The 461,373-nt window shown below is 73.4% G+C and carries 405 protein-coding genes, 8 tRNA genes, 1 other RNA gene and 12 pseudogenes (1 of these 426 only partly in view); 178 read left to right on the top strand and 248 right to left on the bottom strand.

Annotated elements, in window-relative coordinates; translation table 11 throughout:
- Positions 1-119: 119 nt before the first annotated feature.
- The 31 genes and pseudogenes from dprA to ET471_RS11210 all read right to left on the bottom strand — a co-directional run bounded on the left by dprA (position 120) and on the right by ET471_RS11210 (position 30,246).
- Positions 120-1,286 (bottom strand): DNA-processing protein DprA, encoded by a 1,167-nt coding sequence (gene dprA, locus ET471_RS11355; protein ID WP_129188420.1) that lies wholly within the window; start codon positions 1,284-1,286, stop codon positions 120-122.
- Positions 1,283-2,812 (bottom strand): YifB family Mg chelatase-like AAA ATPase, encoded by a 1,530-nt coding sequence (locus ET471_RS11350; protein ID WP_129188418.1) that lies wholly within the window; start codon positions 2,810-2,812, stop codon positions 1,283-1,285. Before ET471_RS11350 ends, dprA begins: the two co-directional genes overlap by 4 nt.
- Entirely contained in the window at positions 2,812-3,180 is a 369-nt protein-coding gene (locus ET471_RS11345) for a YraN family protein (protein ID WP_129188416.1), read from the bottom strand. Before ET471_RS11345 ends, ET471_RS11350 begins: the two co-directional genes overlap by 1 nt.
- 135 nt (positions 3,181-3,315) lie before the next feature.
- The gene (locus tag ET471_RS11340) at positions 3,316-3,615 is read right to left on the bottom strand and encodes a DUF2469 domain-containing protein (RefSeq protein WP_012877947.1); all 300 of its coding nucleotides are present in this window, start codon (positions 3,613-3,615) and stop codon (positions 3,316-3,318) included.
- Between the two features lie 4 nt (positions 3,616-3,619).
- A complete protein-coding gene (locus tag ET471_RS11335; protein ID WP_129188414.1) occupies positions 3,620-4,477 on the bottom strand; it encodes a ribonuclease HII in 858 nt (285 codons plus the stop codon).
- A complete protein-coding gene (gene lepB / locus ET471_RS11330) occupies positions 4,474-5,271 on the bottom strand; it encodes a signal peptidase I (RefSeq protein ID WP_129188412.1) in 798 nt (265 codons plus the stop codon). Before lepB (ET471_RS11330) ends, ET471_RS11335 begins: the two co-directional genes overlap by 4 nt.
- Positions 5,272-5,353: 82 nt before the next feature.
- On the bottom strand, positions 5,354-6,124 hold the full coding sequence (gene lepB, locus ET471_RS11325) for a signal peptidase I (RefSeq protein ID WP_242496256.1): 771 nt from the start codon (positions 6,122-6,124) through the stop codon (positions 5,354-5,356).
- Positions 6,125-6,242: 118 nt separating this feature from the next.
- Positions 6,243-6,599 (bottom strand): 50S ribosomal protein L19, encoded by a 357-nt coding sequence (gene rplS / locus ET471_RS11320; RefSeq protein WP_129188407.1) that lies wholly within the window; start codon positions 6,597-6,599, stop codon positions 6,243-6,245.
- Positions 6,600-6,808: 209 nt separating this feature from the next.
- Positions 6,809-7,591 carry a tRNA (guanosine(37)-N1)-methyltransferase TrmD gene (gene trmD / locus ET471_RS11315; protein WP_129188405.1) on the bottom strand — a complete coding sequence of 261 codons (783 nt, stop codon included), beginning with the start codon at positions 7,589-7,591 and terminating at the stop codon, positions 6,809-6,811.
- Positions 7,591-8,136, bottom strand: a complete 546-nt coding sequence (rimM, locus tag ET471_RS11310) for a ribosome maturation factor RimM (RefSeq protein WP_129188403.1) — start codon at positions 8,134-8,136, stop codon at positions 7,591-7,593. Before rimM ends, trmD begins: the two co-directional genes overlap by 1 nt.
- Positions 8,137-8,208: 72 nt before the next feature.
- Positions 8,209-8,448, bottom strand: a complete 240-nt coding sequence (locus ET471_RS11305; protein ID WP_129188401.1) for an RNA-binding protein — start codon at positions 8,446-8,448, stop codon at positions 8,209-8,211.
- Positions 8,448-8,879, bottom strand: a complete 432-nt coding sequence (rpsP, locus tag ET471_RS11300; RefSeq protein WP_129190923.1) for a 30S ribosomal protein S16 — start codon at positions 8,877-8,879, stop codon at positions 8,448-8,450. The genes ET471_RS11305 and rpsP overlap by 1 nt, the downstream gene beginning before the upstream one ends.
- Positions 8,880-9,093: 214 nt before the next feature.
- Positions 9,094-10,214, bottom strand: a pseudogene (locus tag ET471_RS11295) (amidohydrolase family protein).
- A gap of 62 nt (positions 10,215-10,276) precedes the next feature.
- The gene (gene ffh / locus ET471_RS11290; protein ID WP_129188399.1) at positions 10,277-11,869 is read right to left on the bottom strand and encodes a signal recognition particle protein; all 1,593 of its coding nucleotides are present in this window, start codon (positions 11,867-11,869) and stop codon (positions 10,277-10,279) included.
- 44 nt (positions 11,870-11,913) lie between these two features.
- Positions 11,914-13,704 carry a [protein-PII] uridylyltransferase family protein gene (locus tag ET471_RS11285; RefSeq protein ID WP_129188397.1) on the bottom strand — a complete coding sequence of 597 codons (1,791 nt, stop codon included), beginning with the start codon at positions 13,702-13,704 and terminating at the stop codon, positions 11,914-11,916.
- 54 nt (positions 13,705-13,758) lie between these two features.
- Complete coding sequence (locus ET471_RS11280) at positions 13,759-14,100, bottom strand: P-II family nitrogen regulator (protein WP_129188395.1); 342 nt, start codon at positions 14,098-14,100, stop codon at positions 13,759-13,761.
- A complete protein-coding gene (locus ET471_RS11275; RefSeq protein WP_129188393.1) occupies positions 14,097-15,419 on the bottom strand; it encodes an ammonium transporter in 1,323 nt (440 codons plus the stop codon). The genes ET471_RS11280 and ET471_RS11275 overlap by 4 nt, the downstream gene beginning before the upstream one ends.
- Positions 15,420-15,589: 170 nt before the next feature.
- Positions 15,590-16,744, bottom strand: coding sequence for a signal recognition particle-docking protein FtsY (gene ftsY, locus ET471_RS11270; RefSeq protein ID WP_129188391.1), 1,155 nt, complete (start codon positions 16,742-16,744; stop codon positions 15,590-15,592).
- A gap of 30 nt (positions 16,745-16,774) precedes the next feature.
- A complete protein-coding gene (locus tag ET471_RS11265) occupies positions 16,775-17,107 on the bottom strand; it encodes a hypothetical protein (protein WP_129188389.1) in 333 nt (110 codons plus the stop codon).
- A 103-nt stretch (positions 17,108-17,210) separates the two neighbouring features.
- Entirely contained in the window at positions 17,211-20,852 is a 3,642-nt protein-coding gene (gene smc / locus ET471_RS11260; protein WP_129188386.1) for a chromosome segregation protein SMC, read from the bottom strand.
- Positions 20,853-20,964: 112 nt separating this feature from the next.
- Positions 20,965-21,414, bottom strand: a complete 450-nt coding sequence (ndk, locus tag ET471_RS11255; RefSeq protein WP_129188384.1) for a nucleoside-diphosphate kinase — start codon at positions 21,412-21,414, stop codon at positions 20,965-20,967.
- Between the two features lie 89 nt (positions 21,415-21,503).
- Positions 21,504-21,941 (bottom strand): DUF4233 domain-containing protein, encoded by a 438-nt coding sequence (locus ET471_RS11250; protein ID WP_129188382.1) that lies wholly within the window; start codon positions 21,939-21,941, stop codon positions 21,504-21,506.
- Positions 21,938-23,608 (bottom strand): MDR family MFS transporter, encoded by a 1,671-nt coding sequence (locus ET471_RS11245; protein WP_129188380.1) that lies wholly within the window; start codon positions 23,606-23,608, stop codon positions 21,938-21,940. The genes ET471_RS11250 and ET471_RS11245 overlap by 4 nt, the downstream gene beginning before the upstream one ends.
- Before the next feature lie 93 nt (positions 23,609-23,701).
- Positions 23,702-24,337, bottom strand: coding sequence for a TetR/AcrR family transcriptional regulator (locus tag ET471_RS11240; protein WP_129190921.1), 636 nt, complete (start codon positions 24,335-24,337; stop codon positions 23,702-23,704).
- A gap of 81 nt (positions 24,338-24,418) precedes the next feature.
- Positions 24,419-25,126, bottom strand: coding sequence for a dihydroxyacetone kinase phosphoryl donor subunit DhaM (gene dhaM / locus ET471_RS11235; RefSeq protein ID WP_129188378.1), 708 nt, complete (start codon positions 25,124-25,126; stop codon positions 24,419-24,421).
- Positions 25,127-25,130: 4 nt separating this feature from the next.
- A complete protein-coding gene (gene dhaL / locus ET471_RS11230; protein WP_129188376.1) occupies positions 25,131-25,766 on the bottom strand; it encodes a dihydroxyacetone kinase subunit DhaL in 636 nt (211 codons plus the stop codon).
- Between the two features lie 14 nt (positions 25,767-25,780).
- A complete protein-coding gene (gene dhaK / locus ET471_RS11225) occupies positions 25,781-26,788 on the bottom strand; it encodes a dihydroxyacetone kinase subunit DhaK (protein WP_129188374.1) in 1,008 nt (335 codons plus the stop codon).
- A gap of 153 nt (positions 26,789-26,941) precedes the next feature.
- Complete coding sequence (locus ET471_RS11220) at positions 26,942-28,357, bottom strand: bifunctional folylpolyglutamate synthase/dihydrofolate synthase (RefSeq protein WP_129188372.1); 1,416 nt, start codon at positions 28,355-28,357, stop codon at positions 26,942-26,944.
- Between the two features lie 31 nt (positions 28,358-28,388).
- Positions 28,389-28,637, bottom strand: a complete 249-nt coding sequence (locus ET471_RS18990) for a response regulator transcription factor (protein WP_342586034.1) — start codon at positions 28,635-28,637, stop codon at positions 28,389-28,391.
- The gene (locus ET471_RS11215; RefSeq protein WP_342586033.1) at positions 28,583-29,053 is read right to left on the bottom strand and encodes a response regulator; all 471 of its coding nucleotides are present in this window, start codon (positions 29,051-29,053) and stop codon (positions 28,583-28,585) included. Before ET471_RS11215 ends, ET471_RS18990 begins: the two co-directional genes overlap by 55 nt.
- A complete protein-coding gene (locus ET471_RS11210; protein ID WP_129188370.1) occupies positions 29,050-30,246 on the bottom strand; it encodes a sensor histidine kinase in 1,197 nt (398 codons plus the stop codon). The genes ET471_RS11215 and ET471_RS11210 overlap by 4 nt, the downstream gene beginning before the upstream one ends.
- A gap of 160 nt (positions 30,247-30,406) precedes the next feature.
- Here ET471_RS11210 and ET471_RS11205 point away from each other — a divergent pair, with 160 nt between their 5' ends.
- Complete coding sequence (locus ET471_RS11205; protein ID WP_129188367.1) at positions 30,407-31,123, top strand: ABC transporter ATP-binding protein; 717 nt, start codon at positions 30,407-30,409, stop codon at positions 31,121-31,123.
- Positions 31,124-31,134: 11 nt separating this feature from the next.
- Positions 31,135-32,433, top strand: coding sequence for an ABC transporter permease (locus tag ET471_RS11200; protein WP_129188365.1), 1,299 nt, complete (start codon positions 31,135-31,137; stop codon positions 32,431-32,433).
- Positions 32,434-32,506: 73 nt separating this feature from the next.
- Here ET471_RS11200 and ileS read toward each other — a convergent pair whose 3' ends face one another.
- From ileS to ET471_RS11165, 7 genes are all read right to left on the bottom strand, one after another.
- Positions 32,507-35,833 (bottom strand): isoleucine--tRNA ligase, encoded by a 3,327-nt coding sequence (gene ileS, locus ET471_RS11195; protein ID WP_129188363.1) that lies wholly within the window; start codon positions 35,831-35,833, stop codon positions 32,507-32,509.
- A gap of 364 nt (positions 35,834-36,197) precedes the next feature.
- A complete protein-coding gene (locus ET471_RS11190; RefSeq protein WP_129188361.1) occupies positions 36,198-36,806 on the bottom strand; it encodes a hypothetical protein in 609 nt (202 codons plus the stop codon).
- Entirely contained in the window at positions 36,803-37,207 is a 405-nt protein-coding gene (locus ET471_RS11185) for a PadR family transcriptional regulator (protein ID WP_165350479.1), read from the bottom strand. The genes ET471_RS11190 and ET471_RS11185 overlap by 4 nt, the downstream gene beginning before the upstream one ends.
- Positions 37,208-37,250: 43 nt before the next feature.
- The gene (locus ET471_RS11180) at positions 37,251-38,042 is read right to left on the bottom strand and encodes an SDR family oxidoreductase (protein WP_129188359.1); all 792 of its coding nucleotides are present in this window, start codon (positions 38,040-38,042) and stop codon (positions 37,251-37,253) included.
- Between the two features lie 60 nt (positions 38,043-38,102).
- On the bottom strand, positions 38,103-38,519 hold the full coding sequence (locus tag ET471_RS11175) for a nitroreductase family deazaflavin-dependent oxidoreductase (RefSeq protein ID WP_129188357.1): 417 nt from the start codon (positions 38,517-38,519) through the stop codon (positions 38,103-38,105).
- Positions 38,520-38,655: 136 nt separating this feature from the next.
- Positions 38,656-39,564, bottom strand: a complete 909-nt coding sequence (locus ET471_RS11170; protein WP_129188355.1) for a GNAT family N-acetyltransferase — start codon at positions 39,562-39,564, stop codon at positions 38,656-38,658.
- A gap of 55 nt (positions 39,565-39,619) precedes the next feature.
- Complete coding sequence (locus ET471_RS11165; protein ID WP_129188353.1) at positions 39,620-40,294, bottom strand: DsbA family protein; 675 nt, start codon at positions 40,292-40,294, stop codon at positions 39,620-39,622.
- 153 nt (positions 40,295-40,447) lie between these two features.
- On the opposite strand from ET471_RS11165, the gene ET471_RS11160 reads away from it, so the two are divergent.
- On the top strand, positions 40,448-41,038 hold the full coding sequence (locus ET471_RS11160; protein WP_129188351.1) for an HhH-GPD-type base excision DNA repair protein: 591 nt from the start codon (positions 40,448-40,450) through the stop codon (positions 41,036-41,038).
- Between the two features lie 6 nt (positions 41,039-41,044).
- Here the strand turns inward: ET471_RS11160 and ET471_RS11155 are convergent, their stop codons facing one another.
- From ET471_RS11155 to ET471_RS11145, 3 genes are all read right to left on the bottom strand, one after another.
- Positions 41,045-41,878, bottom strand: coding sequence for a carbohydrate ABC transporter permease (locus ET471_RS11155; protein ID WP_129188349.1), 834 nt, complete (start codon positions 41,876-41,878; stop codon positions 41,045-41,047).
- Positions 41,875-42,966, bottom strand: a complete 1,092-nt coding sequence (locus ET471_RS11150) for a carbohydrate ABC transporter permease (RefSeq protein ID WP_242496254.1) — start codon at positions 42,964-42,966, stop codon at positions 41,875-41,877. Before ET471_RS11150 ends, ET471_RS11155 begins: the two co-directional genes overlap by 4 nt.
- A 95-nt stretch (positions 42,967-43,061) precedes the next feature.
- Entirely contained in the window at positions 43,062-44,327 is a 1,266-nt protein-coding gene (locus ET471_RS11145) for a sugar ABC transporter substrate-binding protein (RefSeq protein ID WP_129188345.1), read from the bottom strand.
- Between the two features lie 142 nt (positions 44,328-44,469).
- Here ET471_RS11145 and ET471_RS11140 point away from each other — a divergent pair, with 142 nt between their 5' ends.
- Entirely contained in the window at positions 44,470-46,503 is a 2,034-nt protein-coding gene (locus tag ET471_RS11140; protein ID WP_129188344.1) for an amylo-alpha-1,6-glucosidase, read from the top strand.
- Positions 46,504-46,545: 42 nt separating this feature from the next.
- On the opposite strand, the gene ET471_RS11135 is transcribed toward ET471_RS11140, so the two are convergent.
- Positions 46,546-46,908, bottom strand: a complete 363-nt coding sequence (locus ET471_RS11135; RefSeq protein ID WP_129190917.1) for a VOC family protein — start codon at positions 46,906-46,908, stop codon at positions 46,546-46,548.
- 534 nt (positions 46,909-47,442) lie between these two features.
- On the opposite strand from ET471_RS11135, the gene ET471_RS11130 reads away from it, so the two are divergent.
- Positions 47,443-48,192: a hypothetical protein gene (locus ET471_RS11130; RefSeq protein WP_129188342.1), complete on the top strand. Its 750-nt coding sequence runs from the start codon at positions 47,443-47,445 to the stop codon at positions 48,190-48,192.
- A gap of 63 nt (positions 48,193-48,255) precedes the next feature.
- Positions 48,256-48,942 carry an SIMPL domain-containing protein gene (locus ET471_RS11125; protein WP_129188340.1) on the top strand — a complete coding sequence of 229 codons (687 nt, stop codon included), beginning with the start codon at positions 48,256-48,258 and terminating at the stop codon, positions 48,940-48,942.
- Between the two features lie 26 nt (positions 48,943-48,968).
- On the opposite strand, the gene ET471_RS11120 is transcribed toward ET471_RS11125, so the two are convergent.
- The 7 genes from ET471_RS11120 to ET471_RS11090 all read right to left on the bottom strand — a co-directional run bounded on the left by ET471_RS11120 (position 48,969) and on the right by ET471_RS11090 (position 54,490).
- Positions 48,969-49,535 (bottom strand): VIT1/CCC1 transporter family protein, encoded by a 567-nt coding sequence (locus ET471_RS11120; protein ID WP_129188338.1) that lies wholly within the window; start codon positions 49,533-49,535, stop codon positions 48,969-48,971.
- A 173-nt stretch (positions 49,536-49,708) separates the two neighbouring features.
- A complete protein-coding gene (cofE, locus tag ET471_RS11115; RefSeq protein ID WP_129188336.1) occupies positions 49,709-50,545 on the bottom strand; it encodes a coenzyme F420-0:L-glutamate ligase in 837 nt (278 codons plus the stop codon).
- Positions 50,542-51,540 (bottom strand): TIGR03557 family F420-dependent LLM class oxidoreductase, encoded by a 999-nt coding sequence (locus ET471_RS11110; RefSeq protein WP_129188334.1) that lies wholly within the window; start codon positions 51,538-51,540, stop codon positions 50,542-50,544. Before ET471_RS11110 ends, cofE begins: the two co-directional genes overlap by 4 nt.
- A 98-nt stretch (positions 51,541-51,638) precedes the next feature.
- The gene (locus tag ET471_RS11105) at positions 51,639-52,067 is read right to left on the bottom strand and encodes a hypothetical protein (RefSeq protein ID WP_129188332.1); all 429 of its coding nucleotides are present in this window, start codon (positions 52,065-52,067) and stop codon (positions 51,639-51,641) included.
- A gap of 143 nt (positions 52,068-52,210) precedes the next feature.
- Positions 52,211-52,975 carry an amino acid ABC transporter ATP-binding protein gene (locus ET471_RS11100; protein ID WP_129188330.1) on the bottom strand — a complete coding sequence of 255 codons (765 nt, stop codon included), beginning with the start codon at positions 52,973-52,975 and terminating at the stop codon, positions 52,211-52,213.
- Entirely contained in the window at positions 52,968-53,621 is a 654-nt protein-coding gene (locus tag ET471_RS11095; RefSeq protein ID WP_129190915.1) for an amino acid ABC transporter permease, read from the bottom strand. The genes ET471_RS11100 and ET471_RS11095 overlap by 8 nt, the downstream gene beginning before the upstream one ends.
- Before the next feature lie 65 nt (positions 53,622-53,686).
- Positions 53,687-54,490 carry an amino acid ABC transporter substrate-binding protein gene (locus ET471_RS11090; protein WP_129188328.1) on the bottom strand — a complete coding sequence of 268 codons (804 nt, stop codon included), beginning with the start codon at positions 54,488-54,490 and terminating at the stop codon, positions 53,687-53,689.
- A gap of 159 nt (positions 54,491-54,649) precedes the next feature.
- Here ET471_RS11090 and valS point away from each other — a divergent pair.
- Positions 54,650-57,387, top strand: a pseudogene (gene valS / locus ET471_RS11085) (valine--tRNA ligase).
- 84 nt (positions 57,388-57,471) lie between these two features.
- Here the strand turns inward: valS and ET471_RS18590 are convergent.
- Both ET471_RS18590 and ET471_RS11075 read right to left on the bottom strand, forming a co-directional pair.
- Positions 57,472-58,263, bottom strand: coding sequence for a baeRF2 domain-containing protein (locus ET471_RS18590; RefSeq protein WP_242496253.1), 792 nt, complete (start codon positions 58,261-58,263; stop codon positions 57,472-57,474).
- A gap of 575 nt (positions 58,264-58,838) precedes the next feature.
- The gene (locus tag ET471_RS11075) at positions 58,839-59,183 is read right to left on the bottom strand and encodes a chorismate mutase (RefSeq protein WP_129188326.1); all 345 of its coding nucleotides are present in this window, start codon (positions 59,181-59,183) and stop codon (positions 58,839-58,841) included.
- A gap of 99 nt (positions 59,184-59,282) precedes the next feature.
- Between ET471_RS11075 and ET471_RS11070 the strand changes: the two genes are divergently transcribed.
- On the top strand, positions 59,283-61,106 hold the full coding sequence (locus tag ET471_RS11070; RefSeq protein WP_129188324.1) for an AMP-dependent synthetase/ligase: 1,824 nt from the start codon (positions 59,283-59,285) through the stop codon (positions 61,104-61,106).
- Positions 61,107-61,166: 60 nt separating this feature from the next.
- Here the strand turns inward: ET471_RS11070 and clpX are convergent, their stop codons facing one another.
- From clpX to tig, 4 genes are all read right to left on the bottom strand, one after another.
- Complete coding sequence (gene clpX, locus ET471_RS11065) at positions 61,167-62,447, bottom strand: ATP-dependent Clp protease ATP-binding subunit ClpX (RefSeq protein ID WP_129188322.1); 1,281 nt, start codon at positions 62,445-62,447, stop codon at positions 61,167-61,169.
- Between the two features lie 165 nt (positions 62,448-62,612).
- Positions 62,613-63,314, bottom strand: coding sequence for an ATP-dependent Clp protease proteolytic subunit (locus ET471_RS11060; RefSeq protein ID WP_129188320.1), 702 nt, complete (start codon positions 63,312-63,314; stop codon positions 62,613-62,615).
- Positions 63,315-63,325: 11 nt separating this feature from the next.
- Positions 63,326-63,952, bottom strand: coding sequence for an ATP-dependent Clp protease proteolytic subunit (locus tag ET471_RS11055; RefSeq protein ID WP_129190914.1), 627 nt, complete (start codon positions 63,950-63,952; stop codon positions 63,326-63,328).
- Between the two features lie 181 nt (positions 63,953-64,133).
- Complete coding sequence (gene tig, locus ET471_RS11050) at positions 64,134-65,474, bottom strand: trigger factor (RefSeq protein WP_129188318.1); 1,341 nt, start codon at positions 65,472-65,474, stop codon at positions 64,134-64,136.
- 290 nt (positions 65,475-65,764) lie between these two features.
- Between tig and ET471_RS11045 the strand changes: the two genes are divergently transcribed.
- Positions 65,765-67,603, top strand: coding sequence for an ABC transporter ATP-binding protein (locus ET471_RS11045; RefSeq protein ID WP_129188316.1), 1,839 nt, complete (start codon positions 65,765-65,767; stop codon positions 67,601-67,603).
- Positions 67,604-67,621: 18 nt separating this feature from the next.
- On the opposite strand, the gene ET471_RS11040 is transcribed toward ET471_RS11045, so the two are convergent.
- Positions 67,622-68,287, bottom strand: coding sequence for a DUF1345 domain-containing protein (locus tag ET471_RS11040; protein WP_129188314.1), 666 nt, complete (start codon positions 68,285-68,287; stop codon positions 67,622-67,624).
- 121 nt (positions 68,288-68,408) lie between these two features.
- Between ET471_RS11040 and ET471_RS11035 the strand changes: the two genes are divergently transcribed.
- On the top strand, positions 68,409-68,717 hold the full coding sequence (locus ET471_RS11035) for a hypothetical protein (protein ID WP_129188312.1): 309 nt from the start codon (positions 68,409-68,411) through the stop codon (positions 68,715-68,717).
- Positions 68,718-68,723: 6 nt separating this feature from the next.
- Here ET471_RS11035 and ET471_RS11030 read toward each other — a convergent pair whose 3' ends face one another.
- The 3 genes from ET471_RS11030 to ET471_RS11020 are packed head-to-tail and all read right to left on the bottom strand — an operon-like array spanning position 68,724 to position 71,891.
- The gene (locus ET471_RS11030) at positions 68,724-70,640 is read right to left on the bottom strand and encodes an FtsX-like permease family protein (RefSeq protein WP_129188310.1); all 1,917 of its coding nucleotides are present in this window, start codon (positions 70,638-70,640) and stop codon (positions 68,724-68,726) included.
- Positions 70,637-71,350 (bottom strand): ABC transporter ATP-binding protein, encoded by a 714-nt coding sequence (locus tag ET471_RS11025; RefSeq protein WP_129188308.1) that lies wholly within the window; start codon positions 71,348-71,350, stop codon positions 70,637-70,639. Before ET471_RS11025 ends, ET471_RS11030 begins: the two co-directional genes overlap by 4 nt.
- The gene (locus tag ET471_RS11020; protein WP_129188306.1) at positions 71,343-71,891 is read right to left on the bottom strand and encodes a PadR family transcriptional regulator; all 549 of its coding nucleotides are present in this window, start codon (positions 71,889-71,891) and stop codon (positions 71,343-71,345) included. The genes ET471_RS11025 and ET471_RS11020 overlap by 8 nt, the downstream gene beginning before the upstream one ends.
- 85 nt (positions 71,892-71,976) lie before the next feature.
- On the opposite strand from ET471_RS11020, the gene ET471_RS11015 reads away from it, so the two are divergent.
- From ET471_RS11015 to ET471_RS10995, 5 genes are all read left to right on the top strand, one after another.
- Complete coding sequence (locus ET471_RS11015; protein WP_129188304.1) at positions 71,977-72,690, top strand: VOC family protein; 714 nt, start codon at positions 71,977-71,979, stop codon at positions 72,688-72,690.
- Between the two features lie 43 nt (positions 72,691-72,733).
- Entirely contained in the window at positions 72,734-73,516 is a 783-nt protein-coding gene (locus ET471_RS11010) for a hypothetical protein (RefSeq protein ID WP_207207254.1), read from the top strand.
- A gap of 124 nt (positions 73,517-73,640) precedes the next feature.
- Positions 73,641-74,117: a flavodoxin domain-containing protein gene (locus ET471_RS11005; RefSeq protein WP_165350478.1), complete on the top strand. Its 477-nt coding sequence runs from the start codon at positions 73,641-73,643 to the stop codon at positions 74,115-74,117.
- Positions 74,118-74,185: 68 nt separating this feature from the next.
- Entirely contained in the window at positions 74,186-74,575 is a 390-nt protein-coding gene (locus ET471_RS11000; protein WP_129188300.1) for a VOC family protein, read from the top strand.
- Between the two features lie 162 nt (positions 74,576-74,737).
- Positions 74,738-75,421: a Type 1 glutamine amidotransferase-like domain-containing protein gene (locus ET471_RS10995; protein ID WP_129188298.1), complete on the top strand. Its 684-nt coding sequence runs from the start codon at positions 74,738-74,740 to the stop codon at positions 75,419-75,421.
- 62 nt (positions 75,422-75,483) lie between these two features.
- Here ET471_RS10995 and ET471_RS10990 read toward each other — a convergent pair.
- Positions 75,484-75,557: transfer RNA gene (locus tag ET471_RS10990), tRNA-Pro, on the bottom strand.
- A gap of 112 nt (positions 75,558-75,669) precedes the next feature.
- Between ET471_RS10990 and ET471_RS10985 the strand changes: the two genes are divergently transcribed.
- From ET471_RS10985 to ET471_RS10955, 7 genes are all read left to right on the top strand, one after another.
- Positions 75,670-75,743 (top strand) — tRNA-Gly (locus ET471_RS10985).
- A 213-nt stretch (positions 75,744-75,956) separates the two neighbouring features.
- Positions 75,957-77,300, top strand: coding sequence for a tyrosine-type recombinase/integrase (locus ET471_RS10980; protein ID WP_165350477.1), 1,344 nt, complete (start codon positions 75,957-75,959; stop codon positions 77,298-77,300).
- Entirely contained in the window at positions 77,300-77,950 is a 651-nt protein-coding gene (locus tag ET471_RS10975) for a site-specific integrase (RefSeq protein ID WP_129188294.1), read from the top strand. Before ET471_RS10980 ends, ET471_RS10975 begins: the two co-directional genes overlap by 1 nt.
- Positions 77,951-78,018: 68 nt before the next feature.
- Positions 78,019-78,432, top strand: coding sequence for a hypothetical protein (locus tag ET471_RS10970; RefSeq protein WP_129188292.1), 414 nt, complete (start codon positions 78,019-78,021; stop codon positions 78,430-78,432).
- Entirely contained in the window at positions 78,429-79,688 is a 1,260-nt protein-coding gene (locus ET471_RS10965; RefSeq protein WP_129188290.1) for a tyrosine-type recombinase/integrase, read from the top strand. The genes ET471_RS10970 and ET471_RS10965 overlap by 4 nt, the downstream gene beginning before the upstream one ends.
- 200 nt (positions 79,689-79,888) lie before the next feature.
- A complete protein-coding gene (locus tag ET471_RS10960; protein WP_129188288.1) occupies positions 79,889-81,838 on the top strand; it encodes an FtsK/SpoIIIE domain-containing protein in 1,950 nt (649 codons plus the stop codon).
- Positions 81,835-82,188, top strand: coding sequence for a hypothetical protein (locus tag ET471_RS10955; RefSeq protein ID WP_129188286.1), 354 nt, complete (start codon positions 81,835-81,837; stop codon positions 82,186-82,188). Before ET471_RS10960 ends, ET471_RS10955 begins: the two co-directional genes overlap by 4 nt.
- 186 nt (positions 82,189-82,374) lie before the next feature.
- Here the strand turns inward: ET471_RS10955 and ET471_RS10950 are convergent, their stop codons facing one another.
- From ET471_RS10950 to ET471_RS10940, 3 genes are read right to left on the bottom strand one after another with little or no spacing between them, the layout of a single operon-like run.
- The gene (locus ET471_RS10950; protein WP_280949939.1) at positions 82,375-83,205 is read right to left on the bottom strand and encodes a DUF2637 domain-containing protein; all 831 of its coding nucleotides are present in this window, start codon (positions 83,203-83,205) and stop codon (positions 82,375-82,377) included.
- A 14-nt stretch (positions 83,206-83,219) separates the two neighbouring features.
- Positions 83,220-83,621: a hypothetical protein gene (locus ET471_RS10945; protein ID WP_129188282.1), complete on the bottom strand. Its 402-nt coding sequence runs from the start codon at positions 83,619-83,621 to the stop codon at positions 83,220-83,222.
- Positions 83,618-84,178 (bottom strand): helix-turn-helix domain-containing protein, encoded by a 561-nt coding sequence (locus tag ET471_RS10940; protein ID WP_165350475.1) that lies wholly within the window; start codon positions 84,176-84,178, stop codon positions 83,618-83,620. Before ET471_RS10940 ends, ET471_RS10945 begins: the two co-directional genes overlap by 4 nt.
- A 438-nt stretch (positions 84,179-84,616) precedes the next feature.
- On the opposite strand from ET471_RS10940, the gene ET471_RS10935 reads away from it, so the two are divergent.
- The 8 genes from ET471_RS10935 to ET471_RS10905 all read left to right on the top strand — a co-directional run bounded on the left by ET471_RS10935 (position 84,617) and on the right by ET471_RS10905 (position 92,424).
- Positions 84,617-85,330: a hypothetical protein gene (locus ET471_RS10935; protein WP_129188278.1), complete on the top strand. Its 714-nt coding sequence runs from the start codon at positions 84,617-84,619 to the stop codon at positions 85,328-85,330.
- Positions 85,331-85,428: 98 nt separating this feature from the next.
- Positions 85,429-85,698, top strand: a complete 270-nt coding sequence (locus tag ET471_RS10930) for a helix-turn-helix domain-containing protein (protein ID WP_129188276.1) — start codon at positions 85,429-85,431, stop codon at positions 85,696-85,698.
- A gap of 135 nt (positions 85,699-85,833) precedes the next feature.
- Positions 85,834-86,058, top strand: a complete 225-nt coding sequence (locus ET471_RS10925) for a hypothetical protein (protein WP_129188274.1) — start codon at positions 85,834-85,836, stop codon at positions 86,056-86,058.
- Positions 86,059-88,003: 1,945 nt separating this feature from the next.
- Positions 88,004-88,234: a hypothetical protein gene (locus ET471_RS18040; protein ID WP_165350474.1), complete on the top strand. Its 231-nt coding sequence runs from the start codon at positions 88,004-88,006 to the stop codon at positions 88,232-88,234.
- 71 nt (positions 88,235-88,305) lie between these two features.
- Positions 88,306-89,040, top strand: a complete 735-nt coding sequence (locus ET471_RS10920) for a hypothetical protein (RefSeq protein ID WP_129188272.1) — start codon at positions 88,306-88,308, stop codon at positions 89,038-89,040.
- A gap of 626 nt (positions 89,041-89,666) precedes the next feature.
- A complete protein-coding gene (gene cysK, locus ET471_RS10915) occupies positions 89,667-90,602 on the top strand; it encodes a cysteine synthase A (protein WP_129188270.1) in 936 nt (311 codons plus the stop codon).
- Positions 90,603-90,710: 108 nt separating this feature from the next.
- Positions 90,711-91,394, top strand: a complete 684-nt coding sequence (epsC, locus tag ET471_RS10910) for a serine O-acetyltransferase EpsC (RefSeq protein WP_129188268.1) — start codon at positions 90,711-90,713, stop codon at positions 91,392-91,394.
- Positions 91,395-91,422: 28 nt separating this feature from the next.
- Positions 91,423-92,424 carry a DUF1648 domain-containing protein gene (locus tag ET471_RS10905; protein ID WP_129188266.1) on the top strand — a complete coding sequence of 334 codons (1,002 nt, stop codon included), beginning with the start codon at positions 91,423-91,425 and terminating at the stop codon, positions 92,422-92,424.
- 36 nt (positions 92,425-92,460) lie between these two features.
- Here ET471_RS10905 and ET471_RS10900 read toward each other — a convergent pair whose 3' ends face one another.
- Positions 92,461-92,859, bottom strand: a complete 399-nt coding sequence (locus ET471_RS10900) for an MmcQ/YjbR family DNA-binding protein (RefSeq protein WP_129188264.1) — start codon at positions 92,857-92,859, stop codon at positions 92,461-92,463.
- A 100-nt stretch (positions 92,860-92,959) separates the two neighbouring features.
- Between ET471_RS10900 and ET471_RS10895 the strand changes: the two genes are divergently transcribed.
- Positions 92,960-94,078: an LLM class F420-dependent oxidoreductase gene (locus ET471_RS10895; protein WP_129188262.1), complete on the top strand. Its 1,119-nt coding sequence runs from the start codon at positions 92,960-92,962 to the stop codon at positions 94,076-94,078.
- 7 nt (positions 94,079-94,085) lie between these two features.
- On the opposite strand, the gene ET471_RS10890 is transcribed toward ET471_RS10895, so the two are convergent.
- The 3 genes from ET471_RS10890 to ET471_RS10880 all read right to left on the bottom strand — a co-directional run bounded on the left by ET471_RS10890 (position 94,086) and on the right by ET471_RS10880 (position 96,102).
- Positions 94,086-94,499, bottom strand: a complete 414-nt coding sequence (locus tag ET471_RS10890; RefSeq protein ID WP_129188260.1) for an MGMT family protein — start codon at positions 94,497-94,499, stop codon at positions 94,086-94,088.
- A gap of 70 nt (positions 94,500-94,569) precedes the next feature.
- Entirely contained in the window at positions 94,570-95,628 is a 1,059-nt protein-coding gene (locus ET471_RS10885) for an Fpg/Nei family DNA glycosylase (RefSeq protein ID WP_129188258.1), read from the bottom strand.
- 15 nt (positions 95,629-95,643) lie between these two features.
- A complete protein-coding gene (locus ET471_RS10880; RefSeq protein WP_129188256.1) occupies positions 95,644-96,102 on the bottom strand; it encodes a ribose-5-phosphate isomerase in 459 nt (152 codons plus the stop codon).
- An 81-nt stretch (positions 96,103-96,183) separates the two neighbouring features.
- Between ET471_RS10880 and ET471_RS10875 the strand changes: the two genes are divergently transcribed.
- Positions 96,184-98,184, top strand: coding sequence for a M13 family metallopeptidase (locus tag ET471_RS10875; RefSeq protein ID WP_129188254.1), 2,001 nt, complete (start codon positions 96,184-96,186; stop codon positions 98,182-98,184).
- Between the two features lie 91 nt (positions 98,185-98,275).
- Here ET471_RS10875 and ET471_RS10870 read toward each other — a convergent pair whose 3' ends face one another.
- Complete coding sequence (locus tag ET471_RS10870) at positions 98,276-99,340, bottom strand: hypothetical protein (RefSeq protein ID WP_129188252.1); 1,065 nt, start codon at positions 99,338-99,340, stop codon at positions 98,276-98,278.
- 658 nt (positions 99,341-99,998) lie between these two features.
- Between ET471_RS10870 and pepN the strand changes: the two genes are divergently transcribed.
- Positions 99,999-102,587, top strand: a complete 2,589-nt coding sequence (pepN, locus tag ET471_RS10865) for an aminopeptidase N (protein ID WP_129188250.1) — start codon at positions 99,999-100,001, stop codon at positions 102,585-102,587.
- Between the two features lie 79 nt (positions 102,588-102,666).
- Here the strand turns inward: pepN and malQ are convergent, their stop codons facing one another.
- The gene (malQ, locus tag ET471_RS10860) at positions 102,667-104,826 is read right to left on the bottom strand and encodes a 4-alpha-glucanotransferase (RefSeq protein ID WP_129188248.1); all 2,160 of its coding nucleotides are present in this window, start codon (positions 104,824-104,826) and stop codon (positions 102,667-102,669) included.
- A 167-nt stretch (positions 104,827-104,993) separates the two neighbouring features.
- Here malQ and ET471_RS10855 point away from each other — a divergent pair, with 167 nt between their 5' ends.
- Positions 104,994-106,028 (top strand): mechanosensitive ion channel family protein, encoded by a 1,035-nt coding sequence (locus tag ET471_RS10855; protein WP_129188246.1) that lies wholly within the window; start codon positions 104,994-104,996, stop codon positions 106,026-106,028.
- 86 nt (positions 106,029-106,114) lie between these two features.
- Here ET471_RS10855 and ET471_RS10850 read toward each other — a convergent pair whose 3' ends face one another.
- Positions 106,115-106,348 carry a PTS sugar transporter subunit IIB gene (locus ET471_RS10850; RefSeq protein WP_129188244.1) on the bottom strand — a complete coding sequence of 78 codons (234 nt, stop codon included), beginning with the start codon at positions 106,346-106,348 and terminating at the stop codon, positions 106,115-106,117.
- A 109-nt stretch (positions 106,349-106,457) separates the two neighbouring features.
- Here ET471_RS10850 and ET471_RS10845 point away from each other — a divergent pair, with 109 nt between their 5' ends.
- The 3 genes from ET471_RS10845 (at position 106,458) to ET471_RS10835 (ending at position 108,808) form a co-directional block, all read left to right on the top strand.
- Positions 106,458-106,841, top strand: a complete 384-nt coding sequence (locus ET471_RS10845) for a globin (protein WP_129188242.1) — start codon at positions 106,458-106,460, stop codon at positions 106,839-106,841.
- 2 nt (positions 106,842-106,843) lie between these two features.
- Positions 106,844-107,764, top strand: a complete 921-nt coding sequence (locus tag ET471_RS10840) for an acyl-CoA thioesterase (protein WP_242496252.1) — start codon at positions 106,844-106,846, stop codon at positions 107,762-107,764.
- Between the two features lie 63 nt (positions 107,765-107,827).
- Positions 107,828-108,808, top strand: a complete 981-nt coding sequence (locus tag ET471_RS10835) for a DNA topoisomerase IB (RefSeq protein ID WP_129188240.1) — start codon at positions 107,828-107,830, stop codon at positions 108,806-108,808.
- A 6-nt stretch (positions 108,809-108,814) separates the two neighbouring features.
- Here ET471_RS10835 and ET471_RS10830 read toward each other — a convergent pair whose 3' ends face one another.
- The 3 genes from ET471_RS10830 to ET471_RS10820 all read right to left on the bottom strand — a co-directional run bounded on the left by ET471_RS10830 (position 108,815) and on the right by ET471_RS10820 (position 110,697).
- Positions 108,815-109,312 (bottom strand): acyl-CoA thioesterase, encoded by a 498-nt coding sequence (locus ET471_RS10830; protein ID WP_129188238.1) that lies wholly within the window; start codon positions 109,310-109,312, stop codon positions 108,815-108,817.
- A 132-nt stretch (positions 109,313-109,444) separates the two neighbouring features.
- Positions 109,445-109,831 (bottom strand): GntR family transcriptional regulator, encoded by a 387-nt coding sequence (locus tag ET471_RS10825; RefSeq protein WP_129190908.1) that lies wholly within the window; start codon positions 109,829-109,831, stop codon positions 109,445-109,447.
- On the bottom strand, positions 109,828-110,697 hold the full coding sequence (locus ET471_RS10820; RefSeq protein ID WP_129188236.1) for a hypothetical protein: 870 nt from the start codon (positions 110,695-110,697) through the stop codon (positions 109,828-109,830). The genes ET471_RS10825 and ET471_RS10820 overlap by 4 nt, the downstream gene beginning before the upstream one ends.
- Positions 110,698-110,792: 95 nt before the next feature.
- Here ET471_RS10820 and ET471_RS10815 point away from each other — a divergent pair, with 95 nt between their 5' ends.
- Positions 110,793-111,428: a hypothetical protein gene (locus ET471_RS10815; protein ID WP_129188235.1), complete on the top strand. Its 636-nt coding sequence runs from the start codon at positions 110,793-110,795 to the stop codon at positions 111,426-111,428.
- Between the two features lie 31 nt (positions 111,429-111,459).
- Here ET471_RS10815 and ET471_RS10810 read toward each other — a convergent pair whose 3' ends face one another.
- Both ET471_RS10810 and ET471_RS10805 read right to left on the bottom strand, forming a co-directional pair.
- On the bottom strand, positions 111,460-113,169 hold the full coding sequence (locus tag ET471_RS10810) for a GTPase (RefSeq protein WP_129188234.1): 1,710 nt from the start codon (positions 113,167-113,169) through the stop codon (positions 111,460-111,462).
- On the bottom strand, positions 113,166-115,232 hold the full coding sequence (locus ET471_RS10805) for a dynamin family protein (protein WP_129188232.1): 2,067 nt from the start codon (positions 115,230-115,232) through the stop codon (positions 113,166-113,168). Before ET471_RS10805 ends, ET471_RS10810 begins: the two co-directional genes overlap by 4 nt.
- Positions 115,233-115,383: 151 nt before the next feature.
- On the opposite strand from ET471_RS10805, the gene ET471_RS10800 reads away from it, so the two are divergent.
- Positions 115,384-116,622: an MFS transporter gene (locus tag ET471_RS10800; protein WP_129188231.1), complete on the top strand. Its 1,239-nt coding sequence runs from the start codon at positions 115,384-115,386 to the stop codon at positions 116,620-116,622.
- Between the two features lie 119 nt (positions 116,623-116,741).
- Here ET471_RS10800 and ettA read toward each other — a convergent pair whose 3' ends face one another.
- From ettA to ET471_RS10780, 4 genes are all read right to left on the bottom strand, one after another.
- A complete protein-coding gene (ettA, locus tag ET471_RS10795; RefSeq protein WP_129188230.1) occupies positions 116,742-118,424 on the bottom strand; it encodes an energy-dependent translational throttle protein EttA in 1,683 nt (560 codons plus the stop codon).
- A gap of 259 nt (positions 118,425-118,683) precedes the next feature.
- A complete protein-coding gene (gene ssb / locus ET471_RS10790; RefSeq protein ID WP_129188229.1) occupies positions 118,684-119,289 on the bottom strand; it encodes a single-stranded DNA-binding protein in 606 nt (201 codons plus the stop codon).
- Between the two features lie 53 nt (positions 119,290-119,342).
- Positions 119,343-120,914 (bottom strand): GTP-binding protein, encoded by a 1,572-nt coding sequence (locus tag ET471_RS10785; RefSeq protein ID WP_129188228.1) that lies wholly within the window; start codon positions 120,912-120,914, stop codon positions 119,343-119,345.
- Complete coding sequence (locus tag ET471_RS10780; RefSeq protein WP_129188227.1) at positions 120,911-122,563, bottom strand: GTPase; 1,653 nt, start codon at positions 122,561-122,563, stop codon at positions 120,911-120,913. The genes ET471_RS10785 and ET471_RS10780 overlap by 4 nt, the downstream gene beginning before the upstream one ends.
- 159 nt (positions 122,564-122,722) lie before the next feature.
- Here ET471_RS10780 and ET471_RS10775 point away from each other — a divergent pair, with 159 nt between their 5' ends.
- Positions 122,723-123,601 (top strand): M15 family metallopeptidase, encoded by an 879-nt coding sequence (locus ET471_RS10775; protein WP_129188226.1) that lies wholly within the window; start codon positions 122,723-122,725, stop codon positions 123,599-123,601.
- Positions 123,602-123,640: 39 nt separating this feature from the next.
- Here the strand turns inward: ET471_RS10775 and ET471_RS10770 are convergent.
- Positions 123,641-123,713: transfer RNA gene (locus tag ET471_RS10770), tRNA-Arg, on the bottom strand.
- Positions 123,714-123,901: 188 nt separating this feature from the next.
- Between ET471_RS10770 and ET471_RS10765 the strand changes: the two genes are divergently transcribed.
- The 3 genes from ET471_RS10765 (at position 123,902) to ET471_RS10755 (ending at position 125,009) form a co-directional block, all read left to right on the top strand.
- The gene (locus ET471_RS10765) at positions 123,902-124,120 is read left to right on the top strand and encodes a hypothetical protein (RefSeq protein WP_129188225.1); all 219 of its coding nucleotides are present in this window, start codon (positions 123,902-123,904) and stop codon (positions 124,118-124,120) included.
- A 91-nt stretch (positions 124,121-124,211) separates the two neighbouring features.
- On the top strand, positions 124,212-124,850 hold the full coding sequence (gene orn, locus ET471_RS10760; RefSeq protein ID WP_129188224.1) for an oligoribonuclease: 639 nt from the start codon (positions 124,212-124,214) through the stop codon (positions 124,848-124,850).
- Between the two features lie 83 nt (positions 124,851-124,933).
- Positions 124,934-125,009, top strand: a tRNA-His gene (locus ET471_RS10755).
- 58 nt (positions 125,010-125,067) lie between these two features.
- Here the strand turns inward: ET471_RS10755 and ET471_RS10750 are convergent.
- Both ET471_RS10750 and ET471_RS10745 read right to left on the bottom strand, forming a co-directional pair.
- On the bottom strand, positions 125,068-125,976 hold the full coding sequence (locus ET471_RS10750) for an ATP-grasp domain-containing protein (protein ID WP_129188223.1): 909 nt from the start codon (positions 125,974-125,976) through the stop codon (positions 125,068-125,070).
- 10 nt (positions 125,977-125,986) lie between these two features.
- Positions 125,987-126,931: an ABC transporter ATP-binding protein gene (locus tag ET471_RS10745; RefSeq protein ID WP_129188222.1), complete on the bottom strand. Its 945-nt coding sequence runs from the start codon at positions 126,929-126,931 to the stop codon at positions 125,987-125,989.
- On the opposite strand from ET471_RS10745, the gene ET471_RS10740 reads away from it, so the two are divergent.
- From ET471_RS10740 to ET471_RS10730, 3 genes are read left to right on the top strand one after another with little or no spacing between them, the layout of a single operon-like run.
- Positions 126,930-127,586: an ABC transporter permease gene (locus ET471_RS10740; RefSeq protein WP_129188221.1), complete on the top strand. Its 657-nt coding sequence runs from the start codon at positions 126,930-126,932 to the stop codon at positions 127,584-127,586. The two genes, ET471_RS10745 and ET471_RS10740, sit on opposite strands and share 2 nt — an antisense overlap.
- Positions 127,583-128,251, top strand: coding sequence for an ABC transporter permease (locus ET471_RS10735; protein WP_129188220.1), 669 nt, complete (start codon positions 127,583-127,585; stop codon positions 128,249-128,251). The genes ET471_RS10740 and ET471_RS10735 overlap by 4 nt, the downstream gene beginning before the upstream one ends.
- Positions 128,252-128,310: 59 nt before the next feature.
- A complete protein-coding gene (locus ET471_RS10730; protein WP_342586031.1) occupies positions 128,311-129,375 on the top strand; it encodes a glycine betaine ABC transporter substrate-binding protein in 1,065 nt (354 codons plus the stop codon).
- A 64-nt stretch (positions 129,376-129,439) separates the two neighbouring features.
- On the opposite strand, the gene ET471_RS10725 is transcribed toward ET471_RS10730, so the two are convergent.
- From ET471_RS10725 to ET471_RS10695, 7 genes are all read right to left on the bottom strand, one after another.
- Positions 129,440-131,017, bottom strand: coding sequence for a dihydrolipoyl dehydrogenase family protein (locus tag ET471_RS10725; RefSeq protein WP_129188219.1), 1,578 nt, complete (start codon positions 131,015-131,017; stop codon positions 129,440-129,442).
- A gap of 76 nt (positions 131,018-131,093) precedes the next feature.
- Positions 131,094-132,719, bottom strand: a complete 1,626-nt coding sequence (locus ET471_RS10720) for a solute symporter family protein (protein ID WP_129188218.1) — start codon at positions 132,717-132,719, stop codon at positions 131,094-131,096.
- A complete protein-coding gene (locus tag ET471_RS10715; protein WP_129188216.1) occupies positions 132,716-133,054 on the bottom strand; it encodes a DUF485 domain-containing protein in 339 nt (112 codons plus the stop codon). The genes ET471_RS10720 and ET471_RS10715 overlap by 4 nt, the downstream gene beginning before the upstream one ends.
- Positions 133,055-133,208: 154 nt before the next feature.
- On the bottom strand, positions 133,209-133,979 hold the full coding sequence (gene trmB, locus ET471_RS10710) for a tRNA (guanosine(46)-N7)-methyltransferase TrmB (RefSeq protein ID WP_129190904.1): 771 nt from the start codon (positions 133,977-133,979) through the stop codon (positions 133,209-133,211).
- Positions 133,980-134,059: 80 nt separating this feature from the next.
- A tRNA-Lys gene (locus tag ET471_RS10705) sits at positions 134,060-134,132 on the bottom strand.
- 66 nt (positions 134,133-134,198) lie between these two features.
- A complete protein-coding gene (locus ET471_RS10700) occupies positions 134,199-136,349 on the bottom strand; it encodes an ABC transporter ATP-binding protein (protein ID WP_207207253.1) in 2,151 nt (716 codons plus the stop codon).
- 70 nt (positions 136,350-136,419) lie between these two features.
- Entirely contained in the window at positions 136,420-138,168 is a 1,749-nt protein-coding gene (locus ET471_RS10695) for an ABC transporter ATP-binding protein (RefSeq protein WP_129188214.1), read from the bottom strand.
- Between the two features lie 270 nt (positions 138,169-138,438).
- Between ET471_RS10695 and ET471_RS10690 the strand changes: the two genes are divergently transcribed.
- The 4 genes from ET471_RS10690 (at position 138,439) to ET471_RS10675 (ending at position 141,876) form a co-directional block, all read left to right on the top strand.
- Positions 138,439-139,353, top strand: coding sequence for an ABC transporter ATP-binding protein (locus ET471_RS10690; RefSeq protein WP_129188212.1), 915 nt, complete (start codon positions 138,439-138,441; stop codon positions 139,351-139,353).
- A complete protein-coding gene (locus ET471_RS10685) occupies positions 139,340-140,245 on the top strand; it encodes an ABC transporter permease (protein WP_129188210.1) in 906 nt (301 codons plus the stop codon). Before ET471_RS10690 ends, ET471_RS10685 begins: the two co-directional genes overlap by 14 nt.
- Positions 140,245-141,156, top strand: coding sequence for an ABC transporter ATP-binding protein (locus tag ET471_RS10680; protein ID WP_129188208.1), 912 nt, complete (start codon positions 140,245-140,247; stop codon positions 141,154-141,156). The genes ET471_RS10685 and ET471_RS10680 overlap by 1 nt, the downstream gene beginning before the upstream one ends.
- A gap of 75 nt (positions 141,157-141,231) precedes the next feature.
- Positions 141,232-141,876, top strand: a complete 645-nt coding sequence (locus tag ET471_RS10675; protein WP_207207252.1) for an ABC transporter permease — start codon at positions 141,232-141,234, stop codon at positions 141,874-141,876.
- Between the two features lie 54 nt (positions 141,877-141,930).
- Here the strand turns inward: ET471_RS10675 and ET471_RS10670 are convergent.
- Both ET471_RS10670 and ET471_RS10665 read right to left on the bottom strand, forming a co-directional pair.
- Positions 141,931-142,006, bottom strand: a tRNA-Lys gene (locus ET471_RS10670).
- 98 nt (positions 142,007-142,104) lie between these two features.
- Positions 142,105-142,401 (bottom strand): GroES family chaperonin, encoded by a 297-nt coding sequence (locus ET471_RS10665; protein ID WP_129190900.1) that lies wholly within the window; start codon positions 142,399-142,401, stop codon positions 142,105-142,107.
- Positions 142,402-142,525: 124 nt separating this feature from the next.
- Here ET471_RS10665 and ET471_RS10660 point away from each other — a divergent pair, with 124 nt between their 5' ends.
- Together ET471_RS10660 and bcp are read left to right on the top strand one after the other, a co-directional pair.
- A complete protein-coding gene (locus ET471_RS10660; protein WP_129188206.1) occupies positions 142,526-143,287 on the top strand; it encodes an aminoglycoside phosphotransferase family protein in 762 nt (253 codons plus the stop codon).
- Positions 143,288-143,392: 105 nt separating this feature from the next.
- On the top strand, positions 143,393-143,872 hold the full coding sequence (gene bcp / locus ET471_RS10655) for a thioredoxin-dependent thiol peroxidase (protein ID WP_129188204.1): 480 nt from the start codon (positions 143,393-143,395) through the stop codon (positions 143,870-143,872).
- Positions 143,873-143,913: 41 nt separating this feature from the next.
- Here the strand turns inward: bcp and ET471_RS10650 are convergent.
- The 8 genes from ET471_RS10650 to trxA form a co-directional block, all read right to left on the bottom strand.
- Positions 143,914-144,000, bottom strand: a tRNA-Leu gene (locus tag ET471_RS10650).
- Between the two features lie 42 nt (positions 144,001-144,042).
- Positions 144,043-144,576 carry a hypothetical protein gene (locus ET471_RS10645; RefSeq protein WP_129188202.1) on the bottom strand — a complete coding sequence of 178 codons (534 nt, stop codon included), beginning with the start codon at positions 144,574-144,576 and terminating at the stop codon, positions 144,043-144,045.
- 10 nt (positions 144,577-144,586) lie between these two features.
- Positions 144,587-145,609, bottom strand: coding sequence for an ABC transporter ATP-binding protein (locus tag ET471_RS10640; RefSeq protein WP_129188199.1), 1,023 nt, complete (start codon positions 145,607-145,609; stop codon positions 144,587-144,589).
- The gene (locus ET471_RS10635; protein WP_129188197.1) at positions 145,609-146,634 is read right to left on the bottom strand and encodes an ABC transporter ATP-binding protein; all 1,026 of its coding nucleotides are present in this window, start codon (positions 146,632-146,634) and stop codon (positions 145,609-145,611) included. Before ET471_RS10635 ends, ET471_RS10640 begins: the two co-directional genes overlap by 1 nt.
- Before the next feature lie 5 nt (positions 146,635-146,639).
- Complete coding sequence (locus ET471_RS10630; RefSeq protein WP_129188195.1) at positions 146,640-147,674, bottom strand: ABC transporter permease; 1,035 nt, start codon at positions 147,672-147,674, stop codon at positions 146,640-146,642.
- Positions 147,675-147,758: 84 nt separating this feature from the next.
- A complete protein-coding gene (locus tag ET471_RS10625) occupies positions 147,759-149,537 on the bottom strand; it encodes an ABC transporter substrate-binding protein (RefSeq protein ID WP_165350473.1) in 1,779 nt (592 codons plus the stop codon).
- Positions 149,538-149,593: 56 nt separating this feature from the next.
- Positions 149,594-150,580 carry an ABC transporter permease gene (locus ET471_RS10620; RefSeq protein WP_129188191.1) on the bottom strand — a complete coding sequence of 329 codons (987 nt, stop codon included), beginning with the start codon at positions 150,578-150,580 and terminating at the stop codon, positions 149,594-149,596.
- A 192-nt stretch (positions 150,581-150,772) separates the two neighbouring features.
- The gene (gene trxA / locus ET471_RS10615; protein ID WP_129188189.1) at positions 150,773-151,144 is read right to left on the bottom strand and encodes a thioredoxin; all 372 of its coding nucleotides are present in this window, start codon (positions 151,142-151,144) and stop codon (positions 150,773-150,775) included.
- Positions 151,145-151,246: 102 nt separating this feature from the next.
- Here trxA and ET471_RS10610 point away from each other — a divergent pair, with 102 nt between their 5' ends.
- Positions 151,247-151,816, top strand: a complete 570-nt coding sequence (locus ET471_RS10610) for an NUDIX hydrolase family protein (RefSeq protein ID WP_129188187.1) — start codon at positions 151,247-151,249, stop codon at positions 151,814-151,816.
- A gap of 7 nt (positions 151,817-151,823) precedes the next feature.
- Here ET471_RS10610 and ET471_RS10605 read toward each other — a convergent pair whose 3' ends face one another.
- A complete protein-coding gene (locus ET471_RS10605) occupies positions 151,824-153,665 on the bottom strand; it encodes an ABC-F family ATP-binding cassette domain-containing protein (RefSeq protein ID WP_129188185.1) in 1,842 nt (613 codons plus the stop codon).
- A gap of 40 nt (positions 153,666-153,705) precedes the next feature.
- Between ET471_RS10605 and rph the strand changes: the two genes are divergently transcribed.
- On the top strand, positions 153,706-154,464 hold the full coding sequence (rph, locus tag ET471_RS10600) for a ribonuclease PH (protein WP_129188182.1): 759 nt from the start codon (positions 153,706-153,708) through the stop codon (positions 154,462-154,464).
- Between the two features lie 2 nt (positions 154,465-154,466).
- The gene (rdgB, locus tag ET471_RS10595; RefSeq protein WP_129190898.1) at positions 154,467-155,126 is read left to right on the top strand and encodes an RdgB/HAM1 family non-canonical purine NTP pyrophosphatase; all 660 of its coding nucleotides are present in this window, start codon (positions 154,467-154,469) and stop codon (positions 155,124-155,126) included.
- A gap of 68 nt (positions 155,127-155,194) precedes the next feature.
- Here rdgB and ET471_RS10590 read toward each other — a convergent pair whose 3' ends face one another.
- From ET471_RS10590 to clpS, 5 genes are all read right to left on the bottom strand, one after another.
- On the bottom strand, positions 155,195-155,563 hold the full coding sequence (locus ET471_RS10590; protein WP_129188180.1) for a DUF3054 domain-containing protein: 369 nt from the start codon (positions 155,561-155,563) through the stop codon (positions 155,195-155,197).
- Positions 155,564-155,565: 2 nt separating this feature from the next.
- Positions 155,566-156,420: an MBL fold metallo-hydrolase gene (locus ET471_RS10585; RefSeq protein WP_129188178.1), complete on the bottom strand. Its 855-nt coding sequence runs from the start codon at positions 156,418-156,420 to the stop codon at positions 155,566-155,568.
- Entirely contained in the window at positions 156,417-157,223 is an 807-nt protein-coding gene (murI, locus tag ET471_RS10580; RefSeq protein WP_129188176.1) for a glutamate racemase, read from the bottom strand. The genes ET471_RS10585 and murI overlap by 4 nt, the downstream gene beginning before the upstream one ends.
- Before the next feature lie 108 nt (positions 157,224-157,331).
- Complete coding sequence (locus ET471_RS10575; protein WP_129188174.1) at positions 157,332-158,024, bottom strand: DUF2017 family protein; 693 nt, start codon at positions 158,022-158,024, stop codon at positions 157,332-157,334.
- On the bottom strand, positions 158,021-158,338 hold the full coding sequence (clpS, locus tag ET471_RS10570; RefSeq protein ID WP_129188172.1) for an ATP-dependent Clp protease adapter ClpS: 318 nt from the start codon (positions 158,336-158,338) through the stop codon (positions 158,021-158,023). Before clpS ends, ET471_RS10575 begins: the two co-directional genes overlap by 4 nt.
- 68 nt (positions 158,339-158,406) lie before the next feature.
- Here clpS and ET471_RS10565 point away from each other — a divergent pair, with 68 nt between their 5' ends.
- Together ET471_RS10565 and ET471_RS10560 are read left to right on the top strand one after the other, a co-directional pair.
- Positions 158,407-159,930, top strand: a complete 1,524-nt coding sequence (locus ET471_RS10565) for an SDR family NAD(P)-dependent oxidoreductase (RefSeq protein ID WP_129188170.1) — start codon at positions 158,407-158,409, stop codon at positions 159,928-159,930.
- A gap of 33 nt (positions 159,931-159,963) precedes the next feature.
- Complete coding sequence (locus ET471_RS10560) at positions 159,964-160,701, top strand: metallophosphoesterase family protein (protein ID WP_129188168.1); 738 nt, start codon at positions 159,964-159,966, stop codon at positions 160,699-160,701.
- A 10-nt stretch (positions 160,702-160,711) separates the two neighbouring features.
- Here ET471_RS10560 and ET471_RS10555 read toward each other — a convergent pair whose 3' ends face one another.
- Positions 160,712-161,575, bottom strand: a complete 864-nt coding sequence (locus ET471_RS10555) for a PHP domain-containing protein (protein ID WP_129188166.1) — start codon at positions 161,573-161,575, stop codon at positions 160,712-160,714.
- A gap of 179 nt (positions 161,576-161,754) precedes the next feature.
- Here ET471_RS10555 and ET471_RS10550 point away from each other — a divergent pair, with 179 nt between their 5' ends.
- The 6 genes from ET471_RS10550 to ET471_RS10525 all read left to right on the top strand — a co-directional run bounded on the left by ET471_RS10550 (position 161,755) and on the right by ET471_RS10525 (position 171,252).
- Positions 161,755-163,956, top strand: coding sequence for an NTP transferase domain-containing protein (locus tag ET471_RS10550; protein WP_129188164.1), 2,202 nt, complete (start codon positions 161,755-161,757; stop codon positions 163,954-163,956).
- The gene (locus ET471_RS10545) at positions 163,953-166,439 is read left to right on the top strand and encodes a glycoside hydrolase family 94 protein (RefSeq protein ID WP_129188162.1); all 2,487 of its coding nucleotides are present in this window, start codon (positions 163,953-163,955) and stop codon (positions 166,437-166,439) included. Before ET471_RS10550 ends, ET471_RS10545 begins: the two co-directional genes overlap by 4 nt.
- A 98-nt stretch (positions 166,440-166,537) precedes the next feature.
- The gene (locus tag ET471_RS10540) at positions 166,538-167,917 is read left to right on the top strand and encodes a nicotinate phosphoribosyltransferase (protein ID WP_165350559.1); all 1,380 of its coding nucleotides are present in this window, start codon (positions 166,538-166,540) and stop codon (positions 167,915-167,917) included.
- Between the two features lie 88 nt (positions 167,918-168,005).
- The gene (locus ET471_RS10535) at positions 168,006-168,671 is read left to right on the top strand and encodes a TetR/AcrR family transcriptional regulator (RefSeq protein WP_129188158.1); all 666 of its coding nucleotides are present in this window, start codon (positions 168,006-168,008) and stop codon (positions 168,669-168,671) included.
- Positions 168,671-169,603, top strand: a complete 933-nt coding sequence (locus tag ET471_RS10530) for an ABC transporter ATP-binding protein (protein ID WP_129188156.1) — start codon at positions 168,671-168,673, stop codon at positions 169,601-169,603. Before ET471_RS10535 ends, ET471_RS10530 begins: the two co-directional genes overlap by 1 nt.
- A complete protein-coding gene (locus ET471_RS10525; RefSeq protein ID WP_129188154.1) occupies positions 169,600-171,252 on the top strand; it encodes an ABC transporter permease in 1,653 nt (550 codons plus the stop codon). The genes ET471_RS10530 and ET471_RS10525 overlap by 4 nt, the downstream gene beginning before the upstream one ends.
- A gap of 77 nt (positions 171,253-171,329) precedes the next feature.
- Here ET471_RS10525 and ET471_RS10520 read toward each other — a convergent pair whose 3' ends face one another.
- From ET471_RS10520 to ET471_RS10480, 9 genes and pseudogenes are all read right to left on the bottom strand, one after another.
- Complete coding sequence (locus ET471_RS10520; protein ID WP_242496250.1) at positions 171,330-173,378, bottom strand: DEAD/DEAH box helicase; 2,049 nt, start codon at positions 173,376-173,378, stop codon at positions 171,330-171,332.
- 62 nt (positions 173,379-173,440) lie between these two features.
- Positions 173,441-173,751 (bottom strand): annotated as a pseudogene (locus tag ET471_RS10515) (DUF3039 domain-containing protein).
- A 106-nt stretch (positions 173,752-173,857) separates the two neighbouring features.
- Positions 173,858-174,640, bottom strand: a complete 783-nt coding sequence (nagB, locus tag ET471_RS10510; protein ID WP_129188150.1) for a glucosamine-6-phosphate deaminase — start codon at positions 174,638-174,640, stop codon at positions 173,858-173,860.
- Positions 174,640-175,665, bottom strand: a complete 1,026-nt coding sequence (locus ET471_RS10505; protein WP_129188148.1) for an ROK family protein — start codon at positions 175,663-175,665, stop codon at positions 174,640-174,642. The genes nagB and ET471_RS10505 overlap by 1 nt, the downstream gene beginning before the upstream one ends.
- A 1-nt stretch (position 175,666) precedes the next feature.
- The gene (locus ET471_RS10500; RefSeq protein WP_129188146.1) at positions 175,667-176,572 is read right to left on the bottom strand and encodes a carbohydrate ABC transporter permease; all 906 of its coding nucleotides are present in this window, start codon (positions 176,570-176,572) and stop codon (positions 175,667-175,669) included.
- A complete protein-coding gene (locus tag ET471_RS10495) occupies positions 176,569-177,498 on the bottom strand; it encodes a carbohydrate ABC transporter permease (protein ID WP_129188144.1) in 930 nt (309 codons plus the stop codon). Before ET471_RS10495 ends, ET471_RS10500 begins: the two co-directional genes overlap by 4 nt.
- Positions 177,499-177,574: 76 nt before the next feature.
- Positions 177,575-178,918 (bottom strand): extracellular solute-binding protein, encoded by a 1,344-nt coding sequence (locus tag ET471_RS10490; protein ID WP_242496249.1) that lies wholly within the window; start codon positions 178,916-178,918, stop codon positions 177,575-177,577.
- 83 nt (positions 178,919-179,001) lie between these two features.
- Positions 179,002-180,156: an ROK family transcriptional regulator gene (locus ET471_RS10485; protein WP_129188142.1), complete on the bottom strand. Its 1,155-nt coding sequence runs from the start codon at positions 180,154-180,156 to the stop codon at positions 179,002-179,004.
- Between the two features lie 163 nt (positions 180,157-180,319).
- Complete coding sequence (locus ET471_RS10480; protein WP_129188140.1) at positions 180,320-181,480, bottom strand: cation:proton antiporter; 1,161 nt, start codon at positions 181,478-181,480, stop codon at positions 180,320-180,322.
- Between the two features lie 134 nt (positions 181,481-181,614).
- Between ET471_RS10480 and ET471_RS10475 the strand changes: the two genes are divergently transcribed.
- Positions 181,615-182,592: a DUF4349 domain-containing protein gene (locus tag ET471_RS10475; protein WP_129188138.1), complete on the top strand. Its 978-nt coding sequence runs from the start codon at positions 181,615-181,617 to the stop codon at positions 182,590-182,592.
- A 92-nt stretch (positions 182,593-182,684) separates the two neighbouring features.
- On the opposite strand, the gene ssrA is transcribed toward ET471_RS10475, so the two are convergent.
- The 7 genes from ssrA to prfB form a co-directional block, all read right to left on the bottom strand.
- Positions 182,685-183,053: a transfer-messenger RNA gene (gene ssrA / locus ET471_RS10470) on the bottom strand.
- A 72-nt stretch (positions 183,054-183,125) separates the two neighbouring features.
- Positions 183,126-183,632 carry an SsrA-binding protein SmpB gene (gene smpB, locus ET471_RS10465; protein WP_207207393.1) on the bottom strand — a complete coding sequence of 169 codons (507 nt, stop codon included), beginning with the start codon at positions 183,630-183,632 and terminating at the stop codon, positions 183,126-183,128.
- Positions 183,633-183,765: 133 nt separating this feature from the next.
- Positions 183,766-185,217 (bottom strand): M23 family metallopeptidase, encoded by a 1,452-nt coding sequence (locus ET471_RS10460; protein WP_242496248.1) that lies wholly within the window; start codon positions 185,215-185,217, stop codon positions 183,766-183,768.
- A 161-nt stretch (positions 185,218-185,378) separates the two neighbouring features.
- Positions 185,379-186,764, bottom strand: a complete 1,386-nt coding sequence (locus tag ET471_RS10455; RefSeq protein ID WP_129188134.1) for a M23 family metallopeptidase — start codon at positions 186,762-186,764, stop codon at positions 185,379-185,381.
- 1 nt (position 186,765) lies between these two features.
- Entirely contained in the window at positions 186,766-187,677 is a 912-nt protein-coding gene (gene ftsX, locus ET471_RS10450; protein WP_129188132.1) for a permease-like cell division protein FtsX, read from the bottom strand.
- Positions 187,678-187,680: 3 nt separating this feature from the next.
- Positions 187,681-188,874, bottom strand: coding sequence for a cell division ATP-binding protein FtsE (gene ftsE, locus ET471_RS19135; RefSeq protein ID WP_129188130.1), 1,194 nt, complete (start codon positions 188,872-188,874; stop codon positions 187,681-187,683).
- A 174-nt stretch (positions 188,875-189,048) separates the two neighbouring features.
- Complete coding sequence (prfB, locus tag ET471_RS10440) at positions 189,049-190,164, bottom strand: peptide chain release factor 2 (protein WP_129188128.1); 1,116 nt, start codon at positions 190,162-190,164, stop codon at positions 189,049-189,051.
- Between the two features lie 216 nt (positions 190,165-190,380).
- Between prfB and ET471_RS10435 the strand changes: the two genes are divergently transcribed.
- Together ET471_RS10435 and ET471_RS10430 are read left to right on the top strand one after the other, a co-directional pair.
- Positions 190,381-191,637, top strand: coding sequence for a TadA family conjugal transfer-associated ATPase (locus ET471_RS10435; protein ID WP_129188126.1), 1,257 nt, complete (start codon positions 190,381-190,383; stop codon positions 191,635-191,637).
- Position 191,638: 1 nt separating this feature from the next.
- The gene (locus ET471_RS10430; protein ID WP_242496247.1) at positions 191,639-192,517 is read left to right on the top strand and encodes a type II secretion system F family protein; all 879 of its coding nucleotides are present in this window, start codon (positions 191,639-191,641) and stop codon (positions 192,515-192,517) included.
- 1,797 nt (positions 192,518-194,314) lie between these two features.
- Here the strand turns inward: ET471_RS10430 and ET471_RS18585 are convergent.
- From ET471_RS18585 to ET471_RS10415, 3 genes and pseudogenes are all read right to left on the bottom strand, one after another.
- Positions 194,315-194,920: pseudogene (locus ET471_RS18585) on the bottom strand (DEAD/DEAH box helicase family protein); the annotation flags it as partial.
- Between the two features lie 17 nt (positions 194,921-194,937).
- The gene (locus tag ET471_RS10420) at positions 194,938-196,917 is read right to left on the bottom strand and encodes a site-specific DNA-methyltransferase (RefSeq protein WP_165350472.1); all 1,980 of its coding nucleotides are present in this window, start codon (positions 196,915-196,917) and stop codon (positions 194,938-194,940) included.
- A 257-nt stretch (positions 196,918-197,174) separates the two neighbouring features.
- Positions 197,175-199,586, bottom strand: a complete 2,412-nt coding sequence (locus ET471_RS10415; RefSeq protein ID WP_129188119.1) for a hypothetical protein — start codon at positions 199,584-199,586, stop codon at positions 197,175-197,177.
- Positions 199,587-200,489: 903 nt separating this feature from the next.
- Between ET471_RS10415 and ET471_RS10410 the strand changes: the two genes are divergently transcribed.
- The 5 genes from ET471_RS10410 (at position 200,490) to ET471_RS10390 (ending at position 203,241) form a co-directional block, all read left to right on the top strand.
- Positions 200,490-200,750, top strand: a complete 261-nt coding sequence (locus ET471_RS10410; protein WP_129188116.1) for a hypothetical protein — start codon at positions 200,490-200,492, stop codon at positions 200,748-200,750.
- 404 nt (positions 200,751-201,154) lie between these two features.
- Positions 201,155-201,805 carry a recombinase family protein gene (locus tag ET471_RS10405; protein ID WP_129188114.1) on the top strand — a complete coding sequence of 217 codons (651 nt, stop codon included), beginning with the start codon at positions 201,155-201,157 and terminating at the stop codon, positions 201,803-201,805.
- An 8-nt stretch (positions 201,806-201,813) separates the two neighbouring features.
- A complete protein-coding gene (locus ET471_RS10400) occupies positions 201,814-202,350 on the top strand; it encodes a hypothetical protein (RefSeq protein ID WP_129188112.1) in 537 nt (178 codons plus the stop codon).
- A gap of 164 nt (positions 202,351-202,514) precedes the next feature.
- The gene (locus ET471_RS10395) at positions 202,515-202,886 is read left to right on the top strand and encodes a hypothetical protein (protein ID WP_129188110.1); all 372 of its coding nucleotides are present in this window, start codon (positions 202,515-202,517) and stop codon (positions 202,884-202,886) included.
- The gene (locus ET471_RS10390) at positions 202,876-203,241 is read left to right on the top strand and encodes a hypothetical protein (RefSeq protein ID WP_129188108.1); all 366 of its coding nucleotides are present in this window, start codon (positions 202,876-202,878) and stop codon (positions 203,239-203,241) included. Before ET471_RS10395 ends, ET471_RS10390 begins: the two co-directional genes overlap by 11 nt.
- A gap of 294 nt (positions 203,242-203,535) precedes the next feature.
- Here the strand turns inward: ET471_RS10390 and ET471_RS10385 are convergent, their stop codons facing one another.
- Positions 203,536-206,619 carry a hypothetical protein gene (locus tag ET471_RS10385; protein ID WP_129188105.1) on the bottom strand — a complete coding sequence of 1,028 codons (3,084 nt, stop codon included), beginning with the start codon at positions 206,617-206,619 and terminating at the stop codon, positions 203,536-203,538.
- Between the two features lie 614 nt (positions 206,620-207,233).
- Between ET471_RS10385 and ET471_RS10380 the strand changes: the two genes are divergently transcribed.
- On the top strand, positions 207,234-208,022 hold the full coding sequence (locus ET471_RS10380) for a hypothetical protein (RefSeq protein WP_129188103.1): 789 nt from the start codon (positions 207,234-207,236) through the stop codon (positions 208,020-208,022).
- A gap of 159 nt (positions 208,023-208,181) precedes the next feature.
- Here ET471_RS10380 and ET471_RS10375 read toward each other — a convergent pair whose 3' ends face one another.
- Positions 208,182-209,708 carry a recombinase family protein gene (locus tag ET471_RS10375; RefSeq protein WP_129188101.1) on the bottom strand — a complete coding sequence of 509 codons (1,527 nt, stop codon included), beginning with the start codon at positions 209,706-209,708 and terminating at the stop codon, positions 208,182-208,184.
- Positions 209,709-209,981: 273 nt separating this feature from the next.
- On the opposite strand from ET471_RS10375, the pseudogene ET471_RS10370 reads away from it, so the two are divergent.
- The 7 genes and pseudogenes from ET471_RS10370 to ET471_RS10340 all read left to right on the top strand — a co-directional run.
- Positions 209,982-210,233, top strand: a pseudogene (locus ET471_RS10370) (type II secretion system F family protein); the annotation flags it as partial.
- Positions 210,230-211,168, top strand: coding sequence for a type II secretion system F family protein (locus tag ET471_RS10365; RefSeq protein WP_129188099.1), 939 nt, complete (start codon positions 210,230-210,232; stop codon positions 211,166-211,168). The pseudogene ET471_RS10370 and the gene ET471_RS10365, both read left to right, overlap by 4 nt.
- A 22-nt stretch (positions 211,169-211,190) precedes the next feature.
- Entirely contained in the window at positions 211,191-211,385 is a 195-nt protein-coding gene (locus ET471_RS10360; protein ID WP_129188097.1) for a hypothetical protein, read from the top strand.
- Positions 211,382-211,792 (top strand): TadE family protein, encoded by a 411-nt coding sequence (locus tag ET471_RS10355; RefSeq protein WP_129188095.1) that lies wholly within the window; start codon positions 211,382-211,384, stop codon positions 211,790-211,792. The genes ET471_RS10360 and ET471_RS10355 overlap by 4 nt, the downstream gene beginning before the upstream one ends.
- Positions 211,789-212,247, top strand: a complete 459-nt coding sequence (locus ET471_RS10350; RefSeq protein ID WP_129188093.1) for a pilus assembly protein — start codon at positions 211,789-211,791, stop codon at positions 212,245-212,247. Before ET471_RS10355 ends, ET471_RS10350 begins: the two co-directional genes overlap by 4 nt.
- A 30-nt stretch (positions 212,248-212,277) precedes the next feature.
- Complete coding sequence (locus ET471_RS10345) at positions 212,278-212,739, top strand: hypothetical protein (protein ID WP_129188091.1); 462 nt, start codon at positions 212,278-212,280, stop codon at positions 212,737-212,739.
- A 16-nt stretch (positions 212,740-212,755) separates the two neighbouring features.
- Positions 212,756-213,985 carry a pyridoxal phosphate-dependent aminotransferase gene (locus ET471_RS10340; protein ID WP_129188089.1) on the top strand — a complete coding sequence of 410 codons (1,230 nt, stop codon included), beginning with the start codon at positions 212,756-212,758 and terminating at the stop codon, positions 213,983-213,985.
- A 3-nt stretch (positions 213,986-213,988) separates the two neighbouring features.
- Here the strand turns inward: ET471_RS10340 and ET471_RS10335 are convergent, their stop codons facing one another.
- Together ET471_RS10335 and ET471_RS10330 are read right to left on the bottom strand one after the other, a co-directional pair.
- Entirely contained in the window at positions 213,989-215,212 is a 1,224-nt protein-coding gene (locus ET471_RS10335) for an LCP family protein (protein WP_129188087.1), read from the bottom strand.
- 144 nt (positions 215,213-215,356) lie between these two features.
- Positions 215,357-216,688 carry an LCP family protein gene (locus ET471_RS10330; protein ID WP_129188085.1) on the bottom strand — a complete coding sequence of 444 codons (1,332 nt, stop codon included), beginning with the start codon at positions 216,686-216,688 and terminating at the stop codon, positions 215,357-215,359.
- Between the two features lie 163 nt (positions 216,689-216,851).
- On the opposite strand from ET471_RS10330, the gene ET471_RS10325 reads away from it, so the two are divergent.
- The 6 genes from ET471_RS10325 (at position 216,852) to ET471_RS10300 (ending at position 223,389) form a co-directional block, all read left to right on the top strand.
- A complete protein-coding gene (locus tag ET471_RS10325) occupies positions 216,852-217,070 on the top strand; it encodes an SOS response-associated peptidase family protein (RefSeq protein ID WP_129188083.1) in 219 nt (72 codons plus the stop codon).
- 106 nt (positions 217,071-217,176) lie between these two features.
- Positions 217,177-218,382, top strand: a complete 1,206-nt coding sequence (locus ET471_RS10320) for a tyrosine-type recombinase/integrase (RefSeq protein WP_207207250.1) — start codon at positions 217,177-217,179, stop codon at positions 218,380-218,382.
- Between the two features lie 203 nt (positions 218,383-218,585).
- Positions 218,586-219,233, top strand: coding sequence for a hypothetical protein (locus ET471_RS10315; RefSeq protein ID WP_129188079.1), 648 nt, complete (start codon positions 218,586-218,588; stop codon positions 219,231-219,233).
- 108 nt (positions 219,234-219,341) lie between these two features.
- Positions 219,342-220,973 carry an IS1634 family transposase gene (locus ET471_RS10310; protein WP_129186106.1) on the top strand — a complete coding sequence of 544 codons (1,632 nt, stop codon included), beginning with the start codon at positions 219,342-219,344 and terminating at the stop codon, positions 220,971-220,973.
- 5 nt (positions 220,974-220,978) lie between these two features.
- On the top strand, positions 220,979-222,601 hold the full coding sequence (locus tag ET471_RS10305; RefSeq protein WP_129188077.1) for a tyrosine-type recombinase/integrase: 1,623 nt from the start codon (positions 220,979-220,981) through the stop codon (positions 222,599-222,601).
- Positions 222,602-222,642: 41 nt separating this feature from the next.
- On the top strand, positions 222,643-223,389 hold the full coding sequence (locus ET471_RS10300; RefSeq protein WP_129188075.1) for an SOS response-associated peptidase: 747 nt from the start codon (positions 222,643-222,645) through the stop codon (positions 223,387-223,389).
- 217 nt (positions 223,390-223,606) lie between these two features.
- On the opposite strand, the gene ET471_RS10295 is transcribed toward ET471_RS10300, so the two are convergent.
- Both ET471_RS10295 and ET471_RS10290 read right to left on the bottom strand, forming a co-directional pair.
- A complete protein-coding gene (locus ET471_RS10295; RefSeq protein ID WP_129188073.1) occupies positions 223,607-223,804 on the bottom strand; it encodes a hypothetical protein in 198 nt (65 codons plus the stop codon).
- Between the two features lie 156 nt (positions 223,805-223,960).
- Positions 223,961-228,046 (bottom strand): helix-turn-helix domain-containing protein, encoded by a 4,086-nt coding sequence (locus tag ET471_RS10290; protein WP_165350471.1) that lies wholly within the window; start codon positions 228,044-228,046, stop codon positions 223,961-223,963.
- Positions 228,047-228,337: 291 nt separating this feature from the next.
- On the opposite strand from ET471_RS10290, the gene ET471_RS10285 reads away from it, so the two are divergent.
- On the top strand, positions 228,338-228,883 hold the full coding sequence (locus tag ET471_RS10285) for an SOS response-associated peptidase (protein ID WP_242496245.1): 546 nt from the start codon (positions 228,338-228,340) through the stop codon (positions 228,881-228,883).
- A 15-nt stretch (positions 228,884-228,898) separates the two neighbouring features.
- On the opposite strand, the gene ET471_RS10280 is transcribed toward ET471_RS10285, so the two are convergent.
- Positions 228,899-229,936 carry an adenylate/guanylate cyclase domain-containing protein gene (locus tag ET471_RS10280; protein WP_129188068.1) on the bottom strand — a complete coding sequence of 346 codons (1,038 nt, stop codon included), beginning with the start codon at positions 229,934-229,936 and terminating at the stop codon, positions 228,899-228,901.
- 29 nt (positions 229,937-229,965) lie between these two features.
- Entirely contained in the window at positions 229,966-230,844 is an 879-nt protein-coding gene (locus ET471_RS10275) for a biotin--[acetyl-CoA-carboxylase] ligase (protein ID WP_242496244.1), read from the bottom strand.
- Between the two features lie 160 nt (positions 230,845-231,004).
- Between ET471_RS10275 and ET471_RS10270 the strand changes: the two genes are divergently transcribed.
- The 7 genes from ET471_RS10270 (at position 231,005) to ET471_RS10240 (ending at position 238,858) form a co-directional block, all read left to right on the top strand.
- The gene (locus ET471_RS10270) at positions 231,005-232,600 is read left to right on the top strand and encodes an acyl-CoA carboxylase subunit beta (protein ID WP_129188064.1); all 1,596 of its coding nucleotides are present in this window, start codon (positions 231,005-231,007) and stop codon (positions 232,598-232,600) included.
- Between the two features lie 12 nt (positions 232,601-232,612).
- Positions 232,613-233,155 carry a hypothetical protein gene (locus tag ET471_RS10265; protein ID WP_129188062.1) on the top strand — a complete coding sequence of 181 codons (543 nt, stop codon included), beginning with the start codon at positions 232,613-232,615 and terminating at the stop codon, positions 233,153-233,155.
- Complete coding sequence (locus ET471_RS10260; RefSeq protein ID WP_129188060.1) at positions 233,152-233,394, top strand: acyl-CoA carboxylase epsilon subunit; 243 nt, start codon at positions 233,152-233,154, stop codon at positions 233,392-233,394. The genes ET471_RS10265 and ET471_RS10260 overlap by 4 nt, the downstream gene beginning before the upstream one ends.
- 102 nt (positions 233,395-233,496) lie before the next feature.
- On the top strand, positions 233,497-235,191 hold the full coding sequence (locus ET471_RS10255) for a DUF885 domain-containing protein (RefSeq protein WP_129188058.1): 1,695 nt from the start codon (positions 233,497-233,499) through the stop codon (positions 235,189-235,191).
- Positions 235,192-235,261: 70 nt separating this feature from the next.
- Positions 235,262-236,194, top strand: a complete 933-nt coding sequence (locus ET471_RS10250; RefSeq protein ID WP_129188056.1) for an AEC family transporter — start codon at positions 235,262-235,264, stop codon at positions 236,192-236,194.
- A gap of 89 nt (positions 236,195-236,283) precedes the next feature.
- A complete protein-coding gene (locus ET471_RS10245) occupies positions 236,284-236,961 on the top strand; it encodes a Maf family protein (RefSeq protein ID WP_129188054.1) in 678 nt (225 codons plus the stop codon).
- Between the two features lie 112 nt (positions 236,962-237,073).
- Positions 237,074-238,858, top strand: a complete 1,785-nt coding sequence (locus tag ET471_RS10240; RefSeq protein WP_129188052.1) for an ATP-binding protein — start codon at positions 237,074-237,076, stop codon at positions 238,856-238,858.
- 115 nt (positions 238,859-238,973) lie between these two features.
- On the opposite strand, the gene ET471_RS10235 is transcribed toward ET471_RS10240, so the two are convergent.
- On the bottom strand, positions 238,974-239,453 hold the full coding sequence (locus tag ET471_RS10235; RefSeq protein WP_165350470.1) for a GyrI-like domain-containing protein: 480 nt from the start codon (positions 239,451-239,453) through the stop codon (positions 238,974-238,976).
- A complete protein-coding gene (locus ET471_RS10225; RefSeq protein WP_242496242.1) occupies positions 239,450-240,886 on the bottom strand; it encodes an MFS transporter in 1,437 nt (478 codons plus the stop codon). The genes ET471_RS10235 and ET471_RS10225 overlap by 4 nt, the downstream gene beginning before the upstream one ends.
- An 89-nt stretch (positions 240,887-240,975) precedes the next feature.
- Between ET471_RS10225 and ET471_RS10220 the strand changes: the two genes are divergently transcribed.
- The 4 genes from ET471_RS10220 (at position 240,976) to efeB (ending at position 245,054) form a co-directional block, all read left to right on the top strand.
- Positions 240,976-241,497 carry an NUDIX domain-containing protein gene (locus tag ET471_RS10220; RefSeq protein WP_129188048.1) on the top strand — a complete coding sequence of 174 codons (522 nt, stop codon included), beginning with the start codon at positions 240,976-240,978 and terminating at the stop codon, positions 241,495-241,497.
- A gap of 106 nt (positions 241,498-241,603) precedes the next feature.
- Complete coding sequence (efeU, locus tag ET471_RS10215) at positions 241,604-242,455, top strand: iron uptake transporter permease EfeU (protein ID WP_129188046.1); 852 nt, start codon at positions 241,604-241,606, stop codon at positions 242,453-242,455.
- Positions 242,456-242,499: 44 nt separating this feature from the next.
- The gene (gene efeO, locus ET471_RS10210; RefSeq protein ID WP_242496241.1) at positions 242,500-243,738 is read left to right on the top strand and encodes an iron uptake system protein EfeO; all 1,239 of its coding nucleotides are present in this window, start codon (positions 242,500-242,502) and stop codon (positions 243,736-243,738) included.
- The gene (gene efeB, locus ET471_RS10205) at positions 243,735-245,054 is read left to right on the top strand and encodes an iron uptake transporter deferrochelatase/peroxidase subunit (RefSeq protein ID WP_129188044.1); all 1,320 of its coding nucleotides are present in this window, start codon (positions 243,735-243,737) and stop codon (positions 245,052-245,054) included. Before efeO ends, efeB begins: the two co-directional genes overlap by 4 nt.
- Positions 245,055-245,136: 82 nt before the next feature.
- Here the strand turns inward: efeB and ET471_RS10200 are convergent, their stop codons facing one another.
- Both ET471_RS10200 and ET471_RS10195 read right to left on the bottom strand, forming a co-directional pair.
- Positions 245,137-245,604, bottom strand: coding sequence for a hypothetical protein (locus tag ET471_RS10200; RefSeq protein WP_129188042.1), 468 nt, complete (start codon positions 245,602-245,604; stop codon positions 245,137-245,139).
- Positions 245,605-245,613: 9 nt separating this feature from the next.
- The gene (locus ET471_RS10195; protein ID WP_129188040.1) at positions 245,614-247,035 is read right to left on the bottom strand and encodes an NAD(P)H-quinone dehydrogenase; all 1,422 of its coding nucleotides are present in this window, start codon (positions 247,033-247,035) and stop codon (positions 245,614-245,616) included.
- A gap of 73 nt (positions 247,036-247,108) precedes the next feature.
- Here ET471_RS10195 and ET471_RS10190 point away from each other — a divergent pair, with 73 nt between their 5' ends.
- Together ET471_RS10190 and ET471_RS10185 are read left to right on the top strand one after the other, a co-directional pair.
- Positions 247,109-247,960 (top strand): purine-nucleoside phosphorylase, encoded by an 852-nt coding sequence (locus ET471_RS10190; RefSeq protein WP_129188038.1) that lies wholly within the window; start codon positions 247,109-247,111, stop codon positions 247,958-247,960.
- Positions 247,961-247,972: 12 nt separating this feature from the next.
- The gene (locus ET471_RS10185; protein WP_165350469.1) at positions 247,973-249,736 is read left to right on the top strand and encodes a phospho-sugar mutase; all 1,764 of its coding nucleotides are present in this window, start codon (positions 247,973-247,975) and stop codon (positions 249,734-249,736) included.
- Positions 249,737-249,841: 105 nt separating this feature from the next.
- Here the strand turns inward: ET471_RS10185 and ET471_RS10180 are convergent, their stop codons facing one another.
- Positions 249,842-252,754, bottom strand: coding sequence for a glycosyltransferase family 8 protein (locus ET471_RS10180; RefSeq protein ID WP_129188034.1), 2,913 nt, complete (start codon positions 252,752-252,754; stop codon positions 249,842-249,844).
- A 195-nt stretch (positions 252,755-252,949) separates the two neighbouring features.
- Between ET471_RS10180 and ET471_RS10175 the strand changes: the two genes are divergently transcribed.
- Positions 252,950-253,552, top strand: coding sequence for a DUF402 domain-containing protein (locus tag ET471_RS10175; RefSeq protein WP_129188032.1), 603 nt, complete (start codon positions 252,950-252,952; stop codon positions 253,550-253,552).
- A 169-nt stretch (positions 253,553-253,721) separates the two neighbouring features.
- Here the strand turns inward: ET471_RS10175 and deoC are convergent, their stop codons facing one another.
- The 11 genes and pseudogenes from deoC to ET471_RS10120 all read right to left on the bottom strand — a co-directional run bounded on the left by deoC (position 253,722) and on the right by ET471_RS10120 (position 265,675).
- Positions 253,722-254,429 carry a deoxyribose-phosphate aldolase gene (deoC, locus tag ET471_RS10170; protein WP_129188030.1) on the bottom strand — a complete coding sequence of 236 codons (708 nt, stop codon included), beginning with the start codon at positions 254,427-254,429 and terminating at the stop codon, positions 253,722-253,724.
- Positions 254,426-255,541 carry an adenosine deaminase gene (locus ET471_RS10165; protein WP_129188028.1) on the bottom strand — a complete coding sequence of 372 codons (1,116 nt, stop codon included), beginning with the start codon at positions 255,539-255,541 and terminating at the stop codon, positions 254,426-254,428. Before ET471_RS10165 ends, deoC begins: the two co-directional genes overlap by 4 nt.
- A 56-nt stretch (positions 255,542-255,597) precedes the next feature.
- Positions 255,598-255,936 carry a hypothetical protein gene (locus ET471_RS10160; protein WP_129188026.1) on the bottom strand — a complete coding sequence of 113 codons (339 nt, stop codon included), beginning with the start codon at positions 255,934-255,936 and terminating at the stop codon, positions 255,598-255,600.
- Positions 255,937-256,009: 73 nt separating this feature from the next.
- The gene (locus ET471_RS10155) at positions 256,010-256,972 is read right to left on the bottom strand and encodes a hypothetical protein (RefSeq protein ID WP_129188024.1); all 963 of its coding nucleotides are present in this window, start codon (positions 256,970-256,972) and stop codon (positions 256,010-256,012) included.
- Between the two features lie 2 nt (positions 256,973-256,974).
- Entirely contained in the window at positions 256,975-258,273 is a 1,299-nt protein-coding gene (locus tag ET471_RS10150; RefSeq protein WP_129188022.1) for a thymidine phosphorylase, read from the bottom strand.
- Entirely contained in the window at positions 258,270-258,686 is a 417-nt protein-coding gene (locus tag ET471_RS10145; RefSeq protein ID WP_129188020.1) for a cytidine deaminase, read from the bottom strand. The genes ET471_RS10150 and ET471_RS10145 overlap by 4 nt, the downstream gene beginning before the upstream one ends.
- A gap of 26 nt (positions 258,687-258,712) precedes the next feature.
- The gene (locus ET471_RS10140) at positions 258,713-259,999 is read right to left on the bottom strand and encodes an ABC transporter permease (protein WP_129188018.1); all 1,287 of its coding nucleotides are present in this window, start codon (positions 259,997-259,999) and stop codon (positions 258,713-258,715) included.
- Positions 260,000-260,051: 52 nt separating this feature from the next.
- On the bottom strand, positions 260,052-261,317 hold the full coding sequence (locus tag ET471_RS10135) for an ABC transporter permease (protein ID WP_129190889.1): 1,266 nt from the start codon (positions 261,315-261,317) through the stop codon (positions 260,052-260,054).
- A 29-nt stretch (positions 261,318-261,346) separates the two neighbouring features.
- On the bottom strand, positions 261,347-263,044 hold the full coding sequence (locus tag ET471_RS10130) for an ABC transporter ATP-binding protein (RefSeq protein ID WP_242496239.1): 1,698 nt from the start codon (positions 263,042-263,044) through the stop codon (positions 261,347-261,349).
- A gap of 156 nt (positions 263,045-263,200) precedes the next feature.
- Complete coding sequence (locus tag ET471_RS10125) at positions 263,201-264,295, bottom strand: BMP family lipoprotein (protein WP_129188016.1); 1,095 nt, start codon at positions 264,293-264,295, stop codon at positions 263,201-263,203.
- Positions 264,296-264,476: 181 nt separating this feature from the next.
- A pseudogene (locus tag ET471_RS10120) lies at positions 264,477-265,675 on the bottom strand (amidohydrolase).
- Between the two features lie 231 nt (positions 265,676-265,906).
- Here ET471_RS10120 and sdhC point away from each other — a divergent pair.
- Genes sdhC through ET471_RS10100 form a run of 4 tightly spaced genes read left to right on the top strand, consistent with a single transcriptional unit; the run spans position 265,907 to position 269,341 of the window.
- Entirely contained in the window at positions 265,907-266,287 is a 381-nt protein-coding gene (gene sdhC / locus ET471_RS10115) for a succinate dehydrogenase, cytochrome b556 subunit (protein ID WP_129188014.1), read from the top strand.
- Position 266,288: 1 nt separating this feature from the next.
- The gene (gene sdhD, locus ET471_RS10110) at positions 266,289-266,735 is read left to right on the top strand and encodes a succinate dehydrogenase, hydrophobic membrane anchor protein (RefSeq protein WP_129188012.1); all 447 of its coding nucleotides are present in this window, start codon (positions 266,289-266,291) and stop codon (positions 266,733-266,735) included.
- 18 nt (positions 266,736-266,753) lie between these two features.
- Complete coding sequence (gene sdhA / locus ET471_RS10105) at positions 266,754-268,589, top strand: succinate dehydrogenase flavoprotein subunit (protein ID WP_129188010.1); 1,836 nt, start codon at positions 266,754-266,756, stop codon at positions 268,587-268,589.
- Positions 268,589-269,341 carry a succinate dehydrogenase iron-sulfur subunit gene (locus ET471_RS10100; protein WP_129188007.1) on the top strand — a complete coding sequence of 251 codons (753 nt, stop codon included), beginning with the start codon at positions 268,589-268,591 and terminating at the stop codon, positions 269,339-269,341. Before sdhA ends, ET471_RS10100 begins: the two co-directional genes overlap by 1 nt.
- Before the next feature lie 170 nt (positions 269,342-269,511).
- Here the strand turns inward: ET471_RS10100 and ET471_RS10095 are convergent, their stop codons facing one another.
- The 7 genes from ET471_RS10095 to sigE form a co-directional block, all read right to left on the bottom strand.
- Positions 269,512-270,453: a hypothetical protein gene (locus ET471_RS10095; RefSeq protein ID WP_129188005.1), complete on the bottom strand. Its 942-nt coding sequence runs from the start codon at positions 270,451-270,453 to the stop codon at positions 269,512-269,514.
- 181 nt (positions 270,454-270,634) lie between these two features.
- Positions 270,635-271,519: a YhjD/YihY/BrkB family envelope integrity protein gene (locus ET471_RS10090; protein WP_242496238.1), complete on the bottom strand. Its 885-nt coding sequence runs from the start codon at positions 271,517-271,519 to the stop codon at positions 270,635-270,637.
- A gap of 21 nt (positions 271,520-271,540) precedes the next feature.
- Positions 271,541-272,083: a 2'-5' RNA ligase family protein gene (locus ET471_RS10085; RefSeq protein ID WP_129188003.1), complete on the bottom strand. Its 543-nt coding sequence runs from the start codon at positions 272,081-272,083 to the stop codon at positions 271,541-271,543.
- An 11-nt stretch (positions 272,084-272,094) separates the two neighbouring features.
- Positions 272,095-273,159, bottom strand: coding sequence for a tryptophan--tRNA ligase (gene trpS, locus ET471_RS10080; RefSeq protein ID WP_129188001.1), 1,065 nt, complete (start codon positions 273,157-273,159; stop codon positions 272,095-272,097).
- 105 nt (positions 273,160-273,264) lie between these two features.
- Entirely contained in the window at positions 273,265-273,630 is a 366-nt protein-coding gene (locus tag ET471_RS10075; RefSeq protein WP_242496531.1) for a twin-arginine translocase TatA/TatE family subunit, read from the bottom strand.
- 48 nt (positions 273,631-273,678) lie between these two features.
- Positions 273,679-274,038, bottom strand: coding sequence for a zf-HC2 domain-containing protein (locus ET471_RS10070; RefSeq protein WP_129187997.1), 360 nt, complete (start codon positions 274,036-274,038; stop codon positions 273,679-273,681).
- Entirely contained in the window at positions 274,035-274,610 is a 576-nt protein-coding gene (gene sigE / locus ET471_RS10065; RefSeq protein WP_165350468.1) for an RNA polymerase sigma factor SigE, read from the bottom strand. Before sigE ends, ET471_RS10070 begins: the two co-directional genes overlap by 4 nt.
- A gap of 100 nt (positions 274,611-274,710) precedes the next feature.
- On the opposite strand from sigE, the pseudogene ET471_RS10060 reads away from it, so the two are divergent.
- A pseudogene (locus ET471_RS10060) lies at positions 274,711-275,339 on the top strand (O-methyltransferase).
- A gap of 64 nt (positions 275,340-275,403) precedes the next feature.
- On the opposite strand, the gene ET471_RS10055 reads toward ET471_RS10060, so the two are convergent.
- The 4 genes from ET471_RS10055 to dapE form a co-directional block, all read right to left on the bottom strand.
- A complete protein-coding gene (locus tag ET471_RS10055; protein ID WP_012877752.1) occupies positions 275,404-275,571 on the bottom strand; it encodes a DUF3117 domain-containing protein in 168 nt (55 codons plus the stop codon).
- Positions 275,572-275,664: 93 nt separating this feature from the next.
- Complete coding sequence (folP, locus tag ET471_RS10050; RefSeq protein WP_129187993.1) at positions 275,665-276,606, bottom strand: dihydropteroate synthase; 942 nt, start codon at positions 276,604-276,606, stop codon at positions 275,665-275,667.
- Complete coding sequence (locus ET471_RS10045) at positions 276,603-277,421, bottom strand: LOG family protein (protein ID WP_129187991.1); 819 nt, start codon at positions 277,419-277,421, stop codon at positions 276,603-276,605. Before ET471_RS10045 ends, folP begins: the two co-directional genes overlap by 4 nt.
- Positions 277,422-277,436: 15 nt before the next feature.
- Positions 277,437-278,561, bottom strand: coding sequence for a succinyl-diaminopimelate desuccinylase (gene dapE, locus ET471_RS10040; RefSeq protein WP_129190885.1), 1,125 nt, complete (start codon positions 278,559-278,561; stop codon positions 277,437-277,439).
- Between the two features lie 69 nt (positions 278,562-278,630).
- Here dapE and dapD point away from each other — a divergent pair, with 69 nt between their 5' ends.
- The 3 genes from dapD (at position 278,631) to ET471_RS10025 (ending at position 281,208) form a co-directional block, all read left to right on the top strand.
- Positions 278,631-279,599 (top strand): 2,3,4,5-tetrahydropyridine-2,6-dicarboxylate N-succinyltransferase, encoded by a 969-nt coding sequence (gene dapD / locus ET471_RS10035; protein WP_129187989.1) that lies wholly within the window; start codon positions 278,631-278,633, stop codon positions 279,597-279,599.
- Complete coding sequence (locus ET471_RS10030; protein ID WP_129187987.1) at positions 279,596-280,543, top strand: hypothetical protein; 948 nt, start codon at positions 279,596-279,598, stop codon at positions 280,541-280,543. The genes dapD and ET471_RS10030 overlap by 4 nt, the downstream gene beginning before the upstream one ends.
- Before the next feature lie 98 nt (positions 280,544-280,641).
- On the top strand, positions 280,642-281,208 hold the full coding sequence (locus ET471_RS10025; RefSeq protein WP_129187985.1) for a hypothetical protein: 567 nt from the start codon (positions 280,642-280,644) through the stop codon (positions 281,206-281,208).
- Between the two features lie 74 nt (positions 281,209-281,282).
- On the opposite strand, the gene ET471_RS10020 is transcribed toward ET471_RS10025, so the two are convergent.
- The 3 genes from ET471_RS10020 to fdxA all read right to left on the bottom strand — a co-directional run bounded on the left by ET471_RS10020 (position 281,283) and on the right by fdxA (position 284,386).
- Positions 281,283-282,593: a citrate synthase gene (locus ET471_RS10020; protein WP_129187983.1), complete on the bottom strand. Its 1,311-nt coding sequence runs from the start codon at positions 282,591-282,593 to the stop codon at positions 281,283-281,285.
- A gap of 269 nt (positions 282,594-282,862) precedes the next feature.
- A complete protein-coding gene (gene dapC, locus ET471_RS10015; RefSeq protein WP_129187981.1) occupies positions 282,863-284,002 on the bottom strand; it encodes a succinyldiaminopimelate transaminase in 1,140 nt (379 codons plus the stop codon).
- Positions 284,003-284,068: 66 nt separating this feature from the next.
- A complete protein-coding gene (fdxA, locus tag ET471_RS10010) occupies positions 284,069-284,386 on the bottom strand; it encodes a ferredoxin (protein ID WP_129187979.1) in 318 nt (105 codons plus the stop codon).
- A 79-nt stretch (positions 284,387-284,465) separates the two neighbouring features.
- Between fdxA and ET471_RS10005 the strand changes: the two genes are divergently transcribed.
- Positions 284,466-284,741: a hypothetical protein gene (locus ET471_RS10005; RefSeq protein ID WP_129187977.1), complete on the top strand. Its 276-nt coding sequence runs from the start codon at positions 284,466-284,468 to the stop codon at positions 284,739-284,741.
- Between the two features lie 54 nt (positions 284,742-284,795).
- On the opposite strand, the gene ET471_RS10000 is transcribed toward ET471_RS10005, so the two are convergent.
- From ET471_RS10000 to ET471_RS09965, 8 genes are all read right to left on the bottom strand, one after another.
- Positions 284,796-285,779, bottom strand: coding sequence for a prephenate dehydrogenase (locus tag ET471_RS10000; RefSeq protein ID WP_242496237.1), 984 nt, complete (start codon positions 285,777-285,779; stop codon positions 284,796-284,798).
- The gene (locus tag ET471_RS09995) at positions 285,776-286,768 is read right to left on the bottom strand and encodes a prephenate dehydratase (protein WP_242496236.1); all 993 of its coding nucleotides are present in this window, start codon (positions 286,766-286,768) and stop codon (positions 285,776-285,778) included. Before ET471_RS09995 ends, ET471_RS10000 begins: the two co-directional genes overlap by 4 nt.
- Entirely contained in the window at positions 286,765-286,905 is a 141-nt protein-coding gene (locus ET471_RS18580) for a hypothetical protein (protein WP_242496235.1), read from the bottom strand. Before ET471_RS18580 ends, ET471_RS09995 begins: the two co-directional genes overlap by 4 nt.
- A 754-nt stretch (positions 286,906-287,659) precedes the next feature.
- Positions 287,660-289,807, bottom strand: coding sequence for a VanW family protein (locus ET471_RS09985; protein WP_129187973.1), 2,148 nt, complete (start codon positions 289,805-289,807; stop codon positions 287,660-287,662).
- Between the two features lie 187 nt (positions 289,808-289,994).
- Entirely contained in the window at positions 289,995-290,444 is a 450-nt protein-coding gene (locus ET471_RS09980; RefSeq protein ID WP_129187971.1) for a hypothetical protein, read from the bottom strand.
- Positions 290,441-291,424 (bottom strand): PIG-L family deacetylase, encoded by a 984-nt coding sequence (locus ET471_RS09975; protein WP_129187969.1) that lies wholly within the window; start codon positions 291,422-291,424, stop codon positions 290,441-290,443. Before ET471_RS09975 ends, ET471_RS09980 begins: the two co-directional genes overlap by 4 nt.
- A 5-nt stretch (positions 291,425-291,429) precedes the next feature.
- Complete coding sequence (typA, locus tag ET471_RS09970) at positions 291,430-293,349, bottom strand: translational GTPase TypA (protein ID WP_129187967.1); 1,920 nt, start codon at positions 293,347-293,349, stop codon at positions 291,430-291,432.
- 229 nt (positions 293,350-293,578) lie between these two features.
- The gene (locus tag ET471_RS09965; RefSeq protein WP_129187965.1) at positions 293,579-295,267 is read right to left on the bottom strand and encodes an ABC transporter ATP-binding protein; all 1,689 of its coding nucleotides are present in this window, start codon (positions 295,265-295,267) and stop codon (positions 293,579-293,581) included.
- 50 nt (positions 295,268-295,317) lie between these two features.
- Here ET471_RS09965 and ET471_RS09960 point away from each other — a divergent pair, with 50 nt between their 5' ends.
- On the top strand, positions 295,318-295,932 hold the full coding sequence (locus ET471_RS09960) for a PH domain-containing protein (protein ID WP_242496234.1): 615 nt from the start codon (positions 295,318-295,320) through the stop codon (positions 295,930-295,932).
- Positions 295,933-295,938: 6 nt separating this feature from the next.
- Here the strand turns inward: ET471_RS09960 and ET471_RS09955 are convergent, their stop codons facing one another.
- The 9 genes from ET471_RS09955 to ET471_RS09910 all read right to left on the bottom strand — a co-directional run bounded on the left by ET471_RS09955 (position 295,939) and on the right by ET471_RS09910 (position 306,558).
- Positions 295,939-296,976, bottom strand: a complete 1,038-nt coding sequence (locus ET471_RS09955) for an ABC transporter permease (protein WP_129187963.1) — start codon at positions 296,974-296,976, stop codon at positions 295,939-295,941.
- Positions 296,973-298,589 carry an ABC transporter permease gene (locus ET471_RS09950; RefSeq protein WP_207207249.1) on the bottom strand — a complete coding sequence of 539 codons (1,617 nt, stop codon included), beginning with the start codon at positions 298,587-298,589 and terminating at the stop codon, positions 296,973-296,975. Before ET471_RS09950 ends, ET471_RS09955 begins: the two co-directional genes overlap by 4 nt.
- A gap of 224 nt (positions 298,590-298,813) precedes the next feature.
- A complete protein-coding gene (locus tag ET471_RS09945) occupies positions 298,814-299,113 on the bottom strand; it encodes a hypothetical protein (RefSeq protein ID WP_129187961.1) in 300 nt (99 codons plus the stop codon).
- A complete protein-coding gene (locus ET471_RS09940) occupies positions 299,104-300,273 on the bottom strand; it encodes an ABC transporter substrate-binding protein (RefSeq protein WP_129187959.1) in 1,170 nt (389 codons plus the stop codon). Before ET471_RS09940 ends, ET471_RS09945 begins: the two co-directional genes overlap by 10 nt.
- 649 nt (positions 300,274-300,922) lie before the next feature.
- Complete coding sequence (locus ET471_RS09930; protein WP_129187955.1) at positions 300,923-301,945, bottom strand: ABC transporter ATP-binding protein; 1,023 nt, start codon at positions 301,943-301,945, stop codon at positions 300,923-300,925.
- On the bottom strand, positions 301,932-302,972 hold the full coding sequence (locus ET471_RS09925; RefSeq protein WP_129187953.1) for an ABC transporter ATP-binding protein: 1,041 nt from the start codon (positions 302,970-302,972) through the stop codon (positions 301,932-301,934). The genes ET471_RS09930 and ET471_RS09925 overlap by 14 nt, the downstream gene beginning before the upstream one ends.
- The gene (locus tag ET471_RS09920) at positions 302,969-303,976 is read right to left on the bottom strand and encodes an ABC transporter permease (RefSeq protein WP_129187950.1); all 1,008 of its coding nucleotides are present in this window, start codon (positions 303,974-303,976) and stop codon (positions 302,969-302,971) included. The genes ET471_RS09925 and ET471_RS09920 overlap by 4 nt, the downstream gene beginning before the upstream one ends.
- Entirely contained in the window at positions 303,969-304,892 is a 924-nt protein-coding gene (locus ET471_RS09915) for an ABC transporter permease (RefSeq protein ID WP_129187948.1), read from the bottom strand. Before ET471_RS09915 ends, ET471_RS09920 begins: the two co-directional genes overlap by 8 nt.
- 142 nt (positions 304,893-305,034) lie before the next feature.
- Positions 305,035-306,558 carry a peptide ABC transporter substrate-binding protein gene (locus ET471_RS09910; protein ID WP_242496233.1) on the bottom strand — a complete coding sequence of 508 codons (1,524 nt, stop codon included), beginning with the start codon at positions 306,556-306,558 and terminating at the stop codon, positions 305,035-305,037.
- Between the two features lie 16 nt (positions 306,559-306,574).
- Here ET471_RS09910 and ET471_RS18575 point away from each other — a divergent pair, with 16 nt between their 5' ends.
- On the top strand, positions 306,575-306,748 hold the full coding sequence (locus tag ET471_RS18575; protein WP_242496232.1) for a hypothetical protein: 174 nt from the start codon (positions 306,575-306,577) through the stop codon (positions 306,746-306,748).
- 246 nt (positions 306,749-306,994) lie between these two features.
- Complete coding sequence (locus ET471_RS09905) at positions 306,995-307,840, top strand: class I SAM-dependent methyltransferase (protein ID WP_129187944.1); 846 nt, start codon at positions 306,995-306,997, stop codon at positions 307,838-307,840.
- A 15-nt stretch (positions 307,841-307,855) separates the two neighbouring features.
- Here the strand turns inward: ET471_RS09905 and ychF are convergent, their stop codons facing one another.
- From ychF to ET471_RS09885, 4 genes are read right to left on the bottom strand one after another with little or no spacing between them, the layout of a single operon-like run.
- Entirely contained in the window at positions 307,856-308,941 is a 1,086-nt protein-coding gene (gene ychF, locus ET471_RS09900) for a redox-regulated ATPase YchF (RefSeq protein WP_129187942.1), read from the bottom strand.
- A gap of 11 nt (positions 308,942-308,952) precedes the next feature.
- Positions 308,953-309,747 (bottom strand): DinB family protein, encoded by a 795-nt coding sequence (locus ET471_RS09895; protein ID WP_129187940.1) that lies wholly within the window; start codon positions 309,745-309,747, stop codon positions 308,953-308,955.
- Positions 309,748-309,795: 48 nt separating this feature from the next.
- On the bottom strand, positions 309,796-311,385 hold the full coding sequence (locus tag ET471_RS09890) for a hypothetical protein (protein WP_129187938.1): 1,590 nt from the start codon (positions 311,383-311,385) through the stop codon (positions 309,796-309,798).
- Positions 311,355-312,194 carry an ABC transporter ATP-binding protein gene (locus ET471_RS09885; RefSeq protein ID WP_129190877.1) on the bottom strand — a complete coding sequence of 280 codons (840 nt, stop codon included), beginning with the start codon at positions 312,192-312,194 and terminating at the stop codon, positions 311,355-311,357. The genes ET471_RS09890 and ET471_RS09885 overlap by 31 nt, the downstream gene beginning before the upstream one ends.
- A 157-nt stretch (positions 312,195-312,351) precedes the next feature.
- Here ET471_RS09885 and ET471_RS09880 point away from each other — a divergent pair, with 157 nt between their 5' ends.
- Positions 312,352-313,905 carry a DNA recombination protein RmuC gene (locus ET471_RS09880; protein ID WP_129187936.1) on the top strand — a complete coding sequence of 518 codons (1,554 nt, stop codon included), beginning with the start codon at positions 312,352-312,354 and terminating at the stop codon, positions 313,903-313,905.
- Between the two features lie 76 nt (positions 313,906-313,981).
- Here the strand turns inward: ET471_RS09880 and ET471_RS09875 are convergent, their stop codons facing one another.
- Positions 313,982-315,040, bottom strand: a complete 1,059-nt coding sequence (locus ET471_RS09875) for a 4-hydroxy-3-methylbut-2-enyl diphosphate reductase (protein ID WP_129187934.1) — start codon at positions 315,038-315,040, stop codon at positions 313,982-313,984.
- Between the two features lie 84 nt (positions 315,041-315,124).
- Here ET471_RS09875 and xseA point away from each other — a divergent pair, with 84 nt between their 5' ends.
- Both xseA and ET471_RS09865 read left to right on the top strand, forming a co-directional pair.
- Positions 315,125-316,354, top strand: a complete 1,230-nt coding sequence (xseA, locus tag ET471_RS09870) for an exodeoxyribonuclease VII large subunit (RefSeq protein ID WP_165350467.1) — start codon at positions 315,125-315,127, stop codon at positions 316,352-316,354.
- A gap of 69 nt (positions 316,355-316,423) precedes the next feature.
- On the top strand, positions 316,424-317,440 hold the full coding sequence (locus ET471_RS09865) for a bile acid:sodium symporter family protein (protein WP_425356582.1): 1,017 nt from the start codon (positions 316,424-316,426) through the stop codon (positions 317,438-317,440).
- A 20-nt stretch (positions 317,441-317,460) separates the two neighbouring features.
- On the opposite strand, the gene ET471_RS09860 is transcribed toward ET471_RS09865, so the two are convergent.
- On the bottom strand, positions 317,461-319,080 hold the full coding sequence (locus ET471_RS09860) for an ABC-F family ATP-binding cassette domain-containing protein (RefSeq protein WP_129187928.1): 1,620 nt from the start codon (positions 319,078-319,080) through the stop codon (positions 317,461-317,463).
- Between the two features lie 125 nt (positions 319,081-319,205).
- Between ET471_RS09860 and ET471_RS09855 the strand changes: the two genes are divergently transcribed.
- From ET471_RS09855 to ET471_RS09840, 4 genes are all read left to right on the top strand, one after another.
- Positions 319,206-319,466, top strand: coding sequence for an exodeoxyribonuclease VII small subunit (locus ET471_RS09855; protein WP_242496230.1), 261 nt, complete (start codon positions 319,206-319,208; stop codon positions 319,464-319,466).
- Between the two features lie 62 nt (positions 319,467-319,528).
- Positions 319,529-320,194, top strand: a complete 666-nt coding sequence (locus ET471_RS09850; protein ID WP_165350557.1) for a carbonic anhydrase — start codon at positions 319,529-319,531, stop codon at positions 320,192-320,194.
- Between the two features lie 61 nt (positions 320,195-320,255).
- A complete protein-coding gene (locus ET471_RS09845; RefSeq protein ID WP_129187924.1) occupies positions 320,256-321,689 on the top strand; it encodes a class II fumarate hydratase in 1,434 nt (477 codons plus the stop codon).
- Positions 321,690-321,736: 47 nt separating this feature from the next.
- A complete protein-coding gene (locus ET471_RS09840) occupies positions 321,737-322,849 on the top strand; it encodes an FUSC family protein (protein ID WP_129187922.1) in 1,113 nt (370 codons plus the stop codon).
- On the opposite strand, the gene ET471_RS09835 is transcribed toward ET471_RS09840, so the two are convergent.
- On the bottom strand, positions 322,815-323,453 hold the full coding sequence (locus tag ET471_RS09835; RefSeq protein WP_129187920.1) for a TetR/AcrR family transcriptional regulator: 639 nt from the start codon (positions 323,451-323,453) through the stop codon (positions 322,815-322,817). The genes ET471_RS09840 and ET471_RS09835 overlap by 35 nt on opposite strands.
- A 178-nt stretch (positions 323,454-323,631) precedes the next feature.
- Here ET471_RS09835 and ET471_RS09830 point away from each other — a divergent pair, with 178 nt between their 5' ends.
- The 6 genes from ET471_RS09830 (at position 323,632) to ET471_RS09805 (ending at position 331,500) form a co-directional block, all read left to right on the top strand.
- Positions 323,632-325,314: an ABC transporter substrate-binding protein gene (locus ET471_RS09830; protein ID WP_129187918.1), complete on the top strand. Its 1,683-nt coding sequence runs from the start codon at positions 323,632-323,634 to the stop codon at positions 325,312-325,314.
- 88 nt (positions 325,315-325,402) lie between these two features.
- A complete protein-coding gene (locus tag ET471_RS09825; protein ID WP_129187916.1) occupies positions 325,403-326,251 on the top strand; it encodes an ABC transporter ATP-binding protein in 849 nt (282 codons plus the stop codon).
- A gap of 76 nt (positions 326,252-326,327) precedes the next feature.
- Positions 326,328-327,125, top strand: a complete 798-nt coding sequence (locus ET471_RS09820) for an ABC transporter ATP-binding protein (protein WP_129187914.1) — start codon at positions 326,328-326,330, stop codon at positions 327,123-327,125.
- Positions 327,122-328,114 (top strand): ABC transporter permease, encoded by a 993-nt coding sequence (locus ET471_RS09815; RefSeq protein ID WP_129187912.1) that lies wholly within the window; start codon positions 327,122-327,124, stop codon positions 328,112-328,114. Before ET471_RS09820 ends, ET471_RS09815 begins: the two co-directional genes overlap by 4 nt.
- Before the next feature lie 3 nt (positions 328,115-328,117).
- A complete protein-coding gene (locus ET471_RS09810; protein ID WP_242496229.1) occupies positions 328,118-329,161 on the top strand; it encodes an ABC transporter permease in 1,044 nt (347 codons plus the stop codon).
- The gene (locus tag ET471_RS09805; RefSeq protein ID WP_129187910.1) at positions 329,158-331,500 is read left to right on the top strand and encodes an exo-beta-d-1,3/1,6-glucosidase; all 2,343 of its coding nucleotides are present in this window, start codon (positions 329,158-329,160) and stop codon (positions 331,498-331,500) included. The genes ET471_RS09810 and ET471_RS09805 overlap by 4 nt, the downstream gene beginning before the upstream one ends.
- A gap of 80 nt (positions 331,501-331,580) precedes the next feature.
- Here the strand turns inward: ET471_RS09805 and phoH2 are convergent, their stop codons facing one another.
- Entirely contained in the window at positions 331,581-332,915 is a 1,335-nt protein-coding gene (gene phoH2 / locus ET471_RS09800; protein ID WP_207207248.1) for an RNA 5'-3' helicase PhoH2, read from the bottom strand.
- 256 nt (positions 332,916-333,171) lie between these two features.
- On the opposite strand from phoH2, the gene ET471_RS09795 reads away from it, so the two are divergent.
- The 3 genes from ET471_RS09795 (at position 333,172) to ET471_RS09785 (ending at position 336,159) form a co-directional block, all read left to right on the top strand.
- Positions 333,172-333,591 carry a pilus assembly protein CpaE gene (locus tag ET471_RS09795; RefSeq protein WP_129187906.1) on the top strand — a complete coding sequence of 140 codons (420 nt, stop codon included), beginning with the start codon at positions 333,172-333,174 and terminating at the stop codon, positions 333,589-333,591.
- A gap of 91 nt (positions 333,592-333,682) precedes the next feature.
- Entirely contained in the window at positions 333,683-334,927 is a 1,245-nt protein-coding gene (nhaA, locus tag ET471_RS09790) for a Na+/H+ antiporter NhaA (protein ID WP_129187904.1), read from the top strand.
- 179 nt (positions 334,928-335,106) lie between these two features.
- Positions 335,107-336,159: a Fic family protein gene (locus ET471_RS09785; protein WP_129187902.1), complete on the top strand. Its 1,053-nt coding sequence runs from the start codon at positions 335,107-335,109 to the stop codon at positions 336,157-336,159.
- 28 nt (positions 336,160-336,187) lie between these two features.
- On the opposite strand, the gene ET471_RS09780 is transcribed toward ET471_RS09785, so the two are convergent.
- The gene (locus ET471_RS09780) at positions 336,188-337,684 is read right to left on the bottom strand and encodes an XRE family transcriptional regulator (RefSeq protein WP_129187899.1); all 1,497 of its coding nucleotides are present in this window, start codon (positions 337,682-337,684) and stop codon (positions 336,188-336,190) included.
- A 181-nt stretch (positions 337,685-337,865) separates the two neighbouring features.
- On the opposite strand from ET471_RS09780, the gene aceA reads away from it, so the two are divergent.
- Both aceA and aceB read left to right on the top strand, forming a co-directional pair.
- Positions 337,866-339,191 carry an isocitrate lyase gene (gene aceA, locus ET471_RS09775; protein ID WP_129187897.1) on the top strand — a complete coding sequence of 442 codons (1,326 nt, stop codon included), beginning with the start codon at positions 337,866-337,868 and terminating at the stop codon, positions 339,189-339,191.
- A 23-nt stretch (positions 339,192-339,214) separates the two neighbouring features.
- A complete protein-coding gene (aceB, locus tag ET471_RS09770; RefSeq protein WP_129187895.1) occupies positions 339,215-340,873 on the top strand; it encodes a malate synthase A in 1,659 nt (552 codons plus the stop codon).
- Between the two features lie 15 nt (positions 340,874-340,888).
- On the opposite strand, the gene ET471_RS09765 is transcribed toward aceB, so the two are convergent.
- Positions 340,889-341,728, bottom strand: coding sequence for a DUF952 domain-containing protein (locus ET471_RS09765; RefSeq protein WP_129187892.1), 840 nt, complete (start codon positions 341,726-341,728; stop codon positions 340,889-340,891).
- Positions 341,729-341,761: 33 nt separating this feature from the next.
- Between ET471_RS09765 and ET471_RS09760 the strand changes: the two genes are divergently transcribed.
- From ET471_RS09760 to ET471_RS09735, 6 genes are all read left to right on the top strand, one after another.
- Complete coding sequence (locus ET471_RS09760; protein ID WP_129187890.1) at positions 341,762-342,250, top strand: nitroreductase family deazaflavin-dependent oxidoreductase; 489 nt, start codon at positions 341,762-341,764, stop codon at positions 342,248-342,250.
- Between the two features lie 20 nt (positions 342,251-342,270).
- Positions 342,271-342,513 (top strand): CopG family transcriptional regulator, encoded by a 243-nt coding sequence (locus ET471_RS09755; protein WP_129187888.1) that lies wholly within the window; start codon positions 342,271-342,273, stop codon positions 342,511-342,513.
- Complete coding sequence (locus ET471_RS09750; protein ID WP_129187886.1) at positions 342,510-342,854, top strand: type II toxin-antitoxin system PemK/MazF family toxin; 345 nt, start codon at positions 342,510-342,512, stop codon at positions 342,852-342,854. Before ET471_RS09755 ends, ET471_RS09750 begins: the two co-directional genes overlap by 4 nt.
- A gap of 329 nt (positions 342,855-343,183) precedes the next feature.
- Entirely contained in the window at positions 343,184-343,579 is a 396-nt protein-coding gene (locus tag ET471_RS09745) for a DoxX family protein (RefSeq protein ID WP_129187884.1), read from the top strand.
- Between the two features lie 151 nt (positions 343,580-343,730).
- Positions 343,731-344,639 (top strand): sulfurtransferase, encoded by a 909-nt coding sequence (locus ET471_RS09740; protein ID WP_129187882.1) that lies wholly within the window; start codon positions 343,731-343,733, stop codon positions 344,637-344,639.
- A 92-nt stretch (positions 344,640-344,731) separates the two neighbouring features.
- The gene (locus ET471_RS09735) at positions 344,732-345,169 is read left to right on the top strand and encodes a SufE family protein (RefSeq protein ID WP_129187880.1); all 438 of its coding nucleotides are present in this window, start codon (positions 344,732-344,734) and stop codon (positions 345,167-345,169) included.
- A 15-nt stretch (positions 345,170-345,184) separates the two neighbouring features.
- On the opposite strand, the gene ET471_RS09730 is transcribed toward ET471_RS09735, so the two are convergent.
- From ET471_RS09730 to ET471_RS09655, 17 genes are all read right to left on the bottom strand, one after another.
- Positions 345,185-345,874: a response regulator gene (locus ET471_RS09730; RefSeq protein WP_129187878.1), complete on the bottom strand. Its 690-nt coding sequence runs from the start codon at positions 345,872-345,874 to the stop codon at positions 345,185-345,187.
- On the bottom strand, positions 345,871-348,534 hold the full coding sequence (locus tag ET471_RS09725) for a DUF4118 domain-containing protein (protein ID WP_280949850.1): 2,664 nt from the start codon (positions 348,532-348,534) through the stop codon (positions 345,871-345,873). The genes ET471_RS09730 and ET471_RS09725 overlap by 4 nt, the downstream gene beginning before the upstream one ends.
- Before the next feature lie 14 nt (positions 348,535-348,548).
- Positions 348,549-349,184, bottom strand: coding sequence for a potassium-transporting ATPase subunit KdpC (kdpC, locus tag ET471_RS09720; protein WP_129187877.1), 636 nt, complete (start codon positions 349,182-349,184; stop codon positions 348,549-348,551).
- Between the two features lie 4 nt (positions 349,185-349,188).
- Entirely contained in the window at positions 349,189-351,351 is a 2,163-nt protein-coding gene (kdpB, locus tag ET471_RS09715; RefSeq protein WP_129187875.1) for a potassium-transporting ATPase subunit KdpB, read from the bottom strand.
- The gene (gene kdpA / locus ET471_RS09710; protein ID WP_129187873.1) at positions 351,348-353,015 is read right to left on the bottom strand and encodes a potassium-transporting ATPase subunit KdpA; all 1,668 of its coding nucleotides are present in this window, start codon (positions 353,013-353,015) and stop codon (positions 351,348-351,350) included. The genes kdpB and kdpA overlap by 4 nt, the downstream gene beginning before the upstream one ends.
- Positions 353,016-353,022: 7 nt before the next feature.
- Positions 353,023-353,115: a K(+)-transporting ATPase subunit F gene (gene kdpF / locus ET471_RS09705; RefSeq protein WP_129187871.1), complete on the bottom strand. Its 93-nt coding sequence runs from the start codon at positions 353,113-353,115 to the stop codon at positions 353,023-353,025.
- A complete protein-coding gene (locus ET471_RS18035) occupies positions 353,112-353,249 on the bottom strand; it encodes a hypothetical protein (RefSeq protein WP_165350466.1) in 138 nt (45 codons plus the stop codon). Before ET471_RS18035 ends, kdpF begins: the two co-directional genes overlap by 4 nt.
- A gap of 110 nt (positions 353,250-353,359) precedes the next feature.
- Positions 353,360-355,435: a beta-galactosidase gene (locus ET471_RS09700; RefSeq protein ID WP_129187869.1), complete on the bottom strand. Its 2,076-nt coding sequence runs from the start codon at positions 355,433-355,435 to the stop codon at positions 353,360-353,362.
- A gap of 40 nt (positions 355,436-355,475) precedes the next feature.
- Entirely contained in the window at positions 355,476-355,976 is a 501-nt protein-coding gene (kduI, locus tag ET471_RS18570; protein ID WP_242496228.1) for a 5-dehydro-4-deoxy-D-glucuronate isomerase, read from the bottom strand.
- Between the two features lie 355 nt (positions 355,977-356,331).
- A complete protein-coding gene (gene kduD / locus ET471_RS09690) occupies positions 356,332-357,096 on the bottom strand; it encodes a 2-dehydro-3-deoxy-D-gluconate 5-dehydrogenase KduD (RefSeq protein WP_207207247.1) in 765 nt (254 codons plus the stop codon).
- A complete protein-coding gene (locus ET471_RS09685; RefSeq protein ID WP_129187867.1) occupies positions 357,093-357,989 on the bottom strand; it encodes a fumarylacetoacetate hydrolase family protein in 897 nt (298 codons plus the stop codon). The genes kduD and ET471_RS09685 overlap by 4 nt, the downstream gene beginning before the upstream one ends.
- Positions 357,986-359,200: a glycoside hydrolase family 88 protein gene (locus ET471_RS09680; protein WP_129187865.1), complete on the bottom strand. Its 1,215-nt coding sequence runs from the start codon at positions 359,198-359,200 to the stop codon at positions 357,986-357,988. Before ET471_RS09680 ends, ET471_RS09685 begins: the two co-directional genes overlap by 4 nt.
- Positions 359,200-359,931, bottom strand: a complete 732-nt coding sequence (locus ET471_RS09675) for a ferredoxin-NADPH reductase (RefSeq protein ID WP_129187863.1) — start codon at positions 359,929-359,931, stop codon at positions 359,200-359,202. The genes ET471_RS09680 and ET471_RS09675 overlap by 1 nt, the downstream gene beginning before the upstream one ends.
- On the bottom strand, positions 359,928-360,752 hold the full coding sequence (locus ET471_RS09670) for a carbohydrate ABC transporter permease (RefSeq protein ID WP_129187861.1): 825 nt from the start codon (positions 360,750-360,752) through the stop codon (positions 359,928-359,930). The genes ET471_RS09675 and ET471_RS09670 overlap by 4 nt, the downstream gene beginning before the upstream one ends.
- Complete coding sequence (locus ET471_RS09665) at positions 360,752-361,693, bottom strand: carbohydrate ABC transporter permease (RefSeq protein WP_129187859.1); 942 nt, start codon at positions 361,691-361,693, stop codon at positions 360,752-360,754. Before ET471_RS09665 ends, ET471_RS09670 begins: the two co-directional genes overlap by 1 nt.
- Positions 361,694-361,766: 73 nt before the next feature.
- The gene (locus ET471_RS09660; protein WP_129187857.1) at positions 361,767-363,089 is read right to left on the bottom strand and encodes an extracellular solute-binding protein; all 1,323 of its coding nucleotides are present in this window, start codon (positions 363,087-363,089) and stop codon (positions 361,767-361,769) included.
- A 56-nt stretch (positions 363,090-363,145) separates the two neighbouring features.
- Entirely contained in the window at positions 363,146-365,074 is a 1,929-nt protein-coding gene (locus ET471_RS09655) for a DUF2264 domain-containing protein (RefSeq protein WP_129187855.1), read from the bottom strand.
- Between the two features lie 156 nt (positions 365,075-365,230).
- On the opposite strand from ET471_RS09655, the gene ET471_RS09650 reads away from it, so the two are divergent.
- Positions 365,231-367,375 (top strand): heparinase II/III domain-containing protein, encoded by a 2,145-nt coding sequence (locus tag ET471_RS09650; RefSeq protein WP_165350465.1) that lies wholly within the window; start codon positions 365,231-365,233, stop codon positions 367,373-367,375.
- Complete coding sequence (locus tag ET471_RS09645; protein WP_129187853.1) at positions 367,372-368,463, top strand: substrate-binding domain-containing protein; 1,092 nt, start codon at positions 367,372-367,374, stop codon at positions 368,461-368,463. The genes ET471_RS09650 and ET471_RS09645 overlap by 4 nt, the downstream gene beginning before the upstream one ends.
- 9 nt (positions 368,464-368,472) lie before the next feature.
- Here ET471_RS09645 and ET471_RS09640 read toward each other — a convergent pair whose 3' ends face one another.
- Both ET471_RS09640 and ET471_RS09635 read right to left on the bottom strand, forming a co-directional pair.
- Positions 368,473-369,453 carry a bile acid:sodium symporter family protein gene (locus ET471_RS09640; RefSeq protein WP_129187851.1) on the bottom strand — a complete coding sequence of 327 codons (981 nt, stop codon included), beginning with the start codon at positions 369,451-369,453 and terminating at the stop codon, positions 368,473-368,475.
- Positions 369,454-369,591: 138 nt separating this feature from the next.
- Positions 369,592-371,666: pseudogene (locus ET471_RS09635) on the bottom strand (beta-galactosidase).
- Between the two features lie 256 nt (positions 371,667-371,922).
- On the opposite strand from ET471_RS09635, the gene ET471_RS09630 reads away from it, so the two are divergent.
- The 4 genes from ET471_RS09630 to ET471_RS09615 all read left to right on the top strand — a co-directional run bounded on the left by ET471_RS09630 (position 371,923) and on the right by ET471_RS09615 (position 376,498).
- On the top strand, positions 371,923-373,164 hold the full coding sequence (locus ET471_RS09630) for a sugar ABC transporter substrate-binding protein (protein WP_129187849.1): 1,242 nt from the start codon (positions 371,923-371,925) through the stop codon (positions 373,162-373,164).
- Between the two features lie 99 nt (positions 373,165-373,263).
- The gene (locus tag ET471_RS09625; RefSeq protein WP_242496227.1) at positions 373,264-374,628 is read left to right on the top strand and encodes a carbohydrate ABC transporter permease; all 1,365 of its coding nucleotides are present in this window, start codon (positions 373,264-373,266) and stop codon (positions 374,626-374,628) included.
- Complete coding sequence (locus ET471_RS09620; RefSeq protein ID WP_129187847.1) at positions 374,628-375,485, top strand: sugar ABC transporter permease; 858 nt, start codon at positions 374,628-374,630, stop codon at positions 375,483-375,485. The genes ET471_RS09625 and ET471_RS09620 overlap by 1 nt, the downstream gene beginning before the upstream one ends.
- A gap of 41 nt (positions 375,486-375,526) precedes the next feature.
- Entirely contained in the window at positions 375,527-376,498 is a 972-nt protein-coding gene (locus ET471_RS09615) for a LacI family DNA-binding transcriptional regulator (RefSeq protein WP_342586029.1), read from the top strand.
- Positions 376,499-376,551: 53 nt separating this feature from the next.
- On the opposite strand, the gene ET471_RS09610 is transcribed toward ET471_RS09615, so the two are convergent.
- Together ET471_RS09610 and eda are read right to left on the bottom strand one after the other, a co-directional pair.
- Complete coding sequence (locus ET471_RS09610; RefSeq protein WP_129187834.1) at positions 376,552-377,655, bottom strand: sugar kinase; 1,104 nt, start codon at positions 377,653-377,655, stop codon at positions 376,552-376,554.
- Positions 377,656-377,657: 2 nt separating this feature from the next.
- Positions 377,658-378,302, bottom strand: coding sequence for a bifunctional 4-hydroxy-2-oxoglutarate aldolase/2-dehydro-3-deoxy-phosphogluconate aldolase (gene eda / locus ET471_RS09605; RefSeq protein ID WP_129187830.1), 645 nt, complete (start codon positions 378,300-378,302; stop codon positions 377,658-377,660).
- A 99-nt stretch (positions 378,303-378,401) separates the two neighbouring features.
- On the opposite strand from eda, the gene ET471_RS09600 reads away from it, so the two are divergent.
- From ET471_RS09600 to ET471_RS09590, 3 genes are all read left to right on the top strand, one after another.
- A complete protein-coding gene (locus ET471_RS09600) occupies positions 378,402-379,169 on the top strand; it encodes an IclR family transcriptional regulator (RefSeq protein ID WP_242496226.1) in 768 nt (255 codons plus the stop codon).
- A gap of 113 nt (positions 379,170-379,282) precedes the next feature.
- A complete protein-coding gene (locus tag ET471_RS09595) occupies positions 379,283-379,573 on the top strand; it encodes a universal stress protein (RefSeq protein ID WP_242496225.1) in 291 nt (96 codons plus the stop codon).
- A gap of 37 nt (positions 379,574-379,610) precedes the next feature.
- On the top strand, positions 379,611-380,261 hold the full coding sequence (locus ET471_RS09590) for a vitamin K epoxide reductase family protein (RefSeq protein ID WP_242496224.1): 651 nt from the start codon (positions 379,611-379,613) through the stop codon (positions 380,259-380,261).
- A 29-nt stretch (positions 380,262-380,290) separates the two neighbouring features.
- On the opposite strand, the gene ET471_RS09585 is transcribed toward ET471_RS09590, so the two are convergent.
- Positions 380,291-380,767 (bottom strand): dsRBD fold-containing protein, encoded by a 477-nt coding sequence (locus ET471_RS09585; RefSeq protein WP_129187817.1) that lies wholly within the window; start codon positions 380,765-380,767, stop codon positions 380,291-380,293.
- Positions 380,768-380,838: 71 nt separating this feature from the next.
- Between ET471_RS09585 and ET471_RS09580 the strand changes: the two genes are divergently transcribed.
- The 4 genes and pseudogenes from ET471_RS09580 (at position 380,839) to ET471_RS18850 (ending at position 384,849) form a co-directional block, all read left to right on the top strand.
- Positions 380,839-381,447: a dihydrofolate reductase family protein gene (locus ET471_RS09580; RefSeq protein WP_129187815.1), complete on the top strand. Its 609-nt coding sequence runs from the start codon at positions 380,839-380,841 to the stop codon at positions 381,445-381,447.
- A gap of 138 nt (positions 381,448-381,585) precedes the next feature.
- Complete coding sequence (locus ET471_RS09575; RefSeq protein ID WP_129187813.1) at positions 381,586-382,488, top strand: helix-turn-helix domain-containing protein; 903 nt, start codon at positions 381,586-381,588, stop codon at positions 382,486-382,488.
- A 76-nt stretch (positions 382,489-382,564) separates the two neighbouring features.
- Positions 382,565-383,284: pseudogene (locus tag ET471_RS18565) on the top strand (sigma-70 family RNA polymerase sigma factor); the annotation flags it as partial.
- A complete protein-coding gene (locus ET471_RS18850) occupies positions 383,191-384,849 on the top strand; it encodes an Ig-like domain-containing protein (protein WP_342586102.1) in 1,659 nt (552 codons plus the stop codon). The pseudogene ET471_RS18565 and the gene ET471_RS18850, both read left to right, overlap by 94 nt.
- 2 nt (positions 384,850-384,851) lie before the next feature.
- On the opposite strand, the gene ET471_RS09565 is transcribed toward ET471_RS18850, so the two are convergent.
- From ET471_RS09565 to ET471_RS09540, 6 genes are all read right to left on the bottom strand, one after another.
- The gene (locus ET471_RS09565) at positions 384,852-385,463 is read right to left on the bottom strand and encodes a biotin transporter BioY (protein ID WP_129187809.1); all 612 of its coding nucleotides are present in this window, start codon (positions 385,461-385,463) and stop codon (positions 384,852-384,854) included.
- 71 nt (positions 385,464-385,534) lie between these two features.
- Positions 385,535-387,055 carry an alpha-N-arabinofuranosidase gene (locus ET471_RS09560; RefSeq protein ID WP_129187807.1) on the bottom strand — a complete coding sequence of 507 codons (1,521 nt, stop codon included), beginning with the start codon at positions 387,053-387,055 and terminating at the stop codon, positions 385,535-385,537.
- Between the two features lie 14 nt (positions 387,056-387,069).
- A complete protein-coding gene (locus tag ET471_RS09555) occupies positions 387,070-387,699 on the bottom strand; it encodes a hypothetical protein (RefSeq protein WP_242496223.1) in 630 nt (209 codons plus the stop codon).
- A gap of 2 nt (positions 387,700-387,701) precedes the next feature.
- Positions 387,702-388,613 carry a carbohydrate ABC transporter permease gene (locus ET471_RS09550; RefSeq protein WP_129187805.1) on the bottom strand — a complete coding sequence of 304 codons (912 nt, stop codon included), beginning with the start codon at positions 388,611-388,613 and terminating at the stop codon, positions 387,702-387,704.
- Entirely contained in the window at positions 388,610-389,569 is a 960-nt protein-coding gene (locus ET471_RS09545; RefSeq protein WP_425356552.1) for a carbohydrate ABC transporter permease, read from the bottom strand. The genes ET471_RS09550 and ET471_RS09545 overlap by 4 nt, the downstream gene beginning before the upstream one ends.
- 71 nt (positions 389,570-389,640) lie before the next feature.
- Positions 389,641-390,972 carry an ABC transporter substrate-binding protein gene (locus ET471_RS09540; protein WP_129187801.1) on the bottom strand — a complete coding sequence of 444 codons (1,332 nt, stop codon included), beginning with the start codon at positions 390,970-390,972 and terminating at the stop codon, positions 389,641-389,643.
- 248 nt (positions 390,973-391,220) lie between these two features.
- Between ET471_RS09540 and ET471_RS09535 the strand changes: the two genes are divergently transcribed.
- From ET471_RS09535 to ET471_RS18550, 3 genes and pseudogenes are all read left to right on the top strand, one after another.
- A complete protein-coding gene (locus ET471_RS09535) occupies positions 391,221-392,387 on the top strand; it encodes a Gfo/Idh/MocA family protein (protein WP_129187799.1) in 1,167 nt (388 codons plus the stop codon).
- Positions 392,384-392,722, top strand: a pseudogene (locus ET471_RS18555) (sugar phosphate isomerase/epimerase); the annotation flags it as partial. The gene ET471_RS09535 and the pseudogene ET471_RS18555, both read left to right, overlap by 4 nt.
- A gap of 345 nt (positions 392,723-393,067) precedes the next feature.
- Positions 393,068-393,577, top strand: a pseudogene (locus tag ET471_RS18550) (sugar phosphate isomerase/epimerase family protein); the annotation flags it as partial.
- A 147-nt stretch (positions 393,578-393,724) separates the two neighbouring features.
- Here ET471_RS18550 and ET471_RS09525 read toward each other — a convergent pair.
- The 5 genes from ET471_RS09525 to ET471_RS09505 are packed head-to-tail and all read right to left on the bottom strand — an operon-like array spanning position 393,725 to position 399,358.
- Positions 393,725-395,767, bottom strand: coding sequence for an FAD-dependent oxidoreductase (locus ET471_RS09525; protein ID WP_129187797.1), 2,043 nt, complete (start codon positions 395,765-395,767; stop codon positions 393,725-393,727).
- A gap of 14 nt (positions 395,768-395,781) precedes the next feature.
- A complete protein-coding gene (locus ET471_RS09520; RefSeq protein ID WP_129187795.1) occupies positions 395,782-396,561 on the bottom strand; it encodes a 3-ketoacyl-ACP reductase in 780 nt (259 codons plus the stop codon).
- Positions 396,561-397,364 carry an ABC transporter ATP-binding protein gene (locus ET471_RS09515; RefSeq protein WP_129187793.1) on the bottom strand — a complete coding sequence of 268 codons (804 nt, stop codon included), beginning with the start codon at positions 397,362-397,364 and terminating at the stop codon, positions 396,561-396,563. Before ET471_RS09515 ends, ET471_RS09520 begins: the two co-directional genes overlap by 1 nt.
- A gap of 41 nt (positions 397,365-397,405) precedes the next feature.
- Positions 397,406-398,440 carry an ABC transporter substrate-binding protein gene (locus ET471_RS09510; RefSeq protein WP_129187791.1) on the bottom strand — a complete coding sequence of 345 codons (1,035 nt, stop codon included), beginning with the start codon at positions 398,438-398,440 and terminating at the stop codon, positions 397,406-397,408.
- Positions 398,441-398,476: 36 nt separating this feature from the next.
- Positions 398,477-399,358 carry an ABC transporter permease gene (locus ET471_RS09505; RefSeq protein WP_129187789.1) on the bottom strand — a complete coding sequence of 294 codons (882 nt, stop codon included), beginning with the start codon at positions 399,356-399,358 and terminating at the stop codon, positions 398,477-398,479.
- A gap of 164 nt (positions 399,359-399,522) precedes the next feature.
- Here ET471_RS09505 and ET471_RS09500 point away from each other — a divergent pair, with 164 nt between their 5' ends.
- From ET471_RS09500 to ET471_RS09485, 4 genes are read left to right on the top strand one after another with little or no spacing between them, the layout of a single operon-like run.
- A complete protein-coding gene (locus ET471_RS09500) occupies positions 399,523-400,695 on the top strand; it encodes a Gfo/Idh/MocA family protein (RefSeq protein WP_242496222.1) in 1,173 nt (390 codons plus the stop codon).
- 2 nt (positions 400,696-400,697) lie between these two features.
- The gene (locus ET471_RS09495; RefSeq protein WP_129187785.1) at positions 400,698-401,492 is read left to right on the top strand and encodes a (Fe-S)-binding protein; all 795 of its coding nucleotides are present in this window, start codon (positions 400,698-400,700) and stop codon (positions 401,490-401,492) included.
- A complete protein-coding gene (locus ET471_RS09490) occupies positions 401,489-403,027 on the top strand; it encodes a lactate utilization protein B (protein WP_129187783.1) in 1,539 nt (512 codons plus the stop codon). The genes ET471_RS09495 and ET471_RS09490 overlap by 4 nt, the downstream gene beginning before the upstream one ends.
- Complete coding sequence (locus tag ET471_RS09485) at positions 403,024-403,674, top strand: LutC/YkgG family protein (protein WP_129187781.1); 651 nt, start codon at positions 403,024-403,026, stop codon at positions 403,672-403,674. Before ET471_RS09490 ends, ET471_RS09485 begins: the two co-directional genes overlap by 4 nt.
- Positions 403,675-403,741: 67 nt before the next feature.
- Here ET471_RS09485 and ET471_RS09480 read toward each other — a convergent pair whose 3' ends face one another.
- The 5 genes from ET471_RS09480 to ET471_RS09460 all read right to left on the bottom strand — a co-directional run bounded on the left by ET471_RS09480 (position 403,742) and on the right by ET471_RS09460 (position 411,035).
- Positions 403,742-406,099, bottom strand: coding sequence for a rhamnogalacturonan lyase (locus ET471_RS09480; RefSeq protein ID WP_129187779.1), 2,358 nt, complete (start codon positions 406,097-406,099; stop codon positions 403,742-403,744).
- A gap of 144 nt (positions 406,100-406,243) precedes the next feature.
- Positions 406,244-407,266: a LacI family DNA-binding transcriptional regulator gene (locus ET471_RS09475; RefSeq protein ID WP_129187777.1), complete on the bottom strand. Its 1,023-nt coding sequence runs from the start codon at positions 407,264-407,266 to the stop codon at positions 406,244-406,246.
- 137 nt (positions 407,267-407,403) lie between these two features.
- Positions 407,404-409,458: a bifunctional aldolase/short-chain dehydrogenase gene (locus ET471_RS09470; protein WP_129187775.1), complete on the bottom strand. Its 2,055-nt coding sequence runs from the start codon at positions 409,456-409,458 to the stop codon at positions 407,404-407,406.
- A 36-nt stretch (positions 409,459-409,494) separates the two neighbouring features.
- Positions 409,495-410,661: an L-rhamnose isomerase gene (gene rhaI / locus ET471_RS09465; protein WP_129187773.1), complete on the bottom strand. Its 1,167-nt coding sequence runs from the start codon at positions 410,659-410,661 to the stop codon at positions 409,495-409,497.
- Entirely contained in the window at positions 410,658-411,035 is a 378-nt protein-coding gene (locus tag ET471_RS09460) for an L-rhamnose mutarotase (protein ID WP_165350463.1), read from the bottom strand. The genes rhaI and ET471_RS09460 overlap by 4 nt, the downstream gene beginning before the upstream one ends.
- Positions 411,036-411,187: 152 nt before the next feature.
- Between ET471_RS09460 and ET471_RS09455 the strand changes: the two genes are divergently transcribed.
- The 5 genes from ET471_RS09455 (at position 411,188) to ET471_RS09435 (ending at position 417,679) form a co-directional block, all read left to right on the top strand.
- Positions 411,188-412,192, top strand: a complete 1,005-nt coding sequence (locus tag ET471_RS09455) for a LacI family DNA-binding transcriptional regulator (protein ID WP_129187771.1) — start codon at positions 411,188-411,190, stop codon at positions 412,190-412,192.
- A gap of 161 nt (positions 412,193-412,353) precedes the next feature.
- Positions 412,354-414,096, top strand: a complete 1,743-nt coding sequence (locus tag ET471_RS09450) for a VanW family protein (protein ID WP_129187769.1) — start codon at positions 412,354-412,356, stop codon at positions 414,094-414,096.
- 85 nt (positions 414,097-414,181) lie between these two features.
- Positions 414,182-415,849 (top strand): cation:proton antiporter, encoded by a 1,668-nt coding sequence (locus ET471_RS09445; protein WP_129187767.1) that lies wholly within the window; start codon positions 414,182-414,184, stop codon positions 415,847-415,849.
- 111 nt (positions 415,850-415,960) lie between these two features.
- Complete coding sequence (locus tag ET471_RS09440; protein WP_129187765.1) at positions 415,961-416,695, top strand: MIP/aquaporin family protein; 735 nt, start codon at positions 415,961-415,963, stop codon at positions 416,693-416,695.
- Positions 416,696-416,761: 66 nt separating this feature from the next.
- Positions 416,762-417,679 carry a hypothetical protein gene (locus ET471_RS09435; RefSeq protein ID WP_129187763.1) on the top strand — a complete coding sequence of 306 codons (918 nt, stop codon included), beginning with the start codon at positions 416,762-416,764 and terminating at the stop codon, positions 417,677-417,679.
- Between the two features lie 68 nt (positions 417,680-417,747).
- On the opposite strand, the gene ET471_RS18200 is transcribed toward ET471_RS09435, so the two are convergent.
- Positions 417,748-418,032 (bottom strand): hypothetical protein, encoded by a 285-nt coding sequence (locus ET471_RS18200; protein WP_342586101.1) that lies wholly within the window; start codon positions 418,030-418,032, stop codon positions 417,748-417,750.
- A gap of 179 nt (positions 418,033-418,211) precedes the next feature.
- On the opposite strand from ET471_RS18200, the gene ET471_RS09425 reads away from it, so the two are divergent.
- From ET471_RS09425 to ET471_RS09415, 3 genes are all read left to right on the top strand, one after another.
- Positions 418,212-418,391, top strand: a complete 180-nt coding sequence (locus ET471_RS09425; RefSeq protein WP_165350330.1) for a hypothetical protein — start codon at positions 418,212-418,214, stop codon at positions 418,389-418,391.
- A 33-nt stretch (positions 418,392-418,424) separates the two neighbouring features.
- Positions 418,425-419,543, top strand: coding sequence for a metal ABC transporter solute-binding protein, Zn/Mn family (locus ET471_RS09420; RefSeq protein WP_129187759.1), 1,119 nt, complete (start codon positions 418,425-418,427; stop codon positions 419,541-419,543).
- A 212-nt stretch (positions 419,544-419,755) separates the two neighbouring features.
- Complete coding sequence (locus ET471_RS09415; RefSeq protein WP_129187757.1) at positions 419,756-421,039, top strand: hemolysin family protein; 1,284 nt, start codon at positions 419,756-419,758, stop codon at positions 421,037-421,039.
- A gap of 113 nt (positions 421,040-421,152) precedes the next feature.
- Here the strand turns inward: ET471_RS09415 and ET471_RS19125 are convergent.
- From ET471_RS19125 to ET471_RS09380, 7 genes and pseudogenes are all read right to left on the bottom strand, one after another.
- A pseudogene (locus ET471_RS19125) lies at positions 421,153-423,277 on the bottom strand (iron ABC transporter permease).
- A 4-nt stretch (positions 423,278-423,281) separates the two neighbouring features.
- A complete protein-coding gene (locus ET471_RS09405; RefSeq protein ID WP_129187755.1) occupies positions 423,282-424,304 on the bottom strand; it encodes an iron-siderophore ABC transporter substrate-binding protein in 1,023 nt (340 codons plus the stop codon).
- A gap of 145 nt (positions 424,305-424,449) precedes the next feature.
- A complete protein-coding gene (locus tag ET471_RS09400) occupies positions 424,450-425,256 on the bottom strand; it encodes an ABC transporter ATP-binding protein (RefSeq protein ID WP_129187753.1) in 807 nt (268 codons plus the stop codon).
- 18 nt (positions 425,257-425,274) lie between these two features.
- Entirely contained in the window at positions 425,275-426,078 is an 804-nt protein-coding gene (locus tag ET471_RS09395; RefSeq protein ID WP_129187751.1) for a siderophore-interacting protein, read from the bottom strand.
- Between the two features lie 184 nt (positions 426,079-426,262).
- Positions 426,263-426,339 (bottom strand) — tRNA-Met (locus tag ET471_RS09390).
- A gap of 97 nt (positions 426,340-426,436) precedes the next feature.
- Positions 426,437-429,418: a UPF0182 family membrane protein gene (locus tag ET471_RS09385; protein ID WP_129187749.1), complete on the bottom strand. Its 2,982-nt coding sequence runs from the start codon at positions 429,416-429,418 to the stop codon at positions 426,437-426,439.
- Positions 429,419-429,556: 138 nt separating this feature from the next.
- The gene (locus ET471_RS09380) at positions 429,557-430,351 is read right to left on the bottom strand and encodes a S16 family serine protease (protein WP_242496529.1); all 795 of its coding nucleotides are present in this window, start codon (positions 430,349-430,351) and stop codon (positions 429,557-429,559) included.
- Positions 430,352-430,768: 417 nt separating this feature from the next.
- On the opposite strand from ET471_RS09380, the gene ET471_RS09375 reads away from it, so the two are divergent.
- Both ET471_RS09375 and ET471_RS09370 read left to right on the top strand, forming a co-directional pair.
- Entirely contained in the window at positions 430,769-432,172 is a 1,404-nt protein-coding gene (locus ET471_RS09375) for a zinc-dependent metalloprotease (protein ID WP_129187747.1), read from the top strand.
- A gap of 50 nt (positions 432,173-432,222) precedes the next feature.
- Positions 432,223-433,044, top strand: coding sequence for a GNAT family N-acetyltransferase (locus ET471_RS09370; protein ID WP_129187745.1), 822 nt, complete (start codon positions 432,223-432,225; stop codon positions 433,042-433,044).
- On the opposite strand, the gene ET471_RS09365 is transcribed toward ET471_RS09370, so the two are convergent.
- The gene (locus tag ET471_RS09365; RefSeq protein ID WP_129187743.1) at positions 433,022-433,549 is read right to left on the bottom strand and encodes a M48 metallopeptidase family protein; all 528 of its coding nucleotides are present in this window, start codon (positions 433,547-433,549) and stop codon (positions 433,022-433,024) included. The genes ET471_RS09370 and ET471_RS09365 overlap by 23 nt on opposite strands.
- A gap of 117 nt (positions 433,550-433,666) precedes the next feature.
- Between ET471_RS09365 and ET471_RS09360 the strand changes: the two genes are divergently transcribed.
- On the top strand, positions 433,667-434,749 hold the full coding sequence (locus tag ET471_RS09360; protein WP_242496221.1) for a ThiF family adenylyltransferase: 1,083 nt from the start codon (positions 433,667-433,669) through the stop codon (positions 434,747-434,749).
- A gap of 3 nt (positions 434,750-434,752) precedes the next feature.
- Here the strand turns inward: ET471_RS09360 and ET471_RS09355 are convergent, their stop codons facing one another.
- The 3 genes from ET471_RS09355 to ET471_RS09345 form a co-directional block, all read right to left on the bottom strand.
- Positions 434,753-435,163 carry a WhiB family transcriptional regulator gene (locus tag ET471_RS09355; protein ID WP_129190855.1) on the bottom strand — a complete coding sequence of 137 codons (411 nt, stop codon included), beginning with the start codon at positions 435,161-435,163 and terminating at the stop codon, positions 434,753-434,755.
- 148 nt (positions 435,164-435,311) lie between these two features.
- Positions 435,312-435,500 (bottom strand): hypothetical protein, encoded by a 189-nt coding sequence (locus tag ET471_RS09350; protein WP_129187741.1) that lies wholly within the window; start codon positions 435,498-435,500, stop codon positions 435,312-435,314.
- 105 nt (positions 435,501-435,605) lie between these two features.
- Positions 435,606-437,630 (bottom strand): ATP-dependent helicase, encoded by a 2,025-nt coding sequence (locus ET471_RS09345; protein ID WP_129187739.1) that lies wholly within the window; start codon positions 437,628-437,630, stop codon positions 435,606-435,608.
- Positions 437,631-437,760: 130 nt separating this feature from the next.
- Here ET471_RS09345 and ET471_RS09340 point away from each other — a divergent pair, with 130 nt between their 5' ends.
- On the top strand, positions 437,761-438,012 hold the full coding sequence (locus ET471_RS09340) for a mycoredoxin (protein ID WP_129187737.1): 252 nt from the start codon (positions 437,761-437,763) through the stop codon (positions 438,010-438,012).
- Between the two features lie 31 nt (positions 438,013-438,043).
- Here ET471_RS09340 and nudC read toward each other — a convergent pair whose 3' ends face one another.
- Positions 438,044-439,186, bottom strand: coding sequence for an NAD(+) diphosphatase (gene nudC / locus ET471_RS09335; protein WP_242496220.1), 1,143 nt, complete (start codon positions 439,184-439,186; stop codon positions 438,044-438,046).
- A 104-nt stretch (positions 439,187-439,290) separates the two neighbouring features.
- Here nudC and ET471_RS09330 point away from each other — a divergent pair, with 104 nt between their 5' ends.
- Positions 439,291-440,211 (top strand): macrolide 2'-phosphotransferase, encoded by a 921-nt coding sequence (locus ET471_RS09330; protein WP_129187735.1) that lies wholly within the window; start codon positions 439,291-439,293, stop codon positions 440,209-440,211.
- 9 nt (positions 440,212-440,220) lie between these two features.
- Here the strand turns inward: ET471_RS09330 and ET471_RS09325 are convergent, their stop codons facing one another.
- Entirely contained in the window at positions 440,221-444,099 is a 3,879-nt protein-coding gene (locus ET471_RS09325; protein WP_129187733.1) for an ATP-dependent helicase, read from the bottom strand.
- Positions 444,096-447,647: a UrvD/REP family ATP-dependent DNA helicase gene (locus ET471_RS09320; RefSeq protein ID WP_129187731.1), complete on the bottom strand. Its 3,552-nt coding sequence runs from the start codon at positions 447,645-447,647 to the stop codon at positions 444,096-444,098. Before ET471_RS09320 ends, ET471_RS09325 begins: the two co-directional genes overlap by 4 nt.
- 101 nt (positions 447,648-447,748) lie before the next feature.
- Here ET471_RS09320 and ET471_RS09315 point away from each other — a divergent pair, with 101 nt between their 5' ends.
- Entirely contained in the window at positions 447,749-448,291 is a 543-nt protein-coding gene (locus ET471_RS09315; protein ID WP_129187729.1) for a hypothetical protein, read from the top strand.
- 181 nt (positions 448,292-448,472) lie between these two features.
- A complete protein-coding gene (locus tag ET471_RS09310) occupies positions 448,473-448,697 on the top strand; it encodes a DUF3107 domain-containing protein (RefSeq protein ID WP_129187727.1) in 225 nt (74 codons plus the stop codon).
- Positions 448,698-448,762: 65 nt separating this feature from the next.
- Here ET471_RS09310 and ET471_RS18845 read toward each other — a convergent pair whose 3' ends face one another.
- Positions 448,763-449,755, bottom strand: a complete 993-nt coding sequence (locus ET471_RS18845; protein WP_280949937.1) for a ferritin-like fold-containing protein — start codon at positions 449,753-449,755, stop codon at positions 448,763-448,765.
- On the opposite strand from ET471_RS18845, the gene ET471_RS09300 reads away from it, so the two are divergent.
- Positions 449,745-451,436 carry a DEAD/DEAH box helicase gene (locus tag ET471_RS09300; RefSeq protein ID WP_425356551.1) on the top strand — a complete coding sequence of 564 codons (1,692 nt, stop codon included), beginning with the start codon at positions 449,745-449,747 and terminating at the stop codon, positions 451,434-451,436. The two genes, ET471_RS18845 and ET471_RS09300, sit on opposite strands and share 11 nt — an antisense overlap.
- A gap of 179 nt (positions 451,437-451,615) precedes the next feature.
- Positions 451,616-451,909, top strand: a complete 294-nt coding sequence (locus tag ET471_RS09295; RefSeq protein ID WP_129187723.1) for a DUF1905 domain-containing protein — start codon at positions 451,616-451,618, stop codon at positions 451,907-451,909.
- A 4-nt stretch (positions 451,910-451,913) separates the two neighbouring features.
- On the opposite strand, the gene ET471_RS09290 is transcribed toward ET471_RS09295, so the two are convergent.
- Together ET471_RS09290 and ET471_RS09285 are read right to left on the bottom strand one after the other, a co-directional pair.
- The gene (locus ET471_RS09290) at positions 451,914-452,549 is read right to left on the bottom strand and encodes a MarC family protein (RefSeq protein WP_129187721.1); all 636 of its coding nucleotides are present in this window, start codon (positions 452,547-452,549) and stop codon (positions 451,914-451,916) included.
- On the bottom strand, positions 452,546-453,385 hold the full coding sequence (locus ET471_RS09285) for a PHP domain-containing protein (RefSeq protein ID WP_129187719.1): 840 nt from the start codon (positions 453,383-453,385) through the stop codon (positions 452,546-452,548). The genes ET471_RS09290 and ET471_RS09285 overlap by 4 nt, the downstream gene beginning before the upstream one ends.
- Positions 453,386-453,482: 97 nt before the next feature.
- Between ET471_RS09285 and ET471_RS09280 the strand changes: the two genes are divergently transcribed.
- Both ET471_RS09280 and ET471_RS09275 read left to right on the top strand, forming a co-directional pair.
- Complete coding sequence (locus ET471_RS09280; RefSeq protein ID WP_129187717.1) at positions 453,483-454,289, top strand: alpha/beta fold hydrolase; 807 nt, start codon at positions 453,483-453,485, stop codon at positions 454,287-454,289.
- An 81-nt stretch (positions 454,290-454,370) separates the two neighbouring features.
- A complete protein-coding gene (locus tag ET471_RS09275) occupies positions 454,371-455,927 on the top strand; it encodes an aminopeptidase P family protein (protein ID WP_129187715.1) in 1,557 nt (518 codons plus the stop codon).
- Positions 455,928-456,030: 103 nt separating this feature from the next.
- Here ET471_RS09275 and ET471_RS09270 read toward each other — a convergent pair whose 3' ends face one another.
- On the bottom strand, positions 456,031-456,834 hold the full coding sequence (locus ET471_RS09270) for a YflT domain-containing protein (protein ID WP_129187713.1): 804 nt from the start codon (positions 456,832-456,834) through the stop codon (positions 456,031-456,033).
- 84 nt (positions 456,835-456,918) lie between these two features.
- Between ET471_RS09270 and ET471_RS09265 the strand changes: the two genes are divergently transcribed.
- On the top strand, positions 456,919-458,196 hold the full coding sequence (locus tag ET471_RS09265; protein ID WP_129187711.1) for a magnesium transporter MgtE N-terminal domain-containing protein: 1,278 nt from the start codon (positions 456,919-456,921) through the stop codon (positions 458,194-458,196).
- Positions 458,189-458,689 (top strand): DUF1003 domain-containing protein, encoded by a 501-nt coding sequence (locus tag ET471_RS09260; protein ID WP_129187709.1) that lies wholly within the window; start codon positions 458,189-458,191, stop codon positions 458,687-458,689. The genes ET471_RS09265 and ET471_RS09260 overlap by 8 nt, the downstream gene beginning before the upstream one ends.
- Position 458,690: 1 nt before the next feature.
- Here the strand turns inward: ET471_RS09260 and ET471_RS09255 are convergent, their stop codons facing one another.
- Entirely contained in the window at positions 458,691-460,580 is a 1,890-nt protein-coding gene (locus ET471_RS09255; RefSeq protein WP_129187707.1) for a S1 domain-containing protein, read from the bottom strand.
- Positions 460,581-460,683: 103 nt separating this feature from the next.
- Between ET471_RS09255 and ET471_RS09250 the strand changes: the two genes are divergently transcribed.
- Positions 460,684-461,373 carry the 5' portion of an Mrp/NBP35 family ATP-binding protein gene (locus ET471_RS09250; protein WP_129187705.1) on the top strand. 435 nt of this gene lie beyond the right edge of the window, so the window shows 690 of its 1,125 coding nt (coding positions 1-690); the start codon lies at positions 460,684-460,686; its stop codon lies off the right edge, out of view.

Here is a 461,373-nt window from a genome sequence, read left to right as displayed (position 1 = left end):
GAAGGCGCCCGCCGTGTCGCGGGTCACGCGGGGCAGGCAGGCACGACGCCGGTTCGCGCCCGCCAGGCGCGCCGACGGCGCCCGATCCCGCCCACCGGACCACGCGCCGCGGCGCCCCGTCACCCTCGGCCGGCCGCGACCCGGCGCCACCGACCCCCGTCCGGGCGCACCAGCCCGCGGGACTCCAGCACGCCGAGGGCGCCGAGCACCTCGGGCAGGGAGCGCCCCGCGACCCGGCACAGCACGGCGACGTCGGCCGCGGCCCGGGCGGGCAGCGCGTCGAGCACGGCCCGCTCGGCGTCCCCGAGCCCGTCGGCGGCGCTGCGCAGGCCGACCGGGCGGGGTGCGGCGTCCCGGCCGACCTCCCCGGCGAGCTCGGCGACCTCGGCGGCGTCGGTGACGCACGTCGCGACGCCGTCGCGCAGCAGCTGGTGGCACCCGCCGGACGCCATCGACGTGACCGGCCCCGGCACGGCCCCGACGGGCCGCAGCAGGTCCGCCGCGCGCCGGGCCGTGGACAGGGCGCCGGACCGCCAGGCGGCCTCGACCACCACGGTCGCGCGGGCCATGGCGGCGATGACGCGGTTGCGGGCCAGGAAGCGCTGCTTGAACGGCGTGCTGCCGGGCGGCACCTCCGCGACGACCGCGCCGTTCTCGGTGACGCGGCGCAGCAGCTCGTGGTTGCCCTGCGGGTAGAACCGGTCGACGCCGCCGGCCATCACCGCGACCGTCGACCCGCCGCCGACGAGCGCCCCGCGGTGCGCGACGGCGTCGATCCCGTACGCCCCGCCCGAGACGACGGTGAACCCGCGGTCGACGAGCCCCGCAGCGAGCTGCGCCGTCACGTGCTCCCCGTACGACGTCGACGCGCGGGCGCCGACGAGGGCGACCGAGCGGTGGCACGCGGCGGCGAGGTCGGCGTCGCCGCGCACCCACAGCGCGAAGGGCGCGGCGGTCCCCAGGTCGTCGAGCCCGCGGGGCCACCGGTGGTCGTCGGGCAGCAGCAGCGTGCCGCCGGTGCGCTCGAGCACGGCGAGCTCGCGCCGCGGGTCGAGCCCGTCCAGGCGCGGCGACCAGCGCGCGACCCCGGCCGCGAGCGCCCGCTGGGCGGGGGCCGCGGGCTCCAGCAGGACGGAGCCCTGCTGGTCCACGAGCCACGCCAGCGCTCCCGCTGCGCCCAGGTGCGCCACGAGCGCCCCGGCGGTCTCGTCGCCGGGCTCGGCGAGGCGGCTCCAGGCGGTCGCGGCGAGCGTGGGGTCGTCGGCGTCGAAGGCCAAGGTGGTCATGCGAGCCTCCCGGTGCGCAGCGTCAGGGCGAGGCCGACGTCGGCCTGGGCGGGCTCGTCGCGGCCGCCCAGGTCGGCGATCGTGTAGGCGAGCCGGAGCACGCGGTCGGCGCCGCGCAGCGAGAGCAGGCCGCTGTCGAGGGCGTCGTCGACGGGCCGGAGCACGTCCCACCGGCCGCGGAGCCGGGCGCGCAGCCACGTGCCGGGCACCTGCGCGTTGAGCGTCCAGGGGGTTCCGGCGAGCCGGGCGCGCGTGGCCGCGCGGGCCGCGCGGACGCGGGCGGCCACGACCGCCGTGGACTCCCCCGGCTCGCCGCGCATGCCGTCCTTGCCGACCGCCTGCACCGTGACCTGCAGGTCGACGCGGTCGAGCAGGGGCCCGGACAGCTTGCCGAGGTAGCGCCGGCGGGCCATCGGGGTGCACGTGCAGTCGAGGCCCTTGCCGTCGCCCTTGCCGCACGGGCAGGGGTTGGCGGCGAGCACGAGCTGGAACCGCGCGGGGAAGCGGGCCGCGCCCGCCGCGCGGTGGATGACGAGCTCGCCGTGCTCGAGCGGCTGGCGCAGCGTCTCGAGCACGCGCTGCCCGAACTCGGGTGCTTCGTCCAGGAAGAGCACGCCGCGGTGCGCGCGCGACGCGGCCCCGGGCCGCGGCAGCCCGCTGCCGCCCCCGACGACAGACGCCGCGGTGGCGGTGTGGTGCGGGTCCTCGTAGGGCGGGCGCGTCATGAGCCCGGCCCCCGGGTCGAACGTCCCGGCGACGGAGTGCACGGACGTGACCTCGACGGCCTCCGCCTCGGAGAGGTCGGGCAGGATGCCGGGCAGCCGGGAGGCGAGCATCGTCTTGCCCGCCCCGGGCGGCCCGGTGAACAGCAGGTGGTGCCCGCCCGCCGCGGCGATCTCCAGCGCGAGCCGCGGCACGTCCTGCCCGAGCACGTCGGCCAGGTCCCCCGGCGGCCGTCCCTCGACGCCGGCGCGCGTTGGTCGCACGGGCTCGACGTCGGGCACGAACGGCGGCTCCCCGCCGTGCAGCGCGACGACGTCGGCGAGGGTGGTCGCCCCGCGCACCCGTGCGCCGGGCACGAGCGACGCCTCGGCGACGTCGGCGGTCGGGACGACGACGTCGCCGAAGCCGGCCGCGACCGCCGACGCGACCATCGGCAGGACGCCGCGGACGGGCTGGAGCCGGCCGTCGAGGCCGAGCTCGCCGAGGTGGACGACCCGGTCGAGGCCGGCGGCGGGGATCGCGCCGGCCCCGGCGAGCACGGCGACGGCGATCGCGAGGTCGAAGCTCGAGCCGCGCTTGGGCAGCGAGGCGGGCGAGAGGTTCACGGTGATCTTGCGGTTCGGCCAGTCGATGCGGCTGGAGAGCACGGCGGCCCGTACGCGGTCGCGCGACTCGCTCAGCGCGGTGTCGGGCAGGCCGACCAGCACGAACCCGGGCACCGACCAGGCGAGCTGCGCCTGCACCTCGACCACGTGCCCGGACAGGCCCACGAGGGCGACCGCGGCGGTGGTCCCGAGCGTCATCAGGACACCCCGCGCAGCAGCTCGACCGTGGCCCGTCCGTCGCGCGGCGCGATCACGGCGACGACGTCGATGCGCACGTCGCGGAACCGGGGCCGCAGCTCGCGGCCGTGCTCGGCGAGCCACTGACCCGTCAGGCGCCGCAGGCGCGCGAGCTTGCCGGGCGTGACCGCCTCGGCCGGATGCCCGAAGCGCGTGCTGCTGCGCGTCTTGACCTCGACCGCCACGAGCGTGGTGCCGTCGAGCGCCACCAGGTCCAGCTCGCCCTCCCGCCCCCGCCAGTTGCGCGCGAGCAGGGTGTACCCCTCGTCCATGAGGAGCTGCGCGGCGAGCTGCTCGCCCCGCCGCCCCACGTCGTCCTTCGCCGCCATCGCGACCACCTCCGCGAGGCAGCCTGGCGGCACCGCGGGCGCGCCGGTCCGGAGGGCCGGGCCGGCTGTGCACGGCCGATCGGGTCCACAGGCGGGCGTCGCCCACCTCCCGCGGGAGCGCGGGCGGCGACCGGGTCAGAGGGCCAGGTCGGCCTTCGCGAGCTCCTCGACGTTGACGTCCTTGAACGTCACCACGCGCACCGACTTCACGAACCGGGCGGACCGGTAGACGTCCCACACCCAGGCGTCGCCGAGCCGCAGCTCGAAGTACACCTCGCCCGCCGCGGAGCGCACCTGGAGGTCCACCTGGTTGGCCAGGTAGAACCGGCGCTCGGTCTCCACCACGTACGAGAACAGGCTCACGACGTCGCGGTACTCGCGGTAGAGCGCGAGCTCCATCTCGGTCTCGTAGTTCTCGAGGTCTTCGGCGCTCACGGTGTCATCCTCGCAGGTTCGCCCCGCCGGGCGCGTCGACGGGCACGTCGAGACTCTCGACGACCGCCTCGGCGAACGCCCCGGCGTCGGCGACCGGCTCCCCGCCCTCCGCGACCGAGCGCAGGTTCCACGAGCGCCGGTGCTGCGGCGTCGTGCCGTGCCGGCGCAGCGCCTCGAGGTGGGCGGGAGCCGAGTAGCCCTTGTTCTGGTCCCACGCGTAGGCGGGGTACTGCCGCGCGAGCCGCGTGAGCAGCAGGTCGCGCTCCACCTTGGCCAGCACGCTGGCCGCGGCCACGGACGCGCACTGCAGGTCCGCCTTGACCATGGTCCGCACCGCGGGGTCCGTCTCGGGCGCGCCCGCGACGTCGAGGTCGGTCGCCTCGAACAGGTCCACCTGGGAGCGCGTCAGCCAGTCGTGCGAGCCGTCGAGCAGCACGACGTCGACGTCGCCGCACACGCGGCGCACCTGGGAGAGCGCACGGCGCCCCGCGAGCCGCAGCGCGGCGATGATCCCGTGCGCGTCGATCTCGGCCGGCCCCGCGTGCCCGACCGCCCACGCGACGGGCCACCGCTGGAGGTGCGGCACGAGCGCCTCGCGCGCCGCGGGCGTGAGCAGCTTCGAGTCGGCGACGCCCTTGGGCGCCGTGCGCGTCGCGACGTCGACGACGACGACGCCCACGCTGACGGGCCCGGCGAGCGCGCCGCGGCCCACCTCGTCCATGCCGGCGACCAGCCGGGCCCCCGAGGAGATGAGGGCGCGCTCGGTGCGCAGCGTCGGCGTCCGGCGTCCGGCCGCCGCGGTGGTGCGCGGCGGCGTCGGGCGGCGCACCGAGCCCGTGCGGGCCGCGGGTTCGGCGGTCATGGCGCCGGCACCTGGGCGAACACGTCGCCCGGGTTGCGGTGCCACGTCGCGCGCGAGAAGGGCCACACGGTCGCGAACGCCGTCCCGACGACGTTGTCGACCGGCACGAACCCGCCGCCCGGGTTGCCGAGGTGGGCCCGGGAGTCGGCGGAGTTCTGCCGGTTGTCGCCGAGGACGAACAGCATGCCGTCCGGCACGACGACGTCGAACGCCGTCTCGCTGGGCATCGAGCCGGGCTTGAGGTACGCGGTCTCCGTGATGGCCACCCCGTTGACCTCGATCTTCGCGTCGGGACCGCCCGCGCAGGTCACGTGGTCGCCGGGCACGCCGATGACGCGCTTGATGAGGTGCTCGCCGGAGTCCTGCGGCATGAGGCCGACGATCGTGAGGCCCTCGACGACCGCGTTGCCGAGGGGTCCGTGGTCCGGTGGCACGTACGTCCCGAGCCAGCCGCCCGGGTCCTTGAACACGACGATGTCGCCGCGGTGGATGTCGAGCACGCGCGGCACGAGGCGCGAGACCATGACGCGGTCGCCCTCGACGAGCGTGTCGTGCATCGACGGGCTGGGGATGAAGAACGCCTGGACCAGCAGCGTCTTGATGAGCCACGACAGCACGAGCGCGCTGACCACGATGATCGCGGTCTCGCGCAGCAGTCCCATGCCCGTCGACCCCGCGCCCTTCGACTCCGCCGCGTGCCGGGCGTTGCCCGGGCCGGCCACGTCGTGGGGGGTTCCGTGCCCGTCGGGCTCGGGCAGGGGCTGCGGCTGCGTCACGGGGTCGGATTCTGTCACGGAACCACTCTCGCATCGCCCGCGGCCGGCGGGGCACCCAGACCCGCGCAGGCCGCGCGCGCGGGCGCGCCCGGCTCGGGCGTCACGGGGCGGGTACCTGCGCGAACACGTCGCCCGGGTTGCTGTGCCACGTCATGCGGGTCAGCGGCCACACCGTCGCGAACGCCGTGCCCACCACGTCGTCGACCGGCACGAACCCGCCGCCCGGGGTGCCCTGGTGCGCCCGGGAGTCGGCCGAGTCCTGCCGGTTGTCGCCCATGACCCACAGCTTCCCGTCGGGCACGACGACGTCGAACGGCACCTCGCTGGGCATCGATCCCGGTTCGATGTACGCGGTCTCGGTGATGGGCACGCCGTTGACCAGCACCTTCGCCCCGGGACCGCCCTCGCTGCTCACGTGGTCGCCGGGCAGGCCGATGACGCGCTTGATGAGGTGCTCGCCGGAGTCCTGCGGCATCAGCCCCACCGCGGTGAGCGCGGTGACCATCGCGTCGCCGAGAGGGCCGCGGTCCGGCGTCACGTAGCCCCGGAGCCAGTGGTCCGGGTCCTTGAACACGACGATGTCGCCGCGGTGCAGGTCGAAGACGCGCGGCACGAGGCGCGAGACCATCACGCGGTCCCCCTCGACGAGCGTGTCGTGCATGGACCCGCTCGGGATGAGGAAGGCCTGTACCAGCAGCGTCTTGATGAGCCACGACAGCGCGAGCGCGCTGACCACGATGACCGCCGTCTCGCGCAGCAGGCTGGCCCCCACGCCCCGCCGGCGGCGGGTCTCCCGCGAGCCGGGGCGCCCGGCCGGCGCGGGCCGCGCGTCGGTGGGCGTGGGCTCGGGTCCGGGCTGAGGGTGGGTCACGGGGACGGATTGTGTCACGGTTGCCCAGGTCACGTTCCCGGCGCCGCCGTGGCCCGGGAACACCGACGGGCGGCCCTCCTGGAGGAGGACCGCCCGTCGGTGAGGAGGCGGAACGGGCTCAGCGAGCCGTGTTGTCGCGCTTCTCCTTGATCTTCGCCTTCTTGCCGCGCAGCGCGCGCAGGTAGTAGAGCTTGGCGCGACGCACGTCACCGCGGGTCACGAGCTCGAGCGAGTCGATCGTCGGGGCGTGCAGCGGGAACGTACGCTCCACGCCGACGCCGAAGCTGATCTTGCGGACGGTGAACGTCTCGCGGACGCCGCCACCCGAGCGGCCGATGCAGACGCCCTGGAACGCCTGGACGCGCGAGCGGTTGCCCTCGACGACCTTGACGTTGACCTTGACGGTGTCACCGGCGCGGAAGTCCGGGATGTCGGAGCGCAGCGACGCCGCGTCGACGAAGTCGAGCTTGTGCATGATCGTTCTCCCCGCCTGCCACAGGTCAGGCGCATGTCAGGCCCGCGCAGGGACGCGCGGGTGAGGCTTTGGATGGTGAAGCCGGTGCACACGTCGTCTCCCCTGTGGCAGAGATGTCACGACAACCGCAGAACCGACCGCGGGCGCACCAACGGACAATCTTGCCACAGGGCGCCCCGCGGCACCCAATCAGCCCAGGCAGAGATGGGTCACAGCGCGGCGGCGCGCGCCAGCCCCCCGTCGACGACGGCCCACCCGAGCTCCGCGAGCTTCGCGACGTCGTGCTTGTCGAGCCCCGCGACGTCGAGCGCGGCGATCATGTCCGGCCGCCGCGCGGCCGTGCGCTCGAGCGCCCGGTCGCGGCGCCAGCGCGCGATCTTGGCGTGGTGCCCGCTCAGCAGCACCTCGGGGATCTCGTGCTCGTCCCACACGGGAGGCTTGGTGTACACGGGGTACTCCAGCAGCCCGGCCGCCCCGTGCGACTCCTCGACGAGGGACTCCGGGTTCCCGACGACGCCGGGCAGCAGCCGCCCGACGGCCTCGACCATGACGAGCGTGGCGACCTCGCCGCCGTTGAGCACGTAGTCGCCGATGGACAGCTCGCTCACCCGGCGGCCCGCCGCCCGGTAGTGCTCCGCGACGCGCGCGTCGATGCCCTCGTAGCGCCCGCACGCGAACACCAGGTGCTGCTCGGTCGCCAGCGCCTCGGCGTGCCGCTGCGTGAACACCTCGCCGGACGGCGTCGGGATCACCAGGTGCCCGTCCTCGCCGAGGACGTCGTCCAGGGCGGTCCCCCACACGTCCGGGCGCATGACCATGCCCGCTCCGCCGCCGAACGGGGTGTCGTCCACGGTGCGGTGGCGGTCCGTGGTCCAGTCGCGCAGGTCGTGGACGCGCAGGTCGAGCAGGCCCGCCTGGCGGGCCTTGCCGATGAGCGACAGGTCGAGGGCGGCCAGGTAGTCGGGGAAGACGGTGACGACGTCGACGCGCACTAGTCCTCCCCGCGCGTCTCGTCGGAGACGACGAGGTTCGCGGCGTCGGAGGCGAGCAGGCCGCCCGGCGGGTCGAGGACGACGCGACCGCCCGCGACGTCGACGACGGGCACGATCGCGGTGACGAACGGGACGAGGGTGCGCGCGCCGCTCGTCTCCTTGACCAGCAGCGCGTCGTGCGCGGGCAGGTGCTCGAGCGCCACGACCTCCCCGACGACGGTGCCGTCGAGCAGCTCGACGCGCAGGCCGCGCAGCTCGTGCGGGTACCAGGCGTCCTCCTCGTCGGACGCGTCGGCCTCGACGACGAGCTCGACGCCGCGCAGCGCCTCGGCGGCCGAGCGGTCGGCCACCTCGGCGAACTTCACGAGCCAGCGGTCCTGGTGCAGGCGGCGGCTCAGCACCGTGAGCGGGCCGGCCTCGGGCGGTTCGGTGGCGAGCACCTCGCCCACGGCGAGCCGCGTCTCGGGGTCGTCGGTGCGCACGTCGAGCACGACCTCGCCGCGCAGGGAGTGCGCGCGCCCGATCTTCGCTACCACCAACTGCATGTCAGTGCCTTCCAGAGTGAATGCCGACGGGGCCCGATCCGGTGTGGATCGGGCCCCGTCGGACGGGCTTGCTCAGCGGCGGTCGACGTCGACGACGTCGACGCGGACCGGGCCGTCCGCGGCGAGCGCACCGACGACGGTGCGCAGCGCCTTGGCGGTCCGGCCGCCCCGGCCGATCACTCGGCCCAGGTCGTCCGGGTGCACGCGGACCTCGAGCAGGTCACCGCGGCGCAGCGGCTTCGCGGTCACCTGGACGTCGTCCGGGTTGTCCACGATGCCGCGCACCAGGTGCTCGAGGGCCTCGGCGAGCATCAGGCCTCGGCCTCGGCCTCAGCCGACTCGTCGGCAACCTCGGCGGCCGGAGCGGCAGCCTTGGCCTCGGCGGCCTTGGCCTTGACCTTCTCGGCCTCGGCGGCGACAGCCTCGACGGCCGTGGCGGCGTCGACCTTGTCGCCCTTGGTCCGCAGGGTGCCCTCGGCGCCCGGGAGACCCTTGAACTTCTGCCAGTCACCCGTCACCTTGAGGAGGGCGAGGACCTGCTCGGTCGGCTGCGCGCCGACGCCGAGCCAGTACTGCGCACGCTCCGAGGTGATCTCGATGAGCGAGGGCTCCTCGGTCGGGTGGTACTTGCCGATCTCCTCGATGACGCGGCCATCGCGCTTGGTGCGCGAGTCCGCGACGACGACGCGGTAGTACGGGGCCCGGATCTTGCCGAGGCGCTTGAGGCGAATCTTGACGGCCACTGTTGTGGTCACTCCTGGTTCTGGGATGGGCGACCCTCGGCACCACCCCGTGGGGCCGGGGCGTGGTAGAGGATCTGGACTGGACGATGCGCAGGAGAGAGGGGCCTGGGCACGCCGAGTACCCGGACATTGTGCCAGACGACGGCGCCCGTCCCCAACCGGAGGGCGCGTGAGCCCGCGCACCCCGCGCCCGGGCCGCACGCGCGACCGGCCGTCACCCGCCGTGGAGGGCGCTCCCGGCGACGACCTGCCCGCGCAGCACGACGGCCACGGGGTGCCGCAGCACCCGGACGTCGGCGCGCGGGTCGTCCGGGTAGACGACCAGGTCCGCGCTCGCCCCGTCGTCGACGGCGCCGAACCCGAGCAGGCGCCGCGCCCGCCAGGTTGCGGCGGCGACGACGTCGGCGGCGGGGACGCCGGCCTCCACCAGGAGGGCGCACTCGTCGGCGACGCGGCCGTGGCCCAGCGTGCCGCCGGCGTCGGTGCCCACCAGCAGCGGCACCCCGGCGTCGTGCAGCATGCGGACCTGCGCGAAGCGGCGGGCGTGCATCGCGCGCATGCGGCGCGCGTAGACCGGGTAGCGGGCCTCGGCCTGGTCGGCGATCTCGGCGAACCGCTCGACCTGGAGGAGCGTCGGCGTGACGGGCGTGCCGCGCTCGGCGAGCACCTCGGCCTGCACCGGCGTGATGCCGGTGCCGTGCTCGATGCCGTCGACGCCCGCGGCGAGCAGGTCGTCGACCGTCTCCGTCGCGAACGTGTGGACCGTGACGCGCGCGGCCTCGTCGTGCGCCGCGGCGACGGCCCGCGCGAGCACGTCGCCGGGCCACAGCGGCGTGAGGTCGCCCACCGCGCGGTCGATCCAGTCCCCCACGAGCTTGACCCAGCCGTCGCCCGCGCGGGCCTCGTCGCGCACGGCGGCGGGCAGCGCCGCGACGTCGTCGAGCTCGCGCGCGAAGCCCCGCAGGTAGCGCCGAGGGCGGGCGAGGTGGCGGCCCGCGCGCACGAGCCGCGGCAGGTCGGCGCGCGCCTGGAGCGGGCTCGTGTCGCACGCCGCGCCCGCGTCGCGGACCAGCAGCACGCCCGCGTCGCGGTCCGCGAGCGCCTGCGCGGCGGCCGTGTCGAGGTCGACGGCCCCCTCGGCCCCGAGCCCGACGTGGCAGTGCACGTCGACGAGGCCGGGCACGACGAAGCCCTCGAGGCGCCGCACCGCGCCGACCTGGGGGACTGCCGGGTCAGCTGGATGCGCCCGTCGCGGACGAACAGCTCGCCGGCCTCGCGGTCGTCGTCGAGCAGCACGCGGCCCGTGAGGTGCAGGGGCACGTGCGGGACGGACATGAGCGCAGGCTAGCCCGCGCGCGCACCGTCCCGCCGGGCGGGACGGTGCGCGAGATCCCGGCTCAGCCGAGCAGCTTGTCGAAGCCCTCGGGGAGCTGGAGCGAGGACAGGTCGACGTCGTCCTTCTTCGGGGCGCCGACGCCGAACGCCGAGCCCGCCGGCGCGGCGGGGCCGCCGCCGAGGGCCTTGGTGAGCAGCTCGCGCTCCTGCTGGGCGCGCTTGGCCGGGTTGCCCGACTTGCCCTTGACCTTCTTCTGCGGCGCCTGACGGGCACCCGCGCGCTTGCCCACGCCGGGCATCCCCGGCATCGGCGGCATGCCGGGCATCCCGCCGCCCTTCGCCATCTGGCGCATCATCTTCTGCGCGCCCTCGAAGCGCTCCAGCAGCTGGTTGACGGCCGTCGTCGTCGTGCCGGCACCGCGGGCGATGCGGGCGCGGCGCGAGCCGTTGATGATCTTGGGGTTCTCCCGCTCGCCCGGCGTCATCGAGTGGATGATCGCCTCGATGCGGTCGACCTCGCGCTCGTCGAAGTTCTCGAGCTGCTCACGCATCTGGCCCATGCCGGGCAGCATGCCGAGCATCTTCTTCATCGAGCCGAGCTTCTTCATCTGCTGCATCTGCACCAGGAAGTCGGCCAGCGAGAAGTCCTTGCCCTCGCTGAGCTTGGCGGCCATCTTCTCGGCCTGCTCGGCGTCGAAGGCGCGCTCGGCCTGCTCGATGAGGGTGAGCACGTCGCCCATGTCGAGGATGCGCCCGGCCATGCGGTCCGGGTGGAAGACCTCGAAGTCGGTGAGCTTCTCGCCCGTGGACGCGAACATGATCGGGCGACCGGTCACCTTCGCGACCGACAGGGCCGCGCCGCCGCGCGCGTCGCCGTCGAGCTTGGAGAGCACGACGCCGGTGAAGTCGACGCCCTCGAGGAACGCGCTCGCCGTGGCGACGGCGTCCTGGCCGATCATCGCGTCGATGACGAACAGGACCTCGTCGGGGCTGATCGCGGCGCGGATGTCGGCGGCCTGCTGCATGAGCACCTGGTCGACGCCGAGGCGGCCGGCGGTGTCGACGATGACGACGTCGTGCTGCTTGTCGCGGGCGAACGCGACACCCTGGCGGGCGACGGAGACGGGGTCGCCGATGACCAGGTCGGTCTCGGCACCCTGGTTGCCCGGGTGCGGCGCGAAGACGGGCACGCCCGCGCGCTCGGCCACCACGGAGAGCTGGGTGACGGCGTTGGGGCGCTGGAGGTCGGCGGCCACGAGCACGGGCGTGTGGCCCTGCTGCTTGAGCGCGTGGGCGAGCTTGCCCGCGAGCGTCGTCTTGCCGGCACCCTGGAGGCCCGCGAGCATGATGACCGTCGGCGGCACCTTGGCCAGCTGCAGGGTCCGGGTGGCCCCGCCGAGGATCTCGACGAGCTCCTCGTTGACGATCTTGACGACCTGCTGCGCCGGGTTCAGCGCGCCGGAGACCTCGGCGCCGAGCGCCCGCTCCCGGATCGCGCCGGTGAGCTCGCGCACGACGGGCACGGCGACGTCGGCGTCCAGCAGGGCGCGCCGGATCTCGCGCACGGTGGCGTCGATGTCCGCCTCGGACAGACGCCCCCGGCCGCGGAGGTTCTTGAAGGTCGCGGTGAGCCGGTCCGACAGGGAGTTGAACACCAGGGCGGTCCTTGTGGTCGTGCGGGTGGGAACGGTGACCCAGACTACCGGGCGACGCCGAGCGCGGTCCGCGCACGCTCGGTGAGGTCGTCCACGAGGCGCTCCCGCCACGGCGTCCACCCGTTCTTGGACCCGAGGCTCGACGCGTCCGCCTGCGTCAGCGCCCGCAGCTCGGCGAGCAGGTCGGCGCGGTGGCCGAGGGCGTCGAGCAGCCGCGCCACGGTGGCCGGGTCCTCCGGGTCGGCCTGCGTGGCGAGCATCGCCAGCAGCAGGTGGTGGCGCACGAGCACCACGACGTCGGCGGCCACGGCGTCGTCGACGCCCATACGCGCCAGGATCGCGGGCGCCACGCGCGCACCCTCGACGGAGTGGTCGGGGCTGAGCGCCCCGCGGCGCTTGCCGATGTCGTGCAGGAACGCGGCGAGCAGCAGGACGTCGGACCGCACGCTCGCGGGGTCGGGCAGCGCGCGCCGCACGGCGGACGCCCGCGCGGCCGCCTCGACGAGGTGCCGGTCGACGGTGTGCCGGTGGATCGCGGCCCGCTGCGGCCGGTTCCGCACGCCCGCCCACTCGGGGATCCACTGCGTGACGACGCCGGCGAGGTCGAGCGCCTCCCACACCGGCACCTGCGCCTTGCCCGTGCCCAGGAGCTGGAGGAACGCCTGGCGGGCGGCCTTGGGCCACGGCGCCGGGAGCGGGGCCCCGGCGGCGAGCGAGCCGACCGTCACCGGCGAGAGCACGAGCCCCGTCCGCGCGGCCGTCGCCGCGGCCCGCAGCGCCAGGACCGGGTCCGACGCCGGGTGGGCGTCGATCGCGAGCACCAGCTCGCCGTCGTGCTCCACGAGGCCGTCCCCCACGGAGCGCAGCAGGGGCGGCGTGCGGCGGCCGCGGACGATCAGGGTGCGCGGCGGGCGCGGCGGCTGGAGCGCCTGGCGGGCGCGGCGCACGGTCGAGTCGAGCGCGTACGCGACCTCGCGCCCCGCCTCCGCGAGGGAGGCGAGCAGCTCGTCGGGGTCGTCGTAGCCGGAGCGCTCGGCCACCTCGTCGAGGTCCGCGAGCAGCAGGCGGTTCGTGCGGCGGCGGGTGACCACCTGGAGCGTGTCGCGCACGTCGAGCAGGTGGGTGTACGCGCGGTCGACCGCCCCGTGCGGGCGGTCCGTGAGCCAGGTCGCCGCGAGCGCCTGGAGCAGCACGGCGTCGCGGATGCCGCCGCGCGCCTCCTTGAGGTCCGGCTCGATGAGGTAGGCCAGCTCGCCGGCGCGCTGCGCGCGCTCCTTCGCGGAGCTCAGCAGCTCCGGCAGCCGCCGCCGGGACGCCGCACGCCAGTCGTTGAGGATCGCCGACGCCGCCCGGTGCACGACGACGGCGTCGCCCGCGACGGGCCGCACGTCGAGCCAGCCGGCCGCCGCGGGCAGGTCCTGGGACGCGACCTGCCGGGTCTGGTTGAGGGACCGCACCGCGTGGTCGAGGTCGAGGCCCGAGTCCCACAGCGGGTACCAGAGCCGCTCGGCGACCTGCGCGAGCTCGTCGGGCTTGTGCGTGCGGCCGTCGTGGACGAGCACGAGGTCGACGTCGGACAGCGGGCCGAGGTCGCCGCGGGCCAGGCTGCCGACGGCGGCGAGGGCCAGCCCCTCCGGGGCGACGCCGTCGGTGGCCAGGGCGTACAGGACGCCGAGACGGTCGGTGACGGCCTGGACGAGGGCGGCCCGGCGGGCCACGCCCGAGCGGCCGGGACCCGTGAGGTCCACCGCGAGGGCCGTCAGATCGGCCCGCAGGCCGTGCACCGGGCTGGCCGGGACGGACGGACCCCCGGTGGCTGGGCTTGTCGCGACCACGTTCTCCCGATCTCTTCGGGGTGGTCTCGACAGGCTCAACCACCGGGGCAGGTGTCAGAGTGCGCTGTCGCCGTGCTCGCCGGTGCGGACGCGGGCCACGTCCTCGACGGGGACGACCCACACCTTGCCGTCGCCGATCTTGCCGGTCTGGGCGGCGCCCACGACGACGTCGACGATCGAGGGGGCGTCCTCGTCGGCGACGAGCACCTCGAGTCGGACCTTCGGGACGAGGTCGACCGTGTACTCGGCGCCGCGGTAGACCTCGGTGTGGCCCTTCTGGCGCCCGTAGCCGGAGGCCTCGGAGACCGTCATGCCGCGGACGCCGGCGGCCTCGAGGGCCGACTTCACGTCGTCCAGGCGGTGGGGCTGGATGATGCCCGTGACGAGCTTGCTCATGCGCGGATCTCCTTGTTCTCGCGGTTGAAGACGGTGCCCTGCGTGGCGGTCTCGTACGCCGTCTCGCCGTGCTGCGCGAGGTCGATGCCGCCGACCTCGTGCTCCTCCGGCACGCGCCAGCCGAGCGTGACCTTCAGGACCCAGCCGATCGCGTAGGTGAGGACGAAGCTCCAGACCACGGCGATGAGCGCCACGACGACCTGCGTGAGCAGCTGGGTCACACCGCCACCGTAGAACAGGCCGTCCTGCGAGCCCTCGAAGTAGAACGAGTTGTACACGCCGTTCGTGGCGAACAGGCCGATGAGGATCGTGCCGACGAGGCCACCGACCAGGTGGACGCCCACGACGTCGAGCGAGTCGTCGAAGCCCAGCTTGTACTTCAGGCCCACGGCGAGCGCGCAGAGGATGCCCGCGGCGGCGCCGACGGCGATCGCGCCCCACGTGGTGACGGTGCCCGCGGCCGGGGTGATGGCGACCAGGCCCGCGACGACGCCGGAGGCCGCGCCGAGCGAGGTGGCGTGCCCGTCGCGCAGGCGCTCGGTGCCGAGCCAGGCCAGCATCGCGACGGCCGTGGCGACCAGCGTGTTGACCCACGCGCGGCCGGCGGTGCCGTCGGCGGCGAGCTCCGAGCCGGCGTTGAAGCCGAACCAGCCGAACCACAGCATGCCCGCGCCCAGCATGACGAACGGCAGGTTGTGCGGGCGCATGGGCTCCTTGCCGAAGCCCTTGCGCCTGCCCGTGAGCAGGGCCAGCGCGAGGCCCGCGGCGCCGGCGTTGATGTGGACGACCGTGCCGCCCGCGAAGTCGATCGGCAGCGACAGCGCCTTGGCGAGCCAGCCGTCGGCGCCGAACATGCCGCCGCCCCAGACCCAGTGCGCCAGCGGCGCGTACACGACCGTGACCCAGACGGCGGCGAAGACCATCCAGGTGCCGATCTTCACGCGGTCGGCGATCGCGCCCGAGATGAGGGCGACCGTGATGATCGCGAACGTCGCCTGGAAGGCGACGAAGACCAGTGCGGGGATCCCGAACGAGGCCGTGGGGCCGTCGGCGTCGTCGATCGCCAGGCCGAAGAACGTCCCCGGGTTGCCCAGGAGGCCACCGGCGATGTTCGGGCCGAAGGCCAGCGAGTACCCCCACAGCGCCCACACCAGGCCGCCGATGCCCATCGCCGTGAAGCTCATCATCAGCATGTTCAGGACGCTCTTGCCCCGCACCATGCCGCCGTAGAAGAACGCCAGAGCCGGCGTCATCAGCAGCACGAGGGATGCGGAGGTGAGCAACCAGGCAGTGTTGCCCGTGTCCAGGGTGAAATCCATCCCGATCGCCTCTCTCACGTACCCGGCCCCAGCGGCCGGCTCGTGGACAAACGTCCTCGGTGGTGGTTTCGGACGAGGCGTCGTCCTGTTACGACGACGTGACAGCCTCGGGGAACGGGTAAACGTTGGGTTTCGTCACCCTCGGCGGGCCGAGGCGGGCCCGCTGAGACTCACCCCAGGATGCCGTCCACGAACTGCGCCGCGTCGAACGGGGCCAGGTCGTCGGGGCCCTCGCCGAGACCCACGAGTTTGACCGGGACGCCCAGCTCCCGCTGCACGGCCACGACGATGCCGCCCTTGGCGGTGCCGTCGAGCTTGGTCAGCACGATGCCCGTGACGCCCGCGACCTCGCCGAACACGCGGGCCTGCTGGAGGCCGTTCTGGCCCGTCGTCGCGTCGAGCACGAGCAGCACCTCGGTGAGCGCGGCCTCGCGCGTGATGACGCGGGAGATCTTGCCGAGCTCGTCCATGAGCCCGGCCTTGTTCTGCAGGCGCCCGGCCGTGTCCACGAGGACGACGTCGACGCCGTCGGCCTTGCCCTGCTTGACGGCGTCGAAGGCGACCGCGGCGGGGTCGGCGCCGTCGCGGTCCGCGCGGACCGTGGGGACGCCGACGCGCGAGCCCCACGTCTGGAGCTGGTCGGCGGCGGCGGCGCGGAACGTGTCGGCGGCGCCGAGCACGACGGTGTCGCCGTCGGCGACGAGCACGCGGGCCAGCTTGCCCACCGTCGTCGTCTTGCCCGTGCCGTTGACGCCGACGACGAGGACGACGCCGGGCGTGCCCGGCGCGGTGCCCTGCGTGTGCAGGGTCCGGTCGAGGTCGGGGCCCACGAGGGTGATGAGCTCCTCGCGCAGCATCGTGCGCACGGCGACCGGGTCGCTGACGCCCTCGACGCGCACGCGCGTGCGCAGGGCGTCGATGAGCTCGCCCGCGGGGCCGGCGCCGACGTCGGCGAGCAGGAGGGTCTCCTCGAGCTCGTCCCAGTCGTCCTCGGTGAGGTGGTCGCGCGAGAGGACGGCCAGCAGGCGGGCGCCGAGCGGCGAGCCGGAGCGCGCGAGGCGGTCGCGCAGGCGCACGAGGCGTCCGGCGGTCGGCGCGGGACGCTCCAGCGTCACGGCCGGGGCGGCGGCGGCCTCCGCCGTGTCCGGCGCCGCGGGCTCCGGAGCGGTCTCCGCCGGCCGCGGCGGCTGGACGGTCGTGGGAGGCGGCGTCACCACCGGCGGGAGCTGCTTGCCGCGGCGGGTGCGGGGCACCACGAGGGCGGCGACGGCCCCGAGGACCACGACGACGAGGAGCGGGATGAGCCAGGGCAGGACGTCGGTCACCGGGTCAGTCTCCCAGAGACCGCGCGGGCGTCACTTGGGGGCGCGCACCGTCCCGACGTGGATGTGGCGCGTAGCCGTCTCCCGGGCGCGGTTGAGCACGTCGGCCAGCTGCTCGGCGTCGACGTAGCCCGGCCCCTCCTCCACGCGGTCCGCGAGGAAGGTGTCGAGGTCGGTGTCGACGGGGCGCGCGACGCGCCCACGGTGCCGCAGGCCGGCGCGGAAGCTGCGCCAGAAGGCCACGATCCCGTTGTCGCCCGGCGGGTCGCCCGGGACGCCCTGGCCGCGCTCCATGACGCTGGCGACGACGAAGACCGCCGTTGCCAGCAGAACGGCGGAGACGAGCCAGACGAGCAGGGTGACCATGCCTCCAGTGTCCCGCACGCCCCTGACACAAGCCGGGCGGGGAGGTGGGGATCCTGTGAAATGGGCCGGGCCTTCCGGTGTGGTCAGGCCTCGGGCCGCCCCGTCACGCCTCCGCCGTCTCGCGCATGCGCTGCGAGATGACGGTGGTGATGCCGTCGCCCCGCATCGCGACGCCGTACAGCGCGTCCGCGACCTCCATGGTGCGCTTCTGGTGCGTGATGACGATGAGCTGGGAGTGCGTCTGCAGCTCGCGGAAGATCTCCAGCAGGCGGCCCAGGTTGACGTCGTCGAGCGCCGCCTCGACCTCGTCCATGATGAGGAACGGGCTGGGGCGGGCCTTGAAGATCGACACGAGGAACGCGACGGCGGTCAGGGACCGCTCGCCGCCCGAGAGCAGCGAGAGCCGCTTGACCTTCTTGCCCGCGGGCCGCGCCTCGACGTCGATGCCGGTGGTGAGCAGGTCGGACGGGTCGGTCAGGACCAGGCGCCCCTCGCCGCCGGGGAACAGCGTCGGGAACACCTGCTCGAACATGGCCGCCGTGTCCCGGTACGCCTCGGCGAAGACCTGCTGCACGCGCTCGTCGATGTCCTCGACGATCTGGAGCAGGTCCTGGCGGGACCTCTTGAGGTCGGCGAGCTGCTCCGTGAGGAACGCGTGCCGCTCCTCGAGGGCCGCGAACTCCTCCAGGGCGAGCGGGTTGACCGTGCCGATGCGGGCCAGTGCGCGCTCCGACTGCGCCAGGCGCTTGGCCTGCTCCTCGCGCACGTAGGGCAGCGGCTCGGGGTCGGGGGCGTCCTCGGGCCAGTCCTCGGGCCGCGGCACGGGGACGAGGCGGTGCGGGCCGAACTCCTCGACGAGCGTCTCGACGTCCGTGCCGAGCTCGTCGGCGGCGCGCTGCTCGAGCTGTTCGAGGCGCGCGAGCTGCTGGGCGCGGGCGACCTCGTCGCGGTGCGCGACGTCGGTGAGGTCGCGCAGCTGGCCGGCGAGCCGGTCGGCGTCGGCGCGGACGGCGTCGAGCGCGGCGGCCTGCTCGGTGCGGGCCTGCTCGGCCGCGGCCCGCTCCCCCGCCGCCCGGTCGATCGACCGGGCGAGCGCGGCGAGCGCGACGGCGGCGTCGTCGCGCACCTGCGCGGCGACGCGGGCCTGCGCGGACCGCTCGCGGGCGCGGGCGGCGGCCCGGTCGCGCGCGGCGCGCTCGGTCGCCGCCGCGCTGGCCAAGCCCTGCGCGCGCCCGGCGACGGCGCGGGCGCGCTCCTCGCTCGTGCGCAGCGCGAGGCGGGCGTCGGTCTCGGCGGCCCGGGCCGCGGTGGCCGCCTCCTGGGCGGCGCCACGCGCCTCGGTGGCCGCGGCGACGGCCTCCTCGGACTCCCCGGGCGCGGCCTCCGCGATCTCGAGGCGCTCGGCCAGGCCGGCCAGCTCCGCCTCGTCGGCCGCGCGACGCTCGCTCGCCTGCGCGAGGGTCGCCCGGTGACGGTCCGCCTCGGCGCGCGCGGCCCGCTGCGCGGACCCCAGCGTGCCGAGCTGCTCGGCGACGGCCGCCAGCGCGGCGTCCGACTCGTGCAGCCGGTCGAGCGTCTCGTCGTAGTGCCGCTGGGCGGCATCGAGCCGCTCCCGTGCCCCGACGAGCGCGAACCGGGCGCGCTCGCCGCGCGCGGCGGCGTCGTCGGCCCGAGAGCGGGCCTCGTCGAGCGCCGCCTGCAGGTGCAGCACGCTCGGGGCCGCGGCCGAGCCGCCCGCGGCGCGCACGCCCCCCAGCAGGTCCCCGGTCCGGGTCACGGCGACGACGTCGGGGCGCGCGGCGACGAGCGCCCTCGCCTCGGCGAGGTCGTCGACGACGACGACGCCGGCGAGCAGGGCGCGCAGCGCGGCGGCGGCGGGCCCGCTCGCGGTGACGACGTCGACGGCCCAGCGTCCGACACCCGGCGGCCGGTCGCCGTCCGGCGCAGCCACCCCGGCATCGTGCGCGGAGTCACCGGACCCAGCCCGGACTCCCGTGCGGCTCGCCTCGCTCGCGCTGGGCCTCGCCGGGTCCGCGGCCCCGCCCACGACGAGCGACGCACGGCCCGCGTCGTCGTCGCGGAGCAGGCGCAGGGCGTCGACGGCGGCGTCGAGGTCCGCCACCGCGACGGCGTCGGCGAGCGGGCCGAGGGCCGCCGCGACGGCGTCCTCGTAGCCCGCCTCGATGCCCAGCAGCGCCGCGACCGACCCGAGCACGCCCGGCGGGTCGGCTGCGAGGAGCGCCCCGGCGCCGTCCTTGCGGTCGAGGCTCAGCGCGAGGGCGTCGACGCGGGCCGTCGCCGAGGCGCGGTCCTTGTCGGCCGCGGCCGCCTGGGCGTCCAGGTCCGCGACCTGCGCGTGGGCCGTGTCGACGGCGGTGGCCGCGGCCTCGTGCTCGGCGTCCAGGCCCTCCTCGCCCGCCTCCGCGCCGACCACCTGGGTCTCGAGCGCGGCGAACTCGCGCGTGGCGTCCCGCTCGCGGCGCTCCGCCTCGTCGAGGGCCGCGCGCACCCGGTCGAGCTCGGCGTCGGCGGCCTCCACGCGCGAGCGGCGGGCCGCGACCTGGCCGGCCAGGCGGGCCAGGCCCTCACGGCGGTCGGCGGCGCCGCGGTGCAGCGCGGCGAGGTCCTTCTCGGCGGCGCTCGCGGCGTCCTCCGCCGCGGTGCGCGCCTCGACGGCGGCCGTGAGCGCGGCGCGGGCGAGCTCCACCTCACGGCTCAGCTCCGCCTCCGACGCGCGGGCACGCTCGGCCTGCGCCTCGAGGTCGGCCGGGTCCTGGCCCCGTTGCTCGGGCTCGGCGGTGCCGAGCAGGCGCACGCGCTCCTCGGCGAGGGTCTGCGTGCCGCGCAGCCGCTCGCGCAGGGCGGACAGGGCGTGGAAGGTGTCGGCGGCGCGGGAGGCCGCCGTCGTCGTGCCCGCCGCGGCGACCTCGAGGCGGGCCAGCTCGGCACGCGCGGCGTCGAGCGCCCGCTCGGTCTCCGCCTGCCGCTCGCGCAGCGCGGTCTCGTCGGCGCGCTCCGCCTCGAGCTGGGCGACGAGCTGGGCGAGGTCGTCCGCGAGCAGGCGCGCCTTCGCGTCGCGCAGGTCGACCTGGTACGTCCGGGCCTTGCGGGCGGCCTCGGCCTGCCGGCCCAGCGGGCCGAGCTGGCGGCGCAGCTCCGCGGTCAGGTCGCCCAGGCGCGCGAGGTTCCCGGCCATCTGGTCGAGCTTGCGCAGCGCCTTCTCCTTGCGCTTGCGGTGCTTGAGGACGCCCGCGGCCTCCTCGACGAACCCGCGGCGCTCCTCCGGAGAGGCGCGCAGCACGGCGTCGAGCTGCCCCTGCCCGACGACGACGTGCATCTCGCGGCCGATGCCGGAGTCGCTCAGCAGCTCCTGGATGTCCAGCAGCCGGCAGGAGCTGCCGTTGATCGCGTACTCGGACCCGCCGCTGCGGAACAGCGTGCGGCTGATCGTCACCTCGGTGTAGTCGATCGGCAGCGCACCGTCGGTGTTGTCGATCGTGAGGGACACCTCGGCGCGGCCCAGCGGCGGGCGCCCGGCCGTCCCGGCGAAGATGACGTCCTCCATCTTGCCGCCGCGCAGCGACTTGGCCCCCTGCTCCCCCATGACCCACGCGAGCGCGTCGACCACGTTGGACTTGCCCGACCCGTTGGGCCCGACGACGCACGTGATGCCGGGCTCGAAGCTCAGCGTCGTCGCCGAGGCGAACGACTTGAACCCCCGCAACGTCAGCGTCTTCAGGTGCACCGGTCAACCCTAAGGGCGAAAGCCCGGAAACCCGCGGACCTTGCCGCCCGCCAGAGACGGCGGTGGCCCGGCCGACGTCGTCGACCGGGCCACCGTGCCATCGGGAGGGCCGTCAGAGCCCCGGGAACCAGAGCGCGATCTCGCGGGCGGCCGACTCCGGCGAGTCCGAGCCGTGCACGATGTTCTGCATGACCTTGCTGCCCCACGAGCGGGCGAAGTCGCCGCGGATCGTGCCGGGCGAGGCGAGCGTGCCGTCCGTCGCGCCCGCGAGTGAGCGGAAGCCCTCGATGACGCGCTGGCCCTCGACGACCACCGCGAGGATCGGCCCCGACATCATGAAGTCCACGAGCGGCTGGTAGAAGTCCTTGCCCACGTGCTCGGCGTAGTGCCGGGCCAGCAGGTCCTCCTTGGCGTTGACGAGCTCGACGCCGACCAGCGTGTAGCCCTTCGCCTCGACGCGGCGCAGCACCTCGCCGGCCAGGCCGCGGCGGACGCCGTCGGGCTTCACCAGGACGAGCGTGCGCTCGATGGGGGCGGTCTCAGGCGTCGTCTGCGTCGTCATGACCGAAGACTAACGGGGCCGCCGGGAGTCCCGGCGGCCCCGTCCAGGGTCCGTCCACAGGGCGGCGCGGCATGGCGGCCGCCCCGCCGTCACATGTTCGGCGCGGTCTCCGGGTGGGCGTCGTCGTACGCGCGGCGCTCGCGGTCGACACGCGTTCCGATGCGCAGCGAGGCCACCCACATGGCCACGAACACGACCGCGACCAGGAACATCATCGTCAGGAACAGTCCTGTGGCGATGACGAGCACCTGGGCGATCGTGCCGCCCGCGATGCCGGCCGGGCTCGCCGTCATGCGCGAGAGCACGAGCAGCAGCACGAACAGCACCCCGCCCGCGACCCAGATGGCCGTGGGGCTCGACAGCGTGACCGGGCCCTTCTCGAAGCCGCTGTCACGCAGCCCGTACAGGGCCACGGCAGCGAACGCGACGACGAACGCCTCGAGCTGGAGGGTCATGGACGTGAACTGGACCAGCGCCGACTTCTTCGGCTTGATCCGGTCACCGGGGACGGGCCTGTCCTTGCTCACCGGGCCAGCGTATCCGCGGGCTCGCCCGCCTCGGGCGTCGCGGGCGCCGCGCCCGCGACGTCAGCGGCCTCGTCGTGCCCCGCCGCGGGCGCGGCCACGGCCTCGCCGCGGGCGACCATGCCGGCCTCGTTCGACAGCTTGACCTCGCGCAGGAACAGCGCGAGCACGAACCCGATCAGCACGAGCGGCACGAGGTACCAGAAGGACGGCGCGAGCGCATCGGTGAACGCGTCGACGACGCCCGACCTGACCGGCTCCGGCAGTGCCTGGACGGCCTGCGGCGTGAGGCTGGTGCCGTCGAACCCGGCCCCGCCGCCCGCTCCGCCGCCGAGCCGCGCGGCCAGGTCGGTGAAGTTGTCGGTGAGGCGCGAGGTGAAGATCGTCGTGAAGGCGGCGGTGCCGACGGCGGCGCCGATCTCCCGGAAGAAGTTGTTCGAGCTCGTCGCGGTGCCGAGCTCGTGCGGGTCCACGGAGTTCTGCACGGCCAGCACGATCGTCTGCATGATCAGGCCCATGCCGGCGCCGAGCACGAAGATCATCGCGCCGAACAGCACCATCGACATCTCGCCCGTGATCTGCGTGAGCCACGCGACGCCCGCCGCGGTGATGAGCAGGCCGACGATCGGGTACAGCTTGTAGCGGCCCGTCTTGGTGATCGCGATACCCGACGTGATCGCCGTGGCCATGAGGCCCACCATCATCGGCAGCATGAGCCAGCCGGACTTGGTGACGCCGGCGCCGGTCGACATCTGCAGGAACGTGGGCAGCATCGCCATCGCGGAGAACATGCCCGCGCCCAGCACGAGGCCGATGAGCGTGGTGATGGTGAACGTGGGGTTGCGGAACAGGCGCAGCGGGATGAGCGGCTCCGCCACGCGCAGCTCGGTGACGACGAACGCCGCGACGGCGAGCACCGTGGCGATCACGAGCCCGAGCAGCTGCGGCTCGGCCCAGTCGTACGAGGCGTTGCCGAGCGACTTCCACGAGGTCAGCAGCACGATGCCGGACGTGCCCAGCACCATGAACATGATGCCCAGCCAGTCCACCGGCTTGCCCGCCCGGTGCGTGGGCAGGCGCAGCGCGTACCACGCGATGACCCACGCGGCGACGCCCACGGGCACGTTGACCCAGAACGTCCAGCGCCAGCCGGGGCCGTCGGTGAGCCAGCCGCCCAGCAGCGGCCCGACGACGGCGGAGATGCCGAACAGGGCGCCCATGGGGCCCATGTACTTGCCACGCTCGGAGGCGGGCACGACGTCGGCGATGACGGCCTGCGACAGGATCATGAGACCGCCGCCGCCCAGGCCCTGCACGGCGCGCGCCGCGACGAGCATGCCGAACGAGGGCGCCGTCGCGCCGAGGACCGACCCGACGACGAACAGGCCGACGGCGACGAGGAACGGCCAGCGCCGGCCCCACAGGTCGCCGAACTTGCCGTAGAGCGGCATCACGATCGCGATGGCCAGGATGTAGGCGGTGATGACCCAGCCCTGGTGCTCGACGCCGTTGAGCTCGCCGACGATCGTGGGCATCGCGGTGCCGACGATCGTCTGGTCGAGCGAGGACAGGAACATGGAGGCCATCAGCGCGCCGAAGATCAGCCAGACGGTGCGCGGTGTGAGCACGACCAGGGGCTTGTCGGGCGCCGTGGTGACGGCGTGACTCATGGAGGGGACCTTTCGTGGCAGGGGTGCGGTGGCCGCCGGCGTCGTGGACGGTGGCGGGTCGCGGTTCCGGGAGGCGGGCGGACGCCCGGGGGGCTAGGTCGCGAGCAGCGCTCGCAGCTCGGCGACGGCCGCGGGGAGGTGCGCCGCCGCGTCGCCGGCGTAGCCGTCGCGCTCCCACGCCACGGCCGCCGAGCGCAGCAGCACCACGACGATCATGGCGAGCGTCTCGTCGTCGACGGGGACGGCGTCGGGGTCCACGGCGCGGCGGGCCGCGAAGAGCGCGGTGAGGTCCGCCTTGTACCGCTCCATCCACAGCACCTGACGGTGCAGCAGGCGCGGGTGGGAGCGGGCGATCTCGTGCGCGCACCGGGCGCGGCCCTCGTCGGGCGACACGGACTGGAGCACGGAGGCGACGACCGTCTGGAGGTCGGCCATGAGATGGCCGGTGGGGCCGCCGGCCGCGAACCGGGCGGCGGCGTCGACGTCGATCGTGACGTCCTCCAGGCCGAGCACGGCGTCGTCCTTGGAGTCGAAGTAGTTGAAGAACGTGCGGGCCGAGATGCCGACCCGGGCGCTGATCATCTCGACTGTGACGTCGTCGAGGCCCTGGGCCAGCACGAGCTGCTGGGCGGCGTCGACGATCGCGCCCCGGCGCGCGACCTTCTTGCGCTCGCGCAGACCAGGCTCACGCCGGCCGGGCCGCTCGGACGCGGCCGCGACGGGGATCATCACGCGCCAATTCTGCACTCGGTGCAGAATTTCATCAAATGAACTTTTGGTGACGTGGGCCACCTTTGGCCACCCCGGCGGTCAGGCCTCCCCGAACCCGCCGTCGATGAGTCCGACGACGGCGCGGACGGCCTCCCGCGCCCCCGCCCCGCGTGCGCTGACCTCGAGCTCCTTGCCGCCCGTCGCACCGAGGGCGAGCAGCTGGAGCACGCTCGAGCCGTCGACCCCGCCCACCGAGACGGGCACGCCCAGGTCCGCGATCGCGCGGGCGAGCTGCGCGGCCGGCCGGGCGTGCAGGCCGAGCGGGTTGCGCACCGTCACGTGCTCGGTGACGACGCCGTCGGCGGTGGCCTCGCCCGGCTCAGCGGCAACGGGCGGAGCGGGCGCAGCAGGCGCCGAGGCCGCGAACGTGCCGCCCGCCTCCTGCGCAGCGGCCTGCACGGCGTCGAGCGCGCCGCCCTGCTGGGCCGCCACGGCGGCCGCGACGGCCCCCTCGACGAAGGGTGCGTCCGCCAGCACGACGCGCCCGGACCACGCGTCCTCGATCTCGAGGGCCGACTCGACGGTGAGCACCGCGGAGCCGAGGTCCGCCAGCACCACGACCCCGTCGGCCTCCACGAGGGCCCGCTCCACGGCCCCGGTGACGATGTCGAGCGACGTGCCCAGGCCGCCGTCGAGCGTCCCCGCGGCAGGCAGGAGCGGGACGTCGGGGGCCATCTGCCCCGCGAGCTCGACGGCACCCTGCGCGAGCAGGGCGGAGTGGGAGACGAGCACGAGGGCGACCGTCATCGGGTCACGGCTCCTCGGCCGCCGCGACGGCCGCGGCGAGCAGCAGGGCCGTCGAGCGGGCTCCCGGGTCCTCGTGGCCCGCGGAGCGTTCGCCCAGGTAGGAGGCGCGGCCCTTGGTCGCGACGAGCGGGATGGTGGCCGTGGCGCCGGCGTCGGCCGCCGCGGCCGCGGCCTCCAGCACGGCGAGCGTCGTCGCGCCGTCGGCGCCGGCGGCGGCCTCCGCGGCGGGCTGCCACGCGTCGACCATGGTCTTCTCCCCCGTCGTCGCGTGCCCGCGCGCCGTGATGCCCTCGACGGCCGCCTCGAGCAGGGCGACGACCGCCGGGGCGTCGAGCTCCTCGCGGTCCGTGACCTTCGCCGCGCGCAGGAACGCGGTGCCGTACAGCGGGCCGGCCGCGCCGCCCACGGTGGACATCAGCGTCGTCGCGACGAGCTTGAGCACCGCGCCGACGGTCTCGTCGGCGGCGGCGGGCGTCGCGTCGAGCTTGGCGACCACCGCGCGGAAGCCGCGGTCGAGGTTGTGGCCGTGGTCGCCGTCCCCGATCTGCCGGTCGAGCTCCGTGAGGTCGTCCTTGGCGGCGGCGACCGTCGCGGCGGCCTGCGCGGCCCAGCGTCGCGCCCACGCGGCATCGAGGGTCATGGGATCGAGCTCCTTCACCAGTGCATGGCCGCCGTGTGGACGGGGGCGTCCCACAGCTGCTCGAGCTCGTCGTCCAGCCTCAGGAGGGTGATCGACGCGCCCTGCATCTCGAGGGAGGTCACGTAGTTGCCCACCAGGGAGCGCGCGACGGTCACGCCGCGCTCCTCCAGGAGGGCACGCGCCCGACCATAGACCACGTACAGCTCGGACTGGGGCGTGCCGCCCATCCCGTTCACGAACAGCAGCACGCGCTCGCCGGAGGCGACGTGCAGGTCGTCGGCGACCGGCTCGAGCAGCAGGCGCGTGATCTCGGAGGCCGACGTCATCGCGATGCGCTGCCGCCCCGGCTCGCCGTGGATGCCGATGCCGATCTCGATCTCACCCTCGCCGAGGTCGAAGGACGGCTTGCCGACGTGGGGCACGGTGCACGCGGCGAGCGCCACGCCCATGCTGCGCACGTTGGCCACGACGCGCTCCGCGACCGCCTGGACGCCAGCCAGGTCGTCGCCGCGCGCGGCGGCCGCCCCGGCGATCTTCTCGACCATGACCGTGCCCGCCACGCCGCGGCGCCCGGCCGTGTAGAGGGAGTCCTCGACGGCGACGTCGTCGTTGACCAGCACCGTGGCGACCTGGACGTCCTCGGCCTCGGCGAGCTCGACGGCCGTCTCGAAGTTGAGGACGTCGCCCGTGTAGTTCTTGACGATCGCGAGCACGCCCGCACCGCCGTCGGCGGCCTGGATCGCGGGGGTGATCTGGTCCGGCGTCGGCGACGTGAAGACGGCGCCGGGCACCGCGGCGTCGAGCATGCCCGCGCCGACGAACCCGGCGTGCAGCGGCTCGTGGCCGGACCCGCCGCCCGAGACGAGGCCGACCTTGCCGGCGACCGCGCCGCCCGCACGGCTGACGAAGACGGGCCCGGCGCCGTGCAGGCCGTGCACCTCGACCAGGTCCGCGTGCGCGGCGGCGAACCCGGTCAGGGAGTCGTCGACGGCGTTCTCGGGGTCGTCCAGCAGCTTCTTCATCGGTGTGCTCCTCCCCATGGGCCCGCGTCGGGGCCTCCCCGCCCATTCCACACCTGGTCGGCGGGGTCAGCCACCGCGTCGGGCGCCTCCTCGGGCGCCTCCTCGGCCGCCGCATCGGCCGCCGGTGAGGCGCGGGCCGCCCGGGACGGTCGGCTACGGGCGGCCGAGCAGGATGCGCGCGTCCGCGACCGTGACGACGCTGCCCGTCACCAGCACGCCCGTGCCGACGCCGACGCCCACGGCGTCGTCGCGCTCGGCGAGGTCGGTGGCGACCTGGAGCGCCTCGTCGAGCGACTCGACGACGTGGACCCGGTCCTCGCCGAAGATCTCCTCGGCGATCTCGCGCAGGTCGAGCGGGTCGGCGGAGCGGTCGGAGCTGTTGCGCGTCAGGACCACCTCGGCCAGCACCGGCTCCAGGGTGGCGAGCAGCCCCTCGGCGTCCTTGTCGCCCATGATGCCGACGACGCCGATCAGCCGCGTGAAGTCGAAGACCTCGTCGAGCGTCGCGACCATGGCCTCGGCCCCGTGGGGGTTGTGCGCGACGTCGACCAGGACGGTCGGCGAGGTGCGGACGAGCTCCAGCCGGCCGGGCGAGGTGACGCCCGCGAACCCGGCCTCCACGACGCCGGCGTCGAGCGCGCCGCCGCCGGACAGCAGCGCCTCCACGGCCGCGAGCGCCAGCAGCGCGTTGTGCGCCTGGTGCTCGCCGTGCAGCGGCAGGAAGATCCCGGTGTAGAGGCCGGCGGGCGTGCGCAGGTCGACCACCTGCCCGCCGACGCCGAGCTGGCGGCCGGCGACCTCGAGCTCGTAGCCCTCGCGCAGCAGGTGCGCGCCGACGGCGTCGGCCCGGGCGCGCAGGACGTCGGCGACGACGGGCTCCTGGAGCGACACGACCGCCGTCGCGCCGTCCTTGATGATGCCGGACTTGGTGGTCGCGATCTGCTCGAGCGTGTCGCCGAGCCAGCGCTGGTGGTCCATGCCGACGGGGCTGACGACGGCGACGTCGCCGTCGGCGACGTTGGTCGAGTCCCACGTGCCGCCCATGCCGACCTCGACGACGGCGACGTCGACGGGCGCGTCGGCGAACGCGGCGAACGCCATGACGGTGAGCACCTCGAAGAAGCTCAGGCGCGGCCCGCCGGCCTCCTGCGACTCGCGGTCGACGACGCCGATGTACGGGGCGACGTCCTCCCACACCTCCACGAACCGGGCGGCGCTGACGGGGGCGCCGTCGACCTGGATGCGCTCGGTGACGCTGGTGAGGTGGGGGCTGGTGAACAGGCCGGTGCGCAGGCCGTGCTCGCGCACGAGCGACTCGACCATGCGGGCCGTGGACGTCTTGCCGTTGGTGCCGGTGAGGTGCACGACGCGGTACGCGCGCTGCGGGTCGCCCAGCAGCTCGAGCACGCGGCGGACGCGGTCGAGGGTGGGGTCGATGTCGTGCTCCGGGGCGCGGGACATGATCTCGCGGTACACCTCGCGCAGGGACTCCTGTGCGACGGCCTCCTCGGCGGCGGCCTGCGCGGCCTTGCGGTCGTCCTGCCGGCGGTCGGTGTTTCGGCTGCTCACCGGACCAGGATAGGTGAGGGGCCCGGGCGCCTCAGGACTGGGGGCGCACCAGCCCGTTCTCGTACGCGGCGATGACGAGCTGGGCGCGGTCGTGCGCGTGCAGCTTGGTCATGACGCGGTTGACGTGCGTCTTGGCGGTGTGCGGCGAGATGACGAGGTCGCGCGCGATCTCGGCGTTGGACAGGCCCCGCCCGACGAGGGTCAGGATCTCGACCTCGCGCTCGGTCAGGTCGCCCAGCGCCTCGGGCACCTGCCCCGGGACGGCGTCGGCGGGGCGCACGTACCGGTCGATGAGCGTGCGCGTCGCCGTCGGCGACAGCAGCGCGTCCCCCGCGTGCACGGCCCGCACGGCCGCGACGATCTCGTCCGGGTCCGACCCCTTGCCGAGGAACCCGCTCGCCCCGCGCGCAGCGCGCCGACGATGTAGGCGTCGTCCTCGAACGTCGTCAGCACCAGGACGCGCACGTCCGCGAGCGCCGGGTCGTCGCAGATCTCCCGGGTGGCGGCGATCCCGTCCATGCCGGGCATGCGGACGTCCATGAGGACGACGTCGGGCCGCAGCCGGCGGGCGAGCTCGACGGCGCGCCGCCCGTCGCCGGCCTCGCCGACGACGTCGAGCCCGTCGGCGTGGCCGACGAGGTCGACGACGGCGGAGCGCACGAGCGCCTGGTCGTCCGCGACGAGGACGGAGGTCACGGCTGGTCTCCCGGGGTGTCGGTGGGCAGGTCGACGACGACGCGCCACACGCCGGCGCCGTCGTCGCCCGAGGTCATGGTGCCGCGCACGGACTCGACCCGCTCGGTCATGCCGACGACGCCGAGCCCCGTGCCGACGCTCAGCGGCGCGACGCCGGTGCCGATCCGGTTGGTGACGGTGACGCGCAGGCTCGCGGGCAGGTACTCGAGGAGCAGGTGGGCGCGCGCGTCGGCGCCGTGCTTGTGCGCGTTGGTGAGGGCCTCCTGGACGACGCGCAGCGCGGTGGCGTCGACGGCGCCCGGGAGGTCGCGGGGCTCGCCCTCGACGCGGCGCCGCACCGCGAGCCCGTGGACGCCGAAGTCGCGGACGACGTCGTCGAGCCGGGCGAGGCCCGCGGGTCCGGCGTCGGACGCGGTGGGGTCGCGCAGCGCGGCCATGAGGTCGCCGATCTCGGTGAGGACGTCGCGCGACGACGTCCGGATGACCGCCAGGGAGCGCGCGGCGTCGTCGGGCCGTGTGGCCAGCGCCGACGACGCGGCGCCGGCGTGCAGGTTGATGACGGCGATCTGGTGGCCGACGACGTCGTGCAGGTCGCGGGCGATCGACAGGCGCGCCTCGGCGACCCGGCGGCGGGCGATGGCGTCGCGCGTGGCCTCGGCGCGCTCGGCGCGCTCGCGGGCCTCGGTGAGCTGCTCGCGCTGCGAGCGGGCGGCCTCGCCGAGCGCCGCGCCGAGCAGGACGACGAGGACGTGCTGCGTCTGCCACCGGCCGCCCGCGAAGGCGCACCCGGCGACGGCCAGGGCGACGCCGCTCACGACCAGGGTCGCGGTGCGGCGGGGGAGGTGCTGGACGGCCGTGAACACGGCGACCGCGACCGCGACGACCGTGCTGGCGTCGAACGCGCCGACCGCCGTGGCCGCGACCACCAGGCCGAGCGTCGCGGCCAGCGCGGCGCGCGGGAAGCGGCGCCGGGCGAGGAGCACCAGGACGGCCGCGGCGGCGAAGCCCATCACGCGGCCCGACCAGTGCAGGCCCACCGCGTGGTGGTCGCGCGCCGGGTCGAAGTCCGTGAGGGCGCTGAGCAGCACGGCGGCCGTGGCCATGACGGGCCCGAACCACGGCCAGGTCCAGGGAGGTCGCGTCGACACGGGGGTCAGCGGCGTGGCCCCTCGGCGGCGGATCGCTTCCTTCATGGCGACCAGCATCGCCCATGCCTCCGCGCCCGGCGTCGCACCGGCGCGGTACCCGGCGTACCGCGGACGCGGTACGCGAGTGCCCACGACCGCGGGATTCCCCGAGGCCGCCGTTCCCGGAGAGTGGTGGCCAGACCGCACGCCCCACGGAAGGGACTCCATGTCCGCACCACTGATCTCGGTCAGAGACCTGCACAAGACCTACGGCTCCGGCGCCAACGCGTTCCACGCGCTGCGCGGCATCGACCTCGACATCCACGCCGGGGAGTCGCTCGCGATCGTCGGCAAGTCCGGCTCGGGCAAGTCGACGCTCATGCACCTGCTCGCCCTGCTGGACCGCCCGACCTCGGGGTCGATCACGCTGCACGGCACCGAGACCTCGGGCCTCGGCGAGCGGGAGCTCAACCGGACGCGCAACGCCGAGTTCGGGTTCGTCTTCCAGCAGTTCTTCCTCAACGCGCAGAACTCGGTGATGGACAACGTGACGATGCCGCTGACGATCGCGGGCGTCCCGGCGCGCGAGCGCAAGGCGCGCGGCCTCGCGGCGCTCGCGCAGCTCGGCATCGAGGACAAGGCCGGCAACAAGGCCAACGACCTGTCGGGCGGGCAGAAGCAGCGCGTGGTCATCTCTCGCGCGCTCATCAACCGGCCGTCCGTGATCTTCGCCGACGAGCCGACGGGCAACCTCGACTCGAACACGGGCGCCACGGTCGAGTCGATCCTCTTCGACCTCAACCGCACGCAGGGCATCACGCTCGTCGTCGTCACGCACGACGAGGAGCTGGCCGCGCGCTGCGACCGCGCCGTGACCATCGCCGACGGGCTCATCGTGCCTGCGGGCGACAAGCCCACGACCGGCCAGCCCTCGACCGAGTAGGAGGTGGCCGCGTGAAGGCCCTCGACGTCCTCAAGCGCGCGAACGCCAACGCGTTCCGCTCCAAGCTGCGCACCACCCTGACGGCGCTCGCCATCGTCATCGGCGCGTTCGCCCTCACCCTGACCAACGCGCTCGGCGCGGGCGTGAACTCCTTCATGGCCGACACGGTCGCGACCATCGGCGTCGACAACGTGCTGACGGTCACGCCGCTCGACGAGGACGCGCCCGCGGGCGACGGCCCCGCGGTGTTCGACCCGGACCGCGCGACGATGTCCGGCGGCCCGATGGCCGGCGCCTTGGGCCCGACCCTCGCCCTGACCGCCGCCGACCTCGACACGATCGCCGCGACGCCCGGCGTCCTCGACGTCTCCCCGATGCGCATGGTCGCCCTCGACTTCGTCCAGGCCGACGGCTCCCAGCCGTACCAGGTGTCCCTCGGGATGGCGCTGCCCGGCATGCACGTCGAGCTCGCCGCCGGCTCCAACGTGGACCTCACCGCCCCCGAGCCGCAGGTGATCCTGCCGACGTCCTACGTCACGCCGCTCGGCTTCGCCACTCCCGCCGACGCCGTGGGCGCCACGGTCGACCTCGGGCTCACCGACGCCACCGGCACGATCGTCACGCAGCCGGTGACCGTCGTCGGCATCGCGGAGCCGGGGCTGCTGGGCTCCGCGGGCGCCATCCCCAACCCGGCGCTCACCGACGCGCTCTTCGACCTCTCCCGCGTCGGCCGCGACCCCGGCGCCCCCGTGCTGCACATGGCGGCGTTCGTCACCTACGACCCGGACGCCGGCGAGGAGGCGACCGCCGACCTGCAGGCCGCCCTGGCCGCCGAGGGCTTCGACTCCATGACCGTCGACGACCAGCTCGGCATGTTCACCTCCGTGATCGACACGGTCGTGTTCGTGCTGTCGTCGTTCGCCGTCATCGCGCTCGTCGCGGCGTCCATCGGCATCATCAACACGCTGTTCATGGCGGTGCAGGAGCGCACCCGCGAGGTCGGCCTCATGAAGGCCATGGGGCTGTCGTCGGCCAAGGTGTTCGCCCTGTTCTCCGTCGAGGCGACCGTCATCGGCCTGCTCGGCTCCGCGGTCGGCGTGCTGGTCGCCATGGTCACGGGGCGCATCGTGTCCGACGCGCTCGCGGGCGGCATCCTCGCCGACCTGCCCGGCCTCAACCTGTTCGTGTTCGAGCCGCTGACGGTGCTCGCCGTGGTCGCGGGCGTCATGGCGGTCGCGTTCCTCGCCGGCACGCTGCCCGCCCTGCGGGCGGCCAAGGCGGACCCGATCTCGTCGCTGCGCTACGAGTGACCCGACCCGTCCCGACGACGACGGCGCCCGGCTTCCCCGCGAGGGGGGCCGGGCGCCGTCGTGCGTGCGCGGGTCAGGCGGCCTTGGTGACCGCGATCGTGCGGTCGCCCTCGGCGGCCGTGACCGTCAGCGAGACGGCGAGCGTCTCCGCGCCGATGAGGCCCGCGTGGGCCTCGACGGCGGCGACCCGGTCGGCGGGCACGGCGATGACCAGGTCGATGCGGTCGCCCACCTCGAGGCCGGCGGCCTTGCGGGCGTCCTGGACGTCGCGGACGACGTCGCGGGCGTAGCCCTCGGCCTCGAGCTCCGGGGTGAGCGCGAGGTCCAGGACGGCGAACCCGCCGCCCGGGAGCACGGCCGCCGCGAGCGCCGCCGCGGCGTCGTCCGACGACGAGCCGCCGACCACGGTCGTCAGCTCGTACTCGGTCTCCAGCAGCGGCACCTCGCCGTCGTCGGTGGTGACGACGACGACGCCCGCGGCGTCGCGCGCCCACGCGCCCGCCTTGGCGCCCTTGATGACGGCCTGCACACCGCGGCCCAGGCGCGGGCCGGCGGCACGCGCGTTGACGGCGAGGCGCTCGACGATGCCGAACCGCTCGGCCGTGCCCGCGTCCGCCTGGACCAGCTCGACGTCCTTGACGTTGAGCTCGGTGCGCAGCAGGCCGGCGTAGTCCGCGAGCGCGGCCGGGTCGGACACGGCGACCGTGAGGCGGGCCAGCGGCTGGCGCACGCGCAGCTTGTTGGCCTTGCGCAGGCCCAGCGCCGTCGAGACGACGGCGCGGACCTCGTCCATCGCGGCGACCAGGGCGTCGTCGGCCACGAGGGCCTCGTCGGCGGCGACCGACGGGAAGTCGGCCAGGTGCACCGAGCGTCCGCCGGTCAGGCCGCGCCAGATCTCCTCCGTCAGCAGCGGGGCCAGCGGGGCGGCCACGCGGCACAAGGTCTCCAGGACCGTCGAGAGGGTGTCGAACGCGTCGGCGTCCTCCTGCCAGAAGCGGTCGCGCTGCGTGCGGACGTACCAGTTGGTCAGGACGTCGAGGAAGACGCGCACCGACTCGCAGGCCCCCGCGATGTCGTAGGCGTCGAGCTGCGCCGTCACCGTCTCGACCAGGTCGTGCGTCTTGGCGAGGACGTAGCGGTCGATCGACGGCATGCCCGCGACGCGCTCCGCCGTGACGGGCGCGGCCTGGTAGCCGGCGCCCCCGCCGAGACGCTTGGCGTTGTTGGCGTACAGCGTGAAGAAGTAGTACGTGCTCCACATCGGCAGCAGCACCTGGCGCACCGAGTCGCGGATGCCCTCCTCGGTGACCACGAGGTTGCCGCCGCGCAGGATGGGCGACGACATGAGGAACCAGCGCATGGCGTCGGAGCCGTCACGGTCGAAGACCTCGTTGACGTCCGGGTAGTTGCGCAGCGACTTGGACATCTTGCGGCCGTCGGAGCCCAGCACGATGCCGTGCGAGACGGCCGACTTGAACGCCGGGCGGTCCATGATCGCCGTGGCCAGCACGTGCAGCGTGTAGAACCAGCCGCGGGTCTGGCCGATGTACTCGACGATGAAGTCACCCGGGTAGTGGTTCTCGAACCACTCCTGGTTCTCGAACGGGTAGTGCACCTGCGCGTACGGCATCGAGCCGGAGTCCACCCACACGTCCATGACGTCCTCGACACGGCGCATGGTCGACTTCCCCGTGGGGTCGTCGGGGTTGGGGCGCGTCAGGTCGTCGATGTACGGGCGGTGCAGGTCCGTGACCTCGACGCCGAAGTCCGCCTGGAGCTCGGCGAGCGACCCGTAGACGTCGACGCGCGGGTACTCGGGGTCGTCCGACTTCCACACCGGCACGGGCGAGCCCCAGAACCGGTTGCGGGTGATCGACCAGTCCCGGGCGTTCTCGAGCCACTTGCCGAAGATGCCGTGCTGGATGTGGTCCGGCGTCCAGGCGATCTCCTCGTTGAGCGCGAGCATGCGCTCCTTGACCTGGGTGACGGCCACGAACCACGACGAGACGCCCATGTAGATGAGCGGCTGGCGGCAGCGCCAGCAGTGCGGGTAGGAGTGCGCGTACGACTCGCGGCGCAGCAGCACCGTGCCGGCGGAGACCGCGCCGGTCTCGCCCTCGCCGCGGGTGGCGGCCTTGAGGTGCTCGATGATCAGCAGGTTCGCGTCGAACACCTGCAGTCCGGCGTACTCGACCACCGGGTACTGGAAGCGCCCGTCGGCGCCCACGGGCAGCACGGCGGCGACGCCCTCGCGGTCGCCGACCACCTTGTCGTCCTCGCCGAAGGCGGGAGCGCCGTGCACCAGGCCGGTGCCGTCCGTCGTCGTCACGAAGTCGGCGACGACGACGCGGTGCGCGTTCTCGTGCCCCTCGAAGTACGTGAACGGCGGCTGGTAGGCGGTACCGGCCAGCTCGGCCCCGGTCAGGCGGCCGACGACGGTGGGCGTCTCGTTCCCCTCGTCGGTCAGCTCACGCGCGTACGCCGCGAGGCGCTCGGCGGCGAGCACGTACCGCTGCGTCGTCCCGGTGTAGGCGGACTCGACGACGACGTACTCGACGTCCGGGCCGACCATGACGAGCAGGTTGGACGGGAGCGTCCACGGCGTCGTGGTCCAGATGAGCAGCTTGTCGCCCTCCTGGACCACGCTCCCGGCGGGCGCCGACGCGACCGAGAAGCCGACCGTCACGGCCGGGTCCTGCCGCACCTGGTAGACGTCGTCGTCCATGCGCAGCTCGTGGTTCGACAGCGGCGTCTGGTCGTTCCAGCAGTACGGCAGGATGCGGAAGCCCTCGTAGACCAGGCCCTTGTCCCACAGCTGCTTGAAGCCCCAGATGACGGACTCCATGTAGGTGAGGTCCATCGTCTTGTAGTCGTGGTCGAAGTCGACCCAGCGGGCCTGGCGGGTCACGTAGTCGCGCCACTCGCCCGTGTACTTGAGCACCGACTGGCGGCACGCGGCGTTGAACTTCTCGATGCCGAGCTCGACGATCTCGTCCTTGGTCTTGATGCCGAGCTGGCTCATGGCCTCGAGCTCCGCGGGCAGGCCGTGCGTGTCCCAGCCGAAGCGGCGCTCGACGCGCTTGCCGCGCATCGTCTGGTAGCGCGGCACGACGTCCTTGGCGTAGCCGGTCAGCAGGTGGCCGTAGTGCGGCAGCCCGTTGGCGAAGGGCGGGCCGTCGTAGAACACGAACTCGTTGGAGCCGTTCTCGCCCGCCTCGTTCTTCTCGACCGACGCCTTGAACGTGTCGTCCTGCGCCCAGTATGCGAGGACCTCGCGCTCGAGCGCGGGCAGGTCGGGCGAGGCGGGGATGCCCGTCGCGCCGGAGGCGCGCGATGTGTCCTGTGCGGCGCCGGGCTGTGCGGCGTCGGACGACGGCGTGCGGTGCAGCGGGTAGGCCATGGGACGGGGCTCCTCGAACGGGTCTGTCAGCGGGACGTCTGCGAGGACGACGTGCCGTTGCCGGTCAGGCAACCCGCACACCGCGGTACCACCCCGCTTGCCGTCCCGCCGCCGGGCGCACCCACCAGGGTGCGACGACGCCGGAGCGACCGCTCGTTCGAGGCTGTGACGGGCCCACCCGTCCGGTTCTACTGAGCCCGCGAGGGCCGTTCTTCCGGAGACTCCCCGGTGATAGCCGGATCGACGCCAAGGGCCATCGTACCGGCCGTCGCCGGCTGCGTCCCAGCGCCACCCGGTCGACGCCGCCGGCATGCGCCGCGCGGAACGACGCAGGCACAGCGCGCGCGGCCGCGGCGTCGTCGCCTCATGCCAGCCCCGGCTCTCCGCCCGACGGCCGGACGGACGCCGGCACGTTGCCGTCGACGACGTGCTTCAGCCACGCGCGACGACGCCAGGAGTTGCGCGCGAGGAAGGCCATCGACGCGAACAGCGCCGCGTAGACCACGCACCACCAGGGGTCGAGCGCATAGATCCCATATCCTCGCAGCGACGGGACCAGAAACCACCCGAGCCATCCCACGACGATCGCCGCGAACCGTCCCACGCCTTCGACGACGGGGTACCACGGGCTGCGGATGTCGTCCGCCGCCCACCACCAGTACGCCGCCGGCAGGCGCCGGGCCAGGACGCGGTAGGCCAGCCACCGCCAGAACGGGGGATGTTCCCGCCAGCGGAGCGCCCAGCCCGCCTTCAGCAGGCCGACGATCTCGGCGCGCGGGAGCCGACGAGGCAGCCCTTCGGCTCCGCCGAGCGCGACCTCCTCCAGCACGCCGGTCGCCTCGTCCCCGTGCAGCTCTCGCCAGCGGCGCGGGTAGGCGTTGAGCCAGAAGCGGGCCGACCGTTCGAACGAGTGCCGCGGGGCGACCTGCGGCATCGCGTCCCAGGGCTCGGGTCCACGCGGGCGCCGGCTCATGCCAGTCCCCCGGCAGGGGTGGCCAGGCCGAAGGCGAACCCGCCCGCGAGCCCGCCCTGGGTGCCGTGGGCGGCACGGCGCCGTAGCGCCGCCTGCGCACGGGCGGCGAGCGCGGCGAGCCGCTCGGTCTCCGCCTCGGCGGCGCCTCGTCCGGCGTCGGTGATGCGGTAGTACCGCCGCAGGCGCCCGTCGACGACGGACTCCCCCGCCGGCGCGACGAGGCCCGCGGCGGTGAGCCGGTCGAGGTTGCCGTAGAGCGTGGCCGCGGCAAGCGTGGTGCGCCCGGCCGACAGCTCCTTGACGGCGGTGATGACCGCGTACCCGTGCAGCGGTTCCGGCGTGAGCGCGAGCAGCACCAGGTAGGCCTGCTCGGTCAGCCGGAACGGCGTCCCCGTTCCCATACGTCAGATATATCGCTCACCGATATATGCCGCAAGGGGTGGGTCAGACACCGGTCTTGACGGTCTTCCAGTTGTTGGCCTGGGCGCGGGGGCGGATGACGAGCTCGTCGATGCTCACGTACGCCGGGCGGCTGAGCGTCCACGCGACGGCGTCGGCGATGTCGTCCGCGACGAGCGGCTGGTAGCCCTCGTAGACCGCGGCGGCGCGCTCGGCGTCGCCGTCGAACCGCACCAGGGAGAACTCCTCCGTGGCCACGGCGCCCGGGGCGATCTGCACCACGCGCAACGGCTCGCCGGCGAGCTCCCAGCGCAGCGTCGTCGCGAGCATCCGCTCGGCGTGCTTCGCAGCCGTGTAGCCGGAGCCCCCCTCGTACGTCGCGTAGGCGGCGGTCGAGGTGACGACGACGACGTCGGAGCCGCCCGTCGTCGCGGCGGATGCCCGCAGCAGCGGGAGGACGGCCTGCGTGACGCGCAGCGTGCCCAGCACGTTGACGTCGTACATGCGCTGCCACTGGGCGAGATCGGCGGCCTCGACGCGGTCGAGGCCGAGCGCGCCGCCCGCGTTGTTCACGACGGCGTCGAGCCCGCCGGTCGCCTCGAGGTGCGCGACGAGCGCGGCGACGTCGTCGTCGGACGTGATGTCGAGCGGGTACGCCTCGATCCGGTCGCTGCCGGCCGCGAGCGCCTCCAGGCGCTCGGCGCGGCGTGCCGCGGCGACGACGGACCAGCCGTCGGCGGCGAGCCTGGCCGCGGTGGCAGCCCCGATCCCGGAGGAGGCGCCGGTCACGAGGACGCGGCGGGCGGCAGGGGTGGTCTCGGGGGCGCTGGAGCTCATGGCGAGCAGCCTAGATCGGGCTCGCCGCCGCCGACGCCGGTGACCCTCAGGGTCCGGGGCTCACAGCTCCGGCGAGCCTGACGCGTGCAGCGTCCCCACCAGGAACTGCCACTCCTGGCGGAGCGGCCCCAGCAGGGTGGCGGCACGCACGCCCAGGCCGACCGCCTCGGCACGGCTCACCACGCGCAGGTCCGTGACGGCGTACCGGACGCCGCGGCGGGTGATCGCGAACCGGCCGGCGTGCCGCACGTTCCTGCACCAGTCCGTGTCGGCGCCCCAGGGCAGCGGGATCACGACGAGCACGCCGAGCGAGTCCGGGTCGCGCGCGGCGAAGCCCGTCAGGGGCGCCTGGAACGCCTTGCCGCTCTTCCGGCCGACGTGCTCGAGCACCAGGAACGGCGGCACCTTGCGCGCGAACGCCAGCATGCGCGGGTTGAACCGCCGCGCGCCGCGCTCGATGCGGGGGTTGATGACCATACCGGCCACTGTGCCACCGGCCTCCGGGCGACACCTCCGGTCACGCGGAACCACGTCGGGTCGGGCTCACCTCATCCGCAGCCGGTGCGACGACTCGAAGTGTGGGGCGGGCTCACCGGAGACCCTCGGCGGCCGCTCACACCACGAGGTGCTCCGCCGTGTCGGCCACGCGCTCGTAGCCGATCCGCTCGTACACCTTGGTGGAGGCGGGGTTCGCGCGGTCGGTGAAGAGGCACACGCGGTGCCCGGCGTCGAGCAGCAGCTGCGAGACGTGCGCGACGAGCGCGCCCGCGTATCCCAGCGAGCGGTGCTGCGGCGGCGTGTAGACGGGTCCGATCCGCGCGACGCCGTACGCGGGACCGGCATACGACGTGAGGTGGACGGCCTCGCCGTCCACGTCCCACACCCAGGCGCTGCCCCGCGCGATCCGGGAGACCACCGACGCCGCGGCGCGCTCCCCGGCAGCAGCGGCCTCTTCGGCGGTCCCTGCGGCCGGCACGCGGCCCGCCTGGAGCTCTGCGTCCGCGTGGAACGCGAGCCACCATCGTGTGAGCAGGGGCGCGTCCTCGGGCGTCGCCAGGCGTGCCGATCCCGCCGGCACCGTCGCCGGGAGCACGACGGCCCGCACCTCGTGCAGGCGCGTCTCCATCGGCACGACGACGCGACCCCCGGCGAGCCGTGCGGCACGGTCGGCGACTGCGCGGGCGGCCGGGAGCGTGCCGTTCACCCCACCCACCCGCTCGCCACGCGCGGCAAGAGCGTCGACGAGGGCGGCGGCGGCACCGTCCGGCAGCGCGGCCACGTAGAGCGGGTGCGGCGCAACCGGGGTGGTCCGCATGGCTACGCCCACGACGGCGTCGCCGTCGCGCGCGACGGCGAACCAGTGCGGGGCGTCGGGGACCGCGTCGCCCGCGTCGAGAAGCTCACGTACCCGGTCCGCCTGGGTCGCGACGACGCTCGTGTCGAGGGGGTCGCGGGCGAGGTGCTCTCCCGCGACGTCGAGGAACACGTTCGGGTCGGCGAAGAAGTCCCAGTGCGTCGGCATTCCCGGATGCTGCCACGAGCGGACCGAGCAGTGCGCGGCCCGGGGCGGGTCGGCGTCAGCTCAGCGCGGAGTGCGCCGCGTCGCGCAGGCTGCCGGCGTCCTCGGTGCCCCACTCCCACTGCACGCCGTCGACGTTGATCCACGGGACGTGCCGGACGTCGAGCGAGGACGCCTCGTTGGAGAAGGCGAGCACCTGGGCGCGCAGGTCGGCGTCGCTCTGGACGGCGACCAGGTCGCCCTCGACGCCCACGGCGGCGACGACGTCTGCGAGCTGTCCGTGCGTGAGCTGCGGGCCGCCCTCGCGGACGTCCATGATCGCGACGAGCGTGTCCCAGAAGTGCTGCGGGCTGTGCTCGGCGACGTGCAGCAGCAGCATGGCCGTGCGGGTGGAGTACTCGGACCCGCCCGCGTTGCGGTCGAGCCACGCGACCGGACGCCAGCGCACGTCGAAGCGGTCGTCGCCGGCGAGCTCGAGGATCTCGTCGCCGTGGTCCGTCTCGAACCGCTGGCACCACGGGCACAGGAAGTCGGAGAACACCTCGACGACGACGGCGTCGTGCGTCGGCTCCACGGCCTTGCCCGCACCGTCGATGGCGACGCCCACGGTCGGGTCGACGACGGCGGAGCCGGCGGCAGCGGTCGCGGCGTCGTCGGTGCCCGAGCACGCGGACAGCGCCAGCACGGCGGCCAGGCCGGCGACGGCGGCGAGCTTCTTCACGGTGGTGCGCATGGGGTGTCCTCCAGGGTCCTTGCGGGCCGGACGGTCCCGGGCCGCAAGGGACCGGCACGAGACCGAGCCTCTACGGTCCCCGACGCAGGACGGCGTCACGCCGATCTGACCGCTCAGGCGCCCCTCCCCGGCGCGTCGCGCCAGAATGGCCGCATGACCGCGCTCTGGCTCACCGGTGACCCCGAGACCGACCAGCTCCTCACGGACGACCCGTTCGCACTGCTGATCGGCATGCTCCTGGACCAGCAGTACCCGATGGAGCACGCCTTCGCTGGCCCGCGGAAGATCCGCGACCGGCTCGGCACGCTCGACCCGCACGCGATCGCCGCGGCCGATCCCGACGCGTTCGTGGCGCTGGCCACGACGCCCCCGGCGATCCACCGGTACGGCCGCTCGATGGCCGAGCGGGTGCAGGCGGTCGCCCGCGTCGTCGTCGACGACTACGACGGCGACGTCACGCGCCTCTGGACCGACCCGGGTGCGGGCGGCGGGGCGCCGTCGGGGGCCGAGGTGGTGGCGCGGCTCCACGCGCTGCCCGGGTTCGGGGAGCAGAAGGCGCGCATCTTCCTCGCGCTGCTGGGCAAGCAGCGCGACGTGCGGCCCGAGGGCTGGCGCGAGGCCGCGGGCCACTACGGCGACGAGGGCTCGTTCCGCTCGATCGCCGACGTCACGAGCGCGGACGCGCTCGCCAAGGTGCGCGAGTTCAAGAAGGCCGCGAAGGCGGCCGCCAAGGCCGCCCGCTGAGAGCGGTCAGCCCTTCACCGCGCCCGTGCTGACGTTCATGATCTTCTTCTGGAAGATGAAGAACAGGATCGCCACGGGGATCGTCATGATCATCGCGGCGCCCAGGGTCAGCGGGAACTGCGACCCCTGGCTCAGCGCGCCCGAGGAGAGCTGCGCGACGCCCTTGGTGAGGGTCACGAGGTCGGCGCGCTGCGAGGCAACGATGAAGTGCGTCAGCTCGTTCCAGGAGCCCTGGAACGACAGGATGGTGATGGTGATGACGGCCGGCGCGGCCATGGGCAGCACGATCGACCAGAACATCCGGAACGTGCCCGCGCCGTCGATCCGGGCGGCCTCCTCGACTGCGGGCGGGATCGACTCGAAGAAGTTCTTCATGATGAACACCCCGGCGGCGTCGACCATGAGCGGGAAGATGATGCCCGCCCACGTGTCGTAGATGCCGAACGTGTTGAGCACCAGGAACCGCGGGATGAGCAGCACGACACCCGGCACGGCCATGATGCCGATGATCAGGCCGAATACGAGCCCGCGGCCCTTGAACGGGATGCGCGCCAGCGCGTAGCCGGCGAGCGAGCTGAACAGCACGCGGCCCAGCGTCACCGCGACGGTGACGACGACCGAGTTGCGGAACCAGAGCGGGAAGTCCGAGTTGACGAAGAGCCGTTCGTACGCGGCGGTCGTGAACGTCTCGGGCCACAGCGAGAGCGGGTTGGCGACCGCTTCGGCGTCCGTCTTGAACGACGTCGCGACCGACAGCAGGAACGGGTAGATGTACACGAGCGCGAGCGCGACGAGCACCACGTGGAGCAGGACGGCTCGCGTCGTCCACCTGCGCGTCATGGCTGCTCCTCGGGCGGTTCGGGCGACGCGGACGGCGGCGGGCGTGTCGAGGACGCCGCGGCAACGGCCGCGGTCGGCGTCGTCACCGCACCGGACAGGACGAACCTCTTGCGGCGCGGCACCGTGTCCCGCTCCCGCAGCACGATCCGCTGGAAGAGGGTCATCACCACGATGATGACGAAGAGGATGAACGCGATCGCGGCGCCGTTGCCCCACCGCTGGTTCAGGAACGACGCCTGGTAGGACAGGAACGCCGGGGTCAGCGTCGTCTTGCCAGGCCCGCCCTGCGTGGCCGTGAAGATCTGGTCGAAGACCTGCCAGGTCCCGACCAGGCCCAGGGTGACGACCGTGAAGATCGTCGGGCGCAGCATCGGGACGGTGACGAGGCGCAGCCGCTGCCAGGCGCTCGCGCCGTCCATCATCGCGGCCTCCTCCACCTCGCCCTCGATGTTCTGCAGGGCCGCGATGAACAGCAGCATGAACGTCCCCGACGTCGTGAAGATCGCCATGATGATGAACACGCACATGGCCACGGACGGCCCCGCGAGCCACTGCCACCACGACAGGCCCAGGAACGGGGCGTTCTGCAGCGCCGCGGGCGGCCCGTCGACGCCGAACGCGCCCAGGATGATGTGGATCACCCCACGCGGGTCGGCGAACCAGTTGGGCCCGCTGATGCTGAGGGCGCTCAGGAACCTGTTCACGGCGCCCGACGCCGTGAACAGGAACAGGAACACGACGGTGATGGCCACCGAGCTGGTCACCGACGGGAAGTAGAACGCCGTCCGGAACGCGCTCCGGGCCCGGAGGATCTTCTGGTTGACCATGACGGCCAGCAGCAGCGAGACCACCGTCTGGATCGGCACGACGAGCAGCACGTAGTAGGCGTTGTTGCGCAGCGACGTCGCGAAGTCCCGCTGCGGCAGTCCCCCGCCCGTGAGGATGTTCGCGTAGTTGTCGGCCCCGACGAAGTGGACGCCGCCGGCGAACGGGCTGCCGCGCCCGGTCCAGTCCGAGACGCTCACCCACAACGCCATGATGATCGGGATCAGCATGAAGAGCCCGAGGATCACGAGCGTGGGCGTCACGAAGACCCAGCCGGCTGCGGCGTGCCCGCCTCTGCGGCCAGCCGACCTCCGGGCCCGACGACGGCCGGTCGCCGCCGGGCCCGACGCCGTCGCCGTCACGGGGCGATCGCCGCGAGCGAGCTCTGGACGGACGTGAGGATGGCCTGGGGATCAGCCGTCGTCAGGCCTTCGAGCTGGGCGTTGAAGTCGGTGATGACGTCGGTCCACCCCTCGATCGGCGCCACGCCCTGCGCGTACTCGGCGCCGTCGACGAACGCCTTCTGGTCGGGGTTCTCCTCCGCCCACTGGTCGGCCACGGTGTCGACCGCCGGCATGACGCCGAAGCCGCGTGCGGCCTCCATCTGCTGCTCGTCGCTGGTCAGGAAGTTGGCGAGCCGGACCGCCGCCTCCTTGTGGTCCGAGTCGGCTGCGATGCCGTAGCAGTTCGTGAACTGGAGCGTGCCCTTGCCGCCAGGGCCCTCCGGGAGCGGCACGACCTTGTACTGGACGGTCGGGAAGTCGGCCCGCATCGCGCCGACGATCCAGTTGCCCTCGATCGTCATGGCGGCGCGCTGGCTGCCGAACGCCTCGCCGCCCCAGCCCGAGTCGACCTGCGACGGCTTCGCCGCGACGCCGGACGTGAGCAGGTCCTTGACGTAGGTCAGGGCAGCCAGGTTCTCCGGGGTGTCGACGTCGGCGTGGCCGTCCGCGTCGAGCATGTGCCCGCCGGCCTGGGCCATGAACGCGCCGATGCGCGCCCACTCAGGTCCGAACGAGAGGCCCACCTGCGTGCCGGTGGTGAGCTTCTGTGCCACCGCCTTCAGGTCGTCCCACGTCTTCGGGTAGTCGGCGTCGGTGAGCCCGGCCGCCGTCCACGCGGTCGTGTTGACGACGAGCGCGAGCGTGGAGAAGTCCTTCGGGGCGCAGAAGAACTTGCCGTCGAACGTGAACGTCTGCTTGAGCGTGTCGTGGAACGTCGCGTCGAGCTGGTCGCCGTACGCGTACAGCGAGCCGTTGGACGCCCAGCCCGGGAACTGCTCGGGGCTCACGTAGAAGAGGTCGGGCGGCGAGCCGGCGGCGAACCCCTGGGCGAGCTCCTGCGGCAGGTTCGTGGCGTTGCGCAGGTTCGCCTGGATGCCGGTCTCGTCCGTGAAGGCCTGGAGCAGGCTCGTCATGGTCTGCGTCTCGGCGTCGCCCGAGGAGCCGATGAGGACGGTCAGCGGGCCGTTGTCCGACCCTTCCGTCGCGCCGCCTCCACCCCCGTCGTCGAACCCGCCGCCGCCACCGCACGCGGCGAGCGCGAGGGCTGCCGTCCCGGCGATCGAGGCCGCGACCGCGCGGCCCTTCCAGGTCCGCAGGGACCGGGTGGTACGTCCAGCCATCGTGGGACTCCTTCGGTGAGAGCGGATGCCGTCCGGGAGGTTTCGTCGTCTGATGGATCTACCTGTGACGCTAGTCACAGGGAGCAGTTCGCTCAACAGATGCCGGACACCGCTGCCATTCCGCAACGTCGAGGGAGCCCTGATGACCGCCGAGACCGTCCCGCTCCAGCCCTTGCTGCACGACCTGCAGGTGACGCTCCGTGCGCCGAGCCAGGTGTGGTGCTCACCGGACGGGCAGGTGCACCCGCGCGGCCTGCACGGCGTCTACCACGCCGACGTCCGCGTCCTCAGCGAGGCCGTGGTGCGCGTGGACGGCGCCCTGCCCGAGGCGGTCGCCGCGGGCGGCACGGGCCCCGGCACGTTCGAGGCGTCCGCGGTGCTGCGGTCGATCGACGGCCCCGGCGCCGACCCGACGACGCTGCTGCGCCGACGCCGCACGGTCGCGCCGGGGCAGGTGAGCGAGGAGCTCGAGGTGTCCTGCGGCACCGAGGCGCCCGTGAGCGGCCGCCTCACGGTCCACGTGGCCTCCGACCTGACCCGCACCGAGACCGTCAAGCAGGGGCTCCCGACCACGCCCGTGGCCCCCCAGGCCACCGGCGACGGCGTCCGCTGGTCCGACGACGGCGCCGACGTCGTCGTCACCGCGCCGGGAGCCCAGGTCACCATCGACGACGCCGGTGCGACGCTCGCGTGGGACCTCCAGGCGGCCCCGGGCAGCCCCGTCACGGTGGGCTGGTCGGTCCGGTCGCAGGTCGCGGCCGTCGTGCACGCCCCCGCCGCCCCCGACCCGGAGTGGGCGGTCCCCGCCGTCGAGGCGGACGACCGGCGCCTCGCCGCGCTGGTCACGCGCTCGCTCGCGGACCTCGGCGGGCTGCGCATGAGCGCCGACTTCGCCCCCGACGAGACGTTCCTCGCCGCGGGCGCCCCGTGGTTCTTCACGCTGTTCGGCCGCGACTCGATCTGGGCCGCCCGGCTGCTGCTACCCCTGGGCACCGACCTGGCCCGCGGCACGCTGCGCACGCTCGCCGCCCGGCAGGGCACCAAGGACGACCCGGCGACGGCCGAGCAGCCGGGCAAGATCCTGCACGAGGTGCGCTCCCAGGAGCTCAAGGGCGAGGGCGGCATGTCGCTGCCGCCGCTCTACTACGGCACCGTCGACGCGACCAGCCTGTGGGTGTGCCTGCTCCACGACGCCTGGCGGTGGGGCATGGCGCGCGACGACGTCGAGGCCCTGCTGCCCGCGCTCGACAAGGCGCTGACGTGGATGCGCGACCACGGCGACGCCGACGGCGACGGGTTCCTCGACTACGCCGACGCCACCGGGCACGGCCTGTCGAACCAGGGCTGGAAGGACTCGGGCGACTCCATCCAGTGGAAGGACGGCAGGCTCGCCGAGGGCCCGATCGCCTTGTCCGAGGTGCAGGCCTACGCCCACGAGGCGGCTCTGGGCGGCGCGGACCTGCTCGACGCCCTCGGGCGCCCCGGGTCTCAGGAGTGGCGCGACTGGGCCGCCGCCCTCAAGGCGCGCTTCCGCCAGAAGTTCTGGCTGCACGACGACGACGGCCCGTACGTCGCGATCGCCCTCGACAGGCACGGCGCCGCGGTCGACTCCGTGGCCTCCAACATGGGACACCTGCTCGGCACGGGCATCCTCGACCCCGACGAGGAGCGCGCGGTCGCCCGCCGGCTCGTCTCAGACGACATGTCGTCCGGGTACGGGCTGCGCACCCTGTCGACGACGTCGCAGGGGTACTGGCCGCTCGGGTACCACCGCGGGACGGTCTGGACGCACGACACGGCCATCGCCGTCGTCGGGCTCGCGAAGGCCGGGCTGGGTGCCGAGGCCGGGGTGCTCGCCCGCGGGCTGCTCGAGGCGGCCCCGCACTTCGCGTACCAGCTGCCCGAGCTGTACGGCGGCAACGCCGTCGGCGACGGGCCAGGACCGCTGCCGTACCCGGCCGCGTGCCACCCGCAGGCGTGGTCGGCGGCGTCGGCCGTCGCGATCCTCACGGCAGCGCTCGGCCTCGACCCGCAGCCCGACGGCGGGCTCGCGGCCACGCCCCCGACGCCGTCGGCGATCGGTGCGCTGCGCGTCGACGGGCTGCGCGTCGGCGGGCGGTCGTTCCGCGTGCAGGCCTCGCCCGAGGGGGCGGCGGAGGTCACGGCGTCGGCCTGACGCCTGCCGCGGGCCGACGCCGGCGCGCGGCCGCCGGCCCGCTCAGGCGAAGTCGACGAGGCCCACGAGGTTGCCCTCGCTGTCGCGCACGAACGCCTGCCACTCGTCCTTGCCTGCCGGCCCGAGGGCGGCGTCGTCGTGGTGGAAGATCACGTGCGGCTCCGACTCGACGACGACGCCGTCCGCGGCAAGCTCCGGCAGGCGTGCGCGCAGGCCGGGGAGGTGGACGTAGAGCAGGGACGCGGGCGCGCCGCGCTCCAGCAGGAGCCGGACGCCGTCGAGGTCGAAGAAGACCAGCCCGGGCGGGTCGAACCGTCCCGTGGGGCCGGCGCCGAGCAGGTGCGTCCAGAAGTCGGTGGCACGGTCGAGGTCCTCCGCGCGGAGCGCGACCTGGACGAGGTTCATCGCCTCAGTGTCCGCCGCCGTCGTGCGCGTCGCCTCCGCGTGCGCCGCGTCGGTGCCCGCGGTGTCGGTGCCCGTCACCTCACCGGTGCGCCGGCGGCGTGCCGGGTGCGCGCGCCGACCCGGGACCGTCCGCCCGGTGGACGCGCGACTTGTCAGCGCCCACCCGGCACGGCGACCATGTGCGGTGCCCGGCTCGGAGAGCCGGACCGTCCCGACAGGAGCCGCATGAACCCGACCGCCCCGGTGCCCGTGGTCCCCACGCCGCCGGCAGTCCCGGCGACGCCTGTTCGGGCGACGGCCGTCCCGGTGACGCCGCTCGTCTCGTCGGCGTCTGTCCCGACGGCGGCGTCTGTCCCGGTGGCCGCGCCTGTCCCGGCTCCGCCGGCGGGGGCAGGATCGACCGCACCCGGCGCGGCGGCACCGCAGACCCGTCGCGGCAGCGGCCGGCACTTCGCCGAGGCCCCCGCGACTCCCCCGCAGCCCGCACCGCCGCGCTCCCGACCCTCGGACGAGACGACGATCTTGCCTGCACCGGTGTCGCCCGCCGCAGGCGCGATGCCCGCGCTCGCGAGGCCCACGCCGGCGACGGTGCCCGGGCCGGCTGCGCTGCTTGCCGCGGCCGTGGCGTCCGGCCCGGCATCGACGCCCGCGGCGGCCGCCTCCGCCGCGGCGCCTGCAGCGTCGACCCCGACCCAGGCGCCCGATCCGGTCGCGCTCCCCGCCCCCGTTCCTCTGCCCGCCCCCGTTCCCCCAGCCGCGCTCGCGCCCCTCGCCTTCGACACGTTCGCCCTCGACGACGGGGGCGGCGACGCCGACGGCTCCCGCGTCTCGACGCGCGTCTGGGCGGCCGCGGCCGTCGTCGCGCTGCTGCTGGCGCTCGCGGCGGGCGGTGCGGCGACGGCGCTGTGGCGGCAGAACGCGAGCCTCGCGCGCGAGGTCACGCAGGTGCAGTCGCAGCTCCACGACGTCACCGGCCAGGTCGACGGGCTGGCCGGCGAGGCCGCGTCGGCCGACGGCACCACCGACGACCTCGCCTCGCGGGTCGCCGCGGTCGAGCAGGCCACCCAGCAGCTGTCGCAGCTGGAGGACCTGGCCCAGCGCCTCGGCGCGGTCGAGGCCACGACGCAGGGGCTCGCGAACCGCCCGGTGAGCCCGCCGAGCGGCGACGCCGCGGCCCTGCGCAGCGACCTCGACGCCCTCCGGTCGCAGGTCGCGACCCTGCAGTCGCAGGTCGGCGCGCTGTGCAGCACCGTCTCGAGCAGCCGCCGCGGCTCCGTCTGCTGAGCCCCCGCCCTCGTCCGGCCCGCTCGACGGGCCGGACGGGCGCCGGGCGCCGAGGATGGCCGCATGGCCCACATCGCCGTCCGAGGCTCCGCGTCCCGCACCGTCGCCCCCGAGCGGGGCACCGTCCACCTGGCCGTGACGGTCACGGCGGACGCCCGCGCCGACGCGCTGGCATCCGCGCAGCGGGCGCACGGCACCGTCGTCGCCCTCGCGAAGGACGCGGTGGACGCCGGGACGGCGACGGCGTGGACCGCGCCGGGCGTGCACGCGTGGGCGTTCCAGGACTGGGCCCCCGTGCCCGCCGGACGCGGCGCACCCGGCCAGTCCGAGCCGGTGACACGGTTCCGGGCGGGCGGTGACGTGCAGGTGACGTTCGCCGCCGCGGACGGCATCGCCGAGCTGGTCGCCGCCCTCGGCGACGTCGAGCACGTGGACGTGCAGCGCGTCGAGTGGGACCTCACGGCCGAGACGCGCGCCGCCCTGCTGCGCGAGCTGCGCACGGAGGCGTCGCGCGACGCCGTCGCGCGTGGCACCGACTACGCCGAGGCGCTCGGGCTGGGCGAGCCACGGGTCCTCGGCCTGTACGAGGAGGGTCTGCACCCCGGCCTCGGCGGGCCGGGCGAGGCACCCGCGCCGCGCCTGCTCGCCAAGGCGATGACCGCCGACGCCGGGGGCGGCGGCTTCGAGCTCCGCCCGCGCGACATCGAGATCACCGCGGCCGTGACGGCCGAGCTCGACGCCCCGGACTGACGCGCTGGAGGACCGTCAGAGGACCGTCAGACGACGCCGGTGACGCCCAGCAGGGAGCCCAGCCCGAACGTCACCGCGAGCGCCAGCGCCCCGCCGACCACGACGCGGGTGGTGGACCGCAGCCAGGGCGACTCACCGATCCGCGCGGCCGTCCACCCGGCGGCCGCGAGCGCGCCGAGCACGACGACGAAGGTCACGAAGACCTTCCACGGCTGCGGCACGAGCAGCACGGAGAGCAGCGGCAGGATGCCGCCCGCGGTGAACGCGGCGGCGGACGCGAAGGCCGCGTGCCAGGGCGAGACGACGTCCTCGGGGGCGAGCTCGAGCTCGCCGCGCGCGATGTACGCCCGCTCGGAGTCGCGCTGCGAGGACACCGAGACGTACTCCCCCAGCGCCATGGAGATGGCACCGCCGACGAGGGCCGCGAGGCCTGCGGTGAGCAGCGCCGCGTGGCCCGCCGACGCCGCGGCGACGCCGACGACGACGGCCGCCACGGACACGATCCCGTCGTTGGCGCCGAGCACGCCGGCGCGGAGCCAGTTGAGGCGTTGGGCCAGGCTGGGCGGGTGTTCGACGTTCCGCAGGACGGTCATACCCCACAGAAACCACGGTTCTGACGCCACGTCCAGCAAGCGAAGGCTTCCCTGACCTGCCCCGACGCGTCCCGAGAGGCCATCAGCCCGGCAGTTCGTCGTCAGGCCGTGCGCCCGGGGGAACGGTCTGACGACGAACTGCCGGGCTGACGCGCAGGCGCCGCGGCCGCGGGTCAGGGCGCAGGCGGCCGGCCCCCGGCGGCGTCGGCGTAGCCGCGCGTGTACGCCTCCGTGGTGCCCTCGCGGAACAGGTCGCTCTCGCTCGCGCGCACCAGGGTGCGGGCGCCGCCGCCGTCGGGCGTCCAGCCGGACGGGACGTGCTCGCCGAGGCCGCGCACCACGGCGACGGGCCGCCCCGCCGCCTTGCCGCGCACGAGCTCGGACGCCGCGGCGATCTCGTCGACGACAGCCGTGACGGTCACGTGCAGCGGCCGCCCGTGCGCGTCGACGCCGCCGCGCAGGTCGTCGACGACGGCGACGCCCGCGGCGCCGATCGCGATGTCGACGAGCGCGTCGCGCCACGCCCGCCCGGCGGTGTCGGTGACGACGACGCCGAGCCTGTCGATGCCGAACCGTGCCCGCAGCGCGTCCCGCAGCCGGGCCGCGGAGGCGTCGGGGTCGACGGGCAGCAGCAGCACGGTGCCGTCGGGCGTGTTCGACGCGTCGACGCCGGCGGCCGCCATGACGAGCCCGAGCCGGTTCTCGACGATGCGCAGCGGCGGCCCGTCGGGGCGCTCCCGCGTGGCGACGACGCGCACGGTCTCGTCGGTGATGGCCTGCTCACGGTCGGCGGCGGCGAGCACGCGCCCCTCGGCCTTGGACACGATCTTGGACGTCACGACGACGACGTCGCCCTCGGCCAGGACGTCGCCGTCGTGCAGGTCGCCGTCGTTCAGGTCGCCGCAGCTCATGTCACCGTCCAGCAGGTCGCCGACGACGACGGCGAGGTCGTCGCCGGGGCGGACCTCGCCGAGCCCGTCGGGTGCCCAGACCTCGAACCGCCGGCTCACCGGTGGAGCTTCGGGAGCACGTCGCGGCCGAAGACCTCGATCCACTCCTTCTGGTTGCGTCCCACGTTGTGCAGGTAGACGCGGTCGAAGCCGAGGTCCACGTACTTCTGGATGGCCGCGCGGTGCTTGTCGGGGTCGGCGCTGATGACCATGCGGCCCTCGAAGTCCTCGGGGCGCACCAGCTTGGCCATCTGGGCGAAGTCGTGCGGCGAGCGGATGTCGGCCTTGGGGAACCTCATGCCGCCGTTGGGCCACTCGGTCATCGCGTTGGTGAGGGCCTCCTCGTCGGTCTCGGCCCAGCTCATGTGCACCTGGAGCACCTTGGGCATGCCCTCGGGGTCGCGGCCGGACTCGCGCACGCCTTCCTCGAACTTGCCGAACAGCATGGAGATCTTCTCCAGGGGCGCGCCCACGGTGATGATGCCGTCGGCGTACTTGCCCGTGCGCTTGGCGTTGATGGGGCCGGCGGTGGCCACGAGGATCTCCGGCGGCACCTCGGGCATGGTCCACAGCCGGGTCGACTCGAGCGTGTAGAACTGCCCGGAGTGCTTGACGTCCTTGCCCTCGATGCCGGACCGGAACAGCTTCTTGATGATCTCGATGGCCTCGAACATGCGGTTGCTGCGCTCGGCCGCCTCGGGCCAGTAGCCGCCGATGACGTGCTCGTTGAGCGCCTCGCCCGAGCCGAGACCCAGCCAGTGGCGGCCCGGGTACATGGCGGCGAGCGTCGCGGAGGCCTGGGCCACCATCGCGGGGTGCCACCGGAACGTCGGGGCGGTGACGCCGGGGCCGAGGTCGCCGCGCGTGCGCTCCCCCAGGGCCGTGAGCACGTTCCACACGAACGCCGCCTGCCCCTGCTGCGGCACCCACGGCTGGTAGTGGTCGGCGGCCATGACGCCGGAGAACCCGTGCTGCTCGGCGAGCACGGACAGCTCGACGATCTCGGTGGGGTGGAACTGCTCGAGCATGGCGGCATAGCCGATGGTCAGACCCATGATCCGACCATAGCCGGACCGTTCGGGCCGTGGGGACGGTCGTCGCCCGCCGCGAACCTGCGGCCGGGCGCGGACGGACCCGGCTCAGGCCGCGCCGCTCAGCCCGCGCCGGGGGGCCGCTTCAGGGAGAACCCGAACAGCGTGGTCTCGGGCGCGGGGAGCTCGTCGTACCCCGGCTCGACCCGGGGGAACCCTGCGGCTGGGAGCGGGCCGACCCACACGCGCCGCACGCCGCCGTCGCGGTAGACGCACCCCTCGGCCTGCACGGTCGCCTTCCCTGCCGCGGCCACCTGCGCGGCGAGGACCTCGCGGTGCGACGGCGGGACGAACCCGACGTGCCGGTTGCGCCACAGCACCACGACCCGCCCGTCCGCGCCCGGCGCGAACCGCAGGTCCGCGGAGACGGGCTCCGAGCCGCGCTCCCCTGGCTGCAGCGCAGCCCGGATCGACACCTGGAGCGCCGGCGCCTCGGTCGCGACGAACCCGTCACGAAGCTCGGCGACCACCCGGGGACGAAGCACCTTCACCCCGCGATCCTGGCACACGGCACCCCGGCCGCCGTGATCGGGACGTGCGTGCGGGATCGGAACGTGCGCTGCGATGCACGGTCCGATCCCGAAGCCACGTTCCGACGAGCAGCGGGGCCGGCCCGGCGCCGCCCGCCGCGCCGTCAGTCCAGCGGGTGGAGGATCCGGTGCAGGAACTGCCGCGTCCGTTCCTCGCGCGGGTTGGTGAACAGGTCCCGCGGCGCCCCGCGCTCGGCGACGACGCCGCCGTCGAGGAACAGCACCTCGTCCGCCACGGCGCGGGCGAAGGACAGCTCGTGGGTCACCACGACCATCGTCCAGCCCTCCTCGGCGAGCTCCTTCATGACGCCCAGCACCTCGCCCACGAGCTCGGGGTCGAGGGCCGACGTCGGCTCGTCGAACAGCAGCAGGTCGGGCCCGAGCGCGAGCGCGCGCACGATGCCGACGCGCTGCTGCTGCCCACCCGACAGCTCGCGCGGGTACGCGTCGCGCTTGTCCGCCAGCCCGACCCGGCCGAGCAGCTCCAGGCCGCGCGCCTCGGCCTGCGCCCGCGGCACGCGGCGCACCTGCACGGGCCCCTCGGTGACGTTCTGGAGCACGGTCAGGTGCGGGAACAGGTTGTGGTGCTGGAACACCATCGCGGAGCGGTCGCGCAGCGCGAGCCGCTGCTCCTTGGGCACCGTGGCCGCGAAGTCGATCGACGGCCCGCCGTCGAGCTCCAGCGTGCCGGCCTCGGGCGTCGCCAGGCCGTTGAGCGAGCGCAGCATCGTCGTCTTGCCGGAGCCGGAGGGGCCGATGAGCGCGATCACCTGGCCGCGGCGGACGTCGAGGTCGACGCCGCGCAGCACCTGGTGGTCGCCGAAGGCCTTGCGGATCCCGCGGGCGCGGAGCAGGGGGGCGTCAGACATAGCGCTCCAGCCTCTTCTCGAGGCGGTCCTGGCCGAACGACAGGACCGTGCAGATGAGCCAGTACACGAGCGCGACCTCGAGGTACAGGAGCATGAACTGGCTCGTCGCGGCGGCGATCACCTGCGCCTGCCGGAACGCGTCGGACACCAGGATCAGCGAGGCGAGCGACGTGTCCTTGACCAGCGAGATGAAGGTGTTGGACAGCGGTGGCACCGACACGCGCGCCGCCTGCGGCAGCACGACGCGGCGCAGCGTCGTCGTGCGCCGCATGCCGATCGTGTACGCGGCCTCCCACTGGCCCTGCGGGATCGAGAGGATCGCGGCGCGGATCACCTCGGCGGCGTAGCCCCCGACGTTGAGCGAGAACGCGACGATGGCGCTCGGCCAGGGGTCGATGACGACGCCGACGGACGGCAGGCCGTAGAAGATCACGAAGAGCTGCACGAGCAGCGGCGTGCCGCGGATGACGGACACGTACGCGCGCCCCAGCCACGAGAGCACGGGGTGCGTCGACAGGCGCAGCAGCGCGACGCCGAGGGCGATGACGAGCCCGATGGCGAACGACGCGAGGGCCAGCGGGATCGTGCCCACCAGACCACCGCGGAGGATCGGCCAGAACGAGCTCGTGAACAGGTCCCAGTCCACGAGGGTCACCAAACCACGTCAGCGCTGGTCGGGCCCGCCGAACGGGCCCGACCGGCGCAGCGAGGTCACTTCGAGACGTCGTCGCCGAAGTACTTCTGGGACAGCTCGGTGAGCGTGCCGTCCGCGGCAAGGTCGGCGAGGGCGCCGTCGACCTTCTCCTGGAGCGCGGTCTTCTTCTGGGTGAAGACGAACGCGGACTTCGAGGTGTCGTCGGTCTGCACCGCGACCGCCAGGCCGGACTGGCCGTTCTCCTTGACGTAGTCGAGGTAGGTCAGCTCGTCGTTGATCGTGGCGTCGACGCGCTTCTGCTGGAGCAGGGCGACGGCCTGGGCCCAGCCCTCGACGGGCTCCACCTTGGCGCCGGAGTCCGTCGCCAGCTTGTACCAGTTGCTGGTCAGCGACTGGGCGGTGGTCTTGTCCTTGAGGTCCGCGAAGGACGTCACCGACGTGTCGCCGTCACGCACCACGACCACGCCGTGGGAGATCGTGTACGGCTGGCTGAACAGGTACTTGGCCTGGCGCTCGGCGGTGATGGAGACCTGGTTGGCGATGGTGTCGAAGCGGCCCGCGTCGAGGCCCGCGAAGATCGCGTCCCACTGCGTCTCCTTGAACTCGACCTTGAGGCCGAGCTTCTCGCCGACGGCCTGGGCCACCTCGACGTCGTAGCCGGTCAGGTCGCCGGCACCGCCGTCGTGGAAGCTGAACGGGCGGTAGGTGCCCTCGGTCGCGACGGTCAGCGTGCCCGCCTTGACCAGGCCGAGGCCGTCGCCCGACGCGCTCGAGTCGGCGTCGGCGCCCGAGGAGCACGCGCCGAGCGCCAGGACGAGCGAGGCGGCGACGGCGGTGACGAGGGCGCGGGGACGGCGCATGGTGGGGCTCCTCCAGGGTGCGGGGGTGGTTCGGGGTGCTGCCAGCGTGCGGCACGTCCTATCGAAACTGCAAATGGTTCCGATCGATTCCCTCGATGAGTTGCGTCACGCCGGACTCGGTTCCGTGCGGCGGGCCCGCATCTGGGACAATGGCGGACCATGAGCGACTTCACCCCCGACGCCCCCGCCACGACCCCCTCTCCTGCCGCCGGTGCGCAGGCAGACGTCGTCCGCGCGGTGGTCCGGGAGGTACCGGACCGGGTCTCGCTCGAGGGCCTGGAGACCAAGCTCGGCGAGCGCTGGGAGGCCGACGGCACGTACGCGTTCGACCGTTCCAAGACGCGCGAGCAGGTCTACTCGATCGACACGCCTCCCCCGACGGCGTCGGGCTCGCTGCACGTCGGCCACGTGTTCTCGTACACGCACACCGACATCCTCGCGCGCTACCAGCGCATGCGCGGGCTCGAGGTGTTCTACCCGATGGGCTGGGACGACAACGGCCTGCCCACCGAGCGCCGCGTGCAGAACTACTACGGCGTGCGCGTGGACATCTCGCTGCCCTACGACCCGGACTTCGTGCCGCCGCACCAGGGCACCGATGGCAAAGCCGTCAAGCCCGCCGACCAGGTGCCCGTGTCGCGCCAGAACTTCATCGAGCTGTGCCTGCGCCTGACCGCCGAGGACGAGAAGGCGTTCGAGGGCGTCTGGCGCTACCTCGGCCTGTCGGTCGACTGGGCGCAGACGTACCAGACCATCGGCGCGACCTCGCGGGCCGCCGCCCAGCGTGCGTTCGTGCGCAACCTCGCGCGCGGCGAGGCCTACCAGGCCGAGGCCCCCGGCCTGTGGGACGTGACGTTCCAGACGGCGGTGGCCCAGGCCGAGCTCGAGGCGCGCGACTACCCTGGCTTCTTCCACAAGGTCGCGTTCCACGCGCCGGACGGCACGCCGATCCACATCGAGACGACGCGCCCCGAGCTCATCCCCGCCGTCGTCGCGCTCATCGCGCACCCCGACGACGAGCGCTACCAGCACCTGTTCGGCACGACCGTGACGTCGCCGCTGTTCGGCGTCGAGGTCCCCGTGCTCGCGCACCCCGCCGCCGAGCCGGACAAGGGCGCCGGCATCGCCATGTGCTGCACCTTCGGTGACCTCACCGACGTCCAGTGGTGGCGCGAGCTCCAGCTGCCGGTGCGCTCGATCATCCAGCGCGACGGCCGCCTGTCCCGCGAGACGCCGGAGTGGATCGCCGACGGCCCCGGCGCCGCGCTGTACGCGGACGGCCTCGCGGGCAAGACGACGTTCTCCGCCCGCAAGGCCGTCGTCGACGCCCTGCGCGAGTCGGGCGACCTCGCCGCCGAGCCCGTCGCCACGCAGCGCAAGACGAACTTCTACGAGAAGGGCGACAAGCCCCTCGAGATCGTCACCAGCCGCCAGTGGTACATCCGCAACGGCGGCCGCGACGTGCCCGGCCGGGACCTCAAGGCCGAGCTGCTGGGCCGCGGCAAGGAGCTCGACTTCCACCCGGACTTCATGCGCGTCCGCTACGAGAACTGGGTCAACGGCCTCAACGGCGACTGGCTCATCTCGCGCCAGCGGTTCTTCGGCGTGGCCATCCCGCTCTGGTACCCCGTGCTCGAGTCCGGCGACGTCGACTACGGCCACCCGATCGTGCCTGACGAGGCCTCGCTGCCCGTCGACCCGACCGCCGAGGCCCCGCGGGCTACACCGAGGAGCAGCGCGGCGTGCCCGGCGGGTTCGTCGGCGACCAGGACATCATGGACACCTGGGCGACGTCGTCCCTGACCCCGCTCATCGTGGCCGGCTGGGAGCGCGACAACGACCTGTTCGAGCGCATCTACCCGATGGACCTGCGCCCGCAGGGCCAGGACATCATCCGCACCTGGCTGTTCTCGACCGTGGTGCGCTCGCACCTCGAGTGCGGCGGCCTGCCCTGGGCCAACGCGTCCATCAGCGGCTGGATCCTCGACCCCGACCGCAAGAAGATGTCGAAGTCGAAGGGCAACGTCGTCACGCCGCTGGGCCTGCTCGAGCAGCACGGCTCCGACGCGGTGCGGTACTGGGCGGCCTCGGCCCGCCTCGGCACCGACGCGGCGTTCGACGAGGGCCAGATGAAGATCGGTCGCCGCCTGGCCATCAAGGTGCTCAACGCCTCGAAGTTCGTGCTCGACTTCGGCGGCGCCGGCGAGATCGTCCTCGACCCCGCGGCCGTGACCGTCGAGCTCGACCGCGCGATGCTCGCGGGCCTGGCCGCCGTCGTCGACGCGGCCACCGAGGCGCTCGAGGCGTACGACCACACGCGCGCGCTCGAGGTCACCGAGACGTTCTTCTGGACGTTCTGCGACGACTACCTCGAGCTCGTCAAGGACCGCGCCTACGGCGCCGGCGCCGCGTCGTCGGAGGTCTCGGCCGGGACGACGTCGGCGCGCACCGCGCTCGCGCTCGCCCTCGACACGATGCTGCGCCTGCTCGCGCCGGTGCTGCCGTACGCGACCGAGGAGGTCTGGTCGTGGTGGCGCGAGGGCTCGGTGCACCGCGCCGCCTGGCCGGTGTCGGCCCCGCTGCGTGCCGCCGCGGGCGACGCCGACCCGGTGCAGCTCGCCGCCGCGGGCGACGCCCTGGCCGCGCTGCGCAAGATCAAGTCCGAGGCCAAGGTGTCGCCCAAGACGCCGATCCTCTCCGTGACGCTCGCCGTCCCGGCCGGCGCCCTCGCGGGCGTGCGCTCGGCGCTCGACGACGTCCGCGGCGCCGGCCGTGTCGAGGGCCCCTCCGAGCTCGTCGAGGCCGCCGACGGCCAGGGCGACCCCGACGTCCAGGGCGGCATCGTCGTGCTCGCCTCGCAGCTCGGCGAGCCCCCGGTCAAGACGCCGCGCGCCTGACGCAAGACGCCGCGCGTCTGACACCGGCGCGCGCGGCGCGGCCCGGCTCCCCTCACGGGGGCCGGGCCGCGCTGCGTCCTCAGGTCACCGCAGCAGGTCCGCGTCGCGGCTCATCGTCGCCGCGACCTCCTGCGGCGTGCTGCCGTCGTGCCAGCGCAGCGTCGCCCCGACCCCGTCGATGAGCTCGGCGGCGCCCTCCGGGCACACGCACAGCCCGGCGTCCTGCCCCACGGCCGCGCGCACCAGCGCGATCGCCGCCGGCAGCTCCTCGAGGCCCTCGGTGTACCCGGCGTCCTCGAGCGTCGCACGCGACGTCGCGATCGCCAGCGGGTCCGGGCCGATCCACAGGGTCCGCCCGCTCAGCGGGCCCCGCGCACCGTCCGCGCCGACGACGAGCGCGCCGTCGTACCCCACGTCCTCGCTCAGCACGAGCGCCTTGACCTGCCCGCGCGACAGCACCGCGACGACGTCCTCGACGCCGCTCACCGCACCCTGCTCGCGGCCCTGCCCCTGCCGCAGCTCGGACAGCACCACCTCGCGGCGGCGCTCGCGGTAGGAGTCGAGCGCCTCGTCGAGGTTCTCGGCGAACGCGCCCTCGTGGACACCCGCCCCGCGGCCGCCGCCGGCCACCTCGACGGTGAGCTCGGAGACGGGGCGCACGAGCGACCCGCGCACGCCGCGCACCGTGCGGGCGTCGCCGTAGAGCAGCACGATCTCGGGCTTCGCGGCCGTCACGGCCTTGTCGACCTCCTTGGCGATCGCCTCGGAGTTGCGGGCCAGCGAGTCCTCGGCGCGCGCCTCGGCGGACGAGCCGCCGCGGTCTCCGCCGCCGGCGCCGCCGGTCCCGCCCGACCCGGCTCCGCGGGAGCCACCCACGTCCACCTTCGAGACGTCGTCGTGCGGGGCCTCGAAGGTGCGCGGGGCGTCCCAGCCCCCGGGCCGGTCAGCGTCAGGTCGGCGCCCGTGCGGTCGACGGCCACCTTGAGCGCGGTGACCTCCTCGTCGGCAGCGAGCGCGGCCTGCAGCAGCGCGGGCACGGGGTGCCAGACGCCGGTTGCCACCGTCGGCGCCGTGCGCAGGGCCTTGTCCACCAGCACGCCGTCGGCGTCGGCGATGACGACGCGCCCGTGTGCGCCCGGCTTGCGCGTGGGCCGCAGCACGGCGTCCTCGACGGCGTCCAGGACGCCGTCGGGCGCGCCCTGCGCGGCGAGCGTGCGACGCACAGCCTTCCAGCGGCCCTCGACGTCCCTGTCGCCGGCTTCCGCGGAGCGGGTCGCGTCGAGGTACACCGTCGCGAACGGCCCAGGGCGGCCGATGAGGGGCTTGATCCAGTCGGTCTTCATGTCAGCTCTTGCGCCTCCCGGTCTCGGCTGTCTACCAAGGGTGCGACGCGACGCGGCGCAGCGCACCCCCAGGGCCCGGGCCCCGGCGCTACGAGCTGCCTACCCCCTTCAAGCGAACGTGTCGAGCGCCGGGACGTCGCCCTCGAGGTGGCCCGCGGCGTACTCCGCCGCGATGCGCTCGTGGTGGCGGATCACCTCGGCGACGATGAACGCGCGGAACCCCTCGGCGAACTCCGGGTCCAGCCCCGCCTCCGTCGCCATCGCGGTCAGGCGGTCGATCTGCTGGCGGTCACGGGCCGGGTCGGCGGGAGGCAGGCCGCCGACGGCCTTGAGGTGGCCCACGCGCTCGGTCATCTTGAACCGCTCGGCGAGCAGATGGACCAAGGCTGCGTCAATGTTGTCAATACTGCGTCGCAAACCCAGGATCTCGTCGGGCACCGCGGGTGGGGTCATGTGACCGATCCTATGCGGGCCGAAGGCGCCGGGTGGGCGGAGGGTCCGGTAGCGTCGCGGCAGGTCCGACACTGGGTCAGACCTGGACAGACGGAGACGATGACCGTGAACCTCGCGACGACGCCCGCTCTGGTGGACGTCCCGGAAACGACCAGCATCAGCTCGATGCTCGCCGACCGTGTCGCCCGCACCGGCGACGGGCCCCTGCTCGAACGCCGCGAGACGCCGCAGGCCCCCTGGGTCCCCGTGAGCGCGAACGCCTTCGCCGCCGACGTCATGTCGGTGGCCCGCGGCCTCCTGGCCCGCGGCGTCGAGGTGGGCGACCGTGTCGCCATCATGTCGCGCACCCGCTACGAGTGGACGCTCGTCGACTATGCGGTCTGGGCCGTCGGCGGCGTCCCCGTCCCCGTCTACGAGACCTCCTCCCCCGACCAGGTCGAGTGGATCCTGTCCGACGCCGGGTGCCGCTTCGCCGTCGTCGAGACGGCCGCGCACGCCGGGATCGTCGACGCCGTCCGCGCGTCGGTCGCGGAGCTCGAGGACGTGCTCGTCATCGACGCCGGCGCCCTGGAGGCGCTGCGCGCCGCGGGCGAGGCCGTCGCCGCGCAGGACGTCACCGCCCGCAGCACCGCCACCCGGGCGAGCGACCTCGCGACGATCATCTACACCTCCGGGTCGACGGGCCGCCCCAAGGGTGCCGAGCTCACGCACGGCAACTTCGCGCACGTCTCGCGCAACGCGGCCGAGGTGCTGCCCGAGGTCATCGACCACGACGGCGCCCGCACCCTGCTGTTCCTGCCGATCGCGCACGTCTTCGCGCGCCTCATCCAGGTCGCCGTCCTCTCGGCCAACACCGTGCTGGGCCACGCGCCGGACGTGAAGAACCTCGTGGCCGACCTCGGCTCCTTCAAGCCCACCTTCCTGCTCGCCGTCCCCCGCGTCTTCGAGAAGGTGTACAACTCGGCCGAGCAGAAGGCCTCGGCCTCGCCGCTCAAGCGGAAGATCTTCTACTGGGCCGCCCGCACCTCCATCGCGACGTCGCGCGCGCGGGAGGCCGGCCCGGTCCCGCCCGCGCTCGCCCTCCAGCACAAGCTCGCCGACCGGCTCGTGCTCTCGAAGCTGCGCGAGGCCATGGGCGGCGCCGTCGTCCACGCCGTGTCCGGCGGGGCCCCGCTCGGTGAGCGTCTGGGCCACTTCTTCCGCGGCGTCGGCGTGACGGTCCTCGAGGGCTACGGCCTGACGGAGACGACGGCGCCCGCCGCCGTGAACCTGCCGCGCTCGGTCGCGATCGGCACGGTCGGCCCGCCGCTGCCGGGCACGTCCGTCCAGATCGACGACGACGGCGAGATCCTGCTCAAGGGACCGCACATCTTCCGCGGCTACCGCAACCAGCCGGAGCTCACGGCCGAGGTGCTCGTGGACGGCTGGTTCCACACGGGCGACCTGGGCACGCTCGACTCGCACGGCCGGCTGCGCATCACGGGCCGCAAGAAGGAGATCATCGTGACCGCCGGCGGCAAGAACGTCGCCCCGGCGCTGCTCGAGGACCGCCTGCGCTCGCACCCGCTGGTCTCGCAGGTCGTCGTCGTCGGCGACCAGCGCCCGTTCATCGGCGCGCTCGTGACCCTGGACCCGGAGATGCTGCCCGGCTGGCTCGCCACGCACGGCCTGCCGAACATGCCGGTCTCGGAGGCGCGCGTCCACCCCGACGTGCTCGCCGCCCTCGACCGGGCCGTGACCCGCGCCAACGAGGCCGTCTCGCGCGCCGAGTCGATCCGCAAGTTCCACGTGCTGGAGAACGACTTCACCGAGGCGAACGGCTACCTCACGCCGTCCCTGAAGGTGAAGCGCGCACTGGTCATCAAGGACTTCGCGTCGGTCGTCGACGGGCTCTACGCGGGGGCCCCGACCACCGCCGCCTGACCCCCGTGCGAGAGGGCCCCGACACCTTCGGGTGTCGGGGCCCTCTCGCGTCGGCCGAGGTCAGGCGCTCTTCTCGCGGGGCGGCCGCTGCCGTACCGGGGCGTTCACGCGCGGGATGAGCGTGGGGTTGACGTTCTCCAGCACGACCTCGCGGCTGATGACCACCTTCTCGACGTCGTCGCGGCTCGGGACGTCGAACATGACCTGCTGGAGCACCTCTTCCATGATGGCGCGCAGGCCGCGCGCCCCGGTGCCGCGCAGCAGCGCCTGGTCGGCGACGGCCTGGACGGCGTCGTCGGTGAACTCGAGCTCGACGCCGTCGATCTGGAACATGCGCTGGTACTGCTTCACGAGCGCGTTGCGCGGCTCGGTGAGGATGCGGACCAGGGCGTCGCGGTCGAGCGGGGAGACGCTGGCGATGACGGGCAGGCGGCCGATGAACTCGGGGATGAGGCCGTACTTCTGCAGGTCCTCGGGGCGCACCTCGGCGAACAGGTTCTCGTCGGCGCCCGTCTCCATGGGGGCGCCGAACCCGATGCCGCGCTTGCGGGCGCGCGCCGCGACGATGTCCTCCAGCCCGGCGAACGCGCCGGCCACGATGAACAGCACGTTCGTCGTGTCGATCTGGATGAACTCCTGGTGCGGGTGCTTGCGGCCGCCCTGCGGCGGCACGGACGCCGTCGTGCCCTCGATGATCTTCAGGAGGGCCTGCTGGACGCCCTCGCCGGAGACGTCGCGGGTGATCGACGGGTTGTCCGCCTTGCGGGCCACCTTGTCGACCTCGTCGATGTAGATGATGCCCGTCTCGGCCTTCTTGACGTCGTAGTCGGCGGCCTGGATGAGCTTGAGGAGGATGTTCTCGACGTCCTCGCCCACGTAGCCCGCCTCCGTGAGGGCCGTGGCGTCCGCGATGGCGAACGGGACGTTGAGCATCTTGGCGAGCGTCTGCGCGAGGTATGTCTTGCCCGTGCCCGTGGGGCCGATGAGCAGGATGTTCGACTTGGAGATCTCGATGGCGTCGTCGTCGCCGACGCGGCCCGTCTCCGCCGCCTGGATGCGCTTGTAGTGGTTGTAGACGGCGACGGCCAGGGCCCGCTTCGCGGCGTCCTGGCCGATGATGTACTGCTCGAGGAACTCGAAGATCTCGCGCGGCTTGGGGAGCTCGGTCATCCCGATCTCGGCCTGCTCGCTGAGCTCCTCCTCGATGATCTCGTTGCACAGGTCGATGCACTCGTCGCAGATGTACACGCCCGGGCCGGCGATCAGCTTCTTGACCTGCTTCTGGGACTTGCCGCAGAACGAGCACTTCAGCAGGTCTGCCCCGTCACCGATCCGTGCCACCGGGCGCCTCCTTCCTCCAGCGAGTACTTCTGGCCCCATTCCACACCACGCCACCGGCGTTGTCAGCCGACTTCCCCGGTGCGTCGCGAGTGGCCTCCAGCGTACGAGCCTCCGCCGCGCGGCGGGCGCCAGCAGGCACCCGACACGCGGCGGAGGCTCGACGGGTCAGCGCGCGACGACCGGCTTCGGCTTGCGCGACTCGAGGACCAGGTCCACGAGGCCGTAGTCCTTGGCCTGGGCGGCCGTGAGGATCTTGTCGCGCTCGATGTCCTCCTTGACCTGCTCGGGCGTACGGCCCGAGTGGGCGGCCAGGGTCTCCTCGAGCCACTCGCGCATGCGGATGAGCTCGTTGGCGTGGATCTCGATGTCGGAGGCCTGGGCGTAGCCGCCGCCCTCCATCGCGGGCTGGTGGATCAGCACGCGCGCGTTCGGCAGGGCGTAGCGCTTGCCCTGCTGGCCGGCGGCCAGCAGCACGGCCGCGGCCGAGGCCGCCTGGCCGAGGCAGACCGTCTGGATCTGCGGCTTGATGTACTGCATCGTGTCGTACAGCGCCGTCATCGCGGTGAACGAGCCACCGGGGCTGTTGATGTACATCATGATGTCGCGGTCGGGGTCCTGGGACTCCAGGACCAGGAGCTGCGCCATGACGTCGTCGGCCGAGGCGTCGTCCACCTGCACCCCGAGGAAGATGATGCGGTCCTCGAAGAGCTTGGTGTACGGGTCCTGCCGCTTGAAGCCGTAGGCGGTGCGCTCCTCGAACTGCGGGAGCACGTAGCGCGACGACGGGCTGGGCAGGGCGATGCCGCCCGGGCGGGCGAAGTCGCCGGCGAGGCGGCCGGCGCTGGCGGCGAACTGTTCAGGGGTCACGTCTTCTCTCCTCAGCTCGCGCTCGTGCTGTTCATGCCGCCGCCGCCCGCGAGGGCCGCGTTCTCGACCACGTGGTCGATGAAGCCGTACTCGAGGGCCTCCTGGGCGGTGAACCAGGAGTCGCGGTCGTTGTCCTTGAGGATCTGCTCGAGCGACTTGCCCGTCTGCTCGGCGGTCAGCTCGGCGAGCACCTGCTTCATGTGCATGATGAGCTGCGCGTTGATGCGGACGTCGGTGGCGGTGCCGCCGATGCCGCCCGACGGCTGGTGCATCATGACGCGGGCGTGCGGCGTCGCGTAGCGCTTGCCCTTCGCGCCCGACGAGAGCAGGAACTGCCCCATCGACGCGGCCATGCCCATCGCCACGGTGGCGACGTCGGGCTGGATGAACTGCATGGTGTCGTAGATCGCCATGCCGGCGGTGATCGAGCCGCCCGGGCTGTTGATGTACAGCCAGATGTCCTTCTCGGGGTCCTCCGCGGCGAGCAGCATCATCTGCGCGCAGATGGCGTTGGCGTTCTCGTCGCGCACCTCCGAGCCCAGCCAGATGATGCGCTCCTTGAGGAGCCGGTTGTAGATGGAGTCGTTGAGCCCGAGGCTGGGTCCGTCGGCACGAGCCACGGGACCTGTGCCGTCCATCCTCAGCAGGTCGTTCACGTCCGTCTCCTTCACGTTCGGTTGTGCTCGACCCTAACGTCCGCCACCGGCCCCGAAGTCCCCGGCACGGCTCGTTTCGCTCACGGCGCATGGGATGGCGTGCAACGACGACGGCGCCGCACCCGGGAGGGGTGCGGCGCCGTCCGCGACGTGCTGGCGAGGCTCAGGCCTCCTCGGCCTCCGCGGCCTCGGCGACGGCGCCCTCGAGCGCCTCCGCGGCCGTGTCGGCCTCGTCGGAGCCGATGAACTCGCTCAGGTCGACGACGTTGCCCTCGCCGTCCTTGACCTCGATCTGGCGCAGCGCGACGGCGAGCGCCTTGGAGCGCGCGACCTCGCCGACCATGGCGGGGATCTGGCCGCCCTGGTCGAGCGTCTGGATGAACTGCTGCGGCTCCATGCCGTACTGGCGCGAGGCCTGGACCAGGTACTCGACGAGCTCGCCCTGGCCGACCTTGACGGCGAGCTTCTCGGCGAGGGTGTCGAGCAGGATCTGGTTCTTGAGGGCGGTGGTGGCGTCCACGGTGACCTCGGCGCGGTGCGTGTCGTCCTCGAGACGACCCTCGCCCTCGAGGTGGCGGTGCACCTCGGCCTCGACGGCACCCTGCGGGACCGGGATCTCGACGGCGGCGAGGAGCTTCTCGAGCAGCGAGTCGCGGGCCGTGACGGCCTGGTTCGACTTCTTGATCGAGGCGACCTGCTCGCGCAGGTCCGCGGTGAGCTCCTCGAGCGTGTCGAACTCGGAGGCGAGCTGGGCGAAGTCGTCGTCCGCCTCGGGCAGGTCGCGCTGCTTGACCGAGGTGGCGGTCACCGTGACGGTGGCCTCCTCGCCCGCGTGGTCGCCGCCGGCCAGCGGCGCCGTGAACGTCGTGGTCTCGCCGGCCGAGAGGCCCGTGAGCGCCTCGTCGAGGCCCTCGAGCATGTTGCCCGAGCCGATCTGGTAGGAGATGCCCGACACGGAGTCGACCTCCTCGTCGCCGATGACGGCCTTGAGGTCGACGACGACGTAGTCGCCCTCGGCGGCGGGACGGTCGACGCCCACGAGGGTGCCGAAGCGCTCGCGGAGCGCGTCGAGGCGCTCGGCGACGTCGGCGTCGGCGACCTCGGTCGACTCGACGGCGATGTCGATCGTGCTCAGCTCGGGGAGCTCGATCTCGGGGCGGACCTCGACCTCGGCGGTGAACTTCAGCGAGCCCTCGCCGGCCTTCGCGGGGATCTCGGTGACCTCGACGGCCGGCTGGCCCAGCGGGCGCAGCTTCTGCTCGGAGGCGGCCTGGCCGTAGAAGCGGCCCAGGTCCTCGTTGACCGCGTGCTCGACGACGGCGCCCCAGCCCACGCGCTGGTCGATGATGCGCGGCGGCACCTTGCCCTTGCGGAAGCCGGGGATCGTCACCTGCTCCGCGATGTGCTTGTAGGCGTGGTCGATGCTCGGCTTGAGCTCGTCGTAGTCCACCTCGACGGTCAGCTTGACCTTGGTTGCTTCCAGGGTCTCGACGGCGCTCTTCACTTCGATGGTCTCCAACTGTGATCGGGTGCGTACGCGGGAGAACGCCGGGGGACGGCGGGCGCACGGGCAACCCGAACATCCTAGAGCACCGCGTGCGCGCCGGGCACGGGCGGGCCGTCGCGGGCCCGCGAGCGGGCAGCCATCAGGCGCAGGACCGCGATCGGCGGGACGATGCCGATCAGGAGCGGCCAGCACGCCGATCACCCCGGCGACACCGGCCGCGTCCCGGCTCGTAGCATCGACGGTCGCGCCCGAGGTCCGGGCGCCTGAGGCAAGAACCAGGTGAAATCTTGAGCACGCCCGCGGTCGGGAAGACCGCCGACGCACCCACCTCCCCCACCCCGACCGGCACCGCCGACGACGACAAGGCGACCTCCGCCCGCACGTGGAGGTTCTTCCTCTCGCTGCTGCGGCCGTACCTGTGGCAGATCGTCCTCGGCGCGCTGCTGGGCATCGTCGCGACCCTCACGGGCCTGTGGACGCCGCGCATCGTCGAGTCCGTCATCGACCACCTCGCGGTCGGCTCGCCCATCTCGGGCGACATCACGCTGTTCGCGGTGCTGACCGCGATCGGCCTCGTCACCGTCCTGCTCCAGTGGGGCATGCTGACACGCGCCGGCGAGATGGTCGTGTACGACGTCCGCGCGGCGATCGTCCAGCGGCTGCTGCGCGGGCACGTGCCCGCGATCTCGGCACGCCCGACGGCCGACCTCGTCTCGCGCGCCAGCGCCGACGCCCCGCTGCTCCAGCTCACGCTCGCCTCGGGCTTCGTCTCGTTCGTGACCGCCGCGACCGGCGTCATCGGCGCCATCGTGTTCATGGGCGTCATCGACGCGCTCATGCTCGGCATCACGCTGGGCGCCCTGGTCGTGCTCGGCATCCTGATGGGCGTCGTCATGCCGATCGCCGGGCGCGAGCGCGCCAAGGCGCAGGAGGCCGTGGGCGAGATGAGCTCCCAGCTCGACTCGTCGGTGCGCGCGCTGCGCACCATCAAGGTGCTGGGCGCCGAGGGCACGCGCTCGGCCGCGGTGCTGGAGCGCGCCCACCGGGCCCGCCGGCACGGCGTCAAGGCGAGCTGGGCCGAGGTCGCCGCGTACGAGCTCGGCTTCGGCGGCATGAACATCGTCTCCGTCGTCGTGCTCGCGATCGGCGCCTACCGGGTGTCGCAGGGCTACATGTCGATCGCCGCCCTGGTCGCGTTCTTCATGTACGTCGGCAACTTCGTCATGCCGCTCATGTCGCTCGCGGACGGCTTCGCGACGATCCAGTCCGGGCTCGCGGCGTCGAAGCGCATCTCCGAGATCGAGGACATCGCCTTCGAGGAACCGGAGCTCGTGGCCGCCGGCGTCGCCGCCACGGGCCGGGCCGCCCGGCTCGCGGCCGAGCCGTCGGACGCCCCGGTCCTGGAGTTCGACGGCGTCACCGCGCGCTACGAGGACGACGAACCGGACGTGCTGCGCGGCTTCACCCTGTCGATCCCGCGGCGCGGCCACGTGGCACTGGTCGGGCCGGCGGGCGCGGGAAAGTCGTCCGCGATGTCGCTCGCGCTGCGGTTCCTCACGCCGCGGCAGGGCACGGTCCGGCTGGCCGGCGTCCCCTACGAGGACCTGACGTTCGCGCAGGTGCGCGACCACTTCGCGTACGTCGAGCAGGACCCGGCCGTGCTGCCGGGCACGGTGCGCGACAACCTCGCGGTCGCGCGGCCGGACGCCACCGACGAGGAGCTGTACGCGGCGCTCGACGCCATGCACCTCGGCGACGCGATCCGCGAGCTGCCCGACGGCCTCGACACCGACCTGGTCCCCTCGACCATGACGGGCGGCGCACGCCAACGCCTGGCGCTCGCCCGCGCCGTGCTGCGCGACGCCGACGTCCTGCTGCTCGACGAGGTGACGTCGCAGGTCAGCGGCCGCACGGAGACGGCCGTCCACGCGGCCATCGTGGAGGCGTCACGGCGGGGTGCCGTCATCACGATCGCGCACCGCATCGACACCCTCAAGGACGCCGACCTCGTCGTGGTCATGGAGGGCGGCGGCGTCCGCGCGACGGGCACGCACGCGGAGCTCGCGGCGTCGGACGCCCTCTACCAGGAGCTGACGGGCAGCCTCCGCATCAACGACGGGGCCTGAGGTCCGTCGCGGGCCCGGTCAGCCCGCCAGGCCCGCGACGAGGTTGACCAGCAGGGCGACGATGACCGTGCCGTAGAGGTACGAGAGCAGCGCCTGGGTCTGGGCGGTGCGGCGCATCGTCGTCGTGCGCAGGTCCGTGTCCGAGACGGCGAAGCTCATGCCGACCGTGAACGCCACGTACGTGAAGTCGGTGTACGACGGCGCGTCGCCGTCGTCGAGGTGGAAGTCGATCCCGCCCGCGGGCTCGGAGTAGTACAGCCGGGCGTAGCGCAGCGCGAACAGCGTGTGGATGCACCCCCACGACGCGACGACGGCGGCGAGCACCGCGACCGCCGTCGCGGACTGGACGCGCAGCCCGCCCTGCACGAGCACGACGACGAGGCCCGCCAGGCTGGCGAACGCGGCGAGCAGGACGACGAGCCGCTCGGCGGCCCGGGCGGGCTCCTCGCGCAGGGCGTGCTCGGCGGTGGCGCGGGGCCCCATGGGCGTGACGACGGCGAGCGTCCACCCGACGAACAGGAGCCCGGCGACGGCCCAGCCGCCGAGCACGGCGGCGACGGCGGACTCCACCTGGAGCGCCACCCCGGCCGCGACGCCGACGAGCGCGGCGACGCCGAGCTTCACCCCGGGCACCACGTCCAGCACGCGCCCGGCCCGCACCCGCCACCCCGCCTGCTGCTCCATGCCGTCATGGTGGCGCATCGGACCGGCAGTTCGTCGTCACCCCGGCAGCCCGGGCTGCCGGGGTGACGACGAACTGCCGGTCTGCCGTGCCGGTCGCGGCCGGGCAGCCCACCATGGGGGCATGGGTTCTCGTCGCCGGGTCCTTGGTGTCCTTGCCCTCGTCGTCGGGGCCGGGCTGCTGCTCGCCGCCTGCGCCGCGGGGGCTAACCCGCAGCTCGCCACCCCTCCGCCGGGGGCGGACGAGCCCGCCGGGTTCTGGCTGGGCCTCTGGCACGGCGCGATCGTCCCCGTCACGTTCGTGGTCTCGCTGTTCCGGGACTCGGTGTCCATCTACGAGGTGCACAACAACGGCAACTGGTACGACTTCGGGTTCGTGCTGGGGATCCTGTTCGTCCTGGGCGGCGGCGGAGCCGGCTCCCGACGCCGGTGACACCGGCTACTCCCGGCGCAGCAGCTCCGGCGTGATCCGGGTGCGGGCCAACGGCACCGTGCTGAGCGCCGCGAGCAGGCCGCCCGTCGCCGCCGTCGCCACGAGCGCGGCCCACCCGCGGCCGTCCAGGAGGGTGCCGGACTCGGCGAGGTTCGCGTAGCCGCGCACGCCCACGGCGCCGGCGGCGAGCGCGAGCCCGACGGCGACCACCACGGGCAGCAGCACCTGGAGCAGCTGGCTGCGCCGGAGCACGCGCCCCGGGACGCCCGCCATGACCTGGCGCGCGACCGACCGGCGGCGCTCGTTGGCCCGGTCCGCGGCGCCGAGCGCGAGGACGACGAGCGCGACCGCGACCGCGATGCCGCACAGCGTCCAGACGGCGGCGCGGATGTTCATGATCGCCTTGTAGTCGGTGTCGTAGGGCTGGAAGGCGTAGAGCCCTCCGCGGGCATCGGCCCAGTCGATCAGCCGCTGCCGCGTGACGTTGCCGCCGTCGGCGACGACCTCGACGTTCGTCGGCGGCGTGTACCAGTCGCCGAGCATCGACGCCGGGACGAACGCCACCGCGTAGCTCGGCCAGCTCCAGGCCTCGACCTGGGCGCGCAGGTGCTGCGTGAGCGGTGGCCCGTCGAGCAGGACCGTCTGCGCGACCTCTCGGACCTCGGGGTCGAGGACGAGGTGCACCGAGTCTCCGGGCGCCGGCGCCGAGAAGCCGAGGTGCGGCATGCCCGTGTCGTCGGTGACGATGACGGACGCCCTCGTGTCGTCGCAACCGCTGATCTCGAACGCCACCTCCACCTGGGCGCACGTCCCGACCAGCACCTCCAGGCAGTTCTGGTCGGCGTCGCAGTCGGCCAGGAGCGTGGTCGGTGCGACCCCGCGGACGCCCGGGATCTCGAGCACCGCCGCGAGGTCAGCGTCGCGCATCGGGCCGCCGTCGGACGTGCGGGAGTCGTCGACCGTCGCGAGGAACAGCCTCTGCGGGCCGGGGCCGAACGAACGCAGCGCGGTGGCGTACTGGGGCGCGGCCTCAAAGGCCCCGAGCACGCCGAGCGCCCCCGTCGCGAGGAACACGGCGACACCGAGCCCGGCGACGACGCGCGACGCGCTCGCCGAGTCCGCCTGGATCGCGCGCCCGGCGAGGCGCGGCGTCACGGCGTCGGACCGCACGAGCGCCGCGGCGACCCAGGACACCACGAGCGGTGTGACCAGTGCGATCCCGACGCCCGTCAGGAGGCTCCCGCCGAGCATCAAGACAGTCTCGAGGCCGTCGTCCGTCGTGCCGACGTCCGTCGACGCGAGCCAGGCCAGGGCGCCGACGCCCGCGGCGAGGACGAGCAGCCGCCACGCCCCCGGAGTGCGCGGCCGGGCCTCGGCCCGCGCCGCGCCCGGCAGCGCCCTGTCCCACGTCGACGCCGTCCCGACGACGACCGACAGGGCGACGACACCGACGACCGCGACGACGACCTGGAGCGCGCCGACGTCGAACCCCTGCGCGAGCACGCCGTCGCTGTCGGCCACGACGCCGCTGACGGGCTGGACCACGGCAAGGAAGACCGCCGCCCCGGCGACGGCGCCGCACAGCGCGAGGAACCCGTTCTCGACCGCGGCGACCACGCGCGTGTGGCGGGGCGGCAGGCCGATCATCCGCAGCGACGCGAGGCGCTGGTCGCGCACCCCGGACGACAGGCGGCCCACCATGACCAGAAGCACGCCGCCCGGCACCAGCAGGAAGGTGAGCACGGCGAGCAGCGAGGGCCGCTCGGCGGCCCGCTCGACGGGGTCGGGGAAGAGCGCGACGGGCAGCGCGAGCGCGGCGAGCAGCAGCAGGATGCCGACCGCGTTGCCCACGGCGATCGACCAGGCGCGCAGGGCGCCGCCGGCCCGGGCGAGGCGGAGCCCGAGGGTCACGAGCGCGCTCATCCGGTCACCTCCGCGAGCGGCTCGTCGAGCGCGGGGCGGCCGGAGCCGCCGACGATGCGGCCGTCGCGCAGCAGCACGTCCCGGCTCGCCCACGAGGCGACGCGCAGCTCGTGCGTCACGAGGACGACGGCGGAGCCCTGCTCCCGGGCCGCGGCGACGAAGGCCTCGAGCACGAGCTCGCCCGTCGTCGTGTCGAGGGACCCGGTGGGCTCGTCGGCGAGGATCACGGGCGGGGTGTGCACGAGCGCCCGCGCGACGGCGGCGCGCTGCGCCTGACCGCCCGAGACCTCGCTCAGCCGCTTCGAGGCGTGCTCGACGATGCCGAGGCGGTCGAGCATCTCGTGCGCCCGCGCCCGCGCCGTCGGCGGACGGACGCCCGTGAGCCGCAGGGGCAGCTCGACGTTCTCCTCGACCGTGAGCTCCGGCGCGAGGTCACCGAACTGGAACACGAACCCCCGCTCGGCCAGGCGCCGCTCGGAGCGGCGCCGCTCGCCGAGCGTGTCCAGCCGCTCCCCCGCCAGCCAGACCTCGCCGGCGTCGGGCCGCAGGAGCCCGGCCAGGAGGTGCAGCAGGGTCGACTTGCCGGAGCCGGACGGGCCCATGACGGCCACGATCTCCCCGGCCCGGACCTCGACGTCGACGGCGTCGAGCACGCGGGTGCTGCCGTAGGAGTGCGCCAGGCCGCGGCCTTCGAGCACCACGTCACTCATGAGGGTCGCCCTTCGCTCCGGCCGCGCGCACCTGCGCGGCGATGTCCTTGAGCCGGACGGAGGCCAGCTCGATCCAGCGCAGGTCGGCCTCCAGGTGGGCGATCTCGTAGTCGCCCGCGAGGCGGTCGACGACGTCGCCCGCGTGCCGCCGTGCGGTGAGCGCGCGCATCCGGTCGAGGTAGGCGCGGCGGTGCGCGTCGAGCACCTGGTCGGCCGGGCGGCCGCTCACGAGGGCGAGCACGACCCGCGTAAAGAGCTCGGCGGGGCGGCCGCTCGCGGGCTCCGGCGTGGCGAGCCAGTGGTCGAGCTCGGTGACGCCGTGGGTGGTGATGGCGTAGACCTTGCGGTCCGCGCCGCCGCCCGCCTCGATGCCGACGCCGTCGGCGAGGCCGTCGCGCTCGAGACGCTGGAGGGTCGAGTAGACCTGGCCGTACTTGAGCTCGCGCTCGTGGCCGAGCAGCGCGTCGTAGCGCCGCTTGAGGTCGAAGCCGTGGGTGGGGCCCTCGTCGAGGAGGGCCAGAAGGGCCATCGGAACCGTCATGCTCGCCACACTACACCCGGTGTATACACCGAGGGAATACCCAATCCTCTGGCGTCCGGGCAGAGCGCCCGCCTACGGTCGGACGATGGCCCTCCACCTGACCGGGATCCGCATCGACGCGACCAGCCCGCAGGCCCTCGCCCGCTTCTGGGCGCAGGTGCTCCGCGGCGAGGCGCAGCCCCCGCAGGCGGGCGGCGACGTCGTCGTCACCCTGCCCGACGAGGCGTACGTGCTGCGCTTCGTCCCGACGTCGGTGCCGAAGACCGGGCGCAACCGCATGCACTTCGACCTCACGAGCGCGACCCCCGAGGCGCAGGCCGCGACCGTCGCGCGGGCGCTCGCGCTCGGTGGGTCGCCCTACGACGTCGGGCAGACGGGCGACGAGGGGCACGTCGTCCTCGCCGACCCCGAGCAGAACGAGTTCTGCGTCATCGAGGCCGAGAACCGGTTCCTCGCGGGGCGCGGGTCGATCGGCGGGATCAACTGCGACGGCACCCGGGTCACGGGCGAGTTCTGGCGTGCGGCCCTCGGCTGGGAGCTCAGCTGGGACGAGGAGGAGGAGATCGCGATCACGCCCCCGGCGGGCGGTTCGACGGTCACCTGGAGCGGCCCGCCGCTGATGGACAAGCCGGCCACCGGCCGCAACCGCCTCCGTCTCGAGGTCACCACCGACGACGACGTCGCCGCCGAGACGGCCCGCCTGGTGCGACGGGGCGCGACCGTCGTCGACGCGGTGACCGACTCCTTCGGGACGATCCTGCTGGCCGACCCGGACAGCAACGAGCTCCACCTGGGGTGAACGGCCGGACCGCGCTGGCGCCGGGACGTGCCATGCTCCGCGGATGCCGACCGCGAAACCGCTCCGAGCGCTCAACATCGACGTCTCCGCCGCGCTGGCCGCCCGGTGGCGCGCGTGGTTCGCACCGGAGCAGCAGCCCTTCGTCGTCTCGCCCGCGCAGGCGGACGCGCTCGGTCGCGCGGACGAACCGGACCGCCTCACCCCGGAGCTCCGGGACACGTTCTTCCTGTGGGGACCCCGGGAGGGGCAGTCGCTGGTGTGGCTCGGCCAGGCGGACGTCCGCGCGCTCCCGCGCGAGGAGCGCCGGGCGCTCCTCGCCGCCCAGGCGGCGCCCCACCGCTGGGACTCCGACCGGCTGCCCGGCCGGCTGCTGCGCTGGGTCGAGGAGGGCCGCCGCCCGTCCGCGCACGACGTCGTCCCCGACGCCGTGTGGCGCGACGCGGCGTCCGCCGGCCTCGCCGGGGCGCGGGCGCTGGCCGGCCGCTTCCCGACGGCGAGCGGCCCGAACTGCTTCGGCACGGTCATGGCCGCCACCGGCGTCGACGGCGCCGCGGACGTGTGGATGCAGCGCGAGCCCTTCGAGAAGTGGCTCGCCGGCACCCGCCCCACGACGAACCGGCGCGACGACCGCCCGGGCACCGTGCTCGTCTGGCGGGACGGCGCGGGCGCGGTGCAGCACGCGGCGGTGACCCTCGGCGGCGGCTGGGCGCTCCACAAGCCGTCGCAGTGCTGGTACAGCCCCGTCAAGGTCCTGACGGTCGCCGGCGTCAAGGCGAGCGCGCGCACGCCCGGATGGCACCTCAGCCGCCACGTGCTCGCGGGGTGAGCCGGGTGCCCCGGCGCCGTCGGACGCAGCGCGGCGTCCGGTGACGGCGCGCGCGACGACAGGGACGACCCGCACTGACCGGCGCGCTGGCACCATCGAGGATCCACCTGCCGAAGGAGCCCCGGTGAGAGCAGCAGTCGTCGTCGCGTCGAAGCACGGCACCACCCTCGAGATCGGCCGCCGGGTCGCCCGCGCGCTCGGCGCGGACGTGCCCGTCCTGGACCTGGCCGAGGACCAGCACCCCGACCTGGCCGCCTACGACACCGTCGTCCTCGGTACCGCGATCTACGCGGGTCAGCCGCGGGCGCACATGAAGGCGTTCGCCCAGATCGCCGACCTCGACGAGAAGCGCCTCGGCCTCTTCGTCAGCGGCATGGTGCCCGCCGACGGCGCGCGCGAGGAGGAGCTCGCCGCGGCGTACCCGCCCGCGCTGCGCGATCGCGCGACGGCGGCCGCGTTCCTCGGCGGCAGCTTCCAGTTCGACAAGCTCAACCGGTTCGAGCGGTTCGTCGTCAAGCGCGTCGCGAAGGCCACGGCCGACGTCGACGCGATCGACGACCGGGCGATCGACCGGTTCGCGCGGGAGCTCGTCGCGGCCTGAGCGCGGCGGACGACGGCGGCCGGGCGTGTCTCCCGGCGGCAGGCGAGGCCGGGCTGCAGGATCGGCGCGTGCCGGGTCTCCATCATGTCGAGCTGTGGGTCGCCGACCTCTCCACCGCCTCCGCGTGGGGATGGCTGCTCGGGCGGCTCGGGTTCGCGCTGGTGCAGGAGTGGCCCTCGGGCCAGTCGTGGAGCGCGGGCGGCGCGTACCTGACGTTGACGACGTCGCCGAACCTGTCGAGCCCCGTGCACGACCGACGCAGGGCGGGGATGAACCACGTCGCGTTCCACGCCGGACCTGCGTCCGAGGTCGACGCGCTCATGGCCGACGCCGCGGAGCACGGGTGGACGCCGCTCTACCAGGAGCGCTATCCGCATGCCGGCGGTCCCGGCCACTACGCGGGCTGGCTGGAGGACTCCGCCGGGTTCAAGGTCGAGGTCGTCGCCGAACCGGCCTAGCCCGCTGCCGATCCCACCTGCCTGGACGACCGCCGAACGACCGTCCGCCCGCTCCATCGCCCTGTTCGTCGGTGCCGCGCTCTTCGAGATCGGCGGCACCGCGGGGGCGTGCTCGCCGCCGGCTCGCTAGCGTGGGGCGTGGTCAGTCACGGGAGGCGCGACGTGAAGTACCTGCTCACCTCGTCGGGGATCTCCAACCCGAGCATCCACGCGGCGCTCGTCGACCTGCTCGGCAAACCGATCGACGAGTGCAGCGCCCTGGTGATCCCGACGGCGGCGTACTGGTTCAGCCAGGGCCCGGACATCGCCTACGGCCTGATCACCGGGGCGACGCAGCGGCTGACGGCGCACGGCTGGAAGTCGGTGGGCGTGCTCGAGCTCACCGCGCTGCCGAGCATCGCCGCGGACGCCTGGGTCCCGCGCGTCCGCGAGACCGACGTGCTCCTGGTCGGCGGCGGCGACCCCATGTACCTGTGCAGGTGGCTGCGCGAGTCCGGGTTCGCCGACCTCATGCCCACGCTCGACGACGACGCCGTGTGGGTGGGGACGAGCGCTGGCAGCATGGCCGTCACGGCGAGCTTCGGCGAGAACTACAACGATCGTCCTGTCCCGACGACCGGCACCGAGACGCCGCTGGGGCTCGTCGACATCGCCATCTACCCCCACCTGGACCACCCCGCGATGGAGGACACCGCGGTGGCCAACGTGGCCGCGTGGGCACAAGGCGTGCCCGTGCCGGCCTACGGGATCGACGACAGCACGGCGATCCGGGTGGTCGACGGGACGCTCGAGGTGGTGTCGGAGGGGCACTGGGAGCTGTTCGAGGACCCGGGCCGTCGGGCGTGACATCCGCAGAGCGACGGGTTCGCCCACCTGCACCGAATCACGTTCGTGCAGGTGGGCGACGGTCGGGGTGACCCGATTCGAACGGGCGACCCTCTGCTCCCAAAGCAGATGCGCTACCAAGCTGCGCCACACCCCGGAGGCCGCTGAGCGGCCGCGCCCCAGTCTAGGCGGTGCCGGGCGCGCGGCTGCGCGGCCCGGCGTTTGCTAGTGTGGCGCCCGCGCGCTTCCCGGTGATCGGGCAGCCCAGCGCGGATGTAGCTCAATGGTAGAGCCTCAGTCTTCCAAACTGATTACGCGGGTTCGATTCCCGTCGTCCGCTCCATTCGGCCCAGGCTAGAGAAACCCTCTCTGACCTGGGCCGATGTGCAAGGTCGTGGTGCGTATCGCCCCCGGTAGGGGCCGCCACGAGGGAGGCCGAAACCCTTCGGCGTGCCCTAACGTGCCCCGGGTAACGCGCCCGGGGCGATACGCGCACCCGGGAGTGACCCGCATGACCGAGCCCCAACCGCGCCGACGTCGGCGCCCGCAACGCCGCGTGAGCGGCTCCGTTCGCCGCCTTCCCTCGGGCCGCTGGCAGGCCCGCTACACCGACGCCGACGACCAGCGGCACACGCTGGGAACGTACGCCACGCGCGCGGAGGCAGACGGCGCCGTGGCCGTCGTGCTGGCCGACATGCACCGCGGCACCTACCGGGCACCCGACCTGGGGTCCGAGACGCTCGGCGACTACGCCGCCCGCTGGCTCGCCCGGCGCTCGGACCTCGCCCCGCGCACGGTGCAGCTCTACGCCCACCACCTGAGCACCTACGTGTGCGCCCGCCTGGACGAGCCCGGCGCCAACCGCCGCACGATCGACCTCGGGGCGATGGAACTACGCGCGCTCACCCCCGCCCGCGTCGCCGACTGGCACGCCGCCGTGGTCGCCACCGCGCGGGCCACCATGGCGACCCGCTCCAAGCGGGCCGCGACGATGGCACGGCGCACCGACGCCCAGGCCGCCCGGGCGTGGGCACGCGGCGCCGGGCTCGACGTCGCGCCGACCGGTCGCCTGAGCCCGGCCGTGCTCGACGCCTGGCGCGCTGACGGCGCCCCCGGGCTGCCCTCGCTGGCCGGTGTCGCAGCGCGCGACGCCGGGCGCACCACGGGCGCTCAGGCGTACGGGCTGGTGCGCGTGGTCTGCAACGCCGCGGTGCGTGAAGGGCTGCTCGTGGTCAACCCGTGCAACGTGCCCGGCGCTGGCCGGGCCGCGGCCGCCGAGCGCAAGCCCGCCACACTCGCCCAGGTGGACACCATCGCCGAGCACATGCCGCCGCGGTACGCGGCCGCGGTACACGTCGCCGCGTGGTCGGCGCTGCGCGCTGGCGAACTGTTCGCGCTGCGCCGCCAGGACGTGACCGTGAAGCGTGACGAGGCCGGCGCCGTGGTCGGCGCGGTGCTCAGCGTGACCCGCGGGCTCATCGAGCTCAAGGGCCAGCCGCCCACGTTCGGGCCCACCAAGACGCGCGGCTCGCAGCGCACCGTGCACCTGCCGCGGGTCGCCGCCGAGCATCTGGCCGCCCACCTGGACACGTTCACCGGCGGCGGCGCCGATGCCCTGGTGTTCTGCACCGCCACCGGGCGCCCGCTGCCCGGGTCCGGGCGTCAAGCGTTCTTCACGCGGGCGCGCAAGGCCGCCGGGCGTGAGGATCTGCGCTGGCACGACCTGCGCCACACCGGCGCAACGTGGGCCGCGCGCACCGGCGCAACGCTCGCCGAGCTGCAAGCCCGCCTCGGGCACTCCACCGTGCGCGCCGCGATGATCTACCAACACGCCGTGTCGGACTCTGACGAGCGGCTCGCCGCGCGCCTGGACGCCCTGCACCTGGACGGGGCCCTGTGATGCCCGGGCCGCGCCCGCCCCGGACCGCCCCTGAGCCTTCGGCCCTCACGCTCGCCGACGTCGCCGCGATCGGTGCCCACATGCCGCCGCGGTACGCCGTAGCGGTGCACCTGTGCGCGTGGGCGGGCCTGCGCTCCGCTGAGGTGTTCGCCCTGCGTCGCCATGACGTGAGCCTCGCGCGCGACGACACGGGCACGCTGCGGCGCCCGCTGCTCGTGGTCTGCGACGAGGTGCACGAGCGCCCGGGCGCCGACGTGACCACCCGCCCGGCCAGGACGCAGCGCCGCCCGCGCCCGGTGCACCTGCCGCGCACGGTTGGCGAGCTGCTCGCCGCACACCTGGCCGCCGTGCCGAACCGGGCAGACAACGCGCTCGTGTTCGCCGCACCGGACGGGCGCCCGCTGACGTCGCTACGACGCACCCGGCTCCTGTCCCGGGCCGCGGCCGCCGCCGGGCGGCCCCGGGTCGTCTGGCACGACCTGCGGCGCGTTTCGGCCGCTCTCGCCTACTCCGCCGGCGGATCGCCCGCCGACGTCGCGGCCCGTCTCGGCGTCAGGCCGAGCACCCCCGCAGGCCGCACCACCCCCGACGCAGACGCCCGGCTCGCCGAGCGTCTCGACGCCCTCACCACGACCGGAGACCGCCAGTGACCGCCCCCAGCAACTCGAGCCCCGCAGACGACGCCGACCGAGCCCGACGAGCGCGCACCGTCGCTGGCATGTGGGACCGCGCCGAGGCCGAGGTCGGCCCGCTGCGCTCCGACACGGTGCCCGCGTGGCTCGCCTACCTCGCCGAGCTCGACGCCGTGACCACGAGGGCGCACGAGGTCGCGGGCGCGGCCGTCGCACGCGCCAGGAAGCGGCCGCGCCTGCTCGGGCCCGTGCCGCCCCCGCGCGAGGTGGCCAAGCTGCTCGCGCTCGACGTCGCCGGGCTGGCCGCCATGCCCGCGGCCCTGTGGTTCACGACAGAGGCTCAGGTCGGCCCGTTGCGGGCGCCTACCGCGGGCGCCTGGTCGGCTCACCTGTCGGCCCTCGCCGCGGTGCAGCGGGCCACGCTGGACACGCTGCGCGCCCTCGTGGGCTCCGCGGCCGCTACCGCACCCGCCGTCGACGCCGTGGCGGTGCACCTGTGAGCGCGGCCGCGCGCCGCAGGCGTACGACGCCCCGCGAGCTCGCGCCGACGTGGCGCGCCGCCCTGGACGCCTGGTCCGCCGCCATGCGAGCGGACGGCCGGGCAGAGTCCACCATCGCCGCCCGGTGCAAGTACGTGCGCGCGTTCGCCCGCGACGTCGAGGCCGACGACCCCTGGTCGGTCGTGCACGACGACCTGGCTACGTTCGTGGCAGCGCACGCCGGGACCTCGGCCAGCGCGTACAGCCACCGGTCGGCGCTGCGCACGTTCTACGCCTGGGCCGAGGGCGCCGGGCACGTCGCACAGTCCCCCGCGCTGTACCTCGACGGCGCCAACGGCGGCCGCCCCGTGGCCCGACGTCAGGCCCGGCCCGTGGGGGCTCACGGGCCGTTGCCCCTGTGGACTCCCGGCGTGTGGGAGGGGCCGCTGGCCGCCTGGCGCGTCGAGCAGCGGGCCCGCGGCCTGTCGACTCGCACCCTTCGTACCTGGGACTACCACCTGCGCAACCTGTCCCGCACGGTCCCGCACCGCGACCCCTTCACCCTGACGCGGTCCGACCTGACCGAGTTCATGGCCGACCGCGCCCGCTGGTCCAACGAGACGCGCCGCGGGTGCCGGTCCGCGTTCCGCTCGTTCTACGGCTGGGCCGCCGAGGCCGGGCACGTCACAGAAGACCCGGCCGCCAAGCTGCCGAAGATCGCTACCACCGCGCCCCTGCCGCACCCGGCGTCCGAGACGGCCGTGCACTTCGCGGTGCTCACCGCCACGCCCCGTGAGCGGCTCATGGTGCGCCTGGCCGCGGAGATCGGGCTGCGGTGTGCCGAGGTCTCGCAGGTGCACTCCCGCGACCTGGTGCGCCACGACGACGGGTGGTCCCTGGTCGTGCTCGGCAAGGGCGCCCGCCGCCGCGTGATGCCTCTGCCCGACGAGCTCGCGGCCGAGCTGCGCGGTCTGCCCGACGGGTGGGCGTTCCCCTCCCCGTCGGGGGCGCACCTGACCCCGGACTACGTGTCCAAGCTCGTGCGCAGGCTGCTCCCGCCCGGGGTGACCATGCACGCCCTGCGGCATCGGTTCGCGACGCGCACCTACGCGATGAGCCGAGACGTGTTCGTCGTGCAGTCCCTGCTCGGGCACTCCAAGCCCGAGACGACCCGCCGCTACGTCGAGGTGGGCGACGACCGCCTACGCGCCGCCGTGGTGGACCTCGCCCGGGCCACCACCCGCAGCCCGCGACCGGCGGGCGCCCGCTGGAACTGAGCCAGGCCGCCGCGGGCCAGCGGATGACCGCACATGGTCACGCTGGTCCGCGGTACATCACCTGGACAACCCTTAGCAGCCCTCTAGTGCCCTTGTGGGACGTTGGGCGTAGGTTGACCAGCACAGACAACAGAACGGCCCCGGGCGGTGCGTCAACACCGGCCCGGGGCCTGACCAGAACAGACACAGGAGGTCTGTCCGTGGCTATCGCAGAACCTATCGCGCGCGAGTCCCTCGCGGCCGCCGCGCCTGCCGCGCCGAGCGCGCCGCGCCGCATCCACCGCCCCGTACTGCCCAAGGTGCTCACCGACGCCGCCACGGCGACGGCGGGCGCCCGCTGGGCGTCGTCGTATGCCGCGCACGCGGCCGCCTTCCACCTCGTGCGCGTGCCCGCCTACGGGCTGCGCCTGGTGACGCTGGCACCTCGTGGCGCCTGGCGCGCCGTGCGAGCGGGCGCCGTGTTCGCCCTCGACCTCGACGGCCGCCCCGACTACGTGACCGCCCGCCGCGCGGCCGCCAACGACCCCGCCCGGCTCGTGCAGCTCGTGGAGCACCGCCGCGACATGCTGGCCCGCCGCCGGATGCTGCTCGGGCTGCCTCTGGTGGTGCTGCTCGTGGGCGCCGTCGTCGGCTGGCTCATGACCGGCCCGGCCCTGCACGCCGCCGCCGTGGCCGCCCTCGTGGCGCTGCTCGGCGTCGCCGAGGCCCGCGCGGCCCGCGTGCCCGTGACCAAGCACGCCGCCGACGTCGTGGAATCGCCCCCGCTGTCGTTCCCCGTGCTGCGCGAGGCCCTCGCCGCGTGCGGGGTGCCGAACCTGCGCGCCGACGCCGTGCGGTTCCCCGAGGACGTCACCCGCGACGGCGCCGCCTCCCGGGCCGCCGTTGACCTGCCCGTGCCCGCGGCCGCCGTGATCGCCAAGCGGTCCCAGCTCGCGGCCGCGCTGCGCCGCCCGCTGTCGTGCCTGTGGCTGGAACCGGCGCCCGAGGTGCACGAGGCCCGCTTGATCGTGTGGGCGCTGGACCGTCCCGTGAAGCCGCGCCCGTGGCCGCTGCTGCGCTCGGGTGAGGTCAACGTGTTCCGGCCCGTCGTCGTCGGCGTGGACCAGCTCGGGCGTCAGGTCTCCGTGACCCTCGCAGGCGTCCACGGCGTCTGCGGCGGTGTGCCCGGCTCGGGCAAGAGCGCGTGGCTGCGCCTGGTGGCCCTCGCGTTCGCCCTGGACCCGCGCGCGTCGCTGCACATCATCGACGGCAAGGGCGGCGGCGACTTCGGCGCGCTGGCGCCCCTGTGCACCACGTACGTGGCCGGAGACGAGCCCGAGGACCTCGACACCGTGGCCGCCACGCTGCGCGGCCTACAGGCCGACATGCGGCGCCGGTACAAGATCCTGCGCGCCATGCCCAACGTCGTGAAGGTGACCGACGAGCTGGCGACCGCGGACCCGCGCCTACGGCCCGTGCTGCTGCTCGTGGACGAGTCCCAAGTCCCGTTCGAGGACAAGGCCCGCGGCGCCGAGCTCGCAGAGCTGACGGCCGACCTCGTGCGCCGCGGCCGCGCTGTCGGCGTGCACGTGTGGGTGGGCACGCAGCGGCCCGACTCCGTGAGCCTGCCGACGCCGATCCGCTCCAACGTCCAACTCCGGTTCGCGCTGCGGCTCATGGACTCCGACAGCACAGACATGACGCTCGGCACGTCGAGCTACAAGGCCGGATACCGGCCCACCGTCTTTGGTCGCTCGGACGTCGGCACCGGCTGGCTGAAGGGTGACAGTGATGACCCGCAGATCGTGCGGGCCGCGTTCGTCTCCCCCGAGGACGCCGAGGCAGTCGTACGGCGCGCCCTGGCCGCCCGTGAGGGTGTCGAGCGCCCGACGCTGCCCGCCGACGTCGAGCAGGCCGGGAGCGTAGTGGAGCACCTCGCCGCGCTGTGGCCGACGACGGTTGACCGTCTGTGGTGCGACGACATGGCCGGGATGCTGCGCGAGGCGTTCCCCACGACGTACGGCAACCTCACGGCCGAATCCCTGGGCCGTCTCCTGCGCGACCACGGTTTGCCCGTGCGCAAGGTGAACCAGACCCGCGACGGCCGTCGCTACAACCGCGCCGGGATGCTGCGCGCCGAGCTCACGACGCCCGACGCGGTGACCCTGTGAAGCGCCCCGGGCTGCTGACCCTGGGCACGCTCGCCGCCCTCGTTGCCTGGCTCCGCGCGCCCGGGCTCCTGCTCGGCGCCGTCGCGCTCGGGTTCGCGATGGTTGGGGCCGTCGTCTGGCTGCTCGTGCGAGCGACGGCGCGCGAGGAACTCCGCGCGCATGAACGCGCCGTCGAGCTCGCGCGCGCGTCGGCTCCCGTCGTCCACGTGGACGCCCGAGCGGTGCACCTGCATTCCCACGCTCCGAACGGCTACCCCCTGCCCGCACCGCCAGCCATCGAGCCCGCGGGGTGGGCACGGTGGCACGCCGAGCAGACCCGCGAGGACGGAAGCGACCCGGGCGGCTGGTGACCCCCAGGGCGCCCCGGGGGCGATGCGGCACCGCTTCGTGAAGCGCTCGCGCTTCGCCCGCTTCGGGCGCCTGACCTGCGGTGAAGCGCCGGAAGCACCACCGCGGCCCGAACGCCAGAAGCGGCCCGCACGAGCCTCACGAGCTCGTGCGGGCCGCTTCGCTTCGGGGCCGTCCGGCGGGGTCCGTCAGGCGCCCGCCAGCACCGCCCCGGCCGGTGCAGCGCTCAACCGGCGCTTGACCGTGGATGCATGGACGCCGAACGCAGCGCCGACCTCGCGCAGCGTTGCGCCACTGTTGCGCATGGCGCGCATGGCTGCCAGGTCGCCCCGGTCGTCCGCTTCCTGGGGCTCGAGTTCCCCCCACAGCGGCACGTCAGACCACGGCGCGCCCTCCGCCGGCGGAACCGTCGCAACGTCCCGCAACTCGTGCGACGGAGCCGCGTGTGCCACCTGTGCCACGTCCGCAACGGACGCCGCGACAGCGGGCACGGGCTCCGCAACGGCGGCCGCAACGGCTGCCCCCGCCTGGGCCACGAGGACCGGCGCCGCGTGTGCCGCCTCGGCACGCTCCGGCTCGTGCACCGGCTCGGTGTCGTCCACCTGTGCCACGTCCGCAACGGGGGCCGACGCGGGCGCAACGTGTGGCGCGACGAGACCCGCCAGAGTGTGCGTCGCGACGAGCACCACGACAGGCGCGACGCCGACCACCGCAACGCCGACCGCAACGCGCACGCTCGGCGCAACGGCTCCGCCCATCGCGTGCGCAACGTTCGCCGCAACGCTCACCGCGGCGAGCACGCCGAGGCTGACCCACTCGACCGCCGTGCCGCGCCCCTGCTCGCGGCGCACGAGGGCAGCGAGGCTGAACGCCAGCGCGCCACCGTCTGCGAGGACCGGCACGCACCACGCCAGGCGCCCATGCACCCCGGCCCACCCGGCGACAGCCACGAGGGCCGACGCCGAGAGGGCGAACGACACGGCCGCAACGACGGCCACGAGACCAGCGACGGCCCACACGACCGCCCGGCGGCTCACAGCGCACCGTCCGATGCCTCGATCAGCCGCGACAGGGCCACGTCCACCGCATCCGCCGCGTCCTCAGCCGCCGCCCGCGCGTCGAACGCCTCCGCCCACTCCTGCCACGCCTTGTCGGCCTCCAGGTCCGCGGCGTCCGCGGCCGCGCGAAGGTCGCGCACCTCGCAGTCCCAACCCGCCTCGCACCGGCCACCGAGCCTGGCCGACCACGCCGCGACCTCATCCCAGGTCTCGGACCAGCGCGCCTCTGCGGCATGGAACGCACGACGGGCCGCCTCCTGGTAGGCCCACGCCGCCTCCTGGTGCTCGTGTGCCGCATCGACACGCGCCCATGCGGCATCGGCGCGTGCCGTGGCCTCAGCCACCGCGAGAGCCGCGGCCGCCGTGTTGGCGCTCACAGGGCCACCGCCGACGACAGGCGCGAGCAGATCGGGCACGAGCCGTCAACACGCAGGCGCGAGCCGTCCGCGTCGCACTCGGGCTCGGCGTAGACCTTGGCGCCGTCCGCGCCGCGCGGATAGGTGGGCGTCGCCGTGCGCAGCTCGCGCGGGCCGCCACCCTGCGAGGGGAACCTCACCACGTTGGAGCGCTCCGCGGGCACACGGTGGACCGGGCCGCCGTCGTGCTGCACGCGCGCACCCGGGACCATCTTCACGTCGTCGGGCTCGGTCGCCGCGGGCACCTCCACGGCCGGTTCGGTGTCCGGGATCGCCAGCGCGTACCGCGCGGCCGTGCGCGGCGTCGCGGCCGTCGTCTCGACAAGCCACCCCTTCGTCACGAGCGACGCGCGGACCGTGACGGCGGTTCGACGAGAGAGGCCCGTCATGCTGGCGAGCGTCTCCGTAGTCACCCACACGCCCTGCACGCTGGCGCCCGCGAACTCCTCGAACAGCAGCGCTGCGAGCTTCTCGCTAGAGCTGAGCGTCTCCGACGCCCACACGGCACGCTTCCACATACGACGCACTCCCCGGCCGGTAGCCTGGTTCATAGCCGTACCTCCTGCTTCTCTCAGGTGATCGGTTAGGCCCCCGGCGAGTGCTTCCAACACTCCCGGGGGCCGTTTTCTGTTGTCGAGACCGAGGGTACACGAGAGATGCAGTTTCCGCACCCCTGATATGCATTCCTTGCATATCTTCGGGTGCAATGGCTGCACCCAAACCTCAACACTCCCGAAAGAACCTTCCGCGGGCTGGCGTGATCGGTGACGGACCGGCCGACGACGGCCCGGGCCGCGACGTCGAGTCCTTGCCGTGAGGGTGGGGCCCTTGGCGCTGCGCGCCTCGTGCCGCAAGGCGGATCAGGATCGGCCGCAGGCGGCCGTGCAGTTCGGCGGCGCGCTGACGTGCGCAGACGTTGGCGACGCTTGCCGTTGAATGCCGCTAGCATCCAGGCCATGACCACGCCCGGGGTCGCCACGACGACGCAGACCGCCTCTCGCGGCGCTGTCGTGCTGCCCGGGACGCGCGGCGCGGCGGCCCTCGCACTGACCTCTGCTGCGGCGCCCAGCTCGTGGGCTCGGCACCTGCTGGACGATGAACCGGCCCTCGTGTGGGACGTGACGCCCGCTGAGGTTGCAGCGTCGGTCGCTGAGCGCGTGCGCCGCAACGTGGGCAAGGCCGCCACGCTCCGCGGCCGCGCCAGCCGCCCCGGGGGTCCGGCTCGCGCTCGTTGCGCAGACTCCCGCCGCTCGCGTGGCGGCCGCCGCTCCCCGGCCCGGACAGGCCACAGCCTGCGGACCGCGCTCCTGCTGGCGAGCACGACGCGCGCCTACGTGCGCCGCGCGGAACTCGACTACCTGGCCAAGTACGGGCCGGACTGGCAGAGCGAGCAGGACTCCGACGCGCTTTCCGCGCTGTCACACCTGGCGTACCTGCGCGCCCACGTCGCAGACCTCGACCTCGCCGCCGCGCTGGCCGCCCTCGCGGCCCTCGACGTCGTGCACGAGCTCGCGCAGCTCGACGCCGACGCCGACGAGCGCGACGAGGACACCTCCGAGGACCTCGCGGCCGAGAAGCCACCACCCGAAGCCCTGCGCTCTCTGCGCACGGTCGCGCCAACGCGCGCCCCGTCGCTCGCCCGGGTGCGAGCGACGACGGCCCCCGAGTAGCCACACACCGGCCCGCTTCCCGCGCGCCGCCGTCGCACATCGCACCCTGCCCTGACTACGTCCGGGCCGGTTCACCCCGTGAACCAAAGGGGCACGCCATGTCGAACACCACCCCGAGCACGACCGCCACCGGTCGCGCTTCCGCACACCCGCAGCACGGCCAGGCCGAGCACCTCAACCCTGACCCGCTGCTCACGGTCGCTGAGGCCGCGAAGTTCCTCACCCTGACCCAGCCGATGCTGCGCGAGGCGATCCGAGAGGGTCACATCGCGTCCGTCCGACTCAGCGCGCGCGGAATCCGCATCCGCCGTTCCGAGCTCGATCGGTACATCGACGCCCGCACCCGTCCGGCCCGTGCGGGGCGCTGAACGATGAGCGCTCCCACCCTTGCCCGGCCCTCCGCCGGCGGATGCACCACGACCCCGCGACGCGGCCGCGCCGTCGTCCTGACCGGCCCCGCGGCCGCTGCCGAACTCCGCGCCCGACGACAGCCCGGAGACCTCGTGATCGACCTCGACACGTTCGCCGCCACGCTCGGCGACCCGAACGCGCCCCACGTGCGGCACGTCGCCCTGGGCGCCGTCCTGGGCGCCGTCAAGCGCGCCCAGGCGCTGCGCGAGCCCGTGACCGCGTACCTGCTCCACCCAGACGCCACGCCCGAGCAGGCCGCGCGCTACGCGGCCCAGGGGCTCGCCGTCGTCGCCACGACCCCCGGCAGGCTCTCGTGAAGCGCCGCACACGGAAGCACGCCCGGAACGATGGATGGGACGACGAGCCCGGCGACGGGCGGCGCCGCCGCGTCGCACGGTCGATCGCTACGTCGCTCGTTCAACGCGTGCCCGAGTTGCGGCGCGAGAGTCTCGGCGTGCTCGCCGCGGTGCTGGTGCCGTGGCTCGTGGCCGGGTACACCCTCGATGACCTGCACCACGCGCTGAGGTACCGCCCGAACCGCACCCCGTGGCCGCCGGACGCACCCGCTGGTGACCGGTGGCTCGTAGACCGGATGCTCGCGTGGCTCGGAGACGACGGCGCGCCCGTCCCGTCGCTGTCGCAGCGCACGGCCCGAGAACACGAGGGCGCCCGTCCCGGTGGGGCCGGGACGGGCGCCGCGAGTCGAGCCCTTGGAAGAGGCCACAACGACGGCGCGAACGTAGCACGGGGCCAGGACAGCAGCCGGGCAAATGTCGCAGCCTCGCGGAACACCGAACGCCCGTCCGCACGCTCGGGGAAGCACCGGTGAACGCTCCACGCCGCAACCCGTTGGAGGTTGACGGCGACCGCCCCGCGGTCGCATGGGTCTCTACGCTCCCCCGCAGCTACGGGCTCACACCGGCCGATCGGCTCGTGCTCCTGTGGCTGGCCTGCGACTCCTACGACGGCCTGACGACCGCCCCGAGCGTGCAGAACCTGGCCGAATGGTCCGGGCTTTGGCCCAGCTCTACGTGGGAAGTCCTAGCGCGGCTCTGCGAACCGACCAGCCAGCGTCCGGCACTCCTTGCCCGCGACACAACGACGCGCGGCCGGAACCGGACCGTGTTCCGTCTCCTACGCCCGCAACCGTCCGGGGTGGCCGGACGGTTCGACCCGCAACCGTCCGGGGTGGCCGGACGGTTCGACCCGCAACCGTCCGGGGTGGCCGGACGGTTCGACCCGCAACCGTCCGGGGTGGCCGGACGGTTCGACCCCCAACCGTCCGGCGAACCGTCCGGCGAACCGTCCGGCGAACCGTCCGGCCACGCCGGACAACTCCCTTACCCTTTCCCTTCCCCTATGGGGGAGGGGAACGCGACAGACGTACAGACCGCGCGCGCGGACCTGAGCGACGCCCCCTCTCCCAGAATCGACAACCAGAAGCCCGGGCAACCGCCCGGGCTGTACCAGCCCGAGCGGTGCCGGGAGCACCAGGGCTGGGACGACGTGCCCAAGTGCTGGAACTGCAAGACAGCCCGGGAGGCACACGAGCGGACGCAGCAGGAAGCGCAGGCCGAGCGCGAGGCCCGAGCACACGAGGCGCCCGCATGCCCTGACCACCAGGGCCAGCAGATCGGCACGTGTCGGAGCTGCATCGGTGACCACAAGGCCGGGGAGCACGTGAGCGAGCCCCTCAGGCATTGCCACCTGTGCGACCCAGCCCAAGCGCTGGCCGCCTGACGGTGCGCTGACCTCGTGCCCGCTCGGGCGTGTTCACCTGAGCGGGCACGAGGCGCGGCGCCGTCCTCGGGCTCGACGTCGTGCAGCGGACCCGTCAGGCCCGGACAGCGGCCGGTGCACCTTCGGGCACGCTGCAAGGTGCGGCGGGTGCTCCTGACGCCGTGAGCGGGCACGAGGCGTGGCGCCGTCGTCGGGCTCGACGTCGTGCAGCGGACCCGTGCGGCCCGGACAGCGGCCGGTGCATCCCTTGTTTCCCGGCCCGCCCGGCTCGCTGCTCAGCGAAGTGGACGCCCGTACAGCGGCCTGGAAACGCTCTGACCTGCGATTACGCCGGAAGTTCACTGGGCTGGACACCCGGTTACAGGTCTGTGTAGTGGGGTGTCCAGCGTTGTGAACTCAGGCGTACAGCGCACTGTGCGCTGAGGCTGTTTCCACCTGCCTGTACGCCTCCGCGGCGTCGTGTGAGCCGCGGACAGGTCGCGCGTCCCCCGTCCGGTCGAGGTGCGCGCCGTCGTCGCGCCCTTGAGCTCGTGCCACGCCCGGCGGCCACGGTGCCGCCTTGACGCATCCGCCGGCGGAGCGTCCGCGCGCTCGCGCGCGCCCCTGCTCGTGTTCCTGGTGCTGCCCGTGCTCGTGCTGCTCGTCGTCGTGCTGCTCGTCGTCGGCGTCGTCGCCCTCGGCGTCGTGGTCGCCCTCGTCGTCGTCGCTGCGGGCGCCCACGGGCAAAAGAAGAACCCCCAGGCGATCGCCTGAGGGTTTCTCCATGTATGAAGACGAGGGACCTTGTCCTCGTATTGCTCACCACTGTACGTCAGGATGTTCCGGTGCCGCAATCGACCACAACCGATCTGATCGTTCAGAGCCTCCACGTCTCCCGGTTCGGCACTTACGCCCGAGCCGCGGGCGGTGACATGAAGCTCGCGCTGCGGCTGTACCTGTGGAACCTGGACCTGGCGGCCGCGTTTCACTCGTGCCTGAGCGTCACAGAGGTGCTCCTACGCAACGCGATGGACGCCCAGCTGCGCACGTGGAACGCCGCACAGGCGCGCGCTGACGGCGGCACGTTCCCGGCCGAGTGGCTGGACGACGCCGCGAAGCCTCTGCACTCTCTGACGTCCGGTGCTCGCTCCACAGCGAGGGTCAACGCGGGGAAGGCCCGGGCCGCCCGCCCGACAGAGCACCCGCGCAAGCACGAGCCGATCACGCATGACGACGTGCTCGCGCAACTGACGTTCGGTGTGTTCGTGAGGCTGCTACCGACGACGGACGTGGACGACAAGACCCACCGCGGGCGGCAGGTGCTCTGGGACGAGGCGCTCGCGCAGGCGTTCCCCGGCGCCAAGGACGACCCCGAGGGCAAGATCATCGCCAGCCGTGTCGGCCGCATCCACGCGTTGCGCAACCGCGTCGCGCACATGGAGCCGTTGCTAGAGGTGAACGTGAAAGCCCGACACCGCGACATGATCCAGATCGTCGGAGCGATTGACCCTCGACTACAGGGCTGGTTCGCGTCGGTCTCGCAGCTCCACGAGGTCGTGCGTCGGCGGCCGACGACCTGAGGACCCGGGCCCTCTGAGACCCGATCTGGAAACGCCCAGAGAGCGAACCCGCGCGCGTGCCCGAACGTGCCCAGAGAAGCCCCGAAAACCGCTCCTTCGTGCCCGTACGTGCCCCGAGCGCCAGACACTTAGCGACGCTTGCGAATCCCTAGCGATGCATCCCGCCGCAGGTCAGGTGGCACGTTTGCCCTGGTAGTACGCTCGGCGAAGCGCTGAGATTTTTGGGCTTCCAAACTGATTACGCGGGTTCGATTCCCGTCATCCGCTCCGGCACGCACGGCCCGGCTCCCTCACGGGGGCCGGGCCGTCGTCGTCTCACGACGGCGTGCGTCGCACGCCACAGTGAGATGCCCTGGCGGTCGGCGCTCCTCGCGGCCTATGGTTCCCCCAGACATCGTCGATAGACCGAAGGGAGCCGACCGTGCGCATCGCCGTCGCTCCCCCCGCGTCCGCGGCCAGCACGCCGATGTGCTGTCGCCCCTGTCGCTAGAGCGCCCGTGCCACGCCTGACCCCGCCGTCCGCGGCTGCCGGGTCGAGGTGAGCGCGAGCGCTCTGACCCTGTCGGCCCCGTTGACAACGACCCCTGAGACACCGACCCACCGAGACACCCACGAAGAGGATGACCATGGCCCGCATCTACGACGACGCGACGAAGCTGATCGGCGGCACGCCGCTCGTGCGCCTGAACAAGCTCACGGAGGGCCTCGGCGCCACCGTGCTCGCCAAGCTCGAGTTCTACAACCCCGCCAACTCGGTCAAGGACCGCATCGGCGTCGCGATCGTCGACGCCGCCGAGGCGTCGGGCGAGCTCGCGCCCGGGGGCACCATCGTCGAGGCGACGTCGGGCAACACCGGCATCGCCCTGGCATGGGTCGGCGCGGTGCGCGGCTACAACGTCGTGCTCGCGATGCCGGAGACCATGTCGAAGGAGCGCCGCGCCCTGCTGCGCGCCTACGGCGCCGAGCTGGTGCTGACCCCGGGCGCGGACGGCATGAAGGGCGCCGTCGCCGAGGCGGAGAAGATCGTCGCCGAGCGCCCGGGCGCGATCCTGGCCCGTCAGTTCGCCAACGAGGCCAACCCGGCGATCCACCGCAAGACGACGGCCGAGGAGATCTGGGCCGACACCGACGGCGGCGTCGACGCCGTGGTCTCCGGCATCGGCACGGGCGGCACCATCACCGGTGTCGGCCAGGTGCTCAAGGAGCGCAAGCCCGAGGTCAAGGTCATCGCGGTCGAGCCCAAGGAGTCCGCGATCCTCAACGGCGGCGCCCCCGGCCCGCACAAGATCCAGGGCATCGGCGCCAACTTCATCCCGGAGATCCTCGACACCACGGTCTACGACGAGGTGCTCGACATCGACGCCGAGACGGCGATCGAGTACGCGCGCCGCGCCGCCAAGGAGGAGGGGCTGCTCGTCGGCATCTCGTCGGGCGCTGCGATCGCCGCTGCGCTCCAGCTCGCGGGCCGTCCCGAGTACGCCGGCAAGACGATCGTCGCCGTGATCCCCGACTTCGGTGAGCGCTACCTGTCGACCGTCCTGTACGCGGACCTGCTCGACTGAGCGCGCCGCGCTGCACCTGACCTGCGGCGGAGGGCTGGCACGGACCGTGCCCGGCCCTCCGCCGCGGGGACGTAGGCTCAGGCGACCAAGGAAGGGACTGAGCCGGACATGACCGATCTGCACGCCGTGCGCGAGGCGACTCTTGCCGGGCACGGCGACGACGAGGACGACCACGTCCATGTCATGCCGCCCGGGCACCGCCCGGGCCTGCGTCACCTGCTCGAGATCCTGCTGGAGGACCTCGACGCCGCCCACGCCCACGACCCGGCCGCGCGCACCCGCCTGGAGGTCGCGCTGGCCTACCCGGGCGTGCACGCCCTGTGGGTGCACCGGCTGAGCCACCGCATGTGGCACGCGCACCTGCGGCTGGCGGCGCGCCTGCTCTCGCAGCTCGCCCGGTTCGTCACCGGCATCGAGATCCACCCCGGGGCGATCATCGGGCGCCGCCTGTTCATCGACCACGGCATGGGCGTCGTGATCGGGCAGACCACCGAGATCGGCGACGACTGCATCCTCTTCCAGGGCTCGACCCTGGGCGGGCGGTCCATGACGCGCGGCAAGCGCCACCCGACGCTCGGCAACCGGGTCATGATCGGCGCCGGCGCCCGCGTGCTGGGCCCCATCACGCTGGGCGACGACGTGCAGGTGGGCGCCAACGCCGTCGTCGTGAAGGACGTCCCCGCCGGGGCGGTCGCGGTGGGCGTGCCCGCGCACGTCCGGATGCCGTCGGCGGCTCCGGCCGAGCGCGAGAAGCTCCAGGACCCGGCGCTGCTCATCGAGTACTCGATCTGACCCGAGACCCGGCGAGGAGGCTGTCCCGATGACGACCGGTCCCGTCCCCGGCATCCGCACCGCGGAGCCCTGGAAGGCCCTGGCCCGCCGCTCGACCCTGTGGTCGTCGGCGGTCGCGCTGCTGCTCCTCGTCGCATCGGCGGCGGTCACCGTCGCGTGGCGCGACGACCTGCCCGACCCCGTCGCCTCGCACTGGGGCGCGGACGGCCAGGTCGACGGCGTGATGTCCCTGGGCGGCTGGGTCGCGGTCGTGCTGGGCACCGGTGTCGGCTGCACCCTGCTGTTCGGGGCGATCGGCTGGTTCTGGGGCAAGGCCGCGATGACGCGCCGCGTCGCGGCCGGCGTGACCGTGTGGATGGGCGGGCTCCTCGCCGTCATGCAGGTGGGAGCGGTCGCCGGGCAGCGCGGGCTCACCGACGCGGCGCAGGCGCCGGACTCGGGCGGCTGGCTCCTGGCCGCGTACCTCGTGCCGCTGGTCCCGGCCGTCGCGGCCGCTCTCCTGGTGCCCGGCGACCCGCACCAGCCCGCGACCGAGCCCGTCCCCGCCGATGCCGAGCGCATGCCGCTGGCCGACGGCGAGCGCGCCGTGTGGCTCCGGCGCATCGGCGGCGGCACCGGGCTCTGGGTGGGCGCGGGCTCCGTCGTGCTCACGTCGGCCATGGCTGTCATCGGGCAGCAGTGGGGCCTGCTCGTGGTCCCTGCGCTCCTTGCCGTGCTGTTCGCCGCGATGATGGTCTTCGAGGTGCGCGTCGACGCGTCCGGGCTGCGCGTGCGCTCCGCCCTGGGCTGGCCGCGCACGTTCGTGCCCGCCGACGAGGTCGTCGCGGCCCGCGTCGTCGAGGTCTTCGCGTTCCGCCAGTTCGGCGGCTGGGGCTGGCGCGTCGGGCCCGGCGGGAGCGTCGGCATCGTGCCGCGCAGCGGCCAGGGCATCGAGGTCGAGCGCACCGGCGGCCGCACGCTGACGATCACGGTGGACGACGCCGAGTCCGGCGCCGCCCTGCTCAACACGATGGCCGACCGCACGCGCTGAACGATGACCCCTCGGACGGCGCCGGGCGCGGCCTGCTCAGCCGCCGCCGAGGAAGGCCCGGGCGACGTCCGGCGGGGCCACCGTCGCCCACGCCTCCAGGAGCGCCTCCTCCAGGTCGGTCTCCCGGACGGCGTCGAGCTGGACGAGCACGGCCGCGTAGCCGTCGAAGTGCGGGATCGTGAAGAACCCGGGCATGCCGTCCTCGAGCACCGACTGCTTCTCGCCGAGGTCCTCGACGACGACGGCGAGGATCGGGCCGCCGGGCACGGGCTCGTCGCCGAACCGCCGGAGGTCGGCCTTGCTGAACGCCCGCTCCCACGCGAACGTCTTCGTCCCGACGGCCCAGTGCAGGCCCGTGGCGTGCCCGGTCCGGGTGCCCTCGACGACGTCGGGCAGCGCAGCGGCGAGGCGGGAGACGTCCTCGATCGTGGCCATGGGTCGACCGTACGGCGACCTTGCGCCGTCGGCTAGGGTGTGATCCGCGTTACCTGCGACGCCCGGTCGCAGGAACCCGGACTCGACGAGGAGCCCTTCCATGCGCATCGGCATCCAGACCGGCTACTGGTCCCGCAGGCCCCCGCGGGGCATCGTTCCGGCGCTGCGCACGGCCGAGGCGCTGGGCCTGGACTCGGTCTGGACGGCGGAGGCGTACGGGTCGGACGCCTTCACGCCGCTCGCCTGGTGGGGCTCGCGCACGCGGCGGGTGCGGCTCGGCACGGGGATCGCACAGATGGCGGCCCGCACGCCGACAGCGACCGCGATGCAGGCGCTCACGCTCGACCACCTCTCCGGCGGAAGGTTCGTGCTCGGCCTCGGGGCGTCCGGGCCGCAGGTCGTCGAGGGCTGGTACGGACAGCCGTACGGGCGCCCGCTCGCCCGCACCCGCGAGTACGTCGACATCGTGCGGCAGGTGCTCGCCCGCGAGCGCCCCGTCACTGCGTCCGGGGCGTTCTTCCGCCTCCCGGTGCCCGCCGACGTCGCCGGGGCGACCGGGCTCGGCAAGCCGCTCAAGCCCACCGTCCACCCGCTGCGGGCGGAGCTGCCGGTCGTGCTGGCCGCGCAGGGCCCGCGCAACGTCGCGCTCGCCGCCGAGATCGCCGACGGCTGGATGGCCGGCTTCTACGCCCCCCGCACCGACGCCGAGCACCGGGCGCTGCTCGCGGAGGGCTTCACCGCCCGCAGCGGGGCGCGGACGCCGTCGTCGGCGTTCGAGGTGCTGGCGACGGTGCCCGTCGTCGTGCGCGACGACGTCGAGGAGGCCGCGGACGTGCTGCGGCCGCACGTGGCGCTCTACGTGGGCGGCATGGGGTCCAAGGAGGCGAACTTCCACAAGGCGTCCCTCGACCGCCTGGGGTACGCGGACGCGCTCGACGAGGTGCAGGCGCACTTCCTCGCGGGGCGCAAGGACGAGGCCGCGAAGGCGGTCCCGCGCGCGCTGATCGAGGAGGTCGCGCTCGTGGGCCCGGCGGCGAAGGTGCGCGCGGACCTCTCCCGGTGGGAGGGGACGGCGGTCACGACGCTGCTGCTGCAGGGCGATCCGGCCTCGATGCTCGCAGCGCTCGCGGCGGCGGAGTCCCGCCGGGGCACGGCGGGTGCCGCCGTGCGCTCGGCGGCGGGGGCGGCGCTCGCCCGAGTCGCGCCGCGGCGCGTCTGAGCCGGTCTCAGCACGGGGGCGCGTCGTCGATGCCGGGGTACCAGATCGCCCGGCGCAACGCGATGCGCGTGCCGTCCTTGGTGAGCGGCGTGCCCTCGGCGCGCAGCGCGTCGAGGGCCGTCGACGCGTACTGCGGCGGCGGGGCACCCGCCGCGTTGACCACGCGCCACCAGGGCACGCCGTTGGTGTCCTGCGCCGGCCCGACGACCGCCGCACCCTCGGGGACGAGGTGCGCGTACCGGCTGCCCGAGCCCGCCATCACCTGGCCGACCTGGCGCGGACCACCGCGGTGCAGCGTCTCGGCGACGATCTCGGCGATGAGGCCGTACGTCATCGCCCGGCCCGACGGGATGCGCCGGGCGAGCGCGAGGACGGCGGCGGCATACTCCTCGACCGGGTCCTGCGGGGGCTGAGCGGGCACGTCCCGACCCTAGCTCGCGCGGCCGCAGCGCGGAGCGGGAGGCGCCCGGCGAGGCCCGCGCGTGGCAGCGTCAGGCCTGGCAGACCCCGCACCAGTAGAGCGACCGCCCGGCGAGGTCCTTGACCAGCACGGGCGTGCCGCAGACGCGGCACGGCAGGCCGTCGCGCTGGTAGACGTAGAACGACTCCTCCCGCGCGACGGCGCCGGGTGGCACGGGCGCGCGCCGCTCGTGGCGTCGCGTGGTCGCGCCGAGCGCGGCCGCTCCCCCGGCGGCACGGATGCCGGGCGCGTCCGGCCCGCGGTCCTCCGGCCGCGTGGTGACGATCGCGCCGCGCGCGACGCCGTCGTGCATGAGCAGCACGAGGTCGTCCCACACGTCGCCCAGGACGGCCGGGTCGACGTCCCGGCCCGGGCGCATCGGGTCGAGCCCGGCGCGGAAGAGCGCCTCCGCCCGGTAGATGTTGCCCACGCCCGCCACGACCGCCTGGTCCATGAGCTGCTGCCCGACGACGACGCGCGAGCGGCGCACCGTCGCCACGAACGCCGCGCGGGCCTCCGCGAGCGAGGCGCGGCCGCCGTCGGGGCGGACCGGGTCGGGCCCGAGCCGCGCCTCGACCGCCGCCTTGTCCGCGGGCGTGATGACCTCGCACGCGGTGGGCCCGGTGAGGTCGGCGACGGCGTGCGCACCGAGCAGCCGGGCCCGGACGGCACCCCGCGGCCCGGGGACGTCCCAGGCCTCGCCGTCCCGCGGCTCGGCCTCCTCCGGCAGCGGCGTCTCGCTCTCGCCGACGCGCTTGCGCGGGGCGCCGATCGCGTGGACGACGTCGGCGCTGCCGTCCGTCGCGAACGTCCACGCGCCGTAGAGGCCCAGGTGGACGCGAAGCCACAGCTCGGGCTGCATCTCCGGTCCCGGGTCCCTCGACCCGGCGCCGGACGACCGGGACCCCGCGGGGGCGAAGCCCAGGAAGAGCTGCTTGCCCCACGCCTCGCTCGCGACGAGCACGCGCCCGGACACGAGCGAGGCGCCCGCCGCGAACCGGCCCTGCGGGCTGGTCACGGCGAGCGCCTGGCCGCCGAACAGGTCGGCGAACGCCCTCGCGAGGCGGTGGACGGTGTGACCCTCGGGCACGTCGTCAGACCTGGGTCAACGCGCGTCGCGCTGGGCCTCGTACGCCGACATCTGGTCGATGCGGCGCTGGTGGCGCTCGTCGCCGGAGAACGGCTCGGCGAGGAACGCCTCGACGATCGCCGTGGCCTCCTCGACGGTGTGCATGCGCCCGCCGACGGAGATGACGTTGGCGTCGTTGTGCTGGCGGCCGAGCTTCGCCGTCTCGACCGACCAGGCGAGGATGGCGCGGATGCCGGTGACGCGGTTGGCGGCGAGCTGCTCGCCGTTGCCGGAGCCGCCGATGACGATGCCGAGCGAGCCGGGCTCCGCGACGACGGCCTCGGCCGCGGAGATGCAGAACGCCGGGTAGTCGTCGAGCGCGTCGTAGACGTGCGCGCCGTGGTCGACGACGTCGTGGCCCTCGGAGCGCAGATGCTCGACGAGGGTGTTCTTGAGCTCGAATCCGGCGTGGTCGGTGCCGATGTGAAGACGCATGGCCTCATTCTGGCCCACGTCGGCGACGCGCTGCTCCCACGGGCCGCCCGTGCGAGACGATGCGCCCGTAAGGTGGCGGCCATGACCACCGAAGCTCTGCGGTCCGGCATCGACACCGACGCCCTGGACCCTGCCACCCGTCCGCAGGACGACCTGTACCGGCACGTGAACGGCACCTGGATCGCGACGCACGAGATCCCCGCCGACCGTGCGATGGACGGCGCGTTCATGAAGCTGCGCGACCTGTCCGAGGAGCGCGTGCGCGACGTCATCACGGACCTCGCGGCGGCGTCGGACACGGAGCCCGGCACCACGGCGGCGAAGATCGGCGACCTGTACTCGGCCTTCATGGACACCGAGCGCATCGAGTCCCTCGGCACCACGCCGCTCGCCGCGGACCTCGCACTCGTCGCGGGCGCGACGTCGCAGGCCGAGCTGACGGGCGTGCTGGGCGCGCTGCAGCGCACGGGCGGCGGCGGCGTCGTCGGCTTCTACGTCGACAACGACGCCGCGGACCCCGAGCAGTACCGCGTCTACCTGTACCAGTCGGGCCTCGGCCTGCCGGACGAGGCGTACTACCGCGAGGACCAGTACGCGCCGCTGCGCGAGAAGTACACGCCGCACGTGGCTCGCATGCTGCGCCTGGGCGGCGCCACCGACGTGCTCGGCGTCGACGCCGACGAGGCCGCGGCCCGCGTCGTCGCGCTCGAGACCAGGCTGGCGGCCCACCACTGGGACGTCGTCAAGGACCGGGACGCGACGCTGACGTACAACCCGACGACGCTCGCCGAGCTGGCGACGCGTGCGCCCGGCTTCGACTGGCAGACGTGGGCGACCGCGCTCGGCGCCCCCGCGGGCGCCCTGGACGCGCTCGTGGTGCGCGAGCCCTCGTACGCCGAGGGGCTGGCCGCGCTGTGGCAGTCGGAACCGCTCGCCGACTGGCAGGCCTGGGCGGCCTACCGCCTGGTCACGGCCCGCGCCCCGTACCTCACGGCCGAGATCGTCGAGGCGAACTTCGACTTCTACGGCCGCACGCTCTCGGGTGCGCAGGAGGTGCGCGAGCGCTGGAAGCGCGGCGTCGCCCTCGTGGAGGGAGCGCTGGGCGAGGCCGTGGGCGAGCAGTACGTCGCCCGCCACTTCCCGCCCGCCCACAAGGCGAAGATGGACGAGCTCGTCGCCAACCTCGTGGCCGCGTACCGCGAGTCCATCGAGGGCCTGGACTGGATGACCGCCGAGACCAAGGCGAAGGCCCTGGCCAAGCTCGAGAAGTTCACGCCCAAGATCGGCTACCCGGTCACGTGGCGCGACTACTCCGCGCTGGTCGTCGACGCGGGCGACGTCGTCGGGAACGTGCGCCGCTCCAACGCGTTCGACCTGGACCACGAGCTGAACAAGGTGGGCAAGCCGCTCGACCGCGACGAGTGGTTCATGACCCCTCAGACCGTCAACGCGTACTACAACCCGGGCATGAACGAGATCGTCTTCCCGGCCGCGATCCTCCAGCCCCCGTTCTTCGACCCGGAGGCCGACGACGCCGTGAACTACGGCGGCATCGGCGGCGTCATCGGGCACGAGATCGGCCACGGCTTCGACGACCAGGGCTCCAAGTACGACGGCGACGGCCGGCTCGAGGACTGGTGGACGCCGGCGGACCGCGAGGAGTTCGAGAAGCGCACCGGCGCCCTCATCGCCCAGTACGACGCGTTCGTCCCTCTCCAGCTCGGCCCCGACGGCGCACACGTCAACGGCAGCCTGACGATCGGCGAGAACATCGGCGACCTGGGCGGCCTGTCGATCGCGCTCAAGGCCTACCGGATCGCGCTGGGCGGGTCGCTCGACGACGCTCCCGTCGTCGACGGGCTCACCGGCCTGGAGCGCGTGTTCCTCGGCTGGGCGCAGGTGTGGCAGGCCAAGGGCCGCGACGAGGAGGTGCAGCGCCGGATCGCCACCGACCCGCACTCCCCCAACGAGTTCCGCTGCAACGGCATCGTGCGCAACGTGGACGAGTTCCACGAGACCTACGGGGTGGCCGAGGGCGACGGCCTCTGGCTGGCGCCCGAGGACCGCGTCCGCATCTGGTAGGCGCGCCGCCGTCCTGCGCGGTCGCGGGACCCGGGGTTCCTGGGTCCCGCGACCGCGGGAACGACGAGCGTCCCGACGCCGGGGCGGTCGGTCAGAACGTCCCGATGCCGGCCTTCTTGATCGAGAAGCCCTTGCCGGTCTGGTCGTCCTTGCAGCTCATGCCCGTGTTGGCCGACGTGCAGGTGAACGTGCCCTGCGTGATCGTCTGGTCATACGCGAGCACCTGCGCGCCGGGCGCGGCGGGCTGCGGCTGCTGGTCGGCGGGGACGCACGGCAGCGTCACCTCGCCCGTCTCCGCGGCCATCGTGACGCGGTAGCCGACGGTCCCGTCGCAGCCCTCGACCGGCGCGGGCTGCTGGTTGAGCGTCGCGATCGAGCAGGTGGCCGCGTCCGTGGTGATCTGGCAGACGATGTTGCCGGTCGGCGAGGCGAACTCCGCCAGGACCTGCGCGGGCGCCGCCGAGGGCTCCGGCGACGTCGTGGACCGTGACACCGCCGTCGGGCCGTCCGCCTCGTCGGCGGGCTGACCGCCGCGGAACAGGTTGACCGCGAGCACGCCCGCGCCGACGAGCAGCACCGCGACGAACGCGGTGAGCGCGACCATGCCCGGCGTGGGCTTGCGGCGGGCGGGCGCCTCCGGGGCGGAGCCGGCGTAGGGGGCCTCCGCCGGCGCCGGAGCGGGCTGCCCTGGGTAGGACTGCCCTGGGTAGGACTGCCCTGGGTAGGACTGCCCTGGGTAGGACTGCCCTGGGTAGGACTGCCCGGGGGGCGCGTATCCGGCCGGCGGGTACGCCTGCGCCGCCGGGTACTGCTGCGCGGCGGGCGCCGGCGGCGGCTGACCGTAGGCCTGCTGGACGTACAGCGGGGCGTACGACGGCGCGGCGGGCTGCGGGGCGGCGGCAGCCGCCTGCTGCGCCGCGGCCTGCGCGAACCAGTCGCCCTGCTCGGGCGCCGCGACCTGCTGGAGCGGGATCCCGGTGCGCGGCATCGGCGGGGCGGGCTGCGGTGCGGCGGCGGCGAACGGCGACGTCGGGGCCGTGCTGCGCGCCATGCGCTGCGCGGCCGAGATGCGCTGCACCCGGGCGGGAGCCTGCGGGGCCGGCGCGACGGGCGCGGCGCCGGGTGCCGCCGTGGGCGCGACCGTCGCGTGCCGCACCGGGGGGCCCGCCGGCACGTCCGGGGCGGGCGGGACGGGGCGTGCTGGGCAGCGGCGTGCGGCGCCGGGGCCTGCGGCGCGGGCGGGACCGGCGCGTGCGGCGAGGCGGCCGGGACCGCCGACGCCGGGGCGGGCGGCACGACCTGCGTCGCGCCGTCCGACGTCGGGGCGGGCGACGTCGGGGCGGGCGACGTCGGGGCGGCCGGCGTCGCGCCGTCCGGCGGCGACGCGGGCGGGACGGCCGGCATCACCCCCGTCGTGAACGGCGTGAAGGGCGCGGTCGGGGTGTCGTCGTGCGAGGGCGCACGGCGCGGGGCAGCCTCCGCGGGACCCTGGGAGGGGTCCGGCGGCGGGGGCGGCGGTGGCACGGAGCCCGGGGTGTGCGGGCTGGACATGCGGTACTCCCTCCGAGCGTGGACCGGGCGCATCGGACAAACCGGGCACCCGGGGTAGCGCGGCAGCGCACCCGGCAGGATGCCACGGTTCACCCGGGTGAGTCGAATGACGCCCGACCGCACACCCGTGACCAGCCTGGCGGGAGACGTCACCCGGTGTTTCCCCAAGGCGACGGTGAGAGGATCGCCCGGGGGCCACGCAGTCGGCCCCGTGATGCCGCACCAGCGGGCACCTGCCCGCGAAGCCAGCCAAGGGAGAACCCGTGCCCGGACAGAACCTGACCCGCGCCGAGGCGATCGAGCGCGCCGCCGCCGTGACCGCCGTCGAGTCGTACGCCATCGCGCTCGACCTGACCACCGGCCCGACCACCTTCGCGTCGACGACGACGATCCGCTTCAGCGGCACCGAGGGCGCCTCGACGTTCCTCGACCTGGTGGCCCCGACGGTCCGGTCCGTGACCCTCAACGGCGTCGACCTGGACCCGGCGGCCGTCTTCGCCGACTCGCGGATCGCGCTTGAGGACCTGGCGGCCGAGAACGAGGTCGTCGTCGTCGCGGACTGCGCCTACACCAACACGGGCGAGGGCTTGCACCGCTTCGTCGACCCGGTCGACGGCGAGGTGTACCTGTACACGCAGTTCGAGGTGCCCGACGCGCGCCGCGTCTTCGCGACGTTCGAGCAGCCGGACCTCAAGGCGACCTACCAGGTCACCGTGACCGCCCCCGCGCGCTGGGAGGTCGTGTCGAACCAGCCGACGCCGGAGCCCGTCGCCGAGGCCGGCACCGTCGTCGTGGTCGAGGGCAAGGACGCCGAGGCGACCGCGACGTGGACCTTCGAGCCGACGCCGCGCCTGTCCACCTACCTCGTGGCGCTCGTCGCGGGCCCCTACGCCGTCGTGCGCGACTCGCTGACCTCCACGGACGGGCGCGAGATCCCGCTGGGCGTGTTCTGCCGCCAGTCGCTGTCGCAGTACCTGGACGCCGGCTACATCGTCGACATCACGCGCAAGGGCTTCGCCTTCTACGAGGAGGCGTTCGAGTACCCGTACCCGTTCGACAAGTACGACCAGCTCTTCGTGCCCGAGTACAACATGGGCGCGATGGAGAACCCGGGCTGTGTCACGTTCACCGAGGCGTACGTGTTCCGCGGGTCGGTGCCGGACGGGCGCAAGGAGCGCCGCGTCGTGACGATCCTGCACGAGCTCGCGCACATGTGGTTCGGCGACCTGGTCACCATGAAGTGGTGGAACGACCTGTGGCTCAACGAGTCGTTCGCGGAGTTCGCCTCCACGCTCGCCACGGCCGAGGCCACCGAGTGGACCGAGGGCTGGACGACGTTCGCGGCGTCGGAGAAGACGTGGGCCTACCGGCAGGACGCCCTGCCGTCGACGCACCCGATCGTCGCCGAGATCCGCGACCTCGAGGACGTCTACACGAACTTCGACGGCATCACGTACGCCAAGGGCGCCTCGGTGCTCAAGCAGCTCTACGCGTGGGTGGGCCGCGAGCAGTTCATGAAGGGCCTCGCGCGCTATTTCCGCAAGCACGCGTTCGGCAACACCGTGCTGCGCGACCTGCTCGTCGAGCTCGAGGCCACGAGCGGCCGCGACCTCGAGGCGTGGAGCGCGGCCTGGCTGGAGACGGCCGGCACGAACACGCTCACCCCGTCGATCACGGTCGCCGCGGACGGCACGGTCGAGTCGTTCGAGATCCACCAGACCGCCCCCGCCGACCACCCGACGCTGCGCCCGCACCGCCTGGGCATCGGCTACTACTCGCTCGACGCCGCCGGCGCCGTGGTGCGCACGCACCAGGTGATCGTCGACGTCGACGGCCCGGTCACCGCGGTGCCCGAGCTCGTGGGGACGCAGCGCCCCGGCCTCGTCCTGCTCAACGACGACGACCTGGCCTTCGCCAAGGTGCGCCTCGACGCCGACTCGCTCGCGTTCGCCGTCGCGAACCTGGCGAAGATCAGCGACTCGCTGACCCGCGGCGTCATCTGGGGCTCCGCGTGGGACGCGGTGCGCGACGGCGAGGCCCCGGCGTCGTCGTTCGTGGACCTGGTGCTGAACAACGTCTCGGCCGAGACCGAGTCGACGACCGTGACGATGGTGCTGGGCCAGCTCGGCACGGCGGCCGGGATCTACGCCGACCCGGAGCTCCGGGCGGCGCAGACCACGCGGGCCGCCGACGCCGTGTGGGGCCTCGCCACCGCGGCGGCGCCCGGCTCGGACCTCCAGCTCCAGCTCGTGCGCGCCTTCTCGGCGCTCGCGTCGGGGCCGGAGCACGTGGCCCCGCTGGCCGGGCTCCTGTCCGGCGAGGTGGTGCTGGCGGGCCGCGAGGTCGACACCGACCTGCGCTGGGACCTGCTCCAGGGCCTGGTCGCGCTCGGCGCGGCGGGGGACGCCGAGATCGACGCCGCCGTCGCCGCGGACGACACGGCGAACGGCCGTCAGGCCGCCGCGCGCGTGCGCGCGTCGAAGCCGACGACGGCCGACAAGGAGGCCGCCTTCGCGTCGATCGTGGACGTCGAGGACGTGCCCAACGCGATCATCCGCGCGACCGCGACGGGCTTCCGCCGGGTGACCGACCCGGCCGTCCTCGCGCCGCTCGTCGGCCGGTACGTCGACGCGCTGCTGCCGATCTGGGAGTCGCGCTCGTACCAGATGTCGGAGGAGCTCATCGAGGGCCTCTACCCGCTCCCCGTCGCGACGGCCGAGCTGCGCGACGCGGTGCGCGGGTGGCTGGACGCCCACCCGGACGCGGCCCCGTCGCTGCGCCGCATGGTCGTCGAGAGCCTCGCGGACACCGAGCGGGCGCTGACGGCCCAGGCGGTCGACGCGGCACGCTGACCGCCCGACGGCGAAGGCCCCGCCTCCTGGACGGTTCCAGGGGGCGGGGCCTTTCGCCGTCGTCGGCCGGCCGCCGGCGTCAGGCGTCGGCGTTGAGCGCCGCGATCAGGCTGCGCAGGCGCTGGGACTCGAACAGGTCCTCGAGCAGGATCGGGTTGCCGTTGGCGTCGCCCAGCGGCACCTTCCAGTTCGGGTACTCCTGGTCGGTGCCGGGCTGGTTCTGCGAGCGCCGCTCCCCGACCATGTCGACGAGCTGCACGCCGAACAGGGCCGACGGCGCCCGGCGCAGATAGCGGTGCATGGCCTCGACGATCTCCCGCTCGGACGCGTCCTCGCCGACGAGCCCGCGCTCGACGAGCGCGCGCACGAACACCTCGCGCTCCTCGCGGGCGCGGCGGCGGACGACCTCGACGGGCTCCGTGAGCAGGCCGAGCCGCTCGCGCAGGTCGACGTGCTCGCCCGCGAGGTAGCCCGCCGTCGGCGGCATGTCGTGCGTGCCCACCGACGCCATGGCCAGGTGCCGGTACTTCTCGGGGGGCAGCGGCCCGCCGTTCTCCTGCTCGAACCACAGTACCGAGGTGCCGAGGATGCCGCGGTCGGCGAGGTAGTCGCGCACCCAGGGCTCGAACACGCCCAGGTCCTCGCCGACGACGACGGCGCCGGCACGCTGCGCCTCGAGGCACAGGATGCCGACCATCGCCTCGTGGTCGTAGGCGACGTACGTGCCCGCGGACGCCTTGGAGCCGCCCGGGATCCACCACAACCGGAACAGGCCGAGGATGTGGTCGGCGCGCAGCGCCCCCGCCGAGCGGAGCACGGTGCGCAGCATGTCGCGGTACGGGGCGTACCCGGCCTTGGCGAGCGCACGCGGGTTCCACGGCGGCTGCGACCAGTTCTGCCCCTGCTGGTTGTACATGTCCGGCGGCGCGCCCACCTCGACGCCCCGTGCCAGGTAGGCGCCGTTGGCCCAGGCGTCGGCCCCCTCGGGGTGCACGCCGACGGCGAGGTCGTGCATGATGCCGATCTTCATGCCGGCCTCGCGCGCGGTGCGCTGCGCGACGGCCTTCTGCTCGTCGGCCACCCACTGCAGCCAGGTGTGGAACTCGACGCGCTCGGCGAGCTGTTCGCGCAGCGCGACGACGGCGGGCGCGTCGGGCGTCGACAGCTCGCGCGGCCAGTCCTTGCCGGCGAGGTGCTCGGTGATCGCGCACCAGGTGGCGTAGTCGCGCAGGCCCTTGCCCTGCTCGGCGACGAACTCCTCGTACGCGGCCTGCCTGGCAGCGCGGCGGGGCGCGGTGAACACGACCTCGAGCGCGGCCTTCTTGGCCTCCCAGACGGCGTCACGGTCGATGGGTCCGGGGTCGGTGGCCAGATCGCGCACCGGGTCGGCGGCCCACTCGACCAGCGAGCGGTCGGCGGCCGACAGGTACGCCGTCTCGAGGATGTCCTCGACGCGGACGTAGACCGGGTTGAGGAACCGGCGCGAGGTGGGCAGGTACGGCGACGGCGTCATCGGCACGGTCGGCTCCGCCGCGGCGAGCGGGTTGACCGCCACGAAGTCGGCGCCGCCGCGGTGCGCGGCCAGCCAGGCGATGTCGGCGAGGTCGGCGAGGTCGCCCAGCCCCCACGAGGTGCGCGAGCGCACCGAGTAGAGCTGCACGAGCAGGCCCCAGACCTGCTTCTGCTCGACCTCGGGCGCGAGCGTCAGGCGCTGCGGCGTCACGACGAGCGTCGTCTTCGCCTCCCCGCCGTCGGACGTCGCGTGGAGCGTGTGCCAGCCCAGCGGCAGGTCGGTGGGCACGGCGAACGTGGCGCGGCCCGTGCGGCGGCCGTCCACCATGCGCGGCTCGACGTAGACCTCGCGCTGCGTCAGGTCGCGGCGCTCGCGCTGCCCGCGACGGGCCGCGAGCGGCTCCGCGCCGTCGAGCTCGACCCACACCTGGACGGCCGAGCCGTCGTTCACGTGCACCGGCACGGTCGCGTCCACGCCCTGGCGCACGACGACGGTGGGCGGCAGCGCCTGGCGCCACTCGTCGTCGCGGGCGAGCGCGAGGGACATCTGCACCTGGTTGCGGGACGTCGCCGGGACGCCCAGGGCCTCCAGCACCGCGACGAGCGTGGACGCGCGCACCTGCTGGGCGCCCCCGTCGAACCCGTAGAACTCGGTGCGCACCCCGTGCACATGCGCGAGCTCGAGCAGCTCGGCGGGGATCTCGTCAGGCGGCGGGGTCTGGCTCACGGGTCGATCTTGCCACCTGGCCAGCGGCGAAGCCCGACGGCGTCCTGCGGCGGACGCGCTGTGGTCGGCGCGGCGTCGCGGGGTCGTCGCGGGCGGTCGCGGTCACGGCACGAGGACGTCGCGGGCCGGGCACGGGGCCTTCACGTGCCGCCGTTACGGTGGGACGCGTGACCGACGTTGCCCTGCTCACCCTGACCGACCCGCTCCGCCGGCTCGCCGCCGCGTCGACGCCCGACCCCAGCCCGAGCGGCGGCATCGTCGGCCAGACGGGCGAGAAGCTGTTCGACTTCTGGGAGTGGTTCACCGGCTGGCCGCTCCAGGTGATCATCGTCCTGGTCGTGGGCGTGGTCGCCCTCGCCGTCGTGCGGCGCGTCATCGCGCACGTGACCGACCGGATCGCCAAGGGCTACCACCGCGCGTACGTCGAGGCCACCGAGGAGGACGAGCCGACGACGACGGGGCGCAAGGCCCGCAAGGTCCTCGTCGAGGACACGCTGGGCCTGGCCACCCCCGAGGTGAAGCAGCGGCGGGCGCGGCGCGCCCGGACCGTGGGCTCGGTGCTCACGTCGGCCGCGACGATCATCATCATCACCGCGATGGCGCTGTTCGTCCTCGGCGCCGTGGGTGCGGGGAACGTCGTCGCCGGGCTGCTGGGCACGGCCGGCGTCGTCGGCGTCGCCGTCGGCTTCGGCGCCCAGTCGCTCGTGCGCGACTTCCTCTCGGGCCTGTTCATCCTGCTGGAGGACCAGTACGGCGTGGGCGACGTCGTCGACCTGGGTGCCGGCGCCATCGGCACCGTCGAGAAGGTGGACCTGCGCCTGACGCACGTCCGCAGCTTCGACGGGACCCTGTGGCACGTGCGCAACGGCGAGATCCTGCGCGCCGGCAACCGCACGCAGCAGTGGGCGCGGGCCGTCGCCGAGGTGCGCGTGCCCGTCGGCTCGGACGTCGACGTGGTGCGGGCGGCGCTCGGCCGCGCCGTCGACGTCGTGCAGAGCGACGAGGTGCTCGGCGCCGACCTGCTCGAGACGCCGGCCGTGCGCGGCGTCGACGCCATCACCGAGGGCGCGTACGCGTTCACGATGCACGCCAAGGTGCGTCCCGGGCGGGACGGCGACGTCATGCGCGCGCTGCTCGTGGCCGCGTACGCGCAGCTGCGCGCGGCGGGGATCATCGTCACAGGCGCCGCGTCGTCGGCGTGACCGCACGGTCCGGGACGTGCGAGGCGCCGGCGACCCGTGGGGTCGCCGGCGTCTCGCCGTGTCGGGGAGGTGGTGTCGGGGAGGTGCTAGGCGCGCAGCGTGTCCATCTCCGCCGCGAGGTCGTCGGCCTCCGGGCCGACGATCACCTGGATGACCCGGCCGGAGCGCACGACGCCGAAGGCGCCGGACTGCTTGAGCCGCGGCTCGTCGACCAGTGCGGGATCTGTGACCTGCACGCGCAGCCGCGTGATGCACGGCTCGAGCTCCACGATGTTCGTGGTGCCGCCGAGCGCCGCGAGGATCTGGTCAGCCTTCGTCATTCCTGGTCTCCGTCCCTTGCGCCTTTGCAGGTCCCTGCCCAGCCTAGCCCCACGAAAGCGATGGTGAGCACGTGCGCGGCGCCCTGCGGCGGTCTGGCACGATGAACGCGTGATTCCTGGCTCGTTCTATGACGCCGTCGGCGGCCACGCCACCTTCGTGGCGCTGGTGGACCGGTTCTACGCGGGGGTGGCGGACGACGACGTGCTCCGCGCGATGTACCCCGAGGAGGACCTCGGCCCCGCCAAGGAGCGCCTCACGCTGTTCCTCGAGCAGTACTGGGGCGGCCCGACGACGTACTCCCAGGAGCGCGGCCACCCCCGGCTGCGCATGCGGCACGCGCCCTTCAAGGTGAACCCCGACGCCCGCGACCGGTGGCTGGCGCACATGCGCGACGCCGTCGACTCGCTCGGGCTGGCGCCGCTGCACGAGGCACAGCTGTGGGACTACCTGGAGCGGGCCGCCCACTCCATGATCAACACCTTCGAGGAGTGACCGTGACCTCCCTGCACCTGGTGAAGCCCGCCGACGAGACCCCCTCCGCCCTCGAGCGGCTCCTCGCCGTGCTCGACCTGCACGAGGTCGAGGGCTGGGGCCCGCGCGGCGAGGACGACCTGTGGCGCGGCGGCACCATGCCCGCCCTCGGCAACCGCGTCTACGGCGGCCAGGTGCTCGCGCAGGCGATCGTCGCGTGCGGCCGGACCGTCGACCCCGCCCGGGCACCGCACTCGATGCACGCCTACTTCCTGCGCGAGGGCGCCCTGGACGTGCCGATCGACTTCGCCGTCGAGCGGCTGCGCGACGGCAACTCGTTCAGCGCCCGGCGTACGCACGCGATCCAGCACGGCAAGCCGATCCTGACGCTCACGGTCTCCTTCCAGGAGGACCAGCCGGGCTACGACTACCAGCGCTCGGCGCCGGACGACGTGCCCGCGCCCGAGGACGTGCGCAGCGCGTTCGACGAGCTCGGGCCCATCGACCACCCGGCCGCGCGCTGGTGGTCGCACGACTCCGCGTTCGAGCTCGCGCACGTGGGCGGCTCGCTCTTCCTGGGTCCGGACACGACACGGTCGGACCGGCAGATGGTGTGGGTGCGGGCGCGCCACGCGGTCGGCTCGGACGACCCGCTGCTGCACCGCGCGCTCCTCGCGTACGCGTGCGACCAGGTGATGCTCGAGCCGGTGCTGCGCCGGGCGGGCAAGACGTGGCTCGACGTCGGCGCGGGCGTGCCCATGGCCAGCCTCGACCACGCCATGTGGTGGCACCGCGACGCCCGGGTGGACGACTGGCTGCTGTTCGTCCAGGAGGCACCGACGGCGCAGGGTGGTCGCGCGCTCGGGTTCGCGCGCGTCTACACGCGCGACGGGGTGCTGGTGGCGTCGATCGCCCAGGAGGGCATGATCCGGCTGCCCGCCTGACTACCTGACCCGCTGACCCGCTGACCCGCCTGCGAGTCCCCGGGGCCGGGTCACCATGGCCCCATGTCCCGTCTGCGCCGCGTCTCCGCCTCGGAGCCGGGGTTCGGGCGGCGTCGCGCGGGCCGCGGCTGGACGTACCTCGACGTCGGCGGCGCCCCGCTGCGCGACGAGGACGCGCTGGCACGCTGCCGCCGGCTGGCGATCCCCCCGGCGTGGCGGGACGTGTGGATCTGCCCATACCCGAACGGCCACCTCCAGGCGTTCGGGCGCGACGAGGCCGGACGCGGCCAGTACCTGTACCACGAGGACTGGACCGCGCGGCGCCGGCGCCGCAAGCACGACCACGTGCTCGAGGTCGGCGTGCGGCTGCCCGGCGCCCGGCGCCGCGTCACCCGAGCGCTCGCCGAACCCGGGATGGGGTCCGAGAAGGTGCTGGCCCTCGCGTTCCGCCTGCTCGACCTCGCGTACTTCCGCGCGGGCGGCGAGGTCTACGCCGCCAAGCACCAGAGCTACGGCCTGGCGACCATCCGCAAGGAGCACGCGGTGGTGAGCCGGGACGGGACCGTCCGGTTCCGGTATCCCGCCAAGAGCGGGCAGGTGCGCGACGTCGTGGTGGACGACCCGGTGGTCGCCGGGCTCGTCGCGGTGCTCAAGCGGCGCCGCGGCGGCACCGACCTGCTCGCGTGGCGCGACGGCGACGGCGCGTGGCACGACGTGACCAGCGCCGACGTGCAGACGGCCGTCAAGGAGCAGCTCGGACCCGACGCGACGCCCAAGGACTTCCGCACCTGGCACGCGACGGTGCTCGCGGCGAGGGCGCTCGCGGACGCCGGACCCGCACCGCGCTCGGCCCGCGCGCGCCGGCACGGCGTCGCCGAGGTGGTGCGCGACGTCGCCGAGGACCTGGGCAACACCCCGGCCGTGGCGCGGGCGTCCTACATCGACCCCCGCCTGGTGGACCTGTGGGCGCACGGCGAGACGATCGGGCCGACCCGCACGCACGCGGCCGCCGAGCGTGCCGTGCTGCGGCTGCTCGGCCCGTGACGCGCGTCAGCGACGGAACGTCGCCGGGGGCTCCTCGAACTCGTGCCAGGCGGCCCGCTCCACGTCGGTGACGCGGCGGGGCCGCCCCGTGGCGGCATCGACGACGACGATCCACGTGGCCGCCCGGACGTACGGCTCGCCGCCCGACGCCGGGCCGGTGCGCGGGTAGCCGCCCGGGGTGCCGTCGTGCACCTCGTAGCAGACCTGGAGCGAGGCGCCGCCGATGGAGCCCAGCCACAGCTCGACGCGCATCGGCGTGCGCGTGAAGCCCAGCGGGCGCAGGTACTCGATCTGCTGGCTCGCCACGAACGTGTGGCTCGAGGCGTGCGGGCCGGTCTCGAGGATGGCGGTCGGCCAGTCCTCCCCCACCTCGTCGGGGTCGTGCCGCCAGAACGCCGTGATCCGGGCCTCCTCCAGGAGCCGGAACATCTCGACGTTGTTGACGTGCTGGTACGCGTCGAGGTCGGACCAGCGGGTCGCGACGGGCACGTGGAGTCGGGTCACGCACGCAGGCTAACGCGACCTCCCGGTGGTGGAGCCCGTCGGCACCGGGCACGGCGTCGGCGGAGTGCTCTCGACGGGCTCAACCACCCGGGGCTCGGACGGCCGGCGGGCGGGCTCGCCCGGCAGGTGGCCTCAGCCGGCGGGGACCTGCGGGCCGAGCGCGGCCAGGGCGGCGTCGAGCGCCGCGTGCCCCGCGGCGTCGTCGGCGCCGAGCTGACGCAGGACGACGGCGAACGCGTCGGCCGCGGCGGCGAGCGCCGCGTCGTCGGGCCTGCGGCGGCCCGGGCCGAGCACGCGCGTGCCGCGGCGGCCCTGCGTCTCGACCAGGCCGTCGCGGGCGAGCTCGTCGTAGACGCGGGCCACCGTGCCGCGCGCGAGGCCGAGGTCCGTGGCGAGGTCGCGGATGGTCGGCAGCGGTGTGCCGGGCGCGAGGGTGCCCGCGACGACGAGGCGCTCGATCTGCCCGCGCAGCTGCTCGAAGACCGGGACCGGGGAGGCCGGGTCGACGTGGACGATCACGCGATCGGCACCGTCCCGGCGAGCGGTGCCGGGTCGGACCAGGCGAAGCGCCGGGGCGGGCGCGGGGACGCCTTGACGAGGAACACGACGGCCGTGACGAGCGTGCCGAGGCTGAGCACCGCCGCCGGCACGTCGGGGAGCCAGCCCAGGCTTCCCAGCGCGGAGACGGCCCAGGTGGCGGCGAGCGTGCCGGCGGTGAGCTCGAGCCAGGCGACCGTCCGCGCGGCGAACGCCCGCAGGTTGCCGTCCACCACGAGCGCGCGGTCCAAGAGCGCGGGCCGCCGCCGGTGGGCCACGGACGCGCGCGTCGCCGCGCACACAAGCACGAGCACCACGACGAGCAGCGCCGTGAACAGGGTGACGGTGCCGTGCCCGGTGGCCGCCGTCGCGGCGCCGACGACCACCGAGGCCCCGGCGAGCACGCGAGCGGCGACCACCTGGCGGCGGCCCGGGAGCTCCGGGCGGGGCGCGAGCGAGGCGCTCGCGCTCGCGCCGGCGCGCGGGAGCGTCAGCCGGTACGTCTCGGCTGACAGCGCACCGACCAGCACGCCGGCGACGCCGCAGAACAGGACGTCGGCCAGCGGGCCGTGCGTGGCGATGCCGAAGGTCACCTGCCCGCCCCAGGCGATCCCGGCGACGACGGCGAAGGCGATGCCGATCCAGCCTCCAGCCCGGCGGTGCGCCCGCACGCGGCGCAGGGAGCGCGCGTAGACGTCGACCTCGTCCGTGGGGACCAGCCACGTCCCGGCGAGCCATGCGGCGTCGCGCCGAGGCTCGGTGGGACGCCGCGGCACGGCGACGACGAGGCCCACGAGCGCGGCGATGATCAGCAGCGTCAGGGCGAGCCTGGGCAGGGCGGCGAACACGTGGTGTCTCCCTTCGTCCGACTCTCGACCAGCGAGGTTTTGTCATAGTAGATTGGGCCAAACCAGATCGACAAGATCCCTCTCCCGGAGGAACCGTGTCCGACCCGTCGCTCGCGACGCTCGTCCCGACCAGCACGACACGGCGCAACGTCGTGCTGGTGGTCGCGGCGCTGCTCGCCCTCGTGCTCGCGGCCGCCTCGCCCCTGGTCCTGCGGCCCCGCATGTTCGACGACGGGTGGGGCGGGATGACGGGCGCGGCGGAGGACCGCACCCTCACGATCGTCTACCAGGCGGTCCCCCGCGTGTGGCCCGGCGCGACGATCGCCGAGGTGGTCGCACCACCGGGGACCCACGTCCTCGGGGCCTGGGCGGCCGAGACCGCGGACGTGACAGCGGCACTCGTGGGACAGGGTCCGCCCGCGGCGCGTGCGGCCGTCTGGCAGGACGCCATGGACGGCTCGTTCCCGGCCGCGCTCCGGGCGCCCGCCAACGCGCTGCCCCGCCAGGTCCGCGGGGGCACCGACCTCACGCTCGCCGTCGTCTACCGGATCGACGACTGCACGCAGGCGACGGCCCCGCAGGCCCCGGAGGACGACGAGCCCGTCGACCTGCCGTTCCTGCGGTGGCGCACGGTCCTGGGCACGACCACGACCACGAACGTGCCACGCGACGGCGGCCCCACGGGATCCATCGCCGTCGACGCGCTCCGGGAGCTCGGCGTCTGCCCCTGACCCGGCGCTGCGTCCGGCGACGCCGCGACCCTCAGGACGCCGCGATCACCGCCGCCGTGCGCGCCCGGGCGAGCGCGGCCATCTCCTCCGCCACGGGCACCCGGACGAGCGCGTCCGCGACCCGTGCCACCGACTCGCGCAGCCGCTTGCGCGCGCGTGCCGCCCGGCGCCGGGCGCCGATGCCGGCGCACAGCCGGGACACGAGCGCGAGCAGCACCCCCAGCACGACGCCGGCCGCCACGAGCACGGTCCCCCAGGGCACGTCGACGCCGTCGCCCGTCGCGCCCCAGGACTCACCGCCCACGGTGAGCACCGGCGTCGGCAGCTCGGGGAGCTGGAAGTACGAGAAGAGGAACGCGAGACCCAGCCACAGCAGGCCCGCCACGGCCGTGGCGAGCACGAGCCACTGGAGCACGCCCACCAGCCGCCACCACAGCGGCCGCCGACCCGCCTCGAGCCGCGTGCCGGCCACGGCCTGGTCGAGCGCGTCGGGCAGGCGGTCGAGGCCCTCCTGCGCGCGGTGCCGCGCGGAGAGCACCCACGGGTCGGGCGTCCCCACGGTCATCTGGTCCACGTAGGCGCGCACCGCGCTGGAGGCCGTCGCGCGCACGCCTGGGCGGGCCGCCGGCAGGGACGTGACGGCGAGGTCGGGACGGTCCTCGGGGATGCGCAGCGCGTCCGGCCGCAGGCCGATGCGGCGCAGCGGGTCGGGACGCAGTCGCCCGATCCAGCGCGTCAGCGGCCAGCCGGTGGCCTGCCGTGCGTCCTTGACCGCCGACCTGCGCACCGCCTCGGCGACGACGGGCACGCCCGCGGCGTCCTCGAGCGCGCCCCGCAGCGCCGTGCGGGCCTTGTCCCCCGCCCGCTCCGACGGGGTCCGGCCGCAGGCCGCGACGAGGCGCTCCGCGACGGCCCGCTCGTCGAGCGCGAGCCGCGTCGTCGACGCCTCGCGGCGCTGCGCCGCCTCGGCGAGCAGCCCGCGCAGCGCGTCGATGCCCTCGCCCGTCTTCGCCGAGACCGACAGCACGCGGGCGCCCGTGAGCCCGTCGGCCGCGACGAGCCGCTCGAGGTCCGCCCGCATCGCCTCGGCGTCCGCGGGCGCCAGCCGGTCCACCTGGTTGAGCACGACGACGACGACGTCCGAGCGCCCCGCGAGCGGCCGCAGGTACCGCTCGTGCAGGGCCGCGTCGGCGTACTTCTGCGGGTCCACGACCCACACGAGCAGGTCGGCGCGCTCCACGAGCCGCTCGGCGCGCACGCGGTGCTCGACGACGACCGAGTCGTGGTCCGGCAGGTCGAGCAGCACGAGCCCCGTCGTGATCCCGACGGGCGTGCGCGTGCGGCGGAACAGCCCGGCGATCCCCTTCGCGGGCGTCGCGACGGACTCCTCGGGCACCGGGCCGGTGGGCAGCTCGTGCCGCGTGGGCACGTCGAGCCAGTCGAGGAGCGGGTCCGCCCCGTGGCCCCAGATCGCGGCCAGGGCGTGCGACGTCGTGGGGCGGCGGACGCCCGGCGTCGCGAGGTCCGCGCCGGCGACCGCGTTGAACACGCTCGACTTGCCGGAGCCGGTCGCCCCGGCGAGCGCCACCACGGTGTGCTCGGCCGACAGGCCGCCGCGCTCGCGGGCGCGCAGGATGACGCGGTGCGCGTCGTCGAGCAGGGCGCCGTCGAGGCGTCCCGTCGCCTCGCGCGTCGCCGTCTCCAGGGCGGCGGTGCGCCCTGCCAGGTCGATGCGGCTCACGAGTCGTCGCCCCTGCGGCCGAACACGCGGCTCCACCAGCCCGGACGTTTCTCCTCGTCCTCCGCCGGCTCGTCCCGCTCACCGCGCTCCGCGGGCACCGGGAAGGACTCCGGGCGGTCCGGCGCGCGCAGCGTCCCCGCGCCGCGCAGCAGGCGCCCGGTCCACGGCCGGGTGCCGCCGTCGTCGGGCTCGGCGCGCGTCGCGCGCTCGTTGCGGGCCGCGCCCTCGACGCGTCGGGCGGCGTCGCGCAGGGCGGCTCCCCCGGCGTCGGCGGTGCCGAGGGCGTCGAGCTGCGCGGTGTAGCGCGCGGCCTGCCCGCTCATCACCGCGGACACGCGCGCCGCCAGGCGCTGCTTGGCCTGCGCGGCCAGGCGGCGCACGGCGTCGTCGCCGAACACCGCCTCGAGCAGCTTCTGCCCGACGACGGCGGTGCCGCCCGCGATGCCGATCTCGGCGCCCGTGAGCCCCGCCGTCGAGGCGAAGACGATGACCATGAGGCTGACGCCCAGCGCGTTGACCCCCAGCGACAGGGCGCGCGCGGCGCCGCGCTTGGAGGCACCCTGCTCGCGCACCAGGGCGAGCACGTCGCCCTGCCACCCGCGCACCTGCTCGCCGATCTCGGCGCGCAGGCCGCCGCTGGTCCGCGACAGGTCGAGGCCCTCCAGCAGCGCGGCCCCGGCCGCGTCGCCGCGCCACGCCTCGAACGTGCGCTCGGCGGCGGCCTCGGCCGAGTCGAGGATGACCGACTCCAGGCCGCTCGCGATCGCCTGCTCGACCTGCGGCGCCTGCGCCGGCCGGCCCCGGAAGAACCCGCCGATCGCGTCGCGCACCCGCCCGACGCCCTTCTGCACCGACCGGAAGAACTCGCTGGTCCCCACGAAGTCCTGCCAGCGGGCCAGCACCTCCCCGCGCAGGATCGCCCCGTCCGACGTCGCCGACTCGACCGCGCGGACGGCGTCGTCGTGGTACCGCACGGCGGCCTCGCGCAGGCGCCGGTCGGCGACCTCCTGCGCGTCGGCGGCGTCGGCGAGGTGCACGGCGCGGCGCACCAGGTCGTCGACGACGCCGTCGCGCGTCGCCGTGATGACCCGGCGGCGCGCCTCGGGGTCGCCGCCCAGGCCGGACAGCCACGTGGACACCTCGGCGACGGCGGGCTCCGGCAGGAGGCCCTCGTCGAGCGCGCCCGGTCCGGCGGGCGCCGCCTCGGGGATGACGAAGATGGGTGCGTCGCCCAGGCCGTGCTCGGCCGTCATGCGGCGCAGGTCGTCGGCCACCGCCTCCGCGCCCGGGTCGACCCGGTCCAGCACGAGCGCGACCTGCGCCCGGCGGGCCGCGGCGGTCTGCAGCAGCGCCCACGGGACGGCGTCGGCGTAGCGTGCGGCCGTCGTGACGAACAGCCACAGGTCTGCGGCGCCGAGCAGCTCGCCGGCCAGCTCCCGGTTGGCCGTCTCGACCGAGTCGACGTCAGGGGCGTCCAGCAGCGCGAGGCCCTGCGGGATCGCCTCCGAGGCGACCAGGCGCAGCGTGCGCGTCGGCGGCGGACGGTCGCCGTCCGTGCCGCCCCACGCGCTCGACGTCGTCACGTCGACGCCCGTCTGGACGCGCGCGAGCCCGGGCAGCACCCGGTCGGTGGTGAACCAGCGCCCGTCGAGCGGGTGGTGCACCAGCACGGGGGCCCGCGTCGTCGGGCGCAGCACGCCCGGGGCCGTCACGTGCTCGCCGAGGATCGAGTTCACGAGCGTCGACTTGCCCGCCCCCGTGGACCCGCCGACGACGACGAGCAGCGGCGCCCGCTCCGCCCGCAGGCGGGGCAGCAGGTAGTCGTCGAGCTGGTCGACGGCGTGGGCCAGGTCGCCGCGCGCGACCGCCGCGCCCGGCGTCGCCAGCGGCAGCCGCAGCGCGGCGAGCCTCGCGCGGAGCGCGTCGAGCGCGTCGACCAGCGCGGCGGACTCGCGGTTCGGCGTGAGCGCCTCGTCCCGCTCCTGGTCGCTCGCGCGGTCCGGCGCCTGGTCCGGCGCCGCGCCGTCGGCGGGCGGCTGAGGGACGTCGTCGGGCGCGGTCATGCCCCCATCCTCACCCGCGGCCCGCGCCCGCGCAGGTCAGCGGTCCCCCGATGACCGCCGCCGCCCCGATGAGTGACGCCCTGTCCCGTCGTCCACATCGAGGCCTCCCGTTCGTCAGAGGGGTGAGCGCACGACGACGGAGGGAACCGACATGACGACCGACGAGGGCGCGTCCGCCGAGGCGACCGCAGCACCCCCCGCACCGCCCGACGGCCCCCCGACGCCGACCGCGGCCGACCGTCGGCGCGCCACCGCGGCCCTCGCCGCGCTCTCGCTGTCGACGTTCTGCTTCCTGACGATCGAGCTGCTGCCCGGTGGCCTGATGACGGTCATCGCGCCCGCCCTGGGCACGTCGGTCGGGCGGATCGGGCTGCTCGTGAGCGGGTACGCCGCCGTCGTGGTCATCGCGTCCGTGCCGCTGGCGCAGGCCGTGCGGCGGCTGCCGCGCCGCCAGGTGCTCGTCGCGACGCTCGCGCTCGTCGTGCTCGCGAACGTCGCCTCGGCGCTCGCCACGGGCTTCGCCACGCTCTTCGCGGCGCGCCTCGTGGCCGCGCTGGGGCACTCGGTGTTCTGGGCGGTCGTCTTCCCGTCGGCGACGGCGCTGTTCGACCAGGCGGAGCGCGGGCGCGTCGTCGCCCGGGTCTCCTTCGGCACCGCGCTCGGCCCGATCGTCGGGCTGCCGGTGGCCCTGTGGGTGGCGCAGCACGTGGGCTGGCGGGTGGCGTTCGTGGTCGTCGCCGTGCTGTGCGCGTCGGTCGCCGTGGCCATCTGGGCACTGCTGCCCGCGCGGCCCCCGCACGCCGCCGAGGCCGACCGCGGGACGCAGCCGAACCGCGCCGCGTTCGCGGCCCTGCTCGTGGTGACGTTCCTCGTCGTCGCGGGCGCGATCTCGACGTTCACCTACACGACCGCCTACCTGCTCGAGGTGACGGGCCTCGACCGGGACGTGCTCAGCCCCGTCCTGGTCGTCGTCGGCCTCGGCGGGCTCGCCGGGATGGCCCTCGCAGGGCGGGCGGTCGACGACCACCCGCTCGCGGCGCAGGCCGGCTGGCTCGTCGTCCTGGGCGGCGGCCTCGTGGCGCTCGCGGTCGGGGGCACACATGCGGTCGTCGCCGTGGGCGCCGTCGCCGTGCTCGGGATCGCGTTCCCGGCCGTCAACGTGACCGTGCAGTACCTGACGATGCGCTTCGCGCCGGGCGGGACGGACGTCGCCTCGGCGGCGTCGAGCGCCACGTTCAACCTCGGCACGGCCGCGGGGACGTTCGCGGCCGGGCTGCTCGTGGACCGCGCGGGGACGGGCGCGCTCCCCTGGCCCGCTGCGGCGCTCGTGGCGCTGGCGGTGGCGGGGACTCTCGTGCTGGCGCGGCTGCAGCGTCGCCGGCCCGCGTGACGGCGGACCCCCACGAAGGCCGCAGGCACGCCGACGCCGGCCGGGCAGGAACCGTGGTTCCTGCTCGGCCGGCGTCGTCAGGCGGCGGCGTCGCGCGTCAGTCGCGCGTCAGTCGCGCGTCAGTCGCGCGTCAGCTTGCGGTACGTGACGCGGTGCGGGCGGGCGGCGTCCGCGCCCAGGCGCGCGACCTTGTTCTCCTCGTAGGCGGCGAAGTTGCCCTCGAACCAGTACCAGCTCGACGGGTTCTCCTCCGTGCCCTCGTAGGCGAGGATGTGCGTCGCGACCCGGTCGAGGAACCACCGGTCGTGCGAGACGACGACGGCGCAGCCGGGGAACTCCAGCAGGGCGTTCTCCAGCGAGCCGAGGGTCTCGACGTCGAGGTCGTTGGTGGGCTCGTCGAGCAGCAGCAGGTTGCCGCCCTGCTTGAGCGTGAGCGCCAGGTTGAGGCGGTTGCGCTCACCGCCCGAGAGCACCCCGGCGGGCTTCTGCTGGTCCGGGCCCTTGAACCCGAACGACGCGACGTAGGCGCGCGACGGGATCTCGACGTTGCCGACCTTCATGTAGTCGAGCCCGTCGGACACGACCTCGAAGAGCGTCTTCTTGGGGTCGAGGCCGCCGCGCGACTGGTCGACGTAGGAGATCGACACGGTCTCGCCGACCTTGAGGTCGCCGGCGTCGAGCGGCTCGAGGCCCACGATCGTCTTGAACAGCGTGGACTTGCCGACGCCGTTCGGGCCGATGACGCCGACGATGCCGTTGCGCGGCAGCGTGAACGACAGCCCGTCGATGAGGACGCGCTCGCCGAAGCCCTTCTTGAGGTTGGTGGCCTCCAGGACCGTGGAGCCCAGGCGCGGGCCCGCGGGGATCTGGATCTCCTCGAAGTCGAGCTTCCGCGTCCGCTCCGCCTCGGCAGCCATCTCCTCGTAGCGGGCCAGACGCGCCTTCGACTTGGCCTGGCGGCCCTTGGCGTTCGAGCGCACCCAGTCGAGCTCGTCCTTGAGGCGCTTGGCGAGCTTGGCGTCCTTCTTGCCCTGGACCTGCAGACGCTCCTGCTTCTTCTCCAGGTACGTCGAGTAGTTGCCCTCGTACGGGTAGAGGCGGCCGCGGTCGACCTCGCAGATCCACTCCGCGACGTGGTCGAGGAAGTAGCGGTCGTGCGTGACGGCCAGGACGGCGCCCGGGTAGGTGGCCAGGTGCTGCTCGAGCCACAGCACCGACTCGGCGTCGAGGTGGTTGGTGGGCTCGTCGAGCAGCAGCAGGTCGGGCTTCTCGAGCAGCAGCTTGCACAGCGCGACACGGCGGCGCTCACCGCCGGAGAGCACGGACACGTCGGCGTCGGCCGGCGGGCAGCGCAGCGCGTCCATCGCCTGCTCGAGCTGGGAGTCGAGCTCCCACGCGTCGGCGTGGTCGATGGCCTCCTGCAGCTCGCCCATCTCGGCGAGCAGCGCGTCGAAGTCGGCGTCGGGCTCCGCCATGAGGCCCGAGATCTCGTTGAAGCGGTCGACCTTGGCCTTGATGCCGGCCACGGCCTCCTCGATGTTGCCGAGGACGGTCTTCTCCTCGTTCAGCGGCGGCTCCTGCTGCAGGATGCCGACCGTGAACCCGGGCGACAGGCGCGCCTCGCCGTTCGACGGCGTGTCGAGGCCCGCCATGATCTTGAGGATCGTCGACTTGCCGGCGCCGTTCGGGCCGACGACGCCGATCTTCGCGCCAGGCAGGAAGTTCAGCGACACGTCATCGAGGATGACCTTGTCGCCGTGCGCCTTGCGCGCCTTGTACATGGTGTAGATGAACTCAGCCACTGGCTCGTTTCCACCGTTTCGATCGCGGGTGCTGCACAGATGCAGAGTGCTGGGAGGCCGGCAGGGGCGGCCAACCGCCCAGCCTACTGCCCCCGCCCTCGGGCGGGCCGTCCGTCGGCCTCCGGCGCCCCATCGAGCGGCCGGCCCGCCGGCGCACCACCCCCCTCCCCCCCCGCGAGCGGTTCCCGGTCGCGCTCGCGGCGCAGCCGGGCGGCACCCCGACGACCGTCGTCGCGCAGGGTGCCGCCGCGGAGCGCTCTCAGACCCCGACCAGCGCCCGCGCCTCCGGGACGTCCTCCCCGGCCCCGCCGACCGTCTCCTCGTCCGTGGTTCCGTCGGCCGTCTCGTCCGTGGGCTCGCCCCACGGCGCCGCGGCATCGCCGCGCGTCTCCCACCGCTCACCGCCCGCCGCCTCGCCGGCCGAGCGCGTGACGGCGTCCGGCGCGCCGGACGGCACCGCGCCGGTGTGCACCGTCCGCGTGTAGCGCACGACGCCACGCGACAGGTCGACGGCGACCACCGCGCTCTCGATGACGTGGGAGGTGCGCGGCTCGCGCACCTCGACCGCCTCGCCGGCGGGCCCCTTCTCCTGCTTGCGCACCTCGTACTCCTCGACCGCGAGGCGCCCGGTCACGACGACCGGCGTGCCCTTGCGGACCGAGTCGACCAGGTTCAGCGCGCGGTCGCCGAAGGCGCGCACGGTGAACCACATCGTCGGCCCGTCGCCCCACTCGCCGCTGCGCGGGTCGCGGACGCGCCGCGTGGACGCGACGCGGATCGAGGTCCACCGGGTGCCGCTCTCGGCGGTGTACAGCGTGGGGTCCTGGCCCACGTGGCCGACCACCGTGACGTTGACGTCGCTCATCGAAGTCCTCCTGGCTCGCGGGCCGGCCTCGCGCCGACCGCTCGCAGCGAGGATCAGCGGCGCGCGACCCCCGCCGCAGCCTGCGGGACGGCCCCTGTGGACGACGCCGCAGCCGACGCGCCTGGGGGCAGGCTCCCGCCCTCGGACCCCGCCCCGGCGACGGGCAGGTCCCGCGCGGACTGGGCGAGCGTGCGCACCCGCTTGTGCTCCGCGAGCAGCTTCTGCGTCGGCAGGCCGAGCCCGTCCGCGAGCACCTTCTCCAGCGCCGCGCGACCCTCGCGCGCCACCCCCGCGGCGCGCCGCGCCGCCAGCCGGCGCCGCGCGACCACCACGGACGCCCCGACGGCCAGCGCCGCCACGAGCAGCGCCCCGGCGAGGACCCACAGCAGCCATGGCCACGGCGCGGGCAGGTCCGGCGTCCCGCCGAGCGCGAAGCCCGCGAACGTCGCCACGGCCGCGGCCGCGATCCCGAGCGCCCACGCCAGGCGTCGCGTCGCACGCGCCCGCCGCGGCCCGGCCACGTCGAGCCTGACCTTCCGCACCGCCTCGGCGACCGCGGTGCGCAGCACGTCGGCGCTCGCCGTCGTCTCCGCCAGCGACCGCTGCCAGCCCGACGGCAGCGGCGCCCCCGCCCGCGTCAGCCAGCGCGCCCGCGACAGCGTCACCGCGTCACGGTCCGGCGGCGGGAACTCCGGCATGCCGTACCCGTTGCGCACCGCCGCGCCCACCTGGCCCGCGACGGCGTCGAGCCCCGTCGCGTCCACGAGCGCGGGCAGCTCGCGCGCCACCGCGTGCTCCAGGTCCCACGGCACCTCGGCCGGCACCTGCGACAGCAGGAGCCGCGCGGCCGCGTCGAGCTCGCCCGCCGCACGCCCCGCCGCGACCGTCTGCCGCTCGCACACCTCCGACAGCAGCTCGTGCACCTGCGCCACGCCCTCGCCCGTGCGCGCCGACACCGCGATCACGGGCACGCCGCGCAGGCCGTCGTCCTCGAGCAGCCGGTCCAGGTCCGCGCGCAGCTCGTCGCGCCGCGCCGGCGGCACCGTGTCGATCTGGTTGAGCAGCACCAGCATGGACGCCTCCATGCCCACCGACTCGCGCAGGTAGCCCGAGTGCAGCGCGTCGTCCGCGTACTTCTGCGGGTCCACCACCCAGATCAGCAGGTCCACCAGCGGCAGGATCCGGTCCACCACCTCGCGGTGCTTCGGCTCGATCGAGTCGTGGTCCGGCAGGTCCAGCAGCACCAGCCCGTCCAGGGCGTCGTCCATCTCCAGCTCGCCCGCCTGCACGATGCGGCGCTCGCGGTCGACGCCGATCCAGTCGAGCAGCGCCTCCGCGCCGTCGTCCCACGAGCAGGCGGTCACGCGCGCCGTCGTCGGGCGCTTGATGCCGACGTCGGCGAACGTGAGCCGGGAGATCTTGTTGAACAGCGACGACTTGCCCGAGCCGGTGCCGCCCGCGAGCGCGACGACGGTGTGGTCGACGCCGAGCGCGAGGCGCTCGCGGACGCCGTCGACGGCCTGCTGCACGCGGGCGGCGGTGGGCGCGTCGAGGCGCTCGCCGGCGACGGCGAGCGCCTGGGCGAGGTCGTCGGTGCGGGCCCGCAGGGTGGTGTCGTCGGTCACGTCAGCCTCTTCAGCTCAGAGAGCCGCACGCGCAGCCCGGAGGCGGCGTCGTCGGCGAGGTTCGGGGTGTCCAGCGCGGTCAGGACGGCGTCGAGCTCGGCGCCGACGACGGCGGCCGCGCGGTCGGCGAGGTCGTCGCGCAGCGCTGTGACGGCGTCGGCGTGCGCGTCGCCCAGCGTCCGGCCGAGCAGCCGCGCGGCGTCGTCGGACCCGGCGGCGGCCGCGAGCAGCAGGGTGCCCAGGCCGTGCGGGCCGAACGCCTTGACGGCGGCGGTGACGCGGTCGCCGTCGCCGAGCAGGGCGACGACGTCGGCGGCGCGCGCCGACCATGCCTCCACGGTGGCGGTGACCGCCTTCTCGCGTGCCGCGGTGCGCGCGGCGGCGTCGGGCAGCACGGCCGAGCCGCCGGCCGGTGCCCCGGGGGCGGTGAGCACGGCCCGCAGACGCTCCTCGACGCGGCCGCCGGCCGCGGTGAGGGTGCGCGCGGCGGCGGCCTCGACGTCGGCGCGCAGGCCCGTCAGGGCCTCCTCGCGACGACGCCCGGCACGCCTGGTGGAGCGCACGGTGTCGTTCTTGACCTTGACGCGGTCGACCTTCGCGCTGCCCGACAGCTCGCGCCAGCGCGCCTCGACGGAGGCACCGGCGACGACGCCCGCGGCGACGCCGTCGCGCGCGAGCTTCTCCGCGGCGGGACGCTCCTTCTCGACGACGGTGCGGATCGTGTGGGCGGCCTCGCCCTGCGCGTCGACGGCGTCGGCGAGCGACGTGACCCACTGCGGCAGGGCGCCGAGGGCGCCCTTGAGCGTGCGGACGATGACGGCCCGGGAGCGCTCGGGCCCGGCGAGCAGCGTGAGCCAGCGGCGCACGGGCTGCACGACCGACGGGTCCAGCAGGCCCTCGTGCGGGCCGACGTCGGGCACCACGAACAGGGGCACGTCGGTCATGCCGTGCTCGCGGAGGCGGAGCATGAGGTCGGCGCGGACCGTCTTCAGCGTCTCGGTGGGGACGCGGTTGAGCACCATCGCCACGGACGCGCCGCGCTCCGTGGCGCGGGACAGCGCCTGCCAGGGCAGGGCGTCGCCGTAGCGGGACGCCGTGGTGACGAACAGCCACAGGTCGGCCGCCTCGAGCATCTGCTGGGCGGTGGTGCGGTTGTCAGCCAGGAACGAGTCGAGGTCCGGCGCGTCCAGCAGGGCCGTGCCGCGCGGCACGCCGTCGTGGTAGACGACGCGGGACGCCTCGGTGGCCGGGCCCTCGTGCACGACCTCCTTGTCCAGCGGGTTGAAGGCCAGCACGGGCTCGCGCGTGGTGGGCCGCAGCACGCCCGCCTTCGACACCTCCTCGCCCAGCAGCGAGTTGTACAGCGTGGACTTCCCGGCGCCCGTCGACCCGGCGACGACGACGATCGCGGGGCTCGACAGCTCGCGCAGCCGGGGCAGCAGGTGCTCGTCCAGCTGGGCGACGAGCCGCCCGCGCGACGCCCCGGCCTCCCGGGCGCCGTCGATCGGCAGCGGAAGGCGCACGTCCTCGACGTCCCGGCGCAGGTCACGCGCCACGTCGTACACCGTCATGCCCAGCTCGTCCGCGACCGCGGGGTCGGGTCGGCCGGCGACAGGTCGGTCGGCACGCGGTCCGAGGTCAGAGGTCACGGCCCCATCCTTGCCGGTCGACGGTGCCCTGCAAAACGCGCGCGCCGCGGGCGGCACGGTTCGACACGGCACGGCCCGCACCCGGCGCGTGTCGCTCAGTGGCACGCCCCCGTCATCACGCTCGCGCCCGTCCCTCGTGAGGGTGCGGAGGTGACACCGATGGCAACACTGGTGGCGGAGGCCCAGACCTTCGCAGGACAGAAGTACAGCAACGGGTCGGTCCCGGCGGAGGTCCTCGCCGAGCTCGACCCCGTCGGCGGGCACGGCACGGACGGCCACGCCCACGCGTACCTCCGGCGCGACGCGGCGGAGGCCTGGAACAGCGCACGGCAGGACGTCCTGCGGCGCACCGACATCTCACTGACCGTCCGGGGCTGGAACCGGACGCTCGCGGAGCAGGAGCGGTTCTTCCTGCGCTCCTACGTCGCCCAGACGACCGGCGGGCACGACGCCCGCACGTGGCACGGGGTGCGCTACGTGCGCCGCCCGGGCCGCGAGTCGGTCGCCGTCCCCGGCACGTCCAACCACGGCTGGGGCCTCGCCGTCGACGTCATGGACTTCGGCAGGGCCGGGCAGTGGGACCTCCCCCGCCGCGTCACGGCCTTCCCGGTCCTGGCCGAGCACGGCTGGACGGACACGGAGGGGCGGCAGCCCCACGTGGACGAGCCCTGGCACCTGGTCTACGACCCCGCGCACGGCGGCCCGGCACCGGTGCCGGACGGTCGCGGCGGCGAGGAAGCCCACACCAGGGTGGAGATCGATCTCAAGAACGGACTGGTGGTCACCATGCACAAGCTGCGCTTCAACGGCGTCGCGAACGACAGGCCGGAGACCTTCGTACGCGACATCCACGTCGACAACCTGCAGGGCCTGCTCAACGGCACGCAGCGCTACCACCTGCCCGTCGACGGCGTCGGCGGTCCCGCGACCCGCGACGCGCTCGCCGACTGGCAGGTGTTCACCAACACGGGCGACGGGCAAGGGCACGCCGACCTCGTGGTGGGCAAGAGCGTGTGGAAGTCGCTCATGGAGTACTGAACGGGGCGCGCATGCGGGGCCGACGGCAGCGGGCGAGGGTGCCCCCGGCAGGACTCGAACCTGCAACCTACGGATTAGAAGGCCGGTGCTCTATCCATTGAGCTACGGAGGCGTCGCGCACATCGTAACGACCCGCGCCCGCAGGCTCGTCCTCGGCGCCTCCGGAAAACACCTCGCCTGACGTGCACCGGTGTTGCCAGACTCAGGGACGCACCGCGGTGACGATCCGCCGGCCCGGCCGGCGGTGGAGGGGACCTGGCCCGTCCCGCCAACTCCACGTCACGAAGGACTCCCACCACCATGACCACCGAGCTGACTCTCGACCGCGTCCAGGTCGACCGTCGTCAACGTGTCCGACAAACCCACGCCGAGCGTGAGGTCCGCCGTCTCGAGCGGCACCTGCGCAAGGCAGCCCGACGCCGCGAGCGTGCCTTCGACGCGCTGCGTCGCCGCACCCGCGAGGAGGAGCTGAGGCTCGCCGCCCAGCTCATGGTCCTCGGCTACGGACGGCAGCTGTGACCGTCACGCAGGGGCCCCGGCAGGCCCGCCCGACCGCACGGTCGGCGGGGCGCCGGGGCCCTTGCCGCGTCCGGCCACCTAGGCTGTCCCCGTGAGCGTTCCCACCCCCAACGACCGCATCGTGTGGATCGACTGCGAGATGACCGGCCTCGACACGCGCGCCGACGCGCTGATCGAGGTCGCCGCCGTCGTCACCGACTCCGAGCTGAACGTGCTGGGCGACGGCGTCGACGTGCTGATCGTCCCGCCGCCGGCAGCCCTGGAGGCCATGGGCGACTTCGTGCGCGACATGCACACGCGCTCGGGCCTGCTCGAGGAGCTGCCGGGCGGCACCACGATGGCCGACGCCGAGCAGCAGGTGCTCGCGTACATCAGGCAGTGGGTGCCCGACGCCGGCAAGGCGCCGCTGGCCGGCAACTCCGTGGGCACCGACAAGACGTTCCTCGACCGCGACATGCCTGAGCTGGTCGCCCACCTGCACTACCGGATCATCGACGTCAGCTCGGTCAAGGAGCTGTCGCGCCGCTGGTACCCGCGCGCCTACTTCAGCTCCCCCAAGAAGGACGGCGGGCACCGCGCGCTCGCCGACATCCTCGAGTCGATCGACGAGCTGCGCTACTACCGCGAGGCCGTGTTCGTGCCGCAGCCGGGCCCCGACACGGCGACCGCACGGGCCGTCGCGGCCCGCATCGCGGAGACGTCGGTCACGCGCAGGCCCGTCGAGCCGTAAAGCGTCCTGAGGCATCCCGAACCTCGGGTATGCTTTCCGTCGGCCCGATGCTCAGGCACCCGATGCTGAGGCACACGGCCATGGTGGCTATAGCTCAGTTGGCAGAGCGCCTGGTTGTGGTCCAGGAGGTCGCCGGTTCAAGCCCGGTTAGCCACCCCACCGCGAAGGCCCCGCACCGATGGTGCGGGGCCTTCGTCGTCCCCCGGACGAACGGCGCTCAGGCGCGCGCCGCGATCGCGTCCGCGAACCGCTCCAGCGTCGGGTTCGAGCCGCTGTAGCGCATCCACATGTTCGGCTCGGTCAGCTCCAGCTCGATGACGAGCGGGCCCTCCTCGCCGGCGACCAGGTCGACGCGCGCGTACAGCAGCGGCCGGTCCAGGCCCAGGGCCTCGCCGGCCACGTCCAGGGCGCGCTGCGCGACGTCGAGCTGCTCCGGGGTCGGCGCGACGGCCGACATCGTCTCCGCCAGGTACAGCCCCAGCCCCTTGGTGGGCTGCGACGGGCCGGTGAGCAGCGCGTTCTTGCGCGCCGCGTGCTGGAACACGCCGTCGACGAACGTCAGGCAGGTCTCGCCCGCGGAGTCCACGGACGTCACGTAGGGCTGGATCATGACCCAGCGCCCGGAGTCGAGCAGCTCCATCGTGTGGGTGATCGCCATCGACCGGGACTGCGCGCTGATCGGGATGTACCGCCCCGTGTCCTTGGCACCCGCCGAGACGACGGGCTTGACCACGAAGTCCCCGAACGCCGGCATGCGCGTGTGCACGGCACGCTTCGAGAAGTGCCGTGCCGGGTCGAGCCACACCGTCGGGATGACGGGGACGTCCGCCTCCTCGAGCGTGTGCAGGTAGCGCTTGTCCGTGTTCCAGCGCAGCACGTCCGCGGGGTTCGCCAGGTGCGGGACGGTCTCGGCCCACGCGAGGAACTCGTCGTGCCGCGGCGCGTAGTCCCACGTGGAGCGGACGACGACGAGGTCGTAGGAGGCCCAGTCGACGGCCGGGTCGTCCCAGACGACGGCCTCGGCCGTGACGCCGCGCTGCGCGAGCGCCGGGACGAGCGGCTTGTCGTCCCTGTCCAGCGCGGGGAGGTCGGAGCAGGTGGCGAGGGCAACGCGCTTGGTGGTCACGGGCCTGAGCCTATCCGCGCGCGGTGGCACCGTCCCCGCCGGGCGCGGGGCGTCCCGCGTCGTCGGCGGCCCGGCGCAGCGCGCCGATCGCCGTCGCGGCGTCGAGCACCCCGGACGCCCCGCCGTCGTCGCCACGCACGACGACGACGGACGGGCCGCCGGACGGGGCGACGAGCCGCACCGCGGCGTCGTCGCCCACGAAGTCGCGCACGCGGGGCGTGGCGGGGCGCGCGAGCACCGTGAGCGGGTCGGCGACCTGCTCCAGGTGGCCGCCCTTCGACAGCACGGCGACGCGGTCGCCCAGGCGCACGGCCTCGTCGAGGTCGTGCGTCACGAGCACCACCGTGGAGCCGACGTCGGCCAGGATGCCCTCGAGCGACGCCTGGAGCTGCCGGCGGAACTCCGGGTCGACGGCGCCGAACGGCTCGTCGAGCAGCAGCACCGGCGGGTCGGTGGCCAGGGCGCGCGCGACGCCGACACGCTGCCGCTCGCCGCCCGAGAGCTGGTGCGGGTACCGGCGCCCGTACGCGCCCACGGGCAGGCCCACGAGCTCGAGCACCTCCCCCACGCGCGCCCGCGTGCGCGCCCGGTCCCAGCCCAGCAGGCGCGGGACGGTCGCCACGTTCGCCTCGACCGTGCGGTGCGGCAGCAGCCCCACGTCCTGGATGACGTACCCGATGCCGCGCCGCAGCCGCACCGGGTCGAGCGTCGCGGTGTCGACGCCGTCGAGCAGCACGCGGCCGCTCGTCGGCTCGACGAGCCGGTTGACCATGCGCAGCGTGGTCGACTTGCCGCAGCCGGACGGGCCCACGAGGGCCAGCACCTCCCCCGGCTCCACGGTCAGCGTCAGGCCCCCGACGGCGACGGTCCCGTCCGGGTAGGCCTTGCGGACTTCCTCGAGCTCGATGCGCGCGGACACGCGCCCAACGTAGGCCACGGGTAGCGTGCCCGGCATGCCCGGGAATCCCTGGTTCTCCTGGTCGTGGGTGGCCGACAACGCCGACCTGCTCGCGACGCGCACCTGGCAGCACCTGCTGCTCACGCTCGAGGCGGTCGCGATCGCGGCCACGATCGCGGTGCCGCTCGCGCTCCTCGTGGTCCGACGGCGGCGGCTCGCCGCGAGCGTCGTCGGCGTCGCCGCGGTGCTCTACACCGTGCCGTCGCTGGCCCTCTTCGCCATCCTCGCGCCGGTGCTCGGCATCGGGCGCACGCCCGTGCTCGTCGGGCTCGTCGCGTACGCGCTGCTCGTGCTGCTGCGCCAGACGCTCGCCGGGCTCCAGTCCGTCGACCCCGCGGTGCTCGACGCCGCCCGCGGCGTCGGGTACGGGCCCGTCCAGGTGACGGCCCGCGTCCGGCTGGCCGCGGCGCTGCCCGCCGTCGTCTCCGGGCTGCGGCTGGCGACCGTCTCCACGGTCGCCCTGGTGACGGTGGGCGTCGTCGTCGGCTACGGCGGGCTCGGGCAGCTCATGTTCGAGGGGTTCCGCAACAACTTCCACCGCGCCGAGATCAGCGCGGCCGCGCTCGCCTGCCTGCTGCTGGCGTTCCTGCTCGACGTCGCGCTGTGGGCCGCGGGGCGCGCCCTGACCCCCTGGACCCGGAGGACCACGTGAGCTCCGTCCTCGCCGAGGCCCTGCGGTACCTCAACGACCCCCTCGTGTGGACCCGCCCCCGCGGGCTGCTCGACCTGACCGGCCAGCACCTGGTCATGACGCTCGCCGCCGTCGGCGCCGCGGCAGCGCTCGCCCTCCCGCTCGGGGCGTGGCTCGGCCACAGCGGGCGCGGGTCCGGGCTGGTCGTCGCGATCTCCAACACGTCGCGCGCCCTGCCCACCCTCGCGATCATCCTGCTGCTGGCCACCGCCGGGCTCTTCGGCAACACCGCCACCGTCATCGCCGCCGGGATCTTCGCCGCGCCCGTGCTCCTCGCCGGGGCGTACGACGGCGTGCGCGGCGCCGACCGGGCCGCCCGCGACGCCGCCCGCGGGCTCGGCTACTCTCCCGCCGGCGTGCTCTGGCGGGTCGAGGTGCCGCTCGCCGTGCCGCTCGTCGCCGCCGGGGTGCGCACCGCGATCGTCCAGGTCGTGGCCACGATCCCGCTCGCGGCGCTCGCGGGCGGCGGCGGCCTCGGGCAGGTCATCCAGCTCGGCATGGGCACGCAGCGCTACGGCCAGGTGCTGGCCGGCGGCGTGCTCGTGGCGGCGCTGTGCCTCGTCGTCGACGGCGTGCTCGCCGTCGCGCAGCGCATGGTCACGCCGCGGGCGCTGCGCGACGCCTGAACCGCACCTGACCTGCGGAGGGTTGCCGGTGTCAGAGGTCTGCGGTCGAATGGCACGGAATGCCCGACGAGCTCCACCCGGCCACGACCCTGGAGAGCACGATGTACCGCACTCGCACGTCCCGTCCCCTGCCCCGTCTCGCGCTCGCCGCGGGGGTGCTGCTCGTGCTCGGCGCGTGCGGCTCGCCCGGGTCGTCCTCTGGGAGCCCGTCCGACACCGGCTCGGCGTCCGGCGCGGTCGCGGCGTCGTGCGCCCCGGTGCCTGGCAACGACCTCGTCGTCCTCGCCGACGACCAGCACCTCCAGACGGTCGACAACATCGTCCCGGCCGTGAACGCCGCCACGGCGGCCGCGGACCCGGGGCTGGTGCCGCTGCTCGACACGGTGTCGGCTGCGCTCGACACCGACAAGCTCGTCGCGCTCAACAAGGCCGTCGACGTCGACCGGAAGTCGTCCGAGGACGTCGCGGCCCAGTTCGTCGCCGACGAGGGCCTCGCCGCCGCGGACGCCTCCGCCGGGGCGGGCAGGCCGATCGCGATCGGCGCCGCGGATTTCGCCGAGTCGAAGACGCTCGGCACCATCTACGCCGAGGTGCTCACGTCGGCCGGGTACGACGCGACGGTCACCACGATCGGCAACCGCGAGGCGTACCTGCCCGCGCTCGAGGACGGCTCGCAGATCCAGGTGGTGCCCGAGTACGTCGGCACGCTGGCCGAGTTCCTCAACAAGGGCCAGAACGGCGCGGACGCCACACCGGTGGCGAGCGGCGACCTCGACGGGACGGTCGCGGCCCTGACGCAGCTCGGCCAGGCCACGGGGCTCGTGTTCGGCACGCCGTCCGCCGCCCAGGACCAGAACGCGTTCGCAGTGACGAAGGCCTTCGCCGACGAGCACCACGTCACGACCCTGACGGACCTCGCCGCCGCGTGCGACGGCCTGATCCTCGGGGCGGGGCCCGAGTGCACCGAGCGGCCCTTCTGCCAGCCGGGCCTCGAGGACGTCTACGGGCTGACGTTCAGCGAGTTCAGGTCCCTGGACGCGGGCGGCCCGCTCACCAAGGAGGCCCTGCGCCAGGGCGCGATCACGCTGGGCCTGGTGTTCAGCTCGGACGGGGCGCTCGGCTGACGCCGCCTCCGGCGTCAGCCGCGTAGGCACTGCTGACGCCCGAAGCGCACCGCAGCCGCCGGCCTCACAGCCCGTAGGCCTCCAGGAACCGCAGCCACACCTCGCTGACCGTGGGGTAGGCGGGCACGGCGTGCCACAGCCGGTCCAGCGGCACCTCGCCCACGACGGCGATGGTGGCGGCGTGGAGCAGCTCGCCCGCGTCGGGCCCGACGAACGTGGCCCCGACGACGACGCGCCGCCGCGTGTCCACGACGAGCTGCCCGGTGCCCCGGTACCCGACGGCGGTGACGGAGCCGCCCGAGACGTCGCCGAGCTCGTAGCGCACCGTGCGCACGTCCAGCCCCCGTGCCGCGGCCGCTCGCTCGGTCAGGCCCACCCACGCCACCTGGGGGCGCGTGAACACCACCTGGGACGCGGCGGCGTCGTCGGCGCTGGCGGCGTAGCGGGACCACCGCCGCGGCTCGGCGCCCGGGGCGGGCACGGCGTCGTCGCGCGTGGGCGCGCCCTCGCGCCGCGCGTCGCCGAACCGGGCGGCGATCACGTCGCCCACGACGCGCCCCTGGTACTTGCCCTGGTGGGTGGTCTGGTGGCGTCCGGTGACGTCGCCGCACGCGTAGAGCCACGGGGCCCGGTCGCCAGGTTCGACCCCGACGACGGCCATCGTGTCGTCGACGGCGAGCGGCCTGCCCGGCTCGAGGCCCACCGTCTCGACGCCGACGTCGGCGGTGCGCGCGACGCGGCCCGTGGCGACGAGGAGCTCGGCGGCCGTGACCGCACCGCCGTCGCCGGAGCCGCCGCCGTCGAAGCGGACCGTGACGGGTCCGCCCGGCTCGGGCCGCTCGACGGCCCGGACCGACACCCCGGTGAGCACGTCGACCCCGATCGTGCGCAGCCCGGCCTCGACGGCCTCGCCCGCGAAGTCCTCGGCGCCGGAGAGCAGCCCGTGCCGGGCCAGCAGGGTCACGTGCGACCCGAGGTCGGCGTACGCGGTCGCCATCTCGGAGCCGACGACGCCGCCGCCCAGGACGACCAGCGACTCGGGCACGGCGGACGCGCTCGTGGCCTCGCGGCTGCTCCACGGCAGCGCGCCGGCGAGACCGGGCACGTCCGGCTGCGCGGGGACGCTGCCCGTGGCGACGACCACGGCGTGCCGGGCGCGCAGCCGCCGCGGCGCGGCGTGGTCCGATCCCGGTGCGCCCGCGGCGGTGTCGTCGCGTGACGGGTCGTCGGGCGGGTCCACCTCGACGAGCCGCTCCCCTGCGAGCCGCCCGTGACCGCGCACGAGCGTGACCCCCACGGAGTCGAGCCAGCCGACCTGGCCGGCGTCGTCCCACCCGCTCGTCATCCGGTCGCGCCACGCGAGCACCGGGCCGGGATCCACGGCCAGGCCCTCCACCTGCGCGGAGAGCCCCGGCACCGCCGCGGCCGCCGCGAGCGCGGCGCCCGGCCGCAGCAGCGTCTTGGAGGGGATGCAGGCCCAGTAGGAGCACTCGCCGCCGACGAGCTCGGCCTCGACGAGGGCGACCGTCAGGCCGGTCCGCGAGGCTCGGTCGGCGGCGTTCTCGCCGACGGGACCACCGCCGACGACGATGACGTCGAACTCGTCCGCACCCTCCGTGCCGCTGGCACCCGTGACAGTCATGCCGCCCATCGTGACGTGCCCCGCACGCACCCGCACCCCGCCGTGTGGGACGCGACGGGGTGCGGGGTGGAGCGGGTCAGTGGCTGACGGTCGCGCGCTCGGCGCCCGCGCCGGTGAGGGAGCGGACCTCCATCTCGGCGAACTTCTCCGGGTGCGGCGGCTCCTTCGACACGAGCGTGCCGACGACGCCGAGCAGGAACCCGAGCGGGATGGAGACGAGGCCCGGGTTGGTCAGCGGGAACCAGTCGAAGTCCGCGTTCGGGAACATCGCGGTCTCGGACCCGGACACGACGGGCGAGAACACGATGAGCACGATGCACGAGACGAGGCCGCCGTAGATGCTCCACAGCGCGCCGCTGGTGTTGAACCGCTTCCAGAACAGCGAGAACAGGATCGTCGGCAGGTTGGCCGACGCCGCGACCGCGAAGGCCAGGGCCACGAGGAACGCGATGTTCTGGTTCTGGGCGTAGATGCCACCCACGATGGCGACGGCGCCGATGACGACGACCGTCCAGCGAGCGACCTTGACCTCGCCGTCCGCGCTGACGGCCCCCTTCTTGATGACGTTGGCGTAGATGTCGTGCGAGAACGACGCCGCCGCCGTGATCGTCAGGCCGGCGACCACCGCGAGGATGGTCGCGAACGCGACGGCCGCGATGATGCCGAGCAGCACCTCGCCACCGAGCGCGAACGCCAGCAGCGGGGCCGCCGAGTTCACGCCGCCGGGCGCGGCCTTGATCGCCTCGGGGCCGACGAGGGCCGCGGCGCCGTAGCCGAGCACGAGCGTGAACAGGTAGAAGATGCCGATGAGCCAGATGGCCCAGACGACCGACTTGCGGGCCTCCTTGGCCGTCGGGACGGTGTAGAAGCGCATCAGCACGTGCGGCAGGCCCGCGGTGCCGAGCACGAGCGCCAGGGCGAGCGAGATGAAGCTGAGCTTGGACAGCGCCGTCGCGCCGTACTGCCGGCCCGGCTCGAGCAGGGAGGCCCCGCCGTCGCCCGCGGCGTTGACGGCCGCCTCGAGCTCGGCCGACAGGGAGAAGCCGAACTTGGCCAGCACCCACACCGTCATGACGGCGGCGCCGATGATGAGCAGCACGGCCTTGATGATCTGCACCCAGGTGGTGCCCTTCATCCCGCCGACCAGCACGTAGAAGATCATCACGGCGCCGACGACGGCGATGACGAGGTTCTTGCCGACGGCGGTGTCGACGCCGAGCAGCAGCGCGACGAGCCCGCCGGCACCCGCCATCTGCGCGAGCAGGTAGAAGAAGACCACGAGCAGCGTCGCGAGCGCCGCGGCCATGCGCACCGGGCGCTGCCGCAGCCGGAACGACAGGACGTCCGCCATCGTGAACTTGCCGGTGTTGCGCAGCAGCTCGGCGACGAGCAGCAGCGCGACGAGCCACGCGACGAGGAAGCCGATCGAGTAGAGGAACCCGTCGTAGCCGTTGACGGCGATGGCCCCGGCGATGCCGAGGAACGACGCGGCGGACAGGTAGTCGCCCGCGATGGCGGTGCCGTTCTGGCCGCCGGTGAACGACCGGCCTCCGGCGTAGAAGTCGGCGGCGGACCTGTTGTTGCGCGAGGCGCGGATGACGATGAACAGCGTCACCACGACGAACGCCGCGAAGATCGAGATGTTGACGACGGGGTTGCCGACGTCGGTGGACGCGGCCAGGTGCAGCGAGGCGGTGGTCACAGGTCTCCCCCTTCCACGCGCTCGCGCAGGGCGTCCGCCTCCGGGTCGAGCGTGTTGTTGGCCCAGCGGGCGTAGAGCATGGTGATGACGAACGTGCTCACGAACTGCCCGAGTCCGAGGAGCAGGCCCACCGTGATGTGGCTGTCCCCGATGCGGGTGCTCATGAAGCCGTGTGCGTAGCTGGCGAGCAGCACGTACGCGAAGTACCAGACGAGGAACAGCGCCGTCATCGGGAAGACGAAGCGGCGGAACCTGCTGCGGAGGGCCTGGAACTCCTCCGATCTCTCCACCCTCTGATAGGCGGTCTCGCCGGAAAGCTCGGCGGTGTCAGCCATGATGCCTCCGTTGGCATTGCAGTCGACAGGCCGGCGCGCACCGTTGCGCACCGCAGCGCGACGTCGTCGACGCGCTCGGGGGCACACAATGCCGCGTCGCAGGTGTGTGACGCAAGCAACATCCGCGAACCGGGCCCGGTTCGCGGCGGGCGGGTCAGACGCGCACGTACTCCAGGTCGGTGACGTGGCGGCCCGCGGCGATCCCCTTGCGCTCGAACGCCGTCAGCACGCGCCCCTCGAACCGCGGCGCGACACCGCCCGCCCCGTGCGCGTTGCGGAAGTCCGCGGACGCCTCCCCCACCTCGAGCATCTGCTCGGCGTACTCCACCCAGTCCGTCGCGAGGCGCCATACGCCGCCCGGCCGCAGCACGCGCGCCGCGAGCGCCGCGAACTCCGGCGTGACGAGCCGCCGCTTGTGGTGCCGCGCCTTGTGCCACGGGTCCGGGAAGAACACCCACAGCTCGTCCAGGCTGCCCTCGGGCAGCGCGGTGGCGAGCAGCTCGGGCGCGTTGGCCTGCAGCAGCCGCAGGTTCGTCAGCCCCTGGCGCTCGCGCCGCTGCCCCGCCCGGACGATGGTCTGCGCGAGCCCGGGCTGGTACACCTCGACGGCGAGGTGGTCCCGCTCGGGGTGCGCGTCGGCGGCCTCGACGACGTTCTCGCCCTGCCCGGACCCGATCTCCAGCACGAGGGGCGCGCGGCGCCCGAAGACGGCCTCGGGGTCGAACGCCCAGCCGGTGTGCACCGAGGTGCGCGCGACCGCGCGCGGTGCCTCGATCAGGTACTGCCCGCGCCGCTCGTCCCACGCCTTCTGCTGCGACGTCGTCAGGCGGGCGGACCGCCGCACGAACGAGACGGGCTGCTTGCGGAAGGTGGGCTCGACGACGTCGGCGGCGTCGTACCTGGATGGGTCGTCGGGCAGGGGCATCACGTCGGGCACCGGACAAGGGTACGGGCGGGCCGCAGACGACGAAGCCCCCGGCCGGTGGCCGGGGGCTTCGCGTGCGGTGCGCCATCAGGGACTCGAACCCCGAACCCGCTGATTAAGAGTCAGCTGCTCTGCCTATTGAGCTAATGGCGCGCGTGGAGAAGGTTACCAGGTCAGGAGCCCGGTCCACGCATCGCGTGGACCGGGCTCCTGCACAGGTCAGACGGAGGCCTGCTCGACCTCGGGCTCCTCGTCGAAGGCGCCCGTGAACTGCGACTGGTACAGCTCGGCGTACGCGCCGCCGGCCGCGAGCAGCTCCTCGTGGTTGCCCTGTTCGACGATCGCGCCGTGCTCCATCACGAGGATGAGGTCGGCGTCGCGGATCGTCGAGAGGCGGTGCGCGATGACGAAGCTCGTCCGGCCGCTGCGGAGCGACGCCATGGCGTGCTGGAGCAGCTTCTCCGTGCGGGTGTCCACGGACGACGTCGCCTCGTCGAGGATGAGGATCGACGGCCGTGACACGAACGCGCGGGCGATCGTGACGAGCTGCCGCTCACCGGCCGACAGGTTGGCGGCGTCCTCCTCGAGCTCGGTGTCGTACCCGTGCGGCAGGGAGTGCACGAAGCGGTCCACGTAGGTGGCGCGGGCGGCCTCGAGCACCTCCTCGTCCGTGGCGTCCTGGCGGCCGTAGCGGATGTTCTCCCGGATGGTCCCGGCGAACAGCCAGGTGTCCTGGAGCACCATGCCGGTGCGGGCGCGCGCGTCGTGCCGCGTCAGGTCGGCGATGTCCTGCCCGTCGACCAGGATGCGGCCGCCCTGCGGGTCGTAGAACCGCATGAGCAGGTTGACGAGCGTCGTCTTGCCCGCGCCCGTGTGGCCCACGATCGCGACCGTCTGACCGGGGCGGACCGTGAACGACAGGTCCTCGATGAGCGGCTTGTCCGGCGAGTACGAGAACCGGACGTGCTCGAACTCGATGACGCCGTCACCCTCGACCGGCGCCGGGGCGTCGGCCGCGTCGGGCTCCTGCTCGTCGACGTCGAGCAGCTGGAAGACGCGCTCGGCGGACGCCGTGCCGGACTGCACGACGGCGACCATGCCGCCCAGCTGCTGCAGCGGCTGGGAGAACATCTGCGAGTACTGGATGAACGCCTGCACGGCGCCGAGCGTCATCGTGCCGCCCGCCACGAACAGGCCGCCGACGACGGCGACCGCGACGTAGGTGACGTTGCCGATGAACGACATCGCCGGCCACATGACGTTCGCCAGGAACTGGGCCCTGAACGACTGCTCGTAGAGCTCCTGGTTCTCGGCGGCGAACCGGGCCTGGAAGTCCTGGCGGCGGCCGAAGGTCTTGACCAGGGCGTGGCCGGAGAACGACTCCTCGACGCGCGCGTTGAGGCGGCCGACCTTGCGCCACTGGAGGCTGAACGCCTTCTGCGACTTGGGGCCGATGACGCCGAACACGACGGCCATGAGCGGCAGCGTGGCCAGCGTGATGAGGGCGAGCTGCCACGACAGGTTGAACATCATGACGAGCACGCCGACGAGGGTGAGCACCGCGGTGATCGCGCCCGACAGCGACTGCTGCATGGTCTGGGTGATGTTGTCGATGTCGTTGGTCACGCGGCTGATCAGCTCGCCGCGCTGCACCTTGTCGAAGTAGCTGAGCGGCAGGCGGTTGATCTTCGCCTCGACGTCCTCGCGCAGCCGCCACATGGCCTTGACCATGAGGATGTTGGTGATGAAGCCCTGGGCCCAGCCCAGGATCGCCGCGCCCACGTAGATGGCGAGCACGCCGATCATGAGGTCGCGCAGCCGGTCGAAGTCGATGCCGGCGCCCGCGACGAAGTGCTCCATCCCCGCGACCATGTCGGCGACCGTGCCCTGGCCGGCGTCGCGCAGTCCCTGGACCACCTGGTCCTGGGGGGTGCCCGGCGGGACCGGCAGGGCGCGCTGCATGACGCCGGTGAACAGGACGTCGGTGGCGCGGCCGAGCACGCGCGGCGCCCACACCGACAGCACCACGGACGCCGCGCCCATGAGGGTCACGATGATCAGGGCCACCTTGTAAGGGGCCAGCAGGCCGATCATCCGGAAGAACGAGCCCTTGAAGTCGGACGCCTTGCCGGGCATGACGCCGTCCCACGAGTCCGAGGCGAGGCGCGCGGCCTCGCCCATCGCGATCTCGTGCTTCTCCTCCTCCGACATGTCGTCGGTGACGCCGCCCGCCGCGGCGGCGTACTTCGCCTTGCGCGCCTCGGCGGCGGCGGCTCGCTTCGCCTTGCGCTCCTGCGCCTTGGTCAGCGGCACGTCCGGCGTCGTCGGCTCGTCGACGACGTCGGTGCGGTTCAGGTTCTGCTCGCTCATGCGCGTACTCGCTTCGCTCCGTGCGCGCACGGCGCCGCCCTGTGCTGTCTGGTTCGCTCGCTGCGCTCGCTCACGCCCCGGCCTCCCCGGCGGTCGCGCCGACGGTGATCTGGGACTCCGCGATCTCGCGGTACGTCTGGTTGGTCGCCAGGAGCTCCTCGTGCGTGCCGACGCCGACCAGGTGGCCGTCCTCGAGCACGAGGATCGCGTCGGCGTCGGTGACCGTGGTGACGCGCTGCGCGACGACGAGCTTGGTGACCTCGGGCAGCTCGCGCCACAGCGCCTGCCGCAGCTTCGCGTCCGTCGCGACGTCGAGCGCCGAGAACGAGTCGTCGAGCAGCAGGATCGGCGGGCGGCGCAGCACGGCCCGCGCGATGGCGAGGCGCTGGCGCTGGCCGCCGGAGACGTTCGTGCCGCCCTGGGAGATGCGGGCGTCGAGCCCGCCCTCCATCTCGGCGACGAAGTCGCGGCCCTGCGCGATCTCGAGCGCCTTCCAGACCTCCTCGTCCGTCGCGTCCTCCTTGCCGAGGCGCACGTTCGAGCCCACCGTCCCGGCGAACAGGAACGGGCGCTGCGGCACCAGGCCGAGGCTCGCCCACAGGGTCTCGAGCGCCAGGTCGCGCACGTCGACGCCGCCGACGCGCACGGTGCCCGACGTCGTGTCGATGAGCCGCGGCACGAGGTTGAGCAGCGTCGTCTTGCCGGCGCCGGTGGAGCCGACGACGGCGACCGTCTGGCCCGGCTGGATCGTGAACGACACCCCGCCGAGGATCGGCGCCTCCGCTCCCGGGTAGGTGAACGTGACGTCGTCGAACTCGATGGTGCCCGGCGTCGTCGTCGCCGTGACGGGGACGGTCGGCTCGTGCAGGGTCGGCTCGACGTCGAGGACCTCGCCGATACGCTCGGCCGACACGGCCGCGCGCGGGATCATGATCGTCATGAACGTGGCCATGAGCACGCCCATGAGGATCTGGCCCACGTACTGCATGAACGCCATGAGCGTGCCGATCTGGACGCGGCCGCCGTCGATCTCCACGGCGCCGTACCAGATCACGCCGAGGATGGCGAGGTTCAGGATGAGCATCGCGCCCGGGAACATGACCACGAAGAGCGACCCGACCTTGCGGCCCACCACCAGCATGTCGGTGTTGGCGGAGCGGTAGCGCGCCTCCTCGATCGACTCGCGCACGAACGCGCGCACCACGCGGATGCCCGTGAGCTGCTCGCGCATGACGCGGTTGAGGGTGTCGAGCTTGAGCTGGTAGGCGCGGAACAGCGGCACCATGCGGGCGATGATCAGGCCCGCGAACACGAGCAGCACGGGCACCGCGACGCCGATGATCCACGACAGCTCGACGTTCTGGCGCAGCGCCATGATGATGCCGCCGATGGCCAGCAGCGGCGCCGTGATGAGCATCGTCGAGCCCATCATCGCGATCATCTGGACCTGCTGGACGTCGTTCGTGTTGCGCGTGATGAGCGAGCCGGCGCCGAAGTGGCTGACCTCGCGCTCGCTGAAGCTGCTCACGCGCGCGTAGACGGAGTTGCGCAGGTCGCGGCCCATCGCCATCGACGCCTGCGCGGCGAACCGCGTGGCGATGATCGCCGTGACGATCTGCGCGAGCGAGACGGCCAGCATGATGCCGCCCATGCGCCAGATGTAGCCGGTGTCCCCGCGGGCCACGCCGTTGTCGACGATCCGGGCGTTGAGGTTCGGCAGGTAGAGCATGCCGAGGGCGGCGGCGAACTGGAACACCAGCACGCCCACGAGCAGCCATCGGTACGGGCGCAGATAGCGCCACAGGAGCTGACGTAGCAAGGATCTCTCCAGATGTCATCGGTGTCCGGGCACCGCGCCGCGCAGAGGTGGGGCGTCGTTCGGAGTGCCGAACGAGCCTATGCGCGTGGGGGTTCCCGGGCTACCTGATAGATCAGATGCGGACGGCGGACCACACTGGGACGACGCAGCGCGTCTGCCCTCATCGCACACCGGGGTGCTGACATCGCGGGATGGGGGTCTCCCCTGAATCACCCCTGAACCTCGGCGTGCGCTGTTCCCAGCCCCGACGTGCGGCGATACGTTCGGCGGGTGCATGTCATCGAGACCCAAGGTCTCTCCAAGCGATACCCGGGTGTGACCGCGCTCGACCGGCTGACGGTCGACATCGGCGAGGGAGTCACCGGCCTGGTCGGCGCCAACGGCGCCGGCAAGTCGACCCTCATCAAGATCCTGCTGGGCCTCGCCGACGCCACCGGCGGCGGGGCCAGCGTGCTCGGCCACGACATCGACTCCGACGCGGCGGCGCTGCGCCGCCGCGTCGGGTACATGCCCGAGCACGACTGCCTGCCGGGCGACGTGTCGGCCACCGAGCTCGTGGTGCACCTCGCGCGCATGTCCGGGCTGCCGCTCGACGCCGCCCGCGAGCGCACCGCGGACACGCTGCGCCACGTCGGGCTGTACGAGGAGCGGTACCGCCCCATCGGCGGCTACTCGACGGGCATGAAGCAGCGCGTCAAGCTGGCCCAGGCTCTCGTGCACGACCCCGAGATCGTCTTCCTCGACGAGCCGACCAACGGTCTGGACCCGGTGGGGCGCGACGAGATGCTCGCGCTCGTGCGGCGCATCTACGACGACTTCGGCATCTCCGTGCTCGTCACGTCGCACCTGCTCGGCGAGCTCGAGCGGATCTGCGACCACGTCGTCGTGATCGACGCGGGGGTGCTGCTGCGCTCCTCGTCGGTCGCCGACTTCACGCAGGCGAGCGCCGAGCTCGCGGTCGAGGTCACGGGCGACCCGGCGGCCGGCGCCGACGCCCTGGCCGACGCCGGGCTCACCGTCCGCCGCGAGGGGCACCTGCTCCTGGTCGACCTCGCGGACGACGCCACGTACGACGTCGTCCGCGACGTCACCGCCGGCCAGGGCCTCGGCCTGGTCCGGCTGGAACGCCGCCGCCACCACATCGCCGAGGTCTTCGAGGAGGAGGCGGACGATGTCCACGCCTGACGTGCAGGGCCCCGGCGTCATCCACGACATCGGGTACCGCGGCTACACCGGGCCGCGTCTCGAGCGGCGCGCGATCGCGTTCGGGCTGTTCACCCACACGCTGCGCGGCGTCTACGGGCTGGGCCGGGCGGCCAGGTCGAAGGTCGTGCCGTTCGGCATGGTCGCCGTCATGCTGCTGCCCGCGGTCATCCTCGCTGCCGTCGCGGTGGTCGGGGCCGGCCAGGCCGGGCTCACCGAGCCCCCGCTGCCCTACACGCGCTTCGCGATGGTCACCCAGGGCGCCCTCGCGATCTTCCTGGCCGTCGCGGCACCGCAGGCCGTCTCGCTCGACCTGCGGTTCCACAGCCTGCCGCTCTACCTGTCCCGGCCGCTCGAGCGCTCGGACTACGTGCGCGCCAAGCTCGGGGCGCTCACCGTCGCCGTGTTCCTGCTGCTCGCGGTGCCGCTGCTCGTCATGTACCTCGGCAACCTCGCCGCCGAGTTCGACGCCGGGGAGCAGACCGCCCAGCTCCTCCAGGCGCTCGTCGGGGCCGCGCTCTTCGCCGCCGTCCTGTCCTCCGTCTCGCTCGTCATCGCGTCGCTCACGGGCCGCCGCGGGTTCGGCATCGCCGGCATCATCACCGTGCTGACGCTCAGCTACGCGATCGTCTCCGCGCTCCAGGGCTTCGTCGGCTTCGAGGCCGACGACATGACGACCGCCGGCTGGCTCGGGCTGTTCTCCCCCATGACGCTCGTCGACGGCGTCCAGGTGTGGGCGTTCGGCGCCGAGCCGTCGACGGCGGCCGGTCCACCCTCCGACACGGCCGGTGTCGTGTTCCTCGTCGTCGCCCTCCTCGTCGTCGCCGCGTGCTACGCGCTGCTCGTCCGCCGCTACCGGAAGGTCAGGCTCTGATGGCCACCCTCGACGTCACCGCCTGCTCGCGGTGGTACGGCAACGTCGTCGCGGTCAACGACGTCACGATGACGATCGGCCCGGGCATCACGGGGCTGCTCGGCCCCAACGGCGCCGGCAAGTCGACGCTCATCGGCATGCTCGCCGGGTTCCTCCCGCCGTCCGCCGGGGCCGTCACGCTCGACGGCGCCGCCATCTGGAAGAACCAGGACGTCTACCGCGCCGTCGGGCTCGTGCCCGAGCGTGAGGCGACCTTCGACTACCTCACCGGCAAGCAGTTCGTCGTCGCGAACGCCGAGCTGCACGGCCTGCCCGACCCGGGCGCCGCCGCCGCCCGCGCGATCGGCACCGTCGCCATGGCCGACGCGCAGGGCCGCAAGATCGGCGAGTACTCCAAGGGCATGAAGCAGCGCATCAAGATGGCCGCAGCGCTCGTCCACGACCCCGCCGTGCTGCTGCTCGACGAGCCGTTCAACGGCATGGACCCCCGCCAGCGCCTGCACCTCATCGCCCTGCTGCGGTCCATGGGGGCCGCCGGGCGCACCGTGCTGTTCAGCTCGCACATCCTCGAGGAGGTCGAGCAGCTCGCCAACCACGTCGAGGTGCTCGTCGCCGGCCGGCACGCCGCGTCCGGCGACTACCGGGAGATCCGGCGCCTCATGACCGACCGGCCGCACCAGTACACGATCACGTCCGGCGACAACCGGGCGCTCGCGGCGGCGCTCGTCGCCGACCGGTCGACGGCCGCCGTCAGCCTCGACGGGGACAGCCTGCGCGTCGAGGCCACCGAGTTCCTGCACTTCGCGCAGCTGCTGCCCCGCGTCGCCCGCGACGCCGGCGTGCGGCTGTACGAGGTCACGCCCGTGGACGAGTCGCTCGAGAGCGTCTTCTCCTACCTGGTCCAGAACTGAGGCACCCGTGAACCGCACCATCGTCCGCCTCGCCGCCCGCGCGATCCTCGGGGCAGGCGCGTCTGGCTGCTCGCCGTGCTCGGCCTGCTCCTCGTCGGGATCGGCGTCGGCACGCGGCTCCTCGTGGACGCGTCCGACACCGGGTCGCTCGCCGCCCTCCAGGCCGTGGCCTTCGGGACGTTCCTGCCGCTCTTCGGCCTCATCGTCGGCACGGGCGTCATCGGCCCGGAGATCGACGACGGGTCGATCGTCCACCTGCTGTCCAAGCCCGTGTCGCGGCACACCATCGTGCAGAGCAAGCTCCTCGTCGCGCTGCTCGCGATCCTCGGCTTCGCCGTCGTGCCCACGGCGCTCGCCGCCGCGATCATGGGCGCGGGCGCGAGCACCGTGCTCGCCTTCGCCGTCGGGGCCCTGTGCGCCGGCGCCGTGTACTGCGTCCTGTTCCTGCTGCTGGCGATCGTCACGCGGCACGCCGTGATCATCGGCCTCGTCTACGCGCTCGTGTGGGAGAGCCTCGTCGGCTCGCTGATCCCCGGGGCGCGCAACGTCAGCGTGCAGCAGTGGGCGCTGTCGGTGACGGGCTCCATCGCGCCCGACGGCGTCGTCGAGTCGAACGTGGGGCTCGGGCTCGCCTGGGTGCTCATCGTCGCCGTCGTCGCCCTCGGCACCTGGTACGCCGGGACGCGGCTGCGCGGACTGGTGCTGGCCTCGGAGGACTGACCGCCTCGGAGGGACCGACATGCGAAAGGCCCCCGTCGCCGGGGGCCTTTCGTGTGGTGCGCCATCAGGGACTCGAACCCCGAACCCGCTGATTAAGAGTCAGCTGCTCTGCCTATTGAGCTAATGGCGCGCAACGGGGAGAAACGCTACCAGCCGCCCCCGGCCGCGGCGAAACCGAAGCCCTGTGACGTGGGCTACAGCGGCCTTCGTCCGGCCCGTCTGCCCAGGTCAGAGGTACAGACCGGTGGTGCCGGCCGCCTGCGACGCCTCGCTCACGCCGTGCACGTCCCGCTCGCGCAGCAGCACGTAGTCGGTGCCGCCCACCTCGACCTCGGCCCGCTCCTCGGGGTCGAACAGCACCCGGTCCCCCACGGTCACCTGCCGCACGTGCTCGCCCTTGGCGACGACGACGGCCCACGCCAGCTTCTTCGGCCCGACGGCGGTCGCCGGGATCACGAGCCCCGCCGCCGACTGCCGCTCCGACGCGTCCGTCTCGGGCTGCACGAGCAGGCGGTCGAACAGCATGCGGATCGGGATGTCGGGGGTGCTGGTCTGCGGTGCGGGGGTGCTCACGGGGACAACGCTAGGCGACGGCGCCGGGCGTGCGCGGCCCTTGTCCTCCCGGGAGGCGGTCGGCCAGGATCGCCGCATGACACCCGACGCCGAGAAGCCCCTCGCGGGCGGCGAGGTGCCGCTCGCGGGCGGCACCATGAACGCCGTCGTCCGCGTGGGCGAGACCGTGCGGCGCCCCGCCGGGGCGTGGACGCCCACCGTCCACGCCCTGCTCGCCTGGGTGCGCGCCCACGGCGTCGACGGCGTGCCCGCCCCGCTCGGCCTCGACGGGCAGGGCCGCGAGGTGCTCACGTACGTGCCCGGAGTCGTCGGCGGGTGGTCGGACGCCGACTGGACCTGGGCGCCCGCGGTGCTCGCCGACGCAGCCCGGCTGCTGCGCGCGTGGCACGACGCGTCCGTCGGGTTCCCGCGCGACGGCGCCGTGTGGCGCGCGGCCGCCCACGAGCCCGCCGAGGTGGTCTGCCTCAACGACGGCGCGCCCTACAACATGGTGGGCGGCCCCGACGGGCTGGCCGGGTTCATCGACGTCGACATGGCCTCCCCCGGCCCGCGCGTGCGCGACCTCGCGTACCTGGCCTACCGGCTGTGCCCGTTCGCGGAGGACGCCGCGCCGCCCGCCGGAACCGACCCGCACGCGCGGCTCGCGGCTCTGGTGGCGGCGTACTCCGCCCTGCCGGGAGCGACGGTCCACGCCGCGGACGTGCTGGCCGCGATCCCGCCGCGGCTGCTCGACCTCGCGGACTTCAGCGAGGCGCGCGCGGCCTCGGCGGGCCGGGCGGACCTGCGGGACCATGCCGCGATGTACCGCCGCGACGCGGCCCGGCTCGCCCGCGCGTGATCCCCCGGCTCGCCCGCGCGTGACGCGTGACCACGTTCCCGCCCGGGCGCCGACCCCGGCGGGTTAGGCTCGCGGGGATCCCACCCCTCGCACCCAGGAGTCCCCGTGCCCCGTCTCGCCGTCGGCGACGTCGCCCCCGCGTTCTCCCTGCCCGCCGCGGACGGCTCGCAGCTCTCGCTCGCGGCCGCCGTCGCCGAGCCGGGACGTCGCGGCGTCGTCGTCTACTTCTACCCGGCCGCCTTGACGCCCGGCTGCACCACGGAGGCGTGCGACTTCCGCGACTCCCTGGCGTCGCTGCAGGGCGCCGGCTACGCCGTCGTCGGCGTATCGCCCGACGGCGTCGACAAGCTCGCGAGGTTCGCCGAGCGCGACGCGCTCACGTTCCCTCTGGTGTCCGACGCCGACCACGCGGTCGCGGACGCCTACGGTGCGTGGGGCGTGCGCAAGCTCTACGGCAAGGACGTCACGGGGATCATCCGCTCGACGGTCGTCGTCGACCCGGACGGGCGCGTGGCGGTGGCCCAGTACAACGTCAAGGCGACGGGGCACGTGGCCCGGCTGCGCAAGACGCTGGGGATCGGCTGACCCGCGTCGCCGGAGCACCCCGGGGGTGCTCCGGCGACGCATGGTGCCGGCGGCGGGACTCGAACCCGCACGCCCTCTCGGGCACCGCCACCTAAAAGCGGCGCGTATCGCCATTTCGCCACGCCGGCCGACGCCTGGCCAGTCTAGTGGGCGCCGGTGGAGTCCCGCGGCTACGAGGCGTGCGCGACCACCAGCTCGACCACCAGCCCGGCGGCGAGCACCGCCCCGGCCGTCAGCGGCGCGCGGTCCCAGCGTGAGACGACCGGCGCCTCGGACGGCGCGGCGGCCACGCGGACGTTCTCCAGCGCCGTCTCGTGCGTGCGGAAGTCGTAGCGCGCGGCGGAGTCGCGGTCCAGCCGCCGGGCGATGAGGCCGGGCTTGGCCGGGTACGGGGCACCCCAGGCGTCGACCTTGCGGCCGTCGTCGAGGCGGAAGACGAGGTTGAGCCGCTGCTCGACCTCGCCCACCCGGGCCCACGGCAGCACGTGCACCCGCCCGATGTTGACGATGGTGGCCGCGACGGCGTCGTACCGGACGGCCGGGCGGTACAGCAGGATCCACAGCGCCCAGGCGAGCAGCAGCGCGGGCACGACGACGGCGGCGAGCGTCTCCCGGTCGCCGCGGACCGTGAGCCAGCCGAGCCCGGCGGCCAGGACCGCGACGCCGACCCCGAACGTCGCGGTCGACGCCGTCGAGCGGATCACGTACGCGCGGTCAGCTCGCGACGGCACTGGCCAGCTCGGTGGTCTCGGCGGACTCGGGGAAGTGGCAGGCGACCGTGCCGAGGGCGTCGCCCTGCCGTTGCAGCGGCGGCTCGAGCGTCGCGCACACGTCCTGCGCCTTCCAGCAGCGGGTCCGGAACCGGCAGCCGGACGGCGGGTTGATCGGCGACGGCGGGTCGCCCTGCAGGCGGATCCGCTCGACGCGCGTGCCCGACACCGCCTGGGCGACGTCCGGGGCGGCCGACAGGAGCGCCTTGGTGTACGGGTGCTGGGGGTGGGCGTAGAGCTGTTCGCGCGGTGCCCGCTCGACGATCTGCCCCAGGTACATGACGGCGATCTCGGGGCAGAAGTGCCGGACGATCGCCAGGTCGTGCGCGATGAACAGGAACGCGATGCCGAACTCCCGCTGGAGGTCCTGCAGCAGGTTGATGACCTGCGCCTGGATCGAGACGTCGAGCGCCGAGACGGGCTCGTCGGCGACCAGGAGCTTGGGCTGGAGCGTCAGAGCGCGGGCGATGCCGATGCGCTGGCGCTGGCCGCCGGAGAACTCGTGCGGGTAGCGGTTGTAGTGCTCCGGGTTGAGCCCGACGATCTCGAGCAGCTCCTGGACGCGCGCCAGGCGCCCGGACCTGGGCACGAGGTCGTGGATCGCCAGGGGCGCCTCGATGATCTCGCCGACCGTCTGCCGCGGGTTGAGCGACGTGTACGGGTCCTGGAAGATCATCTGGATGTCGCGGCGGATCGGCCGCAGCTCCCGGTCGCTCGCCCGGGCGATGTCCTTGCCCTCGAAGAGGATCTGGCCGCCGGTCGGCTTGTTGAGGCGCGTGATCAGGCGTCCGGTCGTCGTCTTGCCGGAGCCGGACTCCCCGACCAGGCCGAGCGACTGGCCGGCCTCCAGGGTGAACGACACCCCGTCGACGGCCTTCACGTGGCCGACGGTCGTCGAGACGAGGCCGTGCGAGCGGACCGGGAAGTGCATCTGCAGGTCGCGGACCTCGAGCAGCGGCGCAGCCATCAGCTGACTCCGATCAGGGACGGGGCGGCGTCGTACATGACCGCCGGGTCGGGCAGGTGGCAGCGCTTGACGTGGCCGGGCGCGACCTCCTCGAGGTCGGGCAGCTGCGTGCTGCACCGGCCGTCGCCGACGTGCTGCGCGAACTCGCAGCGCGGGCGGAAGGCGCAGCCCGTGGGCGGGCTGAGCAGGCTCGGCGGGTTGCCCGGGATGGGGCGCAGCGGCCGGTCGACGGGGCCGCTCACGTCCGGCACGGACTGCAGCAGGCCCCAGGTGTAGGGCATCGACGGCCTCGTCAGCAGCGACCGGGTGTCCCCGTGCTCGACGGCGCGGCCCGCGTACATGACCAGGACGTCGTCCGCGAGCTCGGCGATGACGCCCAGGTCGTGCGTGATCATGATGAGCGCGGTCTGGAACTCCCGCTGCAGGTCCTGCAGGAGGTCGAGGATCTGCGCCTGCACGGTCACGTCGAGCGCCGTCGTGGGCTCGTCGGCGATGAGCAGCTTCGGGTCGTTGATCAGGGCCATGGCGATCATGACGCGCTGGCGCATGCCGCCGGAGAACTGGTGCGGGTAGTCGTCGACCCGCCGGTCCGGGTTGGGGATGCCGACCCGGGCGAGCATCTCGATCGTGCGCGCGCGGGCCGCCTTCTTCGACACCGGGTGGTGCACCCGGTAGGCCTCGGCGACCTGGTCGCCGACCCGGTAGTACGGGTGCAGCGAGGAGAGCGGGTCCTGGAAGATCATGGCCACGTCCGCGCCCCGCTTGCGCTGCATCTCGCGCTCGGACAGGCCCAGGAGCTCGACGTCGTCGAGCCAGATCTCGCCGCTCACGCGCGCCGTGGTCCCCCGGTGCAGGCCCAGGATCGCCGACGACGACACGGACTTGCCGGAGCCCGACTCGCCCACGATGCCGAGCGTCTTGCCGCGCTCGAGGGTGTACGACAGGCCGTCGGTCGCACGCACGACGCCGTCGGACGTCGGGAAGTGGACGACGAGGTTCTCGACGGAGAGGAACGGTCGGTTCATGGCAGTCACTTCCTGAGCCGCACGCGCGGGTCGATGTACGCGTACAGGACGTCGACGACGATGTTCATGACGATGACGGCGCCGCCCGCGAGGAGCACGAGGCCGACGAGCACCGGCAGGTCGTTGTTCTTGTTGGCGGTGACCGTGAGCTGGCCGAGCCCCTGGTACGCGAACACCGTCTCGGTGATGATCGCGCCGGCGAGCAGGCCCGCGAAGTCCAGCCCGGCCATCGACACGAGCGGCGTGAGCGCCGCGCGGAAACCGTGCTTGAACAGCACCGAGCGCGTGGGCAGACCCTTGGCGCGCGCGGTGCGGATGTAGTCCTCGGACATGGACTCCAGGACGAACGCGCGGGTGATGCGCACGTACGCGGCCATGTAGAACAGCGCGAGCGTCACGGCCGGCAGGACGAGGCCGACGAGCCAGCCCCGCACGTCGCCCGTGGCGAGCGGGTCGACGTACCGCGGGTACGGGAACGCCTTCCACTTGATCGCGACGTACTGCAGCAGGAACGTGCCGACGAAGAAGGTCGGCAGGGCGTACACGACGAGCGTCACGCCGACGATGGCCCGGTCGAGCCACTTGCCCTTGAACACCGCCGCCAGGACCCCGACGAGGATCCCGATGACGATCCACAGGACGAACGCGGCGACCGCCAGGGACACCGTGACCGGTGCGTACTTGGCGATGTCGGCGTTCACCGTCCGCGCGTCGTGCTGCGAGTAGCCCAGGCACGGGGCGGCGCAGTGGATGACCTGGTCCTCGTGCCCGTTGGCGACGAGCTGGGCGCGGTACGCGTCGTTGACGGGGTAGTCGCGGCCGACGAACAGGCCCTCGGCGAACTTCTCGAACTGGACCACGACCGGCTGGTCGTAGCCGTAGGTCTCGCTGATCTGCTGGATCTTCTCCGCGGTGCAGAACTTGCCGCACTGGTTGATGGCCGGGTTCCCCGGCGCGAAGAACAGCACGAACGTCACGAGCGCCATCGTGAAGAGCATCACGACGCCGATCCCGGCACGGCGGACGACATAGGCGATCACACGAGGACTCTTTCGCTCGGGGTGGGCGGCCCCGCGGGTGCGAGGCCGCCCACCTCTCAGGCTGTGGCTAGGGCTGCTCCACGATCACTGGGCGACGTACAGCCCGCCCAGGTCGGGGTAGTAGCTCGAGGCGATGTCCGGGAGGAAGCCGCCGATCTTCGAACCGTGGATGTAGTAGTTGTTCTGGTTCGCGAGCGGCACGTAGGCGCCGTCGGCACCGGCGAGCTCGTCCGCCTTCTGCAGCGCGGCGACCTGCTTGGCCGGGTCGGTCGCGGCCGTCGCGTCGGCGATGGCGGCGTCGACGTCCGGGTTGGAGTAGAAGCCGTAGTTGAAGCCGACGCCCGCCGTCGCGTCCGCCGGGTTCGACTGCAGGATCGGCGGGACGACGCCGAACAGGGTCGGCCAGTCGGACGCCCAGCCGGAGTAGTACACGTCGATCTTCTGGCCGTTCTTGTCCTTCGCGGAGATCTGGCCGTAGTACGACGGCTTCGCGTCCGTCGGGATCGGGGCGAGCGTCACCTTGAAGCCGGCCTTCTGCCAGCCTGCCTGGAGCACCGCGGCGGTCTTCTCGTTGGTCGGGGTGTCGGAGAAGGCGTAGCTGATCTCGGGGTTGGGCTGGCCCGCCTCGGCGAGCAGCTTCTTCGCGGCCTCCGGGTCGCCGGCGGGGTCGTCGTCCTTGGTCGACGGGTTCTCGACGAAGCCGGCGATGGACTGCGAGACGATCGTCGAGGTCGGCGTGCCCCAGTTGTCGCCGCCCGCGGCCTGGACGAAGCCCGTCTTGTCGGTCGCGAGGACGAGCGCGCGGCGGACCTTCGGGTCGGTGAGGGTGAGCGAGTTGATCCCGAGGAAGCGCGTGTACGGCGAGGTCGTCTTCTCGACCCGGCCCGACAGGTCGGAGGAGATCTCCGAGTACTTCGACGACGGGATGGAGATCGGCGAGAACGCGGCCGCGTCGTCACCGGAGTCCGCGATGAGGCGGGCGGTGATCGTCTCCGGGTCGGCGACCCAGTCGAACGTGATCGTGTCGGGGTAGGCGCCCCGCACGTCGGTCGAGTCGGTCGCCGGGTCGTACTGGTCGTTGCGGACCAGGACGTCGGTCGCGCTCGGGTCGAACGTGTCGCCCTGGAGCTTGTACGGACCGTTCGCGTTGACCGTCCAGAGGCCGGCGGTGCCCTTCTCGGCCGACTCCTGGTACGGGTCGGTGGTGAACAGCGACGCGGCGGCGTACGGGAAGTCCGGCCACGCGTTCTTGAAGTGGTACGTGATGGTGCTGCCCTCGCAGGACGCGGCCGCCTCGAAGTGGGCCTGCGCCTCGGCGGAGCCCGACAGCGGGCCGGTGTACTCCGACGACAGGTCGTAGTCGGGGGCGGCCGGGTCGTACAGGTCGTACTGCGCGAGGTAGGTCGTGCCGACGCCGGTGCCCGCGACGAGGCTGGCGTCGTACGAGCGCGAGAGGCCGTACTGCAGGTCGGCGCACGTGATCTCCGCGCCGTCCTGCCACTTGAGGCCGTCCTTGAGCGTGAACGACCAGGTCTTGCCCTCGTCGGGCGTCGTGCCCGTGTCGGTCGCGAGGTCGCCGACGACCTTGGTGTTCGCGTCGTCCGCCACCGTCAGCGCGGTCAGCCCGCGGTAGACGGTGCGACGCAGCCCGGCCAGCTCCTCGCCGAGGTAGATGGCTGCCGGGTCGGTCGCCTCGAACTGGCCGGTGACGTCGATCCAGGTCAGGTTCCCGCCCTTGACCGGCTCTGCCGCCGGGCTGCCGGACGGGGCGCCGGTCGAGGACGCGGTCGACGAGCAGCCGGTGAGCGTCAGCGCCGCAACGCTGACACCGGCGGCGACGCCGACGAGCAACTTCTTGTTCATCGCGTGGACTCCCCTTCGTTCTTTCGTGGTCTTTCCTCGGCTGCTTGCCATGGAAATCAGCGGTTCGCCTTCGGGTCGAGCGCGTCCCGCAGACCGTCGCCGAGCAGGTTGAAGCTCACGACGACGAGGACGAGCAGGAAGGCGGGGGTGAAGAAGTAGAGAAAGTCGCCCGAGGCGTACTGGATGGAGTCCTTGAGGATGTTCCCCAGCGTCGGCGTCGGCGGCACGATCGAGATCCCGAGGTACGACAGCGCCGCCTCGGCGGAGACGTACGCGGGCAGGATCAGCGTGAACTGGACGAGGATGGGCGCCCACAGGTTCGGCAGCACCTCGCGGAACCACAGCCGCGCCCGGCTTGCGCCGAGGAGCCGGGCCGCGTCGATGAACTCGCGCTCACGGATGCTCAGCACCTGGCCGCGCACGACGCGGGCGACCGACGGCCAGCCGAAGACGGCGAGCACGATGATCACGTAGACGGCGTGCGACGTGTCGCCGGCCGGGACGTGCAGGTTGTCGGTCAGGAACGCGACGATCGTGCCGGACAGCGCCAGCAGCATCAGCGTCTGCGGGAACGACAGCACGAGGTCCACGAGGCGGCCGATGAGCGTGTCGGTCCAGCCGCCCGCCATGCCGGCGACGATGCCCAGCACGACGCCGAGCACGACCGCGAGGACGGCGGCGCTCGTCGCGATGAGCAGCGAGAACGTGAGCCCGTACCAGACGCGGCTCATCACGTCACGGCCGATGCCCGGCTCGATCCCCATCGGGTGCGCCAGGCTGATCCCGCCGAAGACGCCGCCCTTCGGGAGCCCCTGCGGGTCGATGAGGTCCTGGTGGAGCGTGTACGGGTCGAGCGCGTGCGACGACACGAGGACGGGCGCGATGGCCGCCAGGACGACGTAGACCACGACGACGGCCGCCCCGAAGAGCGTCTTGCGGTCGCGCACGAAGCGACTCCATGCAAGCCTGCCGGGAGAGCGGCTCTGCACGGCAGCTGCGCCGGCCTTGGCCGCTCGGGTGGGCTCGATCGTGGTGATGGACATCCGCGGTCCGTCCTGTGGGGCGATTCGTTGCATGAGCGAACCACGCCCCCATTTCGCACGCGTTGCGCCTGCGTATCGACGAATGTCGCGTTCCGTCGCTGTCGTGCCGCAGCGCACAAAAGCTCGGGCCCGCTCGTCGTCACGAGCGGGCCCGAGCCTTGGCCGTCGGTCACGGCCCTCCGGGGCGGAGCGTCAGCCGGCGCGCGAGGCGTCCGCCTCGATCGCCTCGCGGACCTCGTCCATGTCCAGGGCCTTGACCGCGTCCACGACCTCCTGGAGCGACTTGGCCGGCAGCGCGCCCGGCTGCGAGAAGACGAGGACGCCCTCGCGGAACGCCATGAGCGTGGGGATGGACGTGATGCCCGCGGCCGCGGCGATGCGCTGCTGGGCGTCGGTGTCGATCTTGCCGTGGACGACGTCGGGGTTGGTCTCGGAGGACTTCTCGAAGACCGGGCCGAACTGGCGGCACGGCGGGCACCAGGTGGCCCAGAAGTCGACGAGCACGATGTCGTTGCCCTCGACGGTCTCGCGGAAGGTGTCGTCGGTGAGCTCGACGGTGGCCATGGGGTTCCTCTCGGTCGGTACGTCCTGCCCAGCGTCGCGGCGGGGCCAGGTATTCCCGCGCCGCCGTGGGACGTCGCCCCGGGCGCGTGGTTGGATCGCCCTGTGACCGCGTCTGCCGAGCTTCCCCCGCCCGACGACTGGGAGCCGCCCGTCCCCCGTCAGTCCGGCTGGTTGACGCCGGAGGACCTCGCCGAGGCCCGCGCCCAGCTCCCCCTGCTGTACGTCGACGCCATCCCCGTGCGCGTCGACGAGTCGGGCGACGTCGTCGCCGTCGGGCTGCTGCTGCGGATGGGCACGCGCGGCCTGACGCGCTCGCTCGTCTCCGGCCGCGTGCTGTACCACGAGCGGGTGCGCGACGCGCTGCTGCGGCACCTCGAGAAGGACCTCGGGCCGGTCGCGCTGCCGCGCGTGCCGTCGTCGCCGCAGCCCTTCACCGTCGCGGAGTACTTCCCGACGCCGGGCATCACGGCGTTCCACGACCCGCGCCAGCACGCGGTGTCGCTCGCCTACGTCGTCCCGGTCAGCGGCGACTGCCGCCCGCAGCAGGACGCGCTGGAGATCGCCTGGCTCACGCCCGAGGAGGCGTGCGCGGACACCGTGCAGGCCGAGTTCGTGGGCGGCCAGGGCACGCTGGTCAAGCAGGCGATGGCCTGGGTGGGCCGGCTGTCCTGAGCCGCGCTCAGGCGAGCTCGAGCGTCGGCCAGTCCGCGAGGTCCTCGCGCATGCGGCGGTCGTGCGTCGCGACGACGACGGCGGCGCTCGTGCGCGCGAGCGCCCGCGTGAGCTCGTCGACCAGGTCGATCGACAGGTGGTTGGTCGGCTCGTCCAGGATGAGCAGGTGCGGCGCCGCGAGCAGCGTGCGCGCGAGCTCGAACCGGCGGCGCTGACCCGCCGAGAGCTCGGCGAGCGGCCGGTCGAGGTCCTCCTCCGCGAGCAGCCCGAGCGCCGCCACGGGCACCACGTGGTCGGGGTCGAGCTCGCCGCGCGAGAGCAGCGCCAGCGCCTCGTTGGCGGCGGCGTCGAACCCCGTGAGCGTGCGCGGGTCGTCCAGGCCGCGCCCGATGATGGGCGCGTTCTCCTGCCCGACGACGCCGACGCGCAGCCCGTCGACCGTCGTCCGCGTGCCGCGGCTCAGGCCGAGGCGGCCGGACAGGACACCCAGGAGCGTCGACTTGCCCGTCCCGTTCGCCCCGACGACGAGCAGCCGCCCGGCCGGCGGGACGGCGACCCGGGTGCCCGGCAGGTCGAGGCGGACGTTCGGCTCCCCCTCCGGAAGCGTCCCGACGACGCGCGGGTTGCGCACCTCGATGAGCGGGAACGCCGGGTCCCAGCCCGGGTCGAGCGACGGCAGGTCCGGGAAGCGGAGCTCCATCGGCGGCACGGGCACCTCGACGGCCTGCGCCTCGAGCCGCTGGACCAGCCGGTCGGCCGCCTTGACGTGGATGCGGGCCCGCGTGGCGCGGCGGTGCTTCTGCGACCCCTTGCCGGGCCGCCACTCGTCGGAGAGCCCCTCGTAGGAGTCCGAGAGCCGCTCCGCGAGCGCCTCGGCCCGCTTGCGTTCCTGCCGGTAGCGCTGCCGCCACCGGACCATGGCCTGCGTCTTGGCGAACCGGTAGGAGAGGTAGCCCGGCTGCCCGTAGAGGGTCGGCCTGCCGTCGATCGACGGGTCGAGGTCGAGGATCGCGGTGGCGACGTCGTCGAGCAGCTGGCGGTCGTGCGTGACGAGGACGACGCCGCCACGCCACGCGAGCAGCTCGCTCGTGAGGAAGCCGATGGCCTCGTCGTCGAGGTGGTTGGTGGGCTCGTCGAGCAGCAGCAGGTCGGAGCGCTCGGCCAGGCGGCACGCAAGGCGCACGCGGTAGCGCTGGCCGACGCTCAGGGTCTCGAGCGTCCGGTCGAGGTCACGCGGTGCGCCGAGGCGGGTCAGGGCGACGTCGACGCGGCGGTCGGCATCCCAGGCGGCGAGGTGGTCGGCCTTGGCGAGCAGCTCGGCGAGCTCGGACAGGTCGCCGGTCTCGTGCCCCTCACCCCGCAGCTCCCCTCCCTCCGTTGCGGGGACCTGCGGAGACCCCGAAGAGAACGCCGCCGCCGCGGCGTCGAGGTCCGCGGCCACCCGCCGCACGCCCGCGAGCGCCGCGTGGACGAGGTCGCCGACGGTCTGCCCGGGCACCACCTGGAGCTCCTGCTCGACGAGCGCGACGGACCCGTGGCGGCGCACCGCGCCGCCGGTCGGGTCGATCCGTCCGGCGAGGAGGTGCAGCAGCGTCGACTTGCCCGACCCGTTCTCCCCGACGACGCCGAGGCGCACGCCCTGGCTGACGCGGACGGTGACGTGCCGGAGCACCTCGGGCCCGCGGTCCCTGGGCCCGGCGACGGTCACCTCGCCGCCGGCGAGGCCGACGGGCCGCAGCGTCCCGGCGGCGCCGACGACGGCGCGCTCGCCGGCGCGCTCGTCGGCGGGAGCGCCGGACGACGACGCGCCCGGGTAGGCGAACGAGACGTCGGAGGCGATCAGGTGCACCGGACAACCCTAAGCGGCGCGTCGCGCTTAGGGTTTGGGCATGACCACCCCCGCCACCCCTGTTGTCCGCGCCGACGGGCGCGCCCCCGACGAGCTGCGCACGATCACGATCACCCGCGGCTGGCTCGACGCCGCCGAGGGTTCGGTGCTCGTCGAGTTCGGGAGCACGCGCGTGCTGTGCGCCGCGTCGTTCACCGAGGGCGTGCCGCGCTGGAAGAAGGGCTCGGGCGAGGGCTGGGTCACGGCCGAGTACGCGATGCTCCCCCGCGCCACGAACACGCGCTCGGACCGCGAGTCGGTCAAGGGCCGCGTCGGCGGCCGCACGCACGAGATCTCGCGCCTCATCGGCCGGTCGCTGCGCGCGGTCATCGACGTCTCCGCCCTCGGCGAGAACACCATCGTGCTCGACTGCGACGTGCTCCAGGCCGACGGCGGCACGCGGACCGCGGCCATCACGGGCGCGTACGTGGCGCTCGCGGACGCCGTCGCGTGGGGCCGGCGCCACGGGCACGTCAAGGGTGGCGCGAACGTGCTCACCGACTCCGTCTCGGCCGTCTCCGTCGGCATCATCGACGGCGTCCCGATGCTCGACCTGCCGTACGTCGAGGACGTGCGCGCGGGCACCGACATGAACGTCGTCGTCACGGGTGCGGGCACGTTCGTCGAGGTGCAGGGCACGGCGGAGCACGGCGCGTTCGACCGCGCCGAGCTCGACGCGCTGCTCGACCTCGCCGTCGCGGGCAACGCGCGGCTCGCCGAGATCCAGCGCGAGACCCTCGCCGCGGAGCTGGCCCGGTGACCGTGGAGGTGCCCGCGGGCGCCCGCCTCGTCCTGGCGACCCACAACCGCAAGAAGCTCGTGGAGCTCGTCGCGATCCTGCGCGCGCAGCCGGGGCTCGCGGAGCTGCCCGCGGACGCCGTCGTCACGGCCGGCGACCTCGGCGCCCCGGAGCCCGTCGAGGACGGCGTGACGTTCGAGGAGAACGCGCTCCTCAAGGCGCGCGCGCTCGCGCAGGCGACGGGCCTGCCCGCCGTCGCGGACGACTCGGGCCTCGCCGTCGACGTCCTCGGGGGCGCACCCGGCATCTTCAGCGCCCGCTGGGCGGGCCGCCACGGCGACGACCAGGCGAACCTCGACCTGCTGCTGGCCCAGCTCAGCGCCATCAGCGAGCCGGTCCACCGGCGTGCGGGCTTCGTGTGCGCGGCCGCCCTGGTCACGCCGGACGGCGGCGAGCAGGTGTTCCGCGGCGAGATGCGCGGCACGCTCGTCGACGCGCCGCGCGGCACGAACGGTTTCGGGTACGACCCGATCCTCGTGCCGGACGCGCAGGCGCCGGCCGCGGACGGCGGCCCGGGCACGCGCACGAGCGCCGAGCTCTCGCCGGCCGAGAAGAACGCGATCAGCCACCGCGGCGAGGCGTTCCGCGCGCTGGCCCCGCTCATCGCGGCGGCGCTCCGCTAGTTAGCGAGTGCGCCCGGCCGCGACTCGGAACGTGGGTTCCGATCGCTCGCCCGGCAGCGGGCCCGCGGTCAGCCGCGGCGGGCCGGGACGCGGGCCAGCGCTCGCCAGCCCAGCAGCGTCACGCCCAGGAACACCGTCGCGACCGCCAGGAACGACGGGGCGAAGCCCGCGTCCGCGACCAGCAGGCCGCGCAGCAGCACGCCGACCGCCACGGTCACGAGCCAGACGGTCACGCCCGTCGGCCACAGGCGCGCCGGCGAGCGCCACGCCCGCGACACGCCCCACCCCGCCGCGAGCCCCGCGAGGAAGCACGCTCCCAGCGCGAGCTCGTGACCGGCCCCGCGGGCCGCCGCGTCGTGCGCGGCGCTCCCGACGAGCAGGAACACGAGCACCACCACGACGTCGTACACCAGGGCACGACCCGTCGACACCACCATCGTCAGAGCTCCTCGACACCGTCGGGCACGGCCACCGTGACGGGGCCGTCGTACTGGGCGCTCGCCTCGGCGAGCACCACCGCGGCCTCGGTCCAGGCGGGCAGGTGCGTCAGCACGAGCCGCCTCGCCGCGGCGTCGGCGGCCACGCGCCCGGCGCGCGCGCCGGTCAGGTGGATGCCGGGTTCCACGCGGTCGTCGCGGCCCTGCACGAACGCGGACTCCGCGAGCAGCAGGTCGGCGTCGCGCGCGAGCTCCACGACGGAGGCGCAGTAGTCGGTGTCGCCCGTGTAGGCGAGCACGACCTGCTCCCCCGGGCGCACCGACGACGGGCCCGTGATCCGCAGCCCGTACGCCTCCACCGGGTGGTACACCGACCGGGGCGTGACGACGAGCGGTCCCACGCGCACCGCGACCTGGTCGGACCAGGTGCGGAAGTCGAAGACCTCGTCCATCGTCTCGCCCGGGTGCACCCCGTACATGGCCGCGGCGCGCTGGGCGACGTCGGCCGGCCCGTACACGGGCAGGTGCGGCGCGACGCCGGTGCGCACCGAGCCGAGCTCGGGGTGGTACTTGAGGTGCACGTACAGCCCGGACAGGTCGGCGCAGTGGTCGGGGTGCAGGTGGCTGAGCGCGACGGCGTCGAGCGTGTGCAGCGAGACGTGCCGCTGCAGGTAGCCGAGGCCCCCGTTGCCGAGGTCGGCGACGACGTTCCAGTCGCGCACCTCGACGTCGTCGGGCACGACGCCGGACGCGATGCCGGCCGCGACGTCGGCGGCGGGCACGTGGACCAGGTACGTGGAGGCGGGCGAGTCGGGGCGCGGGGCGGAGCCCGCGACGCCCAGGGTGCGCAGGATCACCGGGCCGCCTCCACGAAGCGGACCTCGGGGCCGAGGAAGCGGCGGGCGACCTGCTCGAACGACTCGGTGTCGCCCGTGGACAGGAAGCGGTGCTCCGGCGGCCCGGACTCGGGAGAGCGCTCCAGGCCCTGCGCGACGAGCGTGCGGTAGACGTCCTTGGCGGTCTCCTCGGCCGACGAGACGAGCGTGACGTCGGCGCCCATGACGTAGGAGATCGCGCCCGCGAGCAGCGGGTAGTGCGTGCAGCCGAGCACGAGCGTGTCGACGCCCGCCTCGCGCACCGGGTCGAGGTAGCGGTGGGCGGCGTCGAGCACGTCCGGCCCCGAGGTGATCCCGCGCTCGACGAGCGGCACGAAGTCGGGGCACGCGCGCGGGGTGATCGTCAGGCCGGGCGTCACGTGGAACGCGTCCTCGTAGGCGCGCGAGTCGATCGTCGCCTTGGTGCCGATGACGCCGATGCGCCCCGACCGCGACGTCACGACGGCACGCCGCGCGGCCGGCCGGATCACCTCGACGACCGGGATCCCGCGACGGACCTCGTAGCGCTCGCGCGCGTCGGGGATCGCCACGGCGGACGCCGAGTTGCACGCGACGACGAGCATCTTCACGCCGTCGTCCACGAGCTGGTCCATGACCGACAGCGCCATCGCGCGGACGGCGGCGAGCGGCTTGGGTCCGTAGGGCGCGTTGGCGGTGTCGCCGATGTACAGCACCTGCTCGTGGGGAAGCTGATCGAGGATCGCCCGGGCGACGGTGAGGCCGCCGACACCGCTGTCGAAGACGCCGATCGGTGCATCGTTCACGCAGGGCAGCCTAACGGCGACCTGCGGGCGCGGGTCCCGCCGTGGACGTGTCGTCCACCACGCGGCGACGCAGACGCCCAGGTCGACCGCCGCAGCGGGACGCCCGCGTCAGCCGCCGGAGCGGGACGCGCGGTGGTCGTCGAGCATGGCGCCCACGAGGGACTCTTGCGCGAAGCCGGCCGCGACGAAGATGCCGCCCCAGTAGCGGCGCACGTCCGCGTCGAGGCCGCGGGCCGCGTCGTCGTCGACGGCGTCGGCGAGCACCTCGTCGTGGAGGGTCTCGACGTCGTCGTCGGTCTCGAGGCCGAGGCGCTGCGCGACGACGAGGCGCACGTCCGTGAGCGCGGCGGCGACGTCGCGGGCGTCCTGGCGCGTCACGAGGACGACGGCGCGGTCGTCGAGCTCGTCGTCGAGCCCGTAGTCGAGCCCGGCGGGCGACGGGTCGACGTCGTCGAGCGCGGCCCCGTCGAGGAGGTCGGCGAACAGCTCGAGGCCGCGCACCTTGGCGGCCGCGAGGTCGGTCTGGGTGAGGTGGCGGAACTCGGCGGAGACGGACGCGTCGTCGCGCGACGCGTCGGGGAGCAGACGGCGGGCGGCGGGGTCGTCAGGCTCGCGCGGCGTCCCGGTGGACTGCATCGTCGCGGCGAGGGCGCCGAGCGGGTCGTCGGCGTCGGTGTCCGGCAGGCCGGCCTGCTCGCGCAGCAGGGCGGCGACCTCGCGGGCGACGCCCGCGAGGACGTGCCGCTCGGCCTCTTCCCAGGACGCCTCGTACCCGTCGGGGCCGGGCCGGAACGGGGTCATGCGTCACCCTCCGAGGAACGCCGCATCGTGGCCCACAGGCCGAACCCGTGCATGGCCTGCACGTCCACCTCCATGCGCTCGCGGGGCCCGGTGGACACGACGGCGCGGCCCTCGCGGTGCACCTGGAGCATGAGGGTGCGGGCGCGCGCAGGCGGGTAGCCGAAGTAGCTCTCGAAGACGTACGTCACGTAGGTCATGAGGTTGACCGGATCGTTCCAGACGATCGTGACCCAGGGGTCGGCGAGGGACGCGACGGCGTCCGCGTGGGTCTCCTGCTCGGCCCGGACGTCCGGGCCGACGGTGGGTGCACTCACCCGCCCAGCCTACGGATCGGTGACGGTGCCCGCCGCCACCACCGCTGCGCCCGCGTAGCCTGGCCGCCGTGACTCCCCCCACCACCGCAGGCAGCGCCGCGCCCGGAATCGACCCCGAGAAGCTCGCGGTCACCCTCGAGGTCCTGGCCCGGCTGCACGAGCTGCCGTCCGACCACGACGACGTCCAGGCGGTCAAGCGGGCCACGGGGTACATGTGGAAGCTGCTCAAGAAGTCGCGCCGCGCCGAGGTGCGCCAGCACAAGCAGCAGCACGACCAGGCCGTCATCGAGCAGACCGCCACCGGGTCCCCGATGCGGATCGACGACGAGACGGCAGGCATCCCGCTGGTCTCGACGGCGCCGGGGGCCTTCGCCGGCGAGCTGATCACGCCACGCGGGTGCTACATCTGCAAGCAGGAATTCACGCTGGTCGACGCGTTCTACCACTGGCTCTGCCCCACGTGCGCGGCGATGAGCCACGCGAAGCGCGAGCAGCGCACCGACCTCACGGGCAAGCGGGCGCTCCTCACCGGCGGGCGGGCGAAGATCGGCATGTACATCGCCCTGCGCCTGCTGCGGGACGGCGCGCACCTGACGATCACCACGCGGTTCCCCAAGGACGCGGTGCGCAGGTTCGGCGCGATGGAGGACGCCGCCGACTGGCTGCACCGCCTCAAGATCGTCGGCATCGACCTGCGGGACCCCACCCAGGTCATCGCCCTCACGGACGACGTCGCGGCCGACGGCCCGCTGGACATCATCGTCAACAACGCCTGCCAGACGGTCCGTCGCCTGCCGGGTGCCTACGCGCACCTCATCGACGGCGAGTCCGCTCCCCTGGCCCCGCTGCCCGGCGGGCTCGAGCTGCCCGAGATGGTGACGTTCGACCGCATCTCGGAGGCGCACCCCGCGGCGATCGCCGGCGCGCTGACAGCCCATCCCGTCGCACATCACGACGGCGAGCCAGAGGTGGCCGCCGTCGCCGCGCACAACGCCGCCACGCTGACCGCGCTCGCACTCAAGGCCGGCGGCGCGTCGCTCGAGCAGCACCTGGCCGGCACGGCCGTCGACGCCGGCGGGCTGATCCCGGACATCCAGGACAACAACTCCTGGACGCAGGTGGTCGACGAGGTCGACCCGCTGGAGCTGCTCGAGGTGCAGTTCTGCAACTCGGTGGCCCCGTTCCTCATCGTGTCCCGGCTGCGTCCGGCGATGCGGGCCGCCGTCGAGCGCGGTGCCCGGCGCGCCTACGTCGTCAACGTCTCCGCCATGGAGGGCCAGTTCTCCCGCCGCTACAAGGGTGCGGGCCACCCGCACACCAACATGGCGAAGGCCGCGCTCAACATGCTCACGCGCACGTCGGCGGGCGAGATGTTCGCGACCGACAGGATCCTCATGACCGCCGTCGACACCGGCTGGATCACCGACGAGCGGCCCCACCACGAGAAGCTGCGCATCGCCGCCGAGGGGTGGCACGCGCCGCTCGACCTCGTCGACGGGGCGGCGCGCGTCTACGACCCGATCGTCCGCGGCGAGGCCGGCGACGACGTCTACGGCTGCTTCCTGAAGGACTACGCGCCCTCGCCGTGGTGACGCCCCGTCACCCGGCTCTGCGAGGATCGCCGCATGGGTCATGATCGGATCGCCGTCATCTCGGACGTCCACGGCAACCTCACCGCACTCGACGCGGTGCTGGCCGACATCCGCAGGCGCGGCATCGAGCGGGTCTGGAACCTCGGCGACTACGTCGGCAAGGGACCGCGGGGCAGTGCGGTCGTCGATCGCTGCCAGGAGGCCTGCGAGGTCAACGTCCGCGGCAACTGGGACGACTTCCTGCCCGCCGCGGCCGGCTCGGACGATCCCGGTCTCGCGTGGTGGCACGACGAGCTGCGGCCCGAGCAGCGCGACTGGCTCCGAACCCTCCCGCTGAGCCACGACGCGGTCGTCTCGGGACGGCGCCTGCGCCTCTTCCACGCCTCCGCGACGAGCGTCCACGTCCGGGTGCGCCGCAGCCATACGCGTGAGGAGTTCGACGGCATGTTCGCCGCGACCGACCTCACGGGTCCCGGGCCCGAGCCGTCCGTCGTCGGGTACGGCGACATCCACAGCGCCTACCTCGAGGTCAACGACGGCCGCACGCTCTTCAACGTCGGGAGTGTCGGCAACCCGCTCGACGAGCCGGTCCCGAGCTACGTGGTGCTCGACGGCACGGTCGACGACCCGGAGCCGGGCGCGTTGGGTCTGCAGTTCGTGCGGGTGCCCTATGACCTCGAGGCAGAGATCGCGATCGCCCGCGCGCTGGGAATGCCTCAGCTGGAGCCCTACGCCGTCAAGCTCCGCACGGCCGTCTACCGCGGCCGGTGACGAGCGTCTGCTAGATCGCGCGTGAGCGAACCCAGAACTCCTCAGGCGTGCTCCCGGGCTCGAAGCCGAAGTGTTCGAGCATCGCCGTGGCTTCGGGAAAGTTCGACGCGATGGCCTCCGGCGTGTGAGCGTCGCTGCCGAAGGTCACTGCCTTCCCACCCGAGTCGGCCCACCACTGAGGGATCCACGACCAGAGGCGTCGGGTGTTCATCTCGAGCGCACGATCAGCCTCGGCAACCGACCGCATCGCCCGGCGAAACGGGTCCTCGAACGCGCGTGGGTCGAACGGCCCTGCTGTGGCGACGGGCCACAGCCGGACCGCGTAGTCGATGTGCGTGAAGACCTCGAAGGCCTCGGACCCCTCGACCATGGCAGGTATCTGCTCGAGGTAGGCGTTCATGACCTCGGCCGGGTCATGCTTGCGGAACAATGTGTGAGGCTCTGCCGGCCCGTCACCGAGATCGAGCGTGTGCAGCGAGCCGAGAACTCGATCGACGAGGTCCAGGTCGACGATCGCCGCCGCTCGGTCGCCCCAGAGATGGGGCTGTCCGAACTCGACACCCGTGTGGATGTGAAGCTCCGGGAACTCATGTCGCATGCGGTCGACGGCCGCCAGATAGCCCGCCGCGTCGAAGGGTGCGAACTCGACACGGCCGGCATCGTTCAGGAAGTCCTGCTGATGAGGCATCAGGTCCTGGGGCTCCGCGTGCCACGTGTCCGGGACGTCCAGATGCTCGGTGAAGTAGATCGCCCCGAGCCCGATCCGCACGGCCTGCTCGCACGTCGCCCGCATCCGCCCGTCAGCATGCGACCCGGGTCCTCCCGTATCCCAGGACCACTCGCTATGCACGTGACTGTCAGCCGGCAGCGTCATGGCCTGGATCCTGCCCGATGGACCTTGCACAGGGCGACCGCTCGCCGTGACTGCGCCAGTTCCGCTCCGACACAGCCGGATACGCAGCGCCACCCGCGTGTATTTGGAAGGATCCTGTCGTAATGTGGTCCTCGCGGCGTGGCACCGGTCACGCGCACCACCTCCCCGGGAGCAGCCCCATGGCGTCCGCGACATCCCTGACCTCCGCCGTCGTCCTCGCAGCGGGGCACGACGCCGTCTCCCGCTCGCTGCTGACCCACCCGCTCGGCGACTCCACCGTGGTCCAGGCAGCCGTCGCCACCGTGACGCGGGTCGTCGACGCGGAGCGCGTCGTCGTCGTGGTCGCGCCGGGCGACACCGCGGTGCGCGAGGCGCTCGGCGACGCCTACGCGTACGTCGAGCAGGCCGAGCCGCGCGGCACGGGCGACGCGGTGCTCGCCGCCCGCCAGGCCGTCGAGTCGCTCGCCACCGACCGCGTGCTCGTCGCCTACGCCGACACGCCCCTGCTGCGCCCCGACTCGCTGCGCGGCCTGCTGCACCGCTTCACCCTCAAGGACGCCGACCTGGCGATCCTCACCGCCGTCGTCGACGACGTCGCCCAGGAGTACGACGAGTACGGCGAGGTGGTGCGCGAGGCGACCAGCTCGGGCACCGCGCCGATCATCGCGATCCGGGACCGCGCCGAGCGCCGGGCGCCCCGCCAGGGGCGCACGGAGCTCAACGTGGGCGCCTACGCGGCCGCCCCCGGCCTGCTCTTCGGGGAGCTCGAGGCCATGGCCGCCGAGGGCGAGCACCGCCTCACCGAGATGGCCCGGCGCATCATCGGGCGCGGCAAGTCGATCGAGTCGTACCAGATCTACGACACGTCCGAGGTGCGCGGCATCAACACCCCGGAGCAGCTCGCGCAGGCCGCCGACATCGTGCTCGCCCGCCTGTTCCGGCCCGTGAAGTCCACCGACACCCAGATCGTGTTCGGCACGGGCGGGTGGCGGGCGCTCATCGGGGAGGGCTACACGCTGGCCAACGTGCGCCGGCTCAGCCAGGCCATCGCCAACGAGGTGACCCGCCGCGGCGTCGAGCGCCAGGGCGTCGTCATCGGCGGCGACCGCCGGTTCCTCTCGCGCGAGTCGGCCGAGGCCGCGGCCGAGGTGTTCGCGGGCAACAACATCCCCGTCACGCTGCTGCGCGACGACGTCCCCACCCCGCTGGTCACGTTCGCCGCCCCCCACCTGACGGCGGCCTACGGCATCATCATCACCTCCTCGCACAACCCGCCCCAGTGGAACGGCATGAAGGTGTTCCGCGCCGACGGCTCCCTGCCGCTCGACGACGAGACCAACCGCTACCAGGACGAGGCCAACGCGCTCTCCATCGCGGACGTCGTCACCCTCGACCTCGCCCGCGCCCGCGAGACGGGCGTCGTGGTCGACGCCGAGCTCGACGAGCCGTACATCGACGCGATCGAGGAGATCATCGACGTCGACGCCGTGCGCGGCTCCGGGCTGCGCGTCATCGTCGACGCGATGTACGGGACGTCGCAGAGCACGCTCGGGACGATCCTCACCGACATGCGCGTGCGGGCCGAGTTCATCCACGCGCAGCACAACCCGCTGTTCGGCGGCATCGCCCCGGCTCCCGACTCGGAGCGGCTGCACGCGCTCAAGGAGCTCATCCGGCGCGGCGAGGGCCGCTACAGCCTGGGCATGGCCACCGACGGCGACTCCGACCGCATCGGCATCGTCGACGAGCAGGGCGAGTACGTCGACGCGAACGACCTGCTGCTGCTCCTGTACTGGTACCTGCACGAGGTGCGCGGCGAGCGCGGCGGCGTGGTGCGCAACCTGGCGACGACCCACCTGCTGGACCGGCTCGCCGCCCACTTCGGGGAGGAGTCCCGCGAGGTGCGCGTCGGGTTCAAGCACGTGACCGCCGGGATGGAGGAGATCGGGGCGGTGCTGGGCGGCGAGTCCTCGGGCGGCCTGACGGTGCGCGGCTGGCTGCTCGGCAAGGACGGCATCTTCGCGTGCGCGCTCGTGGCCGAGATGCTGGCCCGCACGGGCAAGACCATCTCCGAGCTGCGGCAGTCCATCTGGGACGTCACCGGCCGCCTCTACCTGGCCGAGGGCGACGTCCCCGCCACGCCCGAGATGCGCGTCGAGGTGCCGCGCCGGCTCGCGTCCTCGCCCCTGACGGCGGTCGGCCCGTACCCCGTGGCGAGCGTGTCGCACCTCGACGGCACCAAGATCGTGCTCGACGACGGAGGGTGGGCGCTGCTGCGCTTCTCCGGCACCGAGCCGCTGCTACGCATGGTGGCCGAGGCCGCCACCCCCGCACAGGCGCAGGAGCTCCTCGACTGGCTGAAGGGATTTGTCACGGCATGAGCGAGCGACACAAGGGCACTGCGTACGGCAGGTTCGACGACCCAGCGCACGAGTACGTGATCGAGCGCCCCGACGTCCCCGTCTCCTGGACGAACTACCTGGGGACGCGCGACTTCTGCACCGTCATCAGCCACCACGGCGGCGGGTACTCGTACTACAGGTCCGCCCAGACGGGCCGCATCACGCGGTTCCGGCAGAACGGCGTGCCGCTCGACCGGCCCGGCAAGTACGTCTACCTGCGCGACGCCGCGGCGAACGCAGGCGCGGGCGACCACTGGAGCATCTCGTGGCAGCCCGTCGGCAAGCCCTTCGTCGGGCCGTCCGACGACGTCCCCACGGACGGCTCGGCCGGCCGCTGGACCTCCGCCCACGGCACCGGGTACACCCGCTTCGAGTCCTCGTTCCGCGGCATCGACGCCACGCAGACGGTGTTCGTCCCGCTCGACGACGACGCCGAGGTGTGGGACGTGCGGCTCACCAACACGACGCCCGAGCCCCGGACGCTCACCGTGACGGGCTACGTCGAGTTCTCGTTCCACACCATCACGGTGGACAACCAGAACCTGCAGATGTCGCTGTACTCGCAGGGCGCGGACTACGCGGACGGCGTCGTCGAGGTGGACGCGTACTACGAGCCGTGGACGTTCCACTACTTCGCGTCGGCCGGGCCGTCCGGCGAGACGGCCGACTCGTTCGACGCGCTGCGCGACGCGTTCGTCGGCCCGTACCGCGACGAGTCCGACCCCCGCGGTGTCGCCGCGGGCGCGCTGAGCGGCTCGCAGGGCACCACGCAGAACCACTGCGGGGCGCTCGCCCACGAGGTGACCATCGCGCCGGGCTCGACCGTCCGGCTGAGCTTCGTGCTCGGCTACGGCTCGCGCGACGCCGTCGGGCGCGCGATGCGGGCCAAGTTCGCGGACCCGGCCGTCGTCGACGCCGAGTACACGGCGCTCGTGGACCACTGGCGGGCCAAGCAGGCCCGCCTCGCGGTGACCACCCCGCACGCCGGGATGAACTCGATGCTCAACACCTGGACGCTGCTCCAGGCCGAGACGTGCGTGGTGTGGTCCCGGTTCGCGTCGTTCGTCGAGGTGGGCGGGCGCACGGGCCTGGGCTACCGCGACACCGCGCAGGACTGCATGAGCGTCATCCACTCCAACCCGGTCAAGTCGAAGCAGCGCATCGTCGAGCTGTTGCGCGCGCAGACCGAGGCGGGGTACGGGCTGCACCTGTTCGACCCGGCCGACTTCGACCCCGACGCGCCGCAGCTGCCGGACATCCCGTCGCCGACGATCGTGCCCCGCACCGACCGGGCGTCCCTGATCCACGGGCTCGAGGACACGTGCTCGGACGACCACCTGTGGCTCGTGCCGACCATCGCGGAGTACGTCAAGGAGACGGGCGAGACCGACTTCCTCGACCAGGAGATCACCTACGCCGAGGGCTCGACGGGCACCGTGTGGGAGCACCTCGAGCGGGCGCTCGACTTCACGTCGCAGCAGGTGGGCGCCAACGGCGTCGCGCTGGGCCTGCGGGCCGACTGGAACGACGGCATCAACCTGGGCGGCGGCGAGACCGCGCTCGTGACGTTCCTGCACGCGTGGGCCATCCGGGCGTATCTCTCGCTGGCCGGGCCGCTCGGACGCCACGACCACGTCGCGCGGTACGAGGCGGAGCTGGACCGGCTCGCCGCGGTGGCCGACAAGGAGCTGTGGGACGGGCGGTGGTGGCGGCGCGGCATCACCCGCGACGGCGTGCTCATCGGCTCGGCCGACAACGCCGAGGGGAAGATCTTCCTCGAGCACCAGGCGTGGCCCGTCATCGGCGGCATCACGACCCGCGAGCGCGGCATCCAGTCGATGGACGCGGTCCACGAGCTGCTGGCCAGCGAGTACGGCAACCACCTCAGCTGGCCGGCGTTCACCCAGGTGGACGACACCGTCGGGTTCCTCACCCGGGTGTACCCGGGCATCAAGGAGAACGCCGCGATCTTCAGCCACCCCAACGCGTGGCCCATCATCGCCGAGGCCATGCTGGGCCGCGGCGACGAGGCGATGGCGTTCTACGACGCGATCCTCCCGTACCACCAGAACGACAACGTCGAGGTGCGCGAGGCGGAGCCGTACGCCTACGTCCAGTTCGTCTACGGGCGCGACCACGAGCGGTTCGGGCTCGCGCAGAACCCGTGGCTGACGGGTTCGTCGGGCTGGATGTACACGGCGGCCACCAAGTACATCCTCGGCGTCCGGCCCTCGCTCGACGGCCTCGTGATCGACCCTGCGATCCCGGCCGCGTGGGACGGGTTCGAGGTGCGCCGGGAGTGGCGCGGCGCCGTGTACGAGATCGCGGTGCGCAACCCCGAGCACGTGCAGAAGGGCGTCCGCTCGGTCGTCGTCGACGGCGTCGCGCTCCCCGCGGGCACGACGGCGGTGCCCGTCGTCGCGGCGGGGACGACCGTGCGGGTGGAGGTCACGCTGGGCTGATCCGTGCGGCCGGGCCGCACCGGCCGCACAGTGACGCTCGCCCTGCTCAGACCCCCCTGACGGCTTACCGTTTCCCCATGACCGAGCTCGACCGGGGCATGGGCGCCCCGTCCAACGGCGTCCTGCCGGCCGCACTCCCGCCCACGGCCCGCCCGTCGACGGCGCTGCTGACGGACAAGTACGAGCTGACGATGCTCCAGGCCGCGCTCGCCGACGGCACCGCGCACCGGCACTGCGTGTTCGAGGTGTTCACGCGCCGGCTGCCGGCGGGACGCCGCTACGGCGTGCTCGCCGGCACGGGCCGCATCCTCGAGGCGCTCCCCCGCTTCCGGTTCGACGACGCCGAGCTCGGGTACCTCGAAGGCACCGGCGCGGTCGACGCCCGCACGATCGACTTCCTGTCCGGCTACCGGTTCACGGGCAACGTCCTGGGGTACGCCGAGGGCGAGGTGTTCTTCCCCGGCTCGCCGATCCTCCAGGTGGAGGGCACGTTCGCCGAGGCCGTGCTGCTGGAGACGCTGGTGCTGTCGGTGCTCAACTACGACTCCGCCGTGGCGTCCGCGGCGTCGCGCATGACGTCCGCCGCCGTGGACCGGCCGTGCCTGGAGATGGGCGCGCGCCGCGCGCACGAGCAGGCCGCCGTCGCCGCCGCGCGCGCCGCCGTGATCGGCGGGTTCGCCGGCACCTCCAACCTCGAGGCCGGCTACCGCTACGGCCTGGAGACCATCGGCACCGCCGCGCACGCGTTCACGCTGCTGCACGACGACGAGCTCTCCGCGTTCCGGGCGCAGGTCGCGGCGCTCGGCACGGGCACCACGCTGCTGGTCGACACCTACGACGTGCGCCAGGGCGTCGTCAACGCCGTCGCCGCGGGCGGCACGGGCCTGGGCGCCGTGCGGCTCGACTCGGGTGACCTCGGCTCGCTCGCGGTCGAGACGCGGCACCAGCTCGACGGCCTCGGTGCCACGGGCACCAAGATCGTCGTCACGAGCGACCTCGACGAGTACGCCATCGCGGCCCTCGCCGCGGCCCCGGTGGACTCCTACGGCGTCGGCACGTCGCTCGTGACGGGCTCGGGTGCGCCCACCTGCGGCATGGTCTACAAGCTCGTGGCCCGGGCGAACGCCGAGGGCGTCCTCGAGCCCGTGGCCAAGGCGTCCCCGGGCAAGCCCAGCCGGGGCGGCCGCAAGTCCGCCGCCCGCCGCCTCGACGCCGAGGGCCGCGCGGTCGAGGAGGTGCTCGTGGTGGGCGACGACGACGAGGCGGTCGCCTCGTGGTCGCCCGCGTCGGACGACCTGCGCGCGCTGCACGTGCCCCTCGTCGTCGACGGGGCCGTGGACTCGCGCTGGGTGGGCGCCTACGGCGTCGAGAACGCGGCCCGCACGCACCGGGCGTCACGCGCGGAGCTGCCGCGCGGGGCGCGCCGCCTCTCGGCGGGCGACCCGGCGCTGCCGACGGTCGAGCTCTCGCTCGACTGACACGTCGTCGGCGGCCCGGGCGGCGGCAGGCGTCAAGAGAGCGTCAAGGGCCCTGCCGCCCGGCTATACACGTGTATAGCCTGGTCGCATGAGCAACGACGACATCCTGGAGGCCGAGGCGACGGCGCGCGGCCGGATCCTGGACGCCGCGATCGACTGCTTCGCCCGGGAGGGCTTCGGCGCGTCCGTGCGCACCATCGCCGCGGCCGCCGACGTCTCCCCCGGGCTCATCACGCACCACTTCGGCACCAAGGAAGCCCTGCGGGCCGAGTGCGACTCGGTCGTGCTCACCCGCTACCGCGAGTTCAAGGACGACGCCGTCGACGCGCCGTCCGACGCGCTGCGCGGGCTCTTCCCCGACCCGGGCGCGACCCCCGTGCTCGTCGTCTACATGATCCGTGCCCTCGGAGCCGGCGGGAGCGCCGGGCGGCGCTTCCTCGCGCAGCTCGTCGACGAGGCGCGCGTCGTCATGAAGCACTCCGTGGCCGCCGGGCTGGTGCACACCTCGCTCGACGAGGAGGCGCGCCTGCGCACGCTCGTCAGCCAGAGCATGGGCGCGATGCTCATCGAGTTCATGTCCGACCCCGGGGCGAGCCCCGAGGAGTTCGTGACCCGCGTCATCTCGCCCACGGACGGCGTGGTCCTGTCCCTGCTCGAGCTCTACACCGACGGGCTGTTCGTCTCGCGCGACCTGCTCGACACCTACCTCTCGCTCCGCAACACCCCCACCCCATCTCCAGAGACGGAAGACTGATGACTGGCAACGAGCCGGCCCTCCAGGCCGAGGGCCTCACCAAGAGCTTCGGCCGCGTCCACGCGCTGCGCGGACTGGACCTCGTGGTCCCGCAGGGGCAGGTGACCGGGTTCCTCGGCCCGAACGGCGCGGGCAAGTCCACGACGATCCGCGTCCTGCTCGGCCTGCTGCGCGCCGACGGCGGCACCGTGCGGGTGCTCGGCGGCGACCCGTGGGCCGACGCCGTCGCGCTGCACCGCCGCATCGCGTACGTGCCCGGCGACGTGACCCTGTGGCCCAACCTCACGGGCGGCGAGGCGATCGACATCCTGTGCCGCCTGTCCGGGCCGCTGGACCCGAAGCGCAAGGCCGCGATGCTCGAGCGGTTCGAGCTCGACCCCACCAAGAAGGCGCGCACCTACTCCAAGGGCAACCGGCAGAAGGTCGCCCTCGTGGCCGCGCTCGCCTCGCAGGCCGAGCTGCTGCTGCTCGACGAGCCGACGTCGGGCCTCGACCCGATCATGGAGGCCGCGTTCACCGACTCCATCCGCGAGGTCAAGGCGGAGGGCCGGTCGGTGCTGCTGAGCAGCCACATCTTCGCCGAGGTGGAGAAGCTCGCCGACCGCGTGGCGATCATCCGCGACGGCGTCACCGTCGAGCAGGGCTCGCTCGCCGAGCTGCGGCACCTGACGCGCACGTCCGTGACGGTCACGCTCGACGGCGGGCCCGACGGGCTCGCGTCGCTGCCCGGCGTGCACGACCTCGCGACCGACGGGCCGCACGTGACGTTCGCCGTCGACGAGGGCGCGCTGCCCGACGTGCTCGCCGAGGTCGCCAAGCTGCACCCGCACACGCTCGTCGCGAACCCGCCGTCGCTCGAGGAGCTGTTCCTCCAGCACTACAACGGCGCGGCCGACCTCGCGCCGGCCGTCGGCGAGGTGGCGACGCGATGACCGCCCAGGTGCAGGACCGGACCCTCCTCGGGTCCGCCGTCCGCCGTCCGGCCCAGGAGACGCTCGCCGGGCTCGGGGTGATGAGCCGCCTGTTCTGGCGGCGCAACCGCGTCCGGCTGGTCGTCTGGGCGGTGTTCGTCATCGCGATGGTCGGCTACGTCGTGTCGTACTACCAGTCGCTCTTCACGACGCAGGAGGCGCTCGACGACTTCGCGCGCGTCAGCGACACGCCCGGCCTCAAGGCGCTGACGGGCCTGGCCGCCAACCCCGCCACGATGGGCGGCGCCGTCTGGACGAAGATCTGGATGTTCGTCGCGATCGCCCTCGCGCTCGGCGCCGTGTTCCTGGTGACACGCAACGGGCGCGCCGACGAGGAGACGGGACGGACCGAGCTGCTGCGCTCGCGCGTGCTCGGCCTGCACGCCGGGTCGCTCGCCACGTGGCTGTGGGTCGGCGGGCTGTGCGTCGTCTCCGGCGTCGGCGCGGCGATCGTGTGCATCGCCATGGGCCTCGACCCGGCCGGTGCCGACGTCCTCGGGTCGCTCGTCTTCGGCCTGTCGATCACGGGCGTCGGGCTGTTCGGGCTCGGCGTGGGCGCCCTCGCCGGGCAGGTCACCTCGACCAGCCGGGGCGCCAACGCGCTCGGGTCGGTCGTCGTCATCGCGTTCTACGTGGTGCGCATGGTCGGCGACCTGGGCGACGGGACGCTGACGTGGGCCTCCCCGATCGGCTGGGGGCAGGAGATGCAGCCGTGGGGCGCGAACCGCTGGTGGCCGCTCGGCCTGCTCGTCGTGCTCACGGTCGCGCTGCTCGCCCTCGCCGGCTGGCTCGAGGGACGCCGGGACCACGGTGCCGGGCTGCTGCCCGAGCGCCTCGGCAACCCGGGAGCCCCGCAGCGCTGGACGTCGCCGCTGGGCCTGGCGCTGCGGCTCCAGCGCGGGCCGGTCGTCGGCTGGACGGTCGCCGTCGTCATCGCCGCCGGCCTGTTCGGGTCCGTGGTCCAGTCGATGACCGACCTCCTCGACGACGCCGGCGGCTCCGCGACCGACCTCGTCGGCGGGACCGGCGTCGACGCGCTGCTGTCGATGCTGACCGGGATGATCGCGCTCGTCGTGGCCGTGTTCGCCGTGCAGTCGGCCGTGGCGCTGCGCGGCGACGAGGCCAGCGCGATCCTCGAGCCGCAGCTCGCGGGCGCCGTGGGGCGGGTGCGGTGGGCCGCCGAGCGGCTCGTGATCCCCGTGGTCGGGTCGGCCGTGCTGCTCGCGGTCGGCGGCGGGATCTTCGGGGCGTCCTACGGCTCGACGGTCTCCGACGCGTCGCAGGCCGGCCGCCTCGCGGGCGCGGCGCTCGTCTACTGGCCCGCGATCATGGTGCTCGTGGGCGTGGCCGTGCTGCTGTTCGGCTACCTGCCGCGGCTCGCGGTGCCGCTCTCGTGGGGCGTCATCGCCGCCGTGTGGTTCCTGATGTTCGTGGGCGACGCGCTCGGCCTGCCCCAGGGGCTGCTCGACATCCTCCCGTGGAGCGCGACGCCGTACGTGCCGATGGAGCCGCTGACCTGGACACCGCTCGTCGTGATGACGCTCGTGGCGGTCGTGTTCACGGTGCTGGGCGTGACCCGGTTCCGCCGGCGGGACATCCAGCCCGCCTGACCAGCCCGCCTGACGCGACGGCCCTGCGCAGCACTCGCCGTGCTGTGCAGGGCCTCGTCGTGGGCGCCTCTCGCCGCCTACGCCCCGACGAACCAGCTCCGGACCATCGTCACGCGGGCGTCGAGCTGGTCCGCCGTCGCCTGCGGGACCTCCGGGCCGCCGCAGCGGCGGCGCAGCTCCGTGTGCACCGAGCCGTGCGGGCGGCCCGACTTGCGCGACCACGCCGAGACGAGCTTCGAGAGCTCCTTGCGCAGGGCCGCCGCGCGGCGGTGCTCCTGCTCCGCCTCCTCGGCGGTCATCTCACGCGCGGTCGCGGCACCCGCCCGGCCGCGCAGCTGGTCGGCCTGCCGCTGGCGCAGCAGCGTGGCCACCTGCTCCGGCTCCAGGAGCCCCGGCAGGCCGAGGAAGTCGAGCTCCTCGTCCGAGCCCACCTCCGCGCCCGTGCCGAACTGGCCGCCGTCGAACAGCACGCCGTCGAACGACGCCTGCGACTCCATGGCCTCGAAGGACCCGAGCAGCTCGCCCGAGGCCTTCTCCTCCCGGTTCGCGGCCGCGAGCTCGGCGGCCTCGAGGTCGTACTCGATGCCCTGCTCCTCGGCCGTGGCGGGGCGGTCCAGCGCGTGGTCGCGCTCGACCTCCATCCCGCTCGCGAGCTCGAGCAGCGGTGCCACCGACGGCAGGAACACCGACGCCGTCTCGCCGCGCGTGCGCGCCCGCACGAACCGGCCCACCGCCTGGGCGAAGAACAGCGGCGTCGACGTCGAGGTCGCGTAGACGCCGACGGCGAGGCGCGGCACGTCGACGCCCTCGGAGACCATGCGCACGGCGACCATCCAGCGCGCGTCGCCCTGCGAGAACTCGTCGATGCGGGCCGAGGCGCCGTCGTCGTCGGACAGGACGACCGTGGGGCTCTGGCCCGTGATGCGGGCGAGGTGGCCCGCGTAGGCGCGCGCGGCGGTCTGGTCCGTGGCGATGACGAGCGCCCCGGCGTCGGGCACCGAGCGGCGCACCTGGGTGAGGCGCTTGTCGGCGGCGGCGAGCACCGACGGGATCCACTCGCCGTCCGGGTCGAGCGCCGTGCGCCAGGCCTGGCCGGTCATGTCCTTGGTCATGGCCTCGCCGAGGCGGGCCGAGACCTCGTCGCCGGCCTTGGTGCGCCAGCGCATGGTGCCCGAGTAGGTCATGAACAGCACGGGCCGCACGACCTTGTCGCGCAGGGCGTCGCCGTAGCCGTACGTGTAGTCGGCCTTGGAGCGGCGGATGCCCTCGCGGTCGGCCTCGTAGGAGACGAACGGGATGGGCGCCGTGTCCGAGCGGAAGGGTGTGCCCGTCAGGGCGAGACGCCGTGTGGCGTCCTCGAAGGCCTCGCGCACGGCGTCGCCCCAGGACAGCGCGTCGCCACCGTGGTGCACCTCGTCGAGGATGACGAGCGTGCGGGCCGCCTCGGTGCGCGCCCGGTGCAGCGCCGGGTTGGCCGCGACCTGCGCGTACGTCAGCGCGACGCCGTCGTAGTGCGTGCCGTGGCGGCCCTGCGCGTTCTTGAACGACGGGTCGATGCGGATGCCGACGCGTGACGCGGCGTCGGCCCACTGGTGCTTGAGGTGCTCGGTGGGCGCGACGACGGTCACACGGCGCACGATGCCGCGCTCGATGAGCTCGGTGGCCACGCGCAGCGCGAACGTCGTCTTCCCGGCGCCGGGCGTGGCGACGGCGAGGAAGTCGCGCGGCTCCTTGGCGCGGTACAGCTCGATCGCCTCGGCCTGCCAGGCGCGCAGGTTCGCCACCGTGCCCCACGCGGCGCGGCGCGGGAACGCGGGGCTGAGCTGGGTGGCCGCCGCGGTCGACGGCGTCTGGGGCGCGGGGCGCCCGGGCCCGGCACCGTCCGGCCCGGCCCCGCCGGACGCAGCACCGCCGGACGCCGCACCGTCAGGCCTCCCGGGGCGCGTCGCGTCCAGCAGCGCCTGACGGGCGGCGGCCGCGCCGGTCAGGCGGGGCGCACCGCCGTCGTCGGAGGCGTCGGCCGCAGCGGGCAGGCCGACCGACCGGAGCTCAGGACGAGGCTCCGGTGCGGGCTCCGCGACGGAGGAGTGAGCTCGCGAGCCCCGCAGAGCCGCGGCAACAGGCACAGCCTCGGCCGCCGCGGCAAACAGATCGAAGGGGTCGGGATCCGGCAGCGGAGTCGCCGCGCTCACTGGGCCGAGTCGCCGTCGCCGTCCTGCGGGGCGCGCAGGCCGTCGTAGATCTCCTTGCACACGGGGCACACCGGGAACTTGTTCGGGTCGCGGCCGGGCACCCACACCTTGCCGCACAGGGCGATGACGGGCTTGCCCGTCATCGCGGACTCCATGATCTTCTCCTTGCGCACGTAGTGCGCGAAGCGCTCGTGGTCGCCCGGCTCGACCTCGGAGCGGGTCTCCTCACGCTCGAGCAGGTCGGTCCCGGCCCCGGGGTCCGAGGGGTGGCAGGCCGCGCGGAGGGAGACGAGAGGGGGGAGCTCATGCCCGGAAGTCTACGACGGCGGGTCCGGCACGAGGCGGGTTGTGCAGGGCCGTCGGGGCCACGACCGCCGCAGCCGACCGCGGCCCCGACGGAGCTCTCGGAGGCCTTACAGGCCCTGCCAGCCGGGCTTCGACTGGTAGGCCTCACGGTAGTAGTCCGCGAGCTGGAGGCGGCCGGCCGCGGCGTCGTCGATGAGCACCGTGGCGTGCGGGTGCATCTGCATGATCGTGGCCGGCCACATGGCGGAGACCGGCCCCTCGACGAGCTGGTGCACGGCCTCGGCCTTCTGCCGGCCCGTGGCCAGCAGCACCAGGTGGCGGGCGTCCATGATCGTGCCGAGGCCCTGCGTCAGGCAGTGCGTCGGCACCTTCGCGACGTCGCCGCCGAAGAACCGGGCGTTGTCCTCGCGCGTCTGGCGCGTCAGGGTCTTGATGCGCGTGCGCGAGGCGAGCGACGAGCCCGGCTCGTTGAACGCGATGTGCCCGTCGGTACCGATCCCGAGGATCTGCACGTCGACGCCGCCCGCCGCCGCGATCGCCGCCTCGTACGCCGCGCACGCCGCGGGCAGGTCGTCAGCGAGCCCGTCGGGGCCCTGCACCTGCTCGGGTGCCCAGCCGACCCGGGACGCGATCTCCTTCTCGATCACCGTGCGGTACCGCTCCGGGTGGTCGGCCGGCAGGCCCACGTACTCGTCGAGCATGAACCCGCGCGCGCGGGCGAACGACAGGCCGTCCTCGGCGTGCCGCCGGGCCAGCTCGTCGTACACCTTGAGCGGGCTCGAGCCGGTGGCCAGGCCGATGACGGCGTCCGGCCTGCGGCGCAGCAGCGCGTCGACGTGACCGGCGGCCAGGAGCGCGAGCTCCTCGGCGGGGGCGATGACGACTTCCATCAGGAACCTCCTGCTCGTGGGGTGCGTGCGAGGACGGCGGCCCCGACCGCGGCGACCGGGACGTGCCCGGGAGCCAGCAGGACGCGGTCCGCCATCGTGAGCGACGCGAGGAAGGGCGAGGCCTCGGCCTGTCGTGCCAGCGCCGCCCGGACCGCGTCGAGCAGCGGGGCGCCCAGCTGGGCGACGCCGCCGCCGAGCACGACGTGCCGCACGTCGACGCTCAGCACGAGCATCCGCACGGCCGCCGCGACGGCGTCGGCGTACGTGGCCTGGGCGGCGACCGCCACCGGGTCGCCCGCGGCGGCGGCCTCGAACAGCTCGACCGGGGCGGGCCGCCCCGACGTCGCGGGCCACAGGCGGTCCACGGCCGTGCCCGAGGCGTAGAGCTCGAGGCAGCCGCGCTGGCCGCACGGGCACGGCGGCCCGGCCGGGTCCACGGGCACGTGCCCGATCTCCCCGGCCGCCCCCGTGCCGCGGCGCACCACGCCGTCGAGCACGAGGCCCGCGGCCAGGCCCGTGCCGAGCGCGAGGAACGCGAGGTCGAGCGGCCGTGTGGCCGCTCCGGGGGCGAGGTGCGCGGCGCCGAGCGCCGCGACGTTGAGGTCGTTGTCGACGACGACGCCGACGTCGAGCGCGTCGCCCAGCCGCCGCGCGAGCGGCAGCGGCGCGCCCTCGATGCCGAGGTTGACGGCGTGGCTCACGGTGCCCTCGTCGTACCCGACGAGGCCCGGGACCCCCACGCCGATGCCGTCGAGCGCCGCGACGTCGAGGCCGGCCTGCCGCACCACGCCCTGGACCGCGCGGGCGGCCACGGCGACGACGCCGTCGGGGCCGCGCTCGGTGCCGAGGCGGGCCTGGGCGAGCACCGTGCCGTCGGGCGCGAGCAGCGCCGCGAGCGTCTTGGTGCCGCCGATGTCGAGGCCCACGGTCGGCCGCTGCTCGCGCTCCGCCGAGGGCAGCGCGCCCGCCGAGGGCAGGGCGCCTGCCGGAGGCCGGCCGCCCGCCGGCCCGGTGCTGGACGACATGTCAGCCCTTGACCGCGCCGGAGACGAGGCCGCTGGTCATCCGGCCCTGCACGAACAGGAAGAAGACGATCACCGGGACCGCGATGAGCGTCGACGCCGCCATGACCTGCGACCAGTCGATGCCACGGCTGGCGGAGGCCGACATGAAGCTGCGCAGCCACAGCGGGAGCGTCTGGGACTGCTGCTTCGGCAGGGCGACGAGCGCCACCGTGAACTCGTTCCACGCCTGGAGGAACGCGTACACGCCGGACGCGACGAGGCCGGGGGCCAGGAGCGGCAGGGTGATCCGCAGGAACGCCTGCGTGCGGGAGAGCCCGTCGACCATCGCGGCCTCCTCGAGCTCGGCCGGGATCCCGGCGACGAACCCGCGCAGCATCCAGATGGTGAACGGCACGACGGCTGCCGTGTAGATGATCGAGATGCCGACGACGCTGTTGAGCAGCCCCGCGCCCGCCAGCATCTTGTACTGGGCGATGAACAGGCCCTCGGCGGGCAGCATCTGGATGAACAGCACCGCGAGGATGAACGACTTGCGGCCCCGGAACCGCCAGCGGCTGATGGCCAGCGCTGCGAGGAACGCGAAGGAGAGCACCACCACGACGGTCAGCAGCGTGACCGCGAGGCTCATGCGCAGCGCCGGCCAGAACGAGCTGCCGCCCTCGAGGAGCCGCTGGAAGCTGCCGAGCGTCGCGCTCGTGGGCAGGAACCGGGGCGTCGGGGAGCGCAGCAGCGCGTTGGGCGTGAACGCCGACAGCACCATCCAGTAGACGGGGAACGCCCAGACGACGGCGACGACGAGCCCGAGCAGGGACAGGCCCCACCGGCCGACGCGGCGCGGGGTGATCCGGCGGCGTCTCGGTGCCTGCTCGGACACGTGGGTGGCCGGCGGCGTCACGACGGCGGTCATGCCTCGTCCTCCTTCATCAGGCTGCGGACGTACGGGGCGGACAGCACGATCGTCAGGAGCAGCACGAAGATCGACACGGCGGCCGCGCCGCCGAAGTTGTTGCGGTTCATGCCCAGGTCGAAGATGAAGTTGCCCAGCAGGTTGGTCTCGGAGATGGGGGCGCCGGCGTCCTGCAGCAGCCGGATCTGCGCGAACACGCGCAGGTCCCAGATGATCTGCAGGAGCAGCACGATCGCGAGCACGGGCCGCACGAGCGGCATGATGATGCGCCACAGGATCTGGGTCTTGTTCGCCCCGTCGATCCGGGCGGCCTCGAGCAGCTCGTCGTTGACCTGCGTCAGGCCGGCGAAGAGCGAGAGCGCCACGAACGGCACCGACATCCAGACGATGATCAGGGTGGCGACGAAGAAGAACGACAGCGGGCTCGCCGTCCAGACGTGCCCCTGGAACCCGTCGAACCCCAGCCGCACGAGCAGCCAGTTGACGACGCCGAACTGCTCGTTGAACAGCCAGCGGAACACCGTGACGGCGGCGATGACGGGGGTGGCCCACGCGAGGAGCAGGGCGACCTGGATCACCACCTTGACCCAGCCGTGGACCGCGCGCATGAGCAGCGCGAACGCCAGGCCGAGCGCGACGGTCAGCCCCGCGTTGACGAGGCAGAAGATGACGGAGCGGACGACGACGGCGAACGCGGTGTCGTCGGCGAAGATGCGGGCGTAGTTGTCCAGGCCGGCGAACGTCGGCGGCTGGCCGAACTGCTGCTTGAGCCCGAACTCCTGGAAGGACGTGACGACCTGCCAGTAGACGGGGTAGCCGAGGCCGAGCAGCAGGACGGCGACGGCGGGGATCAGCAGCAGGTACGGGGCGACGGGCTTGCGGCGCTGCCGCACGACGGGGGCACCGAGCACGGGGGTGGTGGCCATGGGAGCTCCTTTGCGGTCCGGCCGGGTGTCTCCCAGGGTGCGGGGCGGGGTCGCCGCCCCGCACCCTGGGCGGGGGTCACTGGCCGTTCAGCATGGGCGTGATCTTGGCGTCGTACTCCTTCGCGAGCGCCGTGACGTCACCGCCCTCGGCGATCTTCTGGAAGAGCTCCTCGAGCACGTTGGCACCCTCGACGGCGGCCCAGCCGGGGGCGGCCGGGGTGAGCTGCGAGGCCTGGGCGGTCTCGATGAGCGTCTGGGCGAACTTGTCGTCGCCGAGCGAGGACACGTAGTCCGAGTTGGCCGGGCCGAGGCCCGCACCGCCGAGCATCTTCTGGTAGTCGGACGAGAAGATGATGCGCAGCAGGTTCTCCGCGAGCTTCGGGTGCTGCGAGTTCGCGGCGATCGCGATGTTCGAGCCACCGGCGAAGACGGGGGCGACGCCGCCGTCGACGCCCGGCAGGGCGAAGATGTCGAACTTGGTGTCGTCCTTCATGCCGTCGCGGACGGCCTCGCCCTTGTCGTTCGTGGTCATGTCACCGATCGACCAGCGGGCCCAGCCCGGGGCCATGATGGTGGCGCCGGTCGCGGGGGTGCCGTCCGGGGCGTCGTTGATGAAGTCCCAGTAGGCGTCGTCCTTGCGCGTGGTCGGCAGGTTCGACGCGCCCTTGAACATGTCCTGCCACATCTCGAGACCCTTGATGGTGTTCGGGTCGGAGAGCGTGGAGGTCCACTCGGTGCCGTCGACCGTGGCGAGCTTGCCGCCGTTGGCGAAGACCCAGGAGATGCCGTTGCGCCAGTCCTGGCCGCCGATGGCGAAGCCGGACACCGTGTCGGTGCGCAGCTTCTTGACCGACTCGGAGAACTCCGCGAGCGTCTTGGGGACCTCGAGGCCGGCGGCCGTCCACATGTCCTTGCGGTAGAACACGTAGCGCGAGCCGAAGTAGTACGGCAGGGCGAAGTGCTTGCCGTCGTAGTCGCCCGCGGCGACGAACGACGGGAGCAGCTTGTCGCCGCCCAGCTCCTCGAAGAGCGCCGGCGAGATCTCCTTGAACGCGCCGACGGACGTGAAGGTCGGCGCCTGCGTGTTGCCGATCTCGACGACGTCGGGGGCGTTGGCCGGGTCGGCCAGCGCCGTCGTGATCTTCGGGACCAGGTCGGTCCAGGACTGCTCCTCGATCGTGAGGGTCGAGCCCGGGTTCTGCTCCTCGAACGTCGTCTTGAGCCACTCGCGCAGCTCGTCGGGGGTGTCGGCGCCGTTGACCCAGAGGGTGATGTCGCCGGCCTCCGCCGCGCCGCTCGCGGTGTCGTCCGGCTCCGGCGAGGCGCCGTCGCCGGTGCCTCCGCCGCCGCACGCGCTGAGCGCGAGCGCCAGGGTGATGGTCGAGGCCACGGTCGTGGCGACGAGGCGGTTCCTCTTCACTGGTGTTCCTTCCGCTGATGCATCGACAGTGATGTCGTCGGTGGGTGGGGACTCGCAGACGTGCTTCTACGGTGCGGCTGGGTTCATGACACCCCCAGCTGGGCTCCCAGCACGAGGACGGCGGCGCCCGCGAGCACCACGTCCTCGTCCAGGGTCGCCATCCGCAGCCGCAGCCCTGCGCTGACGGCGGGCATGGTCCGCTCGGCGACGGTCGCCTGCGCTGCTTCGCGCAGGGCGCCGTCGAGCAGGTCGGCGGGGCCGGACAGCAGCACCTCGCCGAGGTTCAGGGCGGAGACCACGGGGGCGAGCGTGGTCCCGAGGACGCGCCCGACGCGCGCGAGGACGGCGTCGGCGGCCGCGCGGTCGAGCCCGTCGACGGCGCGGCGCAGGTTGGGCGCGGAGAGCAGGGTCTCGAGGCAGCCGCGGCGCCCGCAGGCGCACGCGTCGCCGTCGTCGACGACGGTGACGTGGCCGAGCTCGCCCGCGGCGCTGTTGCGGCCGTGCACGCGGGCCCCGTCGACGACGAGGCCGGCGCCGACGCCCTGCCCGACGGTCAGCACGAGCAGCGAGTCGGAGGCGCCGCCGTAGGTGTACTCCCCCAGCGCGGCGACGTCGGCGTCGTTGGCGACCTGGACGGGCAGGCCCAGGCGGTCCGAGAGGATCGCGGCGAGCGGCAGGTCGGTCCACCGGCGGTTGGGGGCCTCGTGCACGCGGCCGTCCTCGTCGATGACGCCGGGGGCGCCGATGCCGACGCCGATGACGGGCTGCGTCGCGGCGGCCACGAGCCGCCGGGCGAAGCGCGCGATGAGGGCGACGAGCTCGTCGCCGGTGCGGTCGTCGACGGCGAGCGAGCGGCGCACGACGGCCTCGCCCGTGAGGGTGAGGACGGCGCCGCGCATGACGGTGTCGTCCGAGAGGTCGACGGCGACGATCTGGTAGGCGTCGGTGCGCATCCCGACGAGGATGGCGGGCTTGCCGACGCCGCGGCCGCGCTGGACGCCGAGCTCCTCCACGAGGCCCTCGGCCATGAGCACGTTGATGAGGTCCGAGACGGTGACGCGCGTGAGGGAGGTGGCCCGCGCGAGGTCGGCCCGGGACGTGGGGCCCTCGTGGAACAGGTGCTGGAGCACCATCGCGCGGTTGTGCGCGCGGGTGTGCTCCGGGAGCACCTTGGCCGTGGCGCGCAGACCGGACCCGAGGGCCCGCCTCGAGGCGCCGGCACTGGTCGACGAGGACATGTTTGTTAGTAAAGCGTCTTAACGAGTTCGCGTCTACGGTCCTGGCACGGCCCGCGCGGTTGTGACCGAATCGTGACGTCAGGGCACGTCCGCGGTCAGCACGACGGTCGCCGTGCGGGCCCGGGAGCGTGTGCCCGCGTCACCGGCGCTCGTCGCCGCACCCCTATGCGGCGTGCGGTTCCGGCGTGCGCCGGGCGAGCATCCCGGCCCGCGCCGCGAGCCCTCCCCCGGCGACGGCGACGCCGATCGTCACGAGGGCGCCGAGCATGAAGGCGGCCGCCTCGCCGGGCCGCAGCACGCCGAGCTGCGTGCCGACGGTCGCCGCGGACACGGGGACGCCGAGCTGGGCGGCGGCGAGCAGCCCGAGCGACGCCGGCTGCCGCAGCAGCCGCCCGGCCAGGTGCGCGACCGCCGCGCCGAGGCCCAGGGCGACGCCGAGCAGGACCATCCGGGGGTGGGTGCCGAACTCCCGCAGGTCCAGGCTCGCGCCCAGCCACACGAAGAACAGCGGCCCGAGGAACCCGTCGGTCAGCGCGAAGAGCTGGTTGGCGAGCCGCCGCGGCTCCCCCACGGCCTTGACGGCGAGCCCGAACGCGAACCCGGCCAGCATGACCGACACGTGCATCGCCACCGCGAGCGCGGCCAGGGCCGCGAGCACGACGAGCTGCACGCGCAGCTCGACGGCAAACAGCCGCTGCTCGGAGACGCGGTGCACGCGCCGGCGGACGCCCCGCTCCTCCAGCCGCCAGTAGACGACCCCGACGACGGCCGCCGCCGCGACGACCGCAGCCGCCCCGGCCGCCGCGCGCGGCGCGTGCACGGGGTCGACGACGAGCGGCAGCGCCACGATGCACAGGGCGTCCGCGATCGCCACCTGCGGGAGCAGCCCGACGACGTGCGGCCCGCCCAGCCCCAGCCCGTCGATGACCGGCAGGATGAGCGCCGCCGACGAGGACGCCATGAGCACCGCGTAGAGCGGGGCGTGACCCGTCCCGGCCACGGCCGCGATCCCGACGCCGAGCGCCGCGGCGACCGCCCCGACGACGAGCGCCCGCAGCAGCCCGGACCGCAGCGCCGGGCGCAGCGCGGGGTCGCGCAGGGGCACGTGCGTGCCGACGACGAACATCACGAGCGCGAACCCGATGTCCGCGAGGAAGGCGAGCACGGGCTCGCCGGGGTCGACCCAGCCGAACCCGGTGCGCCCGACGACGACGCCGGCGACGAGCTCGCCCAGCACCACGGGCAGGTGCCAGCCCTGGCGGTAGGCGAGGGCGGGCCCGAGCAGCGCGACCAGCCCGATGACGGACAGCTGCGAGAACGTCATGCCAGCGATTCTCACGCCACGTCAGGGCGTGCGGCCTGCTCGTTGACGCTGGCCCCGCGGCCACGGACGCACCGTGATGCAACGGTGACCTCCGCGGGTGCCGGGATCTGGCCCCTGGCCGACATAGGTCGGGTATGACGACCTCGTCCACCGCGCGGCCCACGACGCGCCGTGCCCGCATCCTCGCCGTGCTCGCCGTCGCCGCCCTCCTCGTCGCCGGGTGCTCCGGATCCCGGGGAGGCGGGGCGGCCGACTCGGCCCTGTCCGGCGACGACCGCTCCGCCTCGTGGGCGTACGACGACGGGGCGGCCGAGGCTGGGTCCGACGCCGTCGCCCCGGCGGACAGCGCGCTCGGGACCGCCGCCGCGGCGGCTGCTGCCGCCGCCCAGGCCGGTGCGCGCGAGGTCGTCACCACGGGCACCGCGACGCTCGTGGCCGACGACCCCCTCGACGCCGTCGCCCGCGTCACCGCGCTCGCCGAGCAGGCGGGCGGGCGGGTCGAGCGGCGCGTCGAGACGCGCGGGACCGACACGGACCCGGCCGGCGCCCACGTCACCCTGCGGCTCCCGGCCGACCAGGTCAACGCCACGATCGACGCGCTGCGCGGCCTGGGCGACGTCGTCGACGTCAGCCTCCAGAAGGAGGACGTCACCGCCACGGGCCGCGACCTCGACGCCCGCGTCGCCGCCCTCGAGACGTCCACGGCCCGGCTCGTCGAGCTCCTGTCCCAGGCGGCGAGCACGGCCGACCTGCTGGACGTCGAGCGGGAGCTCGCGGCCCGGCAGGCCGACCTCGACGCCCTGAAGGCCCAGCGCGCCGACCTGTCCGACCGCGTCGCGATGTCCACGCTCGACGTCGACGTCGTCGCCGACGAGGCCGCCGCCGCCCGGCTCGCGCCGGCCCCGACCGGCTTCCGGGGCGGGCTCGCGGCCGGGTGGCACGCGCTCGCCGGCTTCGGGCGCGGCGCCACCGTCGCGGTCGGTGCCGCGCTCCCCTGGCTGCTGCTGGCGGGCGCCGGGTACGCCGCGTGGCGCGGCGTCGCCGGCGGGGTACGGCGCGTGCGGGCACGCGACGTGGGTCAGCGGCCCCGCGACGCCGTCGACGAGGCCTGAGAACGACGAGGCCTGAGAACGACGAGGCCTGAGAACGTCGAAGGCGGGCCACCCGCATGGGTGGCCCGCCTTCGACGTGACAACGTCGCTGATGGTGGAGCTGCAGGGAATCGAACCCTGGTCCGGTGGCGCTTTTCCAGGACTTCTCCGGGCGCAGTCTGTTATGGAGTTTCTCGGCCCCCGCGCTGGCACAGACTCCTTCGCGGACGGGCCCAGTCGCCTTGGGTGTCCCGCTGACCTAAGCGACCCAGGTCAGCGGCTGAGCTCTCTAGATGACGCGAGCTACCGGGTCGAGAGCGATCCCGGGCTCACGGACTTCGAGGCTCGCTCAGGCGGCGAGGGCGAAGTCGTTGCGCGTGTTATCGGCAACTATAGGTTTGCAGGCATCGTTCACGAGATAAGCCTGCGTCCTCGGCCCGCTTCTCCTCGAAGCACGACCACCGTCGAAACCGATCAGCCCCATGTGCAGTTGTCAAGACTTGCAGTCTACCGGGCCAACGCGGGCCGTGGCGACGGTATTCCTCGAGTCGCCCTCAGGACAGCATCTCGCGCTGGCGCATGGCGCGGTTCGCCTCACGCATGTCCTGCTGCTCGCGCAGGGTCTGCCGCTTGTCGTACTCCTTCTTGCCTCGCGCCAGGGCGATCTCCACCTTGGCGCGGCCGTCCAGGAAGTACAGCTGGAGCGGCACGATGGTGTGCCCCTTCTCCTGGACCTTGTGGCTCAGGCGCACGATCTCGTCCTTGTGGAGAAGCAGCTTGCGCTTGCGGCGCGGCGCGTGGTTGTTCCACGTGCCCTGGAAGTACTCGGGGATGTGCACGCCCTCGAGCCACGCCTCGCCCCGGTCGATGAGCACGAACCCGTCGACGAGCGACGCGCGGCCCATGCGCAGCGCCTTGACCTCCGTGCCGGACAGCACGACGCCCGCCTCGAGGACGTCCTCGATCACGTAGTCGTGGCGCGCCTTCTTGTTGTTGGCCACGAGCGTGCGCACGGGACCCTTCTCGACCTTGGGCTTCGGCTTCGCCCAGGCCTCAGCCACCTGCTTGGGTGCGCCCTTCGCCACGACTGCTCCTTCATCCGGTCGGCCTCCCAGGATACGGGGGCGAGCAGTGTCGGTCTGCGCCTTTTCGGCACGGGACGCATCCGAGGGCGTGACACGCGCCGCCCCGGCGTCAGAGGCGAGGAAGCCGCGTCATCGGGTCCACGGTGCTCCCGTTGACAAGCACCTCGAAGTGCAGGTGGCATGCCGCCGACGTCCCCGTGTTACCGGACCTGCCGATCACCTGACCTTGGTTGACGAACTGCCCTTGGCGCACGCCGATGCTCGACAGGTGCAGGTAGCGGGTCATGATGTTCTGCCCGTTGTGGCTGCCGTGGTCGATCATGATGTTGTTGCCGCCGCCCGAGCTGAAGCCCGTGCGCACCACGATGCCCGACTGCGACGCGAGGATCGGCGTGCCGCAGTACGCGCGGAAGTCCGTGCCGGCGTGCAGGCGCCAGATCTGCAGCACCGGGTGGAACCGCATGCCGTAGCTGCTGGTGACGTGCGGGGCGGCCGTGGGCCAGCCGAGGAACGTGCTCGCGGTCGGCGGCTTGCTGCCACCGCCGCTGGACGACCCGCCGCCGGTGGACCCGCCCCCGCTGCTCGACCCGCCGCCGCTGGACCCGGTCCCGCTCGAACTGCCGCCGTTCGAGCCGCCCTGCTGGTTGGCCGCCTCCTGCGCCTTGCGGTCTTCCTCCGCCTTGCGTGCCTCTTCGGCCTTGCGCGCCTCCTCGGCCTTGCGCCGTTCCTCCGCGATCCGGCGGTCCCGCTCGGCCTGCTCGCTCCGGAGGCTCTTGATGTCCGCCTGGAGGGCCGCCTGGTCGGCGTCGTTCTGCGCGATCTGGGCGAGCGCGGACTCCTTCTGGTCCTCGATCTGCGCGGTGAGGGCCTGCTGCTGCGCGATGAGGTGCTCCACCTCGGCCTTGCGCTCCTGGGCGCGCTGGGCGGCGTCGGCCGCCTCGACCACCTTCTGGTCGGCGGCCGCCTTGAGCTGGGTGATCGTCTCGCGGACCGCCTGAAGGCGGGCCCCCTGGTTGCGGGCCAGCGCCTCGGCGTCCTGCAGCGCGGTGAGCGTGCGGGCCTGCGAGCGGGCCGCCGACGACGACACGGCGTACTGGCTCAGGAAGTCCTGCGTGGACTGGGCGCCCGTGACGAGCCCGAACGCCGAGACGTTCCCCTGCCCGCGAGCCGCCTCGCGCGCCATCTGCGCGATGTCCGCGCGGGCCGCGTCGACCTTGCCGGCGCCGGCCTGGAGCTGCGCCGTGACCTGCCCCTCCTCGCGCTGAGCGTCCAAGAGGCGCCCCGCGAGGATCTCCGCCTCGCGCTGCGCCTTCTCGAGGTCCGCGTTCGCGCGGTCCAGCTCGACCTGGGCCACGGGGAGCCGCGACTCGACGTCGTCGAGGTCGAGCACCGCCTGGGCGAGCTGGGCGTCGGTGTCCTCGAGGCCCGCCTCGAGCGCCGAGCGCTCCTTCTTGCGCTGCTGCGCGTTGCGCTGCGCGGCGGCGAGGCGGTCGTCGATGTCGTCGGCGGTGGCCGACGACGCGGCGCCGAGCCCGAGCACGACGACCAGCGCGGCGGCCACGGCCGCCCGGACGAGACCTCTTCTCCGTGGCACCATGCCCCTCACCCTCGCGCACGGGTCCGCGCCGCTCCCGGCGGCTCCGACCGCCGGGGCGAATGCGGCGCGGGTCGATCGGGGCGGCGGCGTCGGATGGCGCCTCGGCGGTGCCGGGGGGGTGGCGGCTACCGCGGCAGCCAGGGCACCGGGTCGGTGGAGCTGCCGTTGACGTAGACCTCGAAGTGCAGGTGCGGGCCGGTGATGCGGCCGGTGCCGCCCGAGTACCCGATGACCTGGCCCTGCTGGACCCACTGCCCGACGGCGGCACGCCCCTCGACGGCCAGGTGGAGGTAGCGGGTGCGGACGTTCTGCCCGTCGTAGCTGCCGTGGTTGATGCGGATGTTGCAGCCCGGGCCTGCGCTGCAGGACGACTCGTCCACCTCGCCGCTCTGCGCCGCGCGGATCGGCGTGCCGAGCCCGGCGCGGAAGTCGGCGCCGGCGTGCAGCATCCAGACGCCGTACGTGGGGCTCAGCCGCCACCCGTAGCTGCTGGTCACCACGTGCGACGCCGTGGGCCAGTCGAGGAAGCTGCCGGCGCTGCCGGAACCACCACCGCCGCCACCTCCGGACCCGCCGCCGCCCTGGCTCTTCGCGGCGGCCGCCGCGGCCTCCTCCGCCGCCTTGCGCGCGGCCTCGCGCTGCCGGGCGATCTCGGCGTCGCGGGCCTTCTGCTTCTCGATCAGGCCCTTGATCTCGCTCTCCTGGTTCGCGAGATCCTGCTTGGTGGCCTCGATGTCGGCGAGCGTCTGGACCTTCTGGGCCTCGATGGTCGCCTTCAGCTCCGTCTGCTTGACGATGAGCCCCTTGACCTCGGCCTTCTTCGCCGTGGCCGCTGCCTCCGCCGCCTTCTTGACGACGACGTTGTCGTCGGCGGCCTTCTTGAGCTGCGCGATCTCCACGCGGATCGCGGCGAGCCGGGCCTCCTGGTTGCGGGCCAGCGCCTCGGCGTCCTGCAGCGCGGTGAGCGTGCGCGCCTGCGAGCGGGCGGCCGACGACGACACCGCGTACTGCTCCAGGAAGTCCTCGGTCGACTGCGCCCCGGTGACGAGGCCGAGCGCGGACACGCCGTCGGTGCCGCGCGCCTGCTCGCGCGCCATCTGCGCGATGTCGGCCCGGGCCGCGTCGACCTTCCCGACGCCCGCCTGCAGCTGGGCGGTGACCTGCGCCACCTCGTCCTGGGCGTCCTGCAGGCGCCCGGCGAGGATCGCCGCGTCCCGCCGCGCCTTCTCCAGGTCCGCGTTCGCGCGGTCCAGCTCGGCCTGCGCCACGGGGAGCTGGGCCTCGACGGTGTCGAGGTCGAGCACCGCCTGGGTCAGCTTGGCGTCCGTCTCGTGCAGGTCCTCCTCGAGCTGTGCCCGCTTGCCCTGCATGGTCTGCTGGTTGGCCTTCGCGGCGGCGAGGCGGTCGTCGATGTCGTCGGCCCCGGCCGACGACGCCGTCCCCAGCCCGAGCACCGCGACGAGGACGGTCGCGAGCGCCGTCCTGACGAGCCGCCGGTTCCTCGACCTCATGTCACACCCTCGTGTATCGGCTGAGCGTCACCACCGACGACACGACGGCCAGGGCCACCGCGATCCCGACGAGGAGCGGGGCGATCGCCAGGACGTCGCTGGTGGTCACGTAGGCGATCCAGTTGACCGACTGCTCGAGCCAGTCCGTGACCAGGTATCTCACGCCGAGCCACAGCCCGCCGACGGCGAGCAGCGAGCCGACGACGGCGGCGATCGCGCCCTCGAGCAGGAACGGCAGCTGCACGAACAGGTTCGACGCGCCGACGAGGCGCATGATCCCCGTCTCGCGGCGCCGCGAGACGGCCGACAGCCGGATCGTCGTCGTGATGAGCAGCACGGCCGTCAGCAGCATGACGACGGCGAGGCCCACGGCGAGCATCGACAGGCGGTTCAGCGCGAGGAAGAGCGGCTCGAACACGGCCCGCTGGTCCTCGACGACCTCGACGCCGTCGCGCCCCTGGAGCACGTCGGAGACCACCTCGTACTGGCTCGGGTCCGCGAGCTTGAGGCGGAACGACGCCTGCATGTCGTCGACCGTGAGCTGCGTGCCGCGGAAGCCGTCCGGGTAGCGCGCCTGGAAGGACGCGAACGCGTCCTCCTTCGTCTCGAAGTAGATCTTGGAGACCTCGGAGCCGAGCTCGTTCTCGATGACGCCGCGCAGCGTGGCGACCTGCTCGTCGGTGGCCTCGCCGGCCGCGCACGTGGGGGCGGTCGAGCCGGACGGGCACAGGAAGACCGACACCTCGACAAGGTCGTACCAGTCGTCCTGGAGCTTGTTGACCTGGGTCTGGATGAGCGTGGCCGCGCCCACGAACGCCAGGGACACGAACGTCACCAGGACGACGGAGACGACCATCGACAGGTTGCGGCGCAGGCCGTGGAGGACCTCGGTGAGGACGAACTGGAGACGCATCGCTCAGCCCTCCTGTCCGGCGCGCACGGCCCGCTCGCGCAGCACCTGCTGCACGACGTCGTCGGCGTCGGACGGTGGCCGCCGCGCGCTCGGGTCGACGGGACGCGTGGCCGCGTACGGGACGGGGACCGTGTAGGAGAACGGGGCCGGCTCGGGGGTCCGCTCGGTCGCGGCGGGCGCGGGGGCGGCCGGCTCGGCGGGGAGCGGTCTGGTGGCGGCCGGCTCGGCCGCGGCAGGCTCGGCGGGGACTGGCTCGGCGGCGGCCGGCTCGGCGGTCCTCGCGACGACGGGCGTCATGCCCGTCGCGGCCGCCCGCCGGTCGGCGCGGCGCAGCGCCCCCTGGCGCTGCACGCGGGACCCGGTCGCGGAGGCGCGGGCCGCTGCCGCCTCGGCGGCGGCCTCCGCCTCCAGGTCGCCCGTCTCGGGCGTCACCTCGACGCGGTGCACCTGCCGCTCCCCCTGGCCCGGGGCGTCCAGCACGGGGCTCGCGGCGGTGTCGGGCAGGATGCGCTCGCGCTCGCCGTAGACGCCGGCGGCCTCGTCGCGCACGACGTGCCCGGCGGAGAGCTCGACGACGCGCTTGCGCATCTCGTTGACGATCTCGTCGTCGTGCGTGGCCATGACCACGGTGGTTCCGGTGCGGTTGATGCGCTCCAGGAGCCGCATGATGCCCAGCGACGTCGTGGGGTCGAGGTTGCCGGTGGGCTCGTCGGCGAGCAGGATCGGCGGCCGGTTGACGAACGCACGGGCGATCGCGACGCGCTGCTGCTCACCACCGGAGAGCTCGTGCGGGCGGCGCTTCTCCTTGCCGTCGAGGCCCACCATCTCCAGGACCTCGGGCACCGTCGTCTTGATGGCGTGCCGCGGCTTGCCGATCACCTCGAGCGCGAACGCGACGTTCTCGTAGACCGTCTTGTTGGGCAGCAGGCGGAAGTCCTGGAAGACCATGCCGATGCTGCGGCGCAGGCTGGGCACCTTCCAGCCGCTGAGGCGGGACAGGTCCCGCCCCGCGACGTAGATCTTGCCGCGCGTGGGACGCTCCTCGCGCAGGGCGAGCCGCAGGAAGGTCGACTTGCCGGAGCCGGAGGCGCCGACGAGGAAGACGAACTCCCCGCGGGCGACGTCGACGCTCACGGTGTCGAGGGCAGGTCTGGCCCCACGGGCATAGACCTTCGACACGTTCTCGAAACGGATCACGGCGCGGGCTCCCGGGCTGACGGACGGTGCGGCGGACCGCACCCCGGCCGGTGCCCGGGGGGAACGGTCTCGCCGTCGACCATCGCACGGCCTCGCGCGGTCACGGCCCAGACACGCCGGGAGGCGCTGATCGACGCCCCGTCCCCGACGTCGCGCGCGGACGGGACCGCGTCCTCAGGCCTCCGCGACCTGCGACGAGCGGCGCCAGCGGATGCCCGCCTCGATGAACTCGTCGATCGCGCCGTCGAACACCGCGGCGGTGTTGCCGGACTCGTGCTCGGTGCGCAGGTCCTTGACCATCTGGTACGGCTGGAGCACGTAGGAGCGCATCTGGTCGCCCCAGGACGCCTTGATGTCGCCCGCGAGCTCCTTCTTCTTCGCGGCCTCCTCCTGCTGGCGCACCAGCAGCAGGCGCGACTGGAGCACGCGCAGTGCGGCCGCGCGGTTCTGGATCTGCGACTTCTCGTTCTGCATCGACACGACGATGCCCGTGGGGATGTGCGTCATGCGGACGGCGGAGTCGGTCGTGTTGACCGACTGGCCGCCGGGGCCCGACGAGCGGAACACGTCGACCTTGATCTCCGACTCGGGGATCTCGACGGAGTCGGTCTGCTCGATGAGCGGGACCACCTCGACGGCGGCGAACGACGTCTGGCGGCGGCCCTGGTTGTCGAACGGCGAGATGCGCACGAGGCGGTGCGTGCCCGCCTCCACCGACAGGTTGCCGAACGCGTACGGCGCGTTGACCTCGAACGTCGCCGACTTCAGGCCGGCCTCCTCCGCGTAGGAGGTGTCCATGACCTTCGTCGGGTAGCCGTGGCGCTCCGCCCAGCGCAGGTACATGCGCAGCAGCATCTCGGCGAAGTCCGCGGCGTCGACGCCGCCGGCGCCCGCGCGGATCGTGATGACGGCGTCACGGGCGTCGTACTCGCCGCTCAGCAGCGTGCGGACCTCGAGCGCGTCGAGGTCCTTGCGGATGCCCGCGACCTCCGCCTCCGCCTCCGCGAGCGAGTCGGCGTCCTCCATCTCGTTGCCCAGCTCGACGAGCGTCTCGACGTCGTCGATGCGGCGGCCGAGGGCCTTGACGCGGTTGAGCTCGGCCTGCGCGGCGGACAGCGCGGACGTGACCTTCTGGGCCGCGTCCGGGTCGTCCCACAGGTCCGGGGCGCTGGCCTGCTCCGAGAGGTCGGCGATCTTCGCCTGCAGCGCCTCCGGGTCGCTCACGGCCTCGATGGACTCGAGCGTGGTGCGCAACGCGCGGATCTCTGCGGGGAAGTCGATGGTGGCCACGAAGGTCAAGGCTACCTGCGCGGCGTCGGACCCGAGCCACCGGCGGCGGCGTCCGCGGCGCCGTCCGCATCGTGAGGCTTTCCACAGGCACGTTCCAGGCTCGCCGCAGCCTCCGCTACTGTGACGCCACGCTCGGCCCGGGACGGCCTGCCCGTGACGGCTGGGCCCGGCCCGACGCGGGCCTGGGAGGGACAGCGCGACGGTGGGGGAAGCCACATGACAGCCGTGATCGACGACGCCGCCGCGATCCTCGAGCGCGAGGTGCGCGAGCTCGTCCGCCGTCGCGGGCTCGACCCCGTGCGGGAACGGTCGGCGCTCGCCGGCCTCGTCGCCGACGCCGTGGGCGACTACGCCGAGCGCACCACCCGCGGGCTCGTGCCCCCGCTCGCCGACACCGTCGAGACGTCGCGGACGCTCGTCGACCTGCTGGCCGGGCTCGGGCCGCTGCAGCAGTACCTCGACGACCCGTCCGTCGAGGAGATCTGGCTCAACAGCCCCGCGCAGGTCTTCGTCGCGCGCGGCGGCGTCCCCGAGCTGACGACCACCATCCTCACCGCCTCGCAGGTGCGCGACCTCGTGGAGCGCATGCTCAAGTCGAGCGGGCGCCGCCTCGACCTCAGCTCCCCCTTCGTCGACGCCGCGCTGCCTGACGGGTCGCGGCTGCACGTGGTCATCCCGGACGTCACGCGCACGGACTACGCGGTCAACATCCGCAAGCACGTGGTGCGGGCCTCGCGCCTGGAGCACCTGGTGCGGCTCGGGTCGCTGACGCCGCACGCCGCGGCCTTCCTCGACGCGGCCGTGCGGGCGGGGCTCAACATCCTCGTCGCGGGCGCCACCCAGGCGGGCAAGACGACGATGCTCAACGCGCTCGCCGGCTCCATCCCCGCGGCGCAGCGCGTCATCACGTGCGAGGAGGTGTTCGAGCTCCGCCTCGACGTGCGCGACATCGTCGCGATGCAGTGCCGCCAGCCGTCGATCGAGGGCACGGGCGAGATCCCGCTGCGGCGCCTCGTCAAGGAGGCGCTGCGCATGCGCCCCGACCGCATCGTCGTCGGCGAGGTGCGCGAGGCCGAGAGCTTCGACCTGCTCGTGGCCCTGAACAGCGGCATCCCCGGCATGGCGACGATCCACGCGAACTCCGCCCGCGAGGCCGTCACGAAGCTGTGCACGCTCCCGCTGCTCGCGGGCGAGAACGTCACCCACCACTTCGTCGTGCCGACGGTGGCCAGCTCGGTCGACGTCGTCGTGCACCTCGGTGTGACGCCCGGCGGCGAACGGCAGGTGCGCGAGGTCGTCGCGGTCACGGGGCGGGTCGAGGAGGGCCGGGTCGAGACCGCCGGGCTGTTCCACCGCACGCCCGCCACCCAGGGCGGGCGGCTCGTGCGCGGCGACGGGTTCCCCTCCGGCGTGGAGCGGTTCGCGCGCGCCGGGATCGACGTGCGCGCCCTGCTCGCCGCGGAGGCCCTCTGACATGGGCGTGCTGGTGGGCCTGCTCCTGGGGCTGGGCGCGTTCTGCGTCTGGTGGTCGGCGTGGGTGCCGTCGGGGCGGCCACGGCGGGTCTCGGCGCGGCGGGCCCGCACGCAGGACCTCCTGGTCCAGGCGGGTGCCGCCTCCGTCACGCCCGGCGCCCTGTACGGGGCGAGCGCCATGCTGGCCGCCGTCGTGCTCGTCACCGTGCTCGCCACGACCCGCTCCCCCGCCATCGGGCTGTGCTTCGCCCTCATGGCCGCTGCCGCGCCGTCGGCGCTCGTCACGGCGCGCGCCCGCAGGCGACGACGCGACCTGCGCGAGGTGTGGCCGGAGGTCGTCGACCACCTCGCCTCGGGCGTGCGCGCCGGGCTGTCGCTGCCCGAGGCCGTCGGCCAGCTCGGCGAGCGCGGGCCGGTCGAGCTGCGCGAGCCCTTCGCCCGGTTCGCCGCCGACTACCGCGCCACCGGGCGGTTCGCGGAGTCCCTCGACCTGCTCAAGGCGCGCCTCGCCGACCCGGTGGCCGACCGGATCATCGAGGCGCTGCGGCTCACGCGCGAGGTGGGCGGCTCCGACCTGGGACGGCTGCTGCGCACGCTCTCGACGTTCCTGCGCGAGGACGCGCGTAACGCCTTCGGGGTGAGGTACCGGCGCAGGCAGGGCCAGCGTATCCACCTGCGGGGGATCAGGAACCCACGTCGCTTGTCATGGTCAGGCGAACACCGCTCCACGCTCCTTGAACAGCGCCCGGACCGCTGCCTCCTGGATGCCTCCTGCCGCGGCAATCTGCTCGAACCGCGCGGCGACACCCTCGGCCAGCAGGTCCACGTAGAGCAGGTCCTCACCGTCGTCGATGACCGCCCATACGCGACCGAGGCGTGATCGTCGCTCCAGTCCGTGCAGGGTGTCGACAATGTCGAACTCACCCGCGTTGACCCTGGCCGCCCATGCTGCGAGCCCCGCCCACTTGGGCGCGGTGTCGCCAAGGTCGGGACGGTGCGGATCAACGATATCGATGACGACTCGACCGTCGACCTCCCGAAAGACGACGAAGTCCGGGTAGACCATCCGCTGCGCGCCTGCTTCGCCGTAGGGGGCACCCACGGCCTGCGGGCCTCCGGTGGGGTTCCGATACCAAGCGAGAGTGCTCGCACGGGCCGTCTCCACGGCCAGGACGCGCCGCTCCCAGCCGCTACTCGGCGCAAACGGGAACCGCCCCGCGGGATACGTGTCCCCGGAGTCCGGCGACGTCGGCTGATCCGGCTTCGAGGCGATGAGGTGCTTCTCCCACCAGTCCTCTGGCACATCAGCGGGCGCGACGGTCGAGCGGTCCGGACGCGCGAGTGTGGTGGGCTCCGAGGCGCGGGACTGCGCAACCAGCCGGTTGACCTGGGCCATGGCATCAGGGTCTTCGATCAGGACCGCCTGATGCTGGCGACGCCAGTCAGCGAAGACACGACCGGCGGCTGACTCGATTGTCCTGACTGCCTCGGGATGGAACGCAGCGGCTGCCACGTAGAGCCGAGCCCGCTCGGGGTCGTCGGGGAACCGACTGGAGCAGAGGTAGTCCCAGAGCCACATTGCGCTGGCCTCAGGCAACTTGCGCTTCGCCGCGTTGAACAGGTCGACCACGTTCGTTGCCGACACCGTAGCGGTGCCTTCGGTGCGTTCGACGACCTGGCCAGTCATCCAGTCGACGGACAGGGTCGCGTAGGCGATCGTCTCGTAGTCGCCGACTGCCTTCTCCACGAACTCGGCTACATCGTCACGGGCCAGGAACGTGGCGATTGTCCCGACGACGGTCGTCTGCACGGCCTTCTTGCCGACGCCGCTGACTCCGTGTCCCGCGAGGATCAGCCCGAGGCTGATCGCACGATCGACATCATTACGTGCCGTCTTTGAGGGGCGAGTGTTCGTCGGGAAGTCTGCGAACGCCGTCCACACCTCATCCGACACAGCCGGGTTCGGCTCAAGACGCACCGGGTTGACCTCAACGTCGGCAGCGATGACGTCGTCTCCAGACCCGAGAAGTCCGACAACTCGCTTGACCGTCACGTCGTCGAAGTGGGGCAGGTACACCCAGACCGAGTTGAGTGCGTCGACCGTATCGACCTTGCGTGCAAGCGGCGTGCGGACGGTTCGGCCGATCAACTGGGTGATGTAGGTCGAGTCATCGGCCTTGCGGAGAGAGACCAGCACCTCGGCGCGAGGGCAGTCCCAACCGGTCGTCAAAGCCTCCTTGAAGACGACAACCTTCACGCCTGCCAACTCGTGGATGCGCGACGGCTCGACCCACCGGACCGTGTGACGTCCAAACTCGCCCGGCCGATGGGTCTCCAGTGCGTGGACGACCTGATCGTCACGCAGAGATCGGTCAGCATCGAACAGGATGTCGAGCACGCGCCCGATGCCGTCGTCTCGTTCGCCGGAGGCGACCTGGACCAAGAGCACCGGGTCGACGGGCGATAGCCCCTCTGCGTCGGTGTATGCCTGCCATTCGCGGGCCATGTCCTGACGCTGGTGGGCCGCCATAGCAAGCAGCGTGGCGTCGGCGGCCTGCGTCTCGGTCGGGTGGGCAAGGACGATCTTGTCCTTCACGAGCCCCGACTCCTTGACAAGGTCGACGTCGACCTTGATGTGGCTCACTGTCATCGATGAGCCGACAAGATCGACGAACCTCTCCGGGGTGGCGGAGATGCCCAGTACGACGGGCGCGGGGTTCACAAGGTCGACGTCGCCCTTGATCAGTCGGGCGAGGATCGTTCCGCGGCCGGTCCCCGTGCGGCCCGTTCCTCGGTGTGCCTCATCGACAACCATGAGGAAGTCCGGACCGAGTGCCTTGCCCGTCCCGTTGATCGCATCCCAGAGGGAGTAGTCGCGCCCGTCTCCGCTCCGGAAAGACGTCGCCCCTGACCCGAGTTTCTGGGTGTTGAGGAAGTACACCTTCCCAGGGGTCATCGACGGAACGTTGAGCGGGTCGTCGTCCCCGACGACGACTAGTCTGTCGAGCGTGAACCGCGCTGAGTAGCGCTGGAACTTGTCCCGCGTCTGCTCATTGAGCGAGGGGTTGTCCGACACCCACAGCACCGCGAGCCTGTCGCTCCCAGGCTGGCCGTCGCCGCCGAACATCAGCCGTTCGATGATCGCCGCGGCCATGATCGTCTTGCCGGAGCCGGTCGGCGCAGACAAGGAGAGGGCCCACCGCTCGTTGTCCTCGCCGAAGGCAGATGCTGCGCGTCGATAGCGGCGCACAACATCGGACGCAGCAGACGACTGGTAACCCATGAGGGTCATCGACATGGTCAGTGACCCCCGACGTTGATCTCGAAGGCGGACAGGTACGACTCGTAGAGGCGGACCGCCTGCACGTAATCCGGAAGGACCGACTCGACGTGCGAGAAGGCAGCATCAGAGTCGGTAACGACGAACGCGTGCGTCAGGTCGTCGCGGTCTTTGACGGTCGCGACGAAGTCGGACCAGCAGTCCTCATCGAACAACACCGCGTAGTGGGCGTCCGCGGGCGCGGCGAACGTCTCGGTCTCCTCTTCGATCACGGCTCCTCGTGCGCCTGCGAGCAGCCACAACAGATGGGCGACGTCCTCGAACGCATGTCCGCGCTCGACGTGAGATCGATCCAGGTAGGTGAGATCGGCGAAGGTGACGTTCTCGTTCAGGCCCTCGGAGTACGCCGATCCATCGTGCCGGACGCCGGTGACGACCGTCTCCACACGGGGCCGGGTCACGTACTGGTAGATGCCCCGTGCCTCCCATACTGGGTCGCCCGGCTTGTGCCCTTGACGCTTTAGCGCATCGGCGGTGCTCTGGTCGACTTCGTTGTTCGTCACCGCAATGCTCTGGCGACGCCCACCGTCTATGGCGTTGAGCGCCATTACGGCGTGTGTCGACGACCCTGAGCCCGCGAAGAAGTCGAGCACGACCGCATCAAGGTTGTTCTGCGTGACCGTCCCGATCCAGCGAGCAAGGACGTCGTGGTCCTTGGGAAACTTGAATCGCTGCTCCCCGAGAATGACCTCCAACTTTTTCGACCCCGGCATCCGCGGCTGTGAGAATGTCGGGTACGGCACCCGATCCATCTGGTCGGTGAGGAAGCGCTTCAATCGAGGCATCGTCGTCTCGTCTGGGCCGAACAGGATGCGGTCATCCGCAATCAGCGCGTCCATCGTTTCGCGGGCATATCGCCACCCCTTTGCGGGCGTGCGGACCGCCCGGCCGGTGCCTGGATGAATGACCTCGTACATGAGGTTCTCGCGCCGGTTGGGACTCGTGACATCCGTCGCCTGGAAGACTCGGCCCCTGTCGTCAATCTGGTCATAGCGGAAGACTGCGGGTTCGAGGGTCGACCGCATCGGTCGGAGCGCGGCCCGAAAGCGGCGCGTTGCCTCTGCCGGGTCGTGTTCCGACTCGCTCCATGCCGTCTCGGCCGCCCCCAAGGCGTCCTCGATTCCTGGCTTTGGCTCCTTCCATCTCACGTCGGCCTCGGTGAGTCGAGCCTCGCTCTTCGCGTACATCAGCATGTAGTCCACGCCGCCAGCGGTGTACCGGGCGTCGTTCTTCCCGCTGCCCTGCCAGACGAGGCTGGCGAGGAAGTTCTGCGGCTCGAAGACGTCGTCCATAAGTAGTTTGAGGTGGGCGTACTCGTTATCGTCGATTGCGACGATGATGACGCCCGTTGGCTTGAGCAGGTCGTGCGCCAGGCTCAGGCGCTTCTCCATGAACGACAACCACTTGGAGTGGCGGTATCGGTCGTCCGCGCCGATGTACTTGTCGTTGTAAGTGAAGTCTCCGCCGGTGTTGTACGGCGGGTCGATGTAGATCACATCGACCATCGCGGCGTGCGTGTACCGCAGAGTCTGGAGGGCGTGGTGATTCTCGCCGTTGATGACCAGGTGGTGCGGCTTCTCGCCCCCGCGCGTGATCGAGCCGGTCGCACGCAGGCCCGGGTAGATGGGCTGTCCGAACACGCGTGCCACCACGAGATCCGCCACGGGCACGCTGGTGGTATTGCCATCGTCGTCACGCAGGGTCGCCTGACCGTCGGCCAAACCCGTGACGGTCCAGACAGCCTCCTCGTGACGGTCGCGGAGCATGACGGTTGCGCCTCGACGCACCTCGGCCCCGGGCAGGCGAATGGCCTCGGGCAGGTGCTTCTCGTAGATGAGTCCGAACGTGCGGCGACTCTCCAGTTCGGTGACCTCTTTGGCGATCTTGGCGCGCAGCACCGGGTCGGTGATCTGCTCGATCAAGGGGTCGAGGGTGCCCACGTGTACAGCCTCCATCGTTGCGGCGAGACGTTCGCTGTGCGTCTGATGCGACGTCCAGCAGCACGTGGGAAGGTTACAGACCTGAGCGGATGCGGACGTCACCCCGGCGGGCGAAGGCGTTGACGTGTCGCGCGTGACGTCGCAGCAAACTGGCGGCGATCGACCCCGCCAGGTGAGTCCGGGATGCAGCGGCGTACCCATCAGACCCGCGCGCCACGAACCGTTGACGCGTGCCGTCCACATGGACGACCAGCGGCCTAGAGGTCAACCATCGCCTCGACGAGCGGTACGCGCAGGCCGCGGTACTCGGCATCCACAGCGGTCCGCACCCGCACCAGATCGGCTTCCGGCCAACTCGACTGGTCTGTCGCGAGAACGACACGGTCGGCGCGCAGCGTCCGGGCCACCCTGGCCAACTTGGCCGCCTGCCGTCCTCGCCGCCTGTCGGTGTCACCGAGTTTGGCTCCGGCCTTTGCCTCGACGATAACGACGTCGCCGTCCGCGTGGGCGATGAGGTCGATCTCGGCGTAACTGTGCCCGTTTTGGATGAACTCGACTTCCGACGAGTCACCGTACGTGCCGCGGGCGGATGCGGAGAGCCGAGCGGCGGCTCGCATGGGGAGGTCACCTCGCTGCGTCGCGATCTGGCGGAGCGAACTGTGCAGGTCGTACATCCAGGAGGGCTCCGCCTCGCTTTTCCACCAGCGCGCCGAGGTGAGGGAGTTGCTCGCTCCGCACAGCGGGCAGCGGTACCGCTGGAACATGTCGTCGACGCCGATGAAGGACTGGCGACCGCAGTCCTCGCACCGCAAGACGACGCCCATGCGTGCGAGCCCGTGGTCCTGGAGCAGATCGAACTGTGCCCGTAGCCAGGCTGGCTTGTCCGAGACGTCGCTCTCGTCTGGGACTAGCGCGAGCATCTGCGAGAACGAGAGGTATGGGCGCTTGTCCAGGAGGAGACGTGACGGTGTCGCATCGCCGCTGGCGGCACCACGCGGGGCACCTGCGCGGTGCGGCTCGACCTGCTGGAAGCCCAGTAGCACATGGTGGAACGGGCTGGCGATCAGGTCGGTGAGTGCGGGCCTAGAACCGAGGCGCCGCTCAGCGAGACGCGCGGCCTGCCCCGCCTGGGAGTGGGAAACGTCGAACCCGTCGGCCCGGGCCATGTGCGCGACCCACGACTGGACCCCGAGACTCACCAGGCGTGGGTGTGCGAGCCGTGAGGTGAGCACCGCCCCCGCGGGGATGAAGCCACGGGAGGACGTCGCCATCGACAGGCCGTCGGCTCCGGAGCGGACGGCTTCGGGCCACGTCGCTGGTTGACTGAGAGCATCGCCTCGAAGCGCGCGGCCAGTGGGCATCGTTGATCCGTCGATCGCGACGTCGACGTACCAGTAGCCGTCATCCGCCAGGCGTGACTGCTGAGGTACCGGCGGAACGAACGCGTTGACCATCGCCATCGTGCCGTCGTCCTTCACCTCCACAGCGACAGCGCGCTGGTCCCCGACACCCTCGACCATGAGTTTGCGTCGCAGGCCGCTACGCAGATCGGGTGGTGGCGTCGGGGCGAGCCGATCCTTGGGCTCGATCCCTCCGATGCTGTAGATGGCTGAGGACTCGATTGAGAGGAGAGCGTCCGTCAGGGCGCCCTCATCCAGCGACGCCGATACACATCGAACGTGACTCGCGCGGTTCCGTGCTCGCCAGCCCAGGTCGCGCACGACGGAGCCCACGGCGAGGTTCAGGACCCTCTCGTCGGCGAGCATCTCGGACGTGACCCAAATCCCCGCGCCAAGGAGGAGCCGATACGCCATCGCGAGAGTGAAGTCCTCTGCCGTGTCGCCCACTACGACGACACCGGCTTCCCTGGAGAACCCACTCGTGAGGTCAGAAACCGTGGCGTCGAGGAGCTCGTTCCGCGTGCGGACAGTGTCGGACGCCGACCCGACCCAGAGCGCAGCCGGCGGCGATCCCTTACTCCGGGTGCCGTAGGCGTATCGCAGGATTTCGTGATCGTCGATCGCCTCAGGCTCTGCCCCATCCTTGTCGCGAAACCCCAGAACCGAGCCTGCAACGAGAGCGGCGTCGGACGTCCAGGACTGGGGTACGGCGATGTGAGCCGCTGCCAAGTCCACGCCTGGCGCACGCGTCAACTCTGCGGCCTCGCCCGTCGCAATCGACTGCGCGAGGCTCAACAGTGTGCCGTCATCTGCCCAGTGCTCGATGAACGGAGTCAGGTGTCGAACAAGGTAGTCGCGTGCGATCGCACCAGCCTCGTCGTGAGGACGGAACTCGCCAGCGTCGCTCGCGAGAAGGCGGACACGTTCGTCACCCTCCAGAGCCTGCCCGTCTGAGTCGTTGATTCGGAACCGGCCGGGTTCGACCGTCTCCCACTGACGCGCCGTGGGCTCGAACAACAGAACGTGGTCGGGGTCGTAGGCGGCGAGCACCGGCATGAGCACCGGGGCAATCGCACCCACGTCCGAGTAGGGAACGATCAGGTGCCCGCCACCGGCCCAAGTCTCCTGGGCCGCGGCGAGGGCTAGCGTCGCCCACCGACGCCAATGCTCGTCCCCACGGAACAGAATCACTGCGCGCGGCGGACGCATCGAGGTGCGGACCGTGACATGCCGGGTCACGGCAGAACCGACATCGGCTGCGTGTGCCATGGTCAGGACGATAGGCGCTGGCCAGGACCGCCAGGCCTTGAAGCGCGTTGCGCGAGGCGCGCAGCACCACAGGCTGAGCCTCGCAGCGGACCCCAACCGGTCCCCACGCCCGCAGTCGGCTGACAGGTCGGCAACCTCTACGCAAATCCGGGTTCAGCGAGATCAAGCGTGACAAACGCCGGATCCAAACTGCCGCAGGCGGTCCCTTCGCACCGGGGTTTGGCAAGGACGACGACCTGAAGCCGAGTCATCAGGCTCCGCGCTCGCACACACCACTCGCCCAAGACGAGGGCGGCCCGTCCCAGTCCAGCACTCCCGGTGGACTATCTCTCGCGGCCAAGGCGGCGGACAGGACTGCCGATCCGACGCCCGCTACCGGATGCGACCCGGCGCAGTGCGCGGGATTGGGCAGGCTCACCCGGCGTGGGACGCGCTGCGCGGCGTCACGTTCCTCGCGATGGAAGGTCGCCGCGACATCGAAGGCTCCAACGTGGCGTCGCGGTGCGGTTCACCGTCCGCCTCGCAGCGGCACCTTCCAGCAGGTGTCGCTCTGGCATGCCGTCGTGGCGTGGGCGTTGAGGACCGTGCGTATGCCACAGGAGGTGTGACCCGACATCGGGACGGCAAGGGCGCCGCAGACGTCCTTCACTTGACCGTTGCCACGCCGGGACCGCAGTGGTTCCGGGCGCCGCAGGCGCATTCATCACCATGGGAGCCGATCACGGCACGATGGGAGCCGGTCACCGCGCGCCAACCGAGGATCTCGTAGGCATCACCGTCGGATCGATGGTGTTGCGCTTGGGGCTAGCGCCCAGCGCCACCTAGGCGACGCCATTTGATCGACGTGCAGTGTGATGCGGAAGCACAGCGAGCCACGACGAGAGCGCAAACGTGGGGAGTCACATGAGCGTGCGGAGATCGACCGGGGACATCCGTGACAACGTCATGTTCTTCTCGATGGCACGGAACCTCAAAGACGACCCCTCCTTCGAGGTTTGGATCGCGAAGTTGTGGGAGTTCGACTTCGGCCTGACTGTCAAGTACATGCGGCGCCACGCCGCGCAGTTCAGCCAGGAGACCATTGACATCTTCAACCAGATGCTCACCGTCAATGGCAAGCAACGGTTTGTGATTGAACGACCGTCGACTCCTCCGGGTCGGTAGCCGCGCCGCCCCCAAGCCTGCGCGCGCCGTCGCACTGGGTCGAGTGCGCCAAGACGCCGGTGCGCATCCCGTGTGGACGCGAAGTCGGCGGGACCGAAGGGTTCCTCGTCCCCGGTCTTGAAGAGACACGCGATCTCAACTCGCGCCTCACGAGGCGCCCGCCGAAGGCGTTCCTGTCGGGCCGGCCCGGCTCGACCACTCGGATCGAATCACCGGCACTCCGGAGTCCTACATCACGGCATCCAGGACATTCCTCGACGCCAACCCGGGTCGTCGTCATCAGGAAGTAGCAGGCCCACGCCTTCCGCTCGACTCCGCTGTCCACCTGAGGTGTAGCCCACTTGGCCATGGAGAAGGAGGCCCCGCCCATCCCACCTGCTGTGTGACTGAGGTGGGAGGACGAGATGAACGCCAACCCTGTGGGCGGGGTCACCCCAAACGGGCAGAACGCGGTGTCGACGGCGATCCGCCACGATCAGGTCGGCTATGCCCGGGTGTCGAGCATCGATCAGAACCCGGCGCGCCAGGAGCACGCCATCCGGGAAGCGATCGGTGGCGAGCCCAAGCGCTGGTTCGTCGACAAGGCGTCGGGCCGCACGACCGACCGCCCCGCGCTGCGGGACGCGCTCGACTGGCTCCGAGACGGCGACACGCTCGTCGTCGCATCGTTCGACCGGCTCGCACGCTCCGTCGTCGACCTTCGCCGTATCGTCGACGACCTCGTCGCCCGCGGAGTCAGAGTTCACTTCGCGAAGGAGAGCATGACTTTCGCGGCCGACGCAACCGATCCGATGGCGACCCTCTTGCTGTCTGTAATGGGGGCGATCGCCGAGTTCGAGGTCGCGCTGATCAGGGAGCGCCAGGCAGAAGGCATCGCTATCGCCAAGGCGAAGGGAAAGTACCGGGGCCGGAAGCCCGTCGCGACGGCGTCCCTCGCCGGAGAGGCCAGAGCGCTCATCGACGCCGGTGTGCCCAAGGCCGAGGCCGCCCGGCGCTTGGGGGTCTCACGGTCCTCGATCTACCAGGCGCTGACCGCGCCGAGGGACGCACGATGAGGGCTCGCGTGCGCATCGAAGCGTGGGTCCTGGAGCAGGGCACCTTCCTCCTCGACACCAACGACCGCGTGTGGGCCATCGACCGTCTCGATGTCGGGTTCACCGGCTGGGTGCTGGAGCGACTCGTCCGCGACTGCGAGCCGCTCTACCTGCGCTTCCACACCGCCGAGAACTGCTCAGGCTGCGGCGAGGATGCCTCCACCTGCGGCGAGACCCCGTACTCGTGGCTGGTCAGGCTGCCGTTCTACCTCGCCCTCTCGGACCGGACACCGGGCGGCGGTCCGCACCTCATCGACCTTCTCCTGGCCGACGGGCTCGCAAACGATCGACCCGACGCCGCCTGGCAACGCCAGGATCAACCCGCACGGTGGACGACCAACGACTCCGACCGAGGTCTGCCTCTGACGACCGCAGGGCCAGCACCGAACGCCGACAACGGCGCCCCAGCCCCGCCAGATCCCGCGCGAGACCAAAGCCAACCCACGAGCGAGGCAGCCGAGCCGCGCTCACCCTGGCAGGAGCATTCGGACGATCCCCCATTCTGAGGCGGGGACCCGGGCCAGGCCGCATCTCCACATTGCGGGTGGCGTCTCCGCATGACGGTGATGGCCCCTGCTGGCACGACTGTGCCGGTTTCGAACCTGCGCTCGCCCGGACAAGTACCCCGCAGCCGGGACTACCCGGGCATCCCACGACAAGGAGAACCACGATGCGGTCCGAGGTGCCGATCCACGCGAACTTCGATCTTCCCGAAGGACTGTTCGCCCGCCTGCGCGCAGTCGCCGAGCGGGAGGGAACGACCACGTCGCAGGTGCTGCGTGACGAGGTGACTCGTGCCGCACTGTGGCGGGACCCGGCCGTCGAGCACGCCGTCCTGGACCTACGTGGAGAGCGGCCCAGAGGCGCCCGTGTGCGGACCGCCGCACGCGTGCCCCAGGCCATGGCGGACTGGATCACGACGCTCGCCGATCACCACCGGGTGCCGCACGTAACCGTGTGGACAGCCGTCGCGACGGTCATCGTCGCACGCAACACCGACCAGCCCACCGCCGTGACTCCGGGGAAGCCCTGTGGGTGCTGACACGCCAGTGGTCGCTGCGGACCTGCTCGCCATGCCCGGCGCCTGCTGGCTCGTCGACACCGCGTCCGGGACCCGCTACCTAGTCGAGACCACCCCCGACGGGGCCAGAGTGGCGCGCCTCCCCGGCGGGACCGAGGACCCCGGGCGCGAGGTGGCGGTGCTGCGCCGCGACCGGGCCTGGGTGCCGCTCCTCGCGGCCGGGCAAGCCGCAGACGGTGTCATCGACGTGCCTGGCAAGACCGCCGTCGGGCACCCCATGATCCTGCTGCTCGACATCGTGCGCGACGGCCTCACCATCACGCTCCGCCAGACAACGCCCGTGCGGCGCATCTCCCGCCTGAGCCGGCCAATCTGACCGAAGAGCAGCGGCACGCTGCGCTAGCCACGGTACTGGCACACCCGACTCAGAACGTCCGACGGTTCCCGAAGGAAGAGGTACGACCTGGTCGCCACCCTCCACACCTTCCTTCGATCCCCACACATGAGGGGCAAGGAACCGTCGGACGTTCCTGATGAACGTGTGGGATGACTCCCGAGCCTGGTCGCATTACCGGCGTGATTGGCGCCCGGGCCTGGCGCATAGTGTCGCGGGCGAGCGGTCTGCGGTGGTGGTGCCCACCATCGGCCGGAGGGCGCCACCACCGGGACCCTACGCGCGGTCGGCCTCCTCGCCGTTGAGCAGGACGTCGAGCAGGACCGGGACGCCCTTGATGACCTCGCCGCCGAGCCGGGCGCGCACGTACGCGCGCTTCCGGCCCCGTGAGTCGGTGTTGCGCTTCCAGCCCTGGTTCTCCGGAAGCGCGCGGCCCTCGTCCCACACGGCTTCCCACACCTGAGCGGCCCTGGTGCCGTGCGGCAGCACGTCCTCGCGATTGCGGGATGCGGCGCAGTACGCGTCCGATGGGTTCAGCAAAACGACCAGTTCGCCGTTGTGCGGGGATCGGGCATCGTTGATCTTCGTGATCGCCCCGATGTGGGTCGCCCCCGGTGCCGGGCTCTCTCCGCGCCACCCGATCCGGGCGTTCAGGCCCTTGCGGCCGAACACGTCGGCCGGGGAGGCGTCCGGGCTCTCGGGGACCGACAGGTAGCCCTTGCCGGACTCCAGGGTCGAGCGGACGGCTTCGAGGATGCTAGCGCCGATGGAGCGTGAGGCACGCTCTGAGTAGGTCGACATGACCTGGCGGACGACCGGTTCGTAGGCGGAGTAGGCGTACAGGGTGGGCCGGAACTCTCCGGTCGGGTCGCCGTCGGGGACGGGCTTGCCGTCGGCGTCGAACCACCCGGCCTCGCGCAGCACCATGTCGTTATTGGTCTTGCTGAACGCCTCGAACAGCGGCTCGTCCAGGACGCCGAGGAAGTCGAGGAACTCGCGGAAGACCCACAGTCCCAGCAGCAGGTCCGCGGCGATCTTCGCCTGACGAGCCGGGGAGCCCTTGGCGGCGTCTGGTCCACCGGAGAGTGACTCGATCCACTTCGCGCACGCCGACTCCAAGCCGTTGCGTGCCCCGATGAGGTCCGCGTTGAGGTCGAGCCACTTGCCGGGCTCGGCGACGCCGGTCGCCAGCCAGCGCAAGAGCGCGCCCATCAGTCGAGCCGGGGCGGGGTTCTCCCGCTGGAGCACACGCAGCCGGTCGGTCGGCTCCGTGGTGGGTGCCAGGGCACCCTTGCCGAATCGCAGCGTGATGACGCGGTCAGCGATGGACGACACCGACGGCTCGTTCTCCGCGGTCACGATGAGCAGGGCGCGCGGCGGGCGCGCCCGCCGCAGGCCCATCTCCGCCGTCGCGCGCGACCGCGACCGACGGTTGAAGTTGGACCGGATCATCGAGCCGACGGCCGCCTGCTGACGCTCCGACGTCTGCTTGGACGGTGACGGGGCCAGGTCGTCGACCACCCAGATGTTCGAGTGGTGTCGGTTGATCTCCGAGGACGCGACTGTGTCGTCGGCGGTGCCCGTCAGGGAGTTCTCGTTCCACCGGTCGGGCCCGCACTGCCAGAACGACATGATGTGCCCCGCAGTGAACGACTTCCCCGAACCGGGACCACCGACCAGGTAGGCGGCGGCGCGCGGCAGCAGCGGCAGCGCCGGGCGCAGGGCAAGCGCCAGGACGGTGTGGGCGATGCTCGGGTCTGTCCACGCCCCGGAGTGCAGGTACACGTCGATGACCTCGCGGGCGTCGATGAGAGCCTGCTCAACCCAGTCGACGTCGGGGTCAGGGAACACGACGCCGAAGTTCTCCGCGATGGGCAGCGGGTTCTCCACGCGCACGTCGTCGGTGGAGACCTGCCCATCCTTCCCGATCACACAGTCACCCACGACATACACGGGGCCAGACCCGTCCGGCGGGGACGGCATCCACCCCATGACATCCCACAGCACACGGTCGTCGGGCGCGCCGTTGCCCTTCATCGCTTCCAAGAACGCCTCGCCGTCCTGACGACGCGGCGGCCACCCAGACACCGCCGACAACGTGCGCGGGATTGACGCCCCCTCCCGCCACCACTCGGCAGGAAGCGCATCGACGACACGCTGACGTCCCCGCACGACAGCGGTCCGAACCTCCCCGTCACACCCGTACGCGACCTCGATCGTCGCCCTGGTCTCATCGTCCGGGCTGGGCGTGGTCTCCGCGACCCCGCTCGCCATCTCGGACTGTCGCGGGGATCGGACGGTCTCGTAGAAGGCGATCCGGCCGCCGAACGGCAGGAGGTCCTGCCAATAGGACCCGCCGTCCGGCGTCGCGACCTTCCGCTGCGTCGCAGACCCGTCCGGCGAGACCCGGAATCGGACCATCGGGTCCGACAAGCCGTCGTCGTCCAAACGCAGCGGCGCCTCAGGCAAATCGACAAGGTTGGCACCGATGTCGCCCCACACACCGGCCTGGGCGAGGAAGTCGTCCAGGCCGTCCTTGGCGCCGGTGGCACCGGCCGCGGACAGGTCCACGAAGAAGACGTCCTTGGCGCCCTTGGCTTCGAGGAAGTCCTGCATCTGGGCGGCCTGTGACCACACCTGGTGGTTGGTGGCCAGGTCGGCGTCGAACGTCACCCAGCAGTCACGCCCGACCGGGGCGATCGTGTTCCACTCGGAGTTCTTGTGCCAGTTGCCCACCCCGACGACCGACAGGATCAGGAACCGCTTGTCGGCCGGGATCGCCTCCATGACCTGTCGCAACCGCGCGGCCGGGTCGGCACCCTCCCCGGGCTCCATCAGGTCTTCGTCGGACACCCCGGCAGCGCGAAGGACGGCCGTCAGGGCGGAGTCGCCCTTGATGAGCCCCTCGGCGATCACGATCGTCTGCGGCTGGTCCGGACCGGAGTTAAGCCACGACAGCGGGGTCGCAGGGTGCAGGTCGATCCGGGTGCCCTGGTCCTTGAGGTTGACGTACTTGCGTTCCTTCTTGTCCCCCGGAAACCTCACCGGCGCGGACGGGCGCAACTGGTGAGCCACACCCCGCCTCGCGATCTCGTTCTCGTGGGCGTGCCGCCACGTGGTGTTCGCGTCGAACCACGGCATCAGCAACGTGTCACCTGTGCTGACGCACTCACGCAAGATGCGGCCGTTGCCGGACGCCATCGACGTGACACCAAGGATGTCCTTGGCCCGCTTCAGGTCGGCCTTGTCGTTGAGGAAGGTGGCGTACCCACGGGCTGCCGCCACCAGCGGCGCAACGGCGGAGTCGCGCAGTTTCGCCGCGCCCGAGGAGGTGGAGCCGACGCAGTGGTAGTCGGACATCGCGAACAGCGGCAGGGGGTGCGGGGCAACGGTCGTGGAGGACTCGGAGGACGTGGACGATGCGGAGGACGCGGGGCAGGTGGGACGGGGGGACGGGGGGACCGCGACGGCGGTGCTGTTGTTGCTCATGAAGTCCATATGTGACGACGTGGGAGCCTGGTCTGCCCCCCGCTGCCCTCGCGATGGCCCCACCCATGCCCCCTCAGAATCGGCGAGTTTCTGCGGATTCCGAGGTACTTACCCCCATGCCCTCAAGCAACACCGACTCGTGGACGGAGGAGAGAGCAGCCGAGACTCGGCCCATGATCTGCATCACACCCGCGGGGTCGGGACGGCTGCCCTAGTCTTCTTCGCCACGAGGGGGCACGGGGGCACCGGCACGAACCAGCGGACTTCCGCCGATTCCCGGGGGCAGGCTGGGGGCCGCACGGCGGCATACGGCGCCGTTCGAGCGTCGGGTCCGCCGACCTGTGGGGTGGCGTGCCACCGAGGCCACGCCCTTCGGAGTGGCCGCACAGACGCGCTTCCGCCGATTGCCCCGTGGGCGCTACTGGGCTGGCACTGCTGGCGCGCCTTGTCTTTCCATGTCGGACGCCTCTGTCACGATTCATCGGGTGACGACAAACGAACCAACGCCGTCCGGGCGAGTCGTCGATGCCGTCGAGCGGCACCTCGCCTTGACTGCATCTGGCCTTCTCGTTGGCTACGTCGTCGTCAAGGCCTACGTCTTCTCGGGTCTCGATGTTCCGACGATGCTCGCGGTGCTCGGCGCGATTGACCGGCCCCAGGTGCTCGTCGCCTCAGCCGCCACGCTCGCGGCGACCGTGCTTCCCGCGTTCTACTTCTCGGATCCCGTACAGCGCACAATTAGCCGAGGCAACGCACCGGGCGCGTCGTTCGTGAGCAAGGTCGTCTCCGCTCTACTCGTCGTGCCGGTTGCTACTCTCGTCCTCCCGTTTCTGACGCCGCTGACCGCCATAGCCCTGACGGCTTTGATTGCTGCCTACATCGTGGCGGTCGCAAGTCGCCTCCGAGCCGCACGGCGGGGGGACCGGGCCAGCGGGCAGCACACGCGGCGGCGAGGCATTGGCCGGGACTCAGCCCAATGGCTTATGGCCACGAGCATTGGCTTGATCCTCGCGGTCTCCCTCGGCCAGCCCTGGGTGCCCAGGGAGCGAGTTGTCCTGAAGGACACCGACCCAGTAGTGGGCTACGTGATCGGCGAACGTGGGTCGTTCACGCTTCTCCTGACGGCCATGCGGGAGCCGACGTGGGTGAAGACATCAGCCATCGAAGGCCGCGAGGTATGCGCCGCTACCCGAGGTGGCTGGTGGGACACACCCCTCCTCGATGCTGTGAGGAGGGGACCAGGCCTCCCCGAATGCAGCGCACCACGTCAGTGACCACGACCAGCCGTAGGACTTCCCCCCGACACCCAGGCGGAAACACTCGCGACCCGCCGACGCTCGCATTTGCGAGCATGCTCCCGGCAGCGTTACCAGCGTCAGACCGGAGTTGCGCCAGAACCCGAGGCTGGCCCGCTACCCAGAGACGCTCGACCACTAGGCCCGGCGCACTACGACTCGACCCGTGTCGAACGTGCGCTGACCCTTGGCTGAAGCCCGCGTCAGCGTGATCTCGAAGAGGCCACGCAGTACCTGACGGCGGTCCGCCAGCGAGAGCGCCCGCCACGTCGCCGCCACGTCATCCGAAGACGCCAGCCGCAGTACGGCCGGACCTGTTACCGGGGCAGGCTGCCGTGCCGCCTCGATCTGCGCCAGTTCCCGATCGATGTCCCGCGACACCTCGCCCAGCGTCTCCGCAGACAGCGACCCCGCAAGGAAGGCCACCCGCAGGTCGTCCTTTTTCGAGGTCAACTCGGCGGCACGGCGCACGCCATCGATCAGCCCCAGCCCAGCCGACGCCGGACGCGCCACCCCCAGCAAGGTCGCCCGCGTTGCAGGGTTCGACACGAACCCGATCAAGACCGCCGTGACGTGCTCGTCGGTCGGTCCTTGCTGGATGTAGACGCGCCCGCACCTCCGATTCGCGCATTGGTACGCGCGGTGGACGCGCCCCTTGTTCCTCTGCGCGCGGTGCCGGATCGCCCCGCCGCATTCCCCGCACCGCGCCAGCCACGTCAGCAGGTGGGCGGGAGCATTCGACTGGTGCGTTCGCCGGTCGGTCCGGTACGTCGCGGCCAGGAGGGTGTCACGCTCCTCTGCAGTGATAATCGCGGGCCAGACCGCCTCGTACAGCGCTTCCGGGCCACCGTCGGCCGGCCGGTGCTGCCGCAGTCCCGCGATTGCCGGACCCCGCAGCACTTGCTGGACGGTCTTCGACGTCCACCCGAGCGAGGTGGGACGAGGGAGCCCCTTCTGCATTTCCCGCCACTCGCCAGGCGTCGGCTCATCACGGCGGTTCATCTCGGTGGCGATGCTGTTCGGAGTCATCCCGTCGACCAGGATGGCGTCGACCATCCATCTGACAACGGCGGCACTGTGGGGTTCAGGCTCCTGACCGAGGAGCCCTCCCGTGCGCTTGTCGTAGGTCCGCAGGTACCCGTACGGGACTTGAGATGCCATCCACCCGGTCTGCGCGTCGGTCGCCTTCTGCCGGGTAATGCGTGCCCGGATCCGGTCTGCCTCGTACCGGGCCTCGACGGCATCCTGCGCGGCCCGGCGCCTGTCCGACGGCTTCGCCAGGTCGTAGGTCTCGCCGTCGTACGAGAGCAGCACATTGCGGCGGCGCAGTTGCTTCTCTAGGTCGACGTACGCGTCGAGTGCGCGAGTCGCCCGGCTGCCCTCCCACATCAGGAGGACGTCAGCATCGCCGCGTTCGATCTTCTCGACGACGGCACTCCAGCCGTCACGGCCCTTGCGCGCGTACTCCGACGCCGATCGGTCGTCGTCGACAACCGTCTCGACGACCGTCCATCCCCGCATGCTCGCCTCCCACTCGCAGCGGTCGACCTGAGACTTCGTCGACTTCGCGCGCCGGGTTCGGTCTCGGGAGGCGCGGGCGTAGATGATGGCGCGCCGTGGCGTGTTCGCGGGGTCGGGGACAACGCGGAGCCGTGTGGCGCTCATGCGGCTGCGACCAAGGTTGACGCGGTGGTGTCTTGGGCACGGATCAGGACAGCATGCAGCGCTGCCGCTGCGGCCGGGGTGAGGGGGTGCTCGTAGGCGAGCCGCCACCCTTCCTGTCGGCTCTCTTCGATCTGCTCAGGGGTAAGTTCCATAGCCGCCATATGGGTTGCGGCGGTGGCCTGATCCGCTCGTGCATGCGATGCGTGCATGTGGCCGGTCCGTCCAGTCGTCGATCAGGTCTCTGAACTGCGGCTTAACGTCACCCGGTAGTCGTTGCGGGCAGACGCGCGCACACGCGGCGAGCTCGAGGCGCGCCAGTCGTGGACGGTCAACGCGGCCCGGCTCGCCGCGGCCGGCCCGTGGGTGGTGCTCGCCTTCCTGGCGACCCGCCCGGAGACCGCCCGGGCCTACGACTCGACCGCCGGCGTGCTCGTGCTCGCCGGCGGGGCCGCATGCTCGGTGGTCGCGTACCGGCTCATGATCCGGATCGGGCGCCTGCCCGAGGAAGGGCGGGTGCTCCGGTGAGCGCGTGGGTGTCGTCGACCGGGGCGCTGATCGGGCTGCTCGGCGGGCTCGGGCTGCTGCTCGTCGTCGCCTGGGTGCGCGGTCGGCGGGTCACGCTGGCCTCCCGGCTCGCCCCGGCGCTGCGGCCGCGTGACGCGACGAGCGGCCTGCTGCGCGAGCAGGCCGTGCGGTCGCCGTTCCCCGCCGTCGAGCGGCTGCTCGCACCGTGGCTGGCCGATGTCGCGCACTGGTTCGAGCGGCTCGGCAGCCCGCGCGCCGAGGTCCGCCGACGCCTCGACCGCGCGGGGTCCACCGAGAGCGTCGACCAGTTCCGCGCCCGCCAGGTGGTGTGGACCGTCGCGGGGCTCGTCACCGGGCTGGCGCTCGCGCTCCTCATCGGTGCGACACGCGGGTTCGCGCCCGTGCCGCTCGCCCTCCTCGTGCTCATCGCGGGGGCGTGCGGCTTCGCGACGTGCGACCAGCTGCTCGGCCGCCAGATCACCCAGCGTGAGGAGCGCATGGTCGCCGAGTTCCCGACGGTCGCCGAGCTGCTGGCCCTCGCGGTCACCGCGGGCGAGGCACCCCTGTCCGCGCTCGAGCGCGTCGCCGCGACCGCCCACGGCGACCTGTCGGTCGAGATCCGCCGCACCCTCGCCGACGTGCGCGCCGGGTCCCCGATCGGGCTGGCGCTGACCGACATGGCCGACCGCACCGGCCTGCCGTCCCTGACACGGTTCGCGGAGGGCGTCGCCGTCGCCCTGGAGCGCGGCACCCCGCTCGCCGAGGTGCTGCGCGCCCAGGCCCAGGACGTGCGCGAGTCCGGGCGGCGCGCGCTCATGGAGGCCGGCGGCAAGAAGGAGGTCGCCATGCTCGTCCCCGTCGTGTTCCTGATCCTCCCGATCACGGTCGTGTTCGCCGTGTTCCCCTCGCTCGCCACGCTCCGCGTGGGCCTGTAGCACCACCCACGAAAGGAACGTCATGTCCGACCACACCACGCCGCAGCCGCCCGTCCCTGGCGAGCCCGACCTCGACCCCGAGCGCGGCGACGTCCCCGGGTGGGTGCTCGTCACTCTGATGACCGCAGGCCTCGTGGTCGCGCTGTGGGCGCTCGCCGGCCCGATGCTCAAGGACGCGTTCACGCAGGCGATCAAGAGCGTGACGGGCGGCGTATGAGCCCGGGCGGGTCGGGCGACGGCGAGAGCGGGTCGGACGGCGAGAGCGGATCGGCCGTCGCCGAGTTCGCGATGGTCGCCGCGCTCGTGCTCGCGCTGTTCCTGGGCGTGGTGCAGGTGGCGTTCACCCAGCACGTGCGCTCGCTCGTGATCGACGCCGCGTCCGAGGGCGCCCGTGTGGCCGCCCGCGCCGACCGGGACGCGGACGACGGGATCGCGCGGACGCGGGCGCTCATCGGCGCCTCCCTCTCGCGGCGCTACGCCGACGACGTCGTCGCCCGGACCTCCGTGCGCGACGGCCTGCCCGTCGTCGAGATCACCGTGCGGGCGCCCCTGCCCGTGGTCGGGCTGCTCGGGCCGTCCGGGACGATGACGGTCTCCGGTCACGCGCTGGAGGAGCGACCGTGAACGCGGGCGAGCCCGTCGACCCCGAGCGCGGCTCCGCCGTCGTCGAGTTCATCGGCACCGCGTTGCTGCTCCTGATCCCGCTGGTGTACCTCGTCCTCACCCTGGGCCGGCTGCAGGCCGGCGCGTTCGCCGTCGACGGCGGCGCCCGCGAGGCCGCCCGCGCCGTCGTCACGGCGCCCACCTCCGCCGACGCCGAGACGCGCGCCCGCGTGGCCGTCTCCCTCGCGCTCGAGGACCAGGGCTTCGACGCCGGCCCCGCGCTGACCGGCGACGCCGTCCAGGTGACGTGCTCGGCAGACCCGTGCCTGACACCGGGCGCGACGGTCACGGCCACGGTGCGCGCCGTCGTCCCGCTTCCGTTCGTGCCCGCGCTGCTGCGCTCCTGGGTGCCGCTCGAGATCCCCGTCGAGTCGCGCTACCGCGCGACGGTCGACCAGTTCGTGGAGTCCCGGTGAACGGGGAGACCCGGTGAACGGGGAGTCCCGGTGAGCGGGGACGCGGCGCCCGAGCGCGAGTCCGGGCGGATCCTGCTGCTCGCGCTGGGGCTCGTGGTGGTCGGTCTCATGCTCGTGGCGATGGTGGCGTCGGCCACCGCGGTGCACCTCGACAACAAGCGCCTGTACAACCTGGCCGACCTGCTCGCCGCGAGCGCCGCCGACGCGGCCACCCCGAGCCAGCACCTCGCGGCCGCGGGCGCCGGCCCGCTGCTGACCGACGCCGGCGTCGCGCGCGCGGTGACCGAGGAGCTGGCCGACTACCCGTTCCCGGCGGACCTTCCCGCCGACCTCCAGGTGGTCGAGGCGAGCACCCCGGACGGCCGCACCGCGCGGGTGACGGTGACGGCCCGGTCGCACCCGCCGCTGCTGGCGTGGTTCACGACGTCGGTCGGGGACGGGTTCGCGCTGCGGGCGACGTCGTCGGCGCGGGCGTCGACGGGTGGCCCGTGACGCTACCCTCGCGACCATGACGGACCTCCCTCGCGGCGCGTGGCAGGACGTCGCCCGCGCCACCGGCCTGCTGTCCCCGACGGGTGACGTCGCGGCGACGATCTTCGCCGAGATGTCGGCGCTGGCCGTGCGGACGGGGGCGATCAACCTCGGGCAGGGCTTCCCCGACGTCGACGGGCCGGAGGCCGTCAAGGCCGCCGCCGTGCGCGCGATCGAGCAGGGGGCCAACCAGTACCCGCCGGGCCCGGGCGTCCCGGAGCTGCGCGCGGCGGTGGCCGCGCACCAGAAGCGGCACTACGGCCTCGAGGTCGACCCGGACACCGAGGTGCTGGTCACCACGGGTGCCACGGAGGCGCTCGCGAGCGCCGTGCTCGCCCTGGCCGGTCCGGGTGACGAGGTGATCACGCTCGAGCCGTTCTACGACGCGCACGCGGCGGTCGTCGCGCTCGCCGGGGCGACGCACGTGCCCGTCGCGCTCGAGCCGGCGCCGGACGGCTTCCGCCTCGACGTCGCCGCCCTGCGCGCCGCCGCGAGCCCGCGCACCCGCATCCTGCTGGTCAACTCCCCGCACAACCCGACGGGCACCGTGCTGACGCGCGCCGAGCTCGAGGCGGTCGCGCAGGTGGCGCGCGAGCGCGACGCCGTCGTCGTCACGGACGAGGTGTACGAGCACCTGACGTTCGACGGCGCGGAGCACGTGCCGCTCGCGACGCTGCCGGGCATGGCGGAGCGCACGCTGACGGTCTCGTCGAGCGGGAAGTCGTTCAGCCTCACGGGCTGGAAGATCGGCTGGGTGCACGGCCCGGCCGCGCTGGTCACGGCGGTCCGCACGGTCAAGCAGTTCCTCACGTACGTGTCGGGCGCCCCGTTCCAGCCCGCGATCGCGCAGGCGCTCGCCGACGACGCCGCCCCGCGGGAGCTCGCGGCGTCGCTCGCGGCGCGGCGCGACCTGCTGTGCGAGGGCCTGCGCGCGGCGGGGTTCGACGTCGTCGTGCCGCGCGGCACCTACTTCGTGGTGGCGGACGGGACGCGCCTCGTCGAGCGACTGGGGCTCGCGGACGGCGTCGAGCTGTCGCGGCGGCTGCCGGACCTGGCCGGCGTGGTGGCGATCCCGCTGGCGGCGTTCTGCCGGGCCGGGTCGCCGACGCACGCGCGGCTGCGCCACGCGCTGCGCTTCACGTTCGTCAAGCGGGAGGCCGTGCTGCGCGAGGCGGTCGAGCGCCTGCGCGGGCTCGGCCCGGCGTAGGGCTCAGCCCTCGGCCTCGGCCTCGTACGCGGCCTCGTCCGGGTGCTGCTCTGCCTCCTGCGCGGCGACGAGCTCCGGCGGGCGCTCGCCGGCGATGATCCGCTGCCAGATGACGTCGGCCTCGCGGCGCACCCACACGACGCGGTTCGGGTCGCTCGGCGCGGCCGTCAGCGGCAGGGACGTGAAGACGAGCGCGGCGGGGTCGAGGTGGCGCAGCGACCAGGCCAGCCCCGCGACCTCGGCGGGCCGCGCGAGCCCGCGCCCGGGCGACACCGACGCGAGCACCGCCTCGGCGAGCCGGAACAGCTGCGGCGTGCTGGTGATGAGGTTCTGGCCCAGGATCTCGCGCAGCATCGCGTCGATGAACGCCTGCTGACGGGTGATGCGGGCCAGGTCGCTGCCGAGCTCGAGGCCCATGCCGCGGCCGCCGCGGGCGCGCAGGAAGTTGATGGACTGGTCGCCGTCGAGCCGGACGTCGCCGGCGGGCAGGTCCAGGTTGACGTAGCGGTCGCCGCGCACGGCCTCGGGCAGGTACATGGGCACGCCGCCGATGGCGTCGACGACACCGATGACGCCGTTCATCATGACGACGACGTGGTCGGTGATGCGCACGCCCGTGTTGTGCTCGACCGTGAGGATCGTGCAGGCGGCCGCGCCGGTCAGGTCGCGGCCCGGGCCGCCGCCGATCGCGAACGCGGAGTTGAACATGGCGTTGTTGCGCGGCCGGCTCTGGCCGCCGTCGGGCAGGGGGCAGGCGGGGATGTCGACGAGGGAGTCCCGCGGGATGGACACGACCTCGACGTGCTCGCGGTCGCCCGCGACGTGCACGAGCAGCGTGGTGTCCGAGTGGAACTCGTTGCCCTCCCCGGCGATCTCCGCGTTGCCGTCGCCGCGGTAGTCGGTGCCCATGACCAGGATGTTGAGAGCGGAGCCCGCGAACGGGTCGTCCGGGTCGGCCGGCACGGTGGGCCGGTCGTCGCGCCCAGCGAGCAGCGAGTCGACGTCGGAGACCTGGAGCCCCGAGACCAGGTCGAGGTAGACGGCGCAGCCTGCGGCGAGCGAGAACGCGAGCACGCTCGTGAGCGCCATGCCGAGCCCGCGGGCGACGCGGTGCGTCCGCAGCCGCTGGGCGTGCCGCGGCTGCCGGCGGGAGCGGGGAGGCTCCGCGCGGCGGGCGGCACGGCGCGCACGCGGGGCGGCCGCGTGCCGCGGGGAGTGGGAGGGCACGGCCGGAACCTAACCAGGTCGACCGGTCCGGGAACGGCCTTCGGCGCGTTCGTGGTGCAGCCACGGCGCATCGCGACGACATGGCACGCGTCCCGTCGGCCGTCCTGGCGCGCTCCGCTCGGCCCTCGCCGCGGGGCCCGTCGGTCAGGGGCAGACGCCGGGCAGGAGCGACGGCGTCGGGGTCGGGGTCGCCTCGTCCTGGCCGGCGGTGGGGCTGCCGTCGGTGGGGCTGCCGGCGGGCGGCTCGGCGGTGGGGCTGCCCGCTCCGCCGCCCACGGGCGCGCCCGTGTCTGTCGACGCGCCGCCCTGCGGCTGCTCGCCACCGCCACCGCCACCGCCCGCGCCCGAGTCCCCGGAGCCGTCGTCCGAAGCCCCCGACCGCGACGCCGCGACGCTCGGCGGCGGGTCGCCCGCCGCGATCCGGGCCCACAGGGGCTTCGTCTCGGAGATGACCCACACGACCCGGTCCTTGTTCGTCGGGGCGGTCGCCACGGCGAGCGGCGTGAACACGATGTTCGTGGTGTCGATGTCGCGCAGGCTCCAGGCGAGCCCGGCCAGCGCGGCGGGGCTGCCGATCTCGGGGTTGGTGCTGATGGACCCCAGCACGGCCGCGACCATCTGGTAGAGCCGGGGCGAGTCGGTGACGACGTTCTGCGCGAGCACCTCGCGCATCATCGCGTCGAAGAACGCCTGCTGCCGCTTGATCCGCTCGAGGTCGGACCCGAGCTCGAGACCCATCCCCTGGCCCTTGCGCGCGCGCAGGAAGTTGATGGCCTCGTAGCCGGTGAGCGTGTGCTGCCCCGCCGGCAGGTCCAGGTCGACCATCGAGCCCTTGACGGGCTCCGGGAAGCACATGCGCACGCCGCCGATGGCGTCGACGACGCCGATCACGCCGTTCATCTTGACGACGACGTGGTCGGTGATCGCGACCCCGGTGAGCTTCTCGACAGTGAGGATCGTGCAGGCGGCGGCGCCGGTGACGTCCTGCGTCGCACCGCCGCCGATGGTGAACGCCTCGTTGAACATGGCGCCGCGGCGGGGCTTGGACGTTCCGCCGCCGGGCAGGGGGCAGGCGGGGATGTCCACGAGGGAGTCGCGCGGGATGGAGACGACCTCGACCCACGACCGGTCGCCGGAGACGTGGACGACGAGCGTGGAGTCGGAGTGGAACTCGTCGCCGTCGCCGGCGAGCGCGTCGTTGCCCTCGCCACGGAAGTCGGTGCCCATGACCAGCACGTTCAGCGCCTGACCCGCGTAGGGGTCGTCGGGGTCCGCGGGCGCGAGCGTCGGGCGGTCGGTGACCTGCCCCAGCAGGGCGTCGACGTCGGACGTGTCGATCTTCGACTGGAGCTCGACGTACATGGCCGCGGCCGCGGCGCCCGCGAACGCGAGCACGCCCGTGAGCGTCAGGGCGACGATGTGCCGGACTCGGTGCGTGCGGCGGAGCGGGAGGTGTCTCGGGCGCGTCGGTGCCACACGACGACGCTAGCGAGGTTCGGGCGTCGACGCAGGTCAGGCGCTAAACCATCGACGGGTCGTCTCCCGGGGATGAACGCCGCGCGGTCGGGTGAGATCCTGGGTGGCCGCTGGGAGCGGCGCGGACGGGACCCGTGTCGGCGGCCGGGGAGAAGATGGTCCCATGTGTGGCCGGTTCGCCTCCTTCCGCAGCGCCCAGGACGTCGCCGACGACCTGGAGATCGCCGAGCTCGCCGACGACGTCGTGGAGCTCTCGCCGTCGTGGAACGTGGCCCCGACCGACCCGGTGCGCATCGTCGTCGAGCGGCCGGCGAGGACGGACGCGGGCCCGGGCAGGGGCGAGATCACGCGGACGCTCCAGGTCGCACGGTGGGGGTGTTGACCGGACTACGCGGCGACACGCCGCCGCCCTGCAGCCGGACAGACCGGGCACCAGATAGACCTCATCCACTGACCGACCGTGGATGAGGTGGACTGTGGATCGAACGGTGCTGGACCTGCCTCGATGGGGCAGTGTGGTCGAGGACCCGGGGCCGACTCCTTGGGTAGTCGTCGACGTTGAAGACACGCCGATCGAGCCCGTCCGTCGCTATCTCGTCGAGTTCACGGCAAGGGGTAATCGCGCGGGGAGCGTGCGAAGTTATGCGTACGCGTTGCTCCGGTGGTGGCGCTGGCTGGGTGTGCGCGAGGTGTCTTGGGCATGCGTCACGTCCGCAGACGTAAGGGACTACGCACTGTGGCTCGGCGCGGCGACCAAACCAGGCGCCGCACTGCGGACGGTCTCGCTTGCGACCGCGGGAACGGTGAACCCGATCACGCGCAAGGCTTACCTCGACGATCGTTATCAGCCCAGGACGGTTCGGCACGCGATGGCCGTGCTTCGCGGGTTCTACGAGTTCTGGGCGGACCTCGGCGAGGGCCCGGTGGTTAACCCCGTGCAACCTGCTCATCGCGGACGAGCGAACCTGCACCACAACCCGATGGAACCGTTCCGGGCCGAGGGTCGCTTCCGCTACAACCCTGTTGTCCCCAAGCGACGGCCGCGCACCCTGTCGGACGAGCAGTGGCGTGATGTCTTCGCTGCGCTGCGCTCACACCGAGACCGGGCACTGCTCGCCCTCGGGGTCAGCAACGGGGCACGGGCCGGAGAACTGCTCGGTCTGCGGGGCGTTGACATCGATTGGGGCGAACAACTGGTGCGGGTGATCCGCAAGGGCACTCGCGCTGAACAATGGTTGCCGGCCAGCGCCGAGGCGTTCGTTTGGTTGCGGCTCTACCTCGCGGACGTCGGACCGCTCGGCCCGAACGAGGCGATCTGGCGCACAGTCCGGAGGCGTGATCGTGGGACCGGCCTGGCACAGCAGCCGCTTAGCTACGACGCGCTCCGTGCGGTCTTCCGCCGCGTCAACGTCGCGCTCGGCACCAACTGGTCCATGCATGACCTGCGGCACACCGCAGCACTGCGCATGTCCCGTGACTCGAACCTGACGCTGCGCGACGTGCAGGTGATCTTGGGACACGCCGACATCGACACCACGGCGTCGATCTACCTGTTCGAAGAGGACGCCGAGGTGGCAAGGCGTGTGCTTGCTCACCTTGAGCAACGTGCCGCCCCGACGTTGAAGCCGCCAACGTTGGCCCGGGGATACAACCCGGCAGACATGGCTGTCCTCTTCGACGGGAGCACGCCGTGAGGGCCCCGTCACCGACGCCGGTGACTCGCCCACGCACGCCCAGACCTCCACTCTGGCGGTCCACCGAGGAGCAGCGTGCCGTGTGGGGAGCGCGTGGTGGCGTGGGTGGACCCTTGGACCTAGCCTCGGCGGACGAAGTGCTCGGTGCTGTCGCCAGTTCCCAGCGAGTGGTCTGCCTTTCGCCCCGGCATCAGCACCTGGTGATGGACTCGACGCGCGTGATCCTCGCATGGCTCGCAGCTCAACCTGGTGATGGGTGGCAAGCGCGCTGGGAGGCCGCGAACCCCGACGACACCACCGGCTGGATCGAGCAGATAACCAGGGATGACGCACGGAGCTCGGACACCAAACGGGTCCGCATCCTCGAGGCCCTGACCTGCCTAATGCTCGTGCGCTTCATACTGCCGAGCCATCGGTTCCTGCGGACCCTGGCGTCGAGCAAGCTCTATGAGCTTGCTCGGTCGACGTTCCGCCCCGATCTGTTCGCCCTCGTCCACGAGAACGCAGATCACCTACGACTCCGCAAGTTCCAGCGGACCCAGGCCGTGAACACCCTCACCGTGCTCGTGCTACACAGCGGACGTGATCTGGATCAGCTGACGCTGGACGACTTCATGGCGCTACGGCACGCGACAGGTCGGCCCGGCGGCCAGACGCGCGGAGGCATCAGCATCGGGTGGGACCTCGTGCGCGGCATCGCGCAGATCCCGGATTCTCCATTCCACGCGATGCGCCAGCTCGGACAGCTGTCGACCGAGGAGCTGGTCGACTCCTACAAGCTGGCCTGCCGGCCCGTACGTGACGTGATCGTGCGCTACTTGAATGAGCGGCGTCCCGCGCTCGACTCCTGACTTCGGTCAGGTTCTCCACAGCCCGCGATCCGCAGTTCTCTGACCTGCGGTGATGGTCGTGGCTCTGTGGGTTAGTGTCCTCCTGGAGGCACTAAGTACGCTGCCGGGGTGGTGTGGGTTCGGCGGGTGAGGACGGCGTCGGGTGCGACGGCGGTCCAGATCGTCGAGTCCGTGAACGGGCGGCGGCGGATCGTGCGGCATGTCGGGTCGGCGCATGACGAGGTCGCGCTCGGCCTGTTGATGGATGAGGCGGCCGATCTGATCAAGGGTGACCAGCAGTTGGAGCTCGACCTTGGCCTGCAGGCCGTGTCGAGGTACGCCCCGTTGATTCCCGTCCCGCAGCCGCCGGCCCTGTTCGGGCAGACGCCCTCCCGTGCGCGTGGGTGGATGCCCGCGCCCCTGCTGCGGCGCTCGTTCTCCCGGATCCTGTACGACGCGATCGGGGGCGTGTTCGACGAGCTCGGTTTCGACATCGTCGGCGACGACACCTTCCGCGACCTGGTGATCGCGCGGATCGTGGAGCCGACCTCGCTGCTCGACGTCGACCGGGTCCTGTCCGACCTGGGCCGGGTCGCCGCGTCGCTGTCCACGCGGAAGCGGACGTTGAAGCGGGCGCAGGACGGCCGGTACCGGGACCTGATCGCGAAGGCGTGCTTCACGTTCGCGCAGGCCAGCGATGATGTGTCCCTCGTGCTGTATGACGTGACCACGCTCTACTTCGAAGCGGAGAAGGAAGACGACCTGCGCAAGGTCGGCTACTCCAAAGAACGTCGCGTCGACCCGCAGATCGTCGTCGGCCTCCTCGTAGACAGGACCGGGTTCCCCCTCGAGATCGGCTGCTTCGAGGGGAACAAGGCCGAAACGCTCACGATCCTGCCCGTCATCAAGTCCTTCCAAGCCAGGCACGGCATCGAGGGCATGGTCATCGTCGCGGACGCCGGCATGCTCTCCGGTGCGAACCTGCGCGAGCTCGACGACGCCGGGTTCTCCTTCATCGTCGGCTCCCGCCAGACCACCGCGCCCCTCGACCTGGCCTCGCACTACCGGTGGCACGGCACCGTGTTCACCGACGGGCAGATGATCGACACGATCACCCCCAAGCACCGCGGCGCGACGCCCGTCAATGACGTCAACGTCAAGGCCGAGCCCGTGTGGACGAAGACCGGGACCCCGGCGTCATGGCGGGCCGTGTGGGCCTACTCCGCGAAGAGGTTCGCGAGAGACAACCGGACCCTGACCGCGCAGGAGGACCGCGCCCGATCAGTCATCGACGGTGACAAGCCCGCCCGCGCCACCCGGTTCGTCAAGACCACCGGAACCGCCCGCACCCTCGACGAGACCGCCCTGGCCAGGGCGCGGAAGGTCGCCGGCCTCAAGGGCTACGTCACGAACATCCCCGCCACGGTCATGGCCCCAGGCGAGGTCATCTCCAGCTACCACGATCTGTGGCACGTCGAGCAGTCCTTCCGGATGTCGAAGACAGACCTGCAGGCCAGACCCTTCTTCGCGAGGACACGCGACGCGATCGAAGCCCACCTCACCATCGTCTTCACCGCGCTGGCCGTCTCCCGCACGATCCAGGACCGCACCGGACTGTCCATCCGGAAAGTCCTGCGCGAGCTACGACCACTGCGCTCCGCGACCATCGAGATCAACGGCGTCATCCGCGACGCCGAACCCGCCATCCCCGCCGACAAGCAGGCCATCCTCGACGCGATCAGGAAGCCCGCAAGGCACTAAGGCTCTTGACCCAAGTCAGGTTGAATGAGCGGCGTCCCGCGCTCGACTACAGCACGTTCACCGGCTTGGCCCGGACCCTCGCCAACTTCTGGGCGGATCTGGAGGCGCACCACCCCGGAATCGACTCGCTACACCTACCCGTGGACGTCGCCGAAGCATGGCGTCAGCGCACCCAGTCCGTTCTGGACCGCGACGGCGCGAACCGTCCCCGACGCTGGACACTCGGCATCTTCGTGCCGGTCCGCGCCTTCTACCTCGACATCGCCGCCTGGGCGTTGGAAGACCCGTCATGGGCGCCGTGGGCCGTGCCATGCCCCGTTCGTCGCGCCGACACCACGGGCTACATGAAGGCCAAGAGGGAAGTGACCGCCCGGATGCATCAGCGCGTCCGTGATCGCCTGCCGCATCTGATGCGGTTGGTCGACTGCGCTGAGGATCACCTTCACCGCCAGGCTGAGCTCCTCGCGGCTGGGTACTCCTGCGAACCAGAAGGAATCTTCGAGCACGCCGGCGGACGCTACTGGCGGCTGCCGCCCGGCGTCGATCAGACCGGCCCGGTTCGCCGCACCATCGAGGAGGCTGTTTGGGTCGAGGATCTCGGGACCGGCGAACGGCTCGACCTCACCCACCTCGAGGACGACGCGTTCTGGACGTGGGCGGTCATCGAGACTCTGCGGCACACTGGCGTGCGCGTGGAGGAGCTGCTCGAGCTCACCCAGCTCGCGCTCGTCAGCCACCGCCTGCCGGACACCGGTGAGACCATCCCGTTGCTCCAGATCGTCCCCTCCAAGACGAACCAGGAGCGCCTGCTGGTCATCACCCCGGAGCTGGCCAGCGTGCTCGCCAGCGTCGTCAGCCGACTTAGGACCACCGGTGGCGGTTCAGTACCGTTGGTCGCCCGCTACGACGCCCACGAGCGTGTCTGGGGAGCACCGCTGCCGCACCTGTTCCAGCGGACGCGCGACTACCGCGCCTGGGTGATCAGCACGGGCATGGTCAACAAGCTGCTTGCCCGCGCGTGGGCCAGGGCAGGCATCCGGAACTCGGCCGGCGAACCGATCAAGGCGACCGCGCACGACTTTCGGCGCATGTTCGCCACCGAGATGGTCACCGGCGGCCTGCCCATCCACATCGCCGCGAAGATCCTCGGTCACAACCGTCTCGTCACCACGCAGGGCTACGCCGCGGTCTTCAACGACGATCTGATCCGTTCCTACCGGGCGTACCTCGACACCCGACGCGCCGTTCGACCGGCCGAGGAGTACCGAGAACCGACCGACGCCGAATGGACCGAGTTCCAGCACCACTTCCAGACCCGCAAGCTCGAGCTCGGTGACTGCGGCCGTCCCTATGCCACCCCGTGCAGCCACGAGCACGCCTGCATCCGGTGCCCGATGCTGCGGGTCGATCCGCGCGCTCGACCGCGCCTCGCTGCGATCATCGACAACCTGCGCGACCGCATGGATGAAGCTCGAATGAACGGCTGGCATGGTGAGATGCAAGGCCTCGAGATCAGCCTTCAGGCCGCCGCCGGCAAGCTCGCTGCGCTCGACCGAACGCAACGCCGACCGGGCCCAGTGCCCCTCGGCCTCCCGTCGCTGACGCATGCACGTGGCGTCGGCTCGTAAGCGGCCCAGCCTGTGTCGGTGCCAGCCGGGATACTGGACGCATGTGCGGTCGCTACGCATCCTTCCGGTCCGACGAAGACCTCCGCGACAAGTTCGCCATCGATGAGATCGTCGACACGACGCCGCCGCCGTCGTGGAACGTCGCCCCTACAGACCCGGTGCGGATCGTCGTCGTGCGCCCTCCGCACGGAGGTTCGACAAACGACGGCGGTCCTAGAACTCAGCTCCGGACTGTGTCGTGGGGACTCGTGCCGAGCTGGACGAAGCCGCCCGCAGGTAAACCCGCCTCGAAGGTCGGCGGCAACCTGATCAACGGCCGCGCGGAAACCATCACGGAGAAGCCCGCGTTCCGTCGAGCAGCGACCCTCAGGCGAGCCGTGATCCCGATGGACGGGTACTTCGAGTGGCAGACGCACGAGGACGGACGAACGAAGACGCCCTACTACCTCACCGGCGCGAACGAGGAGCCTCTGGCCGCCGCAGGGCTGTACGAGCTGTGGCGCGATCCAACCAAGGCTGATGACGACGCGCATCGCTGGCTTTGGACCTGCGCAGTCATCACCACCACTGCCACCGACTCGACCGGGCACATCCACGACCGTTCGCCGCTGCTCTTGCCCGACGACTTCATCGACACCTGGCTCGACCCGTCGCTGACCGACGCGGATCAGGTGCGTGATCTGGTCGCTTCCGTGCCCGAGCCGCATCTCGTGCCGCGGGTCGTCAGCCCGGCTGTTGGGAACGTCCGCAACAACGGACCCCAGCTCATCGAACCGGTCGTCACCTGACGCATGCGTGGCGCCGGACGTAGGCGGCCAGTCTCCTACGGATCCCGGCCAGCCTGCGAGGGCGCCACGGAACGGTGTCGGCGCGCCTGCAGATCTCGCGCATCAAGGTGCCGCTAGACGCGACGGATCTACTTCGTCTTCCTTGCTGTTCGCCACAGCAGGGCTGCGATGGAGACGAGGCTGACGACGACCAGAACGACGACGAAGTGCCAGGGCTTCATTCGCCGTGTCCCCGCTGCGGTCGGTTGAGCGCCATCGCGTAGGAGGACATCGCGACTGCACCGAGCAGCGCCGCCAACACGCGCAGCCAACCGGGCAGGCCCGTCGCTACTGCCGCGATGGTGAGGAGCGCTCCACTCAACGCGAACCAGGCAACGGCCCGCCACACGATCTCGCCGCGTCGACGCCTCTTCATGCTCCCGGAGCGTAGACGACGGAGGGCACGCACGGTCGAATCACCGATTGGGAGACGTGCCCTAGTGCCGTGGAGGTCCGGCAGGTCGGTCAGCGAAGGGGGAAGTGGCCGTGTTCCTATCGTGACCGTTCACGACCTAGCTTGGCTCGCGGTCTTTCACCACACCCGTCCGTCGGTCGACAGGTCGTCATTGGTCTCACGGAGAATGTCCCGGTCAGCCGACTTCGCCATGTCGGCGTAGAAGCGGTTCTCGAGCGACCCGGCCGGCAAGTCTCGGGCGATCTCGCGCGACCTATCGCGTTGCTCGACCGTCTCAGGGAACGGTTCACCGGGCGTACCGGTGCGACCTCCAGAGATTGTTGCGCCCCAGAGTGCGCCCGACATGTCTCGGAGCGCGTCGTCGCCGAGTCGGTTGGCAGCGTGCAACGCTGCGCGGACGAAGTCCGGCTGGTCCCAGATGAAGGTCCTCGGCGCCTCTCCAAGTACCGCCGAAACCGCCCGCGTCATGCTTTCGGCGCCAGAAGCGAGTGCGCTCCCCAAGATCTCGGTGACCTGGGTGTCGTATCCACTCGCTACTGCGGCGAACAAGTCGGCCCCCAACTGCCGTCGCAGCCAAGAGTCGAGACCGTCGGCGATCCAGGCGAGGATGCCGGTGAGGCTCGGCAGAAAGTCCCTGGTTTCGCGGACTCGAAGGTGCGCATCCCAGGAGTACGGCAGGGCGTCATAGTGCCGCACGCTCCCAAGCGACTCGGCATGCTCGACGCGCTCCTGGAGCAGGCGGACCACCCACGCGGGGTCCGTCGCTGATCGAGTCGCGAGTGCGCTGGCAAGCGAGTATCCGCCGATCTCAGGCACGGTGATCAGGTCGTCGCGAATGCGTTCGATGTCGGCGTCGGAGAAATTGGCCCATGAGATGCCAAAGTTGGCGCGGAAGCACATGAAGATGTCATTCGCCACACTCGGACTATCGCCGAACCGGATGGCGGCGAGAAGGCGAGTTGCTTCAGCGGTTCGGCGGGGTGCAAGCAGTTGAGCTGCTCGCGCAACGCTGCGACGGACGACTACGTCAGGGTCAGCGGCCAACTCGAGAAGCAGGTCGAGCTCGCCGGGGTGCAGCTCGCGGAGGCCCCGGTTCCACCCGATCGCATGGGCTGCAGCGCGACGCCGGTCTTCCGATGCGCTCCCAAGCAGGTCCCTGATTTCACCTATCGCGGCCGCTGGCTCATGTGCGGCGAGAGTGCTGAGGACGACCGGCAGGACAGGGTCAAGGTCGTGCTGGCCGGGAGCTGAACGGAGCACCTCAAGCATCGTGTGGGCGAGGGACGGGCGGGCGTCGATCAGGCCGGCCACGAGGGGGCCCGGATCTCCTTCGCTGGACCCGTGGACTTCCCTATCGGCGCGCAGCCTGGAAACAAGCAACTCCACGACCTCGGCGTCCGCGACGTCAGTGAGGCTATCCACCACGGCCTGAAGGAGCGCCAACCGTTTGGCTTCCATTGCCTCGAAATCATCGCCGCGGTCACGGATGAGGCTGCCCCACCCGTCGTGGACCGTTAGTGCGAGGAGTGACTCGGAATCGATCGGGAGCGCCACGACAACCCTCTGCGCAGCGTCATGGGCTGGCCCATCGCCGTAGTTTTCATGCCAATGCAAAGCATCCCGGACGCTCACTACAACTGCGGGGTCCAGTCGTCCTGCGGCAACGGCGGCGCCAAGCCGATCTATGGTCTCGACAAATCCCGGTGTCCATCTGTCGCGTTCATCGGCCGATACCGTGCGCCCGAAGAGCCCCGTAGGGTACTGCAAGGCCGTTTTCAGAGCCTTCGCGGCGGCGCCCGACCGGCGTAGGTCGAATGACTCGAGTTCTTGGAAGGCAAGGTCGATGACCCGTTGACGGACCCGCATGACACTGTCTGGGTTCACAGAATAGGGCTGGAACGTAATGGTGTGACCGCGGAAGCCTGCTTCGTGGCCCTCAGTGGCAAGCATGGGCGTCAGAACCTCGAAGGGTGAGAGGCGCTGGCCGTCGGCGAACCATGTTGAGGCGATGTCGACGATTTGGTCGTTGAATTCGATCGGCTTGGTCACGCCGAACTCTGCCAGTTGGCCCAAAATCCGAAGAGGGTGTTCGGGGTGCTGGTTCGTCGGGCGCTCATCCCCTTGTGCAAGCTCCCAGAGTTGCTTGAGAGCTTCGGGAAGGGTCTCGGCGTTCATCGCCGCGAACCTAAGCGCGGGTGGCAACGCTTGAAGCACGCTGTTGTAGTCATCGGCCATGTAGCCATCCCACATGGCGTGTTCACTGTCGAGGCGATCCGTGGGATTGTCGATCAGCCAGCGGGTGACCTCGAGTGTGCGCTCCGGCTGGAAGTATGCAACCTTAGCCATCGCCTCAGCCAGCGTTCGTCGGTCCACGATGTCGGCGGCCTCAACCCGCGCCCGGAATGCGGCCCACAGAGATCCAGCCATGCTCGGGGCATTTTCGCGATTGCTTCGGACCTGCCAGTCGACACGGCTGACGTTGACGAACAGGTGCTCGGCACTGACGCCAGCGACCAGGGGTTCGATGCGGGCGAGATATCCGGTACCCAAGGGGTTGTCTTCGTCGAACGCAGCCTCGGTAAGGATGACGTCACCGAGCAAGTCGGGAACGATGCGCAGCGACTCACCCCGACGGCGAAGGATCCCGGCGTTCTCGAGGCTCCGCAGGTGCTTGTGCAGCTCGTCGTAGGGCTTTCCAACGATTCTGCTCAGCGATTCGCGTGCTGATTCCTCGTTGGTGCGGAACGGCTGTAGTGCGGCGAGGGCATCTAGCACTGCGCGTCGCGTGGGTGGGTCGTACGCCAGCGGATCTTTGACCAGTGCGTCACTGAAGCCCCGCATAATGTGGAAGCGAACGTTTGGATCCTGTTCCAATGCGCCAGGTTCAAGTTGGCCCTGCCGAATCAGTACTCCGCCGACGACCGTGACCAGCGGAGAGTCGGCCGTCAACCCCGCCAGTCGCCGAGCGACAGCCTCGGGGGCTGTGCCTGCAAGGGCTTCACGCGCCAACGCGGTAGCGTCCTCGAACTCGAGATCGGTGAGCACGATTTCCGTGTACGCGGTCGGCAGCAGACTGTGCTGTGCGAGCCCTTCCCGAATCGCCCGGAGCCCGTAGGGCCTGCACGCGAGCACAACTTTCGCGCTTCGGTTGCGCCGCCAGATACCCGCAACGATCCCGGTGAGGTCGGTGACTTCGTGGGCGTCGTCCACGACAACAGTGAGGTTGCCTCCTTGCGGAAGCAGCTCGAGATCCGAAGCCGTGACAGTGGCGTCACCCGGCAGAATGCGCACCTCGGACGCAGCAGGTGCTGCGTCCGCGAGGGACTTCAAGAGCCGGGTCTTTCCGAGGCCGCCCGCTCCGACCACAAACGCGATGGTCGCATCGGCCTGGTACGCAGCAGCGACGAGTTCATCGAGCTGACGGCGGCGGCCGGCCAGGGTCCACTCATGGTTGAAGATCGTGGTGGGGGTGGCGTCGAAGTGGTCTTCCGGAGATAGCCACGGACCTGGTGACGGAATGCCGAGGAACGATTCACGGTGGCCAGGGAAGTAGGTGTCGACGAGCCTCAGGGCCTGTTCGCGCGGCAGATTCCGCACGTACCGTGATATATCTTCGCCGTCCCAAATCTCCCAGTTCGCGTGATTACCAACCTCGCTGCGCGCCGCCGGTGTGGCGATAGGCCGCGAGAGGAACAGGTAGTTCTTTGGCGCTGTAATCGTCACCTCCGCGATCGCGTGGCGAACGGCCGCGGGCCCAAACTCACGGTGCCGCTTGCACTGGCCTGTCGCCAGGTTCTGGCCACCAGCGGCGACGAGGATGTCGATGCCGTGCTGCTTGTGGCCGCGCCCCCCGAACCGGCTCGCGTGGCCGTCTGGGAACAATCTGCTCATCACTTCGGCCAGAAAGTCTTCAAACCGCTCCTCGCTCAACTCTTCAAGCGGAAGGGCGCGTGTGAGAGGCCGGACCGCGGGCCGGACACCCGATGCGGTCGGCGGGTACTCGCCAGCGTCGACGAGCGCATCCTCCTCGACCACAAGGATCCGCGCGATTTCGGCGAGCATTGCGCGCCTGGGTCGCGACTGGCCTCGCTCCCAACCACTCACGGCCTGCTGGCCTACCCCTAGCTGAGCAGCAAGCGCCCTTTGGTCGAGGCCGGTCGCCTCGCGACGGTCCCTGATGAGTCGCCCAAGGTCTGCGTACATGAGGCGAGCGTACGCAGATGGTGCGTGCGAATGCAAGGGGCAACACGCAGTGAGTGCGTGTGGCGGCCTTGCGTGGACCGAAGGTGTTGGTTGACCTGCCCCAAAACGGCAGATCGAGGTACCTCCCGAACGATGCGGCGTGGCGAGTGGGCAACGCCGGGAGGCCCGACGTCGGCCCAGGGATGTTGCGGACGAGACCGTCATCGCAGTGCTCGTCGGTGACGATCGTACGAGCGCGCGTGCATGCCCTCCCCCAGGTGTTGCCGACGCTTCAGTCCGGTAAAGGGGCTCGTGCCGTCCTGGTCCAAGGACCCGAGCGGCGGGGCGCGCATGATCAACGCGCGCGTCGAGACCCTGACCGACAAGCCGGCGTTCGCCAAGCCGCTCGCCGTGCGGCGCTGCCTCGTGCCCGCCGACGGGTACTACGAGTGGCGGAGGCTGGGCCTGCCGCCGGGCGCGAAGGCCACGGCGAAGGCGCCCCGGCAGCCGTACTGGATCCACCGCGACGGCGAGCCCGTGCTGTTCGCGGGCCTGTACGAGTTCTGGCGTGACCGCACCAAGGCGGGCGACGACCCGGCGCGCTGGCTCGTGTCCACCACGGTGATCACGACGGCGGCGTCGGCCCCGATGGCGCACGTCCACGACCGCATGCCGGTGGCGCTGCCGCCGACGGCGTGGGACGCGTGGCTGGACCCCGCCGTGGGAGCGGAGCAGGCGGCCGGGCTGCTGGACGACCCGCTCGCGGAGTTCGCGCTGCGGCCCGTGACGGACCTCGTCAGCTCCGTGCGCAACAACGGCCCCTCGCTGCTCGACGAGGACCCGGAGCCGATCGGCTAGCGCCGGCCGGGAGGCTCAGCCGGCGGCGTACGCCCGCTGGAGCCGCACGGGCCTCATCGCGCCCAGGCCCTGCAGCTCGGCCTCGGGCTGCTCGGTGAGCGCGTACCGCGACGACGTCGCGAGCAGCGCCGCCGTCGCCGGGTCGATGAGCACCTCGCCGGGCTCGGACGCCTCGGTGAGCCGGGACGCGAGGTTCACCGACGGCCCGAACACGTCGCCGAACCGGGCCAGCACGCGGCCCCACACGAACCCCACTCGCACGGGGATCTCCGGCCCCTCCGGGCTGGCGGTCGCCAGGCGCAGCGCCATCTCGGCGCCGATCTCCACGGTGTCCCCGACGAACAGGACGGCGTCGCCGACGGTCTTGACCACGCGTCCGCCGGCCTCGGTGACGATGTCGCGCGCACGCGTCTCGAAGAGCTGGACGAAGTCGGACAGCTCCTCGGACCCGAGGCCCGCGGTGCGCTTGGTGAACGACACGATGTCGACGAACCCGACGGCACGGCGCAGCGGCAGCTTGTGCTCGTTGCGCTCCCCGCCACGCGCCCCGGCGAACTCCGTCGCGTACCGGCCCGTGACGGCCGCGAGCTGGCGGCGCCAGGCGTGCTCGAGCTGGCGGGCCAGGATGTCGGCGAGGTGCGGCAGGTTGTCCAGCACGGTCAGGCGCGCGCTGACGTCGTCGAGCCCGTGGTACCGGGCGGCGTGCTCGACGAACGCCTCCGTCTGCCACAGCGCGAGGCGCTCGGTGGTGTGCCCCATGGACCGCACGAGGGTGCGCAGCGCCTGCTCGTCGAGGTGCTCCGCGGCGGCGAGCTGTGCGATCTCGCGCAGCGACTCGAGGTCGGAGTCGGTGAACCACCGCTCCGTGGCGTGCTGGACGGGCAGGCCGAGCCAGCGCCAGTAGTCCTCGATGAGGTCGTGCGTCAGGCCGGTGCCCTCGACCAGGTCGTCGAGCGTGTACCGCCGCGGACCGCCGAGGATCTCGAGGTCGATCCGGGCCGCCGTGTCCCCTGTCGGTTCGGGTACGGGGCCAGGCCGGGTGTCGCTCGTCACGTCGTCAGTGTAGGTGGGGGCCACGGTGCTCAGGCGCGGCGCAGGTGGTGGACGTCGCCCGCGGTCACCATGCGCACGCTGCCGTCGTCGCGCGCGACGACGAGCGCCCCGTCGACGGTCAGGTGCGCGGCGCGGCCCTCGACGACGCCGGCGCCGCCCGCGAGCTCGACGCGCACCGACGCCCCGAGGGTCGCGCAGCGGTCGGCGTACTCGTCGGCGAGCGACGGTCCCCCGCCGGGTCCGGGCGCGTGCACGTCGCCGTCGTCGGCGGCCCAGCGGCCCACGACGGCGGCGAGCTCGGCGAGGTACGCGGTGAGCAGCGCGGTGCGGTCGAGCGCGCTCTCGGGTGCGCCCGCCAGCGCGAGCGACGTCGCGGTGGGCACCGGCAGCTCGACGGCGGGCTGCGTGACGTTGAGCCCGACCCCGACGACGACGCCGTCCCCGCCCGGCACCCCCTGCGCGAGGATCCCGGCGACCTTGCGCCAGGGCCCGAACCCGTCGACCTCGTCGGCGGCGGGCAGGAGCACGTCGTTGGGCCACTTGAGCGAGGCGGGCACGCCCGCGGCCCGCAGCACGCGCACGACGGCGACGCCCGTCAGCAGCGGGAGCCAGCCGAGCGCGTCGGCGGAGGCGGCGGGCCGCAGCAGGGTCGAGACGGTGAGGGCGGCGCGCGGCGGCGTCTCCCAGGTGCGCCCGGCGCGGCCGATGCCGGCCGTCTGGTGCTCGGCCGCGAGCGCCGCGGGGGCGGCGAGCGGCTCGCCCTCGCGCTCGGCCTGCGCGGCGATCTCGAGCAGGAGCGTGTTGGTGGACGGGGCGGCGTCCACGACGTCGACGCTCGCCCAGGCGCCCGCGGGGCGCAGGGCGGCGGCTCGGACCTTCTCCACGTCGATCAGGGCGCGCTCGCTCACGCCCCCCATCCTGGCGGAGTCCGCGTCGCGGCGTCGAGGGAGCGGCCCTGGGCGCTCGGTGCCGGCGCGGGGCCGTTGTGGGGTTCCGCCAACGGGCGCGCGCGTTTCGCGTCGTCGGGAGCATCGATCTGTACCTATCGGCCAACTAGGCTCCTTCCTCGTGAACGTCGCCACGCCCACCCTCACCGGGACCGCAGCCAAGCTCGCCGACCTGGAGCGCCGCCGCGCGGCGGCCGTCACGGAGCCGGAGGCCGTGGCGCAGGAGAAGCAGCACGCGCGCGGCAAGAAGTCGGCGCGCGAGCGCATCGAGGCGCTGCTGGACGAGGGCTCGTTCGTCGAGCTCGACGCCCTGGCCGCGCACCGCTCGCGCAACTTCGGGCTCGACAAGAAGCGCATCCCGGGCGACGGCGTCGTGACCGGCTACGGCACGGTCGACGGCCGCCAGGTGTGCGTGTTCTCGCAGGACTTCACGGTGTTCGGCGGCTCGCTGGGCGAGGTGCACGGCCAGAAGATCGCCAAGGTGCAGGACCTCGCGCTGCGCACGGGCGTGCCGATCGTCGGCATCTCCGACGGCGGCGGCGCCCGCATCCAGGAGGGCGTCGCGGCCCTGACGCAGTTCGCGGAGATGTTCCGGCGCAACGTGGCGGCGTCGGGCGTCATCCCGCAGATCTCGCTCATCCTGGGGCCGAGCGCCGGCGGCGCCGTGTACTCCCCCGCGCTGACCGACTTCATCGTCATGGCCGACGGCACGTCGAACATGTTCATCACCGGCCCGGACGTCATCCGGTCCGTGACGGGCGAGGACGTCGACTTCGAGACCCTCGGCGGCGCGCGCACCCACAACCAGAAGTCGGGCGTCGCGCACTACCTGGGCGCGGACGAGGACGACGCGATCGACTACGTGCGATCGCTCATCGGGTACCTCCCGCAGAACAACCTGGGCGACCCGCCGTCGTTCCCGCCCGAGGAGCCGGACACCGAGGTGGGGCCGCTGGACGAGGCGCTCGACACCCTGATCCCCGACTCGGACAACCAGCCGTACGACATGCGGACCGTCGTGGAGACGGTGCTGGACGAGGACACGTTCCTCGAGGTGCAGCCGCTGTTCGCGCCTAACGTGCTGGTCGGGTTCGGGCACGTCGAGGGCCAGGCCGTGGGTGTCGTCGCCAACCAGCCCATGCAGATGGCCGGCACGCTCGACATCGACGCGGCCGAGAAGGCCGCCCGCTTCGTGCGCACGTGCGACGCGTTCAACCTGCCCGTGCTGACGTTCGTGGACGTGCCGGGCTTCCTGCCCGGCGTGGGCCAGGAGCACCAGGGCATCATCCGCCGCGGCGCCAAGCTCATCTACGCGTACGCCGAGGCCACGGTCCCGCTCGTCACCGTCATCACACGCAAGGCGTACGGCGGCGCGTACATCGTCATGGGCTCCAAGCAGCTCGGCGCCGACGTCAACCTCGCGTGGCCGACGGCGCAGGTCGCCGTCATGGGCGCGGGCGGCGCGGTCAACATCCTCCAGCGCCGCGCGCTGTCCGACGTGGCCTCCGCGGGCGGGGACGTCGAGGCCGAGCGCAAGCGCCTCACCGACGCGTACGAGGAGGCGATCGTCAACCCGTGGGACGCCGCCGAGCGTGGCTACGTCGACGCCGTCATCCGGCCGTCCGAGACCCGGCTCCAGGTGGTGCGGGCCCTGCGCGCGCTGCGGACCAAGCGTGCCAGCCTCCCGCCCAAGAAGCACGGCAACATCCCCCTCTGAGAGACTGCCACGATGAGCCACGAGGACCAGACCCACAGCCCCGCCCCGCTGCCGGGCACCGACGTCGCCCCGCTGCACGCGGCGGTCGAGGCGCTGGCCGCGGCACTGCACGAGTACGTGGACACCGCCGCCGGCGTGCGCGCGGAGTTCGGCGCCGCCGAGTCCGACGAGGACCCGCGGATCCTCGCGCTCGAGAACCGCGTGGGCCAGCTCAACGCGGGCCTGTTCGACGCGCTCCACGACGCGCTCGGCATGCACCCCGACCTCACGAGCTCGGTGTGGGAGCCGTCCGACGACGAGCAGGACCACGAGCACGACCACGACCTGCCCGACGGCGTCGAGCGCGCCGAGGTGTTCTACCTCGGCTTCGTCGTCGCGTCCCCGCCGGACTCGGCGGACATGACGCTCGACGGCATGATCGACGTGCTCGACGAGGCCGGCGAGGACGCGACCACCCGGTTCGCCGACGCCGGCTACGAGGTCGTGGAGTGGGCCGCCTCGCGCGGCGCGGCCCCGGGCTTCGGCGACGACGACGAGGACGAGGACGACGAGTGACGCCCGCCGTCCGGATCGTCCGCGGCGCGCCCGACGAGCTCGAGGTCGCGGCGCTCGTCGCCGGCCTCGCCGCGGTGGCCGCGGCGTCGGGCCTGCCCCACGACGAGGCGCCCATCGCGGAGTGGACCAACCGCACCCGCTCGGTGCGCGGCAACGGCGCGGGCGCGACGGCGGCCACGTTCGGCGGCCGCGAGGGGCGCCACAACGCCGACGCGTGGCGCTGGAGCCTGCGCAGCTGACGGCCGAGCCTGCACAGCTGACGGCGGCCGATCCGCGCGGGGGCCAGGCCCACCGCGCGTCGGTCCCCCGGCACGCGTCGCGCCGGTGAGTAGTCTCGCGGGGTGACCCAGGCCAGCACCCCGCGCCCCCCGTCCGCCATCGACGCCGTCGCCGACGGCTACGTCGCCAAGGTCGCCGAGCTCGACCCGCTCGCCGCGTCGGCCATCGGCCTGCCCGGCTACGACGACAAGATGACCGACCTGTCCCCCGCGGGCCACGACGCCCGCGCGGACCTCGACCGCGCGACGCTCGCCGCGCTCGCGGAGCTCACGCCCGCCGACGACGTCGACCGCGTCACGCTCGCCGCGATGCGCGAGCGCCTCGGCCTGGCCCTCGAGCTGCACGAGGCCGGCGAGCCGCTGGCCGACCTCAACGTCATCGCGTCCCCGCTCCAGGGACTGCGCGACGTCTTCGACGTCATGCCCACGAGCACCGTCGAGGCGTGGGAGAACATCGCCTCGCGCCTGACCCTGCTGCCGGGCGCCGTCGACGGCTACATCGCCTCGCTCAGCGAGGCCGCGCGGCGCGGCAACGTGCCCGCGATCCGCCAGGTGCGCGAGGGCGTCGCGCAGGCGCGCGAGCTCGCCGGCGCCGAGTCGTTCTTCGCGTCGTTCGTCCACGGCAAGGACGCCGAGGTGCTCGACGACTCCGCCGCGTGCTCGCTCGTGCGCAAGGAGCTCGAGCACGGCGCCACCGCGGCCCGCGAGGCCTACGACCGGCTCGCCGCGTTCCTCGAGACCGACCTCGCCCCGCAGGCCCCCGAGGCGGACGGCGTCGGGCGCGAGCGCTACGGCTTGTTCTCCCGCCAGTTCCTGGGCGCCACGGTCGACCTCGACGAGACCTACGCCTGGGGCGTCGAGGAGCTGGCCCGCATCGTGGCCGAGCAGACCGCGGTGGCCCGCGAGATCGCCGGCCCCGGCGCCACGGTGGAGGACGCCGTCGCGAAGCTGGAGGCGGACCCGCGCTACCAGCTCCACGGCACCGACGAGCTGCGCGCGTGGATGCAGGAGACCGCCGACCAGGCGATCGCCGACCTGGACGGCGTCCACTTCGACATCTCCGGCCCGGTCCGCACGATCGAGTGCCTCATCGCGCCCACGCACAACGGCGGCATCTACTACACCCCGCCGAGCGACGACTTCTCGCGCCCCGGCCGCATGTGGTGGTCGGTGCCGCCGGGCGTGACGGAGTTCGGCACCTGGCGCGAGAAGACGACCGTGTTCCACGAGGGCGTGCCGGGCCACCACCTGCAGTGCGCGGAGGCGGTCGTCGCCCGCGACACGCTCAACTCGTGGCGCCGCCTCCTGTGCTGGGTGTCGGGCCACGGCGAGGGCTGGGCCCTGTACGCCGAGAAGCTCATGGACGAGCTCGGCTACCTGTCCGACCCGGGCGACCGCCTGGGCATGCTGGACGCCCAGCGCATGCGTGCGGCCCGCGTCGTCTTCGACATCGGCGTGCACCTGGGCCTGGAGGCGCCGCAGGAGTGGGGCGGCGGCACGTGGGACGCCGAGAAGGCGTGGCCGTTCCTCAAGGCCAACGTCAACATGAACGAGTCGTTCGTGCGGTTCGAGTACAACCGCTACCTCGGCTGGCCGGGCCAGGCTCCCGCGTACAAGGTGGGCCAGCGCCTGTGGGAGCAGGCCCGCGACGAGGCTCGCGCCCAGGCCGGCGACGCGTGGGACGCGAAGGTGTTCCACGCCAAGGCGCTCGCTCTGGGCTCCGTGGGCCTGGACGTGCTGCGCGACGCGCTGGCCTGACGCCGCACGGGTGGCCACCATCTGAGATTGTCGTCCCAGATGATGGCCACCCCGGCATAGCCTCGCCCGCATGAGCGGCATCCTCACCGGCTTCGCGATCATCGGCGTCGTCGTCGCGGCCGGGTACGTGTGCGCCCGGCTGCGCATCGGCGGCGCGGGCGCCCAGGAGGCGCTCAACCGGATCGCGTTCTTCGTCGCGATCCCCGCCCTGCTCTTCACGGTCATCGCCGACGCCGACCTGCACGCGCTGCTCTCCGCCCCGCTGCTGGTGCAGGCGTCGGCCGCCGTGCTCGCGGCCGCGCTGTTCCTGCTGGTCCACGCCGTCCGGCTCCACCTCACGGCGTCCGAGGCGACCGTCGGCGCCGTCGCGAGCGGGTACGTCAATGCCAACAACATCGGCCTGCCCCTCGCCGCGTACGTGCTCGGCGACCCCACCGTCGTCGTGCCCGTGATCCTGCTCCAGCTGCTGGTGCTCGCGCCGATCACGCTCACGCTGCTCGACGCGCAGACCTCCGGGCGCGTGTCACCTCGATCGGCGCTGTGGTTCGTGCTGCAGCAACCTCTTCGCAACCCGATCATCCTGGCGTCCGTCGCGGGCGCCGTCGTCAGCGGGTTCGGGTGGGGCGTGCCCGACGTGGTCCGCCAGCCGCTCGTGATCCTCGGCGGCGCCGCGATCCCGATGATGCTCATGGCGTTCGGCATGTCGCTGCACGGCTCGCGCCCGCTGCGCGCGGGCTCGTCGCGGCTCGCGGCCGCCACGTCCGCGGCCGTCAAGGGCGTGGTCATGCCCGTGCTCGCGTACCTGCTCGCCCGCTACGCGTTCCGGCTCGACGACGACGCCGTGCTGGCGTCGGTGCTGCTCGCCGGCCTGCCGACGGCACAGAACGTCTACAACTACGCGGCGCGCTACCGCCGCGGCGAGGTCCTCGCGCGCGACACGATCCTGGTCACGACCCTGACGTCCCCAGCAACCCTCCTCCTCGCCGCCGCCATCCTCGGCTGAGGGTGTCGCGCGACCCTGGATGTCCGGTTCTGGGTCGCCAGAACCGGACATCCAGGGTCGCGCGACGGGATAGCGCCTAGCCTGGGCGCGTGGCTTCCGTGCATGTGGTTCTTGCCTCCCAGTCCCCCGCCCGTTTGAGCACCCTCAAGGCCGCGGGCGTCACCCCCACCGTCGTCGTGTCGAGCGTCGACGAGGACGCCGTCCTGGCCGCCGCGCGCGAGCGGTTCGGGGAGCTTGAGCCCGCCGACGCCGTGCTGCTGCTCGCCCAGGCCAAGGCCGAGGACGTCGCCCGCCGCGTCGAGGACGACGAGACGACCGCCGACATGCTCGGCGCCCGCCTCTCCGACGCGGTCGTCGTCGGCTGCGACTCCATGCTCGAGCTGGACGGCGAGATCCTGGGCAAGCCGGCCGACGCCGACGACGCCGTCGCCCGCTGGCAGGCGATGCGCGGCAGGGCCGGCACGCTCCACACGGGCCACTGGGTCGTCGACCTGCGCGACGCGGCGGACGGCGGGACGGGCGCGACCCTCGGCGCGACGTCGTCGGCCGTGTGCCACTTCGCCGACATCGACGACGACGAGATCCGCGCCTACGTCGCCACGGGCGAGCCGCTGCGCGTCGCGGGCGCGTACACGATCGACGGCCTCGGCGGGCCGTACGTCGACCGCGTCGAGGGCGACCACCACGGCGTCGTCGGTATCTCGCTGCCGCTGCTGCGCGAGCTGCTCGACGAGATCGACGTCCCCTGGCGCGCGCTCCGCGACTGACGGAGGCCCCACCACCGCCCGCGATCGTTTGGTGGGTTCCCACAAACGCCCCGCGAGGGCGTTGGCCGCAACGGGGCCGGTCCGCACGCGGGTGCGGGCGATACGGTGAGCCGTGCCCATCACCAAGGTCCTCATCGCCAACCGCGGCGAGATCGCCGTCCGGGTCGCGCGCGCGTGCGCCGACGCCGGCCTCGCGTCCGTCGCGGTCTACGCCGATCCCGACCGTCAGGCGCTGCACGTGCGCGTCGCCGACGAGGCGTTCGCCCTCGGCGGGGTCCGGGCCCAGGAGACCTACCTCGACGTCGCGAAGCTGCTCGACGTCGCCCAGCGGTCCGGCGCCGACGCCGTGCACCCCGGGTACGGGTTCCTCTCCGAGAACGCCGCGTTCGCGCAGGCCGTCATCGACGCCGGGCTCGTGTGGATCGGCCCGCCGCCCGCCGCCATCGAGTCCCTCGGCGACAAGGTGAGCGCGCGCCACATCGCGCTGCGCGCCGGCGCGCCCCTCGTGCCGGGCACGCCCGACCCCGTCGAGTCGGCCGCCGAGGTTGTCGAGTTCGCCCAGGAGCACGGCCTGCCCGTCGCCATCAAGGCGGCGTTCGGCGGCGGCGGCCGCGGCCTCAAGGTGGCCCGCACGTTCGAGGAGATCGAGGAGCTGTACGAGTCCGCGGTGCGCGAGGCCGTCGCCGCGTTCGGGCGCGGCGAGTGCTTCGTGGAGCGCTACCTGGACCGCCCGCGCCACGTCGAGACGCAGTGCCTCGCCGACGCGTTCGGCACCGTCGTCGTCGTCTCCACGCGCGACTGCTCGCTGCAGCGCCGCCACCAGAAGCTCGTCGAGGAGGCCCCCGCGCCCTTCCTCAGCGCCGAGCAGAACGCCGAGCTGGACCGCGCCTCGAAGGCCATCCTGCGCGAGGCGGGCTACGTCGGTGCCGGCACGTGCGAGTTCCTCGTGGGCGTCGACGGCACCATCTCGTTCCTCGAGGTCAACACCCGCCTCCAGGTGGAGCACCCAGTGACCGAGGAGGTCACGGGCATCGACCTGGTCCGCGAGCAGCTGCGCATCGCGAACGGCGAGGCGCTCGGCTACGAGTCGACCACGGTGCGCGGCCACAGCCTCGAGTTCCGCATCAACGGCGAGGACCCCGCCGCGGGCTTCCTGCCCGCCCCCGGCAAGATCACGACGCTGCGCTGGCCGTCCGGCCCGGGCGTGCGCGTCGACACGGGCGTCGTCGAGGGCGACACCGTCTCGGGGAGCTTCGACTCGATGATCGCGAAGGTCATCGTCACGGGCGCCACGCGCACCCAGGCCGTGGAGCGCGCCCGCCGCGCGCTGCGCGAGCTCGAGGTCGAGGGCATCCCCACGGTCGTGCCGTTCCACCGGGCCGTGCTCGAGGCGCCCGACTTCGTCGGCGACTTCCGCGTCCACACGCGCTGGATCGAGACCGACTTCGCCGACGCCGTCGCCGCGCTGGCCCCCGCCGCCACGCCGACGCCCGACGACGAGGACGAGGAGCTCCAGCCGCAGGCCGAGCGCGTCGTCGTCGAGGTGGGCGGCCGCCGCCTGGAGGTGGTGCTGCCCGCCGGGCTGGGCGTCGCCGCCGGGCGCGCCCGCACGGCCAACGCGCGCGGCGCGGCCCAGCGCCGCCCGACGGCCCGCCGCAACGGCGGTGCCGGCCGCGGCGCGACGGGCAACACGCTCGCCTCGCCGATGCAGGGCACCATCGTCAAGGTCGCCGTCGCGGAGGGCGCCGAGGTGGCCGAGGGCGACCTCGTCGTCGTGCTCGAGGCCATGAAGATGGAGCAGCCGCTGCTCGCCCACAAGGCGGGCACGATCACCGGCCTGACGCTGACGCCCGGCGCGTCGGTCTCGGCGGGCACGTCGATCTGCGAGATCGCGTAGGCGGTCGCCCGCCCGATCGGAACGTGGTTCCGGGATCGGCGCGTGCGATGCGCCGCACGCTCCGATCCGGTGCGCACGCTCCGATCGCGGCCCGCGCGGCAGCGCACCCCGCGCGCTACCGCAGCTGCACCACCAGCAGCGTGTCCCACTCGTGCTCGGGCACGTCCGGCGGCGACACGTAGACCTCGCGGGAGTGCGACGTCGTGTCGTACCCTTCGGCGGCCAGCCGGTCCAGGTACGCCATCCACGCCGCCCCCAGCGTGTCCGGGCCGCCGTGGTGGACCAGGACGGCGGCCCGCTCGAGTCCCGGCAGCGTGCCGACGTCGAGCCCCGGCACCTCCGTGACGTCGGCCGCGACGGGGAACGCGACGACGATGCGCACCGCGCCGGGCTCGCCCTCGGCGGCAGCCTCGTAGACCCCGAGCGGCGGGCCCGCGACGGGCACGCCCGCGGCGTCGAGCAGCGCGGGCACCTGCCCGAACAGGGGCCCGACGACGGGTCCGACGAACTCGGGCCCCATCCGCGGCGCGAACGCCTCCAGGCGGGCGACGTGCTGCTCCGGGACGGCCCGCACCTCGATCTGGGGCTCGCTCATCTCCTGGTCTCCCATCTCCGGGTCTCCTCCGTGACGTCCTCGACCCACGGGTCCAGCGTGCCCCCGGCGCCGTCGGCCGTGCGCGGCGAGGCGGCGGTCCCGGGCGGCGTCGTTCCGGGCGGCGTCGTTCCCGGCGGCGTCGTCGTCTCCGGCGCGGCCGCCTCGGGCGGGACCGTCTCGGGCGGCGTCGTCTCGGGCGCGGCCGCGAGCGCCGCGAGCGACCGCCGCGTGGGCGGCAGCGCGAGCAGCGCGCCGACGAAGGCGACCAGCAGCGCGCCGGCGACGACCAGCAGCGACTCGACGGAGTACCGGTCGGCGAGCGGCCCGAACACCACCATGCTGAGCGGCATCCCCACGGACATGACGATGCCGAAGAACCCGAACACCCGCCCCTGGTACTGGGGCTCCACGGTCGTCTGCATGAGCGTCATGGCCGGGGCGAACATGGTGGCGTAGGTCGCGGAGACGACGAAGCCGAGCGCGAAGAACACCCACATGGTGGTGGCGAGCCCGAGCAGCCCCGTGAACACCCCGGCGCCCACCACGGACGCGACGATGATCGCCATGTGCCGCTTCACGCGCGGCCCGAGCGCCGCGATGACGAGCCCTGCCCCGAGCATGCCGATGGACCAGGCGACCTCGTTGGCGGTGAGCTTCCAGACCTCGTCGCCGAACGTGCGCGCCACCATGAGCGGGGTGAGGAACGCGGGCGCCCCGACCAGCAGCATGGTCACGGCGAACAGCACCATGAGCCAGCGCACGGCGGCGTGCCGCACCACGTACCGCAGGCCCGCGCGCAGGTCGTCGAGGTAGGCGGGGGCGTCGCCGGGCCCGGTGGGCCGCACGAGGCGTGCGACCGGCACGAGCGCCAGCAGGCCGACGCCGATCATCGCCGTCACCACGTCGACGAAGAAGACGGCGACGATGTCGAAGCTGGCGTAGATCCCGGCCGCGACCACGGGGGCGAGCAGCATCATCGCGGACTGGATGGACTGGTTGAGCCCGTTGATCCGCAGGAGCTGGTCCTCGGGGACGACCTGCGGGATCATCGCGCTCACCGCGGGCGTCTGGACGCCCGCGAACGCGGAGCGGACCGCGAGCGCCGCGTAGATGAGCCACAGGTCGTCGACGCCGGAGGCCATGACGAGCGCGAGCCCCAGCGTGACGACGGCGATGGCGGTGTCGGAGCCCATGATGAGCCACTTGCGGTGGTGCCGGTCGGCCCAGACGCCGCCGAGCACGCTGACGAACGCCTGCGGCAGCATGCCGAAGACGATCGACCACATCATCACGGTGCCGGAGCGCGTGGTGATGGTCAGGTGCCACATGACCGCGTACTGCACCAGCATGGAGCCGAGCAGGGAGACCGTCTGCCCGGCCAGGAAGATGGTCGCGTTGCGCTTCCAGCCGGGCATCGTCGTGGTGTCCGTCATGATCGGTTCCGACGCCGCGGCGTCCCGCGACTCATCGGTCACCCGTCCGTGCGGCCCGAGATGTCGAGGGGTCCGACTAGCCTGGCGCCATGCCCAGCCCCGGCCCGCACCACCGCCACGACGGCGACGGCTGGGTCGCGTGCTCCTTCGGGGACGCGGAGCACCGCCACTGGGGCCTGTACGGGGCGGCGGGGCTGCTGCTGGCACGCCGGTCGCCCGGCGGCGTGGTCTCCGACGTCGTGCTGCAGCACCGGGCCCTGTGGTCGCACCACGGCGGCACGTGGGGCATCCCGGGCGGGGCGCTGGCCGCGGGCGAGGACGCCGTGACGGGGGCGCTGCGCGAGTCGGCGGAGGAGGCGGGCATCGCGGCGGGGCTCGTGCGCGTGGTCGGCCGGCACGTGCTCGACCACGGCGTGTGGCGGTACACGACCGTGGTCGCGGAGGTGCGCGACGGCGTCGACCTCCAGCCTGCGGTGACGGACCTGGAGAGCCTGGACGTGCGGTGGGTCTCGGTGCGCAAGACGGACCGCCTGCCGCTCCTGCCGGCCTTCGCGACGGCGCTGCCTGGGCTTCTGGCCCTGCTGGAGGCGCCGAGCCGCCCCGGCGCGTGAATTACCACACGGGCGTGTTGTGGAATTCGACCTGGCTCGTATAGCGTGCGGTCCTGTCGTCAGGTAAGGCTCACCTATCCCCGCCGGGGACGTCTCCAGGAGTGACATGCTCGCCAACTTCCTCATCGGCCTGCGCGAGGGCCTCGAGGCCGCCCTGGTCGTCGGGATCCTGGTCGCCTACCTGGTGAAGTCGGAGCGCCGCGACCGTCTGCCGCAGCTGTGGGTGGGCATCGGCGTCGCCGTGGCCGTCTCGCTCGGGTTCGGCGCCCTGCTCACGTTCGGCCCCCAGGGGCTGTCGTTCGAGGCGCAGGAGGCCATCGGCGGGACGCTCTCGATCGTCGCCGTCGGGCTCATCACCTGGATGATCTTCTGGATGGGCAAGACGGCCCGGTTCCTCAAGGGCAACCTCGAGCACAAGCTCGACGAGGCCGTCGACGCCGGCCGCTGGGCCGTCGCGGTCATGGCGCTGCTCGCCGTCGGGCGCGAGGGGCTCGAGACGGCCCTCTTCCTGTGGGCCGGGGCGCAGGCCACCGGCGCCTCGACGCGGCCGCTGCTCGGCGCCGTGCTGGGCCTCGCCGTGGCGGTCGTGCTCGGCTGGCTCGTCTACCGCGGCGCGCTGCGCCTCAACCTGCGCACGTTCTTCCGCTGGACCGGCGTGCTCCTGATCGTCATCGCCGCCGGCGTCCTCGCCTACGGCGTCCACGACCTCCAGGAGGCCGGCATCCTGCCCGGCCTGTACGCCCTCGCCTTCGACGTCTCCGCGCAGGTCCCGCCGTCGTCCTGGTACGGCACGCTCCTCAAGGGCGTCTTCAACTTCTCCCCCGCCACCACGTGGCTCCAGGCCGTCGCCTGGGTGCTGTACGCGGTGCCGACGCTGTACCTGTTCGTCCGCACGGCGTTCGGCAGCCCCAAGCCGGCCGCGCCCGCCCGGACGGCCCCGCAGGCCGTCGCCGCCTGACCTCCCTCCCCCGTCACCCTCCCGGTCCGACCCGAAGGATCATCGTGCCTCGCAAGACCCTGACGCTCCCGCGCGCTCTGACGCGCTCGCTCCCGCTCGCCGCCCTCGCGGCCGCAGCGCTCGCCACCGCCGCCTGCACGCCGAACGACCCGGCCGCCGCCGCCGGCGACGACGCCTCCGCAGGCGGCCCTGCGACCGTCACCGTGAGCAGCACGGCCGACGCCTGCACGCTCTCGGCCGCCGAGGCGCCGTCGGGCAACGTCGTCTTCAAGGTCACCAACGACGGCGACGACGTCACGGAGTTCTACCTGCTCGCCGAGGACGGCCTGCGGATCGTCAGCGAGGTCGAGAACATCGGCCCGGGCCTGTCGCGCGACCTGGTGCTCACGGCCAAGCCGGGGTCGTACCAGACCGCCTGCAAGCCGGGCATGGTGGGCGACGGCATCCGCGCCCCGTTCACGGTCACGGACTCGGGCGCCGACGTCGCCCCGACGGGCGCGATCGCCGACCAGATCGCCGCGGCGACGACGTCGTACGTCGCCTACGTCAAGGACCAGACCGAGCAGCTGCTGGCCGGCACCCAGGAGTTCGTCGCCGCCTACAAGGCGGGTGACGACGCCACGGCCCGCGACCTGTACGCCCCCACCCGCGCGCACTGGGAGCGCATCGAGCCCGTCGCGGAGTCGTTCGGCGACCTCGACCCGCGCACCGACCTGCGCGAGGCCGACCTCGAGGCGGACCAGGAGTGGACCGGCTGGCACCTGCTCGAGAAGGACCTGTGGCAGCCGCAGCCCGACGCCAACGGCGGGGTCGCCTACACGCCGCTGACCGACGCGCAGCGCACGCAGTACGCCGACCAACTGCTCGCCGACACCCAGGAGCTGAGCGACCGCGTCCACGCCGACGACTTCCCCGCCACCATCGACGCCGCCGCGATCGGCAACGGCGCCAAGGGCCTGCTCGACGAGGTCGCCACGGGCAAGGTCACCGGCGAGGAGGAGATCTGGTCCCACACCGACCTGTGGGACTTCCAGGCCAACGTCGACGGCGCCCGCGTGGCCTTCGAGGACCTGCGCGACGTCGTGACCGCGAAGGACTCCGCCCTGGCGGACCAGCTCGACACCCGCTTCGGCGCCCTGCAGACGCTGCTCGACGGGTACAAGCAGGGCGACGGGTTCGTCTCCTACACCGACCTGAGCGAGGCCCAGGTCAAGGAGCTCGCCGCGGCGGTCGACGCCCTGAGCGAGCCGCTGAGCAAGCTGACCTCCGCGGTGGTCCTGTGACCGACCCGCACCACGGCGCAGCCGCCCCCGCCGACCCGGCGGAGGGCGGCTCCGCCGCGTCCGGCGTCTCCCGCCGCTCGCTGCTGGGCTTCGGCGGCGCCGGCCTCGCCGCGCTCGCCGCGGGGTTCGCGGGCGGCCTGGGCACGGGCCGCGCGACGGCGGCGCCCGCCGCGCCCGCGCCGGCGTCCGACGTCGTCCCGTTCCACGGCACGCACCAGGCGGGCATCGCCACGCGCGCGCAGGACCGGCTGCACTTCGCCACGTTCGACCTCACGACGACGTCGCGCGACGACCTGGTCGACCTGCTCCAGCGATGGACCGTCGCGGCCGAGCGCATGACGCGCGGCCTGCCCGCGGGCGAGCTGGGCCCCGTCAGCGGCCCGTACGAGGCCCCGCCGGACGACACGGGCGAGGCCCAGGAGCTCAGCGCCGCCAACCTGACCATCACGTTCGGCTTCGGTCCGTCGCTCTTCGACGACCGGTTCGGGCTCGCGGACCGCCGCCCCGCGCTGCTGGAGGACCTGCCGCACTTCCCCGGCGACATGCTGGAGGACGCCCGCACAGGCGGCGACCTGGCCGTGCAGGCCTGCGCCGACGACCCGCAGGTGGCCGTCCACGCCATCCGCAACCTCGCTCGGATCGCGTTCGGCACGGCCCAGGTGCGGTGGTCGCAGCTCGGCTACGGCCGCACGTCGCGCACGTCCCAGGCGCAGGCCACGCCGCGCAACCTCTTCGGCTTCAAGGACGGCACAGCGAACATCCTCGCGGAGGACGCCGCAGCGCTCGACGAGCACGTCTGGGTCGCCGGCGCCGACGACCCGGACGCCGCCTGGCTCGCGGGCGGCTCCTACCTGGTGGCCCGCCGCATCCGCATGAACATCGAGACGTGGGACCGGGGGTCGCTGCACGAGCAGGAGACGATCATCGGCCGCACCAAGGGCTCGGGCGCCCCGCTCTCGGGCGGCAAGGAGGGCACGGAGCCCGACTTCGCCCGCCAGGGCAACGGCGGCCAGCCGCTCATCGACCCGGCGTCGCACGTGGCGATGGCCCATCCGGACGCCAACGGCGGGGTGCGGATGCTGCGCCGGGGCTACAACTACACCGACGGCTCGGACGGCCTGGGGCGCCTCGACGCGGGCCTGTTCTTCCTCGCGTTCGTGCGCAACCCGGCCACGCACTACGTCCCGATGCAGAACGCGCTCGCCAAGAACGACCTGCTCTCGGAGTACCTGCGCCACACGGGCTCGGGCCTGTGGGCGGTCCCGCCGGGCACGCGCGACGGCGGCTGGGTGGGCCAGGCCCTCTTCGACTCCTGACCCCCTCCCCTTTCGGCGTAGTACCTCGTTGCGCTCCGGCGCCCAGAACGCAACGAGGTACTACATCGAAAGGGAGGGGCGGTCAGCCGACCGACGCCTCGACCACGACCTCGCCGCCCTCCACCGCCACCCTCGTGACGTCGAGCCCCGGCAGCCTCTCTGCCAGGAGCACCTCGACGTCGACGGCGACCGTGCCGTCCTGCCGGATGTCGACGGCGCTGCGCGGCAGCCCCTTGCTCGCCAGCAGGTGCTCCAGCGGCGAGGCGAGGAACCCGAGCAGCTTGCCCACGGGCAGGCCGGCCGCGTTGACCTCGACGCCGAGCGTCGCGACCCCGGCCGCGAAGCCCAGGACGCGCACGTCGGCCCGGACGACCGGCGCCAGCCGCGCCGCGAGCCTGAGCGGCCCGGGCAGGTCGTCGAGCCGGCGCAGGTCGGCCGTGACGCGGACGACGGAGCCCTCGGCCGCCACGGACGTGACGGCGGGCGGCAGGCCCGCGCCGCCGATCGAGGCGAGGGCGACGGCCTCGGCGGGCGTGAGTCGGATCAGCACCCGTCGAACCTACGCCTCGACCCGGGCGGCCTGCCCGTGCAGCGTCCGCGCGGCCTCGGCGATCGAGCCCGACAACGACGGGTACACCGTGAACGCCCCGGCGACGTCGTCGACGGTGAGGCGGTGCGAGACCGCGAGCGTGATGGGGAACACGAGCTCCGAGGCGCGCGGCGCGACGACGACGCCGCCCAGCACGACGCCCGCCTCGGGGTGCGCGAAGAGCTTCACGAACCCGTCGCGCATACCCAGCATCTTGGCGCGCGGGTTGCGGGCCAGCGGCAGCGTCGTCGTGACGTACCGCGCGTCCCGGGCGCGCAGCGCCTTCTCGCTGTAGCCGACGGTCGCGATCTCCGGCGCGGTGAAGATGTTGGCGGCCACGGTGCCGAGCCGCAGCGGCTCGACGGCGTCGCCCAGCGCGTGCGCCATCGCGATGCGGCCCTGCTGGGCGGCGACCGAGGCGAGCGGCAGCACCCCAGTGCAGTCGCCGGCGGCGTAGACGCCGCGAGCCGTGGTCCGCGACACCTTGTCGACGACGACGTGGCCGGACCCGCTCAGCGCGACGCCCGCCTCCTCGAGCCCGATGCCCCGCGTGGCCGGCACGGCGCCGACCGCGACGAGCACGTGCGACCCCTCGACGACCCGCCCGTCGTCGAGCGTGACCTCGACGCCCGTCGCGGTGCGCGTGGCGCCCGCCGCCCGGGAGCGGGAGAGCACCTCCATGCCGCGCCCGCGGAACACGCCCTCGAGCAGCTCGGCGGCGTCCTCGTCCTCGCCGGGCAGCACGCGGTCGCGCGACGAGACCAGCACGACCTCGCTGCCCAGCGACCGGTACGCCCCCGCGAACTCGGCACCCGTGACGCCGGACCCGACGACGACCAGCCGCTCGGGCAGCGCGTCGAGCGCGTAGAGCTGCGTCCAGGTGAGGATCCGCTCGCCGTCGGGCACGGCCGTCGGCAGGGTGCGCGGGGTGGCGCCGACGGAGACGAGGACGGCGTCGGCGTCCAGCGCGGTGTCACCGACGACGACGCGCGACGGGCCGTCCAGCCGTCCCTCCCCCGTGACGATCTCGATGCCCTCGCGGTCGAGCCGCGCCCGGATGTCGGCCGACTGCGCGGCCGCGAGCGCCAGCACGCGCGTGTTCACGGCGGACAGGTCGACGGAGTGCCCGTCGCCGCCGTCGCGGATGCCGAGCTCGGGCGCGCTCTCCGCGATGGTGAGCCACTCCGCGGTGGCGATGAGCGTCTTGGACGGGACGACGTCGGTCAGCACCGCGGCGCCGCCGAGCCCCTGCTTCTCGACGACGGTGACGTCGGCGCCGAGCCTCCGGGCCACGAGGGCGGCCTCGTAGCCGCCCGGTCCACCGCCCAGGACCACGACCCGCTGGCCGCCCCGGACGTCACGCTGCGTCAGATCGTCATGCACGGCGCCCATTGTCGCAGCCACGGGGCACCACGCCGCGCCCCCTCAGGCAGCAGCACGGGCCGCGCACGCATAGCCTCGGACCATGAGCAGCAACGTGCCCTCCGTGCCTGACCTCGACGATCCCGCGACCGACCCGTTCGACGTCGCCCGCGCCGCCGCGGAGCACATCGCCCGCGTCTCAGGGGTCGAGGGGCACGACGTCGCCCTGGTGCTGGGGTCGGGCTGGGGCGGGGCCGCCGAGCTGCTCGGCGACGTCGTCGCGGAGATCCCCTCGCACGAGATCCCCGGGTTCGCGAAGCCGTCCGTCGCGGGGCACGTGGGCACGACGCGGTCGATCCGCGTCGAGCGCGCCGACGGCTCGACGCGGCACGTGCTGGTGCTGGGCTCGCGCACCCACCTCTACGAGGGCAAGGGCGTGCGGCGCGTGGCCCACGGCGTGCGGACGGCGGCGGCCACGGGCGCGACGACGGTGGTGCTGACGAACGGCTGCGGCGGCCTGCACGTGTCGTGGCGGCCGGGCCAGGTGGTGCTCCTCAAGGACCACCTCAACTTCACGGCACGCTCGCCGCTGGAGGGGGCGACGTTCGTCGACCTGACCGACCTGTACTCGCCGCGGCTGCGCCAGCTCGCCCACAGCGTCGACGCGACGCTCCCCGAGGGCGTCTACGCCCAGTTCCCCGGCCCCCACTACGAGACGCCGGCCGAGGTGCGCATGGCCGGGATCGTCGGCGCCGACCTCGTGGGCATGTCCACGGGGCTGGAGGCGATCGCGGCCCGGCACTGCGGCATGGAGGTGCTGGGCATGTCGCTCGTGACGAACCTCGCCGCGGGGGTCAGCCCGCAGCCGCTCTCGCACGAGGAGGTGCTGGAGGCGGGCGCCAAGGCCGGGCCCGTGATCAGCGACCTGCTCGCCCGCATCGTCAAGCTCGTCTGACCGGAGGCCGTGGTGACCGACGCGCTGCAGTCCCTGCTCGACGCCGCCGCCGCCTGGGAGCGCGACGACGTCGACGACGCCGACAAGGCCGACCTCCGGGCGCTCGTGGACCGCGCCCGCGGCGGCGCGCCGGGGGCGGTGGCCGCGCAGGCGGAGCTGCGCGACCGGTTCGCGGCCACGCTCCAGTTCGGCACCGCCGGGCTGCGCGGGGCCATGGCCGCCGGCCCGAACCGGATGAACCGGGCCGTGGTGATCGGCGCGGCCGCCGGCCTGGGCGCGTACCTGCGTGACGCGCTGCCGGGCGCCCACTCGCGCGTCGTCGTCGGCTTCGACGCCCGGCACCGGTCGGCGGACTTCGCGCGCGACACCGCGGCGGTGCTCACCGCGCAGGGCGCCGAGGTGCTGACGCTGCCCGCGCCCCTGCCGACGCCCGTGCTGTCCTTCGCGGTGCGGCACCTGGGCGCCGACGCCGGCGTCATGGTCACGGCGTCGCACAACCCTGCCGCGGACAACGGCTACAAGGTCTACCTGGGCGGGCGCGTCGTCACGGACGCCGGGCAGGGTGCCCAGATCGTGCCGCCGTACGACGCGCTCATCGCGGAGAAGATCGCCGTCGCAGGGCCGGCCGCGGCCGTGCCGCGCGCCGACGACGGCTGGACGGTGCTCGACCTGTCGATCGTCGACGACTACGTGCAGGCCGCGCTCGCGCTGCGCGACGACGTGCCGCGCACCCTGCGCATCGTCACGACGTCGCTGCACGGTGTCGGCGGGCAGGTGCTGGGCCGCGTGCTCGCCGAGGCCGGGTTCGCGCGCGTGACACCCGTCGAGGAGCAGCGGATCCCCGACCCCGACTTCCCCACCGTCGTGTTCCCCAACCCGGAGGAGAAGGGCGCGATCGACATGGCGATCGCCGTCGCGCAGGACGCGCACGCCGACGTCGTCATCGCCAACGACCCCGACGCCGACCGGTGCGCGGTCGCCGTCCACGACAAGCGGCTGGGCACCTACCAGGGCGCCGAGACGGCGACGTCGCAGGGCTGGCGGATGCTGCACGGCGACGAGGTGGGCGCGCTGCTGGGCGACGACATCGCCTCGCGCCTCACGGCGGGCGAGGCCGGGGACGCGCTCCCCGTCCTCGCGAACAGCGTCGTCTCCTCCCGGCTCCTGGCCGCGATCGCGACCCGCCACGGGCTGGCCCACGCCACCACGCTGACGGGGTTCAAGTGGATCTCGCGCACGCCCGGCCTCGTGTTCGGCTACGAGGAGGCGCTCGGCTACTGCGTCGACCCGGAGCGGGTGCGCGACAAGGACGGGATCTCGGCCGCGCTCGTCGTGGCGCAGCTCGCGAACCGGCTCAAGGCGTCCGGGCTGACGCTCGTCGACAAGCTCGACGACCTGGCGCGCGAGCACGGGCTGTACCTCACCGACCAGCTCTCGGTGCGGTTCGAGGACCTCGCCGGCATCCCCGCCGCGATGGCCCGCCTGCGCGCCGAGCCGCCGACACTGCTGGCCGGCTCCCCCGTCGTCGACGTCCTCGACCTCGCGCAGGGCGCGGACGGGCTCCCGCCGACGGACGGCGTCCGCCTGCTGACGCAGGACGGCACGCGCGTCATCGTCCGCCCGTCGGGCACGGAGCCCAAGGTCAAGTGCTACCTCGAGGTGGTCCGCGACGTCCCGTCGGACGCCTCGGTCGACGCCGTGGGCGTCGCCCGCGAGCAGGCGCGCAAGACGCTCGCCACGCTCAAGCACGACATCGCGGGGGCGCTGGGCCTGTAGGGCCCCGCCATCGCGACGCGCGACCCGGCCCTCGTCTGCGCGGAGCCGTAGAACCCGGACTCGACGGTCCTGGTCCTGCGACTCCGCGCGGGACGGCCGGGCAGGTCAGCGGCGCGCCGCCAGCCAGCCCTCGGCGGCCTGCCAGGCGTCCTTGGCGTGGATGTACCGCTGCGCGTCCCACGGCTTCACGGGGCCCGCCCAGTGGATCAGCGCCGGGTCGGTGACGACCTCCTGCGTCGGCCAGGCGTTCCAGCGTGCGTCCATCGGCACGTAGCGCGAGCCCGCGTACTGGTTGAGCACGTCCTGGTCGTTGAGCCCGAAGCGCTCGGCGTAGGGCACGAACTCCTCGGTGAACCCGTCGGCGCGCATGACCGCGAGGTCGAGCAGCAGGATGCCCGCGTTGAACGAGCGGTAGCCCCAGTGGTGGCGCTGCGTCGTCAGGCGGACGAGGTCGCGGGCCGCGGCGGCGTCGTGCGAGAGCAGGCGCGTGGAGCGGATGACGTTGCCGATGCCGGCGCGGTAGTTGTACGACACCGACGGGCGGGCGGCCAGGGGCGCCCCCGCGAGGTCGAGGTCGAACAGCTCGCCCAGGTCGGTCACGGTGAGCGCGTCGAGGTCGTGGTAGATGACGCGCACGACGTGGTCGAGCAGGTCGGGCAGCAGCAGCCGGTCCATGGTGGCCACGGTGATGTGCTTGAGCATGCCGAGCACGGGCCCGTAGTCGACGTCGTCGCACGCGTACCACTCGAAGGTGACCTCGGGGAACAGGGCCGCGAGGCGGGCGTGGTCGGCCCCGGTGTGCTCGCGCGTGAGCGCGTGCACGCGCACCGGCCGCGCGGTGTTGCGCACGACGCCGGCGACGACGACCTCCATCTGCGAGCGCAGGTTCCCGTCGAGCGCGACGGCGACCTCGACCTGGGTCCCGGCCTCGGCGGAGCGCGGCGCGACGGCCTCGACGACGGTGCGCGTGGCGCGCACGCGCGCCACCTGCGCGGCCACGTCCATGGCGCCGACGACGGCGGGCACGGCCTCGGCGTGGACGTGGCGCGCGTGCTCGACCTCGGGGGCGACGGCCTCGCGCCACGCGGCGTACACCTCGTCGCGCGAGGCGCCGGCGAGGATCTGCGTCATGGCGGCGGCGACGACGCGGCGGATGCGCTCCTGCATGGCGACGCGGTCGGCCTCGGTGGCGTCGAGGATGCCCGCGAACCGGATGTCGGCGTCGTTCTTGGGCCGGAAGTCGACGTTCGCGCCGATCGACCACGACGGCAGGAAGCAGTGCAGGCGGCTCGTGACGACCTGCCCGTAGTGGGTGCGGTACGAGTCGAGCAGGCGCACGGCCTCGCGCAGGTTCGCCGCGGCGGAGGCGCCCCGCACGGCCGGGTACTGCTGGGTGATGTAGTCGCCGTCCTCGTGGGCCGGGACGTCGACGTACGCCTTGGGCGCGCCCGCGCCGGCGGGCACGTAGCCGGCCGGGAAGACGGTGTTGACCGTCGTCGTGAGGCAGCCGCTGAAGAACGCCGGGACGCCCGCGTTGAGCAGCAGGTGCACGGTGGTCCAGTCACGGCAGCCGATCGGCCCGTGCGCCTTGAGGTACTCGACCGCGGCGGGCGTGAGGATGGCGTGCTTGTTGACGTGGAAGCTCACGAAGATCGGCTGCAGGTTCTCGTGGAACGGGAAGTCGAACCGCAGGTCGAACTGGTTGTGCATGTACCAGCCGAAGGCCAGCATCCACGTGCCCTCGGGCACCAGGTCCAGGTGCGTGACGTCGCGCTGGACGACCGTCAGGTCGACGTCGACGCCGCCCTCCGGTCCGGCGAGCGCGTGCTCGGGGCGCACGCGGCCCTGCAGCTCGCGGATGGCCTCGGTGAGCTCGACGTTCTCGGCCCGGGCCTCGCCCGTCGCCTCCCCGGCGGCGTGCAGGCGCACGCCCTCGTGCCGCAGCAGGTGCGTGAGCGAGGCGATCGTCTGGACGTTGTCGCCGATGTTCGACGACGACACGCGCTCGTCGGGCGCCTTGTAGTCGATGACGGCGAACGACACGTGGCCCGCGGGCACCTCGGGTGCCTGCGCGGTGCCGGTGCGCACGCCGAGCGCCTTCTCGACCCACGGGTCGAGGTAGTCGAGGCTCGCGGCCAGGGCGGCGTCGGGCGCGTCGACGAGCGCGACGTGCGCGGCGCGGCTCGCCTCCCGCGCGGCGGCGGGCTCGTCGGCCGCCAGGAAGCACTTGGCCAGCTCCAGCAGCGTCGCGGCGTCGGCGACGACCCCGTCGCACACCCACAGCGCGGCGTGGTGCAGCGCCTCGACGGCGCGCGCGGCGATGCCCGCGCGGAGGTACTCGGCGGGCGCGAGCCGCCCGGCGTCGGCCGGGTCGACGCTGCTGAGCAGGTCCCAGGCCAGGTCACGGATGCCGGAGCGCAGCGCGAGGACGCCGGATCCGACGACGCCGGCCGTGCGGGTCGCGGGCTGGTCGGCGAGGCCGTGGCACAGGGCGCGCAGGTCCGCGGAGGCGGCCTTGTCGGCGTCGCGCACGACGGCGACGACGGCCTCGTCGAGCGGCAGCCCGCGGCGCAGCGCGGCGGCGAGCGCCAGGTCGGCGGCCGTGGTCGCGGCGGGGACGGGCTTGACGACGGGGGCCGGGGCCTCCGCCGGGGCGGCGGGCCCCTCGGCGCCCTCGGCGTCGCCGCCGGGCACCTTGAACGGGCGGTCGGACGCCCACGTCGGGGCGGCCCACGGCTCGCGCGCGAGGAGCGCGTCGCCGAGCACGGCGGCCGGGGCGAGAGGTGCGGCGTCGGCGACGGGCACGGCGTGCTCCGGCGCGTCGACGGCCGGGGCGGCGAGCGCGTCGACGGCCGAGGCGGCGAGCGTGTCGGGCGCCGGGGCGTCGATGGCGAGCGCGTCGGCGAGCACCTGGCCAAACTCGGCGGCGTCGGCCTCCGCGACGTCGTCGGGCGCGACGACGTCGACGTCGTCGAGACCGGGCTCGGAGTCCGGGACAGGGCGGAAGGACAGGGGCATGGGTGTGCTCCTTGGCGGTAGAACCTGAGGGGATGCCGTCGTCCGCTGCGCCTGCGTGACCAGTGCGCCGGTGTGTCCGGTGGCCGAACTATAGGCCACGCTGATGACGTCCAGGAAACGTCTCGAACGGCGCCGTATCGCCGCAGGTCAGGGGCGTGAACCTGCGGATGTGGCCCGGCTCGCTAAGGTCGCGCTGTGACCGCTCTCCCGGACCCCGGCCCGACCGCCCCGCGCATCCGGGCGGGCGAGCTCGTCCAGGTCCGGTACACGAGGTACGACGGCTCCCCGCACTGGGCGGTCGACGGCCCCTTCCTCGGCACGGACGCGTTCGGCACGTGGGTCGGCGCCCCGGCGGGGACGACCTGGTCGCGAGCCGGCCGCTCCCTCACCGCCGAGGTCGCACAGGTCGTCCTGTTCCCGGACGCCGGCTGGACGGCGACCTTCAGCGCCACCCACCCAGCGGGTCGGCGGCTCTACGTCGGCCTCACGTCGCACCCGACGTGGGAGCGGGTCGACGGCGTCTGGCGGGTCACGATGGCCGACCTCGACCTGGACGTCATCACCCAGGCGGACGGCACGATCTGGCTCGACGACGAGGACGAGCTCGCCGCGCACCAGGTCCGCTACGGCTACCCGCCGGACCTGGTCGCCACGGTCGAGGCCGACGCCGTCGACATTCTCGCCCGGGCGGGCGCGGGCGAGCGCCCGTTCGACGGCATGCGCCGCCCCTACTCGCCCACCAGCCCGACGACGGCCGACCGCTGGCTGGACCTGCTGGCACGCGTCACTGCCCGATGAGCGCGTCCGTGCCGGGCCGCGCGGCGAGCTCGGCGACCCACCCGACCGCCCTCGCGTCCGGAACGTCGGCCTCGGAGGCAGGCACGACCCCAGGCACGCACGTTCCGATCCGGAGCGCACGCTCCGACTGACGGTCCGCGGCGCCAGGCCGCGGCGTCCGGGTGCCCCGTCAGTAGTCCGACGTCGGGGCCGCCGGCGTGTCGCCGGCCAGCTCCGCGAGCACCGACGCCGCGCCCGACATGCCGAGGCGCGTGGCGCCCGCCTCGATCGCCGCGAGGGCGTCCGTGAGCGTGCGGATGCCGCCCGACGCCTTGACACCCAGGCGGCCGTCGACCGTGTCGGCCATGAGCTTGACCGTGTGCACCGTGGCCCCGCCCGTCGGGTGGAAGCCCGTGGACGTCTTGACGTAGTCGGCGCCCGCGGCCTCGGCGGCGCGGCACACGGCGACGATCTCGTCGTCGTCGAGCGCGGAGGACTCGATGATCACCTTGAGGAGCCGGTCGCCCGGCACGGCCGCGCGCACGGCGGCGATGTCGGCCTCGACGGCCTCGAAGTCGGCGGCCTTCGCGGCGCCGACGTCGATGACCATGTCGACCTCGTCCGCGCCGTCGGCGACGGACTGCGCCGCCTCGGCGGCCTTGACCGACGAGACGTGCTTGCCCGACGGGAAGCCGCACACGGTCGCGACCTTGATGCGCCCCCGCGCGGTCGCGACGGCGAGCGCGACGAACGTCGGCGACACGCACACCGAGAAGCAGCCCAGGCGGGCGCCCTCCTCGACGAGCGCGACGACGTCGGCGTCGGTGGCCTCCGGCTTCAGCAGGGTGTGGTCGATGAACGACGCGAGCTCCGCGGGCGTCGTCGGGACGTTGCTCACAGCTGTGCTCCCTCGATCTTCTGGTAGCCGGGCACGATGACCTTCTCGACGAGGTCCCGGCGCTCGTCGTGGTGCATGAAGGCGCCCCATGCGGCGGCGATGGTGACGTCGGCGAGGTCGTCGATGGTCCAGCCGGCCTCGGAGACGAGCAGGCGCATCTCGTGCGACATCGACGTGCGCGACATGAGGCGGTTGTCGGTGTTGAGCGTGACCGCGAAGTCGAGCTCCTTGAGGAGCGTGATCGGGTGCTCCGCGATGGACCTGGCCGCCGTCGCCGAGGTCTGCAGGTTGGAGACCGGGGCCACCTCGAGCGGGATCTGGTGGTCGCGCACCCAGTGCGCGAGGCTGCCGAGGGTCGCCTCCCGGGACGACTCGTCGAACGTGATGTCCTCGATGATCCGCACGCCGTGGCCGATGCGGTCGGCCTGGCCCAGGTGGACGGCCTGCGCGATCGACGACACGCCCGCGGCCTCGCCCGCGTGGATCGTCACGGGGAAGTCGTGCTCGGCGAGGAAGCGCCAGATCTCCGGGTGCCGGTCCGGCGGGAACCCGTCCTCCGCCCCGGCGATGTCGAAGCCGACGACGCCGCGGTCGCGGTAGGCGACGGCGAGCTCGGCGATCTCCTGCCAGCGGTCGGCGTGCCGCATCGCGGTGACGAGCTGGCCCACCTTGATGGTCAGGCCCGCGGCCGCGGCCTCGGCGATGCCCTCGTCGATACCGGCCTGCACGGCCTCCACGGTCGCCGCGAGCGAGAGCCCCTTCGCGAGGTGCTGCTCGGGCGCCCAGCGCTGCTCGGCGTAGACGACGCCGTCGGACGCGAGGTCGAGCACCGCCTCCTTGGCGACGCGCGCGAGCGCCTCGGGCGTCTGCATCACGGCGATGGTGTGGTCGAAGGTCTCCAGGTAGCGCACCAGCGACCCGGAGTCGGCGGCCTGCTGGAACCAGTCGCCGAGCGCGCCGGCGTCGTGCGCGGGCAGCGGGTGGCCGACGGCGTCGGCGAGCTCCAGCACGGTCTGCGGGCGGAGCCCGCCGTCGAGGTGGTCGTGGAGCACGACCTTCGGCAGAGCGGGGATGAGGTCTGCTTTCGCCTGGCTGAGGCGGTCGTCCGTCATGCGCTCAACCTAACCGCCCCGCGCGCCACGGGCGCAGCGAGGGGCACGCGCCGACGTCAGTCCTCGGCGTCCTCGTCGGAGGTCTCGGGCAGCGACGGCTCGTCGGCGGCGTAGGCGTCGTCCTCGTCGAGGCCGCGCACCTCGTCGGCCTGCTCGGCGACGTCGGCCTCGGCCGCGCGGTCCTCCAGGTCGGGGCGGGCGGTGCCGGGCTGGTAGTCCTCGGCCGAGTCGGGGCGCACTGCGGTGCCGCGGCCCCGGAGGGCCTCCTCGAGCAGGTTCGCGACGTCGTCGGCGGGCTTGTCGTCCGGGTCGACCTCCCGGACCTCCCGCTCGTGCCGGTCGGGCTCGGCGACCCCGGCGTCGCGCCAGGCGTCGCGGCCGGGCAGGGTGCTCATGGTGACCTCCTTGCTCGGGCTGCGGTGGTCCGCCCATCCTCCCGCCACCCCGTCGCGGTCGCACCCGGGGACGTCAGCGCGGCAGGACCGCCCACACGACGTGCGGCCAGTGCCCCAGCGCGGCGGTCAGCGCGGCGCGGTCGCGCTCCGTGGCGGCGTCCGGGTCGAGGAGCAGCGCCGTCGGCACGGCGTGCATCGTCGCCGACGACGGCTCGTAGACCCGCACGACGCCGCCCGCGCCCTGGTCCCCGGCGCCCGCCGTGAGAAGGACCACATGGCGCGGGACGGCGGTCTGCCAGCCCCCGCGGAGGTCGCCGCCCGTGAAGAGCGGCACGGGGATGCCCGCCGACGCCGCCCGGACCGCCTGGCGCAGCACGCGCGCGCCCGAGGCCCCGCCCACGACCCCGTGCGTGTACCGCACGTCCCCGAACCGGGCGACGGACGCAGCGGCCCACGGGGCGGTGCCGAGCCGGAGCGGCCACGGGACCGGGCCGGTGCGCGCGCACGCGCGGTGCACGCGGTGCTGCAGCGCGGCGAACCGGCGGGCCGGGTCCCGGGCGACCTGCAGCGCCAGCCACGGGTCCCCCGCCATCGCCAGCAGCGAGAGCACCGCGGCGCCGCACGTGGTCTCGTCGACCTGGCGGGCCCACGCCGGCGCCGCCGGGGCGGCCCCGTCGGCGAGGAACGGCAGCGTGACGGGCGCGGGCCGGAAGACGGGCGGCGCGGGGCGCGACAGGCCCAGCGGGTCGAGCACCGATGCCCGCGAGGCGTCGCCGAGCCCAGCGAGCGCGGCGCGGAGCCCGCTGGACGACGCGGTGGGCCCGGCGGGCGCCGCATCGGGCCCACCGGGCGGTGGGGCGAAGACCCGCGCCAGCGTGCCGTCGACCGCCCCGGCAGACCCAGCCGGGCCGGGTCGGTCGGCGTCCAGCCCGCCAGCGTCCAGCCCGGCGTCGTCCGCGGTCCGGACCTGCGGCGGCGCCCCGGTGAAGACGTGCAGCCGCGCCAGCAGGTCCGTCAGCCGCAGGCTGCCGGGCACCGTCAGTCGATCCGGTCGAGCACCACGGCGCCGCGCGGCACCGCGGTGCCGGGCGCGGCCACGTCCCAGCCGCCGGCGAGCGCCTCGTGCGCGCGCGCGAACCGCTCGGGGGTGTCGGTGAGCAGCGTCATGAGCGGCTGCCCGGCCGTGACGGCGTCGCCCGGCTTGGCGTGGAGCACGACGCCGGCGCCCGCCTGCACGGGGTCCTCCTTGCGCGCGCGCCCGGCGCCCAGCCGCCAGGCGGCCACGCCGACGGCGAGCGCGTCGAGCCGGGACAGCACCCCGTCGGAGGGCGCGAGGATCTGCTCGGACTCCCGGGCGACGGGCAGCGGCGCGTCCACGTCCCCGCCCTGGGCGGAGATCATGGCCCGCCACTTGTCCATCGCCCTCCCGTCGACGAGGGCGGCGCGCACGTCGTCCTCGCCGTGCGGCTGCCCGGCCGCGGCGAGCATCTCGACGGCGAGCGCGACGGTGAGGTCGACGACGTCGGACGGGCCGCCGCCCGCGAGGACGTCGAGCGACTCCTGGACCTCGATCGCGTTGCCCGCGGTCAGGCCGAGCGGCGTCGACATGTCGGTGAGGAGGGCCACGGTCCGGACGCCGGCGTCCGTGCCGAGGTCCACCATCGTCTGGGCGAGCTCGCGCGCGTCGGCGAGCGTCTTCATGAACGCGCCCGAGCCCACCTTGACGTCGAGCACGAGCGCGTCGGTGCCCTCGGCGATCTTCTTCGACATGATCGAGGAGGAGATCAGCGGGACGCAGTCGACGATCGACGTGACGTCGCGCAGCGCGTAGAGCTTCTTGTCGGCGGGCGCGAGGTTCGGGCCCGCCGCGCAGATGACCGCCCCGACCGACGTGAGCTGGGCGAACACCTCGTCGTTGGTGAGGTCGGCGCGCCAGCCGGGGATCGACTCGAGCTTGTCGAGCGTGCCACCCGTGTGGCCCAGCCCGCGCCCGGACAGCTGCGGGACCGCCACGCCGAACGCCGCGACGAGCGGGGCCAGCGGCAGCGTGATCTTGTCCCCCACGCCGCCCGTGGAGTGCTTGTCCGACGTCGGGACGCCCAGGGCCTCGAACCCGAGCCGCTCGCCGGACTCGATCATGGCGTGCGTCCACCGCGCGATCTCGGGCCGCGTCATCCCGTTGAGGAAGATCGCCATGCCGAGCGCCGACATCTGCTCGTCGGCGACGGCCCCGCGCGTGTACGCGTCGATGACCCAGTCGATCTGGGCGTCGGACAGCGTCTGCCTGTCCCGCTTGGTCCGGATGACGTCGACGGCGTCGAACGGCTCGGTGCTCACGAGTTCTCCTTGAGGTCGGTGACCGCGTCGAGGTCGCCCGGGCCGAAGGCCTGCGGGAGCACCTCCGTCATCGGCACGACGCCCTGCGGCGTCGTGACGAGCAGCGCGGCGCCGCCGTGCTCCCACAGGAGCTGGCGGCACCGGCCGCACGGCATGATCGTCACCCCGCGCGCGTCGACGCAGGTGAACGCCACGAGCCGCCCTCCCCCGCTCTCGACGAGGGACGAGATCAGCCCGCACTCGGCGCACAGCGTCACGCCGTAGGCGGCGTTCTCGACGTTGCAGCCGACGACGACGCGGCCGTCGTCGACGAGCGCGGCCGCGCCCACGGGGAACCCGGAGTACGGCGCGTACGCGCGCGTCATGGCGTCGCGGGCGGCGGCGCGCAGGCCGTCCCAGTCGATGTCCGTCATGAGGCCTCGTCTCGTGGTCGGAACGGCTACTTCTTGTACGGGATGCCCTCGGACGCGGGCGCCCGCACGCGGCCGACCAGGCCGGCGACGGCGAAGATCGTGACGATGTACGGCGTCATGAGCATGACCTGGCTCGGGATCGGCGTGCCGACGATGCCGAGCGTCGTCTGGAGGTTGTCCGAGAAGCCGAACAGGAGTGCCGCGGCGAGCGCGCCGACGGGGTTCCAGCGGCCCAGGATCATGGCGGCGAGGGCGATGTAGCCCTTGCCGCCGGTCATCTCGCGGCCGAACGCGAGACCCGCGGCCACGGTGAAGAACGCGCCGCCCAGGCCCGCGACGGCGCCGCCCAGGATGGTGTTGCGGACGCGCGTGACGTTGACCCGGATGCCCACGGTGTCGGCGGCCTTGGGGTGCTCGCCCACGGCGCGCAGGCGCAGGCCCCAGCGGCTGCGGAACAGGTAGACGTGCAACAGGATCACGGCCGCGTACATGAGGTACACGAGCAGCGTCTGGCGGAACAGCACGGGGCCGATGATCGGGATGTCCGAGAGGCCCGGGATCGCCAGGACGGGGAGCGGCGTACGCCGGTTCCACGTCGCGGAGTCGTTGGTCAGCACCGTGGAGAACAGGTAGTTGGTCACGCCGATGACGAGCACGTTGAGCACGACGCCGACGATGATCTGGTCCACCCAGTACCGCACGGCGAAGATGACCAGCAGCAGGCCCACGAGGGCGCCCGCGACGGGCGCCGCGACCAGGCCGAGGTAGGGGTTGCCGGACGCGGAGGCCACGACGGCGGCGAGGAACGCGCCGGCGAGCAGCTGCCCCTCGATCGCGATGTTGATGATGCCCACGCGCTCGCACAGGATGCCGGACATCGAGCCGAACACGAGCGGCACCGAGAGGAACAGCGCACCCGAGAGCAGGCCCGTGAGCGGGATGGTCTTCCCGGCGCCGGCCCAGCACAGGAACGCGAGCACCCACAGGACGCCGAACAGCGCGGGCAGCCAGACGCCGAGCTTGCGGCGGTTCGCGGCGGCCCACCAGGCGAGCCCCGCGAGCGCCAGGGCGACGATGCTGAGGACGAGCGCCGTCGACGTCGACCCGACGGCCACGGGGTCGATCTGGAAGAGGTCGGACGCCGTCGAGATGCGGAACGTCGTCTGCTTGCCGCCGTCGGGCAGGATGCCGAAGAAGACCAGGGAGACGAGGCCCAGCACCGTCAGGGCGATCGGCAGCTTCCAGGAGATCGGCCGGAGCGCCGCGACGCGCGGCTCGGCCGGGGCGGTGCGGGGTGCCGTGGCGGTGCTCACTCCGGGGCCCCCGCGACGGCGCGAGCGCAGCGAGCGGCTTCGTGGGCGGCGTTCATGCCTGGACCTCCTGCGTGGTGGCGGACGTGGTGCGGGCCTGGGCGGCCGCGGCGCGCTTCTCGGCGCGCGTCGGTCCGCCCGGTGTGGGCAGGCGGAAGATCGAGCGCACCAGCGGGGGCGCCGCGATGAACAGCACGATGAACGACTGCACCACGAGCACGATGTCGATCGGGGTGCCCGTGCGCGCCTGCATCGCGAACCCGCCCGCGCGCAGGCCGCCGAACAGGAGGCCTGCGAGCACCGTGCCGAGCGGCTTCGAGCGGCCCAGCAGGGCCACGGTGATGGCGTCGAACCCGAAGCTCGCGGCGACGCCCGCGGTGAGGCCGGACGTCTCGGTGCCGAGCACCTGCGCGGAGCCCGCGAGCCCGGCCAGGGCGCCGGCGATCGCCATGACCCACACGGTCACCCACGGCACCGACATGCCGGCGGTGCGCGCGGCGTGCGGGTTCGCGCCCACGGCGCGGAAGCGCAGGCCGAGCGTCGAGCGTTCCATGAGCCACCACACGAACACCGCGGCGGCCAGCGCCAGGAGGAACCCGAGGTGGAGGCGGAACTGCGACCCGAGCAGCAGCGGGTACCGGGCGGACGGGGGCGTCGCGGGGCTGATCGGGTTGTTGTTGCCCGGCTGCTGGAGGATCGGCGTCGTGAGCAGGTAGCCGATGAGGTACACGGCCACGTTGTTGAGCATGATCGTGACGATGACCTCGTTGGCCCCCGTGGTCGCCTTGAGGACGCCGGCGACCGAGGCCCAGATCGCACCGCCGAGGGCGGCGCCGACCACGGCGAGCAGCAGGTGCAGGCCCACCGGCAGGTCCAGCGTGAAGCCGACCCAGCCGCCGAAGATGGCGCCGAGGATGATCTGCCCCTGCGCGCCGATGTTGAACAGTCCCGCGCGGAAGCCGATGCCGATGCCGAGACCCGCGAAGATGAGCGGCGTCGCCACCGTCATGGTCTCGGTGAGGGGCCGGATCACGCGCGCGAACGTGCCGCCGCCGAAGTTGACGACGGCGCCCTGGAACAGGGCCGAGTAGGCGCCGCCGACGGACGAGCCGATGGCGCCCAGGAAGTCCGACGGCCGGGAGAAGAACCAGCCCGCGGTCTCCTGCACGCGCGCGTCGGCGGCGGCGATGAGGATCGCACCGAGGACGAGCGCGGCGACGACGGCGAACACCGTCACGACCCAGCTCGACTCGACGATCTGCCGCAGCACGCTCCGGCCGACGGCGTCGACGCGGGACTCGAGCGGCTTCTCCCCGGGCATGTGCGCCTGCGGCTGCGGCTGCTCCTCGCTCACTGGTCGCCCTCCCGTGCTTCGGTGCCGGCCTCGCCGGACGCTGCTGTGCCGGCCTCGCCGGGGTCTTCCGTGCCGGCCGCGGCGGACGCTGCTGTGCCGGCCTCGCCGGACGCCTCGACGTCGGCCTCGGTCCCGGCCTCGATGTCCGCCTCGCCCAGCGTGGTGTGGTGCTCGGCGGCCTGCGCCACCGCCTCCTCGAGCGGGACGCCCGCCATCATGAGGCCGAGGACGTCGCGGTCCGTGTCACCGGGCACGACGCCGACGACGCGGCCGCGGTACATCACGGCGATGCGGTCGCCGAGCGCGAGCACCTCGTCGAGCTCCGTGGACACGATGATCACGGGCGTGCCGTTGTCGCGCTCCGCGACGATCCGCTTGTGCACGAACTCGATGGAGCCGACGTCGAGGCCGCGCGTGGGCTGCGAGGCGATGAACAGGCGCAGGGGCCGCGACATCTCGCGGGCCAGGACGACCTTCTGCTGGTTGCCGCCCGACAGCGTGCCGGCGGGCGTGGTCACGCTCTGGGTGCGGACGTCGAACTCGACGATGCGCTGGTCCGCGTTCGCGCGGATGGCCGCCTTGTCGAGCGCCCCGGCGCGCGAGAACGGCGGCGCGTGGAACATGTCGAGCACCAGGTTCTCCTCGACGGAGAACGTGCCGATGATGCCGTCGGTGCTGCGGTCCTCGGGCACGTAGCCGATGCCGGCCGCGAGCGCCCCGGCGACGCCGGCGCCGACGAGCTCGCGCCCGTCGAGCGTGATCGACCCGGCGACGGGCTTGGTCAGCCCGAGGATGGCCTCGGTCAGCTCGGTCTGCCCGTTGCCCTGCACGCCCGCGACGACCAGGATCTCGCCGCGGCGCACGTCGAGGTCGACGTCGTCGACGACGGCGGTGCCGACGGCGTCCATGACGGTGAGGTTGCGCACCTGGAAGGTCGCGTCGCCCGGCTCGGCCGGGGCGCGGTCCACGCCGAGCGAGACGGAGCGGCCCACCATGAGCGAGGCGAGCTCGGTCTCGGACGCGCTCGGGTCGGCGGTGCCGACCACCTTGCCGCGGCGGATGACGGTGATCCGGTCGGCGACGGCGCGCACCTCGCGCAGCTTGTGGGTGATGAAGACGATGGAGGTCCCGGCCTCCTTGAGCTGGCGCATGATCGCGATGAGCTCGTCGGTCTCCTGCGGGGTCAGCACGGCGGTGGGCTCGTCGAGGATGAGCACGCGCGCGTCGCGGGACAGGGCCTTGATGATCTCGACGCGCTGCTGGACGCCCACGGGGAGGTCCTCGACCATCGCGTCGGGGTCCACCTCGAACCCGAACCGGTCGGAGATCTCCGCGACGAGGGCGCGGGCCTTGCGCGCGTCGATGAGGCCGCCGCCCTTGACGGGCTCGTGGCCCAGCGCGACGTTCTCGGCGACGGTGAAGACCGGCACGAGCATGAAGTGCTGGTGCACCATGCCGATGCCGGCGGCCATCGCCTCGCCGGGACCCTTGAAGGTGACAGGCTGGTCGTCGACGAGGATCTCGCCGCCGTCCGGGTCGTAGAGCCCGTAGAGCACGTTCATGAGCGTGCTCTTGCCCGCTCCGTTCTCTCCCAGCAGGGCATGGATCTCGCCCGGCTCGATCACCAGGTCGATGTGGTCGTTCGCGACCAGGGACCCGAAGACCTTCGTGATCCCGCGTAGCTCCAGCTTCACCGGCAACCCTCCTCGTCCGTCACCCATCGAACCGCATTCCGTGCGTTCCGGCAGTTCGGACGGGGCGTGGGACCCCTTCTGACGCGGAACGAACGACGGCCCGGGCGATGGTCGCCCGGGCCGTCGTGGATCATGCCACCGGAGCAGCGTGAGGGGTCACTTCGGCGAGTTCACGGACTCGATCGTGAGGTCGCCCGAGATGATCTTCTGCTTGTACTCGTCGAGCTTCTGCGACAGCTCCGCCGGGACCTTCGACTCGAAGTCGTGGAAGGGGGCGAGGCCGACGCCCTCGTTCTCGAGGGTGCCGATGTACGGCTCGGCCGAGAAGTTGCCGTCGGCGGCGTTCTTGATGACGTCGAAGACGGCGGCGCCGATCTGCTTCATCACCGAGGTGAGGATGATCGAGCCGTGCTCGGTCGACTTGAAGCCGTCCGAGTCGACCCAGATGAGGGTCTTGCCGGCGTCCGAGGCGGCAGCGGCGGCACCGAGGCCGACGGGGCCGGCGACGGGCATGATGATGTCGGCGCCCTGGTCGATGAAGCCCTGGGTCAGGTTCTGGCCGTTGGCCTGGTTGCTGAAGTCGCCGGAGAACGAGCCGGTCTGCGCGTCCTTGTCCCAGCCGAGGAGCGTCACGTTCGCGCCGTTGTCGGCGTTGAACTGCTTGACGCCGTCGGAGAAGCCGTCCATGAACACGGTGACGGACGGGATCTGGAGGCCGCCGAAGGTGGCGACGGTGCCGGTCTGCGACATGCCGGCGGCGAGGTAGCCGGCGAGGAACGCGGCCTCGGCCGTGTTGAAGAGGATCGGCTTCGCGTTCTCGAGCGTGACAGGCTTGCCGTCCGCGTCGGAGAACGACGAGTCGATGAGGGCGAAGTTGATGTCCGGGTTCGCCTCGGCCGCGCTCTGGATCGCGTCCTCGAGCTTGAAGCCGACGCCGATGATCAGGTTGCAGTTCTGCTGCACCAGGTTGTTGACGTTCGGGACGAAGTCGGTCGGGGCCGACGACTCGACGGCGTGGATCGTGACGCCGAGCTCCGACTCCGCCTGGAGGAGGCCCTCGTGGCCGGACTGGTTGAAGGACTGGTCGTCCCAGCCGCCCTCGTCCGAGACCATGCAGGCCACGAAGTCGCTGTTGCCCCCGTCGCCGCCGGCGGTCGGGGTGCTGCCGGCCTCGTCAGGGGCCTGGCCGCACGCGCTGAGCAGCAGCGCGGTCACGCCGGCAAGTGCGGCGAACTGGGTCGCTCTCTTCACCTTGATCTCCTTAGATCGGTGGTCGAGACCGCCCCGAGGTCGCCGGGAACGGTCGGAACTGATCACGTGGCGACCCTAGTAGCGATCTGACACCGCCGGGCATGGTGTCGCAGGACGTCGGGTCTCTTCGTGACCAGATCGCAACTCACCCGGCCGTCCGGGGACGCTCGTGGCCCGCCGGTCAGTCCGCCGGCTGGAGCACTCCGGCGCCCAGCCCGGCGAGCAGCCGCACGCCGACGCCGATGGCGCGCTCGTCGACGGTCAGGTCGCCCTGGTGGAGGTCGTAGCGGCGCGCCCCGGGCGTGCCCGTGCCGAGCCGCGCCATGGCACCCGGCACCTTGGTGAGGTACCAGGCGAAGTCCTCGCCGCCGAGCGACTGCTCGGTCAGCACGACGCCGCCGGGCCCGACGACGGCGCGGGCGGCGGCCTCGAGCTCGCCCGTGACGACCTCGTCGTTGTCGACGGGCGGCACGCCGCGCTGGTGGTGGACCGTCACCTCGACGTCGTAGGGCGCCACGACCTGCTCGACGGCGTCGTGCAGCACCTGGCCGGCCTTCTCCCACGCGCGCACGTCGAGGCAGCGCAGCGTGCCGGCGACGGTGCCCGTCGAGGGCATGACGTTCGGGACGTCGCCCGCGTGCATCGCGCCCCACGTGAGGTTGACGCCCGAACGGGGGTCGAGCCGCCGGCCCAGCACGGCCGGGACCTGCGTGATGACCTGCCCGAGCGCGTAGACGACGTCGCCGGTCAGGTGCGGGCGCGACGTGTGGCCGCCCGACGACGTGACGGTGACGGACACGGTGTCGGACGCCGAGGTGATCGGCCCGATGCGCGTGCCGACCTGCCCGACGTCGAGCTTCGGCTCGGCGTGCAGCGCGACGACGCGGTCGACGCCGTCGAGGACGCCCTGGGCGAGCACGTCGTGCGCTCCCCCGGGCTGGACCTCCTCGGCGGGCTGGAAGATGAGGCGCACGGGGCGGGCGAGCAGGCCCTGCTCGTGCAGCGCGGCGAGCACCAGGCCGGCGCCGAGCACCACGGTGGTGTGCAGGTCGTGCCCGCAGGCGTGCGCGACGTGCGGGACGGTGGAGCGCCAGTCGCACTCGCAGCGGTCCTCGACGGGCAGGGCGTCGAGGTCGGCGCGCAGGCCGAGCCGGGGCAGCGCCTCTCCGTCGGGCCCGCGCTCGGGGCCGATGTCGCAGACGGCTCCCGTGACGAGCAGGGGGCGCGGGTCGAGGCCCGCCGCGCGCAGCCGCTCGACGACCACGGCGGTGGTGCGGACCTCGGCGCGCGAGACCTCGGGTGGGCGTGCAGGTCGCGACGGAACGCCACCAGCTCGTCATGGAAGGACGCGGCCAGCGCGGCCACCTGCTCGGAGACCATGCATGAAGAGTAGGGCAGCGGGCCCCGGACGATCTGACGAGGTGACGCCAACATCACCCGTGCCAGCAAACTCTGTGGGATGGGTCACAAAGCCGTGGTGCACCTGGCGCAGGGCGGTTCGGCCACGTTCACAGTGTCATTACAGTGACCCCATCGCCGCCCCGTGCTCGTCGTCGAGCCATGGGCCGACGACGACGGAACCCGACGAACCCCTGACCGGAGGCTCCCACCGTGCCTGATGCACCGGGCGGCACGCTCTATCGCGGCCGCGAAGGCATGTGGTCGTGGGTCGCGCACCGCGTGACCGGCGTCCTGATCTTCTTCTTCCTGCTCGTGCACGTGCTCGACACCTCGCTCGTGCGGGTCTCCCCGGAGGCCTACAACGCGATCATCGGCACGTACCGGCACTGGATCATGGGCCTCGGCGAGGCCGGGCTGGTCGCCGCGGTGGTGTTCCACGCGTTCAACGGCGTCCGGATCATCCTGGTGGACTTCTGGGCCAAGGGCCCGAAGTACCAGCGCGTGATGCTCTACGTCGCGCTCGGTCTCTTCGTGGTGGTCATGGCGGGCTTCCTGCCGCGGCACCTGATGAACACGTTCGGAGGGCACTGAGATGACCGCGGTCGACAACCCCCGCGCCCCGTACGTCCGGCAGAAGGCGACGCGCTCGAACTACGAGCTGTACAGCTGGATGTTCATGCGGGCGTCCGGCGTGCTGCTGCTCGTCCTGATCTTCGGGCACCTGTTCGTCAACCTCATGACGGGCGAGGGCGTCCACTCGATCGACTTCGCCTTCGTCGCGGGCAAGTGGGCCGGGCCGTTCTGGAAGGTCTGGGACCTGCTGATGCTGTGGCTCGCGATGATCCACGGCACCAACGGCGTGCGCACGATCATCAACGACTACGCGTCCAAGGACGGCACGCGGCTGGTGCTCAAGGCGCTGCTCTACCTGGCGTTCACGATCGTCGTCGTGCTCGGCACCCTCGTGATCTTCACGTTCGACCCGTGCCCGCCCGGCGCCACGCAGGACCTCCTGCCGTCGTTCTGCCCCGCCGTCTGATCCCCGAGGACTGAATCCATGCAGACACACCAGTACGACGTCGTCATCGTCGGCGCGGGTGGCGCCGGGATGCGTGCGGCGCTCGAGGCCTCGAAGGACGCCCGCACCGCCGTCATCTCCAAGCTGTACCCGACCCGCTCCCACACGGGTGCCGCCCAGGGCGGCATGGCCGCCGCGCTCGCCAACGTCGAGGACGACAACTGGGAGTGGCACACCTTCGACACCGTCAAGGGCGGTGACTACCTGGTCGACCAGGACGCCGCCGAGATCCTGGCGAAGGAGGCCATCGACGCCGTCCTCGACCTGGAGAAGATGGGCCTGCCGTTCAACCGCACGCCCGAGGGCCGCGTCGACCAGCGCCGGTTCGGCGGCCACACCCGCAACCACGGCGAGGCCGCGGTGCGCCGCGCCTGCTACGCCGCGGACCGCACCGGCCACATGATCCTGCAGACGCTGTACCAGAACTGCGTCAAGCAGAACGTCGAGTTCTACAACGAGTTCTACGTGCTCGACCTGCTCACCGACCACGACCTCACCACCGAGGAGCTCGCGGACGGCGCCGAGGTCAACGCCACGGGCGTCGTCGCGTACGACCTGGCGAGCGGCGAGATCCACGTGTTCCAGGCCAAGGCGATCATCTTCGCCACGGGCGGCGCGGGGAAGATCTTCAAGACGACGTCGAACGCCCACACCCTCACCGGTGACGGCATGGCGCTCGCCTACCGCCGCGGCCTGCCGCTCGAGGACATGGAGTTCTTCCAGTTCCACCCGACAGGCCTCGCGGGCCTGGGCATCCTCCTGTCGGAGGCGGCCCGCGGCGAGGGCGGCATCCTGCGCAACGCCGACGGCGAGCGCTTCATGGAGCGCTACGCCCCCACCATCAAGGACCTCGCGCCGCGCGACATCGTCGCCCGGTCGATGGCCAACGAGGTGCGCGAGGGCCGCGGCGCCGGCCCCAACAAGGACTACGTGCTGCTCGACCTGACGCACCTGGAGCCCGCGCACATCGACGCGAAGCTCCCGGACATCACCGAGTTCGCGCGCACCTACCTGGGCGTCGAGCCGTACACCGAGCCCGTGCCCGTCTATCCGACGGCGCACTACGCGATGGGCGGCGTGCCCACCAACGTGCAGGGCGAGGTGCTGCGCGACGGCCACAACGTGGTGCGCGGCCTGTACGCCGCCGGCGAGGTCGCGTGCGTGTCCGTGCACGGGTCCAACCGCCTGGGCACCAACTCGCTGCTCGACATCAACGTGTTCGGCAAGCGGTCCGGCCGCGCCGCCGCCGCGTACGCCAAGACCGTCGAGGCGCACCTGCCGCTGCCGGAGGACCCGGCGGCCGCCGTCGTCGCGCAGCTCGAGGACATGCGCTCGCGGCCCGACGGCGAGCGCGTGGCCGACCTGCGCCGCACGCTCCAGGAGACCATGGACGCCAACGCCCAGGTGTTCCGCACGGGCGAGTCGCTCGGCGAGGCCATCGCCGTCATCAAGGACCTGCAGAAGCGCTACCGGAACGTCTCGGTGCAGGACAAGGGCAAGCTCTTCAACACCGACCTGCTCGAGGCGATCGAGCTGGGCTTCCTGCTCGACATCGCCGAGGTCACGGTGCTCGCGGCGCTCAACCGCAAGGAGTCGCGCGGCGGCCACTACCGCGAGGACTACCCGGACCGCGACGACGTCAACTACATGCTGCACACCATGGCGTACCGCCGCCCGCCGTCGGCCTCCGACGTCGCCGACGGGCACGTCGAGGGCTACTTCGACCATGTGGAGAACCTGGACGGCTACAAGGTCGTGCTCGGCTCCAAGCCCGTGATCCAGACCCGCTACGAGCCGATGGAGCGGAAGTACTGATGACTGCCGTCGCAGAAGCACCCGCGAAGGTGGGCGAGGTCGCCTCCTTCACCGTCACGATCAAGATCCGGCGCTTCAACCCCGAGGTCTCCGCGGAGGCCACGTGGGAGGAGTACCAGGTCGAGGCGCACGCCACCGACCGCATCCTCGACGCCCTGCACAAGATCAAGTGGGAGCAGGACGGCTCGCTGACGTTCCGCCGCTCGTGCGCGCACGGCGTCTGCGGCTCGGACGCCATGCGCATCAACGGCCGCAACCGCCTCGCGTGCAAGACGCTGCTCAAGGACGTCAACCCCGACAAGCCCATCACGGTCGAGCCCATCAAGGGCCTGCCCGTGGTCAAGGACCTCGTCGTGGACATGGAGCCGTTCTTCGCCTCGTACCGCGAGGTCATGCCGTTCCTCATCACCTCGGGCAACGAGCCGACGCGCGAGCGCCTGCAGTCCGCGGCCGACCACGCCAGGTTCGACGACACCACCAAGTGCATCCTGTGCGCCGCGTGCACGTCGTCGTGCCCGGTGTTCTGGACGGACGGGCAGTACTTCGGCCCGGCCGCGATCGTCAACGCGCACCGGTTCATCTTCGACAGCCGTGACGAGGGCGGCCAGCAGCGCCTGGACATCCTCAACGACAAGGAGGGCGTGTGGCGCTGCCGCACCACCTTCAACTGCACCGAGGCGTGCCCGCGCGGCATCCAGGTGACGAAGGCGATCCAGGAGGTCAAGCAGGCGATGATCCGCCGCGCCTTCTGACCCCGCTCTCCCCGCGCGACGGCGGCCGTCCCCACCCGGGGCCGGCCGCCGTCGCCGTCCCGGGTGGGGACGGCTGGCCCTGGCTCGGGTCGGCGGTTGTGGCTCGGGTCGGCGGATGCGTCCGCCGATCTGGAGCAGAACCGCCGACCCGGCGGCGTCAGGATCCCGCGCTACGGCGGCGGGAGGAGCGGGTTGCGGCGGGCCGCGCGGCGGGTCGACGTCGGGAAGGCCGCCAGCAGGCGTGACTCGACCGCGGCGAGGGTTCGAGCGTCGGCCGCGACGAACCGGAGCGGGCGGACGCCGAGCGTCTCGGCGATCACGTCGTCCCGGCGCTTCTCGTCGAACCGGTAGCGGTCGGGGTCCCACCCCGCTCCGAGGCCGTCGGCCGTGTACTTGACCCGCCCGTCGAACTCCGCCAGCACGCGGTCCCTCGGCCAGGCGAGGTCGGACCGGTAGGTACCGGAACGGGTGGCGATCGGGAACTGTGTGACGGGCCGCGGCAGGCCGAGCCGCAGCGCGACGTAGCGCAGCCACGTCTCCCAGGCCGACTCGGCTCCCGCGTCGCCCAGCTCGATCAGCACCTGGGCGCGCGCCTTGCCGTTGCGGCGGCGTTGCGCGAGCACGGCATCGCGGACCGAGCGGCGGTCGACTCCTTGCCGCAGCGCAGCGTCGAGGATCACCAGGCCGTGCAGCGGGTGCAGCGCGAGCAGGCAGTCGGCCACCGTTCGTACCAGGTCGGTGACGGGGAGGCCGTCCAGCTCGACCCACCGGTCGAGCACAGCGCGGTGCCTCGCGACGTCGTCGGCGGCGGACCCGCCCGCCCGGTAACCCTGGACGACGTGCACCCTGGGGTCGGGCTCCCAGAGCGGGAGGTCCCACAGGAGTGCCGCCGACGTGTGGCTGAAGACGTGAGGCGCGTCGAGCCGTGCGTGCACGGCGCGGATGCGAGCGACCGCCCGGACGCGCGCCGCGACGTGACGGTCCGCGGCGATGGTGTCCGTCGGGAGGTAGGCGCCACGCCGGAGGCGCTCCAGCTCTCCGCGCCGGACCCGGCTGCGCAGCAGGTTCGGGTGATGCTCCGCGGCAAGCACGAGACCGTCGGCACGCTCCATGCCGCCACCCTGCCCCGCGCCACCCCCGAAAGAACGCCCCCGATCCCCCTGTGCACAACCACGACCCCGCCCCCCTGGGGGTCCGGGCCCGTCGGGTCGGCGGCTTCGCTCGGGTCGGCGGTTCTGCCTCGGGTCGGTGGATGCGTCCGCCGATCCGGAGCGAAACCGCCGACCTGGGGCGTCACGCCCCCTCAGCCGGCGTCCGCCGCGGCGGGTCGTGCATCCAGGCGCACGTGAGCAGCAGGAGCCGGGCGACGAAGTTGACCAGGACCAGGATCGTCACGATCGCGGCGAACGGGGCCAGCAGGCGGTTGGCTCCGGCGGAGCCCACCACGATCGTGGTGCCCAGCCACCGCAGCGCGCCGGCCACGACACCCGCGGCGAGGCTGCCCAGGACCAGGTCGCGTCGCGTCGGCCGCGCCCCGCCGACGACGGTGATGATCATGACGACCACGACGGCGTCGAGGGCGACCCCGACGGCGGCGCCGCCCAGCCGTACCGCCCACGCGACGGCCTGGCTGCCGCCCAGCCACGACTCGACGACCTGCCCCACGGCCCCCGCGGCCACCGAGGCTCCCGCGGAGGCGACGACGCCGACGCCCAGCAGCGCGAACCCGGCGAGCTGCCAGACGCGCGCGAGGACGGGGTTCTGGCCCGCCGCGGGCAGGTCGAACATCGCGCGCACCGAGCTCCGCAGGGCGCCCATCACGCCGAGGGCCGAGACGAGCAGCACGACGGCGGCGACGACGGTCGCCCAAGTCAGGGCCGAGGGCAGGACGAGCTTGTCGGGACTGATCATGTCCTTCGGGCCGTCGCCGACGAGCCCCGGGACCCAGGTGTCCACCTGGTCGAGGACGGCGTCGCGCAGGCCCGCGTTGCGGCCGAGCGACGCCGAGAACACCGACCAGCCGATCGTGAGCCCGGCGAACAGGCTGAACAGCGCCGAGTAGGCGATCCCGCCGCACAGCAGCGGGCCGTTGCGGGCGCCGTACCAGGCGAGCGTCCGGCCGAGGCGGGAGTCCTTCCAGCGCTCGACCGCGCGGCTCACGGGCGCGGGCAGGTCCACGGCACCGAGCCTAGGAACGCCTCAGGCGCCTCGCAGGGGGAAGCGGCGCTGCGGCCGCCACACGCCGTCGTCGCCGTGCTCGTACTGCCACAGGGCCGTGACGTCGAACGCGGCGTCGAACCCGGCCATCTGGGTGAACGCACGGTCGAGGGCGTCGTCCGACAGCTCGTGGGCCACCGTGACGTGCGGGTGGTAGTTGAAGCGCACGTCCTGCGCGAGGATGCCCGAGCGCGTCGCGAGCTCGAGCTGCTCGCACTCGGCGATGCCCTCGACGACGTTGACGAACACCACGGGCGACACGGGCCGGAACGTCCCCGACCCGCGCAGGTGCAGGCGGAACACCGGCGTCTCGCTCGCGACCTTCTCGAGGTGCTTCCACACGACCGGCATGATCGCCTCGTCGACGACGGTCGGGCCGATGAGCGTGATGTGCGGCGGGATCGTCGCGGCGCGGGGGTCGCCGAAGTCCTCGCGCGCCTCCTGCAGGACGGTCGCCCACGGCTCGGGCACGGCGATCGAGATCCCGATCCGCGCCTGCGCGGGGCCCCGCTCGGGGATGTGCACGACGCCGGACCTCAGCCGCGCGCCACGGGGAGCAGGCCGAAGCGCTCGTAGACGCGGTCGAGCACGGGCGCGGCGATCGCACGGGCACGGTCGGCGCCGTCGGCGAGCACCTTGTCGAGCTCTGCGGGGTCGGCGAGGTACGTCGAGGCGCGCTCCTGGAACGGGGCCAGCCACGCGACGACCGCGTCGGCGAGGTCCACCTTGAGGTAGCCGTAGCCGCGGCCGTCGTACTCCGCGGCGATGTCGTCGATCTCGCGGCCGGTCACGGCGGAGAAGATGGTCAGCAGGTTCGAGATGCCGGGCTTCGCGGCCGGGTCGAACCGGACGGCGTACGTCTCGTCGGCGTCCGTGACGGCGCCCTTGACGGCCTTGGCGGCCTTCTTCGGGTCCTCCAGCAGCCACACGACGCCCTTGCCGCCGGACGACGACTTGCTCATCTTGGCGGACGGGTTCTGCAGGTCCTGGATCTTCGCCCCCGCCTTGACGATGTGGGCGTCGGGGACGACGACGGTGCCCGCGCCGAAGCGCGTGTTGACGCGCTCCGCGAGGTCGCGGGTCAGCTCGAGGTGCTGGCGCTGGTCCTCGCCGACGGGCACGAGGGCCGAGTCGTACAGCAGGATGTCGGCCGCCATGAGCATGGGGTAGGCGAAGAGGCCCACCGTGGTGCCCTCGGAGCCCTGCTTGCTCGACTTGTCCTTGAACTGCGTCATGCGGCTGGCCTCGCCGAAGCCGGTCTGGCACTGCAGGAGCCAGCCGAGCTGCGCGTGCTCGGGCACGTGCGACTGCACGAAGAGGATCGACCGCGACGGGTCGACGCCCGCGGCGAGGTACTGGGCCGCGGTACGCCGCGTCCGCTCCCGCAGGGCGGCCGGGTCGGGGTTGACCGTGAGCGAGTGCAGGTCGGCCACGAAGTACAGGGCGTCGAAGTCGTCCTGGAGAGCCACCCACTGCCGCAGCGCCCCGATGTAGTTGCCCAGGTGGAGCGAGCCGTCGGTGGGCTGCATGCCGGACAGGATGCGGGGGCGGTGACCGGTCGCCGCGGGGGCGACGCTGCCGGTGGCGAGGGGGGCGGACATGGGCCTCATTCTGACAGGTTCGGACGGTGGCGCCGCAACGCGTTCGCGGCGCTCAGGCGGGACGCGCCGCGCCCAGGCGGTCGCGGCGGACAGGTGGAGCGAGGCTCAGGTGGCCTCCGGGTCGAAGGGCACCGCGCCGCCCGGGACGGCGGAGGTCCGCGCCGGGCGGGCGGCCGGGGCAGCGGCCGCCGCGGTCCGGGACGCGCCGAGGATCGGCCCGTCCTCCAGCAGGGCGTCGCGCACGATGCGCCGCGGGTCGTACTGCCGCGGGTCGAGCTTCGACCAGTCGACGTCGGCCAGCTCAGGTCCCAGCTCGTCGGAGACGCGGTCCTTCGCGTCCGCCGCCAGCGCCCTCACGCGCTTGACCAGGCGCGCGAGCTGCGCGGCGTACTGCGGCAGCCTCTCCGGCCCGATGAGCACCAGCGCGAGCACCACGATGATGAGGAACTCGCCGCCGTTGATGTCGAACAACACGTCGCCAGCCTAGCCGCGCGCGACGGCGCCGAGGGCCGCGGCGCCCTACGCCCCGAGCCAGCGGCGCAGGCCGCGCCGCGAGCCCACGACGTCGCCCGCGAGCGGTCCGGTGAGCGCCACGGTGGTGTCTCCCGCGACGGGCCAGGCGGGGGCGGGGCGCTCGCGCAGCGGGTCCCCCGCGGCGGGCGGGACGGTCGACGAGAGCGCCATGAGCCGCTCGGTCAGGTCGGCGGCGACGCTCACCTCGGTGGCGGCCGCGAGCGCCTGCCGCGCGGCCCGCTCGGCCGCGAGGCCCGAGGCGCACCGGGCGCAGACGGCGACGTGCGCGAGCGCCCGCTCGGCCTGGGCGGGCGGGAGCTGGCCGTCGGCGAGGGGGCTGAGCCACACCCCGAGGTGCGCGCTCACCGGTCGGACTCGCGGTGGGCGAGGGCGGAGCGCAGCTGGGCGCGGGCACGGTGGATGCGTGAGCGCACGGTGCCGAGCTTGACCCCCAGGGTCACGGCGATCTCCTCGTAGGACAGGCCCTCGATGTCGCACAGCACGACGGCGGCGCGGAACTCAGGGCGCAACGCGTCGAGGGCGGCCTGCACGTCGTTGTCGAGGTGGGCGTGCTCGAACCCGCGCTCCGGGCGCCCGAGCGCGTCGTCGTCGACGACGTGGGCGGCGTCGTCGCCCATGGCGTCCATGCGGACGCGCTTGGCGCGGCGCACGGAGTCGAGGAACAGGTTGGTGGTGATGCGGTGCAGCCAGCCCTCGAACGTGCCGGGCGTGTAGCCCGACAGCGAGCGGAACACGCGCAGGAACGTCTCCTGCGTGAGGTCCTCGGCGTCCTGGCGGTTGCCGGTGAGCCGGTAGGCGAGCCGGTACACGCGGGCGGAGTGCTCGCGCACGATCGCGTCCCACGTCGGCGGCGTCCACGCCTCGGCGCCGCGCGCCGGTGCGGGGGCGGTCACGTCGACGGTCGGCAGGCTGCTCATCGGGACCATCGTGTCACGGCGGGGTTAGCATCCGTGCGGGCCGAGCACGCTGCGCGCCACACCTTCACCCCATCCCGACATCCCCTTCCCGGAGGACCACATCAGCGCGGACGCCGTCCCCACCGCCTGGCTGTACGGCGAGGGGTTCGTCGCGGAGGACGCCGTGCTGCTCCGGGCCCGCGAGCGCGCGGAGCACCTCGGCGGCACGCCCGTCTCCCCCGGCGCCGGGTCGGTGCTCGCCGTGCTCACGGCCGCGCTCGGGGCGCGGGCCGTCGTGGAGGTCGGGACGTGCGCGGGCGTCGCGGCCCTGTGGCTGCTGCGGGGGATGCCGGCGGACGGCGTCCTGACGGTGATTGACCCGGACACCGAGCACCTGCGGGCGGCGCGGGCGGCGTTCGCCGAGGCGGGCGTGCCCCCACCCGGACGCGCGTCATCGCGAGCCGGGCCGGCGAGGTGCTGCCGCGGCTCGCGGACGACGCGTACGACCTGGTGCTGGTCGGCGGGGACGCGCTCGCCTGGTTCGACTACGCGTCGCGTGCCCTGCGGCTGCTGCGCCCGGGCGGGATGCTCGTCGTCGAGGGCGTGCTCCCGGTCGGCCCGGGTCCGGGGACGGCCGACGAGGCGGCCGCCGCGCGCGAGCTCGGCGAGGCGGTCCTCGCCGACGTGGGCCTGGTGCCCGCGCTCGTGCCCGTGGGCGACGGGCTGCTGCTCGCGGTGAAGCGGGCCTGAGGACGACGGAGCGCGGGGCAGCCGACCTGCCCCGCGCTCCGTGTGTTCGTGTCTCGTGGGTCCGTCAGGCGACGACGGCCTTCAGCGCCTCTCCCAGCTCGCTCGCCTCCGTGGCGTTGAGCTCGACGACCAGACGGCCACCGCCTTCGAGCGGGACCCGCATGACGATGCCGCGTCCCTCCTTGGTGACCTCCAGGGGGCCGTCACCCGTGCGCGGCTTCATCGCAGCCATCTGTGGCACTCCATTCCGTTGTGCGGTCGTTTCGCCAGGACACAGTCTAGTTCACGCCAAACCCCGTCGTGGAACCCCGTCGCAAGTCGGTGCTCAGGCGAGACCGCGCAGGACCTGCGCCGGGACCGCCTCGTCGCGCACCACGGCGACGAGGTCGAGCACACGGCGCGTGGCGGCGACGTCGTGCGCGCGGAACACCCGCGCGCCCAGCCAGGCCGCGAGCGCGGTGGCCGCGAGCGTCCCCTCGAGCCGCTCGTCGGGCGGCAGCCCGAGCGTCTCGCCCACGAAGTCCTTGCGCGACAGCGCCATGAGGAGCGGGTGGCCGAGCCCCGCGAGCGCCGGGGTGCGGCGCAGCAGGTGGAGCGAGTGCCAGGTGTTCTTCCCGAAGTCGTGCGTGGGGTCCACGAGCACGCTGGCGGCCGGCACGCCGCACGCGACGGCCCGCGCGGCGGCCGCCCGCAGGGTCGCGACGACGTCGAGCAGGACGCCGTCGCGCGGGTCGCCCTGGTCGGGGGCGGGGTAGGCGACGCGGTGCGGGTCGGTGCGCGGCGTCGCGCCGCCCGTGTGGGAGCAGACGACGCCGACGCCGGCCTCCCCCGCGACCTCGACGAGGTGCGGGTCGGCGCCGGCCCACGTGTCGTTGACGAGGTCGGCGCCCGCGGCGATCGCCTCGCGCGCGACGCTCGCCCGCCACGTGTCCACGGACAGGACGAGGTCGGGCAGCTCGGCCCGCACGCGCGCCACGAACGGCACGACCCGGCGGATCTCCTCGGCGTCGTCGACCACGGGCCCGACGCCCGCGCGGACCCCGCCGACGTCGAGGATCTCGGCGCCCTCCTCCCACGCGCGGTGGGCGGCGTCGAGCGCGGCGGCGTCGTCGGGCTTGCGGGCCGGGGCGTAGAACGAGTCGGTCGTGCGGTTGAGGATGGCCATGACGACGCCGCGGCGCGAGCCGTCGGCGTCGCGGCCCAGCTCGCGGCCGCGCAGCACCAGCGGGGCCCCGCCCGGGGGCACCACCGGGTCGGGCGCGCTCACCCCTCGGTCGGCGCGTCCGCGGACGCGGCCTGGGCCGCCCGCTCGACCGCGGCGAGCTCGGCGCCGCGCTCGAGGACGTACTTGACCGCCTCGGTGGGGTCGTCCGTGAGGTGCAGCAGGTCGGGGTCCGCGGCGGAGACCATGCCGCGGTCCAGCACCGGCCCGTGCAGCCAGTCGAGCAGCCCCTGCCAGAAGTCGACGCCGACCAGCGCGACCGGGAACCCGGTGACCTTGTGCGTCTGGACGAGGGTCAGGGCCTCGAAGAGCTCGTCGAACGTGCCGAAGCCGCCCGGCATGACGATGAACCCCTGCGCGTACTTGACGAACATCGTCTTGCGGGCGAAGAAGTACCGGAAGTTGACGCCGAGGTTGACGTACTCGTTCATGCCCTGCTCGAAGGGCAGCTCGATGCCGAGCCCGACGGACAGGCCGCCGGCTTCGTGCGCGCCCTTGTTCGCGGCCTCCATGATGCCCGGGCCGCCGCCCGTGATGACGGCGTAACCGGCGTCGACCAGGTCGCGGCCCACCTGGACGGCCGCGGCGTAGTCCGGGTGGTCGCGCGGGGTGCGCGCCGACCCGAAGACGGAGACGGCGGGGCCGACCTCGGCGAGCGCGCCGAAGCCCTCGACGAACTCCGACTGGATGCGCATGACCCGCCACGGGTCGTTGTGCAGCCAGTCGGTGTCCTGGGGCCCGGCCAGGAGGCGCTGGTCGGTGGTCTGGTCGGGGATCTGCGTGCCGCGCAGCAGCACGGGCCCCTTGCGGTAGCCCGCCCCGCGCTGCGCGACGCCGTCGTCGGTGACTCGCTCGCTCATGACCTCACCCTACGGTCAGGCCAGCAGCCAGGCGCGGAGGGCGTCCCGGCACAGCGCCAGCTGCGCGACGGGGACGCGCTCGTCGTCCTTGTGGGCGAGGACCGGGTCGCCCGGGGCGAAGTTCACCGCGGGGATCCCGAGGTCGGCGAAGCGCGCGACGTCGGTCCAGCCGTACTTGGGCCGCGGGGTGCCGCCCGTGACGGCCAGGACGGCGTCGGCGAACGCGACGGCGAGCGGGGCGTCCAGGCCGGGGCGCGCCCCGCCGGCCGCGTCGGTGACGCGCACGTCGAAGCCGTCGAACAGGTCGCGCAGGTGGTTCTCGGCCCCGGCGGTCGACAGCGACGGAGCGAAGCGGTAGTTCACCGTGACGACGCACGCGTCGGGGACCACGTTGCCCGCGACGCCCCCGCGGATGCCGACGGCGCCGAGCGACTCGCGGTACACGAGCCCGTCCACCTCGACCTCGCGCGGCTCGTAGGCGGCGAGGCGGTCGAGGATCGGGGCGGCGAGGTGGATCGCGTTGACGCCCGTCCAGGCGCGGGCCGAGTGCGCGGCCACCCCGCGCGTGCTCACCTCGACCCGGATGGTGCCGTTGCAGCCGCCCTCGATGCCGGCGTCGGACGGCTCGCCGACGACGGCGAAGTCGCCCTCGAGCAGGTCCGGGCGGTGGCGGGCCAGGCGGCCCAGGCCGTTGCGCACGGCCTCGACCTCTTCCTGGTCGTAGAAGACGAACGTCAGGTCGCTCGTGGGCTCCGCGCCCGGGCGGCCCAGGTCGACCGCGAGCGCGAGCATGACGGCGATGCCGGCCTTCATGTCGACCGTGCCGCGGCCCCACAGCTCGCCGCCCGAGTCCGTCTCGGCAAGCCGGGTGGGCAGGTTCGGCGGGTCCGCGAGCGGGACGGTGTCGAGGTGGCCGGCGAAGACGACGCGGCGCTCGCGCCCCAGGTGCGTGCGGGCCACGACGCAGTCGCCGTCGCGCAGCACCTCCAGGTGCGGCTGCGCCGTCAGGAGCGCCTCGACGGCGTCGGCGAGCGCCTTCTCGTCTCCCGAGACCGACTCGACGTCGCACACCGCGGCGAGCAGCGCGACGAGGTCTGCTCCGGGGCCTCCCGGGCGGGCCGCCTCCGCGAGCGCGAGCAGGTCGACAGGGCGGTGTGCTGCGGTGGACGTCACGGGCCCGACCTTACCGGCGGCAACTAGGCTTCACCCATGACCCGCGCCGCCTGGGGCCATGGCCTCGCCACCGTCACCCTCCCCGAGATCCTCGGCACCGATGCCGCCGCCACGCTCGACACCTGGTACCCGGCGCCCGCGCTCGGCGAGCCCGCCGAGGGCGCCGCGCCCGCGTCGCTCGCCGCGCTCGTGGGCCGCGACGAGGCCCGCGGCGTCGAGACGGTGCTGGTCCGCACCGTCGTCGACCTCGACGCGCCGATCGCCGACACCGCCGACGCCTACCTGCGCCTGCACCTGCTCTCGCACCGCCTCGTCGCACCGAACACGGTCAACCTCGACGGCATCTTCGGCGCGCTCGCCAACGTCGTGTGGACCGACGCCGGCCCCTGCGCCGTCGACGGGTTCGAGGAGACGCGCGCCCGCCTGCGCGCGGCGAACCGCCGCCCCGTCACGGTGCTCGGCGTCGACAAGTTCCCGCGCATGGTCGACTACGTGCTCCCCGCGGGCGTCCGCATCGCCGACGCCGACCGCGTGCGCCTGGGCGCCCACCTCGCCTCCGGCACCACCGTGATGCACGAGGGCTTCGTGAACTTCAACGCCGGCACGCTCGGCGTCTCCATGGTCGAGGGCCGCATCTCGCAGGGCGTCGTCGTGCACGACGGCGCCGACATCGGTGGCGGCGCGTCGATCATGGGCACCCTGTCGGGCGGCGGCAAGGAGCGCGTCGTCATCGGCGAGCGCGCCCTGCTGGGCGCCAACGCGGGCGCGGGCATCGCGCTCGGCGCGGACTCCGTCATCGAGGCCGGCCTGTACGTCACCGCCGGCACCAAGGTGACCGTCCTGGGCGAGGCCGCCGAGGACGGGTCGCCCCGCGTGGTCAAGGCGCGCGAGCTGTCCGGCGTCCCGAACCTGCTGTTCCGCCGCAACTCGTCCACCGGCGGCATCGAGGTGCTCGCCCGCCGCGGCGTCGGCATCGAGCTCAACGCCGCGCTGCACGCCCAGTGAGCACCCGCGCGGCCGTCCGGCGACGACGGAGGCGAGCGCTCGTCTCCGTCGTCGCCGCGGTCGCGGTGGTCGGCGCGGGCGCGTGGTGGGCCCTGGAGCGGGGCTCGGACACGCCCGCGCGGCAGCGGTGCAGCGCGACGCTCGACGGGACGGACTGGTACCTGTCCCCCGCCCAGGCGGAGAACGCCGCGCTCGTCGCCGGGGCGACGGTGCGCCGGGCGCTGCCGGCCCGGGCCGCGACCATCGGCCTGGCGACCGCGCTCCAGGAGTCCAAGCTCATCAACCTCGACTACGGCGACCGCGACTCCCTCGGCCTGTTCCAGCAACGCCCCTCGCAGGGCTGGGGTGCGCCCGAGCAGGTCCTCGACCCGCTGTTCGCGACGAACGCCTTCTACGACGCGCTCGTCCAGGTGCCCGGCTACGAGGACCTGCCCGTCACCGTCGCGGCGCAGGCCGTGCAGCGCTCCGGGTTCCCCGAGGCGTACGCGCAGCACGAGACGCGCTCGCGCGCGTGGGCCAGCGCGCTCACCGGGCACTCGCCCGCCGCCGTGTCGTGCCAGCTCGACCCGGTGGCCGACCCGCGGCCCGCCGACGACGCCACCGCCGCCCTCGCGGAGCGGGCCGCCCGCGACCTGGGCCTGGGCGCCGACGCCGTCGTCGTCACCTCGCCTCGGCAGGGACCGGCCGACGACGGCGTGACCGTCCGGATCGACGCGACGCCGCTGCCGACCGGGGACCCCGCGCGGGCCGCGTGGGCAGCCGCCCAGTGGGCGGTCGCCGCGGCGTCCGTCACCGACGTCGTCGAGGTGCGCGTCGCGGACCGCGTGTGGACGCGGCCCGACGCCGTGCACGCCGCCCGCGACGGCGAGAACCCGTGGCGGCCGGCCGACGACGGCGCGCTCGCCGCCGGGAGCGTCACGCTGCGGCTGGCCGCGGCGGGCTGACCGGGACGGGCGGCCCGGTAACCGCCGGGCGTGCCGTGCCGGGCGACCCGCGGCGACACGACGGGCCGTCCCCTGCCCGGCCGGTCTACCGTGCCCTCATGCTGCTGCACGACCTCCAGGCGCGCGTCCGGATCGCCCTGACCACCACGCTGACGAACGAGTGGGGACTGTTCACGCCCGCGACCGGCACCTCGCACCCCAGCGCGCGGTCGATCGCGTTCCACGTCGGCTGGCACCTGCGGCCGATGTTCGACGAGTCGTGGGACGTCGACTGCGACTACGAGCGCAGCGGCGCGGCCCCGGAGCCGTCGCTCGCGTTCGGCACGGGCGTGCTGCGGGCGCCCGACCTCATCGTGCACCGCCGCGGCCGCCTCGGCCCCGAGGACAACCTGCTCCTGGTGACGCTCACGGCCGACTTCGCCTCGCACCAGGAGGATGCGCCGGACTTCGACGCCGTGCGCTCCGTGCAGCTGCGCTACGGCTACCGCTACGCGGTGTGGGTGGACCTCCAGCTGCGCGAGGACGGCCCCGAGGGGCGGGTCCGCCCGCAGTGGCAGTGGGGCACGCTCGACTCGGGCCCGGTGCGCCCGGAGCCCGAGTCCGTGTACACGTCGGAGGAGCTCACCTCCATCACGCACGCGATCCAGTCGCTCTACCTCGGCTGACGTCCTCGGCCGACGCCGCCCGGGACGCCGACGGCCCCGCCTCCCGGTCGGGAGGCGGGGCCGTCGCGCGCGGCTCAGCGCTGCTCGATGGGCACGTACGGCCGCTCGGTGGCGCCCGTGTAGATCTGGCGTGGGCGGCCGATCTTCGTGGCCGGGTCCTTCATCATCTCGCGCCACTGCGCGATCCAGCCAGGCATGCGGCCCAGCGCGAAGAGCGGCGTGAACATGGCCGGCGAGAAGCCGATGGCCTTGTAGATGAGGCCCGTGTAGAAGTCGACGTTCGGGTAGAGCTTGCGCTCCACGAAGTAGTCGTCCGACAGGGCGATCTCCTCGAGGCCGCGGGCGATGTCGAGCAGCTCGTCCTTGGCGCCGAGCGAGTCGAGCACCGCGTCCGCGTGCTTCTTCACGATGGCGGCGCGCGGGTCGTAGGACTTGTACACGCGGTGGCCGAAGCCCATGAGGCGGACGCCGTCCTCCTTGTTCTTCACCTTCCGCATGAAGTCCTCGACGGAGTCGCCGCCCGAGCGGATGCGCTCGAGCATGAGCAGCACCGCCTCGTTGGCGCCGCCGTGCGACGGGCCCGACAGCGCGTTGATGCCCGCCGCGACCGAGGCGTAGACGTTCGCGTTCGAGGAGCCGACCATGCGCACGGTCGACGTCGAGCAGTTCTGCTCGTGGTCGGCGTGCAGGATGAGCAGCTTGTCCATGGCCGCGGCGACCACCGGGTCGGCGTCCCACTGCTGGTAGGGCACGCCGAACGACATGCGCAGGAAGTCCTCGACGTAGCCGCGCGCGTAGTCCGGGTAGAGCAGCGGCTCGTCCCGCATGGAGCGGTGCACGTACGACGTGATGGTGCGGATCTTCGCCAGGATGAGCACGGTGGCGAGGTCGACGGCCTCGTCGTCGTGCGGGTCCAGCGACTCCGGGTAGAACGTGGCCAGCGCGTTGATGGACGAGGCCAGCACCGACATGGGGTGGCCGCCGCGCGGGAACGCGGCGAGGAAGCCGCGGAACTGCTCCGGGACGAGGGTGTGCCGGTTGACGCGGGCCGTGAAGTCGGTGAGCGTCTTCGCGTCCGGCAGCTCGCCGTAGATGAGCAGGTAGGCGACCTCGAGGAACGTGGAGCCCTCGGCGAGCTGGTCGATCGGGTACCCGCGGTAGCGCAGGATGCCCCTGTCGCCGTCGATGTACGTGATCGCCGACGCCGTGGACGCCGTGTTCGTGTAGCCCGGGTCGTACGTCGCGAGGCCGGTCTCCTTGAGCAAGGAGGAGACGACGAGGCCGCCGTTCCCCTCCGTCGCCTCGACGACGGGGAGCGCGACGTTGCGCCCGCCGACGGTGAGCTCCGCCTGTACACCCGTCACGGGCTGCGTGATGGTCGTCATGGTGTCCTTCCTGCGAGCAGCGGCCCGGTCGTGGGGGCCGCCGCTGATCTGCGTGGTGCACGCCGTGGCTGCGTGCTGAGCCGGCGTGCCGTCGGGGCACGTTCCGTGCCCAGGGCTCCGTCGACCTGTGGGGGAACCTACCCCCGTGGTGCTGCGCGTTCCCAATCCTCTCCACGGAGCGGACATCTGCCATCGTGCCGCTGGTCAGCGCGAAAGGGCAAGGTCCCGGCAGATGAGCGTCATGACCGGGCAAAGAAATGTGGCGCGAATCACAGCCGCGCGGGTGCCGCGGCCCGCAGCCGGTCCGCGGCGGCGGCGACCGCGACGTCGGTGGCGGTGAGCGCGACCCGCACGTGGCCCTCCCCGGCCGCCCCGTAGAACTCCCCCGGACCGGCGAGGATGCCCAGCGCAGCGAGGCGCGCGACGAGCTCGCGGCTCGTCGCGGTGTCGGCCGGGTCCGCCGGGCGCGCCCACAGGTACAGGCCCGCCTCGGAGTGGTCGACCGTCCAGCCGGCCGCTTCCAGCGCGCCGAGCAGCACCTCGCGGCGTCGGCCGTAGACGGCGCGCTGCTGCGCGACGTGCGCGTCGTCGCCGAGCGCGACCCGCATCGCCTCCTGCACGGGGCGCGGCACGATCATGCCGAGGTGCTTGCGCGTGGCCAGCAGGTCCGCGACGAGCGCGGGGTCGCCCGCGACGAACGCGGCCCGGTAGCCGGCCAGGTTGGACTGCTTGGACAGCGAGTACGCGACCAGCAGGCCCGTGCGGTCGCCGCCGGTGACCTCGGGGTCGAGCAGGCTGGGGACGCGCAGCCCGTCGGCCCACGGCAGCAGCGCGTAGCACTCGTCGGAGACGACGACGGCGCCGATCGCCCGCGCGGCCTCGACCACGCGGCGCAGGTGCGCGACGTCGGCCACGGCGCCCGTGGGGTTCGACGGCGTGTTGACCCACACGAGCCGCACGTCGTCGCGCCCGGCCCAGTCCGCGACGTCGTCGGTCGCCAGCGCCGTGGCCCCGGCGAGCCGCGCGCCGACGTCGTACGTCGGGTACGCGACGGCGGGATGGACGACGACGTCGCCGGCGCCCAGGCGCAGCAGCGACGGGAGCAGGCCGACGAGCTCCTTGGAGCCGATCGTGGGCAGCACGCCCGCCGGGTCCAGGTCCGGCACGCCGCGGCGGCGGGCGAACCACGCGGCGACGGCCTCGCGCAGCGCGGGCGTGCCGTACGTCAGCGGGTACGCGTGCGCGTCAGACGCGGTCTCCAGCGCGGCGCGCACGACGTCCGGCGTCGGGTCGACAGGGGTGCCGATCGAGAGGTCGACCAGGCCGTCCGGGTGGCTGCGGGCGAGCGCGGTGACGTCGCCCAGCGTGTCCCACGGGTACGGCAGGTCGCGGAGGTCACTCAGTCCCATGGTTGTCCCAGGCCTCGTCGTCGTCCCATGCCTCGTGATCCCATGCCTCGTCGCGGGGCGACGGGCTCAGGCCTGCGGCGGGAGGGCCTCGACGAGCGGGTGGTCCTTCTCGATCAGGCCGAGCTTGGCGGCACCGCCCGGGGAGCCCAGGTCGTCGAAGAACTCCACGTTGGCGCCGTAGTAGTCCTTCCACTGCTCCGGGACGTCGTCCTCGTAGTAGATGGCCTCGACGGGGCACACCGGCTCGCAGGCGCCGCAGTCGACGCACTCGTCGGGGTGGATGTACAGCGACCGCTTGCCCTCGTAGATGCAGTCGACGGGGCATTCCTCGATGCACGCCTTGTCCTTGACATCGACGCACGGCTGAGCGATCACGTAGGTCACGGGCCCACTTTAGTATCGGGGCGGGTCCGGGAACGACACCGGCACCTGGCGATCTCAGCAGCCGAGCGAGGAGGCGCACGTGGACACGGCCGTGTGGCGGGACCTGCCCGTCGGGGCCCGCGTCGTCGTGCGCCGGCGCCTGTCGGCCGCCGAGGCGGCCGAGGCGGCCGTCCAGGGGCGCGGCACGGTGTGGACCGACGTCATCGCCGTGGTGCTGGAGGTCGACGACGACGGCCTGACGCTGCGCACCGACGCGCCGCGCGAGACGACGCCGCGCACGGTGCGCGTCGCGGCCGGAGAGATCGAGACGGCGAAGCGGATCCCGCCGCGGCCGCAGCGGCGGACCGTGCGGTGACGGCGGCTGCCCGGCCCCGGCCGGTAGCCCGGACCGGCGCCGGCGCGAGGGGCGCTAGCGCGCGAGCACGGCCTCGGTCTCGGTCAGCCCGGTGACGACGGCGCCCGACGCGCAGCGCGCCACGAGCGCCGCGGGCCAGCCCGCGTCGAGGGGGACGGGGGCCTGGGCGCCGCGCGCCCGCCGCTCGCCCGGGCGGCCCTGGGCGCGGACGTCGTCGGCGGCGCGGAAGAAGCCGTGGACCGGGGCGTTCGTCTCCAGCGCGGCGACGAGCGCCTCGAGGTCGCGGACGGCCTTGCGCAGCGCGGGGGCCACCCACGCGGCGTTCTCCGTGACCATGGCCTCCGTGCGGGCCGGGTCCGTGTAGGCCACCCGCGTCCCGTCGCGGAACGAGCCCGCCGCGAGGCCGAGCGCGGCGTCGCGCACGGGGGCGCCGGCGACGGCGTTGAGCAGCTGGGTGGCGAGCACGTGCGGCACGTGGCTGATCAGCGCCGCCGCCTCGTCGTGGACGTCGTCGGTGAGCACGGCCACGGTGCCCGCGAGCGGGCCCGTCAGGAGCCGCAGCAGGGGCGCGAGGCGGGCGCCGTCGTCGTCGGGACGCACCGTGACCGCCCACGCGGCACGGTCCATGAGCTGTGCCGACGACGCCGCGAAGCCGCTGTGCTCCGTCCCCGCCATGGGGTGCGCGCCCACGAACCGGTCGCCCAGCCCGGCAGCCTCGACCGCCAGGCGGACGGGACCCTTGACGGACCCGACGTCGGTGACCGTCGCGTCGGCGGTCGTCCCGATGCAGCGCGCGAGCTCCGCGGCCGTCGCGCGCATGGCCCGCAGCGGCACGGCGAGCACCACGAGGTCGGCGCCCTCGACGGCCTCGGCGAGCGACGTCGTCGCGGTCAGGCCCACGGCCCGTGCGGACGTCACGGCCGTGGCGTCCACGTCCTGCCCGACGACGACGACGCCGCGCTGCGCGAGCAGCTGCGCCAACGAGCCGCCCACGAGCCCGAGGCCCAGCACGGCGACACGCGCGAAGGGTGCGCTCACCACAGCAGCCCCCGCGCGAGGTCGGCCTGGTCGGCGCCGGCCGCGACGCTGCCGTGGGGCACGTGGGCGGGCACGACGCCGTCGAGCGCGCACTCGCCCGGCGGCGCGGGGTACGCGCCGAGCACCTTGAGCGAGTCGCCGGCCGCGAGCAGGTCCTCCAGCAGCGCGCGGGCGTGCGGGTCCCACGGGGCGGCGTCGAACGTCACGGCGAACACGTACTGGTTGGCGCGGGCCTTCAGCGGGCGCTCCATGAGCGAGGTCATGTTGATGCCGCGGGCGCCGAACGCCGTCGTCACGCGGGCGAGCACGCCCGGGCCGGTCACCGCGGGGGTCACGGCCACCATCGTGCGCCACGGCGTCGCGGGCGGCAGCGCGTCACGCGCGGCGGCGAGCAGCACGGGCGCCTCGTCGCGGCGGGCCAGCACCAGGAACCGGGTGCGCGCCCCGCCGAAGTCCTCGACGCCCTGCGCGAGCGTCTCGAGCCCGTAGAGCGCGCCGCACACGCGCGGGCCGAAGGCCACCTGGTGGTCTGTCACGTCGCGGCAGGCCGCGCCGTTGGACGACGCCGGGACGGGACGCAGCCGGTGCGCGGCGACGAAGCGGGACACCTGCGCGAGGCCGTGCGGGTGCGCGGTCGCCTCGGTGAGCTCGCCGTGCCCGGGGCGGACGAACGCGTCGAACGAGATCGGCAGCACCACCTCGTCGACGGCGACGACCTCCTGCGACCCGAGCAGCCCGTCGAGCGACGGCACGACGTAGCCCTCGACGGAGCTCTCGATCGCGACGATGCCGCGGGCCGCGGCGCCCGACGCGACGGCGTCGTGCACGGCGCCGACGGAGTCGAGCGCCCGCGGGCCGCCCTGCGGGGCGCGCGTCCCGGCGCGAGCCGTCCACTCGAGCACCGCCTGGTGCGTGAAGGTGCCCTCCGGCCCCAGGAACGCGATCCCACCGCCCGCTGACGCGATCCCGCCGCCCGCGGGCGCGGTCACGCGCCCGCCCACCGCGGGGCGAGCGCGGAGGGGCCGGGCACGAAGCCCTCCCCCGGCAGGACGGCGAGCGTGCGGTGCGCGATGCCGCGCGCGTCCAGCTGCGCGACGAGCGCGTCGAGCGCCTCGACGCGGGGCACAGGAACGACGTGAAGAACACGTGCGGCCCGCGCGCCGACGGGTGCGAGCGCAGGTGCTGGAGGTCGATGCCGGCGTCGGCGATCTGGGCCAGCGTGGGCTGGAGCGAGCCGCGGTGGTCGTCGTACGGGCCGAACGCGAGCCACACCTGCGCCGGGCGGGCGAACCGCGGCCACGCGTCGCGCGACTCGAGCAGGCCGTACCAGACGGGCGGCAGGTCGCCCAGGCGCTCCGAGCCCGCGAGCTCGACGAGCCCCGCGGGCACGCGCGTGCGCTCGACGACGAGCGAGCCGTCCGGCCCGGCGATCGCCGCGCGCTCGTCCACGGGCGTGCGCGCGGGCACCAGCCGGGGGCTCACGCCGAGCGTGCGCAGCACGTCGCGGCAGTCGCGCAGCCCGGCCTCGTCGATGACGACGGCGCCGCCGGTCGCCTCCGGGTGGCCCACCCACGCCCACTGCGTCCGCACGGGGACGGCCGCCGTGATCATGAGCGCCGGGTCCCCGGCGAGCAGGGCCTCCTCGAGCGTCGGGGCCGGCTGCTCGGGGTGCCCGAGGTGCACGACGGCGGCCAGGTCGGCGATGCTCGCGACGGTCGCCAGGGTGTCCGTGGCCGTGCCGAGGTCGAGCAGCTCCAGGGGCGGCGGGCCCGACGGCTCGCCGGGACCGCCCCGGTCGGGCTCGACGAGACCGGACCAGCCGCCGAGCTCGGCGGCCAGGGCGGCGTGCGCGGGCGACTCCCGCTCCGAACGTCCCAGCATCACTGCTCCCCGGAGCCGGCGTCGGCCGGGGGCGCGGTGGGCGTGTCGCAGACGACGGGGTTGTCCGGCTTGTACGTCCAGTCGAACTTCTCGTTGATCACGACCTTGCCGTTCGGGTCGGTCACCTTGCGGGAGTTGGTGATCGTGAAGCCGTCCTCGCCGCCCGCGTAGGCGGCGCAGGACGCCCCGCTGCGGTGCACCGTCGTCGTCTTGACGACGTTGCGGCGGTCCGACGCCGAGGTGTCGACGTGGAAGTACTTGGTGCTCCAGACCTGCACGTGCAGCTGGTTGCCCTCGATCCACGACTGCAGCACCGCACCGTAGGGCGAGTTGTTCTTGAACCGCATGTCCAGCGACCCGACGAAGATCGTCGCCTCGCGGCCGGCCGGGTACCGGTCGAAGTGGACGCTGTGCGGGCGGTGCTCGACGTTCTCGAACCCGGCGAAGAAGCCTGCGTTGTACGTCGTCGTCGCCATCTGCGACAGGCCGCCGCCCATGCCCTCGGTGTGCACGCCGTTGTTGATGACGCCCGCAGCCTTGAAGCCGTTCGACGCGTCGATGGGGCTGAGGGTGTCGATGAGCGAGAACGTCTCGCCCGGGCGCACCAGGGTGCCCGTGAGCAGCTGCGCGCCGCGGCGCAGGTTCTCCGTGCGGATGGGCTCCTTGGTCAGCGGCGTCGAGAACGACGAGACGACCTCGGTGACGCCGAGCGCCTCGAGCGCGGCCTTGCTCTGCTCGGGGTCGCGCTGGACGAGCTCGACGGTCGCGTTGCGGTCGGCGCCGAGCGCCGCGGCCTGCACGGCGGTGGCGACCGCGGCCGGGTCGAGCGTGGTGCCCGGCTCGCCGCCGACGACGACGGGCCGGCCGTCCTGGAACTCGAAGTGGGCGTCGTCCGGGTCGGTCAGCAGGTCGACCGTGCGGTCGACGATGCCCGTGACGAGCTTGGCGCCGTCGACCGTGAGCTGGAGGCTGCCGTCGACGGGCGCGAACGACGTGGCGGCCGCGAGCGCCTCCGGCGGCAGCTCGGGGTGCTGGCTGCCGACCGTGACCTGCACGGGCCCGGCGACGATCTGCTGCGCCTGCGCGAGGGCGGCGTCGGTCTCCTCCTGGGTGATCTGCGGCGCCACCGGCGCAGTGGGCAGGTCGAAGGGGCCCGGCTCGGTGAGCCACTGGGACACGAGCGCCTGGGCCGCGGCGTCCGCCGAGACCGTGGTCCCGTCGGTGGCCGGGGTGGCGACGGGCACGCCGTCGGTGAACGCGACGGTGCCGTCGACGGGGGCGACGGCGAGGGTGTCCACGAGCCCGGCCACGGCGGCGTCGAGCTTCGGCTGGTCGACCGTGAGCTGGCGGGCGGCGTGGCCGCCCCCGAACAGGTGCGACCACAGGCGCCCGGGGCTCATCGAGAACCCGGTGAGCTGGTCGACCGTGCCCTGCGCGTCGAGCGCGAGGCCGGCGGCGGCCGGGTCGAGCGTGGTCTGCGCCTGGCCGGCCGTGATCTGGATGGGCTCGCGGCTGGCGGGGCCGAGGCCCTGCGTCAGCTGGTCGACGGCCTCGGCCCGCGTCAGGCCGCCCAGGTCGACGCCCGCGACCTGCGTGCCCGTGGGCACCTTGTCCGCGAAGAGCCACTGCGCGCCCGTGTACAGGCCCGCGAGGACGACGGCGATGCCGCCGATCATGAGCAGCGCGCGCGGGGCGCGGCTGGGCTGGCCGTCGCCGACGAGCCCGCCGAGCGGGCCGCCGCCGGTGCCGAGCCCGGCGCTCTCACGGGCCGGGCCGTCGTACCCCGGCGCCGCGAGGGAGCCGAGGGACACCGCGGAGAAGGGCGTCGCGGGCGGCACGGGAGCGAACGGGGCCGTCTGCTGCGCGGGCGCGGGCTGCGCGGCGGGCTGTGCCGAGGCCTGCGCGGGCGCGGGCTGCGCCGCCGCGGGGACGGGCTGCGGCACCGACACGTGCCCGACCACCGTCGGGAGCGCCTGCGTGGGCGTCACGTTCGAGACGGTGGGGATGGCCCGGCGGTCGCCGACCGCCGGGCGCTCGTAGGCCAGGACCGGGGGGACGTAAGGGACGTCCTCGTCGGTGAGCGGCGCGTCGGCCGACCCAGGAGTGTTCGGCTCGGGCGCGTTGTCGCGCTCGGTCGGCTGGCCCATCGAGTTCGCTCCGTGCGGGTCTGAAGGTGACGACGTCCCTGGTGGGAGCCGTCCGAGGTGGTGCCTGGTGGCGGTGCGGGGGTGCGGGCTCGGTGCCGCGCCCGCACTCGCGAATCCTACGCGCGCGCCCAGCGGCCGGGTCCGGCGTCAGGCACTGTCTCGCGTGGAGGTTCGGCGGAGGTTCCGCTCAGCGGCGCTCGAACCAGCGGCGCGGCAGGAACGCGACGACGCCGATCAGCAGGATCCCGCCCCACGTCCAGGCGATGCTCGCCCAGGCGACCGGGATCGCGGCGCCGGGGTCGGCGACGAGCACGTCTCCACCGGCACCCGGCAGCGACGCGAGCCAGGCCGTGACCACCCAGCCCGCGGCCGCCGCCGCGAGCGTCGTGAGCCCGGACCAGGCGCGGCACAGCAGCGCCGTCGAGGTCGTGAGCGCGAGGGCGATGACGAGCCCGACCGGCAGGTCGTTCCACAGCGTGCGGTGGGTGGCGGTGCCGAGCGCGGCGACCGCCACGCCGAGCGCCACCGCGAGCACGACCCGCCACGCCGTGCGCCCGGCCCCGGCGGGCTCCGGCGGCGTGAAGGACGGCGCGGGGGCGCCGTCCACGGTGTCGGGAAGCTGGGTCGGGTCGCTCACGGTGCCGAGCCTACCGAGGTCGCCTGGGCAGGAGCAGGGTCCGCCACCAGGTACGTCTCGCGCGGCCCGATCGGCGCGAGCACGCCGTTCGACAGCGCGTACCAGCCGAGGAACGCCTCGGCCTCGCCGGGGGCGGTCTGCGCGTGCTGGATCTGCGTGGCGTGCGCCCGCATCGCGGCCACGACGGCGGGGAGCACGGGATCGACGTCGACGTCGTGGGCCTGGCCGGCCGCGGCCGCCTGGGCGAGCAGCGCGTCGTCGCGGGCGACGGCGGGCAGCGGCTCGTCGGGGCCGGGGAACGTCAGCCCGGCTGCCTGGGCGAGCGCCCGGGCGCGGGCGTCCGCGAAGAGGGCGGCACGCTGCCGGCGCAGGTCCCCCGCGGCGGCGACGCGCAGCCACAGCTCGGCCTGCCAGGGCGCGCTCGCGTCGTCGAAGCCGGGGGCCGCCGCGAGCGCGACGGCCCGCGCGGCCACCTGGTGCGCGCGCACGTGGTCCGGGTGCCCGTACCCGCCGCCGGCCTCGTAGGTCGCGACGACGGTGGGCCGCGCCTCCCGGATCACCCGGGCCAGGCGGCCCGCGGCGTCGTCGAGCGGCACGACGGCGAACCCGGCGGGCACCGCGGGGTCGGGCCCCGCCACGCCGGGGGCCAGCCACACCATGCCGGAGTCCTCGAACCGGCCGCCGCCCGGGGGCACCTGGTCGAGGAAGACGTGCCGGACGCCGCCCAGCGCGACGAGCGCGGCGGCAAGCTCGTGCTCGCGGTGCGCCGCGAGCGCCGGCCCGTCGCCCTCGAGGCCCGCGAGCCCCTCGGAGGCGGTGCCGGGCAGGGCGAGGACCTCGCCGCGCTCGCCGCGCGTGCAGGTCACCACGAGCGCAGGGAGCCCTGCCGCCACGGCGGTGGCGAGCAGGGCTCCTGTCGACAGCGTCTCGTCGTCGGGGTGCGCGTGGACCGCGAGCACCCCGCGACCGAGACGCTCCATGCGCGTCAGCCCTTGGCGGCAGCCCGGACCCGAGCGGCCGCGCGAGCACGCTCGACCTGGTCCAGCGCCACCTTGCGGATGCGGACGAACTCCGGCGTCACCTCGACGCACTCGTCCTCCTGCGCGAACTCCAGGGACTCCTCGAGCGTGAGCTTGCGCGGCGGCACGAGGTTCTCGAAGTTGTCCGCCGTGGAGGAGCGCATGTTGGTGAGCTTCTTCTCCTTGGTGATGTTGACGTCCATGTCCTCGTTGCGGGAGTTCTCGCCGACGATCATGCCCTCGTAGACCTCCTGCGTGGGGTCGACGAAGAACGAGCCGCGCTCCTGCAGGTTGATCATGGCGAACGGCGTCACCTTGCCGGCACGGTCGGCGACGAGCGAGCCCGTCAGGCGCGACTCGATGGGACCGGCCCACGGCTCGTAGCCCTCCGAGATGGAGGCGGCGATGCCCGTGCCGCGCGTCTCGGTGAGGAACCGGGTGCGGAAGCCGATGAGGCCGCGCGCCGGGACCATGAACTCCATGCGGACCCAGCCGGTGCCGTGGTTCGACATGGTCTCCATGCGGCCCTTGCGCTGCGCGAGGAGCTGCGTGACGGCGCCGAGGTACTCCTCGGGGACGTCGATGGTCATGCGCTCCATGGGCTCGAGCACCTTGCCGTCGACCGTCTTGGTGACGACCTGCGGCTTGCCGACGGTGAGCTCGAAGCCCTCGCGGCGCATCTGCTCGACGAGGATCGCCAGCGCGAGCTCGCCGCGGCCCTGGACCTCCCACGCGTCGGGGCGCTCGGTGGGCAGGACGCGCAGCGACACGTTGCCGATGAGCTCGGAGTCGAGGCGGTCCTTGACCTGGCGGGCGGTGACCTTGTGGCCCTTGCCGCCCTTGCCGGCCAGCGGCGAGGTGTTGATGCCGACGGTCATCGAGATGGCCGGGTCGTCGACCGTGATGAGCGGCAGCGGCCGCGGGTCCGCGAGGTCGGTGAGCGTCTCGCCGATCATGATGTCGGCGATGCCGGCGACGGCGACGATGTCGCCGGGGCCCGCGGACTCGGCCGGCACACGGTCGAGGCCCTTGGTCTCGAGCAGCTCGGTGATCTTGACCTGCGAGAGCGTGCCGTCGTGCTTGGCCCAGGCGACCTGCTGGCCCTTGCGGATCTCGCCGTTGAAGACGCGCAGCAGCGCGAGACGGCCGAGGAACGGCGAGGCGTCGAGGTTGGTGACGTGCGCCTGGAGCGGCACGCCCTCCTCGTACGTCGGGGCGGGGATCTTCTCGAGGATGGTCGCGAACAGCGGCTCGAGGGTGTCGTTCGCGGGCGCGGAGCCGTCGGCCGGCTGCTCGAGGGACGACGCGCCCACCTTGGCGGCCGCGTAGACGACCGGCACGTCGAGGATCGCGTCCAGGTCGAGGTCCGGCACCTCGTCCGCGAGGTCCGAGGCGAGGCCGAGCAGGAGGTCCGTGGTCTCCCCCACGACCTCCGTGATGCGCGCGTCCGGGCGGTCCGTCTTGTTCACGACGACGATGACGGGCAGCTTCGCGGCGAGCGCCTTGCGGAGCACGAAGCGCGTCTGCGGCAGCGGGCCCTCGGACGCGTCGACGAGCAGCACGACGCCGTCGACCATCGACAGGCCGCGCTCGACCTCGCCGCCGAAGTCGGCGTGGCCGGGCGTGTCGATGACGTTGATCGTGATGCCGTCGGGCTCCCCGTGCGTGGCCGCCGACGGGCCGGTGTACCGGACCGCGGTGTTCTTGGCGAGGATCGTGATGCCCTTCTCGCGCTCGAGGTCGCCGGAGTCCATGACCCGGTCCTCGACGTGCTGGTGGGCGCCGAAGGCGCCGGCCTGCTTGAGCATCGCGTCGACGAGGGTGGTCTTGCCGTGGTCGACGTGGGCGACGATCGCGACGTTGCGCAGGTCGGAGCGCACAGCCATCTAGGGTCTCGATTCCTTGGGGTGGTTCCGCGCGGGTGGGGGTCCGCGCACGCGGCGGGCGACGCCATCTTACTAGGCGCCCCGCGTCAACCCGCGCGCTGTGGGTGTGGCGACGACGACCCTGCGGCGTCGGGCACGGCAAACCCTCCCTTTCGATGTCGTCGTTCCTTGCGTTCTGGCGGCCAGAACGCAAGGAACGACGACGTCGAAAGGGAGGGTGCGGGCGTCGTCAGAGGCCGGCCGCCGCCAGCAGGCGGTCGCGCTCCTCGCGGCGGACCTTCTGCTCCGCCGGGTTCGGCACGGGCACGGCGGACAGCAGGCGGCGCGTGTAGTCCTCGCGCGGGTGGTGCAGGATCTCCTCGCGCGGGCCCACCTCGACGAGGTCGCCCCGGCTCATCACGGCGATCCGCGACGAGAGGATCTCGACGACGGCGAGGTCGTGCGAGATGAACAGGCACGCGAAGCCGTACTCGCGCTGCAGCTCCTGGAAGAGGTCGAGCACCCGGGCCTGGACGGACACGTCGAGCGCCGACGTCGGCTCGTCGGCGATGAGCAGCTTGGGCGACAGGGCCAGGGCGCGGGCGATGCCCACGCGCTGACGCTGACCGCCGGACAGCTCGTGCGGGTAGCGGTTGCGCATGGAGCGCGGCAGGTTCACCTGGTCGAGCAGGGCCTCGACGCGCCGGTCCAGGTCGGCGCCCTCGGCGATCTTGTGGAGCTTGAGCGGCTCGCCGATCGACTCGCCGATGGGCAGGCGCGGGTTCAGCGAGGAGCCCGGGTCCTGGAAGACGATCGAGACGTCCTGGCGCACGCCGCGCAGGGCCTTGGGCTTGATGCCCGCGAGCTCGACGCCGTTGACCTTGAGCGAGCCCTCGGCCACGGGGAGCAGGCCGACGGCGGCGCGGCCGACCGTCGTCTTGCCCGAGCCGGACTCGCCCACCAGGCCCACGACCTCGCCCTTGCCGATGTGCAGGTCGACGCCGTTGATCGCCCGGAACGCGGGCACGCGGCCGCGGGCCGGGTACTCGATCACCAGGCCGGTGGCCTCGAGGGCGAGGTCCTCCGACGGCGGGACGACGGTCTCGGTGCGCTCGGTCGCCTCGGCCGGCGTCGACATGGAGCCCAGGTGGGGCACCGCGTCGAGGAGCTGCTGGGTGTACGGGTGCTGCGGGCGGTTGAAGAGCTCCTCCGCGGTGCCCTCCTCGACCACGCGGCCGGACTTCATGACCATGACGCGGTCCGACAGGTCCGCGACCACGCCCATGTCGTGCGTGATGAGGATGATGCCGGCGTCCACGCGGTGGCGCAGGTCGCGCATCAGCTTGAGGATCTCGGCCTGGACCGTGACGTCGAGGGCCGTCGTCGGCTCGTCCGCGATGAGCAGCTTGGGCTCGCACGCGAGCGCCTGGGCGATCATGGCGCGCTGGCGCTGACCGCCGGAGAGCTGGTGCGGGTACTTGTCGACCGACTTCTCCGGGTTCGGCAGGTCGACCATGCGCAGCAGCTCGACGGCGCGGGCGCGCGCGGCCTTGGGGCTGATGTCGAAGTGGACGCGCAGCGTCTCCACGATCTGGAAGCCGATCGTGTAGACGGGGTTGAGCGCCGTCATCGGCTCCTGGAAGATCACGGCGACGTCCTTGCCGCGCACCTTCGAGAGCTGCTTGTGGCCGAGGCCCAGCAGCTCACGGCCCGCGAGCTTCGCGGAGCCCGAGGCGCGGCCGTTCGGCGGCAGCAGGCCGATGAGCGACATCGACGTCTGCGTCTTGCCCGAGCCGGACTCGCCGACGATGGCGAGGACCTCGCCGGGGCGGACGTCGTAGGACACGTCCACGGCGGCGGGGAACCACTCGCCGTCGACGAAGAACTCGACGCCGAGGTCGCGGACCTCGAGGATCGGGGACTTTGCGTCAGGGGACACGATGGTCAACCTTTCGTGGGGCTCGCGGCGTCGTCTGGGACGATCGAGCCATGGTGTCTGCGGACGTGGTGGAGTACAGGCCGAGGTTCGGCCGGGGTCTTGCGGTGGGCGTCGCCGTGCTGGGCGTCGGGGGCCTGGTCGTCAGTGCCGTGACCGACTGGCGGGCGACCCTGACGTTCGTGGCGCCGGTCGCCCTGGTGGTGCTGTGGGTCTGGGCCGCCTACTGGCGACCTGCCGTGATCGTGTCGCCGGCGAGCGTCGAGCTGCGCAACGTGACCCGCACGATCGAGCTGCCGTGGCCGACGATCGAGCGCGTGGACACGAGGTACGCCCTCACGCTGCACACCGCCTACGGCGACTACGCGGCGTGGGCCGCTCCCGCGCCCGGCAGGGCCCAGGCGGTCCGGGCCCCGAAGGACGCCGGCCAGAACCTGCCGGAGTCCACCTACCGGGGCGGGACCGTCGGCTCCGGCGACCTCATGGTCGGCGCGTCCGGTCAGGCCGCGGCCATCGTGCGCGCCCGCTGGGAGGAGCTGCGCGACGCGGGCCTGCTCGACGACCCGCGCCTGGAGCGCGGACGCCCCCGGGTGCGCTGGCACGTCGCCACCCTGGCCGCGATGGGGGTTCTCCTCGCGGCCAGCGTGCTGACCTTCACGCTGGGATGACACGGGTCAGGCCTTGGTGACCGCGGCCTTCAGGGCCTTGGCCGCCTTCTTGGCGTCGGCCTTGGCCAGCGCGCGGACGGTCGGGATGCGGCGCTGACGCGGGTCGAAGGCGTCCCGCAGGCCGTCACCGATGAAGTTCACGCACAGCGCGATCGTCACGATGAACAGTCCCGGCCACCAGAACAGCCACGGACGCGTGGTGAACGCGGCCTGGTACTCGCTGATCATCGTGCCCAGCGACACCTCCGGCGCGCGGATGCCGAACCCGAGGAACGACAGGGCGGTCTCGAGCAGCATCGCGGACGCCATGAGCAGTGTCGCGTTGACGATGATCACGCCCACCGCGTTGGGCAGGATGTGCTTGAACATGATGCGGGCGTTCGAGGCGCCGGCCACGCGGGCCGCGTCGACGAACTCCTGCTCGCGCAGGGCCAGGAACTGGGCGCGCACGAGGCGGGCCATGGTCGTCCACGTGACCAGGGACAGCGCGATGGCGAGCGTCCAGGGGCTCGCCCCGCCGAACACGATGCCGAGGATCGCACCGACCATGATCACGGGGATCGTGATGACCATGTCGGTGAACCGCATGATCACGTTGTCGGCCCAGCCGCGGAAGAAGCCGGACAGCGCGCCGAGCACGACGCCGATGAGCGTCGACAGGAGGCCGATGACGAACATGACCGTCAGCGACTGCTGCGTGCCCCGCATGACCATCGCGAAGACGTCCCGGCCCACGTTGTCCTGGCCGAACGGGTGAGAGCCGAACGAGAACCCTCCGTCGAAGCCCATGGTGGGGGCGCCACCCGGGTTGGCGATGGGGTTCAGGTCACGGAACCCGTGCTGCCACCAGCCGGGGATGGGGCCCCAGCCGATCGACGTCGTGACGAGCGCGACGAGCGCGAGCAGCACGAGCACCGAGATCATGGCCCCGCGGTGGCGGAGGAACCGGCGCAGGACGATGCGGCCCTGCGAGAGGCCCTCGACCTCCTTGAGCTCGATCGACGACTCGGGGTTCTCGGCGGACTGCGTCAGTTCGGTGGTCATGCGTTCACCCGGATTCGAGGGTCGAGGGCGGCGTAGACGAAGTCCACGACGATGCTGGCGACGATCAGGAGCGAGCCGACCACGAGGAAGTGGCCCATGACCACGGCGGCGTCCGCGGTGCGCAGCCCGGTGATGAACAGCGCGCCCATGCCGGACCAGCCGAAGATCTGCTCGGTGATGATCGCGCCGCCGAACATGGCCGCGACGTCGAGCGGCACGATGGTGGCCAGCGGGATCAGCGCGTTGCGGAACGCGTGCCGCACGGTGACGACGCGCTCCGAGAGGCCCTTCGCGCGGGCCGTGCGGATGTAGTCCTGGTTCATCACCTCGAGCATCGAGGCACGTGTGTAGCGCGTGTACCCGGCGAACGAGATGAGGACGAGGGTGATCGTCGGCAGCAGGATGTGCGTGAACTGGTCGAGCGTCATGATCCAGAAGTCACCGCGCAGGCCCGGGGTCTGCGCCCCGATCGTGGAGATCGGGCGGTGGTTGATCTGCGACGCGCGGTTGTACGCGTACCAGACCTGCATCACGCGGTCGACGAAGATGAACGCGCCGACGCCGACGGCGGTGATCGCCGAGGCGCGCATGGACACCGCGCGGTCGTCCCCGCCGAACAGCCAGCCGACGAGGCACCCGGCGGCGACCGCGACGACGGCGAGCCCGAGGATGAGCAGCCAGCTCGCGTTCACGAAGGCGAACTGCAGCGGGAACACCAGCGCGGCGCCCACGGCGACCGTGGTGAGCGACGAGTACAGCGCACGCCTGTTGCCGAGGCCGGCCGTCAGGGCGACGACGGCGAAGGCGACGCCCACGCCGAGCAGCGCGATGCCGGCGATGCCGAGGCTGGGGTCCAGGAGCCAGTCGGTCTCCGAGACGAACACGAGCATCCCGGCGGTGGCGACGGTCGCGGCGGCGAACGAGACCCACCGCGTCCGGCGCGCGCCGCCGACGATCGCGGAGAGCACCGCGCCGCCGACCACGGAGATGATCGCGATCATGTACCAGGAGATCGTGGGGTCGCGCAGGAAGTCGTTGAACCCGATCGCGCCCCACAGCTTGAGCAGCACCGCGACCCAGAACGAGGGCAGCGAGAAGAGCACGAAGGACAGGAACGTCACCGCGTAGTCGAAGCGCGTGTACTGGCGCAGGGCCGCGACCATGCCGACGAGGACGCCGAGGCCGATGGCCAGGACGATCGAGCCGGAGACGAGGGTCACCGTGCTGGGGATCGCGCTGCCGAGCATCGACGAGACGCTCTGGCCGGTCCGCCAGCTCGAGCCCAGGTCGCCCGTGACCACGTCGCCGAGCCACATGAAGTAGCGCAGCGCCGGCGGGACGTCGAGGTTGAGCATCGCGGTGCGCTCGGCGATCAGCTGCGCGGCGTTCGGCGCCGTCGAGAACCGGAGGTCCTCGAGCGGGTCGACCGCGTGCGCGAACAGCATGTAGACGATGAACGTGGCGCCGAGGAGCACGAGCAGCGACGACAGGAGCCTGCGTGCCAGGAACGTGAGCATCGGGGCCGAGCGGGCGGCCCGCGAGCGCCGCGTGGGGACCAGTTCGTCGGGCGCCGCGGGGGCGTCCTCGACGTCGGTCGTCACAGTGGTGGCCATGGAGTCCTTGCCTCGGGGGAAGGGTTGGTCAAGGGGTGCTTTAAGTAATCTTTGCGTCCGCGCGGACCACCACTTACGCCTGGGTCGCGGGCGTCTGTGGGTGTGGCGCAGGACGATCGGGTGCTGTTCCGACAAGAACGGGGGTACCGGGCGCATGCGCCGCGGTACCCCCGCTCTGTGCTGGTTCCTCGGGGCACCGTCAGGTGCCCGGTGCGAGGATCACGTCACTCCGCGATCTCCCACTCCCAGAAGTTCCAGAGGATGGTCGGCGACAGCGTGATCGTCGAGACGTTCTGGACGCGGTCGGTGTGGGCGACGACGCCGGGGTGCTGGAAGATCGGCAGGCCGAACCCGTCGTTGAACAGGTGGGACTCCATCTCCGTGGCCCAGGCGCGGACCTCGTCGGTGGTGTCGTCCGGCGCGACCGCGATCTTGGCCCACAGGGCGTCGACCTCGGGGTTCGAGAAGCCGGAGAAGTTGTTCTGGCCGCCCGTGACGTAGTTCGCCTCACCGTTCAGCAGCATCGTGCTGGTGGACTGCCACCCGAAGAGCGCGGCGTCGAACGAACCGTCGCCGGAGAAGAGGATCTGGCCCCAGTTGTCGTTGCCGCCGTCGACGACGTTGAAGCCGACCGGCGCGGCCGCAGCCTGGATGAGCTGGAACTGGTTGGCGCGGCGGACGTTCGAGGCACCGAAGAGGATGCGCACGTCGATCGTCTCGGGCAGCCCGGGGTACAGCGCACGCGCCTGCTCGAGCAGCTCGGTCGCCTTCGCGGGGTCACCGACGAAGAAGTCAGACCCGTTGCCGGCCACGGCCTCGTCGTAGCCGGGGCGCCCGGGACGAAGTTGAACGAGTTGCGGATCGCGGCGTCGTCCTGCAGCGGCGTGATCAGCGTGTCGATGATCTGCTGACGCGGGATCGTCTGCAGGAAGGCCTGGCGGACCAGACGCGCGACGTCGACGTTGCCGCCGTAGGTCGCGGCGTCGAACGGACCGCCGTAGTTGTGCATGAGGGTCACGTGCTCCCACGTGGCCTCGACGCCGGTCTCGTACTCGATGCCGTCGAGGCCGGCGAGGGTCTTCAGCACGTCGACCGACGACTGCGGCGAGATGATGTCGACCTCACCGTTCTGCAGCGCGGTGATGGCGGCCATCGGGTCCTCGGTGAAGCGGAAGGTGACCTGGTCGACGGCGGGGACGTTGCCCCAGTCGAAGGCCTCGTTGCGCACCAGCGTGAGGTGCTGGTTCTCGACGAACTCGTCGAGGATGAACGGGCCCGTCGACAGGTGGACGCGCGGGTCGCTCGGCATCGACGTGAAGTTGAAGCCGGTGTTCCAGACGCCGGCGATCTTGTTCAGCGCGGCGGAGTCGTTGTCGCGGAAGGCCGCGACGAGCGCGTCCTTGGCCTCCTGCGCGTCGGCGATGTCGAGAGCGATGCCGGCGACGGCGTGCGCGGCGACCGGCGGGAACTGCATGTCCATCAGCCAGTCGGAGCGGACCGAGTCGAACGTCAGGGTGACCGAGCGGCCGTCCTCGGAGATCTCCGGGAACTGCGTGACGAGCTCCATGACGGGGCTCGAGCCGGAGAACCAGACCTGGTCCTCGGCGAGCACCTCGTTGCCGTCCTCGTCCGTCGCGACCTGGTCGGCGTCGACGTTGCTGAACTTGGGGTTGCGGGGCCCCACATGAGGATCAGGTCGGCCGCGTCGACGGGCGTGCCGTCCGACCAGGTGACACCGTCCTGGATGGTGAGCTTGACCGTCAGCGGGTCCTCGGAGACCGTCTCGATCGTGCCGAAGTCCTCGTTCATGACGAGCTCGAGGGCGTCGTTGTAGTAGAAGAACGCCGACTGCGTCAGGTAGAGGATGTTCGCGTTGGCGGTCGCGTTGCCCGCGGCCGTCAGGTTGTTCTGCGAGAACATCGGCTGGTTCCAGCCGACGGTGACCGACTGGGTGTCCGAGCCTTCGACACCGGCGACCTCGGGGTCGAGCACGCCGACAGCACGAGCGCGCCGGCCGTGGCGGCGGCGATCGCGGCGGCAATACGCCTGATCTTCATGGGAGTCCTGTCATCGAGCGGGTACGGGGCGGGGAGACTGGCGAGCCAGCTCACCCGTCCGCCGCGGGACAGGTTCGAATGTAGGTGGTCATACCACCCAATTTGTCCGGTTTTATGGTAGTTGCGCGGGCTCCGGCGTTATCGTTCCGAAACCAGAACTGAACGGGGGCGTCAGGCGGACTGCGCCATTCGCGCCAGCGAGCGCGGCCACGCGTCACGACGACGGCGGCCGCCCGGGTCGGGGCGGCCGCCGTCGCGCACGCGGATCGCGGGCGCTCAGACCTCCGCGTGGAGCACGTCGTGCGACTCGGCGAAGTGGCACGCCGTGGGGTGCGTCAGACCCCGGAGCTCGAGGGCAGGGTCCTTCTGCGCGCAGAGGTCCTGGGCCTTCCAGCAGCGGGTCCGGAACCGGCAGCCCGACGGCGGGTTCGCCGGGCTCGGCACGTCGCCCGTGAGGATGATGCGCTCCTTCTTGCCGCGCAGCGCGGGCTCGTGCACGGGCACCGAGGACAGCAGCGCCTGGGTGTACGGGTGCCCGGGCTCCTGATACACCTCGGCGGCGGGCCCCTCCTCCACGATGCGGCCCAGGTACATGACCGCGAGACGGTCCGAGATGTGCCGCACCACGGACAGGTCGTGCGCGATGAACAGGTACGCCATCCCGAACTCGTCCTGGAGGTCCTCGAGCAGGTTGACCACCTGCGCCTGGACCGACACGTCGAGCGCGGAGACCGGCTCGTCGCACACGATGACCTCGGGCTGCATCGCGAGCGCCCGGGCGATGCCCACGCGCTGCCGCTGGCCGCCCGAGAACTCGTGCGGGTAACGGTTGATGTAGCCGGGGTTGAGGCCCACGCGGTCCAGCAGGTCCTGCACGCGGCGCGTCCGGTCCTTGCGCGGGGCGATGCCCGGGTGCACGGCCCAGCCCTCCGCCACGATGTCGCCCACCGTCATGCGCGGGTTCAGCGACGAGTACGGGTCCTGGAAGATGATCTGGACCTCGCGGCGGTACTGCTTGAGCTGCTTCGCGCTCATCGTCGCGACGTCGCGGCCCTTGTAGGTGATCGCGCCGGCCGTGGGCTTCTCGAGACCCACGAGCAGCTTCGACACCGTCGACTTGCCGCAGCCGGACTCTCCCACCAGGCCGACGGTCTCCCCGCGGCTGATCGTGAGGTCGACCCCGTCGACGGCCTGGACGTGGCCGATCGTGCGCTTGTAGACGATGCCCTGCGTGAGGGGGAAGTGCTTCTTCAGGCCGCTGATCTGCAGCAGCGGCGCCTGGGCGTCAGGCGAGCTCACCGAACACCTCCTCGGAGTAGTGGCAGGACACCTGGCGGCCCGGGCCGATCTCGCGCAGGGCCGGGACGTCCACCGCGCAGTCCGGCGCGCCGGGGCTGCGCTTGTACGGGCAGCGCGGGTGGAAGGCGCAGCCCGGCGGGATGAACGCCAGGTTCGGCGGCTGGCCCACGATGGGCCTGAGCCGGTCCTTCGACGCCGTGTCCGGCACCGAGTTCATCAGGCCCTCGGTGTACGGGTGACGCGGCGAGGAGAAGACCTCGTCGACCGTGCCCGTCTCGACGATCTTCCCGGCGTACATGACGGCGACCTTGTCGGCCACCTCGTTGACCACGCCCAGGTCGTGGGTGATGAGGATGAGGCCCATGCCCGTCTCCTCCTGGAGCTGCTCGAGCAGCTTCATCACCTGCGCCTGGACGGTGACGTCGAGCGCCGTCGTCGGCTCGTCCGCGATGAGGATGTGCGGGTCGAGCGCCAGCGCCATCGCGATCATGACGCGCTGGCGCATGCCGCCGGAGAACTGGTGCGGGTAGTCGCCCACCCGGCTCTTGGCCGCCGGGATGCGGACGCGGTCCATGAGCTCGACCGCCCGCAGCCGGGCGTCCCTCCGGGACATGCCCCGGTGCTCGCGGAACATCTCGCCGATCTGGTACCCCACCGAGTAGACGGGGTTCAGGGCGCTGAGGGCGTCCTGGAAGATCATCGAGATGCCGGGGCCGCGCACCTGGCGCTGCTCCTCGGCGGTCATCGTGAGGATGTCCTGGCCGTGGAACCGCACGCCCTTGCCCCTGATGACGGCCGGGGGCGTCTCGAGGATGCCCATGATCGCCTGCGCGGACACGGACTTGCCGGAGCCGGACTCGCCGAGGATCGCGAGGGTCTCCCCTTGCGACACGGTGTACGAGACCCCGTTGACGGCACGGACCTGCCCCTCGCGGGTGCTGAAGTGCACGTACAGGTCGTCGACCTCGAGGATCGGTTCGTCGTCGAGCTTCGCCTCCGACAGGGAGACGTCGAGGATCTCGGTCATCGGCGTGCCTTCGGGTCGAGGGCGTCACGCAGCGAGTCGCCGAGCAGCGTGAACGCCATGACGGTCAGGGACAGGAAGAGGCTGGGGAACAGCACGACGTGCGGTGCCGTGCGCAGCAGCGACTGCCCGCTGTTGATCTGCAGGCCCCAGGAGATGGCCGGGCGTGTCAGCCCGACGCCGAGGAACGTGAGCGTCGCCTCGGCGGCGATCAGCACGCCGACGGTGATCGTGGCGTACACGAGCACGGGCGCGACGGCGTTCGGCAGGATGTGGCGCACCAGCACCCGCACGCTGCCCGCGCCGAGCGCACGCGCGGCCGCGACGAAGTCCGTGTTCTTCAGCTGGATCACCTGGCTGCGCACCAGGCGCATCGCCGTCATCCAGCCGAAGGCCGTCAGGGCGATGACGATCGCCCCGACGCCGCGGTCCTCCAGCAGCGGGATCCCCGTCTCCGGGCCGACGCGGAGCAGCACGATCGCGCCCAGGATCAGGGGCAGCGCGTAGAAGATGTCCGTGAGCCGCGACAGGAGCGTGTCGCTCAGCCCTCCGTAGTAGCCGGAGACCGCACCCAGGACCGTCCCGACGGCCAGGAGGGCGATGACGCTCAGCAGGCCGATCGCCAGCGAGTTCCGCGCCCCGTAGATGACGTTGGCGTAGAAGTCGCAGCCCTGCTGGTCGAACCCGAACCAGTGGGCTGCCGAGGGTGCCTGGCCGGAGAACGCCAGGTCGCACTCGCGCGGGTCGGCGCTCGTGAAGAGACGGGGCGCGACGGCCATCGTGGTGAAGACCAGCGCGAGGAACGCACCGACCCAGAACATCCAGCTCCTGCGCAGCGTGTGCCATGCGTCCGACCACAGCGACCGCTGCTTGGCCGAGGCGGCCACCATGCCGACGCCCGCGTCCAGACCGGCCTCGGCCAGGCCGCCGCCCGACGCCGCCGCCTCGGTCAGCTCACGGCGGGCGTCCGCGTCCGCCGCGGCGAGGTGCTTCTCGTGCTCACTCATATCGGATCCTCGGGTCCAGGACGGCGTAGAGAATGTCCACGACGAGGTTGAAGAAGATGTAGACGAAGACGAACAGCGTGACGATGCCGACGACGACCGCACCCTCCTGCTGCTGCACGGACTGGAAGACCGCCCGGCCGATCCCGGGGAGGTTGAAGACCGACTCGGTCACGATCGCGCCGCCCATCAGGGACCCGATGTCGGCGCCGATGTAGGTGACCACCGGGATGAGGCTGTTGCGCAGGGTGTGCCGCGTGTACACGACCCGCGGCCGGAGCCCCTTGGCCCGCGCGGTGCGGACGAAGTCCGCGCCCAGGTTCTCCACCAGGCTGGTGCGCGTCAGTCTCGCGATGTACGCCAGCGATCCGGCGCCCAGCACGAAGCCGGGCAGCAGATAGCTGTACCAGCCCCTGTCGATGCCCGAGATCGGGAACAGGCCGAGCCGGAGACCGAACACGTACTGGGCGAGGAAGCCCAGGACGAGGATCGGGACCGAGATGATGAGCGCGGTCATCACGAGCGTCAGGCTGTCGAACCACGACTGCTTCTTGATGCCGGCGATGACGCCGACCAGGATGCCCAGCACCGTCTCGAAGACGATGGCGACGACGGTGAGCCGGATCGTCACCGGCATGCGCTGCGCGATCGTGTCGAGCACGGGCCGCATGCGGAAGTCCGTGCCGAAGTCGCCCCGGAACACGCCGGCGAGGTACTTCCCGTACTGGACGAGCAGGGGGTCGTCGAGGTTGAAGCGGTCGCGCAGCTCCGCGATGACGGCCGGCGACATGGGCCTGTCGCCCGCGAGGGCACGGATCGGGTCGCCCGGCAGGGCGTACACCATCGCGAAGATCAGGAACGAGGCGCCGAGCAGGACGGGGATCGTCAGCAGCAGCCGGCGCGCGATGTAACGGCCCAAGGTGTTCTCCTCACCACAGGACTGAGGTGCACGGGAGCCCGCCGCGACATCAGTGTCGCGGCACGGGACAGGGTGCGCGAGGGCTCTCGCCCTCGCGCACCCTGCGCGGCGGGGTCCTGACAGACCCCGCCGCCTCAGCGACTCACGGGTTGACGACCTCCACCGCGGCGAGGTCGACGGTGGTGAAGGCGTCGACGTTCACGTGGGTGATCCGCTCGGAGTTGACGGTCTGCGTGAGGCCGAAGAACATCGGGATGATCGGCATGTCCTCGAGGAGGACGTCGTCAGCCTGCTGGTAGGCCTTGATGGCGTCCTCGTTCGACGACGCCTCGTTGCCCTGCTTGACCAGGTCCTCGAACTCGGGGCTCGAGTAGAACGCCCGGTTCGAGCCCGCCGGCGGGAAGGCCTTCGTCGAGTGCAGCGGCTCGAGGTAGTTCTGCGGCGACGGGTAGTCCATCGACCACCCGAGACGGAACGGGCCGGTGAAGCCCTTCTCCTCGCTCAGCGGCAGGTACTGGTCGAACTGGAGGTCGCCCTTGAGGACGAAGTCCACGCCGAGGTTCTTCTTGAACTGGTTGCCCACGGCCTCGACCCAGGCGTCGTGGCCGGCGCCGGCGTTGAACCACAGCTCGATCGGCTGGGACCGGTCGAACCCTGCCTCGTCGAGCTTCTTGTTGGCGTCCTCGACGTCGAGCGTGCAGTACTTGCAGGCGTCCTCGCGGTAGCCGTCGACGACGGGTGCGATGGCGTCGGTGGCAGGCTCGCGGGTGCCGTTGAAGATCGCCTTGGTGATCGCCTCACGGTCGATCGCCTCGGAGAGCGCCTGACGGACGCGCTTGTCCTGGAACCGCGGCTGGTACAGCGGGATGCCCATGTAGGTGAACGACGACGACGGGAACTCCTGGTAGCGGTCGCCGAACTCGTCGGGGGCCGTGGTGATCGCGTCCGGCGGGATGGTGTCGACGATGTCGAGCGAGCCGTTCTGCACGTCGAGGTACGCCGTGTTGACGTCGGTGTACACGCGCATCTCGACCGTGTCGGCGTGGGCCTTGTTCGTGCCCTTGTAGTCGTCGTAGCGCGCGAGCGTGATGCCCTGACCGGGCACCATCTCGGTCTCGGCCTGGAGCGGGCCGTTGCCGATCGGCTTCTTGCCGTACGCCACGGGGTCGGCGAAGAACGCCTTGGGCAGCGGGAAGAACGCCGTGTACCCGGTGGTGATCGGGAACTGGGCGAACGGGCCCGTCAGCTCGACCGTGAAGGTCTGGGGGTCCACGACCTTCAGGCCGGACATCTCCTTGGCGGCGGGGTCGCCGGTGGGCTTCCCGTCGGCGCCCAGGGGCGCCTGGAGGTCGCCGTAGCCGACGATGTTCGAGAAGAAGCCCGAGTTGGTGTAGCCGTTCGGCGAGTACGCGGTGTAGTTCCAGGCGTCGACGAAGGACTCGGCGTCGACGGGGGTGCCGTCCTGGAAGGTCCAGCCGTCCTTGAGCTTGACCGTCCAGTTGATGCTGTCGCTGGACTCCATCGACTCGGCCACGCCGTCCCAGGTCAGCTCCGTCTTCGGCCCGTAGGTCACGAGGCCGGTGAACAGGCCGCTGAGGATCTGGTGGCCTTCGGACTCCGCAGTGTTACCCGGGACGAGCGGGTTCTCCGGCTCGCCGATGTACATGGAGAACGATCCGCCCGTGGCCTCTGCCGCAGGGCTGTCGCTGGCTTCGGCTCCGTTGCCGCCGCCGCTGCTGCACGCGGTCATCACCAGTGCGAAGGCCGCAACCGACGCCGTGACGCTTGCGATACGCCTGATCTTCAAGGTTCCTCCTCCGGAAGCACTCCGATACCCCGCCGCCGTCGGGGTGTGACGGCGGTCTCACCGGGCCGGGTGTGCGGAAACCGTAGACCCGCGCATGTGACGAACGTGATACAGGTACGTCACAGGGAGGGATTGTTACCTAGTTGATACGAAGTCAGGGTTTGTCCAGCGGAGTTCTCTCGCTGATCCCCATCCTGGCGCCGATCTGCTCACGATGTGAGCGGACGACGCGGTCGTCCCGGCGTCCGCGCGGGGCTCCGGGCACGCCCACCGGGCCCGTGGCAGGCTGCCTCGCATGAACGGCGACGACGTGACCATCGGATGGGCCGACGCGCGGGAGGCCAACCTGCGCAACTGGGAGGACCGCGTCCCGGTGCACGAGGAGGCGTACGGCCTCGACGCCTACGACGACCCCGACCACCGCGGCACGGTCGTCGACCACGACCTCGCGGCGATGCGGCCGTTCCTGCCCGACGGGTCGCTGGCCGGGCTGGACCTGTGCCACCTCCAGTGCCACATCGGCACCGACACGATCGGCCTCGCGCGCGCGGGCGCCCGCGTCACCGGCGTCGACTTCTCGCCGTCGGCGCTGGAGGCGGCGGCGCGGCTCGCGGCGAAGCACGGGATCGACGCGACCTGGGTGGAGACCGACGTCCTCGACGCCCGGGCCGCCGTCGACGGCGACTTCGACGTCGTCTACACGAGCATCGGGGCGATCACCTGGCTCGCCGACCTCGACCGGTGGGCCGCCCAGGTCGCCGCGCTCCTGCGACCCGGCGGCCTCTTCTACATCCGCGACGGGCACCCGGCGCTCTACGCGCTCGACGAGGAGTCCGACCACCTGGTGACCCGCTACCGCTACTTCGGGAACGGCACCTCGACGGCCTGGGACATCGCGACGTCCTACGTCAGCGACGCGCAGATCGCGCACACGCGCACCTACGAGTGGCCCCACCCGCTCTCGGAGGTCGTGAACGCGCTCCTCGGCGCCGGCCTGCGCCTCGAGCGGCTCGACGAGGGCACCGTGCTCCCCTGGCAGTTCAGCAAGCGCATGGTCAAGGTCGACGGCGGCTTCGCCTGGCCGGACGCCGAGCGCGCCATGATGCCGTGCACGTTCACGGTCGTCGCCCGGCGGGACTGACCGTCGGCGCCGGCGTCAGACGTTGAAGCGGAACTCCACGACGTCGCCGTCGGCCATGACGTAGTCCTTGCCCTCGATGCGGGCCTTGCCCGCGGCGCGGGCCGCGGCGACGGAGCCGGCCTCGACGAGGTCCTCGAAGCCGATGACCTCGGCCTTGATGAAGCCGCGCTCGAAGTCCGTGTGGATGACGCCGGCGGCCTGCGGGGCCTTCCAGCCCTTGCGGATCGTCCAGGCGCGCGACTCCTTGGGGCCGGCCGTCAGGTAGGTCTGCAGGCCGAGCGTGTGGAAGCCGACCTTGGCGAGCTGGTCGAGGCCCGACTCCTCCTGGCCGTTGGCCTCCAGCATCTCCTTGGCCTCCTCCGCGTCGAGCTCCACGAGCTCGGACTCGAACTTGGCGTCGAGGAAGATCGCGTCGGCGGGGGCGACGAGGGCGCGCAGCTCGTCCTGCATCGCGGTGTCGGCCAGGCCGGCGTCGTCGGTGTTGAAGACGTAGATGAACGGCTTGGCCGTCATGAGCTGGAACGACGCGATCTCGGCGAGGTCGAGGCCGGCGGCCTTGGCCCCCTGGAAGAGCGTGGTGCCCGCCTCGAGGATCGTCTGGGCCTTCTTGCCCGCCTCGAGCAGCGCGGGGTCGCCCTTCTTGATCTTGACCTCCTTCTCGATGCGCGGCAGCGCCTTCTCGAGGGTCTGGAGGTCGGCCAGGACGAGCTCGGTGGCGATGGTCTCGATGTCGCCCTCGGCGTCGGTCGAGCCCTCGACGCGGATGACGTCGGGGTCGGAGAACACGCGCGTCACCTGGCAGATGGCGTCGGCCTCGCGGATGTTCGCGAGGAACTTGTTGCCCAAGCCCTCGCCCTCGGACGCGCCCTTGACGATGCCGGCGATGTCGACGAACGACACCGTGGCGGGCAGGATCCGCTCCGAGCCGAAGATGCCCGCGAGGGTGTTCAGCCGCGGGTCCGGCAGGGGCACCACGCCCACGTTGGGCTCGATGGTCGCGAACGGGTAGTTCGCGGCGAGCACCTGGTTGCGCGTCAGGGCGTTGAAGAGGGTGGACTTGCCGACGTTGGGCAGGCCGACGATGCCGATGGTGAGAGCCACGTCGGGAAAGTCTACGAGACCGCGCCCGCGGCCAGGGCGTCGAGGTCGCGCAGCGCGAAGCGCAGGTGCTCCCACTCCTCGTTCCCGACGACGCCCATGCAGCGCGCGACGGTCATCGTGCGCCGGTGCTCCTCGGGCGCGCCGTCGTCCCACGGGGGCAGCCCGTGCGGCAGCCCGGCGAACGTCTCGGGCGTCTGACCGGCCAGGAAGGCCCGCACCTGCGCGACCCGGTCGGCCCGGGCCGCCAGCACCTCGTCCCACGACGGCGACGCCGTCATGTCGACGCCGAGCGCGGGGGCCCGCGTGTCCCACTCCGAGAACGGGACGCCGATCGGGCAGAACGCGTCAGGCAGGCCGAGCACCGAGAGCCGCAGCCAGGAGTCCGTGGCGAAGACGAGGTGCCGCAGCGTCTGCGCGACCGACCACTCGCCCCCGACGCTCGCGTCGCGGAGCGCGGGGTGCGCCGTCGCCCGCGCGATCACCTCGGACCATCGCTCCTGGGCCGCGTCGAAGGCGGCGAGCTGCTCGGCCGAGTCCGTCGACCGGCGGCCCGCGCGGCCCGGGAAGCGCTCGTCCAGCGCGGCCTGGACGAGCGGCTCGACGGCGACGCCGTTGAGCACGAGCCCGTCGATCGAGCCGTCGACCTCCGCGTCCTCCAGGTCGACGCCCCGCATCACGGCGTGCGTGAGGTAGCTCTGGTCGAAGCGGGAACCCGAGAGGTTGGCGAACCGGAAGGTGGCGCCCCGCATGTCGGCATCGACGACCTGGGCGCCGCGCAGGTCGTCGTCGGCGGTGAGCTGCACCATGCCCGCGACGCTACGCCGGGCCGCCGACAACGGCCCGGCGCGACGCCGTCAGGCGTACGACAGCACCCGCTGCAGCAGCTCGGGCGCCTTCGCGTCGTAGGTCCGCGCGCCCCAGCGCACCCCGACCACGAGCACGGCGACGCCGACCGCCAGCGCGACCACGAACGCCACCCAGCCCAGGACGACGTGGGACAGCAGGATCGCGGCGAGCGCGAGCGCGAGCGCGGGGACCGAGACCAGCAAGGTCAGGCCCATGCCCACCGTCTGGGCCAGCATCGTCGCGCCCGTCGCGCCCTGCGGCTGCTTGAAGGGGCTCTCGCCCGGCTTCGGGACCGGGTACAGCCACCGCGCGGAGACGAGGCTCGAGACGCCCGTGGACGCGCCGAGCGTGCCGAGGCTGAGACCCAGGAGCGGCGGCAGCCACGCCCAGTCCCCCGCCACGGCCACCGAGATGACCGCGTAGAGCACGACGACGGGCAGGCCCGCGACGAGGACCGGCAGCGCACGCCCCCAGCGGTCGGCCTTGCCGTCGATGCCCGTCGCGACGTGCAGCGCGAAGGCCGTGTGGTCGTAGGCGACGTCGTTGGAGATGGCGAAGCCGAGGATCCACCCCGTGATCGGCGCGGCGATCATCATGACCTCCGGCGCCCCGTCCCGTCCCGCGAACCACATGATGACCGGCAGCAGCGGGATCACGAGGAACGACGTCGAGTAGCGCGGGTCCCGGCCCCAGTACGTCGCCGTCCGCGCCGCGACCGCGCCGACCGGCGTCGCGGGCAGGCGGTCGAACCACCCGAGGCCCTTGCCGTGGCCGCCCTTGGAGCCGGTCTCGCGGGGCGACTCGAACGAGCGCGCGAGCGCGCGGTCCCACACCCATGCCGCGACCGCCAGGGTCGCCAGGGCGATGACGAGGCGGGCGAGGGCGCCGAGCCAGGCGCCGTCGTGCACGGCCGCCGCCATCCCCCAGGGCGCGCCGAGCGGCGTCCAGCCGAGCAGGTTCGCCAGGTCGGCCACGAGGCCGGGCACGGCGTCGCCGCCGTCGGAGGCCGTGGCGACGCGCTGCGAGAACCAGCTGATGGCGGGGCCGAACAGCATGAGGGGCACGATCGTGACGATCGTGAGCACCTCGCGCGAGCGGCGGGACTCGAGCAGCGGGCTGAGCGCCGTCGTGATCGCGCGCGAGCCGACGACGCACAGCGCGACGGCGACGACCGCGCCGACCAGGGCCGCGAGCAGCGCGAGGGGCGTGCGCCACCAGGCGAAGGAGGCGCCGACGAGGGCGAGCACGGTCGCGATGCCGGGCACCGACACGACGCCGGCGACGGCGAGGCCGGCGAGCAGGCGGGGGCGCGGGATCCCGAACGTCATGAAGCGGTGCGGGTCGAGCGTGGCGTCGACGCCGTAGAGGAACACGGGGACGAGCCACCAGGCGAGCACGGCCACCGCGCCGACGATCACCATGACCTGCCCGGTGACGACGGCGTCGGCGGTGCCGCCCGCGATCGCGCCCACGACGGCCAGGAGGACGACGGCGACGGCGTAGAGCGAGCCGACGACGATGCCGATGGTCTGCCACACGCTCCGGCGGAACGCGTTGGCCATGAGGGTCAGCTTGAGGCGGACGAGCTGCGCAACCACGCCAGGCCCTCCCCCTCCTTGCGGCCGCCGACCAGGTCGACGAAGCGGTCCTCGAGGCTCTGGCCGCCGCGGACCTCGTCGACCGTGCCGGCGGCGAGCACGCGCCCGCCCGCGACGACCGCGACGTGCGAGCACATGCGCTGCACGAGGTCCATGACGTGGCTCGAGACGACGACGGTGCCGCCGTCGGCGACGTACGCGTGCAGGATGTCGCGGATGTTCGCGGCGCTGACGGGGTCCACGGCCTCGAAGGGCTCGTCGAGCACCAGGACGCGCGGCGCGTGGATCATCGCGGAGGCGAGCGCGACCTTCTTGGTCATGCCGGCGGAGTAGTCGACGACGAACGTGTCGCGGTCGGCGACGAGGTCCATCGCGCGCAGCAGGTCCTCCGTGCGCTCGGCCACCGTGGCGCGGTCCATGCCGCGCAGCAGGCCCGCGTACGTGATGAGCTGGGCGCCCGTGAGGCGGTCGAAGAGGCGGACGCCGTCGGGCAGGATGCCGAGCTGGCGCTTGGCCGCGGCCGGGTCGCTCCACACGTCGGTGCCGTGCACGCCGGCCGTGCCGAAGTCGGGGCGCAGCAGGCCCGTGGCCATCGAGAGCGTCGTCGTCTTGCCGGCACCGTTGGGGCCGACGACGCCGTAGAACGACCCCGACGGCACGTCGAGGCTGATGTCGGCGACGGCGATCTTCTCGCCGAACCGCTTCCACAGGCCGCGCAGGCTGAGCGCTGCGGACGGGTCGGGCGGGGCGAGGGCGGGCGCCTGAGGGGTCGGCGACGCCTGCAGGGCCGGGGCCCCGTCGTGCAGCATCCCCGGGATGGGCTGGTCGGCGGACAGCGGGATCACCTTGCTTCGTCGTCGGGTTTCCGCTCGAAGGCTAGACGGACCCACCGTCCAGGACCAGGGGTCTGGCCAGGTCCGGTGCGGTCTGCGACGCCGTGTCGGTGGCCCGTGCCACGCTGCACGCATGACGACGACGACCTGGATCCTCCTCCTGCTGGGTGCGCTCTGCGTGGGCGTCCTGGTGGGCTGGCTGCTGGCCGCCAACCGGGCGGGGGCCGCCCGCCGGTCCGCCGACCTCGAGGCCGCAGGGCGCCACGCGGAGAACGAGGGGCTGCGCCGCGAGGCCGCGGGCCTGCGCGAGCAGGTCGCCGTCGTGCGCGAGGACGCCGAGCGGCGCCTGGCCGTGCTGCGCGAGGACGCGGAGCGCCGGGCGGCGGAGGCGCGTGCCGACGCCGACGCCCGGCTCGCCGAGCTGCGCGCCGAGACCGAGGCCCGCCTGGCCCAGGCCCGGGCCGAGGCCGACGCCCGCCTGCGCGAGGTCAAGGCCGACCAGGAGGCCGAGAAGCAGCGCTTCCAGACGGTCGCGGGCGAGGCGCTCCAGGCGAACTCCAAGCAGTTCCTCGACCTCGCCGCCCAGACCCTCAAGGCCTCGACGGTCAAGAACGAGGAGGCGCTGGTCCAGCGCGAGCTGGCCATCAAGGCGCTCGTCGCCCCGCTGAGCACGTCGCTCGAGCAGGTGCGTGCCGAGGTCGCGCAGGCGGAGAAGGCGCGCATCGAGGGGCACTCGACGCTGACCGAGCACCTGCGTCAGCTCTCGGTCGCGAACTCCGAGCTCTCCAAGGGCACGGGCGACCTCGTCACGGCGCTCCGCTCGTCGCAGACCCGCGGGGCGTGGGGCGAGCTCCAGCTGCGCCGCGTCGTCGAGGCGGCGGGCATGCTCAAGAACGTCGACTTCGACGAGCAGGCGTCGGTCACCACGGACGACGGCCGCCTGCGCCCCGACATGGTCGTGCGGCTGGCAGGCGGCAAGAACGTCGTCGTCGACTCCAAGGTCGCGTTCCTCGGCTACCTGGAGGCCCAGCAGGCCGACGACGCCGAGTACCGCGAGGCGCGCCTCGACGCGCACGTGCGCCACCTGCGCAAGCACGTCGACGACCTGGCGGGCAAGGAGTACTGGGAGCAGTTCTCCCCCGCGCCGGAGTTCGTCGTCATGTTCGTGCCCGCCGAGGCCTTCCTGTCGGCGGCCGTGGAGCGCGACCCGAGCGTCATGGAGTACGCGGCGCAGAAGAACGTCATCATCGCGACGCCCATGACGATGCTCGCGCTGCTCAAGACGGTGGCCTACGCGTGGCGGCAGGAGGCGCTGGCGGAGAACGCGCAGAAGGTGCTCACGGTCGGCAAGGAGCTCTACTCGCGCCTGGTGACCATGACCGGCCACATCACCCGCACGGGCAACGCGATCGCGTCCGCGACCACGCACTACAACAAGATGATCGGCTCGCTCGAGAGCCAGGTGCTGACGTCGGCGCGCCGCATGGTCGCGCTCGACGTCGTCGACGAGTCGAAGGCCATCGAGGAGCTCACCGGCATCGACGCGACGCCCCGGCCCATCACGAAGCCGGAGCTCCTCGCGGCCGAGGCGGAGCGGGTGGTCGCCATCGAGTCGCTCGCCCTCGCGGACCAGAAGGCGCTCAAGGCGCTCACCGAGAAGGGCGACGACACGTCCGCCGCGGGCTGAGCCCGCGACGGCACCGCCGGCGGGTCGGCCGACGCTGGCGCTGGCGCCGGGGCCGTGAGCCGGGCGTCCCTCCCGGTCAGGCCTCGCTGACCGGGAGGGACGCGCGGCCCTCGCGCCGCGGCGGCTTCACGTCGCGCCCCGCGGCCTTGAGGCTGGAGCGCAGCTCCTTCGGCAGGGAGAACATGAGCTCCTCGGTCGCGGTGCGCACCTCCTCGACGTGCTCGAAGCCGTGCGCCCCCAGGTGCGCGATGACGTCCTGGACGAGGATCTCCGGCACCGACGCGCCCGAGGTCACGCCCACGGTCGTCGCGCCCTCGAGCCAGGCGTCCTGGATCTCGGCGGCGCGGTCGACGCGGTAGGAGGCGCCGGCGCCGGCCTGGACCGCGACCTCCACGAGGCGCACCGAGTTCGACGAGTTCGCCGAGCCCACGACGATGACGACGTCGGCCTCCGGGGCCAGCTTCTTGACCGCGACCTGGCGGTTCTGGGTGGCGTAGCAGATGTCGTCGCTGGGCGGGTCCTGCAGCGAGGGGAACCGCTCGCGCAGGCGGCGCACGGTCTCCATGGTCTCGTCGACCGAGAGCGTGGTCTGCGAGATCCACACGACCTTGGCGGGGTCGCGCACCACGACCTGGTCGACCTCGTCGGGGCTGTTGACGACCTGCACGTGGTCGGGCGCCTCGCCGGCCGTGCCCTCGACCTCCTCGTGACCGCTGTGGCCGATGAGCAGGATGTCGTAGTCGTCGGCCGCGAACCGCACGGCCTCCTTGTGCACCTTGGTCACGAGCGGGCACGTCGCGTCGACCGTCTCGAGCGAGCGGGCCGCGGCCGCCGCGCGCACCGCAGGCGAGACGCCGTGCGCCGAGAACACGAGTCGGGCGCCCTCCGGCACCTCGTCCGTCTCGTTGACGAAGATCGCCCCGCGCTCGCGCAGGGTCTCCACCACGTGCTTGTTGTGCACGATCTCCTTGCGCACGTACACCGGCGCCCCGTAGGTCTCCAGGGCCTTCTCGACGGCGACGACGGCGCGGTCGACGCCGGCGCAGTAGCCGCGCGGGGCCGCGAGGAGGACGCGCTTGACGGGTGCGGCGGGAGGAGGCGCGGCAGCGGACGCCGCGGTGGCGAGGGAGGTCACCAGGACAGTCTAGGAGCGCGCATGTGGAGGCTTCGTGCCCGTGGACGGCGGGCTCTGTCGGCGGCGTAGGGCACGCTGGGGGGCGTGACCAGCCCGACGCCTGCCCCGCCCACGAGTCCCGACGCGCCCTGGTCGGTGGCTGTGGTCTCCGAGAAGGTACGCGGCTGGATCGCGCGCCTGGGCGACGTGTGGGTCGAGGGTCAGGTGGTCCAGTTCCGCCAGCGGCCCGGTGCGTGGATGCAGTACCTCACGCTGCGCGACGTCGACGAGAAGGTCTCCGTGACGGTCTCCGTGCAGACGTCGGTGCTCCAGGCGTCGACGGCCACGGTCGAGGAGGGCGCCCGCGTCGTCGTGCACGCCAAGCCCGACTTCTTCAAGGGGAACGGCAGCTTCTCGCTGCGAGCCGCGGAGATCCGGCCCGTCGGCGTGGGCGAGCTGCTCGCCCGGATCGAGCACCTGCGCCGCGTGCTGGCGGCCGAGGGGCTGTTCGACGAGTCCCGCAAGGTGCGCCTGCCGTTCCTGCCCCACGTCGTGGGCCTGGTGACGGGCCGCAACTCCGACGCCAAGCACGACGTCATGAAGAACGCCCAGGCCCGCTGGCCGCAGGTGCGGTTCGAGGTGCGCGAGGTCGCCGTCCAGGGCACGTCCGCCGTGCGCGAGGTCAAGGCGGCCATCGCGGAGCTGGACGCGCTGCCCGAGGTCGAGGTGATCGTCGTCGCGCGCGGCGGCGGCGCCCTGGAGGACCTGCTGCCGTTCAGCGACGAGTCGCTCGTGCGTGCCGCGGCGGCGTGCCGCACGCCGCTCGTCTCCGCCATCGGCCACGAGCAGGACGCCCCGCTGCTCGACCTGGTGGCCGACCTGCGCGCGTCCACGCCCACCGACGCCGCCAAGCGGGTGGTGCCCGACGTCGCCGAGGAGCGGCGGCGCGTCGACCAGGCGCGGGCGACCATGCGGCACGCCGTCCGAGCGCGTGTCGACCGCGAGCAGCACGGTCTGGACTCGGTGCGGTCGCGGCCCGTGCTGGCCCGTCCGCAGTCGATGGTCGAGTCGCGCGAGCGCGACATCGCGTACCGCGTCACGCACGCCCGCCACGTGCTCAACGCCGCGCTGCTCACGGCGTCGGGCGAGGTCGGGCGGCTCGAGGCGCAGGTCCGCGCGCTCTCGCCGGCCTCCACGCTGGAGCGCGGCTACGCCGTCGTGCAACGGGCCGACGGGCACGTGGTCCGCTCGCCCGACGACGCGGGCCCGGGCACGGCGGTGCGGCTGCGGCTCGCGCGGGGCGAGCTGGACGCGACGGTCGGCGACGGCGCGTGACGGGCCGTCACGGGCGGGCGTCTTCGAGGCTGAGACGGCATCGACGCCCGCAGGATCGTTGCCGCTAGCATCCATCGCGTGACGACGACGCGCACCGCACCGACCCGTACCCCTGCCGACCGGAACGCGGTGCTCGCCGTCACCGTGTTCCCGCTGCTGGTCATCGCCGCCGGCGCGACGGGCTTCTTCCTGCCCGGGACCTTCGCACCGGTGACCGCGTCGGTCCCCTACCTGCTCGGCGTCGTGATGTTCTGCATGGGCGTCACGCTCACGCCACCCGACTTCGCCCGGATCGCACGCCGGCCCTGGGTCGTGCTGCTCGGCCTGGTGGCCCACTACGTGATCATGCCGCTCGCCGGCTGGACGATCGCGCACGTGCTGGGCCTGTCGCCCGCGCTCGCCGTCGGCGTGATCCTCGTGGGCTGCGCCCCGAGCGGCACGGCCTCGAACGTCATGGCGTACCTCGCCAAGGGCGACGTCGCCCTGTCGGTGTCCGTGGCGACGCTCTCGACGCTCCTGGCCCCGGTCCTCACCCCGCTGCTGACGCTGTGGCTGGCCGGGCACTACCTCCACGTCCCCGCGGGGGCCATGTTCCTCGACATCGTCAAGACGGTGCTGCTGCCCGTCGTCGTCGGCGTGCTCGTGCGGGTCGTCGCGGGGCGCTGGGTCGACCGCCTCTCGAACGCCTTCCCGTGGCTCTCGGTCGCCGCGATCGCGGTGATCGTCGCCGCCGTCATGGGCAACAGCGCGGACGCCTTCCGGACCTCGGGCCTGCTCGTGCTCGTCGCCGTCGTGCTGCACAACGGGTTCGGGCTGTTCCTCGGCTACCTGGCGGGACGGGCGGCCCGCCTCGACCACCGCGCCCGCCGCGCGCTCGCGTTCGAGGTCGGGATGCAGAACTCGGGCCTCGCCGCCTCGCTCGCGGCCGCCCACTTCGCCGCGATGCCCGCGGCGGCGCTGCCGCCCGCGGTCTTCTCGGTCTGGCACAACATCTCCGGTGCGCTGACCGCCGCGTGGCTGGCGCGCAAGCCCGTCGCGGAGACCGCGGACGCCCCCGCGGACGAGGGCGTCCCAGCCTCCGTCTGAGGTCGGCGCCGGGCGGCGCCTTACCTCGTCCGCTCGACGCGTCGCTCGTCCCACACGGGCTCCGGCGTCTCGCGCACGACGCCGTCGGACCCGAACACGAGGAACCGGTCGAAGGACCGCGCGAACCACCGGTCGTGCGTGACCGCGAGCACGGTGCCCTCGAACGCCTCGAGGCCCTCCTGGAGCGCCTCGGCGGACTCGAGGTCGAGGTTGTCGGTGGGCTCGTCGAGCAGCAGGGCGGTGCACCCGGACAGCTCGAGCTGGAGGATCTGGAAGCGGGCCTGCTGGCCGCCGGACAGCTTCTCGAAGGGCCGCTCGGCCGCCACGGTGAGCTCGTAGCGGCGCAGCGAGGACATGGCGGGGCCGAGCGGCAGCGCGTGGTCGCTCCACAGGATCTCGACGAGGGTGCGCCCGAACAGCTCGGGGTGGGCGTGCGTCTGCGCGAAGTGCCCGGGCACGACGCGGGCGCCGAGCTTGACCGTGCCGGTGTGTGCGACGTCCTGCCCTGCGAGCAGCCGCAGGAAGTGCGACTTGCCGGACCCGTTCGAGCCGAGCACGGCGACGCGCTCGCCGTAGAAGACCTCCAGGTCGAACGGCTTCATGAGCCCGGTGAGCTCGAGCCTCTCGCACGTCACGGCGCGCAGGCCCGTGCGGCCGCCGCGCAGGCGCATGGTGATGTCCTGGTCGCGCGGCGGCTCGGGCGGCGGGCCGGCCTCCTCGAACTTGGCCAGGCGGGTCTGCGCGGCGCGGTAGCGCGAGGCCATGTCGTGCGAGACGGCGGCGGCCTGCCGCAGGGTCAGCACGAGCTTCTTGAGCTGGGCGTGCTTCTCGTCCCAGCGCCGGCGCAGCTCCTCGAAGCGCGCGAACCGCTCGCGACGGGCGTCGTGGAACGTGGCGAACGACCCGCCGTGCACCCACGCCTCCGCCCCGGACGGCGCGGGCTCGAGCGCGACGATCCGCTCGGCGGCACGCGAGAGCAGCTCGCGGTCGTGGCTCACGAAGAGCACGGTCTTGCGCGTGGCGCGCAGCTGCTCCTCGAGCCAGCGCTTGCCGGGCACGTCGAGGTAGTTGTCGGGCTCGTCGAGCAGCAGCACCTCGTCGGGGCCGCGCAGCAGCGCCTCGAGCACGAGCCGCTTCTGCTCGCCGCCGGACAGCGTGCGCACCTGACGCCACTGCGCCTTGTCGTACGGGACGCCGAAGGCGGCCATGGTGCACTCGTCCCACGTGGTCTCGGCCTCGTAGCCGCGCGCGTCGGCCCAGTCGGCGAGCGCCTGCGCGTACGCCATCTGGGTGGGTTCGTCGTCGCGCTCCATCATGGCCGCCTCGGCGGCGTCGACGGCGCGGGCGGCGTCGCGGATGTGCGGCGGCGCGACGGCGACGAGCAGGTCGCGCACCGTGGACTCGTCGCGCACGGACCCGACGAACTGCGGCATGACGCCGAGGCCGCCGCTCATGCTCACCGTGCCGCCCGACGGCGTGAGCTCGCCCGTGACGATGCGCAGCAGCGTCGTCTTTCCCGCCCCGTTGGGGCCGACGAGCGCGGTGACGCTGCCGTCGCCGACACGGAACGAGACGTCGTCGAGCAGCGTGCGCCCGTCGGGAAGCACGTGCTCGACGTGCGCGACCTCAAGATGACCCATGGGGACGATGGTCGGTGGCGACACCCCCGAGGGCAAAGCGACTGGCCACGTTCACCCCGGGCTGCGGTGCCGGCCGATCTGGGACGGCTCGGCGCCCTGTCGGTCCCGTGGTGGACACTGGGGCCGTGAGCGCATCGACCGGTCCCGACCTGGCGGCCCTTCCCGACCCCGCGACCCTCGGCTACGAGCAGGCACGCGACGAGCTCGTCGCGGTCGTCCAGCGGCTCGAGGCCGGCGGCGAGCCGCTGGAGACGTCGCTCGCGCTGTGGGAGCGCGGCGAGGCCCTCGCCGCGCGGTGCCAGCAGTGGCTCGACGGCGCCCGCGAGCGCCTGGACGCCGCGTCCGGCCAGGCCCGCACCGCCGTGGACGAGGAGGCCGACGCGTGAGCGCCCCGCTGCCGGGCGGCGCCCATCCGACCATCCCGGCGCCGTCGGACCCGTCGCCCAAGGTGCCGGCGACGCGCACCCCCGCGGACTCGTGGGCGGCCCTGCGCGCCGGCAACGACCGCTTCGTCGCCGGCGAGCCGGAGCACCCGTCGCAGAGCGTCGACCGGCGTCGCGAGCTCGCCTTCTCGCAGCACCCGCACACGGTGATCTTCGGCTGCTCCGACTCCCGGGTCGCGGCCGAGATCATCTTCGACCAGGGCCTGGGCGACGTGTTCGTGGTCCGCACGGCCGGGCACGTGGTGGACACGACCGTCATCGGCTCGATCGAGTACGGCACCGAGCTGCTGGGCGCGTCGCTCGTCGTCGTGCTGGGGCACGACCTGTGCGGCGCGATCGCCGCGACCGCGCACACGCTCGCCACGGGCGAGCAGCCCCCGGGCTTCGTGCGCGCCGTGGTCGACAAGGTCATCCCGTCCGTCGCGGATCTCACGGCGGCGGCCCGCCGCGCGGGCGGCGGGGACGACGGCACGGCGCTCTACGACCCGGCGACGCTGCGCACCGCGCACGTGCGCCACACGGTCGACGTGCTGGCCGGGTACTCGGCGGCGCTGCGCGAGCGCGTCGAGAAGGGCGTGCTGGCCATCGTGGGCGTCGAGTACGACCTTGCGGAGGGCAACGCGCGCCTCGTGCACGTGCTCGGCGACGTCGGCGAGGACCCGCGGGGCTGACCTCCAGGGCTGACCTCTTTGGTCAGACCATCGCGGCGGGGCGATGGTGCACGATGAGCGCATGACCCACGACACCGCCGTCGGCATCCCTGCCGAGGAGCCCGCGTTCCGTATCGAGCACGACACGATGGGTGAGGTCCGCGTCCCCGCGCAGGCCCTCTACCGTGCGCAGACGCAGCGGGCCGTGGAGAACTTCCCCATCTCGGGCACCCCGCTGGAGCGCAGCCACATCGAGGCGCTCGCACGCATCAAGAAGGCCGCTGCGCGAGCGAACGCCGAGCTGGGCGTGCTGGACCAGGACGTCGCGGACGCCATCGCGGCCGCCGCCGACGAGGTCGCCGGCGGGGCGTACGACGCGCACTTCCCGATCGACGTCTACCAGACCGGCTCGGGGACGTCGTCGAACATGAACACCAACGAGGTGCTGGCGACGCTCGCCACGCGCAGCCTCGGCAAGGACGTCCACCCGAACGACCACGTCAACGCCTCGCAGTCGTCCAACGACGTCTTCCCGACGTCGGTGCACGTGGCCGCCACCGCGGGCGTGGTCAACGACCTGGTGCCGGCGCTGACGCACCTGGCGGACGCTCTCGGCGCCAAGGCGGACGGCGAGTTCGCGACCGTCGTGAAGTCGGGCCGCACGCACCTCATGGACGCCACGCCCGTGACGCTCGGCCAGGAGTTCGGCGGGTACGCCGCCGCGGTCCGCTACGGCGTCGAGCGCCTCCGGTCCGCGCTCCCCCGCGCGGCCGAGGTGCCGCTGGGCGGCACCGCCGTCGGCACCGGCATCAACACCCCGGCGGGCTTCCCGCAGCGCGTCATCGCGCTGCTCCAGGAGGACACGGGCCTGCCGCTGACCGAGGCGCGCGACCACTTCGAGGCGCAGTCGGCGCGCGACGGGCTCGTCGAGCTGTCCGGCGCGCTGCGTACCATCGCGGTGAGCCTCACCAAGATCTGCAACGACCTGCGCTGGATGGGCTCGGGCCCCAACACGGGCCTGGGCGAGATCTTCATCCCCGACCTGCAGCCCGGCTCGTCGATCATGCCGGGCAAGGTGAACCCGGTCGTGCCCGAGGCCGTGCTCATGGTGTGCGCGCGCGTCATCGGCAACGACGCCACCGTGGCCTGGGCCGGGGCGAGCGGCTCCTTCGAGCTCAACGTGCAGATCCCTGTCATCGCGCAGGGCGTGCTCGAGTCGATCCGCCTGCTCGCCAACGCGAGCCGCGTGCTGGCCGACAAGACGGTCGCGGGCATCGAGGCGAACGTCGAGAAGGCGCGCGCCTACGCCGAGTCGTCGCCGTCGATCGTCACGCCGCTCAACCGTGTGATCGGCTACGAGGCCGCGGCGAAGGTCGCGAAGCACTCGGTCAAGGCCGGGATCACCGTGCGGGAGGCCGTCGTCGCACTCGGCTTCGTAGAGCGCGGCGAGATCACCGAGGAGGCCCTCGACAAGGCCCTCGACGTCCTCTCGATGACGGTGCCGCCGCAGGCGTGACGGCCGTTACGGCCGGGCGGGAGGGAAAATCGTAGACTGAGGCAAGCATGTCTGCCTCTCCCGCCCCCGCCCCGCTCGTCGTCCGCACCACGGCGAGGGAGGTGCTCCACCCCGACGTGCTGCGGGACGCCTGGCGGCTCCAGCACGGCGACGCTGCCGTCGCGTTCGCGCTGCGCGTCGGGCTCGCCGCGGGCACGGCCATCGCCGTCCCCGCGCTGGCAGGGCACCGCGAGCTGTCCTCGTACGCAGCGCTCGGCGCCCTGACGGCGCTGTTCAGCCGGGCCGGCAGCGCCCGGCGCCAGGCCCCGCTGCTCGCGCTCGTGGGCGCCGTCATGGTCGGCGCGATCGCCCTGTTCTCGCTCGTGGCCGCGTCGGGCGCACCCGCCGCCGTCGGGTTCCTGCTCACGACGGCGCTCGCCGCGGCGGCGACGGCCCTCGTCGCGCTGCTGCGGATCGGGCCGCCCGGGGCCACCGTCGTCGTGTTCTGCGCGGGCGCCGGCCTGGCGGGATCCCCCGGGCTCGGCGACGTCGCCGCCCGGACCCTCGTCGGGGCGGGCGGCGCGGCCCTCGCCTGGGTCGTCTGCCTGGCCGGGGCCCTCGCGGGGCGCCGCGCCGGCGCCGCCCCGCACACCACGCTGCGCGAGCAGCTGCGGGCGTCGTGGGGCACGGAAGGCTGGCGGCTCGCCGCTGTCCGGGTGCTCGTCGGCGGTCTCGCCGCCTCCGGGCTGTCCGCCGCGCTCGGGCTGGGCCACACCTCGTGGGCCGTCATGGGCGCCACCGCGGTGCTGGCCGGCGCGACCGCCCGGCACACGGCCGTGCGGGCCGTGCAGCGCGCGACCGGCACCGCCGTCGGCGCCGTCGCGATCGCCTACCCGCTGCTCGCGGCGCACCTCGGCTTCTGGCAGCAGGCGGCGCTCGTCGTCGTGCTGCAGGTGGTCACCGAGATCGTCGTGGGCCGGCACTACGGGCTCGCGCAGCTGTGCATCGCGCCCATGGCGCTGCTCATGACGTCGCTCGGCGGGCCGGCCGCCGCGGGCACGCTCGCGCTGGACCGGGCGCTGGACACGACCGCGGGGGCGCTCGCGGGGCTGGCCGCCGCGGTGCTCGTGCACCGCTACGGCGGCGTCAGGCGCCGGCGAGCGGCGTCGTCCGCGGGCTGAGCACCTGCGCGACGATCGCCTCGATGGCGAACTCGCTCGCCTCGGCCAGCGCCACCGCGGTCGGGTCCAGCAGCCACTGCACCTGGAGGCCGTCCATGACGGCCAGGATCGACGCCGACGCCATGTCCACGGTCGCGGGCTCGGTGACGCCCGCCTCCTCGCACATGACGCGGAAGGCGTGGGCCACCTCGCCGCGCAGCGTCGCGTAGCGCTGCTCGAAGAACGGGCGCGCGGGGTGGTCGTCGGTGACGGACTCCGCGGAGAGCACGGCGTACGCCTGGACGATGCCGGCGCGCTGCGCGTTGAGGAACGCGGTGCGCACGAGGTGGCGGAAGAGCTCGGTGCCGTCAGGGATGTGGTGCTCGGGGAGTGCCTCGACGTCGGTGTCGTCGCGGTACTGGAGCACCTCGAGGAGGAGGGCGTTCTTCGACCCGAAGTGGTGCAGGATCCCCGCGTGCGTCATGCCCACCTGGTCGGCGATCTCGGTCAGCGGGCCCTTGTTGTAGCCCTTCGCGCCGAACGTCGTCATCGCGGCGCGCAGGATCTCCTCGCGACGGGCCAGCGTCTGCGGCCGGGAGCGGCGCTCCGGCCTGCTCGAACTCATCGCCCTCTCTCCCCTCTCGGTCGTGTGGTCGCCGTTGCCGAACTGTGACGTCCACGGCGGCGGATCTGGTTTCACTGGTTACTGACTGGACTGTAACCTCTGCGCCAGCGCACTCGACGGCGAGACGCACCCGGGTCCGCCGGGTGCCGCGCAACGGACACTCGATGAGGAGTTTGACATGAGGTCGAAGATCACTGCTGCGGTGGCCACCGCCGCCGTCGCAGCACTTCTCCTGACCGCCTGCGGAGGCGGTGACGGCGGCTCGGGCGACGCGGCCACGAGCGACCAGCCCGCCGCGGCCGGTGCGGCGCTGACGATCGCGAAGCCCGACGGCGCGATCTCCACGGAGTCGAACAACCCGTGGCTGGGCGACTCGTCGGCCAACAAGCTCGGCTACAAGAACGTCCTGTTCGAGCCGCTCGCGATGGTCAACCCCGTCGGCAAGAACGAGACCACCCCGTGGCTCGCCGAGAAGGTCGTCTGGAACGACGACTACACCGAGCTGCGCGTCACCCCGCGCGAGGGCGTGAAGTGGAACGACGGCGAGGACTTCACCGCCGACGACATCGTCTTCACCTTCAACCTGATCAAGGACAACAAGGCGCTCGACACGGGCAACCTCCAGCTCACGGACGTCGCCAAGGACGGCGCCGACGTGGTGCTCAAGTTCGCCGAGTCGAAGTTCGTCAAGCAGGCCCAGGTGCTCCACATCGACATCGTCCCCGAGCACGTCTGGAAGGACGTCAAGGACCCGACGACGTTCACCAACGAGGGCAAGCCCGTCGGCACGGGCCCGTACACGCTGGAGAGCTTCACCAGCCAGTCCGTCACGATGAAGGCCCGCGACGACTACTGGGGCGGCAAGCTCGCCGTGCCCGAGCTGTACTACGTCTCGTACAACGACAACACCGCGCTGACCACCGCGCTCGCCAGCGGCGAGGCCGACTGGGCGCAGGCGTTCATCTCCAACATCCAGAGCGCCTACCTGGACAAGGACGCGGAGCACAACGTCTTCTGGGCCGCCAACACGCTCTCCCCGGACGTGCTGTTCGTCAACACCCAGCGCCCGCCGTTCAACGACGTCGCCTTCCGCAAGGCCGTGAACATGGTCATCGACCGCCCGGCGCACACCAAGATCGCCCGCGAGGACGCCGGCCCCGTGCTCACGAGCATCACGGGCCTGCCCACCCCGGTCGGCGAGCAGTACATCCTGCCCGAGTACCAGGGCAAGGAGTTCTCGATCGACGTCGACGGCGCCAAGAAGATCCTCGAGGACGCCGGCTACACGGGCGTCGGCACCAAGCTCGTGGCACCCGACGGCACGCCCGTCTCCTTCACGCTCCAGGTCCCGCAGGGCTGGAACGACTACGTCACCGGCATCAGCCTCATCGCCGACCAGGTCAAGAAGACCCTCGGCGCCGACGCCAAGGTCGACACCCCCGACGTCGACACGTGGTGGGCCGCGAAGCGCTCGGGCGACTTCGACGCGATCATGCACTGGACCGACGGCGGCACCACGCCGTACGACCTGTACTCCGACACGATGGACGGCCGCTGGCTCAAGGCCGGCGCGGACGTCGACTACAACTTCGGCCGCTTCACCGACGACGCCGTGACCGCCGCGCTGAACACCTACGCGACCGCCTCGACCGACGACGAGCGGTCCACCGCCCTCGCCGAGATCCAGAAGGCGTTCGTGGAGCAGGTGCCGGTCATCCCGGTCGGCACGCACCCCGTCCTGGCCGAGTACAACACCCGCAAGTACGTGGGCTGGCCGAGCGAGGACGACCAGTACGCGACGGCCGACCCGCTGCAGCCGTCGGCCGCCATGGTCCTGACCAAGCTCAAGCCCGCCAACTGATCGACACCCCAGGGGCCGAGCGCGCCGGAGCTGCTCCGGCGCGCTCGGCCACCCGGCGTGTGCGCCCGAAACGAACGGATAGAACGCTGTGACCAGTGAGAACGTGCTCACGGTCCGCGACTTCAGCGTCGTGTACGACGTCGACCCTCCTGTCGAGGCGGTCGTCGACGTGTCGCTCGAGCTGAAGCGCGGCGAGATCCTCGGCCTGGCCGGCGAGTCAGGCTGCGGCAAGACGACGCTGGCCTACGGCATCCAGCGCCTCCTGAAGCCCCCGGCCGTCATCACCTCCGGCAGCGCCGTCTTCCACGACGAGTCCGGCACCGACATCGACCTGCTCTCCCTCGACGACGCGTCGCTGCGCCGCTTCCGCTGGGACAAGGCCTCGATGGTGTTCCAGGGCGCGATGAACGCCCTGAACCCGGTCATGGCGATCGGCAAGCAGCTCGCGGACGTCTTCGAGACGCACCGCCCCGACATGAGCCGCGAGGAGCGCACCCAGGAGTGCGCCCACCTGCTCGACATCGTCGGTGTCGGGCGCGACCGCCTGCGCTCCTACCCGCACGAGCTCTCGGGCGGCATGCGGCAGCGCGTCATGATCGCGATGGCGCTCGCGCTGCGCCCGCAGCTCATGGTCATGGACGAGCCGACGACGGCCCTCGACGTGCTGGTGCAGCGCGAGATCCTCCTGCAGATCTCGGACCTGCGCGAGGAGTTCGGCTTCTCGGTCGTGTTCATCACGCACGACCTCCCGCTGCTGCTCGAGATCTCCGACCGCATCGCGGTGATGAAGGCGGGGCGCATCGTCGAGCTCGACACGGCGGAGAACATCTACCACCGGGCGCAGCACGAGTACACGCGCCGGCTGCTGGGCTCGTTCCCGAGCCTCACGGGCGACCGCGGCGGGTTCCTCCGGGCGGGCGAGGAGGGGGCGGCATGAGCGAGCGAAGCGAGCGAACCAGACAACACGGTGCACCGCGTGCCTCATGCGCGCCCGGAGCGAAGCGAGGACGCGCATGAGCACGCTCGAGCTCAGGAACGTCACGAAGAAGTACCACGTGCGCGGCAGCGGGACCATGCTCGCGCTCGACGCCGTCGACGTGACGGTGACGTCGGGCCGCACGGTGGCCCTCGTCGGCCAGTCGGGGTCGGGCAAGTCGACGATCGCGAAGATCATCACGCAGCTGGAGCGGGCGACGTCGGGCGACGTGCTGCTCGACGGGCAGCCGATCCCCCGGCGCGGGCGGGCGCTGCGCCGCTACCGCCAGCAGGTGCGCATGGTGTTTCAGGACCCGTTCGCATCGCTGAACCCGTACCACACCATCCGGCACCACCTCCAGCGTCCGCTGCTGCTCGACCGCGTCGTGCCCCAGGACCAGGTCGAGGCCGAGGTGGTCCGCCTCCTCGAGGTGGTGCGCCTGGACCCGGCCGCGACGATCGACCGGCGTCCGCACGAGCTGTCCGGCGGCCAGCGGCAGCGCGTCGCCATCGCGCGTGCGATCGCCTCGCGTCCCGCGCTGCTGGTCGCCGACGAGCCCGTCTCGATGCTCGACGTCTCGATCCGTCTCGGCGTGCTGAACCTGCTCGCCGACCTCCAGCGGTCGCAGAACCTCGGCGTCCTCTACATCACGCACGACCTCGCCACGGCCCGGCACTTCTCCGACGAGATCATGGTGCTCAACCACGGCCGGGTCGTGGAGCAGGGCTCGTCCGACGACGTCATCCTCAACCCGCAGCACGACTACACGAAGGCGCTGCTCGCGGCCTCCCCCGACCCTGACAAGCACTTCGCACGCACGGGGGGCACCCGATGAACACGCTGCGCTTCTTCGCCCGCCGCACCGCCTTCTACCTGTTCACGGCGTGGGCGGCCATCACGATCAACTTCTTCCTGCCCCGGATGATGAAGGGCGACCCGATCCAGGCCTACCTGGCCCGCAACCGGGGCGACGTCTCCCCCGAGGCGACCCGGTCGCTCGAGATCCTCTTCGGCCTCGACTCCAGCAAGTCGCTGCTCCAGCAGTACGCCGACTACTGGGGCCTGATCTTCTCCGGCAACCTGGGCCGCTCGCTCTCGCACGGCCTGGCCCCGGTGACCGAGGTGATCGGGACCGCGCTGCCCTGGACGATCGGACTCGTGGGCGTCGCCACGATCCTGAGCTTCACGATCGGCACGCTGGTCGGCTCGCTCATCGGCTGGCACCGCGGCTCGCGCGCCGACGTCCTGGTGCCGATCTCGACGTTCTTCGGCACCGTGCCGTACTTCTGGATGGGCCTGATCGCCATCGCCGTCTTCGCGTCGAACCTGGGCTGGTTCCCGGCGTCGCACGCGTACGGCAAGGGGGCCGCGCCGAACCTCTCGCTCGCGTTCGTCGGCGACGTGCTCCAGCACGGCATCCTGCCGGCGCTGACGATCGTCGTCGCCTCGCTGGGCGGGTGGATCCTCGGCATGCGCAACATGATGGTCACGATCCTCGACGAGGACTACGTGACGGTCGCGCAGGCCAAGGGCCTCTCCTCGCGCCGCGTGCTCCTGCGGTACGCGGCCCGCAACGCGGTGCTGCCGCAGATCCAGAGCTTCGCGCTCGCGCTCGGCTTCATCGTGGGAGGCACGCTCGTCATGGAGCTCGTGTTCTCCTACCCGGGCATCGGCAAGCTGCTGCTGGACGCGACGGGCGCCAAGGACTACCCCCTCATGCAGGGCGTGTTCCTGATCATCACCCTGACGGTGCTCGTCGCGAACATCCTCGCCGACGTCGCCTACGCCGTCCTCGACCCGCGCACGCGCCAGACGGAGGCCTGAGCCATGACCGCAACCATCGTCTCCGAGGCCGTCGCCGCTCCCGTCGTGCCGCCCCGCGCGCGAGGCCTGGCCAGCGCGTTCGCGATGTTCCGGAACGCCAAGTCGATCACCGGTCTGTCCATCCTGGGCGTGTTCGTCCTCATGGCCGTCTTCGCTCCCCTGCTCACGCGGTTCGAGCCGCTGGAGAAGGACTTCCAGGCGCTGCGGCAGCCGCCGTCGGGCACGCACTGGCTCGGCACCACCCACATGGGCGAGGACGTGTTCGCCCAGATCGTCTACGGCACGCGCGGCGTGCTCATCGTCGGCTTCGGGGCCGGCGTCATCGCCACCGTCATCGCCATCGCGATCGGCGTGACGGCGGGCTACGTCTCGGGCTGGAAGTCGGAGTCGCTCTCGGCGCTGACGAACGTGTTCCTGGTGATCCCCGGCCTGCCGCTCATGATCATCATCACCTCGCAGCAGGAGAACCCGTCGCTGTGGCTCGTGGCCTCGGTCCTCGCGGTGACGGGCTGGGCGTGGGGCGGGCGCGTGCTGCGCGCCCAGACCATGTCGCTGCGCAACCGCGACTTCGTCCAGGCCGCCCGCGCGAACGGCGAGCCGCTGTGGCGGATCATCACCGTGGAGATGCTGCCCAACCTCATGGCGATCATCGCGTCGTCGTTCGTGGGCACCGTGACCGCGGCCATCCTGGGCCTGACCACGCTGGCGTTCGTCGGCGTCATCCCCATCACCAACCTCAACTGGGGCACCATCTTGTTCTGGGCGCAGCAGAACGGCGCGTTCCCGGACTTCTGGTGGTGGTACATCCCCGCCGGCCTCGCCATCGCGCTGCTCGGCGTCGCCCTGTCGCTCATCAACTTCGGCATCGACGAGTACGTCAACCCGCGCCTGCGCTCCGCCGGCGAGCGCGCTCGCGCGCTGCGCAAGCGCGGCATGAAGGCGTCGTCGTCGGTCACGCAGGTGCGTGCCGTCGCGCCGGCGCCGCCCGCCGTCACGTCTCTCGACGACGTCGCCGCCGCCGGCCCTGCCACGAAGAAGGAAGCATGACCACGCTGCCCTACCTCGACCCCGCCCTGCCCGTCTCCGAGCGCGTCGCCGACCTGCTGGGCCGCATGACGCGGGAGGAGAAGGTCGGCCAGATGATGCAGCTCGACGCCCGCGACGGCGTCAAGGAGCACATCCTCGACAAGCACGTCGGCTCGATCCTGCACACCTCCCCCGCGCTGGTCCTCGAGGCGCACGAGCTGACCGACCAGACCCGGCTGCGGATCCCGCTGCTCATCGGCGAGGACGCCATCCACGGCCACTCGTTCTTCGAGGGCGCCACGATCTTCCCCACCCAGCTCGGCATGGCCGCGTCGTGGTCCGCGGAGCTCGTGGAGAAGATGGCGCGGGCGACCGCGGTCGAGACCGCCGCGACGGGCATCCACTGGACGTTCTCGCCCGTGCTGTGCATCGCACGCGACCTGCGCTGGGGCCGCGTCGACGAGACGTTCGGCGAGGACCCGTTCCTCATCGGCGAGCTCGCGTCAGCCGCGGTGCGCGGCTACCAGGGCGCCGGCCTCGACGACCCGACGGCGATCCTGGCCACGGCCAAGCACTTCGCCGGGTACTCCGAGACGCAGGGCGGGCGCGACGCGTCCGAGGCGGACATCTCGCGCCGCAAGCTGCGCTCGTGGTTCCTGCCGCCGTTCGAGCGCGTCGCCCGCGAGGGCTGCCGCACGTTCATGCTCGGCTACCAGACCACCGACGGCGTGCCGATCACCATCAACGACTGGCTGCTCACCGACGTGCTGCGCGGCGAGTGGGGCTACACCGGCACCCTCATCACCGACTGGGACAACGTCGGGCGCATGGTGTGGGAGCAGAAGGTCCAGCCCTCGCACACGCACGCCGCGGCCGCCGCCGTGAAGGCCGGCAACGACATGGTGATGACGACGCCGCAGTTCTTCGAGGGCGCGCTCGACGCGATCGAGCGCGGCCTCATCACGGAGCCCGACCTGGACGACGCCGTCGCGCGCATCCTCACGCTGAAGTTCGAGCTGGGGCTGTTCGAGGACCGGCGCCGGCCCTCGCCCGCGCGCATCGCGGAGGTGCTGGGCTCGCACCAGGAGCTGAACCTGGAGATCACGCGGCGCTCGCTCGTGCTGCTCCGCAACGACGGGCTGCTGCCGCTGCTTCCGGGCACCTCGGCTGCTTCGGCTGCTGACGCCACGCCCGCACCGGTGAAGCGCATCGCCGACGCCTCACCCCACGACGTCTCCTCGCTGGGCTCGGAGACCTCGCGGGGGCCCCGAGGCCTCCGGCTCGCCGTCGTCGGGCCGCTCGCGGACGACGCGCAGACGCAGCTGGGCGACTGGGCAGGCTCGTCCGGCCAGGTCACGTGGCTGCCCGACGGGCACCCGCGCGGCATGATCACGACGGTCCTGGACGGGCTGCGCGCACAGGTCCCCGCAACCTGGGAGGTCACGCACGCCCGGGGCGCCGACATCCTCACGCTCCAGGACGACCCGGCCGGCGCGTTCTTCCCGGACGGGCAGCCGCGGCCCAAGGTCGTGGCCCCCGCGCCCGTGGACGAGGCGCAGCTCGCCGAGGCCGTGGCCGCGGCGTCGGAGGCCGACGTCGTCGTGGCCGTCGTCGGCGACCGCATCGAGCTGGTGGGCGAGGGCCGCTCGACGGCGACGCTCGACCTGCTCGGCGGGCAGGTCGCCCTGCTCGACGCGCTGGCGGCGACGGGCACGCCGCTCGTTGTCGTGCTCCTGGCGTCCAAGCCGCTCGTGCTGCCGCCGTCGGCGGCGGGCGCGGCGGCGGTCGTCTGGGCCGCGAACCCGGGCATGACCGGCGGCACCGCCCTGGCCGAGCTGCTGCTCGGCGCGATCGAGCCGTCGGGGCGGCTGCCGATCTCGTTCGCGCGGCACGTGGGCCAGCAGCCGACGTACTACAACCAGGTGCGCGGCCAGCACGGCGACCGCTACGCCGACCTCACGCAGTCGCCGGCGTTCGCGTTCGGCGAGGGCCTGTCGTACACCACCGTCGAGTACTCCGACCTGGTGATCGACACCCCGGACCTCACGGCCGCCGACACGATCAGCGCGCACGTCACGCTGACCAACACCGGCACGCGCCCGGCGCTGGAGACCGTCCAGGTCTACGTCAGCGACCTGGTGACGTCGGCGTCGTGGGCGGAGCGCGAGCTCAAGGGGTTCGAGCAGGTGACGGTGCAGCCGGGCACGTCGGTGACGGTCGACCTGACGCTCCCGGCAGCGGCGTGCACGTTCGTCAACGCGGCGGGCGAGCGCGTGGTGGAGCCCGGCACGTTCGAGCTCCAGGTGGGCCGCAGCTCGCGCCCGCACGACCTGCTCCGAGCGGGCTTCACGATCCGCTGAAGCCAGTCGAGCGACTCTGGATGTCCGGTTCTCAGCCGTGAGAACCGGACATCCAGAGTCGCTCGGCGGCTGAGACGCGGTCAGAACTCCAGCGTCTCCAGCATGTCCGTTACCAGGGCCGCTATCGGGCTTCGTTCCGAGCGCGTCAGGGTCACGTGGGCGAAGAGGGGGTGGCCCTTGAGCTTCTCGATGACCGCCGCGACGCCGTCGTGCCGGCCCACGCGCAGGTTGTCGCGCTGCGCGACGTCGTGCGTGAGGATCACGCGCGAGTTCTGGCCGATGCGGCTCAGCACCGTCAGGAGCACGTTGCGCTCCAGGGACTGGGCCTCGTCGACGATGACGAACGCGTCGTGCAGCGAGCGCCCGCGGATGTGGGTCAGCGGCAGCACCTCGAGCATCTCGCGGTGGATGACCTCGTCGACCACCTCGGAGGAGACCAGCGCCGAGAGCGTGTCGTACACGGCCTGGCCCCAGGGGTTCATCTTCTCGGCCTCGGAGCCGGGCAGGTAGCCGAGCTCCTGCCCGCCGACGGCGTACAGCGGCCGGAACACGAGCACCTTGCGGTGCTGGCGCCGCTCGAGCACGGCCTCCAGGCCCGCGCACAGGGCGAGCGCCGACTTGCCGGTGCCCGCCCGGCCGCCGAGCGACAGGATGCCGATCGACTCGTCGAGCAGCAGGTCGATCGCGACGCGCTGCTCCGCGGAGCGGCCGTGCACACCGAAGACCTCCAGGTCGCCGCGCACCAGCCTGACCTTCTTGTCCGCGGTCACCCGGCCCAGCGCGGAGCCGCGAGCCGAGTGGATCACCAGGCCCGTGTGCACGTACAGCGGCCCGGCCGCCTCGACGACGCCGGGGTCGAGGGCGGCGACGTCGAGCTCCTGCTGCTCCCAGAGGGTGGCCATCTGCTCGTCGGTGACGTCGATGCTCGACATGCCCGTCCACCCGGAGTCGACCGCCTGCTCGGCCTTGTACTCCTCGGCGGTGAGCCCGACCGCGGACGCCTTGATGCGCATCGGCAGGTCCTTGGAGACGACCGTGACGCGCCGCCCCTCGGAGGCGAGGTTGGCCGCGACGGCCAGGATGCGCGAGTCGTTGTCCCCCAGCCGGAACCCGGGCGGCAGCACCCCCGGGTCGATGTGGTTGAGCTCCACGCGCAGCGTGCCGCCCGCGGTGCCCAGCGGGAGCGGCGCGTCGAGCCCCCCGTGCGCCACCCGCAGCTCGTCCAGGATGCGCAGAGCCGACCGGGCGAAGTAACCCAGCTCGGCGTGGTGGCGTTTCCCTTCCAGCTCCGTGATCACGACGATCGGCAGGACGACGTCGTGCTCGTCGAACCGGAAGATCGCTCGCGGGTCGGACAGCAGGACGGACGTGTCGATCACGAACGTCCTGCGGTCAGTGGTCTGGGTGGTGTCCACGGGGTACCCCCTTCGGCGCGGCAGCGCACTCGGTAGGCGGGGCAGGCGACCAGCCGCCGGGACGACGTCGTCCCGGAAGGCCGGTGCCGGCCCTCCGACGCGATGCGATCCTCGCCATGGGCTGGCCTCCCGGAGGACGGCTGGGTGCCGTCCGCTACCCCCAACGTACGAAGGAGTCACGCACCGACGACGTCCGAACGCGGGCGTGTCGCGCAGATGTCATGGGATGTTCACTCGCGGTGCAGCATGGTGACCTATGAGCGGTATCTCGAGGGACGCAGCGCAGCAGCTGCACGACGCCGGGCTGGAGTGGCGGCCCGAGCCGGGCGACCGGTTCGTGGTCCGTTCGGACTCGGACGACGACGACGTCTTCACCGTCAGCGACATGGTGGTCGAGCGGCACGACCACCCGACCGGGACGATCCTCGGCTTCAACGGCACCACCGAGTGGGCGCTCGACTCGGTCGCCCTCGAGGACGCCCTGTGGCTGCCCCGCGAGGACCAGCTGCGCGAGCTGCTCGGCGGGGCGTTCCGCAGCCTGGCCCGCTCGACGACGGGCCTGTACCAGGTGCTCGTCGAGGTGCCGGGACGCCCCGAGCAGGTCTTCGACGGCGACCACGCCGCGGAGGCGTACGCGCAGGCGCTGCTGTCGCTGGTCAAGGCCGCGACGGCCTGAGCCGGTACCCTGGACGACGGCGAGCCGGGAAGTCTGGTCGGTGGTGCCGGCGGGAGCGCCGGCGTCCGAGCCGACCCCTGGAGCCGCCCCGATGACCAGCCCCTCCCCCCTCGCGCGCCTGAGCGCCTGGGCCGCCCGCGACGTCTCCGGCGGCGTCCTGCTCCTGGGCGCCGCCCTGCTCGGCCTGCTCCTGGCCAACTCGCCCTGGCGCGGCGCCTACGAGGCCGTGGCGGCGGCCGAGATCGGCCCCCGCGCCCTGCACCTCGACCTCACCGTCGCGCAGTGGGCCGCCGACGGGCTGCTGGCCGTCTTCTTCCTCGCCGTCGGGCTCGAGCTCAAGCACGAGCTCGTCGCCGGGTCGCTGCGCAACCCGCGCGAGGCCGGGGTGCCGATGCTCGCGGCGGTCGGCGGGATGGCGATGCCCGCGGTCGCGTTCGTCGTCGTCGAGGTGGTGGCCGACGACCGCGGCGGCCTTGGCGGCTGGGCCATCCCCACCGCGACGGACATCGCGTTCGCGCTCGCCGTGCTGGCCGTGTTCGGCAAGGGGCTCCCGACGGCGATCCGCACCTTCCTGCTCACGCTCGCCGTCGTCGACGACCTCCTCGCGATCGTCGTCATCGCGCTCTTCTACGGCGACGGGCTGCGCGCCTGGCCGCTGCTCGGGGCGCTGGCCGCGGTCGCCGTCGCGGGGGTCCACCTGCGCTCGCGCAGGCCGCGGTGGTGGCTGCTCGCGCCGCTCGCCGTGACGGCGTGGGCGCTCCTGCACGCCTCGGGCGTGCACGCGACCGTCGCCGGCGTGCTGCTCGGGCTCACCGTCCCGGCGCGCCCCGTGCACGGCGAGACCCTGGACCGCGCCCAGCGCTGGGCGCATGCCGTCACGCCGTGGTCGCAGGGCGTCGCGCTGCCGCTGTTCGCGCTGTTCGCGGCCGGTGTCAACCTGGTCGACGGCGGCGGCGCCGGCTCCGTCGTCGGCCAGCCCGTGGTGCTCGCCGTCGTCGTCGGGCTCATGGCGGGCAAGCTCGTCGGCGTGCTCGGCACGGCCGCCCTCGTCACGCGGTTGACGCCGCTGCGGCTCGCACCGGGCATCGGCGTGCGCGACCTGCTGCCCGTCGGGCTGCTCGCGGGCATCGGGTTCACGGTCGCGCTGCTCGTGTCCGAGCTGTCGTACGGGCCGACGTCGTCGCGCACCGAGGGGGCCAAGGTCGCGATCCTGCTGGGGTCGGCGGCCGCCGCCGTGCTGGGGGCGGCCTGCCTGCGCTGGGACGCGCGGCAGGCGCGCGGCGACGACATGAACCGCGACGGGATCGCCGACGGGGCCACGGACCGCATCGGGTGACGATCCGGAGGCAGGCGAGACCGGTCGCCGGCTTGTTGTCGTTGGTCAATTACCTGGATCTCACGACGACTCCATGTGCGCGGGCGTGGAACGCCGGGCTACAGGAACAACCAGGGCCAGAACCGCCCTGGCACTGCCGACGCCGAGCCACTAGAGTGTCGTTGATTCATTTGGAGGCCATGGCTGTGACAACTTTCCTCCCGAGCCGGCCCGGCCGTGGACGCCCGTCACGCGACGCGGTCTACCGGCGCTTCGCCGACGCCATCGACGAGCTGGCGAACTACGGGGGCCTCCCCAAGCCGCACGAGGCGAAGAAGCTCTGGGACGACCTCTGGGCGCTCGAGGCACATCACTCCACGGCGATCGAAGGCAACACCCTCGTGCTGCGCGAGGTCGAGAAGCTGCTCCAGGAGGGCCGGGCTGTCGGCGCCAAGGAGATCAAGGACTACCTGGAGGTCCTCGGATACGGCGACGCCGCGACCTGGGTCTATCGTCAGGCCGTCCAGCCTGACGCGTGGACCCACGACGGCCTGGTCGCCGTCACGGAGGTGCGCCGCATCCATGCCACGGCCATGGAGAAGGTCTGGCAGGTGGCGCCGCACCCCGACGCGACCTCCGCGGAGGGTCCCGGATCCTTCCGCCAGCACGAGATCATGCCCTTCGGCGGGGGGATGCAGCCGCCCACCCACCCCTTGGTGGCATCGGAGCTATCGGCATGGGTCGACGAGGCCAACGCCGTGGGTGCCCGCGTCCGCGCAGGGCTGATGCCGGTCTCACAGGTTCCTGAGGCGCTCGCCGCACTGCACCGCCGGTTCGAGTGGATCCACCCGTTCATCGACGGGAACGGCCGCACCGGCAGGCTCGTGCTCAACCTGCTGCTCGTGCGCCTCGGGTGGCCTCCGGCCGTCATCATGAAGGATCAGCGCAAGCGGTACCTCACGGCGCTCGACCGGGCAGACAACGGCGACTTCGGCCCGCTCGCCGAGATCATCGCGCGCTGCGTCGTCGACTCCCTGCACCGGCTGATCCCGAACATCGCCGGCCCCGCCAAGTACGTCCCGCTCGAGGCGCTGACGGACACGGGACTCAGCCTCGTGGCGCTTCGCCAAGCCGCCACCCGGGGTCGCCTCGAGGCAGTGATCGGGCCGGACGGCAGGTACCGGTCGTCACGGGTTGCCGTGGAGGAGTACAAGGCTTCCCGGTACCGCCGCTCTCCCGACGCCCACGCCTGACGCTCGCCTCGTCGACGGACGGTCGTGGTCACGCCGGGGCGTGGCGGTCCAGGAACTCGTAGACCTCCGTCTGGTCCACGCCCGGCATCGCGCCCTGGGGCAGCGCGGCGAGCATCGAGGCGTGCGGGCGGGCGCTGGGGAAGGCCTGCCCGGCCCACCGCTGCGCGAGCGGCGCGGGAGGCAGCCGGCAGCAGGACTCGTCCGGGCACCGCGAGGTGGCGCGGGCCGTCGTCTCGCGCCCGAGGAACCACTTGACCTGCGCGTACGGCACCCCGACGGACACCGAGAAGAGCCCGTCCGGGGTGTCGCTCACGCGCGACGTGCACCAGTACGTGCCCGTCGCGGTGTCGGTGTACTGGTAGTACGGGGCGAGCCGGTCGGGCACGCCGAACACCACGCGGGCCGTCCAGTGCTTGCACACGTACTGGCCCTCGACCGTGCCGAGCGCGTCCGTGGGAAACCGCACGCCGTCGTTCTCGTAGGCCTTGTGGATCACCCCGGACTCGTGGACCTTCATGAAGTGCACCCCGATGCCCAGGTGCTTCGTCGCGAGGTTCGTGAAGCGGTGGGCGGCGGTCTCGTAGGAGACGGCGAAGGCGTCGCGCAGGTCCTCGATGGAGATGGCCCGCTGCTCCTTGGCGGCCCGCAGGTGGCGCACGGCGTCGCGCTCGGGCAGCAGCAGCGCGGCGCACAGGTAGTTCGCCTCGACACGCTGACGCAGCAGCTCGGGGTAGTCGCGCGGCTCGGCATGGTCGAGCACGTGCGAGGCGAGCGCCTGGAGCAGCGCCGAGCGGGCGTCCGAGCGCCCGCGGATGCCGTTGCTGGGCAGGTAGACGCGGTGGTGGCGCCGGTCGATGACGGAGCGCGTCGAGTGCGGCAGATCCGGCACGTGGTGGATCTCGAAGCCCAGGTGGGCCGCGAGGTCGGAGGCCTGTCGCTGCGGCAGCGGCCCGCCGCGGTGCCCGACGCCGTCGAGCAGCCGCCGGGCGACCACCTCGAGGTCGGGGAACCAGTTGTCGTGCGCGCGCATGTCGTGCCGCAGCTCGGTGTTGGCGCGACGGGCCTCCTCGGGCGTGAGCGCGCGCTCCGAGTGCAGCCGCTCGAGCTCCTGGCGCAGCGCGAGGATCGCCTCGATCGCGTCGGTGGGGAGACTGCGTCCCACCCGCACGGGCTTGACCCCGAGCGCGTCGAAGAGGGGGCCGCGCTGGGTGCGTTCCAGCTCCAGCTCGAGGGCATCGCGGCGCGACGGCGGCCGGGGGTCGAGCAGGTCCTCGACACCGGCGTCGAGCGCCCGCGCGACCGCCTGGAGGCGGGCGATCGTGGGCTCGCGCCTGCCGTTCTCCAGCATCGAGACCTGCGACGGAGCCTTGTCGATGGCTGCTGCGAGCGCCTCGAGGGTCATGCCGCGCTGCGTGCGCAGGTACCGGATCCGGCGGCCGATGGTGAGCGCGTCGGGCTCGTCGGCGAGCGGCAGGGAGGGGCCCGGGGGCCGCCGGTCGAGATCTCTCGACGTCGAGATAACCATGACTCAGGGTGACAGGTGAGGCCCTTTCGCTCAAGGAGAAGAACGGCGGAACTTCTCCCCCGGGCACACTGGCGCCTGGGGCCGTGCGAGGAGGAACGTCGGGGACACGCATCCGGTGCGACTCGGTCTCACGATCGGTCGTCCGGGACCCGACCCGACGAGACGACCCGAGGAGCACCCCATGACCGCCCTCACCGAACGCCCCGCCCGCAGCGAACGCCCCGCCCGCAGTGGCGACACCGTCCAGACCGCCGACGAGCTCGCCGCCTCCTGGGCGACCGACCCGCGCTGGTCCGGTGTCGAGCGCACCTACACCGCCGCCGACGTCGTCGCCCTGCGCGGTTCGGTGACCGAGGAGCACACGCTCGCGCGCCGCGGCGCCGAGCTGCTCTGGGAGCGCCTGCACACCAGCGACTTCGTCAACGCCCTCGGGGCGCTGACGGGCAACCAGGCCGTGCAGCAGGTCAAGGCGGGGCTGCGCGCGATCTACCTGTCGGGCTGGCAGGTGGCCGGCGACGCCAACGCCGCCGGGCAGACCTACCCCGACCAGTCGCTCTACCCGGCCAACTCGGTGCCGCAGGTGGTGCGCCGCATCAACAACGCGCTGCTGCGCGCCGACCAGGTCGAGCGCCTGGAGGGCACTCGCACGGTCGAGGACTGGCTCGCGCCCATCGTGGCCGACGCCGAGGCCGGGTTCGGCGGCCCGCTCAACGCCTACGAGCTCATGCGCGGCATGATCACCGCCGGTGCGGCGGGCGTGCACTGGGAGGACCAGCTCGCCTCCGAGAAGAAGTGCGGCCACCTGGGCGGCAAGGTGCTCGTCCCGACACAGCAGCACGTCCGCACGCTCAACGCGGCGCGCCTCGCCGCCGACGTCGAGGGCGTGCCCACCATCGTCGTGGCCCGCACCGACGCCGAGGCGGCCACCCTCCTGACCTCCGACGTCGACGAGCGCGACCGGCCGTTCCTCACCGGCGACCGCACCGCCGAGGGGTTCTACGAGGTGCGCCCCGGCCTGGAGGCCTCGATCGCGCGGGCCCGCGCCTACGCGCCCTACGCCGACCTGCTGTGGATGGAGACCGGGACGCCGTCCCTCGAGCTCGCCCGCGCCTTCGCCGAGGGCGTGCACAGCGAGTTCCCCGACCAGCTCCTCGCCTACAACTGCTCGCCGTCGTTCAACTGGCGCCGCCACCTCTCCGACGCCGAGATCGCCCGGTTCCAGCGCGAGCTCGGGGCCATGGGGTACGCGTTCCAGTTCATCACCCTGGCCGGGTTCCACGCCCTCAACCACTCCATGTTCGACCTCGCGCACGGCTACGCCCGCGAGCAGATGACCGCCTACGTGCGGCTCCAGGAGGCCGAGCTCGCCTCCGAGAGCCGCGGCTACACCGCCACCAAGCACCAGCGCGAGGTCGGCACCGGCTACTTCGACCGGGTCGCCACCGCGCTCAACCCCACGGCCTCCACCCTGGCCCTGCACGGCTCCACCGAGTCGGCCCAGTTCTGAGTCCTACCCAAGGAGGCACTGCCATGACCACGCTCACCGAACGACCCATCGCCGACGCGATGTCCGGGACCTCCGTGTCCGTCACGCGGCGCGCCACCCCGCGCGACGCCGAGATCCTCACCCCCGAGGCGCTCGACTTCCTCGCCCTGCTGCACGAGCAGTTCGCCGACGACGTCGCCGAGCTCCTCGCCGCCCGCGAGCGGTACGCGCGGGCCGTCGCCGGCGGCCAGGACCCCGACTTCGACCCCGTCACACGACCCGTCCGCGACGCCGCGTGGCAGGTGGCCGGCTGCGCCGGCGCGCCCGGGCTGGAGGACCGCCGCGTCGAGATCACCGGGCCCACCGACCCCAAGATGACGATCAACGCCCTCAACTCGGGCGCCCGCGTGTGGCTCGCCGACGCCGAGGACGCCTCCGCGCCCACGTGGGAGAACGTCGTCGGCGGCCAGCTCGCCCTGCGTGACGCGATCCGCGGCACGCTCGCCGTCACCACCGGCGAGGGCAAGGAGTACCGCCTGCGGTCGACGACGCTGACCGATCTGCCCACCATCGTGTTCCGGCCGCGCGGCTGGCACCTGCCCGAGGCGCACCTGCGCGTGCAGCACCCGGACGGGGCCGTCACGGCGGCGTCGGGGGCGCTGGTCGACTTCGGGCTGTACTTCTTCCACAACGCGGCGTCGCTGATCGAGAAGGGTCGAGGGCCGTACTTCTACCTGCCCAAGCTCGAGGGGCACCGCGAGGCGCGGCTGTGGAACCGCGTGTTCGAGACCGCGCAGGACGCCCTCGGCATCCCCCGGGGCACCATCCGGGCGACGGTGCTCATCGAGACGCTGCCCGCCGCCTTCGCGATGGAGGAGATCCTCTGGGAGCTGCGCGAGCACGCCGCGGGGCTCAACGCGGGCCGCTGGGACTACCTGTTCTCGATCATCAAGAACCTGCGCACGCGGGGCCCGTCCTTCGTGCTCCCGGACCGCAACCAGGTCACGATGACGGCCCCGTTCATGCGGGCGTACACCGAGCTCCTGGTCACGACCTGCCACCGCCGCGGCGCCCACGCCATCGGCGGCATGAGCGCCTTCATCCCCGACCGGCGCCGGCCCGACGTCACGCAGCGCGCCCTGGAGAAGGTCGCCGAGGACAAGCGTCGCGAGGCCGCCGACGGCTTCGACGGCACGTGGGTGGCCCACCCGGACCTCATCGGTACGGCCCTGGCCGAGCTCGACGCCGTGCTGGGCGAGCGCCCGCACCAGGTCGACCGGCAGCGCCCCGACGTCCGCGTCGGCCAGTCCGAGCTGCTCGACGTCGCGAGCGCGGCGCGGGCGGGCGCCTCGGTGACCGAGTGCGGGCTGCGGTCCAACATCTCCGTCGGCGTGCGCTACATCGCGTCCTGGCTGCGCGGCACGGGCGCGGCCGCGCTCGACAACCTCATGGAGGACGCCGCGACAGCCGAGATCTCGCGGTCGCAGGTCTGGCAGTGGATCGCCGCTGGCGTCCGCACCGAGCACGGCCGCGTCACGCGCGAGCGGGCGTCGGCGGTGCTCGACGAGGTCCTGGCCGGCCTCGAGCGGTTCGCCGGCAACCGGTACGACGACGCGGCCGCCGTCTTCCGGGAGGTCGCCCTGGGCGAGGCCTTCCCGCCGTTCCTCACGACGATCGCGTACGACCGCTACCTGGCTGCCTGACCAGGGACCGCCCCGTCACGCCCCCGGGCGCGACGGGGCGGTCCGCGCCAGCAGCCGGAGGCCGACGTCGACGAGCTCGACGCAGCACAGGCGCTCGACCTCCTCGGGCGCGTGCCACGCGGCGAGGTCCGTCGAGCCGTCGGCCTCCGGTCGCAGTGCGCCGCCCGTGACGCGCGCTCGGTACAGATGACGGACGCCCGCGATCGGCCCGACGCCCCGCGAGACCCGCTCACGCGCGGTGATGACGATGACGTCGACGCCCACCTTGCCGTCCCGCTCGACGTCGAGACCGGTCTCCTCCCGCACCTCGCGGACCACCGCCTCCTCCGGCGTCTCGTCGCCCTCGAGACCGCCTCCCGGGAGCGTCCACAGCCCGTCGTCGGGGCCGCCCGTCAGGCGTGCGAGCAGCGTGCGGCCGGCGTCGTCGGCGACCAGGCCGTACGCGGCCTCGCGCACGTCCATCGCGGCGCGCAGCACGTCGGCCGGCTCGTCGACCTGCAGCTGCCCTCCCGCCATCCGCGCGGGCAGCGCGGCGACGACGGCGGCCGCCGGGACCCGTCCGCCGTACAGGTGCGGGTACCGCTCCTGCGCAGGGTCGGCGGCGTCGCCGACCTCGGCGCGCACCTCGATCCCGGCGTCTGCGAGGACGTCCGGGTCGACCGCGAGCAGCGTCAGCGGCTCGACGACGTCGGCGTACACGGCCGCGGCGACCCGGCCGACCTGCTCGAGGTCGAAGCTCGCGTGCACGAAGCCGACCTCGTCGACCGTGCGGCCCCGGGTGGACATCGCGTAGTGGCCGTCGGCGGCGGCCTTCTCCCAGTCGGACGTGCGGGCGAGGTGCCAGAGCGCGGGCATGGGGGTGAGTCTGCCGCGTTGTACCGTCGAGGGATGGCCAGCCCTGCGACGGCCCTCGCCCCGTGGGTGCGGCGCGCGTTCGCGGCGCCCAACGTCGTCTACGACCGCGGACTCGGCCGCCTGCTCGGGCACCGATTCCTCCAGCTCGTGCACACGGGCCGCCGAACCGGGGCGCGGCACCGCGTCGTGCTCGAGGTGCTCGGGTACGACACCCGCACGGGCGAGGCCGTGGTCGTCGCCGGGTTCGGGACGCACGCCGACTGGCTGCGCAACCTGCGCGCGGGCGGGCCCGCCTGGGTCAGCTTCGGGCGCGGGCCGCGCGCGGCGGCCTGGCGGGAGGTCGACGACCGCGAGGCCGTCGACGTGCTCCGGGCCTACGAGCAGCGGTACGGCCCCCTGCGGCCGCTGCTGCGCCGGACGCTGCGGGGCCTCGCGCGGTACGACTACCGCAGCACCGACGAGTCACGGCACCGGCTCCCGCACCGGCTGCCGCTCGTGGCGCTGCGCCCGACGCGGCGGTAGCACCGAGTTATACTCGTCGTATGAAGCCCGCGATCTTCCTGCCCGACGAACTGGGCGAACGGTTCGACGCCGTCGCGAAGGCCCACAACATGAACCGTTCCGAGTTCTTCCAGCGGGCTGGCACGCTGTACGCCGACGCGCTCGAGCGCGACGACAAGACCGCGCGCATCAACGACGCCGTGGACTTCGTCGGCGCCCAGACGGCCGCCGCCGCGGCGGCAAGTGCCCGCGCCCTCATCGACACGGGCGCGTGGGAGTGGTGACCGGACGACGCGGGGACGTCGTCTGGGTCGACTTCGGCGAACCTCGCGGCTCGGCTCCCGCGTACGTCCGCCCAGCCCTCGTGGTGCAGTCGGATCGCTACAACGACTCGCGCATCGCCACGACTGTCGTCGTCGCGATCACCTCGAACACGGCGTTGGCCCGTTTCGAGGACAACGTCTTCCTCCCGGCCGGGACGGCAGGGCTCGACCGCGACAGCGTCGTGAACGTGACGCAGGTCTTCACCGTCGACCGCTCGGCGATCGAGAGTCCCGTCGGCTCCCTTCCCGCGTCCCTGCTTGACCAGGTCGCCGACGGAGTACGAAGCGTGCTCGGCATCTGACCGGCGCCCGCGTCCTTCCGGCCATACGGCCGGCAGAGCAACCGGGCGTCACGGAGCCGTTCCTCGACGTCGCCGAGGTCAGGCTCGGTATAGGGCGGCGGCATCTCCTCAGGCAACGGCTTGTGCCCCCGACCGCACGCAACGCCGGCGAGCCGGCGGTCAACGCCACGCGGCCAGCAGGTCGGCACATCTGGCTCGCGTCTCGCGGGTGGTCCTCGCGACGCGCCCGCACCGGATCTGGCTCCGCCGGGGCGTGGGCGCTACCTTGCGAGCGTCCGGACGACGACGTCCGATCCGCAGCGGGCTCCGGCCCCACGAGGGGAGCACTCATGAACGTCGCGCTCTGGGTGATCGCAGGGCTGCTCGCCGCCGTCTACCTCACCGTCGGGTGCGTGAAGCTGCTGCGCGGCAAGGCCCTGGAGCACCGGATGCCCTGGGTCGAGCAGTTCCCGGACGTCGTGGTGCGGTTCATCGGGCTGTGCGAGATCGCGGGCGCCCTGGGGCTCGTGCTGCCGCAGGCCACCGGTCACCTCGTGTGGCTCACACCGGTCGCGGCGGCGGGCCTGGCGCTGCTCCAGCTGCTCGCGGTCGTCGTGCACACGCGGCGCGGAGAGACCCAGCAGCTCGGGGTCAACGTGGTGCTGCTGGTGCTCGCGCTCGTGGTCGCGGTGGGCCGCTTCGCGGAGTGGACGACGGCGAACGCGACGCTCCCGCCCACGCCGTGAGCCCAGCCCTTCGAACATCACGTCCGGATACTGAGACCTCGACCAGATTCCGGACAGTTCGGGCTGACACCGTGGTTGTGTGAGGACCGGGCGACCGACGGAGGCCGTCCCTGGGTTTCCACCCATGACCGCACGCATCGCAGGAGATCCCATGCCCGCACCGCTCGACCCGTCGCCCCGCCTCGCCGAGTACGCCCACCCGGACCGCCTGGTCACCACCGAGTGGCTCGCGGAGCAGCTCGCGGCGGGCACGACCGACCTCGTCGTCGTCGAGTCCGACGAGGACGTGCTGCTCTACGAGACCGGCCACATCCCCGGCGCCGTGAAGATCGACTGGCACACCGACCTGCTCCAGCCGGTCGAGCGCGACTACCTCGACGGCGCCGGCTTCGCCGCGCTGCTCGGTTCCCACGGCATCGGCCGCGACACGACCATCGTGCTCTACGGCGACAAGAACAACTGGTGGGCCGCGTACAGCGCCTGGGTGTTCACGCTGTTCGGCCACCAGGACGTGCGCCTGCTCGACGGCGGCCGCAACCTCTGGGCCGCCGAGGGCCGCGAGCTGACCACCGACGTCACGGCGCCGGAGGCCGTCGAGTACCCCGTCGTCGAGCGCGACGACGTCACGTTCCGCGCCTTCAAGGAGGACGTGCTCGCCCACCTCGGCCACGGCCCGCTCGTCGACATCCGCTCCCCGCAGGAGTACACGGGCGAGCGCCTGCACATCCCGGACTACCCGGAGGAGGGCGTGCTGCGCGGCGGCCACATCCCCACCGCGCGCTCCGTCCCGTGGGCCACCGCCGTCGCCGCGGACGGCACGTACAAGCCGCGCGCAGAGCTCGAGGCGATCTACCAGGCGGGCGGCCTCGGCATCACCGCCGACGACGCCGTCATCACCTACTGCCGCATCGGCGAGCGCTCCTCGCACACGTGGTTCGCGCTGCACTTCCTGCTCGGCCTGGAGAACGTGCGCAACTACGACGGCTCCTGGACGGAGTGGGGCAACGCCGTCCGCGTCCCGATCGTCGCGGGCGCGGAGCCGGGCGAGTACGCGGCCTGAGCCCTTCTGACCGGCAGTTCGTCGTCTGACCGTGCGCCCGGGCGCACGGTCAGACGACGAACTGCCGGGCTGCTCCTGACAGACTGGACGACATGACCTCCCCCGCACTGCCCGACGCCCTCGCCGAGATCCAGGAGAGCTTCCTCGAGCTGGGCGAGCGCGACCGGCTCCAGCTCCTGCTGGAGTTCGCCAACGAGCTGCCGCCCGTGCCCGAGCGCTACGTCGCGGCCCCCGCGCTGCTCGAGAAGGTCGAGGAGTGCCAGTCGCCCGTGCGCGCGTTCGCCGAGATCGAGGCCGACGGCGTGCACTTCTACGCGACGGCGCCCGCCGAGGCGCCGACGACGCGCGGGTTCGCGTCGATCCTCGCGCAGGGCCTCACGGGCCTCACGCCGCAGCAGGTGCTCGACGTCCCCGACGACTTCGCGATGACGATCGGCCTCAACCGGGCGGTGAGCCCGCTGCGGCTGGGCGGCATGACGGGGATGCTGACGCGGGCGAAGCGCCAGGTCCGCGAGCAGCTCGCGCGCTGACGTCGGGCGGCGGCTTCACGGCTCGAAGCGGTAGCCCGCCCCCGGGTGCGTGAGGATGTGCCGCGGGTGCGCCGGGTCCTGCTCGAGCTTGCGGCGGAGCTGCGCCGAGTAGACGCGCAGGTAGTTCGTCTCCGACGAGTACGCCGGACCCCACACCTCGTGCAGCAGCTGCTGACGCCCGACCATGCGGCCCCGGTGGCGCACGAGCACCTCCAGGAGCCCCCACTCCGTGGGGCTCAGGCGCACCTCCTCGCCCGACCGGGTGACCGTGCGGCGGGCCAGGTCGATGACGAGGTCGCCCGCCTCGATCACGGGCTCGTCCGGCTCCGCGGCCGGCGCACCGCGCCGCACGGCCGCGCGCAGGCGCGCGAGCAGCTCGTTCATCGCGAAGGGCTTGGTCACGTAGTCGTCGGCGCCGGCGTCGAGCGCGTCCACCTTGTCCTCGCCGAGCTGCCGCGCGGACAGCACCACGATCGGCACGTGCGACCAGCCGCGGATGCCCTCGATGACGTCCAGCCCGGCGATGTCGGGCAGGCCCAGGTCGAGCACGACGACGTCGTGCCGCGCCGACGACGCCGCGTCCAGCGCCTCGGTGCCGTTGTGCGCCACGGTGACGTCCCAGCCGTGCGCCTTGAGGTTGATGGCGAGCGCCCGGGCCAGCGCGGCGTCGTCGTCGACGACGAGGACGCGGTTCCCGGGGGTCATCGGGCCGGCTCCTCGGAGGCGGGCTGATCGGAGGCCGGCTGCTCGGGCGCGGCCTCGACCGGCATCGGCGCGGCCGCCGTCGGGACCGTCACCACCATCGTCAGGCCTCCCCCGGGCGTGTCCTCCGCGACGATGCTCGCACCGACCGCGGTCGCGAGCCCGTCCGCGACGGCGAGGCCGAGACCCAGGCCCGTGCCCGACGTGTCCCCGAGACGCTGGAACGGCTGGAACATGCTCCCCTTCCGGTCGTCCGGGACACCCGGGCCCGTGTCCACCACGCGCACGACGACGCCGTCCGGCGCCCGGCCCGCGCTCACCCGCACGCGCGAGCCCGCGTGCCGCACCGCGTTGGACACGATGTTCGCGACGACGCGTTCGAGCAGCCCCGGGTCGGTCGTGACGAGCGGCAGGTTCTCGGGCACGTCGAGGTCGAGCGCGGCGAGCCACGGCTCGACGGCCTGGAGCACGACGGCCTCCAGCGACGCCTCGCGCAGCACGGGCCGCACGGCCCCGGTCTGGAGGCGGGACAGGTCGAGGAGGTTGTCGATGAGCCGCTCGAGGCGGCCCGTCGACTCGGACAGCGTGTGCTCGAGCGCCTCGGTGTCCTCGGGGTCGAGCTCGACGTCCGGGCTGGTCAGGCCGTCGACGGCGGCGCGGATGGAGGCGAGCGGCGTGCGCAGGTCGTGCGAGACGGCGGCGAGCAGCGCGGTGCGCGTCGCCTCGGCCTGCTCGAGCGCGTGCGCCTTGAACGCCGCCTCGCGCAGCTTGCGGTGCTCGAGCACGAGCCGGGCCTGGGCCCCGAACGCCTCGACGGCCTGCCGGTCGCGCGCCGGCAGGGCCCGCCCCACGAGCATGAGCCGGTGGTCGCCGTCGATCGTGACCTCGGAGACGTCGTCGTCGGCGCGGTCCGGGGACGCCGAGGATGCCTCCGCGACCTCCACCCACGGAGACCGGTCGGACTCGCGGACCTCGAGGCGCACCTCCCGCAGCGCGAACGTCTCGGCGAGGCGGGCGACGACGGCCTGCGCGGTGTCCTCCCCGGACAGCACGGACCGCGAGAGCGCGGCGAGCGTCGACGCCTCGGCGCGCGCCTGGTACGCCTCGCCGGTGCGCCGCGCGGCCTCGTCCACGACGCGCGCGACGGCCACGGCCACCACGACGAAGATGCCCAGGGCCAGCAGCTCGGACGACGACGCGACCGTGAACTGCCGCACGGGTGCGACGAAGAAGAAGTTCAGGCACAGGAACGAGGCGAGCGCCGCGACGAGCGCGGGCCACATGCCGCCCACGATCGCGACGCCCACGACGACGGCCAGGAAGAACAGCAGCGGGGACGAGAGGTCCTTCGGCGCGTGGTCCACGACGAGCAGCAGGGCGGTCAGCGCCAGCGGCGCGAGCACGGCCCCGGCGAAACCGAGCGTGCGTCGCGTGGTCGACAGCGCGGACCAGCGCGAGCGGGACGGCACGCCCGCCCCGGCGGCCTCGTGCGTGACGAGGTGCACGTCGATCGTGCCGGACAGCCGCGCGATCTCGGCGCTCGTCGAGCCGAGGAGGGCCTGCCGCAGCCGCGAGTGCCGCGAGACGCCGACGACGATCATCGTCGCGTTGACCCCGCGCGCGAAGTCGACGATCGCCGCGGGCACCTCCTCCCCGACCACGGTGTGGAAGGTCCCGTCGAGCGACTCGACGAGCGCGCGCTGCGCGGCGATCGTCGCCGGGGTCGCCGAGGGGAGCCCGTCCGTGGGCAGCACGTGCACGGCCACGAGCTCGGACCCGGCGGCACGCTGGGCGATGCGCGCCCCGCGCCGGATGATGGTCTCGGTCTCGGGCCCGCCGGTGACGGCGACGACGATGCGCTCGCGCGCCGGCCAGGTCCCGGTGATGGCGTGGTCGGAGCGGTAGCGGGTCAGGGCGTCGTCGACGCGGTCGGCGAGCCACAGCAGCGCGAGCTCGCGCAGCGCGGTGAGGTTGCCCTCGCGGAAGTACGCGCCGAGGGAGGCGTCGATCTGCTCGGGCCGGTAGACGTTGCCGTGCGCGAGGCGGCGGCGCAGCTGCTGCGGCGAGAGGTCGACGAGCTGGATCTGGTCGGCGTCGCGCACCACCTGGTCGGGCACGGTCTCGCGCTGCCTGATCCCCGTGACGGCCTCGACGTCGTCGGTGAGCGACGCGAGGTGCTGCACGTTGACGGTGGTGACGACGTCGATGCCCGCGTCGAGGAGCTGGTGGACGTCCTGCCACCGCTTGGCGTGCGCGGCCCCGGGCGCGTTGGTGTGGGCGAGCTCGTCGACGAGCACGATGGCGGGATGCCGTGCCAGGACGGCGTCGACGTCCATCTCGGTGAGCGTCGTGCCGCGGTACTCGATGGTGCGTCGCGGCACGATCTCGAGGCCCTCGAGCTTCGCGACGGTCGCGGGGCGGCCGTGCGTCTCGACGATGCCGACGACGACGTCGGCGCCGCGGAGCCGGCGGCGTGCGGCCTCGTCGAGCATCGCGAACGTCTTGCCGACGCCCGGCGCGGCGCCCAGGTAGACCATGAGGCGGCCACGTCGCGGGGCGTCGTCGTCCGCGCGGGCCGGCCGGGCAGCGCCGACCCCCCGCTCGGGAGAGGAGGCCTCTCCCGAGCGGGGGGCGGGGTCGCCGGGGCGGTGGAGTTCCGTCACAGGCTGATCGTCTCTCACCCGAGGTGGTCGAGGGCGAGGTTCAGCGCCAGCACGTCGACCCGCTCCTGGCCGAGCACCCCGAGCGGGCGGCCCGCGGTGTGCTCCTCGACCAGCCGCTGCACCCGCTCCACGGGGAGGCCGCGGGCCTGGGCGACCCGGTCGACCTGGATCGCCGCGTAGGCGGGGCTGATGTCGGGGTCGAGGCCCGAGAAGGACGCCGTGACCGCGTCCGCGGGGACGTCCGCCGGGGCGACGCCGTTCTCGGCGGCCACCTGGGCGCGACGCTGCTCGACCGTCGCGGCGAGGTCCGTGCTCTGCGGACCGAGGTTGGAGCCGCCTGAGGCGAGGGTGTCGTACCCGTCGCCGGCCACGGACGGGCGGGGGTGGAACCACGCGTCGCCGTCGAAGCCCTGGCCGACGAGCAGCGAGCCGACCGCCTGGGAGCGGTCGGTGGTGCGCTCCCCGGACGCGGTGACCAGCGAGCCGTCCGCCCGCCACGGGAAGGCGAGGTGGCCCACGCCCGTCATGGCCAGCGGGTAGGCGAGCCCCAGCAGCACCGTGAGCACGAGGAGCACGCGCAGCCCGGCGAGGCCGTGCCGCCAGAGGGAGGCGAGGGTGCTCGCCGTCGAGGTCGTCGAGATCGTGGACATGTGGTCAGAGCCCCGGGATGAGAGAGACGAGCAGGTCGATGAGCTTGATGCCGACGAACGGCGCGATGAGCCCCCCGAGCCCGTAGACGAGCAGGTTCCTGCGCAGCAGCGAGGCCGCCGACGACGGCCGGTACTTCACGCCCTTGAGCGAGAGCGGGATGAGGGCCACGATGATCAGGGCGTTGAAGATGACGGCCGAGAGCATCGCGGACTGCGGCGACGAGAGCCGCATGACGTTGAGGACGTCGAGCTGCGGGAACAGCCCCACGAACATCGCGGGCAGGATCGCGAAGTACTTCGCGATGTCGTTGGCGACCGAGAAGGTGGTCAGGGCGCCGCGCGTGATGAGGAGCTGCTTGCCGATCTCGACGATCTCGATGAGCTTGGTGGGGTCCGAGTCGAGGTCGACCATGTTGCCGGCCTCCTTCGCGGCGGTCGTGCCCGTGTTCATGGCGACGCCGACGTCGGACTGCGCGAGGGCCGGGGCGTCGTTGGTGCCGTCGCCGGCCATCGCGACGAGGCGGCCGCCGGTCTGCTCGCGGCGGATGAGGGCCATCTTGTCCTCGGGGGTGGCCTCGGCGAGGAAGTCGTCGACGCCGGCCTCCTTGGCGATGGCGGCCGCGGTGAGGCGGTTGTCGCCCGTCACCATGACGGTGCGGATGCCCATGGCGCGCAGCTCGTCGAACCGCTCGCGCATGCCCTCCTTGACGACGTCCTTGAGGTGCACGACGCCGAGGACCCGGGCGGGGCGCTCGCCCACCTGCTCGGCGACGACGAGCGGGGTGCCGCCCGACGTCGAGACCTCCTCGACGAACGCGGCCAGCGCGGCGGCGTCGGCGGCGGGGACGTGCGCCCCGGTCGAGTGCAGCCAGGCGGCGACGGCCGAGCCGGCGCCCTTGCGGATGCGGTAGGTCTCGCCGGCCCCCGGCGGGACATCGATGCCCGACATGCGCGTCTGGGCCGTGAAGGGCACCAGCTCCGCTCCGGCCGGCAGCGTGGCGACGTCGTCGAGCATTCCGTCGACGAGCTCGACGATCGAGCGCCCCTCGGGCGTCTCGTCGGCGAGCGACGACAGGCGGGCCGCGCGGGCCAGGTCGGCCTCGGTCACGGCGCCGACCGCGAGCACGCGTGCGGCGCGGCGGTTGCCGTAGGTGATGGTGCCGGTCTTGTCGAGCAGCAGCACGTCGACGTCGCCGGCGGCCTCGACCGCGCGGCCCGACATGGCGAGCACGTTGCGCTGCACCAGGCGGTCCATGCCGGCGATGCCGATCGCGCTGAGGAGCGCGCCGATCGTCGTCGGGATGAGGCATACCAGCAGGGCGGTGAGCACGAGCAGCGACTGCTTCTCCCCGCTGTACGCCGCGAACGGCTGGAGGGTGGCCACGGCCAGCAGGAAGATGATCGTCAGCGACGTCAGCAGGATGTTGAGCGCGACCTCGTTGGGGGTCTTCTGCCGCTCCGAGCCCTCGACGAGGGCGATCATGCGGTCCACGAACGTGGAGCCCGCGGGCGCGGTGATGCGCACGACGATGCGGTCGCTCAGCACGACCGTGCCGCCCGTGACGGCGGACCGGTCGCCGCCGGACTCGCGGATCACCGGGGCGGACTCGCCCGTGATCGCCGACTCGTCGACCGAGGCGACGCCCTCGATGACGTCGCCGTCGCCGGGGATGGTCTCCCCCGCCGCGACCACGACGACGTCGCCGACCTGGAGCGACGTGGACGGGACGGTGACCGTCTCGAGCGACGCCAGCGACGAGCCGTAGGCCAGCGTGTCCACGGGCGCGGCCACCTTGCGGGCGGTGGTGTGCTTCTGCGTGGCGCGCAGCGACGACGCCTGCGCCTTGCCGCGGGACTCGGCGACGGACTCCGCGAGCGTGGCGAACAGGACCGTCAACCACAGCCAGACGGCGATCCACCAGGCGAAGACCTCGGGGTCGACGACCGCGAGGACCGTGGTGAGCACCGCGCCGATCTCGACGACGAACATGACGGGCGAGCCGATCATGTCGCGCGGGTCGAGCTTGCGGACGGCACCCGGCAGGGCGGAGCGGATCTGGGCGATGGTGAGGGCGCGGCCCGCACCGACCTGGCGGCGGGGGGAACGGGGCGCGGCGACGTCGTCGGACGACGAGGGACGGACGGGGGTGCGCACGGACGCGCTCATGACAGGGACTCCACGATCGGGCCGAGGGAGAGGACCGGGATGAAGGTGAGGCCGACGACGATCAGGGCCACACCCCCGACCAGCCCGACGAACAGCGGCTTGTGGGTGGGCAGGGTGCCCGCGGTGGGCGGCGTCGTCGTCTGGGAGGCGAGCCGGCCCGCGAGGGCGAGGACGAGGGCGATCGGCACGAACCGGCCGAGCAGCATGGCCAGGCCGATCATCGTGTTGTAGTACGGGGTCGCGGCGCCGAGGCCGGCGAACGCGGAGCCGTTGTTGTTGGCGCCCGACGTGAAGCCGTAGAGCACCTCGGACAGGCCGTGCGGGCCCACCTCCTGGATGCCGGCGAGCCCGGCCGGGACGACGACCGAGATGCCGGTCATGACCAGCACGATCGCGGGCATCGTCAGGATGTACAGGGCCACGAGCGTCATCTCGCGCTGGCCGATCTTCTTGCCCAGGTACTCGGGCGTGCGGCCCACCATGAGGCCCGCGATGAAGACGGCGAGGACTGCGACGATGAGCATGCCGTACAGGCCGGAGCCGACGCCGCCGGGTGCGATCTCGCCCAGCATCATGGTGAACAGCGCGATCAGGCCGCCGGGGGCCGTGAGCGAGTCGTGCGACGCGTTGACGGCGCCCGTCGAGGTGCCCGTCGTGGCGACGGCGAACAGTGCCGACGCGGCAGGCCCGAAGCGCTGCTCCTTGCCCTCCATCGCGCCGCCCGCGAGCTGCGGCACCAGGCCCGGGGCCTTGAGCTCGGCCCACGTCATGAGCGCGGTCAGGGTGGCCCAGATGCCGCCCATGACGCCGAGGATCGCCCAGCCCTGCCGGCGGTCGCCCACCATGAGGCCGAAGGTGCGCGGCAGCGCGGACGGGACGAGCAGGATCAGGAAGACCTGGAACAGGTTGGTGAACGCGTTCGGGTTCTCCAGCGGGTGGGCGCTGTTCGCGTTGAAGAAGCCGCCGCCGTTGGTGCCCAGCAGCTTGATGGCCTCCTGGCTCGCCACCGGGCCCCCGAGCACGCTCTGCGTCCCGCCCGTCAGCGTCGTGATCGCCTCGTGCGGGTGCAGGTTCTGGATCACGCCCGCGGCCATGAGCACGACGGCGCCCAGCACGGCGATCGGCAGCAGGATGCGGACGACGCCGCGCACGAGGTCGGACCAGAAGTTGCCGACGCGCCCGTCCGCCCCGGAGCGGGCGAACCCGCGCACCAGGGCCACCGCGACGGCCATGCCGACGGCGGCGGAGACGAAGTTCTGCACGGCGAGCCCGGCCATCTGGGCCAGGTGGCCCGCGAGCGCCTCGCCCGAGTACGACTGCCAGTTCGTGTTGGCCACGAAGCTCGCGGCGGTGTTCCACGCGGTCGCCGGGTCGAACGACTCCATCCCGATCGACCAGGGCAGGTGGTCCTGCAGGCGGAGCAGCGCGTAGAGGAAGAGCAGGGAGGCGACCGAGAACCCGAGCAGCGAGAGCAGGTAGGTGCTCCAGCGCTGGTCGGCGTCGGCGTCGACCTTGACGAACCGGTAGAAGGCGCGCTCGGCGCGCAGGTGCTTCGGGGTGGTGTAGACGCGGGCCATGTGGGCGCCCAGCGGGTGGTGCACGGCCGCGAGCGCCAGCACGAGGATGCCGAGCTGCCCGACCGCGAGCCAGACGGTGGTGGTCACGACGCGGTCACCGCACCTTGTCGCTGCGCAGCAGCGCGACGAACAGGTACCCGAGCAGGGCGACCGTCAGGACGAGCCCGACCCAGTCGGCGGCGCTCACGAGTCGCTCCCGTCGGCGGCCGGGGGGACGTGGGTCGTCGCCGGGACGACGGCGCGGTCGCCGGAGCGCCGCGCGACGACGGCGATCGCGGCGAACAGCACCACGGTCAGCAGGACATAGGCCACATCGGTCATAGGTCCAGGTGTAGCGCCGCCTGGGTGGCGTCCTGCCGGGCCCTGACGGTTCCCTGACAGCGGCGCCCCGGGCGGTGACGACTCCTTGGCGCCGCCGCCCGGGGCGGGTGCTACCGGTCCTGGACGAGCACGGCGGAGCGCGGCCCGACGACGACGTCGGCGGCGTCGAGCTCCTCGCCCGTGTCGAGGCGCCGGCCGGTGACGGCGGCGACGACGGCGGGCGAGTCGCCGTGGTTGAGCAGGAACGTCACCGGGCCGCGCCGCGTGCGCGAGACGCCGGGCGGCACCGCGTGCTCGACGACGCCCGCGGCCGCGAGCACCTGCCCCAGGACGGTGTCACGGCCCCGCGCGTCGAGGCGGGTGGCCACGTACCAGGCGTCGCCCGCGCCGCCCGCGCCCGGCAGGACGGTGACGGCCGGCCCGCCCACGAGGTCGGTGCCCGCGAACCGGGCGACGACGCGCACGCGCTCGTCGTCGACCGCGAGGTCGTCGGCCCACTCGCGGGCGGCGCCGCGAAATGGCGCACCTTCCGCCTCGACGAGCTCGACGACGTCGTCCGCGCCGGGAGCGCCCACCTCGGCGGAGACGCGGTCCACCTCGGGGTCGAGCGGGTCGCCGGACCCGGGCAGGTCGACGCTCACGCCGAACGGGGCGAACTCGAGCACGCGCACACCGACGACGTCGGCGAGGGCGCGCAGGTACCCGCCCAGGACGGCGTGCCCGGCGGCGTCGACGTACCCGGTCAGGTAGGTGACCACGACGTGCACGCCCGCGGCGACGGCCTCGCGCAGCCGCGCGGCGGCGGCGTCGGTGAGCCGGAACAGCGACGGGACGACGACCACGCGGTAGCCCGTGAGGTCGTCCTCGGGGTGGGCGACGTCGACGACGTGCCCGCGCTCGAAGAGGCTCGCGTGCCAGTCGCGCAGGCCGCGCACGGCGGTCTTCTCGGCGACGGGGCCGATCGCGGCGTCCTGCGTCCAGGCGTTGCGCCAGTCCCACAGGATGGCGACGTCGACGTCGATCTCGCCGCCGCGCACGGCGCCCGCCGTCGCGAGGTCCTGGCCGAGGGCGACGACGTCGCGCCACGTGCGGGCCTCGCGCCCGGCGTGCGGCACCATGCCGGAGTGCCACGTCTCGGCACCCGCCGTCGACTGCCGCCACTGGAAGTCGAGGATGCCGTCGGCGCCGCGCGCGACCGTCTGGAGCGACCACAGCGCGTACTGGCCCGGGCGCTTGGCGGCGTTGCGCGCACGCCACTGCACGGCGTTCGGGGCCTGCTCCATCTGGACGAACGGCCTGCCGCCGCCGAGCGAGCGCATGAGGTCCGCGTCGAGCGCGTACGTGCGCGCGCCGCGCGGGTCGGCCGGGTCCGGGTAGGTGTCGTTGCTGACGAAGTCGACGTGCTGCGCCCACCGGCGGTAGTCGAGCGGCTCGAAGAGGCCCATGAAGTTCGTGGTCACGGGGATCGCGGGGTTGGCCCGGTTCAGGATCTCCTTCTCGAGCAGGTAGAGCTCGAGCAGGGTGTCGGAGCAGAACTCCTTCCAGTCCGTCACCTGGTGCGGGTTGCCGAACGTCGGCGTGAGTCCGGGCGGGATCACGTCGTCCCACGAGCCGACGCGCTGCGACCAGAAGGCCGTCCCCCACGCCTCGTTGACGGCGTCGAGCGTGCCGTACCGGGCCCGTACCCAGGCGCGGAACCGGCCCGCGGTCTCGTCGTCGAAGCTCTCGAGGACGTGGCACGCGTACTCGTTGCCGACGTGCCACGCCACGAGCGCCGGATGGCCGGAGAACTCGGCGGCGAGCACCTCGACGAGGGCCGCGACCCGGTCGCGGAACACCTGCGACGACGGGTTGTACGCCTGCCGCGACCCCCACCGCAGCACGGCGCCCTCGCGTGTGACCGGCAGCGTCTCGGGGTACCGGCGCCCGAGCCACGCGGGCGGCGACGCCGTCGCCGTCGCGAGGTCGACGCCGATGCCGGCCGCGTGCAGGCGGTCGACGACGGCGCGCAGCCAGCCGACCTCGAAGCGGCCCTCCTCGGGCTCCAGGAGCGCCCAGGAGAAGATGCCCAGGCTCACCACGGTCACGCCGGCCTCGCGCATGAGCTTGACGTCCTGCTCGAGCGTGGCATCGTCCCACTGCTCCGGGTTGTAGTCCCCGCCGTAGGCCAGGGTGTCGTTCCGCATGGTCCGCCTTCGTCGTCGAGGTGCTGGGTGGTGCCGGGGGCTAGCGCAGCGACGCCGGCGCCGCCGGGTCCATGTCGGTGAACTCCTGGTTCTCCCCCGCCATGGCCCACACGAACGAGTACGCCGCCGTGCCGACGCCGGAGTGCAGCGACCACGACGGCGAGATGACGGCCTGACGGTCGGCGACGACGAGATGGCGGGTCTCGGTCCGCTCGCCCAGGAGGTGGATGACGCGCGCGTCGGCCGGCAGGTCGAAGTACAGGTAGCACTCGGTGCGGCGGTCGTGCGTGTGCGCCGGCATCGTGTTCCACATCGAGCCCGGGTGCAGCGTCGTCACGCCCATGACCACCTGGCAGGACCGCACGCCGTTCAGGTGGATGTACTGCCGCAGCGTGCGGGCGTTGCCCGTCTCCTGGCCGCCCAGCTCCTGCACGTTGCCCTCGTCGGGCAGCACGCGCACGGTCGGGTATGTGGTGTGGGCGGGGGCGGAGAACAGGTAGAACTGCGCGCCCTGCTCGCCGTCGGCGTCCGCGAACACCACCTCGCGGGTCCCGCGGCCGATGTACAGGCACGCGCGCGGGGGAGCTCGTAGACCTCGTCGTCGGCCGTGACCGTGCCGGCGCCGCCCACGTTGACGATGCCGAGCTCGCGGTTGGCCAGGAAGTAGTCGGCGCGCAGCTCGTCGTACGTGGGCAGGGGCAGCGCCGTGCCCGCAGGGACGGCGCCGCCCAGCACGATGCGGTCGTGGTGGGTGTAGGTCAGCGACACCTCGCCCGGGACGAACACCTCCTCGACGAGATAGCGGGCACGCAGCTCGGCGGTGTCCATGCCGGGCACCTGGGCGGGGTGGGTGGCGTAACGCTGGTCCATGGTTGTTCTCCTGGATAGGGCGGGGCTCAGCGGACGAGCCAGCCGCCGTCGACGGGGATGATCGCGCCGTGGAGGTAGTCCGACGCCGACGACGCGAGGAACACGAACGCGCCCTGGAGGTCGGCGGGCGTGCCCCAGCGGGCGGCGGGGATGCGGTCGAGGATGGAGCGCTCGCGCGCCTCGTCCGCACGGATGGGTGCGGTGTTGTCCGTGGCGATGTACCCCGGCGCGATGGCGTTGACGTTGACGCCCTGCGCGGCGAGCTCGTTCGCGAACGCCTTGGTGATGCCGGCGACGGCGTGCTTGGAGGCGGCGTAGCCCGGCACGAGGATGCCGCCCTGGTACGTGAGCATCGACGCGACGTTGACGATCTTGCCCGACCCCTGCGCGACGAACCGGCGTCCCGCCGCCTGCGACAGGTGGAAGACGGCGTCGAGGTTGACCGCCAGGACGTCGTCCCAGTCCTGCGCGGAGTGCTCGAGCACGGGGGCGCGGCGGATGGTCCCGGCGTTGTTGACCAGGACGTCGATGCGCCCGAGCGCCGCGACGACCGAGTCGACCGACGCGGCCAGCTCGGCGGGCGTCGCCGCGACCAGGTCCTGCTGGATCACGTGCACGCGCCGGCCGAGTGCCTCGACGGCGGCCGCCGTCTCCTGCGGGACCGAGGAGGCGAGGAGGGCGACGTCCGCGCCGGCCTCCGCGAGGGCGAGCGCGGCGCCCTGGCCGAGCCCGCGGCTGGCGCCCGTGACGAGGGCGACCTTCCCGTCGAGGCGGAACGAGTCGAGGATCATGGGGTCCCTGCTTCCTGCGCGAACGGGGCGGCGAACGGGGCGGCGAACCGGGTGGTGAGCTCCCCGAGCCCCGCGACGCGCACGGTCACGGCGTCGCCGTCCGCGAGCGGGCGGTGGGCGGCCTGCGCCTCGGGCAGCTTCTGGGGCGTGCCCGACGAGATCACGTCGCCGGGCTCGAGGGTCAGCACCTGCGAGACGTAGTGCACGAGGTAGGCCATCTCGAAGACCATCGTCGACGTGCTCTGCGAGACCGTGACGACGCCGTCGCGCACCACCTCGAGCAGCAGGTCGTGCGGGTCCGGCACGGCGTCGGACGTGGTGACCCACGGCCCCAGCGGCGCGAACGCGTCGAAGCACTTGCCGAGCTCCCACTGCGAGCTGCGGTCCTGCCAGTCGCGCGAGGAGACGTCGTTGAGCAGCGTGTAGCCGCCGATGTGCTCGGCCGCACGCTCGAGCGGCACGTTCGTGGCCCGCCGCCCGACGACGATCGCGATCTCGCCCTCGTAGTCGGTGTGCTCGGAGACCGCGGGCAGCGGGACGACGTCGCGCGGTCCGGCGAGCGTGTTCGGCGTCTTGACGAACACGTTCGGGTGCGGCGGCACGTCGTCGAGGGCGGCGCCCTGGGCGACGTGCCCGGCGTAGTTGTAACCGAGGCACAGGATCACCCCGGGCCGCACGGGCGCCGCGAGCGCGACGTCGTCGAGGGCGGGGAGACCGGCGTCCGCCCCGGCCGCGAGGGCGCGGGCGGCGGCGAGCAGGTCGTCGCTCGCGAGGATCTCGGCGACGCCGCCCGCCACGTCCGACAGGTCCACCACGCGGTCCGTGCCGTCGACGTCGGCGACCGCGCCCGGGTGCCCGGCGCCGGCGGCGTCGAGCCAGGTCACGAGCCTCACCAGTACCGCACCCACTCCGGGCGGGCGTGCCGCACGAGCGCCTCGAGGTAGAAGTAGTCGCCCCACAGCGACCCCTCGTCGACGCCGTTGCCCTTGGGGGCGTCGTACACGGAGTGGAGCAGCAGCGCGTCCGACGCCACGCCCTCCGCCGTCGGCGTGTAGCCCGCGACGAGGCCGCGCAGGATGCGCACCGCCTGCGCCGCATACCGTTCGGCGCGGTCCGGGTCCGCCTCGACGCGGGCCAGCTCGTGCAGGCCGCAGACGGCGATGGCGGCGGCCGACGAGTCGCGCGGCTGGCCGCTGCCGTCGCCGTAGGCGAGGTCCCAGAAGGGGACGGCGTCGGCGGGCAGGTGGTCCAGGAAGTAGTCGGCGCACCGGCGGGCGGCGTCGAGCAGCAGCGGGTCGCCCGTCGCCTCGTGGTTGAGCGTGAACCCGTAGATGCCCCACGCCTGGCCGCGCGACCAGCACGAGTCGTCGAACGCGCCCTGCTCCGTGGCACCGCGCAGGGGCTCCCCCGTCGCGGCGTCCCAGTAGAACGTGTGGAACGTCGAGTCGTCCGCCCGCAGGATGTGCTCGCGCAGCTGCGCGGTGTGGCGGCGGACGGCGTCGTCGTAGCGCGGGTCGCCCGTCTGGCGTCCCGCCCACGTGAGCAGCGGCATGTTCATGAGCGAGTCGATGATGGTGCGGCCGCGCTGCGCGGGGTCGGTGAGGTCGCCCCACGCCTGGACGATCCCGGCGGGCTCGAGGAGGCGGCCCATGAGGTGGTCGGCGGCGGCCAGGGCGGCGTCGCGTCCCGTCGCCACGGCCGCGGCGGCCTCGGCGTCGCCGGCGTCGGCGGCCGGGGCGAGCAGGCGCGACGGCGCCACGCACGCGAGCGTGTAGAGGAACCCGAGGTCGTGCGTCTCGAGGTCGTCGCCCTCGCGCACGCGCCGGTCGAAGTCGCGCAGGTGGCGCAGCCCCGCCTCGCGGAGCGCGGCGTCGCCGGTCAGCTCCCACCCGAGCCAGGCGATGCCGGCCGGGAAGCTCGTGGTCCAGCCGCGGTTGGCCCCCGCGGCGTGCGTCGCGTCGGCGGGGCGCACCGGGTAGAGGTTGTCGCGGGTGGTGTCGTCGGGGTAGCGGTCGGCGAACGCCGGCGCGGTGCCGAGCACCGACGCGCACGCGTCGTCGAGCGCGGAGCCCACCAGGGTGGTGAGCTCGTCAACGCTGGTCATCAGTTCTCCTCCAGCGACCCGGCGGGCCGCGTCTCGGGGATCGCGAGGCGCAGCGCGAACCGCGCGGCACCCCAGGCGACGTACAGCAGCGGGGCGGGCAGCAGCCCGATCCCCTGGGCAGGGCGGACGGCGACGATGCCGGCCAGCAGGGCGAGCACGACGAGTGCCGCGCCGGCGAGGTACCAGCGGCGCACGGCGAGGAACAGCGCCGCCTTGAGCAGGTCGCGCAGGCGCGCGGCGGGCACCTCGGGCACGGCGGCGAGGGCGACGACCCCGGTCAGCGCGGAGAGCAGCAGCACGACGCCCACGACGGGCGTCACGAGCGCCCCGGCTGGCCGCCCGGCGAGGAAGCGCAGGTCGGCGACGCCGACGACGGCCACCGCGGCGAGCAGCGCCCCGATCGCGAGCGCGCGCCGGGCGTGCCGCCGGTACGCGGCCCCGAAGGTGCGCACCGGCGTCGGGGCGCCGTCGTCGGACACCTGGCGGAACACGGCGGCCGCGGCCACCGCGGCGGGCGCCGCGAGCGGTGCGAGCACCGCGAGCGCCGGCCACGACCGCGCCGGGTCGGTCGTCAGGAGCATGACGACGATCGGGAGGCACGCGACGAGCAGCATCGCGTTGACCACGAGGCCCGTCAGGAGCGTGCCGAACACGGTGGTGTAGACCTGCCCGCCGACGCGCAGGCGCGGCGCGACCGCGGGGGCGGGCATCCCGACCGCGGGGGCGGTCATCCCTTGACCCCCGTCGACGCGATGCCCTCGACGAAGTACCGCTGGCCGAGCATGAAGATCACCGCGATGGGCAGCACGGACAGCACGGAGCCGGTCATGATCAGGGCGTACTCGGCGTCGTACTGGCTGATGAACGTCTTGAGGCCGAGCTGGATGGTCCAGTTCTGCGCGCTGCGCAGGTAGATGAGCGGGCCCAGGTAGTCGTTCCACGTGTTGACGAACGTCAGCAGCGTGAGGGACGCGATGGCGGGGACGGACAGCGGCATCATGATGCGCCGCCAGATGCCGTACTCGGAGAGGCCGTCGATGCGGGCGGCCTCGTTGAGCGACTCGGGCACCGACTCGAAGTACTGCTTCATGAGGAACACGCCGAACGCGCCGAACGCCTGGAGGGCGACGATCGCCCAGAGGGTGTCGTTGAGGTGGATCTTCGACATGAGCACGAACTGCGGGATCATGTACGACTGCCACGGCACGGCCATGGTGCCGATGTAGGCGAGGAAGAGCACGTCGCGCCCGGGGAACCGCATGCGGGCGAACCCGTAGGCGGCGAAGCTGCCCGTGAACACCTGCAGCACGGTGACGACGACGGCGAGCAGCAGCGTGTTGCGCAGCCAGGTCGTCATGTCGGACCGCTGCCAGATCTCGACGTAGTTGTGCCAGACGACGGGGTCGGGCAGCCACTGCACGGGGATGGTGAAGACGTCGTTGTTGTGCTTCAGCGACGAGACGACCATCCAGAAGAACGGCAGGAGCATCGCGGCGGCGGCCACCACGAGGAAGACGACGCCGACGGTCTTGCCGGCGATCCGCACGCCCATCAGGCTTCCCTCCTCTTGTTCCACAGGAACTGGAAGATCGTCACGAGGATGCAGATGAGGAACAGCACCACGGAGATCGCGGACGCGTACCCGAACTGGAACTCGCCGAAGCCCTTCTGGAAGATGTACTGGCTCAGCACGAGGGTGGACTGCCCCGGCCCGCCGTTGGTCATGACGAGGATCAGGTCGAACACCTTGAACGACCCGATGGTGAGCATCACGGTGACGAAGAACGTCGTCGGGCGCAGGCACGGGATCGTGACGTTCCAGAACCGCTGCCACGGGCCGGCGCCGTCGACGCGGGCCGCCTCGTGCAGCTCGGCCGGCACGGTCTGGAGACCGGCGAGGAACAGCAGCATGTAGTAGCCCATCTCGCGCCACGTGCCGACGATGAGCACCGCGGGCATCGACCAGGTGGCCGACGTCGTCCAGCCGGGCCCGTTCTCGACGCCGAGCAGCCCGAGGAACTGGTTGATGGGCCCGTACTTGGGGCTGAAGAGCATGTTCCACACGACGGCGATCGCGACGATCGACGTGATGTACGGGAAGAACGCGACCGTGCGGAAGAACGCGACGCCGCGCATCTTGCGGTTGAGCCACAGGGCGAGCGCGAGCGACGCGACGAGGGTCACGGGGATGTGGACCACCGCGTAGTACAGGGTGTTGAGCAGCGCGGTGTGGAAGCTCTTGTCGCTGAGGAGGCGGGTGTAGTTGTCCAGGCCCACCCACGGGGCCGTGCCGAACACGTTCCAGCTCGTGAACGACATGTAGAACAGCGTGACGACGGGCACGAGCGTGAGCAGCGCGAACCCGACGAAGTTCGGCAGGATGAACGTCCAGCCGATCAGGGTGTTGCGCAGCGCGAGCCTGCGGCCCGGGCGCGACCGCCGCGGGGCGACGCCCGGGGCGTGGATGCGGTCGCCGGTGACGACGGTGGCCATGGTGACTCCTGACTGGTCGATCGAGGGGCGGGGGTCGGGGAGGGGCCCGTGCGGGCCCCTCCCCGACCGTCGATCAGCTGCCGACCTCGCTCTTGAAGCGGTCCTGCGCGTCCTTGATCGCCTGGTCGACGGGGGTCGACCCGGTCATGATCGCCGTGTGCATGTCGTTGAGGATCGTCTGCGTCGCGGCGGTCTTGCTCGACGTCGGGTTCTCCGGGTTCGTCTTGTGGGTCGTCCACGCGAACTTCGACAGGTCGTCGGTGGGGGCGCCGTCGACGGCGAAGTAGGTCTGCGCGACGGCGTCCGTGGTGGTGGCCGGCGTGATGCCGATCTTGGCGAGGGCCTGGCCGGCCTCCTCGCTCGCGGCGAAGGCGAGGAACTCCTTGGCCGCGGCGACCTTGTCCTTGTCGATGTTGGCGTTGATCGCGAAGGCGGTCGGGTCGCCGAAGGTCACGGGGGTCTTGTCCGTGCCCGTCGTGGACTTGTCGAGCTGCGGCGCCGGGGCGAAGCCCCAGCTGAACGTGTCCGCGTCGCCCGACTTCGCCTGCGCGATGAGGGTGGCGACGTACCAGCTGCCCATGGGCATCATGGCGGCCTTCTGCTTGCCGAACTGCGCCTGGTACGTGAGCGTGTTCGTCGTGATGGTGCCCTGGTCGACCTGGGCGCCGTCGGCGACGAGCTTCAGGACGCGGTCGTAGTACGGCGCGAAGTACTCGAAGTCGCCCGACAGGATGTCCGCGTCCGGCGTCTGGGCGCTCGCGAAGCCCTGGAGCGTCGACTGCCACGAGTGCTGGTAGGTGCCCAGCGCGTCGGAGCCCGCCGCCTTGAGGCCGGTGGTCAGGTCGCGGGCGGCCTGGGCGTAGTCGTCCCACGTCCACGAGCCGTCGGGGTAGGCGACGCCCGCCTTGTCGAACAGGTCCTTGTTGTAGAACAGCATCCAGGAGTCCTGGCGGTACGGGACGCCGTAGTACTTGCCGTCGATCTCGTACGAGCTCGTCCCGTTGACGTCCTTCGACAGCTTCGAGACGACGTCGCTCACGTCCATGAGCTGGCCACCGGTCTGGAACACCGAGACGTTCTTGACCTCCTTCTGGGTCACGATGTCCGGCGCCGTGCCGGCCGCGAGGTCGGCCGTGATGAGCGTCGTGTACTGCGCGGGGTCGTACTCCTTGAGCTCGATCGTGACGTTCGGGTCCTTCGCGTGGAACGCGTCGGCCAGCGTCTGGAACTCCGGCGTGGTCTTCAGGCTCCAGCCCGAGACGGTGAGGGTCACGGGGCCGGCGGCCTCGGTCGCCCCGCCGCCGGTGCTGTCGTCGTCGCCGCCACCGCTGCACGCGGTCAGGGCCATCGCGGCGACGGCGGCGAGGCCGATCGCCGCCGAGGTGTTGCGCTTCATCGGTTGCTCTCCTTCGAGTCAGGGCTCGCCATCGGGCCCTTCGGGGGTGGCGCCGGTCAGGCCGGCAGTGCGGAGCGGGTCGTGGTGCCGTCGGGCCAGGTCACGACGGCGGCGTCGCCGTCGAGCACGAGGACGGGGCGGGCGGGAAGGTCGCGGCCCAGCCCCACGGCGGCCGCGAACCAGGTTCCGGGCAGCACGTCGGTCTCGGCCCAGGGGGCCCGGGAGACGGAGCCGGGGGTGCCGAGCGGGACGGCGTCGACGCGCTCGTCCGTGCCGGTCTTGGTGCCGTCGGCCGCGGTGAGCGGCTCGACGCGCGAGTCGAGCCGGTCGCCGTCGCCCTCGGGCCCGTCGCCGTCGACGACGGGCCAGCCGCTGACGCGCAGCCGGACGTCGGTGGGTGCGACGCCGTCGGCGAGCGCGTCGACGCGGGCGAGCCGCACCTCCCAGGCGCCCCGCACGAGCGAGACGACCGTGAGCGTGCCGGCGTCGGTGGCGACGCCGTGGCGGCCCGAGCCGTGGTGCACCTGGGCCGCGTCGGGCACGAGCCAGTGCGCGACGGCCCGCGACGCGGCGACGCCGACGCCGTCGACGACCTCCGCCCCGAGCAGCGTCATGCCGGTGCGGTGCGTCGGCTCGCCGTCGTGCTCCCCGCGCGTCCCGACGAGCGTGACCGACCCGTCGGCGGGGGCGGTCCAGCTCGCGGCGTCGAGCCAGGGGCTCGTGGCGGTCGAGTAGCCGAGCCGCGCGTAGAGCGGCGAGTCGCCCGTGCGGTCGCCGACGCGGGCGTGGTCGGTGCCGTGGTTGACGACGCGCACGACGCCGTCGGACCGCGTGCCGGACACGACCCACCCCGGGGCGGCGACGGCACGCAGCACGTCGCCCGCCTGCACGGGCAGGGGCTCGGCAGGAGCGGTCCACACGGGGTGGTCGGCCGGCAGCGCGAGACCGAGCAGCCCCTTGCTGGCCCAGTACGGCGAGCCGGTGCCCGAGTACAACTGCGCGAGCGGGCGCCACACGCCGTGCCAGCCCGTGGTGAGCAGGCCGTCGTCACCGGGCACGCCGCGCGCGGTGAAGTGCTCGACGACGGACGCGCCGGCCGTGCGCAGCAGGCCCGGGGACAGCGACGGCACCTCGTCGAGCGCGCCCACCCAGAACGGGGCGGCCGCCGCGAAGCGGTAGACGAGGCTGCGGCCCTGGAGCAGGGGCGAGCCGTCGGCGCCCACCAGGGTGACCGCGTCCTGGAGGAACCGGTCGAGACGCTCGTGGTCCTTCTGGCGACGAGGGGCGGCGAGGTCGGCCGCGCCCTGCATGCGCGCCCAGAGCGCGGGGTACAGGTGCATCGCCCAGCCGACGTAGTGGTCGAAGGCGCGCTCGTCGCCGTCGGCATACCAGCCGTCGGCGTGGAACCAGGCGTCGTGGGAGGCGAGGTCGTCCGCGACGTCGTCGGCCGACCACGGGCCGCCGACGGACCGCAGGAAGGTCTGCACGACGATGCGGAACCACACCCAGTTGTTGCGCGGGTAGGTGGTGTCGCCGACGCACTCGGCGAGGTACTCGACGAGGCGCTCTTGCGTGAGGGCGTCGAGGCGGTCCCAGATCCAGGGGCGCGTCATGTCGAGCACGAGCGCGAGCGAGGCCGCCTCGACCTTCGCCTGGCCGTGCTCGCTCATGCGGACCCAGCGATCGGGGGCCGCGCCGTCGACGCCGGTGGCGAGGCCGCGCGCGTAGAACTCGGCGAGGTGGGCGGGGTCGGCGCCCCGCTCGCCCGCCAGGCGGAACCCGGCGAGCAGGAAGGTGCGGACGAAGCCCTCGAGACCGTCGACGGCCCGGCCGTAGCCGCCCTCCGGGCCGGGGAGCGTGATGCGTCCGTGGCCGGGCGAGGCGTAGGGACGGACAGCGGCGAGCATGCGGTCGGCGAGCGCCGCGAGGCGGGCACGGGTCGCAGCGCCGTCGCTGTCGGTGAGGGCTGAGGCCTCGGAGGTCATCGTCTTCCTTCGTCGTCGAAGTGAACGAGAAGGAAGGTATTCACCCCCGATTCCGTTCGGCAACCATCGTTACCTATCCGTAATGTTCATTTCTGATCGTTCTCGTCTAGTCTGTGGCTGGCCTCGACGACGAGGCCCACGCCCCCGGGAGCTTCAGTGCCGCCTTCGCCGTTCCGTGGTCCCCTCGCCGCGGCGTTCGCGCCCGCCCTGGACGCCGCGCCGCTGGCCCGGCTGCTGCGCGCGCCCGACGACGCGCTGCCGGTCGCGCCCGCCACCGACCGCGCGGTCTGGGGCCCCGCCGGCACCGCCGACCGCGTCACCGTCGGCGGCACCGCCGACCGCGTCACCGTCGATGACGTCGCGGCCCGCGCCCGCGCCGAGCGCGGCACCCCCTGGCCCCTCCCCCGCGCCGCGACGGCCGTACGGCGCTGGCGCGACGGCGACCGCAGCGAGCACGAGGCCCTCGTCTTCGCGCGGACGCGCCGCGTGTCCCGCGCCGTCGTCGCGGCCGCCGCGACCGCCGGGACGCCCGACGCCGACGCCGCGCTCGACGAGGCCGTGGACGGCCTGTGGCAGCTGTGCGAGCAGTCCTCCTGGTGCTGGCCCGCGCACGACGACACGTTCGAGCGCCACGGCGCCGTGGTGCCGACCGTCACCGACCCGTTCCTCGACCTGGGCGCCGGCGAGGTCGCCGCGCAGCTCGCGTGGGCCGACCAGCTGCTCGGCCCGCTGCTGGACGACCGGTGGCCGGGCGTGCGCGCACGGCTGCGGCACGAGACGCGCGTGCGCGTGGTCGACCCGTTCGTCACCCGCCGGGACTGGCACTGGATCGGGCTGGACGGCGACCCGCACAACTGGAACCCGTGGATCCACGGCAACGTGCTCGCCGCCGCGCTGCGGCTGCTCGACGGCCCCGGCGAGGAGGCCCTGCGCGCGCACGTCGTCGCCCTGGTGGTCGAGGGCCTGGACCGCTACGTGGCCGGCCTGCCCGCCGACGGCGCCGTCGACGAGGGCTTCCACTACTGGTGGAACGGCGCCGGGCGCACCCTGGAGGCGCTCGAGCTGCTCGCGCACGCCACCGCCGGCCGGCTCGACGCCGCCACCACGGTGCCCGCGCTGCGCGAGACCGTCGCGTTCCCCCACCGCGTCCACCTGGGCGGGCCGTGGCACCTCAACGTGGCCGACGGGCCCGCGCGCGGGTCGGCGGACACGGCGTGGGCCGCGCTGCACCGCGCGGCGCGCCACGTCGGCGACCGGGACGCGGAGGCGCACGCCGCCGCGCACCGGGTGCCCGGCGCGCCCGTGGCGAGCGAGGCCGAGGGCCTCGGCCGCCTGCTGCGCACCCTGACCGACGCGGCGTGGGCGGCCGCTCGCCCGGGCGCCTCCCCGCTGCCGCGCGACGTGTGGCTCCCGTCCGTCCAGGTGCGCGTCGCCCGCGAGCGCACCGGGGCCGGCGACGGGCTCACGCTCACGGTCAAGGGCGGGCACAACGGCGAGCACCACAACCACCTGGACGTCGGCTCGTTCGTCGTGGCGTCCGACGGCGTGCCCGTGCTGGTCGACGCGGGCCGCCCGACGTACACGGCAGCGACGTTCGGGCCCGACCGGTACACGCTGTGGCCCCTGCAGAGCGCGTGGCACAACGTCCCGCTCGTGGCGGGCGCGACGCAGGGCGTCGGCCGCGGCTTCCGCGCGACGGCGGTGGAGCCCTTGCTCGACGGCGCCGCCGGAGGCCTCGCGCTCGACCTCGCCACCGCCTACCCGAGCCCCGGCCTGCGAGCCTGGCGCCGCGCGGCCGTCCTGACACGCGGGCCCCGTCCGCGCGTCGAGGTGCGCGACGCGTGGGAGCTCGGCGCGGACGACGTCGGCGCTGGTGGCGCCGACCCCGGAGCCTGGCCCGGCACCGGCCCTGGCTCCGGCTCCGGCTCCGGCACCGGCACCGGCTCAGGCCCGCGCACCGCCGTGCACCTGCTCGCGGCGGGCGAGGTCACGCTCCACGACGGGGGCGCCGTCGTCGTCCCCCTCGACGGCGCGACACCCGTGCGCCTCGCCTGGCCGGCCGACGTCCCGGCGTCGACGACCGTGCGCGAGCTCGACGACCCCCTGCTCTCCGCCGTCTGGGGCGGGCACCTGACCCGCATCGAGCTCGACGTGACCGGCCGGCGCGACGTCGTCGTCACCGTCGTCGCCGTCCCCGCAGACGTCTCCGCCGACGTCTCTACCGACGTCCCCGCCGGCGTCGACGGAGACGTCCGTCGCGTCGGGCAGGACGCGCCCGCCATCGCCGAGGAGTCGCGTTGACCGAGCCCACGTCCCGTCCCCCGCTCGCCGCCGAGCGCCGCACCTACCTGCTGGGCGTGCTCGCGCGCGACGGCGCGGTGCGGGTCGCCGACCTGGTCGAGCAGCTCGCCGTCACGCCCGTGACGGTGCGGCGGGACATCGCCCAGCTCGAGGCCGAGGGCCTGCTCGACCGCGTCCACGGCGGCGCCGTCGCCCGCACGGACGGCGGCCGCGGCGCCGAGCCCGCGACGCGGGAGTCCGCCATCGGCGTGCTCGTCCCGTCGCTCGACTACTACTGGCCGGGCGTCGTGCGCGGCGTCGAGGCCGAGGCCGCCAAGCACGGGCTGCGCACGCAGCTGCGCGGCTCGTCCTACCAGGCCGTGGACGAGGTGCCCGCTGTGCGCCGCCTCGTCGAGCGCGACGGCGTGCGCGGGCTCGTGCTCGCGCCCAACTCGGACAGCCCGCGGTCGCAGGACCTGCTCCAGTGGCTCGCCGAGGCCGACGTGCCGAGCGTGCTCGTCGAGCGCGACGGGCGCCTCGAGCCGCACCACGAGGCCGTCGAGTCGGTCCGCACCGACCACGCGCTCGGCGCGCTCATGGCCGTGCGGCACCTCGCCGACCTCGGCCACCGCCACCTGGGGCTCGTCGTCAACGGCCCGTCGCCGACGTCGCGCAAGATCGCCGCGGGCTGGCGGCGTGCCGTCGCGGAGCTCGAGCTCGACGCGACCGCGCACTTCGAGCGGACGATCCCCGACCGGCGCGACCCGGGCTTCGACAGGCAGGTCGAGGCGATCCTCGAGACGACGCTGACGACGGGCACGACGGCCCTGCTCGTGCACTCCGACCCCGACGCGATGGCGTTCGTGCAGCACGCGCAGGACCGCGGCCTGTCGGTGCCGCACGACCTGTCGGTCGTCGCGTACGACGACGAGGTGGCCCGCCTCTACAGCCCCGCGCTGACGGCGGTGAGCCCGCCGCGCACGTCCGTGGGCCGGGCGGCCGTCGACCTGCTCGTCAAGCGCCTCGCCGACCCGGGCCGGCCCGTGCACCGCGTGGTGCTGAGCCCGCACCTGGAGGTCCGGGAGTCGACGGCGCCGGCGCCGCGCTGAGGGCCCCGCTCAGCTCCGCAGCGCCTGCCGCTTCGCCAGCACCGTGCACACCATGAGCTCGAGCTGGTGGAACGCCACGACCGGCGCCACGACCGCGCCCAGCAGGGCCGCCGGGAGCAGCACGCCCGCCATGGGCAGGCCCGTGGCCAGCGACTTCGTGGAGCCGCAGTGCAGCAGGGCGATGCGGTCGGCGCGGCTGAGCCCCGCCGCCTGCCCGCCCCACCACGTCACCGCCAGCACGACGGCCAGCACCACGCCGCACACCGCCACGAGGGCGACAACCGTCCACACCGACAGGCCCGCCCACGTGCCGGCCGCCGTCGCGCTCGCCACCGCGCCGAGCACGACGAGCAGGATCGTCCCGCGGTCGACGGCGAGCGTCAGCGGCCGGTGCGCCCGCACCCAGCCGCCCACCCAGCGCTGCGCCAGCTGTCCGACGACGAACGGCAGCAGCAGCGTGAGCAGCACGTCGCCGAACCGCCCGAACCCGATCGAGGCGGCCCCCGCCGAGCCGACGACGACGTCGTGCAGGAGCCAGAGCACCAGGACCGGCGTCACCAGCATGCCCAGCAGGTTGGACACGGTGGCACCGCAGATCGCGCCGGCGACGTTGCCGCGGGCCATGGACACCATGGCCACCGACGACTGGACGGTCGAGGGCAGCAGGCAGACGTAGAGCAGGCCGAGCGCGAGCCCCTCGCCGAGCCACGGCTCGGCGACCCGCCGGGCCACGAGGCCGAGCACGGGAAACAGCACGAAGGTCGCGGCGAGGATCGCCGACTGGAGCCGCCAGTGCCGCAGCCCGGCGACCACGTCGCGCACGGGCAGGCGCGCCCCGTACAGGAGGAACAGCAGCACGACGGCGGCGTCCGCCGCGACGCCGAGCGCGTGCAGCACGCCCGGCCCGAAGGGCACCACGAGCCCGAGCAGGAGCACGCCGAGCAACGTGACGATGAAGGGGTCCACCCAGGTCCTCACGATGCGCCGCACCCGGGAACCCTACCGACCGGGCCGAACCCCCCTCCCTTTCAACGTCGTACTTCGTTGCGTTCTGGCGATCAGAACGCAACGAAGTACGACGTTGAAAGGAGGGGGCGGCCGGCTGGTGGGCGGGGCCGCCGGCCGGGCTCAGCCGTCGCGCGCCACGGATCGCAGGACGCGCACCGCGTTGGCCGGCACCACGACCGACGGCGTTGCCGCGTTGCCGGCCGCGTCGTCCGTCGCGTCGGGGTCCAGCAGGTCCACCGTGCCGGCCGGCACGGGGACGCGCACGGGCGTGTCGCCGTGGTTGATGGCGACCGTGTACTCCGTCCCGCCCGCCACGCGCCGCAGCACCTCGACGTCCTCCGGGAGGCCCGAGGGCGCGATGCCGGCGTCGGCGTACACCCGTCCCAGGAGCGGGGCGAGCGCCTCGACGTCGAGCTGCGTGCTCAGGTACCAGCCGGTGCCCGCCCCCGGCGGTGGCGGGTCACGGCGGGGCCGCCGGCCGCGGGGCCGGTGGCGTACGTCGCGACGACGTCGGCGCCGTCGAGCACGAGGGCGTCGGACCACACGGTGCCGGCGGTGGGCGCACCGTCGCCGCGCAGGCCCGTGACCTCGAGGCTCTCGCCCTCCCGCAGCGGCAGGAACTCCTCGACCCACACGCCGAGCGCGCCGCGCAGCGGCGCCATGAACCCGCCCTCGTGCACGCGGTCGTGCTCGTCCACGATCCCGGAGAAGTACGAGACCAGGAGCGTGCCGCCGCCCTCCACGTAGCGCGTGAGGTTTGCGGCGGAGTCCGCGGTGAGCAGGTACGACGCCGGGGCGACCACGAGCGGGTACCCGCTGAGGTCCTGGCCCGGGTGCGCCAGGTCGACCGTCAGGCCGTCGCGCCACAGGCGGTCGTGGAAGGTCCGGACGCGCTCGGCGGGGTCGGCGTCGACGCTCGGGCGCCACTCCAGGTTCTGCGCCCAGAACGACTCCTGGTCCCACAGGATCGCGGCGTCGGCCCGCGTGCGCGACCCGCGCAGCTCGCCGAGCCTGCCCAGCGTCGCGCCGAGGTCGACGACCTCGCGCCAGACGCGGCTGCCCGTCCCGGCGTGCGGGAGCATCGCCGAGTGGAACTTCTCCGCGCCGGACCGCGAGGCCCGCCACTGGAAGAACATGATCGCGTCGGCGCCGCGCCCCAGGTGCGAGGCGGCGTTGCGCAGCTCCTCCCCTGGGCGCTTGGCCACGTTGCGGGGCTGCCAGTTGACGGCCGACGTCGAGTGCTCCAGCAGCATCCACGGCTTGCCGCCCGCCACCGAGCGGGTCAGGTCGGCCGCGAGGGCGAGCTCCACATGGTTCCGCGGGTCGGCCGCGGTGAGGTAGTGGTCGTTCGAGACGACGTCGACCTCGCGGGCCCACGCGAACAGGTCGGTGCCGGGGCACGCGACGGCCATGAAGTTGGTGGTGACGGGCACGGTGGAGTGCGCCCGGATGGCGTCGCGCTCGGCCGTGAAGCACTCGCGCAGCATCGCGTCGCTGAACCGCGCGAAGTCGAGCTTCTGGGCCGGGTTGACCACGGACGGCGTCGCGGCCGGCACGCCCACGTGCTCCCACGCGCCGTACACCTGGCCCCAGAACCGGGTGCCCCAGGCGGCGTTGAGCGCGTCGAGGCTGCCGTAGCGGTCCGTCAGCCACGCGCGGAACGCACGCTGCGCGTGCTCCGAGAAGTCCCAGTTGACGGGGGCGCCGTACTCGTTGTGCACGTGCCACAGCGCGAGCGCCGGGTGGTCGCCGTAGCGCCGGGCCAGCTCGCCGGCGATCCGCACGGCGGCGCTGCGGTACTGCGGGGACGACGGCGCCGCCATGCCGCGCGACCCGAAGCCCAGCACGGTGCCCTCGGCGGTGACGACGCGGGCGTCCGGGTAGGCGTGGAAGAACCATGCGGGCGGCGAGGCGGTGGGGGTGCCGAGCGAGACGCGGATGCCGTGCGCGTGCAGCAGGTCGAAGAGCCGGTCGAGCCAGGCGAGGTCGAGCTCGCCCTCGCGCGGCTCGAGCAGCGCCCACGAGAAGATGCCGATGCTCACCAGGTTGACGCCCGCCTCGCGCATGAGCGCGACGTCCTCGTGCCAGACCTCCTCGGGCCACTGCTCGGGGTTGTAGTCGCCGCCGTAGCAGATCGACTCGACGCCGGGAAGCCATCCCTCGAAGCGGGGGCCGGGGGTGAACGCGGTGCTCATGGGTCTCCTCGTCGTTGATGAGCGGCACGAACTGTGCACGGTCACAGCCTGCTTCGCCCACGACGACGGCGGGGGATCGTGCACGGAAAGTGGCGCACATCCGTCCCTTACCTGCCGCCGAACGACGCCCCGGACGGGGTGCGACAGGCGGTCGTGCGACCCGCGCCACCAGCAGCGACGCTTCGATACCGTGACCGGACACAGGCTGTCCCACACCCCCGGGACCTCCTGTCTCCAGATCCCGAGAGGAACAGCAATGAAGCTTCGGAAGATCCTCGTCGCCGGCGCGGCCGCCACCCTCGGCCTGTCGCTGACCGCGTGCGGCAGCGGCAACGGCTCAGGAGGCGCGGGCTCCCCTGCGCCCGGTGACGACCTCGACACGAGCTCGCCCGTCACCCTGACCGTGTGGGAGTCGCTCCAGGGCCCGGACGAGTTCATCCGTCAGGCAGGGGCCGCGTTCACCGAGCGCTACCCCAACATCACGGTCGAGTTCGTCAACGTCGAGCTCGGCGACGCCGCCACCCAGCTCGCGCTCGACGGCCCGGCCGGCGTCGGCCCGGACGTCTTCGCCGCGCCGCACGACACGCTCGGCAGCCTCCAGCAGCAGGGCCTCATCCTCGCGGTCCCGGACGCCGACGCCGTCGCCGACAACGTCCTCGACTTCTCCGTCGCGGCCCTGACGCTCGACGGCACCTTGTACGGCTACCCCGTCGCCGCCGAGACCTACGCGATGTTCTACAACCGCGACCTCGTCGACACCCCGCCGTCCACGTTCGACGAGCTGATCACGTTCGCGCGTGACTTCAACGCCGCGAACCCGGGCAAGCACGGCTTCGTCATGGACGTCGGCAACTTCTACTACACGTTCCCGTTCATGACCATGGACGGCAACCGCCTCTTCGGCGAGAACGGCACCAACGCCGACGAGCCCGAGGTCAACACCGCCGCCTCGGTCCAGGGCTTCACGGCGTTCCAGCAGCTGCGCGAGATCCTGCCGATCGCCGCCGGCGACCTCACGACGGACGCCGTCGACGGCCTGTTCTCCGCCGGCAACGCCGCGATCCACATCACGGGCCCGTGGAACGTGGAGCCGTTCACCCAGCAGGGCGTCGACTTCGGCGTCGTGCCGATGTTCTCGCTGCCCGGCCAGGACACCCCCGCGATCTCCTTCTCGGGCGTGCGCACGATGTTCGTCTCGGCGTTCTCCGACAACCCGGACGAGGCCGCGGCCTTCGCCGAGTTCCTCACCACGCCCGAGATGCAGCAGCTGCGTGTCGACATCACCGGCGCCATGAGCGTCTCGACCGGTGACATCAGCTACGACAACGAGGCCATCGACGGCTTCGCCGCCCAGCTCGAGCACTCGTTCGCCATGCCGTCGATCCCCCGCATGGCCGCGGTGTGGGACGCCCTGAACTCGGCGTCGGCGAACATCTGGAACGGCGCCACCCCGCAGAGCGAGCTCGACGCCGCCACCGCGGTGATCCTCGCCGACTAGCGGTCCGCCGCTCTCGACCCGCCCGGCGCACCGGCTCGCCGCCCGTGCGCCGGGCACCCCCACCCCCAGCAACATGCAGTACTCGGCAAGGAGGCCGGTGTGTCAACCCTGGTAGCAGCGCGGCTCGGCGGGAGCGCGGTGAGCCCACCCCCCGCCCGGGAACAGCTCGTGGACCCGAGGCGGGTCCGGACGTTGTCCCTGCTCTTCATGGGCCTGGCGCACGTCACCGTGCTCCGGGAGCGCGTCAAGGGCATCGCCTTCATGCTCGTCGAGCTGGTGTTCCTCGTGACGCTGCCGACGACGGTCCGCCTGATCGGCGGCCTCGTCACGCTCGGCGAGGCCCAGCCCCACCTTCCCATCCGGGAGCGCCCCAACTCGCTGTTCATGATGATCGACGGCGTCATGGTGCTCACGGTGGTCGCCATCTTCGCGGCGGCCTACGCCATCTCGGTGAAGTCCGCGTCGAAGGCGGCCCGCGAGATCAACACGCGCGGCTTCCCGTCCGAGAAGCACAAGCGGTTCAGCGCCGTCGCCGACCGCGCCTTCCCCATCATCGGGCTCACCCCGACGTTCATCCTCATCGCGTTCTTCGTCGTCGTGCCCCTGGTGTTCTCCGCGCTCGTCGCGTTCACCAACTACGCGGCCCCGGCGAACATCCCGCCGGCGAACACGGTCGACTGGGTGGGCTTCGACAACTTCGTCCGCCTGTTCGGCGGGGACAACCTGTGGGGCGGCGCCGTCGCCCGCGTGTTCGTCTGGACGCTCGTGTGGGCCTTCCTGGCGACGGCGACGACGTACGTCGGCGGCATGCTCATGGCCGTCGTGCTGAAGAACTCGAAGCTGCGCATCACGCCGCTGTTCCGCGCGATCTTCATCCTGCCGTACGCCATCCCCGGCGTCGTCTCGCTGCTGGTGTGGCGGAACATGCTCAACGGCGCGTTCGGCACGTTCAACCGCACGCTGGCCGCGCTCGGGATCACCGACGCCGCGATCCCGTGGCTCACCGACCCGAACCTCGCCCGGTTCACGATGGTGATGATCAACCTCTGGGTCGGTTTCCCCTACTTCATGCTGCTCGTCACGGGCACCATGACGTCCATCCCGGCCGAGACCATCGAGGCCGCGAAGGTGGACGGGGCAAGCGACTGGCAGGTGTTCCGCCGCATCCAGCTGCCGCAGATCGTCTTCCAGACGATGCCGCTCGTGATCATGAGCTTCGCGCACAACATCAACAACTTCGGCGCGGTGTTCTTCCTGACAGGCGGCGGCCCGAACCTCCCGGACACGACGACGACGTCCGCGGGCGCCACCGACCTCATGGTGAGCTGGATCTTCAACCTCACCGTGAACCTGCAGCAGTACCACAACGCGTCGGTGCTCGCGATCATGATCTTCCTGGTCATCGCTCCCTTCGCGATCTACAACTTCCGACGCACGAAGTCCTTCAAGGAGGGTGAGCTCTGATGGCCGGCATCGACGTCGCGAAGTCGAGACGCAACCAGCGGATCAACACGGCGGTCATCGTCGTGATCCTCTGCTCGGTGTCGATCGCGGTCCTGTGGCCCATCGTCCACGTGATCGCGGCCGCGTTCACGCCCGGGCGGTCGATCGCGTCCATGCCGGTGGTGCCGTTCAGCCAGGGCTTCACCCTGGACCACTTCCACCACCTGTTCACGAGCACGAACTACCTGGTGTGGTTCCGCAACACGTTCGTCATCGCCACGGCGACGACCGCCGGGACGCTCGTGCTCGCCTCGCTGGGCGCCTACGTGTTCAGCCGGTTCACGTTCACGTTCAAGAAGTCGTTCATGATGAGCATGCTCGTCCTCAACGTCTTCCCGTCGTTCGTGGGCATGGTGGCGATCTTCGTGATCCTGCTGCGCATCGGCGGCCTGGACACGCTGTGGGGCCTGGTGCTCGTGTACCTCGCGGGGAACCTGCCGTTCACCACGTGGATGGTGAAGTCCTACATGGACAACGTGCCGCGCGAGCTCGACGAGGCCGCCCGGATCGACGGGGCCACCAGCTTCCGCATCTGGGCGCGGATCGTGGTGCCCGTGTGCAAGCCGATCCTCGTGTTCCTCGGCGTGACGAGCTTCGTGATGCCGTGGATGGACTTCATCTTCCCGCGCATGGTGCTGCGGTCCCCGCAGAACCAGACGATCGCGCTGGGGCTGTTCTCGTTCGTCACCGACCGGAACAACTTCTTCACCTACTTCGCCGCGGGCTCGATTCTCGTGGCGATCCCGTTCATCATGTTCTTCGTGCTCACTCAGAAGATGCTGGTGTCGTCGCTGGCCGGGGCGGCGGTCAAGGGATGACGTCTCCGGCAGGCGGCGGCAGGCGCCCGACCATCCGGGACGTGGCCGCCGCCTCCGGAGTCTCCCGCGGGACCGTGTCCCGCTACATCAACGGCGGGCACTGGGTGTCCGCCGAGTCGCGCACCGCCATCGAGGCGGCCATCCGCGCGACGGGGTTCCAGGCGAACCCCCACGCCCGCGCCCTGGCCACGGGCCGCTCGGGCGCCGTCGGGTTCCTCATCACGGAGCCCCAGCACCTGCTGTTCGACGACCCGGTCTTCGCGCTCATGCTGCGCGGGGCCACGGCGGCGACGGCGGCCCGGGACCTCCAGCTGGTCCTTCTCATGGCCAGCGACGAGGCCGACCGCCGGCGCGTGGTCGACTACGTCACGGCACGCCACATCGACGGCGTCATGCTGGCGAGCACCCACCGTTCCGACCCGATGCTGGGCACGCTGCTGCGGCACGAGGTGCCCACGGTGACCCTCGGCGTCGCGCTGGGGCACGAGGGACGGGTGTCGTCGGTGACGGCCGACGACCGGCTCGGCGGGCGCGAGGCCACCCGGTACCTGCTCTCGCGCGGCCGGCGGCGCGTCGCGACGATCACCGGGCCGGAGGGCACGCCCGGCGGCGTGCTGCGGCACGAGGGCTACCACGAGGCGCTCGGCGAGTCCTACGACGAGCGGCTGGTGGTGCACGGTGACTACGCGCGTGCCTCGGGGCGCGCGGGCATGGCCGAGCTGCTGGACCGCGACCCCGGCGTCGACGCCGTGTTCGCGCACAACGACATCATGGCGCTGGGCGCGATCGAGGAGCTCCACGACCGCGGCCTCACGGTGCCGGGCGACGTGGCCGTCGTGGGGTTCGACGACTCGGGCCCGGGCGAGCGCAGCCGGCCCGCCCTGACGACGATGCGGCAGCCCTACGAGCGCCTGGCGTTCGAGATGGTGCGCCTGCTGGTGGCCGCCATCGAGGGCGAGCCGCCGTCGGGCGTCGTGATGCCCGCGACGCTGGTCGCGCGCGAGAGCGCCTGAGACGCCCCCGGCCCGGCGCCGCCCTGCGGCGGGGCGCCGGGCCGGGATCCTGCTCAGCGCTGGACGCGGGCGCTGCCGCCGCCGGCCAGCTTCGCCACCTCGGCCAGGGTGGCCGTGGTGGTGTCGCCCGGCGTCGTCATCGCGATGGCCGCGTGCGCGGCGCCGTACTCGACGGCCTGCTGGAGCGTGTCGAGCTCCATGAGGCCGTAGGCCAGGCCGGAGGCGAAGGAGTCGCCGCCGCCGACGCGGTCGTAGATCTCCATGTCGGGGCGGTGCGTCGCCTCGGCGAAGCCCTCGGCGCGCGACCAGGCGATGGCGCCCCAGTCGTTGACCGTGGCGGTCTTGACGCCGCGCAGCGTGGTGCCGATGGCCTGGAAGTTCGGGTACGTCGCCGACGCCTCGGCGATCATCGCGCGGAAGGCGCCCGTGTCGAGGTCGGTGAGGTTCTCGTCGACGCCCTCGATCTCGAAGCCGAGCGAGGCGGAGAAGTCCTCCTCGTTGCCGATCATGACGTCGACGAACGACGCGAGGCGCTTGTTGACCTCCTGCGCGCGGGCCTCGCCGCCGATGCCCTTCCACAGCGAGGGGCGGAAGTTGAGGTCGTAGGAGATGACGGTGCCGTGCTTGCGCGCGGCCGTCATGGCCTCCTCGGCGACGTCGGCCGTCGACTCCGACAGCGCGGCGAAGATGCCGCCGGTGTGGAACCAGCGCACGCCCTGGGCGAACAGGCCGTCCCAGTCGAACTCGCCCGGCTTCATCTGCGAGACGGCGGTGTTGCCGCGGTCCGAGAGGCCGACGGCGCCGCGCACGCCGAAGCCGCGCTCGGTGAAGTTCAGGCCGTTGCGCGTGGTGCGCCCGATGCCGTCGTACGCCTTCCACTGGATGTGCTGCGTGTCGACGCCGCCCTGGAGGATGAAGTCCTCCACCAGGCGGCCGACCTCGTTGTCCGCGAGCGCGGTGACGACGGCGGCGCGCTGCCCGAAGGCGCGGCGCAGGCCGCGGGCCACGTTGTACTCGCCGCCGCCCTCCCACACGTCGAACGTGCGGGTGGTGCGGATGCGGCGGTCGCCCGGGTCGAGGCGCAGCATGACCTCGCCGAGGGAGACGATGTCGTAGCGGCACTCGGCCGCGGGGCGGGTCTGGATGGACCGGCTCATGGTCAGCTCTCCTCGGTCGTCGTGGCGGGGGCGGCGAGGGCGACGGCCTCGGCGGTGCGGCGCGTGATCTCGGCCCAGTCGCCCGCGGTGACGAGCGGGCGCTCGACCATCCAGGAGCCACCGGCGGCGATGACGGCCGGCAGGTCGAGGTAGTCGTGCAGGTTGGCGGCGTTGACGCCGCCCGTGGGCATGAAGCGCAGGCCCGGGAAGGGCGCGCTCAGGGCCTTGATGGCCGCGGGGCCGCCGACGACGGAGGCCGGGAACAGCTTGACGACCTCGAGCCCGAGGTCGAGGGCGCGCATGACGTCGGACGCCGTCGCGACGCCCGGCAGGATCGGCACGCCGAGCTCCTGGGCGCGGCGGATCACGGGCTCGAAGGTGCCAGGCGACACGAGGAACGACGCCCCGGCCTCCACGACCTGGTCGACCTGCGCGACGCTGGTGACGGTGCCGGCGCCGACGAGCACGTCGGGCTGCTCGGCGACGACGGCCTTGATGGCGTCGAGCGCGCGCGGCATGCGCAGCGTGATCTCGGCGATGGGCAGGCCGCCCGCCACGAGGGCGTCGGCGAGGCGGGCGCCCTCGTCCGCGCCGTCGACGACGACGACGGGGACGATGCGGGCGGCGGCGATCCGGTCGAGGACCATCGGTGCTCCACTCCTAGGTTCGATGTATGACCCAGGCGTTTCGTCATAGCAAACGCCCGTTGTATGGTGCGCAACGAACGCTACCGGACGGAGACCCCCGTGACCGACCCGAGTCCGATCGGCGCCGTCGACAAGGCGCTCCTCGCACTGGACGCCCTCGCGCGCTCCGGGGCGTCCGGGGCGTCGCTCGCCGACCTCGCCGCCGACGTCGGCGTCCACAAGGCCACGCTGCACCGCACGCTCGCCGCGCTGCGTCACCGCGGCTACGCCGAGCAGACCGCCGACGGCGCCTACCGCCTCGGCGCCGCCGCGCTCGTGCTCGGCACCACGTTCCTGCGCGAGGAGAACCTGCCCGACCTGCTCCGCCCCGCCCTCGCCGCGCTCAGCGCGCAGGTCGACGAGCTCGTCCACCTCGGCGCCCTGGCCGGGCGCGAGATCGTCTACCTCGACAAGGTCGAGCCGCAGCGCGCCGTGCGCGTCTGGTCCGCCGTCGGGCGGCACCGCCCCGCCGCGACCACCGCGCTCGGCCGCGCCTGGCTCGCCGCGCTCGAGTCCACCGGCACGCCCCTCGGCGACGACGCCCTGCGCCGCTTCGCCGGCGACGACGCCGACCCCGCCGACCTCCGGCGCGCCGTCGACCTCGCGCACGCCCGCGGGTACGGCGAGGAGACCGAGGAGAACGAGCCCGGCATCAGCTGCGTCGCCGTCGCCGTCGTGCGCGACGGCCGCCCCGTCGCGGCCGTCAGCATCACCGCACCCGCCGACCGGCTGGCCGGCGAGGCCCGCGCGCACCGCCTCGCAGCCCTGCGCGAGTCGCTCCCCGAGATGCTTCCCGCCGGACTGGGTGTCCCGGCCCTCGCGCCGTGAGAAGGTGACGTCATGACCGTGCTCGTGGCCTGCAACGACTCCCCTCACGGCGAGGCCGCGCTCCGGGCGGGCATCGCGGAGGCGGCCCGCCGCCACCTCCCCTGGCCGTCCTGATGCTCAACCCCGGCGACACGACGCCCCCGGCGCTCGCGGCCCAGCTCGCGGACCTGCCCGCGTCGTTGGCCCCGCCCACGGTCGCCTTCCGCGCCGAGCAGGCCGAGCCCTCCGACGCGATCCTCGACGAGGCCGAGGCCGTGCACGCGACGCTCGTCGTCGTCGGCGCGCGCAAGCGGTCCAGCCAGGGCACGTTCGTCATGGGGACGACCACGCAGCGCGTCCTGCTGGACGCGGCCGTGCCCGTCCTGGTGGTCAAGGCCGCGTACGACCTTCCTGACGCGAACTGACACCTCGCCGCCAGGAGCGGGCGCTACTGTGACCTCCGTGACCACCACGAGTGTCTCCGGCGTGGACGTCGACGCCACCGATGACCGTCCTCAGGGCTTCTTCCACTCCCGGAAGTGGCTGTTCGGCGAGATGCTCGTGGGCGCGCTCGCGTCGCTCGTCGCGGCGTTCGTCCTGTCCGTCGATGCCATACGGCTCGCCGAGGACCCGACGCTGGCGCTCTCCTGCGACTTCGGCGCGGTGTTCTCCTGCTCGAAGGTCGCCCTGACGTGGCAGGCCTCGCTCTTCGGGTTCCCCAACGCGTTCCTCGGCATCGCCGCCGAGTCCGTGGTCATCACCGTCGCCGTGCTCGGCCTGGCCGGGATGCGGTTCCCGCGCTGGTTCATGATCGCCGCGCAGACGATCTACCTCTTCGGGTTCGTGTTCGCCTACTGGCTGTTCTTCGAGGCCGTGTTCACCATCGGCTTCCTGTGCGTCTGGTGCCTGACCGTGCAGCTCGCGACCACCGTGGTGTTCTTCTCGATGCTCCACCTCAACATCCTGGACGACAACCTCCGCTGGCCGCCGCGGCTGCAGCGGTTCGCGATGTCCGTGGTGCGCTCGGGCGGCCTCGGCTTCATTCTCGCGGCGTGGCTCGTCGCCACGGTCGCCGTCGTGGTCCTCAAGTACGGGGCGAACCTGCTCGGCTGAGCAGCACCGTCACCAGCTGAGCAGCGCCGTCACCGGTGCACGTGGCCGGGGATGCCCGTCGACGTCGTGATGTCCGCCTCCGCCTGCCCCAGCAGCGCGTCCGCCAGACGCCGCAGCGCCCGCCCGGCCGCGATCTCGTCGCCGACGACGGCGAGCGCGACGTCGGCCGGGTCCTTGCGGGCCTGACCCACGGCCCGCAGGCTGCCCACCTCGCCGGCCACGAGCGTGGCCTCCGCCGTCGTGCTGGCGCCCCGTTCGACCATCGTCACCTGCACCGTCCAGGTGCGTCCGTGCGCGTGCGCCGGCTCGGCCGGTGCGCCCTCGCCCGGCGCGACCATGCAGTCGGTCCCGGGGTACACGAGCGACTCCTCGCCCGTGTCCGTCCAGCGCACCCGGTACGGCGGCGACCCGTCGGCCCGCTCCACCCCGGTGATCTCGCCGTAGCGCACGGCGCCGTCCACGTGCCCCGACGCCCGCACGATCCGGTCCCCCACGTTCGCCTTCATGGCAGTCCTCCCCCTCCGTCGAGTGGTGCCTTCCATCATGCGCCGCAACGCTGGTCCTCGGGAGGTCAGCGATGGGGACGATCTGCGTGTACGAGGCCGTGACGCTCGACGGCGTCATGCAGGCCCCCGGCCGCGCGGACGAGGACGAGCGCGGCGGGTTCGCCCACGGCGGCTGGGCCGTCGGGTACGACGACGACGTGCTCGCGCGGTTCGCGCAGCGGGCCATGGCCGCGAGCACCGGCATGCTGCTCGGCGTCCGCACGTACTACGACCTGCTGCGGCACTGGACCGCGCAGCCCCGGCCGAACCCGTACACGGACGCGCTCGTCGACGCGCCCAAGCACGTCGTCAGCCGCGACCCGTCGACGCCGCTGCCCTACCCGAACAGCACGCTGCACGCGGGCGACGCCCACCTCACGGTGCGGCGCCTCAAGGAGTCGTGGGACGGCCGGCTGACCGTGCTGGGCAGCGGCGAGGTGGTCGCGTCGCTCGACGAGGCCGGCCTGGTCGACGAGTACGTCCTGCTCGTCCACCCGGTCGTGCTCGGGTCGGGGCACCGCCTGTTCGCCGACGAGCACCGCAAGGACCTCCGCCTCGTCGAGGCCGTGCCGACGACGACGGGCGTGCTCGCCTGCCGCTACGCCGTCGACCATCCCCACCCCGGGTCCGCTCCCGTGTGACGCGTGTCACGCCTCTTCCCTGTGACGGACACCGCCTCCGCGCGTCCTGCAGGGCAAGCGAAGGCAACGCGACGCGTCCGGCTCCCGCCACCAGGCGGGGCACCGACGCGGCGCGTGCTCCCGAGAGGAGTGGTTCCGATGACGACGACGATGCGCGCCCGGCACGCGACCCCGGCAGGCGGGAGCCGACCTGCCCCGCGCGGCGACGGGCCGACCCTGCGCGCGGCGGCCAAGTTCGGCGACCTCGTCGTGACGTGCGTCGAGCACGGGCCCGTGCGGCTCGCCGGCGACTCCCAGGTGTTCGCGCGCACGCCGGGCGCACCGCGGCTGTGCATGGTGCTCGGCGGCAAGGTCCGCCTCCTCCACCCCGACGCGCAGGACGTGCTCGCGCCGCGCGACGCCGCGCTGCTCCAGGCCGACTCGCGGATCGGGTGGGCGAGCGACGGCCCGGCGCGCGTGCTGCTGTGCGACGTCCCCCCGACGACGCCCGGCCTGACCGCCATGCCCGTGACGAGGCCCTTCGTCGTCGGGCGTGCCGCCATCGCCGTGCCCAGCGCGCTCGCCGCGTTCCTGCTCGACCTGCTCCGCCAGGAGGCCCGCGGCATCTCGCACGACGGCCGCAGGGAGCTCGCCGGGGTGCTGGGGCCCATGGTGTCGAGCACCGTGACGTCGCTCGCCGTCGCCGGGTCCACGACCTGGGAGCCGGAGCTGCGGCGCCAGAGCGCGCTGCGGGTCATCGCCGCGCACTACACGGACCCGGACCTGAGCTCCGAGACGGTCGCGAGGCGGCTCGGGCTGTCACGCCGCACGCTCCAGCGTCTCTTCGAGGCCGACGGGCGGTCCGTCACGCAGCACATCCACGACCTGCGCACGCAGCACGCCGTCGCCCGGCTGCGCGACCCGCTCCTCTCCCACGCCCCGCTCGAGGACATCGCGGCGCTCACGGGGTTCGGCTCCGCCGTCGGCCTGCGCCGCGCCGTCGTCGAGGCGACCGGGCAGACCCCGTCCGAGCTGCGCACGGCCGCCTGCGCCGCCGCCTGAGGGGTCCGCCGAGCACCCAGCGCCACGCGAGCGCCGCCCGGCGCCATCGGGCTCGCGTCCGGCGCACCGACGCGGGATGGTCACCACCGACTGCCAGGGACGGGCGCGGGAGGTGCGCATGATCGAAGCCGGGACTGCCGTCGACGATCTGACGCAGACCTCCGACGCGCACCTGGTGCGCCTCGCCCGCGCAGGCTCGGACGACGCGAGCGCCGAGCTCTGGTACCGGCACTCCGCCGCGGGACGTCGCGCGGCAGCACAGATCACGCGGCGCTACGACGCCGACGACCTGGTCCAGGAGGCGTTCGCACGCATCCTCGCGGCGATCGCGCGCGGGGCCGGCCCCGACGGCGCCTTCCGGCCCTACCTGTACGCGACGATCCGCAACGTCGCCGCGACGTGGGGGCGCGCGCACGTCGAACGCGACTCCATCGACGCCGTGGCCCAGGTCGCCGACCCCGACTCCGTCTTCGACGCCGCCGTGCTCGACCGCTCGATCGCGGCCCGGGCCTTCAGCTCCCTGCGGCCCGAGGTGCGCGAGATCCTCTGGTACACCGAGGTCGAGGGGATGTCCTCCGGCGACGCCGGCCGGTACCTCGGGCTCGGCCCCGGAGCCGCCGCGACCATGGCGTCCCGGGCCCGCGACCGCCTCCGCACCGCATGGGTCCAGGCGCACGTCTCGGGCGCCGACGTCGACCCGGGGTGCCGCTGGACCGTGGAGCGGCTCGGCGCCCACGCCCGCCGCACGCTCGCGCGCCGCGACCACCGCACCCTCGAACGGCACCTGAGGGCGTGCGAGCGCTGCGCGGTGCTCGCCGACGAGCTCGACGACGTCGCCGGCCGGCTGCGCGCGGTGCTCGTGCCGCTCGTGTGCGGGCCGGTCGCGGCGGGCTTCCTGGCCGCGCCCGGAGCGGGCGGGCCCGCCGCGAGCCCGGCGGGGGCCGGGGTCGGCGTGGGCGCGGCGGGCGGCGGCCCGGCCGTGGGCTCGGGGCCTGCGGCAGGGACCGGGTCCGCTGGGGGAACGGGATCCGCGGCAGGAACTGGGTTCGCGGCGGGAACCGGGTCGGCAACGGCATCCGGGTCCGCCGCCGTCTCGGCGGGCGCGGGCGCGGGCTCTGGCGCGGCCGCGGCGTCTGCCGCGGCCGCCTCGACCGTCTCGGCGGGCTGGACCGTGGCAGCCGCGACCGTCGCCGCGGTGCTCGGCGTCGCCGGCGTCGCCGCCGCGGTGACGGACTGGCAGGAGAAGGACGCGCCGGCGGCCACGTCGGCGGCGTCGGGACACCCGGCCGGATCCACCCCTGCGAACCGGACGGCGGAGCCTGCCTCGATGCCCGACAGCGCGCCCGGCCCAGAGCCCGGCGCGGAGCCCCCGGCACCGGCACCCGTTCCGACGCCGCGCCCGGCCGCGCCCGGCGGGCCGACGACGGCGGCGCTGGTGTCCGAGGGGTCGGTGCTCTCGGTCGCGCCGCTCGCGCCGGAACCGGATGCCGCCGAGGACCCGGCCCCGACCGAGCAGGTCTCGGCCGAACCGGTCCCGGTCGAGCCTGCTCCCGCGGCACCCGTCCCGGCCGAGCCGGTCCCCGAGCCCAGCCGCGTGGATCCTGCGCCGGCGGAGCCCACCCCCGCCGACCCGGCCCCGGCGGAACCCGGCCCGACCGCACCGGACGCAGACCCTGGCGCCCAAGGTCCGGGCGATCCCGCTCCGGCCGACCCCCGGGCGACATCCCGGCCCCCGGCGACGAGCCCCCGCCCGACCCGTCGCCCACGGACCCGGCCCCCGCCCCGGAGCCCACGGCCCCGGAGCCGGGCGGACCCGGCGGTGAGGGACCGGCCGACGTCGCACCGCTGGCCGCCGTGGTGCTCGATCCTCTCGTCGAGGGCCCCTACCTCCCGCGCCTCACGGGCACCGCAGTCCCAGGCGCGCTCGTCGTCGTCGCCACCAAGGACGGGCAGCAGGTCGCCGCGGCGACCGCCGCCGCCGACGGGACGTGGGGGGTGACCCTCGACCCGGGGACGGTGCCGCAGACCCCGTGGAAGCTGACCGTGACGCAGTCCGTCGGCGACCGGCGGTCGGAGCCGGTCGCCGTGTCCCACCCGGTCCACTTCCAGGCGCCGACGGTCGTCGGCGTCGCGAAGGACGGCACGACGGTGAAGTTCACGGGGACGGCCGGCCTCTGGGTCGAGGCGATCGTCGACGGCCTGCCCACCGGCGACAGCCACCTCCTGCCGAGCAGCCCGCTGACCCGTGCCCTGCCGGTGCTGAGCCCCGGGACGCACGAGCTCGCGCTGCGGTACTACGACCCGCAGAGCGGCGCAGTCGGCGCGTGGGTACGGGTCCGGTTCGAGGTGCCGGCGAGCTGAGGTCAGTCGTTCGCGCGGCGCTCCGAGACGAAGCGCTGCGCGGCCCACAGGCCCGGCAGCGCGAGGGCGACGAACCCGGCCTTGACGGCGTCGCCGACGAGGAACGGCGTGACGCCCATCGCGAGGGTGTCGTGGAGGCCGAGGTGCGCGTAGACGGCGAGCCACGGGGCGCCGACGGCGTAGACGAGCGTGGTGGCGAGCAGCGCGCCGAGGAACGTCTTCCACACGGAGCGGTCACGGCCCGTGCGGGCCAGCCAGCCCATGAGCACCGCGGCGGGCAGGTAGCCGAGCACGTAGCCGAACGAGGCGAACGCCCAGCCGTGGGTGCCGCCCGCGAAGGCGGGGGCGCCCAGCACGCCGGCGACGGCGAAGAGGGCGATCGAGGCGGCCGCGAGGCGCGGGCCGAGCGCGGCGCCGACGCCGAGCACGGCGAGCGTGCCGAGCGTCAGCGGCACCGGCGTGAACCACAGCGGCACCGACACCTGGCCGATCACGGCGACCGCGAGCGCGCCGGCGACGACGGCGACGACCGCGCGGGTCCGGCCCGCGGGAAGGGACTCGACGAGCGTGCGCGCCGACGTGGGCGCGGAGGCGGCGGAGACGTTCTGCGACATGGTCCGCCACTCTGCCAGATCCGGCGCGCACCACGGAAGCGGAGCACGCCGCGGGCCCAGGATGCGGACCGTCAGCGCAGGGCGAGGGTGACGGTCACGTAGGAGTGCGCGGGCAGGTCGACCTCGAGCCCGCGCGGGTGGGACCGCACGCCGGCGTGGTCCACGGGGGCGACGTCCCGTGGCCGGTCGGGCGTGTTGTGCGCGTCGAGCGCGGGCGCGGTCAGCACGCGCGCCCGGTGCCCGACGACGTCACGCCCGCGCAGGTCGAGCACGACCGTGCGGGCGGTGTCGGCGTCGAGGTTCGACAACGAGACCAGCGCGGCGTCGTCCTTGACCGACGCGGACGCCGAGACCAGCGGGAGCTCGCCGCCGTGGACCGTGCGGGTCTCGACGTCGCGCAGGTGCACGGCCAGCGCGGCGGCGTCGTGGTGCCCGGTGTTCATCGCGAACACGTGGTACGTCGGCGTGAGCACCAGCGCCCCCGTGTCCGGGTCGGTCAGGATCATCGCCTGGAGCACGTTGACGGTCTGGGCGATGTTCGTCATGACCACACGCTCCGCGTGCCGGTGGAAGGCGTCGAAGTGCACCGCCGCGACGAGCGCGTCCCGCAGGGTGTTCTGCTGGTACAGGAACCCCGGGTTCGTGCCCGGCTCCACGTTCCACCAGGTGCCCCACTCGTCGACGACGAGCCCCACCTTGCGGTACGGGTCGTGCCGGTCCATGACGGTCGAGTGCCGGGTGAGCAGCTCGTCCATGTGGCGGGCGCGGGCGAGCGCGACGTACCAGCCGTCGGTGCCGAAGCCGGTGGCGGACCCCTTGTCGGACCACGGCCCGGTCATCGTGTAGTAGTGCAGCGACACAGCCTGGAAGGGCGCGGCCGGGGTCGCCGGGTCCGCCGCGAGATCGTCGAACGACCGCAGGAGCGTCTCGGTCCAGTGGTAGTCCGCGTCGGACGCGCCGGCGGCGACGCGGCACGTCCGGTGGCCGCCCTGGTCGCGCACGTAGGTGGCGTACTGGCGAGCCAGCGACGCGAACTGCTCGGCACGCAGGTTCCCGCCACAGCCCCACGCCTCGTTCCCCAGACCCCAGAACGGCACGCGCCAGGGCTCGTCGCGCCCGTTCGCACGCCGCAGCGCCGCCATCGGCGAGTCGTCCGCACGCGTCAGGTACTCCACCCACGCCGACATCTCCGCCACCGTGCCCGACCCGACGTTGCCCGACACGTACGGGTCCGCGCCGAGCAGCTCGCACAGGTCCATGAACTCGTGCGTGCCGAACGCGTTGTCCTCCACGACGTCGCCCCAGTGCGAGTTGACCATCCGGGGCCGCTGGTCGCGCGGGCCGATGCCGTCCCGCCAGTGGTAGTCGTCCGCGAAGCAGCCGCCCGGCCAGCGCAGGTTCGGGATCGCGATGGCGCGCAGCGCCTCGACCACGTCGGAGCGGATGCCCCGCACGTTCGGCACCGACGAGTCCTCCCCCACCCAGAACCCGCCATAGATGCACCGGCCCAGGTGCTCGGCGAAGTGGCCGTACACGTGACGGCTGATGGTGGCGCCGGGCAGGTCCAGGTCGATGACAGCCGTCAGGCCCATGGTGTCTCCGGGGTTCAGCGGGTCCGCGCCTCGACCGCCGCGACGGCGAACGAGAGCAGGCCCGGGACGATCACGACGAGCGGGGCGAACATCCACACGATGACGCCGCTCAGCCCCACCGCGAGCAGCAGCAGGCCGGTGCCCACGACGTCGTCGTAGGTCTCCCGGGCGCCGGCGGCGAGGAGGGCGCGCCAGCGCGCCCCCCGCTCCCAGCGGACCGCGGACCGCAGCAGCGCGACGACGACGACGCCCGCGACCAGGGCGGTCACCACGAGCACGCCCGCACCGCCCGGCACGGTGCCCGACGCCGCCGCGGCCAGGTTGAACCCGAGCACCGCGAGGACGACGGCGACGACGACCCCCCAGACCCAGCCGCCGCGCAGCGCCGCGAGGAAGTCCCGGCCGAGGTCGGCGACGCCGTCGGGACGGCCCTGCAGGTGCCGGCGGACGTGCGCGATGCCCGCCGCGAACGCGGGCAGTGCGGTCACGGCGAGCAGGCTCAGCACGGACACACCGAGCCCCACGAGCAGCATCTCGGCGAACAGCCCGAACGACCCGGCCCCGAACACGCGCCGGGCGTCGGCCGTGCGCGGGGCGGGGGCGGCCTCCGCGGCCTCCCCCGCCGGCGTCGCGTCGCGTGCCACGGTCAGCCCTTGAGTCCCTGCGTGGCCACGCCCTCGACGAGGTAGCGCTGGAACACGAGGAAGAACAGGAGCACGGGGACGAGCGCGAGCACGGCCATGGCCATCTGGGCACCGTAGTCGGACACCGAGGTCTGGTCGACGAAGAGCCGCAGCGCGATGGGCAGCGTGTAGAACTGCGGGCTCTTGAGGTAGAGCAGCGGGCCGAAGAAGTCGTTCCAGGACCAGATGAACGCGAAGATCGAGCTCGTCACCAGGGCCGGCTTCATGAGCGGCAGCATGATCGACGTGAAGATCCGCACGTGCCCGGCGCCGTCGATGCGCGCGGCCTCGTCGAGCTCGCGCGGCAGGTTGCGCATGAACTGCACCATGAGGAACACGAAGAACGCGTCGGCGGCGAGGAACTTGCCGATGAGCAGCGGCACGTACGTGTTCACCAGGCCGAGCGTGTTGAACACGATGTACTGCGGGATGATCACGACGTGGAACGGCAGCAGCAGCGTGCCGATCATCAGGACGAAGAACACGTTGCGGCCCGGGAAGCTGATGCGGGCGAACGCGTACGCCGTCACGGAGCACGACACGGTGATGCCGACGACGCTGCCGACGGCGAGGATCACCGAGTTCTGGAAGAACGTCCAGAACGAGACGCCGCCGATGCCGCCCAGCGCCTTACGGAAGTTGGCGAACGACCCGTGCGTGGGCCACAGGCTGACGTTGCCGACGATGTCGGACGACGGCTTGAACGACGAGACGACCATCCACAGCGCCGGGTAGAGCACCACCGCGACGACCACGAGCACGAGCACGTGGAAGACGACGGCCTTGGCCCGCAGCCGGGCCTGCGCCTGCTGGTGCAGCTTGGCCGACGTCGCGAGGTCGACGGCGGTGGACGGGTCGAACGTGACGGTGCTCATCGGCTCTCCCCCGAGTAGTGCACCCACAGCCGAGAGCTGCGGAAGAAGATGACGGTGACGATGCCGATGACCACGACGAGGACCCACGCCATCGCCGAGGCGTAGCCCATCTGGAAGTCGCGGAACCCGCGGAAGTACAGGTAGAGCGTGTAGAAGAGCGTGGAACGGGCGGGGCCGCCCGTGCCCGACGAGATGATGTACGCGCTGTTGAAGATCTGGAACGCGTGGATGGTCTCGAGCAGCAGGTTGAAGAACAGCACCGGCGAGAGCATCGGGATGGTGATCCTCGTGAACTTGCGCCACGGGCCCGCGCCGTCGACGGCGGCGGCCTCGTAGAGCTGGACGGGGATCTGCTTGAGGCCCGCGAGGAAGATGACCATCGGGGCGCCGAACTGCCACACGGTGAGCAGGATGAGCATGGGCATGGTCATCTCCGGGCGGCCCACCCAGCCGCCTGCCGGGGCGCCGAAGAACTGCTGGATCGTGTCGACGGGGCCCTTGTCGATGAACATCGCCTTCCAGACGATGGCGATCGACACGCTGGCTCCCACGAGCGAGGGCAGGTAGAACGCCGACCGGTAGAAGCCCTTGCCGCGGAACCGCGTGTTGAGCAGCATCGCGACGGCGAGCGCCGCGATGAGCTTGACGGGCGTGCCGAGCACCACGTAGGTCCCCGTGACCTTCCAGGCCTGGAGGTAGTCCGGGTCGGTGAGCAGGCGCCGGAAGTTGTCCAGCCCCACGAAGCTCGGCGCCCCGAACAGGTTGTAGTCGGTGAACGCCAGGTAGAGCGACGCCACCATCGGGCCGGCGGTCAGCAGGAAGAAGCCCAGCAGCCAGGGGGCCAGGAAGGCGTACCCGGCGCGGGTGTCGCGCCCGAACGTCCGCTTCCGGCGCGACGGCGTCGCGGCAGCGGGCTGCTCGGCGGCGCGGGACGGCGTGGAGATCGTCATCGTCATCAGTTCCTCGCAGAGATGCCACGGGGTCCCGCGTGCGGCACGGGAGTGCGCCGCACGCGGGACCCGACGGGTCAGCCGACCGCGTTCTGGACCTCGGAGAACCAGCGCTTGGCGAAGTCCTCCGGGGTGGTCAGGCCGTTGCCGAGCTCCTCGGAGAGGGTCAGCCAGCTGGCCTCGATGGTGCCGAAGCCCTTGACGGGGATCGGCGCCGTGGTGGTCTCGGTGGTGCCGATCTGGTCCTCGAACGCGATGACCTGCGCGTCGACCGAGCCCGCGGGGGCCTCGATGGCGTCCCGCTGCGCCTTGTCGCCGGGGACGCCCTTGGACGTGCCGAAGATCTTGCCCACCTCGGGGTTGGTGAGGAGGAAGTTGATCAGCAGGCCGGCCTCGTACGGGTGCTCGGTGTTCGCACCCGCGGCCAGGTGCATCGACGGGCGGAAGAAGTTGCCCGTGCCGTCGGGGCCGGAGGGGATCGGGATGAGCTTGAGGTTGTCCTTGCCCGAGTCCGCGGTGTAGGCGGCCAGGAAGTTGTCCCAGGTGATCTCGCCGACGGACTCGTTCATGCTGAGGCCGGTCTTCGGCTTGACGGCCGCGGCGCGGGCCGCCGGGTAGATGGCGTCGCCGCCGCGCAGGTCGGCCGTGGACTTGAGCCACTCGACGACGTCGGACTCCTTGAAGTTCAGCTTGCCGTCGTCGGTGAACGGCTGGGTGCCCTGCTGGACGAGGCTCTGCAGGAAGATCCAGAACGTGCCGGTGTAGTCGGCGGAGCCGTAGAGCTTGTAGCCGTCGGCGGTCTTGGTGTCCGCCCCGGCGACGTCCTCCATGAACGTGTTGAGGTCGTCCCAGGTGTAGCCGTCCTTCGGCAGGTCGACGCCTGCGGCGGCCGCGACGTCGGGGTTGACGACCATCGCGAGGGTGTTCGTCGACGTCGGGATGGCGACCTGCTTGCCGTCCACCTGGCCGCCGGCGACGAGCTTCTCGTCGTAGCCGGACAGGTCGATGGTGCCGTCGTCGATGAGCGGCTTGAGGTCGAGCACGTGACCGAACTGGGCGTACTCACGCAGGTAGGCGGAGTCGAACTGGAAGACGTCGGGCAGCGCCTTGCCGGCGGCCTCGGTGGCCTTGGCCTCCCAGTACGACGGGAAGTCGGAGAAGCCCGTGGTGACCGTGATCCAGGGGTACTCCTTCTCGAACAGGTCGACGGCCTGCGCGTAGCGGCTGGCCCGGTCGTCGTTGCCCCACCAGTTCAGGACCAGGGTGACGGGCTCCGCGCCCGGGTTCTCGCGGTTCGGGTCGTCAGCCCCGGCGCCACCGGCGCCGGCGTTGGCGCCGCTCGAGCACGCGGTCAGGACCATCGATGCGGCGGCGACCATGCCGACGGCACCGACGAGGGATCGCTTCATTGCAGTGAGCCTCCTTGCTCAGCGGGGTTGCGCGTCGCCGATCGTACGGGAAAGCGCTTAACGCCCGTCAAGTGCGTGATTGAAACGTTACAAACTCGCGAAACGATGCGCAAGGGCGGGTTCCGCGGCAGCACGCTCGCCACCAGGCATCTTGACGGGGCGGCCCCGTCCGCTACGCTCGGAAAGCGCATTCCAACGATGGATGCCCCGACGCGGCCGCGCAGGCCGCCCGACCCCTCGGAGCGAGCATGACCGCCACCCGAACCCTGCGGATCGCCATGAACGGCGTCACCGGCCGCATGGGCTACCGCCAGCACCTCGTCCGTTCGATCCTGCCGATCCGCGACGCCGGCGGCGTGGAGCTGCCCGACGGGACGCGCGTGCAGGTGGAGCCTGTGCTGGTGGGGCGCAACGGCGCCCGGCTCGCGGAGCTCGCGGAGCAGCACGGCATCGCCGAGTGGACCACCGACCTCGACGGGATCATCGCCGACCCCGCGACCGACGTCGTCTTCGACGCCTCCATGACCTCGCTGCGCGTCAAGACGCTCACCAAGGCGCTCGAGGCCGGCAAGCACGTCTACACCGAGAAGCCGACGGCCGAGAACCTCGCCGACGCCGTCGAGCTCGCCCGGCTCGGCGCCCGGTCCGGCGTGACCGTCGGCGTCGTGCACGACAAGCTCTACCTGCCCGGCCTGGTCAAGCTGCGCCGCCTCGTGGACGAGGGCTTCTTCGGCCGCATCCTGTCGCTGCGCGGCGAGTTCGGGTACTGGGTGTTCGAGGGCGACGTGCAGCCCGCCCAGCGCCCGTCGTGGAACTACCGCCTCGCCGACGGCGGCTCGATGTCCACCGACATGTACCCGCACTGGAACTACGTCCTCGAGGGCATCGTCGGCCAGGTCACGTCCGTCACGACGCAGACGGCCACCCACGTCCCCACGCGCTGGGACGAGCACGGCCAGGCCTACCAGGCCACCGCCGACGACGCCGCCTACGGCATCTTCACGCTCACCACCCCGGCCGGGGACCCCGTGGTCGCCCAGATCAACTCCTCGTGGGCCGTGCGCGTGCACCGCGACGAGCTCGTCGAGTTCCAGGTGGACGGCACGCACGGCTCGGCCGTGGCCGGCCTGTTCGGCTGCCGCGTCCAGCCGCGCTCCGTCACGCCCAAGGCCGTGTGGAACCCCGACCTGCCCACGCCCGAGCGCTTCCGCGAGCAGTGGACCGAGGTGCCCGACAACGCCGTCATCGACAACGGCTTCAAGGTGCAGTGGGAGGAGTTCCTGCGCGACGTCGTCGCCGGGCGCCCGCACCGCTACGACCTGCTCTCGGCCGCGCGCGGCGTGCAGCTCGCCGAGCTGGGCCTGCGCTCGTCGGCCGAGGGCCGCCGCCTCGACGTGCCGGAGATCGTGCTGTGACCGACCTGTCGCGCCTGTCGCTCAACACCGCGACGACGAAGCACGCGACGCTCGCCGAGGCGTGCGACGCCGCCGCGACCGCGGGCCTCGGCGCCGTCGGGCCGTGGCGGGACCGCGTGCAGGAGGTCGGCGCGGAGAAGGCGGCCCGGATCGTCGCCGAGGCGGGGCTGCGGGTCTCGTCGCTGTGCCGTGGGGGCTTCCTCACGGCGGCCGACGCCGCGGGCGCCGCCGCCGCGCTCGAGGACAACCGGCTCGCGATCCGCGAGGCGGCAACGCTCGGCACGCACGAGCTCATCCTCGTCGTCGGCGGGCTGCCCGCAGCGACCGCCCCGGGCGGGCCGGCACGGCCCTACCCGCCGCGGCCGTCCGCGGTCGGCGCGAGCCGTACCGCCGACCACGTCGGCGCGAGCCGTACCGCCGACCACGTCGGCACGAGCCGTACCGCCGACCACGTCGGCACGAGCCGTACCGCCGACCACGTCGGCACGAGCCGTACCGCCGACCACGTCGGCACGAGCCGTACCGCCGACCACGTCGGCACGAGCCGTACCGCCGACCACGTCGGCACGAGCCGTACCGCCGACCACGTCGGCCTATCGGCCGCAGGCACGCCCGTCGCAGGCGCGCCCGCCGCAGGCACGTCCGTCGCAGGCACGTCCGTCGCAAGCGCCGACCGGGCGCGCGACCTCGTCGCGACGCGGCAGCGCGTCGCCGACCGTATCGGCGAGCTCGCGCCCTACGCGGCCGAGCACGGCGTCCGGCTCGTGCTCGAGCCGCTGCACCCGCTCTTCGCCGCCGACCGGGCCGTCGTCTCGACGCTCGGGCAGGCGCTCGACCTCGCTGCCCCGTTCGACCCCGACGTCGTCGGCGTCGTCGTCGACACGTACCACGTGTGGTGGGACCCGGACCTGCGCACGCAGGTGGCGCGCGCGGGCGCCGAGGGGCGCCTCGCGTCGTACCAGGTGTGCGACTGGGTGCTGCCCCTGGCGGCCGAGCCGCTCAACTCGCGGGGTCACGTGGGCGACGGCTACGTCGACTTCGCGACGATCACCCGGTGGGTCGCCGAGGCGGGGTACACGGGCGACGTCGAGGTCGAGATCTTCAACGAGGAGATCTGGGCCCGCCCCCCGGCGGAGACGGTGGCCACGCTGGCGGACCGCTACGCACGCCACGTGCTGCCCTACCTCTGAACGACGCCCCCGGTCGCGGAGACGGCCCGCGCCCTTCACCGGGGCGCGGGCCGTCTCGTTCCCTCCCTTTCGATGTCGTACTTCCTTGCGTTCCGGGCTCCGTACCGCAAGGAGGTACGACATCGAAAGGGAGGAGGAGGGGGAGGGTCAGCCGACGTTGCCGTGCTCGCGGAAGTCCCGCCAGACGTTCTCGAAGAAGTCGTCGCCCGACGGGATCGGCCGGCGCGGGCGCCACGCGAACGTCACCTTCCCCGCGCCGTCGTCCGGGGTGAAGGCGACCTCCTGGACGACGTCGTCGAGCGCGCCGCCGTCGAGCGCGAACCGGAACTCCTCCGGCAGGTCGAGCTCGGCGGCGGCGGCGGGGCCGTGGCCCGCGCGCGGCAGGGCGCCGGCCGGGTCGGTGTAGAGCACCGAGCCGCGCGACCGGCCGCCGTGGGCCACGTAGTCGGCCATGGCGGAGAGGTACACGTACGCGCTGGTCAGGATGTCGCGCACCAGGAACGTCCGGTTGACCGCGCGGCGTGAGCCGCCGTCCGCCGTGATGAGCGCCGGGTAGGCGGCGAGCCAGGAACGCACCTGGTCGAGGGCCTCGTGGATCGACGCGGCGGACCGCACCGGGCCCGCCTTGGCGCTCATGAGGTCCTGGACCGCGCGCAGCAGCTCGCCCGTGTTGTCGGGCGTGCCCGACGCCGCCCGCCCGGTGGCCGCGGCCGTCAGGTCGAGGGCCCCGGCGAGCACCGGCGTCGTGGCGGCGGTGAACGCGTCGTCGTCGAGCGGCGCCTGCGTGCGGCGGGCGGCGACGTACTGCGCGGCCCGCGTCGCACCGACCTGGCCCGAGTTGAGCGCGGCCCCGCCCGGGCGGTAGACGCCGTGCGCTCCCCCGGCCTCGCCGACCGGGAAGAACCCGGCCACGTTGGACTGCCACCAGGCGTCGACGACGAGGCCGCCGTTGTTGTGCTGGGCGCACACGTCGACCTCGAGGAGCTGCTTCTCCAGGTCCACGTACGGGTTCTTGTCCCGGTAGAACTGGTACGCGGGCTCGTTCATGTGCCGCAGCCGCTCGACCGGGGTGCCGAACAGCACGCCCGCGCGGTCGAGGTACGCGTACGCCTCGGGGCTCAGCGCGGAGGGGTCGAACTCGTCGCGCACGGGGTTGCGGCGGAAGTCGAGCCACACGCGGCGCCCGCGCAGCACCGTCTCGCGGTAGACGAGCAGGTCGACGAGCGAGGACCCGTCGCCCGCCTTCCGGATGTCGAACGGCCACTGGTAGCCCTTGAGGAACACCAGGGACAGCAGGCGCCCGTAGTCCGGGATCGCCTCGGTGAGGAACTCGCGCTCGTCGCCGCCGTCGGCGTCCGTGGACACGAACCGCGGGATGACCTGCATGTACGTGCCCGAGACGTTCCACCGCGGGCGGGTGGAGGCGAGCCCGAACTGCCACTCGGTGAGGTTCTTGCCGTGCACGCCCGCGCGGTACGCGGCGCCCGAGGCGCCCCACTGCCCGTTCGGGAACACGCGCGTGGCGTACATGCCGGCGGGGCCGCCCGTCGCGTAGACGAGGTTGGTGCACCGCAGCAGCAGCCACGGGCTGGCCGCGCCGTCGTGCGGGACGTCGGTGCGCAGCACGAGCAGGCCGGCCACCTCCCGCCCGCCGTCGGCGTCCGGCACGGTCACGACGTCGACGACGCGGCACTCGTCGAGCACGCGCACGCCGTCGCGCTGCACGCGCGCCTCGAGGCGCTCGACCATGGTGCGCGACGTGTACGGGCCCACGGACGTGGCCCGCTGGCGGGGGTCGTGGTCGGTCTTGTAGCCGACGAACTCCCCGAACCGGTTCTGCGGGAACGGCACGCCCAGGTCCACGAGGTGCAGGAACGCGCGCGCCGAGAGCGCCGCCTCCGCGAGGGCGTTGTCGCCGTCCATGGCACCGCCCGCGAAGAGCGTCTGCGCCATCTCGCGCACGGAGTCCGGCTCCTCGCCCGAGAGCGTGAGCTTGTAGTACGTCTGCTTGTCGGACCCCGCGTTGCGGCTCGCGCCCGCGTGGACCTTGTCGGCCACCATGACGACGTCGGGCTGGCCGAGCTGGACCAGGCGCGCGGCCGCGCAGTACCCGGCAGACCCGGTGCCGACGACGACGGTGTTGGCGGTGACGACCGGGACGTCGTGCCCCGCGATGCGCATCGTGGACATCACAGCACCGGACATCACAACACCGGGACGTGCAGGCCGCCGTCGACGTGGAAGACCTCGCCCGTCGAGTACGGCGTCTGGCCCGACGCGAGCAGCGCGACGGCGCCCGCGACGTCGGACGGGCGGCCCCAGCGGGCGATGGGCACGTTGCCGTCGGCGAAGAACCTGTCGTACCTGGCGCTCACGCCGGCGGTCATGTCGGTGGCGACGATGCCGGGGCGCACCTCGTAGACCACGATCCCCTCAGGGGCCAGGCGGACGGCCCACAGCTGCGTGGCCATGCCGACCCCGGCCTTGGAGATGCAGTACTCGCCGCGGTTGACGGAGACGGTCGTCGCGGAGATCGACGAGACGTTGACGACGGTCGCCACGGGGCGGTCGTCGGGGATCTCGTCCCGCAGCGCGACGACCCGGTTCGCGAACGCCTGGGTGAGGAAGTACGGCCCGCGCAGGTTGATGCCGAGCACGCGGTCGAACTCCTCGGGGGCGGCCTCCAGGAGGTCGGTGCGCACGGACGGGCCCACCCCGGCGTTGTTGACCAGCAGGTCGAGGCGGCCCCACGCGTCCACGGCGTCGTCGACGAACCGGGCGTGGGTGGCGAGGTCGGCCACCGACCCTTGGACGTAGCGCACAAGGGCGTCCGAGCCTGCGAGCTCGCGCAGCTCGGCGAGCACCTCGGCGGGCTCCTCGCGCGTGGCGAGGATGGACACGGCGAACCCGTCGGCGACGAGGCGCCGGCTGATGCCGAGCCCGATCCCTCGGTTGCCTCCGGTGACGAGGGCGACCCGCGTCATCAGTCACCCCCGAGCGGCGAGCCGAGCAGCTCACGGACGCGCTGGGACGTCTTCTGGAACGCCGGGGCGGCGAGCGACGCGGCGTAGTCCCGCTCGGCCGGCAGGTCGACGGGGAGCTCCTCGATGACCGTGCCGGGCCGCGGGCCCATCGCGAGCACCCGGTGGCCGAGGTACACGGCCTCGGCGACGGAGTGCGTCACCAGGAGCACGGTCACGCCCGTCTCTCGGCACACGCGGTGCAGCTCGACGTTCATGCGCTCGCGCGTCAGCGCGTCCAGCGCTCCGAACGGCTCGTCCATGAGCAGGACGTCGGGCTCGTGCAGCAGCGCGCGGCACAGCGACACGCGCTGCTGCATGCCGCCGGACAGCTCGTGCGGCATCGCGCCCTCGAACCCGCTCAGGCCGGTCATCTCGATGAGCTCCGCGCAGCGACGCCGCGCCTGGCCCGGGTCCATCCCGCGCATCTCACCCTGCAGCAGGATGTTCCCCTCTGCCGTGCGCCAGTCGAGCAGGGCCGCCCGCTGGAAGACGTACCCGATGTCCCGCCGCGGGCCTGCCACGGTCTCGCCGCGCAGGCGCACCGCGCCCGTCGTCGGACGTACGAGGCCCGCCACCACCTTGAGCAGGGTGGACTTGCCGCACCCCGACGGGCCGACGATCGAGACGAACTCCCCCTGGCGGACGGCCAGGTTCACCTCGCCCAGCGCGTTCGTCGAGGTCCGCTTCGACCGGAACGTCACCGAGACGCCGTCGATCGACACGATCACGTCCGTCGCGACCCGTGGGGCTGTCGTCACCGTCATCTCTCTCCTCCGTGTTCCTGCTCTGTGTGCGTGCGCGAGGCTCAGCCCGCCGGGGCGAACGAGGCGTCGAAGTAGTCGTCGGCGGACGTACCGCCCTTGATCAGGCCCGCCTTCGAGAGCACGTCGAGGGTGTTCTGCCAGTCGGCCGGGTCGTTGACGCCGGGCGCCTTGCCCTCCGTGGCGTCCGTGTGCAGCAGCGTGGTGGTCTGCTTCCACTGCTCGAGCAGCACGTCCTCGGCCGGCATCTGCGGGTCCTTGCCCGCCATCGCGGCGACGGCGGCCTCCGGGTCGGCCGCGGCCGCGGCGAACGCCTCCGACGTCGCGGCGACCATCTCGCGCACCAGGTCGGCGTGGTCCCCGATGGTCGACGACGTCGCGAGCAGGCCGTTGCTGTAGAAGGTCAGCCCGGCGTCGGAATAGCGCAGGTAGCGGACCTCGCGCCCGCTCTTGGCCGCGACGGTCGGGCCCTGGTCGTGGGCGAAGCCGATGAGGCCGTCGACCTTGCCGGTGAGCATCGCGGAGATCTTCCCGGCGGCGTCGAGGTTCTGCTGCGTGACGTCGTCCGGTCCGAGGCCGGCGGCCTCGAGGTACATGGGGAACGTCGTCGTCGGGGCGTCGCCGGCGGAGACGGCGATCGTCTTGCCGCGCAGGTCGGCGGGCGTCTCGATCCCCGAGTCGGCGAACACCTGCACGGACGACGGGGTGGTCTGGAGGAACACGCCGACGCTCTTCACGTCCACGCCCTTGTCCACGTTGGCGAGCAGGGCGGGCGTGTCCGCCCAGCCAAAGTCCACCTGGCCGGCACCGACGGCCTGGATGGTCTTGGTGGACCCCTGCCCGGCCTCGATCGTCAGGTCGATGCCGTGCTCGGCGAAGATGCCCTTCTCGACGCCGTAGTAGAACGGCGCGTGCTCGCCGTACGGGTACCAGTTGAGCATGAGCGTCACAGGCTGGCTCGCGGCGCCCGCGCCGCCGCTCGGAGCGGTGGCTTGCGCGTTGCTGCCGGAGGCGCACCCGGCGAGCGCGAGCGCGCTGGCGGCGAGCGCCACGACGGGAAGGGCGCGGAGGGTCTTCATGGTTCGGTGCTCCTTTGCACGGGATGACGGGACGGCTCAGGCGCCGACGAGGGTGGTGGTTCCTCCGCCGGCACCGCGCCGGGAGGGGTGCCAGCCGATCAGGAACCGCTCGGCGACCTCGATCGCGAGGAACAGCACGATCCCCAGCAGCGACATGATGAGAAGGGCGGCGAACAGCATCGCCGTGTCGATGTTGCCGTTGGCCTGCAGGATGACGAAGCCCAGGCCTTCGTTGCCACCGACGAACTCGCCGACCACGGCGCCGGTGACGGCGAGGGTCGCGGCGACCTTGAGCCCCGAGAGCAGCTGCGGGAGGGACGCCGGGAGCATGACCTTGACGAAGGTCTTGACCTTGCTCGCGCCCATCGTGGACGTCAGCTCGAGGATCTCGGGGTCGACCGAGCGCAGCCCGGCCAGACCGGAGATGACGACGGGGAAGAAGGCCATGAGCACGGCGACGGTGATCTTCGGCGCGGCACCGAAGCCGAGCCAGACCACGAAGAGCGGTGCGATCGCGATCTTGGGGACGACCTGGGCGACCAGGATGATCGGGTACACGGTCTTCTCGGTCCGCGGCGAGTAGGCCATGACGACGGCCACGAGCTCCCCGACGACGACGGCGAGCACGAAGCCGACCAGCGTCTCGCTCGCGGTGACCCACGTGTTCTGGGCCAGGTAGGAGGCGTTGCCGGTCAGCGCCTGCCAGGTGTCCGCCGGGGACGGCAGCACGTAGGGAGCGAACCATCCCTGCCCGGTCACGAGCCACCAGAGCACCAGGGCGACGCCGACGAGCGCCGTCGGCCGCCACGCGGCGGTCCAGAGCCTGGTTGCCGCGCCCGGCGCCGACCTCGCCCTCCGGGAGTCCGTCGTCGATCGCCCGGACGTGCCGGTCACCAGCTGCGACGTCGATGTCGCCATGGGTCCTCCTCGCCATCGAGGTTTCGTACGGATTGGAATGCGCTTTCCAGACCGTAGGGGTCGCGGTCGCCGCGGTCAAGTCGCCCACGCCCCGACGGCAAGCGCTTTCCGTCGGGGTACGCTGCGCGTCGCAGGCATGCCGAGAAGCGCGAGGGAGCGTCGTGGTGACACAGGACAGCAGGGCACGGCTGAACGTCGCGATCGTCGGCGCGGGCGGTGTCGCCCACCTGCACGCGCAGGCGCTGGCCGCCGACCCCCGCGTGGTCCTCGTCGCCGTCGCCGAGCCCGACGCCGCCCGCCGGGCCGCGTTCGCCGAGCGCTACGCCGTCCCGCGCGCGTACGCGAGCCACGAGGAGCTGCTCGCCGCCGAGGCGCTCGACCTCGTGCACCTGTGCACCCCGCCCGGCGCCCACCGCGAGCAGGCGCTCGCCGCCTTCGCCGCGGGCGCCGACGTGCTGTGCGAGAAGCCGCCCGCCCTCTCGCTCGCCGACCTCGACGCCATGGAGGCCGCCGCCGCGGCCGCCGGCCGCCGGTTCGGGGTCACGTTCCAGCAGCGCACCGGCACCGCCGCCGGGCACGTCAAGCGCCTGCTCGACGACGGTGCGCTCGGCCGCCCGCTGCTCGCCCAGTGCCAGACGCTGTGGCACCGCGACGCCGCCTACTACGCCGTCGACTGGCGGGGCACGTGGGCCGGCGAGGGCGGCGGGACGACGTTCGGCCACGGCATCCACCAGCTCGACCTGCTCGCCTACCTGCTCGGCGACTGGGCCGAGGTGGACGCACGCCTGTGGCGGCTCGCGCGCGACATCGAGCTCGAGGACGTCTCGACCGCCACCCTGCGGTTCGCCGACGGCGTCGTCGCGCAGGCCGTGTCCAGCGTGCTGAGCCCGCGCGAGACGTCCGTCGTCCGCATCGACTGCGAGCTCGCCACCGTCGAGGTCGAGCACCTCTACGGGCACGGCGCCGCGCACTGGCGCATCACGCCGGCGCCCGGGGTGCCCGACGACGTCGCCGCGTCCTGGGCCCTCCCTACCGACGACGAGCCCAGCGGGCACACGCCGCTGGTGCGCGCCGTCGTCGACGCCGTCTGGGCCGGCACGCCGCTGCCCGACGTCGCGACGCACGCGCGCCGGCCGCTCGAGATCGTGACCGCGATCTACGCCTCGGCCACGTACGGCACGCCGGTCACCCCGGCCGACCTGCGCGGCGACGCGCGGTTCCGCGCATCGCTCGCGGCGGAGGTCACCGACCTGCGAGCATCGGACCACGCCGACCTGCGAGCATCGGACCACGCCGACCTGCGAGCATCGGACCCCACCGACGACGGGAAGGAGTGACCGTGCGCATCGCGCTGGCCGCGACCTGCATCGCCGACACCCTCTTCCCCGCCGCGCCCCAGGCGGTGGTGCGCCTGCTGGAGAGGCTCGGCCACGAGGTCGTGTTCCCCGCCCAGCAGGCCTGCTGCGGGCAGATGCACGTCAACAGCGGGTACGTGGCGGAGGCCGTCCCCGTCGTCCGGAACTTCGTGCAGACGTTCGCGCCCGTCGCCGACGACGCGTGGGACGCCGTCGTCATCCCGTCCGGGTCGTGCACCGGGTCGGTGCGCCACCAGCAGGCGGCGGTCGCGCGCCGCGCCGGGCTGGACGACCTCGCGGCCACCGCGACGGCCGTCGCCGCGCGCACGTACGAGCTCTCCGAGCTGCTCGTCGACGTGCTCGGCGTGACCGACGTCGGCGCCTGGTTCCCCCACCGCGTCACCTACCACCCCACGTGCCACTCGCTGCGGATGATCGGCGTCGGCGAGAAGCCGCTGCGCCTGCTGCGGGCGGTCGAGGACATCGACCTCGCCGAGCTGCCCCGCGCCGACAGCTGCTGCGGGTTCGGGGGCACGTTCGCCCTGAAGAACGCCGACGTCTCCGCCGCGATGCTCGCCGACAAGACGGCGAACGTGCGCTCGACGGCGGCGGACGTGCTCACGGCCGGCGACATGTCGTGCCTGATGCACATCGGCGGCGGGCTCTCCCGGCAGCGGGCTGGCGTCGGGGCCATGCACCTGGCCGAGATCCTGGCCTCCACACGCGAGCACCCCACGCCGCTGCCCGAGGGGACGTTCTCGCAGGTGAGCGTCGCATGAGCACGTTCCTCGGGCTGCCCCGGCGGCGGACGGCCGACAAGCCGTTCGGCCCGCTCCCCCACCCGCAGGAGCCCCTGCGGTGGGGCGACGCGTTCCCCACGGCCGCCAAGGCCGCGCTCGCCAACACGCAGCTGCGCGGCAACCTGGCCCGCGCGACGACGACGATCCGCGACAAGCGGGCCCGCGTCGTCGGCGAGGTGCCGGACTGGGAGGCGCTGCGCGACGCCGGGTCGGCCCTCAAGCAGCAGGTCCTCGCGGCGCTGCCCGAGCTGCTGGAGCGGCTCGAGGCGTCCGTGACGGCCTGCGGCGGCGTCGTGCACTGGGCGCGCGACGCCGCGGAGGCCAACGAGATCGTCGCCGGGATCGTCGCGGCGAAGGGCGTCGACGAGGTCGTCAAGGTCAAGTCGATGGCCACGCAGGAGATCGGGCTCAACGAGGCCCTGGCCGAGCGCGGCGTCGCCGCCGTCGAGACCGACCTCGCCGAGCTCATCGTGCAGCTCGCCGACGACATGCCCTCGCACTTCCTGGTGCCCGCGATCCACCGCAACCGCAGCGAGATCCGCGACATCTTCCTGGCCCGCATGGCCGACGCACCCGCGGACCTGAGCGACGTGCCGCGCGAGCTCGCGACGGCGGCCCGCGCGCACCTGCGCCGCAAGTTCCTCACCGCGAAGGTGGCGATCTCGGGCGCGAACTTCGCTGCCGTGGACACGGGCACCGTGGGCGTCGTCGAGTCCGAGGGCAACGGACGCATGTGCCTCACGCTGCCCGAGACGCTCGTGACGGTCATGGGCATCGAGAAGCTCGTGCCCGCCTTCGAGGACCTCGAGGTGTTCCTGCAGCTGCTGCCGCGCTCGTCCACGGGCGAGCGCATGAACCCCTACACGTCGCTCTGGACGGGCGTGACCCCGGGCGACGGCCCGCAGGAGTTCCACCTGGTCCTGCTCGACAACGGCCGCACGAAGGTGCTCGCCGACGAGGTGGGCCGGGCCGCGCTGCACTGCATCCGCTGCTCCGCGTGCCTCAACGTGTGCCCCGTGTACGAGCGCGTCGGCGGCCACGCGTACGGGTCGGTGTACCCGGGCCCCATCGGCGCGATCCTCACGCCGCAGCTCACCGGCCCCGGCACCGCCGGCGCGGGCCACGACGACCCCAACGCCTCGCTCCCCTTCGCCTCGACGCTGTGCGGCGCCTGCTACGAGGTGTGCCCCGTCAAGATCGACATCCCGTCGATCCTCGTGGAGCTGCGCGCCCGCGAGGTCGACGCGGACCGCGGTCGCCGCGCCGACCCGATGGCGGCCGCGATGAAGGTCGCCTCGTGGGCGATGTCCGACGCGGGACGGTTCGCCCGCGCGGAGCGCGTCGCGGCGCTGACCCACGGGCTCGGCGGGGCCGACCACGTGGTCCGGCGGCTGCCGTTCCCGGGGTCGCTGTGGACGGGGTCCCGGGACCTTCCCGTGCCGGCCGCCCAGTCGTTCCGGCAGTGGTGGGCGCGGACCCACCCGGAGTCGAGCTCCGCGAAGGAGGAGTCGTGACCGACGCCCGCTCCGACGTCCTCGCGCGCGTCCGCGTGGCCCTCGGCGAGACGCCCGCCGACGTCGCGGTCCCCCGGGAGTACCGGGTCGCCGGCGCGCACGCGCCCGGCTCGGCCGCAGCGCTCGACCTGCTCGTCGACCGGCTGGTCGACTACAAGGCGCACGTCGTGCGCGTCGCCGCGGCGCAGGCGCCGGAGGCCGTGGGCGAGATCCTCGGCGCGCTGGGCACCGGGCGCCGTCCCCGCGTGGTCGTGCCCGACGGGCTCGACGCCGCGTGGCTCGTCGGCGTCGACGCCGACCTCCTGCCCGACTCGCGCACCGCGCCGCTCAGCCACCTCGAGCTCGACGCCGTCGACGCCGTCGTCACGGCCGCGCGCATCGCCGTCGCGGACACCGGCACGATCGTGCTCGACGGGGAGCCCGACCAGGGCCGCCGGGCGATCTCGCTGCTGCCCGACGTGCACGTGTGCGTGGTGCGCGCCGAGCAGGTGGTGCAGACGGTCCCGGAGGCCGTCCGCGTGCTCGCCGAGCACGCCGAGCGCCCCCAGACGTGGATCTCGGGCCCGAGCGCGACGAGCGACATCGAGCTCGACCGCGTCGAGGGCGTGCACGGGCCCCGGACGCTGCACGTGCTGCTCGTGGGCTGAGAGCCCGCCGACCGGAAAGAGCGGGCCCGCACCTCCCCCGAGGTGCGGGCCCGCTCCGTGCCACGCGTCAGTTGCGGCCGCGGCCCGGCAGGTCGAGCACCGGGATCGGCACCGTCGACCAGTCGGTGTCGGACGCTAGGTAGAAGCCCGGGTACGACGGCTGGTTGTAGACGGTCTGCTGCCGCGCCACCTCGGCGCGGTACTGCGGGTCGTGCATGAGCGTGTAGAGCTTGTGGCTCGTCACGTCCGTGGACAGGTACAGGCGCAGCGCCGACGAGTCCGCGGTGCGCAGGAGCACCTCCTCGCGCCAGTCGCCGAGGATGTCGGCGACGAGCGACGCGTTGCCCTTGGTGCCGTTGTTGGCGAGGGTGCCGGTGAGCACCGTCTGGGCGCCGGTCGCCCAGTCGTCGATGGTCGGCGTCTGCGTGCCGGAGCCGTTGAGGACCTGCGTGGTGCCGTCACCGGCCCAGCGCACCGACTGGTTGGTGCCCGGCGTCGCCGCCGAGAGGATGTTCCAGTCGGAGTCGAGCAGGCCGCTCGCCTCGGTGCCGCCCGGCATGGACGACCACATCTCGATGCCCGGGACGTCGGGGCGGACGTCGCCGATCATGCCGCGGCCCGTGTCGCGGCCGGAGTACACGCCCTGGAGGGTCTCGCCGGTGGCGGCGTCGCGCAGCGAGGTGCCGAACGGGGCGCCCGTAGCGCCCTCGTGGACGTTGAAGATCTCCAGGCCGGGACGGTCCGGCAGGATGTCGGTGACGTGCATGGCGTCGCCGTGGCCGAGGCGCGCCTCGGTGCCCGGGGCCGCGCTGCCCGGCGGCAGCGTGTCGAACGACGAGTAGAGCAGCGAGCCGTCGTCGTCGAGCGTGGCCGAGCCGTAGACGATCTCCTGCCTGCCGTCGCCGTCGACGTCGGCCGCGGAGATCGAGTGGTAGCCCTGCGTGGTGATCGTGCCGTACTCGGGGTCGGTGCCGTCGCGGCCGTGCGGGCTGTCGTTGAACGGGTTCGTCATGGGCGTCCAGCCGGAGTCGACGTACCAGCGCTCGTGCAGGCGCGTGCCGTCCCAGTCGTAGGCGATGACCGTGGTGCGCGTGTAGTAGCCGCGGGCGAAGACCGCCGACGGGTGCTTCCCGTCGAGGTACGCGACGCCCGACAGGAAGCGGTCGACGCGGTTGGCCGGCTCGATGCGGGCCATCGCGTAGTCGCCCCACAGCAGGCCGTCGTCGGTGCGGCCGGGCTTGTAGTCGACGGTCTGCAGCTCGCGGCCCGTCGCGCCCTCGAACACGGTCAGGTACTCGGGGCCGTCGACGACGAACCCGGCGAACTCGTGCAGCTTGTTGTTGACCGAGCGCTGGAGCGCGTACACGTCCATGAAGTAGTCGGTCAGGGCGCGGGCGTCGGCGTCGGACAGCGGGTAGCTGTACTGCGGCGCGATGCCGAACGCCTGCTCGAGCGTGGCCGGCCACTGGCCGGAGACGACCTCGGGCCGCGTGGACCAGCCCTTGAACATCGCGACGACGTGCTCGTAGTACCCGGCGGCCGAGAGGCGGTAGTCGTCGGCGTTCGTCACGCCGGCGGCGACGTCGTCGGCCGGGAGCGTGACGTAGCGCGTCTCGCCCGCGACGCCGTCGTGGTACGGGGTCACCGACGTGCCGGGGGCGGTCTTGACCATGAGCTCGGCCGCGCCGTCGCCGTCGAGGTCGTAGACGGGGAACTGCGTGTAGTGCGCGCCGGCACGGATGTTGACGCCCAGGTCGATACGCCACAGCTGCGTGCCGTCGAGCTCGTACGCGTCGAGGATCTGGTGGCCGGTGTAGCCGCGCTGCGAGACGTCCTTGGAGTTGGACGGGTCCCACTTGACGACGATCTCGTAGGTGCCGTCGCCGTCGAGGTCGGCCACGGAGGCGTCGTTCGCGGAGTAGGAGTACGCCTCGCCCACGGGCGTGACGTCGTCGGCGGGCTTGTTGAGCGGGATGTCGAGCGAGCCGGACGCCCACGGCGTCACGGCGGCGCTCTTGGCTCCTTCGACCTTGCGCGACGACCCGACCCCCTGCCCGTTGTCGACCCGCGCGATGGGCGCCACCTGGTACGACGACGCCGCGGAGCCGTCTGCGTCGAGGTAGTTGGTGGAGTCCGTGACGGTGGCGACCCGGACGCCGTCGCGGTAGACCGCGAAGTCGGCGCCGGCGACGCCGGTCGCGGTGTGCCCGGTGACCTCGGTGCCGAGCAGGCGCCACGAGAGGAACACTCCCGCGTCGGTGCTGGCGGCGACCAGGCCGCGGTCGAGGGCTTCGAGCTGGACCCCCGCCGGGCGGGGGCCGGGGTGGCCGCCCGGCGCGGCGCCGGCGGTGGTGGCGCCGGCCGCAGCGAGGGCGAGCGCGCTCGCCGTCGCCGCGGTCAGTGCCGCTGTCCTGTGGAACCTCATCGCTTCTCCTTGTGCGTCGTTGCGTGGAAAGGCGTGCATCCAGGCGGCGTCCAGCGCTCGCCCGTGAATCGTTACAATGCCACGTTTCGGACTTCATGGAAATCGCTTGCTCTGCCTCATCCGGCGGGCGCAGCGGGGGCGGGGTCAGCGCGCGGCGGTCGACTCGCGCAGCACGACCTGCGCCTCGAGCGGGGCGTCCAGGTGCCGGTGGTCCTCGCCGTCGAGCTCGGCGACCGCCGTGAGCACGGCGCGACGGCCCATCTCCTCGAGCGGCACGCGCACCGTCGTCAGCGCCGGCACGTGGTCGCGCAGCGTCGGGATGTCGTCGAACCCGGCGACCAGGACGTCGTCGGGCACCGCGACGCCGCGCTCGCGCAGGCCCGCGATGAGGCCGATGGCCATGACGTCGGCGACGCCGAAGACGCACAGCCGCTCCGCCGACGCCTGCACGAGCCCCGCGACGGCGCCGGCCGCGCCGTACCCGCCGTCGCGCGAGAACGCGGAGACGGGGACGACGTCGACGCTCCCTCCGGCCGCCTCGACGGTCTGCGCGAACGCCGACACGCGCTCGCGCGGCGTCGCCCACTGCTCCCAGCGGCCCAGCACGACGAAGCGGCGCAGCCCCAGGCCGACGAGCTCGCTCGCGAGCGACGCAGCACCGACGGCGTTCGGGGGCCGCACCGCCCGCACGTCGCCGAGCGGCTGCCCGACCAGCACCGCGCTGCCGCCCGAGGCGACGTAGCGGGCCAGGGCGTCGTCGAGCCCGGAGTCCGCGGCGCCGCGCCGCGTGCCGACGACGACGACGGCGTCCGCGCGGTGCGCGACGAACGCGGCGACGGCCTCGAGCTCGACGGCCGGGTCGCGGTCGGTGGACGCGAGCAGGAGCTGGAGGCCGTGCTCGCGCGCGGCGACCTGCGCCCCGAGCGCGATCGAGGAGAAGTACGGGTCGGAGATGTCCTGCACGACGAGGCCCAGCAGCCCCGTCCGGGACCGCGCGAGCGCCTGCGCCTGCGCGTTGACGACGTAGCCGAGGGCGTCGGCGGCCGTGCGGACGCGCGCGACGAGGTCGGGGCCGGGCTGCCGCGCGGAGCCGTTGAGCACGCGCGACGCCGTCGCGAGCGAGACGCCGGCACGCTCGGCGACGTCCTGGAGCCTGGGGCGCGACATGCCGGGGATCCTATCCGGGAGAGCGCTTGCCGCGGCGCGCGCCCCGCCACGGGCCGTGCCGCGTGGGGTCGCAGGGTCCGGCGCCGCGGTGCCGGGCCCTGCGACCCCGCGCAGGAGGTCGGGGAGCGAGCGGGCGCCTAGCGCAGGAACGCCGCCGCCACCCCCGCGTCGACGGGCACGTGCAGGCCCGTCGTGTGCGAGAAGTCGCTCGTGCACAGCGCGAACGCGGCGTTCGCGATGTGCTCCGGGAGCACCTCGCGCTTGAGCAGGGTGCGCTGCGCGTAGAACTCGCCCAGGTTCTCCTCGGCGACGCCGTAGACCGCGGCACGGTTGGCGCCCCAGCCGCTGGCGAAGATGCCCGACCCGCGCACGACGCCGTCGGGGTTGATGCCGTTGACCTTGATCCCGTACGCGCCGAGCTCGGCGGCGAGCAGGCGCACCTGGTGCGCCTGGTCGGCCTTGGTGGCCGAGTAGGCGATGTTGTTCGGGCCCGCGAACACGGAGTTCTTCGACGAGATGTAGATGATGTCGCCGCCGAGCTTCTGGTCCACGAGGGCCCGGGCGAAGTTCTTCGAGACGAGGAACGAGCCCTTGGCCATGACGTCGTGCTGGAGGTCCCAGTCGGCCTCGGTGGTCTCGAAGAGCGACTTGGACAGCGACAGGCCCGCGTTGTTGACGACGATGTCGACGCCGCCGAACGCGAGCACGGTGTCGGCGAGCGCGGCCCGGACGGCGGCCTCGTCTGCGACGTTCGCGGCGACGCCGATCGCGACGTCCGTGCCCCCGATCTCCGCGGCGACCGCCTGCGCCGTGGCGGCGTCGAGGTCCGCGACGACGACGCACGCGCCCTCGGCCGCGAGCCGCGTCGCGATGGCCTTGCCGATGCCGGACGCGGCGCCCGTGACGAACGCGATGCGCGTGGCGAGCGGCTTGGGCTTCGGGCGACGCTGGAGCTTGGCCTCCTCGAGCGCCCAGTACTCGATGCGGAACTTCTCGGACTCGTCGATGGGCGCGTACGTGGACAGCGCCTCGGCGCCGCGCATGACGTTGACGGCGTTGACGTAGAACTCGCCGGCGACGCGCGCGGTCTGCTTGTCGGCGCCGTAGGAGAACATGCCGACGCCGGGCACGAGCACGATCGCGGGGTCGGCGCCGCGCATCGCGGGCGGCTCCTCGCCGCGGGCGCGCGCCTCGGCGGCCCCGCGCTCGTAGTAGGCGGTGTAGTCGGCGCGGTACGCGTCGTGCAGCTCGGGCAGCCGCCCGACGATCTCCTCGACCGACGCCGTGGCCGGGAGGTCGACGACGAGGGGCTTGACCTTGGTGCGCAGGAAGTGGTCGGGGCAGCTCGTGCCGAGCGCCGCGAGCTCCGGGTGCCGGGCCGCGGCGAGGAACTCCAGGACCACGTCGGCATCGGTGTAGTGGCCGACCTGCGGGTGGTCGGCCGAGGCGACCGCGCGCAGGTGCGGCGCCAGGGCCGCGGCCTTGGCACGGCGCTCGTCCGCGGGGAGCGCCGCGTACCCGGGCAGCGCGGGGCCGAAGGGCTCGGGCCGGCCGTGCTCGTCGATGTGGGCCTGCGCGGTGGCGATGATCCACTGCGACGCGGCCTCGGCCTCGTCGGACGTGTCGCCCCACGCGGTGATCCCGTGGCCACCCAGCACGGTGCCGACGGCCTGCGGGTTGGCCTCCTTGACGGCGGCGATGTCGAGCCCGAGCTGGAAGCCAGGGCGGCGCCAGGGCACCCAGACCACCTTGTCGCCGAAGATCTCCTTGGTGAGGGCCTCGCCGTCGGCGGCCGTCGCGATCGCGATGCCGGCGTCGGGGTGCAGATGGTCGACGTGGGCGGCGTCGACCAGGCCGTGCATGGCCGTGTCGATCGAGGGCGCCGCGCCGCCCTTGCCGAACAGGCAGTGGTCGAACGCGGCCACCATCTCGTCCTCGCGCTCGACGCCCGGGTAGACGCCGACGAGCGAGCGCAGGCGGTCCAGGCGCAGCACGGCCAGGCCCTTCTCGGTGAGCGTGCCGAGGTCGCCGCCGGAGCCCTTGACCCAGACGAGCTCGACGGGCTCGCCCGTGACGGGGTCGGTGTCGGTGCCCTTGGCGGACGTGTTGCCGCCGGCGTAGTTGGTGGTGCGCGGGTCGGCTCCGAGCCGGTTGGACCGGGCGACGAGGTCGGCGACGGCGGGGTGGGTCATGGCGTCTTCGCTCCGAGAGGGGTGGGTCGGGATGGGTCAGGCGCCCCAGGACGCCTGGGTGCCGCCGACGCGCTCGGCGGCGATGCGCTGCTGGTAGCCGGAGGCGGCGTAGGCGGCCATCGGGTCGGCGGGCAGGCCCTTCGTCTCGCGGTAGGCCGCGAGCGCCGGCCGGACGTCGGTCCAGAAGGCGTCCATGACGACCTGGTGCGCGCCGAGCACGTCGCCCGCCTCCTGGGCGGCGGTCAGGGCGTCGCGGTCGAGCAGGAGCACCTTGGCGACGGTCTCCTGGACGTTGAGCACCGAGCGGATCTGGCCGGGGATCTTGTCCTCGATGTTGTGGCACTGGTCGAGCATGAGCGCGACGGGCGAGCCCTCGTCGAGCCCGCCGCCGCGCACCACCTCGGCGAGGATGCGGAAGAGCTGGAACGGGTCGGCGGCGCCGACGATGAGGTCGTCGTCGGCGTAGAAGCGGGAGTTGAAGTCGAACGAGCCGAGCTTCCCGAGGCGCAGCAGCTGGGCCACGATGAACTCGATGTTGGTGCCCGGGGCGTGGTGGCCCGTGTCGAGGCAGACGTACGCCTTCTCGCCGAGGGCGGCCACGTGCGCGTACGACGTGCCCCAGTCCGGGACGTCGGTGTGGTAGAACGCCGGCTCGAAGAACTTGTACTCGAGCACCAGACGCTGGCTCTCGCCGAGGTGGGCGTAGATCTCCGTGAGCGCCTCGTGGAGCAGGTCCTGCCGCAGGCGGATGTCGGCCTGGCCGGGGTAGTTGGAGCCGTCGGCGAGCCAGATCTTCAGGTCGCGCGAGCCCGTCTTGTCCATGATCTCGATGCACTCGAGGTGGTGGTCAACCGCCTGCCGCCGCACGGCGGGGTCGCGGTGGGTCAGGGAGCCGAGCTTGTAGACGTCGTCCTGGAACGTGTTCGAGTTGACGGTGCCGAGCGCGACGCCCTGGTCGGCCGCGTAGGCGCCGAGGGCGGCGTAGTCGTCGACCTTGTCCCACGGGATGTGCAGCGCGACGGTGGGGGCCAGGCCGGTGAGCCGGTGCACGGTGGCGGCGTCGGCGATCTTCTCCTCGGGGGTGCGCGGTGTGCCCGGGGTGGCGAACACCTTGAAGCGCGTGCCGGAGTTGCCGTACGCCCAGGAGGGGACCTCGATCGCCAGCCGGTCGAGGACCGGCACGATCTCGTCGAAGGTGGTCATCGGGCGCCTCGCTCTGCGTCGTCGGAGGCCGCAGCGAGCTGCGTCTCGAGGTGGAAGATCTCCGTCAGCCGGACCATCTGCTCGTCCGGGCCGGCACCGTCGAAGAAGGGTGCCATGGCGGCCTGCCAGCGCGCGTTGACCTCGCGCCCGGCCATGCCGGCCTGGGCGGCGGCGAGGTCGTCGGTCTCCAGGTAGCCGACGACGGCGCCGTCGGGGCTGGTGAAGATCGAGTAGTTCCGCCAGCCGGTCTCGTGCAGGGCACGCAGCATGTCGGGCCACACCGCGGCGTGCGCCGCGGCGTAGTCGGCGAGGCGCTCGGGCGCCACACGGAACTGGAACATCACTCGTCGCACGGTGTGCGGTCCCTTCGTCATCCTCGACGGTGCTGCTTGACGGACATGAATCGTTTCAAGCACCCTGAACGTAACACCCTCGCGCGGCGCCCGGCAAGGTCGCCCGGGCGGGACCATGAAACGATGCAGACGCGGCCCCTCCCGGCGGCCCGCACCCGCACGAAGGAGCCCGGATGACCCTCCCGGCGGCGCGACGACGCGCCTCCATCGCCGACGTCGCGCACCTCGCCGGGGTCTCCGTCGGCACCGTCTCGAACGTCCTCAACCGCCCCGACGTCGTCGCCGTCGCCACCCGCGAGCGCGTCGCGGCCGCCATCGACGAGCTGAGCTTCGTGCCCAACGGCTCCGCCCGGCAGCTGCGCGTCGGGTCCGCCACCACCGTGGGCACGATCGTGCTCGACCTGACCAACCCGTTCTTCACCGACGTCGCCCGCGGCCTCGAGGAGCGCCTCACCGACGACGGCTGGACGCTCATGGTGGCGAGCTCCGACGAGGACCACGACCGCGAGTCACGCCTGCTGCGGCTCTTCGAGCAGCACGGCGTGCGCGGCGTCGCCGTCGTCCCGGCGACCGACGACGTCGAGCACCTCGTCGCGCTCCAGGAGCGCGGCGTGCGCGTCGTGCTGCTCGACCGCACGTCGCCGGTCCCCGAGCTGTCGTCCGTCGCCGTCGACGACGTCGCCGGGGGCACGCTCGCCGCCGCCCACCTGCTGGCGCAGGGGCACGGGCGCATCGCGTTCGTCAACGGCCCGCACACGATCCGGCAGTGCGCCGACCGGCACGCCGGCGTCGTTGCCGCGATCGTCGCGGCCGGCCTCGACCCGGCCGAGGCGCTCGTCGAGGTGACCGCGCGCCTCGACGCCGAGGGCGGCGAGCGCGCGGTGTCCGAGCTCCTCGCCGGCGACCGGCTGCCGTCCGCGCTCTTCTGCGTCAACGACCTCGTGGCCCTCGGCGCGATGCGCCGGCTGCGCGCCGCGGGCGTCACGGTGCCCGAGCAGGTCGCCGTCGTCGGGTACGACGACGTGACCTTCGCCGCGGAGCTCTTCACGCCGCTGACGTCGGTGCGCCAGCCCACGCACGACCTCGGCACCACCGCCGCCGACCTCGTGATCCGCGGCGGCGAGCCCGAGCACGTGATGTTCCAGCCGCGGCTCGTCGTGCGGGCGTCGAGCTCGTAGCGCGGGGCACACGCACGGCACGCGCCGCGACAGCGGGCAGGCAGGCGCAGGAGGCCCCGGCGTCCCGGTCGCGGTCCGTAGGCTGCTGACCGAGCGCACCGGCACCCGGCCGCGCACGTGGTTCCCCAGCCACTCCACCCGATCCCGGACGGAGCGTTCCGATGGGCCACCCCCTTCCCCGCAAGCGCCGCATCATCCTGTGGAGCGCCGTCGGCGGCGTCGCGCTCGCGGGCGCCTACGGCGCCGCGCAGTGGCACCTCACCGACCAGGTCCCCGCCGGCACCACCGTCGCCGGCGTCGACGTCGGCGGGCTGCGGCACGCCGAGGCCGTCGCGGCGCTCGACGCGGGCCTCGCCCCGCGGCTTGCCGCACCCGTCGCCGTGACGGCCGGCGCCGCGTCCGCCGAGGTGGACCCCGTGGCCGCCGGGCTCGCCGTCGACACCCACGCCACCGTCGACGCCCTCACCGGGTTCTCCCTGCACCCGCAGCGCCTGTGGACGCACCTGCGCGGCGGCGACGACGTCGCCCCGACGATCACGGTCGACCGCCCCCTGCTCGACGCCGCGGCCGCCCAGGTGGCCGAGGAGCTCTCGCTCGACCCCGTCGACGGCGCGGTCGGCTTCGCCGACGGCATCCCCGTGGCCACGCCCGCCGAGGACGGCGCCCGCCTCGACCCCGACGCCGTCGGGAGCACCCTCGCGACGGGCTGGCTGACCGCCGGCTCCCCGCTCGAGCTGCCGCACGAGCCCGTCGCGCCCGCCGTCACGCAGGAGCTCGTCGACGCCGCCTACGCGACGGCCCACCAGATCGTCTCCGCCCCCGTCGTCGTCGCCGTCGGGGACGCGCGCCCCGAGCTGCCCGGGCCCGCGCTCGCGGCCGCGACGGCGTTCGAGCTGGTCGACGGCGCGCTCGCACCGTCGTTCGACGGCGAGGCCCTGCACGCCGCCGTCGGCGAGCGCATCGACCTGCTCGACGCGCCCGTGAACGCGCGGTTCGAGGTGGCCGACGGCCGCCCCCGGATCACGGGCGGCAGCCACGGCACCACGCTCGACCGCGACGCGCTGGTCGAGGCCGTGCGGGCCGCCGCGCTCGGCGAGGACCGGACCGCGCACGTCGACGTCGTGCAGGCCGCCCCCGCGGTGACGCGGGAGTCGCTCGATGCGCTCGGCGTGAACGAGGTCGTGGCCCGCTTCTCGACGGGCCTGACGAACGACCGCGTCCGGACCGACAACATCCGGGTCGGGGCCCAGCGCATCACCGGAACCCTGGTGCGCCCCGGCGAGACGTTCTCGCTGCTCGACACCCTCGGCCCGATCACCACGGCCGCCGGGTTCGGCAACGCCCCCGTCATCGTGGGCGGGCAGTTCGTCCCCGGCGTCGGCGGCGGGCTGTCGCAGCTCGCGACGAACGTGTTCAACGCCGCGTTCTTCGCCGGGTTCGAGATCGTCGAGCACCGGCCGCACTCCGTGTGGATCCCCCGCTACCCCGCCGGGCGCGAGGCGACCATCTTCACCGGGTCGATCGACCTGCGGTTCCGCAACAACACCCCGCACGGCGCGGTGCTGCACGCGTTCGTCGCGAACGGGCAGCTCACGGTGCAGGTGTGGAGCACCGAGCACTTCCGCGTCGAGACGACGCAGAGCGCCCGCACGAACGTGGTGCCCGCCGTGACGAACTGGTCGTCGGCCCCGGGCTGCACGCCGCGCGCCGCGGGCTCGGACGGGTTCCGGGTCTCGAACACGCGCCGCGTGTTCCGCGGCAGCACGCTCGTCATCGACGAGACGCACACGTGGACGTACCGCGCCGACCACGGGACGGCGTGCGGGACGCCTCCGCAGCAGACGCCGTCGCAGGACCCGCCCGCGGCGGAGGCCTCCCCCGAGCAGCAGCCCGGGGACGGCTGAGGCGGCGTCCCGCGACAGCGCGGGATGACACGGCCCCGCGCCCCGTCGTCCCGCGCGAGGTCGCTCGACCCGGGAGACTGGGCGGGTGACCGAACTGCTCGTGCTCGCCGTGGCCACGCTCGTCGTCATCGCCGCGGCCACCGTCGCCGGCCCGCGCCTGGGCCTCGCCTCGCCGCTCGTCCTCGTGCTGATCGGCGTGGGCGCGAGCCTGCTGCCGATGTTCGGGGACCTGCACATCGACCCCGAGTGGATCCTCCAGGGCGTGCTGCCCCCGCTGCTCTACTCGTCGGCGGTGTCGATGCCGGCCATGAACTTCCGCCGCGAGTTCGGGGCCATCAGCGGCCTGTCGGTGGTGCTCGTCGTGGCGAGCTCGCTCGTGCTGGGCCTGTTCTTCCTCGTCGCGATCCCGGGCCTCGGCCTCGCCTGGGGCGTCGCGCTGGGCGCCATCATCAGTCCCACGGATGCGGTGGCGACGTCGATCGTCAAGCAGACGACGGTGTCCAAGCGCGTCGTCGCGATGCTCGACGGCGAGAGCCTGCTCAACGACGCGACCGCCCTCGTGCTGCTGCGCACCACGATCGTCGCGACGGCCGCGGCGTTCTCCTTCTGGGGCGCCGTGGGCACGTTCGCGTGGTCGGTGGTCGTGGCCGTCGTCGTCGGCGGGGCCGTCGGGGTGGCGAACCTCCTGGTGCGCAAGAAGGTCACCGACTCGGCCGTCAACACGGTCATCTCGTTCGCCGTGCCCTTCGTCGCGTCCGTGCCCGCCACGCTGCTCGGCGGCAGCGGGCTCGTGGCCGCCGTCGTCGCCGGCCTGGTCACGGGCATCCGGGCGCCGCGCCTGCTCTCGCCGCGCAACCGCCTCTCCGACGCCGAGAACTGGCGCACGGTCGAGCTCGTGCTCGAGGGCCTCGTGTTCCTGACCATGGGCCTGCAGGTCAGGGAGGTCGTCACCGCCGTCGGGCAGGAGCACGACGGCGTCGGCACGGCCGTGCTGCTGGCCGTCGCGGCGCTCGTGCTGACGATCCTGGTGCGGGCCGCGTACGTGGCCCCGCTGCTGCGGTCGCTGTCGCGCCGGGCGCGGCGCGGGGCGCTCCTGCAGGAGCGCATGCAGGGCCTCCAGGCCCAGCTCGCCACGCCCGAGGGGCAGGAGCACGCCCTGACCAAGACCCGCGGATCGCAGCGGCGCGTCGAGCAGTTCACGCGGCGGGTCACGCAGACGCTCGCCGACATCGACTACTTCCGGCGGCAGCCGCTGGGATGGCGCGAGGGCACCGCCGTGGTGTGGGCGGGCATGCGCGGCGCCGTCACGGTCGCGGCCGCGCAGACCCTGCCGCCGGACACGCCGCACCGCGCGCTGCTCGTCCTCGTCGCGTTCAGCGTAGCGATGCTCTCGCTGCTTCTGCAGGGCGGCACGATCGGGCCGCTGCTGCGGCGCATCGCCCCGCCCGTCGACCCCGGGGCGGCCACGCAGGACGACGCCGAGCGCGCGCGGATCCTCGACCTCCTCAAGGAGAGCGCGCTGGGCGTCCCCGCGCCCGCGACCGGCGCCGGAGACCGCTCGCCCGAGGCCTTCGCGGCCTCGCGGGCGCACCGGCTGGCCGTGCTCGACGCGCAGCGCGCCGCCCTGCTGGACGCGCGCGACCACGGCACCTTCGACGCCGACGTGCTCGAGGACGCGCTCGTCAACCTCGACGCGTCGCAGCTCGCGATCGAGCTCCGGGGCAAGCTCGCGGGCCAGCCGGTCGACGTCTGACGTCGCGGTCGCGGCGGCCTGCCGCGTCCGGGCGGCTGCCCGGCCTGGCAGACTCTCCGGGGCGCCGCCGGCGCCGACCGATCACTCCCCCGACTGCTGAGGTGGCTCCCCGTGCTCGTCGACGCGTTCTGGTCCGAGGTGCTGGGCACCGGCGTGCTGCTGCTCGTGGGCATCGCCGTCAACGCGAACATCGCCCTGCCCCGCACCAAGGGCCACGGCGACGACTGGGTGCTCACGAGCCTCGGCTGGGGCCTGGCGGTGTTCACGGCCGTGTACGTCGCCTTTCGGTCCGGGGCGCACCTGAACCCGGCCGTCACGCTCGGCATGCTGGTGGCGGGCCACCCGTTCGTCACCACCGACGCCGGCACGATCGCGCCGAGCGCCGGGGCGGCGCTCGTGTACGTCGCGGGCCAGCTCGTCGGCGCGGTCGCGGGCGCCACCCTGGCGTGGCTCGCGTTCAAGAAGCACTTCGACCTGCCCACCGAGGGCCGCGTGAAGCTCGACGTCTTCGCCACCGGCCCCGCGCTGCGCAGCTACCCGTGGAACCTGGTCACCGAGGTCATCGGCACGTTCGTGCTGGTCACGTGGGTCCTGTTCCAGGACCGCACGCCCGCCGAGATCGGGCCGCTCGCCGTGGCGCTCGTCGTCGTCGCCATCGGCGCGGGCCTGGGCGGCCCCACCGGCTACGCCATCAACCCGGCGCGCGACCTCGGCCCCCGCATCGCGCACGCCGTGCTGCCGATCCCCGGCAAGCGCGGCAGCGACTGGGGCTACGCGTGGGTCCCCGTCGTCGGGCCGGCGATCGGCGCGACGCTCGCGGGCCTGCTGGCGGTCGCCTGGCTCTGACGGGCGCTGCAAGACCCTCCCGCCTCGCCACACAGTCAGGGTGACGACCCCGACCGAGGAGCCACGATGGTCTCGCGAGCCCGCGCCGCTGCCGCCCTCGTCCCGCTGCTGCTGCTGGCCGGGTGCGCGGGCGCGCCCGCGGGCGGCCCCGGGCTCACCGGCGAACCGCCGTGCGTCGCGGTCGACGAGGCCTTCTACCCGACGAGCGCCGAGCTCGAGGCGGCCGCCGACGCCATCGCCGTCGGCACCATCACGGCCGTGTCCGAGGAAGCCGACCACTGGGTGGTCACGCTGGCCGCGCGCAAGGCCGTGGGACCGGCCGCCGACCAGGCCGCCGGCGACGTCACGGTGCACGTCATGGTCCTGTGCGACACGCCCTACGGCGACACGTTCGACGTGGGAGGCGAGTTCGTCATGCTGCTCTCCGGCCCCCGCGACGGCGCGTTCTTCCCGGTCAACACCACGCAGGGCCTCATGCCCGTGGTCGACGGCGTCGCCGTGCCGCTCGACCGCTCGGGCCTCCCGCCCGTCACGCTCTCCGAGGCCACGGCCGCGGCGCTGGGCACGCCGCTGGGCGGCCCGCCGGGCACGCCCGCGCCGGCGGGCGGGCTGGCTCCCGGCGACTCGCAGCGGGGCCTGCCTGCGGCCCTCGGCCCGCCCGGCCCCGGCCCGGCCGCGCGCGCCGGCGTCGTCTGGTCGGCCCAGGCGGGCGTGCTGTACGTGGTCACGTGGGGCTCGTCGTCGTGCCCCACGCTCGCGGCCGCCGCGACCGGTGACGCCGACGGCGTCACCGTCACGTTCGTCCCCCTCCCGGCCGACGCGGCCTGCACGGCCGACCTCGGGCCGACGACGTCCGCCGTCGCCGTCCCGGAGGGCGCCGACGACGGCGCGGACCTCACCGTCACGCTCGACAGCCTCGGCACCGTCGTCGTGCCGCCCCGCGAGGCGGCGGGCGTGACCGGGCCGCCCTCGTGGCTCCCCTGACACCGGCGGGACCGCCGCGGGCATCTGACGTCGAACGCTGGCCGTACGTGACCTGACACCGGCGCGGCTCAGCGCACGAGCGCGTCCTCGGTCACCAGCTCCGCGCGTGCCTGCCGCAGCGCGACGCCGTCCTCGTCGGCGAGCGCGGCGTCGCGCAGGCGGGCGAGGGTCGCGGCGGCATCGGCCTGGCCTGCGAGGGCGGCGGCCTCCTCCAGCAGGATCGCGAAGCTCTCCTTGCCGTGGTGGTGTGTCGCTCCGTACCCCTTGAGCACGCGCTGGCACTCGACGATCTCGCAGGCGAGGTCGTAGTCGACGGTCGCCGTGGTGAGCGCCTGGTCGAGCCAGGAGTCGATGGCCGCCTGCTCCCGCCCGAAGCGCAGCGACCGCGGCCGCAGCGGGCGACGGCCTTGCCGAACCAGGCCGACCCGGCCACCCGGCGGCCGAGCGCGGTGGGCAGGGTGTCGGCGATCTCCTCGACCTGCGGGTGCAGGTACTCGCGGACGTTCGAGGTGCCCGACGCCGACGCGGCGCGGTGTTCGCCGCCGAGTTCTCGCTGTCGCACCTGTGCTGGCTCGTCACGTACCCGCTCGCGGGCTGGCTTGGCGCGGCGGGGCTCGCGCCCACGGCGCTGCTCCTGGCGCTCGTCGCGGCGGCGGCCACGGCGGGGGCGTGCGACGCGCCAGGACGTCGGGCAACCGGCGACGGTTGGTGAGGATGATTCTCATTGCAATCGAGAATCGTTCTCATGTTCAGACGTCGCCGCTTCCTCGTCGCAGCCGCCGCCCTTCCCGTCGCCCTCGTCGCCACCGCCCTCGCGACCACGTCCGGCTCCGCGCCCGCCGCGGACGCCGACGACGCCCGCCTCCAGGTGGTCACCTCGTTCTACCCGCTGCAGTTCGTCGCCGAGCGCGTGGCCGGCGACCTGGCCGACGTCGACAACCTGACGCCGCCCGCCGCCGACCCGCACCACCTCGAGCTCTCGCTCGCCCGCGTCCGCGACGTCGGCAACGCGGACGTCGTCGTCACGCTCGGCGGGTTCATGCACGCGGTCGACGCCGCCGTCGAGGCGCAGCAGCCCGCCCGCGTCGTCGACGCGGCCGAGATCGTCGATCTGCTGCCCGCCAGCCTGACCGGCGGCCACACGCACGAGGACGGCGTCTGCACCGACCCGACGCACGACCACTCGCACGACCACGGCGACGACGCCGACCACGAGCACAGCGATGACCACGCGCACTCGCACGACCACGAGCACGCGACCGAGGACCACGCGCACTCGCACGACCACGCTTCGGACGACCACGGCCACGACCACGGCCACGCGCACGACATCGGCGGCTACGACCCGCACTTCTGGCTCGACCCGATCCGCCTGGCGCAGGTCGCGGGCCCGGTGGCGGACGCGCTCGCGGAGGCCGACCCCGACAACGCGGCGGTCTTCCACGACAACGCCGCGGCTCTCGAGCGGGAGCTCGCGGAGCTCGACGCGGAGATCGCGGAGGCGCTGGCCCCGTTCGCGGGCGCGAAGCTCGTGACGAACCACACCGCGTTCGGGTACCTGGCGGAGCGGTACGGCATCCGCCAGATCGGCATCACCGGCCTGGACCACAGCATCGAGCCGTCGCCGGCGCGCATGCGCGAGATCGGCGACGTCGTGCGCGAGCACAACGTGGGCACGATCTTCTACGAGACCCTGGTCAGCCCTCGCGTGGTGCAGACCCTCGCGAGCGACCTGGGCGTCAACGCCGCGGTGCTCGACACCCTGGAGGGCCTGACGGTGGAGAACGCCGCCGCGGGCGAGGACTTCATCTCCCTCATGCGCAGCAACCTCGACGCGCTGACCCAGGGCCTCGTCGCACCGTGACCTGGGCCCACGCCTGACGCACGCCGACACAGCGGCACGGGGCCGATCCGCTGACCGGATCGGCCCCGTGCCGCGTCACCGCGTCGTCGCTCGTTTGACGCGACCACCACGGAAACCTGTACTTGACGTATGGATGATCCCTGGAGTCCCGGCCACCCCTTGCCCGCCGCCGCGCCCCCGCGCGGCGCTCGTGACGGGAGGGGGTGGGTCTGATGGACCAGGGAACCGTGCTCAACGCAGCGCTCGTGCTGCTGTTCGTCCTCATCGGCGGCGTGTTCGCCGGGACCGAGCTGGCGCTCGTGTCGCTGCGGCAGTCCCAGCTCAGCCGCCTGGAGCAGCAGGGACGCCGTGGCGCTCGCGTCGCAGCGGTGGCCCGCAACCCGAACCGCTTCCTGGCGGCGGTGCAGATCGGCGTCACGGTGGCGGGGTTCTTCTCGGCCGCCTACGGCGCGTCGACGCTCGCGCCGGACTTCGTGCCCGCGCTGACGGGCCTCGGCCTGAGCGAGCGGGTCGCGCAGCCGCTGTCGCTCGTCGTCCTGACGCTGGTCATCGCGTACCTGTCGCTGGTGCTGGGCGAGCTGGTGCCCAAGCGCCTCGCCCTCCAGCGCGCCCAGGCGGTCTCGCTCGCGGTGGGGCCGCCGCTGGACCGGTTCGCCGCGCTGATGCGCCCGGTCGTGTGGCTGCTGTCGGCGTCGACCGACGCCGTCGTGCGCCTGCTGGGCGGCGACCCGCACGCGACGACGGAGGAGATCTCGGGCGAGGAGCTGCGCGACCTGGTCGCGGGGCACCAGGACCTTGCGGAGGACGAGCGCCGCATCCTCGACGACGTCTTCGCGGCTGGGGAGCGCACCCTGGGCGAGGTGATGCGACCGCGCGGCGAGGTCACCTTCCTCGCCGGGCACCTGCCGCTGCCCGCGGCCGCCGAGATCGTCGCGGCGAGCCCGTACTCGCGCTACCCCGTCACGGGTGAGGGGTTCGACGACGTCGTCGGCTTCCTGCACGTGCGCGACCTGCTCGGGGTGCACGACGACGGCCGCACGGTCGCCGACCTCGCCCGCCCGATCCCGTTCCTGCCGGTGACCAACCGCCTGCTGCCCTCGCTGTCGTCGTTGCGGGCCCAGGGGGCGCACATCGCGATCGTCGTGGACGAGTACGGCGGCACGGACGGCATCGTGACGCTGGAGGACATGGTCGAGGAGCTCGTGGGCGAGATCCGCGACGAGTACGACGTCCCCGAGCCGGCGCTGCTCGGCGAGGCGGGCGGGGTGCGCGTGGTCGACGCGCGCATCACGATCGAGGAGTTCGCCGAGATCACGGGCCTGCCCCTGGCCGACGGTCCCTACGAGACGGCGGCCGGGTACGTGATCCACCGGCTGGGGCGCCTCGCCCAGGTGGGCGACCGCGTCGAGGTCGACGACCACGAGCTCACCGTCACCGAGATCGAGGGCCGGCGCATCATCCGGCTGACGATCGCGCCGAGGCCGCCGGAGTTCTGAGGCCCGTCCCCCGCATGCGCCCGTCCTCCTCAGCCACGAGGCGCCGCACCAGGCGCTCCGCCCGCACGGCCTGCTCTCACATCCGGCTCAGACGGCACCGATGCCGGTCACGCTCAGGCGCGCGACCGGGCCAGGAGCCACACGAAGTACGGCGCCCCGAGCAGCGCCACCACGAGCCCGACCGGGAGCTGGGCCGGCGCGATCACGGTGCGTCCGACGACGTCGGACAGCCCGAGGAGAACGGCCCCCAGCAGCATCGCGACCGGCAGCACCCGCCCGTGCCGACCGCCGACCAGGGCCCGCGCCGCGTGCGGGGCGACCAGGCCGACGAAACCGACCACGCCCACCGCGGTGACGCTGGTGGCCGCGAGCGCCGCCGCCACCGCGAGCACGAGCAGCCGGGTGCGCTCGAGCCCGACGCCCACCAGCCGCGGCGTGTCGTCGTCGAGCGCGAGCAGGTCCAGCTCCCGCCGGACGACGACGGCGAGCGGCATCGCCAGGACGAGCAGGAGCAGGACGGGGAGCACCTCCGGGAGGTCGCGGCCGTACGTCGTGCCGGACAGCCACGTGTAGATGCGCGGCGTGTTCCACGGGTCCGAGCCCAGCAGGAGGAAGGTCGTCAGCGCGGTGGTCAGGTAGCCGAGGCCGATGCCGACGAGCACGAGCCGGTCGGCGTGCAGGCCGCCGCGCCAGGCGAGCAGGTAGACGGCCCCGAAGGCCAGCAGCCCGCCGATCACCGCGGCGACCAGCATGGTCCCGGTGCTCGCCGCGACGCCGTTGCCCCAGGCGGCGCCGGCGACGGCGGTCACCACGACGACGGCGCCCAGTCCCGCACCGCCCGTGATGCCGAGGATGCCCGGCTCGGCGAGCGGGTTGCGGGCCGTGGCCTGCACCATCGTGCCCGCCAGGGCGAGCGCCGCACCGGCGACCACGGCCGCCAGGACGCGTGGCGCACGCTCGTCGAGGGCGAACCGGACGACGGCCGGTCCCTCGCCCTGGAGCCACAGGGCGATGTCTCCCGTGCGCAGCCAGGTGGCGCCGCCGAGCAGCCCGAGGAGCACCACGGCCACCGTCAGGGCCGCGCACACGGCCAGCACGACGACGAAGCGCCGCGAGCTGCGCGGCCCGGCGTCCGCGGCGGGCGGGCGCCGGGTGGGTCCGGCGTCGCGCAGGCGCCGCGCGAGGACGACCATGACCAAGGCGCCGGCGAGCGTCGTCGCGACCCCGGTGGGCACCTGCAGTGCCGCCTCGGCGCCGAGCAGGGCGCGCACGAGCGCGTCGGCCAGCAGCACGACGAGGGCGCCCGAGCAGCCCGGCGGCCGGGATCTGGAGGGCGTGCCGGTGCAGTGCCGGGACGACGCGCGCGAGCAGCCGTGCGACCACGGGTGCCGCGAGCCCCACGAAGCCCAGCGGGCCGGCGAGCGTGACCGCCGCCGCAGTCAGCAGGACCGCCAGCAGGACGGCGGCGGCGCGCGTCGAGCGCACGGGGACGCCCAGCGCCCCCGCGGTGTCGTCGCCGAGACCGAGCACGTCGAGGCGCCGCGCGAGCAGCAGGCCACCCGCCGTGGCGAGGACGACGACGGGCAGCGCCCGCCAGGACGCCGTGAGGTTGAGCTGGCTCAGCGAGCCGCTGCCCCACGCGAAGAGCCCCGTCGTCTCCGTCTGGAACAGGATCAGGAGGGCCGACGCCGCGGCCTGCAACGCGAGCGCGACGGCGGACCCGGCGAGCACGAGGCGCGTGCTGGACGAGCCGGCTCCCCCGGCGAGCCCCAGCACGAGGGCCGCGGCCGCGAGGCCGCCCACGAAGGCGACGACCCCCGACGCCACCCACGGCACGGCGACGCCGAAGGCGGCCACGGCCACGACCGCGAGGTACGAGCCCGCCGTGACCGCGAGCGTGTCCGGCGAGGCCAGGGGGTTGCGCGCGACCGACTGCAGGAGCGTGCCGGCCACGCCGAGCGCGAACCCGACGGCCACGCCCGCCGCGAGGCGCGGCAGGCGTGAGCCGACGAGGATGTCGCGGACCGCCGCGCCGCCGTCGTCCCGCCCGGTCACCAGCCCCAGCAGGTCCGTGGCCCCGACGCCCGACGTGCCCTGCGTGAGGTGCCAGGCGCCGACGACGAGCACGGCGGCGGCGAGGGCGACCAGGGTCGCGCCGCCCGTGACCCAGGTCGCCGGACGCGACACCGGGCCGCCGTCCGGCGCCGCGACGGCCGACGGCGACGTCGTGGCGGTCATCGCGTCACTTCGCGAAGATGCCGACGTACGCGTCGACGATCTTCTCGGCGGAGCGGGGCCCGCCGAACGTCCAGAGGTGCTCCGGGAACGCGTGGCTGCGGGCGTCGGCGACGGCGGGCAGGCCGGCCCACACGGGGTTCTTGAGCAGCTCGGCGGTCCAGTCGCCGTCCGCGTCCTTGGTGCCGGTGTACAGCAGGGTCGCGTCGCCGACGGCGGTCATGCCCTCGATGTCCGACTGCCCCAGGCCGTAGGCGGGGTCGACCTCACCGGTCCACGCGTTGGTCAGGCCGAGCGCCTCGCCCAGCTCGCCGACGAGCGACCCCTGGCCGAACGGGCGCAGCGCCACGTTGCCGCCGTCGACCCAGCCGTCGAAGTAGACGAAGTCGGTGTGCTCCGGCTGGGCCGCCGCGATCTGAGCGGTGGCGTCGGCGAGGTGCTGCTCGAACTCCTCGACGACGGCCTGGGCGCGCTCGGTGCGGCCCGTCGCCTGGGCGATCAGGTCGAACGTGTCGACCATGGTCGCGACCGGGTCGGCCGCGTCGGCGCCCTTCGTGGCCAGCACCGGCACGTCGTAGGCCTCGAGCGTGGAGATGATCTCGTCCTGCGCCGTGTACGCCTCGACGATGACGAGGTCGGGGTCGGTCGCGTACAGGGCGTCGAGGTTCGGCTCCCCGCGCGTGCCGACGTCGGCCACGCCGTCAGGCAGTCGCTCGGCGTCGTCCCAGGTGGTGTACCCCGCGACGTCGGCCACGGCGACCGGGCTGAGGCAGAGCGTGAGGACGTCCTCGACCTGCTGCCACTCGAGCACGGCGACCCGCTCGGCGGGCTTGTCGAGCTCGACGGTGCGGCCGAACGAGTCGGTCAGCGAGACGGGCCCGGTCGACGTGGTGACGCCGGCGCAGTCGCCGGACGTCTCGGCCGCGGGAGCCGCCGCGGCCGGGCCGGGATCGGTGGTGCCGCAGGCGGTCAGGGCGAGGGGCAGCAGGAGGGCGGCGCCCACCAGGGACGCGGTCGTGCGCAGGGACATGGGTTCCTCAGATGTCGTGACGTGGTGTCGTGGCGGGGTCCGCCGCGGTCGCGGCGGCGAGACGGGCGCCGAGGCGCCCGCAGGGTTCGTGGTTCCGCAGGGTCTCGCGGTTCCGGGTGTCGGTGGATCCGCGGAGTGCGGCGGCTCAGCGGGTGCGGCCGTGGTGGCGGCCGCGCGGGTGGACGCGGACCCGGCCCGTGCCGGGGTCGGTGGTGACGTCGATCGCGAGGCCGTAGGCGTGCGACAGGTGCTCGCTCGTGAGCACGTCGGCGGGCGGCCCGGCGGCGAGCACGCGGCCCTGGTGCAGCAGGACGACGTCGTCGGCGACGGACGCGGCGTGGTCCAGGTCGTGCAGGACGACGCCGACGGCGGTGCCGTGCTCCTCCGCGAGGTCGCGCACGAGGTCGAGCGTCTCGACCTGGTAGCGCAGGTCGAGGTGGTTGGTCGGCTCGTCGAGCAGCACCACGCCGGTCTCCTGTGCGAGGCACGTGGCCAGCCAGACGCGCTGGAGCTCACCGCCGGAGAGCCGGTCGACGCCGCGCCGCGCCATCGCCGCGACGCCGGTGATCCCCATGGCCCGGTCGATCGCCGCGCGGTCCGTCTCGGTCAGCGGGGCGAACCTGCGCCGGTGCGGGTGGCGCCCGAAGGCGACGACGTCGCGGACCTCGAGCCCGGACGGGTGCGGCCGGGACTGGGCCAGCAGCGTGACGCGCCGGGCGAACTCGCGCGCGGAGAGCGCTGCGACGTCGACGGCGTCCACACGGATGCTGCCCTGCTCCAGCGGGTGCAGCCGGGCGAGCGAGCGCAGCACGGTCGACTTGCCCGACCCGTTCGGGCCGACCAGGGCCGTCACACGGCCCGCGGCCAGGTGCACGGCGACGCCATGCACGACCGTGGTGCGCTGGTAGCCGAGCACCAGGTCGTCGCCGTGCAGTGCGGTGGTGAGTGACACGGTTGTCCCCTCTCGGGCCTAGGACTGCGCCTTGCCCTGGCGCCAGTAGCCGACGAACGTGATCTGCGCCTTGGGCACCCCGGCGGCGACGAGGTGCCGCCGCCCCTCCGCGGGGATCGACTGCTCCCCGGCCAGGTAGGCCGAGACCGTCGCGGGCTGGTCGAGGACCACCTCGCGCAGGGCCGCGAGGGCGAGCGCGCCGGGCCGCCCGCCGGAGGAGCCGCGAGGCAGCCAGCGCACCTCGATCCCGTCAGGCCCGTCGGCCTGCTGGACGTCGTCGTCCCCCGGGATCTCGACGATCGCGACGCCGCGGGCGTCGCGGGGCAGGTCGCGCAGGATCCCGAGGATCGCCGGGAGGGCGGACTCGTCGCCGACCAGGACGTAGCGCGGCGCGCCCGCCATCGGCTCGAAACCGCGGCCCTGGTCGATGAGCGCGACCCGCTCGCCCGCCCGCGCCCGGCGTGCCCACGGCCCCGCGACACCCTGCTCGCCGTGGACCACGAAGTCGATGTCGAGCTCGCCGGCGGCGGGTCGGTGCTCGCGCACCGTGTAGCTGCGGACCTCCGGCCGCGTGCCCGACCGTGCCGCGAGGTACTTGAGGTACCCGACCATGCCGAACTGCTCGGGCAGCGCCTCGAAGTCCGTGCCCGCCCCGGCCGTCGGCAGGAAGAGCCGGAACCACTGGTCGAAGCCGTGCTGCGGCAGCCGGGCGACGTCGTCGCCCCCGACGGTCACCCGCATCATGTGCGGCGTGACCCGCTCGGCACGCAGGACCTCGGCCTGGTACAGGCCGCGCTCCTTGCGAGCGTCCTTGAACCCCACGGAGCTCTCCTCGGCGGTCGGGTGGTCCGGCGGTCCCGCACAGAGCATGGCGACACCAGCCATTCCGGTTGCCACCCCTGCCGCAAGGCAAGCCCGTCCCATCGGCGCGCACCGGCCGACACCGGATCCGGGCAAAGCAAAAGACCCCCTGACCGGCATTTCTGCTGATCAGGGGGTCTTTCCGTGGTAGCGGGGACAGGATTTGAACCTGCGACCTCTGGGTTATGAGCCCAGCGAGCTACCGAGCTGCTCCACCCCGCGTCGACTCCCTGAACATTACCCCCTCCCCGGGAACGGCCAAATCCGTTCCCGGGGGATCCGGGTGTTTGCGACGGAGGTCACACCACAGCGGGTCCGGTCACTCCCCCAGCGTGGCGTCCGCGTCGATCGCCCGCTGGAGCGCTTCCTGGAGGCGCTGCTGGGCCTCGCCGTACGCGGCGAAGTCGCCGGTGGACAGGGCGGCCTGACCGTCCTGGAGCGCCTTGTTCGCGTCCTGGAGCGCCTGGTTGAGCTGCGCACGCGCCTCGTCCGAACCAGCCGTCGGCGGCGTCGTGGGCGTCGTCGGCGGAGCGGTGGGCGGGGCCCCGCCGTCGCCGGCGTCGCCGGCGCTGGCACCGGAGTCGCCGCCGAACACCTGGTCGAGCGCGGCGTCGAGCGTGTCGGCGAACCCGATGGAGTCGCCGAACGACACGAGCACCTTGCGCAGCAGCGGGAACTGCGTGCCGCTCGCGGACTGCACGTAGACGGGCTGGACGTAGAGCAGGCCGCCGCCGACGGGCAGCGTGAGCTGGTTGCCGCGCTTGATCACCGACGACCCGATCTCGAGCACGTTGAGCTGCTGGGAGATCGTGGTGTTGGTGTTGAAGTTGTTCTGCACCTGGCCCGGGCCGGGCACAGTGTTGTCGCGTGGCATCGCGAGCAGCCGCAGCTTGCCGTAGTCGGGCGATCTCACGCCGTCCTGCGACCCCGCCTCCGCGTCGACGGCGAGGAAGCCCGTGAGGATCTCGCGGTCGCTGTTGCCGCCCGGGATGAACAGGGAGGTGAGCGAGAACGCCGGCGCCTCCTGCCCCGGCATCTGCAGGGTGAGGAAGTACGGCGGCTGGAGCGGGCGTCGTGTGGCCACGCCGGTGCTCGTGCCGGTGCCGACCGGGTCCTGCGGGCTCTGCCACAGGTCCTGGCTGGTGAAGAACTGCGCCGGGTCGGTCACGTGGTAGCGCTGGAGGAGCGCGCGCTGCACCTTGAACATGTCCTCGGGGTAGCGCAGGTGGCTCATCAGGTCGCCGGAGATCGAGGACATCGGCTTCACCGCACCCGGGAACACCTTCTCCCACGCCTGGAGGATCGGGTCGCTCGGCTCCCACGAGTAGAGCGTGACCTCGCCCGAGTAGGCGTCCACGGTCGCCTTGACCGAGTTGCGGATGTAGTTGACCGACGGCGGCAGCGACAGCGGCAGGCCCTGCGCCTGCGCGGCCGTGATGGAGTCGGCGATCGACTCGCTCATCGGCATCGACGTCGAGTACGGGTAGGCGTTCGACGTCGTGTACGCGTCGACGATCCACTTGACGCGGCCGTCGACGACGGCGGGGTACACGCGGTTGTCGAGCGTGAGCCACGGGGCCACCTTGGCGACGCGCTGCTGCGGGTCCCGGTCGTAGAGGACCTGAGAGTCGCTCGTGACGCGGTCGGAGAACAGGATCTCCTGCGAGCCGAACTTGATGGCGTAGAGCAGCTTGTTCCAGAACGAGCCGATCGACGGGCCGCCGGACACCTCCTGCGTCGGGAAGGTGTAGTTGACCTGGCCGCCGCCCTGCTCGTCGTCGGCCTGGTAGTCGAGCTCCCAGCCGTCGGTGCCCTCGGGCGCGCCGACGATCGAGAACGACGTGGTCATGGGGCTGAAGTAGATGCGCGGCTCGTACTGCTGCGCGTCGGTCAGCTCGCCGTTCGTGGGGATGCCGCCCTCGAAGAAGGCGGGCCGCCCGTCGGCCCCGGTCTGGTTGCCGAACGCGGCGACGACGCCGTAGCCGTGCGTGAACACGGTGTGGTCGTTGACCCAGTTGCGCTGGTTCGGCCCGAGGCCGTCGAGGTTGAGCTCGCGCACCGCGATGACGGTGTCGCGCGACTGGCCGTCGATCGTGTAGCGGTCCACCGAGAGGTGGTCCTGGAAGTCGTAGTACTGCTTGTTCTGCTGGAGCTGGCGGAACGACGGGCTGACGATCTGCGGGTCGAGCAGGCGGATCGACGCCGTGGTCTCGGCGTCCTCGCGCAGCGCGCCGGCCTCCGCCGTCGTCGTCGCGGGGTACTGCTGCTTGTCGACGTCGTCGAGCCCGAACGCGGTGAGCGTGGCGGTGATGTTGCGCTGGATGAACGGCGTCTCGAGCTCCTGGGCGTTGGGCTGCACCTGGAAGCGCTGCACCACCCAGGGGTAGATGCCGCCGATGGCGATGGCGGACACGACCATGAGCCCGACGCCGATGGCGGGGAGCCGCCAGTTGCCGCGCACGGCCGCGATGACGAACGCGATCGCGACGAGCACGGCGACGCCGGCGAGGATCGCCTTCGACGGGATGACGGCGTGGACGTCGGAGTACGTGGCGCCGTCGAACTTGTCACCCGCGGACGTGAGCAGCGAGTACCGGTCGAACCAGTAGTTCGCCGCGATGAGCACCATGAGCACCGCGCCGATGACCGCGAGCTGGATGCGGGCGGCGCGCGTGGTGCGCGGCGTGCCCTCGGGCACGGGCCCGACGCGCAGGCCGCCGTACAGGTAGTGCGTGACGAGCGAGGCGATGCCGGACACGATGACGACGGCGATGAGCAGGCTCAGCGCGAACCGCAGGGCGGGCAGCTGGAAGACGTAGAAGCTCTGGTCGATCTCGAACTGCGGGTCCACAGTGCCGAACGGCACCGAGTTCATCGCGAGGAGCACGGTCTTCCACTGCGCCGCGGCGGCGACGCCCGCGAAGAACCCGACGACGACGGGCGCCGCGATCGTGACGACCCGGCGCAGGGGCTCGACGGCCTCGCGGTACTGGTCGAGCGTGGCCTGCTCCGGGGTGGAGGGCGCGTAGACCGGCCGCGCCCGGTAGGCGGCCTGGAACGACCAGTAGAGGGCCCCGGCCATGAGGACGAACCCGATGGCGAAGAGCACGCCGCGGGCGATCCACTGCGTCCAGATCACGCGGCCGAAGTCGATCGCCTGGAACCACATCACCTCGGTCCAGAACTGGGCGAGCAGCAGCACCGCGACGACCACGACCGCGAGCACGATGACCGTGATCGCGAGCGGGGACAGGCGGCGCCGTGCGGGCGGGGAGGGACGACGGGGTGGTGCGAACGACACAGGAACCTCGCTCGGGTGGACGCGACCGTGCGAACGCACGCTCGTCAGGGCTAACGCGCCCTGCTCGCCCCAGGTTCCCATCACCCGGGCGTCCGTGGCAGCACGGGGCGCTCGGCGAGCCGTGCCGGGCGGAGGAGCTCAGGAACAGGTCGGCAGCCCCGCCGCGTCGCCCGCCCCGATCCGGGTGATGGCGTCGCGCGCCTCGGCGAGCGTGGAGACCTTGACCACCTGGAGGCCGCGCGGCACGCGGCCCACGACCTCGTCGCAGTTGGTCGACGGCGCCAGGAACCAGTGCGCGCCGTCGCGCAGCGCGCCGTGCATCTTCTGCTCGATGCCGCCGATCGGGCCGACGCGCCCGTCGACGTCGATGGTGCCGGTGCCCGCGACGACCTTGCCCGCCAACTCGTCCTCGGGGTGAGCCGGTCGATGATCGCCAGGGCGAACATCATCCCGGCGCTCGGCCCGCCGATGTTCTCGATCTGGATCTCGACGTCGACGGGGAAGTCGTAGTCCGACCGGACCAGGATGCCGAGAGCGGCCCGCCGGGCGCCGTCGGGCGTCGTGGCCTTGCCGGTGGTGATCGTGACGTCGACGCGCCTCCCGTCGCGGTCGACGCCGAGCACGGTGTCGGTGCCGGGCGTGATCGCCGTCAGGCCGTTCAGCAGGTCCTCGTACGTCGTCAGCTCCGCGCCGTCGAGCGTGCGCAGCACGTCGCCCTCCTCGACGAGCCCGGCCGACGCCGACCCGTCCGGGATCCCGGCCACGGTGAGCTTCGCCGGAACGGTGTAGCCGAGCTCGCTGAGCGCGGCCGCCGTCGCCTGCTCCTGCGACGTGATCATCTGCGCCTGGCTCTGCTGCTGCTGCTGCTCCTGCGTGATCCCGACGGGGAACACCGCCTCGACCGGCATGGCCGCACGCTGCCCGGACACCCACGCGCCGAGCACGTCGAGCGCGAAGACGTCGCCCACCGGCCCGCCGCCCACGGACACCGTGGTCAGCCGCAGCTGGCCCGACGCCGGGAACGTCTGCGCGTCGCGGATCTCGACGAGCGGCACGTCGCGCTGGGAGCCGAGCGTGTCCTCCGTGGGGCCGGGGCCGCGCACCGCGAAACCCGTGGGCAGCACGAGGGCGGTGGCCGCGAGCGCCGCCGTCACCAGGAGGGAACCGCTCAGCAGCCGGGCGCGTACGTCGATGCTCACGCCCCCATCATCCCTGCTCCCGCCGACGTGTCCTGACCGGTGGCTGGCGCGCGCCGGCCGCCTCGCTGCGCTGTGGGCGAAAGGCGGAACCGGCCCGGCACCGCCGGTCGTCGGCATGGTTACGGTGAGACCGACCCCAAGGAGCCACGCCATGACCCACGACGACGCCGACCACGAGCGCCAGCTGCGCGAGCTGCTGAACCAGCTGTTCCCCGGCCGCGCAGACGAGGTGCTGGCCCAGATGCGCGCCCAGGGCCTCGACCCGTCCGCGCTGGCGGGCGACGGCCCGCTGCCGGACCCGGCGCAGCTGCAGGCGGCGCTGGCGCAGGTGCAGCGCCTGCTGTCGACGGAGGGCACCGGCCCGGTGAACACCGACGTCGCGCACGACCTGGCGCGGCAGGTGGCGGTCGCGGAGGGCGACCCTTCGCTCACGGGCGGCGAGGCGAAGGCCGCGACGGACGCGCTGCGCGTCGCCGAGCTGTGGCTGGACGCGGCGACGACGCTGCCGCCGTCGGGCGGCCCGTCGCACGCGTGGAGCCGCTCGGAGTGGGTGGAGGCGACGCTGCCGGCGTGGAACAGCCTCGTGGCCCCGGTGGCGTCGTCGATGGCGGACGCGCTGGCGACCGTGCTGGGCGACCAGCTGCACGACGACGTCGACGTGAGCCTCCAGCTGCCGGGAGCGCCGGAGGGCCTGAACCTCGAGACGCTGGGCCTCGCCGACCTGGACCCCGCGCAGCTGCTGCGCCGCCTCGGCGCGGCGGCGTTCGGCATGCAGGTGGGCCAGGCCGCGGGCACGCTCTCGCGCGAGGTGTTCGGCGCGACCGACGTCGGCCTGCCGCTGCTGCCCGGGCCGGGCACGGCCCTGCTGCCCACCAACGTGAGCGCGTTCGCGGAGGGCCTGGACGCCCCGCTCGACGAGGTGCGGCTGTACCTCGCGGTGCGCGAGGCGGCCCACGCCCGCCTGTTCACGCACGTGCCGTGGGTGCGCGCGCACCTGCTGGGCCTCGTGGAGCAGTACGCGCGCGGCATCACCATCGACCTCGACTCGCTCGAGGCGCAGGTGCGCGACGTCGACACGTCCGACCCGGACGCGCTGCGGCAGGCGATGTCAGGCGGAGGCGTGTTCGGCGTGCAGCCGACCGGCGAGCAGACGGCGACCCTGCTGCGGCTCGAGACGGCGCTCGCGCTCGTCGAGGGCTGGGTGGACGAGGTGAGCGCGCAGGCCGCGCTCCCCCACCTGCCGCACGCGGTGCCGCTGCGCGAGATGCTGCGCCGGCGTCGGGCCGCGGGCGGGCCGGCCGAGCAGACGTTCGCGTCGCTCGTGGGCCTCGAGCTGCGGCCGCGGCGCTCGCGCGACGCCGCACGGCTGTTCGCGCACGTGTACACCGCGGGCGGCACCGAGGGCCGCGACGCCGTCTGGGACCACCCGGACCTGCTGCCCGGCCCGGTGGACCTGGACGACCCGTCGGGCTACCTCGCCCGCCGCGAGGCGCAGAAGATTGCCGACACGGAGTTCGACGCGGCGCTCGCGGACTTCCTCAAGGACGAGTCCTGAGCGCGCCGGACCCGCTGGCCGCGGAGGCGACGCCGGGCCGGCCTGGTGCCATGCAGCTCCGCTTCCGCGTCGAGACCCCGGCCGATCACCGAGCCGTCGAGGCGCTGACCCGGGACGCCTTCTGGCGGTTCTGGGAGCCGGGCCAGGCGATCTGCCACGAGCACCTGCTCGTCCACCGGCTGCGGACGGCCGACGAGTTCGTCCCGGAGCTGTCGCTCGTCGCCGAGGCGGCGGACCGGGTCGTGGGGCACATCGCGTTCACCACCGCCGCGGTGGTGCAGCCCGACGGCGTCCGGCACCAGGTGCTGACGTTCGGCCCGCTGACGGTCGCGCCGGACTCCCAGGGGCTCGGCGTCGGGCGCGCGCTCATGGACGCGGCGTTCGCGAAGGCGCGCACCCTCGGGTTCCGCGGTGTCGTCATCTTCGGGCATCCCGCGTACTACCCGCGGGCGGGCTTCGAACCCGCCGCGAGGTACGGGATCACCGCCCCGGGCGGCCACAGCTTCGACGCCATCATGGCGCTGCCGCTCGTCGCGGGCGGGCTCGACGGCGTGTCCGGCGAGGTGCACGTCCCAGCTGTCTACGAGAGCCTCGACGACGCCGCGGCGCTCGAGTTCGACCGGCAGTTCCCGCCGCGGGAGCCGCACGTCCCGACGTCCGTCGCCGCCCTCACCGACCGGCTCGCGCCGGGCGCGGCCGCAGCGATCACGGCGTCGGGGATCCAGTCCGTGGAGATGCTCACGTCCCGCAGCGAGCGCGAGGTCGCGGCGCTGGACGGCGTCGACGCCGCGGCGCTGGAGACCGTCCGGGCCGTCGCGCGCGAGCACGGCGTCGCGTGGGGCGACGTCCCTAGCCCGCGTCCTCGGAGCTGAACGTGACGCCCTCCAGGAAGCCCTTGGCGCGCTCGGTGCGCGGGTAGGCCTCCAGCAGGCGCCAGAACTCGGGGCCGTGCCCGGCGTGCAGCAGGTGCGCCAGCTCGTGCAGCAGCACGTAGTCGAGCACCCACGACGGCATGCCCCGGAGGCGGTCGGAGATGCGGATCGAGCCGTCACCCACCGTGCACGATCCCCAGCGGCGGCCCTGGTTGCCCGACCAGCGCACGCTCGAGGGGCGCGCGCGGCCGTCGAGGTACCGCTCCGAGAGCTCGGCGGCCCGCTCGCTCAGCTCGACGTCGGACGGGCGGCGGCGGCGTTCCTTGTCCTCCAGGCGGGCGACCATCTTGGCCACCCACTCCTGTTCCTGGGCGCGCGAGAACCGTGCCGGGATGGCGACGATCGTGCGGTCGCCGTCGCGGTAGGCGCTCACCGTGGCGGTCCGGCGCCGGCTGCGCCGGACCTCGACGGACGTCGCGGGGGACGTGGGCGCGTCGTGGGCCACGCACCGACCGTACACAGTGAGCGGCGTCGCGTGTGCAACCACACACCGTTCCTGGCCGCCGCACGGGCCTGTGGACGACGCCCGACGACGCCCCGCCACGCCTGGCACGCTGCCCGCGTGACCACCGACGCGCCCCGTGAACCCACCAGCGACCGGCTGCGGATGCGCGCCGGCATGCCCGTGCTCGACCGCGGCCAGGGCGAGGTGCAGCTCGGCACCGACCCCCGCTGGGCGCTGCGCCTCGCCGGCCTGGACCCGGCGGAGGTGGCCTGGCTGCGCGAGCTGGCCACGCGCCGGCACACGTCCCCGGCCGCCGCGGCAGAGCGGCACGGCGTGCGGCCCGCGCGCCGCGACGAGGTGGTCCGGCTGCTGCGCACCGGCGGGTTCCTGCTTCCCGCCGACCCGGCCTCCCGCACGGCGACCGTGCTGGCCCCGGCCGACGGCGCCGCCGACGCGACCGCGCTCGGCGCCCTGCGGCCCGACGGCGCGGGCCGCGCCACGCTCGCGCGACGCGCCCGGGCGTCGGTCGCGGTCGCCGGCCTCGGACGGCTGGGCGCGGCCGTCGCCCTGCACCTGGCCACCGCGGGCGTCGGCACGCTCGTGCTCGCCGACGCCGGCGCCGTGCAGACCACCGACCTCGGGCTCGGCGGCTACACGCCGGCCGACGTCGGCCGGCCACGCCGCGTGGCGCTCGCCGACGTGCTGGGTCGTGCCGCGGCGCACGTGCGCACCCGCCCCGACGGGAGCGCCGACGTCGTCGTCCTCGTCGAGACGCACGCGACCGCGCCCGCGCGGTACGCGCGCCTCCTGGGCGACGGGGTGGCGCACCTGACGGTCACGGTCCGGGAGGCGGACGTCGTCGTCGGGCCGTTCGTGCTGCCGGGGCGCACGGCGTGCGCGCGGTGCGCCGACCTGGCGCGGGCCGACGACGACCCGGCGTGGCCGGCGCTCGCGGCCCAGCTGCGTCAGGCGACGGAGGCGCCGCAGGAGACCACGCTCGCGGCGAGCGCGGCGGCGGTGGCGGGGGCGCAGGTGCTCGCACACCTCGACGGGGTGCGGCCCGCGACGGCGGGGGCGACGGTCGAGCTCGCGCTGCCGCAGGCGTTGCCGCAGGTCAGCGGGCTGGCACCGCACCCGAGGTGCGGCTGTGTGGTGCTGGGGGGAACCCTCACGCGGCCCGGCGCGGCCGGAGCCGCGTGAGGGTCACGCCGCGGCGGTGGCCGAAGCCACCGCCGCAGCGGCAGGAGCAGCAGGCAGCTGCTGCTCGTTCTTGCGGGGACGGCCGCGGCCACGCTTGCGCGCGACGACGACGCCGTCCACGAACACCTCGCCGCCCCAGACGCCCCAGGGCTCGGCGCGGTCGATCGCGCCGGCGAGGCAGCCCGCCTGGAGCGGGCAGGTCCGGCACAGGGCCTTGGCCTGCTCGACCTGGGCCGTGTGCTCGGCGAACCAGAGCTCCGGGTCGCCGGTGCGGCACGGGATGGCGCCGCTGATCACGGCCTCGAAGGCCGTGTCGATGGTGGTGTCGGTGGGCAGGGGTTGGTGAGGCGTCCAGGCAGCGGCACCGGGAGCTGTCTCCAGGTAGCGCTCGTCCAGAAGGTGCGCGAGTCGCACGAGTTCCTCCGTCAGGTTCTTCAAAGTCGTCTTCGGCTTTTCAGGACCGACGGCCCGGCTCTGGCTCATCGGTGGCTGCTCGTCCAGCCTGATGAAACAGAAAGGCCGCGGATCCTGGGTGGACTCCGCGGCCTGGGTGCTTCGGCGGTTACGCCGGAGGGTTCCTGGGGGCGGAGTCGGGGGCGAGGCGGATGCCGTCGATCCACGTGTGCTTCACGGCGACGGACTTGTAGCCCGCACGCTGGGACGTGAACGCACGCAGACGCGACGGCGCGTCAAAGCCCAGGGCATGCGTGGGCGTAGCGACGGCCATCGTCTGGTTGTTCATGATCTCCACAGCTTCCACCTCCTTCGGGCGCTCGGGCGTGGCCTCGCGGCGCGCGCCTCCTCGTTCAGGGACTCTCCGAGGATAGACCTGACCCCGCAGGACCACACAACCTATTTATCGAGAACTTCCCGAGCCCGTCGCTGACGCCACCACGGCGAGCACCGCCGCGCCGTACCGGTCGATCTTCGCGGGCCCGATCCCGTGGATCCGGGCCAGCTGCATCGTGCTGGTGGGACGCACCTCGGCGACCTCCGCGAGCACCGCGTCCGTCAGCACCGTGTAGGCGGGCTTGTCGATCTCGGCGGCCACCTGGCGGCGCCATTCACGCAGCGCCGCGAAGAGCTCCGGGTCGTGGTCCCCGGTGAGCAGCTCGCGCGACCTTCCGCGGACGGCGGACCGCACCGCGCCCGGCTCCGGCCACAGGCCGTCGAGGAACCGCGTGCGCTTGCGGGTGGCCCGGTTGCTGCCCGCGCGGGCGCGCGCGAACGACACCTCGAGGTGCACGCGGGCGCGCGTCACGCCCACGTAGAGCAGCCGCCGTTCTTCGGCCACGGCGTCGTCGGTCTCTGCCAGCGAGATGGGCATGAGACCCTCGCTCACCCCCGCGAGGAACACCGCGTCCCACTCCAGGCCCTTCGCGGCGTGCAGGGAGGCGAGCGTGACGCCCTCGACCGTCGGGGCGTGCTGGGCGGCGGCCCGCTCCTCGAGCTCGGCCACGAGGTCCGCGACCGTCGGGGTGCGGTCCTCGCGCGCGGCCGCACGGGCCACGTCGTCGGCGAGGGCGACCAGCGCCTGCATCGAGTCCCAGCGCTCGCGGGCCGCGCCGCGGGCGGCGGGCGGCTTCTCCTGCCAGCCCGTGGTGACGAGCACGTCGCGCACCTGCTCGGGCATCGGCTGGGCGGGGTCGGCCGAGCGGGCGGCCCCGCGCAGCAGGACGACGGCGTCGCGCACCTCCTTGCGCTGGAAGAAGCGCTCGCCGCCGCGCACCTGGTAGCCGATGCCGGCGTCGGACAGGGCGGCCTCGAACGCCTCCGACTGGGCGTTGGTGCGGTACAGCACCGCGATCTCGCTCGGGCGCGTGCCCGTGGCGACCAGGCGGGCCGCCTTCGCCGCGACGCCCGCGGCCTCGGCCTCGTCGTCGTCGTACGCCGTGAACGCCACGGGCGCCCCGGCGGGGCGCTGCGCGCTCAGCTCGAGCGCGCCCGTGACCTTGCCGCGCCGCAGCAGCTCGTTGGCGAGGTGCACCACCTGGGGTGTCGAGCGGTAGTCGCGCACCAGGCGGACCTCCTGGGCCTGCGGGAACCGGCGCCGGAACTCGAGCAGGTACCGCGGCGTGGCGCCCGTGAACGAGTAGATGGTCTGCGACGGGTCGCCGACGACGCACAGCTCCACGCGGTCGCCGAGCCACTGGTCGAGCAGGAGCTGCTGGAGCGGGGAGACGTCCTGGTACTCGTCGACGACGAAGTGGCGGTACTGGCCGCGCACCTCCTCGGCGATCGCGCGGTGCTCCGTGAGGATGCCGGCGAGGATCTGCAGCACGTCCTCGAAGTCGATGACGCCGCGCTCCGACTTCACGTCCTCGTACGCCGTGGCCAGGCGGGCGACCTGGTGGTGGTCGAAGCCCGCCGGGGCGGGGCGGCCGGCGGCCAGGGCGCGGCGCTCGTAGTCGTCCGGGGCCACCAGGCCCACCTTGGCCCACTCGATCTCGCTCGCGAGGTCGCGCACCGCGACCCGGTCCACGGAGACGCCGACGAGCCGCGCCGCCTCGGCGACGAGAGGCGCCTTGTGCTCGAGGATGCGGCTCGGGGCGCCGCCGATGACCTTGGGCCAGAAGTAGCCGAGCTGCCGCAGCGCCGCCGCATGGAACGTGCGCGCCTGCACGCCGGCCACCCCGAGCTCGCGCAGGCGCGTGCGCATCTCCCCCGCCGCGCGCGCGGTGAACGTCACCGCGAGGACGGTGTTCGGCTTGTAGACGCCCGTGCGCACGCCGTAGGCGATGCGGTGGGTGATCGCGCGCGTCTTGCCCGTGCCCGCGCCCGCGAGGACGACGACGGGGCCGCGCAGCGCGGTGGCGACCTCACGCTGCTCCGGGTCGAGGGCGTCGAGGATCGCGTCAGGGGTGGCGAGGCTGCTGGACATCGCTGGCGATTCTCGCAGCCGGCGGTGACAGCGCCCGCCGGGGTGTCCCCTGGGGTCGCGCCGTGCGGGATGATGCACGTCGACGCCGGCGTTCACGCCGTCGAACCCGATCCCGACCCGGAGACACCTCATGGCCGACGCCGCCGCCCTGACCATGTACACGACGACGTGGTGCGGGTACTGCCGCACCCTCAAGACGGCGCTCAGGTCCGCCGGGATCCCGTGGAACGAGGTCGACATCGAGGACGTCCCCGACGCCGGCGAGCTCGTCGCGAGCATCAACGGGGGCAACCGCGTCGTCCCGACCGTCGTCTACCCGGACGGCACCGCGGCCACCAACCCGTCGCTCGCCGACGTGAAGGCCGCGCTCGCGCTGTCCTGACGGCCTCGTGCGGCGGCGGCCCGGTCCAACCTCACCAGGTTCCCGGCAGCGGGCCGCCGTACCACTCCTCGATGAGGGCGCGCGCGATCGACAGGCGCGTGGGCAGGCGCACCTCGTCCGCCTCGACGGCGGCGCGGAGCCCGGCCCGCGTGAACCAGCGGGCGTCCGTGAGCTCGACGCCGTCGGGCGCCGCGTCGCTCCCCCGCCCCACGACGTGCGCGCGGAAGCCGAGCATGAGCGAGGCCGGGAAGGGCCACGCCTGCGACCCGCGGTAGGCGACGTCGGCCGGGCCGTCTCCGACGGCGACGCGGACCTCCTCGGAGACCTCGCGGCGCACCGCCTGCTCGAGCGACTCGCCCGGCTCGACGAAGCCGGCCAGGGTCGAGAACCGGTGCGGCGGCCAGTGGGCGGCATGACCCAGCAGCAGGCGGTCCTCGTCGTCGACGACCGTCATGATCACCGCAGGGTCCGTGCGCGGGTACAGCTCGCGGTCCTCGACGGGGCACCAGCGCACCCAGCCCGCCTTGCGGACGTGCGTGGGCGCGCCGCAGCGCGGGCAGAACGCGTGGACGGCGTGCCAGTTGACGAGCGACACGGCCTGCGTGGCGAGGCCCTGCTCGAGGTCGTCGAGCGCCTCGAGGGCGCGCAGGGTCTCCCAGCCGCTCGCGCCGTGGTCCCCGACCACGCCCGCGACCGCGCCGCGCACGGCCCGCAGCGCGGTGCCGTCGACGGCGGCGAGCGCGTCGTCCGTCGGCGGCAGCGCGAGCGCGACGTACGTGACGCCGTCGAGCTCGCCCAGGTAGAGCCACAGCGGCGGGTCCTGCGCGGGCGGGGTGTCGCGCTCGACGTCGACCGGGTCGTCCGCGGCGTCGGGGCGCGGCGGCGGCGTCGGGCCCGGGTCCACCGGGGCGGGCAGCGTCGTCGGCCCGGCCCACGCGAGGTGCGTCTCGCCCGCGCCGCCGACGGCGAGGCCCGCGCCCGCGCCGCGCACGGCGCGGCCCGCACCGCCGACGACGGCGAGGCGGTCGCCGTGCAGCAGCAGCACGCGGGTGGCGGGATCGGCGTGGAGGTGGGTCAGCAGGCCGGGGTCGTCGCGGTGCTCGGCCGCACGGTCGTGCAGGGCGCGGGCGAGGGGCAGGTCGAGCGCCGCGACGTCGGGCAGCGGGGTGGGCACGCACCGACGGTACCCCGCCGCCCGCAGGCGTCGCCGGGGCAGGTGGGCACCGACACGCGCGGCCGCAGCGCGGGCCGCGACCCGTCCCCGGATACGGTGGGCGCGTGTCCCGCTCACCCCTCGCCCTCGCCGCGCTGACCACCGCGGCCGTGCCGGGCCTCGACGCCCGGTCGGTCCGCCGCGAGGACGCGCCCGGGGACTACGACGTCGCGGTCGTCACCGCGGGCGACGGGACGCTCTGGGAGATCCGCGCCCCGCGCACCCCCATGGCGGGAGCGGCGCTCGAGGCCGAGATGGAGCTGCTCGAGTCGCTGCACCTCTACCACGAGGCGGGCGTGCTGCCCTTCACGGTGCCGCGCGTCGCCGGGGCGGCGCTGCTGCCCGAGGGCGGCCGCGCCGTCGTCCACAAGCACATCACCGGAGCCCCGCTCGACATCGAGGCGCTGCGGCCCGGACCCGGGCTGGCCGCGGACCTGGGGCGCACGCTCGCCGCCGTCCACGAGCTGCCCGCGACGGTGGTCGAGGCGTGCGGGCTGCCCTCGTACACGGCCGAGAACTACCGCGAGCGGCGCCTCGTCGAGCTCGACGAGGCCGCCGCGACCGGGCGCGTGCCCACCCCGCTGCTGCGCCGGTGGGAGGCCGCGCTCGAGGACGTGACGCTGTGGCGGTTCCGGCCCGTGGTGGTGCACGGCGACCTCGCCGCCGACCAGGTGCTCGTGGCCGGCGGGCGCGTCGCCGCGATCACCGGATGGTCGGACGCGCGCGTCGCCGACCCCGCGGACGACCTGTCGTGGCTGCTCGTCGCCGCCCCGCCCGAGGCCGTCGACTCGATCATGGAGGCGTACCAGCTGCGGCGCACCGAGCTGCAGGACCCGCGGCTCGTGGACCGGGCGCTGCTGGTCGGCGAGCTCGCGCTCGCGCGGTGGCTGCTCCACGGGGTGCGGCAGGGGTTGCCGGACGTCGTCGCGGACGCCGAGGCGATGCTCGCGGACCTCGACGAGGCGACGCGCGAGGACGCCGTCTAGTCCTCGCGCTCAGCTCCCGCGGACCAGCGCCTCCAGCTCCTCCTCCGTCGCGAGCCGTTCGGGGCGCACCGTCTCGCCCGTCGCGACGTAGCAGAACGCCGCGCTGACCTGGTCGAGCGGGAGGCCCGCCCAGCGCGACCACGCCAGCCGGTACACGGCGAGCTGCACCTCGCGGGCGGTGCGCGCCGCCGCGTCGGCCGGCGGTCGGCCCGTCTTCCAGTCGACGACGACCACCGCGCCGGGTGCGCCGTCCGGGTCGGGGAAGACGGCGTCCATGCGCGAGCGGGTCATGATCCCGGCGAGCGGCGTCTCGACGTCCTGCTCGATCGCCACCGGCGTGCGGCCGGCCCACGCGCTCGCCAGGAACTTCTCCTTGAGCGTGTCGAGGTCCGCGTCGGCGCGCAGGTCGTCGTCGTCCGCACCCGGCAGGTCCTCGACGTCGAGGAGCGACGACGCCGTGAAGTGCTGCTCCACCCACGCGTGGAACCGCGTCCCCCGGCGGGCGTGCACCGTGGGCTGCGCGGGGACGGGGCGGCGGAGCTGGAGGGCGAACTCGTCACGGTCGGTGGCGAGGCGCACCAGCCCCGAGGCGGAGACGTGCGCCGGCATCTCCACCTCGCGGCCGGACCGCTCGTCGCGCTCGGCGAGCAGCAGGCGCGCGAGCTCGACGACGTCGTGGCCGGTGGCGTCGAGCAGGACGCCCGCGGGGGCCAGCACCTGTGGATCGTCTGGCGCAGGGGAACCGTGCACGGTTGCCGGGTCGGGGACCGTCGGTGCGCCGGCCCGGTCCCCCGTCGGGCCGCCGGCCCGGCCCGTCCGAGGCGCAGCCGTGGCGTCGGGGCCCGGCTGGGTCGAGCGGGCGGCTCGCGCCCGGGCCAGCCCCTGCGCGCGTGCCGCGGCCGCGGCGTCCACGAGCGCCGCGGTCGCCCGCAGCACGTCGCGCGGCGACCCGTGCTCGACGTCGTCGGCGGGCCACGAGGCCGTCACCTCGACGTCGTCGCGCGGGTTGGCCGCTGCGGCGTCGGGGGCGGGCGTCCAGCCGTCCGTGGCGACGAGACCCGCCTCGGCGAGCTCGACGAGGAACGGCGACACACGGCGGGCGCGCGACCCCGTGCCCCACCAGTGGGCGGTCAGCAGCAGCTCGCGGCGGGCGCGCGTGAAGGCGACGTAGGCGAGCCGCCGCTCCTCGGCGAGCGCGTGCTCGCCGCACGCCACGCGGAACTCGGTCCGGCGCGCGTCCAGCTCCTTGGTGTCGGCGGCCGCGTCCCAGCGGAACGCGGGCAGGTCGGCGGCGTCGCCCCGCAGCGGGTAGGGCAGGGCGCCCGCGTCGGTGAGCCAGCCGGAGTCGGTGCGCTGGCCGGTGGTCGTCTCGGCGACCGTGGGGAAGACCCCGTCGACCAGGCCCGGGACCGCGACGACGTCCCACTCCAGGCCCTTCGCGGCGTGCGCGGTGATGACCTGGACGGCGTCGGGATCGGGCTCGCGCACGGGCAGGTCGAGGCCGCGCTCCTGCTTCTGGGCGACGCCCAGCCAGGCGAGGAAGGCGCCCAGCGTCGCGACGTCGGCCGACTGCGCGAACGTCGCGGCGACGTCGCGGAACGCGTCGAGGTGCTCGCGACCACGGCGGCTGACCCGCTCGCCCGCGTCGGGCACCAGGGCGGCGACGGCGTCGGCCGTGGCGACCTCGACGTCGAGGCCGAGCGCGCGCTCGGCCTGGACCACGAGCTCGGGCAGGGACAGGTACGTCAGGCCGCGCAGACCGCGCAGCACCGACCTGAGCGCCGTGAGGCGCGCGTGCGCGGCGGGCGTCAGGAGGCGGCCGTCGCGGGCGGGGCGGCCCGGCTCGGGCAGGTCGTCGAGCGCGTCGACGAGCGAGCGGTGGTCGACGACGTCGCCCTCGACGACGGCGAGGTCGTCGACGGCCTGCGTGTCGTCTGGCGTGTCGACGGGCTTCGCGGCGTGGCCGGGATTCGCGGGCCGACCCTCGTCGGCACCGCGCTCGACGCCGTCGGCGGCGACAGCACGCCCGGCCGCGTCGGCAGCGGCACGCCCGGCAGCGTCGGCGGCAGCACGCCCGGCAGCGTCGTCGTCCGCCGCCCGGCCCGGACGTCCGCGCTCCGCGGCTCGTCGCGGGTCGTCCTCGCGGGCGAGGTCGGCCGCGCGCGAGCCGAGCGCGTGCAGGTCCGCGGCACCGAGGTTGACGCGAGGTCCGGTGAGGAGGCGCAGCAGGGAGTCGCCGCGGGAGGGGTCGTGCACCGCCTCGAGCAGCGCGACGACGTCGACGACCTCGGGCGTCGAGAGGAGGCCGCCCAGGCCGACCACCTCGACGGGCAGCCCGCGCCGCCGCAGGGCGACCTCGACGGCCGCGAACTGCGAGCGGGCCCGGCACAGCACCGCTGCCGTGACGCGCCCGTCGGGGTGCGTGCCGGGCCGCCAACGGTCCGCGACCCACTCCGCCACCGACGCGGCCTCCTCCTCGAGCGTGGTCGCGACGTGCGCCGTCACGACGCCGGCCCCGGCGCCGGGGCGCAGGTCCAGCGGCGGGACGTGCGTGGTCAGGCTCTCGCGCAGCGGCGCGGACGCGACGTTCGCGGCGGCGAGCACCGCGGCGTCGTTGCGCCACGACGTCGACAGGTAGCGCACCCCGGCGGGGGCGCCGTCGGCGTGCCGGAAACGCTCGGGGAAGCGGGCCAGCCCGGAGGCCGAGGCCCCGCGCCAGCCGTAGATCGACTGGTGCGGGTCGCCCACGGCCGTGACCGCGTGCCCGCCGCCGAACAGCCCGGCCAGCAGCTCGACCTGGGCGTACGACGTGTCCTGGTACTCGTCGAGCAGCACGACACGGAACCGCGCGCGCTCCACCTCGCCCACGTGCGGCACGGAGCGGGCGAGCTCGGCTGCGAACGCGATCTGGTCGCCGAAGTCGAGGGCGTCGGCGCCGCGCTTGCGGCGGCGGTACTCGGCGACGAGGTCCAGCAGGGCGCGCCGCTCGGCGAGGCTGCGCAGGAGCTTCTCGTTGTCCGCGCCGCGGGTGCGCTGGCGAGGGCCGAGCGGCAGCGCACCGAGCCGCTCGATCATCGCGTCGAGCGCTGCGCGGGCGTCGTCCACGTCGACGAGGTGCTCCCCGAGCTCCGCCGAGAGCCCGATGACCGCGCCGACGACGCCGGACACGGCCCGGTCCGTGCCGAGGTCCTCGTCCCAGGACTCGACGAGCTGGTTCGCGAGCTGCCACTGGTTGGCCTCGCCCAGCAGCCGGGAGCCCGGCTCGACGCCGAGACGCAGGCCGTGGTCCGTCACGAGCGAGGCGGCGTACGCGTTGTACGTGGCGACGGTGGGCCGGGCCAGCAGGTCGATCGCGGCGTCGGCGGCCGACGCCGGGCCGTGGCCCGTCCGCGCGCGGGCGCGGGCGAGCTGCGCCAGACGCGACGTGACGCGCGTCTGGAGCTCACCGGCCGCCTTGCGCGTGAACGTCAGGCCGAGCACCTGCTCGGGCTCCACCAGCGCGTTGGCGATGAGCCACACGACGCGCGCCGCCATCGTCTCCGTCTTGCCGGAGCCCGCGCCCGCCACGACGAGCGTCGGCTCGAGCGGCGCCTCGATGACGGCGACCTGCTCGTCGGTGGGCTCGTGCCGGCCGATGAGCCGCGCGATCTCGCGTGCGGAGAGCGTGGACTCGGCGACAGCGACAGCGACGGCGCCGCTGCCGGGACCGGGGCCGCTCGGCGCCGAGGCCCCGGACACGGCATCGGGCAGGAACGCGTCCTCGGGCAGCAGCGCCGGGTCGTCCGGGCTGTGCGCGCTGTCGCCGGGCGTCGAGCCGAGCGCCGCCCAGTCGTCGAAGGGCGCGTCGGCGCCGAACGGGAGTCCGAGGTTCTCGTCGGGCGTGCTCACGCGACGACCCCCCTTCCTTCAGGCTGGAGCGGGCAGGACCGGCGCACGGGGCACATCGGGCACAGGTCGTTCGGGTGCGCGGCGAACCGGGCGGAGGCCATCGTGTCGGCGGCACCCTCGACGAGGGCGCGCGCCCAGCTCGAGCCGTCCGGCTCCGGCGCGAGCGCCGGCTGCTCGCGCAGCGACGGCTTGACGGTGTCCGTGCCGACGAAGACGAGGCGGGCGCCCGCGCTGCGCGTCGCCTCCCCGACCGCGCCCGCCTCGACGGCGAGCTGGTAGGCGCCGAGCTGCGGGTGCGTCGCGGCCTTCTCCTTGGTCGGCGCGGTGCGGCCCGTCTTGAGGTCGGCCACGATCGCGGCCCCGTCGCCGGCGTCCTCGACCCGGTCGACCTTGCCGCGCAGCCGTGCCCGGCCCACCTCGACGTCGATCTCGGCCTCGACGGCGAGCGGCGTCCCGGCGTCCGCCAGGTACTCGGCGAGCCGCTCGACCATGCGGTCCGCGCGCCGCCTCAGCTGGCGGGCGGGCCAGCCCGGTGGCAGCGCGAGCTGCGGCCAGCGTCGGTCCAGCTCGGCCCTGAGGTCGTGCAGGGAACCCGTCGGCAGCGCCTCGGCGATGGCGTGGACGAGCGTGCCCAGGGTCTGGTTCTGGTCGTCGGCGGCCGTGCCGCCCGCCGCCTCGAACGACCAGCGCAGCGAGCACGTGGTCACGGTCTCCACCTTCGACGGCGAGACCGGGACGACGGCGTCGTCCGGCCACAGCGCGGCGTCGCTCGACGCGCCCGCGACGCCGTACCAGGTGCGCGGGTCCGCCTCGGGGACGCCGGCCGCGGCGAGGTCGGCGAGCAGGGACGCCGCGGCGGCCGCCTCGCCGTCGAGGGTCGCGCCCGCACCGACGACCAAGCCCACCGCACTGCCCGCGGCTCCGCCCGCGCGGTTCCCGGCGGAGCCAGCACCGCTCCCCGCGGTCGGGCCCGTCGAGGCTGCTCCGCCCGCACGCTCCCGCGTGGCGCCGCCGGGCTCCTCCGCCACCGCGGATGACGCCACGGTCCGCACGAGCGCCGCCCGCGCCGTCGCGACGATGCCGCGCAGGTCGAGCGGGGCGACGACGTCGACGCGCCGCGGGTCGCGCCCCTCGCCCTCCTCCGGGGGCACGACGAGGTCGCAGAAGACGCTGGGCGCGTCCTCGGCGTCCTCGATCGCCGTCACGAGCAGCCGGCGCCGGGCCCGCGACGTCGCGACGGCGAAGGCGCGGAGCTCGTCGGCGAGCACCTGCTTGCGCGCGTCGGGCCCGAGCCCGTGCGCGTCCTGGGACCGGCCGGCGAGCAGCTCGACGAGGGCCTGCGACCCGAGCAGCGAGTCCCGCAGGCGCAGGTCGGGCCACACCCCGTCCTGCACGCCCGCGACCACGACGACGTCCCACTCGCGCCCCGCGGCCCCGGCGGGGGTCAGCGCCTCGACGGCGTGCGCCCCCGACGCCGACGCGGCGAGCGAGTCGGCGGGGAGGTCCTGCGACGACAGGTAGTCGACGAAGGCAGCCACGGGCGCGCCCGGCATGCGGTCCACGTACGTCTCGGCGGCCCGGAACAGGGCGAGCACGGCATCGAGGTCGCGGTCCGCGCGCACGCCCGCCGGCCCGCCGGCGAGCGCCGCGTCCCGCCAGCGCGCGGCGAGGCCCGTCGCGTCCCAGACGGCCCAGAGGACCGTCTGGGCGGACGCGCCCGGCTCGCCCGCGGCGGCGCGTCCGGCCGCGAGCACGCGCGCGACGGTCGCCGGACCCCGCCTGACCGGGGACGGGAGCGTCGCCGCGCGGGCGGGGTCGCCCAGCAGCTCGACGAGCAGCGCGTCCGAGGACCGCCCACCGCCGCCCGCCAGCTCCTCGGCCCGCAGGGCCCGGCGCAGCCGCCGGAGCGCGACGGCATCGAGCCCGCCGACCGGCGAGGTCAGCAGCGCGGCGGCCGTCTCGGCGTCGAGCAGCGGGTAGGGGGCGGACCGACCGCCTGCGCGCAGCCCGACGACGGGTTCCGCGACCTCGCGCGGGACGACGGAGTCCGGGTCGGCCCCGGCTTCGGGTCCTGCGACTCCGCGCAGGGCGACGGCGTCGACGTCGTCCGTCGCGAGCTCGGCGAGCAGCGCGTCGAGGCTGCCCGGCGCGGCCACAGCGGCCACGCGCAGCGCCGCGAGCAGCGGCGCCACCGCGGGCTCCTCGCGCAGCGGCACGTCCGAGCCCAGGAGCGCGACCGGCACCGACGCCGCGACGAGGTCGCGGCGCAGCGCGCCGAGCCGGTCGCCCGAGCGCGCGACGACGGCCATGCGCTCCCACGGGGTCCCGTGCAGGAGGTGCTCGGCGCGCAGCTCGCGTGCGATGTACGCGGCCTCCTGCGCCTGCCCGGCGAGCACGGCGACGGCCACGCCGGACGGCGCCACGTCGTCGCCAAGGGCCGCGCCCCCGGGGGTCGGGCTCTCCGGGGTCGGCGCCGACGCCCCGCGCTGGAACGGCCCGCCCACGGTCGGGACCCGCGCCGTCACCACCCGGGTGACCTCGCGCAACGCCTCCGTCTGACGCCACACCGTCCCGAGCACCACCTCCTCGGCCCCGAACGCGCCGGGCGACCGTGCCGGCGCAGCCGCCCGCCCGACCAGCCCGGGCGTCGCCCCGCGGAACCCCTGGACAGCCGAGTCGGGGTCGGCGAGCAGCACCAGCCGCGCCCCGTCCCGGGCGAGCACCTGGAGCAGCCGCGCGGTCGCGACGGTCGCCTCCTGGTAGTCGTCCACGACGACGAGGTCCCACGACGGCCGCGGCACCCCTGGCACCTCGTCCTCCCAGGCTGCGAGCGACTGGGCCGCCTCGTCCACGACGACGGCGGGGTCGAACCGGGCCCCCGAGTCCGGCGTGCCGAGCCGCAGCGTCATGACGTCGAGGTACTCCTCGTAGAGCTGCGCGGCCATGGTCCACTCCGGGCGCACGTGCGCCCGCCCCAGGTCCGCGAGGCGTCCCGGGTCGACGCCCCGCTCGGCGGCCCGCATGAGCAGGTCGCGCAGCTCCCGCCGCAGCCCGCGCAGCCCGAGCGCCTCGGTCGGCAGCCCGTCGGGCAGCAGGAGCGGCGCGCCCTCCCCCTCGAGGTGGCCGGCCAGCAGCTCGGCGAGCACGAGGTCCTGCTCCGGCCCGGAGACGAGGGTCGGCGTCGGCTCGCCGAGCGCCGTCGCGCGCGTGCGCAGCACGGCGAACGCCGCCGACGACGCCGTCCGCACCATCGGCGCCCCGAGCGTGCGCCCGGACGCCGCGGCCACCTGGTCGCGCAGCCGCGCGGCGGACCGGCGCGACGCCGCGAGCACCAGCACGCGCGCGGGTTCGAGACCCCACGCCGTCACGGCCTCGACGGCGACCGCGGCCGTGACCGTCGTCTTGCCGGTTCCCGGGGCGCCGGCGACGAGCAGCGCGGGCGCGGTGCGCGCCTGCTCGACGGCGGCGCGCTGGGTGGGGTCGAGCGCCACCTCCGGCCCCGCGACGGGTGCGGGAGGCACGAGCCGGGGCGCGGGGCGGTTCGTCATGCGCGGAATGCAACCAGGTGCCTCTGACAGCGACGTCCACCGCTGGGCCACCTCCGCGGATCCATTGCCCTGGGCACCCGATCTGCGCGAGGATCTGCGCCATGTCAGCACTCGCCGGCGAGGACGCCACCACCGCCGTCTCAGGCCGCTCCGTCGACGGCGTCGGACGCCCGACCGTCCGCGAGAGCCTCCAGACGTTCCCGGCGATGCTCCGTCGACGGAGCGTCGGCGCGCTCGTGCCTCCGGGGCTGCTCGTGGCGGGCGCCCTCCTGCTCGGGGCCGACCTGCCGGGACCCTTCTGGCCCGCGGGCGCCGTCGGCTCCCTCGTCTTCGTCGTCATGTTCACCGTCGTGATGACGCTGGCGGTCCTGCTGCTGAGCCTGCTCGACGTCAGGAGGACCCGGCGCAGCGCCCCGCGGATCCACCTCGACGAGTCAGGGGTGTCGGTCACGGTGTCGACCGGCGTCACGATCGCGCTGGCGTGGGACAACACCCGGGTCCGGTTCGTCACGTCGTCCGTCGTCGGGCTGCGCGCTCGCAAGGGCTTCGCGCTCATGGCGATCCCGCTGTCGGCGTTCGACGGCGAGGACCGGGCGGTCGCGTGCTCGCTGCTCGCCGACAAGCTCGGTGTCGAGGTGCGCTGACGGACCCGTCGCGCACCGTTCACGCGGCGTCGATCGCACCCGGCCCCACGGGTCGAGCGCCGGCGCCCCGATCGGCCCTGCGCGAAACCCCCGCGCCGCCAGACCGCCCCGCCCCTCCCCCGCCATAGGATCGACGCAGCCCAGTCCCGCGCGCCGCGAGGTGCCGTCACAAGGAGTAACCGTGGAGATCACGATCGGTGTGCAGAACCTCCCGCGCGAGCTGTCCGTGGACACGGACCTCACCGCGGACCAGGTCGCCGAGACCCTCAAGAAGGCCCTCGCCGACGGCGGCGTCCTCGAGCTCACCGACACCCGCGGCCGCCGCGTCCTCGTCCCGACGACGACGATCGGCTACGTCGAGGTCGGCCCGGAGGAGACGCGCCGCGTCGGCTTCGGCTCGCTCTGAGGCAACTCGCTGGTCCAGGCCGGCGGCTCGTCAGCCACCGCCTGAGCCTCGCCCCGGGGCGAGGCTCAGGCCGCCAGCCCCATGCGGTCCATGCGCCGCGTGTGCTCGGCCGTGAGCTCCCCCATCGCCCACGCGACCGCGTCCGCGGGCGGCTCGCCGTCACCGGCCGACGCCGCGGCGGCGCGGCGCGCCAGCTCGGCGAGCCCCGGCCGCGTCGCGAGGAGCTCCTGGCACAGCGACAGCGACTCGCCGACGACGCGGCGGCCCCACAGGGCCAGGCGTGACGCGAGGCGCGGGTCGGCGTCGGTCGCCGCACGCACCACCGAGGTGACGCGCTCGGGCTCGTCGACCTCGTAGGCGAGCGCCGCCGTCACGACGGAGGCGTCGGCGGCGGGCAGCCCGGTGGCGAGCAGCCGGCACAGGTCGGTCGAGACGCCGTGGCCGACGACACCCTTGAGCAGCCCCTCCCACCACGTCGACTCGTGGGTGCGCGCCTCGAACGAGTCGAGCACGCCCACGAACGGCCGCATGAGCTCGACCGGCTCGACGCCCCGTGAGGCGCCGATCGCGAGCAGCTCCTGCTGCTGCTCCCCCACGCGCACGGCCACCGTCATCATGCGGTGGGCGGCGTCCAGGTCCGGCGCCCCGACGGTGTGCGCGCCGACCAGGCCGAACAGCCCCAGCCGCACGTAGGCCGCCAGTCCGGCGAGCTCTAGCAGGGGGGTGTCCTCGGGGTCGTCATGGCGCCCAGGATACGGTCGAGGCCCGTCGCCGGGCCGGTGGCGGGCGCCCCGCGCCGTCGAGCGGCACCACAGCGGACGGGCGGGCGGCCCCGCCGCGGGGCGTTTCCCGTACCATGGCCCCGTACCACGGTTGCCCGGTCGTCCCGTGCAGACTTCTGCGCAGGCCTCCCTCTGGGGGAGGGCCGCGCTCGTTCCTTCACGATCGGCTGCCGTCCGCACGGTGTGACGCGCCGACCCAGGCGGTCTCGACAAGCTCGACCGCCTTGGAGCGCGCGCCGCGCCGCCCAACAGACCGAAGGCACTTGTGACCACCATCGACAACCAGGCCGAGACCACGGCCGGGACGGCCGCGTCCGCGCTCGCCGCCCCCAACGCCACCAGGGCGCACCACGCCGCCTCCGCGATCCAGCGTCAGGACGTCTCCTTCGCGGACTTCGGCGTCCGCCAGGAGATCGTCGACGCGCTCACCGACGTCGGCATCACCCACCCCTTCCCCATCCAGGCGATGACGCTGCCCGTGGCCCTGCAAGGCCACGACATCATCGGCCAGGCCAAGACGGGTACCGGCAAGACGCTGGGCTTCGGCGTCCCGCTGCTCCACCGCGTCGTCGCGCCGGGCGAGCCCGGCTGGGACGACCTCGTCGCGCCTGGCAAGCCGCAGGCCGTCGTCGTCGCCCCCACGCGCGAGCTCGCGGTGCAGGTGGCCGGCGACCTCGCCACCGCCTCTGCGCACCGCCCGAGCCTGCGCGTGATCCAGATCTACGGCGGCCGCGCGTACGAGCCGCAGATCGAGCAGCTCAAGCAGGGCGCCGAGGTCGTCGTCGGCACCCCCGGCCGCATGGTCGACCTGCTCAACCAGGGCCACCTGAACCTGCTGCGCGCCGAGACGATCGTGCTCGACGAGGCCGACGAGATGCTCGACCTGGGCTTCCTGCCCGACGTCGAGAAGATCCTGTCCCGCCTGCCCGCCAAGCGGCACACCATGCTCTTCTCCGCGACGATGCCCGGCGCGGTCGTGTCGATGGCCCGCCGCTACATGTCGCAGCCCACGCACATCCGCGCAGCCGACCCCGACGACGAGGGCGCGACCGTCAAGAACATCACGCAGGTCGTGTACCGGGCGCACGCGCTCGACAAGATCGAGGTGCTCGCCCGCCTGCTGCAGGCCGAGGGCCGCGGCCGCACCATCGTGTTCGCGCGCACCAAGCGCACGGCCGCCAAGGTGAGCGACGAGCTGCGCGAGCGTGGCTTCGCCGCCGGCGCCCTGCACGGCGACCTGGGCCAGGGCGCCCGCGAGCAGGCCCTGCGCGCGCTGCGCCACGGCAAGATCGACGTGCTGGTCGCGACCGACGTCGCCGCCCGCGGCATCGACGTCGACGACGTCACGCACGTCGTCAACTACCAGTGCCCCGAGGACGAGCGCACCTACCTGCACCGCGTCGGCCGCACCGGCCGTGCGGGCAACAAGGGCACCGCGGTCACGTTCGTGGACTGGGACGACATGCCGCGCTGGTCGCTCATCGACAAGGCGCTGGAGACGGGCCACCCCGAGCCCGTCGAGACGTACTCGACGTCGCCGCACCTGTTCGCCGACCTGAACATCCCCGCGGGCACCAAGGGCCGCCTGCCCAAGGACAAGCGCACGCTCGAGGGCCTGGACGCCGAGAAGCTCGAGGACCTGGGCGAGACCGGCAAGCGCACCACCCCCCAGCGCGCGCAGGGCACGCGCTCGGGCGCCTCGCGCGACGGCGGTCGCCCCGGCTCGCGTGACGGCGGCCGCTCGCGCGGCGGCTCGGGCTCGGGCAGCCGCCCGGCCCGCGACGGCCAGGCCGCACGCCCGTCTGCCGAGCGCCCCGCCGAGCGCCCCGACGACGGCGCCGCGTCGTCGGAGGGGACGACGTCGGAGGGCGGCGCCCGCCGCAGCCGCACCCGCCGCCGCACGCGCGGCGGCCGCCCCGCGACCGGCACCCCGGACGCACCCCCGACCGCCAGCTGACGCACCCGCGCCGCCCGCCGCCCGCCCGCCGCGGAAGACGCGGAAGCCGCGGAAGACGCCCAGGCTGATCGTCGGTTCGCGCTCTGATCGTCGGTCCCATCCGACGATCAGACCGCGAACCGACGATCAGCGCACCGACGATCAGCCGGCACGGGCGTGCCGGTCGGTACCGTCGAGACATGCAGCTCAAGTTTTGCGCTCAGCTCTGGCAGTGGCAGTCCCGGACCGACGCGTGGTGGTTCGTCACCGTCCCGCCGGAGCTGTCCGACGAGCTCGCCGAGCTGCCCCTGCCGCCCCGCGGCTTCGGCTCGATCCGGGCGCGGGTCGCGATCGGCGGCACGCGCTGGGAGACGTCGGTGTTCCCCAGCGACGAGCAGAAGGGCTACGTCCTGCCGGTCAAGAAGGCCGTGCGGAAGGCGGAGGGCATCGAGGACGGCGCGACGGTCGAGGTCGTGCTCGAGCCCGTCTGTTAGGACGTCAGGCCGCCCGCACGAACTCCGTGACCGCCGTCGCGATCATCTGGACGGCGATGGCGGCCAGCAGCAGACCGGCGATCCTGGTCACGAGCGTGACGCCGGAGTCCTTGAGGATCCGCTGGATGGTGTTCGCGAACCGCATCGCCAGGAACACGCACGCGTGCACGGCGACGACGGCGAGCACGATCGCGACCCAGTGCCCCACCACGTGCTCGCCGGCGGCGAGCCGGCGCTGCACGAACACCATGGTCGCGACGATCGCGCCCGGCCCGGCGAGCAGCGGGGTGCCGAGCGGCACGAGCGCCACGTTGACCGCCCCGCCCTTGGCCGGCTCGGGCTCCTCCATCTTCCCGGTCAGCAGCTCCATCGCGACGAACAGGAGCAGGAGGCCGCCGGACGCCTGGAGCGCGGGCAGCGAGATGCCCATGTAGTGGAGCAGCTGCTGGCCGAACGCGGCGAAGACGACGATGACGCAGAACGCCACGAGGATCGCCTGGCGCGCGGCGCGGTTGCGCTGCTTGGGCGTCATGCGCGAGGTGAGCGCGAGGAACACGGGCACCGTGCCGGGCGGGTCCATGATGACGAACAGCGTCACGAACACCTCGGTGAACAGGGCGACGTCGATGACGGCGTTCACGGGCGCAGCACCTCCAGGGTCCCCTGGTCCTCGATCTGCGCCAGCACGTCGGGCGCGGTGGTGAGCTCGCCGATGCGGTTCGGCTTGCCGGCCCCGTGGTAGTCGCTCGAGCCGGTGACGAACAGGCCCAGCGCCCGGGCGAGGTCGCGCAGGCGGGCGCGCGTGGCGTCGTCGTGGTCGCGGTGGTCGACCTCCAGCCCGGCGAGCCCCGCGGCGGCGAGCTCCTCGATCCGGTCCTCGCGCACGACGCGCCCGCGCTGGACCGCGCCGGGGTGCGCGAACACCGGAACCCCGCCGGCGGCGCGGATCGCGCGCACGGCCGTGACGGTGTCGGGGGCCAGGTGCGGCACGTAGTAGCGGGTGCCGGGCCGCAGCACGGTCGCGAACGCCTCGTCCCGCGTGGCGACGACACCCGCGGCGACGAGCGCGTCGGCCAGGTGCGGGCGCCCCACGGTCGCGTCCTCGCCCGTCTGGGCCAGGACGTCCTCCCACGTGATCGGGTAGTCCTCCCCGAGCAGCGCCGCCATCCGCTCCAGGCGGGTGAGTCGCGAGGCGCGCGTGCGCTCCAGCTCTCCCACGAGCCCCGGATGGGTGGGGTCGTACAGGTAGGCGAGCATGTGCACGCTGACGTGGTCGGAGACCGTGGAGATCTCGGCGCCGCGCACGAGCGCGACGCCCGTGCGCGCGGACGCCGCGGCGGCCTCGTCCCAGCCCGCGGCCGTGTCGTGGTCGGTGAGCGCGACGACGGCGACGCCGGCGGCCGCGGCGGCCTCCACGACCTGGCCCGGGGCGTCCGTCCCGTCCGACGCCGTCGAGTGGGTGTGCAGGTCGATCACAGGCGGGAGCCTAGTCGCGCCGGGCCGCCGCGCCCGCGTGACGTATCACGCAGCGCCGTCCCGCGCGTCGCGCCACGTGGCGCGGGACGATCGTCGTATGGCACTCGAGCCGGCCGTCGTCTTCGTCCACGGCATGCGTACGTCGTCGGCGATCTGGGCCCCGCAGCTCGCGCACGTGCACGATGCCGGGTACGACGCCGTCGCCGTCGACCTGCCCGCGCACGGCGAGCGCCGCGACGAGCGGTTCACGCTGGCGGGCGCGTTCGCGGTGATCGACCAGGCGATCGCCGCGCTCGGAGCCGACCGTCAGATCGCCCTCGTGGGGCTCAGCCTGGGCGGGTACACGACGCTCGCGTACGCCGCGCGGGAGGCCACGCTCGCCCAGGTGGGCGCGCTGCCGCACCCGGGGCGGCTGGCCGGCGTCGTCGCCGCCGCCTGCTGCTCGGACCCCAAGGGCAAGCCGGTCGCGCTCTTCCGCGACGTCGCCCGGGTCACGGTGAGCGGGGCGACGGCGGCCGAGCGCATGGGCCGGTCGGCCGCGAGCCGGTGGCGGCGGTCCATCACGGGCCGGGGCACGCGCGCGGGCGGGTCCGACGTCGCGGCGCTGCTCGGCGCGACGGCGGCCGCGGGGCCCTACCGGCCGGGCTGGGACGTCGTCACGGACGCGCTGACGCACCTGGCGGGGAGGTCCTCCGTGGCGGACGTGCGGGCCACGCGCGTGCCGGTGTGGCTGGTCAACGGGTCGCGCGACCACCTGCGGCTCGAGGAGCAGCGGCACCTCGCGGCGGCGTACCAGGGCGCGCTCGTCGTCGTGCCGGGGGCCGGGCACGACGTCAACAGCGACGCCCCGGACGCGTTCAACCGCGTGCTGACCCGGGCGCTGCACGACTTCGCGCGGCACTGACCGGTCCCGTCGCGGTCGCGGGGGCGCGCGCGGCCGACCGCCCGGTCCGCCCGGGCACGCGCCTGGTGCGAGACTGGCGGGATGAGCGACACCTCCGCGCAGCCCCCCGCCGAGAAGACCGAGTCGGACCACCGCAACCGGCCGCACTCCCAGGCGTTCGTCGACTTCATCACCTCGCGGTGGGCCCCGCGGGCCGACCTCGGCGTCCAGCCGGGGGCCGCCGCGCCCTTCACCGCCGCCCGCCGCGCCCGGCTCGCCGCCGAGCTGCCCGGCGCCCGCCTGGTGATCCCCGCCGGCCCGCTCAAGGTGCGCTCCAACGACACCGACTACCGGTTCCGCCCCCACTCGGCGTTCGCGCACCTCACGGGCCTGGGCACCGACCAGGAGCCGGACGCCGTCCTGGTGATCCACCCCGTGGAGCCCGGGACGGGCGACGCCGGACCGGACGGACCGGGCGACCACCACGCCGTGCTCTACGTGCGCCCGCTCGCCGCGCGCGACACCGAGGAGTTCTACGCCGACTCCCGCTACGGGGAGTTCTGGGTGGGCGCCCGCCCGTCCCTCGACGACGTCACGACGCTCACGGGCATCGAGGCCCGCCACATCGACGAGCTGCGCGACGCGCTCGCCAAGGACGTCGGCGCCGGCGTCGTGCTGCTCGTCGTGACCGGGTCCGACGAGGCCGTCGAGACGCTCGTCGAGGCGATCCGCGTCGAGGCGGGCACCGAGTCCGCCGAGCCCGCCCTGGCCGCCGCCGCGGAGCTCGCGGACAAGGACCTCGTGCGCGCCACGAGCGAGCTGCGCCTCGTCAAGGACGAGCACGAGATCGAGCAGATGCGCGAGGCCGTCGACCGCACCATCGAGGGCTTCGCGGAGGTGGTCCGCGCGCTGCCCCGCGCCGTCGCGCACCGCCGCGGCGAGCGCGTCATCGAGACGACGTTCGACGCGCACGCGCGCCTCGAGGGCAACGCCGTCGGGTACGAGACCATCGCGGCGTCGGGCGAGCACGCCACCACGCTGCACTGGATCACCAACGACGGCGAGGTCCGCGAGGGCGACCTGGTGCTGCTCGACGCGGGCGTCGAGGTCGAGTCGCTGTACACCGCCGACGTGACCCGCACGCTGCCCGTGACCGGCACCTTCACCGAGGTGCAGCGCCGCGTCTACCAGGCGGTGCTCGACGCCGCGGACGCTGCGTTCGCCGTCGCCCGGCCGGGCGTGCGGTTCCTCGACGTGCACGAGGCTGCGATGGCGGTCATCGCCGACCGCCTCGAGGAGTGGGGCCTGCTGCCCGAGGGCGTGACGGCCGAGGTGGCGCTGACGCCCGCAGGCCAGCAGCACCGCCGCTGGATGGTGCACGGCACCTCGCACCACCTGGGTCTCGACGTGCACGACTGCGCGCAGGCCCGCAACGAGCTGTACCGCGAGGGCCGCCTGGAGGAGGGCATGGTCTTCACGATCGAGCCGGGCCTCTACTTCAAGGCGGACGACCTCGCCGTGCCCGCGGAGTACCGCGGCATCGGCGTCCGCATCGAGGACGACGTGCTCGTGACGGCCGACGGCAACGAGAACCTCAGCGCCGCCCTGCCCCGCGACCCCGACGCCGTCGAGGCCTGGATGGCGTCACTGCGCGGCTGACCGCCCGCACGGACGACGAAGGCCCCGGTTCCTCGAGTCTCTCGAGGAACCGGGGCCTTCGCGCTGCCAGTGCTTCAGCGCCCTGCGGTCTGCTGCCCGACCGTCAGTCGTCCTGGCGCGGCGGCGCGTAGGGGTCGGCGGGCGGCGGCGTCGGCGGTGTCGCCTGGCCCGGCTCGGGCGGCACGATCGACGGCAGCGTCGGCTCCTGCGGGGCCGCAGGGGCGGCCGGCGCCGGCTGCGGGGCCGCGGGCTGCGGGGCCGCTACCGGGGCCTCCGTCGTCGGGCGCATGGCGCCGTAGCGCGGCTCGCCCGTGGGCGTCGTCCAGCGCGGGTCCGGGGTGCGCGGCGCGGCCGGGGCGGCCGCCGCCGGTGCGGTCGCCGCCGCGGCCGCCGTCGCCGCGGCCGGGCGGGCGCGGCCCAGCCCCGTCGGAGACTTGAGCAGCAGCGAGCGGGCCTCGGCCGCCGACGCCGAGTCGCACACGATGGCGTACGACGTCGCGACGATCTGCGACTGCGACGTGAAGTCGCGGCGGCCCCGCGTCATCGCGTACGAGAGCACGGAGAACAGGAGGCCGAACCCGGCGCCGAGCGCGACGCCGATGAACACGACGCTGCTCGACACGCCCGCGCCGCCGAAGAGCGACAGCAGCAGGCCTACGAACAGACCGAACCACGCGCCCGACCCGGCGCCCGCCATCGCCACCCGCCCGTAGGACAGGCGGCCCGTGACGCGCTCGACCAGGTTGAGGTCCGTGCCGACGATCGTGACCGCCTGCACCGGGAACTTCTGGTCGGACAGGTAGTCGACGGCCTGCTGCGCCTCGAGATACGTCGGGTACGCGGCGACCGTGTCACCCTGCGGGAGGGTCGGCGTCCTGGGCACGGGCTGGGGTCGGGTGAAGCTCATGTGGCCAGTCTGTCGCAATCGCCCCAGCGTCACCACCAGGCTGTCCACCGGGCGTACGAACGACGCCGACGTAGGCTGACCTGCGTGAGCGCCGGAACCCGAGTGTTCGTCGCACGCCTGGCCGGTACCGCGGTCTTCGACCCCATCGGTGACCCGGTCGGCCGTGTGCGCGACGTCGTCGTCCTCGTGCGTGCCAAGGGCGCGCCCCGCGTCGTGGGCCTCGTGGTCGAGGTCCCCGGCAGACGCCGCGTCTTCCTGCCCATGACCCGTGTGACCAGCATCGACGCGGGTCAGATCATCACCACGGGCCTGGTGAACCTGCGGCGCTTCGAGCAGCGCGCGATGGAGTCGCTCGTGCTGGCCGAGCTGCTCGACCGCACGGTGACGATGCGCGACGGCTCGGGCGAGGTGGGCGTCGAGGACGTGTCGATCGCCCGCCAGCGCAACGGCGACTGGCTCGTCGACCAGCTCTTCGTCCGCCGCCGCGAGCCGGGCCGGTCGACGCTCGGCCTGCGCCGGCGCGGCGCCACGATGGTGGTCGGCATCGACGCCGTCTCCACGCTCGCGGCGGGCGGGCGCGGCCAGGGCGCGGCCGCGCTCATCGAGGCGTACGAGGACCTGCGCCCCGCCGACCTCGCCGACGCCCTGCACGAGCTCGGCGACGCCCGCCGCCTCGAGGTGGCCGCGGCGCTCGACGACGAGCGCCTCGCCGACGTCCTCGAGGAGCTGCCCGAGGACGACCAGGTCGCCATCCTCTCCGGCCTCGACACCGGCCGCGCGGCCGACATCCTCGAGGCCATGGAGCCCGACGACGCCGCGGACCTCCTCCAGGAGCTGCCGGCCGCGCAGGCCACCCGCCTCATCGAGCTCATGGAGCCCGACGAGGCGGAGGACGTGCGCCGCCTGCTCGCCTACGACGAGGACACCGCCGGCGGCATGATGACCACCGAGCCGGTGATCCTGGGCCCGGAGACGACGATCGCGGCCGCGCTCGCGCAGATCCGCAAGCAGGACCTCGCGCCGGCGCTCGCGTCGGTCGTCTTCGTGGCGCGCCCGCCGCTGGAGACGCCCACGGGCCGGTTCCTCGGCGTCGCGCACTTCCAGCGCCTGCTGCGCGAACCGCCGCACGCCGCCGTCGGCTCCGTCATCGACACGGACGCCGAGGCGCTCACCGCGGACGCGCCCCTCGGGCGCGTGACGCGCCTGCTGGCCGCGTACGACCTGCTCGCCCTGCCGGTGCTCGACGACGAACGCCGCCTGCTGGGCGCCGTCTCGGTGGACGACGTGCTCGACCACCTGCTGCCGGAGGACTGGCGCGAGTCGCACGACGAGAGCCTGGACGAGGAGGCGACCCGTGGCTGACCGGCTCGACACGCCCCGCGAGGCGCGCCGCAACCTCATCCCCCGCCTCCGCGTCGACCAGGACGCGATGGGCAAGGCGACCGAGGGCATCGCGCGGTTCCTGGGCACGCCCCGGTTCCTGATCTGGCTGACGGTCTTCTGCGCGGTGTGGCTCGCGTGGAACTCGTGGGGGCCGGTGGGCCTGCGGTTCGACAAGGCGGAGAACGGGTTCACGGCCCTCACGCTCATGCTGTCGCTCCAGGCGTCCTACGCGGCGCCCCTCATCCTGCTCGCGCAGAACCGGCAGGACGACCGCGACCGCGTCACGGCCGAGCAGGACCGCCAGCGCGCCGAGCGGAACCTCGCCGACACCGAGTACCTGGCCCGCGAGATGGCGTCGCTGCGGCTCGCGCTGAGCGAGGTCGCGACGCGCGACTTCGTCCGCTCCGAGCTGCGCGACCTGCTGCGGGAGCTGGAGGACCAGCGCGACGAGCGGGCGGTGGAGGGCTCGTAGCTCAGATCGTGAAGTCGTCGTGCCGCCCCACGCGGGCGAGCTCGACGCGCCCGTCGGCCCGCCTCCAGAAGTGCAGCCGCCGCGCCGAAGGCGTGCTGACCTGGAGGGACACGCGCCAGGCCGTGGCGCCGTCGTCGTCGCGGACGCGCACCGGGTCGTCGCCGCCGTTCCCCGTGCGCAGCGGGTGGAGCTGGAGCCCGTTCAGGCGCGGCGCCTGCCCGGTCAGCACCCACACGACGACCGTCAGCACCCGCTCGCGCGACACGCCCTGGAGGTGGTCGAGCGACTCCAGGAAGCGCGACCCGACGTCGTAGCCGGGCAGCGGCCGCACGGCCTTGTCGACGGCGGGGACCTCCCGCGCCCACGTGAGGTAGACGTCGTGGCGGAACGCGTCGACCGGGTCGAGGAACTCGGCCCCGGGCGCCTGCGTCGCGGCGGCGGCCGTGACGGCGCGACGCTCGGCGCGCTTGGACTCGCGCAGCCGCGTGCGGAGCTCGGCCGCCTGCGCCTCGTCCACGTGCTGCTGGTCCCGCAGCCGCACCAGCTCGCGGCGCAGCCCGACGACCTCGGCCTCGAACTCGACCGCGCGGCGCTCGGCCGCCTCCGCCCGCTGCGCGAGCATGGCGGTCTGCGCCTTCTCCGCCGTGAGGGACAGCGAGAGGTTCCGGGCCGCGCCGTGCGTCGGCTCGGGCAGGCGCCGCGCGCCCGACGACGCCGTCACCACCGCGTCCGCCGGCGACGCCGCGGCGGGCACGGGCGACGGCGTGCGCCCGGCGCGCAGGTCGGCCGGGCTGGGCCGACGGGGGCCGGGCACGAGCACGGGTTCGGGCTCGGGCTCGGGCTCGGGCTCGGGCTCGGGGCGCGCCTCCGCCGCGAGCGGGGCGGCCGCCCGCTGCAGGGCCGGGTCCGACGCACGCACGGGCTCGCGCAGGGCCTCCAGCCACGGCGGCCCGCCGGGCAGCAGCGCGATCGCGGGCAGCGGCTCCTCCGCGGTGTCGTCGACGTCGTCGAGACGCAGCGAGAGCCCGGGCGACGGGACGACGCGTGCGGCCACGACCTCCCCCTCGGTGAAGAGGTCGGTGAGGCGGTCGAGGTCGTTGCCGGTGACGTGCGCGCGCCGCACGTGCGCCTCGACGTCGGGCGCGACGGCGAGGCTGACCGTGCCCTCGGCGACGCGGACCACGCGGCCGAGCACCACGCTGCCGGGCCGGTAGCTCGCGTGGACGAGGCGCAGGCGCTCCTCGCGGTCGGGCACCATGCCGGTGACGTCGAGCAGGCGCGTGGCCGGGTCGAGCGTGCCGGACACCCGCATGCCGGGGCGCAGCAGCCGCTCGACGGGCACGCCGGGCAGCGTGAGCTCCTCGGCGACCGCGGCCCGCGAGCCGTCGTCGAGGGCGACGAGCGCGCGGGCGGCCGTGATCAGCCGGACGGTGCCGGTGGCCGTGCGTGCCGCGCCGTGCGGGCGCGCGCCCGTCAGGCCGGCGCGCGCCGCCGCGTCCAGCGCGTCGTGCACCAGGGGGCCGCGCACCCGCGCGCCCTCCTCGGGCGAGTAGGCGAACCGCAGCCGGGACCGGCGCACGTCGTGCACCCAGTCGACGCCCACGGGGTAGACGCGGCTCGCGCCGCCGTACACCTGGGTGTGCGGCGGCATGGCCTCGGAGAACGCCCACGACACGCCGCCCGTCGGGACGACGACGACCTCGGCCCAGCCGGTGACCTCGTCGAGCACGGCCTCGGCGTCGACGTACGGCCGGGGCGACCCGGCCGGGGTGGAGATGACGACGACGGGCCACGGGCGCCCCGCGTCCTGGAGGCGCGCCGCGAGCGCCGTCGCCTCGGCGGCGGCGGCCAGGTGCGTCACCGTCGTCGGGATCGCTGCTCGGACGTCCATGCCCACCCCCTCCCGTGCTCGCGCAGCCTAGCCGCGCGCCCGGTGCCGGGCGGGGTGCCGACGCGCCGGGAGGTGCGGGCCGGCCACCGCATAGGATCGAGGTATGACCACTCTCGTCGACCAGGTCCGCGAGGCCCTAACGACCGTCATCGACCCGGAGATCCGCCGCCCCATCACCGACCTGGACATGGTCCGGTCGGTCGACGTGGCCGACGGCGGACGCGTCACGGTCGGCGTCGACCTCACCGTAGCGGGCTGCCCGCTCCAGTCGACGATCGTGGCCGACGTGACCGGCGCCGTCGAGGCGCTGGACGGCGTCACGGGCGTGCACGTGGACCTCGGCGTCATGTCGCCCGAGCAGCGCGGCCGGCTGCGCTCCCGGCTGCGCGGCGGCACAGGCGACCCGGTCATCCCGTTCTCCCAGCCCGGCTCGCTCACCAAGGTGTACGCGATCGCCTCGGGCAAGGGCGGCGTCGGCAAGTCGTCGGTGACGGCCAACCTCGCGGTGGCGCTGGCCGCCGAGGGGCTCAGCGTGGGCGTGGTCGACGCCGACATCTACGGGTTCTCCATCCCCCGCATGCTGGGCGTGGACCGCCAGCCCACGCGCGTCGACTCGATGCTGCTGCCCCCCATCGCGCACGGCGTGAAGGTCGTGTCGATCGGCATGTTCGTGCCGCCCGGCCAGCCCGTCGTGTGGCGTGGGCCGATGCTGCACCGCGCGCTCGAGCAGTTCCTCGCCGACGTCTACTGGGGGGACCTCGACGTGCTGCTGCTCGACCTGCCGCCCGGCACG

It is taken from the genome of Xylanimonas protaetiae (genome assembly GCF_004135385.1).
In the GTDB taxonomy this organism is placed as follows: Bacteria; Actinomycetota; Actinomycetes; order Actinomycetales; family Cellulomonadaceae; genus Xylanimonas; species Xylanimonas protaetiae.
This window is presented reverse-complemented; position numbering and strand designations above follow the sequence as displayed.

Bases quoted from the DNA above. Each gene is read 5' to 3' on its own strand.
- dprA (WP_129188420.1), bottom strand. From the start codon at position 1,286: ATGACCACCTTGGCCTTCGACGCCGACGACCCCACGCTCGCCGCGACC.
- ET471_RS11350 (WP_129188418.1), bottom strand. From the start codon at position 2,812: ATGACGCTCGGGACCACCGCCGCGGTCGCCCTCGTGGGCCTGTCCGGG.
- ET471_RS11345 (WP_129188416.1), bottom strand. From the start codon at position 3,180: ATGGCGGCGAAGGACGACGTGGGGCGGCGGGGCGAGCAGCTCGCCGCG.
- ET471_RS11335 (WP_129188414.1), bottom strand. From the start codon at position 4,477: ATGACCGCCGAACCCGCGGCCCGCACGGGCTCGGTGCGCCGCCCGACG.
- rplS (WP_129188407.1), bottom strand. From the start codon at position 6,599: ATGCACAAGCTCGACTTCGTCGACGCGGCGTCGCTGCGCTCCGACATC.
- rimM (WP_129188403.1), bottom strand. From the start codon at position 8,136: ATGCAGTTGGTGGTAGCGAAGATCGGGCGCGCGCACTCCCTGCGCGGC.
- ET471_RS11305 (WP_129188401.1), bottom strand. From the start codon at position 8,448: ATGCTCGCCGAGGCCCTCGAGCACCTGGTGCGCGGCATCGTGGACAAC.
- ET471_RS11280 (WP_129188395.1), bottom strand. From the start codon at position 14,100: ATGAGCAAGCTCGTCACGGGCATCATCCAGCCCCACCGCCTGGACGAC.
- ET471_RS11275 (WP_129188393.1), bottom strand. From the start codon at position 15,419: ATGGATTTCACCCTGGACACGGGCAACACTGCCTGGTTGCTCACCTCC.
- ET471_RS11265 (WP_129188389.1), bottom strand. From the start codon at position 17,107: ATGGTCACCCTGCTCGTCTGGCTCGTCTCCGCCGTTCTGCTGGCAACG.
- ndk (WP_129188384.1), bottom strand. From the start codon at position 21,414: ATGACGACGCAGACGACGCCTGAGACCGCCCCCATCGAGCGCACGCTC.
- ET471_RS11245 (WP_129188380.1), bottom strand. From the start codon at position 23,608: ATGAGTCACGCCGTCACCACGGCGCCCGACAAGCCCCTGGTCGTGCTC.
- ET471_RS11240 (WP_129190921.1), bottom strand. From the start codon at position 24,337: ATGATCCCCGTCGCGGCCGCGTCCGAGCGGCCCGGCCGGCGTGAGCCT.
- dhaM (WP_129188378.1), bottom strand. From the start codon at position 25,126: ATGACGGTCGCCCTCGTGCTCGTCTCCCACTCCGCCCTGCTCGCGCAG.
- dhaL (WP_129188376.1), bottom strand. From the start codon at position 25,766: ATGACCCTCGATGCCGCGTGGGCGCGACGCTGGGCCGCGCAGGCCGCC.
- dhaK (WP_129188374.1), bottom strand. From the start codon at position 26,788: ATGAAGAAGCTGCTGGACGACCCCGAGAACGCCGTCGACGACTCCCTG.
- ET471_RS11210 (WP_129188370.1), bottom strand. From the start codon at position 30,246: ATGAAGGAAGCGATCCGCCGCCGAGGGGCCACGCCGCTGACCCCCGTG.
- ET471_RS11205 (WP_129188367.1), top strand. From the start codon at position 30,407: ATGTCCGCACCACTGATCTCGGTCAGAGACCTGCACAAGACCTACGGC.
- ileS (WP_129188363.1), bottom strand. From the start codon at position 35,833: ATGGCCTACCCGCTGCACCGCACGCCGTCGTCCGACGCCGCACAGCCC.
- ET471_RS11190 (WP_129188361.1), bottom strand. From the start codon at position 36,806: ATGAGCCGGCGCCCGCGTGGACCCGAGCCCTGGGACGCGATGCCGCAG.
- ET471_RS11185 (WP_165350479.1), bottom strand. From the start codon at position 37,207: ATGGGAACGGGGACGCCGTTCCGGCTGACCGAGCAGGCCTACCTGGTG.
- ET471_RS11180 (WP_129188359.1), bottom strand. From the start codon at position 38,042: ATGAGCTCCAGCGCCCCCGAGACCACCCCTGCCGCCCGCCGCGTCCTC.
- ET471_RS11175 (WP_129188357.1), bottom strand. From the start codon at position 38,519: ATGGTCATCAACCCCCGCATCGAGCGCGGCGCGCGGCGGTTCAACCCG.
- ET471_RS11170 (WP_129188355.1), bottom strand. From the start codon at position 39,564: ATGCCGACGCACTGGGACTTCTTCGCCGACCCGAACGTGTTCCTCGAC.
- ET471_RS11165 (WP_129188353.1), bottom strand. From the start codon at position 40,294: ATGCGCACCACCGTGAAGAAGCTCGCCGCCGTCGCCGGCCTGGCCGCC.
- ET471_RS11160 (WP_129188351.1), top strand. From the start codon at position 40,448: ATGACCGCGCTCTGGCTCACCGGTGACCCCGAGACCGACCAGCTCCTC.
- ET471_RS11155 (WP_129188349.1), bottom strand. From the start codon at position 41,878: ATGACGCGCAGGTGGACGACGCGAGCCGTCCTGCTCCACGTGGTGCTC.
- ET471_RS11145 (WP_129188345.1), bottom strand. From the start codon at position 44,327: ATGGCTGGACGTACCACCCGGTCCCTGCGGACCTGGAAGGGCCGCGCG.
- ET471_RS11140 (WP_129188344.1), top strand. From the start codon at position 44,470: ATGACCGCCGAGACCGTCCCGCTCCAGCCCTTGCTGCACGACCTGCAG.
- ET471_RS11135 (WP_129190917.1), bottom strand. From the start codon at position 46,908: ATGAACCTCGTCCAGGTCGCGCTCCGCGCGGAGGACCTCGACCGTGCC.
- ET471_RS11125 (WP_129188340.1), top strand. From the start codon at position 48,256: ATGGCCCACATCGCCGTCCGAGGCTCCGCGTCCCGCACCGTCGCCCCC.
- ET471_RS11120 (WP_129188338.1), bottom strand. From the start codon at position 49,535: ATGACCGTCCTGCGGAACGTCGAACACCCGCCCAGCCTGGCCCAACGC.
- ET471_RS11110 (WP_129188334.1), bottom strand. From the start codon at position 51,540: ATGGGTCTGACCATCGGCTATGCCGCCATGCTCGAGCAGTTCCACCCC.
- ET471_RS11100 (WP_129188330.1), bottom strand. From the start codon at position 52,975: ATGTCTGACGCCCCCCTGCTCCGCGCCCGCGGGATCCGCAAGGCCTTC.
- ET471_RS11090 (WP_129188328.1), bottom strand. From the start codon at position 54,490: ATGCGCCGTCCCCGCGCCCTCGTCACCGCCGTCGCCGCCTCGCTCGTC.
- ET471_RS11075 (WP_129188326.1), bottom strand. From the start codon at position 59,183: ATGACCCCACCCGCGGTGCCCGACGAGATCCTGGGTTTGCGACGCAGT.
- ET471_RS11070 (WP_129188324.1), top strand. From the start codon at position 59,283: ATGACCGTGAACCTCGCGACGACGCCCGCTCTGGTGGACGTCCCGGAA.
- ET471_RS11055 (WP_129190914.1), bottom strand. From the start codon at position 63,952: ATGGACGGCACAGGTCCCGTGGCTCGTGCCGACGGACCCAGCCTCGGG.
- ET471_RS11040 (WP_129188314.1), bottom strand. From the start codon at position 68,287: ATGGAGCAGCAGGCGGGGTGGCGGGTGCGGGCCGGGCGCGTGCTGGAC.
- ET471_RS11035 (WP_129188312.1), top strand. From the start codon at position 68,409: ATGGGTTCTCGTCGCCGGGTCCTTGGTGTCCTTGCCCTCGTCGTCGGG.
- ET471_RS11030 (WP_129188310.1), bottom strand. From the start codon at position 70,640: ATGAGCGCGCTCGTGACCCTCGGGCTCCGCCTCGCCCGGGCCGGCGGC.
- ET471_RS11025 (WP_129188308.1), bottom strand. From the start codon at position 71,350: ATGAGTGACGTGGTGCTCGAAGGCCGCGGCCTGGCGCACTCCTACGGC.
- ET471_RS11020 (WP_129188306.1), bottom strand. From the start codon at position 71,891: ATGACGGTTCCGATGGCCCTTCTGGCCCTCCTCGACGAGGGCCCCACC.
- ET471_RS11015 (WP_129188304.1), top strand. From the start codon at position 71,977: ATGGCCCTCCACCTGACCGGGATCCGCATCGACGCGACCAGCCCGCAG.
- ET471_RS11010 (WP_207207254.1), top strand. From the start codon at position 72,734: ATGCCGACCGCGAAACCGCTCCGAGCGCTCAACATCGACGTCTCCGCC.
- ET471_RS10975 (WP_129188294.1), top strand. From the start codon at position 77,300: ATGCCCGGGCCGCGCCCGCCCCGGACCGCCCCTGAGCCTTCGGCCCTC.
- ET471_RS10970 (WP_129188292.1), top strand. From the start codon at position 78,019: ATGTGGGACCGCGCCGAGGCCGAGGTCGGCCCGCTGCGCTCCGACACG.
- ET471_RS10940 (WP_165350475.1), bottom strand. From the start codon at position 84,178: ATGTGGAAGCGTGCCGTGTGGGCGTCGGAGACGCTCAGCTCTAGCGAG.
- ET471_RS10935 (WP_129188278.1), top strand. From the start codon at position 84,617: ATGACCACGCCCGGGGTCGCCACGACGACGCAGACCGCCTCTCGCGGC.
- ET471_RS10930 (WP_129188276.1), top strand. From the start codon at position 85,429: ATGTCGAACACCACCCCGAGCACGACCGCCACCGGTCGCGCTTCCGCA.
- cysK (WP_129188270.1), top strand. From the start codon at position 89,667: ATGGCCCGCATCTACGACGACGCGACGAAGCTGATCGGCGGCACGCCG.
- epsC (WP_129188268.1), top strand. From the start codon at position 90,711: ATGACCGATCTGCACGCCGTGCGCGAGGCGACTCTTGCCGGGCACGGC.
- ET471_RS10905 (WP_129188266.1), top strand. From the start codon at position 91,423: ATGACGACCGGTCCCGTCCCCGGCATCCGCACCGCGGAGCCCTGGAAG.
- ET471_RS10900 (WP_129188264.1), bottom strand. From the start codon at position 92,859: ATGGCCACGATCGAGGACGTCTCCCGCCTCGCCGCTGCGCTGCCCGAC.
- ET471_RS10895 (WP_129188262.1), top strand. From the start codon at position 92,960: ATGCGCATCGGCATCCAGACCGGCTACTGGTCCCGCAGGCCCCCGCGG.
- ET471_RS10880 (WP_129188256.1), bottom strand. From the start codon at position 96,102: ATGCGTCTTCACATCGGCACCGACCACGCCGGATTCGAGCTCAAGAAC.
- ET471_RS10875 (WP_129188254.1), top strand. From the start codon at position 96,184: ATGACCACCGAAGCTCTGCGGTCCGGCATCGACACCGACGCCCTGGAC.
- ET471_RS10850 (WP_129188244.1), bottom strand. From the start codon at position 106,348: ATGACGAAGGCTGACCAGATCCTCGCGGCGCTCGGCGGCACCACGAAC.
- ET471_RS10835 (WP_129188240.1), top strand. From the start codon at position 107,828: ATGTCCCGTCTGCGCCGCGTCTCCGCCTCGGAGCCGGGGTTCGGGCGG.
- ET471_RS10805 (WP_129188232.1), bottom strand. From the start codon at position 115,232: ATGACCGCGCCCGACGACGTCCCTCAGCCGCCCGCCGACGGCGCGGCG.
- ET471_RS10800 (WP_129188231.1), top strand. From the start codon at position 115,384: ATGACGACCGACGAGGGCGCGTCCGCCGAGGCGACCGCAGCACCCCCC.
- ssb (WP_129188229.1), bottom strand. From the start codon at position 119,289: ATGAGCGACGTCAACGTCACGGTGGTCGGCCACGTGGGCCAGGACCCC.
- ET471_RS10775 (WP_129188226.1), top strand. From the start codon at position 122,723: ATGGCAACACTGGTGGCGGAGGCCCAGACCTTCGCAGGACAGAAGTAC.
- ET471_RS10765 (WP_129188225.1), top strand. From the start codon at position 123,902: ATGACCACCGAGCTGACTCTCGACCGCGTCCAGGTCGACCGTCGTCAA.
- ET471_RS10740 (WP_129188221.1), top strand. From the start codon at position 126,930: ATGCCCGGGAATCCCTGGTTCTCCTGGTCGTGGGTGGCCGACAACGCC.
- ET471_RS10745 (WP_129188222.1), bottom strand. From the start codon at position 126,931: ATGCCGGGCACGCTACCCGTGGCCTACGTTGGGCGCGTGTCCGCGCGC.
- ET471_RS10730 (WP_342586031.1), top strand. From the start codon at position 128,311: ATGCCCGACGAGCTCCACCCGGCCACGACCCTGGAGAGCACGATGTAC.
- ET471_RS10725 (WP_129188219.1), bottom strand. From the start codon at position 131,017: ATGACTGTCACGGGTGCCAGCGGCACGGAGGGTGCGGACGAGTTCGAC.
- ET471_RS10715 (WP_129188216.1), bottom strand. From the start codon at position 133,054: ATGGCTGACACCGCCGAGCTTTCCGGCGAGACCGCCTATCAGAGGGTG.
- trmB (WP_129190904.1), bottom strand. From the start codon at position 133,979: ATGCCCCTGCCCGACGACCCATCCAGGTACGACGCCGCCGACGTCGTC.
- ET471_RS10700 (WP_207207253.1), bottom strand. From the start codon at position 136,349: ATGAGCGAGCAGAACCTGAACCGCACCGACGTCGTCGACGAGCCGACG.
- ET471_RS10685 (WP_129188210.1), top strand. From the start codon at position 139,340: ATGTCCACGCCTGACGTGCAGGGCCCCGGCGTCATCCACGACATCGGG.
- ET471_RS10680 (WP_129188208.1), top strand. From the start codon at position 140,245: ATGGCCACCCTCGACGTCACCGCCTGCTCGCGGTGGTACGGCAACGTC.
- ET471_RS10665 (WP_129190900.1), bottom strand. From the start codon at position 142,401: ATGCTGTTCGACCGCCTGCTCGTGCAGCCCGAGACGGACGCGTCGGAG.
- ET471_RS10660 (WP_129188206.1), top strand. From the start codon at position 142,526: ATGACACCCGACGCCGAGAAGCCCCTCGCGGGCGGCGAGGTGCCGCTC.
- ET471_RS10640 (WP_129188199.1), bottom strand. From the start codon at position 145,609: ATGGCTGCGCCGCTGCTCGAGGTCCGCGACCTGCAGATGCACTTCCCG.
- ET471_RS10635 (WP_129188197.1), bottom strand. From the start codon at position 146,634: ATGAACCGACCGTTCCTCTCCGTCGAGAACCTCGTCGTCCACTTCCCG.
- ET471_RS10625 (WP_165350473.1), bottom strand. From the start codon at position 149,537: ATGAACAAGAAGTTGCTCGTCGGCGTCGCCGCCGGTGTCAGCGTTGCG.
- ET471_RS10620 (WP_129188191.1), bottom strand. From the start codon at position 150,580: ATGTCCATCACCACGATCGAGCCCACCCGAGCGGCCAAGGCCGGCGCA.
- trxA (WP_129188189.1), bottom strand. From the start codon at position 151,144: ATGGCCACCGTCGAGCTCACCGACGACACCTTCCGCGAGACCGTCGAG.
- rph (WP_129188182.1), top strand. From the start codon at position 153,706: ATGACCACCCCCGCCACCCCTGTTGTCCGCGCCGACGGGCGCGCCCCC.
- ET471_RS10590 (WP_129188180.1), bottom strand. From the start codon at position 155,563: ATGGTGGTGTCGACGGGTCGTGCCCTGGTGTACGACGTCGTGGTGGTG.
- ET471_RS10575 (WP_129188174.1), bottom strand. From the start codon at position 158,024: ATGACCCCGTTCCGGCCCGGCCCCGACGGGTACGAGGCGTCCTGGGAA.
- ET471_RS10560 (WP_129188168.1), top strand. From the start codon at position 159,964: ATGGGTCATGATCGGATCGCCGTCATCTCGGACGTCCACGGCAACCTC.
- ET471_RS10555 (WP_129188166.1), bottom strand. From the start codon at position 161,575: ATGACGCTGCCGGCTGACAGTCACGTGCATAGCGAGTGGTCCTGGGAT.
- ET471_RS10550 (WP_129188164.1), top strand. From the start codon at position 161,755: ATGGCGTCCGCGACATCCCTGACCTCCGCCGTCGTCCTCGCAGCGGGG.
- ET471_RS10545 (WP_129188162.1), top strand. From the start codon at position 163,953: ATGAGCGAGCGACACAAGGGCACTGCGTACGGCAGGTTCGACGACCCA.
- ET471_RS10540 (WP_165350559.1), top strand. From the start codon at position 166,538: ATGGGCGCCCCGTCCAACGGCGTCCTGCCGGCCGCACTCCCGCCCACG.
- ET471_RS10535 (WP_129188158.1), top strand. From the start codon at position 168,006: ATGAGCAACGACGACATCCTGGAGGCCGAGGCGACGGCGCGCGGCCGG.
- ET471_RS10530 (WP_129188156.1), top strand. From the start codon at position 168,671: ATGACTGGCAACGAGCCGGCCCTCCAGGCCGAGGGCCTCACCAAGAGC.
- ET471_RS10525 (WP_129188154.1), top strand. From the start codon at position 169,600: ATGACCGCCCAGGTGCAGGACCGGACCCTCCTCGGGTCCGCCGTCCGC.
- nagB (WP_129188150.1), bottom strand. From the start codon at position 174,640: ATGGAAGTCGTCATCGCCCCCGCCGAGGAGCTCGCGCTCCTGGCCGCC.
- ET471_RS10505 (WP_129188148.1), bottom strand. From the start codon at position 175,665: ATGTCGTCCAGCACCGGGCCGGCGGGCGGCCGGCCTCCGGCAGGCGCC.
- ET471_RS10500 (WP_129188146.1), bottom strand. From the start codon at position 176,572: ATGACCGCCGTCGTGACGCCGCCGGCCACCCACGTGTCCGAGCAGGCA.
- ET471_RS10495 (WP_129188144.1), bottom strand. From the start codon at position 177,498: ATGGCCACCACCCCCGTGCTCGGTGCCCCCGTCGTGCGGCAGCGCCGC.
- ET471_RS10485 (WP_129188142.1), bottom strand. From the start codon at position 180,156: ATGTCCTCGTCGACCAGTGCCGGCGCCTCGAGGCGGGCCCTCGGGTCC.
- ET471_RS10480 (WP_129188140.1), bottom strand. From the start codon at position 181,480: ATGACGTTCTCGCAGCTGTCCGTCATCGGGCTGGTCGCGCTGCTCGGG.
- ET471_RS10475 (WP_129188138.1), top strand. From the start codon at position 181,615: ATGACGACCTCGTCCACCGCGCGGCCCACGACGCGCCGTGCCCGCATC.
- ET471_RS10455 (WP_129188134.1), bottom strand. From the start codon at position 186,764: ATGAGGTCGAGGAACCGGCGGCTCGTCAGGACGGCGCTCGCGACCGTC.
- ftsX (WP_129188132.1), bottom strand. From the start codon at position 187,677: ATGCGTCTCCAGTTCGTCCTCACCGAGGTCCTCCACGGCCTGCGCCGC.
- ET471_RS10435 (WP_129188126.1), top strand. From the start codon at position 190,381: ATGACAGCCGTGATCGACGACGCCGCCGCGATCCTCGAGCGCGAGGTG.
- ET471_RS10430 (WP_242496247.1), top strand. From the start codon at position 191,639: ATGGGCGTGCTGGTGGGCCTGCTCCTGGGGCTGGGCGCGTTCTGCGTC.
- ET471_RS10415 (WP_129188119.1), bottom strand. From the start codon at position 199,586: ATGGCACACGCAGCCGATGTCGGTTCTGCCGTGACCCGGCATGTCACG.
- ET471_RS10410 (WP_129188116.1), top strand. From the start codon at position 200,490: ATGAGCGTGCGGAGATCGACCGGGGACATCCGTGACAACGTCATGTTC.
- ET471_RS10405 (WP_129188114.1), top strand. From the start codon at position 201,155: ATGAACGCCAACCCTGTGGGCGGGGTCACCCCAAACGGGCAGAACGCG.
- ET471_RS10395 (WP_129188110.1), top strand. From the start codon at position 202,515: ATGCGGTCCGAGGTGCCGATCCACGCGAACTTCGATCTTCCCGAAGGA.
- ET471_RS10385 (WP_129188105.1), bottom strand. From the start codon at position 206,619: ATGTCCGACTACCACTGCGTCGGCTCCACCTCCTCGGGCGCGGCGAAA.
- ET471_RS10375 (WP_129188101.1), bottom strand. From the start codon at position 209,708: ATGAGCGCCACACGGCTCCGCGTTGTCCCCGACCCCGCGAACACGCCA.
- ET471_RS10360 (WP_129188097.1), top strand. From the start codon at position 211,191: ATGTCCGACCACACCACGCCGCAGCCGCCCGTCCCTGGCGAGCCCGAC.
- ET471_RS10355 (WP_129188095.1), top strand. From the start codon at position 211,382: ATGAGCCCGGGCGGGTCGGGCGACGGCGAGAGCGGGTCGGACGGCGAG.
- ET471_RS10340 (WP_129188089.1), top strand. From the start codon at position 212,756: ATGACGGACCTCCCTCGCGGCGCGTGGCAGGACGTCGCCCGCGCCACC.
- ET471_RS10325 (WP_129188083.1), top strand. From the start codon at position 216,852: ATGTGTGGCCGGTTCGCCTCCTTCCGCAGCGCCCAGGACGTCGCCGAC.
- ET471_RS10315 (WP_129188079.1), top strand. From the start codon at position 218,586: ATGGACTCGACGCGCGTGATCCTCGCATGGCTCGCAGCTCAACCTGGT.
- ET471_RS10300 (WP_129188075.1), top strand. From the start codon at position 222,643: ATGTGCGGTCGCTACGCATCCTTCCGGTCCGACGAAGACCTCCGCGAC.
- ET471_RS10295 (WP_129188073.1), bottom strand. From the start codon at position 223,804: ATGAAGAGGCGTCGACGCGGCGAGATCGTGTGGCGGGCCGTTGCCTGG.
- ET471_RS10290 (WP_165350471.1), bottom strand. From the start codon at position 228,046: ATGTACGCAGACCTTGGGCGACTCATCAGGGACCGTCGCGAGGCGACC.
- ET471_RS10265 (WP_129188062.1), top strand. From the start codon at position 232,613: ATGAGCCACGAGGACCAGACCCACAGCCCCGCCCCGCTGCCGGGCACC.
- ET471_RS10250 (WP_129188056.1), top strand. From the start codon at position 235,262: ATGAGCGGCATCCTCACCGGCTTCGCGATCATCGGCGTCGTCGTCGCG.
- ET471_RS10235 (WP_165350470.1), bottom strand. From the start codon at position 239,453: ATGAGCGAGCCCCAGATCGAGGTGCGGGCCGTCCCGGAGCAGCACGTC.
- ET471_RS10225 (WP_242496242.1), bottom strand. From the start codon at position 240,886: ATGACGGACACCACGACGATGCCCGGCTGGAAGCGCAACGCGACCATC.
- ET471_RS10220 (WP_129188048.1), top strand. From the start codon at position 240,976: ATGCCCAGCCCCGGCCCGCACCACCGCCACGACGGCGACGGCTGGGTC.
- efeU (WP_129188046.1), top strand. From the start codon at position 241,604: ATGCTCGCCAACTTCCTCATCGGCCTGCGCGAGGGCCTCGAGGCCGCC.
- ET471_RS10195 (WP_129188040.1), bottom strand. From the start codon at position 247,035: ATGGGCGCCGTGCATGACGATCTGACGCAGCGTGACGTCCGGGGCGGC.
- ET471_RS10190 (WP_129188038.1), top strand. From the start codon at position 247,109: ATGAGCAGCAACGTGCCCTCCGTGCCTGACCTCGACGATCCCGCGACC.
- ET471_RS10180 (WP_129188034.1), bottom strand. From the start codon at position 252,754: ATGCCCCTGTCCTTCCGCCCTGTCCCGGACTCCGAGCCCGGTCTCGAC.
- ET471_RS10165 (WP_129188028.1), bottom strand. From the start codon at position 255,541: ATGACGGACGACCGCCTCAGCCAGGCGAAAGCAGACCTCATCCCCGCT.
- ET471_RS10160 (WP_129188026.1), bottom strand. From the start codon at position 255,936: ATGAGCACCCTGCCCGGCCGCGACGCCTGGCGCGACGCCGGGGTCGCC.
- ET471_RS10145 (WP_129188020.1), bottom strand. From the start codon at position 258,686: ATGACGGACATCGACTGGGACGGCCTGCGCGCCGCCGCCCGCGACGCC.
- ET471_RS10135 (WP_129190889.1), bottom strand. From the start codon at position 261,317: ATGCCCGGGGAGAAGCCGCTCGAGTCCCGCGTCGACGCCGTCGGCCGG.
- sdhD (WP_129188012.1), top strand. From the start codon at position 266,289: ATGACCGCGGTCGACAACCCCCGCGCCCCGTACGTCCGGCAGAAGGCG.
- sdhA (WP_129188010.1), top strand. From the start codon at position 266,754: ATGCAGACACACCAGTACGACGTCGTCATCGTCGGCGCGGGTGGCGCC.
- ET471_RS10100 (WP_129188007.1), top strand. From the start codon at position 268,589: ATGACTGCCGTCGCAGAAGCACCCGCGAAGGTGGGCGAGGTCGCCTCC.
- ET471_RS10095 (WP_129188005.1), bottom strand. From the start codon at position 270,453: ATGGAGCGTGCCGACGGTCTCGTGCTTGCCGCGGAGCATCACCCGAAC.
- trpS (WP_129188001.1), bottom strand. From the start codon at position 273,159: ATGTCCGCCCCCCTCGCCACCGGCAGCGTCGCCCCCGCGGCGACCGGT.
- sigE (WP_165350468.1), bottom strand. From the start codon at position 274,610: ATGAGCAGCCTGCCGACCGTCGACGTGACCGCCCCCGCACCGGCGCGC.
- ET471_RS10055 (WP_012877752.1), bottom strand. From the start codon at position 275,571: ATGGCTGCGATGAAGCCGCGCACGGGTGACGGCCCCCTGGAGGTCACC.
- ET471_RS10045 (WP_129187991.1), bottom strand. From the start codon at position 277,421: ATGAGCGAGCGAGTCACCGACGACGGCGTCGCGCAGCGCGGGGCGGGC.
- dapD (WP_129187989.1), top strand. From the start codon at position 278,631: ATGACCCGCGCCGCCTGGGGCCATGGCCTCGCCACCGTCACCCTCCCC.
- ET471_RS10025 (WP_129187985.1), top strand. From the start codon at position 280,642: ATGCTGCTGCACGACCTCCAGGCGCGCGTCCGGATCGCCCTGACCACC.
- ET471_RS10020 (WP_129187983.1), bottom strand. From the start codon at position 282,593: ATGACGACCATCACGCAGCCCGTGACGGGTGTACAGGCGGAGCTCACC.
- dapC (WP_129187981.1), bottom strand. From the start codon at position 284,002: ATGGGACTGAGTGACCTCCGCGACCTGCCGTACCCGTGGGACACGCTG.
- ET471_RS09985 (WP_129187973.1), bottom strand. From the start codon at position 289,807: ATGGGCCAGCCGACCGAGCGCGACAACGCGCCCGAGCCGAACACTCCT.
- ET471_RS09975 (WP_129187969.1), bottom strand. From the start codon at position 291,424: ATGGAGCGTCTCGGTCGCGGGGTGCTCGCGGTCCACGCGCACCCCGAC.
- typA (WP_129187967.1), bottom strand. From the start codon at position 293,349: ATGGCTGTGCGCTCCGACCTGCGCAACGTCGCGATCGTCGCCCACGTC.
- ET471_RS09960 (WP_242496234.1), top strand. From the start codon at position 295,318: ATGGTGTCTGCGGACGTGGTGGAGTACAGGCCGAGGTTCGGCCGGGGT.
- ET471_RS09955 (WP_129187963.1), bottom strand. From the start codon at position 296,976: ATGACCACCGAACTGACGCAGTCCGCCGAGAACCCCGAGTCGTCGATC.
- ET471_RS09950 (WP_207207249.1), bottom strand. From the start codon at position 298,589: ATGGCCACCACTGTGACGACCGACGTCGAGGACGCCCCCGCGGCGCCC.
- ET471_RS09945 (WP_129187961.1), bottom strand. From the start codon at position 299,113: ATGCTGCTGAACGGTGAGGCGAACTACGTCACGGGCGGCCAGAACAAC.
- ET471_RS09925 (WP_129187953.1), bottom strand. From the start codon at position 302,972: ATGACCGAGATCCTCGACGTCTCCCTGTCGGAGGCGAAGCTCGACGAC.
- ET471_RS09920 (WP_129187950.1), bottom strand. From the start codon at position 303,976: ATGAGTGAGCACGAGAAGCACCTCGCCGCGGCGGACGCGGACGCCCGC.
- ET471_RS09910 (WP_242496233.1), bottom strand. From the start codon at position 306,558: ATGTACATCGGCGAGCCGGAGAACCCGCTCGTCCCGGGTAACACTGCG.
- ET471_RS09905 (WP_129187944.1), top strand. From the start codon at position 306,995: ATGAACGGCGACGACGTGACCATCGGATGGGCCGACGCGCGGGAGGCC.
- ET471_RS09895 (WP_129187940.1), bottom strand. From the start codon at position 309,747: ATGGTGCAGCTCACCGCCGACGACGACCTGCGCGGCGCCCAGGTCGTC.
- ET471_RS09885 (WP_129190877.1), bottom strand. From the start codon at position 312,194: ATGCTGCACGACGGGGCCCCGGCCCTGCAGGCGTCGCCGACCCCTCAG.
- ET471_RS09880 (WP_129187936.1), top strand. From the start codon at position 312,352: ATGACGACGACGACCTGGATCCTCCTCCTGCTGGGTGCGCTCTGCGTG.
- ET471_RS09860 (WP_129187928.1), bottom strand. From the start codon at position 319,080: ATGGGTCATCTTGAGGTCGCGCACGTCGAGCACGTGCTTCCCGACGGG.
- ET471_RS09845 (WP_129187924.1), top strand. From the start codon at position 320,256: ATGACCCACGACACCGCCGTCGGCATCCCTGCCGAGGAGCCCGCGTTC.
- ET471_RS09840 (WP_129187922.1), top strand. From the start codon at position 321,737: ATGTCTGCCTCTCCCGCCCCCGCCCCGCTCGTCGTCCGCACCACGGCG.
- ET471_RS09835 (WP_129187920.1), bottom strand. From the start codon at position 323,453: ATGAGTTCGAGCAGGCCGGAGCGCCGCTCCCGGCCGCAGACGCTGGCC.
- ET471_RS09830 (WP_129187918.1), top strand. From the start codon at position 323,632: ATGAGGTCGAAGATCACTGCTGCGGTGGCCACCGCCGCCGTCGCAGCA.
- ET471_RS09820 (WP_129187914.1), top strand. From the start codon at position 326,328: ATGAGCACGCTCGAGCTCAGGAACGTCACGAAGAAGTACCACGTGCGC.
- ET471_RS09815 (WP_129187912.1), top strand. From the start codon at position 327,122: ATGAACACGCTGCGCTTCTTCGCCCGCCGCACCGCCTTCTACCTGTTC.
- ET471_RS09810 (WP_242496229.1), top strand. From the start codon at position 328,118: ATGACCGCAACCATCGTCTCCGAGGCCGTCGCCGCTCCCGTCGTGCCG.
- ET471_RS09805 (WP_129187910.1), top strand. From the start codon at position 329,158: ATGACCACGCTGCCCTACCTCGACCCCGCCCTGCCCGTCTCCGAGCGC.
- ET471_RS09795 (WP_129187906.1), top strand. From the start codon at position 333,172: ATGAGCGGTATCTCGAGGGACGCAGCGCAGCAGCTGCACGACGCCGGG.
- nhaA (WP_129187904.1), top strand. From the start codon at position 333,683: ATGACCAGCCCCTCCCCCCTCGCGCGCCTGAGCGCCTGGGCCGCCCGC.
- ET471_RS09785 (WP_129187902.1), top strand. From the start codon at position 335,107: ATGGCTGTGACAACTTTCCTCCCGAGCCGGCCCGGCCGTGGACGCCCG.
- ET471_RS09780 (WP_129187899.1), bottom strand. From the start codon at position 337,684: ATGGTTATCTCGACGTCGAGAGATCTCGACCGGCGGCCCCCGGGCCCC.
- aceA (WP_129187897.1), top strand. From the start codon at position 337,866: ATGACCGCCCTCACCGAACGCCCCGCCCGCAGCGAACGCCCCGCCCGC.
- aceB (WP_129187895.1), top strand. From the start codon at position 339,215: ATGACCACGCTCACCGAACGACCCATCGCCGACGCGATGTCCGGGACC.
- ET471_RS09765 (WP_129187892.1), bottom strand. From the start codon at position 341,728: ATGCCCGCGCTCTGGCACCTCGCCCGCACGTCCGACTGGGAGAAGGCC.
- ET471_RS09760 (WP_129187890.1), top strand. From the start codon at position 341,762: ATGGCCAGCCCTGCGACGGCCCTCGCCCCGTGGGTGCGGCGCGCGTTC.
- ET471_RS09755 (WP_129187888.1), top strand. From the start codon at position 342,271: ATGAAGCCCGCGATCTTCCTGCCCGACGAACTGGGCGAACGGTTCGAC.
- ET471_RS09745 (WP_129187884.1), top strand. From the start codon at position 343,184: ATGAACGTCGCGCTCTGGGTGATCGCAGGGCTGCTCGCCGCCGTCTAC.
- ET471_RS09740 (WP_129187882.1), top strand. From the start codon at position 343,731: ATGCCCGCACCGCTCGACCCGTCGCCCCGCCTCGCCGAGTACGCCCAC.
- ET471_RS09735 (WP_129187880.1), top strand. From the start codon at position 344,732: ATGACCTCCCCCGCACTGCCCGACGCCCTCGCCGAGATCCAGGAGAGC.
- ET471_RS09730 (WP_129187878.1), bottom strand. From the start codon at position 345,874: ATGACCCCCGGGAACCGCGTCCTCGTCGTCGACGACGACGCCGCGCTG.
- kdpC (WP_129187877.1), bottom strand. From the start codon at position 349,184: ATGTCCACGATCTCGACGACCTCGACGGCGAGCACCCTCGCCTCCCTC.
- kdpB (WP_129187875.1), bottom strand. From the start codon at position 351,351: ATGAGCGCGTCCGTGCGCACCCCCGTCCGTCCCTCGTCGTCCGACGAC.
- ET471_RS18035 (WP_165350466.1), bottom strand. From the start codon at position 353,249: ATGACCGATGTGGCCTATGTCCTGCTGACCGTGGTGCTGTTCGCCGCG.
- ET471_RS09700 (WP_129187869.1), bottom strand. From the start codon at position 355,435: ATGCGGAACGACACCCTGGCCTACGGCGGGGACTACAACCCGGAGCAG.
- kduD (WP_207207247.1), bottom strand. From the start codon at position 357,096: ATGATCCTCGACTCGTTCCGCCTCGACGGGAAGGTCGCCCTCGTCACG.
- ET471_RS09680 (WP_129187865.1), bottom strand. From the start codon at position 359,200: ATGACCAGCGTTGACGAGCTCACCACCCTGGTGGGCTCCGCGCTCGAC.
- ET471_RS09675 (WP_129187863.1), bottom strand. From the start codon at position 359,931: ATGACCGCCCCCGCGGTCGGGATGCCCGCCCCCGCGGTCGCGCCGCGC.
- ET471_RS09670 (WP_129187861.1), bottom strand. From the start codon at position 360,752: ATGGGCGTGCGGATCGCCGGCAAGACCGTCGGCGTCGTCTTCCTCGTG.
- ET471_RS09665 (WP_129187859.1), bottom strand. From the start codon at position 361,693: ATGGCCACCGTCGTCACCGGCGACCGCATCCACGCCCCGGGCGTCGCC.
- ET471_RS09660 (WP_129187857.1), bottom strand. From the start codon at position 363,089: ATGAAGCGCAACACCTCGGCGGCGATCGGCCTCGCCGCCGTCGCCGCG.
- ET471_RS09655 (WP_129187855.1), bottom strand. From the start codon at position 365,074: ATGACCTCCGAGGCCTCAGCCCTCACCGACAGCGACGGCGCTGCGACC.
- ET471_RS09630 (WP_129187849.1), top strand. From the start codon at position 371,923: ATGAAGCTTCGGAAGATCCTCGTCGCCGGCGCGGCCGCCACCCTCGGC.
- ET471_RS09620 (WP_129187847.1), top strand. From the start codon at position 374,628: ATGGCCGGCATCGACGTCGCGAAGTCGAGACGCAACCAGCGGATCAAC.
- ET471_RS09610 (WP_129187834.1), bottom strand. From the start codon at position 377,655: ATGAGCCGGTCCATCCAGACCCGCCCCGCGGCCGAGTGCCGCTACGAC.
- eda (WP_129187830.1), bottom strand. From the start codon at position 378,302: ATGGTCCTCGACCGGATCGCCGCCGCCCGCATCGTCCCCGTCGTCGTC.
- ET471_RS09595 (WP_242496225.1), top strand. From the start codon at position 379,283: ATGCTCAACCCCGGCGACACGACGCCCCCGGCGCTCGCGGCCCAGCTC.
- ET471_RS09585 (WP_129187817.1), bottom strand. From the start codon at position 380,767: ATGAAGGCGAACGTGGGGGACCGGATCGTGCGGGCGTCGGGGCACGTG.
- ET471_RS09580 (WP_129187815.1), top strand. From the start codon at position 380,839: ATGGGGACGATCTGCGTGTACGAGGCCGTGACGCTCGACGGCGTCATG.
- ET471_RS09575 (WP_129187813.1), top strand. From the start codon at position 381,586: ATGACGACGACGATGCGCGCCCGGCACGCGACCCCGGCAGGCGGGAGC.
- ET471_RS09565 (WP_129187809.1), bottom strand. From the start codon at position 385,463: ATGTCGCAGAACGTCTCCGCCGCCTCCGCGCCCACGTCGGCGCGCACG.
- ET471_RS09560 (WP_129187807.1), bottom strand. From the start codon at position 387,055: ATGGGCCTGACGGCTGTCATCGACCTGGACCTGCCCGGCGCCACCATC.
- ET471_RS09550 (WP_129187805.1), bottom strand. From the start codon at position 388,613: ATGAGCACCGTCACGTTCGACCCGTCCACCGCCGTCGACCTCGCGACG.
- ET471_RS09545 (WP_425356552.1), bottom strand. From the start codon at position 389,569: ATGACGATGACGATCTCCACGCCGTCCCGCGCCGCCGAGCAGCCCGCT.
- ET471_RS09540 (WP_129187801.1), bottom strand. From the start codon at position 390,972: ATGAAGCGATCCCTCGTCGGTGCCGTCGGCATGGTCGCCGCCGCATCG.
- ET471_RS09535 (WP_129187799.1), top strand. From the start codon at position 391,221: ATGACCGCCACCCGAACCCTGCGGATCGCCATGAACGGCGTCACCGGC.
- ET471_RS09525 (WP_129187797.1), bottom strand. From the start codon at position 395,767: ATGTCCACGATGCGCATCGCGGGGCACGACGTCCCGGTCGTCACCGCC.
- ET471_RS09520 (WP_129187795.1), bottom strand. From the start codon at position 396,561: ATGACGCGGGTCGCCCTCGTCACCGGAGGCAACCGAGGGATCGGGCTC.
- ET471_RS09515 (WP_129187793.1), bottom strand. From the start codon at position 397,364: ATGACGGTGACGACAGCCCCACGGGTCGCGACGGACGTGATCGTGTCG.
- ET471_RS09510 (WP_129187791.1), bottom strand. From the start codon at position 398,440: ATGAAGACCCTCCGCGCCCTTCCCGTCGTGGCGCTCGCCGCCAGCGCG.
- ET471_RS09505 (WP_129187789.1), bottom strand. From the start codon at position 399,358: ATGGCGACATCGACGTCGCAGCTGGTGACCGGCACGTCCGGGCGATCG.
- ET471_RS09490 (WP_129187783.1), top strand. From the start codon at position 401,489: ATGAGCACGTTCCTCGGGCTGCCCCGGCGGCGGACGGCCGACAAGCCG.
- ET471_RS09480 (WP_129187779.1), bottom strand. From the start codon at position 406,099: ATGAGGTTCCACAGGACAGCGGCACTGACCGCGGCGACGGCGAGCGCG.
- ET471_RS09475 (WP_129187777.1), bottom strand. From the start codon at position 407,266: ATGTCGCGCCCCAGGCTCCAGGACGTCGCCGAGCGTGCCGGCGTCTCG.
- ET471_RS09470 (WP_129187775.1), bottom strand. From the start codon at position 409,458: ATGACCCACCCCGCCGTCGCCGACCTCGTCGCCCGGTCCAACCGGCTC.
- rhaI (WP_129187773.1), bottom strand. From the start codon at position 410,661: ATGACCACCTTCGACGAGATCGTGCCGGTCCTCGACCGGCTGGCGATC.
- ET471_RS09460 (WP_165350463.1), bottom strand. From the start codon at position 411,035: ATGACGAAGGGACCGCACACCGTGCGACGAGTGATGTTCCAGTTCCGT.
- ET471_RS09455 (WP_129187771.1), top strand. From the start codon at position 411,188: ATGACCCTCCCGGCGGCGCGACGACGCGCCTCCATCGCCGACGTCGCG.
- ET471_RS09450 (WP_129187769.1), top strand. From the start codon at position 412,354: ATGGGCCACCCCCTTCCCCGCAAGCGCCGCATCATCCTGTGGAGCGCC.
- ET471_RS09435 (WP_129187763.1), top strand. From the start codon at position 416,762: ATGGTCTCGCGAGCCCGCGCCGCTGCCGCCCTCGTCCCGCTGCTGCTG.
- ET471_RS09420 (WP_129187759.1), top strand. From the start codon at position 418,425: ATGTTCAGACGTCGCCGCTTCCTCGTCGCAGCCGCCGCCCTTCCCGTC.
- ET471_RS09415 (WP_129187757.1), top strand. From the start codon at position 419,756: ATGGACCAGGGAACCGTGCTCAACGCAGCGCTCGTGCTGCTGTTCGTC.
- ET471_RS09405 (WP_129187755.1), bottom strand. From the start codon at position 424,304: ATGTCCCTGCGCACGACCGCGTCCCTGGTGGGCGCCGCCCTCCTGCTG.
- ET471_RS09375 (WP_129187747.1), top strand. From the start codon at position 430,769: ATGACCCACGACGACGCCGACCACGAGCGCCAGCTGCGCGAGCTGCTG.
- ET471_RS09370 (WP_129187745.1), top strand. From the start codon at position 432,223: ATGCAGCTCCGCTTCCGCGTCGAGACCCCGGCCGATCACCGAGCCGTC.
- ET471_RS09345 (WP_129187739.1), bottom strand. From the start codon at position 437,630: ATGTCCAGCAGCCTCGCCACCCCTGACGCGATCCTCGACGCCCTCGAC.
- ET471_RS09340 (WP_129187737.1), top strand. From the start codon at position 437,761: ATGGCCGACGCCGCCGCCCTGACCATGTACACGACGACGTGGTGCGGG.
- ET471_RS09320 (WP_129187731.1), bottom strand. From the start codon at position 447,647: ATGACGAACCGCCCCGCGCCCCGGCTCGTGCCTCCCGCACCCGTCGCG.
- ET471_RS09315 (WP_129187729.1), top strand. From the start codon at position 447,749: ATGTCAGCACTCGCCGGCGAGGACGCCACCACCGCCGTCTCAGGCCGC.
- ET471_RS18845 (WP_280949937.1), bottom strand. From the start codon at position 449,755: ATGGTGGTCACAAGTGCCTTCGGTCTGTTGGGCGGCGCGGCGCGCGCT.
- ET471_RS09295 (WP_129187723.1), top strand. From the start codon at position 451,616: ATGCAGCTCAAGTTTTGCGCTCAGCTCTGGCAGTGGCAGTCCCGGACC.
- ET471_RS09280 (WP_129187717.1), top strand. From the start codon at position 453,483: ATGGCACTCGAGCCGGCCGTCGTCTTCGTCCACGGCATGCGTACGTCG.
- ET471_RS09275 (WP_129187715.1), top strand. From the start codon at position 454,371: ATGAGCGACACCTCCGCGCAGCCCCCCGCCGAGAAGACCGAGTCGGAC.
- ET471_RS09270 (WP_129187713.1), bottom strand. From the start codon at position 456,834: ATGAGCTTCACCCGACCCCAGCCCGTGCCCAGGACGCCGACCCTCCCG.
- ET471_RS09255 (WP_129187707.1), bottom strand. From the start codon at position 460,580: ATGGACGTCCGAGCAGCGATCCCGACGACGGTGACGCACCTGGCCGCC.